This window comes from Paraburkholderia sp. BL17N1, from assembly GCF_003634175.1.
Lineage (GTDB): Bacteria > Pseudomonadota > Gammaproteobacteria > Burkholderiales > Burkholderiaceae > Paraburkholderia.
Map to the genome: position 1 here is coordinate 345,407 of NZ_RBIW01000002.1, position 461,373 is coordinate 806,779.

General features: G+C 62.8%; 406 protein-coding genes and 9 pseudogenes (2 of these 415 only partly in view). 193 read left to right on the top strand and 222 right to left on the bottom strand.

The annotated features are described in order from the left end of the window. Window positions 1–189 carry the start of a phosphoenolpyruvate--protein phosphotransferase gene (gene ptsP, locus B0G82_RS21415; RefSeq protein WP_121308955.1) on the bottom strand. It extends 2,364 nt beyond the left edge of the window, so the window shows 189 of its 2,553 coding nt (coding positions 1–189); its start codon is at window positions 187–189; its stop codon lies beyond the left edge, outside the window. A gap of 91 nt (window positions 190–280) precedes the next feature. Then, a complete protein-coding gene (locus tag B0G82_RS21420; protein ID WP_121308956.1) occupies window positions 281–2,677 on the bottom strand; it encodes a phosphoketolase family protein in 2,397 nt (798 codons plus the stop codon). Between the two features lie 34 nt (window positions 2,678–2,711). On the opposite strand from B0G82_RS21420, the gene B0G82_RS39480 reads away from it, so the two are divergent. Next, window positions 2,712–3,095, top strand: a complete 384-nt coding sequence (locus B0G82_RS39480) for a hypothetical protein (RefSeq protein WP_147439551.1) — start codon at window positions 2,712–2,714, stop codon at window positions 3,093–3,095. A gap of 84 nt (window positions 3,096–3,179) precedes the next feature. On the opposite strand, the gene B0G82_RS21425 is transcribed toward B0G82_RS39480, so the two are convergent. Continuing rightward, window positions 3,180–3,578, bottom strand: a complete 399-nt coding sequence (locus tag B0G82_RS21425; RefSeq protein WP_121308957.1) for a hypothetical protein — start codon at window positions 3,576–3,578, stop codon at window positions 3,180–3,182. Window positions 3,579–5,101: 1,523 nt separating this feature from the next. Here B0G82_RS21425 and B0G82_RS21435 point away from each other — a divergent pair. The 3 genes and pseudogenes from B0G82_RS21435 to B0G82_RS40540 form a co-directional block, all read left to right on the top strand. Beyond that, window positions 5,102–5,419 carry a potassium channel family protein gene (locus B0G82_RS21435; protein WP_181916827.1) on the top strand — a complete coding sequence of 106 codons (318 nt, stop codon included), beginning with the start codon at window positions 5,102–5,104 and terminating at the stop codon, window positions 5,417–5,419. Between the two features lie 51 nt (window positions 5,420–5,470). Continuing rightward, a complete protein-coding gene (gene cax, locus B0G82_RS21440) occupies window positions 5,471–6,574 on the top strand; it encodes a calcium/proton exchanger (RefSeq protein WP_121308959.1) in 1,104 nt (367 codons plus the stop codon). Between the two features lie 105 nt (window positions 6,575–6,679). After that, window positions 6,680–6,811: pseudogene (locus B0G82_RS40540) on the top strand (IS630 family transposase); the annotation flags it as partial. A gap of 39 nt (window positions 6,812–6,850) precedes the next feature. Here the strand turns inward: B0G82_RS40540 and B0G82_RS41225 are convergent. After that, window positions 6,851–6,967, bottom strand: a pseudogene (locus tag B0G82_RS41225) (AraC family transcriptional regulator); the annotation flags it as partial. Between the two features lie 279 nt (window positions 6,968–7,246). Between B0G82_RS41225 and B0G82_RS21450 the strand changes: the two are divergent. Next, on the top strand, window positions 7,247–7,759 hold the full coding sequence (locus B0G82_RS21450) for a universal stress protein (protein ID WP_116145401.1): 513 nt from the start codon (window positions 7,247–7,249) through the stop codon (window positions 7,757–7,759). A 98-nt stretch (window positions 7,760–7,857) separates the two neighbouring features. On the opposite strand, the gene B0G82_RS21455 is transcribed toward B0G82_RS21450, so the two are convergent. Continuing rightward, entirely contained in the window at window positions 7,858–9,543 is a 1,686-nt protein-coding gene (locus B0G82_RS21455) for a hypothetical protein (protein WP_147439553.1), read from the bottom strand. Window positions 9,544–10,267: 724 nt separating this feature from the next. On the opposite strand from B0G82_RS21455, the gene B0G82_RS21460 reads away from it, so the two are divergent. From B0G82_RS21460 to B0G82_RS39805, 5 genes are all read left to right on the top strand, one after another. Further along, window positions 10,268–10,891, top strand: a complete 624-nt coding sequence (locus tag B0G82_RS21460) for a glycoside hydrolase family 25 protein (RefSeq protein WP_116145405.1) — start codon at window positions 10,268–10,270, stop codon at window positions 10,889–10,891. A 7-nt stretch (window positions 10,892–10,898) separates the two neighbouring features. Further along, window positions 10,899–11,351, top strand: coding sequence for a hypothetical protein (locus tag B0G82_RS21465; RefSeq protein WP_147439555.1), 453 nt, complete (start codon window positions 10,899–10,901; stop codon window positions 11,349–11,351). 218 nt (window positions 11,352–11,569) lie between these two features. Then, window positions 11,570–13,393 carry a hypothetical protein gene (locus tag B0G82_RS21470; RefSeq protein ID WP_121308963.1) on the top strand — a complete coding sequence of 608 codons (1,824 nt, stop codon included), beginning with the start codon at window positions 11,570–11,572 and terminating at the stop codon, window positions 13,391–13,393. Continuing rightward, the gene (locus tag B0G82_RS21475) at window positions 13,390–14,091 is read left to right on the top strand and encodes a hypothetical protein (RefSeq protein WP_121308964.1); all 702 of its coding nucleotides are present in this window, start codon (window positions 13,390–13,392) and stop codon (window positions 14,089–14,091) included. The genes B0G82_RS21470 and B0G82_RS21475 overlap by 4 nt, the downstream gene beginning before the upstream one ends. Beyond that, window positions 14,091–15,035, top strand: a complete 945-nt coding sequence (locus B0G82_RS39805; protein ID WP_199730155.1) for a peptidoglycan-binding protein — start codon at window positions 14,091–14,093, stop codon at window positions 15,033–15,035. The genes B0G82_RS21475 and B0G82_RS39805 overlap by 1 nt, the downstream gene beginning before the upstream one ends. A 29-nt stretch (window positions 15,036–15,064) precedes the next feature. On the opposite strand, the gene B0G82_RS21485 is transcribed toward B0G82_RS39805, so the two are convergent. Continuing rightward, the gene (locus tag B0G82_RS21485; protein ID WP_121308965.1) at window positions 15,065–18,130 is read right to left on the bottom strand and encodes an acetoacetate--CoA ligase; all 3,066 of its coding nucleotides are present in this window, start codon (window positions 18,128–18,130) and stop codon (window positions 15,065–15,067) included. 416 nt (window positions 18,131–18,546) lie between these two features. Here B0G82_RS21485 and B0G82_RS21490 point away from each other — a divergent pair, with 416 nt between their 5' ends. After that, complete coding sequence (locus B0G82_RS21490; protein ID WP_121308966.1) at window positions 18,547–19,770, top strand: GDSL-type esterase/lipase family protein; 1,224 nt, start codon at window positions 18,547–18,549, stop codon at window positions 19,768–19,770. Window positions 19,771–19,810: 40 nt separating this feature from the next. Here B0G82_RS21490 and B0G82_RS39810 read toward each other — a convergent pair whose 3' ends face one another. The 6 genes from B0G82_RS39810 to B0G82_RS21520 form a co-directional block, all read right to left on the bottom strand. After that, a complete protein-coding gene (locus B0G82_RS39810) occupies window positions 19,811–19,978 on the bottom strand; it encodes a hypothetical protein (protein ID WP_158608185.1) in 168 nt (55 codons plus the stop codon). An 841-nt stretch (window positions 19,979–20,819) separates the two neighbouring features. Then, a complete protein-coding gene (locus B0G82_RS21500) occupies window positions 20,820–22,469 on the bottom strand; it encodes a hypothetical protein (protein WP_121308968.1) in 1,650 nt (549 codons plus the stop codon). Window positions 22,470–22,512: 43 nt separating this feature from the next. Continuing rightward, window positions 22,513–24,330 (bottom strand): glutamine--fructose-6-phosphate transaminase (isomerizing), encoded by a 1,818-nt coding sequence (gene glmS, locus B0G82_RS21505; RefSeq protein WP_121308969.1) that lies wholly within the window; start codon window positions 24,328–24,330, stop codon window positions 22,513–22,515. 177 nt (window positions 24,331–24,507) lie between these two features. Next, window positions 24,508–25,206: an FCD domain-containing protein gene (locus B0G82_RS21510; protein WP_121308970.1), complete on the bottom strand. Its 699-nt coding sequence runs from the start codon at window positions 25,204–25,206 to the stop codon at window positions 24,508–24,510. A 181-nt stretch (window positions 25,207–25,387) separates the two neighbouring features. Further along, complete coding sequence (locus tag B0G82_RS21515) at window positions 25,388–26,524, bottom strand: glycosyltransferase (protein ID WP_116145423.1); 1,137 nt, start codon at window positions 26,522–26,524, stop codon at window positions 25,388–25,390. A gap of 312 nt (window positions 26,525–26,836) precedes the next feature. Beyond that, window positions 26,837–27,898, bottom strand: coding sequence for an EpsG family protein (locus B0G82_RS21520; protein WP_158608186.1), 1,062 nt, complete (start codon window positions 27,896–27,898; stop codon window positions 26,837–26,839). Between the two features lie 467 nt (window positions 27,899–28,365). On the opposite strand from B0G82_RS21520, the gene B0G82_RS21525 reads away from it, so the two are divergent. After that, window positions 28,366–29,541 (top strand): glycosyltransferase, encoded by a 1,176-nt coding sequence (locus B0G82_RS21525; RefSeq protein WP_121310763.1) that lies wholly within the window; start codon window positions 28,366–28,368, stop codon window positions 29,539–29,541. 22 nt (window positions 29,542–29,563) lie between these two features. Here B0G82_RS21525 and B0G82_RS21530 read toward each other — a convergent pair whose 3' ends face one another. The 9 genes from B0G82_RS21530 to B0G82_RS21570 all read right to left on the bottom strand — a co-directional run bounded on the left by B0G82_RS21530 (window position 29,564) and on the right by B0G82_RS21570 (window position 41,152). After that, on the bottom strand, window positions 29,564–30,496 hold the full coding sequence (locus B0G82_RS21530) for a hypothetical protein (protein WP_241974777.1): 933 nt from the start codon (window positions 30,494–30,496) through the stop codon (window positions 29,564–29,566). 109 nt (window positions 30,497–30,605) lie between these two features. Beyond that, window positions 30,606–31,343 (bottom strand): DUF2334 domain-containing protein, encoded by a 738-nt coding sequence (locus tag B0G82_RS21535; protein ID WP_121308973.1) that lies wholly within the window; start codon window positions 31,341–31,343, stop codon window positions 30,606–30,608. Window positions 31,344–31,381: 38 nt separating this feature from the next. After that, complete coding sequence (locus B0G82_RS21540) at window positions 31,382–32,572, bottom strand: glycosyltransferase family 4 protein (RefSeq protein ID WP_116145431.1); 1,191 nt, start codon at window positions 32,570–32,572, stop codon at window positions 31,382–31,384. A gap of 70 nt (window positions 32,573–32,642) precedes the next feature. Then, the gene (locus B0G82_RS21545) at window positions 32,643–33,767 is read right to left on the bottom strand and encodes a glycosyltransferase family 4 protein (RefSeq protein WP_121308974.1); all 1,125 of its coding nucleotides are present in this window, start codon (window positions 33,765–33,767) and stop codon (window positions 32,643–32,645) included. Between the two features lie 52 nt (window positions 33,768–33,819). Continuing rightward, window positions 33,820–34,980, bottom strand: coding sequence for a glycosyltransferase family 4 protein (locus tag B0G82_RS21550; RefSeq protein ID WP_121308975.1), 1,161 nt, complete (start codon window positions 34,978–34,980; stop codon window positions 33,820–33,822). Then, the gene (locus B0G82_RS21555; RefSeq protein WP_116123623.1) at window positions 34,977–36,344 is read right to left on the bottom strand and encodes a lipid II flippase MurJ; all 1,368 of its coding nucleotides are present in this window, start codon (window positions 36,342–36,344) and stop codon (window positions 34,977–34,979) included. Before B0G82_RS21555 ends, B0G82_RS21550 begins: the two co-directional genes overlap by 4 nt. A gap of 85 nt (window positions 36,345–36,429) precedes the next feature. Next, window positions 36,430–37,461, bottom strand: coding sequence for an SDR family oxidoreductase (locus tag B0G82_RS21560; RefSeq protein WP_116145437.1), 1,032 nt, complete (start codon window positions 37,459–37,461; stop codon window positions 36,430–36,432). 77 nt (window positions 37,462–37,538) lie between these two features. After that, complete coding sequence (gene tviB / locus B0G82_RS21565) at window positions 37,539–38,816, bottom strand: Vi polysaccharide biosynthesis UDP-N-acetylglucosamine C-6 dehydrogenase TviB (protein ID WP_121308976.1); 1,278 nt, start codon at window positions 38,814–38,816, stop codon at window positions 37,539–37,541. Window positions 38,817–38,908: 92 nt separating this feature from the next. Further along, the gene (locus B0G82_RS21570; RefSeq protein WP_121308977.1) at window positions 38,909–41,152 is read right to left on the bottom strand and encodes a polysaccharide biosynthesis tyrosine autokinase; all 2,244 of its coding nucleotides are present in this window, start codon (window positions 41,150–41,152) and stop codon (window positions 38,909–38,911) included. A gap of 427 nt (window positions 41,153–41,579) precedes the next feature. Between B0G82_RS21570 and B0G82_RS21575 the strand changes: the two genes are divergently transcribed. Further along, a complete protein-coding gene (locus tag B0G82_RS21575; RefSeq protein WP_121308978.1) occupies window positions 41,580–42,035 on the top strand; it encodes a ribonuclease in 456 nt (151 codons plus the stop codon). Window positions 42,036–42,219: 184 nt separating this feature from the next. On the opposite strand, the gene B0G82_RS21580 is transcribed toward B0G82_RS21575, so the two are convergent. Then, on the bottom strand, window positions 42,220–42,621 hold the full coding sequence (locus B0G82_RS21580; RefSeq protein WP_121308979.1) for a hypothetical protein: 402 nt from the start codon (window positions 42,619–42,621) through the stop codon (window positions 42,220–42,222). Between the two features lie 266 nt (window positions 42,622–42,887). Then, window positions 42,888–43,865 (bottom strand): SDR family NAD(P)-dependent oxidoreductase, encoded by a 978-nt coding sequence (locus B0G82_RS21585; RefSeq protein WP_121308980.1) that lies wholly within the window; start codon window positions 43,863–43,865, stop codon window positions 42,888–42,890. 120 nt (window positions 43,866–43,985) lie between these two features. Between B0G82_RS21585 and B0G82_RS21590 the strand changes: the two genes are divergently transcribed. Next, window positions 43,986–44,564, top strand: a complete 579-nt coding sequence (locus B0G82_RS21590; protein WP_116145447.1) for a TetR/AcrR family transcriptional regulator — start codon at window positions 43,986–43,988, stop codon at window positions 44,562–44,564. Between the two features lie 38 nt (window positions 44,565–44,602). Here B0G82_RS21590 and B0G82_RS21595 read toward each other — a convergent pair whose 3' ends face one another. Continuing rightward, complete coding sequence (locus tag B0G82_RS21595) at window positions 44,603–45,406, bottom strand: hypothetical protein (protein WP_116145449.1); 804 nt, start codon at window positions 45,404–45,406, stop codon at window positions 44,603–44,605. A gap of 145 nt (window positions 45,407–45,551) precedes the next feature. Between B0G82_RS21595 and B0G82_RS21600 the strand changes: the two genes are divergently transcribed. The 4 genes from B0G82_RS21600 (at window position 45,552) to B0G82_RS21615 (ending at window position 48,070) form a co-directional block, all read left to right on the top strand. Beyond that, on the top strand, window positions 45,552–46,094 hold the full coding sequence (locus B0G82_RS21600) for a DUF488 domain-containing protein (RefSeq protein ID WP_121310765.1): 543 nt from the start codon (window positions 45,552–45,554) through the stop codon (window positions 46,092–46,094). 45 nt (window positions 46,095–46,139) lie between these two features. Next, window positions 46,140–46,751 carry a uracil-DNA glycosylase family protein gene (locus tag B0G82_RS21605; protein ID WP_116145451.1) on the top strand — a complete coding sequence of 204 codons (612 nt, stop codon included), beginning with the start codon at window positions 46,140–46,142 and terminating at the stop codon, window positions 46,749–46,751. A 221-nt stretch (window positions 46,752–46,972) separates the two neighbouring features. Continuing rightward, window positions 46,973–47,251, top strand: coding sequence for a DUF1488 family protein (locus B0G82_RS21610; protein ID WP_012426572.1), 279 nt, complete (start codon window positions 46,973–46,975; stop codon window positions 47,249–47,251). A gap of 27 nt (window positions 47,252–47,278) precedes the next feature. Further along, window positions 47,279–48,070, top strand: coding sequence for a PhnD/SsuA/transferrin family substrate-binding protein (locus B0G82_RS21615; RefSeq protein WP_116145454.1), 792 nt, complete (start codon window positions 47,279–47,281; stop codon window positions 48,068–48,070). Window positions 48,071–48,113: 43 nt separating this feature from the next. Here B0G82_RS21615 and B0G82_RS21620 read toward each other — a convergent pair whose 3' ends face one another. The 4 genes from B0G82_RS21620 to B0G82_RS21635 form a co-directional block, all read right to left on the bottom strand. Continuing rightward, on the bottom strand, window positions 48,114–50,168 hold the full coding sequence (locus B0G82_RS21620; protein WP_116145456.1) for an acetyl/propionyl/methylcrotonyl-CoA carboxylase subunit alpha: 2,055 nt from the start codon (window positions 50,166–50,168) through the stop codon (window positions 48,114–48,116). 81 nt (window positions 50,169–50,249) lie between these two features. Further along, on the bottom strand, window positions 50,250–51,035 hold the full coding sequence (locus tag B0G82_RS21625; protein WP_121310767.1) for an enoyl-CoA hydratase/isomerase family protein: 786 nt from the start codon (window positions 51,033–51,035) through the stop codon (window positions 50,250–50,252). A 41-nt stretch (window positions 51,036–51,076) separates the two neighbouring features. Further along, entirely contained in the window at window positions 51,077–52,684 is a 1,608-nt protein-coding gene (locus B0G82_RS21630; RefSeq protein ID WP_121308981.1) for a carboxyl transferase domain-containing protein, read from the bottom strand. Window positions 52,685–52,733: 49 nt separating this feature from the next. After that, entirely contained in the window at window positions 52,734–53,915 is a 1,182-nt protein-coding gene (locus B0G82_RS21635) for an isovaleryl-CoA dehydrogenase (RefSeq protein ID WP_012426567.1), read from the bottom strand. Between the two features lie 306 nt (window positions 53,916–54,221). On the opposite strand from B0G82_RS21635, the gene B0G82_RS21640 reads away from it, so the two are divergent. The 3 genes from B0G82_RS21640 to B0G82_RS21650 all read left to right on the top strand — a co-directional run bounded on the left by B0G82_RS21640 (window position 54,222) and on the right by B0G82_RS21650 (window position 57,149). Continuing rightward, entirely contained in the window at window positions 54,222–54,971 is a 750-nt protein-coding gene (locus tag B0G82_RS21640) for a TetR/AcrR family transcriptional regulator (RefSeq protein ID WP_116145462.1), read from the top strand. A 92-nt stretch (window positions 54,972–55,063) separates the two neighbouring features. Next, entirely contained in the window at window positions 55,064–55,903 is an 840-nt protein-coding gene (locus B0G82_RS21645; protein ID WP_121308982.1) for a DUF72 domain-containing protein, read from the top strand. Between the two features lie 127 nt (window positions 55,904–56,030). Then, window positions 56,031–57,149 carry a 3-deoxy-7-phosphoheptulonate synthase gene (locus B0G82_RS21650; protein WP_121308983.1) on the top strand — a complete coding sequence of 373 codons (1,119 nt, stop codon included), beginning with the start codon at window positions 56,031–56,033 and terminating at the stop codon, window positions 57,147–57,149. 203 nt (window positions 57,150–57,352) lie between these two features. Here the strand turns inward: B0G82_RS21650 and B0G82_RS21655 are convergent, their stop codons facing one another. Next, on the bottom strand, window positions 57,353–57,631 hold the full coding sequence (locus B0G82_RS21655; protein ID WP_006049832.1) for an HU family DNA-binding protein: 279 nt from the start codon (window positions 57,629–57,631) through the stop codon (window positions 57,353–57,355). Window positions 57,632–57,981: 350 nt separating this feature from the next. On the opposite strand from B0G82_RS21655, the gene B0G82_RS21660 reads away from it, so the two are divergent. After that, window positions 57,982–58,365: a hypothetical protein gene (locus B0G82_RS21660; RefSeq protein ID WP_121308984.1), complete on the top strand. Its 384-nt coding sequence runs from the start codon at window positions 57,982–57,984 to the stop codon at window positions 58,363–58,365. 187 nt (window positions 58,366–58,552) lie between these two features. Beyond that, window positions 58,553–60,526 (top strand): EAL domain-containing protein, encoded by a 1,974-nt coding sequence (locus tag B0G82_RS21665; protein WP_121308985.1) that lies wholly within the window; start codon window positions 58,553–58,555, stop codon window positions 60,524–60,526. A gap of 118 nt (window positions 60,527–60,644) precedes the next feature. On the opposite strand, the gene B0G82_RS21670 is transcribed toward B0G82_RS21665, so the two are convergent. Then, a complete protein-coding gene (locus B0G82_RS21670) occupies window positions 60,645–61,376 on the bottom strand; it encodes a DUF899 family protein (RefSeq protein ID WP_121310768.1) in 732 nt (243 codons plus the stop codon). A 235-nt stretch (window positions 61,377–61,611) separates the two neighbouring features. Between B0G82_RS21670 and B0G82_RS21675 the strand changes: the two genes are divergently transcribed. Further along, window positions 61,612–62,550, top strand: a complete 939-nt coding sequence (locus tag B0G82_RS21675) for a LysR substrate-binding domain-containing protein (protein WP_121308986.1) — start codon at window positions 61,612–61,614, stop codon at window positions 62,548–62,550. A 107-nt stretch (window positions 62,551–62,657) separates the two neighbouring features. Beyond that, window positions 62,658–63,908 (top strand): MFS transporter, encoded by a 1,251-nt coding sequence (locus B0G82_RS21680; protein ID WP_121308987.1) that lies wholly within the window; start codon window positions 62,658–62,660, stop codon window positions 63,906–63,908. A 96-nt stretch (window positions 63,909–64,004) separates the two neighbouring features. On the opposite strand, the gene B0G82_RS21685 is transcribed toward B0G82_RS21680, so the two are convergent. Then, window positions 64,005–64,610 (bottom strand): peroxidase-related enzyme, encoded by a 606-nt coding sequence (locus tag B0G82_RS21685; RefSeq protein WP_121308988.1) that lies wholly within the window; start codon window positions 64,608–64,610, stop codon window positions 64,005–64,007. A gap of 176 nt (window positions 64,611–64,786) precedes the next feature. On the opposite strand from B0G82_RS21685, the gene B0G82_RS21690 reads away from it, so the two are divergent. From B0G82_RS21690 to B0G82_RS21705, 4 genes are all read left to right on the top strand, one after another. Next, window positions 64,787–65,203: a cupin domain-containing protein gene (locus tag B0G82_RS21690; protein WP_121308989.1), complete on the top strand. Its 417-nt coding sequence runs from the start codon at window positions 64,787–64,789 to the stop codon at window positions 65,201–65,203. A gap of 335 nt (window positions 65,204–65,538) precedes the next feature. After that, complete coding sequence (locus tag B0G82_RS21695; protein WP_116145478.1) at window positions 65,539–66,558, top strand: VTT domain-containing protein; 1,020 nt, start codon at window positions 65,539–65,541, stop codon at window positions 66,556–66,558. Window positions 66,559–66,671: 113 nt separating this feature from the next. Beyond that, on the top strand, window positions 66,672–67,205 hold the full coding sequence (locus B0G82_RS21700) for a MarR family winged helix-turn-helix transcriptional regulator (protein WP_121308990.1): 534 nt from the start codon (window positions 66,672–66,674) through the stop codon (window positions 67,203–67,205). Continuing rightward, entirely contained in the window at window positions 67,202–68,398 is a 1,197-nt protein-coding gene (locus B0G82_RS21705; protein ID WP_121308991.1) for an MFS transporter, read from the top strand. The genes B0G82_RS21700 and B0G82_RS21705 overlap by 4 nt, the downstream gene beginning before the upstream one ends. Window positions 68,399–68,423: 25 nt before the next feature. On the opposite strand, the gene speB is transcribed toward B0G82_RS21705, so the two are convergent. The 3 genes from speB to B0G82_RS21720 all read right to left on the bottom strand — a co-directional run bounded on the left by speB (window position 68,424) and on the right by B0G82_RS21720 (window position 71,656). Then, window positions 68,424–69,392, bottom strand: coding sequence for an agmatinase (gene speB, locus B0G82_RS21710; RefSeq protein WP_116145484.1), 969 nt, complete (start codon window positions 69,390–69,392; stop codon window positions 68,424–68,426). Between the two features lie 116 nt (window positions 69,393–69,508). Then, window positions 69,509–71,002: an aldehyde dehydrogenase gene (locus tag B0G82_RS21715; protein ID WP_121308992.1), complete on the bottom strand. Its 1,494-nt coding sequence runs from the start codon at window positions 71,000–71,002 to the stop codon at window positions 69,509–69,511. Between the two features lie 102 nt (window positions 71,003–71,104). Continuing rightward, a complete protein-coding gene (locus B0G82_RS21720) occupies window positions 71,105–71,656 on the bottom strand; it encodes a cupin domain-containing protein (RefSeq protein WP_106277429.1) in 552 nt (183 codons plus the stop codon). Between the two features lie 478 nt (window positions 71,657–72,134). On the opposite strand from B0G82_RS21720, the gene B0G82_RS40550 reads away from it, so the two are divergent. From B0G82_RS40550 to B0G82_RS21780, 12 genes are all read left to right on the top strand, one after another. Further along, window positions 72,135–72,335, top strand: coding sequence for a hypothetical protein (locus B0G82_RS40550; protein ID WP_193372832.1), 201 nt, complete (start codon window positions 72,135–72,137; stop codon window positions 72,333–72,335). A 302-nt stretch (window positions 72,336–72,637) separates the two neighbouring features. Next, complete coding sequence (locus tag B0G82_RS21730) at window positions 72,638–73,432, top strand: gamma-glutamyl-gamma-aminobutyrate hydrolase family protein (protein WP_121308993.1); 795 nt, start codon at window positions 72,638–72,640, stop codon at window positions 73,430–73,432. A gap of 32 nt (window positions 73,433–73,464) precedes the next feature. Beyond that, entirely contained in the window at window positions 73,465–74,799 is a 1,335-nt protein-coding gene (locus tag B0G82_RS21735; RefSeq protein WP_106277425.1) for a glutamine synthetase family protein, read from the top strand. A gap of 27 nt (window positions 74,800–74,826) precedes the next feature. Further along, the gene (locus B0G82_RS21740) at window positions 74,827–76,272 is read left to right on the top strand and encodes an aspartate aminotransferase family protein (protein WP_121308994.1); all 1,446 of its coding nucleotides are present in this window, start codon (window positions 74,827–74,829) and stop codon (window positions 76,270–76,272) included. A 73-nt stretch (window positions 76,273–76,345) separates the two neighbouring features. After that, window positions 76,346–77,467: a polyamine ABC transporter substrate-binding protein gene (locus B0G82_RS21745; protein ID WP_106277421.1), complete on the top strand. Its 1,122-nt coding sequence runs from the start codon at window positions 76,346–76,348 to the stop codon at window positions 77,465–77,467. Window positions 77,468–77,679: 212 nt separating this feature from the next. Then, on the top strand, window positions 77,680–78,843 hold the full coding sequence (potA, locus tag B0G82_RS21750; RefSeq protein WP_121308995.1) for a polyamine ABC transporter ATP-binding protein: 1,164 nt from the start codon (window positions 77,680–77,682) through the stop codon (window positions 78,841–78,843). Beyond that, window positions 78,840–79,814: an ABC transporter permease subunit gene (locus B0G82_RS21755; protein WP_121308996.1), complete on the top strand. Its 975-nt coding sequence runs from the start codon at window positions 78,840–78,842 to the stop codon at window positions 79,812–79,814. The genes potA and B0G82_RS21755 overlap by 4 nt, the downstream gene beginning before the upstream one ends. Beyond that, window positions 79,811–80,722 carry an ABC transporter permease subunit gene (locus B0G82_RS21760; RefSeq protein ID WP_106277415.1) on the top strand — a complete coding sequence of 304 codons (912 nt, stop codon included), beginning with the start codon at window positions 79,811–79,813 and terminating at the stop codon, window positions 80,720–80,722. The genes B0G82_RS21755 and B0G82_RS21760 overlap by 4 nt, the downstream gene beginning before the upstream one ends. A gap of 38 nt (window positions 80,723–80,760) precedes the next feature. After that, window positions 80,761–82,338 carry a DUF3138 family protein gene (locus B0G82_RS21765; RefSeq protein WP_121308997.1) on the top strand — a complete coding sequence of 526 codons (1,578 nt, stop codon included), beginning with the start codon at window positions 80,761–80,763 and terminating at the stop codon, window positions 82,336–82,338. Window positions 82,339–82,409: 71 nt separating this feature from the next. After that, complete coding sequence (locus B0G82_RS21770) at window positions 82,410–83,702, top strand: FAD-binding oxidoreductase (protein ID WP_121308998.1); 1,293 nt, start codon at window positions 82,410–82,412, stop codon at window positions 83,700–83,702. Beyond that, complete coding sequence (locus tag B0G82_RS21775) at window positions 83,702–85,042, top strand: FAD-binding oxidoreductase (protein ID WP_121308999.1); 1,341 nt, start codon at window positions 83,702–83,704, stop codon at window positions 85,040–85,042. The genes B0G82_RS21770 and B0G82_RS21775 overlap by 1 nt, the downstream gene beginning before the upstream one ends. A 112-nt stretch (window positions 85,043–85,154) precedes the next feature. Continuing rightward, complete coding sequence (locus B0G82_RS21780; protein ID WP_121309000.1) at window positions 85,155–86,165, top strand: DUF2891 domain-containing protein; 1,011 nt, start codon at window positions 85,155–85,157, stop codon at window positions 86,163–86,165. 197 nt (window positions 86,166–86,362) lie between these two features. On the opposite strand, the gene B0G82_RS21785 is transcribed toward B0G82_RS21780, so the two are convergent. Beyond that, window positions 86,363–86,788 carry a PRC-barrel domain-containing protein gene (locus B0G82_RS21785; protein ID WP_116145506.1) on the bottom strand — a complete coding sequence of 142 codons (426 nt, stop codon included), beginning with the start codon at window positions 86,786–86,788 and terminating at the stop codon, window positions 86,363–86,365. A gap of 230 nt (window positions 86,789–87,018) precedes the next feature. On the opposite strand from B0G82_RS21785, the gene B0G82_RS21790 reads away from it, so the two are divergent. Next, window positions 87,019–89,394, top strand: a complete 2,376-nt coding sequence (locus tag B0G82_RS21790) for a DNA polymerase II (RefSeq protein ID WP_121310770.1) — start codon at window positions 87,019–87,021, stop codon at window positions 89,392–89,394. 48 nt (window positions 89,395–89,442) lie between these two features. Continuing rightward, a complete protein-coding gene (locus B0G82_RS21795) occupies window positions 89,443–90,423 on the top strand; it encodes an LLM class oxidoreductase (RefSeq protein ID WP_121309001.1) in 981 nt (326 codons plus the stop codon). A gap of 25 nt (window positions 90,424–90,448) precedes the next feature. On the opposite strand, the pseudogene B0G82_RS41230 reads toward B0G82_RS21795, so the two are convergent. Next, window positions 90,449–91,517 (bottom strand): annotated as a pseudogene (locus B0G82_RS41230) (MFS transporter); the annotation flags it as partial. Between the two features lie 8 nt (window positions 91,518–91,525). Between B0G82_RS41230 and B0G82_RS21805 the strand changes: the two are divergent. After that, a pseudogene (locus tag B0G82_RS21805) lies at window positions 91,526–91,616 on the top strand (FadR family transcriptional regulator); the annotation flags it as partial. 294 nt (window positions 91,617–91,910) lie between these two features. Beyond that, on the top strand, window positions 91,911–93,842 hold the full coding sequence (locus tag B0G82_RS21810; protein WP_121309002.1) for an SMP-30/gluconolactonase/LRE family protein: 1,932 nt from the start codon (window positions 91,911–91,913) through the stop codon (window positions 93,840–93,842). Between the two features lie 40 nt (window positions 93,843–93,882). On the opposite strand, the gene B0G82_RS21815 is transcribed toward B0G82_RS21810, so the two are convergent. The 5 genes and pseudogenes from B0G82_RS21815 to B0G82_RS21835 form a co-directional block, all read right to left on the bottom strand. Further along, window positions 93,883–95,349 (bottom strand): MFS transporter, encoded by a 1,467-nt coding sequence (locus B0G82_RS21815; RefSeq protein ID WP_121309003.1) that lies wholly within the window; start codon window positions 95,347–95,349, stop codon window positions 93,883–93,885. Window positions 95,350–95,470: 121 nt separating this feature from the next. Beyond that, window positions 95,471–97,426 carry an aconitase family protein gene (locus B0G82_RS21820; RefSeq protein WP_121309004.1) on the bottom strand — a complete coding sequence of 652 codons (1,956 nt, stop codon included), beginning with the start codon at window positions 97,424–97,426 and terminating at the stop codon, window positions 95,471–95,473. Between the two features lie 180 nt (window positions 97,427–97,606). After that, window positions 97,607–98,509, bottom strand: coding sequence for a LysR family transcriptional regulator (locus B0G82_RS21825; RefSeq protein WP_121309005.1), 903 nt, complete (start codon window positions 98,507–98,509; stop codon window positions 97,607–97,609). 279 nt (window positions 98,510–98,788) lie between these two features. Next, window positions 98,789–99,109 (bottom strand): DUF1330 domain-containing protein, encoded by a 321-nt coding sequence (locus B0G82_RS21830; RefSeq protein WP_121309006.1) that lies wholly within the window; start codon window positions 99,107–99,109, stop codon window positions 98,789–98,791. A gap of 127 nt (window positions 99,110–99,236) precedes the next feature. Next, window positions 99,237–99,404 (bottom strand): annotated as a pseudogene (locus tag B0G82_RS21835) (GntR family transcriptional regulator); the annotation flags it as partial. Window positions 99,405–99,678: 274 nt separating this feature from the next. On the opposite strand from B0G82_RS21835, the gene B0G82_RS21840 reads away from it, so the two are divergent. The 4 genes from B0G82_RS21840 (at window position 99,679) to B0G82_RS21855 (ending at window position 104,924) form a co-directional block, all read left to right on the top strand. Beyond that, window positions 99,679–100,413: a gluconate 2-dehydrogenase subunit 3 family protein gene (locus B0G82_RS21840; RefSeq protein WP_121309007.1), complete on the top strand. Its 735-nt coding sequence runs from the start codon at window positions 99,679–99,681 to the stop codon at window positions 100,411–100,413. Then, entirely contained in the window at window positions 100,413–102,191 is a 1,779-nt protein-coding gene (locus B0G82_RS21845; RefSeq protein ID WP_121309008.1) for a GMC family oxidoreductase, read from the top strand. Before B0G82_RS21840 ends, B0G82_RS21845 begins: the two co-directional genes overlap by 1 nt. Then, window positions 102,188–103,543 carry a cytochrome c gene (locus B0G82_RS21850; RefSeq protein WP_121309009.1) on the top strand — a complete coding sequence of 452 codons (1,356 nt, stop codon included), beginning with the start codon at window positions 102,188–102,190 and terminating at the stop codon, window positions 103,541–103,543. The genes B0G82_RS21845 and B0G82_RS21850 overlap by 4 nt, the downstream gene beginning before the upstream one ends. 187 nt (window positions 103,544–103,730) lie before the next feature. Next, window positions 103,731–104,924: a porin gene (locus B0G82_RS21855; RefSeq protein ID WP_121309010.1), complete on the top strand. Its 1,194-nt coding sequence runs from the start codon at window positions 103,731–103,733 to the stop codon at window positions 104,922–104,924. 60 nt (window positions 104,925–104,984) lie between these two features. Here the strand turns inward: B0G82_RS21855 and B0G82_RS21860 are convergent, their stop codons facing one another. Next, entirely contained in the window at window positions 104,985–105,848 is an 864-nt protein-coding gene (locus B0G82_RS21860) for a helix-turn-helix transcriptional regulator (RefSeq protein WP_121309011.1), read from the bottom strand. A gap of 111 nt (window positions 105,849–105,959) precedes the next feature. Next, entirely contained in the window at window positions 105,960–106,508 is a 549-nt protein-coding gene (locus B0G82_RS21865; RefSeq protein WP_121309012.1) for a carboxymuconolactone decarboxylase family protein, read from the bottom strand. 270 nt (window positions 106,509–106,778) lie between these two features. Here B0G82_RS21865 and B0G82_RS21870 point away from each other — a divergent pair, with 270 nt between their 5' ends. From B0G82_RS21870 to B0G82_RS21890, 5 genes are all read left to right on the top strand, one after another. Continuing rightward, a complete protein-coding gene (locus tag B0G82_RS21870) occupies window positions 106,779–107,561 on the top strand; it encodes a serine O-acetyltransferase (protein ID WP_121309013.1) in 783 nt (260 codons plus the stop codon). A gap of 78 nt (window positions 107,562–107,639) precedes the next feature. Next, window positions 107,640–108,389: an alanyl-tRNA editing protein gene (locus B0G82_RS21875; protein ID WP_241974784.1), complete on the top strand. Its 750-nt coding sequence runs from the start codon at window positions 107,640–107,642 to the stop codon at window positions 108,387–108,389. A 4-nt stretch (window positions 108,390–108,393) separates the two neighbouring features. Continuing rightward, window positions 108,394–109,623: an MFS transporter gene (locus tag B0G82_RS21880; RefSeq protein ID WP_121309015.1), complete on the top strand. Its 1,230-nt coding sequence runs from the start codon at window positions 108,394–108,396 to the stop codon at window positions 109,621–109,623. After that, window positions 109,620–110,555, top strand: coding sequence for a pyridoxal-phosphate dependent enzyme (locus B0G82_RS21885; RefSeq protein ID WP_121309016.1), 936 nt, complete (start codon window positions 109,620–109,622; stop codon window positions 110,553–110,555). Before B0G82_RS21880 ends, B0G82_RS21885 begins: the two co-directional genes overlap by 4 nt. Before the next feature lie 340 nt (window positions 110,556–110,895). After that, window positions 110,896–111,492 (top strand): molybdopterin-dependent oxidoreductase, encoded by a 597-nt coding sequence (locus B0G82_RS21890; protein WP_116145536.1) that lies wholly within the window; start codon window positions 110,896–110,898, stop codon window positions 111,490–111,492. Window positions 111,493–111,561: 69 nt separating this feature from the next. Here B0G82_RS21890 and B0G82_RS21895 read toward each other — a convergent pair whose 3' ends face one another. Genes B0G82_RS21895 through B0G82_RS21905 form a run of 3 tightly spaced genes read right to left on the bottom strand, consistent with a single transcriptional unit; the run spans window position 111,562 to window position 115,204 of the window. After that, a complete protein-coding gene (locus B0G82_RS21895; protein ID WP_121309017.1) occupies window positions 111,562–112,668 on the bottom strand; it encodes a porin in 1,107 nt (368 codons plus the stop codon). Window positions 112,669–112,721: 53 nt separating this feature from the next. After that, the gene (locus B0G82_RS21900) at window positions 112,722–114,050 is read right to left on the bottom strand and encodes a uracil-xanthine permease family protein (RefSeq protein ID WP_199730156.1); all 1,329 of its coding nucleotides are present in this window, start codon (window positions 114,048–114,050) and stop codon (window positions 112,722–112,724) included. 38 nt (window positions 114,051–114,088) lie between these two features. Further along, complete coding sequence (locus tag B0G82_RS21905) at window positions 114,089–115,204, bottom strand: aryl-sulfate sulfotransferase (protein ID WP_116145540.1); 1,116 nt, start codon at window positions 115,202–115,204, stop codon at window positions 114,089–114,091. A 103-nt stretch (window positions 115,205–115,307) separates the two neighbouring features. Between B0G82_RS21905 and B0G82_RS21910 the strand changes: the two genes are divergently transcribed. Continuing rightward, window positions 115,308–116,264: a LysR family transcriptional regulator gene (locus B0G82_RS21910; protein ID WP_121309018.1), complete on the top strand. Its 957-nt coding sequence runs from the start codon at window positions 115,308–115,310 to the stop codon at window positions 116,262–116,264. Here the strand turns inward: B0G82_RS21910 and B0G82_RS21915 are convergent. Further along, complete coding sequence (locus B0G82_RS21915) at window positions 116,257–118,401, bottom strand: tetratricopeptide repeat protein (RefSeq protein ID WP_121309019.1); 2,145 nt, start codon at window positions 118,399–118,401, stop codon at window positions 116,257–116,259. The genes B0G82_RS21910 and B0G82_RS21915 overlap by 8 nt on opposite strands. Window positions 118,402–118,665: 264 nt before the next feature. Here B0G82_RS21915 and B0G82_RS21920 point away from each other — a divergent pair, with 264 nt between their 5' ends. The 3 genes from B0G82_RS21920 to B0G82_RS21930 all read left to right on the top strand — a co-directional run bounded on the left by B0G82_RS21920 (window position 118,666) and on the right by B0G82_RS21930 (window position 123,141). After that, on the top strand, window positions 118,666–119,076 hold the full coding sequence (locus B0G82_RS21920; RefSeq protein ID WP_116145546.1) for a DUF2946 domain-containing protein: 411 nt from the start codon (window positions 118,666–118,668) through the stop codon (window positions 119,074–119,076). An 82-nt stretch (window positions 119,077–119,158) separates the two neighbouring features. Beyond that, window positions 119,159–121,537, top strand: a complete 2,379-nt coding sequence (locus B0G82_RS21925; RefSeq protein WP_121309020.1) for a TonB-dependent receptor — start codon at window positions 119,159–119,161, stop codon at window positions 121,535–121,537. A gap of 74 nt (window positions 121,538–121,611) precedes the next feature. Further along, complete coding sequence (locus B0G82_RS21930; protein ID WP_121309021.1) at window positions 121,612–123,141, top strand: PepSY domain-containing protein; 1,530 nt, start codon at window positions 121,612–121,614, stop codon at window positions 123,139–123,141. 303 nt (window positions 123,142–123,444) lie between these two features. On the opposite strand, the gene B0G82_RS21935 is transcribed toward B0G82_RS21930, so the two are convergent. From B0G82_RS21935 to B0G82_RS22000, 14 genes are all read right to left on the bottom strand, one after another. Then, window positions 123,445–124,086 (bottom strand): isoprenylcysteine carboxylmethyltransferase family protein, encoded by a 642-nt coding sequence (locus B0G82_RS21935; protein WP_241974991.1) that lies wholly within the window; start codon window positions 124,084–124,086, stop codon window positions 123,445–123,447. Window positions 124,087–124,165: 79 nt separating this feature from the next. Beyond that, window positions 124,166–125,521 (bottom strand): vWA domain-containing protein, encoded by a 1,356-nt coding sequence (locus B0G82_RS21940; RefSeq protein ID WP_121309023.1) that lies wholly within the window; start codon window positions 125,519–125,521, stop codon window positions 124,166–124,168. Window positions 125,522–125,575: 54 nt separating this feature from the next. Further along, on the bottom strand, window positions 125,576–126,205 hold the full coding sequence (locus B0G82_RS21945; protein ID WP_121309024.1) for a TadE family protein: 630 nt from the start codon (window positions 126,203–126,205) through the stop codon (window positions 125,576–125,578). A gap of 1 nt (window position 126,206) precedes the next feature. Then, window positions 126,207–126,737 carry a TadE/TadG family type IV pilus assembly protein gene (locus tag B0G82_RS21950; RefSeq protein ID WP_121309025.1) on the bottom strand — a complete coding sequence of 177 codons (531 nt, stop codon included), beginning with the start codon at window positions 126,735–126,737 and terminating at the stop codon, window positions 126,207–126,209. Further along, window positions 126,734–127,600, bottom strand: a complete 867-nt coding sequence (locus tag B0G82_RS21955) for a sterol desaturase family protein (protein ID WP_121309026.1) — start codon at window positions 127,598–127,600, stop codon at window positions 126,734–126,736. Before B0G82_RS21955 ends, B0G82_RS21950 begins: the two co-directional genes overlap by 4 nt. 26 nt (window positions 127,601–127,626) lie before the next feature. After that, complete coding sequence (locus tag B0G82_RS21960; protein WP_121309027.1) at window positions 127,627–128,583, bottom strand: type II secretion system F family protein; 957 nt, start codon at window positions 128,581–128,583, stop codon at window positions 127,627–127,629. Between the two features lie 43 nt (window positions 128,584–128,626). After that, window positions 128,627–129,604 carry a type II secretion system F family protein gene (locus B0G82_RS21965; RefSeq protein WP_121309028.1) on the bottom strand — a complete coding sequence of 326 codons (978 nt, stop codon included), beginning with the start codon at window positions 129,602–129,604 and terminating at the stop codon, window positions 128,627–128,629. A 27-nt stretch (window positions 129,605–129,631) separates the two neighbouring features. Continuing rightward, window positions 129,632–131,014 (bottom strand): CpaF family protein, encoded by a 1,383-nt coding sequence (locus B0G82_RS21970; RefSeq protein ID WP_121309029.1) that lies wholly within the window; start codon window positions 131,012–131,014, stop codon window positions 129,632–129,634. 54 nt (window positions 131,015–131,068) lie between these two features. Continuing rightward, window positions 131,069–132,271: an AAA family ATPase gene (locus B0G82_RS21975; protein ID WP_121309030.1), complete on the bottom strand. Its 1,203-nt coding sequence runs from the start codon at window positions 132,269–132,271 to the stop codon at window positions 131,069–131,071. Window positions 132,272–132,317: 46 nt separating this feature from the next. Continuing rightward, window positions 132,318–132,611: a hypothetical protein gene (locus B0G82_RS21980; protein ID WP_116148915.1), complete on the bottom strand. Its 294-nt coding sequence runs from the start codon at window positions 132,609–132,611 to the stop codon at window positions 132,318–132,320. A gap of 23 nt (window positions 132,612–132,634) precedes the next feature. Further along, the gene (locus B0G82_RS21985) at window positions 132,635–134,440 is read right to left on the bottom strand and encodes a type II and III secretion system protein family protein (protein ID WP_121309031.1); all 1,806 of its coding nucleotides are present in this window, start codon (window positions 134,438–134,440) and stop codon (window positions 132,635–132,637) included. Between the two features lie 87 nt (window positions 134,441–134,527). Next, complete coding sequence (gene cpaB, locus B0G82_RS21990; RefSeq protein WP_121309032.1) at window positions 134,528–135,361, bottom strand: Flp pilus assembly protein CpaB; 834 nt, start codon at window positions 135,359–135,361, stop codon at window positions 134,528–134,530. A 37-nt stretch (window positions 135,362–135,398) separates the two neighbouring features. Continuing rightward, window positions 135,399–135,935, bottom strand: coding sequence for a prepilin peptidase (locus B0G82_RS21995; protein WP_116145575.1), 537 nt, complete (start codon window positions 135,933–135,935; stop codon window positions 135,399–135,401). Window positions 135,936–136,073: 138 nt separating this feature from the next. Next, window positions 136,074–136,250, bottom strand: coding sequence for a Flp family type IVb pilin (locus tag B0G82_RS22000; RefSeq protein WP_121309033.1), 177 nt, complete (start codon window positions 136,248–136,250; stop codon window positions 136,074–136,076). 1,070 nt (window positions 136,251–137,320) lie between these two features. Between B0G82_RS22000 and B0G82_RS22005 the strand changes: the two genes are divergently transcribed. Further along, complete coding sequence (locus tag B0G82_RS22005) at window positions 137,321–138,430, top strand: metallophosphoesterase (protein WP_147439559.1); 1,110 nt, start codon at window positions 137,321–137,323, stop codon at window positions 138,428–138,430. Between the two features lie 140 nt (window positions 138,431–138,570). Here B0G82_RS22005 and B0G82_RS22010 read toward each other — a convergent pair whose 3' ends face one another. From B0G82_RS22010 to B0G82_RS22025, 4 genes are all read right to left on the bottom strand, one after another. After that, window positions 138,571–139,458 (bottom strand): amidohydrolase, encoded by an 888-nt coding sequence (locus tag B0G82_RS22010; protein ID WP_199730207.1) that lies wholly within the window; start codon window positions 139,456–139,458, stop codon window positions 138,571–138,573. A gap of 98 nt (window positions 139,459–139,556) precedes the next feature. Next, window positions 139,557–140,579, bottom strand: coding sequence for a substrate-binding domain-containing protein (locus B0G82_RS22015; RefSeq protein ID WP_241974786.1), 1,023 nt, complete (start codon window positions 140,577–140,579; stop codon window positions 139,557–139,559). 38 nt (window positions 140,580–140,617) lie between these two features. Further along, on the bottom strand, window positions 140,618–141,613 hold the full coding sequence (locus tag B0G82_RS22020) for an ABC transporter permease (protein ID WP_116145583.1): 996 nt from the start codon (window positions 141,611–141,613) through the stop codon (window positions 140,618–140,620). Between the two features lie 50 nt (window positions 141,614–141,663). Then, a complete protein-coding gene (locus tag B0G82_RS22025; protein WP_121309035.1) occupies window positions 141,664–143,208 on the bottom strand; it encodes a sugar ABC transporter ATP-binding protein in 1,545 nt (514 codons plus the stop codon). Between the two features lie 383 nt (window positions 143,209–143,591). Here B0G82_RS22025 and B0G82_RS22030 point away from each other — a divergent pair, with 383 nt between their 5' ends. The 5 genes from B0G82_RS22030 to B0G82_RS22050 all read left to right on the top strand — a co-directional run bounded on the left by B0G82_RS22030 (window position 143,592) and on the right by B0G82_RS22050 (window position 148,740). Further along, on the top strand, window positions 143,592–144,488 hold the full coding sequence (locus B0G82_RS22030; protein WP_116145586.1) for a LysR substrate-binding domain-containing protein: 897 nt from the start codon (window positions 143,592–143,594) through the stop codon (window positions 144,486–144,488). 200 nt (window positions 144,489–144,688) lie between these two features. After that, window positions 144,689–145,438, top strand: a complete 750-nt coding sequence (locus B0G82_RS22035; RefSeq protein WP_121309036.1) for an SDR family NAD(P)-dependent oxidoreductase — start codon at window positions 144,689–144,691, stop codon at window positions 145,436–145,438. Window positions 145,439–145,521: 83 nt separating this feature from the next. Beyond that, window positions 145,522–146,850, top strand: coding sequence for an MFS transporter (locus B0G82_RS22040; RefSeq protein WP_121309037.1), 1,329 nt, complete (start codon window positions 145,522–145,524; stop codon window positions 146,848–146,850). Window positions 146,851–146,896: 46 nt separating this feature from the next. Then, the gene (locus tag B0G82_RS22045; protein WP_121309038.1) at window positions 146,897–147,742 is read left to right on the top strand and encodes a transketolase; all 846 of its coding nucleotides are present in this window, start codon (window positions 146,897–146,899) and stop codon (window positions 147,740–147,742) included. Beyond that, window positions 147,739–148,740, top strand: coding sequence for a transketolase family protein (locus tag B0G82_RS22050; protein ID WP_106277333.1), 1,002 nt, complete (start codon window positions 147,739–147,741; stop codon window positions 148,738–148,740). The genes B0G82_RS22045 and B0G82_RS22050 overlap by 4 nt, the downstream gene beginning before the upstream one ends. Before the next feature lie 116 nt (window positions 148,741–148,856). Here the strand turns inward: B0G82_RS22050 and B0G82_RS22055 are convergent, their stop codons facing one another. Both B0G82_RS22055 and B0G82_RS22060 read right to left on the bottom strand, forming a co-directional pair. Beyond that, complete coding sequence (locus tag B0G82_RS22055; RefSeq protein ID WP_121309039.1) at window positions 148,857–149,189, bottom strand: DUF2322 family protein; 333 nt, start codon at window positions 149,187–149,189, stop codon at window positions 148,857–148,859. An 86-nt stretch (window positions 149,190–149,275) separates the two neighbouring features. Beyond that, window positions 149,276–151,192, bottom strand: coding sequence for an SMP-30/gluconolactonase/LRE family protein (locus tag B0G82_RS22060; RefSeq protein WP_121309040.1), 1,917 nt, complete (start codon window positions 151,190–151,192; stop codon window positions 149,276–149,278). Window positions 151,193–151,508: 316 nt separating this feature from the next. On the opposite strand from B0G82_RS22060, the gene B0G82_RS22065 reads away from it, so the two are divergent. Next, window positions 151,509–153,182: a cyclic nucleotide-binding domain-containing thioredoxin-disulfide reductase gene (locus B0G82_RS22065; protein WP_121309041.1), complete on the top strand. Its 1,674-nt coding sequence runs from the start codon at window positions 151,509–151,511 to the stop codon at window positions 153,180–153,182. Window positions 153,183–153,212: 30 nt separating this feature from the next. Here the strand turns inward: B0G82_RS22065 and B0G82_RS22070 are convergent, their stop codons facing one another. From B0G82_RS22070 to B0G82_RS22080, 4 genes are read right to left on the bottom strand one after another with little or no spacing between them, the layout of a single operon-like run. Beyond that, window positions 153,213–154,538 (bottom strand): HAMP domain-containing sensor histidine kinase, encoded by a 1,326-nt coding sequence (locus B0G82_RS22070; protein ID WP_116145600.1) that lies wholly within the window; start codon window positions 154,536–154,538, stop codon window positions 153,213–153,215. Beyond that, on the bottom strand, window positions 154,535–155,275 hold the full coding sequence (locus B0G82_RS22075; protein WP_012426490.1) for a response regulator: 741 nt from the start codon (window positions 155,273–155,275) through the stop codon (window positions 154,535–154,537). The genes B0G82_RS22070 and B0G82_RS22075 overlap by 4 nt, the downstream gene beginning before the upstream one ends. 7 nt (window positions 155,276–155,282) lie before the next feature. Continuing rightward, window positions 155,283–155,405, bottom strand: coding sequence for a hypothetical protein (locus B0G82_RS41100; protein ID WP_258875669.1), 123 nt, complete (start codon window positions 155,403–155,405; stop codon window positions 155,283–155,285). Beyond that, the gene (locus B0G82_RS22080; protein ID WP_106277324.1) at window positions 155,402–155,773 is read right to left on the bottom strand and encodes a GFA family protein; all 372 of its coding nucleotides are present in this window, start codon (window positions 155,771–155,773) and stop codon (window positions 155,402–155,404) included. The genes B0G82_RS41100 and B0G82_RS22080 overlap by 4 nt, the downstream gene beginning before the upstream one ends. Window positions 155,774–155,983: 210 nt before the next feature. Between B0G82_RS22080 and B0G82_RS22085 the strand changes: the two genes are divergently transcribed. Beyond that, entirely contained in the window at window positions 155,984–156,544 is a 561-nt protein-coding gene (locus B0G82_RS22085; protein ID WP_106277322.1) for a thioredoxin family protein, read from the top strand. 89 nt (window positions 156,545–156,633) lie between these two features. On the opposite strand, the gene B0G82_RS22090 is transcribed toward B0G82_RS22085, so the two are convergent. The 4 genes from B0G82_RS22090 to B0G82_RS22105 form a co-directional block, all read right to left on the bottom strand. Next, entirely contained in the window at window positions 156,634–157,488 is an 855-nt protein-coding gene (locus B0G82_RS22090; protein WP_121309042.1) for a helix-turn-helix transcriptional regulator, read from the bottom strand. Window positions 157,489–157,625: 137 nt separating this feature from the next. Beyond that, window positions 157,626–158,294, bottom strand: a complete 669-nt coding sequence (locus B0G82_RS22095; RefSeq protein ID WP_121309043.1) for an OmpA family protein — start codon at window positions 158,292–158,294, stop codon at window positions 157,626–157,628. Window positions 158,295–158,343: 49 nt separating this feature from the next. Beyond that, on the bottom strand, window positions 158,344–159,108 hold the full coding sequence (locus tag B0G82_RS22100; RefSeq protein WP_121309044.1) for a flagellar motor protein: 765 nt from the start codon (window positions 159,106–159,108) through the stop codon (window positions 158,344–158,346). A 72-nt stretch (window positions 159,109–159,180) separates the two neighbouring features. Beyond that, window positions 159,181–160,425: a Crp/Fnr family transcriptional regulator gene (locus tag B0G82_RS22105; protein ID WP_121309045.1), complete on the bottom strand. Its 1,245-nt coding sequence runs from the start codon at window positions 160,423–160,425 to the stop codon at window positions 159,181–159,183. Window positions 160,426–161,101: 676 nt separating this feature from the next. Between B0G82_RS22105 and B0G82_RS22110 the strand changes: the two genes are divergently transcribed. Then, window positions 161,102–161,452, top strand: a complete 351-nt coding sequence (locus B0G82_RS22110) for a DUF4148 domain-containing protein (protein WP_121309046.1) — start codon at window positions 161,102–161,104, stop codon at window positions 161,450–161,452. Window positions 161,453–161,567: 115 nt separating this feature from the next. Next, the gene (locus B0G82_RS22115; RefSeq protein ID WP_121309047.1) at window positions 161,568–162,362 is read left to right on the top strand and encodes an alpha/beta hydrolase; all 795 of its coding nucleotides are present in this window, start codon (window positions 161,568–161,570) and stop codon (window positions 162,360–162,362) included. A 240-nt stretch (window positions 162,363–162,602) separates the two neighbouring features. Here the strand turns inward: B0G82_RS22115 and B0G82_RS22120 are convergent, their stop codons facing one another. The 5 genes from B0G82_RS22120 to ugpC form a co-directional block, all read right to left on the bottom strand. Next, complete coding sequence (locus B0G82_RS22120; protein WP_106277313.1) at window positions 162,603–163,454, bottom strand: carbohydrate ABC transporter permease; 852 nt, start codon at window positions 163,452–163,454, stop codon at window positions 162,603–162,605. Window positions 163,455–163,464: 10 nt separating this feature from the next. Beyond that, window positions 163,465–164,442, bottom strand: a complete 978-nt coding sequence (locus B0G82_RS22125) for a sugar ABC transporter permease (protein WP_106277311.1) — start codon at window positions 164,440–164,442, stop codon at window positions 163,465–163,467. A 297-nt stretch (window positions 164,443–164,739) separates the two neighbouring features. Continuing rightward, a complete protein-coding gene (locus B0G82_RS22130) occupies window positions 164,740–165,993 on the bottom strand; it encodes an ABC transporter substrate-binding protein (protein WP_116123536.1) in 1,254 nt (417 codons plus the stop codon). Window positions 165,994–166,079: 86 nt separating this feature from the next. Then, the gene (locus B0G82_RS22135) at window positions 166,080–168,065 is read right to left on the bottom strand and encodes a beta-galactosidase (RefSeq protein ID WP_121309048.1); all 1,986 of its coding nucleotides are present in this window, start codon (window positions 168,063–168,065) and stop codon (window positions 166,080–166,082) included. An 11-nt stretch (window positions 168,066–168,076) separates the two neighbouring features. Continuing rightward, window positions 168,077–169,231 carry a sn-glycerol-3-phosphate ABC transporter ATP-binding protein UgpC gene (ugpC, locus tag B0G82_RS22140; RefSeq protein ID WP_121309049.1) on the bottom strand — a complete coding sequence of 385 codons (1,155 nt, stop codon included), beginning with the start codon at window positions 169,229–169,231 and terminating at the stop codon, window positions 168,077–168,079. A gap of 194 nt (window positions 169,232–169,425) precedes the next feature. On the opposite strand from ugpC, the gene B0G82_RS22145 reads away from it, so the two are divergent. From B0G82_RS22145 to B0G82_RS22170, 6 genes are all read left to right on the top strand, one after another. Beyond that, the gene (locus B0G82_RS22145) at window positions 169,426–170,457 is read left to right on the top strand and encodes a LacI family DNA-binding transcriptional regulator (protein ID WP_121309050.1); all 1,032 of its coding nucleotides are present in this window, start codon (window positions 169,426–169,428) and stop codon (window positions 170,455–170,457) included. A gap of 251 nt (window positions 170,458–170,708) precedes the next feature. Further along, the gene (locus B0G82_RS22150) at window positions 170,709–171,473 is read left to right on the top strand and encodes a flagellar brake protein (RefSeq protein ID WP_121309051.1); all 765 of its coding nucleotides are present in this window, start codon (window positions 170,709–170,711) and stop codon (window positions 171,471–171,473) included. Window positions 171,474–171,920: 447 nt separating this feature from the next. Then, complete coding sequence (locus B0G82_RS22155; protein WP_121309052.1) at window positions 171,921–172,925, top strand: sugar ABC transporter substrate-binding protein; 1,005 nt, start codon at window positions 171,921–171,923, stop codon at window positions 172,923–172,925. A 90-nt stretch (window positions 172,926–173,015) separates the two neighbouring features. Then, window positions 173,016–174,002, top strand: coding sequence for an ABC transporter permease (locus tag B0G82_RS22160; protein ID WP_116145623.1), 987 nt, complete (start codon window positions 173,016–173,018; stop codon window positions 174,000–174,002). A gap of 19 nt (window positions 174,003–174,021) precedes the next feature. Then, window positions 174,022–174,819, top strand: a complete 798-nt coding sequence (locus B0G82_RS22165) for an ATP-binding cassette domain-containing protein (protein ID WP_116123531.1) — start codon at window positions 174,022–174,024, stop codon at window positions 174,817–174,819. A 30-nt stretch (window positions 174,820–174,849) separates the two neighbouring features. Then, complete coding sequence (locus tag B0G82_RS22170; RefSeq protein WP_121309053.1) at window positions 174,850–176,076, top strand: ROK family transcriptional regulator; 1,227 nt, start codon at window positions 174,850–174,852, stop codon at window positions 176,074–176,076. Window positions 176,077–176,128: 52 nt separating this feature from the next. Here the strand turns inward: B0G82_RS22170 and B0G82_RS22175 are convergent, their stop codons facing one another. Continuing rightward, the gene (locus B0G82_RS22175; protein ID WP_121309054.1) at window positions 176,129–179,209 is read right to left on the bottom strand and encodes a transglycosylase domain-containing protein; all 3,081 of its coding nucleotides are present in this window, start codon (window positions 179,207–179,209) and stop codon (window positions 176,129–176,131) included. A 196-nt stretch (window positions 179,210–179,405) separates the two neighbouring features. After that, the gene (locus B0G82_RS22180; protein ID WP_121309055.1) at window positions 179,406–180,389 is read right to left on the bottom strand and encodes a LysR family transcriptional regulator; all 984 of its coding nucleotides are present in this window, start codon (window positions 180,387–180,389) and stop codon (window positions 179,406–179,408) included. Window positions 180,390–180,521: 132 nt separating this feature from the next. Here B0G82_RS22180 and B0G82_RS22185 point away from each other — a divergent pair, with 132 nt between their 5' ends. The 5 genes from B0G82_RS22185 (at window position 180,522) to B0G82_RS22205 (ending at window position 185,239) form a co-directional block, all read left to right on the top strand. Then, window positions 180,522–181,454: a dihydrodipicolinate synthase family protein gene (locus tag B0G82_RS22185; protein WP_121309056.1), complete on the top strand. Its 933-nt coding sequence runs from the start codon at window positions 180,522–180,524 to the stop codon at window positions 181,452–181,454. Between the two features lie 229 nt (window positions 181,455–181,683). Continuing rightward, on the top strand, window positions 181,684–182,253 hold the full coding sequence (locus B0G82_RS22190; RefSeq protein WP_121309057.1) for a sigma-70 family RNA polymerase sigma factor: 570 nt from the start codon (window positions 181,684–181,686) through the stop codon (window positions 182,251–182,253). Then, the gene (locus tag B0G82_RS22195) at window positions 182,253–183,035 is read left to right on the top strand and encodes an anti-sigma factor (RefSeq protein WP_121309058.1); all 783 of its coding nucleotides are present in this window, start codon (window positions 182,253–182,255) and stop codon (window positions 183,033–183,035) included. The genes B0G82_RS22190 and B0G82_RS22195 overlap by 1 nt, the downstream gene beginning before the upstream one ends. A 133-nt stretch (window positions 183,036–183,168) precedes the next feature. Further along, window positions 183,169–184,449 carry an FAD-binding oxidoreductase gene (locus tag B0G82_RS22200; protein ID WP_116145637.1) on the top strand — a complete coding sequence of 427 codons (1,281 nt, stop codon included), beginning with the start codon at window positions 183,169–183,171 and terminating at the stop codon, window positions 184,447–184,449. 94 nt (window positions 184,450–184,543) lie between these two features. After that, window positions 184,544–185,239, top strand: a complete 696-nt coding sequence (locus B0G82_RS22205; protein ID WP_106277280.1) for a TetR family transcriptional regulator — start codon at window positions 184,544–184,546, stop codon at window positions 185,237–185,239. A 75-nt stretch (window positions 185,240–185,314) separates the two neighbouring features. Here B0G82_RS22205 and B0G82_RS22210 read toward each other — a convergent pair whose 3' ends face one another. Genes B0G82_RS22210 through aroQ form a run of 3 tightly spaced genes read right to left on the bottom strand, consistent with a single transcriptional unit; the run spans window position 185,315 to window position 188,104 of the window. Next, entirely contained in the window at window positions 185,315–186,700 is a 1,386-nt protein-coding gene (locus B0G82_RS22210; RefSeq protein WP_121309059.1) for an MFS transporter, read from the bottom strand. A 49-nt stretch (window positions 186,701–186,749) separates the two neighbouring features. Then, the gene (locus B0G82_RS22215; RefSeq protein ID WP_121309060.1) at window positions 186,750–187,652 is read right to left on the bottom strand and encodes a shikimate dehydrogenase; all 903 of its coding nucleotides are present in this window, start codon (window positions 187,650–187,652) and stop codon (window positions 186,750–186,752) included. Then, window positions 187,649–188,104, bottom strand: coding sequence for a type II 3-dehydroquinate dehydratase (gene aroQ, locus B0G82_RS22220; protein ID WP_116145643.1), 456 nt, complete (start codon window positions 188,102–188,104; stop codon window positions 187,649–187,651). The genes B0G82_RS22215 and aroQ overlap by 4 nt, the downstream gene beginning before the upstream one ends. A gap of 314 nt (window positions 188,105–188,418) precedes the next feature. Between aroQ and B0G82_RS22225 the strand changes: the two genes are divergently transcribed. The 3 genes from B0G82_RS22225 (at window position 188,419) to B0G82_RS22235 (ending at window position 191,232) form a co-directional block, all read left to right on the top strand. Further along, window positions 188,419–190,302 carry a sugar phosphate isomerase/epimerase and 4-hydroxyphenylpyruvate domain-containing protein gene (locus B0G82_RS22225; RefSeq protein ID WP_121309061.1) on the top strand — a complete coding sequence of 628 codons (1,884 nt, stop codon included), beginning with the start codon at window positions 188,419–188,421 and terminating at the stop codon, window positions 190,300–190,302. Between the two features lie 192 nt (window positions 190,303–190,494). Next, window positions 190,495–190,827 carry a hypothetical protein gene (locus B0G82_RS22230; RefSeq protein WP_106277271.1) on the top strand — a complete coding sequence of 111 codons (333 nt, stop codon included), beginning with the start codon at window positions 190,495–190,497 and terminating at the stop codon, window positions 190,825–190,827. Between the two features lie 144 nt (window positions 190,828–190,971). Continuing rightward, on the top strand, window positions 190,972–191,232 hold the full coding sequence (locus B0G82_RS22235; protein WP_121309062.1) for a hypothetical protein: 261 nt from the start codon (window positions 190,972–190,974) through the stop codon (window positions 191,230–191,232). 116 nt (window positions 191,233–191,348) lie between these two features. Here B0G82_RS22235 and B0G82_RS22240 read toward each other — a convergent pair whose 3' ends face one another. The 6 genes from B0G82_RS22240 to B0G82_RS22265 form a co-directional block, all read right to left on the bottom strand. Further along, window positions 191,349–191,678, bottom strand: a complete 330-nt coding sequence (locus B0G82_RS22240) for a hypothetical protein (RefSeq protein WP_121309063.1) — start codon at window positions 191,676–191,678, stop codon at window positions 191,349–191,351. 10 nt (window positions 191,679–191,688) lie between these two features. Continuing rightward, entirely contained in the window at window positions 191,689–192,456 is a 768-nt protein-coding gene (locus tag B0G82_RS22245) for an AraC family transcriptional regulator (protein WP_116145647.1), read from the bottom strand. Between the two features lie 121 nt (window positions 192,457–192,577). Next, the gene (locus tag B0G82_RS22250) at window positions 192,578–193,864 is read right to left on the bottom strand and encodes an FAD-dependent oxidoreductase (RefSeq protein ID WP_121309064.1); all 1,287 of its coding nucleotides are present in this window, start codon (window positions 193,862–193,864) and stop codon (window positions 192,578–192,580) included. Continuing rightward, window positions 193,861–194,139 (bottom strand): 2Fe-2S iron-sulfur cluster-binding protein, encoded by a 279-nt coding sequence (locus tag B0G82_RS22255; protein ID WP_121309065.1) that lies wholly within the window; start codon window positions 194,137–194,139, stop codon window positions 193,861–193,863. Before B0G82_RS22255 ends, B0G82_RS22250 begins: the two co-directional genes overlap by 4 nt. Next, the gene (locus B0G82_RS22260) at window positions 194,132–195,259 is read right to left on the bottom strand and encodes an FAD-binding oxidoreductase (RefSeq protein WP_121309066.1); all 1,128 of its coding nucleotides are present in this window, start codon (window positions 195,257–195,259) and stop codon (window positions 194,132–194,134) included. The genes B0G82_RS22255 and B0G82_RS22260 overlap by 8 nt, the downstream gene beginning before the upstream one ends. Beyond that, window positions 195,256–196,212 carry a 4-hydroxyproline epimerase gene (locus B0G82_RS22265; protein WP_121309067.1) on the bottom strand — a complete coding sequence of 319 codons (957 nt, stop codon included), beginning with the start codon at window positions 196,210–196,212 and terminating at the stop codon, window positions 195,256–195,258. The genes B0G82_RS22260 and B0G82_RS22265 overlap by 4 nt, the downstream gene beginning before the upstream one ends. Window positions 196,213–196,561: 349 nt before the next feature. Here B0G82_RS22265 and B0G82_RS22270 point away from each other — a divergent pair, with 349 nt between their 5' ends. Then, window positions 196,562–197,467: a dihydrodipicolinate synthase family protein gene (locus B0G82_RS22270; protein ID WP_116145657.1), complete on the top strand. Its 906-nt coding sequence runs from the start codon at window positions 196,562–196,564 to the stop codon at window positions 197,465–197,467. Window positions 197,468–197,487: 20 nt separating this feature from the next. Here B0G82_RS22270 and B0G82_RS22275 read toward each other — a convergent pair whose 3' ends face one another. Next, the gene (locus B0G82_RS22275) at window positions 197,488–198,228 is read right to left on the bottom strand and encodes a response regulator transcription factor (RefSeq protein WP_121309068.1); all 741 of its coding nucleotides are present in this window, start codon (window positions 198,226–198,228) and stop codon (window positions 197,488–197,490) included. Between the two features lie 398 nt (window positions 198,229–198,626). Here B0G82_RS22275 and B0G82_RS22280 point away from each other — a divergent pair, with 398 nt between their 5' ends. Together B0G82_RS22280 and B0G82_RS22285 are read left to right on the top strand one after the other, a co-directional pair. Beyond that, window positions 198,627–199,928 (top strand): MFS transporter, encoded by a 1,302-nt coding sequence (locus B0G82_RS22280; protein ID WP_121309069.1) that lies wholly within the window; start codon window positions 198,627–198,629, stop codon window positions 199,926–199,928. A gap of 144 nt (window positions 199,929–200,072) precedes the next feature. After that, a complete protein-coding gene (locus B0G82_RS22285) occupies window positions 200,073–201,560 on the top strand; it encodes an MFS transporter (protein WP_121309070.1) in 1,488 nt (495 codons plus the stop codon). Between the two features lie 116 nt (window positions 201,561–201,676). On the opposite strand, the gene B0G82_RS22290 is transcribed toward B0G82_RS22285, so the two are convergent. From B0G82_RS22290 to B0G82_RS22315, 6 genes are all read right to left on the bottom strand, one after another. Beyond that, window positions 201,677–201,949 (bottom strand): hypothetical protein, encoded by a 273-nt coding sequence (locus B0G82_RS22290; RefSeq protein ID WP_106277247.1) that lies wholly within the window; start codon window positions 201,947–201,949, stop codon window positions 201,677–201,679. A 64-nt stretch (window positions 201,950–202,013) separates the two neighbouring features. Next, window positions 202,014–202,445 carry a DoxX family protein gene (locus B0G82_RS22295; RefSeq protein WP_106277245.1) on the bottom strand — a complete coding sequence of 144 codons (432 nt, stop codon included), beginning with the start codon at window positions 202,443–202,445 and terminating at the stop codon, window positions 202,014–202,016. A gap of 212 nt (window positions 202,446–202,657) precedes the next feature. Then, window positions 202,658–203,065 carry a VOC family protein gene (locus B0G82_RS22300; protein WP_116145663.1) on the bottom strand — a complete coding sequence of 136 codons (408 nt, stop codon included), beginning with the start codon at window positions 203,063–203,065 and terminating at the stop codon, window positions 202,658–202,660. A gap of 167 nt (window positions 203,066–203,232) precedes the next feature. Beyond that, entirely contained in the window at window positions 203,233–203,697 is a 465-nt protein-coding gene (locus B0G82_RS22305; RefSeq protein ID WP_116123360.1) for an RbsD/FucU family protein, read from the bottom strand. Between the two features lie 96 nt (window positions 203,698–203,793). Next, entirely contained in the window at window positions 203,794–204,219 is a 426-nt protein-coding gene (locus B0G82_RS22310) for a hypothetical protein (RefSeq protein WP_121309071.1), read from the bottom strand. Between the two features lie 25 nt (window positions 204,220–204,244). Further along, on the bottom strand, window positions 204,245–204,613 hold the full coding sequence (locus B0G82_RS22315; protein ID WP_121309072.1) for a nuclear transport factor 2 family protein: 369 nt from the start codon (window positions 204,611–204,613) through the stop codon (window positions 204,245–204,247). A gap of 236 nt (window positions 204,614–204,849) precedes the next feature. On the opposite strand from B0G82_RS22315, the gene B0G82_RS22320 reads away from it, so the two are divergent. The 8 genes and pseudogenes from B0G82_RS22320 (at window position 204,850) to flhC (ending at window position 210,525) form a co-directional block, all read left to right on the top strand. After that, the gene (locus B0G82_RS22320; RefSeq protein WP_347237557.1) at window positions 204,850–205,260 is read left to right on the top strand and encodes a type II toxin-antitoxin system RelE/ParE family toxin; all 411 of its coding nucleotides are present in this window, start codon (window positions 204,850–204,852) and stop codon (window positions 205,258–205,260) included. After that, window positions 205,257–205,559 (top strand): addiction module antidote protein, encoded by a 303-nt coding sequence (locus B0G82_RS22325; RefSeq protein WP_106277238.1) that lies wholly within the window; start codon window positions 205,257–205,259, stop codon window positions 205,557–205,559. Before B0G82_RS22320 ends, B0G82_RS22325 begins: the two co-directional genes overlap by 4 nt. A gap of 168 nt (window positions 205,560–205,727) precedes the next feature. Continuing rightward, window positions 205,728–206,594, top strand: a complete 867-nt coding sequence (locus B0G82_RS22330) for a helix-turn-helix transcriptional regulator (protein ID WP_241974788.1) — start codon at window positions 205,728–205,730, stop codon at window positions 206,592–206,594. A 72-nt stretch (window positions 206,595–206,666) separates the two neighbouring features. Beyond that, complete coding sequence (locus B0G82_RS22335) at window positions 206,667–207,203, top strand: GNAT family protein (RefSeq protein WP_121309074.1); 537 nt, start codon at window positions 206,667–206,669, stop codon at window positions 207,201–207,203. Window positions 207,204–207,280: 77 nt separating this feature from the next. Then, on the top strand, window positions 207,281–208,258 hold the full coding sequence (locus B0G82_RS22340) for an IS5 family transposase (RefSeq protein ID WP_116140668.1): 978 nt from the start codon (window positions 207,281–207,283) through the stop codon (window positions 208,256–208,258). Between the two features lie 314 nt (window positions 208,259–208,572). Further along, a pseudogene (locus B0G82_RS22345) lies at window positions 208,573–208,959 on the top strand (YeeE/YedE thiosulfate transporter family protein); the annotation flags it as partial. A 661-nt stretch (window positions 208,960–209,620) separates the two neighbouring features. Next, window positions 209,621–209,941 carry a flagellar transcriptional regulator FlhD gene (gene flhD / locus B0G82_RS22350; RefSeq protein WP_007177882.1) on the top strand — a complete coding sequence of 107 codons (321 nt, stop codon included), beginning with the start codon at window positions 209,621–209,623 and terminating at the stop codon, window positions 209,939–209,941. A 14-nt stretch (window positions 209,942–209,955) separates the two neighbouring features. After that, on the top strand, window positions 209,956–210,525 hold the full coding sequence (gene flhC, locus B0G82_RS22355; protein ID WP_106277232.1) for a flagellar transcriptional regulator FlhC: 570 nt from the start codon (window positions 209,956–209,958) through the stop codon (window positions 210,523–210,525). A gap of 145 nt (window positions 210,526–210,670) precedes the next feature. Here the strand turns inward: flhC and B0G82_RS22360 are convergent, their stop codons facing one another. From B0G82_RS22360 to B0G82_RS22415, 12 genes are all read right to left on the bottom strand, one after another. Next, on the bottom strand, window positions 210,671–211,999 hold the full coding sequence (locus tag B0G82_RS22360) for an Nramp family divalent metal transporter (RefSeq protein WP_116145672.1): 1,329 nt from the start codon (window positions 211,997–211,999) through the stop codon (window positions 210,671–210,673). Window positions 212,000–212,059: 60 nt separating this feature from the next. Beyond that, complete coding sequence (locus B0G82_RS22365) at window positions 212,060–213,262, bottom strand: acyl-CoA dehydrogenase family protein (RefSeq protein WP_121309075.1); 1,203 nt, start codon at window positions 213,260–213,262, stop codon at window positions 212,060–212,062. Between the two features lie 158 nt (window positions 213,263–213,420). Continuing rightward, window positions 213,421–214,077 carry a methionine ABC transporter permease gene (locus B0G82_RS22370; RefSeq protein ID WP_121309076.1) on the bottom strand — a complete coding sequence of 219 codons (657 nt, stop codon included), beginning with the start codon at window positions 214,075–214,077 and terminating at the stop codon, window positions 213,421–213,423. Then, window positions 214,070–215,230, bottom strand: a complete 1,161-nt coding sequence (locus B0G82_RS22375; RefSeq protein WP_121309077.1) for an ATP-binding cassette domain-containing protein — start codon at window positions 215,228–215,230, stop codon at window positions 214,070–214,072. Before B0G82_RS22375 ends, B0G82_RS22370 begins: the two co-directional genes overlap by 8 nt. Before the next feature lie 15 nt (window positions 215,231–215,245). Next, window positions 215,246–216,640, bottom strand: coding sequence for an LLM class flavin-dependent oxidoreductase (locus B0G82_RS22380; protein WP_121309078.1), 1,395 nt, complete (start codon window positions 216,638–216,640; stop codon window positions 215,246–215,248). Window positions 216,641–216,683: 43 nt separating this feature from the next. After that, window positions 216,684–217,523: a MetQ/NlpA family ABC transporter substrate-binding protein gene (locus tag B0G82_RS22385; RefSeq protein ID WP_106277221.1), complete on the bottom strand. Its 840-nt coding sequence runs from the start codon at window positions 217,521–217,523 to the stop codon at window positions 216,684–216,686. A gap of 342 nt (window positions 217,524–217,865) precedes the next feature. After that, on the bottom strand, window positions 217,866–218,468 hold the full coding sequence (locus tag B0G82_RS22390; RefSeq protein ID WP_121309079.1) for a PIN domain-containing protein: 603 nt from the start codon (window positions 218,466–218,468) through the stop codon (window positions 217,866–217,868). Then, a complete protein-coding gene (locus B0G82_RS22395) occupies window positions 218,468–218,935 on the bottom strand; it encodes a helix-turn-helix domain-containing protein (protein WP_121309080.1) in 468 nt (155 codons plus the stop codon). Before B0G82_RS22395 ends, B0G82_RS22390 begins: the two co-directional genes overlap by 1 nt. Before the next feature lie 182 nt (window positions 218,936–219,117). After that, window positions 219,118–220,710, bottom strand: a complete 1,593-nt coding sequence (locus B0G82_RS22400; RefSeq protein ID WP_121309081.1) for an efflux transporter outer membrane subunit — start codon at window positions 220,708–220,710, stop codon at window positions 219,118–219,120. 13 nt (window positions 220,711–220,723) lie between these two features. Continuing rightward, window positions 220,724–223,909, bottom strand: a complete 3,186-nt coding sequence (locus B0G82_RS22405) for an efflux RND transporter permease subunit (RefSeq protein WP_121309082.1) — start codon at window positions 223,907–223,909, stop codon at window positions 220,724–220,726. Window positions 223,910–223,965: 56 nt separating this feature from the next. Further along, entirely contained in the window at window positions 223,966–225,222 is a 1,257-nt protein-coding gene (locus B0G82_RS22410; protein WP_106277213.1) for an efflux RND transporter periplasmic adaptor subunit, read from the bottom strand. Between the two features lie 45 nt (window positions 225,223–225,267). Beyond that, complete coding sequence (locus tag B0G82_RS22415) at window positions 225,268–226,122, bottom strand: alpha/beta hydrolase (RefSeq protein ID WP_121310779.1); 855 nt, start codon at window positions 226,120–226,122, stop codon at window positions 225,268–225,270. Between the two features lie 183 nt (window positions 226,123–226,305). Here B0G82_RS22415 and B0G82_RS22420 point away from each other — a divergent pair, with 183 nt between their 5' ends. Both B0G82_RS22420 and B0G82_RS22425 read left to right on the top strand, forming a co-directional pair. Continuing rightward, complete coding sequence (locus B0G82_RS22420) at window positions 226,306–227,310, top strand: LysR family transcriptional regulator (protein WP_116145689.1); 1,005 nt, start codon at window positions 226,306–226,308, stop codon at window positions 227,308–227,310. Between the two features lie 234 nt (window positions 227,311–227,544). Then, window positions 227,545–227,850, top strand: coding sequence for a DUF4148 domain-containing protein (locus B0G82_RS22425; RefSeq protein ID WP_116145690.1), 306 nt, complete (start codon window positions 227,545–227,547; stop codon window positions 227,848–227,850). Window positions 227,851–228,072: 222 nt separating this feature from the next. Here the strand turns inward: B0G82_RS22425 and B0G82_RS22430 are convergent, their stop codons facing one another. Then, window positions 228,073–229,146 carry a purine nucleoside permease gene (locus B0G82_RS22430; RefSeq protein ID WP_116145692.1) on the bottom strand — a complete coding sequence of 358 codons (1,074 nt, stop codon included), beginning with the start codon at window positions 229,144–229,146 and terminating at the stop codon, window positions 228,073–228,075. A 234-nt stretch (window positions 229,147–229,380) separates the two neighbouring features. Between B0G82_RS22430 and B0G82_RS22435 the strand changes: the two genes are divergently transcribed. Then, a complete protein-coding gene (locus B0G82_RS22435; RefSeq protein ID WP_121309083.1) occupies window positions 229,381–230,361 on the top strand; it encodes an aldo/keto reductase in 981 nt (326 codons plus the stop codon). A 16-nt stretch (window positions 230,362–230,377) separates the two neighbouring features. Here the strand turns inward: B0G82_RS22435 and B0G82_RS22440 are convergent, their stop codons facing one another. The 4 genes from B0G82_RS22440 to B0G82_RS22455 form a co-directional block, all read right to left on the bottom strand. Next, window positions 230,378–231,283 (bottom strand): cation diffusion facilitator family transporter, encoded by a 906-nt coding sequence (locus tag B0G82_RS22440; protein WP_121309084.1) that lies wholly within the window; start codon window positions 231,281–231,283, stop codon window positions 230,378–230,380. Window positions 231,284–231,438: 155 nt separating this feature from the next. Next, entirely contained in the window at window positions 231,439–236,280 is a 4,842-nt protein-coding gene (locus tag B0G82_RS22445) for an NAD-glutamate dehydrogenase (RefSeq protein ID WP_121309085.1), read from the bottom strand. 169 nt (window positions 236,281–236,449) lie between these two features. Further along, the gene (locus tag B0G82_RS22450) at window positions 236,450–237,250 is read right to left on the bottom strand and encodes an alpha/beta hydrolase (protein WP_116145700.1); all 801 of its coding nucleotides are present in this window, start codon (window positions 237,248–237,250) and stop codon (window positions 236,450–236,452) included. Then, window positions 237,247–238,281, bottom strand: coding sequence for a M14 family zinc carboxypeptidase (locus B0G82_RS22455; RefSeq protein WP_106277200.1), 1,035 nt, complete (start codon window positions 238,279–238,281; stop codon window positions 237,247–237,249). The genes B0G82_RS22450 and B0G82_RS22455 overlap by 4 nt, the downstream gene beginning before the upstream one ends. Window positions 238,282–238,572: 291 nt before the next feature. On the opposite strand from B0G82_RS22455, the gene phnC reads away from it, so the two are divergent. The 5 genes from phnC to B0G82_RS22480 all read left to right on the top strand — a co-directional run bounded on the left by phnC (window position 238,573) and on the right by B0G82_RS22480 (window position 242,485). After that, on the top strand, window positions 238,573–239,478 hold the full coding sequence (gene phnC, locus B0G82_RS22460) for a phosphonate ABC transporter ATP-binding protein (RefSeq protein WP_116145701.1): 906 nt from the start codon (window positions 238,573–238,575) through the stop codon (window positions 239,476–239,478). Between the two features lie 41 nt (window positions 239,479–239,519). Further along, a complete protein-coding gene (gene phnD, locus B0G82_RS22465; protein WP_121309086.1) occupies window positions 239,520–240,497 on the top strand; it encodes a phosphonate ABC transporter substrate-binding protein in 978 nt (325 codons plus the stop codon). Then, window positions 240,494–241,336 carry a phosphonate ABC transporter, permease protein PhnE gene (phnE, locus tag B0G82_RS22470; RefSeq protein WP_121309087.1) on the top strand — a complete coding sequence of 281 codons (843 nt, stop codon included), beginning with the start codon at window positions 240,494–240,496 and terminating at the stop codon, window positions 241,334–241,336. Before phnD ends, phnE begins: the two co-directional genes overlap by 4 nt. Window positions 241,337–241,450: 114 nt before the next feature. Continuing rightward, entirely contained in the window at window positions 241,451–241,909 is a 459-nt protein-coding gene (locus tag B0G82_RS22475) for a helix-turn-helix domain-containing protein (RefSeq protein ID WP_106277691.1), read from the top strand. A gap of 3 nt (window positions 241,910–241,912) precedes the next feature. Further along, window positions 241,913–242,485, top strand: coding sequence for a PIN domain-containing protein (locus tag B0G82_RS22480; protein WP_121309088.1), 573 nt, complete (start codon window positions 241,913–241,915; stop codon window positions 242,483–242,485). A gap of 17 nt (window positions 242,486–242,502) precedes the next feature. Here B0G82_RS22480 and B0G82_RS22485 read toward each other — a convergent pair whose 3' ends face one another. After that, on the bottom strand, window positions 242,503–244,008 hold the full coding sequence (locus B0G82_RS22485) for a PLP-dependent aminotransferase family protein (protein ID WP_121309089.1): 1,506 nt from the start codon (window positions 244,006–244,008) through the stop codon (window positions 242,503–242,505). A 123-nt stretch (window positions 244,009–244,131) separates the two neighbouring features. On the opposite strand from B0G82_RS22485, the gene B0G82_RS22490 reads away from it, so the two are divergent. The 3 genes from B0G82_RS22490 (at window position 244,132) to B0G82_RS22500 (ending at window position 248,524) form a co-directional block, all read left to right on the top strand. Continuing rightward, a complete protein-coding gene (locus B0G82_RS22490) occupies window positions 244,132–245,415 on the top strand; it encodes a 4-aminobutyrate--2-oxoglutarate transaminase (protein ID WP_121309090.1) in 1,284 nt (427 codons plus the stop codon). Window positions 245,416–245,425: 10 nt separating this feature from the next. Then, entirely contained in the window at window positions 245,426–246,886 is a 1,461-nt protein-coding gene (gene gabD / locus B0G82_RS22495; RefSeq protein WP_121309091.1) for an NADP-dependent succinate-semialdehyde dehydrogenase, read from the top strand. A gap of 222 nt (window positions 246,887–247,108) precedes the next feature. Then, a complete protein-coding gene (locus B0G82_RS22500) occupies window positions 247,109–248,524 on the top strand; it encodes a PLP-dependent aminotransferase family protein (RefSeq protein WP_121309092.1) in 1,416 nt (471 codons plus the stop codon). A 32-nt stretch (window positions 248,525–248,556) separates the two neighbouring features. Here the strand turns inward: B0G82_RS22500 and B0G82_RS22505 are convergent, their stop codons facing one another. Then, a complete protein-coding gene (locus tag B0G82_RS22505) occupies window positions 248,557–248,745 on the bottom strand; it encodes a DUF2970 domain-containing protein (RefSeq protein ID WP_012426405.1) in 189 nt (62 codons plus the stop codon). Between the two features lie 328 nt (window positions 248,746–249,073). On the opposite strand from B0G82_RS22505, the gene B0G82_RS22510 reads away from it, so the two are divergent. The 3 genes from B0G82_RS22510 to B0G82_RS22520 all read left to right on the top strand — a co-directional run bounded on the left by B0G82_RS22510 (window position 249,074) and on the right by B0G82_RS22520 (window position 251,758). After that, the gene (locus B0G82_RS22510; protein WP_121309093.1) at window positions 249,074–250,864 is read left to right on the top strand and encodes a nitrite/sulfite reductase; all 1,791 of its coding nucleotides are present in this window, start codon (window positions 249,074–249,076) and stop codon (window positions 250,862–250,864) included. Then, entirely contained in the window at window positions 250,861–251,286 is a 426-nt protein-coding gene (locus B0G82_RS22515; protein WP_121309094.1) for a DUF934 domain-containing protein, read from the top strand. Before B0G82_RS22510 ends, B0G82_RS22515 begins: the two co-directional genes overlap by 4 nt. Before the next feature lie 70 nt (window positions 251,287–251,356). After that, window positions 251,357–251,758: a helix-turn-helix domain-containing protein gene (locus tag B0G82_RS22520; protein WP_121310781.1), complete on the top strand. Its 402-nt coding sequence runs from the start codon at window positions 251,357–251,359 to the stop codon at window positions 251,756–251,758. A gap of 57 nt (window positions 251,759–251,815) precedes the next feature. Here B0G82_RS22520 and B0G82_RS22525 read toward each other — a convergent pair whose 3' ends face one another. After that, complete coding sequence (locus B0G82_RS22525; protein ID WP_106277185.1) at window positions 251,816–252,142, bottom strand: DUF4148 domain-containing protein; 327 nt, start codon at window positions 252,140–252,142, stop codon at window positions 251,816–251,818. 109 nt (window positions 252,143–252,251) lie between these two features. Next, window positions 252,252–253,277, bottom strand: coding sequence for a GlxA family transcriptional regulator (locus B0G82_RS22530; protein WP_121309095.1), 1,026 nt, complete (start codon window positions 253,275–253,277; stop codon window positions 252,252–252,254). A 349-nt stretch (window positions 253,278–253,626) separates the two neighbouring features. On the opposite strand from B0G82_RS22530, the gene B0G82_RS22535 reads away from it, so the two are divergent. The 5 genes from B0G82_RS22535 (at window position 253,627) to B0G82_RS22555 (ending at window position 258,204) form a co-directional block, all read left to right on the top strand. Continuing rightward, window positions 253,627–254,586: a choline ABC transporter substrate-binding protein gene (locus B0G82_RS22535; protein ID WP_199730208.1), complete on the top strand. Its 960-nt coding sequence runs from the start codon at window positions 253,627–253,629 to the stop codon at window positions 254,584–254,586. 41 nt (window positions 254,587–254,627) lie between these two features. Continuing rightward, window positions 254,628–255,557, top strand: coding sequence for a 3-keto-5-aminohexanoate cleavage protein (locus B0G82_RS22540; protein ID WP_121309097.1), 930 nt, complete (start codon window positions 254,628–254,630; stop codon window positions 255,555–255,557). 78 nt (window positions 255,558–255,635) lie between these two features. Then, the gene (locus tag B0G82_RS22545; RefSeq protein WP_121309098.1) at window positions 255,636–256,601 is read left to right on the top strand and encodes an L-carnitine dehydrogenase; all 966 of its coding nucleotides are present in this window, start codon (window positions 255,636–255,638) and stop codon (window positions 256,599–256,601) included. Window positions 256,602–256,718: 117 nt separating this feature from the next. Then, window positions 256,719–257,249 carry a thioesterase family protein gene (locus B0G82_RS22550; RefSeq protein WP_121309099.1) on the top strand — a complete coding sequence of 177 codons (531 nt, stop codon included), beginning with the start codon at window positions 256,719–256,721 and terminating at the stop codon, window positions 257,247–257,249. Continuing rightward, window positions 257,242–258,204 (top strand): alpha/beta hydrolase, encoded by a 963-nt coding sequence (locus B0G82_RS22555; RefSeq protein ID WP_121309100.1) that lies wholly within the window; start codon window positions 257,242–257,244, stop codon window positions 258,202–258,204. The genes B0G82_RS22550 and B0G82_RS22555 overlap by 8 nt, the downstream gene beginning before the upstream one ends. 69 nt (window positions 258,205–258,273) lie before the next feature. Here B0G82_RS22555 and B0G82_RS22560 read toward each other — a convergent pair whose 3' ends face one another. From B0G82_RS22560 to B0G82_RS22570, 3 genes are all read right to left on the bottom strand, one after another. Continuing rightward, window positions 258,274–259,710: a sensor histidine kinase gene (locus B0G82_RS22560; protein WP_121309101.1), complete on the bottom strand. Its 1,437-nt coding sequence runs from the start codon at window positions 259,708–259,710 to the stop codon at window positions 258,274–258,276. A gap of 23 nt (window positions 259,711–259,733) precedes the next feature. Next, the gene (locus tag B0G82_RS22565) at window positions 259,734–260,696 is read right to left on the bottom strand and encodes a response regulator (protein ID WP_106277170.1); all 963 of its coding nucleotides are present in this window, start codon (window positions 260,694–260,696) and stop codon (window positions 259,734–259,736) included. A gap of 367 nt (window positions 260,697–261,063) precedes the next feature. Next, entirely contained in the window at window positions 261,064–261,738 is a 675-nt protein-coding gene (locus B0G82_RS22570) for an HAD family hydrolase (RefSeq protein WP_106277169.1), read from the bottom strand. Window positions 261,739–261,876: 138 nt separating this feature from the next. On the opposite strand from B0G82_RS22570, the pseudogene B0G82_RS22575 reads away from it, so the two are divergent. Continuing rightward, window positions 261,877–262,101 (top strand): annotated as a pseudogene (locus B0G82_RS22575) (MerR family transcriptional regulator); the annotation flags it as partial. Window positions 262,102–262,262: 161 nt separating this feature from the next. Here the strand turns inward: B0G82_RS22575 and B0G82_RS22580 are convergent. Then, a complete protein-coding gene (locus tag B0G82_RS22580; protein WP_241974792.1) occupies window positions 262,263–264,032 on the bottom strand; it encodes a hypothetical protein in 1,770 nt (589 codons plus the stop codon). Between the two features lie 286 nt (window positions 264,033–264,318). Here B0G82_RS22580 and B0G82_RS40565 point away from each other — a divergent pair, with 286 nt between their 5' ends. After that, a complete protein-coding gene (locus B0G82_RS40565; RefSeq protein WP_241974793.1) occupies window positions 264,319–264,570 on the top strand; it encodes a hypothetical protein in 252 nt (83 codons plus the stop codon). Window positions 264,571–266,008: 1,438 nt separating this feature from the next. Here the strand turns inward: B0G82_RS40565 and msrA are convergent. Beyond that, window positions 266,009–266,749 carry a peptide-methionine (S)-S-oxide reductase MsrA gene (gene msrA / locus B0G82_RS22585; protein WP_121309104.1) on the bottom strand — a complete coding sequence of 247 codons (741 nt, stop codon included), beginning with the start codon at window positions 266,747–266,749 and terminating at the stop codon, window positions 266,009–266,011. A gap of 55 nt (window positions 266,750–266,804) precedes the next feature. Further along, window positions 266,805–268,679: a cytochrome c biogenesis protein DipZ gene (locus B0G82_RS22590; protein WP_121309105.1), complete on the bottom strand. Its 1,875-nt coding sequence runs from the start codon at window positions 268,677–268,679 to the stop codon at window positions 266,805–266,807. A 266-nt stretch (window positions 268,680–268,945) separates the two neighbouring features. On the opposite strand from B0G82_RS22590, the gene B0G82_RS22595 reads away from it, so the two are divergent. Both B0G82_RS22595 and B0G82_RS22600 read left to right on the top strand, forming a co-directional pair. Next, a complete protein-coding gene (locus B0G82_RS22595; RefSeq protein WP_121309106.1) occupies window positions 268,946–269,683 on the top strand; it encodes a response regulator transcription factor in 738 nt (245 codons plus the stop codon). Continuing rightward, window positions 269,680–271,176 carry a HAMP domain-containing sensor histidine kinase gene (locus B0G82_RS22600; protein WP_121309107.1) on the top strand — a complete coding sequence of 499 codons (1,497 nt, stop codon included), beginning with the start codon at window positions 269,680–269,682 and terminating at the stop codon, window positions 271,174–271,176. Before B0G82_RS22595 ends, B0G82_RS22600 begins: the two co-directional genes overlap by 4 nt. Before the next feature lie 165 nt (window positions 271,177–271,341). On the opposite strand, the gene B0G82_RS22605 is transcribed toward B0G82_RS22600, so the two are convergent. Both B0G82_RS22605 and B0G82_RS22610 read right to left on the bottom strand, forming a co-directional pair. Further along, window positions 271,342–272,121 carry a hypothetical protein gene (locus B0G82_RS22605; RefSeq protein WP_116148925.1) on the bottom strand — a complete coding sequence of 260 codons (780 nt, stop codon included), beginning with the start codon at window positions 272,119–272,121 and terminating at the stop codon, window positions 271,342–271,344. A 98-nt stretch (window positions 272,122–272,219) separates the two neighbouring features. Then, window positions 272,220–272,417, bottom strand: a complete 198-nt coding sequence (locus B0G82_RS22610; protein WP_121309108.1) for a hypothetical protein — start codon at window positions 272,415–272,417, stop codon at window positions 272,220–272,222. A gap of 186 nt (window positions 272,418–272,603) precedes the next feature. Here B0G82_RS22610 and B0G82_RS22615 point away from each other — a divergent pair, with 186 nt between their 5' ends. The 3 genes from B0G82_RS22615 (at window position 272,604) to B0G82_RS22625 (ending at window position 274,294) form a co-directional block, all read left to right on the top strand. Then, complete coding sequence (locus B0G82_RS22615) at window positions 272,604–272,924, top strand: DUF4148 domain-containing protein (protein ID WP_121309109.1); 321 nt, start codon at window positions 272,604–272,606, stop codon at window positions 272,922–272,924. 415 nt (window positions 272,925–273,339) lie between these two features. Continuing rightward, entirely contained in the window at window positions 273,340–273,534 is a 195-nt protein-coding gene (locus tag B0G82_RS22620) for a hypothetical protein (RefSeq protein ID WP_106277155.1), read from the top strand. A 298-nt stretch (window positions 273,535–273,832) separates the two neighbouring features. Then, window positions 273,833–274,294, top strand: coding sequence for a TerB family tellurite resistance protein (locus B0G82_RS22625; protein WP_121309110.1), 462 nt, complete (start codon window positions 273,833–273,835; stop codon window positions 274,292–274,294). Here the strand turns inward: B0G82_RS22625 and B0G82_RS22630 are convergent. Next, window positions 274,270–275,148, bottom strand: coding sequence for a LysR family transcriptional regulator (locus B0G82_RS22630; RefSeq protein ID WP_121309111.1), 879 nt, complete (start codon window positions 275,146–275,148; stop codon window positions 274,270–274,272). The genes B0G82_RS22625 and B0G82_RS22630 overlap by 25 nt on opposite strands. Window positions 275,149–275,269: 121 nt before the next feature. On the opposite strand from B0G82_RS22630, the gene B0G82_RS22635 reads away from it, so the two are divergent. Together B0G82_RS22635 and B0G82_RS22640 are read left to right on the top strand one after the other, a co-directional pair. Further along, window positions 275,270–276,022, top strand: coding sequence for a TerC family protein (locus tag B0G82_RS22635; RefSeq protein ID WP_121309112.1), 753 nt, complete (start codon window positions 275,270–275,272; stop codon window positions 276,020–276,022). 90 nt (window positions 276,023–276,112) lie between these two features. Beyond that, window positions 276,113–276,406: a zf-TFIIB domain-containing protein gene (locus B0G82_RS22640; RefSeq protein WP_116145749.1), complete on the top strand. Its 294-nt coding sequence runs from the start codon at window positions 276,113–276,115 to the stop codon at window positions 276,404–276,406. A gap of 53 nt (window positions 276,407–276,459) precedes the next feature. Here B0G82_RS22640 and B0G82_RS22645 read toward each other — a convergent pair whose 3' ends face one another. The 4 genes from B0G82_RS22645 to B0G82_RS22660 are packed head-to-tail and all read right to left on the bottom strand — an operon-like array spanning window position 276,460 to window position 281,158. Continuing rightward, the gene (locus tag B0G82_RS22645) at window positions 276,460–277,113 is read right to left on the bottom strand and encodes a DUF2894 domain-containing protein (RefSeq protein ID WP_116145751.1); all 654 of its coding nucleotides are present in this window, start codon (window positions 277,111–277,113) and stop codon (window positions 276,460–276,462) included. Continuing rightward, on the bottom strand, window positions 277,106–277,753 hold the full coding sequence (locus B0G82_RS22650; protein ID WP_116145752.1) for an OmpA family protein: 648 nt from the start codon (window positions 277,751–277,753) through the stop codon (window positions 277,106–277,108). The genes B0G82_RS22645 and B0G82_RS22650 overlap by 8 nt, the downstream gene beginning before the upstream one ends. Then, complete coding sequence (locus B0G82_RS22655) at window positions 277,750–280,368, bottom strand: DUF802 domain-containing protein (protein WP_121309113.1); 2,619 nt, start codon at window positions 280,366–280,368, stop codon at window positions 277,750–277,752. The genes B0G82_RS22650 and B0G82_RS22655 overlap by 4 nt, the downstream gene beginning before the upstream one ends. Window positions 280,369–280,378: 10 nt before the next feature. Beyond that, window positions 280,379–281,158, bottom strand: coding sequence for a DUF3348 domain-containing protein (locus tag B0G82_RS22660; RefSeq protein WP_121309114.1), 780 nt, complete (start codon window positions 281,156–281,158; stop codon window positions 280,379–280,381). 275 nt (window positions 281,159–281,433) lie between these two features. Between B0G82_RS22660 and B0G82_RS22665 the strand changes: the two genes are divergently transcribed. After that, window positions 281,434–282,678, top strand: a complete 1,245-nt coding sequence (locus tag B0G82_RS22665; RefSeq protein ID WP_121309115.1) for an FAD-binding oxidoreductase — start codon at window positions 281,434–281,436, stop codon at window positions 282,676–282,678. Between the two features lie 74 nt (window positions 282,679–282,752). On the opposite strand, the gene B0G82_RS22670 is transcribed toward B0G82_RS22665, so the two are convergent. Together B0G82_RS22670 and B0G82_RS22675 are read right to left on the bottom strand one after the other, a co-directional pair. Beyond that, complete coding sequence (locus tag B0G82_RS22670) at window positions 282,753–284,234, bottom strand: sodium:solute symporter (protein WP_121309116.1); 1,482 nt, start codon at window positions 284,232–284,234, stop codon at window positions 282,753–282,755. Next, window positions 284,231–284,428: a DUF3311 domain-containing protein gene (locus B0G82_RS22675; protein WP_012426370.1), complete on the bottom strand. Its 198-nt coding sequence runs from the start codon at window positions 284,426–284,428 to the stop codon at window positions 284,231–284,233. Before B0G82_RS22675 ends, B0G82_RS22670 begins: the two co-directional genes overlap by 4 nt. Before the next feature lie 256 nt (window positions 284,429–284,684). On the opposite strand from B0G82_RS22675, the gene B0G82_RS22680 reads away from it, so the two are divergent. The 6 genes from B0G82_RS22680 to B0G82_RS22705 all read left to right on the top strand — a co-directional run bounded on the left by B0G82_RS22680 (window position 284,685) and on the right by B0G82_RS22705 (window position 291,395). Beyond that, window positions 284,685–286,094, top strand: a complete 1,410-nt coding sequence (locus B0G82_RS22680) for a cache domain-containing protein (protein ID WP_121309117.1) — start codon at window positions 284,685–284,687, stop codon at window positions 286,092–286,094. A 2-nt stretch (window positions 286,095–286,096) separates the two neighbouring features. After that, entirely contained in the window at window positions 286,097–286,744 is a 648-nt protein-coding gene (locus B0G82_RS22685) for a response regulator transcription factor (protein ID WP_121309118.1), read from the top strand. Window positions 286,745–286,856: 112 nt separating this feature from the next. After that, entirely contained in the window at window positions 286,857–287,405 is a 549-nt protein-coding gene (locus B0G82_RS22690; RefSeq protein WP_121309119.1) for a hypothetical protein, read from the top strand. 159 nt (window positions 287,406–287,564) lie between these two features. Beyond that, a complete protein-coding gene (locus B0G82_RS22695; RefSeq protein WP_121309120.1) occupies window positions 287,565–289,511 on the top strand; it encodes an arylsulfatase in 1,947 nt (648 codons plus the stop codon). A 7-nt stretch (window positions 289,512–289,518) separates the two neighbouring features. Next, entirely contained in the window at window positions 289,519–290,604 is a 1,086-nt protein-coding gene (locus tag B0G82_RS22700) for a formylglycine-generating enzyme family protein (protein WP_121309121.1), read from the top strand. Beyond that, window positions 290,601–291,395: a MetQ/NlpA family lipoprotein gene (locus B0G82_RS22705; RefSeq protein WP_121309122.1), complete on the top strand. Its 795-nt coding sequence runs from the start codon at window positions 290,601–290,603 to the stop codon at window positions 291,393–291,395. Before B0G82_RS22700 ends, B0G82_RS22705 begins: the two co-directional genes overlap by 4 nt. A gap of 673 nt (window positions 291,396–292,068) precedes the next feature. On the opposite strand, the gene cls is transcribed toward B0G82_RS22705, so the two are convergent. From cls to B0G82_RS22725, 3 genes are all read right to left on the bottom strand, one after another. Continuing rightward, window positions 292,069–293,331 (bottom strand): cardiolipin synthase, encoded by a 1,263-nt coding sequence (gene cls / locus B0G82_RS22715; protein ID WP_116145768.1) that lies wholly within the window; start codon window positions 293,329–293,331, stop codon window positions 292,069–292,071. A gap of 145 nt (window positions 293,332–293,476) precedes the next feature. Then, window positions 293,477–293,962, bottom strand: a complete 486-nt coding sequence (locus B0G82_RS22720; RefSeq protein ID WP_116145770.1) for a hypothetical protein — start codon at window positions 293,960–293,962, stop codon at window positions 293,477–293,479. 22 nt (window positions 293,963–293,984) lie between these two features. Then, window positions 293,985–294,824 (bottom strand): H-NS family nucleoid-associated regulatory protein, encoded by an 840-nt coding sequence (locus tag B0G82_RS22725; RefSeq protein ID WP_121309124.1) that lies wholly within the window; start codon window positions 294,822–294,824, stop codon window positions 293,985–293,987. 603 nt (window positions 294,825–295,427) lie between these two features. Between B0G82_RS22725 and B0G82_RS22730 the strand changes: the two genes are divergently transcribed. Together B0G82_RS22730 and B0G82_RS22735 are read left to right on the top strand one after the other, a co-directional pair. Further along, complete coding sequence (locus B0G82_RS22730) at window positions 295,428–295,727, top strand: hypothetical protein (protein WP_116145771.1); 300 nt, start codon at window positions 295,428–295,430, stop codon at window positions 295,725–295,727. A gap of 57 nt (window positions 295,728–295,784) precedes the next feature. Then, window positions 295,785–296,021, top strand: a complete 237-nt coding sequence (locus B0G82_RS22735; RefSeq protein ID WP_106277119.1) for a hypothetical protein — start codon at window positions 295,785–295,787, stop codon at window positions 296,019–296,021. A gap of 27 nt (window positions 296,022–296,048) precedes the next feature. Here B0G82_RS22735 and B0G82_RS22740 read toward each other — a convergent pair whose 3' ends face one another. Continuing rightward, window positions 296,049–297,122, bottom strand: coding sequence for a DUF6765 family protein (locus B0G82_RS22740; RefSeq protein ID WP_116145773.1), 1,074 nt, complete (start codon window positions 297,120–297,122; stop codon window positions 296,049–296,051). 341 nt (window positions 297,123–297,463) lie between these two features. On the opposite strand from B0G82_RS22740, the gene B0G82_RS22745 reads away from it, so the two are divergent. Beyond that, window positions 297,464–297,694, top strand: coding sequence for a DUF2964 family protein (locus B0G82_RS22745; protein WP_106277115.1), 231 nt, complete (start codon window positions 297,464–297,466; stop codon window positions 297,692–297,694). 48 nt (window positions 297,695–297,742) lie between these two features. On the opposite strand, the gene B0G82_RS22750 is transcribed toward B0G82_RS22745, so the two are convergent. From B0G82_RS22750 to B0G82_RS22760, 3 genes are all read right to left on the bottom strand, one after another. Beyond that, window positions 297,743–298,204 carry a DUF488 domain-containing protein gene (locus B0G82_RS22750; protein WP_121309125.1) on the bottom strand — a complete coding sequence of 154 codons (462 nt, stop codon included), beginning with the start codon at window positions 298,202–298,204 and terminating at the stop codon, window positions 297,743–297,745. Between the two features lie 100 nt (window positions 298,205–298,304). Then, window positions 298,305–298,655 carry an FKBP-type peptidyl-prolyl cis-trans isomerase gene (locus B0G82_RS22755; protein WP_012426354.1) on the bottom strand — a complete coding sequence of 117 codons (351 nt, stop codon included), beginning with the start codon at window positions 298,653–298,655 and terminating at the stop codon, window positions 298,305–298,307. Window positions 298,656–298,702: 47 nt separating this feature from the next. Beyond that, window positions 298,703–299,578: a carbon-nitrogen hydrolase family protein gene (locus B0G82_RS22760; RefSeq protein WP_121309126.1), complete on the bottom strand. Its 876-nt coding sequence runs from the start codon at window positions 299,576–299,578 to the stop codon at window positions 298,703–298,705. 218 nt (window positions 299,579–299,796) lie between these two features. Between B0G82_RS22760 and B0G82_RS22765 the strand changes: the two genes are divergently transcribed. From B0G82_RS22765 to B0G82_RS22795, 7 genes are all read left to right on the top strand, one after another. Continuing rightward, on the top strand, window positions 299,797–302,442 hold the full coding sequence (locus B0G82_RS22765; protein WP_121309127.1) for a ligase-associated DNA damage response DEXH box helicase: 2,646 nt from the start codon (window positions 299,797–299,799) through the stop codon (window positions 302,440–302,442). Continuing rightward, window positions 302,439–303,098 carry a ligase-associated DNA damage response endonuclease PdeM gene (pdeM, locus tag B0G82_RS22770; protein ID WP_121309128.1) on the top strand — a complete coding sequence of 220 codons (660 nt, stop codon included), beginning with the start codon at window positions 302,439–302,441 and terminating at the stop codon, window positions 303,096–303,098. The genes B0G82_RS22765 and pdeM overlap by 4 nt, the downstream gene beginning before the upstream one ends. Before the next feature lie 255 nt (window positions 303,099–303,353). Beyond that, a complete protein-coding gene (locus B0G82_RS41105; protein WP_158608187.1) occupies window positions 303,354–305,336 on the top strand; it encodes a hypothetical protein in 1,983 nt (660 codons plus the stop codon). A gap of 786 nt (window positions 305,337–306,122) precedes the next feature. Next, entirely contained in the window at window positions 306,123–306,884 is a 762-nt protein-coding gene (locus B0G82_RS22780) for a 3-oxoacyl-ACP reductase (protein WP_121309129.1), read from the top strand. A 350-nt stretch (window positions 306,885–307,234) separates the two neighbouring features. Further along, window positions 307,235–308,623: an FAD-binding oxidoreductase gene (locus B0G82_RS22785; protein ID WP_121309130.1), complete on the top strand. Its 1,389-nt coding sequence runs from the start codon at window positions 307,235–307,237 to the stop codon at window positions 308,621–308,623. Window positions 308,624–308,836: 213 nt separating this feature from the next. After that, complete coding sequence (locus tag B0G82_RS22790) at window positions 308,837–309,427, top strand: YSC84-related protein (protein WP_106277098.1); 591 nt, start codon at window positions 308,837–308,839, stop codon at window positions 309,425–309,427. Between the two features lie 249 nt (window positions 309,428–309,676). Next, window positions 309,677–311,164: a SulP family inorganic anion transporter gene (locus tag B0G82_RS22795; protein WP_121309131.1), complete on the top strand. Its 1,488-nt coding sequence runs from the start codon at window positions 309,677–309,679 to the stop codon at window positions 311,162–311,164. A gap of 233 nt (window positions 311,165–311,397) precedes the next feature. Here B0G82_RS22795 and B0G82_RS22800 read toward each other — a convergent pair whose 3' ends face one another. Next, the gene (locus tag B0G82_RS22800; protein ID WP_106277095.1) at window positions 311,398–311,937 is read right to left on the bottom strand and encodes a YbaK/EbsC family protein; all 540 of its coding nucleotides are present in this window, start codon (window positions 311,935–311,937) and stop codon (window positions 311,398–311,400) included. 254 nt (window positions 311,938–312,191) lie between these two features. Here B0G82_RS22800 and B0G82_RS22805 point away from each other — a divergent pair, with 254 nt between their 5' ends. After that, window positions 312,192–313,523, top strand: a complete 1,332-nt coding sequence (locus B0G82_RS22805) for a YihY/virulence factor BrkB family protein (RefSeq protein ID WP_121310783.1) — start codon at window positions 312,192–312,194, stop codon at window positions 313,521–313,523. Between the two features lie 415 nt (window positions 313,524–313,938). Further along, on the top strand, window positions 313,939–315,126 hold the full coding sequence (locus B0G82_RS22810) for a porin (RefSeq protein WP_116123291.1): 1,188 nt from the start codon (window positions 313,939–313,941) through the stop codon (window positions 315,124–315,126). Window positions 315,127–315,352: 226 nt separating this feature from the next. On the opposite strand, the gene B0G82_RS22815 is transcribed toward B0G82_RS22810, so the two are convergent. From B0G82_RS22815 to B0G82_RS22860, 9 genes and pseudogenes are all read right to left on the bottom strand, one after another. Further along, window positions 315,353–316,225, bottom strand: a complete 873-nt coding sequence (locus B0G82_RS22815; protein WP_106277090.1) for a proteasome-type protease — start codon at window positions 316,223–316,225, stop codon at window positions 315,353–315,355. A 178-nt stretch (window positions 316,226–316,403) separates the two neighbouring features. Continuing rightward, window positions 316,404–317,204: a transglutaminase family protein gene (locus B0G82_RS22820; protein WP_106277088.1), complete on the bottom strand. Its 801-nt coding sequence runs from the start codon at window positions 317,202–317,204 to the stop codon at window positions 316,404–316,406. Window positions 317,205–317,216: 12 nt separating this feature from the next. Then, window positions 317,217–318,167, bottom strand: coding sequence for an alpha-E domain-containing protein (locus B0G82_RS22825; RefSeq protein WP_106277087.1), 951 nt, complete (start codon window positions 318,165–318,167; stop codon window positions 317,217–317,219). 164 nt (window positions 318,168–318,331) lie between these two features. Then, on the bottom strand, window positions 318,332–319,741 hold the full coding sequence (locus tag B0G82_RS22830) for a circularly permuted type 2 ATP-grasp protein (protein WP_012426335.1): 1,410 nt from the start codon (window positions 319,739–319,741) through the stop codon (window positions 318,332–318,334). Between the two features lie 402 nt (window positions 319,742–320,143). Continuing rightward, entirely contained in the window at window positions 320,144–320,596 is a 453-nt protein-coding gene (locus B0G82_RS22835; RefSeq protein ID WP_035559188.1) for an HU family DNA-binding protein, read from the bottom strand. Window positions 320,597–321,027: 431 nt separating this feature from the next. Next, window positions 321,028–321,423, bottom strand: coding sequence for an SEL1-like repeat protein (locus B0G82_RS22845; RefSeq protein ID WP_147439562.1), 396 nt, complete (start codon window positions 321,421–321,423; stop codon window positions 321,028–321,030). A 118-nt stretch (window positions 321,424–321,541) separates the two neighbouring features. After that, a pseudogene (locus B0G82_RS22850) lies at window positions 321,542–322,015 on the bottom strand (bifunctional metallophosphatase/5'-nucleotidase); the annotation flags it as partial. A 25-nt stretch (window positions 322,016–322,040) separates the two neighbouring features. Then, window positions 322,041–323,513, bottom strand: a complete 1,473-nt coding sequence (locus B0G82_RS22855) for a PLP-dependent aminotransferase family protein (protein ID WP_121309133.1) — start codon at window positions 323,511–323,513, stop codon at window positions 322,041–322,043. A gap of 220 nt (window positions 323,514–323,733) precedes the next feature. Further along, window positions 323,734–325,275 carry an oligopeptide:H+ symporter gene (locus B0G82_RS22860; RefSeq protein ID WP_121309134.1) on the bottom strand — a complete coding sequence of 514 codons (1,542 nt, stop codon included), beginning with the start codon at window positions 325,273–325,275 and terminating at the stop codon, window positions 323,734–323,736. 930 nt (window positions 325,276–326,205) lie between these two features. Between B0G82_RS22860 and B0G82_RS22865 the strand changes: the two genes are divergently transcribed. The 7 genes from B0G82_RS22865 to B0G82_RS22895 all read left to right on the top strand — a co-directional run bounded on the left by B0G82_RS22865 (window position 326,206) and on the right by B0G82_RS22895 (window position 334,229). Next, window positions 326,206–326,778: a cupin domain-containing protein gene (locus B0G82_RS22865; RefSeq protein ID WP_012426331.1), complete on the top strand. Its 573-nt coding sequence runs from the start codon at window positions 326,206–326,208 to the stop codon at window positions 326,776–326,778. A gap of 181 nt (window positions 326,779–326,959) precedes the next feature. Next, complete coding sequence (locus tag B0G82_RS22870) at window positions 326,960–328,576, top strand: peptide ABC transporter substrate-binding protein (protein WP_121309135.1); 1,617 nt, start codon at window positions 326,960–326,962, stop codon at window positions 328,574–328,576. 16 nt (window positions 328,577–328,592) lie between these two features. Further along, window positions 328,593–329,531 (top strand): ABC transporter permease subunit, encoded by a 939-nt coding sequence (locus tag B0G82_RS22875; protein WP_012426329.1) that lies wholly within the window; start codon window positions 328,593–328,595, stop codon window positions 329,529–329,531. A gap of 3 nt (window positions 329,532–329,534) precedes the next feature. Beyond that, on the top strand, window positions 329,535–330,449 hold the full coding sequence (locus B0G82_RS22880) for an ABC transporter permease subunit (protein WP_241974794.1): 915 nt from the start codon (window positions 329,535–329,537) through the stop codon (window positions 330,447–330,449). 1 nt (window position 330,450) lies between these two features. Next, window positions 330,451–331,449, top strand: a complete 999-nt coding sequence (locus tag B0G82_RS22885) for an oligopeptide/dipeptide ABC transporter ATP-binding protein (RefSeq protein WP_106277077.1) — start codon at window positions 330,451–330,453, stop codon at window positions 331,447–331,449. Continuing rightward, complete coding sequence (locus B0G82_RS22890) at window positions 331,446–332,471, top strand: oligopeptide/dipeptide ABC transporter ATP-binding protein (protein WP_121309136.1); 1,026 nt, start codon at window positions 331,446–331,448, stop codon at window positions 332,469–332,471. Before B0G82_RS22885 ends, B0G82_RS22890 begins: the two co-directional genes overlap by 4 nt. Window positions 332,472–332,648: 177 nt before the next feature. Continuing rightward, window positions 332,649–334,229: an OprD family outer membrane porin gene (locus B0G82_RS22895; RefSeq protein WP_121309137.1), complete on the top strand. Its 1,581-nt coding sequence runs from the start codon at window positions 332,649–332,651 to the stop codon at window positions 334,227–334,229. A 63-nt stretch (window positions 334,230–334,292) separates the two neighbouring features. Here the strand turns inward: B0G82_RS22895 and B0G82_RS22900 are convergent, their stop codons facing one another. Continuing rightward, window positions 334,293–335,171: an IclR family transcriptional regulator gene (locus tag B0G82_RS22900; protein ID WP_121309138.1), complete on the bottom strand. Its 879-nt coding sequence runs from the start codon at window positions 335,169–335,171 to the stop codon at window positions 334,293–334,295. Window positions 335,172–335,474: 303 nt separating this feature from the next. On the opposite strand from B0G82_RS22900, the gene B0G82_RS22905 reads away from it, so the two are divergent. Genes B0G82_RS22905 through B0G82_RS22935 form a run of 7 tightly spaced genes read left to right on the top strand, consistent with a single transcriptional unit; the run spans window position 335,475 to window position 342,358 of the window. After that, the gene (locus B0G82_RS22905; protein WP_121309139.1) at window positions 335,475–336,566 is read left to right on the top strand and encodes an ABC transporter ATP-binding protein; all 1,092 of its coding nucleotides are present in this window, start codon (window positions 335,475–335,477) and stop codon (window positions 336,564–336,566) included. Then, window positions 336,559–337,473, top strand: coding sequence for an ABC transporter permease (locus tag B0G82_RS22910; protein WP_121309140.1), 915 nt, complete (start codon window positions 336,559–336,561; stop codon window positions 337,471–337,473). The genes B0G82_RS22905 and B0G82_RS22910 overlap by 8 nt, the downstream gene beginning before the upstream one ends. A 39-nt stretch (window positions 337,474–337,512) precedes the next feature. Beyond that, the gene (locus B0G82_RS22915; protein WP_106277067.1) at window positions 337,513–338,307 is read left to right on the top strand and encodes an ABC transporter permease; all 795 of its coding nucleotides are present in this window, start codon (window positions 337,513–337,515) and stop codon (window positions 338,305–338,307) included. Next, complete coding sequence (locus tag B0G82_RS22920; protein ID WP_121309141.1) at window positions 338,307–338,729, top strand: (2Fe-2S)-binding protein; 423 nt, start codon at window positions 338,307–338,309, stop codon at window positions 338,727–338,729. Before B0G82_RS22915 ends, B0G82_RS22920 begins: the two co-directional genes overlap by 1 nt. Beyond that, window positions 338,726–340,159 carry an NAD(P)/FAD-dependent oxidoreductase gene (locus tag B0G82_RS22925; RefSeq protein ID WP_121309142.1) on the top strand — a complete coding sequence of 478 codons (1,434 nt, stop codon included), beginning with the start codon at window positions 338,726–338,728 and terminating at the stop codon, window positions 340,157–340,159. The genes B0G82_RS22920 and B0G82_RS22925 overlap by 4 nt, the downstream gene beginning before the upstream one ends. Further along, the gene (locus B0G82_RS22930; protein ID WP_121309143.1) at window positions 340,152–341,279 is read left to right on the top strand and encodes an FAD-binding oxidoreductase; all 1,128 of its coding nucleotides are present in this window, start codon (window positions 340,152–340,154) and stop codon (window positions 341,277–341,279) included. The genes B0G82_RS22925 and B0G82_RS22930 overlap by 8 nt, the downstream gene beginning before the upstream one ends. A gap of 32 nt (window positions 341,280–341,311) precedes the next feature. Beyond that, window positions 341,312–342,358, top strand: coding sequence for an ABC transporter substrate-binding protein (locus tag B0G82_RS22935; RefSeq protein WP_106277060.1), 1,047 nt, complete (start codon window positions 341,312–341,314; stop codon window positions 342,356–342,358). Window positions 342,359–342,444: 86 nt separating this feature from the next. On the opposite strand, the gene B0G82_RS22940 is transcribed toward B0G82_RS22935, so the two are convergent. The 19 genes from B0G82_RS22940 to B0G82_RS23030 all read right to left on the bottom strand — a co-directional run bounded on the left by B0G82_RS22940 (window position 342,445) and on the right by B0G82_RS23030 (window position 364,582). After that, window positions 342,445–342,744, bottom strand: coding sequence for a hypothetical protein (locus B0G82_RS22940; protein ID WP_121309144.1), 300 nt, complete (start codon window positions 342,742–342,744; stop codon window positions 342,445–342,447). A 67-nt stretch (window positions 342,745–342,811) separates the two neighbouring features. Beyond that, a complete protein-coding gene (gene panE / locus B0G82_RS22945; protein ID WP_121309145.1) occupies window positions 342,812–343,747 on the bottom strand; it encodes a 2-dehydropantoate 2-reductase in 936 nt (311 codons plus the stop codon). Between the two features lie 213 nt (window positions 343,748–343,960). Then, complete coding sequence (locus B0G82_RS22950) at window positions 343,961–344,926, bottom strand: nucleoside hydrolase (RefSeq protein WP_121309146.1); 966 nt, start codon at window positions 344,924–344,926, stop codon at window positions 343,961–343,963. After that, complete coding sequence (locus B0G82_RS22955) at window positions 344,923–345,312, bottom strand: cytidine deaminase (RefSeq protein WP_106277053.1); 390 nt, start codon at window positions 345,310–345,312, stop codon at window positions 344,923–344,925. The genes B0G82_RS22950 and B0G82_RS22955 overlap by 4 nt, the downstream gene beginning before the upstream one ends. Window positions 345,313–345,327: 15 nt before the next feature. After that, window positions 345,328–346,605, bottom strand: a complete 1,278-nt coding sequence (locus B0G82_RS22960) for a NupC/NupG family nucleoside CNT transporter (protein WP_116123271.1) — start codon at window positions 346,603–346,605, stop codon at window positions 345,328–345,330. Between the two features lie 195 nt (window positions 346,606–346,800). After that, window positions 346,801–347,988 carry a thiolase family protein gene (locus B0G82_RS22965; protein ID WP_121309147.1) on the bottom strand — a complete coding sequence of 396 codons (1,188 nt, stop codon included), beginning with the start codon at window positions 347,986–347,988 and terminating at the stop codon, window positions 346,801–346,803. Window positions 347,989–348,058: 70 nt separating this feature from the next. Then, complete coding sequence (locus tag B0G82_RS22970) at window positions 348,059–349,492, bottom strand: efflux transporter outer membrane subunit (protein ID WP_121309148.1); 1,434 nt, start codon at window positions 349,490–349,492, stop codon at window positions 348,059–348,061. Window positions 349,493–349,502: 10 nt separating this feature from the next. Further along, window positions 349,503–351,074 (bottom strand): DHA2 family efflux MFS transporter permease subunit, encoded by a 1,572-nt coding sequence (locus B0G82_RS22975; RefSeq protein ID WP_121310785.1) that lies wholly within the window; start codon window positions 351,072–351,074, stop codon window positions 349,503–349,505. 7 nt (window positions 351,075–351,081) lie between these two features. Beyond that, window positions 351,082–352,182 (bottom strand): HlyD family secretion protein, encoded by a 1,101-nt coding sequence (locus B0G82_RS22980; RefSeq protein ID WP_199730157.1) that lies wholly within the window; start codon window positions 352,180–352,182, stop codon window positions 351,082–351,084. A gap of 85 nt (window positions 352,183–352,267) precedes the next feature. After that, entirely contained in the window at window positions 352,268–352,690 is a 423-nt protein-coding gene (locus tag B0G82_RS22985) for a MarR family winged helix-turn-helix transcriptional regulator (RefSeq protein WP_116145820.1), read from the bottom strand. A gap of 81 nt (window positions 352,691–352,771) precedes the next feature. Further along, on the bottom strand, window positions 352,772–353,194 hold the full coding sequence (locus B0G82_RS22990; protein WP_116145822.1) for a MarR family transcriptional regulator: 423 nt from the start codon (window positions 353,192–353,194) through the stop codon (window positions 352,772–352,774). Between the two features lie 172 nt (window positions 353,195–353,366). Then, the gene (hutG, locus tag B0G82_RS22995) at window positions 353,367–354,329 is read right to left on the bottom strand and encodes a formimidoylglutamase (protein ID WP_121309150.1); all 963 of its coding nucleotides are present in this window, start codon (window positions 354,327–354,329) and stop codon (window positions 353,367–353,369) included. Beyond that, the gene (locus tag B0G82_RS23000) at window positions 354,326–355,102 is read right to left on the bottom strand and encodes an amino acid ABC transporter ATP-binding protein (protein ID WP_121309151.1); all 777 of its coding nucleotides are present in this window, start codon (window positions 355,100–355,102) and stop codon (window positions 354,326–354,328) included. The genes hutG and B0G82_RS23000 overlap by 4 nt, the downstream gene beginning before the upstream one ends. Further along, window positions 355,099–355,767: an amino acid ABC transporter permease gene (locus tag B0G82_RS23005; protein WP_121309152.1), complete on the bottom strand. Its 669-nt coding sequence runs from the start codon at window positions 355,765–355,767 to the stop codon at window positions 355,099–355,101. Before B0G82_RS23005 ends, B0G82_RS23000 begins: the two co-directional genes overlap by 4 nt. A gap of 16 nt (window positions 355,768–355,783) precedes the next feature. Continuing rightward, entirely contained in the window at window positions 355,784–356,539 is a 756-nt protein-coding gene (locus B0G82_RS23010; RefSeq protein WP_121309153.1) for a transporter substrate-binding domain-containing protein, read from the bottom strand. Window positions 356,540–356,613: 74 nt separating this feature from the next. Beyond that, window positions 356,614–357,363 carry an IclR family transcriptional regulator gene (locus tag B0G82_RS23015; RefSeq protein ID WP_121310786.1) on the bottom strand — a complete coding sequence of 250 codons (750 nt, stop codon included), beginning with the start codon at window positions 357,361–357,363 and terminating at the stop codon, window positions 356,614–356,616. A 192-nt stretch (window positions 357,364–357,555) separates the two neighbouring features. Continuing rightward, window positions 357,556–358,446 (bottom strand): transglutaminase family protein, encoded by an 891-nt coding sequence (locus B0G82_RS23020; protein WP_116145831.1) that lies wholly within the window; start codon window positions 358,444–358,446, stop codon window positions 357,556–357,558. Next, a complete protein-coding gene (locus B0G82_RS23025) occupies window positions 358,443–361,079 on the bottom strand; it encodes a circularly permuted type 2 ATP-grasp protein (protein WP_121309154.1) in 2,637 nt (878 codons plus the stop codon). Before B0G82_RS23025 ends, B0G82_RS23020 begins: the two co-directional genes overlap by 4 nt. A gap of 29 nt (window positions 361,080–361,108) precedes the next feature. Then, entirely contained in the window at window positions 361,109–364,582 is a 3,474-nt protein-coding gene (locus B0G82_RS23030) for a transglutaminase family protein (RefSeq protein ID WP_121309155.1), read from the bottom strand. 335 nt (window positions 364,583–364,917) lie between these two features. Between B0G82_RS23030 and B0G82_RS23035 the strand changes: the two genes are divergently transcribed. Both B0G82_RS23035 and B0G82_RS23040 read left to right on the top strand, forming a co-directional pair. Next, the gene (locus B0G82_RS23035; RefSeq protein ID WP_116145836.1) at window positions 364,918–366,201 is read left to right on the top strand and encodes a putative zinc-binding metallopeptidase; all 1,284 of its coding nucleotides are present in this window, start codon (window positions 364,918–364,920) and stop codon (window positions 366,199–366,201) included. Window positions 366,202–366,540: 339 nt separating this feature from the next. Next, a complete protein-coding gene (locus B0G82_RS23040) occupies window positions 366,541–368,382 on the top strand; it encodes an adhesin (RefSeq protein WP_121309156.1) in 1,842 nt (613 codons plus the stop codon). Between the two features lie 84 nt (window positions 368,383–368,466). Here the strand turns inward: B0G82_RS23040 and B0G82_RS23045 are convergent, their stop codons facing one another. From B0G82_RS23045 to B0G82_RS23055, 3 genes are all read right to left on the bottom strand, one after another. Continuing rightward, window positions 368,467–369,744: a DUF3443 domain-containing protein gene (locus B0G82_RS23045; protein WP_121309157.1), complete on the bottom strand. Its 1,278-nt coding sequence runs from the start codon at window positions 369,742–369,744 to the stop codon at window positions 368,467–368,469. Window positions 369,745–369,755: 11 nt separating this feature from the next. Beyond that, window positions 369,756–370,205 (bottom strand): DUF2844 domain-containing protein, encoded by a 450-nt coding sequence (locus B0G82_RS23050; RefSeq protein WP_121309158.1) that lies wholly within the window; start codon window positions 370,203–370,205, stop codon window positions 369,756–369,758. 580 nt (window positions 370,206–370,785) lie between these two features. After that, window positions 370,786–371,211, bottom strand: coding sequence for a phasin family protein (locus tag B0G82_RS23055; protein ID WP_106277025.1), 426 nt, complete (start codon window positions 371,209–371,211; stop codon window positions 370,786–370,788). Window positions 371,212–371,562: 351 nt separating this feature from the next. On the opposite strand from B0G82_RS23055, the gene B0G82_RS23060 reads away from it, so the two are divergent. Together B0G82_RS23060 and B0G82_RS23065 are read left to right on the top strand one after the other, a co-directional pair. Continuing rightward, on the top strand, window positions 371,563–372,012 hold the full coding sequence (locus B0G82_RS23060; protein WP_121309159.1) for a hypothetical protein: 450 nt from the start codon (window positions 371,563–371,565) through the stop codon (window positions 372,010–372,012). Between the two features lie 759 nt (window positions 372,013–372,771). Continuing rightward, window positions 372,772–373,539 (top strand): DUF4410 domain-containing protein, encoded by a 768-nt coding sequence (locus B0G82_RS23065; RefSeq protein ID WP_121310788.1) that lies wholly within the window; start codon window positions 372,772–372,774, stop codon window positions 373,537–373,539. A gap of 94 nt (window positions 373,540–373,633) precedes the next feature. On the opposite strand, the gene B0G82_RS23070 is transcribed toward B0G82_RS23065, so the two are convergent. The 4 genes from B0G82_RS23070 to B0G82_RS23090 form a co-directional block, all read right to left on the bottom strand. After that, on the bottom strand, window positions 373,634–374,311 hold the full coding sequence (locus B0G82_RS23070) for a dihydrofolate reductase family protein (RefSeq protein ID WP_121309160.1): 678 nt from the start codon (window positions 374,309–374,311) through the stop codon (window positions 373,634–373,636). A 234-nt stretch (window positions 374,312–374,545) separates the two neighbouring features. Then, entirely contained in the window at window positions 374,546–375,169 is a 624-nt protein-coding gene (locus tag B0G82_RS23080) for a sigma-70 family RNA polymerase sigma factor (RefSeq protein ID WP_116145847.1), read from the bottom strand. Between the two features lie 29 nt (window positions 375,170–375,198). Next, window positions 375,199–376,230, bottom strand: a complete 1,032-nt coding sequence (locus B0G82_RS23085) for a MerR family transcriptional regulator (protein ID WP_116145849.1) — start codon at window positions 376,228–376,230, stop codon at window positions 375,199–375,201. Window positions 376,231–376,466: 236 nt separating this feature from the next. Then, the gene (locus B0G82_RS23090; protein WP_121309162.1) at window positions 376,467–377,564 is read right to left on the bottom strand and encodes an NADH:flavin oxidoreductase/NADH oxidase; all 1,098 of its coding nucleotides are present in this window, start codon (window positions 377,562–377,564) and stop codon (window positions 376,467–376,469) included. A gap of 87 nt (window positions 377,565–377,651) precedes the next feature. Here B0G82_RS23090 and B0G82_RS23095 point away from each other — a divergent pair, with 87 nt between their 5' ends. After that, window positions 377,652–377,981 carry a helix-turn-helix domain-containing protein gene (locus B0G82_RS23095; protein WP_121309163.1) on the top strand — a complete coding sequence of 110 codons (330 nt, stop codon included), beginning with the start codon at window positions 377,652–377,654 and terminating at the stop codon, window positions 377,979–377,981. A gap of 40 nt (window positions 377,982–378,021) precedes the next feature. Here the strand turns inward: B0G82_RS23095 and B0G82_RS23100 are convergent, their stop codons facing one another. Continuing rightward, window positions 378,022–378,453, bottom strand: a complete 432-nt coding sequence (locus B0G82_RS23100) for a response regulator (RefSeq protein WP_199730158.1) — start codon at window positions 378,451–378,453, stop codon at window positions 378,022–378,024. A 69-nt stretch (window positions 378,454–378,522) separates the two neighbouring features. After that, the gene (locus B0G82_RS23105) at window positions 378,523–379,803 is read right to left on the bottom strand and encodes an MFS transporter (RefSeq protein WP_121309164.1); all 1,281 of its coding nucleotides are present in this window, start codon (window positions 379,801–379,803) and stop codon (window positions 378,523–378,525) included. 338 nt (window positions 379,804–380,141) lie between these two features. Between B0G82_RS23105 and B0G82_RS23115 the strand changes: the two genes are divergently transcribed. From B0G82_RS23115 to B0G82_RS23130, 4 genes are all read left to right on the top strand, one after another. After that, window positions 380,142–381,650 carry a HAMP domain-containing sensor histidine kinase gene (locus tag B0G82_RS23115; RefSeq protein WP_121309166.1) on the top strand — a complete coding sequence of 503 codons (1,509 nt, stop codon included), beginning with the start codon at window positions 380,142–380,144 and terminating at the stop codon, window positions 381,648–381,650. Further along, window positions 381,635–382,999, top strand: coding sequence for a sigma-54 dependent transcriptional regulator (locus B0G82_RS23120; protein WP_121309167.1), 1,365 nt, complete (start codon window positions 381,635–381,637; stop codon window positions 382,997–382,999). The genes B0G82_RS23115 and B0G82_RS23120 overlap by 16 nt, the downstream gene beginning before the upstream one ends. A gap of 158 nt (window positions 383,000–383,157) precedes the next feature. Further along, on the top strand, window positions 383,158–383,889 hold the full coding sequence (locus B0G82_RS23125) for a hypothetical protein (RefSeq protein ID WP_121309168.1): 732 nt from the start codon (window positions 383,158–383,160) through the stop codon (window positions 383,887–383,889). A gap of 34 nt (window positions 383,890–383,923) precedes the next feature. Next, on the top strand, window positions 383,924–384,505 hold the full coding sequence (locus tag B0G82_RS23130; RefSeq protein ID WP_121309169.1) for a hypothetical protein: 582 nt from the start codon (window positions 383,924–383,926) through the stop codon (window positions 384,503–384,505). Window positions 384,506–384,565: 60 nt separating this feature from the next. Here the strand turns inward: B0G82_RS23130 and B0G82_RS23135 are convergent, their stop codons facing one another. Then, window positions 384,566–384,874: a DUF4148 domain-containing protein gene (locus B0G82_RS23135; protein ID WP_121309170.1), complete on the bottom strand. Its 309-nt coding sequence runs from the start codon at window positions 384,872–384,874 to the stop codon at window positions 384,566–384,568. Between the two features lie 136 nt (window positions 384,875–385,010). Between B0G82_RS23135 and B0G82_RS40305 the strand changes: the two genes are divergently transcribed. Beyond that, the gene (locus tag B0G82_RS40305) at window positions 385,011–385,274 is read left to right on the top strand and encodes a hypothetical protein (protein WP_206751622.1); all 264 of its coding nucleotides are present in this window, start codon (window positions 385,011–385,013) and stop codon (window positions 385,272–385,274) included. A gap of 242 nt (window positions 385,275–385,516) precedes the next feature. Next, entirely contained in the window at window positions 385,517–385,789 is a 273-nt protein-coding gene (locus tag B0G82_RS23145) for a DUF4148 domain-containing protein (RefSeq protein ID WP_121309172.1), read from the top strand. 122 nt (window positions 385,790–385,911) lie between these two features. Here B0G82_RS23145 and B0G82_RS23150 read toward each other — a convergent pair whose 3' ends face one another. The 11 genes from B0G82_RS23150 to B0G82_RS23200 form a co-directional block, all read right to left on the bottom strand. Next, on the bottom strand, window positions 385,912–387,303 hold the full coding sequence (locus B0G82_RS23150; RefSeq protein WP_116145865.1) for a heavy metal sensor histidine kinase: 1,392 nt from the start codon (window positions 387,301–387,303) through the stop codon (window positions 385,912–385,914). Continuing rightward, window positions 387,300–387,980 (bottom strand): heavy metal response regulator transcription factor IrlR, encoded by a 681-nt coding sequence (gene irlR, locus B0G82_RS23155; RefSeq protein ID WP_121309173.1) that lies wholly within the window; start codon window positions 387,978–387,980, stop codon window positions 387,300–387,302. The genes B0G82_RS23150 and irlR overlap by 4 nt, the downstream gene beginning before the upstream one ends. 5 nt (window positions 387,981–387,985) lie before the next feature. Continuing rightward, entirely contained in the window at window positions 387,986–391,207 is a 3,222-nt protein-coding gene (locus B0G82_RS23160; RefSeq protein WP_121309174.1) for a CusA/CzcA family heavy metal efflux RND transporter, read from the bottom strand. A gap of 80 nt (window positions 391,208–391,287) precedes the next feature. Further along, entirely contained in the window at window positions 391,288–392,763 is a 1,476-nt protein-coding gene (locus B0G82_RS23165) for an efflux RND transporter periplasmic adaptor subunit (RefSeq protein ID WP_121310791.1), read from the bottom strand. A gap of 13 nt (window positions 392,764–392,776) precedes the next feature. Further along, entirely contained in the window at window positions 392,777–394,084 is a 1,308-nt protein-coding gene (locus B0G82_RS23170) for a TolC family protein (RefSeq protein WP_121309175.1), read from the bottom strand. Window positions 394,085–394,336: 252 nt separating this feature from the next. Further along, window positions 394,337–395,890: a SulP family inorganic anion transporter gene (locus tag B0G82_RS23175; protein ID WP_241974993.1), complete on the bottom strand. Its 1,554-nt coding sequence runs from the start codon at window positions 395,888–395,890 to the stop codon at window positions 394,337–394,339. Between the two features lie 468 nt (window positions 395,891–396,358). Then, on the bottom strand, window positions 396,359–396,715 hold the full coding sequence (locus B0G82_RS23180) for a DUF4148 domain-containing protein (RefSeq protein WP_106276991.1): 357 nt from the start codon (window positions 396,713–396,715) through the stop codon (window positions 396,359–396,361). Between the two features lie 89 nt (window positions 396,716–396,804). Continuing rightward, window positions 396,805–397,107, bottom strand: coding sequence for a DUF4148 domain-containing protein (locus B0G82_RS23185; protein ID WP_116145872.1), 303 nt, complete (start codon window positions 397,105–397,107; stop codon window positions 396,805–396,807). A gap of 260 nt (window positions 397,108–397,367) precedes the next feature. Then, window positions 397,368–398,750 carry an MFS transporter gene (locus B0G82_RS23190; RefSeq protein ID WP_116145874.1) on the bottom strand — a complete coding sequence of 461 codons (1,383 nt, stop codon included), beginning with the start codon at window positions 398,748–398,750 and terminating at the stop codon, window positions 397,368–397,370. Between the two features lie 63 nt (window positions 398,751–398,813). After that, on the bottom strand, window positions 398,814–400,469 hold the full coding sequence (locus tag B0G82_RS23195) for an AMP-binding protein (RefSeq protein ID WP_121309177.1): 1,656 nt from the start codon (window positions 400,467–400,469) through the stop codon (window positions 398,814–398,816). Next, a complete protein-coding gene (locus tag B0G82_RS23200) occupies window positions 400,466–401,911 on the bottom strand; it encodes an aldehyde dehydrogenase family protein (RefSeq protein WP_121309178.1) in 1,446 nt (481 codons plus the stop codon). The genes B0G82_RS23195 and B0G82_RS23200 overlap by 4 nt, the downstream gene beginning before the upstream one ends. A 204-nt stretch (window positions 401,912–402,115) precedes the next feature. On the opposite strand from B0G82_RS23200, the gene B0G82_RS23205 reads away from it, so the two are divergent. Further along, window positions 402,116–402,880, top strand: coding sequence for an IclR family transcriptional regulator (locus B0G82_RS23205; RefSeq protein WP_106300702.1), 765 nt, complete (start codon window positions 402,116–402,118; stop codon window positions 402,878–402,880). 103 nt (window positions 402,881–402,983) lie between these two features. Here the strand turns inward: B0G82_RS23205 and B0G82_RS23210 are convergent, their stop codons facing one another. Both B0G82_RS23210 and B0G82_RS23215 read right to left on the bottom strand, forming a co-directional pair. Continuing rightward, window positions 402,984–404,294 (bottom strand): MFS transporter, encoded by a 1,311-nt coding sequence (locus B0G82_RS23210; RefSeq protein ID WP_116145879.1) that lies wholly within the window; start codon window positions 404,292–404,294, stop codon window positions 402,984–402,986. A gap of 190 nt (window positions 404,295–404,484) precedes the next feature. Beyond that, complete coding sequence (locus B0G82_RS23215) at window positions 404,485–406,140, bottom strand: choline dehydrogenase (RefSeq protein WP_121309179.1); 1,656 nt, start codon at window positions 406,138–406,140, stop codon at window positions 404,485–404,487. 205 nt (window positions 406,141–406,345) lie between these two features. Here B0G82_RS23215 and B0G82_RS23220 point away from each other — a divergent pair, with 205 nt between their 5' ends. Next, window positions 406,346–407,182 (top strand): IclR family transcriptional regulator, encoded by an 837-nt coding sequence (locus B0G82_RS23220; RefSeq protein ID WP_121309180.1) that lies wholly within the window; start codon window positions 406,346–406,348, stop codon window positions 407,180–407,182. Between the two features lie 118 nt (window positions 407,183–407,300). Continuing rightward, entirely contained in the window at window positions 407,301–408,053 is a 753-nt protein-coding gene (locus tag B0G82_RS23225; RefSeq protein ID WP_106277671.1) for an IclR family transcriptional regulator, read from the top strand. A 52-nt stretch (window positions 408,054–408,105) separates the two neighbouring features. On the opposite strand, the gene B0G82_RS23230 is transcribed toward B0G82_RS23225, so the two are convergent. Further along, window positions 408,106–409,632, bottom strand: coding sequence for a PLP-dependent aminotransferase family protein (locus B0G82_RS23230; protein WP_121309181.1), 1,527 nt, complete (start codon window positions 409,630–409,632; stop codon window positions 408,106–408,108). A 301-nt stretch (window positions 409,633–409,933) separates the two neighbouring features. Between B0G82_RS23230 and tauA the strand changes: the two genes are divergently transcribed. From tauA to B0G82_RS23265, 7 genes are all read left to right on the top strand, one after another. Then, the gene (gene tauA, locus B0G82_RS23235) at window positions 409,934–410,992 is read left to right on the top strand and encodes a taurine ABC transporter substrate-binding protein (protein ID WP_241974798.1); all 1,059 of its coding nucleotides are present in this window, start codon (window positions 409,934–409,936) and stop codon (window positions 410,990–410,992) included. 32 nt (window positions 410,993–411,024) lie between these two features. Continuing rightward, window positions 411,025–411,840, top strand: a complete 816-nt coding sequence (locus B0G82_RS23240) for a taurine ABC transporter ATP-binding protein (RefSeq protein WP_116123225.1) — start codon at window positions 411,025–411,027, stop codon at window positions 411,838–411,840. Window positions 411,841–411,937: 97 nt separating this feature from the next. Continuing rightward, window positions 411,938–412,753, top strand: a complete 816-nt coding sequence (locus B0G82_RS23245) for an ABC transporter permease subunit (protein ID WP_241974999.1) — start codon at window positions 411,938–411,940, stop codon at window positions 412,751–412,753. A 222-nt stretch (window positions 412,754–412,975) separates the two neighbouring features. Next, complete coding sequence (gene phnY, locus B0G82_RS23250) at window positions 412,976–414,409, top strand: phosphonoacetaldehyde dehydrogenase (RefSeq protein WP_121309183.1); 1,434 nt, start codon at window positions 412,976–412,978, stop codon at window positions 414,407–414,409. 186 nt (window positions 414,410–414,595) lie between these two features. Then, window positions 414,596–416,428, top strand: coding sequence for a sulfoacetaldehyde acetyltransferase (xsc, locus tag B0G82_RS23255; protein WP_199730159.1), 1,833 nt, complete (start codon window positions 414,596–414,598; stop codon window positions 416,426–416,428). A 147-nt stretch (window positions 416,429–416,575) separates the two neighbouring features. Beyond that, entirely contained in the window at window positions 416,576–417,613 is a 1,038-nt protein-coding gene (gene pta, locus B0G82_RS23260) for a phosphate acetyltransferase (RefSeq protein ID WP_121310797.1), read from the top strand. Further along, window positions 417,610–418,371: a sulfite exporter TauE/SafE family protein gene (locus B0G82_RS23265; RefSeq protein ID WP_116123224.1), complete on the top strand. Its 762-nt coding sequence runs from the start codon at window positions 417,610–417,612 to the stop codon at window positions 418,369–418,371. Before pta ends, B0G82_RS23265 begins: the two co-directional genes overlap by 4 nt. 21 nt (window positions 418,372–418,392) lie before the next feature. Here B0G82_RS23265 and B0G82_RS23270 read toward each other — a convergent pair whose 3' ends face one another. From B0G82_RS23270 to B0G82_RS23290, 5 genes are all read right to left on the bottom strand, one after another. Next, on the bottom strand, window positions 418,393–420,129 hold the full coding sequence (locus B0G82_RS23270; RefSeq protein WP_121309184.1) for a cobalt chelatase: 1,737 nt from the start codon (window positions 420,127–420,129) through the stop codon (window positions 418,393–418,395). Further along, a complete protein-coding gene (locus tag B0G82_RS23275) occupies window positions 420,126–421,115 on the bottom strand; it encodes an AAA family ATPase (protein ID WP_121309185.1) in 990 nt (329 codons plus the stop codon). Before B0G82_RS23275 ends, B0G82_RS23270 begins: the two co-directional genes overlap by 4 nt. Before the next feature lie 138 nt (window positions 421,116–421,253). After that, window positions 421,254–422,684, bottom strand: a complete 1,431-nt coding sequence (locus B0G82_RS23280; protein WP_121309186.1) for an amino acid permease — start codon at window positions 422,682–422,684, stop codon at window positions 421,254–421,256. A 257-nt stretch (window positions 422,685–422,941) separates the two neighbouring features. After that, complete coding sequence (locus B0G82_RS23285) at window positions 422,942–424,357, bottom strand: FAD-binding oxidoreductase (RefSeq protein WP_121309187.1); 1,416 nt, start codon at window positions 424,355–424,357, stop codon at window positions 422,942–422,944. A 13-nt stretch (window positions 424,358–424,370) separates the two neighbouring features. Beyond that, window positions 424,371–424,781, bottom strand: coding sequence for a nuclear transport factor 2 family protein (locus B0G82_RS23290; RefSeq protein ID WP_116145895.1), 411 nt, complete (start codon window positions 424,779–424,781; stop codon window positions 424,371–424,373). Between the two features lie 282 nt (window positions 424,782–425,063). On the opposite strand from B0G82_RS23290, the gene B0G82_RS23295 reads away from it, so the two are divergent. Genes B0G82_RS23295 through B0G82_RS23310 form a run of 4 tightly spaced genes read left to right on the top strand, consistent with a single transcriptional unit; the run spans window position 425,064 to window position 429,281 of the window. Beyond that, complete coding sequence (locus B0G82_RS23295; protein WP_012426254.1) at window positions 425,064–425,273, top strand: DUF3311 domain-containing protein; 210 nt, start codon at window positions 425,064–425,066, stop codon at window positions 425,271–425,273. Between the two features lie 12 nt (window positions 425,274–425,285). Further along, the gene (locus B0G82_RS23300; protein ID WP_121309188.1) at window positions 425,286–426,671 is read left to right on the top strand and encodes a sodium:solute symporter family protein; all 1,386 of its coding nucleotides are present in this window, start codon (window positions 425,286–425,288) and stop codon (window positions 426,669–426,671) included. A 22-nt stretch (window positions 426,672–426,693) separates the two neighbouring features. Beyond that, window positions 426,694–428,352, top strand: a complete 1,659-nt coding sequence (locus B0G82_RS23305; RefSeq protein ID WP_121309189.1) for an amidohydrolase — start codon at window positions 426,694–426,696, stop codon at window positions 428,350–428,352. Beyond that, on the top strand, window positions 428,349–429,281 hold the full coding sequence (locus B0G82_RS23310; protein WP_121309190.1) for a GTP-binding protein: 933 nt from the start codon (window positions 428,349–428,351) through the stop codon (window positions 429,279–429,281). The genes B0G82_RS23305 and B0G82_RS23310 overlap by 4 nt, the downstream gene beginning before the upstream one ends. Window positions 429,282–429,312: 31 nt before the next feature. Here B0G82_RS23310 and B0G82_RS23315 read toward each other — a convergent pair whose 3' ends face one another. Continuing rightward, window positions 429,313–430,134, bottom strand: coding sequence for a LysR substrate-binding domain-containing protein (locus B0G82_RS23315; RefSeq protein ID WP_199730210.1), 822 nt, complete (start codon window positions 430,132–430,134; stop codon window positions 429,313–429,315). 126 nt (window positions 430,135–430,260) lie between these two features. Between B0G82_RS23315 and B0G82_RS23320 the strand changes: the two genes are divergently transcribed. Beyond that, window positions 430,261–431,112: an alpha/beta hydrolase gene (locus tag B0G82_RS23320; protein ID WP_121309192.1), complete on the top strand. Its 852-nt coding sequence runs from the start codon at window positions 430,261–430,263 to the stop codon at window positions 431,110–431,112. A gap of 51 nt (window positions 431,113–431,163) precedes the next feature. On the opposite strand, the gene B0G82_RS41235 is transcribed toward B0G82_RS23320, so the two are convergent. The 5 genes from B0G82_RS41235 to B0G82_RS23345 form a co-directional block, all read right to left on the bottom strand. Next, window positions 431,164–431,415 carry a VOC family protein gene (locus B0G82_RS41235; protein WP_309546270.1) on the bottom strand — a complete coding sequence of 84 codons (252 nt, stop codon included), beginning with the start codon at window positions 431,413–431,415 and terminating at the stop codon, window positions 431,164–431,166. Then, entirely contained in the window at window positions 431,405–431,569 is a 165-nt protein-coding gene (locus B0G82_RS41240; RefSeq protein WP_309546271.1) for a VOC family protein, read from the bottom strand. The genes B0G82_RS41235 and B0G82_RS41240 overlap by 11 nt, the downstream gene beginning before the upstream one ends. A gap of 774 nt (window positions 431,570–432,343) precedes the next feature. Beyond that, window positions 432,344–432,823, bottom strand: a complete 480-nt coding sequence (locus tag B0G82_RS23335) for a type VI secretion system tube protein Hcp (protein WP_116145904.1) — start codon at window positions 432,821–432,823, stop codon at window positions 432,344–432,346. Between the two features lie 21 nt (window positions 432,824–432,844). Next, window positions 432,845–433,390, bottom strand: coding sequence for a hypothetical protein (locus B0G82_RS23340; RefSeq protein ID WP_121309193.1), 546 nt, complete (start codon window positions 433,388–433,390; stop codon window positions 432,845–432,847). Further along, a complete protein-coding gene (locus B0G82_RS23345) occupies window positions 433,387–433,821 on the bottom strand; it encodes a DUF3592 domain-containing protein (protein ID WP_121309194.1) in 435 nt (144 codons plus the stop codon). Before B0G82_RS23345 ends, B0G82_RS23340 begins: the two co-directional genes overlap by 4 nt. A 725-nt stretch (window positions 433,822–434,546) precedes the next feature. On the opposite strand from B0G82_RS23345, the gene B0G82_RS23355 reads away from it, so the two are divergent. Both B0G82_RS23355 and B0G82_RS23360 read left to right on the top strand, forming a co-directional pair. Further along, a complete protein-coding gene (locus B0G82_RS23355) occupies window positions 434,547–435,299 on the top strand; it encodes an SDR family oxidoreductase (RefSeq protein WP_121309196.1) in 753 nt (250 codons plus the stop codon). Between the two features lie 104 nt (window positions 435,300–435,403). Continuing rightward, a pseudogene (locus B0G82_RS23360) lies at window positions 435,404–435,745 on the top strand (SDR family NAD(P)-dependent oxidoreductase); the annotation flags it as partial. 4 nt (window positions 435,746–435,749) lie between these two features. Here B0G82_RS23360 and B0G82_RS40585 read toward each other — a convergent pair. From B0G82_RS40585 to B0G82_RS23375, 3 genes are all read right to left on the bottom strand, one after another. After that, complete coding sequence (locus B0G82_RS40585; protein ID WP_106276939.1) at window positions 435,750–435,950, bottom strand: hypothetical protein; 201 nt, start codon at window positions 435,948–435,950, stop codon at window positions 435,750–435,752. A 340-nt stretch (window positions 435,951–436,290) separates the two neighbouring features. Further along, entirely contained in the window at window positions 436,291–436,980 is a 690-nt protein-coding gene (locus B0G82_RS23370; protein WP_121309197.1) for an oxidoreductase, read from the bottom strand. A 347-nt stretch (window positions 436,981–437,327) separates the two neighbouring features. Further along, window positions 437,328–437,891 carry a VOC family protein gene (locus B0G82_RS23375; protein ID WP_241974799.1) on the bottom strand — a complete coding sequence of 188 codons (564 nt, stop codon included), beginning with the start codon at window positions 437,889–437,891 and terminating at the stop codon, window positions 437,328–437,330. Window positions 437,892–438,465: 574 nt separating this feature from the next. Here B0G82_RS23375 and B0G82_RS23380 point away from each other — a divergent pair. Further along, window positions 438,466–439,143 (top strand): type 1 glutamine amidotransferase domain-containing protein, encoded by a 678-nt coding sequence (locus B0G82_RS23380; RefSeq protein WP_121309198.1) that lies wholly within the window; start codon window positions 438,466–438,468, stop codon window positions 439,141–439,143. A 138-nt stretch (window positions 439,144–439,281) separates the two neighbouring features. Here B0G82_RS23380 and B0G82_RS39485 read toward each other — a convergent pair whose 3' ends face one another. The 3 genes from B0G82_RS39485 to B0G82_RS23400 all read right to left on the bottom strand — a co-directional run bounded on the left by B0G82_RS39485 (window position 439,282) and on the right by B0G82_RS23400 (window position 442,116). Continuing rightward, the gene (locus B0G82_RS39485) at window positions 439,282–439,497 is read right to left on the bottom strand and encodes a hypothetical protein (protein WP_147308714.1); all 216 of its coding nucleotides are present in this window, start codon (window positions 439,495–439,497) and stop codon (window positions 439,282–439,284) included. Between the two features lie 150 nt (window positions 439,498–439,647). Beyond that, the gene (locus tag B0G82_RS23390) at window positions 439,648–440,799 is read right to left on the bottom strand and encodes a porin (RefSeq protein ID WP_199730161.1); all 1,152 of its coding nucleotides are present in this window, start codon (window positions 440,797–440,799) and stop codon (window positions 439,648–439,650) included. 303 nt (window positions 440,800–441,102) lie between these two features. Next, the gene (locus B0G82_RS23400) at window positions 441,103–442,116 is read right to left on the bottom strand and encodes an ABC transporter substrate-binding protein (protein WP_121309202.1); all 1,014 of its coding nucleotides are present in this window, start codon (window positions 442,114–442,116) and stop codon (window positions 441,103–441,105) included. 722 nt (window positions 442,117–442,838) lie between these two features. Between B0G82_RS23400 and B0G82_RS23405 the strand changes: the two genes are divergently transcribed. Then, on the top strand, window positions 442,839–443,960 hold the full coding sequence (locus tag B0G82_RS23405; RefSeq protein WP_121309203.1) for a hypothetical protein: 1,122 nt from the start codon (window positions 442,839–442,841) through the stop codon (window positions 443,958–443,960). A 32-nt stretch (window positions 443,961–443,992) separates the two neighbouring features. Here the strand turns inward: B0G82_RS23405 and B0G82_RS23410 are convergent, their stop codons facing one another. Continuing rightward, complete coding sequence (locus B0G82_RS23410) at window positions 443,993–444,799, bottom strand: alpha/beta hydrolase (protein ID WP_121309204.1); 807 nt, start codon at window positions 444,797–444,799, stop codon at window positions 443,993–443,995. A 214-nt stretch (window positions 444,800–445,013) separates the two neighbouring features. Between B0G82_RS23410 and B0G82_RS23415 the strand changes: the two genes are divergently transcribed. From B0G82_RS23415 to B0G82_RS23445, 7 genes are all read left to right on the top strand, one after another. After that, window positions 445,014–445,811, top strand: coding sequence for a DUF4118 domain-containing protein (locus tag B0G82_RS23415; protein ID WP_121309205.1), 798 nt, complete (start codon window positions 445,014–445,016; stop codon window positions 445,809–445,811). A 2-nt stretch (window positions 445,812–445,813) separates the two neighbouring features. Further along, window positions 445,814–446,695, top strand: coding sequence for an alpha/beta fold hydrolase (locus tag B0G82_RS23420; RefSeq protein WP_121309206.1), 882 nt, complete (start codon window positions 445,814–445,816; stop codon window positions 446,693–446,695). Between the two features lie 65 nt (window positions 446,696–446,760). Next, window positions 446,761–447,483, top strand: a complete 723-nt coding sequence (locus B0G82_RS23425) for a MipA/OmpV family protein (RefSeq protein WP_241974800.1) — start codon at window positions 446,761–446,763, stop codon at window positions 447,481–447,483. Window positions 447,484–447,726: 243 nt separating this feature from the next. Beyond that, window positions 447,727–447,936: a LysR family transcriptional regulator gene (locus B0G82_RS23430; protein ID WP_241974802.1), complete on the top strand. Its 210-nt coding sequence runs from the start codon at window positions 447,727–447,729 to the stop codon at window positions 447,934–447,936. Window positions 447,937–448,003: 67 nt separating this feature from the next. Beyond that, window positions 448,004–448,333, top strand: coding sequence for a hypothetical protein (locus tag B0G82_RS23435; RefSeq protein ID WP_241974804.1), 330 nt, complete (start codon window positions 448,004–448,006; stop codon window positions 448,331–448,333). A 49-nt stretch (window positions 448,334–448,382) separates the two neighbouring features. Further along, window positions 448,383–449,114 carry an ABC transporter substrate-binding protein gene (locus B0G82_RS23440; protein ID WP_121309208.1) on the top strand — a complete coding sequence of 244 codons (732 nt, stop codon included), beginning with the start codon at window positions 448,383–448,385 and terminating at the stop codon, window positions 449,112–449,114. A 182-nt stretch (window positions 449,115–449,296) separates the two neighbouring features. After that, window positions 449,297–449,920 carry a LysE family translocator gene (locus B0G82_RS23445; protein ID WP_116123194.1) on the top strand — a complete coding sequence of 208 codons (624 nt, stop codon included), beginning with the start codon at window positions 449,297–449,299 and terminating at the stop codon, window positions 449,918–449,920. A 9-nt stretch (window positions 449,921–449,929) separates the two neighbouring features. Here B0G82_RS23445 and B0G82_RS23450 read toward each other — a convergent pair whose 3' ends face one another. Further along, window positions 449,930–451,345 carry a PLP-dependent aminotransferase family protein gene (locus B0G82_RS23450; protein WP_121309209.1) on the bottom strand — a complete coding sequence of 472 codons (1,416 nt, stop codon included), beginning with the start codon at window positions 451,343–451,345 and terminating at the stop codon, window positions 449,930–449,932. 241 nt (window positions 451,346–451,586) lie between these two features. On the opposite strand from B0G82_RS23450, the gene B0G82_RS23455 reads away from it, so the two are divergent. Then, window positions 451,587–452,915 (top strand): aspartate aminotransferase family protein, encoded by a 1,329-nt coding sequence (locus B0G82_RS23455; RefSeq protein WP_116145919.1) that lies wholly within the window; start codon window positions 451,587–451,589, stop codon window positions 452,913–452,915. A 190-nt stretch (window positions 452,916–453,105) separates the two neighbouring features. Here B0G82_RS23455 and B0G82_RS23460 read toward each other — a convergent pair whose 3' ends face one another. The 5 genes from B0G82_RS23460 to B0G82_RS23480 all read right to left on the bottom strand — a co-directional run bounded on the left by B0G82_RS23460 (window position 453,106) and on the right by B0G82_RS23480 (window position 455,870). Beyond that, on the bottom strand, window positions 453,106–453,624 hold the full coding sequence (locus B0G82_RS23460; protein ID WP_121309210.1) for a DUF6496 domain-containing protein: 519 nt from the start codon (window positions 453,622–453,624) through the stop codon (window positions 453,106–453,108). Between the two features lie 225 nt (window positions 453,625–453,849). Continuing rightward, a complete protein-coding gene (locus tag B0G82_RS23465; protein WP_121309211.1) occupies window positions 453,850–454,566 on the bottom strand; it encodes a class I SAM-dependent methyltransferase in 717 nt (238 codons plus the stop codon). Between the two features lie 102 nt (window positions 454,567–454,668). Further along, window positions 454,669–454,965: a 4Fe-4S dicluster domain-containing protein gene (locus tag B0G82_RS23470; RefSeq protein ID WP_116145924.1), complete on the bottom strand. Its 297-nt coding sequence runs from the start codon at window positions 454,963–454,965 to the stop codon at window positions 454,669–454,671. Between the two features lie 2 nt (window positions 454,966–454,967). After that, complete coding sequence (locus B0G82_RS23475; protein ID WP_116145926.1) at window positions 454,968–455,276, bottom strand: hypothetical protein; 309 nt, start codon at window positions 455,274–455,276, stop codon at window positions 454,968–454,970. Between the two features lie 12 nt (window positions 455,277–455,288). Then, the gene (locus tag B0G82_RS23480) at window positions 455,289–455,870 is read right to left on the bottom strand and encodes a sigma-70 family RNA polymerase sigma factor (protein WP_199730162.1); all 582 of its coding nucleotides are present in this window, start codon (window positions 455,868–455,870) and stop codon (window positions 455,289–455,291) included. Between the two features lie 151 nt (window positions 455,871–456,021). On the opposite strand from B0G82_RS23480, the gene B0G82_RS23485 reads away from it, so the two are divergent. Next, complete coding sequence (locus B0G82_RS23485; RefSeq protein WP_007178046.1) at window positions 456,022–456,273, top strand: hypothetical protein; 252 nt, start codon at window positions 456,022–456,024, stop codon at window positions 456,271–456,273. 111 nt (window positions 456,274–456,384) lie between these two features. On the opposite strand, the gene B0G82_RS23490 is transcribed toward B0G82_RS23485, so the two are convergent. The 3 genes from B0G82_RS23490 to B0G82_RS23500 form a co-directional block, all read right to left on the bottom strand. Beyond that, window positions 456,385–457,593: an ABC transporter substrate-binding protein gene (locus tag B0G82_RS23490; protein ID WP_116145927.1), complete on the bottom strand. Its 1,209-nt coding sequence runs from the start codon at window positions 457,591–457,593 to the stop codon at window positions 456,385–456,387. An 82-nt stretch (window positions 457,594–457,675) separates the two neighbouring features. Continuing rightward, window positions 457,676–461,275: a molybdopterin cofactor-binding domain-containing protein gene (locus B0G82_RS23495; protein ID WP_121309212.1), complete on the bottom strand. Its 3,600-nt coding sequence runs from the start codon at window positions 461,273–461,275 to the stop codon at window positions 457,676–457,678. After that, window positions 461,272–461,373 carry the final stretch of a (2Fe-2S)-binding protein gene (locus B0G82_RS23500; protein WP_116145930.1) on the bottom strand. 417 nt of this gene lie beyond the right edge of the window, so the window shows 102 of its 519 coding nt (coding positions 418–519); the start codon falls outside the window, past its right edge; its stop codon occupies window positions 461,272–461,274. The genes B0G82_RS23495 and B0G82_RS23500 overlap by 4 nt, the downstream gene beginning before the upstream one ends.

Here is a 461,373-nt window from a genome sequence, read left to right on the forward strand (position 1 = left end):
CGCGCTATGCAATTGTGTGACTTTGCCGGAAAGCGGCGCCAGCAACTCATCCGACGTCGGATCGATCGACACGCCGTCGCCGACCATCTTCTGCGCGAAGACCGGATCGGGCACGCTATCCAACGGCACCAGCACGCCCGAAAGTGGCGCGCTCAACGCGATGCGCAGGGGACCCTCAGGAGCTTTCATTGCGACAACTCCTAATGCTTTTGACGCTCGCCAGAAAGAGTTTGATTCGAGCCATGCGAGCGCGAGATGCACGGCGCAGACGACGAACCGGTCAATACGGCCACACCCATTCGGAAATCTCCGGGCTATCGGTGCCGTGCTCGTGCGCGTAATTCATGTTGAGGATAATTGCATTCCTCATGTCGTCTCGCAGATGCGCGGTTCTGCCCTGCAAGCGCGGCACGCGGTCGAGCACGTCGAGCACCAGGTTGAAACGGTCCACCTTGTTGAGAATCGCGAGTTCGAGCGGCGTATTGATGTTGCCTTTCTCCGTGTAGCCGCGAACGTGCAGATTCTCGTGATTGCGAAAACGATATGCGAGCTTGTGAATCAGCCACGGGTAGCCGTGAAAATTGAAAATCACGGGCTTATCGACCGTAAACAGGCTGTCGAACTCGCGCTCGGTAGAGCCGTGCGGATGCTCTGTCACCGGCTGCATCCTGAACAGATCGACCACGTTCACGAAGCGCAGTCGCAGTTCGGGCAGACGCTCGCGCAAAATAGCCGTCGCCGCGAGTGCTTCCTGCGTGGCGACGTCTCCGCATGAAGCCATCACCGCATCGGGCTCCACATCTTCGTCATTGCTCGCGCGCCGCCACACGCCCATGCCCTTCGCGCAATGGACGACCGCTTCGTCGATGGTCGTAAATTGCAGATGCTTCTGCTTGTCCGCGACGATTACATTGATGCAATCGGTCGAGCGCAGGCATTGATCCGCCACGACGAGCAGCGTATTGGCGTCAGGCGGTAAATAGACGCGCGTGACCGACGGGCTCTTGTTGGTCACGAGATCGATGAACCCGGGGTCCTGATGCGAGAAGCCGTTATGATCCTGACGCCATACCGTCGAAGAAAGCAGAATGTTCTCCGAGGCCACGGAAGCGCGCCACGGCACATGATTCTTGCACACGTCGAGCCACTTCGCGTGCTGGTTGAACATCGAGTCCACCACGTGCGCGAACGCTTCGTAAGTGTGAAAGAAGCCATGACGGCCGGACAGCAGATAGCCTTCGAGCCAGCCCATCAACGTGTGTTCCGAGAGCATCTCCATCACGCGGCCGTCGCGCGCGAGTTCGCCGCCGTCGTCGTCCTCGGGCAGCATGTCGGCCATCCACACTTTCTTGCTGACCTCGTAAATGGACTGCAAACGGTTGGATGCGGTCTCGTCAGGGCCAAAGACGCGAAACGTGTCCATGTTGCAGCGCATCGTGTCGCGCAGGAACTGGCCGAGCGGCTGGGTGTTCTCGCGCAACACCTTGCCGGCGTGCGTGACCTCAACCGCGTAGTCGCGGAAATCCGGCAGCTTCAACTCGCGGCGCAGTACGCCGCCGTTCGCATGCGGATTGGCGCTCATGCGGCGTGACCCTTGCGGCGCAAGCTCGCGCAGTTCGGCGAGCAACTGGCCGTTGTCGTCGAACAACTCTTCGCCCTTGTAGCTGCGCAGCCAGCTTTCCAGCAGTTCGAGATTCGCGGGGTTGCCGCGCACATCGGAAAACGGCACCTGATGCGAGCGCCACGAGCCCTCGACCTTGTGGCCGTTGATTTCCTTCGGTCCCGTCCAGCCCTTCGGCGAGCGCAGGATGATCATCGGCCAGCGCGGGCGCTCGGTGTTGCTGTTTGCGCGCGCTCTTTCGTGAATCGCGCGGATTTCGCCGATGACCGTATCGAGCGTGCTGGCCATCTTCTGATGCATCTCTGACGGGTCCGATCCCTCGACGAAGTACGGCGTATAACCGTATCCCTCGAATAGTGCCGCCAGTTCTTCATGGCTGATGCGCGAGAGGATCGTCGGATTGGCGATCTTATAGCCGTTCAGGTTCAGGATCGGCAGTACGGTGCCATCGCGCGCGGGATTGATGAACTTGTTCGAATGCCACGCGGTAGCAAGCGGACCTGTCTCGGCCTCGCCATCGCCGACTACGCAGGCCACGATCAGATCGGGGTTGTCGAGTGAGGCGCCATAAGCATGCGAGAGGCTGTAACCGAGTTCACCACCTTCGTGAATCGAGCCGGGTGTTTCGGGCGTCACATGCGAGCCAATATGCCCCGGAAACGAGAACTGCTTGAAGAATTTCCGCATGCCTTCGGCGTCTTCGCTTTTGTCCGGATACACCTCCGAGTAGGTGCCTTCCAGATAGGCGGGGCCCAGTACGCCCGGCGCACCGTGTCCGGGGCCGGCCATGAAGATCACGTCGAGATCGTCGCGCTTGATCACGCGATTCAAATGGGCCCAGACAAACGACAGCGCGGGGCTTGCGCCCCAGTGTCCGAGCAGACGGTGCTTTACATGGTCGACTGTCAGGGGTTCACGCAAAAGCGCGTTGTCCCTGAGATAAATCATCCCGACCGAAAGATAATTGCAGGCCCGCCACCAGGCGTCGATGCGCCCAAGTTCGTCGCTGGAAAGCGTGGAGGGATACGAAGCGTCCGATGCGCCATCGTTGCTCATGCTGACGTCTCCTGTCCATGCGCCTCGATCTGAGATGAACGAAAAAGCGTTGGGCGCTGCGGCGGCGCTGTCGCTTTGTCGGGCCGTTTCGCGCCTGACGGCCCGTTGCATGGAGTTCGGGAAAGAAGCCCGAAAGAACTCTGAAAAAAAGCATATGTTACTGAACGTAGATTGCAAGCTACGGCGCATTTCTGGCGCGCGACGGCGGTCTTTACTGTTTGGCCTGTTACGCTTTTCAAGTTTCTGTTTTATCCGCTTAGCGAAGCCCGCCACAGCATTTCCCGAACAAGTACAAACTTCCGCGCTCTCTTGGCGCACGTCGAAATCAGAGCGAAGGCATGAGGTAGTGGCCGTCGAACACGAGCTTTACGGCCGCGTCCGCCTGAGTTTCCTCGATGGGCGGCCGATAGCGGCGTAGTAGACGCGTCTTGTCACCACCCGCGTCTGCTGAGCCCGCTCTCGGTTTCCCGCTGAGGATGCCCGCGGTCGCAAGGCTCGCGCCTCAGTGGTGAACGGGCCGCATCGATGATCCCATTGGCCGAATTACCGCGGCCGCTCGCGCCTGGATTCTCGCCGCAGACGAAGTCGTTTTATGTGGACTGGTTGCGCAGTCGTACCCGTTCATTTGCTCATCGATGACAAAGTCTGCGACTCTCATCGCGTCCATCGAGTTACCTTCGACGTCGTACCACTGACGAGTCGCGCGATTAACTTTGGTTAATGCGTCGACAGCAAGTAGTACGGCGTCAGTCTCGGTGATCTTGCCTTCAAGATCATCCGCCAGGTAATCCGCAACACGTAGAGCCGCATTGATTAGATTGCTGTCGTCAATCAGGTCCGTCAATACCGCATAAACCACCGCGAGGCAGGCATTTTTGCGTGCAAGTGCGATATCTGTCATGAGGTTCTCCAGAGCCGAGGTGACTGGTTAGCGAACTTTGGCGGCCGCGTCGTAAAACAAGGCGAGCGCTACGCAGCCGTCACTACGACGACTACGGCAACGGCGATATCAGGTGCAAACACAATTTACTCCGAGTTTTCCCATGTGCATATCGAATGCGCCCCCGGCGAGGCCGCCACAGCATTTGTGGCGCTATAGGGCACTTTATAGTGCAAACGGAGCGACTCCCATCATGAATTTTTCTCTGGTTGCCGCTTCGCCCATTTTCGTTGCAGTGCTTTCAAGCCCGTCCGTCCGGGCTCCAAACAATTCCGCGGCCTGTGCACCGGCGGCTGCAGAGCATCCCAACGAAATCTTGAGGATGCGCCAACAGGTGGCCGCAGCCAATCGTGGGTACAGCGAGCAGGCAGCCGCCGCTAAAAAATTTTCGATGAAAAAAGGCGGCGGCCAAAAAAGAGCGCACTGCTGCCTCAGCGGCTTTCCGCAGCGCCCCCCAAAGCGCTACCGTGCGCTACGCCCTAGTATGCAAGTGCGGTCAGCCGTGCTGCCATCGAGGCCGCCCACGGCATCCAATCACAAAACGGCTCATCCGGGTGCTGCGCGCCCGAAAGCGCCAGTTCCACAGCGTCGCAAAACGAGGTCGCCCGGCTAGCAAGAGCGAGGAGACGCTGACGTTGACCAGCAGGATGCACCTCGTTCGAGATGCCTTGCTCGACCCGCAACGTTGACTATCCTTGGCTTAAGTTCGATGAACCTCAGCGGGAACAGATCCTCGACAAAGTATGCGACGTCGGAACTCGGCTTGTGGTGATGTATCGCTGCGGCGATCGGCAAGGAATTGTCGACGATTCCGGAATGATTCTTCGGTCGACAAATGCTCGCGCAATCGGTCGAAGCCTTTGGTGAACGGCTAACTCTGCGACTGCCAGTAGCATGCCGTTCCGGCGCTCCTGCTGACCCCCGTGCGAACAAAGCTGTCTGTCTAGTGCCCGCGGTTCGACCGCCACTGGGCAAGCATAGGACGAAGGCCCTATGCCGTCATCCACCTGGTGACACCTATAATCCGACAAGGCTACTACGCCGATTCTCGCAAGTTAAAACTCATTGGATAACCAGTGAGCTGGGTGTCAGCGTGCCGCGTCCTGAAGACGAGGTCGTGAGTTGCGTGCCAGCGTAGGTAGCTGATACAGCCGGTGGCCCTCGCAGATCCTGACTGTATCGAAAGCGTGAACGACAAAATATTCTCTACCTCGCGGTGGTGCACTCGTATTCTCACCTCCCTTGGGAAAGGAAACATGTTGCGAAGACCCGGTGATCGGGTGGGTTTTAACCAGCGTGTTGCGGGTGCGTATGCGGTGAACTGGCAGGCCATTTATTCGATGGTCTGCCGGAACTAGATCGTTCAGATCGATCGACTTTCCAGGAGGAGCATCCGCTCATTCATGTGCGGCTGCGCATGATGCTCATGCAAGCCCGATAACCCGTTCATTGATCCGCTTTTTGCCCTCCAGTCGGGAGAAGACATGGATCGCCGCACCACGCGACGGAGATTCCTTCAAGGCATGCTCTTTGGCCTGCGGTTGGTGTGGCCCGTCATGTCAGCCGTGCTCGTGCTGTTCGTCGGGCTCGGCATCATTGTCGGCCTGCGCGAAGGCTGGTCTGTCCAGGAATCGATTTACTTCTCGTTTGTCACCGGCCTGACAATCGGCTACGGAGACCTCGCACCCAAGACCCTTCTCGGGCGCGTGCTCGCCATCCTCATCGGCATGTGCGGCATCATCCTGACGGCGCTGGTCGCTGCCGTCGCCGTCAAGGCAATTACGGCCGCAACCGATGAGTGACACCAGGGGCACCGCGATCAATCGCTGGTGCACCGAAACCGGAGTGAAGCAATGACGCTGCTATGGCGCGAAATCCGCAGGAGTCCGCTGCTCTGGCTGCTGGTGTTCGTGCCCACAGTGCTCGCTGCGGAGCACCTGTTCCATGCGCATGGGCAGGTGCTGTTCATCCTGGCCGTGCTGGCTATCGTTCCACTCGCGGGCCTGCTAAGCCATGCCACCGAGTCGGTCGCCGCCAAGACCGGCGACGCCGTCGGCGGCCTGCTCAACGCGACACTGGGCAACCTCACCGAACTGGTGATCGCGCTGACCGCCCTGGGCGCGGGGCAGTATATGCTGGTGAAGGCATCGATTGCCGGCGCCATCGTCACCAACACCTTGTTCATGCTCGGCGCTTCCCTGCTTCTGGGCGGCATGCGCTATCACACGCAGGATTTCAACGCGGCTAGCGCCAGGCTCCAGGCGGGCCAGCTGTTCCTGGCCACGATCGCGCTGCTCGTGCCCTCGCTGGCTTCTGGCACGGGCGAAGCGCCGGGGCAGGCGTTCCTGCAGCAGCTCAGTGTGTGCCTCGCAATCGTGCTCATCGTAACCTATGCCCTGGGCCTGGTTTTCTCGCTGAAGACCCATAGGGAGTTCTTCGGTTCGGTCAGGCATGGCGACGTAAAGGGCGAGGAGGACGGCGAGCCTTGGCCGCTGAGGCTGGCGATCTGCATCCTGGGCGCCGTCACGGTGCTCGTGGGGCTGGTCAGCGAGATCTTCGTGGCGTCGGTGCAGGAAGCTGCGGTGGCTATGGGCATGACCGACACCTTCGTCGGTTTCGTCGTCGTGGCACTGGTAGGGGCCGCCGCCGAGATGACCGCGGCCTTCTCCGGCGCCCGCAAGAACCGCCTGGACTTGAGTGTCGGCATCGCGCTAGGCAGCGCTACCCAGATCGCACTGTTCGTGGCACCCGTGCTCGTACTCGCCAGCTACTTTCTCGGCCCGGCGCCCATGACCCTGCAGTTCTGGCCGGGCGCCGTCGCGATGATGTTTCTTGCCACGCTCACCGTCTCGCTCGTGTGCAATGGCGGGCGCAGCGCATGGTTCCTGGGGGTGCTGGTCACTGCGGTCTATCTCACGTTTGCGACGACGCTGTACCTTCTGCCGCCGATACTCTAACGAACGCTATCGGAATACTTTACGGCTGCGCCGTAACCGGCTACGCAGCCACGTTTCGCTCGCCGCGGCGGCGCAGCTGTCCGACTCTGGCAGTCACGGGAGCAGCGCCATACGCATGTCGAGTCGCTGAAGTTCCTGCGCAAGATCGACCGCAAGACGCCCAGGGACAAGACGCTGCATCTGATCGCCGACAACTGCGCCACGCACAAGCACCCCGCGGTGCAGCAGTGGCTGGCGTGCTTCCTGCATGCGCACATGCTTCTGATACTGCAACGGACTCATCGCCGTGACTGCGCGGAAATGGCGATTGAACGAGGGAACGCTCATGTGCACAGTCGCTGCGAGCGTCTCTGACGAGCACGGTTCGTCGAAGTGGCTGCGCATCCGGCGCATGGCAAGCTGCCCGATTTCGATGTCGACGCCTTCAGCGTCGCATCGGAACGGGGAAGTCTCCTCTCATTCTGAATTGTCCCGATCTCCCACGCGTGCCCGCCTCCGCGACGCAAGACCGGCCCATGTCGATCAAGGGTAATGGCCCCAGCGTCTGCGCGAATCCATGCGCGGCCTCCGGGCCGAAACGGGTTGCTGTTTTTTTCGAATCTACCTCTGCTCATTCAGCGCTCATTCTGCATGGTCAAGATAGCTCATCTGACCAGTTAAGAGGCACCCAGAATGTTCACGAAGATACTCGTCGCAATCAGTGCAAGTCCCGCGGATACCATCCTCGCGTCCGCCATTGAAGCCGCTCGAAAGTACGACGCCCAAATCGTCGCGCTCCACGTAGTCGACCTGACGCCCTGTTTGATTGGCGCCGCCGACTGTTACGTCGACCTGATCGTCGAGTCAATGGAGGAACATGGCCGCCAGGTGATCACACGTGCCAGGGACGTGCTGGACGGTCAGGCGCGTTCAGCCGAAGTCCGCATGATGACGTTGCCGCTTACCAGAATGACGATCGGGCGCGCGATCGCTTCCGTTGCCGAAGAGACGGCGGCTGACCTGATTCTTCTCGGTGAACGGAATACGTCCTGGTGGAACTGGTTGAACGAAGACGTGGCGGCGGAGGTCGCACGCTGTTCCGGCAGGCCAGTCCAGATCGCGGCACGACCGCGCGCCGAACGCTATACCGCCTCGCTCGACAAGTCGCAAAGGTCGATACCGTTCCTGGCTTCCGTCAACAAGTGATCCGGCGTCGGGCCCTCGCGAGTGAAATCGACGCGAGCCCGATCGATATCCACATACGGCCGCATACGAGCTGTCCGCGTTTGCTCATTCGGAATCGATTACGTGAACTTCGGCTTCTCGACCTGTTCCGCAAACGCAGCGCCGCTCACCGGCAGGCCTGAATAAGTCACGGTCGCCGTGGCGCTGCGCTCCTCGGTTGCAACGGGACCGCTGCCCGCCTGTCGCGAAGGAAAAATCACATCGACCAACCGGTCCACGAAATAGAAGAACTTATCCGATGCATATCCGGCCACGAACGCAACTCCCAGCGGCGAAATGTTCTTGCCGCCCTGAACAAGATCGCTGAATAGCCCGATCGCTATCCCGACAATGATGGCGCACGTGACATGCGAGCGGTTCCCCACCTTCGAGTACTCAGGATGAAACCGGCTCGTCTCACACTCGATCTTTATCTTCCTCAGGATCGCCGCGCATGCGCCCAGCCACGCATAAACCACGGGAAGGACAAAGCCGGTCAGCGCGCCGACAAAGGAAAGGATGATCTCGCGCCCATACAGCGCCATTGCCCGGATATCCTGATAGGCAGCGATCTTGATGAATCCGTCTTTTATCACACCCTCCGGATGGAGTGAAAAGTCATTGTCCTTGTCTTTGTCCTTGCCCTCGTTGACGACCGGTTGCAGCATCGGCACCTTGATTTCCAGACTGTCGCGAATCCGTTTCTGGTCACAGATCCAATCCGACGCTGCCGGAGGCGAAGCCGCGTTGACCGGAACGAGCACCGCTTTCGGCGCGGTTTCGGCACAATCCGGATCACGATCCGTATACCGGTTGGTCACGGATAGATTCAGCACCCGTCCGATCAGCCGGATGCGATGGACGTCGTTGAATAGCTGCCTGTTGTTGGTCGCGAATTGTTGCAGATTCTCTTTGATCTGCAACGCGGGCTGCGAGTTGCTCAACGCATACAATTCGTTGCTCGCCTTCTCTCTCGCGTCGATCACCTCGGGCGTAGCGTTGCCCGATTCGAAAGTCTCCTGATAGGCGGATCCCAGCAGCGCGCGAAGTTCACGGTCGGTCTTCTGCTTCGACACCACAATGTTCTCGCCGTAGCTCACCAGTTGATTGTGCAGCGCCATCGAGCCCGCGTCATTGAGCTGAACGGTATGCAGCACGTCGTCAGACACCTGATTGACCGTGAAAAGCAGGCACGAAAGCGAAACGACAGCGAAGGTCAGCACCACGGCGGACCACGTGTAGATTCGGATCGCCCGACGCGCGCCGCGTCTCGCTTCGCCGCCCGCCGTTTCCGCGACCACCGGTAGTGTGCTGCTCGCCAGGCGATCCACGGCCGGGTAGAAAGCCGACTCGACATCCGCGTCCCAAGTCCCCTGCTTCTGTGCGGCTCGCGCTCGCGAGAAAACCGCGATGTCGGCGGGCGTGAGGTTATGCCCGGAAAAAGCGGCGTACGACGCAAGTTCATCAGCGCGGCGCAAGTCTTCGGCAACTTGCGCATTGGGATATCGCACCTGCTTCACGAGCCGCATCAGCGTTCGGTCGAGCGCGATTTCAAGAGCTTCCGAACCGGTGAAATGCCATACGGCGTGACGCGCGCGTCTGACGACTGCCATGTCCGCGGGGTCGATCTCGATACCGCCTTCGAATGCCTGCGCGATCAACCGCTCGGCCTCGGAAATCTTCGCTTTGAGCGCGCGCCGCAGTAACCAGCATTGACGCGTCGCATCGCCACGCGCCTGTCCGACCTTCTCATCGTCGCTCATCATGTCCTCCGCCGCGGCCGGCAGGCCAGCTGTGCCCCGAGGTTATGCGGTCCCTGCACTCTCCAGATCGACGCTTCGGTCTTGCGGAGGCGAAACTGTGGCGGGATAGTACTGGAGAAGATCGGACACGCAAGCATGGCGAAACCCTTCCCACCGCGAGCAGGTCAAGCGCATTGATTGGACGAACGATGTATCGGGCATTTGAACAGGAATGGAAAATGGTCCCGTATTTATGCATATACAGATAAACGAATCGACTGCATCTGCTTTCGACAATATGGACTCCTAGTATTAGCGACCACGCTAGCCCGCGTACAAAACTTCCCAAACCGACCGTCCATATGATCGCCGCTCGCGGCCAATTTGACCTGGCGGAAAAAGAATGTGAGGTAGCACACACAGCGTTGAAGTTTTGTGTTTCAGACCTTTACGCAGCGCTTATTGTTTTCTTGCAGGTACCAGACTCAACGCAACGTGCGGCAATCGGAACGCTTCCTGAAACTCGAGCGCCCCGCCTCTGGTCGCAACGTTGAATCCAACACTCCGCGTGTGATCGGCGCATTGACGTGATGCGCGAGACCCTCAATCGCTTGCAGGAAACGGCTCGTCTATCGAGCCGCGATGCCTGTGAGCGCTCCCGAACCGGGACTCGATATCGTTGCCGATCGATGTCAGGTCTATCGACGCGCGTCGCATTTCGAAACCAGTCAATCGAGCGAGGCAACTTATGCCAACCGGTTCGAACGTTGTCGTCGATATATCCCACCACAACGCCAACGTCGACTTCTCCGCGCTAAAAGCGGCAGGAATAGTCGGCGTCATTCACAAAGCGACACAGGGCGTAACGGGTGTGGATCCGACGTATGCCAGTCATCGCGCAAGCGCACAGCAGCAAGGGCTGCTCTGGGGCGCCTATCATTTCGGCACGGACAGCGACGGGGTGCAGCAAGCCGTTAGCTTCCTCAACGCTGTCGGCGATGTATCCAACACCCTGATCGCGCTCGATTTCGAATCGAACCCGACGGGACCGAGCATGAGCCTCGAGGAAGCACGCGCGTTTGTCACGCACGTCGCGTCAGCGACTGGCCGATACCCGGGATTCTATTCGGGCCACGATATCAAGCAGCTACTCGGAACAGGCACCGACACGGTGCTATCCAACTGCTGGTTCTGGCTGGCGCAGTACGGACCGACCGCCGTGGTGCCGGCGAACTGGACCCGCTGGACGCTGTGGCAATACACCGACGGCGCACTTGGGCCGCCGCCTACGGAAATACCAGGCGTTGGCCGGTTCGACCGCGACATCTTCAACGGCAACGAGGACGAACTGCGCTCCTTCTGGGGCACATGAGCATCCTATGCACGGGTGCGCTCAGCCGCCGATTGTTCGCGTGTTGCTGTGGACACTGCTCACTTGCCTGACCGGTTCCTGCGCGGACCACACGCCGGCCGGTAACGGTTGTCCGTCGACTTGCGGGCCAGCGGTTCGATCTGTTCCGCTCGAAATCACGGTGCCCGTCGGCGCGAGCGCCGACGCTATCGTGGTCAGCGGCCAGCTCCGTCACAACGCGGATAGCGTCGGCTATGCCTTCTCCGCTCGCTCAGGCATGCGTCTGGAATGGTCGTTCTCAGGGCCGCCCGCGCATATGGTGCTGACCTATCCGGATGGCGACTCGGACGGCCCCTTTCTGCCACCCGTCATTACGCTACCTGGTTCCGGACGATATGTACTGGCTCTGTCCGCCGACACGATGGCTGAAGGTGCAGACGGTCCGTTTCGCCTGACGTTGCGGCTATTACCGCCGGACTGATTCAGCGAGTGCTCAGATAGAACCGCTACGTTCCAATGTGCAATCCGAACCTCGACCTTCTGAACAACGCGCGTTATCAGACGCAACGGCCAGATCAGGAACCTCAGCCGTTTGTTCTTCCGCCCTTGATCGGGCTGCCGCAGAGTCGCGGTCGGACTTACCGTCCCCGGAATGCATCAGCCCGGATGGCGGTTCGTCCCGTCCTTGGGAGTCATGCCATGTCGATCTTCTGGCGGGCACTTTGCCTGCTGCTCACCGTCCTTGCGCTGGGGACGGCTGAACCCTGCGCCGCACAGAGTGCGACCGGCGCCAGCGCCGTGGAAGCCGCGCCGCCACCGCTCGTGTTCGATCGCAAGCTGTTGCTGGGCATGCTCGGCGCGTCGAATGTGCCTGGTCACGACGATCAGGTTCAGCTCACTCGCGAGCAGGCCATGCGTCTTCTAGGCGGCACTTCCGACGCCCAGCGCAACCGCGTGATGTTCACGCTCATCATCGCCAGCTTTTCGTTCGTCGCGCTGAGCCTCATCATCATGTTGCTGGTGGTCGGACTCGTGCGATGGTCGTTCTGGAGACGGGCATCGCTGGAAGGGCCGCATAAATGGCGCACCTATCTGCTGCAGTTGCCGCTCGGCGCTCCGGAAGGCAGTGTGCGGGCGCTTCTTTCACTCTTCGTCGTGGTGTTCGGCTTTCTCGTGATTGCGATGCAAGGCTATCTCAGCCTCGGCAATACGGAAGCGATCGCGGGTTTTGTCGGCGCGGTGATCACGTTTTACTTCACCTCGCGCAACAGCGAACAAGCGCGCAAAGCGATTCTCCAGGCGCACGCGGCCGCCGACGCCACCGCCACCAACGTCGCCAACGTCATTCAGACGGCAGCCGACGCCGCCACGACCGCGCAGCGGGAAAACTCCGACCGCATGACCGCCGTCACGAAGTCGGCGTTCGATAAATCGGCGGAGACCGCGACGATCGCCCTGCGCACCATCGCGGATACCGCGGCGGGCGCGACTGGCGCCGGCGCCGCGGACGCCGCACCGAGCGCGCAGTCGCAGCTGTCTTCACTGCGTGACCGTCTGACGGCGATACAACAGGTCGCGCGCGGTGTCAGCGATCTCGGACTCGGCGGCGAGACGCTACCGGCCGCGGCGGCAACCGTCGCCACCGTGAGTGATCTGCTCGGCAAGATTCAACCGCTTCTGAGCGGCAAAGCGGATGCGGCGAGCGTCACCGGCGTGTTGCAGGAAGCCGGCGCCAGCTTGCCCGCGCTCGAAGCGGCCGGACTGCCGGGGGCGCTGGCGGAGTCGATCGAAGTACTGCGCACGGCGGCCTCGCCGATCCTTGCCGGCTTGCCGGGCGGACCGGTCGGAATCGTCGGCGGCGTGCTCATTGCCGGCATACGGCTCGCTGGGCGTCAACGCGACCTGAACACGTTCAAGGCCGCCTTGCTGAGCAAACCCTTCGATCCTGTCCTCCTGCCGGACGCGCCGGACGAAGCCCAGGCTGCCGCGGCCTTTGCCATTTCGCCGCTGATGCAGGCGCACTTCCCGAACGCCGACCCGCCCACTCGCCTCGCCCTGATGGCGCTCGCCACACGCAAGAATGAGGACGGCACACGCCGCAACGCCGCGGACATCGCGCAACCCTGCGCGGACGACATCGCGAACCGGACCGCCAACGTGCTGCCGGCGCGCGGGCCCGACACGGAGTTCACGTCGGTTGCGGAGCTCACCCACGCTTTCGACGAATACCTCGGCTCGCTCGTGCATCTCAACGCAAAGCAGGCGCTTCCCGCCGACGCCACCCTTACGGCCGGCACAGCCGACGCCGCACCGCAACCGGGCCTGCAGACGCTTGCCGATGCGGCGCGTCAACTTCTGCCTGATCCGAAGGCCGCCGCGCAACTGGAGCGTCTCGTCTATCTCGGCGAAGCACTCGGCAAACTGCCGATCGACAAGCAACAGGCAGTCACCCTCGTCACGGATGCGTTGAGCGTGGCCGCACAGTCCGCACTGGTCCTGACCAGGACCGAGGAATCGCCATGATCACGAAAGCGCTGGCGCGCGGCGCGGCGTTGGTCGCGATCGCGGGTTGCACGACGGGGACGGTGCCGTTCGTCACCGATCCGTCCGTCACTCAGTTGCAACGCATGAAGCAGGCATCGGATAACGCCAAAACAACAGGCAGTCGCGCGCCGTTGCGAGCAATGGCCGCGGAACAGATCAACTGCGAGCGCCGCAGCGATACGCTTTGCGAAGAGCTGTACGGCTATCGGGCCAGCGCCTGTGCGCAATTGACGAACACCGGCGACGCGGCGCAGGATGCGGCGTCGCGTCAGTGTGCGGTATCCGACTACGAACGGGCGATCACCCTGCTCCCCGATCCGCCCGCCGACCGGGACCGCACGAAACTGCTGGCCGGTCTTGCCGATGCGCTGAAGACGATGCGCTCGCAACCCGCGCCCGGAAGCGATGCCGCGGCGCTCACGCAGCGTTTCGACGACACCGTGGCAAAGCTGCAAGCGCAGCCCGACGGCAAGACCTACGCACGCTACTTTCGGGCGGACGAGCAGGCGGTGCAAGCCATGAATGGCCGCGTGCCGCCCGCCGAAATGTGCCCTGCATTGCGCAATGCGCGCAGCCAACTGACACCCGACCCCGGCGCGAACACCGACCTGTCGAAACGGATGGAAACGCTGGCGAACTCCATCGATAACTTCTCTGCCGCAAAAGGATGCCCGTGATGCCAACTTTCATGCGAAACCTCTGGCTGACCTCGCCGATGATGCGCGGCGCCGACGTAGCCCAGGCGCAGGCGCAACTCGTCAAGCTGGGCAGCAAGCTCGTCAGCGACGGCTTGTTCGGCCGCGCAACCAGCGACGCCGTGGTCGATTTTCAGACGCACAACCGCGCGCTCGTCGCCGATGGCGTGCTCGGCCGCCAGACCTGGGCGATGCTGTTCGGCGAGACCGCACCGGTGCTGCCCGACCGCACCGCAAGCGATATTCTGAGCGCCGACCAGTTGACGCGGCTCACGCAGCCGCACCGCTATTTCTCGTCGAGCGAGCTGTGGCGGCTCAGCCGTGACGGTGTCACCATGCAGAACGAGGCCAATGCAAGTTGCACGGATGCGGACCACGCGCAGGCACTGAAGGTCTTCACCGAGCAGAAGGAGGCGCTCGCCACGATCCTCAGCAAAGTCGCCGTGCCGATCGAACTGGTGATCGCGTGCATCTGCGCGGAGAGCGGCGGCCGCGTGAAAGCGGAGCGGCGCGAACCCGGCTGCAGCAAGGTGGACCCGGCGCTCACACCCGGGCGCGTGTCCGTGGGTCTGATGCAGACGCTGCTCGGCACGGCGCGCGATGCGCTGCGCCGCCCGGCACTGGCTCTCGACGACCTGTGCGATCCGCTTATCTCGATCGAAGCCGGCGCGACTTATATCTGGCGGCAGGCGCGTCTGACCGGTTTCGATCCACCGCTCGTCGCGGCGGCTTACAACGCAGGCGGACTGCGCTTTAACGACAGCCCGACGAATCGCTGGAAGCTCGTTCAATACCCGATCGGGACGTCCGCGCATGTGGACCGTTTCGTCGGCGCGTTCAATGCCGCCATGCGTCTGGACGATATCGCCACGCTCAACGCGTCGCTTGGCAACCGGCTGCCGAGTTTGCGCAACCTGCTGCCGTGAGCGACGCCGCCGTCAGGCCCTTCGACTCGCTACGCGCCGGCCAGCCTGCGCGCGAGCGTATCGGCCACGGTGGCCAGGTGCGGTTCGACAACGAGATCGGTGTGGGCGCCGTCGATGGTCTTCACCAGCAGCCCACTGCTTGCCACGCGCTGCCAGGCCGGCAGCGGATCGCCCTGCCCGCCCTCCCTGGCGGAAGCGCGCACGTAGACGATCGGGCTGCCGAGATAGCGGCGCGGGCGGTACGTCGCCATCGCGACGCGCATCGACTCGCGTACCTGCCGCAGTGCCGGCGGCAGTCCCTGCGTATCGGCGGCCGGCCTCGCGGCCATCTTGCCGAGCCGCATGCGAATCCGGTCGGCGGCTCCGAACACCCGCTCCTTCATATAGGCGACGCGACTTCGTGTGGAAAGCGTGCGGAACGCTCGCACGCGCTCAGCCATGACTTCGCACTGGAAGGACAACCACTCGTGCCACGGCAAATAGCGTTCGTCCACGTAGGTATCCAGCAGACACAGCAACTCGATCTTTTCGCCCGCCGCGACAAGTTGCTGCGCTATCTCGAACGCGACCAGGCCGCCAAACGAATAACCGACCAGCGCATACGGGCCGCTCGGCTGCACCGCGCGCATCTGCTGGACATACACCCTCGCCATCTCCTCGACGCTTCGCTGCGGCTCCTCGTCGCCATCGAGCCCGCGCGCCTGCAGACCGTACACGGGCCGCTCGTTTTCCAATGCACCGGCCAGCGTCAGGCACTCCATCACTGAACCCGTGATGCTATGAAGCATGAACACAGGCCTTCCGCGGCCCGCACGCATCGGCACAATGTTGGGATGCGTGTCCTGCGCTCGCTCGCCTGTGATAACGGCCGCGAGCCGCGCAATGGTCGGCGCGATGATAAGCGTTGCAAGCGGCAGCGTTCGGCCCGTTGCCAGCCGTATTTCGGCGAGCATCTGCGCGGCGAGCAGCGAATGGCCGCCGAGTTCAAAGAAGTTGTCGTCCAGACTGACCGGCGCGAAACTGAAAAGCTGCTCCCAGAGCGCGCATAGATAGACTTCGACCTGCTCGGCCGATTCACCGGGCTCCGGCAACTCGCGACGTGTGCGGGCGAGCGCGGGATGCGCGCTGATCTTCTCGACGCATCCGGGGTTCGCCAGCGACGACAGGTTGCGCACCGGCAAACCATTTACGGCATCGCGCGCGGCCGCCTCCGATGGCTTGCCATTGTGCGTGACGGGCAGCGCTTCGACTTCGGCGATCACGTCCGGCACGAGCGCCGCCGAACCCTGCAGCATCAGTTCACGCCGCACGCGCGAAGCGAGTGCGGCGCTCATCTTCGCGCCCCGGCGCAACACGAGCAGCAGCACGACGCGCTGGCCCGATCCGCTCGCGTCATGGGCAGTCTGCGCGACCACCATCGACTGATTGATCTCGCCAATACTGCTGACAATGCGGTAGATCTCGCCGGGGCTGACATTGATGCCGCGCACATTCAGCACGCCGTCGCTACGTCCGTGCAGGCGCGCCGACCCCTGCGCCGAAAATTCGATGATGTCGCCGTGCGTCCACACGCCAGGATTCGCCTTGAAATAGGCGGCGTGAAAGCGCGAGCCGTCCGCGTCGCCGAAGAAGCCGAGCGGGCGTGACGGAAACGGATTGACGCAAACCAGCTCACCGGTCATGGAGGTGGGCTTGCCTTCGTTCCACGCCTGAACATCGAGGCCGAGACTCTTGCACTGCGCTTCGCCCGCGTAGACCGGCAGATTCGGATTGCCGAGCACGAAGCAACCGATGATATCCGTGCCGCCGGAAATCGACTGGAGCTGCAGCGGCTTAACATAGGCGCGCACCCATTCGAACTGCGAGTCGTAGAGCACGGCACCAGTCGACATCATCGCGCGCAGCGCGTCCAGCCCGAACTGCTCGCCGGGTTTCAGGCCCGCGTCCTCACACATCTTCAGATAGGCGGGACTCGTGCCGAACACGGTCACGCGCTCATCGGCGACCAGCCGCCAAAGCGTGTCCACTTCCGCAACCGGTCCGTCGTACGTGACGATCTCGACGCCCGACGCCAACACCGACAACTGCCAGTTCCACATCATCCACGAGCAACTCGTGTGGAAGTAGAGCTTGTCGCCGGGACCCAGGTCGCTGTGCAACTGATGCTCTTTCAGATGTTCGAGCAAGGTGCCGCCGGCGCCGTGCACGATGCACTTGGGCTTTCCTGTCGTGCCCGACGAGAACATGATGAAAAGCGGATGATTGAACGGAAAGCGCCGCCATTCGAACCGCGCGGCGTCACCCTGAACGATGAGATCGCGCAGCGAATGCTGAGGCTGGCTCACCGTGCTCGGCAGCGGCGTTTCGTCCAGGCAGACAACGTTCGTGAGCGTCGGCAATGCCGCGGCCACTGCCGCGACGTGCGAAGCGAGCGAGCCGGCCGTATCGAATGAGCGCTGCGTCGTGTGCGCGAACAGCATGCGCGGTTCGAGCGGCTCGAAGCGGTCGAGGATCGCCTGCACGCCGGTCTCAGGCGCGGCGGTGGAGAGCGTCGCGCCCAGCGCCGTCACCGCGAGCGCGGTGACGATTGCGTGCGCGTCGTTGCGCATCATCGCGACCACGCGGTCGCCCGGACGCAGACCGAGCTCGTTGAGCGAACAGGCAAGGCGCGCCACACGTTCGCGCAACTCGCCGCGCGTCATCGTTTCGCGGCGGCCATCGGCATAACGCGCGGTGAGCGCCGGCGACTCGTCCGGCGCGATCTTTCGCCCGAGAACGCTTTGGGCGTAATTCAGCTCGACGTTCGGAAAGAAACGCGCGGTCTCGCATTCGCCGCCGACGCAGACCGGCTCGGCCGCGCCGCTCCATGCCATTCCGTCGGTCCATTGCAGAAAGCACTGCCAGAACCGGCGGAACTCGCGCGTCGAATAAGCGTGCAGTTCCGGATAGTCCGCGAAACGCTCGCCTGTGAAAGTTTCCAGCGCCGCGGTAAAGCGTGATATTCGTGATTCGGCGACGCGTTCCGGCAAGTTCTGAAATACGGGTTCGCGCGCATACATGCGCATGCTGGCCCCGACGAAATTCTCGTGATTCATCCCGCCACCAGTAGTGGAATAAAGCGTTATATGTAGTTATCTGCCTGTTGCCGGCGGGCGCCGGTAAGCAGTCGCATTCCGACAGTGCCTCTTGTCTGGCCTTGAGCACTCTGCCCTCGCAAACAGATTACTGCGCGAGACAACGACGCTATGTGCGACCTCACACAAAATTACACGCCTCGCCGCGCAACGTCTCGCGGCACGAACTTTTGACCGCCCGCTCGTTGCGCGCAGGCAATTGAATTTGCTGGCCGCCCGGCGCTGTGTTATCTACCGCACCGAACGCATGCACAAAAGAACGATTAAATCGGCAGACAGCGATCAAACCGCAAAAAGAGGATCGGGCTCGCGCTGTGCGATGCGTCTGCCACAGACGTTGCACTCGCGGAAGCTCGGTCTTCCACAAGGAAAAGGACGTGAACCGATGGATTCCGGCGCTTCTTAAAGCGACCCTTGTACTTTGTATCGTGCTGCCCGATATAGCCAGCAAGGGGGTGCAAGGCGTCGAGACGTCCGCGCCCTGGATAGGCACGTGGTCCGCTTCGCCCTCCATCACCGACGATGCCGGCTTCAATAACCAGACGTTGCGGCAGATAGTCCACACCAGCATCGGTGGAGGATCGGCGCGAATCCAATTGTCGAACCTGTTCGGTTCAGAGCCGCTGATGATTGGCGAAGCGCGAATCGCGCGGGGCGCTGGAGGTCAGAAAACGGTGGTCGGCAGTGACCGCGCGGTCACGTTCGACGGTCAGCCGAACGTGACGATTCCCGTGGGCGCTTCGGTCTTGAGCGACCCGGTCGCGTTCGAGGTTCCGCCGCTCGCCGATGTCGCCATCAGCCTCTATCTACCCGTGCAGACGGCGCCGCGTTCGACCGGCCACGTCGACGGCCTGCAAGACGTCTATATCGCCGCCGGAGATGTCGCCGCCGACCCGGTCTTTACCGGCGGAAGCACGTTCTCCCCCGGCGGCCAGTCCTACTATTTCCTGACGGGTCTCGACGTGTTGAACCCCGCCGCGACCGGGGCGGTGGTCACATTCGGCGCTTCCATAACCGACGGTCTCAGGTCGAGTGTCAATGCCAACCGGCGCTGGCCCAATCGCCTCGCGATCCGGTTGCAGCAGGCCGGCATGACCGTGGGCGTGCTCAACCAGGGCATCAGCGGCAATGACTTCTTCACCAATAACGCCGGACAGGCTGGTCTCAAGCGCTTTGATCGCGACGTGCTCCAGCAACCGGGCGTGGAATGGGTCGTCATCTCGGACGACGCAATCAACGACCTGAACACCGACACACCGCCCACGGCTCGCCGGTTGATCGGTGCATTGCGACAACTCATCGAGCGCGCGCATCGCGCCAACATCAAGGCCATATGTTCCACGCTCACGCCGTTTGCCGCAACGGGATCCGTCGAAGCGGCGCGGCAGGACATTAACGCCTTCATCCTGAGTCCGACGAGCGGTTGCGATGCGGTACTCGACCAGGCGAAGGCCGTCAGCGACCCCGCCAATCCCGCTGTTTTGCTACCGGCCTATAACAGCGGCGACAACCTCCATCCGAACGAGGCGGGCTTGCAAGCCATTGCCGACGCGATGGATCTGGGTGCGCTTACGGCCGGGGTGCCCGTCCAGGCGCCCTGATGGCGCGTCGGACAATCGACTGCTGCGCAGGCGAAGCGACTCATTTACGCAAACATCTTCGATGTCCGCCCAGTTTTCGCGCTCCGGCGCCGCTCTTCATCATTTTCTTTCTACCGGGCGTAAAGAACAGGACATCCATCACCGCCAATAGCGAGAGCACGACAATCGCGACGAAAACAGCCGTCCCGATGATGCTCAAAAGTGCCATATGTCCTCCGTGAGTTGAGGGAAAGCCGATCGACGCGCACTTTATCATTCCGACAGGCATGGCCGCGATTTGCAACGCTGCGCGCTCCGCCACAACCGATCAGCCGGCTCGACCCTGCACTCTCCTATAACGCTCCATTAAGTTGTTAGCAAGACACGCGGGTCCGGCCTGGCGTTTCTGCGCCGTCTATCGGATACCGGCATCCGCCTGGCCGTCGCGTGAATTCCATTCATCAGAGTATACCCATAGCGGCATTCAAAACCCCCGGATCGACGTCCATTAGCCGGGCTGTCTATCGTCCGCACATTCCTGGGTAGTTTGATTTCTGTGTGCGCCGCGCCGCAGAAAGGGCTCGTCTTTCGCTTCAACATCGGCAGCAAATACATCAAAACTCGGGGGACAAGGTGGCAATCAGTAAATTTGAGGCACCAGGTTGAGTCGCCTGGATTGAACGCTTTTACCGCCGTTCACGCCCATAAATCAATTCCAATAAGCAGGCTCGCCATGTTCACATCAACCACAATTATCCTTATCGTTTGCGTGTGGGTTACCGTCGTAGTCCTGCTTTGGCTGCTGGTTCGCCACGGTGCTCTACGAGAGCGCGCAGAATACGAAAGTCCGCCCGCAAATGGGCAGAAGGTGCGAGCCGCGTCCGAACGGCGCTATGGAGACGCCGCTAACGGCCACGCAGACTCACCCGAGTTTCATGGGCCGTCCGGAAGAAAAAGAACACCGTGATCTGGATGGACGCCAATTGAAACAGCCCCGGCGTAATGCGGGGCTGTGCGCCATACATTCAACGGAAGATCCGGCGCCGCGCGCCGGATACCGCGGTGAGTCACTATTTAGCGCGCTTCTTCATCCCGTCGATGAGCGTCAATCGCCCCGCCCGGTTGAACGTGTGCACGCGATCTATGCTTGCGTCCCAGTTAGCTTCGATCCGGCTTGCCGACGTTTCCTTATAGGTGGTTTCGTCGATAGCGTCGATACGTTGAAACGACAACGCGCGCCCGTATTTGCCACTGCAGTCCTGCGCGGGCCGATACCACTGGCCGTGATGTTCGAAAATGCTCCCCGCGGGGCGAGCAGTTCTGATATCCGACACGATCGGGTTGCAGGGATGAGGATGCCAGTCCTTGCTCAACAGCGTATCCGACCAGAACAGAAACAACTCGTCGGACAGCGGTGCGTGCTCGTTTTCCCGCATGCAGGCGAAGAGCCAGTATTTGCCGTCGTGACGCCAGATTGTCGTGTCCACGGCCATGACGTCATCCATCAGGTTCATGACGTGTTCCCACTGATCCGGGAACCTCGTGCACCGATAAAGCTCGATGGCCTTGCTCTCGTTGGTCTCCGGGATCATGTAGAGATCGCCGCCCTCCTCCAGCATGAACGGATAGGACAGGTGATAAGGCCGCTCCAGAATCTTCACGGGAGGCAGGATCGGCTGGTCGTTCGCATCGAAACGGATAACCGAGAGATGCCCCCTGTTCTTCGAGTATTCGAGTTCTTCGATAAAGACCGCATACTCGCCATTTCTTTCCACCACGAACGGGTCTGCCCAGAAGCGGTCCTTGGGCGGCAGCAGTTGCTTGAACTCGAAAAGACGCTCAGGGATTTGAGCATTCTCGCCGAAGTGATACAGCAACATCCACTGTTCGAACTTGCGCAGCCCGCTTGCCTTCCTGGCGACGGTTCTCGCCATCAACTGACCAATAAACTTGCCGTAAGCGCCGCTGGTCGGCTCGGCGATCTTCTCGCCGGAATAAAACGCGGGTGGCGCATCAGCCTGCGTGTATTTCCGCCTGAAGTTGTCTTCGCCGATGTCCCTGAGCTCGCGCAACTTTCGCGGCGCGAACGAGAGCGTCTTCCAGTAGCAGTGGCTGCGATTCCTGTGAATCGACACCGGATAGGTCATCGACCATGATTTTTGCAACGTGTGCGGGCGTTCGCCCGCCCGGGTCTGAAACTGCAAGGCGGACGCCGTCGTTGTCCGGTCCAGAAGAATGTCCCACACGCCGACGGGTCCGTCACGTTCGACTATTTCATCGCCATGCCGGTATGACCATATCCCGCACGAAGCTGTATCGAAGATTTCGCCGCAAGGCCGCAACGGGCCGAGCCGCAGAAATACGGTGATGCCATGCGTGGCGATTTTCGCGAGGTCGCGAGGATCGAAATGATCCCCGCATTCCTTGCTCTCCACCTCGACATTCAAGGTGGGCACTTCCGCCAGCGCCGAGGCCAGCGACTCGGTCCTGAACGCGTCGTGTCCGACCTTGACGAGGCGTTTGTCGAGCGCCATCCACAGCGACAAGGGCCACCGACCGGCCTGCGAAGCAGTTTTCCTCCCCGGGCGCCGTTGGTACGCATATTTGACGACAAGGGCGATCTCCATTCCCTGCTCGGCGGCAATCAGCCCTAGCATGTGATTCACCCAGGCCGGCAACGCAACGTCGTCGACGAGAACCCCAACCTTGATCGTGTTCATCGCTGATTGTCTTGGTGGATCGATATGCAACGTGCCCCGCGCCTCATTCCACCGTCACCGATTTCGCGAGGTTGCGCGGCTTGTCGACGTCGGTTCCTCGCGTGCACGCCGTGTGATACGCGAGCAGTTGCAAAGGCAGCACGTGCAGGATCGGCGACAGCGGCCCGTAGTACTCGGGCATCTGAATGACGCGCAAACCTTCCTCGTTCGACAGATTCGCATCGGCATCGGCGAACACGTACACCTGGCCCCTGCGGGCGCGAACCTCCTGGATGTTCGACTTCAGCTTCTCCAGCAAGCCGTCATTTGGCGCGGTCACGACGACCGGCATCGCATCGGTCACAAGCGCTAGCGGTCCGTGCTTCAGTTCACCGGCGGGATAGCCTTCGGCGTGAATGTACGAAATCTCCTTGAGCTTCAACGCGCCTTCCAGTGCGATCGGAAAGTGCGCACCACGGCCGAGAAAGATCGCGCTGTCCGTGCGCGCGATCTCGTGCGCCCACGCGATGATCTGCGGTTCGCGCGCCAGCACGCCCTGTAGCGCCGTGGAGAGGCCCGAGAGCTGCGAGCGGTAGTTCGCTTCCTGCTGTGCATCGACGTACCCGCGTGAGCGGCCGAGCGTCACCGCGAGAACGAACAGCGCCACGAGTTGCGTGGTAAACGCCTTGGTCGATGCGACACCGATCTCGGGACCGGCTTGCGTGATGAACGACCAGCGCGACTGCCGCACGATCGCGCTGGTCGCCACGTTGCAGATTGCAAGCGTGTGGTCCTGACCGAGCGCTTGCGCATGCATCAGGGCGCCGAGCGTGTCGGCGGTCTCGCCCGATTGCGAAATCGGCACCACCAGCGTGTTCTTGCCCGGGATCGTTTCGCGGTAGCGGTATTCGCTGGATATCTCGACCTGCGTCGGGATCTTCGCGATCGACTCGAACCACGTCTTGGCGGTCAACGCGGAATAGTGGCTCGTGCCGCAGCCAAGCAGCAGGATGCGGTCGATCTGCGCGGACGCCTGCGGGTCGGTGGCCCCGAAAAGCGTGGCGTCGAACGCGCTGTTGCGGGGGAATGTTTTGGACACAGCCAGCGGCTGTTCGAAAATTTCCTTCTGCATGAAATGACGATACGGTCCGAGCGCCGCCTCGGTGGGCGGATGGAGCAGCGTGCGCGCCTCGCGCTCGACCGGCTGGCCGTCGCGGTTCATGATCCGGGTGCCGTTGTGGGACAGATCGGCGATGTCGCCGTCCTGCAGGAAGATAAACCGGTCGGTTACGTCGGAAAGCGCCAGCGGATCCGACGCAAGAAACGATTCCTTGCCGTTTATCCCGATCACGAGCGGCGAGCCATACCGCGCCCCCACCACGCGCTCCGGCTCGGCCTTGCAGAAGACTGCGATCGCATAGGCGCCGCGCAGTTCGCTCACGGCGCGACGCACCGCTTCCGCCAGATCGCCCTGGTAGTGACTGTGAATCAGATGGGCGATCACTTCCGTGTCCGTCTGGCTCGCGAATTCATAGCCCGCGCCGCTCAGCGTGAGTTTCAGCGCCTCGAAGTTTTCGATGATGCCGTTGTGAACGATCGCGATCTCGTTCTGCGAGAAGATGGGATGCGCGTTCTGGGTCGCCGGCGCGCCGTGCGTCGCCCAGCGGGTGTGAGCAATGCCCGTCCAGCCTTCGAGCCCCATCTCGCGGACCTCGCGATCCAGAGAGCGAACGCGCGTCAGACTGCGCACGCGGTGTGGCGCGCCGTTTCGCAACACCGCCACGCCGCAGGAGTCGTAGCCGCGGTATTCCAGCCGCCGCAAGCCTTCGAGCAATACCGGAACGACGTTGCGTTCCGCGATCCCAGCCACGATTCCACACATATTCCCCTCCGATGGTTTAGTCCGTTGCGCGACTCAACCGTGTTGGAATATCGCGTGGACTTCATAAAGCGTCTTCTGTTGCGCTACAGCGGCCCGTTGCTTCGCGCATCCTTATTCTAAATAGGCATCCGAATTAAATCGGCCACCTTCGGACCCCGGCGGCGGCCGGTATTCAGCTCAAACCGTTTCCGCGAGCAGCTGGTCCGCGCTATGGCTGATGAGTTGCATCATCGCCGCCTTCGCGCTGTCCGCATCGCCGAGTTCGATCGCGCGCACGACTTTGCCGTAATCGGCTATCCGCGCCTCGTACGCCAGCGCTTGCATGCGGGAGACCGGTTGCACGGACTTCAGCCCCATCCGGACGATGTTGCCCATCTGGCTGAGCAAGCTGTCGCCGCTGGCGTCGATGATCGCCAGTTGCAACGCGTCTTCGGCGGCCTTGCGCGCGACGGGATCCCCGCTCGCCTGCTGGAGATTCTGATACATGGCGGCGATAGCAATGCGCTGATGCCGGCTCGCCCGCGTGGCCGCGAACGCAGCCGCACGCGGATCGACGAGTTTGCGGAATTCGATCAGCCCGTGCAGATACTCCGGATCGGGCGTGGCGCGAAGCCGCCACTCGGCGACTTCATGATCGATGATGAGCCAGTCTTTCGTCGGCTTTACGCGTGTACCCGTTTTCGGCCGGACGTCGAGAATCTGGCGTGAAATCAGGATGCTGATCGCTTCGCGCATGATCGAGCGGCTCACGCCGAGCTTCTTCGACAGGATGACCTGCGGAGGCAGCATGTCGCCGTCGTAATCCCCGTTGATGATACCGGTCACCACCTGGTTGACCACTCGCTTGACTAGCGATGTTTCGTATCCGTGGTTCATTTTGTCTTCTCGTGGTCCTATGGGCGTTACCTGCAAGGTCCGTCTTTTCCCGGACCCTGGCCGCGGTTTTCAAGGCTTGTCCCCGTGCCTTTGTATGTTCATATGGTGCATCGGGTTTCGCTCCCGCAACGTACGTCCTCACACACTGCCTGTGTAAATGAATGGAAATCGCAGCGCCGGGTCAGTGGCGCGGCTCCTCGGCTCCGCGCGGCGCGACGACCGGCGCGTGTCCCGTGATCACCAGCCAGCGCGGCGTCCTGATGCGTACGATCGACACATAGACGTGAACGTAGATCGTGACGAAGGCGATGGTCGCCCCGGCGAGCGCGATAGGCGTGTCCCAGAAGAACGTGGCCGGCACGATGCTGACGAGGCTCAGCACCCACAGATAAACGGATGTGCAGGAATTGCGCATCGCACGCCGGCGCAGATTGCCGCCGTCGATACCCTTTCGCACCACACGCCGATACACGAGCGTATGCAGATGAAGTCCGTCCGGAGCGCCCGCCGGCCTGCCGCGCACGATCCTGCGGCGATAGATGGAAAAGAGCGTCTCGAAGGTCGGATAGATGGCGACGGCCATCGCGTACCACGCCGACACGCCCGGGTTGCGCACGATCAGCAGGACCAGCAGCTCCGCCATGACGAAACCGATGAAATAGGCCCCTCCATCACCGAGGAAAACGGAAGGCACCGGAAAGTTCCAGAGCACGAAGCCGCCGATCGCGCCAATCATGGTCAGCGCCATGCTCATGACAAGCCAGTCGTTGACGCTATGGGCCACATAACCGATCGAGGCGAAGATCAGCATGGTGACGACCGAGGCGAGTCCGTTGAAGCCGTCGATGATATTGACGGCGTTCGTCAGACCGGCGACGCCGAGCATGGTGAAGCCGATCCCGATCGGCAGAATGCGCAACCACTGATCGATAAGCGGCAAGTCCACCCGCGTGAGTGTGGCGTGCATCAGCAGGCAGGCCGCGAGCGCCGAAGCGAGCGCGCACAGCAGCCGCACGCGCGGGCTCACGCGCTTGGTCATGTCTTCGATCACGCCGCCTGCGAAGGCGGGCACGGCGCACAACAGGAGCAGCAGTTGACCGGTCCCCGGGGCGGTCGCCCACAACGGCTGGATGAGCGCAACGACCGTGGCGGCGCAGGCAATGCCGACTCCGCCGATTCGCGGCACCGCATAGGCGTGGTTCTTCTGAATGCCCCGCAAGTCGTGGTCCATCGTAAGCGACCCGTGCAAGCCCGAACTTCGTACGATAAAAAAGATAACCAGGAATGAGACAACAAAGCCAAACGCAAGATTTAACATCTCGGTCTCCAACATAAACGTACGAATTTTTATTTTCTTGTCGCTTTAAAGCACATTTAGGACAAGGTTAGTGATGCACACCGTCTCTCACTTTGAGTCTTTCCTCTGTGGCATTCCCAACACAACCCGGACACGATCATTTTATGAGCCGACAAATAAGCGTAAATACGACGTGCCACGGCATACGCCGAATCAACTGATCGACGCAGCGGAATATGTCTATGAAATGATCATTGCCCGCTCTTGCACGCGCTCCGGAAGAAGGCGTGCTTCGTACCGGCAAGCATTACCTTTCGGCCAGCGGACAAGCGCTCAGCGAAAGTACTTATAAGTGTCCAGCAGATAATTCTTGTGAATGTCGTAAGTCAAAATAGCCAGGATAAAAGCGACGATCCATAGGACCAGCGAATTCTTGATACGGATCTCCGGCAGCATGAAGGCCAACAGCAGCGGTCCATAGTAGACAATGCGCTGGGTCCCGAATGGATAGACGAAGAAGGAGATGATCAGGAACATGATCAGCCCGATATGCATGATCGCGATCTCATGAACGACCATTTCGCGCGCGACATGCTCGATATGCTTTCGACGCAGCACGATCACGAGCATTGGTACGATCAGATACAGAGCGAGCGAGATCAGGAAGTTCACGGTGAATTCTTCCTGCTGCGTGTATTCCTCGATCCGGCGGCCGCCGAACCTGGCGAACAGCCACGCCGACGCCAGCGACATCGCGAGCGCCGCGCCGACCACGCCCACGATCGCCAGCGCCTTGCTTCGCTTCATGAGGACGTGCGCGAGAATCAGGAACAAGGCCGGATACGCAAAGGTGGTGTGAACGATACTCGCGAGCAGCGCGCCTCGAACGGGTTGCTGCCGGCACATCGCGAAGTACATGGCGATCGACAGGGCGAAACCCTGACGGATCTGGAATAGACCGACCGTCGCGAGGCCGGTGGGGATCAGCGCCCACAAAAGCAGGCCGAGAAGCGGCCGGCGCGTCCGGCTAAGAGCAAGCGCCATCAGCACATTCAGCACGACGACCGTCACGCGGACCGCGGTGTCCGGTGAGAGGCCCAGTGAATCGAGGCCTAACACCCACAGCCGCCAGCCGAGTTCATCCGTGATCGTCTTCACGATGAAAAACACCACCGACTGGCTGCTGGACCACAGATGAACGATCCAGAGCGGATCGGCGTCCCTGAAGTACGCAACGTAATTGTCCTGATCGAGCAGCGTGCTCCGATCACCGAGGGCGATCTTCAGGAGAATGAACGCCGACAATGCCAGGAATCCAAGCATGGAAGGCCGCAGCCACCGGTAGCCGATTGGATGGATCTGGAACTTGGAGTTGAGTTGTTCTGCCACTTTCATCCCTCTCTTGCCCGTCAGCTTGCCAATGCCGCGCAAACCGGAGGAGGTGCGTTGATTTTTATGCCGCTCACTCATGCTTTCGGCAAGCGCCGTTCAGCGGAGCGCGTTCAGTGACCGGTATCGCTATCTGGCCATTGAATGCTCTTGAAACTAACTTTGCCTTATGCCCCTGCACGCTATCAGCTTTCGATTGGACCTTACGAGCGGAACGGCACATAAGATTCGCATCGATTCCGGAGGACGGGTCCATAGACTCGTATGCACAATAAATCGCATTCGGGAATAGCGAGCGACAATTGTCTCGGGCTGTGTTGGATGGCGAACGGTATGGCGGCGGCTCGATCACTTAGCCTTCCATTATCCTTTCGTAATGACGGATAGCGATCCGTGAAAGACACACGACACAGTCGGACCGGATTGAAATAGCAGCGGTTCTACGTCACCGAATGCCGTACCGTGCAAACAAAATGAAAATTGTCCATATTATTTCGGGACTCGGGGTAGGTGGTGCCGAAACGTTGCTTCTGAATCTGGTTTCGGAGTCCCGCATCGCCGGAGAGACGCACGTCGTCATCTCCCTGTCCGCCATCGACAAGATGGCCGACCGTCTGCGTGCGGCGGGTGCTGAAGTCAGGTTTCTGGGAATGCGGTCTGGTGTTCCGAATCCGCTGCTCCTGATTCGACTGGCAAGGTGGATCGTCGAAGCGCGCCCCGATGTCGTCCAGACCTGGATGTATCACGCGGATACTTTCGGCGGCGTGGCGGTGTTGCTGGCGCGGCTCATGTTCCGCCTCAGCAGGCAGCGCCATCGCTTCGTGCTCGTGTGGGGTATTCACCGTACCGAAGTGCCCACGCGCAAAGTCGGGCGCGTTCTGAATACGCTTGCACGAATGGGCGCGGCGACCTCGAACCGTTTGCCGGATTCGGTCATTTGCTGCGCCAACGCGTCGTTCAGAACTCACGTCGAATACGGCTACGAACGCACGAAGATGCGGGTGATTCATAATGGCTTCGATGTCCGCAAGTTCGTGCCGGACGCCACCGCAAGGACTGCGCTGCTCAATGAGCTCAGCCTGCCGCCGGTTTCCATACTGATCGGAATCGTAGGACGCTCCAATCCCGCCAAGGATTACGATAACTTTCTGCGCGCGGCCGCGATGCTTCATCAGCGCGTGCCGGAGTGCCATTTCGTCATGGTCGGCAAGGACGTCGACGCCAGCAACAAGGCGCTCGCACGCACGATGAACGAGCTTGGCCTGGGCGGCGTCTGTCACTTGCTGGGCGCCCGGAATGACCTGCATCGAATCATGCCGGCGTTCGACATGCTATGCCTCTCATCCCGAACGGAAGGCCTGCCCACGGTCGTGGGCGAAGCGATGGCCTGCAGCGTTCCATGCGTGGTCACGGACGTGGGCGATACCGGCCAACTGGTCGGCGACACCGGTCTGGTTGTTCCGCCGCGCGATCCCGTCAGTTTGTCGGACGCGCTCGAACAGATGGCGACGTTGAGCCTGGAGCAACGCAAGACACTGGGACGGCTGGCGCGCGAGCGGATCGTCGAGTCCTTTTCGATTACGGTGTGCTGGCAACAGTACCGGGACATGTACACGACATTGCTACGCGCCAAAGGTGTGACGCGTTGAGCGCCGCACCTTTGGCAAGCGGCTACCGGACGATGGTGGGATTCGTGATATCGATCTTCGGCCCGGCGCGGTCGTAGTCGGCGCTGACAAAGGCGTCTCGCCTCGGACGAATCCACGTCGGCGAATTGCTCGTGATATAGCCGGTAACCACGCTGCCTTTCATCTTCAATCCGGATACGCTGAAGGCCGCTTCCCTGCTGTCTTCGTCCTTGTGTCCGCTGATCACGACGCTGACGTTCTTTTCCCGGCTGCCCGGCAGTGCCTCCAGATAGACCAGAATGCCGAACTGGCAGTGCCGCGTGGTCGGATTCACAATCCGGATGTTTTCCACGATGTCCGTGTTTGCGTTCGGCTCGATATCCAGTCCGGCGGAAGGAAGCGTACCGGCTATGTTTTCCCACACAGGACTGTCGAACAGAATATTCTTGCCGCTGATAATCGACACGCCTTGCCGACGGCAACCGGACGCGTAGTGATTCATGACCCGGACGTCGCTCGAATAGGGCAACCCATTGCCGAAGCTGTTGGCGATATAGATGCCGTCTCCCCAGCAGTTGATCGTGCTGGGCGACAGTATCGTCACATCCGTGCTTCCGGCAATGGAAATGCCCATGCCCCACTCTCCGCCCTTCACGGTGTTCAATTCTTTACTGCCGTCGAGGCGAGGATTTTCCAGCACCACGTGCCGCACGTCCCAGACACGAATGACCTCGTAGTTTTGCGTGTCGTGAGGAAGCAGTTTGATCGAGGCGCCGGGCGCGAAACGCACGCGGCTGTTGGTGCGCATATGCAGTCCTTCCGCGTCGATTCTGCATGGGCCCGTGATGACGAGCGTCTTGCCGACCGAATTATCGACTGCCTTCTGAAGCGCGGCGCGGTCGTTTGTCGTGCCGTCCGCCTTGACGCCGAACGATCGGTCGATGACCTCGTCGGGCGCGACATGTTTGTTGGTCACGACGTCGGCCACCGCAGCGAGAGGTCGCGTGATCGCACCCACCATGCTGCTGAGGAGAAAAGCATTGACGGCTCTCCGGCTGTTGCGCACCGTGCACCCCATCAAGAGTTCAGCCCCGCAAGCGGCGCATGGCGCGCAACGGGGTAGAAGTTAAAAAGCGCATCGCCATCGCGACGCCCGGGACAGGTGTTCTGACGCTCGCGGCGTCTTCAAAGGAAATGAACCGCGAGCGGTTCTTCTTCACGAATCCGACAATCCTGTCGATCTCGGCCTCGCTGAGCGTGTTGACATGCAGGCAAATGGAATACACGCCGAAACCGAAATGCAGCGGCGTTGCGAACAACTGCGGCACCGCAGTCAGGGCGCCGAATTTGTACGGATAGACGCCGCTGCCGTCCGTCAAATATTTGAAGTCGAGATCGGCCAGCGCGCGGAGCGTCGCTTCATCGAACGAGTGGGAAGGCGCCATGAATACTGGCTGCCAGACGCCCTCTTGCTGGAGGATCGTCTTTCCCGCCTGCAGCTTGGCGAATTGCTCCTCGTAGGAGAGACCGGCCAGCTCCGATTTGCTGCCGAGACGCAACAGCCCAGGGTGCTCGGTGACGTACTGGTGGGTGTAGCCGTGCTGCGCGATGCTCCAGCCGCGATCGACCCAACCGCGAACCGTATCCCAGAACGCGTCTCGCGCCGGCTCGACGACGAGCGTCTGATCGAGACAGTTCGGCACGACGCCGACGAGCAGCGGCAGGTCCTGATCCATGGAAAGCTCATCGAAGGGATCGAAGCGCGACCACGCCATTTCCGGAGTGATGTCATCGAAGCGCAGTATGAATTTCGGAACGACCATGGCCACTCAAACTCCTTCTGGATATTTCGCTGAAAGCGTCAAATCTGCCGCTCGCGCTGACTCGCTACGACGACTTCGCGAGGCGCCGGATCCAGCAATTCGCTATACACCCGCAACGTCTTGCTGATCACAATCGACTCGTCGAATTCACTCAGCGCCTTGGCTTGAGCCGCAAGGCCGAGTTTCCGGCAAAGCTTGCGATCGTCGTCGAGCAGGCGAATTGCGTTGGCCAGCGCCGCGGCATCGCGCACCGGAATGAGCAAGCCGTCTTCTCCCGTCGCGCTGACGACTTCACGGCAGCCGGGGACATCGGTGGTGATCAACGGCAACGCGCACGCGGCCGCCTCGATCAGCGTCTTGGGCAAGCCCTCCCGATAACTCGGCAGCACCACGACGTCCACTTCGGACAGCAGCTTCGGCATATCGCTGACATGGCCCAACCACGTGAGAAGCCCGTCGTTAGCCCAGCCTTCGACGAGCTCGCGGGGAACAGAGGCGGGATTGCCATCGTCAGGGGAGCCGGCGAGAAGAAACCGCACCGAGCGGTTTTCATCTCTCAGTGCCCGGGCCGCCTCCACGTATTCGGCAATCCCTTTGTCCCACAACAGGCGAGCAGCGAGCACGACCCGCAACGGAGCCTGCGTGTCTTCATCAGTTTCCGGCCGGGCAGAGAAACGCGAACAGTTCACGCCGGAGCCCTTGATGAGCTGTATGGAGCGGTCGTCGACAATTCTCGCCCGTTTGAAAATCGCGACGTCGTCGGGATTCTGCAGAATCAGCGCATTGCGCCGGCCGTTAAGCGCGGAGCGCATCAGTTGGCGCACGATAGGCCGCAGCACGCGGGCTTTCAAATCCCGGCTTGTGAAGACGTAGCCCATGCCCGCCACGGCATTGATTCGCGCGGGCACGCCGGCCAGCTTGCTCGCGAGCGAGCCATACACCGCGCTCTTGATCGTAAATCCGTGGACGAGGTCGGGCTTTTCACGGCGGAGAAACCGGACAATCCATGCGAGCACACCGACTTCGCGCAACGGATTGAGACTGCGGCGATTCATCGGCACGGGGTGCCAGCTGAAACCGAGTGCCTGCAGCTTCGGTCCGAATTCTCCCGGCGGCGACAGCAGGACCACTTCATATCCGTCTTGCCGCAGTCTCTGCGCCAGCGAGAGCCGGAAGTTGTACAGATACCAGTCGGTGTTGGCAAAGAGAACTACTTTACGTCCGTTCATGTCCGCTCCTGAATCTCTGAGCTGTGTGTAAATACGGCAGATCACGAGCGCAACCATGCCGTTGGGTTATTCAGTGCGTCGACTCAGCAGCCTTGGCACGCGCCCCAACCCGTTCGAACAACTGGTCCCAGATTTGCAATACCGCCTTCAACGAATAGCGTTCCCGTACCGAGACGGCGGCCTTCCTGCCCAGTTCGGCGCGCAACGGGTCGTCCGAAATCAGCCGGCGTAACGCGGCAGCCATGGAGTTCGCGTCGCCTGGCGGAATGAGCAGGCCGTCCTCGCCGTTGCGCGTCAATTGCCGCGGTCCGCTAGGACAGTCGAACGACACGACGGGCAGTCCAAGCGCCATCCCTTCCATCAGCGCCATGGGCAAACCTTCATGGCTCGACGACATTGCAAAGACCTGTCCCTTGGCCAGTTCGCTCCACGGGGTCAGCGTGCGGCCCGGCAGGAAAATCCGCTCGCCCATGCACAGTTGCTCGATCTGAGCCTCCAGCGCCGCGCGCTCCGGTCCTTCGCCCCAGATCCACAAGTCCCAATCAGGCCACTCGTGGGCGAGCAGTGCAAAGGCGCGGATCAGCAAATCGAACTGCTTCGTCCTGTTGAGCCGTCCGAGCGAAATGACGCGTTTGCGTGGCGTGGCCGGTTGGCGTTGCTGGAGGAACAGTCCATCGGGCAGCGGATTGGGCATCACCGCGATGTCCTTCATGCCCGGCACGACTTTTCTGAACGGCGCGACTACGTCGTCGGTCAGCAGCGTCAGCAGATCGGCCTTCGGATAAACGAACCGGCACAGCAGTCGCCATAACAACGAACGGCTATCGGCAAGAGGATTCGTGTGCTCGCTCACGATGATGGGAATGCCGAGCCCGCGCGACGCGAGAATCGTCGCGACATTCACATTCGTCAGGAACGACACAATCACGTCCGCTCTGCTTTCGCGCATGAGGGCACGCAAGGCACTCATACGCTGGATAAAGTTGAGCGGTCCTCGGCCGCGCCGCTTCACGAGGTCAGCCAGGTAGACGAACTTCACGGCCGGTGAAACGGGGTAATTGCAGGCGCCGCGGCCGGAATACGTGGCGACGAGCGTGACCGAGTCGCCGCGCTCGACCCATGCGTTGACAAGCGTCGCGGCGACGCTCTCGGCACCGCCATCCTGCATCGCGCTAATGAACAAGACGATATTCATGAACGGTCCGGATTCGGCCCATGTGATTGATGGAGTGCAAAGCGCCCGGTACTCATTCCGTCACCCGTACGGAAGGACGCTCGACGAGTCCCGAAGGTTTCGCGCCGGTTTGCGTGAACACGTCGCGCCACATCGAGAACACCCTCGCTACAGAGAAGCGATCGACGACAGCACGCGCGCGCGACGCCATCAGCGCGCGGGTCTCGTCGTCTTTCATCAGGATCGACAAGGCATCGGCGAGCGCCTGCGGATCGCCGACCCGACGAACCAGCAGGCCGTCGTGGCCGTGCGTGATGATGTCACCAGGGCCGGCATCGCAGTCGAAGCTCACCACCGCGCAGCCGCTTGCCATCGCCTCGACGATCGTCATCGAGAAGCCTTCGAAGCGCGAGCTCAGTACGTACAGGTCCGCACGCTCGTACCAGTCAGGCATATTGCCGACCTGGCCCGGCAGCAGCACGCGATCGCCCAAGCCCGCCGCCGCGACTTGTGCAGTGAGTGCGCGCCGGTCATCGCCATCGCCGAGAATGACGAGATCCCACGCGGGAAAATCGCTCGCGATCCGGCCGAAGGAATCGATCAGGATATCGAAGCCCTTCTGTTCGGCCATCCGTCCCGCCGCGAGCAATACGCGACGCTGTGCGCCCACGACCGCCTGCGGCGATACGAGCGGTTCCACAACGGGAATCGGCAGTGAGATCGAATTTGGAATGACGGTGACCCTTTTGCAATGGCAGTGCTCCTGCAGCCATAGCCTGCTTTTCTCCGTCAACGCGACCACCTTGTCCGCGAACGGGTAAGTCCAGCGGCGTAGGCATTCCCAGAACCTGCCCTCGAACAGCATCGGCGGATGAATGTGCTCGGTTGCGATGACCTTGCACGGCAAGCCGAGGCCGGCCAGGATCGCCAGAATCGACGGCCTCGTCTCGATGCCGAGCACCACGTCCGGGCGCACTTCTTTGAGCACGCGCCGCAATGCCAGCATCCGCCGCGCATTCGCGAAGACCGCGCCGGCCGGGCCGTTAGTGGCGCCCGCGAGATCGAGCGTGATGCGCTGGACCGAGTCGTGCAGCGAATAAAAGTCGCTCGCGGTAGAGGTCAGCGTCACGACACAGACTTCCTGACCTTGCGTCGCCCATTCGCTCGAGAGGTTCATGGCCACGCGTTCCGCGCCGCCGTAATGCAGTGAATGGATGAACAGCAGAATCTTCATAGCGGACCTGCCTTTTTATTCTCTAATGATCCGTGTGACAGCGTCAGAGACAGATAGCAAACGAACGAACTGGCGCCCATGACACCGGTTGCCAGGACAACCCCCGTAATGCCGAGCCAACGAATCAGGAAAAAATTCGCGACTGCCTTTACTGCAAAGTTCACGACCGCGATCAAAGCCATTGCCTTAAAGCGACCTTGGCTCGCGAAAAGCTGCACCAGCACCAGTACCGAGAAATAGAAAGGAATCTGAATCAATCCCCAGCGAAACAGGCTGGACACCGCCAGCGTATCGGCCGCGCTAAAGGCGCCGCGCTGAAACAGCAGCTTCACGACGAACGGTGCGAGAAGCCACGCCACCACCACCACCACGCCGCTGATCGCCAGCATGAACAGCGACCACTTTAGCGCGATGCTTCGGGCACGAACGTTATCTCCTGCACTCAACAGCTCGGATAAAACCGGCAAGGTCGCCCGGCTGATCGCTACCGCGCCCATGCTGACCAGCAAGCCCAGCACGCGGCTCGCATAGCCGAGCGTCGCGATGTTGCCGTCGCCAAGACCAGCCACGAAATACTGATCCAGCGGTGTGGCCAGACTCATGACGAGCTGGCCGATCATGAACACACCGACCGCGCGGTACATGTGCGGCCATTGCGGCGAGCTGAGAGAAAAGCTGAGCCGCGCGCGGATCTGATCGGCGCGCCCGGAGAGCACGCCCAATAGCACTGCCTGGAGGATGAAGCCGAGCGTGCTGCCCCAGATCAACGGCGCCGGCGAGCTTGCATCGTGCCAGACGAGCACGAAGCCCAGCAGCACGAGCGCCGGCACGCACTCCAGCAGCGTGTTGACGTGCTTTTCACGCGCCTGCAGGCGGGCCGCATAGACGCAGATCGTCAGCATGACGATGCCGACCGGCGCCATGCCGAGCATCATCCTGCGCGACATCACGCGGGTTTCTTCCGACAGGTTGCGCGCCATCAGGTCCAGCGCATACGGCCAGGAGAAATAGAGAAGGACCGCGAACGCCACGCCGACGGCTATCGCCATCACGTCGAGTTCGCCGAGAAACTTCGCCTGCTCCTGCTTGGGCCGCGAACGCAGTTCGACCAGCGCCGGCACGAGCACGACGCTCAGCACGGCGACGAACGTGGCCGGCAGCCAGGTGATCAGCGTGAGCGTGAGCTGATAGGCATCGACGACATTGCTGATGCCATAGCGATACGCGATCGCCATTTCCTTGAGCGCGCCCGCCGATTTGCCGATGAGCGCGAACATGGAAACCCAGACCGCACTGCGTGCGATCCGGCTATGGTCAGGGTGAATCTGCGCAAGACGGTTTCGCCAACCTGCGATCTGAGACATTGACGTTACCGCCTTAAAAGAATCGGCGCGCCGCGCATGAGCCTGTCATGCCGAGTGCGCCGGTGAGCTTGGGCGACTGAAGGCATTACCGTTTCGATACGAATTCGATGTACCAGGGCATCGCTCTGGACAAGCCTTCGACGAAGGGGATTTTGTTTTCATAACCCAGAAGCCGTTCGGCCTTATCGACATTGGCCTGTGAATGCCTGACATCGCCGGCGCGAAACGGTCCGAACACCGGACGCTTGTCGCAGCGCACGCCGTTGTCGGAGAGCACCGCCCGCAAGCCGTCGTAGAGCTGGATCAAGGTCGTGCGATCGCCGACGGCGACGTTGTACACCTCGTTCCTGGCCGGCTCGTCCGACATCGCCGCGAGGATATTCGCCTGCACCACGTTGTCGACGAAGCAGAAGTCCCGGCTGGTTTCACCGTCGCCATTGATCAGGACGTCGTCGCCGGCAATCAGCGCCGCCGTCCATTTGGGAATGACCGCGGCATACGCGCCGTCCGGATCCTGGCGCTTTCCGAATGCATTGAAGTAGCGCAGGCCGATCGTCTTGAAGCCATACGCACGAGCAAACACCGACGCGTAGAGTTCATTGGCGTACTTGGTGACGGCGTACGGCGAAAGCGGCTGGCCGATCTGGTCTTCGACTTTCGGCAAGCCAGGATGGTCGCCATACGTCGAGCTCGAGGCGGCATACGTGAAGCTCGACACCTGCGCATCGCGCGCGGCCACCAGCATATTGAGGAAGCCGCTGATGTTCACCTCGTGGGTCGCGATCGGGTCGGCCACCGAACGCGGAACCGAACCCAGCGCCGCCTCGTGCAGCACGTGATCGACACCATGAACGGCACTCACGCAATCTTCCAGCCGGCGGATATCGCCTTCAATAAACCTGAAGCGCTTCCATTGCTCCGGCGAAACGACGGAGCGTACTTCGTCGAGATTGCGCTGGTACCCGGTGGAAAAGTTGTCGAGTCCGACCACGGTCTGATCGAGCTTGAGCAGCGCCTCCAGCAGATTCGAGCCGATGAAACCGGCCACGCCGGTAATCAGCCACTGCTGCGGGCGTCCGGCGAGTTGTTGCCGTATTGTTTCGTAGCGATCTGGCATCAGTGCCTCCGGATCAGATGAGGAAGCCATCACGTCGTGATGGCATTGCGTGCGATGTGCGCGGCATCTGGCATTGCTTAGAGACGCAGATCGCTAGCCTCGGGAGGCAGCAGGTATTTCAGGTCGTACAGCACATGCTCGGGCTTGCCGAAGACGCGAATGGCTTCCACGCCCAATTCCAGGAACCGGCTGTGCGCGACGGCCACGATCGTCGCGTCGTAGACACCTTTGGCGGGATGCTCGATCGGATCGAGGTTGTGTTCGCGACGGGCGTCTTCTTTCGAGACCCATGGATCGTAGACATCGACCTCGACGCCGTACTCGCGCAACTCGGCAACGATGTCGACGACCTTGGTGTTGCGCAGGTCCGGACAATTTTCCTTGAAGGTCAGCCCCATGATCAGCACGCGAGCCCCGGAGACGCCGATCTGCCGCTTGGTCAACGCCTTCACGAGCTGCGACGCGACATACCCGCCCATGCTGTCGTTCAGGCGCCGGCCGGCGAGGATGATCTCCGGGTGATAGCCGATCGCCTGCGCCTTGTGCGTCAGATAATACGGATCGACGCCGATGCAATGCCCGCCCACCAGACCCGGCCTGAATGGCAGAAAGTTCCATTTGGTTCCGGCTGCCAGCAAGACCGACTCCGTGTCGATTCCCATCTTGTTGAAGATGATCGACAGTTCGTTGATCAGCGCGATGTTGACGTCGCGCTGCGTGTTCTCGATGACCTTGGCCGCCTCGGCCACGCGAATGCTGCTCGCCTTGTGCGTGCCCGCGACGATGATCTCGCGATACAGCTGATCGACGAGGTCGGCGGTTTCCGGTGTCGATCCCGAAGTGACTTTACGGATATCCGTCACGCGGTGCGCCTTGTCGCCCGGATTGATGCGCTCCGGACTGTAGCCGACAAAGAAATCCACGTTGAATTTCAGCCCCGAGACCCGCTCGAGAACCGGCACGCACTCCTCTTCCGTCGCACCCGGATAGACGGTCGATTCGTAGATGACCACGTCGTTCTTTTTCAGCACGCCGCCGATGGTTTCGCTGGCGCCGATCAAGGGCCTGAGATCGGGCCGCTTGTAATCGTCGATCGGCGTCGGAACGGTTGCGATGAACACGTTGCAGGCTTTCAGTTCCTGCGCGTCGGACGTGAACGTCATGCCGGTGGCAGCGGCCAGTTCTTCATTGCAGACTTCGAGTGTGACGTCCCGTCCTTCACGCAACGCCGAGATACGGGCCCCGTTGATATCGAAACCCACTACCGGGCGATGCTTGCTGAACTCCACCGCAAGCGGCAAGCCGACATAGCCCAGGCCGATCACGGCGAGTTTCAGCTCGTTTAACGAATGCATGATTCTTGCTCCCCTTTATTATGGATTCGCGTCTTTGTCCGAACCCCGGGCACGGTTCAGCAGGACTGAATCTTTGCCCGGGGCTACGCGCGCTATTTCGCGACCGAATCGGAGTAGTAGGCGTCGTATGCGTAGCCGCCGTACCGGCGCGACTGAGAGTAATTGCCGCGGCTCACCTTGAATCCGTTCAGCAGAATGCCTTCGACTTTCGAACCCGTTTGCGCCAGACGCTTGACCGATTCCGAGATCTCTCCAGCACGCGTATCGGCGAAACGCGCGACCATGAAGATCGAATCGGCGACCGGCGCCATGGTCACCGTGTCGGACACTGCGAGAATGGCCGGCGCGTCGAGCAGCACAATGTCGTACTGTTCCGAAGCGGCGCGAATGGTTGCCCTGAAATTGGCGCTCAACAGCAGTTCGGCCGGGTCGTGCGGATACTCGCCGCACTGCAGGACGTCGAGGTTCGGCAGAACGTCCTTGTGCACCGTCTCTTCGAGCGAACGTTCGCCCGTGATCAGATCGGCCAGGCCCGCGCCGCGTTGCAAGCCGAAGTACTGGTTCAGATGGCCGCGACGCAAGTCGCCGTCCACCAGCAGCACACGCTTGCCGCCCGAGGCGAGCAAGGTGCCGAGATTGGCCGACAGGAACGACTTGCCGATACCCGGCAGCGGCCCCGCGAGCATCACCACGTTGTTGCGCTCGCCGTTCAAGGCGAATTGCAGTGCTGCCCGCATCGTGCGCAGTGCTTCGACAGCGGGGTCCATCGGGTAGCGGAAAGCCAGAGCCAGTTTCTCGGGGCCGCGGATCGCCATTTTCTGCGTCAGTTGCTCCTGCTGGGCGCTGACCGGAATCGTCGCGTACACGGTCAGGCCGGTGCGCGATTCCAGCTCTTCCGGATCGGCTTCACCCTTGAACAGATAGTCACGCAGGAAGGCCAGCCCGATAGCGACGAACAGACCCAGCACTGCCGAAATCAGCAGCACGAGCGTTTTTGCCGGCTTGACCGGGCGCTCGGGGACGTCCGCGGTATCCAGCAACTGCACCGAAGCGGACTGACCGGCCTTGACCAGCCGCAGCGTGTCGATGTTGCTGCGCAGCGCCGAGTACATGTCGGAGCTCATGCGCATGTCGCGCATCAGACGTATCGCACCTTGCTCCGCCGACGGCATGGACTTGACGCGTGCCGCGAGACTCTCGACGTACTTGTTGGTGCTGGCGATCTGCTGATCGATCGCCACCACGCTCGGGTGCTCGGCGGTCAGGTGAGCCATGAGGTCCTGACGCTGACGCTTGAGGTCGTAAAGACGCGAGTCCGCTTCCGTAGCCTGGCGCAGGATGAGCCGGCTTTCCTCGTCCGCATCCAGCAGGCCGTGACTGTTGCGATAGGTGTTGTAGGCTTCTTCCGCCTGCTCCATCTGGCGCTTCGCGCCCGGCAGCTGCTGCTCGAGGTAGTTCAGCGATTTCTCGGCGTTGGCACCCTTCTCGTTCACGTTCTGGCGCACATACACCGCGCCGATATCGTTGAGGATGTTGGTCACGAGAACCGGATCACGGCCTTCCAGCATGACGCCCAGCACATTCGACTTGTTGCCTTGTTCGTCGACCTGAAGGCCCTTTTGCAGCTGTTCGAGAGCCTGCTGACGCGAGTGGCGCGTGAGCTTGAACTCCGCCCCGCTCTCGCCGTCGATCTTGCTCACGAGCAGATTGACCGGCCCGTGGCTGGTTTCGAATTGCTCGTCGACGCCCACGCGTCCGGTGACCGGCTGTTCCAGTCCCGGCCCGCGCAACTGGTACTGGCCGCCGGTCAGTGCGGTGACGGTGTACGCGTTGCCTTCCTGCTTCCTCGGCACTTCGAAGGTCGACACGCTGATCGATTCGTCACCCCAGACGAAGCCGCCCCAGCCGAAGATGCCGGGCGTCATGCGCGAGTCGGTGTGGCGCGCGATCAGGCCGCCGAGCACCGGCAGGCGCTTCGGCTCGGCTTCGATGTAGAGCTTGAGGTAATCCACCGTCTGCATCGCGATGGCTTTCGACCTCAGGATCTGCATTTCGCTTTCGGCCGAGGACTTCTCCTGGAACAGCGACGACGCATTGCGCACCAGATCCTTCGAATCCGGCAGTGCGGTTGGCGAATTGTCCTCCACCCTGATCGAAATACTGGCTCGATAGATAGGCGTAGCACAAAACGCGTACAGCGCGCCCACCAGAATGAATGCCATTGTTATAGCGGCGATCATTTTTCGGTGATTAATCAACGTATCGATGATCGATCCAGGATCGAATTCGTCGTTACGTTCGGATAATCCCTCTGACGCTTGATATTTGAGTTTCATGGGCACGTCTCGTCACGTGGTTTTATTTGACCGCTCAGGCAAGCGGATTCGAACGAGGGAAATGTGCGATTAACGGTATTGGTCCTTTCCCTGACGCAACAGTACGCATAAGGCCGAACCAAGTATGCGCGGTAGTGCACACAAAAAATCCCGGACTTTATTCGCTATAAGCGACTTGCAGAGGGCGGCGGGAAGCGGGAAACGCATTTTTTAAAATAAGGGAAAACCACAAAATGTCCGACCAGACGGGTTCGTGTTTTCACGCAAGGCGAAGGAGGATCGCCACGCCGGATTGCGCGATCGACAGCGGGCGCGGATCGCCGGCCTCGTTGAGGATCATGATCCGCGTTGATTTGCTCCGCCATTAGCGATACCTTTACGTCTATTCCGGTCGTCGAATTGCGGTCAACGAGAGGAGACCCGTTTCGTGAAAAGAGCGTGGGCTTTCTCCTGCATCGTCGCCTTGAGCGCGATCCTCGGCGGATGCGGCAAGGGGGGATCGCAAAACGCCACCGAGGCGTCGGGCGCATCCGCGAGCGCGGCGCCGGCTCAGCCAGCGCAAGGCGCGAGTGGTACAACCGTCGCGTCAGGCGCACTCGGCACCGTCACCAAAACACAGGTGCCGGGCGAAGCAGCCGAAACATTGCGGCTGATCAAAGCGGGCGGCCCTTTCCCCTTTTCGGAGGACGGCGTCGTGTTCCGTAACAGCGCGGGATTGCTGCCGCAGCATCCACGCGGCTATTACCACACATACACCGTTCGCACGCCTGGGTCGACGGATCGCGGGCAGCGCCGGATCATATGCGGCGGACCGCGCAAGCAGACAGGCGACTGCTATTACACCGACGATTACTACGTCAGTTTCAAGCGCATTGCAGAGTAAAGGCGGATTGATCGGGATATGTGTCGCGCGAGCGGTAAAGGCCGACTTCGTAGTGCTCGACGCGCTGGACACTTTCACGTCGAGCATTCTGAGTACAACGTACGGTGTACCGCGACTATGACTCAAGCCGATTATCGGAGCCGAAATGTCGCTCTCTACAGACATCCATGAGATGTCGTTAGCGTCATCCGAAAACCTTGGCCCATGCCACCCGAAGCCGTCGCGCGCGGTCTTCGAACAGATATGAAGCAGCCAGCGTCAAGAGACCTGAAATAACACCCGTCACGATGTGCTCGACATAGGGGATGCGGTAGTGACTCGCATGCGCATAGGCGTCGCCTACGGCTGTCAGCAAGCCGACGATCAGCGCATTGCCGTATCGATTCCCGTACAGTTTCGCAACGGGCGTGAAGGTCAAAAGCACGGCAAGGAGTCCGGTGAGCAGACCGGTATGGAATGCGATCGTCCAATGGGCAAGACTCATGATGTTGCCCCAGCTCCCAGGCATGCAGGTCATGCATGCGCTGGTCGGCTGCCAGAAACGTTGGACAAACAGCTTGAAGCGGCGCTTCCACTCGATTGACATGATGTTTATCCCACCAATGCCACTGTTACGGCCAGCGCCGGCATAGGTGCCGTTGGACCGCTTTGCAGGCCTTTTGACCGGCTAGTCAAGATGCGCTGCATCAGTGCCGTCGAGGCCGCGCAATAGCGTGGACATGCTGGGATACTACACCGCGATTGGACCGCCGCCGTTTCGCGTTGGGTAACGGCTGCTAGCGATGGGAAGGTGCGTAACAGGATCGATACAGTGCGGCGGACGACCACCTCGATAGCATCCGCAGCGTCGCGTCAGAATGATTCGCCCACCATTTCTTCACTCTTGCGCCAGAGCGCGTCAGCGTTCGCAGCGTCGAGCGCATAGTGTCGGACGCCTTCGCTGACGGGTGTGATGACAACATCGTCGGCAACGGTTTGGCTGACATGGCAGTTCTCGCAGTATCTGCCGCCGACGGCGTCAGCTGCCGCCACCACCGCCGCCCACACGGAAGTCGCGGCCCCTTGCGGCACGGTCTTGAACTGAAACGGCGCCTTCCCGTCCGACTCGAGCTGCTTGTTGATACCTTCGAGCAACGCAGTCATCTGGCCTTCGTCCATGTGACGCGCGAGTTCCGTGTGGATTCCGCCTGGATGAACCGCGCTGGCGCGAACGCCGCGAGCTCGATGCCGCTGATCGAAGGCCACCGCGAAGAGAATATTCGCCGTCTTGGCGCGCCCGTAGGCAACGAACGGGTCGTAAGGCGTTCGCTCGAAGCCCGGGTCGTCGAGATTCACGTCAGCGAAACGGTGTCCCGACGACGCGAGCATCACGACTCGGCCACCCGATGGGATCAGCGGCGCCAGCCGGTTCACCAGCACGAAATGCCCCAGATGGTTCGTGCCGAACTGCGTCTCGAAGCCATCCGCGGTCTTGCCAAAGGGCGTCGCCATCACGCCCGCGTTCGCGATGATGACGTCGATCGGTTTGCCTTGCTCCCGCAACTTGTCGGCACAATCCCTGACGCTCGCGAGGCTCGCCAGATCGAGCGCGATCAGCTCGATGCTGCCGCCGGCCGCGTCGGCCTCCCGCCGCGCATCGGCAATCGCCCGCGTGGCTTTTTCCAGATCTCTGGCCACGCCGATCACGCTGGCCCCGTGCGCCGCCAGTGCCCGCGCAGTCTCTACGCCCAAACCCGCCGACACGCCGGTCACCAGAATTCGCTTGCCATGAAGATCGACGCCTGCGAGCACGTCGTCGGTCGTCGAAGTCGCCCCAAATTTCTCAGTCATTTCCGCCGCTCCAGCACAATGAAGATTGACGTCATTCCCCGCCCGGGATAAAAACGGAGCTTACCTCCGTTTTTTGATATTAAACGGAGACACCCTCCGTTTGCAAGCGCCCAACTGTAAATGACCGACTCGACGCCCAAAGAACGAAAACCCAGAGCGGACGCGCTGCGTAACCGCGAGCGCATCCTTGAAGAGGCAAAAACGGCGTTTACGCGCGCTGGCGGCGAAATCAGCCTCGAGGATGTCGCGCGGCAGGCAGGGGTCGGCGCAGGCACGCTGTACCGGCACTTCCCCACGCGCGATGCGCTGCTGGAGAGCGTCTACCGTGCCGAGGTGGCGAAGCTCGCCGAGGAGCAGCGCAGACTGTCCGACTCGCTGCCCCCTCCCGATGCGTTGCGATCGTGGATGCTGCTCTTCGTGGATTACATCGCAACGAAGAAGATCATCGCGCCGGCATTGAATTCGATCGTCGGAGGGCCGACCAAGCTATTCGAATCGTCCGGTGCGCAGATCAAGGACGCGATTCACTTGCTCGTTACGAACGCCGTCGCGAGTGGTGACATCCGCGCGGATATCGAGCCGCTGGATCTGCTTCGCGCGCTCGTCGGCGTTTCGAATGTCGCGTCGGCGCCAGACTGGCAGCAAAGTGCGAAGAGACTGGTCGATATACTTTTACTTGGGTCGAAGCCGACGGAGTAGGTTTGGCGACTGGACGCGGAGCGCCCATTCGAACGATATCAGCGCTTCCCATCCTCCGGCCTCGCCCCCATCGCCGCAACAATCCGGCTCTGTGCGGCAACGAGCTGATCATCCGTCGTCGCCACCAGCCACAGATGTGCCCGCTCCGCGATCCGGCGGTTGTGGTCTTTCAGAGGGCCCAGCGCGGCAGCGGCCTTCCAGACCACCGGGGCGACCCGGCTTTGCCTGCCCGACGGCGCGCCGACCAGCAGGCAATAAGGTCCGAGCGGAAGCGATACAAACGGGAGCGCCGGGCTCGCGCTCACGCGCCAGTCGATAAAAGGCGTCTCGCTGATCAGCAGCGGTGTGGGCAAGCCGTAAAGCACGCTGAAATCGTAAAGCGCCAGTTGTTCCGGCATGCCGGCGTAAATACGGCGGATGTCGTCGACCACAGCCGCGCGGATTTCATCGTCGAACATGGGTTCCTGCGCGTAGCGGGCAAATGCCTCACGAGCCTCCCGTTGATACGCGCTAAACAGGCCGAGTGCAACGCAGTCCTGCACCGCGCGCTGAACCTCCGCCAGGGAACCGGCTTCCTCTGGCTTGCCCAGCTGCGCGGCCCGTAAAAAACGCGCAAGTGCTGCTTCCTGGACCGCGGGCCCCTCCTCGGACACATTGTCTTGAGCGTCCTTGCCAAGGGGCACGTAGGTATATTTCTCGGCGGCGAAATGCGATTTCTTGCCTTCGTCGAATTTGATCGCGCCATCGGCGCAATCCAGATAGCGAGTGCCGACTCGACCATGCTCCCAAATCCAGTTTTTCAGGAGCGGACGTAGTGGATGCAGTCTGTCTTGTTCAGCCATCGAAACCTCCAGGGTGCCCCAGTATAGTTCCAAGTCGCGGATCGCTCCGTGGAGGACATGGCGATCGTCAGCGTCGGCACGTTGACCTTTCGCGACCCACGCTGTACACAACATGGGATGGACGCAAGCGTTTCAGGAAGGCACGATGAGCCGCCCCTTTTTCACGATTGGTCATTCCAACCGTGCGTTGCCCGGATTCACGAGTCTGCTGAAAGAAGCGGAGGTCGCGACGCTGATCGATGTGCGCAGTATTCCGCGCTCACGCACCAATCCGCAGTTCAATCGGGACACGCTGCCCGATGCGCTCGCGCCGGAACACATCGACTACGCGCATCTTGCCGAACTGGGTGGGCGCCGCAGCCGGCGCAAAGACGATGCACCGTCGCCGAATCAGTACTGGACTCATCCGGCGTTCCGCAATTACGCGGACTATGCGATGAGCGATGCTTTCCGCACCGGCCTCACGCAGCTTCTCGCGCTCGGCCACCGACGCCGCTGCGCGATCATGTGCGCGGAGGCGGTCTGGTGGCGCTGTCACAGGCGTATCATCACGGATTACCTGCTGCTGCACGGCGAAACCGTGCTGCACATCATGGACGCGCGTCACACAACCGTTGCAACGATGACACCCGGCGCGCAACCTCAACCCGACGGCACGCTGATCTATCCGGCTCAAACCACGGCCTGAACCGGCACGCGAAGCGACCGCCCGTCCGCCGTATTGCACGATCGCATGACCGTCACCACACAAGCCACGTCGCTCGATATCCTTCTTCGTGAGATTCGCGCCTGCACACTTTGCGCGCCGGTGCTGCCGCACGCGCCACGGCCGGTGCTGGCCGCGTCCGGAACGGCGCGCATTCTGATCATCGGCCAGGCGCCTGGCGCGCGAGTGCATGCGTCCGGCGTTCCATGGAGCGACGCGAGCGGTGCGCGGCTGCGCGCATGGCTCGACGTCGACGACGCCACGTTCTACGACACGTCGAAAATCGCCGTCGTGCCAATCGGCTTCTGTTTCCCGGGCCGCGGCCCGAGCGGAGATCTGCCGCCACGGCCCGAGTGCGCCGCCCGCTGGCACAAGGAATTGCTCGCGCACATGTCGTCGGTCCGGCTCACGCTGCTGGTCGGACAATATGCGCAGCGATTCGCGCTGGGCAAGGCATTCGGGCCGACCTTGACGGACACGCTCGTCCGGTGGCGCGAATTCGGCCCACAGGTCGTGCCGCTGCCGCATCCGTCGCCGCGCAACATTGCCTGGTTCAAACGCAATCCGTGGTTCGATGCGAGCGTTCTGCCGACCTTGCGCGAGCGCGTCGCGGCGGCATTGGCGACGCCCGACGCGTAAAAATCCGCGGTGATCGACGCGGTACGACGAGTTGCCTTACCTTCGCCTTCATCGCCCCGAGACCGTCGAATACAAAAGCTTGCGCAGACGTATTCAGTTTCTGCCGGGCGCAACCCATGAAGTCGTGGCCATTTCGCCGCAAATGCCGGTTTTCCCACATACCGACAGATTACGACTTGTCATCCTGATGGCTCAGGCGTGTGTTTTGGCGGGAGATGGCTATGTCGGTCTATGTCGATGAAGGGTTCAGGCCCTGTGTGACGGAATGCGCGACGGTCGCGTTCCGGGTGTGTTGTGACGATCGCGCGCAGATTTTCGAGGTCAGCGCCGACGCACTGGTGACTTTCTGCGGCGCGGCGAGCAAACGCAAGGAAGACCTGCTCGTGGCATTCGAGGATGCGCAGTTCGAGATTCTCTCGGTCGCGGCGCAGAAATGGGCATTCAGACCGACAGAGCCGGTGCGTCTCGGCCTCGACGAATTCCGAATGGTCAGACATTGAAACAACGGGTATGCCAGAATCCGCATCATGACCTGGATCGCCGCCCTGCCAATGTATAACGTCACGCCCGCGCTCGACCTCGCGTGGCGCGAGTGGCTTGCCGACGTGCTGCGCATGGTCAAGCCCGCGTGCCGCATCGTCGAACCGGATGAGGAATTGCACGGCTTCTGGCGGCGCCCCAATCTGCTGATCTCGCAGACCTGCGGTTATCCGTTCATGCACGGTCTGCAGGAACAGGTTCAGTTGGTCGCGACGCCGCGCTTCGACGCACCCGGCTGCGAAGGCGCGCATTATTCGAGCGTGCTGGTCACGCGCGCGGACGCCCACTTCGATACGCTCGCGGCCTGCCACGGCGCGCGCGCCGCCTACAACCAGGACGATTCGAACAGCGGCATGAATGTGTTTCGTCACGCCGTGGCGCCGTTCTCGCGCGCCGGCATGTTCTTCAGCTCGGTGTTGCGAACCGGCTCGCATCTCGGCTCGTTGCGCGCGGTGGCGGAGAATCGCGCGGACGTCGCCGCGATCGATTGCGTGACCTTCGCTTTCGTGTGCGACGAAATGCCGGAACTGGCCCGCCAGGTTCGCCGGATCGGTATGACGGCGCCGTCGCCGGGCCTGCCTTTGATCGCTTCCGACACGGTGCCCCCGGCGACAATCGAGGCGCTGCGCGAAGCGCTGAACGAAGCCCTTGTGATCCAGCCAGAACGCGCGAAACGCCTGCGTTTGCAGGGCTTTTCCGTGCTGCCGCCCTCGGACTACGAACGCATCGAGCAACTCGAGAACGAGGCGCGCGCCGTCGGCTATACGCGCCTCGCCTGAGGCCTGAGGCCTGAGGCCTGCAGCTGAGGCCTGAGCCGCAGATTTACTTCTGCTGCACGTCCAGCACCAGAAGCTGCGCGCCGTCGGCGACCTGATCGCCGACCGAGTACAGCACGTCCGACACCGTACCGGCCGCCGGCGCACCAATGGTGTGCTCCATCTTCATCGCTTCCATCACGATCAGCGGCGTGCCCTTCTCCACCACGGTGCCCGGCTCGACCAGCACCGCGATCACCTTGCCCGGCATCGGCGCGGTCAGGCGGCCTTCGCCGCCTTCGGCGTCCGCGGCGTGCGCGAGCAGGTTCTGCCACTCGAACGACAATGCTTCGCCGAGACAGAACACATGGAACGTATCGCCGTCGACGAACACGCGGCCCGTTGCGCGCGCATCGCCGATCGTCGCGCGGAATTCGTGCGGACCGCTGCCGTCCGACCAGCTGAAGTCCTCGCGCACGCCGTCGTGTTCGAGCGTTTGCGTGCCGCCGTCGCGCGCGAACGTGACGGTGAAGGTGCTTTCGTTGTCGTTACCCGCGTTGCCGTTCTCCAGATCACGCCAGCCGAGCGTCTGCGTGTAGCCGCCGTTCAGGCGCCAGTGCGACAACGCATCCCACGGCGACGCGCCATGAGCCGTGCCGCCTTCGCGCTTGAGCAACGCCGCGCAAGCCAACGCGAGCGCTTCCTTGAACGGCTTCTTGCGCGGCGCGAACAGGGCGTCGTGATGACGTTCGATCAAACCGGTGTCGAGATCGCCCGTTGCAAACGGCTCGCTCGTGACGATGCTTTGCAGGAACTCGACGTTGGTATGCGGGCCGACCACCTCGCACGCATGCAACGCGCGGCTCAGACGCGCCAGCGCCTCTTCACGTGTCGCGCCGTGCACGATCAGCTTGGCGATCATCGGGTCGTAGAACGGTGTAATGGTGTCGCCTTCACGCACGCCGCTGTCGATCCGCACCGGCGCCTTGCGCCCCGATTCGCCGAGACCGGCCGCGTCGATGCTGAACTCCACGCCCTCCGGCATGCGCAGATGCTTGAGCGTGCCCGTCGACGGCAGGAAGCCGCGCGCCGGATGTTCGGCATAGATACGCGCTTCGATCGCGTGACCATCGATCTTCAACTGTTCCTGCGTGAGCGGCAGCGGTTCGTCGGCGGCCACGCGCAGTTGCCATTCCACCAGATCCTGGCCGGTCACCATCTCCGTGACCGGGTGTTCGACCTGCAGGCGCGTGTTCATTTCCATGAAGTAGAAGTCGCCCGTGCCGGTCATGATGAACTCGACCGTGCCCGCGCCGACGTAATTCACCGCGCGCGCGGCCGCTACCGCCGCCTCGCCCATTTCGCGCTTGATTTCAGCGGACAATCCGGGCGCCGGCGCTTCTTCCAGCACTTTCTGATGACGCCGCTGCACGGAGCAATCGCGATCGAACAGATAGACCGCGCCGCCGTGACGATCCGCGAACACCTGCACTTCTACATGACGCGGACGCGTCAAATACTTTTCGATCAGCACGCGATCATTGCCGAAGCTGCTTGCCGCTTCCCGCTTGCACGACGCCAGCGCCGCCTCGAAATCCTCGCTGCGCTCGACCACCCGCATGCCCTTGCCCCCGCCACCGGCACTGGCTTTGAGCAGCACCGGATAGCCGATCGCATCCGCCTCACGATGTAGCAGTTGCGGGTCCTGATCGTCGCCGTGATAGCCCGGCACGAGCGGCACGGCGGCTGCATGCATCAGCGCCTTCGCGGCAGCCTTCGAACCCATCGCGGCAATGGCTTCGACCGGCGGTCCGATGAAGACGATACCGGCCGCCTCGCAGGCATGCGCGAAGTCCTCGTTTTCCGACAGGAAGCCGTAGCCCGGATGCACCGCCTGCGCGCCGGTCGCGCGCGCGGCTTCGATAATCCGTTCGACGCGCAGATAGCTTTCCGCCGCCGTCGAGCCGCCGATGTGCACGGCCTCATCGCACGCGGCCACGTGTTTCGCGTTGGCGTCCGCATCGGAATAGACGGCCACGCTCGCGATGCCGAGCCGCTTGCAGGTCGCGGCGACGCGGCACGCAATCTCGCCCCGGTTGGCAATCAGGATCTTGTTGAACATGAAGTGTCTCGATGAAGTGAGCCGTTTTTTTCGGGGCTGTTGTTCTGATCAAGGCGCGCCGGGCGCCCTGGAATGTGTGCTTCAGTTGCGCCAGGCCGGCGTGCGCTTTTCGAGGAACGACGCGACGCCTTCGCGGCCTTCCGCGCCGGCGCGCGTACGTGCGATGCGCGCCGCCGTGTCCTCGATCATTGCGTCGTTCAACTCGCGACCCGCAATGTCCTGCACGAGTTGCTTGCATGCGCGCACCGCTTGCGGACCGTTCGCACACAGTGTTTCAGCAATCTGCCGCACGGTGGCGTCGAGTTGTTCCATGCCGACGGCTTCACTGACGAGTCCGAGACGCAATGCCGTCGCGCAATCGAACTGCTCGGCGGTCGTGAAATAGCGGCGCGATGCCTGCTCGCCCAGCGCCCGAATCACGTACGGCGCGATGGTGGCCGGAATCAGTCCGAGGCGCGCTTCCGAAAGGCAGAAGCGTGCGCTGTCGACCGCCACCACGATGTCGCACGCCGAGATCAAACCCATGCCGCCCGCGTACGCGTCGCCGTTCACGCGCGCGATCACCGGCTTGCTGCACCGATAGATCGACGACAGCATGTTCGCCAGCAGCATGGCGTCCGCGCGGTTCTCGTCGTCCGAGTAGCCGGACATCTTCTTCATCCAGTTCAGATCCGCGCCCGCGCAGAACGCCTTGCCGTTCGCGGCGAGCACCACCGCGCGCACGTCGTCGCGGTCGTTGAGCGCCGTGAAGGCCGAGGTCACTTCGGCGATCATCGTTTCGTTGAACGCGTTGCGCACGTCCGGACGATTCAGCGTGACCGTCGCGATCGATCCGGCGAATTCGACATTCAGTGTTTCGTATTGCATCGTCGCTGCTCCCGCGCGTGGTTGCGTTGCCTGGCGCATCGTCACATTCTGAACACGCCGAATCGCGTGTCTTCGATCGGCGCATTCATCGTGGCCGACAAGCCGAGACCGAGCACGTCGCGCGTTTGCGCCGGGTCGATCACGCCGTCGTCCCACAGACGCGCGCTTGCGTAGTACGGGTGGCCCTGATGCTCGTACTGCTCGCGGATCGGCTGCTTGAACGCCTCTTCTTCCTCGGCGCTCCACGAACCGCCCTTGCCTTCGATGCCGTCGCGCTTGACCGTGGCCAGCACCGACGCCGCCTGCTCGCCGCCCATCACCGAGATGCGCGCGTTCGGCCACATCCACAGGAAGCGCGGTGAATACGCGCGGCCGCACATACCGTAATTGCCCGCGCCGAACGAACCGCCGATAATCACCGTGAACTTCGGCACCTTGGCCGTGGCCACCGCCGTCACCATCTTCGCGCCGTTGCGCGCGATGCCTTCGTTTTCGTACTTGCGGCCCACCATGAAGCCGGTGATGTTCTGCAGGAACACGAGCGGAATCTTGCGCTGGCAGCACAACTCGATGAAGTGCGCGCCCTTGAGCGCCGACTCCGAAAACAGAATGCCGTTGTTCGCGATGATGCCGACCGGATGACCCCAGATATGCGCGAAACCGGTGACGAGCGTGGTGCCGTAGCGCGCCTTGAATTCGTCGAAGGCCGAGTCGTCGACGATCCGCGCGATCACCTCACGGATATCGAACGGCTTGCGGGTATCCACGGGAATCACGCCGTACATGCTCTTCACATCGTAGCGCGGCGGCTTCGGCTCCTGCAACGCGACCGGCACCTGCTTCGTGCGATTCAGATTGCCGACGATGCTGCGCGCAATCCCCAGCGCATGCGCATCGTTCTGCGCAAGGTGATCGACCACGCCTGACAGACGCGTATGCACGTCGCCGCCGCCGAGGTCTTCCGCGCTCACCACTTCGCCCGTCGCGGCTTTCACCAACGGCGGGCCGCCGAGAAAAATCGTCCCCTGATTCTTGACGATGATCGACTCGTCGCTCATGGCCGGCACATACGCGCCGCCTGCCGTGCACGAACCCATCACGACGGCGATTTGCGGAATGCCTGCCGCCGACAGGTTTGCCTGGTTGAAGAAGATGCGGCCGAAGTGATCGCGGTCCGGAAACACATCGTCCTGATTCGGCAGATTCGCGCCGCCAGAGTCGACCAGATACACGCACGGCAAGTGATTCTCAGCGGCGATTTCCTGCGCCCGCACGTGCTTTTTCACCGTGACGGGATAGTAAGTGCCGCCCTTGACCGTTGCATCGTTGCAGACGATCACGCACTCCTGCCCGGCGATCCGGCCAATGCCGGTGATGACACCCGCGCCCGGCGCGTCGTCGTTGTACATGCCGTAGGCCGCGAGTTGCGAGAACTCGAGAAATGGCGTGCCCGGATCGAGCAGCTTCTCGATTCGATCGCGCGGCAGCAGTTTGCCGCGGCCCGTGTGTTTGTCGCGCGCCGCCTGACCGCCGCCCAGTGCGAGCTTCTCGACTTTCGCGCGAAGGTCAGCGACCAGCGCTTCGAGCGCCGCCGCGTTGGTGCGGAAGTCGTCCGAGCGCGGATTCAGCTTTGATTCGATGATCGGCATTGCGTGGCTCTCCTGTTCGCCGCTTCTTATTCGCTTCGGGCCGTTGCGCTCATGCCGTTTCGGCGAACAACTCGCGGCCGATCAGCATGCGGCGGATTTCGCTCGTACCGGCGCCGATTTCATAGAGCTTCGCATCGCGCCACAAACGGCCGACCGGATACTCGTTGATGTAGCCATTGCCGCCGAGAATCTGGATCGCCTCGCCCGCCATCCACGTGGCTTTTTCGGCCGTGTAGAGAATCACGCCCGCGCAGTCTTTACGCACCTGGCGCACATGTTCCTTGCCGAGCGTATCGAGTTGACGGCCCACCGCGTAGAGGTACGCGCGGCACGCCTGCAACGTGGTGTAGAGGTCGGCCACCTTGCCCTGAATGAGCTGGAATTCGCCGATCGACTGACCGAACTGCTTGCGGTCGTGGATATACGGCACAACCGCGTCCATGACCGCCACCATGATGCCGGTCGGGCCGCCCGCGAGCACGGCGCGTTCGTAGTCAAGACCGCTCATCAGCACCTTCGCGCCGCCGTTCAACTGGCCGAGAATGTTTTCTTCCGGCACTTCCACGTCCTGGAACACCAGTTCGCCGGTATGCGAGCCGCGCATGCCGAGTTTGTCGAGCTTCTGCGCAACGGAGAAACCCTTCATGCCCTTCTCGACGATAAACGCGGTAATGCCACGCGAATTCGCTTCGGGATCGGTCTTGGCGTAGACGACCAGCGTGTCGCAATCCGGCCCGTTGGTGATCCACATCTTGGTGCCGTTGAGCACGTAGTGGTCGCCCTTCTTCTCGGCGCGCAGCTTCATGCTGACCACATCCGAGCCCGCGTTCGGCTCGCTCATGGCGAGTGCGCCGACGTGTTCCCCCGAGACGAGCTTGGGCAGATACTTCTGTTTTTGCGCTTCCGTGCCGTTACGATGAATCTGGTTGACGCACAGATTCGAGTGCGCGCCGTACGAAAGGCCGACCGAGGCCGACGCGCGCGAGATTTCTTCCATGGCGATCATATGCGCCGTGTAGCCCATATTCGCGCCGCCGTATTCTTCCGAGACCGTCATGCCGAGCACGCCCAGATCGCCGAACTTGCGCCACAGGTCCATGGGGAACTGATCCGTGCGATCAATCTCCGCGGCACGCGGGGCGATTTCTTTGGCAGCGAATCCCGCAATGCTGTCGCGCAGCATTTCGATTTCTTCGCCGAGCGGGAATTGCAAACCGGGCAGGTTGCTCATTGCAGTGTCTCCAGAGTTCGTTGGCGGCCGGCCTTGGGTGGGCGCCGGCTGGTCCGGTTGCGGCTCGGCGGACGGCGGCGGCCCGGCGGCTTTGTGAGCCGCCCCTGCCGTCACGCACGAGGCGCGAAACGTTCAAGGCGCATTTCACGCTACATTTACGTAAGCGTCAATAGGTATTTTTGAGTGTTACTCAGAAACTGAAGCGGTCGCCTACAACATCACTATGGCGTGCTAGCATCGCACTTATCCGGCTTGTTCCGCACCTTTTCGGGCGCAACGAGCCTCACAAATCTGAACTGGACTCATATGACGGTTGCCACGAAGGCCGAGTTGCCCGCCTCGCGCCGCCAGCCGGCCGGGCGCAAGTCGCAGCAACGCGTGAAGGAGATTCTTCAGGCGGGGCGCGACGTGTTCTCCGAAAAAGGCTACGAACGCGCGACCACCGCCGAAATCGCGCAGCGCCTCGGCATTTCCGAGGCGACCGTGTTCAGCTATTTCCGCGGCAAGCGCGAGTTGTGCGCGCGGGTGATCGGCGACTGGTACGACGAGATCATCGAAGCCATCGAGTCCGGCTTGCCGCGCGACGGCAATGTGCGTCAGCAGTTTGCATTCATCGTGCGCACGCATTTGCGGTTGATGCTGGTGAACGGCACGGATCTGTGCGCGCTGGTGTTGTCCGAAGGCCGGGCGCGGCATCATGAACTGAGCGAGGCGCTCACGGAGTTGCAGCGCCGCTATACCGCGCCGTTGATGCGCGTGCTGGCGCAGGGGCAGGAAAGCGGGCAGATTCGTGGCGACATGCCGTTGCGCCTGTTGCGCTCGATGGTGTTCGGGCCGATGGAGCATGTGCTGTGGGATGCCACGCTCGCAAACCGGCACATCGATATCGATGCGACGGCGGATCAGTTGATCGACGTATTGTGGGCCGCGCTGACGCCGCCGGATCTTGCGGTGAGCGCGTTGCAGCAGTTCAGGGTGGAAGTGGCGGAGGCGAACCGGCGGTTTGAAGAAGCGGCGCGGGGCGCAACGGATACGTCCACACGGGACAGCGAATAGCGGCCGCGATTGAGTCGCCGCGTGGCTCTGTTCCTTGGCAAAAAAACGGCTAATCTACTGCTTCCCCGCGCGAAGTCGGATGGAGAAGCCAAGTGCCGAAAGAACCCGCCGCAAAAACAACAAAGACCTCGAAGACCTCAAAAACATCGAACATCCGCGTCGGCATAGGCGGCTGGACCTACGCGCCATGGCGCGGCACCTTCTACCCGTCCGACCTCACGCAGAGCCGCGAACTCGAATACGCGAGCCAGAACCTCACATCGATTGAAATCAACGGCACCTTTTACGGTTTGCAAAAACCGGCGAGCTACGAAAAGTGGTATCAGGAAACCCCGGACGATTTCGTGTTTTCGCTGAAGGCGCCGCGTTACGCGACCAACAGAAAAGTGCTCGCCGAAGCGGGCGAAACCATCGAACGTTTCTTCGACAGTGGCGTGCTGCTGCTCAAACAGAAGCTCGGCGCGGTCAACTGGCAATTCGCTCCCACCAGGAAATTCGACAAGGAAGATTTCGAAGCCTTTCTGAAGTTGCTGCCGGCCAGCATAGAAGGCCAGAAGCTACGGCATGCGATCGAAGTCCGCAACGACACCTTCAAGACGCCGGACTTCATCGCGCTCGCCCGCAAATACAAAGTTGCCGTCGTGCTCGCCGGCGACAGCGAATACCCGCAGATCGCCGACCTCACGGCGCCCTTCGTGTATGCCCGCATCATGGGCACCACGGACGAACAGGCCAAAGGCTACTCGACCAAAGCGCTCGACGCATGGGCCGGACGCGCGCGGCAACTGGCGGCAGGCATCACACCGGACGACCTGGAAACCGCCGCGGATGCGCCGGCGAAAACGGTCGCACGCGACGTCTACCTCTACGTGATCAGCGGCTTCAAGGAACGCAATCCGGCGGCCGCCATGGCGCTGATCAAACGGCTCTGACACGCGGCTCCCGGCCGCATCGCGCGAGTGTCATAATCCCGGCAGCGAAGACAAGCACGATCGACGCACCCACACACACGCAGTCAGGCCGCGAGGCCGCTTCATCACCAAGGTCCGGGAGAATATTTTGAGCGCCATCGACAATCCTTTGCACGATCAGGAAGTCGGCTCGGCCGACGCCACCCAGGACACCACGCGCATCGACGACGTTCGGATCGGCGCAGTACGTCCACTGATTTCGCCTGCCCTGCTGCAGGACGAATTGCCGGTGCCGCCCTCTGTGCAAACACTGGTCGAGAAAACCCGCGCGGAAATCGCCGACATTCTGCATGGCCGCGACGACCGGCTCGTGATGATCGTCGGACCGTGTTCGATTCACGACCACGATCAGGCAATCGAATATGCGCACAAACTGAAAATCGCCGCGGACGCCTACAAAGACGACCTGCTGATCGTGATGCGCGTCTACTTCGAGAAGCCGCGCACCACGGTCGGCTGGAAAGGCTATATCAACGACCCGCGTCTGGACGGCAGTTTCCGCATCAACGAAGGTCTGCGTCTTGCGCGGCAACTGCTGCTCGACATCAACGGTCTTGGCTTGTCCACGGCCACCGAGTTCCTCGACCTGTTGAGCCCGCAGTACATTGCCGATCTGATCGCGTGGGGCGCCATCGGCGCGCGCACGACGGAGAGTCAGAGCCATCGTCAGCTGGCGTCAGGTCTGAGTTGCCCGATCGGCTTCAAGAACGGCACGGACGGCGGCGTGCAGATCGCCGCGGACGCGATCGTCGCCGCGCGCGCGAGCCACGCGTTCATGGGCATGACGAAAATGGGCATGGCCGCGATCTTCGAAACGCGCGGCAACGACGACGCGCACGTGATCCTGCGCGGCGGCAAGAAAGGGCCGAACTACGACAGCGCGTCGGTGGAAGCCACCTGCGTGGCGCTCAAATCAGCGGGATTGCGCGAGCAGGTCATGGTCGACTGTTCGCATGCGAACTCGGGCAAGTCGCATTTGCGTCAGCTGGAGGTGGTGCAGGATCTGGCGCAGCAACTGTCGCAGCGCGAGCGCCGCATCATCGGCGTCATGCTGGAGAGTCATCTGGAGGAAGGCCGTCAGGATCTGAAGCCAGGTGTGCCGTTGCGTCACGGCGTGTCGATCACGGATGCCTGCGTGAGTTGGACGCAGACCGAGCCGGCGCTCGAAACCCTGGCCGAGGCCACCCGCAAACGTCGCGCGGGCTGAGCGCGCGCCGGGCCGCCAACGCCGTGCCAAGCACGGCCCCCGGGAACGCCCTTGGGGGAGAGCACAAAAACACACGCGCCGCACCACCCGCCGATCGATCAAACCGACCGGGGTTGGGCAGCGCGTGATTCCTCACGCCCGACACATCGCTCACCGCGCGCCAGTTCAGCGCGCATGGATGTTCCGGCGCGAAGCGCGTTGCATTACGACGCGTTGACAGCTTCCTTGAACGCCTTGCCCGCGGTGAACTTCACCGTCTTGGCAGCCGCGATCTGGATCTCGGCACCCGTCGACGGATTGCGGCCCACGCGTGCTGCGCGCGCGCCAGTCGAGAAAGAACCGAAACCGACCAGTTGCACCGTATCGCCACCCACCACGGCTTTGGTCACCGCTTCGACGATCGCGTCGATGGTTTGGCCGGTGGCCGCTTTGCTTTCGCCCGTCGCTGCGGCGACTGCATCAATCAGTTCCTGTTTGTTCATAGCACTTCCCGTATGGTAATCATGGAACCGGCGCCACATCTGTTGCGCCGGGACCGACACACTAACGCATACGCGCGGGTTCGCGCAAACCTTGGGTGTAAGGCTTGTATCACCCGCCCACAGGGAATTTGACGATTTTTTCCGGCAAAGTGCCATAAGAATCGCGCGCTTAGACGATTCGTCGGCTGGATACGGGTTTTCGCGTTATCACAATCCGTTGCAATTTCAGTGCTTTAGCGCGCCGCGAGCCGCCACCGGCGGGCTTTTTTACTATCTTATGGTGGTTCGCCAAGACTCCGCATTTGTCAGGCTCGGCGGCGCTAAATAAAGAATCCGGGAGGAATAAAAAATTGAAATTTCGCCATATTGCAACATGTGCGCTGCTCGCCGCGACGTCCTGCGCCGCCCTCGCAGCCGACGACAAAAGCTGCGCCACCCTCGTCGGCACGGCAAATTCACCCGCCCCGCAGAGCTTTCAGATACGTGACGGCGAGCCGGTCGACCTCGTCAGCGGCGCCGCAACGGTGCACGGCAAGTTGCTGGTTTTCGGCGACGGCGGCGTGTTCCGCGCCTATTGGCAGCCTGAGAACAGCCAGGAAAAATACGCGCTCGCGAATGCCGGTGTGAATAGCGTGCGGCTCGTTTCGACGCCGCCGCAAGGCACGCGGATGCAAAACGGCCAACCCGGCACGACACTCGCACCGCAACGCGTGCTCTCCTGTCCGGCGCTTTAACACGGCGAACGCCCCATTCCGCCCGTCTCGACGCGGCACAAATGACACATAGAGGCAATGCTTTCCGGTCGCACTTACCGTTTATTCGCACAGCGATCGATTTCTGTCTGACCCGCCCTCAAGGTCCCACCCGACCTGCCGATATACAAAGCTGCGTGTGCTGCGCAAACGTTTAAAAAGGACGGGGATGATTCTGCTAGCCAAATTGAGGGATGCGCTGTCGGTCGCGGGACGCGACCCCGAGCTCATACGTTCGCAGCTCGAAGCATTCAGCCACCAGGTCCCCCTTCTGTATTTCATCCTGCTCGTCAATACGGCGGCCGTCGCCGTCACGCACCTGAGCTGCGCGCCGGCCTGGCTGTCGATCTACTTTCCCGCGGCGCTGTGCACGCTGTGCATTATCCGGTGCATACGATGGTGGCATCTTCGGCACCGCGTCCTGACTCTCGACAAAGCGGAGCCCGAACTGCGCAAGCTGACCTGGCTTGCCGGCCTCTTCGCCGTCGCATTCAGCGCCTGGTCGCTGTTCCTTTTCCCTTACGGCACCGCGTACGAACAGACGCAGGTCGCGTTCTACATGGCGACCACGCTGGTCGGCTGCGTGTTCTGCCTGATGCACCTGCGCGCGGCTGCGATGCTGCTGCTGTCGATCGTCATCCTAAGCTTTTCGACCTTTCTGGTCTTCACCGGCTATCCGGTCTTCATCGCGATGGCTGTCGACATGACCCTTGTCGGCGTCGCACTCGCCTTCATCATTCAACTATATTGCCGGACCTTCGCCGACGTGGTGCACGCACAGCGCGAATTGCAGGCGAGCCAACAAAAGACGCAGCGCCTGAGCGACGACAACTTCCGGCTCGCGAGCATCGATAGCCTGACGGACCTGCCCAACCGGCGCAGTTTTTTCGCCTCGCTGCGCGCGCTGTCCGAACAGGCGATCGTCACCGGTGGTGGCTTTAATGTCGGACTGATCGATCTCGACGGTTTCAAACAGGTCAACGATATCTACGGGCACGCCAGCGGCGACCTCGTGCTTCAGGAAGTCGGCTCGCGTTTGCTCGCGCTTGCCGAACCCGGCATTTTCTTCGCACGCCTCGGCGGCGACGAATTCGGCGTGCTGGCGCAGCACAAACTGACGGACCAGACGCTCGTCGATCTGGGCGAGCGCATCTGCGAGGCGCTCGGTCAGCCGTATCGGGTCGCCGGCAATGTCGCCGAGTTGTCGGGCACGATTGGCTGGGCCGCGTTTCCCGAGGCCGGCACGACGGTGGCGCAGGTGTTCGAACGCGCCGACGCGGCGCTGTACGTCGGCAAGGAAAGCCGGCGCGGCACGCCGGTCATCTTCTCGACTGAACATGAAACGCGCATCCGGCGTTCGAGTCTCGTGACCCAGGAGCTCCGTCATGCGGACCTCGAGTCAGAACTGTTTCTGGAATTTCAGCCGATCTGCGACGTGGTCACGCAACGCACCCTCGGCATGGAAGCGCTTGGGCGCTGGCATAACGCGCGGCTCGGCGCGGTCAGGCCGGAAGAATTCATTCGGATTGCCGAGCGTACCGAACTGATTCTGCGCATCACGGAGGTCCTGCTGCACAAAGCACTCGACGAAGCCGCGCGCTGGCCGTGCGAGCTTTATCTGTCGTTCAATCTGTCGGCAATCGATATCTGCACTTCCGCGCGTGCCCGCCGGTTGATCGATATCGTGCTGGCTAGCGGTGTGCCGCCGCATCGCGTGTCGTTCGAAATCACCGAGACCGCCGTCACGCGCGATTTCGAACAGGCCCGCAGTTCGCTCACCATGATCAAGAAAGCCGGCTGCCGCGTATCGCTCGACGACTTCGGCACCGGTTATTCGAGCCTCAGCTACGTGCACCGCCTGCCCTTCGATACGATAAAGATCGACCGCAGTTTCATGACGGACGTGGATACCAACAGCGCGTCGAAGAAGATCGTCAAGTCGGTACTCGACCTGTGCCGCAACCTTGGACTCGAATGCGTGGTGGAAGGACTCGAAACGGCATCGCAAGTCGAGGTCGTCAAGATGCTTGGCGCACGCGCGGCGCAGGGTTATCTGTTCAGCCGGCCGATGCGGGCGAGCGCAATCGCCGCGTATCTGCAGACGGCGCCCGGGCACGACTACGCTGTGCAAGTGCTGCCGTAGTCGACTGCCCGCGTCCTGTCGCCCTGCTCTCTATCGCTCCGCGCTGTCCGCGCCGCCGAAATTTTTTCTTCTGCGGTGAACGGGCGAGGCGACGCCTGGCCGCCTTCACGTCGGCCCCCTAAGGCGCCGCGTTTCCGTATTCGAGCTTCGGATACCAATCCGTGCCGCGCCCGCCCGGCGTCATGTCGAGCACGGTCCAGATGGGCATCACGTCGGGCGCGCCGCGTGGATCCTGCCCGGGGTCGGCAGTCGCCGGCCCCATCTCCTCTGCCCAGAAATGCCGCACCGTGCCGCCCGAGCGCGTGAACACGTTGAACGCGGGATTGTCGTCGCCCGCCGGATCTTCCGCCGCGTAATCGCGATTGAAGGTGTTGCCGCCCGACGAATACAGCCGCAGATGCCGCCAGCCGCGCTCCCGCTTGAACGCCACCAGCTTCTCGATCGGCGAGCGCGCGATCACCGCGAACGCGACACGCTGCAGGATGTCGGGCATCTCGCCGTCGTATGCGCTCAGCAGCGACGTGCACATGGGACACGGCCGGGCGCGCTGCGGGCCGAACATCCAGTTGTAGGTGACGAGCGTGTCATGGTCGCCGAACATTTCCGATAGCTTCACCGGGCCTGCTTCGCCCATGAACAGGTAATCTTCAGGCACCACACCGCCGGGCGGCAGCGCGCGGCGCTGTTCGGCGACCCGTTCGATATGGCGGCGCAACTCGATTTCCTCAGCGAGCAATTCGTTGCGCGCGCGGCGATAGTCGGCGCTTTCACCGGGAAAGCGGCTCGGTGTGCCAGCCGCCAGTTGCCGGGCCGGCTTGAGCGTTGGTGCGGATGCGTGTGCGTCAGTCATCAGCCATCTCCTGTCACGGAACACGGATAAAGGGCGCAAGCCGCGCGCCGCGAGCGCGGGCGCGTTCTCGTCCTCCATATAGCCACGACGAACCGTGCAGCGGCAAATCGACAGCATCGGCGACATTTTTTGCCGCAATGCCGGCAGGCACTACAACGGCAACCGGAAGCGCCCGGCAAGGTATGCTTGAGCGCAACAGCACGCGCGCCGGGCGCGCCGTCCATGGGGATGCAACATGCCGCTTCGTCTGCCACCGCTGCCGGCGCTTCGTTTCTTCGAAGCGGCCGGCAGGCATCAGAGTTTCAAACTTGCCGCCGCGGAACTGAACGTCACGCCGAGCGCGATCAGCCACGGCATTGTGGGCCTGGAACAGGCGCTCGGCGTCGAATTGTTCGTGCGCGAACCGCGCGGCATCTCGCTCACGGCAAGCGGCGCGGACTATCTGTCGTACGTCTCCGAAGCGTTTTCGCTGATCGCCATCGGCACGCAGCGTCTGCCGAATCATCGCGCGGATCGCCCGATCGCGCTGAGTTGCGCGCCGACCTTCGCGTCGCGCTGGCTGCTGCCGCGCCTTGCCGGTTTTCGCGCGCGCTGGCCGAACGTGAACGTGAGCGTCGACACCTCGCATCGGCAAGTCGGGTTTCCCGTCGACGGGTTCGACTTCGCGGTCCGCATGAGCCGTGCGCCGGTTGCCGGCACCGCGTGGACGCGGCTGTTCGGCGAGCGCTTCGTGCCCGTATGCAGCGCCGCGTATCTGGCGAATTTGCGCGACGAGCGCGGCAACGCGGACCTGCGTCGCGCGACGCTCATTCATGTGAACGCCGCCAGCGAGGACTGGCAGGCATGGCTCGATGCGACCGGCACCGAAGGCATCGACACCACGGCGGGCCTGCGCGTCGACACGATCCAGCTTGCCTTCGAAGCCGCCGCGATGGGGCTTGGCGTCGCGCTCGGCAGACGGCCGCTGGTGGATCGGGATATCGACAGCGGCGTGCTGGTGCAGGCTCACCCGGCGACGATCGAATCCACCACGGCCTACTGGCTGGTGAGCGCGGAAAACGCGGATCGCCGGCCGGAGCTTGTCGATTTCAAGCGCTGGCTGGTGGGCGAGGCCGAGCACTTCGACGCTCACACCAACGCTGCCGACCAGGCACTGCAAAGCACCGCCAACTAAACCGCATGTCCGTTCGCACAGGTGAGCCACGCTCACCTGTCGTCGAAAACTTATCTTTTGCCGCTTCTGCCGCTCGCTGCGACCATGTGTCAAAGGAGATCAGAACCATGGCCACCGCCAACAGCAGACGCTTCGCCCCCGCCTTCAATCAGACGACGCTCGTGATCCTCGCCGGCGCACTCATTCTGAGCGCCGCCATGGGGATCCGGCAGACCTTTGGCCTCTTCATCGGACCGTTCTCGTTCGACCGCGGCTTGCCGGTCACGCTGATCGCCTTCGCGATCGCCCTGCACAATCTCGTGTGGGGTTTCGCCCAGCCGTTCGCCGGCGCCGCCGCGGATCGCTACGGCTCGGCGCCGGTGGTGGCGTTCGGGGCGACGACGTTCGCGGCGGGGCTCGGCCTCGCGGCCGTGGCGCCCAGCGGCGCCATGCTGATCATCGGCATGGGACTGCTGGTCGGCATCGGCGTGAGTTGCACGACCTTCGGCGTGGTGCTGCCGGCGGTCGGCCGCATCGCTTCGCCGGAAAAACGCAGCATGGCGATGGGCCTCGTCAGCGCGGGCGGCTCCGCGGGCCAGGTGCTGATGGTCCCGCTCGTACAAGGCATCCGGCTCAGTTCGGGCATCGCGACGTCGCTCTTCGTACTCGCTTTCCTGATGTTGCTGATCGCCCCGCTCGGCATGGTGCTCGACCGCCGCGCGCGGGTCGGCACGCCCGTTCAGGAAGCGCCGGCCGCGCCGCTTCGCAAGGTGCTGGGTCAAGCGGCCGGTCATCGCGGCTACCGGCTGCTGTCGCTCGGTTTCTTCACCTGCGGTTTCCAGCTTGCCTTCATCGCCACGCATCTGCCCGAATATCTGTCGCTGTGCCATATGCCGGTCGGACTCGGCGCCACCGCGCTCGCGCTGATCGGCCTGTTCAACATGGCGGGCAGTTGGGCGTGCGGCTGGCTGGGCAGCCGCTTCCGGCAGCACTATGTGCTCGGCTGGCTTTACGTGATTCGCAGCGTGACGATCGGCGCTTTCTTTCTACTGCCGAAAAGCCCGGCGTCGGTAGTGATCTTCGCGGCCGTGATGGGCCTGACCTGGCTCGGCACCGTGCCGCTCACGAGCGGACTCGTGGCGAAAGTGTTCGGCACGCGCCACCTCGGCAGCCTGTTCGGGGTCTGCTTTCTGAGCCATCAGATCGGCTCGTTTCTCGGCGCGTGGCTCGGCGGTCTGGTATTCGATCTGACCGGCTCGTATTCGCTGTTGTGGGAAGCGACGGCGGTCGCCGGCCTCGTGGCCGCGCTGCTGCATTTCCCGATCGACGACACCACCGTGAGCACGCCCGCGCTTCGAGTTGAACCGGCGGCTGCGTGAGCGTGCGTGAGCGTGCGTGAGCCTGTATGCCGGTGGCCGCTGCGGACGAGGCCACCTGCACTCAGTCAAAAACAGCGGGAAACGCCCTGTGCGCGGCTACTTTTTCGGCGTGTCCGCCGTGGCTTTCGGCACGCGTCCCATCAGATAGAACTCGTCGTTCGGACGCATGGAAATGACGTTGGCCATGCGGTTCGACAAACCGAAAAACGCGGTGATCGCCGCGATATCCCAGATGTCTTCGTCGGAAAAGCCGTGCTCGCGCAGCGTTTGAAAATCGGCGTCGCCGACCGTGCCGGACGCGCTGCAAACCTTGACCGCGAAGTCGAGCATCGCCTTCTGACGCGGCGTGATATCCGCCTTGCGATGATTGACGGCGACCTGATCGGCCACCAACGGCGCCTTTTCGTAGATGCGCAGAATCGCGCCATGCGCGACCACGCAATACAGGCACTGGTTGATCGCGCTGGTGGCGACCACGATCATCTCGCGTTCGCCCTTGCTGAGGCCGCCCTCTTTCAGCATCAACGCGTCGTGATAGGCGAAGAACGCGCGGAACTCGTCCGGGCGGTGCGCCAGCGTCAGAAACACGTTCGGCACGAAGCCGGCTTTTTCCTGCACTTCGAGAATCCGCGCGCGAATGTCGTCCGGCCATGCATCCGGCTTGGGCACGGGGTAGCGGCTGATCGGTTGAGGCTTGGCCATGCTCTGTCTCCGTCGTATCTGTTTGGGTATGACGACGATTCTAGCAAGCCGCACGGCCGCAGCATGCGCTCGACAAGGTCCGATATCGGCGCTCATATCGTCTAGACTTTGCACTCAAGGGAGCATGAGCCGCGCCGCGACGACCGGCGCCGGCCGGATTTCAGCAGGAGCAGACCATGTCAGACGTTTCGCACGACGCGCGAGCGCCCGTCGTCAAGGTTCGACCCGACCGGGAAATGGCGACGACCCAGCGGCTGCCTTACTTTATCGGCATCTCCACCGGCACCGCGGGCAGCACGGGTTTGTCGATGTACATGGTCGTGGTGCCGCCGGGCGGCCATGCCGAGCCGCATTTCCACGCCGACTACGAAACCGCGATCTACCAGCTCGAGGGCAAGATCGAGACCCGCTATGGGCCCGGCTTGCGCGAGTCCGTCATCACCGAACCGGGCGATTTCCTGTTCATTCCGCCTGGCGTGCCGCATCAGCCGTTCAACCTGGACGCCAATCACGCGGCGCGCGCCATCGTGGCGCGCAATCATGCGAATGAGGACGAACGTGTCGTGCCATACGATCCCGCCACTGAAGCGTGAATCGGCTTCGGGCACGAAATCCAGTAAGTGAGGGGCGGCGCAACCGGCTAGTTAATGACGGCGGACTGCATCAGGCTCGCCGCCGGTCATTGCCGCGCGCATTCTCCTCCTCGCCATCCTGCTTCAATCAAGCCCGCGTTCAGCCTTCTCCGCAGCGCCGTTTTGCCACCTGTGCTTAAATCCGCCTTTAATCTCTTTTTTTACAGGGCGGCCGCCTGCCGACGCGGCGTGGCGCTCGCCGTCGTGCGGCAACGGAACATGCGCAGCCTGTTCGCCATGCGCCGCCCTGCCGCGCACGTTGCAAATCCTTTCAGTGCATTCTCAGGAGCGCGGTTGTGTGGCATTTTCCGGTTGCTATTCCACCCTCGCTGGGCGTATGGGCCGTGTTCATGAGCGTGCTCATCACGCAACTCGGCGTGCCGATTCCGGCCGCGCCGATGCTGATTCTCGGTGGAACCATGGCCGCCATGGGGCAAACCTCGTATGCGAGCGTCGTGTGCGCCGCGGTCGCCGCCACGCTGATCGCCGACTCGCTATGGTTTTTCACCGGACGCGCCTATGGCCGCCGTCTGCTGAACTATCTCGTACGCTTCTCTCTCTCGCTCGACACCACGACGCGGATCGCGCGCAACGCGTACGAACGGTACGGCGCGCCGATTCTCACCGTCGCGAAGTTCCTGCCCGGCCTCGGCCTGATCTCCGCGCCGCTGCTCGGCACGACAGCCATCAATTTCGGCGTGTTTCTGCTGTGGGATTTTTTCGGCACGACGCTGTGGGCAAGCGTATGGGTGATCGGCGGCGCCGCGCTGCACGGCCAGATCGTGCAACTGATGCTGCTCGTGCGCCACAACGGCGGCACGATTTTCGACGCGTTCGCGGCGATCTTCGTGGCCGTGCTGCTGTATCGCTGCGTGCGCCGCTGGCAGTTTCGCCGCTGGCTCGCACACACGCGTATTTCACCTGATCAGCTCGACGAGATGATGAAGTCGAACGAGCCGCCGCTGATCTTCGACGCGCGGCCACGCAGCGTGCGCGCAAAGGAATCGCACCGGATTGCCGGCGCACGGCCGCTGGATCTCGATTCGCCCGAGCCGATCGACCCCGATCTGCTGAAGCGGCCGATTGTCGTCTACTGCGTGTGTCCGAACGAAGCGACGGCGAAGCGGATCGTCGAGCAGTTGCATCGCAAGAATATCCACCATATCCGCGCGCTCAAGGGCGGCCTCGATGCGTGGCAGAAACGCGGTTATCCGGTCGAACCGTTGCCGGCCGACTTCCACACCGCCAAGGCCCACATGATCGAGGACGAGGGCGAAGAAGGCGAATACACGGTACGGGCGCGGCTGGCGAAATAACGCTCCACGCGTGCCTCGCATATCGCCCGCATTGCCGTCCAAATTCCGCTTGCGCTTCACCCTCAATGTGTGCAACATGCATATATGCACGTTGCACACATTGAGGTATCGCCATGACGCAGCGCACAGAAAATCTGCTCGGCGTGCTCGCCCTGCTGGTCACGGACGAAATGAACGCGCAACCCACCGTGGACGCGCTCGCCGGCCCCACCGCCCGCGCCATGCTCAACGCGGTCGGCCAATACCCCGATTCATCGATTGAAGTGCTGCGCGAGGCGGTCGATCTGTCGCATCCGGCCGCCGTGCGCGCCGTGGCGGGATTGGTCGAGGCGGGTCTCGTCGAGAAAAAATCGGGCGCCGATAAACGGGCCGTCGCGCTCGCCTTGAGCACAGCCGGGAAACGTGAGGCCAGGCGTCTGCAAATGGCGCGCGACAGGATGCTGCAACGCATAGTCGGCCGGCTCGAAGACAGCGAGCGCAAGGTGCTGGAGAGCCTGCTGATCAAGATCTTGTGGAACGAGACTCGCGACCCCGCGCACGCCATGCAACTGTGCCGCCTGTGTGACGACGGTCCCTGCCTGAAAGCCGGCTGTCCGGTCGAATGCCGCGAGCAGGGGCTGCCCATGCCCGCGCGGAGCAGCGCATGAAATCCGCCACGCCGGGGCGCTGGCCGGCAATCGCTGCGCTGACCGCGGTGTCGGCGCTCTCGCAGGTCGGCCAGTTCGGCATCGGTTTTATGGTGCTGCCGGTGTGGCTCGCCCATCGCGGCCTGGATGCGCCACGCGCCGGCCTCTTTTCCGCCGCGCAATGGACCGGCATGCTGGCCGGCTTGTTGATCGCGCCGTGGCTGATGGCCCGCATCGGTGCGAAACGCACGGTGTCGCTGGGTCTGCTGGCCACGCTGGTGGCCTTCGCCATCATGGGGGCATTATCGTGGCCGCTGTGGCTCGTACCCGGTCTGCTGACGGGGTTCGGCATCGGCTTGCGCTGGATCGCCAATGAAACCTGGCTCTACAGTCTGGTCCCCGCCGAGTCGAGCGGACGCGTGGTGGGCGTACACGAAGCGCTGATCGCCACGGCCGGTGTCATCGGGCCTGCGCTCGCGGTGTGGTGCGATGTCGATGGACGCATTACGTTCGTGGCCGGCGCGGCCTTCACGTTGGCAGCGGCGCTGCCGCTTTGGCTGACAGCATCCGATAAGAACGCGCCAGTTTTGCAAGCCGCGCCGCCTGCGCGAAGAAAGAGCGCTCAACGACGCCTGGTCCTCGGCCCGCTGGTGAACCTCGGTATGGTGGTCATCGCGGCAGGTGGTATCGGCGACGGTGCGCTTTACGGCCTCTTCCCGCTATTCGCCGACGCGCACGGCCTCAACGCTACGCAAACCGCCACGCTGCTGACGTTGTTCGGCGTCGGCGGCATGGCGCTTCAATTTCCGGTTGGCTGGCTGGCCGATCGCGCGGGGCTTGCGGCCACGGTGATCGTGTGCGCCGCGCTCAGCACGCTGGCCATCTGCGGCTTCGCGCTGGCCGCGCCCGCCTCGTGGCTCGCGGCGGCGAGCGCGCTGCTGCTCGGCGGCATGAACAGTTCGTTCATTACACTCGGCATGTACGCGGCGGCTTGCAGCGACAAGGCCGCGCTCGCGCGCAACATGCGGCTGTTGTCGCTCACTTTCACCGCGAGTTCGATCGTGGGGCCGCTTGTCGCGGGCTTCGCAATGAACGCGCGTGGCAGCGATATGCTGATGTGGCAACTCGCGCTGATGAGCGGCGCGCTGGTGATCTACACGCTGGGTCTACGTGAAGGCCGGCGCCAGCCCGAACAATCGTCGTCGATGGGCTGAGCCGGTTCACCTCGATCGAGCGCGCCTAAGCCTCGCGTCCCGCAACCTTGCGCTGTCGCCACAGACACAGCAGGTCACACGCGATATGCGCCGCGGCGATCGCCGTGATCTCGCTCTGGTCGTAAGCCGGTGCGACTTCCACGACGTCCGCGCCCACCAGATTCAACGCACCGAGCGAGCGTACGATCGCCAGCCCCTGCGCCGACGACAAACCGCCCGCCACCGGCGTCCCGGTACCCGGCGCGAAAGCCGGATCGAGACAGTCGATATCGAACGTCAAATACGCGGGACATGCACCCACAATCGACGTAATCCGCTCCACCGCCGCTCGCGTGCCATGCTCGTGCACCCAGGCGGCGTCGAGAATATTGATGCCCATGAAATCGTCATTCCATGTGCGAATGCCAATCTGCACCGAGGTCTTCGGATCGATCAAACCATCCTTCACCGCCTTGTAGAACATCGAGCCGTGGTTCAGGCTGTCGGGACTGTCGTCGGCCCAGGTATCGCAGTGGGCGTCGAAATGAATCAGCGAGAGCGGTTCGCCGTACTTCTCCGCGTGCGCGATCAACAGCGGATAGGTGATGTAGTGATCGCCGCCGAGCGTCAGCATCTTCGCGTCCGAACGGAGGATCGTGCGCGCATGCTCGACGATGGACTCCTTGATCGTGAGCGGATTGTGCGCGTCGAACCAGCAATCGCCATAGTCGGTCACGGCGAGGTCGTCGAACGGATTGAAACCCCACGGATACGGATGCAACTCCGACAACTGCACGCTGGCCGCGCGCACCGCGGCGGGCCCAAGACGCGCGCCCGGGCGGAAGGTGGTGGCCAGATCGAGCGGCACGCCGGAGACCACGACATCGACGCCGTCGAGTTCGCGTGTGTACTTGCGGCGCATGAACGAAAGCACACCCGCATAGGTGTTTTCGATCGACGAGCCATAAAGCGACGGGCGACGCATCGCGCCGTCGCCATAGACGAGTTCAGTCATGGATGAGCTGATACCTTTAGGCAGTCCGGCGCGGCACACGCAACGCCGGCCTCGGATTCATTGGGAAACGCTACAGCGCGCATCACACGCGCCGCAGCGCCGGCTTCGCGAATCCTTTAGCGCAGCCGCACGAGCGTGGACTTCAGCTCGGTGTATTTTTCCAAAGCATGCAGCGACTTGTCGCGGCCATTGCCCGATTGCTTGTAGCCGCCGAACGGGAAGTTCATGTCACCGCCTTCGTCATAGCAATTGACCCACACCGTGCCGGCCCGAAGTTGACGCGACACCTCGTGCGCGGTGGTCAGGTTCGAGGTCCAGACCGCGGCGGCGAGACCATATTCGCTATCGTTAGCGATCCTGATTGCCTCCTCCACCGTGTCGAATGTGATCACCGACAGCACGGGTCCGAAGATTTCCTCACGCGCCACCTTCGCGCCGGAAGCCGGAATCTCGAAGATGGTCGGCTCGATATAAAAGCCGCCGGTTTCCTCTTTGACGCGCGCGCCGCCGAGCAGCAGCTTCGCCTCAGCGCGGCCTGCCTCGATATAGCCAAGCACGCGTTCGAGCTGAACCTTGTCGACGATCGCACCCATCGACGTGTTCGGATCGAGCGGATTGCCCGGCGTATAGCTGCGCGCCGCGGCGATCAACTTGTCGAGGAATACGTCCTTGATGTCGCGATGCACGAGCAGGCGCGAACCTGCGGTACACATTTCCCCCATGTTGTAGAAGATCGCACCCGCTGCCGCGTTGGCCGCGCGGTCCATATCCGGGCAATCCGTCATCACGATGTTCGGCGACTTGCCGCCGAGTTCGAGCCACACGCGTTTCAGATTCGATTGCCCGGCGTACTGCATGATCAGCTTGCCGACGTTGGTCGAGCCGGTGAAGGCGAGGCAGTCCACGTCGTGATGCAGCGCCAGCAGCTTGCCCGGCTCGCCCGCGCCCGGCACGACGTTGAACACGCCGGCGGGAATGCCGGCGTCGAGTGCGAGTTGCGCGAGGCGGATCGCGGTGAGCGGCGACTTCTCCGACGGCTTGAGCACCACGCTATTGCCCGCCGCCAACGCCGGGCCGAATTTCCACGACGCCATCAGGATCGGGAAATTCCACGGCACGACCGCGGCCACCACGCCGATCGGCTCACGCGTAACGAGTCCGACCAGATGATGATCGGCCGGCGCGACTTCGCCGCCGATTTTGTCGATGGCTTCAGCGAACCATTCGACGCAATACGCCGCGCCCGGCACGTCGACGCTGGTGGTGTCGGCGATCGGCTTGCCGGCGTCGAGCGTTTCGAGCAGCGCGAGTTCGTCCATGTGCTCGCGAATCGACGCGGCCCAGCGCAGCAGCACCGCCTTGCGTCGACGCGGGTTGAGGCCCGACCATACGCCGGAGTCGAAGGCGCGGCGCGCGGCGGCAACGGCGGCGTCGACGTCGGCCGCGCCGCTGTCGGTCACTTTGGCGAGCAGCTTGCCGTCGATCGGACTCAGGCAGTCGAACGTGCGACCGCTTTCGGCATCACGGTATTCGCCGTCGATAAACGCGCGGCCTTCGATCGATAGCGTAGCGGTCTTGTCTTGCCAGAAAGCGAGAGATTTCTTATCCATCAGGATGCCTCAATGTTATGCGCTCGACGCAAACCTGCACCGACCTCATGCGGCACCGAACTGCGGCAGTGAGTTGAGTCGAGGCGCGTTGGCGCGGAGTCTTTAGAAAGTGGGCGGCGAATTGGCCGACACGATCTCGCAGAGATGCTCCGCGCTGGGATTGCGAAAACGGTGCGGAAGACGGCTTTCGAAGTAGTAGCTGTCACCGGGGTCGAGCAGCCACGTGGTGCCGTCCACCGTCAGTTCGATCTGACCGCTGACCACCACCCCGCCCTCGTGCCCTTCGTGCTCCAGCATTTCCGGCCCCGTGTCCGACAACGGCTGATAGACCTCGCGCAGAATGCCCATGTTGCGATCTTTCACGCTCGAACCCGCGAGATAGAACTCGATCGACTCATTGCCGAGGTTTGGCATGTCGGCACGGCGCGACACCACCGAACGTTCTACTTCCACTTCGAAGGTGAAGAATTCGGCGAGGCTCATGGGTATGCATTCGAGCAGTTTCTTCAGCGAGCCGACCGAGGGGCTCACGCGATTCTGTTCGATCAGCGAGATCGTGCCGTTCGTCACTCCCGCCCGTTTCGCCAGTTCACGCTGGGACAAGCCGTTCTTCTTGCGGATGTATTGCAGACGGGTCGCTACTTCTATGGACATCGTTAGGTTCTCTGACATTGAAGACGATCGGGGCGCCAAGTGATCAGATGAATGAAACACAAGACTCGGGCAACGCGCTGCTCGCGAGTGTTGAATATTCTAATCACTTTGATCGTTGCGCCTTTGGGGAAAACCCTGAAAGGATTCCGAAATATGAATAGCGCAAATGAACGGCGCAATGAACGTTCCCATCGGCCGCGATTCTAGCCGCACCCTCGGGAAAGCCCTGATAAATGTTTTCTCAAAAAGGGTTTGACGGCTTTATTGGCTCGTATATGCTGGTTCCCAGGCGATCGTCATACCGACGTCATGAGACACCGAACGGTGTTTCGCGGCGCAGCGAATTCGGCTCGCATCGGTGCAAGGCGATCATCCCAGCGTCCTGTTTCTTTAAACGCCCCGTTTGGGTTTCGAGCAGGCCGTTCAATACTTTCAACGTCGCCAGTCGAGTGTAATCGTGAGAGTCCGAGGCCCTTTGGTGAGATGGAATCGTAGTCAGGCGAGTTGTCCTCGCGCTGACGGCGCCATCGCCGACGGCAGCAGCGGCAGCCTTGCGTTCCGCCGCTTTCTGTCCGTCTTCACGATCCTGTCCCGCCGTTCAGTTCGACGTCACAACTCTATCTCCGCGCGCGCCTTCATTGCCGTGCGTACGGACGAAGTCGCCTCGCTGCTGCCGTAGCGCCTCCCCCTTTTCGCCGTTCGATTCATCCGTTTGCGTGAGCGCGCTCTTTCGAGCCGTGCGTTTGTGCATGTGCGGTGCTGTCTGCCGCCTGTGCACTTCACATCTGCCGGATCAGTTGCGCACCGCAGCGGATCGAATCGAACGGCCCATCTGACTGTCACGCGCGGCGCGTTTTCCTGACGACGACCGCCCGCACTACCCGGTGGCCTTGCGCCTTGCGCACGGCTGCGCAATCGTGCCGCGCTGTGTTTAACGTTGTTCATGCCGCGTCCCGCGGGGAACACACACGTCTATTCGTTATGCGAAAGAAACCCCTGGTCGGCATCAGCGCCGACAGAACGATGATGGGAGTCCACCCGTCGCACGTGGTCGGCGAGAAATACATCGCCGCGATCGTGGACGGTTCACAGGCGCTGGCCATGCTGCTGCCCGCGCTCGGCGAGCGTCAGTCCGTTGAAGACGTGCTGGCGACAGTCGACGGCCTGTTGTTTACAGGCAGCTATTCGAACGTCGAGCCGCACCGCTACGGCGGCCATCCGAGCACGCCGGGCACGCTGCACGACGCCGCACGCGATGCGACGACGCTGCCGTTAATGCGCGCGGCTATCGCCGCCGGCGTGCCGGTGCTGGCGGTCTGCCGGGGCTTCCAGGAAATGAACGTGGTTTTCGGTGGGACGTTGCATCAAAGCGTTCACGCGGTGGACGGTCTGAACGACCATCGCGAGAACAAGGAAGACGACCTCGACGTGCAATACGCACCGTCGCATTCGATCACGCTGACGCAGGGCGGCTTGTTGCAGCGCCTTGCGGGCGGCACGAATGAAGCGCGTGTGAATTCATTGCACGGTCAGGGCGTCGAGCGGCTGGGCGTGGGCCTCACGGCCGAAGCCACCGCGCCGGATGGCCTGATCGAAGCGGTGAGCGTGACCGATGCGCGCGCCTTCGCGCTGGGTGTGCAGTGGCACCCGGAGTGGAGGCACGCCAACGACGCACTGTCCACCGCGATCTTTCGGGCATTCGGCGACGCCTGCCGCGATCGAATGCGCACCAAGGCCGGCTATGGCGCGGCATCCGCCGCTGCCACGCATGCCTGAGCCGGTCGCGCACCAAAACAGAGAGAATAGACATGCATGACATCGACGATTTTCTGAAGAAGAACCGTGTCACCGAAATCGAAGCGATCATTCCGGATATGGCCGGGATCGCGCGCGGCAAGATCATTCCGCGCAGCAAATTCGAATCCGGCGAGTCCATGCGCTTGCCGCAGGCGGTGATGATCCAGACCGTCACAGGAGACTATCCGGAAGACGGCACGCTCACCGGCGTGACCGACCCGGACATGGTGTGCGTGCCCGACGCCAGCACCATCCGCATGATCCCGTGGGCCGTCGATCCGACCGCTCAGGTGATCCACGATTGCGTTCACTTCGACGGCACGCCCGTCGCGATCTCGCCGCGCCGTGTGCTGCGCCGCGTGCTCGAACTCTATAAGGCCAAAGGCTGGAAGCCGGTTATCGCGCCCGAACTCGAGTTCTATCTGGTCGATATGAACAAGGATCCGGACCTTCCGCTGCAACCGCCCATCGGCCGCACGGGCCGTCCGGAAACCGGCCGTCAGGCTTACTCGATCGAAGCGGTCAACGAATTCGATCCGCTCTTCGAAGATATCTACGAGTACTGCGAGGTGCAGGAACTCGAAGTCGACACGCTGATTCACGAAGTCGGCGCCGCGCAGATGGAAATCAACTTCATGCACGGCGATCCGCTCAAGCTCGCCGACAGCGTGTTTCTCTTCAAGCGCACGGTGCGCGAAGCCGCGCTGCGCCACAAGATGTACGCGACCTTCATGGCCAAGCCGATGGAAGGCGAACCGGGCTCGGCCATGCACATGCATCAAAGCCTCGTGGATGAAGAAACCGGTCACAACCTGTTCACCGGCCCGGACGGCAAACCCACTTCTTTGTTTACGGGTTATATCGCCGGTTTGCAGAAGTACACGCCCGCATTAATGCCGATCTTCGCGCCGTACATCAACTCGTATCGTCGCCTGTCGCGTTTCATGGCCGCGCCGATCAATGTGGCGTGGGGTTACGACAATCGCACGGTGGGCTTCCGGATTCCGCATTCGGGGCCGGCTGCACGCCGCATCGAAAACCGTATTCCGGGCGTGGACTGCAATCCGTATCTCGCGATTGCCGCGACACTCGCCGCCGGCTATCTAGGCATGACGCAGAAGCTCGAAGCCACCGAGCCGCTGCTGAGCGACGGTTACGAATTGCCGTACCAGTTGCCGCGCAATCTCGAAGAGGGTTTGACGCTGATGGGCGCATGCGAGCCGATCGCCGAGGTGCTCGGCGAGAAATTCGTCAAAGCCTACCTCGCCTTAAAAGAAACCGAATACGAAGCGTTCTTCCGCGTGATCAGTTCGTGGGAACGCCGGCATTTGCTGCTGCACGTGTAAGGCAAACGCAAAAAATTGGAGGCAGTAATGAGCTACAGAACAGAAGAAGCCGCTTACGTGCAACCGGCCCAGCCGGCCGCAAGCGCACAGGCAGCACAAGCTACGCAACAACGCAGCACCGCTGAATATCGCGCGCTCGACGCCGCACATCACATTCATCCGTTTTCGGATATGGGCTCGCTCAACCGCAGCGGCAGCCGCGTGATCGTGAAGGCGCAAGGCGTGTATCTGTGGGATTCGGAAGGCAACAAGGTAATCGACGGCATGGCGGGCCTGTGGTGCGTGAACGTCGGTTATGGCCGCAAGGAACTGGCCGATGCCGCGTACAGGCAGATGCAGGAACTGCCCTACTACAACACCTTCTTCAAAACGACGCACCCGCCGGTGATCGAACTGTCGGCTCTGCTCGCGGAGTTGGCGCCGGAACCGTTCAATCACTTCTTCTATTGCAACAGCGGTTCGGAAGGCAATGACACGGTGCTGCGTATCGTCCATCAATATTGGGCGACGCAGGGCAAGCATGCGAAGAAGTTCGTGATCTCGCGCAAAAACGGCTATCACGGTTCGACGATCGCGGGCGGGACGCTCGGCGGCATGGGCTATATGCATGAACAGATGCCCTCGAAAGTCGAGAACATCGTGCATATCGACCAGCCTTATTTCTTCGGCGAAGCGGAAGGCAACCTGACGCCGGAAGAATTCGCGCTGGCCCGTGCGCAGCAACTGGAAGCGAAGATTCTCGAAATCGGCGCGGACAACGTTGCCGCGTTCATCGGTGAGCCTTTCCAGGGAGCAGGCGGCGTGATCTTCCCGGCTTCGACGTATTGGCCGGAAATCCAACGCATTTGCCGCAAGTACGACATTCTGCTCGTTGCCGATGAAGTGATCGGCGGTTTCGGCCGCACCGGCGAATGGTTCGCGCATCAGCACTTCGGTTTCGAGCCGGATCTGATCACGCTGGCCAAGGGTCTGACGAGCGGCTACGTGCCGATGGGCGCGGTCGGTCTGCATGACCGCGTGGCGAAGGCGATCATCGAAAACGGCGACTTCAATCACGGTCTCACGTATTCGGGCCACCCGGTTGCCGCCGCCGTTGCCGTCGCCAACCTCAAGTTGCTGCGCGACGAGAAGATCGTCGATCGCGTGAAGAACGACACCGGTCCGTATTTCCAGAAACAGTTGCGCGAGACCTTCGCCAATCACCCGATCGTCGGCGAAATCTCCGGTGCGGGTCTGGTGGCCGGCCTGCAACTCGCGCAAGACCCGAAGGCGCGCAAGCGTTTCGCCAATGGTGGCGACGTGGGCACGATCTGCCGCGACTTCTGCTTCAACGGCAACCTCATCATGCGCGCCACCGGCGACCGCATGCTGCTGTCGCCGCCGCTCGTGATCAATAAGCTGGAAATCGACGAAGTCGTTTCGAAGGCCAAAAAAGCCATCGATGCGACAGCACAACAACTCGGCATTTCGTAACGGCAGTCCGTTCCGGCATGAGCACACCCACAACTTACGCTCATGCCGGTTCTTCACATCAAGGGAAAAAACCATGAGCGTTAGTCATCTTCGTCATGCGGTCGCGGGGGCCGCGCTTCTCGCCTTCACCGGTTTTGCGGCGCTATCGGTGACGCCGGCCCTTGCGGCCGACACGGAACTGAATGTGTATAACTGGTCGGACTACATCGCGAAGGACACGATTCCGAACTTCGAGAAGCAGGACGGCATCAAGGTCAAATACGACAACTACGATAGCGACGACACCTTGCAGGCCAAGCTGCTCGCCGGCAGTTCGGGTTACGACATCGTGGTGCCCACTTCGAACTACATGGCCAAGCAGATTCAGGCCGGCGTATACCAGAAGCTCGACAAATCGAAGCTGCCGAACCTCGCGAATCTCGACCCCGTATTGATGAAGATGATTGCCGACGCCGACCCGGGCAACCAGTACGGTGTGCCTTGGGCATACGGTACGGACGGCATCGGTTATAACGTGCAGGCCGTACAGAAAGCGCTCGGCGCCAATGCACCGGTGGACAGCTGGGCACTGATTTTCGATCCGGCCAATCTCTCCAAGCTGAAAAGCTGCGGCGTGTCCATCCTCGATCAGGCCGTCGACGTCTTCGCCGCCACGCTGCAATACATGCACAAGGATCCGAACAGCACGAACCCCGCCGACTATCAGGCCGCATTCGAAGTGCTGAAAAAGATCCGCCCGTATATCACCCAATTCAATTCGTCCGGCTATATCAACGACCTCGCCAATAACGACGTGTGCGTGGTCCTGGGCTGGTCGGGCGACGTCGGCATTGCCAGCCGCCGCACCGAAGAAGCCAAGCGCTCGTATCAGATCAAGTTCTCGAACGTGAAGGAAGGCGGCCTCTTGTGGTTCGACGTGATGGTGATCCCGAAAGACGCGCCGCATCCGGAAGCCGCGTTGAAATGGATCAACTACATCTCGGACCCGAAGGTCAACGCCGCGATCACCAACGAAGTGTTCTACCCGACCGCGAACAAGGCCGCGCGTCAGTTCGTGACGCCGGCGGTAGCACAGGACAAGACCGTTTATCCGGGCGATGAAGTATTGAGCAAGATGACGCTGATGAAGCCGATGCCGACCGACATTCTCCGCCTTGAAAACCGCCTTTGGGCGCAGCTTAAAACCGGTCATTAACCTGGCCACATTAACTAATCGATCCCGCGCTCAGGGATCGCTCGAACCCTGAGCGCATGAATAGCCGTAACGGTAGTCAGCCTGCGCGTTTGCTTTAACAGTCCCACCCGCGCGCAGTCCCATGTTTTCCGATCGCAGCGCACGTTGCGAGACGCTTCCCGCGCCTCGTATGGAGACACTTGCGCCCGCGATCCGCAAGGAATGGTTACATCATGAACTCGACGACCTCAAAAAGCGCAGCCGGCGCCACCCAGATGGCCCGCCCCGCGGTGACGACAAAATCGAAATCGGACGGATTCGTTCGGATTGAAAATGTCGTGAAGAAATTCGGCGACAGCACGGCTGTCGACAACGTCAACCTGAGCATCGCCAAGAACGAGTTGTTCGCGCTGCTCGGCAGTTCCGGCTGCGGCAAGTCCACGCTCCTGCGCATGCTCGCGGGGCTCGAGACGGTGACCTCCGGGCGCATTTTCGTCGACGGCGAAGATCTCGCCGCGATGCCGCCGTACAAGCGGCCGGTCAACATGATGTTCCAGTCGTATGCGTTGTTTCCGCACATGAGCGTGGAGGCGAACATCGCTTTCGGCCTGAAGCAGGAAGGCACGCCGAAGAACGAGATCAAGGAACGCGTCGCCGATGCGCTCAATCTCGTGCAGATGAGCAAATACGCGCAGCGCAAGCCGCATCAACTGTCAGGCGGCCAGCAGCAGCGTGTGGCGCTCGCGCGTTCGCTCGTGAAGCGCCCCAAGCTGCTGCTGCTCGACGAGCCGATGTCGGCGCTCGATAAAAAGATCCGCCAGAAGACCCAGCTCGAACTCGTGAACATCATTGAGAAGGTCGACGTGACCTGCGTGATGGTCACGCACGATCAGGAAGAAGCGATGACGATGGCCGGCCGCCTCGCCGTGATGAGCGAAGGCCGCATCGTGCAGATCGGTTCGCCGAGCCAGGTGTATGAGTTTCCGAATAGCCGCTTCTCCGCCGAGTTCATCGGCTCGACCAATCTGTTCGAAGGTACGGTGGTCGCGGATGAACCGGACCATATTTTCGTAGAAAGCGAAGACCTCGAATCACGCATCTATGTGAGCCATGGGATTACCGGGCCGCTCGGCATGCCGGTGGGCATCTCGGTGCGTCCTGAGCGCATCAAGGTATCACTCGACAAACCGAGCACACCGCACAACTGGGCGCGCGGCGTGGTCTCCGATGTGGCCTACATGGGCAGCTATTCGCTCTATCACGTGCGTCTGCCGAGCGGCAAGACCGTCGTGTCGAACCTCTCCAGCTCGCATCTGATGGCCGAAGGTGCGCCTTCCTATAACGACGACGTGTTCGTCTACTGGTCGCCGGCTAGCGGCGTGGTGCTGACGCAATGAGCAATCCCACTACCTCCTCCCCCGCGGCGCTCGGCGCGCCGTCCGGCAGCCGCCTGTTCGGCTCGCTGAAAAAACGCCTGTCGATGTTCGTGCCGTCGGGCCGCTCGACCGTGATCGGCGTGCCGTTCCTCTGGCTCACGGTGTTCTTCGCGTTGCCGTTCGTGCTGGTGTTGAAGATCAGTTTCGCCGATCTGCGTCTGGGCATTCCGCCGTACACGGATCTCGTCACGGTCAAGGACGGCATGGTGCATTTCGCCATGCAGCTCAGCCACTATGCGTTCCTGCTCCAGGACGATCTGTACGTCGCCACGTATATCAGCTCGCTGAAGATGGCCGCGGTCTCAACTTTCTTCTGCCTGCTGATCGGCTATCCGATCGCGTACTACATCGCCCGTTCGGAACCGACGAAACGCAACCTGCTGATGATGGGCGTGATGCTGCCGTTCTGGACGTCTTTCCTGATCCGCGTCTACGCATGGATCGGCATTCTGAAAGACGACGGTCTGCTCAATCACGCGCTGATGGCGATCGGCATGATTCATTCGCCGTTGCGCCTCTACCACACGGATATTGGCGTCTATATCGGCATGGTCTATTCGTACCTGCCCTTCATGGTGATGCCGCTGTATGCGCACCTCGTGAAGATGGATCTGACGCTGCTCGAAGCGGCATACGACCTCGGTTGCAAACCGTGGACCGCTTTCACGCGCATTACGTTGCCGCTGTCTAAGAACGGCATTATCGCCGGCAGTCTGCTCGTGTTCATTCCGGCGGTCGGCGAATACGTGATTCCGGAACTGCTCGGCGGCGCCGACACGCTAATGATCGGCCGCGTGATGTGGGATGAATTCTTCAACGATATGGACTGGCCGATGGCATCCGCCGTCACCGTCGCGATGGTGCTACTGCTGCTCGTGCCGATGGCCGTGTTCCAGTACTACCAGGTCAAGGAACTGGAGGGCGCGAAATGATCAAGCCTAATAAGACGCTTTCCAATAGCGTGCTGACGTTCGGATTTCTGTTTCTCTACATTCCGATCATCAGCCTGATCGTGTACTCGTTCAACGAGTCGAAGCTCGTCACGGTGTGGTCCGGATTCTCGCTCAAATGGTATGGCGCGCTGTTGCAAGACGGCGAGTTGCTGAACGCGGCGTGGCTTTCGCTGAAGATCGGTCTGTTGACCGCGTGCGCCTCGGTCGTGATCGGCACGTGGGCCGGTTTCGTGCTCGCGCGCTTTGGGCGCTTTCGCGGCTTCACGCTGTTCGCCGGCATGATCAACGCGCCGCTCGTGATTCCCGAAGTGATTCAGGGCATCTCGCTGCTGCTGCTGTTCGTCGCGCTTGAACAGATGCTCGGCTGGCCGAAGGGCCGCGGTCTCTTCACGATCTGGATCGGCCACGTGATGCTGTGCGTGTCGTACGTGGCGATCATCGTGCAATCGCGTGTGAAAGAGCTCAACAAATCGCTCGAAGAAGCCGCGCTCGATCTTGGCGCCACGCCGTTCAAGGTGTTTTTCCTGATCACCCTGCCGCTGATCTCGCAGGCGCTGATGTCGGGCTGGCTGCTGTCGTTCACGCTGTCTTTCGACGACCTCGTGCTCTCCGCATTCCTGTCCGGCCCCGGTTCGACCACGCTGCCACTCGTGGTGTTCTCGCGGGTACGTCTCGGCCTGAATCCGGAAATGAACGCGCTCGCCACGATCTTCATCACCACGGTGACGATCGGCGTGATTGCCGTAAACCGCTGGATGCAATTGCGCGAACGCAAGCGCAATCGCGACATGCAGATGGCTTTCGCCCTCGCTGAAGCCGCCGACCCCTTGCCCGCCGCACCACAACAAGCCGCCGTACGAAAGTCGCTCGATACAGCACGCGCATAAGAAGTCCATTTGCAATACGACCAATAAGGAGAATTTGAATGAGAAAGAAGCTCATCTGTCTGTTGGTGGCGGGGAGTCTGCCTGGCATGGCCATGGCGGATGCCACCAGCGACCAGATCAAGGCGCTCCAGGCCCAACTCAATGCACTGCAAAAGGAGGTCAAGCAGTTGCGGGCTGAAGTCGCCACCAAGCCGAAGGCAGCCACCGCGGCGACGGCCGCGACAGCGGCCCCTGCCCCGGCAGTAGCGGCCGCGCCGGTGGATATCTCGTCGCCTGCTTACGGCAGGGCTCAGGCGACGCTGACCAACGACGACGTGACGGCGATGAAGCAGCAGATCGCCAATCAGCAGTTGAAGGTCGATTCGCTCGAAGACGCGGCGCAGACCGGGCCGATCGCCGGTTTGTCGGTGACGGGCTATATCGACCCGACCTATATCTATAACCGTGCACAGAGCAGCTCGTCGTTCCTGTTCGCAAACCACGAAAGCAGCTACAACTACTTCAACAGCACGTTCGGCGATCTGTACCTCGACATCAAGAAGACCTTCGGTGTCGGCCCGATGGCGCCGTCGGCTGAAATCACGTTGATGCCGAACCGCGGCAACGGCATTACGCTGCTGCAAAACTCGCACGGCGATATCGGGAACAACATCCTGAACACGGCCGTGGTGAATGTGCCGTTGACGGCGACCACGACACTCGTGGCCGGTTTGATTCCGAGCTTCGGCGGCTATGAAGTGCAGCAGTCTAATCAGATGCTCACGCTCACGCACAACCTGCTGTACGACTTCTCCGATCCGGGCAGCTATGTCGGGATCGGCGCGAACTACACGGCCGGCAACTGGGCGTGGAAGTTCTTCCTCGGCAACGAGCAGTACCGCACGTTCGGCGCAGTCACGCAGACGGGCACGAACGCGCTGGGCGATCCGATCACGACCAGCAACAAGATTCCGACGTTCACGGCCCGCACCGATTACACGTGGTCGAGCGCGCTGGATCTCGGCGCGTCGATCAACATCGGCCGTCAGACCTTGCCTAGCTCGATCGACGCAAACGGCACGGTCAGCTACGGCGTAGGCGGCCAGGCGCCGAGCTCGGGCGGCACGTTCTTCTTCACCGAAGCGGACCTGACCTACACGCTCGCCGACGTGCAGTACAACGCCGAGCTCGACTACGGCCAGCAGCAAAACGCCGCGTACAACGGCGGCCAGGCTCAATGGTACGGCCTGTCGCTGCTCGCGCACCGCAAGTTCAATCTGCCGGTGGTGGGCCGCATGGGCGCGACGGTACGTTATGACCTGCTGGTCGACAGCAAGAACGGCGGCGGCGGCGGTGGCATCGCGTTGAACGGCAACGGCATGGACACGGCGAACGGCTTCGGTATCGGCGCGGACTGTCTCGCCAATTCGCAGGCGAACGGTGGCCTTGGCTTCGAATGCAAGGGCGCGACCCGCCAGGATGTTTCGCTCGATCTGCTGTTCTATCCGACCCAGCAGATCACGGTCAAGGTGGAATACCGCCACGACTGGGCCAACAAGCAGGTGTTCCTGAAGAACGACGGTTCGTATGGCAAGTCCAACGACCTGCTCGCAACCCAGTTCATCTACTCGTTCTAATCTGTTCTGCCGGTGCGTGGCCTTGTTGTCGAAAAGGCCACGCGCACAGGCTCTTTCCGCATGCTCTGCCTATGCTCCGATTCTCGAACCAGCCTCACGTCGCCTCGTACTACGCCGCCACTGCCAACGACAGCACCCGCCACCCCGCGCTCGACGAAACCATCAACGTCGACGTGTGCGTGATCGGCGCGGGACTGACCGGCATTTCCACGGCGCTCAATCTTGCCGAACGCGGCCACTCGGTCGCGGTGCTCGAAGCATCGAAAGTCGGCTGGGCGGCGAGCGGTCGCAACGGCGGCCAGTTGATCGGCGGCTTCGCGTGCGATATCGATACGTTCGCGAAGTATCTGCCCGCGGACGACGTGAAGCGTGTTTGGGACATGGGGATCGAAACCCTCGATATCGTCAAGGAACGCGTTGCGAAGCATCGGATCGATTGCGATCTGACCATGGGCTACCTGACCGCGGCGAATAAGCCGCGCGATACCGACGCGCTGCAGAAATGGCGTGACGAAGCGCAGCGGCGCTTCGGCTACGACCGCTTCAGTTATGTCGATGCCGACGGCGTCGGCAATTATGTTCAATCGCAACGCTATCTGGGCGGCCTGTTCGACGCGGACAGCGGCCATCTGCATCCGTTGAATTACACGTTGGGGCTGGCGCGCGCGGCGCGCGAAGCCGGCGTGCAAATTTTCGAGGACAGCTGCGTCACGGCCCTGCGTGAAGAAAACGGCCGACATGTGGCTGAAACGGCACGCGGCCGGGTGCAGGCACGCTTCGTCGTGCTCGCCTGCAATACTTATCTGGGTCAGCTCGCCCCGGACGTGGCGAACAAGATCATGCCGGTCGGCACCTACGTGATCGCCACCGAATCGCTCGACCCCGATCGCGCCGAAGCGCTGATGCCCGCGAAAGCCGCTGTGTGCGACAGCCGCTTTGTACTGGATTACTTCCGTCCGGCACCAGATCACCGCCTGCTCTGGGGCGGCAAAGTAAGTTACTCGAAGCTGGCGCCGCGCAACCTCGGCGAAGCGATGCGCCGCGATATGCTGAAGACTTTCCCGCAACTCGACGATGTCAAAATCGACTATGCATGGGGCGGTTTCGTCGACATCACCATGAACCGCGCGCCGCATTTCGGCCGGCTCTCGCCGACCGTGTATTTTGCGCAAGGCTTCTCGGGGCACGGTGTGAATACCACCGGTCTCGCGGGCAAACTGATCGCCGAAGCAATCGACGGCCAGGCGTCGCGCTTCGATCTGTTCGGCAAGATTCGTCACCGCGACTTTCCCGGCGGCGCTACACTGCGCACCCCTGCCCTCGTACTCGCGATGGCCTGGTATCGAATGAAGGACCTGCTTTGATGAATGCTGCGACTCCCGGCTTCAACACACCTCACACGCTTAATACGCTCGACCGCCGCGCCGATGCGCTGATCGCCAACTCCTACTATGAAGCGAGCGCCACCCGCCCGCTCACCGACGATCCCGCGCTCGACGGCTCGCTCGAAGCCGACGTATGCGTGATCGGCGCGGGCTTCTCCGGTTTGTCGGTGGCGCTGGAGTGCCGGGCGCGCGGCTTGTCGGTGGTCGTGCTCGATGCGCATCGGCCCGGCTGGGGCGCGTCGGGCCGCAACGGCGGGCAGACGCTGGTGGGTTTCGCGAAGGACGAGGTCATGGAACGCCAGCTCGGTCTCGACGGCGCGCGGGCCGCATGGGCGATGTCGGTGGAAGGTGTCTCGTTAGTGCGCGAGCGTATCGAACGTTACGGCATCGACTGCGATTTCACGTCCGGCTATCTGACCGTCGCCACCAAACCGAAACGCGTGCCCGATTTGCGTTCGTGGATGGAAGCGGCTTCGCAACGCTGGGGCTATTCGAAACTCTCGTGGCTCGATACCGACGCGGTCCGTTCGCGCGTCGCTTCGAAGCGCTATCTGGCCGGCGTCTACGATCCGGTTTCCGGCCATCTGCATCCGCTCAAGTACTGTCTCGGTCTCGCCGATGCGGCACGCCGTGAGGGCGCGCAGCTATTCGCGCATTCGCCGGTGATCGAGGTCGTGCGGGGTGCACGGCCTGTCGTGCGTACCGCTCGTGGCGAAGTGCGCTGCCGTTTCGTCGCGGCATGCGGCAATGCCACGATCGGCGACGTGCTGCCCGCGCCGGTGGCCGCGCGTATAGCGCCGATCGCGTCGTATATCGTCGCCACGGAGCCGCTCGGCAAAGAGCGCGCGGATGCGCTGATCAAAGGACGCGAGGCGATTTGCGACAACAACTTCTTCCTCGACTATTTCCGGTTGTCGGCGGACCATCGCGTGCTGTTCGGCGGGCGGGCTAGCTCGACCGGTGCTTCACCGGCGCAGCTCGGCGAAGAGATTCGCCAGCGCATGATCGGCGTGTTCCCGCAACTCGGCGACGTGAAAATCGACTATGCGTGGGGCGGTTTTGTCGACGTGACGCGCAATCGCGCACCCGATTTTGGATCGATCGATCCGAATTACTTTTACGTGCAGGGGTTTTCGGGGCACGGTGTGGCGCTGACCGGTATTGCCGGGCGCGTGGTGGCCCAGGCAATGGCCGGTGAGACGAAAGCTTTCGATCTGTTCGCGCAATTGCGGCATGCGCGCTTTCCGGGCGGCCCTGCGTTGCGCGGCCCGGCGCTGGAACTGGGGATGATGTATCACCGGATTCTGGAGTTGTTCTAGGCATGGCCGGCACGCGGCGCAATCCGGTCGCCCTTGCCGGCCACTTTACTATTGGTGACCCTCCACAGCATACTGTCATACTTATTCGTATGCCGCTTTTGAGGAGGCGCCGATGACCACTCAACTCACTCGCGAATTCGCGTCAAAATTCGCCAACCTGGCGCTTGCCCATCTCACGCGCGAATACCCGAACAAGCTGACGCATTCGCTCGCCGGGCCGCAAGACGTGCAAGGCCCGCGTGCGCTGCACCCAATTTTTTACGGCAGCTACGACTGGCATTCGTGCGTGCACGGCTACTGGTTGATCCTGCATCTACTCGATCGTTTTCCCGATCTGCCTGAAGCGGCGCGCATCGTCGCAGTGGCCGACGAGCATTTCACCGCGGCTAACGTGGCCGGTGAAGTGGCGTATCTCGAACTGCCGCACAACCGTGGTTTCGAGCGTCCGTATGGCTGGGCCTGGCTGCTCGCGCTCAGCGCACAACTCAGTTCGCTGAAGCTCACGGAAGCCGTGCGCTGGTCGAAAACCTTTGCGCCGCTTACCGAACTGTTTGTCGAGCGCTTCGAGGACTTTCTGCCGAAGGCCACCTACCCGCTGCGCGTGGGCACGCACTTCAACATGGCCTTCGCGTTGGCGCTGACGCTGGATTTTGCGCGGCAAACATCGCGTGATCCGCTGGAAGCACTGGTCGTGAATACGGCGGAACGCTGGTTTGTGAACGACGTTGCGTGTCAGGCATGGGAGCCTGCCGGCGACGAATTCCTCTCGCCTTCGCTCATGGAAGCCGAGCTCATGCGCCGCATACTGCCGCCCGCGCAATTCGTCGACTGGTTCGGCCGCTTTCTGCCGGATCTCGGCTCGAAAAAGCCCGCTACGCTGTTCGAGCCTGTCACCGTCACGGATCGTACCGACGGCAAGATCGCGCATCTGGACGGCCTGAATCTCAGCCGCGCATGGTGCCAGCGTTCACTCGCGCGCGCCCTGCCCGCAGGCGATATTCGCCGAACCGTCCTGTTCGACGCAGCCGAGCGGCATCTGCAAACCGCACTGCCGCACGTGGCCGGCGACTATATGGGCGAGCACTGGCTCGGCACATTCGCCACGCTCGCATTGGAAGCTTGAATAAAGGCCTGATTCGAGCCTTCGAATCGAACTCGACCGGCGGCATGGTCAACTGAAAATACAAAAGCGGCGCCGCACGCGCGAAACGGTTTCTCATACCAACCGTTTCACGCTGCGAGCGCCGCTTTTCCACTATTGCGTCAACGCAGAGCCGCTTCTTGCGGCTCGACCGGCGACGCTGCGCCGGCCTCCCGCAATTACTGCCCCGTCAGCTTTTTAGGCTTCGGCGGCGCCTGAACCTTGTTGTACTGGAACTCGGGCGTTGCCTTCAAAGCATCTTTGGTGGCGCCCGCCAGATAGAAATTCCCCTCGCGAATATCCAGCGCTGCGATAGGCACCGCTACGTCGTGCGATGCCACGCCCAGGAAACCGCCTGCGGAGACGATGGCTGCGGACAGCGAGCCGTCCGGCGCGATCACCAGATCGCGGACCGTGCCGATTTTCGCGTTCTGGTCGTTGTAGACCGACTTGCCGAGAATGCTCTTCTTCACACTCCAGCCGCTCAGCAGCGCATTCGACTGCTCGACTGTGACGCTCAGCGGTTGCGTGCCGGCGACTTGCGCCTGTGCACCAAGGCTGGTTGCAGCTACCGCGACGACAACAACAAGTTTGCCCACCGTCATATCGCTTACTCCCTTTTTAGTAGACTTGACCGGCGCATGGCCCGCGCCGTATGGAATCGCTGCACCCCGATCATACAGACTGCGCGGCGCGGTTGCATCCAGCGTGCCGCAAGGTCGCACGCGCACACCTCGCCGCGCCGACGCCGCAGCGTTCGGGGATGACGTCACGGCCCGAAGCGCATGGCGGTAAAATCGCGCAAGGCGATCACGCCGGTTTTCGAGGTGGCAGTTTGACTGAGCTTGAACAGGGTTTCATCTTGACCCGGCATTGGCGGGACACGCCCGCCGGCACCGAAGTCGATTTCTGGCTGGCCACGGACAGTGGGCCCCGGCACGTGCGCTTACGCCCTCAGCCTTCGGTGGCGTTCATTCCCGCCGAACATCGCGAGCGCACGGAAACGATCCTGCGCCGCGAAGCGCCGCTCGATCTGCGAGTGCTCGATCTGTGCGACTTTCAGCAACGGCCGGTCATGGGGCTTTACTGCCCGCAGTACCGGCAATTGACGGGCTTCGAGAAACGCCTGAAGCAAGGCGGCGTCGACGTCTACGAAGCCGATATCTTTCCGCCCGAGCGCTACATGATGGAGCGCTTCATCACGGCGCCCGTGTGGTTCAGCGGCGACGCGCAGAGCGCCGGAAAGAGCGGTCCGCTCGTGAACAGCGAACTCAAGCCGGCCGCCGGCTATCGCCCGCCCTTGAAGCTCGTGTCGCTCGATATCGAAACGAGCGCTCACGCCGAGTTGTATTCGATCGCGCTGGAAGGATGCGGCCAGCGTCAGGTGTATATGCTGGGGCCGCCGAACGGCGACGCGGGCACGCTCGACTTCGAGCTCGAATACTGCGAAACCTGCGCGCAGTTGCTGGAGAAACTGAACGCGTGGCTCGAACGGTACGATCCCGATGCGATCATCGGCTGGAATCTGGTGCAGTTCGATCTGCGCGTGCTGCAACAGCATGCCGAACAATATCGCGTACCGCTGCGGCTCGGCCGTGGCGGTGCGGTGATGGAATGGCGCGAGCACGGGCTCAAGCAGAACCACTTCTTCGCCGGCGCCGCGGGACGGTTGATTATCGACGGCATCGAGGCGCTGCGCTCGGCGACCTGGAGTTTCCCTTCGTTCAGTCTCGAACATGTCTCGCGCACCGTGCTGGGCGAAGGCAAGGCGATCGACAATCCGTATCAACGCATGGACGAAATCCAGCGCCGCTTCGACGAGGACAAGCCCGCGCTCGCGCGCTACAACCTCAAAGACTGCGAGCTGGTCACGCGCATCTTCGCTAAAACAGAGTTACTGCCGTTCCTGCTGGAACGCGCGAGCGTAACCGGTTTGCCGGCGGATCGCAGCGGCGGATCGGTGGCGGCGTTCACGCATCTGTATATGCCGCGCATGCATCGGCAAGGCTATGTCGCGCCCAATCTCGGCGACGTGGCCGGCGCCGCGAGCCCCGGCGGTTTCGTGATGGATTCGCGCCCCGGTCTCTACGACTCCGTGCTAGTGCTCGATTACAAGAGTCTGTATCCGTCGATTATCCGCACGTTTCTGATCGACCCTGTCGGTCTTGTCGAAGGCATGCTGAATCCCGCCGACGATCAATCGGTTCCGGGCTTTCTCGGCGCGCGCTTTTCACGCACGCGCCATTGTTTGCCGTCGATCGTCGGGCAAGTGTGGCAAGGCCGCGAAACGGCCAAACGCGAGAACAACAAGCCGCTTTCGCAGGCATTGAAGATCATCATGAATGCCTTTTACGGCGTATTGGGATCGACCGGTTGCCGCTTCTTCGATCCGCGTCTCGCCTCGTCGATCACCATGCGCGGCCACGAAATCATGCATGCCACGCGCGAACTGATTCAAGCCGAAGGCTACGAAGTCATTTACGGCGATACGGATTCGACCTTCGTGTGGCTAAAACACGCGCACAGCGAGGCGGACGCGAGCCGCATCGGCCGCGCGCTGGTCGAGCATATCAACGCGTGGTGGCGGCAGAATCTGCAGGAGAGATTCGGGCTCGACAGCGCGCTCGAACTGCAATTCGAGCGGCACTATCGGCGCTTCTTCATGCCGACGATTCGCGGCGCCGAAGAAGGCAGCAAGAAACGCTACGCCGGCCTCACAGTGCTGCCGGACGGCAGCGAAGACATCGTCTATAAGGGACTCGAAACGGTACGCACCGACTGGACGCCGCTCGCGCAGCAGTTTCAGCAGGAACTGTATCGGCGCATCTTCACGCAGCAACCGTATCAGGATTACGTGCGCGACTATGTGCGCGACACGCTCGACGGCAAGCTCGATGATCAGCTCGTGTATCGCAAACGGCTGCGCCGGCCGCTCGAAGAATACGAGCGCAACGTGCCGCCGCATGTGCGCGCCGCGCGTGTGGCGGACGAGTTCAACCGGCGGCAAGGGCGCCCGCTGCAATATCAGAACGGCGGCTGGATCAGCTATGTGATGACGGTTGCCGGCCCCGAGCCGCTGGAAACGCTGCGCTCGGCAATCGACTACGAACATTATCTGACGCGTCAATTGCAGCCCGTCGCCGACGCTATCCTGCCGCTCCTGCGCGACGATTTCACGACCTTGATGTCAGGGCAGAAGCAGTTGTTCTGACGCAGTGTTAGCATCGGGCGTATCGACGACGCACTGCAAAGGCCACGCATGAACGAGTCGCATCCGATCGCGGCAGACGCGCTGAAATCCGAACCGCAAACCGCCGCGAACCGTGTGTTTTCAGACGGTGCGCTCAGTCTCGGACTCACCCTGCCGCTGCTGCGCGCCGGCACGATCGTCGCCGATTTCGACGAGCAGCTGGCGCTCGCGCGTCTGGCCGACGAACGCGGCTTTCGCGCGCTCTGGATCCGCGACGTCCCGCTGAACAGCGCGGACTACCCGGACCCTGTCGGCCATCTCGACCCGTGGGTATTCCTTGGTGCGCTCGCTGCGAACACGCGGCGTATCGCGCTTGTGAGCGGCGCCATCGTGCTCACGCTGCGTCACCCGCTGCATATTGCCAAGGCGGCGCTGTCCGTCGATACGCTCAGCCACGGACGCTTTATTCTGGGTCTGGGTTCAGGCGACCGTCCGCCGGAATATGCCGCATTCGGGCGCGACGCGGACGAGCGGCGCGAGTTGTATCGCAGTCACTGGGAGACGGTTGCCGCCGCGCTCGGCGCACCGTCGCGCGTGATTCCCGATCGCACGCCCGAAGGTGCGCCTACCTTTCAGCTGCTGCCCGCGCATTCGCGCGCGGTTCCGCTGCTTGCGGTGGGTTCGGGCGGTCAGAGCGTCGACTGGATCGCGCGCCATTCGCTGGGGTGGATGACGTACCATCGCGAGCCGGACGCGCAACGCGCCCGCTACAGCATGTGGCGCGCCGCCGTCGAACGCGCGGCGCCCGAAGCGTTTCGCGCGTTCGGCGTCGCGATGCGGCTCGAACTCAGCAGCGATCCGCATGAGCCGGCTCAGGCCGTGACGCTCGGCTACCGGACCGGCCGGCTCGCGTTGATCGACATACTCAAAGCGTTGCGCGCGGACGGGACGCACCATGTGACGTTCAATCTGTCGTCGGAGCGTCCCGTCGCTGAGATCGTCAACGAACTCGCCGATGAGGTATTGCCGCTGTTTCATCAGGAGACGTAGAAGCGCGCTGCGCACCCGCTTCGACTCACGGCGTGGATGGCCGGTCCGTGTCGTACAAGCGGTCCGGGATAAACAGCGCGCTCACGCCGCTCAGGAAGAACACCGCGCCGACCACGAGGAAACCCATACCGATGGAAAACTGCGTGGCCAGAAAACCGATGACGATAGGCGCCGCGCCCGAGCAGAAGCGCCCCAGGTTATAGGAGCCGCCCACCGCAGTGCCGCGGATGGAAGTGGCGAAACTCTCGGACATGAACGTGCCGATCGTGCCCATTGGTACGCCGTAGAGGAACCCGAAGAAAAGCTTGAGAACGGCAATGTTCTCCCGCGTATGCCAGAAGATGATCACCGGCAGAAAGAGCGCGGCGCCCACGCCGCCGAGTACATACACACCACGCCGGCTCCAGCGGTCGCCCAAAGCCGGCGAAGATTTTGCCGATGAACGCGACGACGTAAGTCCCGATCATGTACCCGGCCAGTGAGCTGAACTTGATATGCAGTTCTTTTTCGAGGTACGTCGGCAGCCAGTTATTCAAGCCGTAGAACCCGGAAAGAATGAAAACCGAGGCCAGCGTCCACAGGATAAACGGGGTTCGCGTCTGTCGATTGCTGAAAATCACGTGGTAGCGGCTGTCGCGCCAGCGGCGCTGGCTCGTGCGCTCGATGGCCCGGCTCGCCCTCCAGCTAGCCGGCTCGGGCACCGCGAACTTGATCGCCAACGCAAACACCACGGGTATGGCCGACACGTAGTACAGCGTGCGCCACCCGTAGTGCGGCAAAATCCAGATGCTCAGCGCAATGATCACGATATAACCGGCCGAAATGCCGGCCTGCAAAGCTCCCAGAATCAGCGAGCGCCGTTCCGTGGGCACGTATTCGGCAACGAGCGTCGTGACCAACACCGTGGAGCCGATGCCCAACGAACCGATAAAGCGGACGACCGCGAACTCCACGAAGCTGTACGTGAGTCCAAGCAGCCCCGCGCCGACCGAAAAGAGCGCCAACGCCCAGACCACCACCCTCACCCGCCCGATGCGACCGCTCGCCCAGCCGCCGAGAATCCCGCCGACTGCCATGCCCAGCAACATCAGGCTGTCGTCAATGCGATAAAAGCGCGTGATGGCGAGACAGCGGCCCGTTGCATGCGCGAGCATCTGCTGAGCGTTCAAGAGCGCGCATCGGGCAAGGAATGACTCGCGGCGCAGGCGATGTATGCGAGCAAAGTAGTTGACCGTAACGAACACATCGAGCCGCACGAAACGCTTGAGTCCATCCGCAATTTGACCTAGAAATGAGGATGCGCAAATTGCCCGTTATTCGTATTGAGTTAAACGAGTCATTCTCCTGCCACTTGCCGACGGTACGCTGGATGCAATACAGCGCGCACGAGACCGGCTCGAAATAGCTTTTACCCATCACGCATTTCAGGAAACAAAGTCAGCCGACGATTCATATCAATCATCGCTACGCTCAGGAGAGCATCAGTCATGGTCGCAAGAAAACGAATTCATGCTGCGCTCCTCGCCGCGACGATCGCCGCGATTGCGCCGGCCAGTCAGGCGCAAAACACCACCGACTGGCTGGCGAACACGTATGGCACTCTCGCCGCCCACGTCGGTAACGCCGCGCGCTCCATGTGGGTCGCGCCCGAAGGCGTCCTCTATACGGCCTCCATGTGGGACGAGTACGAGGGCGGCGTCGCGATCTATCAGAACCACCGCAGCGCTGGCTCCATCGGCGCTCATGGCGAATTTCAGGGGAGCGCCATCACCGGTAATGCCAAGTCGATTTTCGTGGCGCTCCAGTACAGCGCGTCGTACGGAAGCGGCGCGGTGGGACGATACAACCGCGCTACTGGCGCTCGCGATCTTTTCATCCAGGTTACTGCATCGAAGAATCAGCCGCGGGTCGACGTCATCACCGGACTTGCCACGGCGGGCTCGCTCCTCTATACGAGCGACATCGACGGCAATCGCGTGCGTATCTACACCACCGACGGTGTCTGGCAGCGCGACATCAACGTCCCGGGCCCCGGCGCGCTCGCCGTGGATGGCGCGGGCAACGTCTGGATCGCGCAGAAAAGTGCGGGCACGATCGTCGAGTTCAGTTCAGCCGGGGCACTGCTGAATACCATCCAGATGCCCGCCGGATCGCAGCCGTCGGCGCTCTATTTCGATGCGTCGTCGGGACAGCTCATGGTGGGCGACGAGGGGCCCGACATGAACATCAAGCGCTACACGCTCTCGGGTACGCCGACGCTGGCCGGCACGTTCGGCGTTCAGGGCGGGTATCTCGATACCACGACGGGCATCAAAGGCCAGGTCGGCGCGAAGCGCTTCACTCGCATCGCCGGCATCGGCAAGGACACCGCGGGCAGCCTCTATGTGCTCAACAACCCGTGGGGCGGCAGCTGGGACCTCGGCCGCAATGGCGGCACCGACATTCATGCGTATAGCAGCGCCGGCAATCTGCAGTGGACGCTGCGGTCCCTCAACCTCGAAGGCGACGCCGTACCCGACCCGCTCACGGACGGCACCATGTTCTATGGCGGCACCAACATCTACAGCGGCAGCGCCGGCGGCGCCTTCGTCGCGAACACCGTCGATCCGTTCGCCTATCCGTCGGACCCGCGCATCGACATCAACGATACTTCACGCGACGAGCACTTCGCTCACCTTGCCACGGTCGGCGCCAACCGGATCCTCGTGGCGTCCGGCCAGAATCCCGATGTCTACTACTTCTTCCACTTCAATGCCGCGAATGGCTATATCGCCATACCGGACGCCACCCTTCCCGGTGCGGCGTTCAAAACCACCGCACTGGTCAGGGACGGTTTCTGCATCGACAGCAAGGGCGGCGTGTGGGCCGGTCTGGACAAGACGGGCTACATCTATCACTACCCGCTGACCGGCTTCGACGCCAGCGGCAAACCATCGTGGGGACCCGGCATCCCCATCCGCATTCCCGCGAGCATCCAGCCGCTGACACGCATTCTCTACCTCGCGGACAGCGACACGATGATCCTCGGACAGGGCGTTGTCGGGAGTACGGACTGGACGGGGATCGGCACGCGGATCGAGGTGTATCACGGCTGGAGCGCGGGCAATACCACCACACCCAATCCGGTGATCAATCTCACCCACGCCGGCGCCAAGTCGATCGACGCGGCCGGCCGCTATCTTTTCGTCGGCTACTGGTTCGGCAGCGGGCCCGCTTTGCCGGACATCGACGCCTTCAATCTCGCTACAGGCAACCTCGACGCAACGCTCGTGAACACCAGCCCCCGTACCGTGGACGCCAGCAGCGCGATCGATGCGATGTACAGCGTCAAGGCCTACCTTCGATCGACCGGCGAGTACGTGGTCACGAAGAACAACGTCAAGGGCTCCAGCATCGCCGTTTATCGCTGGACGCCGTGATCGGATGCGAAGACGTCGATTTTCACGGCTGTGAACTTGTCTACCGCGATATTTTTTCGAGCTCGATACCCTTCGTGCGCGGTCCCATCAATCCGATCGCCAGCATGACGATCAGCATCGCTCCAGCGATAAAGACGAAAACCCCGGTGGTACCGAACTGCTTCAACACAGCGGCAATCAGAAATGCCGTGAAGATCGCCGAAAAACGGCTCCACGAATAAACGAATCCCACCGCGCGCGCCCGAATGCTGGTTGGAAAAAGCTCAGTCTGATACGCATGGTAGCTGTATGAAATGATGTTGCCCGCAAGCGTCAGACACACACCGAGACTGACCAGCAACACGGCGCCCGCAGCCTGGCTGAACCACAGGCCGCAGACGATGTTCACCCCCGCCATCACCACGATCACGGTCTTGCGCTCGAAGCGGTCGCCGATGAAAAGTCCGATGAGCGGACCTACGGGCGCAGCCAAAGCGATCACGCTCGAATACATCAGGCTCGTGGTGATCGTAATGCCCTGTTTGATCAGCAGCGTGGGCACCCAGTTCGCAAAGCCGTAGAAGCCCACGGTCTGGAAGATATTGAAGATCGTCATCATCAGCGTGCGGCTGCGATACGGCGGCACCCACATATCGCGGAAGCTGCCGCGTGGCGCGACCGGCACCGGCGGCGCGGGCGGCGGCAACTCGCGGCCGTATTCGCGGCGCACTTTCGCTTCGAGGGCCGTCATCACGCGGTCGGCTTCGGCAAGGCGTCCTTGCTGTGCGAGCCAGCGCGGGCTTTCCGGCAACGCGCGACGAATCCACCACACGAACAGCGCGCCATGCGCGCCGATCAGCACGACCCAGCGCCAGCCGTCGAGACCAAGCAATGTGCGCGGCACCAGCAGATACGACAGGAACGCCACAACCGGCACAGCCGTAAAACCGACCGCCTGCTCGCACGCGAACGCGCGGCCGCGAATCTGCTTGGGCACGAGTTCGGAGATGTACGTGCCGATCGTCACCAGTTCGACGCCGATGCCGACCCCTGCCACGAAGCGCCAAAAGTTCAAGCCGGTCGCCGTTTCCTGAAACGCCATCACCACATTGGCCGCCGTGTACCACAGCAGCGAATACGTGAACACGGCGCGGCGTCCGAAGCGATCCGCCAGAAAACCGCACGCGATCGTGCCGATAAAGAGGCCGCTAAACAGCGCCGCGATGAAACTCGCGACACCGGTCGAGCCGAACAGGCCGTGGGTGGTCGCGCTCAGCAGACCGCTTTTGACGAGGCCTGGCGCGACATACCCGGAGTACAGCAGATCGTAGAGTTCGAAGAAGAAGCCGAGGCTCAGCAACACCACCAGCTTCCAGACGGAGCGCGTGGCGGGCAGCCGGTCGAGGCGCGCAGAAATGCTGCCGGCATCGAGCGGCGCGGCCGCGGCGGCGCGCTTGGCCGTGTTATCGGAATGCGCCGCGTCGCCGCTTTTCTTCGCGACAGAGCCGGCGTGATCGGGGGATGCCATGTTGTATGTCTCCTGGTGATACTCGCGAAACGATAGGGTTCGCCGGACCGGTCTCGCCGGCCTCTTGTACTTGCGCGCGTCACGCGCACCACGATGCCGGACCCAAGGTCCGGCCAGCATTCTAGCCGCGTGCGCGCTTCAATTGTTCGAAGGTGGTGATTTTTCCGGCCAGCGCGCTCGCCGCCACCGTGTACGGACTCGCGAGCCACACATTGCCCGGCCCCGAACGGCCCGGGAAATTGCGGTTGATCGCGCTGATCGTCACTTCGTTCGCCTCGGCCGATTGGCCCGGCCCGCAATTCGCGCACGACCCGCAGCCCGGCATGACGAGCGTCACGCCCGCGCGCTCGAAGACCGGCAAATAACCGCGCTCCTCGCAATACGCGCGCACCGCCATGGTGCCGAACTGCAAGTAGAGACGCGTTCCCTCGGGCACGCCTAGACCGTGCTCGACGCCCCAATGCAGCACCTCGTGATAGAAATCGAAGTCTTCGCGCTTGCCCGCCGTGCACGAGCCACCGTAAGCGATATCGATGGCGACGTCCTGTTCCAGTTGCGGCGCCGGCACGCCGTTGCCGGGGTCGCCGGGACGCGCGAGCATCGGTTCGATCGCGCCTGCGTCGATACGGATGGTGTCGCGATAGGTGGCGCCCGCATCGCTTTTCATCCAGTTTTCAAGGGTGAAATCGACGCCGCGCCGCTCCTTGAGAAACGCCACTGTACGTTCGTCCGGTTCGACGATGCCGGTGAAGCCGCCCAGTTCCGCGACCATGTTGGTCAAGGTCGCACGCTCGTCGATCGACATCGCGCGCACGGCCGCGCCGCCGTATTCGAACACGAGGCCGATCGCGTCACCCGAGCGGATCGCATCCATTTGCAGCAGATGCAGCACCACGTCCTTCGCGGTCACTCCATCGCGCAAGTGGCCGCTGATTTCAATGCGCAAAGTCTCCGGCACTTTGCAGCGCACATAGCCCGTCACCCAGCTATTGGCGATTTCCGTTGCGCCCGCACCGAACGCGAGGCAGCCGAGCGCACCCGAATGCGGCGTGTGTGAATCGGTGCCGCACGCCACTTGCCCCGGCAATGCGTATTGCTCGGCCATCAAGGCATGACAGATCCCTTCGGAGCCCGGCATGCTGTCGAGCGCGCCATGCGAGCGCACCGGATAGTCACGCGAGAAAGACGTATGCCCTTCCATCAGATTGGCGACGCCCGGCAGCAGACCGTCGCGCACGTGCGGAATGCTCTGCGATGCGAGCACCAGATGATCCTGGAACGCGATGATGTGATCCGGCGCATGCAGCGGCGCCGGCTTGCCGAACGCGCGATGCATCAGATGCGCGCACATGCCGGTGAAGTAGTCGTGGCTGAAGCGCCAGTCCGCGGCGATGAACACGCCATCGCCGCGTCGCGCACCCACGCTGGCCGGGTGCAGATGGCGCTCGATGATCTTCTCGACCAGCGTCTTCGGCTTCTCAGCCTGCGGCGCGTCAGCGTCAGCGCTATCGCCCGGGCGCGGCGCGGGCCAGTCGGCGAACTTGCTGTATGCGAGCAGGCCGCCGCTGCGAATGATCTGCTGCGTGAGCGCGTCGCGTCCCTTGAGGAATTCGTCGATCGGCACCGCTTCCCCCGCGCTCAACCGATCGAGCACGGAAAAGTCCGTGGTGGTGAGAATGCCGATGTTGTCGCAGTTCTGCTGATAGATCCGCTCGAAGCTTTCCGCGACGATCAACCGGATGCCGGCCGAGAGTTCCGCCAACGGACTCGATTCGCGCGACGATCCCTTGCCGTAGCGCTTGCCCGCCACCGTCACCTGGAAGCCGCCATTCTTCACCGCATCGCGGCCGATCGGCATGCGCTCGCCGGCCTTGAAGCCGACGTACGGATATTGGCCGAGGCGCTCGTCGTAGGTGAGCATGACGGTGACCGGCGTGATCTCGTCGGTGGAGACGTTGTCGCGCAGCGGACCGGCCGTGGCGCGCGTGAAGTTCTCGCCGGCGAGTTGCGCCTCGATCACCGCGGGGTCCTGGGACAGGTACAGCACGCGGCCGTCCAGACGAATCGTGTCGCTCATGGGCATTCTCCTTGCGCCCACTATACGGCGCGCATGAGCAATGCCGAAGTGCCGGTGCGGCAACGCAGACCTCTCGTTTGGCGATGATGGGCGCGATCGTACTCGACACGGTTGTCCGGGCATCGGCGCGTCGCCGGCGGCGCAGACACGCCTGTACCGATTCGCCCGCCGTGGCTCGCGTCAACCGCCCTTGCCGAGAAACCCGACCAGCGCCGCCGCGCTCGCGCTCAACTGATCGCGTGACTTGAAGATCATGATGAGGTGGCGCACCGCCCAGGCATCGCTCAAAGACAGTAGGCTCACGTCGAGTGCATTCAGATAGAGCAGCCCGACCTGTTCAGGCACGACCGCGATGCCGAGCCCGGCATGCACCATCCGGCAGAGCGCGTCGAGACTGCTGACGCGAATCTTCACATCGAGTTGCCGCCCCGCGCCGGCTGCCTGCTGCGTGAGCAGTTGCGTCAGCGCGCTCTCGCTGCGCAGTCCGACGAAGCTGTCATCGAGCAGGTCGTCGAAGCTCACCCGCAACGCGCCGGCGAGCCGATGGCCGCCCGGCACCAGCACCGCCAGCCGATCCTGCCGGTACGGCACCTGCTCGAACGCCTCACTGCCCGCCACCGAATTGCAGATGCCGAAGTCCGCCGCGTGCTCACCGACAATCCGCAGCACGTCGGCGCTATTTTCCTCCTCCAGTTCGATCGACACCTCCGGGAACGCGCGCCCGAACGCGGCCACATCTTCCGGCAAAAACTGCACGATGGAGGACAGATTCGCCACCACCCGCACGCGCCCTTTCGCGCCCGACGAGAAACGCGACAGCTCCGCGCTCATCTGCTCGATATTGCCGATGATCGCCAGCGCGTAACGCAGCACGGTCTCGCCGACCGGCGTCACGGTGATGCCTCGCGACTGCCGCTGGATCACCGGCAAGCCGATCACCGCCTCGATCTCGGCGATGCGCCGGCTCACCGCGGACGATGCGATGAACTCGCGCTCCGCCGCGCGCGCGATATTGCGCTCCTGGCAGACGGCGACGAACAGGCGCAGCGAGGTGAGGTCGAGTTTCTTGAGAAGGTTTTCCATTGTTGATGCTTCATGCACGGTGACGCTGAAGAACCCAACAGCAAACCCGGCATCGGCATGAAGGGACCGGTAAAAAAGATGGGCCAGTGTAACGCCCTTCTCCAGACCAGAATGCCTGCCATTCGCGCAAGCGGCTTTCGATTCGCTTCATTGCTGCCTACGCTACGAAAACGCCGCGCCGGAGACGATCTCCAACGTGTCGCTCCTCAGCAATCAGGTGACGCTCGCGTGCTAAAACGCGGAAGGTCCTGGCACGTTCACGCGCTGATGCCGCCGCGTTCATCGCAGGATGTCGGTCGCCTTGTGCCGCTCGTCCACGCCGTCGATCAGGATCACCGGCCCGCGCGCATGCCGCGTGCGCAGCGGCAGGATGCGCCGATACGCGTCCGACGCGTACCAGGCGCGCGCGGCGGCGAGATCGGGGAACGCGATCGCGATCAGATCGCCGCGCCATTCGCCTTCGAGTATCTCAGGGCGTGCGCCATGCACGATGAAATGGCCGCCGAACGGCGCAAGCGTGGCGTCGATGCACTTGAGGTATTCGACGATCTCCTTGCCCAGTTCGACGTCGTGCAGATGGGCAATCGCGTAGGCGGTCATGGCGTGGCTCCTGGTCATGAGTGGATGCGGATCGAAAACTTGCATGCCGCTCATGGTCGACTCGGGCATGACGCGCGTCGATTACCTGTGAGGTAAAAGAACTCGCCGTGTTGCGCGTGCGGCGAGCACGCCGCGCGGCGAGGCGGCTGCACATCGCCTCCAGTTCGGCCATCACCTCGAACATCTCGATCAGTCTGTGCAGGCTGATCTTCGCGACCGCGGCGCCATGCCGCGGCCGCATCTCCACCATGCCGGCCGCGGCCAGTTGGAGCAGCGCTTCGCGCACGGGCCCGCGCTGATCGCCCGCCGCTCGGGTCACGCCCGCGACGCCGTCGCTTTTTCACATCAGCCCGGGTGCTTCCGGCGTCCTCGTTGCCGCGTCGTCTTGCGCCTAGAATACCTTTGATCCAACAAGGTTTTTTGCAAAATCGCGGCATTTCATCGCTCCGCGAAACAAGCTATTGTAAAAAAGTTAAAAGACTTTGGAACCGGTTCCATTTATCATTCCGCCGGCAATCCGATGAATGCCGGAACGCAATCGCGCGCTCCAATCTGGTGACTAGAACACTATGCCCTCATCCCCTATCAGTTCTCGCCGTGGCTTTTTACGTACGGCTATCGCTCTGGTCCCGGCCGGCACGCTCGCCGGCTGCGAGGTCAAGCAAGCCACGACGGCCTCCGTGCCGGGTTCGGGCCAAAGCGCGAACCCGGGCCGCGCGTCCGGCGCGGACTACAAGCCGCATTTCTTCGACGCGAAGGAATGGGCGTTCATCCACGCCGCGGTCGACCGTCTGATTCCACCGGACAGCGAAGGCCCCGGCGCCGTGGAAGCCGGCGTGCCCGAATTCATCGACCGGCAGATGGATACGCCGTACGCGCACGGCGCGCTCTGGTACATGCATGGTCCGTTCACGCAGGGCGCGCCCGAACTCGGCTACCAGTTGAAGCTTGTGCCACGCGATCTGTACCGCCTCGGCATCGCGGCGGTCAACGCCTACTGCACGAGAACCTACGCGCATCCGTTCGACGCCCTCGACGCCGCCACGCGCGACACCGTGCTCGGCGCGCTCGAGAAGGGCAAGGTCGATCTGGAGAACGTGCCGGCCGGCGTGTTCTTCGGACAACTGCTGCAAAACACGCGCGAAGGCTACTTCTGCGATCCGATCCACGGCGGCAACCGCGACATGGGCGGCTGGAAGATGATCGGCTTCCCCGGCGCGCGCGCCGATTTCATGGACTTCGTCAATCAGAACGGCGCGGCTTATCCGTATGGCCCCGTGTCGATCGAAGGAAAGCGCACCTGATGTCTACTCAAACCAAACCGCACGTCGACGCGGTGATCGTCGGCTTCGGCTGGACCGGTGCGATTCTCGCGAAGGAACTGACCGAAGCCGGCCTGAAAGTCGTCGCGCTGGAACGCGGCGAATATCGCGACACCTATCCGGACGGCGCGTATCCCAACACCATCGATGAACTGACCTACAACGTCCGCAAGAAGCTCTTTCTCGATCTTTCGAAGACCACGGTCTCGATCCGTCATGCGCCGAGCGATACCGCTCTGCCGTATCGCCAGTTGGCTGCGTTCCTGCCGGGCGAAGGCGTCGGCGGCGCGGGCCTGCACTGGTCGGGCGTGCATTTCCGCATCACGCCGGAAGAACTGCGCCTGAGAAGCCACTACGAGGAACGCTACGGCAAGCGCTTCATTCCCGAAGGCATGACGATCCAGGATTACGGCGTCAGCTACGACGAACTCGAACCGCATTTCGACTTCGCGGAGAAAGTGTTCGGCACCTCGGGCCAGGCGTACAAGGTCAACGGCAAGGTAGTCGGCGACGGCAACATTTACGAAGCGCCGCGTAGCGACAACTTTCCGCTCGCCGCGCAACTGAACACCTATTCGGCGGAGCGCTTCGGCAAGGCCGCGCGCGAACTCGGGCTAAATCCGTACCGTTTGCCGTCGGCGAATACATCGGGGCCGTACACCAACCCGTACGGCGTGCAGATGGGTCCGTGCAATTTCTGCGGATTCTGCAGCGGATACGCGTGCTACATGTATTCGAAGGCCTCACCGAATCTCAACATTCTGCCCGCCCTGAAGCCGTTGCCGAACTTCGAATTGCGCTCGCGTTGCCACGTGCTGCGCGTCGAACTCGACGACACGAAAAGGCGCGCCAAGGGCGTGACGTATGTCGATCCGGCGGGCAATGAAGTGTTCCAGCCGGCGGATCTCGTGATTGTTGCGGCGTTCCAGTATCACAACGTTCATCTGCTTCTGCTGTCGGGCATCGGCAAGCCCTATGACCCGATCTCGGGCGAAGGCGTGGTCGGCCGCAATTTTGCGTACCAGAACCTTTCGACCATCACCGCGTTCTTCGATAAAGACACCTTCACCAATCCGTTCATCGGCGCGGGCGGCAACGGCGTCGCGGTCGACGACTTCAATGCCGACAACTTCGATCACGGCCCGCTCGGTTTCGTCGGCGGCTCGCCGTTGTGGGTCAACCAGGCCGGCACCAAGCCGGTCAGCGGCATCGCCACGCCGGCCGGCACCCCGAACTGGGGCGCCGACTGGAAGAAGTCGGTGAAAGACCACTATGCCCACACCATTTCGATGGATGCGCACGGCAGCAACATGTCGTACCGCGACGTGTTCCTCGACCTCGATCCGACCTATCGCGATTCGTACGGCCAGCCGCTGTTGCGCATGACCTTCGACTGGAAGGACAACGACATCAAGATGGCGCGCTACGTGACCGGCCAGATGCACAAGATCGCGCAGCAGATGGGCCCGAAATCGATCAACGTCTACACACGCGAATTCGGCGCGCACTTCGACTCGCGCCGCTATCAGACCACTCACCTGGTGGGCGGCGCGGTGATGGGCACCGATCCGAAGACAAGCGTGCTGAACCGCTACCTGCAAAGCTGGGACGTGCACAACGTGTTCGTGATGGGCGCCTCGGCGTTTCCGCAGGGCATCGGCTACAACCCGACCGGACTCGTCGCGGCGCTGGCTTACTGGTCGGCGCGGGCGATCCGCACGCAGTATCTGAAGAACCCCGGGCCGCTGGTGAGCGTATGACGAAGAAGATCCATAACAAACGCCTCGCGCGAGCGCTCAAACGCGTGGGCGCGGCGGCTGTGCTGGGCATAAGCACGCTTGCCGCACACGCGGCAGCGCCACAAAGCCAGAACGACGCAACGCTGATCGCGCACGGCGAATATCTCGCGCGGGCCGGCGATTGCATCGCGTGTCATTCGGCGCCCTCAGGCAAGCCTTTCGCCGGCGGGCTGAAGTTCGACACGCCGATCGGCGCGATCTACTCGACCAATATCACGCCGGAGCGCAACACCGGCATCGGCGCGTGGACCTTCGCGCAGTTCGATCGCGCGGTGCGCGCCGGCGTGAAGCCGAACGGCGACACGCTGTATCCGGCCATGCCGTTCCCGTCGTATGCGCGCCTGAGCCAGGACGACATGCACGCGCTGTATGCGTACTTCACGCAAGGCGTCGCGCCGGTGAACCAGAAGAACAAACCGGTCGACATCGTCTGGCCGCTGTCGATGCGCTGGCCGCTCGGCATCTGGCGTCACCTGTTCGCGCCCGAGCCGGTTTCGTTCGACGCGAAGCGTTACGCCGATCCGGTGATCGCGCGTGGCGCGTACCTGGTCCAAGGCCTCGGCCATTGCGGCGCGTGCCACACACCGCGCGCGGCGACGATGCAGGAGCGCGCGCTGAGCGACCTCGACGGCCCGGCGTTTCTCGCGGGTGGCGCGGCGATCGACGGTTGGATTCCGTCGAGCCTGCGTGGCAATCCGCGCACCGGCATCGGCGCGTGGAGCGAAGCCGATCTCGTGCAATTCCTGAAGACCGGACGCACGCAGCACAGCGCGGCCTTCGGCGGCATGACGGACGTCGTGCAGCACAGCATGCAGCATATGAGCGACGCCGATCTCACCGCGATCGCGCGTTATCTGAAGACGCTGCCGTCGACCGATCCGCAGGAAACGCCGTACGCATACGACGACACTGCCGCGCGCGCGCTGCGCATGGGCGACGCAACCGCGCCGGGCGCGGCCGTCTATCGCGACAACTGCACGGCCTGCCACCGCAGCGACGGTCGCGGCTACAACCGCGTGTTTCCGGCGCTGGGCGGCAATCCGGTCGTGCAGGGCAAGGACGCCACCTCGCTGATTCACGTGCTGCTCACCGGCAGCACGCTGGAAGGCACGAAGACCGCGCCCTCCTCATTTACGATGCCGGCCTTCGGCTGGCGTCTGAACGATCAGGAGGTCGCGGATGTGACCAACTTCGTGCGCAACAGTTGGGGCAACCGCGGTTCAACGGTCAGCGCGACGGATGTCGCCCACGTCCGCAAGACCGTCACGGTGCGCGCGCCCGACATGCCGCCAGGCGCCGCCCTGGCTCACTGATCGCATGCGGCCTTGCGTGACGCGTCCCGCGCGAGGGACGCGTCACAGATATGGCAAGCGCCGCTGCGCATACCCGCTTCATGCAGTCCGCTCCGTCATCCGTGAGCGGGCTTTCGCGTGCGCGAAAAAAAGAAAGATCGCCATTCAGGCGACTTGAGATAGAAGTTCCAACCAGGCTATGACTACGATGAAGAACCAATGGATTGCCGCACCCCTCTTGATGACGTTCGCCGGTATTGCGTCCGCGCAGAGTTCCGTCGTGCTGTACGGCATCGTCGATGCGGGCATTTCGTATCGCAGCAACGAGCGCACCGGCACGGCCGGCAACTATAGCGGCCACTCGAACGTCGCCGTGACGAGCGGCAATCTCTCCGGCAGCCGCTGGGGCATCAAGGGTCAGGAGGACCTGGGCGGCGGCTGGAACGCGTTGTTCCAGCTCGAGGACGGCTTCGACATCACGAACGGCAAGACCGGCCAGAACGGCGGCCTGTTCGGGCGTCAGGCGTACGTGGGCATCGGCAGCAGGCAGTTCGGCACGATTACGCTGGGGCGCCAGTACACCTCGCTGAACGACTTCGTTTCGCCGGTGGCCCCGGTGGCGATGGTCGGCGGCTACGGCGCGCATCCGGGCGATATCGACGATCTGGATCAGACCGCGCGCGTCAACAACTCGATCAAGTACACAAGCGCGAATTATGCAGGCTTCACGTTCGGCGCGCTGTACGGTTTCGGCGGCCAGCCCGGCGGCCTGAAGCAGCAGAACACCTGGAGCGTGGGCGCCGCCTACGGCAACGGTCCGCTGCACGTGGGCGTCGGCTACGAACGCTCCGACAACAGCAAGACCGGCACGCAGGACACGACCTACGGCAAATGGAGCGGCACGGACGACGGCCTGTTCAATTCATCGATCAACGAAGGCTACGCCAGCGCGCAATCGCAACAGATCGTCGCGACGGGCGCGACGTACGACTTCGGGCCGGCGATCGTCGGTGTGAATTACAGCAACGTGCAGTATCGCTCCGGGGCGGACTCGCTGTTCAAGGGTCACGCGACGTTCAACATCGCCGGCGTCTTCGGACAATGGACGGTCCGTCCCGCCGTGCAACTGTTCGCGGGCTACAGCTACACGCGTGGCGGCGAAGTGGAGGGCGTGGATGAGCGCGCGCAATATCACAACGTGACGCTTGGCGCGCAGTATGCGCTGTCCAAGCGTTCGACTGTGTATCTGATGGGTGGTTATCAGCACGCGTCGGGCGGCACGCTGGATGCGCTCGGGCATCCGGTCGCGGCGACTGCATCGGTTAGCGACAAGGGCAACGGGCACTCGTCGGCGACGCAATCGCAGGCGATTGTCAGCATCGGCGTGCGGCATAAGTTTTAAAGCTTCAACGCGGCGCCACGGTTCAACGGCGGCTGCTGTGGCGACGGCCTGCCAATTGATCTAGCGCTGCGGCTGCGCCGCCGCGTCGAGCATCTCCAGATGACGCGCCTCGGTCTCGTCGTCGGCGGGGAACATGCATTCGAGGCGCAACTCCTGCGCCGCGATCGTCTGCGGCGTGCCCACGGTCGCGACCATCGAGAAATACTTCATGACGTGGCCGTTTTTGACGAAACCGATCGGGATCACCGGCATGGCCGCCGCCGACGCGGTTTCGGCGGCCAACTCGGGATGGCCCGGCTCCCTGTTCTTTTCCCCATCCGGGTAGGCACGCAACGCATCGAGCAACTCGCGCGTCCGATCATCGATCACGCGCCCCACCGACTCGCGGTAGACGCGCTGAATCAAACTATCCGCCACGGTCTGCCAGTCGGCCACGAAAGGGCGCATACCTTCCGGATCGAACACCAGATGCAGCATGTTGCGCGGCCCCTTGCGCGCCGCCATGTCGATAAAGCAATTGAAAAAACGTGGCGCCGCCTCATTGGTCATCAGAACGTTCCAGTAGCGGTCCATGGCGAGCGCTGGAAACGGTTCATGCTGACGCAGCATGCGTCCGAGCGCATTCGTGACGCTATGCATTTCTTGCGCATTCCATGCGGCGTCGGCATACATTGGCGCGTAGCCTGCTGCCAGCAGCAGGGTGTTACGTTCGCGCAGCGGGATGTCGAGCGCCTGCGCGATATCCATCAGCATCTGACGGCTGGGCACGCTGCGTCCGCTTTCGATGAAGCTGATATGACGCTGCGAGATGCCGGCATTGAACGACAGGTCCAACTGGCTGATGCCGCGCACGTCTCGCCAGTGACGCAACAAGACGCCGAGATCGTTCGGTGGCGCTTTTTTGGATGGGTTCGCAGGATTCATCGTGTGTTCCTGTCCGCAAGATGTTACCGGTAAGAGGTTCGGCGAGCGCCGCTCGGCGAACCTCGTCGGTCAGGATACTCGCTAGCGGTGAGTGCACCTTCCTTGCGGGAATCAAGCCGTCCAGGCGTGGACCTGAAACTGCGCTTCCAACGGCGGTTGCGTGATGCTGCCCACGTAGTTCGTGATGGTCGAGGCTGCCGCCACCGCGAGCACTTCGAGTACCTGATCGCGACGGAAACCGGCTTCGAGAAATGCGCTCACGTCGCGCTCGTCAAGATGGCCGCGTTTCTGGATCGCATTTTTCGTCAACGTGGCAATCGCGGCATGCTTGGGATCAGCAGGCGTGCGGCCTGCGCGAAGCGCTTCGACATCGGCGGGCGTGAGTCCCTCGTTCAGCGCTAGTGCCGTGTGAAACGCGACTGCCCAAGCGCACGCGTTGGTGACGGCGTTCGTCAGCAACAGCGTCTGGATCTGCGCTTCGGTGAACGTGCCCGAATGGACTTTCTGAAACAGATTGATGAACGCACCGATCAGCACGGGCGACTCGGCCATGGCTCCCGCGATGTTGGGGATGAAGCCAAAGGTCTGCTGGAGTTGTTGCAATACCGGTTTGGATTGCTCCGGCGCGGAGTCGATGGTGTGAACCTGAAACGTCGACATGATGTGTCCTTGATAGTGAACGCGGTTCGGGGTGAACCGCGCGACCACCGAAGATTAGGCTTGGGGGTGAGGGTCGGCAATTACCTTGGATGTAATAGAAACGGCGAATGGGGCAACCGTGTCTACCCGCGAGTGGGTCACTCGACGCCCACGTTGGGGCGTGAAAATTTGGTTATCCGCCAATGAAATTTGGGAAATTTCACACAGCATGATTTCGCCAGATTGGTGCAAACTTGATTATGTGCATCCCTATATACACGAACAATAAACATGAGAGACGTCTTAACCGAACCCGGTGAATTTGAGGTGCCGTCCCCTATTCGTTGCAATTCAACCGAGGGCAATGCAGCACCCGTCGCCACGTCCGCTTCCGCAGACTCCTATCAGTCCGTTTTCAACCTTCTACGCGCCGCTTTGATGGAATGCGCGCCGCCTGCGGTCACAAAGGCGATCGTGGTCCATCGCCGCTTTACGCAAGCATGCTTTGCCGCACATGAGGATCTGGATGCGTTTCTGTCCAAAGATCCGGCTCAACGCGGTTCAGCGGTGATCACGCTGACTGGCTCCACGTCATACAAAGCGATCCTGCATTACCGGCTTGCCCACGCGTTGATTGCCATAGGCAATGCCGGTGGGTTTGCATTTAACGAACTCGAAGCCTATGCCACCCTCGTTTCAAGTCGCGGCAAACTGCTGTCCGGCGCGGAGATACATCCTCGATGCGAAATCGGCAGGCGTTTTGTTCTGGATCATGGCTGGGGATCGGTCATCGGCGAGACGAGCGTGATTGGTCACGATTGCTACATGCTCGGAGGTGTGACCTTAGGTGCCGCGGGTATTGCAAACAACCCGTCCGCCAGGCGTCACCCCAGTTTGGGGGATCGCGTACAGATCGGCGCGTTCGCCCGTATCTTCGGCAACATTCAAATCGGCAACAATGTATTCATCGGCACGCATTGCTGTATCACACAAGATATCCCTTCAGATTCCATTGTTACGCTTCGGTCGGAGACGCAAGTTGTACGTGGCGGTAACGCCGCCAAATGCGCTTAACCGGATTGCATAGTCGAGGTCACCCAATTAATGCTCTCATTCCCCAGACATACGGTCAGACTCTATTATTCGGATAACTTGCTATATAAAACGCGGTCCGTTGTTTCGAAGATCGGTAGCGACTATGTCGAACTGAACGCAACTGTTGCTTATCCCGAGGGAGGTGGCCAGGAATCCGACACAGGCACGCTAGCACTGCCGTGCGGCAATGCGATCCGATTCATTCACGTGCGTAAAATGTACGGCCGACGCGCCAACATTCCTGGCTTTCCGGACATTCAGCTAGGCGGGATTATCGAACATGTGATTCACCCGGAAGACATTCAATATCTCGCCGCGCTGCAAGTAGATGACGAAGTGCAGATCAGTATCGACACGATGCGTAGGGCTCAATTGTCCTTGAGCCACACTGCGTCGCATCTGCTATATCTGGGTGTCGGCAAGATCAGACCTGACGCCATTGCATGGACACTGGGATGCCACATCCGGACAGATGGCGCTCGCTTCGATTTCGGCGTCGGTAGCCGCTTTACGCCTGACGAAGTCCTGGCCATCGAGCAGATCGCGAACGACTTCGTGGCTCGCGGCAGCGCGGTTACAACGCGCGCCCATCCGGACCATATCGAAGCCCGCTATTGGCAATGCGAGGACAATCTCATACCTTGCGGGGGCACCCACATCGGCAACACCGCACCCATCGGGCGGATAAGCGTCCGCCGCAAGAGCATGGGGTCGGGTAAGGAACGTCTGTCGTGTCAATTCGACAACGCGCGCTTCGATACGGCTTCTTTCCACGCTGCTGACGGCGTAGCGCTTCGCGGGGAGTAGTGTCATGAATGGAATTCGCGTCACCTCACATGCGAACCGTGGCGGGCTAAAAAAGCTGCCGCCCACGACTTATCTTCTCACGCCATGCCAGGCCATCAATCTGACTGCAGCCGTGGTCTCTGTCACCATCGCGGCACTCGTCGGTAGTAAGCTCGCGCCCAGTCACGCGTGGGCGACGGTGCCATACGGTTGCCAGTTTGCAGTGGTTGCTATCGCCACGTACCCGGCCGCAAGTTTCATGCGCCGTCATGGCCGCAAAAAAGGGTTTCAGCTCGGCGCCATGTTTCTGATTGCCGCAGGCTGCATTGGCTATAACGCAACGACACAGAGTAGCTTTGCGCAACTGATCGTGGCGCATGGAATGCTCGGCTTGTATGTCGCTTTTGCGAACTTCTACCGCTTTGCCGCGGTTGATGGACTCGCCGCGGAGGTGCGTCCGAAGGGTTTGTCGCTAGTCGTGGCAGGCGGTATCGTTGCGGCAATTAGCGGCCCCCTTCTGTCGATGGGCCTGAAAGATGTGGATGGCTTTGCGACATTCTCGCTGTGTTATGCGTCATTTGTGCTGCTCGGGCTCGCCACCATCGCGCTGATCGCAATCTGGCGTCCGATTGAATCTCCGGCAACGGTTCAGCGCTCAGTCGAAGCCCGCAACATCGCCGCGACCGCGCCAATTACGGTTGCAATAGTCGCGTCCGCGCTAAGCTACCTCATCATGAATATGCTGATGGTTCAGGCGTCGCTTGTCATGGAATCGATGTGCGTGTCGTTCCATGCGAGTTCACTTGCAATTCAAGGGCATGTCATAGCCATGTTTGCTCCATCCCTCGTGACCGGGGCCATTCTCATCCGCGCAGGCCACCGCAACTCGCTTCTCGCCGGTTATGCATTACTAGCCTGCGCAGCTGCTTTGGGAGTCTGGGGCTCAAATCTTTGGGCATTGATCGCAGGTTTGATCATGCTCGGCGTGGGTTGGAATTTCGGCTACGTGGGCGGCGGCGCTTTGTTGGCTTGCGTGTTGACCGACAGCAATCGTCATCGGATGCAGGGCATCAACGACTCCGTCATCGCGATCTGTGCAACCGTTGGCGCTTTTTTTCCTGCCGTATTACAGGCCTTCATTGGCTGGAAAAATACGAACCTGCTGTGCCTCACTCTTTGCGCGATTGCGGCCTGCCTCACATGGATGTGCATGCGCAAAGCCGGCGCGCCGACTGCAGAGGCGCTTCCGTCATGACGCTCAATCTCATTGACAGGCGCCCTTTCGCTAGCGTCGCTACCGGACGAGGCGATGTCACAGCCACGCCGCTTCGCGAGGTTAGGCCCGGACTTCTTCTCAAGTTTGAATGCGATAATCCCGGCGGCAGCCACAAAGTGCGGGCTGCACGCTTCATCGTTCGGAGCGCGATCGCGAGCGGCGAAATCGTTCCTGGCCGAACCACCATAATCGAAAAGACCGGTGGCAACTTTGGCTTTGGACTTACCCTCGCCTGCCAGGCACACGCCATACCCGTCGAGCTTGCCGTTGGATTGGGATTCAGCGCCGTCAAACGACGCTGCCTCGAATTGTTCGGCGCCCGGCTTATCGGCTTGGACATGCTCGAACGTGGTGCGACTCCGCGCGAGGTCGTGCAATGGCACTTGGAGCATGCGGCGGAACATGGCCGCAGTTACTTCTACACCGATCAATTTCGCAACGCCGCGAGCGTCGCCGCTCACGAATTGGAAACCGGGCCGGAAATCGCCGCGCAACTCAAGGCGTGGCCGGAGGTCAGAGAAGTGACCTTTGTTTCGTGTGCTGGCACGGGCGCCAGCCTCGTCGGCATTGCAAAGGCGTTGAAACTGGCGGGTTATAGCGTCACCGTTGTCCTCGTCGAACCGCAGGGATGCGACTCGCGAAATGGCGTTTTCTTGGATCACAAGCTCGAGGGCATGTCGGTGGGCGTCGTACCGCCTTTTATCGAGTGGAACCTGACCAGTGAAATCAGAACAGTGACGTACGATGAAGTCTTGAACACGCGCAGAACCTTTGCACGCGATTCTGGGTTCCTGGTGGGCAACACTGCTGCCGCGTGCCTCACCGTGGCGAACAGTCTGGCCGCCGGCGCAACCGCTGAGCACAAGATCCTGTCAATCCTGTACGACCACGGCCTGTGGTACCTCCGGTAGACATTCGATGCGACTAGCGGCCACTAAGCTCGCTCGACACACGCAAAAAAACCGGGCCATCACGACCGGCTTTTTCCCCGCCAAGAAACACAACCCAATCAGGAGCGTTGAATAATCCGCATCTCCACCGCCGTTGAATCGACACCTGCACGCCTTTCGCGGCCAGCGCCGAACCGAGTCCTCGCCGTGACGGCAGAAGTATGGCCTACGCCACGCAGCATAGGGCTCAACGCGTTATATAAAGCCTAGCCGTGACACAGTCAGCGGCAATTACCCGACAATAGAAGCTGAGACAACCTTGCCGAACCCGTCGCTCTTCTCATCGTCCGGAGACCACGCCATGAACAAACGCCAGTTCCTGACCAGCGCCGCGCTGCTGGGCGTGACAGCTGCGCCTGCACTGGGCAGCCAGCGCGTCCGGAAAGAAGCCTGCCCGGCTTCGCCCGTCGTTCTGACGATCACCGGCGCGATCAAGCGCCACAATCGCGGCGCGCTCGATCCCGCTTTCGACCAGTTGCTCGCCAAGCATCAGGTGAAGTTCTCCGAAGCGTACGCCGTCGATTTCGCTTCGCTCGCCGGCATGCCAGCGGTGACGATCAAGCCCACCACCGAATACGATGCCCATCAGCACGCCTTGAGCGGCCCGCTGCTCACGCATGTGCTCGAGCACGTGGGCGCGCCCAGCGCGGGCAGCACGCAAATCGTCATGCACGCGGTGGACGGCTATGCAGTCGCGACGACACTCGATAAAATGCGCGCCTATCAATTCATCGTGGCGACACAAATGGACGGCAAGCCACTGCCGCTTGGCGGAGTCGGTCCGCTGTGGGCCACCTACGACGCGGATAATATCCCTGAGTTGTCGAGCAAGCCGCTCAAGGACCGTTTCGAACTGTCGCCTTGGGGCTTGTATCATCTGCAGGTAACCGAGGCTTAAAGGCTAAGGCGTGCCACCGACCTTGGCTTAACGCTCCCCAGCGATGGCAAACCCGGCACACGCGCAGCCTCAAAACAAATGATGAATCCCCCCAAGAACAACAGTCTGCCGCCCACCTGACGCAGCCCCAATACCAAGCGTATTCGCCACCGCGCCGCCGCCTGCGGTCTCGAACATCAGATCGGCGTAAAGCTGCGTCGCCTTCGACAACGAATACACATTCGCCACCGTGAACTGCGTCCAGCGACGCCCATCGAGCGTCGCGGTCCATGCGCCCGCCGCGACTTCCTCGGCGGGCGTCAAACGCAGATTGGCGCCGCCGTCGAAGCTGCGAAAGTGCTCGCTGCCGCCGTTCCAGGCGATCCGCACATCGGTGGCAAGCGCATGCAGCGTCACCCGCTCGAACCGGTACGATCCGCCGATGCCCATATCGCGCACCTGTTTTGCGTTGAAGGTCGCGCCGGGTGCGAGCGTCTGCCCTTCGAACGAAGTCAACCCGAGTCCGTTCGACAGCGGCAGCAAACGGTCGCGATACTCGGAATACGCCGCCACCAGTTTGAGCGGACCATTCGTATAGTTGGCGCCGAAGCTGATGGCCCGCCCGTTGGTGTTGCTGGCTGCCGCGCCGGGAAATCCATAGAGCGCGCCGAGCGTCAGGCCGCCATAGCTGGCGCTTTTCCATTTCACCGTGCTCGACAACTGCACGGGCAAGGTGCTGCCGAGACCATCCAGATTGCCGGGGTGAAACGCGGAAAAGTCGCCGAGTAGTTGTCCGGTCGAGACCGACCCGAGCCAGTCGAAATTCCAGTCGGTCTGACGGCCGAGCGTCACCGTACCGAAGCGCGGATCCGATAGTCCCACGTACGCCTGGCGATTAAAGAATGTCGTGCTGCTCGCGGAAGCGCCGGTCGTCGTGACGAAACCGCTCTCGAGTCTGAACACGACCGAACGGCCCGCGCCGATATCCTCCACACCCTGAAAGCCGAAGCGATCGGCCTGCATGGTGCCCTGCTCCGCGATATAAGCCGATGAGCCGTGCAGATTGCTCACATAACCGAGACCTGCGTCGAGACTGCCATACAGCGTGACACTGCTCTGCGCGAAAGCCGTCGAGGAAACAACGAGCGCAGCCGAGCCCGCGACGAGCGTCGCGAGGCAAGCGATTTTGATTTTCATGGCGTGTGGTGAAACGTTGGAAGGAAAACTGCGTAGGGCGTGGAAAGCCGAAATCAGATGGTCTGCACTTTCTCCGCCGGTGCGAGACGCCATGCGCCGAACACCAGATTGACGACGATCGCCGTGAGCGTGCCCGCAGCCATGCCGTTGCCCAGCACGATCTGTAACGAGGCGGGAAACGCCGCGTAGACATTGGGGACCAGCACCGGTATCAGTCCCATGACGAGCGCCGCGGCAAGCGTGTACTGATTGCCCCGCACGTGGAGGTCGACTTTGCCGAGCAGATTGATGCCCATCACGCCGATCATCGCGAACACGATCAGCGCCGTGCCGCCGACCACCGGCGCGGGAATCGCGTACGCAAAGCGTCCGAGCGGCACGAACAGCGCAATGAGCATCAGCATGGCACCGGCCGTCGCGGTGACGTAGCGCGAACGCACGCCCGTGGTTTGCACGACGCCGATATTTTCCGCGCTGGTGATGATGAGCGAAGTGCCGAGCAGCGCGCCGATCAATGACGCCAGCGCATCGCCGCGAATCGTGCGCGGCACGTCGCGGCGCATGTCGATCTTCCTGCCCGTGATCTCGCCGACGGCCACCGTCTGCCCCGTCGCTTCAGCCATCGAGATCACACTGAAGATCAGCATGGGCAGAGCGGCCAGCACATCGAAGCGCGGCATGCCGAACGGCAGCAGCGTCGGCAGCGTGAGGAGCGGCCCGCTCCACAGCCCATTGGCCGGCATCAAGCCCATCGCCCAGGCGGCAAAGGTGCCGGCGGCAAGACCTAGCAGCACGGCCAGCCGGCCCACCGTGCCCTTGAAGAGTCGCGCCACGACGAGTGTGGCCACGATCGTGAGCAGCGCAAGTCCCAGCGACTGGGGCCGCGCGAAGCCCGGCGTACCGGGCTGTCCGACCACGATGCCCGCATATATTTTGATCAGGCTCACCGACACGAGCACCAGCATCGTGCCTACCACCACGCGGGGAAAGAACCGCAGGCAGCGCGCGAATACCGGCAGCACGATCCAGTAGAACAGACTGGTGAGAATCGCGGCGCCGGCCGCCGTGCGCAAATCCGTTTGAGTCGCGATGACCGCGAATAGCATCGCGGGCGCGCCGCCCGGCACCATCACGAACGGCAGCCGCGCGCCGATCGATCCCGCACCGAGCGATTGCAGCAGCGTGCCCGCGCCGCACACGAAGAAGGTCGCGCCGATCAGATGCACGGTTATGTCCGATGGCAGCGACAACATGCGCGACACCAGAAACACCGCAGTGACCGGCGAGGCGGCCATCGACAGCACATGTTGCAGGCCGAACAGCACGAGTTGCCACGCGGGCAGGCGCGCGTCGACGCTATGAATGGCGGGTTCTGGATTCACGTGGCCCTCGCGGTTTGAAGTGCAATGAAACGCGGCAGTCAAGCGCGCAACCACGGCAATTGCTCGCGGCTGTAGCGGAAGGTCTGGAACACGCTGTTCAACTGGCCGGGACCGGTTTTACGCGCCGCTTCATCCGGGTATTCACCGAACCACGGAATCACGTATTCCCACACCACTTCCCCTGCCGGAGTCACTTCGAATAAGCGCCCCGTGGCCGACTCGGTAATGTGCGTATTGCCGTTCGCGAGGCGCTGCGCGTTGCCCATGAACGCGCTGTAGAACATGTTCACCATGTCGTCCGCGTATGACCACACCACTTCGCGGCTAACGGGATCGATCTCCAGCACTCGCGAGAACACCACGTGCGCGCCAGCGCGGAAATTGCCGTTGTCGAAGGTGAGAATGTTGCCGTTGGCGAGCGCCACCGGCGCATGCTGATGCGAAACCACGCTCGGTGGAATGTGCGTCTGCACAGCGCCCGTCTCACGATCGACCGCGATGATGCCCGACGTGGTGCGCAAACTCATCAGCACCTCGCCCTGTGCGTTCACGCCGAGCCCGTTCACGAGCGGCCAGTGATAGCGGCCGAAGCCGGGCGCGATGGGAAAGTCTTGCGGATTCAGATGCTCCCAGGCCTTCCATTCCCACACGAGTTCGCCCGCTCGATTCACTTCGCGAATCACGTCGCCGTACATCACCTCTTCGGGACCATGCGCGGTGCCACCCGGCACGCGATCGGCGAAACCCGCCGGCACCGGCGCGCACGCGGCATACAGCAAATTGCCGTTCGGCAGCCACTGCGCGTCGTGGTGATGCGCCGGATCTTCGTAACGCCAGACCACTTCGCCTCCCGGTGTGACTTCGTAGAAATCACCGCCATGCCACATCGACCACGGTGCGTAGCGGTCTTCCGAGTCCGCATGGTTGCCGTTGTAGCCGAGATTGCCGTTCGGGAGAATCACCGCGTGACGGCCGGGACGCACCGGCATCTGCCATTCGTGCACAACCTCGCCGCCGATATCCACGAGATACACGCGTCCGCCCGCTGTCTGCGGCGCGATCAGCGTATAGCCGCCGGCGGATAGTTTCGGGTCGTGAGCAATGAGGCCGACGCCGCGGCGGCGCTGGGTAATCTGATCGACTGTGGTGGTCACGATTCGCTCCGTTAAGATGTTGGAACAAATCTAGGCCATTCGCTGCGTCAGGAAAATCTGATTGTTCTATACGGGCCGTTCGAGAAAACTATACAGGCTAGTCATGCGTCCAATATCACAGACATTCCGCTGTTTCGACGAGGTGGTCAGGCGCGGTTCGATCCGTAAAGCGGCGGAAGCGCTGCATCTGACCGCTGCCGCGGTGCACCAGCAAATTCTCAATTTCGAGGAACAGGTCGGCTCGCCGCTGTTCGACCGCTTGCCGCGCGGCATGCAACTCACCACCGCCGGCGAGATCATCATTGCGGCGGTGCGGCGCGGCCAGCGCGATTTCGACAACGCCATGACGCAGGTGGAAGATCTGCGTTCGCTGCGGCGCGGGCATGTCAATCTGGCGGTGTCGCCGTCGTCGGCCGAGCAATTGGTGCCCGACGCGATTCAGGCCGCAATGGAACGCTATCCCGGCGTGACCTACAGCGTGCGTTCGGGCAACGGCGAAAGCATCCTGAAATGGGTGGAGACCGGCGAGGCCGACATCGGCTACGGCCTGCGCCGCAAGCCGCCGCCAGGCGTCGTGGAAGTGCGCGCGTTCGCGCAGTATCTCGGCTTGGTCACGCCGCCGGGGCATCCGCTCACGAAGCTGCAGAAACGCCCACGCCTGCGCGAATGTCTCGACTACCCGCTCATCCTGATGACGCCGGATACCGAATTACGCGCGATGGTGGACCAGATCGATCATCGCGAAAGACGCAAGGCCCGTCCTCTGGTGGAAACCAGTTCGGTCTCGATGGTGCGCCGGCTCGTGGCGGACGGGGTCGGCATCGGATTTCTGATCGCGGAGAACGTCGCGGAAGACGTGGCCGAGCGTAAGCTGGCATGGACCCCGCTCGCCGATGCCGGGGCCCAATCGTTCAGTTGTCTATATCAACGCTCGGATCTGACGAGCACCGTCGCGATGAGCATGTTCCTGCAGTTCCTCGGCCAGGCGATCGAAACGATCGAGGACCGCTTTCACACGTCGACGCAATCGGCCCGCAAGCGCGGCACGCGAATCAGGTAAGCGCGCGGTCCGTCGCGCCGAATCGCTCGACGCACGCCTGACGCACCCGCTCGACCGGCATCGACCAATCCTCGCCCGGCGCGCGGCGAAACAGCCGCAGCGTGTGCGGATACCACGGCGAATCGCTGCGATCGTGCAGCCAGCGCCAGTCGATATCTTTTTCCGGCAGCATCACCCAGCACGGCGTGCCGAGCGACGCGGCCAGATGCGCGGTGGACGTGTCCACGCAAATCACCAGGTCGAGTTGCGCGACGATCGCGGCGCTGTCCGCGAAATCCGTCACACGCGAGCCGAGGTCGAGCAGCAGTTGACCGGCGGGTGGATGGCGCGCCTCGTCTTCGCCCCATCCTTTTTGCAGGCTCACGAAGCTCACGCCCGGCACGCTCCAGAGCGGCGCCAGCATAGCGAGCGAGGGTATGGAGCGGTTCATATCGTTATGATGGTTCGCGTTGCCTCTCCATACCAGGCCGATCTTGCGGCTGGAAGGCAGCGCGTCCAGCATAGGGCGCCAATGCTCGACCAGCGCCGGCTCGGCCGCGAGACGCACGGCGCGCGGAATCGTGTCCACGCTCGTGCGCAGATGCAGCGGCGCGCTCAGCGGGCTCGTCCAGCAGTCGTAAGTGGACGCCTGTGCGCGCGCGGTATCGTGATCGAGCACGGCATCCACGCCGTCGACGCTTGCCATCAGCCGGTGCAACGACGGTGCGCACGCAAAGGCGATATGCGAGGCGCCCTGTGCCTTCAGCAAGGCGAAATAGCGGCTGAACTGGACCATGTCGCCGAGGCCGTCTTCCTGCCATACCAGCAGCGACTTGCCGGCGAGCGTGTCGCCTTGCCACTGCGGGCAGCTCAGCATCGACCTAGTCTTGTGATGGACGAAACCGGCCTGCTCGTAGCGACATTCGTAAAGACGCCAACCCTCTTCGAAGCGGCCCATGCCGAGCAGCAACACGGCCAGGCCGAATTTCGCATCGCCGTAATCGGCGCGTAAAGCAAGCGCGCGGCGATACGCGCTCTCGGCCTCGGGCCATTGCATGAGTTGCGCCCGCGCTGCGCCGAGGTTGTAATGCGCTTCCGCCAGATCGGGACGCAGGCCGAGCGCCTGCTCGAAAGCCTCGACAGCCTCCGGCAGTCGGTCGAGCCGGCGAAGCAGGCAGCCCAGGTTGTTGTGCGCATGAACGAGATCGGGCCGCAGGCGAATCGCCTCGCGGTAAGCCAGTTCGGCTTGCCAAAGACGCTCCATTTTGCACAGTGCCACGCCGAGGTTGTAGTGCGCTTCAGCGTAGCCGGGACGTTGTGCGATGGCGTCGCGATACGCCGCCTCGGCTTCGGGCAGACGTTGGAGATCGGCGAGCACGGTGCCGAGATTCAGGAGGGCTTCGGCGTAATCCGGACGAATGGCAAGGGCAAGGCGAAAAGCCAGCTCGGCTTCGGCGAGACGGAAAGCGGCCTTCAGCACGCCGCCCAGGTTGTTGAGCGCCTCCGGATACTGTGGCCGGATAGTCAGCGCCTCGCGATAGGCAAGGTCCGCTTCGGCGAGGCGGCCCAACTCCATCAGCACGTTGCCCAGATTGTTATGGGCTTCGGCGTGAACCGGCAGTCCCCGCAGCGCCTCGCGGAATGCCGCTTCCGCTTCCGGCAGGCGGCGCAGTTCGTGCAATACGATGCCGCGGTTGTAGTGGGCTTCGGGGTAGTTGGGGCGAAGCGCCAGCGCCTCGCGATACGACGCCTCCGCTTGCTCCTTGTAGCCGAGCCCGTAGAGCACGGCGCCGAGATGATTGCGGGCGTCCGCGTCGCCGGGCCGCAGCGCGACCAGTTGCCGGTACATCGCCTTGGCTGCGGACAGACGCCCGAGTGACTTGAGCAGCATGCCGAGACTGCCGTACACCTCGGCATAGCCCGGTTTGCGTTGCAGACAGCGGCGCCAATAGCTTTCCGCCTCCGCGGGACGCTGCAAGGCGAACGAACAGGCCCCGGCGATATTCAACGCGTCGGCAAGCGCGTCGTCCGGCAGCGCATCGCCGTCGATGAACGGCGTCAGCATCGACAAAGCCTCGGCGAATTGTCCGGCCGAGAACAACGAGACGGCCTGCTGGTTGATATCGTCGATCGAGGTTGCGAGCTGCGTGTGGTTCATGAGTCGTGGTCACTGGAGCCGGCGATGAGCCGGCCGGGTCGATCGCATGTGCCGCGTCCTGACCCGGCTGCCGGATTGGCGTGCCGAAGTCTCGGTGCGGCCGCGAAAGCGGAACATGTACCACGCACCTTACGTGAATCGGCGCGCCTGTAACGCGGCGAAATGAGCGGTTTTCGGCCTTCTAATCCCACGCTATAACGAGGATTACGAGCGAAAAGTCCGCGCGGCGATGTTAGAATCGCCCGCGTCTTTACGCCCAACATCATGAATCCACGCTCTCGCATTCACATGACCGCATGGCTTGGCCTGTTCGCCATGTGGCTCGTCGTGTTCGCGCCGGTCGTGAGTCAGATGTTGATGTCGAACCGTGCGCACGAGCCCATCGCCGCGCTCTGTTCGGCGTTGCAGCCGCGCGATTTCAGCGTGGTCGGCGCGGCGAGCGTGACGACCCAGGCCGCCCCGGCGCCGGTCCGTTTGAGCCATGACGACGCGTTCGGCGCGTGCGGCTACTGTCATCTGCTTCAGCACCACGTCGCCATGCCGACGGTCGCCGCGGCCGAGCCGCCGGCCGCCCTCACACTTGCCGGCACCGCGCCGCCCACGCTTTCCACTCGCTTCACGCCGCTCGGCGCCTTTCCGTCCGGCCGTCCTCGAGCCCCACCCGTCGTTTCCTGATTGCTATCGGTCCTGATCGCGCAGTCGTCGCACCCGTCGAGGGGGCGCGCGATCGTTTGTTCCATGCATCGAGGAAACACTCATGTTCAACTTCGCCCTGCGAAGACTACCCTTTTGCGCCCGCCGTGGCGCACGCCGCGTCTCGCTTCAACCGCTGCCCCGGCCGTTTTTGTCCGCCTGTCTGCCTGCCATCGTGCCGGCGTTCGTGCCGGCGTTCATCGCCTCGTCCGCTCATGCGCAGAGCGCGAGCGCCGACGCCGCGCTGCCTGCCATCAGCGTCAGCGCGAATGCCGCCGCCGCGCCGCGTGCCGTCGATCCCAACCTGCCGGCCTCGGTCGAAACCGTCACCCGCGAGCAGTTCGAGAACTGGAACGTCGTCAACACGGAAGACGTCCTGAAGTACATGCCGAACCTCGCCGTGCGCAAGCGCTTTATCGGCGATCTGAATTCGATCATCGCCGTGCGCGGCACCAGCAACACGCAAAGCGCGCGCGGTCTAGTCTATGCGGACGGTCTGCTGCTCAGCAATCTGCTCGGCAACAGCTACTCGTTTCCGCCGCGCTGGTCGATGGTATTTCCCGACGAGATCCAGCAGGTCGATGTGATCTACGGGCCGTTTTCCGCGCTCTATCCGGGCAACTCGCTCGGCGCGACCGTGCTCATCAGCACGCGCATGCCGAAACAGTTCGAAGCGAGCGCCGACGTCAAAGCCTTCACGCAGCACTTCAGCCTGTTCGGCGTGAACCAGAATTTCAACGGCAGCGAAGCCAGCGCGACGCTCGGCAACCGCATCGGCAAGTTCTCGTTTCTACTCGGTGTGAATCACCTGGAAAACACCAGCCAGCCGCTGCAATTCGCCACACTCGCCAAGTCCGGCACACCCGCCAAAGCCGGCGACACGCCGGTCACCGGCGCGTACTTCTACAACAACCAGACCAACACGCCGACGGCAGTGCTCGGCGTGAACGGTGAAGGGATCGAACACACGGTGCAGGACCAGTTCAAGCTGAAGATGCAGTACGACTTCACGCCGACACTGCAGGCCGGCTTCACGCTCGGCTATTGGCATCAGACCTACAACAGCCAGACCTCGAGCTTTCTGCGCGATGCGAACGGCAACGCGGTGTACAGCGGCAAGGTCGCGATCGACGGCTACGAATACACGATTCCCACCGCCGCATTCGCGCCGAGTCTCGGCCATAGCGAGAACTGGCTCTATGGCGTGTCGCTGAAAACGCGCAATGCGACCGGCTGGAATGGCGAAGCGATCGCTTCGTACTACGACGTCGGCAACAGCGTGGCGCGCACCGCGAATTCCGGCGCGCCGGGCAACGGTCCGGGCACCGTGATCTTCGGCGACGGCGCCGGCTGGAAAACGCTCGATCTGCGCAGCACCTACACGCCCGCGACGAATCAGGCCGGACTCGCGAATCACGCGCTGAGCTTCGGCTATCACTACGACAACTACTTCGTCGACAACGAAAGCTACAACACGCTGAACTGGCGCGACGGCGCAGCCACCTCGTTCGCCAATGCGTTCGCCGGCAAGACGCAGACTCAGGCGCTCTACGCGCAGGACGCCTGGCGCTTTCTGCCGCGCTGGAAGCTCGTCTACGGCGTGCGCTACGAAGACTGGCAGGCCTATGGCGGTTCGCAGTCGCTGGGCGGCACGACGCTGCCGTATAGCGACGCAAGCCAGCAGCATTTCTCGCCGAAAGCCTCCTTGTCGTTCGACGTCACCGACGATCTGACCTTGCGCGCGTCCATCGGCCGCGCCTATCGGTTTCCGACAGTGAGCGAGCTGTTTCAAGGGCAGATCAACGGCTCCGCGATCGTCAACAACAATCCGAACCTGAAGCCCGAAGACGATCTCTCGAAGGAACTGACCGCCGAATGGGCGCACTGGAACGGCTTGTTCCGCTTCTCGCTGTTTCAGGACGACGTGAAGAACACAATCTTCAGCCAGACCGATACGACCGTGATTCCGAACGTGACGAACTTTCAGAACATCGGCAAGGTCCGCTCGCGCGGCGTCGAAACGAGCTATTCGGGAGAGAACGTGCTGGTGCGCGGCCTGGACCTGCTGGCAAGCGTGGCCTACACGCAGTCGAAGATCATCGCCAACGCGCAGAACCCGGCCACGGTCGGCAAGTACTTCTACCGGATCCCGCTGTGGCGCGCGGATCTCGCCGCGACGTATCACTTCGACGAACGCGCGGCGCTCACGCTCGCTGCGCGCTATTCGGGCCGTCAGTACAACACGCTCACCAACACCGACACGAATCCGGACGTGTTCGGCGGCACCAGTTCGTACACGGTGGCCGACGCGAAATTCACCTACAAGCCGACCAGGCTGAGTGAAATCGGCATCGGCGTCGACAACCTGTTCGATGCCCGCTACTTCGTCTATCACCCGTATCCCGGCCGCACGTTCTATCTGGAAGCGAAGCTGCGCATGTGAGCGCGCTGAACCAAACGCATACGCATGCACGTTGCTCGAACTGATTGATTCATCTCTGCTTCAGGAGGATTTTCATGTCCACCACCACTGGCATCGACGCCCAGCGCGCCACGCCGGCGACTACCGCCATCCACCCAGGCTATCGCACGCTCTGGCGCTGGCATTTCTATGCGGGCCTCTTCGTGATGCCGTTTCTGGTCGTACTGGCGATCACCGGCACGCTGTACTGCTTCCAGCCGCAAATCGAGCCGCTGCTGTATCCGGGGCGCCTGACCATCGCGCCGCAAGCGCTCCCGAGATTGCCCGAAGACGTACTGCTGGCAAGAGCGCGTTCGGCACTGCCGGCGAACGCGGTCGCGCTGACCGCGGTCGTCGCGAGCGCACCGGAGCGCAGCGCCGAATTTGTCTTCCGTCTCGCGGACGGCGATAAGCAGAGCGTCTATGTGAACCCCTATACCGGCGAGGTGCTGGGCACGCTGAGCGTCGAACGCCGCTTCATGCAAGTGGACCGGATGCTTCATCGCAAGCTGCTGCTCGGCAAACCCGGCGAGTTGCTGATGGAACTGGCCGCATGCTGGACGCTCGTGATGATCGGCACCGGCGTCGCGTTGTGGTGGCCGCGCGAGAAAACCACGGCACGTGCTGCGCTGTTGCCGCGCTTCGCACTGAAGGGACGCGCGCTGTGGAAGAGCGTCCATGCCGCGATGGGCATCTGGCTCGCGCTCGGTGCGCTCGCGTTCGTGTTGACGGGGCTGCCGTGGACGGGTTCGTGGGGCAAGCAGTTCAAGGCGCTCGCGACCGCCGCGAATCTCGGTGCGCCGCCGGGATCGTGGGGCGGCTTGCCGCTGCGCTCTGCGCTGCCAGCAAAGAGCGGCGCGCAGCCTGCCGCAACGGAGACGCACGCGAAAAACAAAGCTCACGATGAGCACAACGGCCACGGTGCCCACGCCGCCAACATGGACTCGATGCCCGGCATGGTGATGGACGACCTGCCTCTGCCGCTCACGCCCTGGGCCGTCGGCAACACACGCGTGCCTGACTCCCACTCTCTCTCCTCGGCCGACGAGGCAAACGCCGTGCGTCCGCTGCCGCTCGGACGCGTCGTCGCACTGGCTGCCTCGCTCGGCGTGACGGACGGCTACAACATCGTGCTGCCGGCTTCCGCGACCGGCGTCTACACCATCTCGTACTTTCCGGACGATCCGAAAGACGAACGCACGCTGTACATCGACCAATACAGCGGAGCGATTCTGAAGGACATCCGCTATGGCGATTACGGCGCGGTGTCGAAGGCCGTGTCGTACGGCACGTCGCTGCATATGGGCCGTTATTTCGGCGTTGCCAACCAGATTCTCTGCGCCGCGATTTCTTTAGGATTGGCGGCGATGGCCGTCACCGGCTGCGTGATGTGGTGGAAGCGGCGGCCGCAACGCTCGCTCGGCGCACCGTCGCGCGAACGTGCCGCGCCGCCCATGCGCGGCTGGAAAATCGGCCTCGTCCTGCTCGGCATCGTGTTCCCGTTGATGGGCGTCACGCTGCTGGCGGTGTGGCTCGCGGATCGGGCGATCTTCGGCCGTGCCGCGCGGCGCGCGGCGACGCCATGACGGCGGGTGCCTGGCCGTGGTGCTACGCCCGGAGTTAGATGCGGCGGGGCGTGTCCGCGCTCGGCGCCGCGTGTCGCGCGAAACCGGCGCGGAGCACGGTTCGAGGGAACCGATTGTCGCTATGCCTCAGATCAGGCCGGTCAAGGAACGCGCCGTGACCTTGGGCGTGCTTGTCATGGCGACGCTGGTCGTTTGTGTGGTTGGGGGGAAGGCGGTGCGCGGGGCGCGGCTTGCTTAGGTCAAGCTCACGTGGATAACGGACTTGCGCCGGCCATGGGATGGCCGAGCGCAAGGACCGCAGCCCTAGAAAATGCCCGGAATCACGCGATAACGCACGCGGCCCTTGTAGGTCCGATAGCCTTCGTCCGCCGAGAGAAGCCGCTCCTCGCGCACGATGCGCCCCACTTGCAACGCGAACTGGCACCCGTACACCAGCAGGTTTTGCAGACCGAAGTTCACCAGCAGAAAACCGATGTCGGTGATGAAGTAACCCAGATACATCGGATGCCGAATGAAGCGATAGGCACCGCGCGATACGACGCCGCGATTGGCGGGCAAGATGCCGAACGAGCGGCGCAGCGATACCTTGGCGAACAGTTGCCAGCATATCCCCAGCAGCTGCAGCGCGGCACCGACCGCCTCAGGCACGAGTTGCACGCCGGGCGCGAGACGCACGGCGAGGAAATAGTACGTGCCGCCCATCGCGCACATGAAAGCGAACGGCCGCCAATCGCGCTTCATCGGCACCCGCGTCACGAGCGACAAGCCGACCGTGAAACATGCGGAAACCACCAGAAATAACAGCGTGATCCGCGAGGGCGCCGCGCGCCATTGCGTGATCGCGGCATAGGCGAACAGGCTCAGCATGGTCGCCGCGCCCGCGCGCGCGGCGACTTCCACGAGCGCCTCGCGCAAGCCGCCGGCATTGCCCGGCTCCGCGGACATGGCACTGGTTAGGGTGGCGCCTTCGGTACTCACGGCGAGTGGCAGGTCTTGGAGAGGTGTCGTCGGTGTCATAACGCGCTCACTTGGAAATACGCAGAATTTGCGAAGCCAGTTGCGAAAAGCACGGCTTCAGATCGGCCGGTGTCGCGGCGTAGCAGTACACGCCGACCGGTTGTTTCGGGTTGTAGCAGCGCGATAGCGAATCGGCTGTGTTGGCCATGCACTTGAGCACGTCCTGGCCAATTTCATTGTCCGGACCGGCGGGCTTGGTCAACTCGTTGCCGTAGCCGAGTGTGAACACGTAGGTGCCTTCGGCACGCGCCGCCGCGGCCATCGCTTCGAGCAGATTGCGCGATACGCGGTTGACGTTCACATACGTCGCATTGCCGTTCGACACCACGCGCGGCGAGGTCACGGGCCAGATCGGGAAGGTCTGCTCGCTGACGTTGTGAGCGTTGTACCACTTCGGCATGGCGGTCACGAAGCCCGACGTATCGCTCTGATAACACGGCGACGCCAGCTTTTGATTCAGGGCATTGATACTGAATAGTCCGGAGGAGAAGCCGGTTTGACCATCGCCGCTCGCGAGCGTAGTGGAGATGTTGTTGCACTTGCTCTGGTTGGTCGTGAAAAACGATGAGAAGCTATTCGGTGCGCCGTCCGAGAAGAACACGATGACGCGCAGGCTCGAAGGTTGTGTAATGACCGTGTTCAACTGGTTGCGCGCGTTCCACAGTGCCTCGGGGGAGTTGGTGCTGCCGCTGAACGTGTAATTGTTAATATCCGTGGTCATCGTTGCGCGATCGAAACCACGCGTGTTGCCCTTGAACGGTACATCCACCACCGTGCCGTACGCGAAGTGCATCAGCGTGACCCGGTCATTCGTCACGTCGAAATTATTGAGGAAGGCCACCGCATTCGAGCGCACCGCTGCCGGCACACCGGAAGAATTCAGCGAGCCCGTGGTATCGATCACGAACGCCATATCCAGCGTCCTGCGAATCGCCTGCGAAGACGAACTCACATTCAGCACATTGAATCCGAGTACTTTTGAGAACGTAACCGGCACGCTTGCCTGCGCGGTCATGCCGATCGTCACCGTGCCGGCGTTGAACACGATCGACGGCGTGCCCGCGGTCGCGCTGGAACCGAGAAAACCCGCCGGATAGTTCGCCGCGAAAAAAGCCGTTGCCGCCTGCTGCGCGTTATTGGTCTGCTCCGTCTGATTGTTGCCGCGCGTGACTGCTTCGCCAGCCGCAATAACTGCGCCGTCGGTGGCCGCGTCCAGACGTGCCTTGATCATATAGCCGAAACCGGAATCCACCGCGAGGCCGAGGATACCCAGCAAGGCAATCAGCGACACCGCCACGAAAATGCTGACCGATCCTCTCTGCCGCCTTCTGAATGCCGCCGCTGTTTTCGCTTTTGTTTTCATTTGCTACCCCCGGTCCTGCGTTTTTCTTATCTAATCGGGCATTTCTTCGCCGCGTCAGAACACCGTCATTGCATAGAGATTCGGCGAAAGCGCGGGCGTCGTGAGGCCACGGCCCAGATTCAGCGAACCGATCAGCGGCGTCTGCAAATAGAACGCCTCGACCGCGTACGCGATCTGGCCGTCCGAAAGCTTGCCTTGCAGCAGATTGACCACCGGCGACGTCTTCCCTGCCGCGGGAATGCCGCTGCAACTGCCGCTGCCGTCCGTCGCCCAGTTCGTGCCGCTGCTACCGCAGCTCCACAACTTGCTCGCCGGAGCGTAGTTGCCGCCGTTCCAGCGATATTGCGCGACCACCACGCCTGTGCAATTGTTACCGTTGCTGTCGCAGTTGTTATTGCCCATGATCTCGGTGATGTAGATCATGCCGTGCGCGCTCATGTTGAGCGGCGGCGTGGTTGCGCTGAGCGAGGACATGATGGTCTGCATCGGAAACGTAAGCGATGCGCGCGAGGACAGGTTCGCGCCTTCGCGGCTCACGTTGATCAGAATCATCTGTGCCTGGATGTTGCGCGCAATGTCGTACACCGGCAGCGCCAGCGCCACCATGATTGGCAGCAACAGCGCCATCTCCACCGTGACGATGCCTTTGGAAGCGCGGCGGCTTCGCGAGGAACGTGTGCGCATGTCAGAAGCCCTCGTTGCGCATCGTCGCCGCGACGCTGAAGCTGAACTTGCCGTTGGCGAAGAACGGCTTGACCAGCGGCGTGAGCAGCGGCCAGATGCAGTTGATCTGCAGCACGACGATGTCGCCGGGATTGCCGAACATGCCCGTGCTGTAACTTGTCTGCGTGTTGTAGCTTTGGGTCGCCCCGTTGATGGTGATCACATAGCTCGGCGAGACGAGCGAATAGAGGCCCATGGAACTGTTTTTGATCTCCTGCACGACAGCCAGATAGCGCTGCTGATTGGTCGCGTTCGGATCGAGGTTGGTCTGCCCCGTTACCGAATAGCGCGCGCCTTCCCGCACCGCGTATTGCATGGTCAGGTTGACCCACAGCGCAACGCCGAGATCCATGGCAAAGCACAGCAACAGCAGCAGCAGCGGCGCGATCAACGCAAACTCGATCGTGGCCACGCCGCGTTGCTTGCGCGTGTGCCCGCGCTTGCCTGCGCGCGCCTCCCCGCTAAAGATGGACTTGTGGCGAGCGGATTTCATTTCGTCTCCTTGTCCAGCACCGGCACCGGCTTGCCGGCGAGCCCCGCGCCGCGTCCGGCGTGCAGACGCAGCGGCCAGCACAATGCTTCCAGCAACGAGCGCGGCTGCGCACCGTCGTCGAGACCGGTGGCCGGCCACTCTTCTTTGGCGGGCACCCACTGCGTGTCGAACAGGTGATCCCACAGCGGCAGCAGTTGCGTGAAGTTATGGTTGAAATGCTCGGCGCGGTTCGAATGATGCAGCCGGTGATACTGCGGATTGTTGACCCACGTGATGTAGCGGCCGAGGTCCACGCGCAGGTTCAGATGCGCGAAATAATTGCCGAGCATGAAAATGACCGAGGTCGACCCAACGATCCACGGTTCGACCTTGAACAGCACGCCGATCAACGGATAGAGCAGGCAACCCTTGATGAGCGATTCGACCCAGTGGTGCCGCCACGTGACCGTGACATTGAATTCGACCGCGCTATGGTGCAGCGAATGCAGCTTCCACAGCACCGGCCACGTATGCTGCAGCCGGTGAAACGCGTATTCGAGCACGTCGATAGTGAGCAGCACGATCACGAACGAAGCCACCGCGCCCACCCCGTGCGAGTTCAGAACGACCAGGCCGCCACCGAGCGCATTGACGATCGCGACGCTCGCCGCCGCGGTGAACGGCTTCATCGCTTCCGCGAGCGCCAGATACACGCCCGCATAGGCCACGTTGAAACGCTGGCCGGCGCGCGATTGCAGCATCGCGGCGGGCCAGCGCCGTTCCAGCGCCGCGCCCGCGGCCATCATCGCCAGCCCGAGCGCGTACATGCGCAGCCACAGGCCTGCGTGTTGCAGGAGGTCAGGAAACGGGCTGGATGCGAGCATGGGATTCCCCGATGAATGCCTGGCGTTCAACCGCCCGCAATACCTTGGACGGCCGGTGACAGCTGACGCACGATCTGGATCGCCGACGGGCCGACCAGCACGGCCAGCAGAGTCGGAAAAATAAAAAACATCAGCGGAAACAGCAGCTTCAAGGCGATCTTCGCAGCCTGCTCTTCCGCGCGCAAGCGTCGTTTGGTGCGCAGGTTGTCGGTATAAACACGGAGCGAGTCACCCACGCTGGTGCCGAAGCGGTCCGCCTGAATCAGCATCGCGGCAAGCGTGTCGATGTCCTCTACGCCGGTGCGCAGCGACAAGTTGCGCAACGCCTTGTCGCGGCCCAAGCCGGCACGCAATTCCAGCAGCACCATGTCGAATTCGTCTTTGAGCGCGCGGCTTTTCACGCCGATTTCCTGAGTGACGCGCATCATCGCTGCGTCGAGGCCGAGGCCCGCTTCCACGCAGACGGTCATCAGATCGAGCGCGTCGGGCAGATCTTCGAACAGCTTGCGCTGACGGCTTTCAACTAGGCGCCTCATCACGAGGTTCGGCAGATAGAAGCCGAGCGCCGAGGCAGCCAGCACGGTCAGCAGCAGATAAATGCGCTCGCCGGCCTGGAAGGCGTTGCCGAAAGCAATTAGCGCAATGGCCGGCAGCGCAAGCGCCAGCACAGTCTTGGCAGCGAAGTAGATGGCCGCTGCGGACGGCGTGCGAATACCCGCGTTCGCGAAGCGCAGACGCAGCACCGACTTGTCCCAGTCCTCTTTCGGCAGCGACAGTTTGGCGACCCGCTCGGACATCTTCGTGACGGTTTCGACCCAATTCATTTGCGCGCCGGCGTCAGCCTCGGCGGCGACACCTGGCTGCGCGATCTCTTCAATGCGCCGTTGCACAGGGTCGGGGCGCAGCAGCGTCATCGCCTTCAGCGCCGCGCCGAACACGATCAGAAACATTAGCCCAAGCAGCACGATCTGTTCAATTTTCATGGTCTGCGGGCCGAACCCGCGCTCCTCGTGTCGAAACCGTGGTCTAGACGCGGATGCGCACGACTTTGCGCATCCACAAGATGCCGAACATCATCATCGTGATAGCCACGCCGGCGATCTGCGGGCCCGCCGGATCCTTCCAGAACACGCTGATGTAGCCCGGATTGAGCACCGACAGCAGCCCGAGAATGGCGAATGGCAACACGCCGAGCACCCAGGCCGACAGGCGTCCTTCCGCCGACAGCACGCGCACCTTGCCGAGCAGCTTGAGCCGCTCGCGAATGATGCCGGCGATGGAACCGAGAATCTCCGCCAGATTGCCGCCCGCCTCGCGCTGGATCAGCACGGCGATCACGAAGTAGCGCAGATCCTCGACCGGTACGCGACTCACCATGTTCAGGAGCGCGTCGTTCATCGATACGCCGTAGTTGATCTCGTCGAACACCAGCGCGAATTCGCCGCCGAGCGGCTCGGGCAGTTCTTCGCCGACCATGCCGAGCGCGGCCGGAAAGGAGTGGCCGGCACGCAGCGCGCGGGCGATCAGATCAGCCGCATCGGGCAACTGGCGTTCGAGTTGCAGCACGCGTTTGGTGCGCTTGCGGCGAAGAATCAGGGTAGGCAGCAGGCTCGCCACCGCGGCGAACACGCCCATAACCGGCGCGGGAAATTGCAGCACGAACCCGCCCAAGGCGCCCAGCACCGCGCACAGCAGCGTGTAGGTAACGAAGCGCGCCACCGACCATTTCAGCCCGGACTGTTGCAACTGCCGGTCGAGCGTGTGCACGCGCGGTATGCGCAGCAGTATCTGCGTGACGAACGGCGACTCGCTCAGCATGCGCTGCTTGAGGATCGAGAGCTGTTGGCTGCTCACGTTGCCGCCGGCGGACAGCGCGCGAATGCGCTCGTCCATGCGCTTGACGTCCTTGCCGCGATGGCTGCTCCAGAGCAGATAAACAGCCTCGATGGCCAGCACCACCGCGAGAAACGCGAGCACCGCAAAGCCGATAAACGACGTGTTCATGTCCCTCTCCTCAAATCCGTTGCGCGCTCATACTTCGAAACGCCGCGCCGGATCGAACATCTGGTCCGGCAGCACGATGCCGAAGCCCGCCAGCCGCTCGCAAAATTTCGGGCGCACGCCGCTCGCGCAGAAATAGCCTTTGATCATGCCGTTCTCGTCGACACCGGTGCGCTTGAACGCGAAGATCTCCTGCATGTTGATGATGTCGCCTTCCATGCCGGTGACTTCGGAGATGCTCATCAGCTTGCGGCGTCCGTCGGTGAGGCGCGAAGCCTGCACCACTACCGTGATGGCCGACGCGATCTGCTGGCGGATCGCCTTGATCGGCATCGTCAGACCCGCCATGCCGACCATGTTTTCGAGCCGCGTGAGCGCGTCGCGCGGCGTGTTCGCGTGCAGCGTCGCCATCGAACCTTCGTGGCCGGTGTTCATGGCGTGCAGCATGTCGAGCGCTTCGGCGCCGCGCACTTCACCCAGCACGATTCGGTCGGGGCGCATCCGCAGCGCGTTGCGCACCAGCGAGCGCTGCGAGATTTCGCCCTTGCCTTCGATATTCGGCGGCCGCGTTTCGAGGCGCAGCACGTGTTGCTGGCGCATCTGCAATTCGGCCGCGTCTTCGATCGTCACGACCCGTTCGTCCTCGGGAATGAAGCCGGAAAGCAGATTGAGCAGCGTGGTTTTACCGCTGCCGGTTCCGCCCGAAATCAGTACGTTCAGCTTCGACTTGATCAGCGCTTCGAGCAGTTGCGCCATCGCTGGCGTGAAGCTCTGGTTGTTCACCATGTCGGTCACCGTAAGCGGATTTACCGCGAAACGGCGAATCGACACGAGCGGTCCGTCGATCGCCGACGGCGGAATGATCGCGTTGACGCGCGAGCCGTCCGGCAGGCGCGCATCGACCATCGGCGTGGATTCGTCGATCCGGCGGCCCACGCGCGAGACGATGCGCTCGATGATCTTCATCAGATGCGCGTCGTCGTAGAAGGTCACGTCGGTGTGTTCGAGGCGCCCGCGCCGTTCCACGTACACGTGCTGCGACGTGTTGACCAGAATGTCGGAAATGGTCGGGTCGTTGAGCAGCGGTTCGAGCGGGCCGAGGCCGACCATTTCGTCGTGCACGTCCTGAGCGAGACGGCGGCGCTCGAGTTCGTTCATCGGGATCTTGTCTTCGTCGACGATCCGTTCCACCAGTTGCGCCAACTCGCGCTTGATCTGCTCGGGCGACAGGCGTTGCAGCTTGTCGAGTTCCACCCGGTCGATGATCGCCTGATGAATGTTCATCTTGAGTTGCTGATACGCGCGCCGCGCGGCCAGGCTTTCCGTGGCCGCGCCGGCCGCGGCCGCTGCGGGACTGGCGCCGTCGAACGGCATCGTGCCGCTCTGGATCATCAACTGTTCGCGCAATGACATGGTGCTCTCCGCATTCTTTTCGATGGCAAGCTACCCTGAACGAATTCAGGCGGCTCAGTGTCCGGGCTTGAGCTGCGGTGGCGAATTCGGCCGGTTTTGGAACAGACGCCCGAGCACGCTCTTGCGCTCGGCGACCGGCAATGGCCACAGCAACGCCGCCAGTTGCGAGATGCCCTGGGCGAGCGCGCCGCCCTTCGCGCCGGTCACGAGCGGCACGCCGTGGTTCAGCGCCTCGGTGGCCTGCTTTTCGTCGCGCGGCAAGTGATGCGCGACCTTTGCGCCGAACGTTGCTTCGAGCGTAGACAGGTTGATGCGCGCGTTCTTGTCGTACTGATTGACGATCACTTTCACCTTGCTCGCCGGATAGCCGAGCTCCTTGAAAATGTCGAGCATCCGGCGGCCCGCGTGCAGGTACAGAATGTTCTGCCGCACCACCATGCAGATCGAGTCGCTGTGATCGAGCGCGTGGATCGCGAGCGGATTGATGTTCTGACCGACGTCGATCAGCACCGCGTCGTATTGCTCGCGCACCAGCGTGAGAATCCGTTCCAGATGCGCGGCGCGCAGTTCGCCCGACTTGATGGGATCGCCCGCGCCGGCCAGCACGTCGAGATTCGCGTGCACATGCATCACGCAAGATTCGAAGAACGCGGCGTCGAGCCGGTCGATCTGCGAGCACAGATCCGCGAGCGTGGCGGGCGGCGCTTTGTCGGCGACTAGCAGACTCGCGTCGGCGAATTGCTGGTTCAGGTCGATCAGCAGCACGCGTTTGTCGCGCAAGGAGGCCAGCGCGTAAGCGAGATTCACGGCGATCAGTGTCGTGCCGCTGCCGCCCTTGCAGGAGGTGAACGACACCACACGGCCGTCGCGGCGCACACCGGCGTGCTTCTTTGCCGAGACGTGAGCGAGCGCGTCGGCGATCTCGGCGTCGTTCAGCGGCCAGGAGAGCACATGCCGCACGCCGACACGCATCGCCGCCATCAGCAGTGTGGTCGACGGCGCAGGCGTGATCAGCATGCAATGCAAATTCGGGAGGAGCGACAGCACTTCTTCGACACCGTTCAGATCGCGCGGTGTCAGATCGGCGTCGTCGACGATCAGCAGATCGGCGCTCCTGATCGCCGTGGCGTGCACGCGCAACTGCTTCGCCGTGCCGTGCAGCGTACGCAGACGAAACGCGATGCCGCTTGCCTCGAGACGCGCCGCGATGTGCGGCGCGCGCTCGGCGCTGGACGAAATCAGAAGGGTGTCGATCATGGTAAGTCTCCGCTGGCTCTACAGCGAGCCTCCTGGTTGTGCCGCTTCAGTACGAAATCGATGAGCCGACGCCGATCGTCAAGGAATTGGTGGGCGGGGGCGGCGCCGTGAAGGATTTGGCGTAGCTCTTCTGCGCCGCGGCTGCAGCCGTGCCGTCGATTCCCGCAACCGGATCGGTGTTCGCCGAGGCGTTCGGGTTGAGCGTCTGCATTTCCTTGATCTGGTTGATCGAGTCGCCGAACGTCGCGTCCCAGTGCGGCGTCGAACTCAGGCAGCCGGCGAGCGCGGCGCTCAAGCCGGCGCACAGTGCCGTGCGGATCAGTGTCTTGGTGCTTGTCATGTCGATCTCCGGTAGGCCGCGCATTACTGCGAGGCGTGTGAGCCGCTGGTTTCCGGCGTGGCCGGTATCACAGCGACAGCGGCAGCCGCGCTGGGAGCGGGTGCAGGAACCGGTATGGGTGCAGGCGCGGTTGCCGGTGCCCCGACTGGCGCCGAAGCTCCCGCGGCCGGCGCGGCGCGCTTCGTGCCTTCCATGTGGCCGGTCAGGTACACGTTCGCTTCGCTGGCGTCGCCGAAACCGTCGGTCGGCAACGGATAGTGCTGCGGCAGCGGTTTGGCGAGCCGCGGCGTCACGACGAACACCAGTTCGGTCTTGTCCTGTTCGTAGCTCGTGCTGCGGAACAGCGCGCCGAGCACCGGCAATTCCGCGGCGCCTGGCAAACCCTTGATCGAACCGGTGATGTTGCTCTTCAGCAAGCCGCCGATCGCGAAACTCTGACCGTCGAACACCTGCAGCGTGGTGGAGGCGCGCCGCGTGGTGATCAGCGGCAGGATCGTCTGGTTGTTCGAGTTGCCGGCGCTGACGACCACGCCAGTAGACGACAGCTCGGACACCTCCGGCGACACCTTCAGGTTGATGCGACCGCCTTCGAGCACGGTCGGCGTGAAGGTCAGGCCGACACCGTACTGTTCTTCCTGTAGCACGATGGTCGTGCCGTTCGCACCGTTGCTTTGCGGCACCGGAATATAGACCTTGCCGCCCGCGAGGAAGCTCGCTTCCTGGCCGCTGATCGCCATCAGGTTCGGCTCGGCCAGAATCTTCACGAGCTGATCGGTTTTTTGCGCATCGATCGCGGCCCTGAGCGGCGCATTGTTCGCTTTCGATGCCGTCAATGCGCTCAGCCCGCCCGACAGGTAATCGGCCAGCAAGCCGAAGCTCCAGCTGCCGATCCCGCCGTTGATATTCGCCGCCACGCCGAGCTGGTCGATCAGCGTCTTCGAGACTTCGGCGACCTTCACTTCGAGCATGACCTGCTGCGGCGCGGCCACGTGCATCATGTTGATGATGCGTTCGCCGCCCGCGCCGCCGAGCGTCGGTGCCGGCATACCCATCGCGCGCGGCGCGGCGCCGACCGGCAACGGGCCGCTGCCCATCGGCGCGGCGGCTTGCAAGGCGGTGGTCGGACGGGCTACGAAGGCGCGCGCCAGTTCGAGCACGCGTTCGGCCTTGACCGCGTCGGAGACCGTGCCGGTCAGCACCAGCGTGTCGGCGGCGGCCTTCACCTGAATACCGGTTTCCTCGGGCATCAGCGCGGCGAGGGTTTGCTGCAGACCGCCTGGATCCGCGCCGACGCTCACGTCGATGATCGTGCAGGAGCCGCTGCGGCCTTGCACGATCATGTTGGTGGTGCCCACATCGGAGCCGAGCAGATACAGTGTTTGCGGGGACACGAGCATGGCCTGCACGATCGCCGGATTGCCGACGCTACGGCTCTTCACCGGTTCGCGCACATCGACCATCGTGGATTTGCCGACCGGGATCGTCACCGAGCTATGTTCCGCGACCGGGCCGCTGCAGTTCGGGCCACGGGCGCCCTGTTGCGCGCCGCCGGACGAAGCACCCGGGCTCATGCCGCTCGCGGCGATGGTCAGATGCACCGAACCGTTCGATGCCATCGTGAGCGGCACGTCCGGCAACCCGGGCACACCCGCTGCGGCGTTCTGGCCGGCCGCTTGCGCCACCGGCAGCATCGTCAGATACATGCCCAACAGCACACATGTGCAGGCTTCGGCGATCCGGGTGCGGCCCCGCGGCAGGCGCGAATTCGCTTCGCGCGGGCCGAGCGGCTGCCGCGGCGCGCTAGCGCGCTGAGTGGTTCTGGCGTTCATGTCCTACCCCCGTTATGTGCCGCATTTTTTTGCGCGCCGCTCTGAACGTCGGTCACGCATCGGTCACGGCCTGCAGGCTCGAGCCTGTCAAAAGCATTCTTGTCTTATGTCGGCGCCGTCGAGTACCCGCACACAGTTGGCCGGCGCGCGCGCCGCCACTTTGCGCACGATATGGACCGGCTTCGGTTCGGGTGCGGGCACCACGGCGACCGGCGTTTGCAGCAGGCTGGCCTTGGTGGCGCCGGCGGTGTCGATCGCTTTGGGATCGATCTGGTTACGCAACACCAGCGACAGCGTGCCGATGCTGCGTGCAAGGTCGATCTTCTCGGCCTGTTCCGGCGACACTTCGAGCGTCACCGCGTCGACCACCTTCGGCTTGGTTTCGTCGCGGCCCACTTCCTGCGCGACGGCCAGCACGAGAATCTTTTCGAGCACGATCTTGGAAATGTTCTGATCACGCTGGGTGCCTGGATCGCGGGCATCCTTTTGCGTGTTGACGATGATGTCGACGTAATTGCCCGGCAGCGCGAAGCCCGCCACGCCGATCACGTCGTTCACGCGCACCGTGATGGCGCGCTTGCCTTCGCCGATCACCGCCGAGAGGCCGCCGAGCGTGCCGACCGGCGTGAGCTTCGCATCGAGAATCGGTTCGCCGCGCAGCAGGCTTTCCTTCAGCACGCGGCCGTCGAGTTTCTGGATGTCGGTGTACGAGCCGGGCGGCACGCTATTGGACGGCCAGTCGGTGAGCTTGAGGTAGTCCGGGCCGATGCGTTGACCGAGATTGATATCGGCTGCCGCCACCACGACCCTTGTCGTGGCATTCGACGATTGCGAGACCATCCAGCGCGAGGCGAACACCACCGCGGTGAGGCCCGCCAGCGTCGCGATCAGCAGCATCGTTACAGCGCGCGCGTTTTTCATTTTCAACCCCTGATTTTTTGCCCTGCCCCGGCATGCGTCACACGCTGGCGAACAACACGCATGCGCTGCCTATTGCTATCGCAATGCCGTAAGGCATGGTCCCCGTCGCACTGCTTTCAGCCACACTGCCCGACCTGCGCAGCGTGCCGTTGCCCGGCGTCGCGCAGTTGATCAGCAATGCTGCCGCCCCGTGCAGTCCGGCGCGCATCTGGCGACGCCGGAACCATATTGCGAGCGACCCGATCGCACCGATCACACAAGCCGCCAAACCAATTTCGAGCGCGCCGTAAGCGCCGCAGAAGGCGCCGATTGCCGCCATCAGCTTCACGTCGCCCGCGCCCATCAGCCGCATCGCGTAGCCCGGCAGGAAAAACGCGCCGCCGGCCAGCATGCCGCCCATCCACATCGTCATGCCATCGACGACACCGTGCGTAAACCACTGCACCGGAATCGCCACGATCAATCCTGTCGCCACCAGCCAGTTAGGAATCCGGCGCGTTTGCATGTCCCACAGGGCGGCGACGAGTACTAGCGTCATCACGCATGGACCAATTGGAAAAGGAACCCCGTTCATTGCCTGCTCCGTTTCGAGGATCGAATTGCCCTTCTTACTGGATGCGCTTCGTTTTGCGCAAGGCCGTCGCTACCCTGTCCCGAAGGACCGTCGAGACAGGGCGAGCGATCGGATTTGCATCGGGTGCTGCGCGATGTGTCAGGCCGCGGCGCTCGTCAAGGCAGTACCAATCGCAGTGAACATGGCTTTCAGATTGGTGGTCATGTTCTGCACCGTCACAATGATCGCCACCGCGATCAGCCCGGCCAGCAGGGCATATTCAATCGCCGCCACACCGTCTTCTTCGCGCAAAAACTTCTTGATCGTGTTCTTCATGCTAATCCCCGTAGAGTGAAAGTTGACTTCGGTTTATGCCGTCTGCAGCCGCCTGAAAACAGGTGCGCCGATGCGGCGTTCATGCCCGTCACGAGGACGGAAAAAGTGGCGAGGCCAGCGCCTTACTTCGTCACGATCACGAGAGGCTGATACCCCGTATCCATCGCCGTGTCGTTGTTTATCGACTTCCGTTTTCGCTGGCCCCGCCGCACCTCGTAAAACGCGTGGACCTCCCCGAACGCGATTCACGAAGACTTTTGTTGCTGCCGGAGTTCAGTTGCTGCTTTCCGTCTGCAACATGTTTTTTCGTCTTGTGACTCTCTATTTGCAACGGCTATGCCAACAGGCCTCAAAGCCTTGCTGGGCAATGATTGACGCTTCGGCGGAAGGTGCGGCAGGGAGTTCGCAGCGCGCGATGGTTCGGATTTGAGACACTGGAAAGCGAAGGAGCGGAGCCCGCTTGCCGTGCTTCACGCATTATTTCCGCAGAGTAGAAAACCGTCGAACCATTGGCAGGCAATGGTTCGACAAATACTTCGGTCAAATATGCTGACATTGAACGGACAAAAGTAGGTTTTACTGAGCCCGTCCGGGATGTTGCAAGCGTGAGACGGGTGGCCGAAGAACGACCCGGCGGCACGGCCGCGAAAAGCGATGTCCGCCCACCTCACTATGTGGGGTAGCGCGCATTGCGCGATTGACGGCGGATCGCCGTGTCGTTCTCGCGTCGGGCCAAACCCGTCGGGGTCGACGCAGGCGGCAATCGTTTTGGAGCGTCCCAAGACGGGCTTCGATTGCTTCCGGGCGACCCGCGGCGCCTTGTCAGTCGGGCCTGTCAGAGCGATTTAGGCCCGACTCGGCATCGCAGTTTCGCGAGCGCACCGAAAAAACCTCGCTCATCTCACGCGCCAATACGGCCCGGATTGCGACGAAGGCCGATGTGTCCGGTTTCGTTCAGCAATGCGAGCCGGGCCACATAAGTCGGTGCGCCGGCGACGACCGTCGAAAAAACTTGCCGATGCGTTGAGGCCGTTGATACGCCACTTGTAACCGAGCGTAAAAGACACTGCGTGCGCCGCGCGACCAATGCGACGATGTCGCCGCTCCGTCTGCACCCCCCGCTCGGTTGGGGCGACGGGGACGGCATTCCGGTTCAAACACCTCGTTACAAATCGACACTGAAAGCACTCAATTGGCGGTCAACACTGTGTGACGGCGACGCCACTGCGCGCGCCATGCCCAACCGACGAAGACACTTCGAGGTCGAAGCCGTCTGGGCTTCACGCAGCAACCATACAGAAGTCATCCGTCATTTCACGTCAACTGATTGCGGTGAAAACATGCAGCAGACTTTCATACCCGTGCGACGCTTCAAAAAGAACACGGCCGGTCGCGACTTGGTCGTAGGCGATCTGCACGGCTGTTTCAGCCGGCTTGCGAAAGAGCTGGAGTTGCGCCGTTACGACCCGTCGCGCGACAGACTGTTTGCCGTCGGTGATCTGGTGGATCGGGGCATCGAATCGCCGGCCGTGCTCGAATTCGTGGACCGGTATCGCATTCAATCGGTGCGCGGCAATCATGAGGACACGATCGTGCGATGGCACCGCTACGGCGGCAAGAACGCGTCGATTCGATCCACCGGCGGCGAGTGGCTGTTCGATATGGTCTATGACAAAGCGGCGCTGGACGACATCGTGACGTATATGGCGGCCCTTCCCTACGCGATCGAAATCGAAACCGACGACGGCCTGGTCGGCATCGTGCACGCCAACGTCCCCATGCAATCGTGGCCGAAGATGGTGCAGGCGCTGGAACAGGAGGACCGCAACGGACCCGTGCGGCGCAAGGTGATCTGGGATCGCTCCCGCTGGATCGCTGGCAAGAGAGCAGGTTTTGTTTCCATGCGCCGGGCCTTCGCGCAACTGTGCCAACGGTTTGCACCAGGATGGCCAGACCCGGGCAGCCGCATCGACGGCGTGGCTGCGGTGATCGTCGGGCACACCCCGGTGCGGGAGCCCATGGTTCGTGGCAACGTCATCAATGTCGATACGGGGCTCGTGTACGGCGGAGCGCTCACGCTGCTGGGTCTGGACGAGATCCCCATGCTGCTCAACCGCGCGACTCGCGAACAACCGGCATTCGGCGGGTCGAAAGGATATCCGGCAGGTTCGGGCGCGTGATCGCGCGGGCAAAAGCGCGTTCGACGGCAGCGCGTCGATACTCCCCACACGTTTGCTGTACCGCCACGCACTCGATCTCCGTCAGCGAGCCGCTTCCGCATTGTCGAAGTGCTGCTCGCCATCCGCGCGCCGGATAGCCCTCACAGCCTGTACACCCGCTCCGCGTTGTCATGAAACAGCGCCGCCCGCTCGTCCGCCGCGAACTCCCGTGTAATCTCCTTGAAGGCGTTGAACACATCGTCATAGCTGCTGAACAGCTTGTCGACCGGAAAGTTGCTCGCGAACATGCAGCGCTTCACGCCGAATGCATCGATTGCGTGCTGGACGAACGGACGAATGCTGTCCACCGTCCACTTCCAGTCGCCCATACCCAGACCAGATATCTTGCAGAAAACGTTGTCCGCCGAAGCGAGCGAGGTCATGCTTCTTTTCCATGCCTCGATCTCTTCGGGCTTACGGTCGACCGGCATGCCGGTGTGGTTGAGCACCATCGGCGTGTCGGGGAAATCGCGCGCTAGGGCGAGCGCCTCTTCCATTTGCGTGTAATAGAGTTGCAGATCGAACGACAAGTCGTGCTCCTTGAGCAGCGCATAGCCGCGCCGCCATTGCGGATCGCTCATCAGATGCGGACTGTCGATAAACGTCTTCACCGGATCGCGGTGGAAATTCAGGCATTGGCGAATGCCTCGCACATTCTTGTACTGGCAGTGCTCTTCGATCACCGCCTGCGCGTTCGGCGAAGACAGATCGGCAAAACCGACAATGCCGTGCGGATAGCCGTGCTTGTCCGCGACGCTCTGAAGCCATCGCGTTTCGGCCACCGGATCGTTGTGATCGTATTCGACCTGCAGATGAACCGTCTTCACCACATTCTGATTCCTGATATCGGCAAGAAAGTCATCGATCAGATAGTCCTTGCGAATGGCCGAATAATCGCCGAACACGCGGTCGAGCATCGGCCCTTGCAGCCAAGGGTAGTTGCCGGTCTTCAGATCGTACAGATGATGATGCGGGTCGATGATAGGCAGATTGTCCACAGCGCCTCCTTTGAAGTTATACGACGCGCGGCGCTCGCGTCGAAACACCACTAAACGAATGGCCGCGCAATCAGGTCAACACCGTTTCCTCAGTACTTCCCCGCGGACGGCGGATAGACACGCTTCACCGTGGCCTGCGCATCCGGCTGATCGATCGTTTCCTTCGTCACGAGCGGTTCCTTCAGCGCGAGTTCCTGCGTTGTCGGCTTATGATTCAGCGCGTTGAACACCTGCGTGGTCGCGTCGATCCCTTGCCCGACCGCCTCCTGCAAAAAGATGCCCTGGATCGCGCCGTCGCGCAGCAGCTTGATTGTCGTCGGGCTGCCGTCGGCCGTGACGACCGCCACCTTGCCGACCGCACCGCGCGTTTGCAGCGCCTTGGCGGCGCCCGTCGCGGCTTCGTCGTACATGCCGTAGATGGCTTTGACATCGGGGTGAGCGGTCAGCACGTCGTTGGCCTGCTGCACCGCTTCGTTGACCGTCAGCCCGTGCGTCTCGAGCACCTGCACGAGATCGCAGCCATCGGCCTTGAACGACTCCTGCGCGCCCTTCATGTACTTCTGCGCATTCTCGCGATCCTGCGGCAGCGACAGCATCGCCACCTTGTTGCTGCCGCGATCCTTCGCGAGTTTGCAAACGTATGCGCCCTGAGCCTTGCCCGTATCGTAGTTATTCGCCGTGACGGCTGACGTATAGTCCGTCTGCCCCGCCTGCGGCCCGATACCCGTGAAGGCGACCGGCACTGACTTCGACTTCAGAAGACGCAGCACGGGCGGCGTGCTGGTCGAACTGACCGGCCCGATCACGATCGCGTTGACGCCGCGCGTCATGGCCGTGCGCACGTTGTCCATCTGCTTGGCCGGCGAATTCTCCGAGGTGAACTCGACATAGTCCATGCCGAGTTCTTGCGCCCGTTGCTTGACGCCGTACGCGACCCACTGCCAGTACGAAATATCCAGCGACGGCGCGATATACGCAACTGTCTGCTTGTCCGCCGCGACCGCCATCTGCGACGAGAATGCCGCGGCGAGTGCGACGATCGACGCCATTGCGATCCGTGCAACCGGCTGCCTCGTGCGTGCGCCGGCCGACCTGAATGTGCGCTTGTTCATGATGTGTCTCCTTCCAGATAGTTTTTGCGAACCCGTGCTCAACGCCGGGCTTTGGTAACGCGATCCACGAGAACCGCGATGAGAATGACGACACCGGTCACGGTGCCTTGCCAGAAACTGTTCACGCCGATCAGATTCGCGCCGTTCTGAATGATCGTGATCATCAGCGCGCCGAGCAGCGCGCCGATGGCCGAACCGGTCCCGCCGAACAGGCTCGCGCCGCCGATCACCACGGCCGCGATGGCCTGCAGCATCAGGCTCGATCCCGCGGTGGCCTCGGCATTGCTGATGTACGACACACTGACGATGCTCGCGAACGAAGCCAGCAAACCCGAGAGCAGATACGCGCCGAGCCGCACGCGGTTGACCGGAATCCCAATCACGCGCGCCGACGAACTGCTGCTGCCGATCGCATACAGCCAGCGGCCCGCCACCACCTTGCGCAAACAGAATTCGATCGCGACGAGCAGCAGCACGCACCACAGCGCGTAGTTCGGCAGGCCGGGAATCAGCGTTCCTGAATCGAGCAGCCAGTAGTCGGGGTTGGAGATCGGCAGCGAGTGGCCGTCGGTTACGATGAACGAGAGGCTGCCGGCAATCGCATACGTGCTGAGCGTCACGACGAACGGCGCGAGTCCGACGAAGGTCACGAGCGCACCGTTGAGCGCGCCGATGCCGACGCCGACCGCGAGTCCGGCGACACTGCTCGCCACCGCGCCATAGCCATGCGCCATGGCGAGGCCGGTCACCATGCCCGTCAAAGAAAACACCGAACCGACGGACAGATCGATGCCGCCGGTAATGATCACGAGCAACACGCCGAATGCCATGATGACGAGCGGCGCGGCCGCCTGCGTCACGTTGGAAATATTGCCGCCCGACAGCGCAGCCGGCACGATCGTGCCCACCGCGAGTTCGATCACGATGATCGCAATGGCAATCGCGATTTCCGTGCGGTATGCCGACAGCAAACGGCGTCCCGCGCTGCTGCGTTTTGGCTGCGCCTCCGCGATGGGATGAGTGGCTGATTTCATGGCTGTCTCCAGATTAATGATGTTTTGGCGCGCGGCGGCGCTAACCGACGTTAGGCGGCCATACCCGTTGCGGCCGCGAGTTGTGTTTCGTTGACGTCGGCGTGACGCAGGACTTCGGTGGGCTTGCCGTCCAGATCGAACGCGAGCACGGTGTCGCACAGTTCGACCAGTTCGATATATTCGGTCGACCACCAGACGATCGTCGTACCCTGCTGCGCCATCTTGCGAATCAGCGCGTAGATTTCGCGCTTCGTGCGGATATCCACGCCGCGGGTCGGCTCTTCGAGCACCAGCAGCCTCGGCCGCAGCAATAGCCAACGGGCGATCAGCAGTTTCTGCTGCGTGCCGCCGCTGAGTGTGGCCGGCAAGTCCCACAGCGAGCCGGCGCGAATCTTCAGGGCGTCGAGCAGCCGCGCGCTCTGTTCGATTTCCTCGCGCTTCACGACACGGCGCCGGTTGACGACGCGTGCTGCCGCGACGAGGTTGTCGACGATCGGCAACGTGGCGAGCACGCCCTTGTTCGAGCGGTCGCCCGAGACGAAGCCGACGCCGTCGCGCGCGCCGGCCGACGGATGCGAATAGCTGACACGAGCGCCGTCGCGTGTAATAGCCCATGAGCCGGCGGGCGCGATACCGGTCAGCGCATCGATCAACGAAGACGGACCCACCGGCGCTCCGGCAAGGCCGACAATCGCGCCGGCCGGCACTTCGATCGCCACACCGTCGCGTTCGATCCGCAATGCGCCCGCGTGAATGCGACCGCCGCCGTCACCGATGTCCTGTTCCCCCGCCGGGTGGGCCTGCCCCAACTCCGCCGACTCCGCGACGCGCGCGGCCGCGTCATCGACGACAACGCTCTGACCCATGCATTCGATGATCTCGCGATCGGTGATCGCATCGAGCGCGACGCGATCGACTGCCGTTTTGCCGTCGCGAATGATCGTGCAGACATCGGCGATCTGGCGAATCTCGCGCATGCGGTGCGAAACGAACAGCACCGCGAGTCCCGTATCGGCAATGAGACGCCGTAGTACCGCGAAGAGCCGGATCGTTTCCGCAGCGGTCAGATTGGCGGTCGGTTCGTCAAGTAGCAACAGCTTCGCGCCCGAACCGAGGGCGCGCGCGATCTCCACCAGTTGGCGCTCGTGCAAGGTCAGATCGCCGACCAGCCGGCCCGACGATTCACGCGCGAACTGCGGATCGATCAGCGACAGCGCTTCGACCGCGATGTCCATTGACGCGCGTTCGCTATATTTCGCGGCGCCGCGCCGCAGCTGCGGCATCGCGATGTTCTCGGCCACCGACAGATGCGGCAGCAACGCAAGTTCCTGATTGACGACCGCGATGGTGCCGGCGGCAATATGCCCGCCGACGGATGCACCGATTGCTTGCCCGTCGAATTCGAGCGTGCCGCCGTCGCGCTCGAACTGACCGGAGATGATCTTGATCAGCGTCGACTTGCCCGCGCCGTTGCCACCCAGGAAAGCATGCACTTCACCTGGGGCGATCGAAATGTCGAAGCCCTTCAATACGCTGGTCGGTCCAAAGCTCTTGACGATCGCGCGCGCCGTCAACAAGTAACGCTGCTCAGCCATGTCCTTTCTCCTTTCGCGTTTTCCGCGCATCGCGCATGTTTTGCGAATGCGTAGTACGACAGTCGCCAGTACGCCGCATGGGCGCTAACCGGCGAAATGTCTTTACTCGATATGGAAGCGAACAGGACGAGAGCGCTGCGGGTGAGCGTGTGCTGATCGCGCGCTCACCGGGAAAGTCGGATAATCCATTACCGTCTCCTGCACAGTTGTTGCACTGCGCAACCTATGTTTATGATTTAGCCGCCTGGCGGCAGTGAAACTGCCGGGTTAGTACCGAGAGGACCCCATGCATCCCTGGCTGCGCGGCTTGTCGACAGAATGGCAGTGCGAATGGCGTGCGAACAAGGCGGTTTCATTCAACTGCATCTGAAAAAAATTCCACTATGCGCATTCCACCGGTCAAGGCCATCGTCGCGTTCGAGAGCGTGGCCAGAACAAAAAGCGTCAACCGGGCCTCGGAAGAGCTCGGGCTGACCGCATCGGCGGTCAGTCATCAGATCAGCAACCTGGAGTCGGTAATCGGCCAGCCACTCTTCTATCGCTCGGGTCGTGGGCTCGTCCTCACGCCGACCGGCGAGCGTTATCTGTCCGACGTGACGGGGTCGCTGGCGGATCTGAGTCGCGCCACTGAGCGCGCATCGAGCCGCACCGACGTCGATATCCTGCGAGTGCATTCGAGTCCCAGCTTCGGGCTCATGTGGCTGCTGCCGCGGCTTGCGTCGTTTCAGGAGGCCAATGGCGATATCCAGTTGAATCTCGCCTGCTCATATGAGGACGTCTCGTTTACCAGCGGTTATTACGACATCGATCTGCGCCACGGCTATGCGAACTGGCGCGACCTTGAAGTCAGAACGCTGCGCGGCGAGTTCATCGCGCCGCTCGCGTCGCCGCAATATCTGGCGAACAATCCGGTGAAGACGCCCGAAGATCTGCTGCAACATCGGCTGATCTACTCGGAGACGCCGCTCGTGCAGTGGAAGCAGTGGTTCGGACGCACCGGCGTGTCGGCCGCCCATAAGACCTTCGACTTCTCTTTCGATCGCTCGTACATGTCACTGGAAACGGCGGCGCTCGGCCTCGGCATCGCGCTCGAAAGCGTGATGCTCGCCTCGGTCCGGATCAAGGAAGGCGCGCTCGTGCCGGTCTTCGACGACACGCACGCCGTGGAGGTCGGCGCGCATCATCTGGTCTATCCGCCGCAAAACGCCGAACTGCCGCGCGTCACGCGCTTTATCGCGTGGATCGAGCGCGAGGTCGGGCGCATGGAGCGCAAAGCCTGAGAGCGGCTTCGATCCTTGCCAGGGTTTTCCTGCGCCGCGCTCGCACGGCATTCCAGATGCGGCGTCGCACCATGCGGCACCTGCGTTTAAAGCAGCACGTCACCTGAAAATATCTCAAACATAGTTGAGCAGTACGTCGTTGATGCGACCGGCCGCGCAGTAGACACTTCGGCCATCACATCAACACTCAGGAGACAATCATGCTGCTGGAGAACAAAGTCGTCATCGTGACCGGCGCCGCCTCACCGCGCGGAATCGGCAAGGCAACCGCTCAGGCACTCGCCGCTCAGGGCGCCCGCATCGTCATACTCGATTTGCGCGAAGAAGACGCGAAGCGCGCCGCCGCCGATCTCGGCGACGCGCATCTCGGCCTCGCCTGCGACGTCACCGACAAAGACGCGTGCGTCTCGGCCGCCAAAGCGACGCTCGAGCGCTACGGCCGCATCGACGGCCTCATCAACAACGCCGGTGTCACGCAGCCGGTGCGCACACTGGACATCACCGCCGAAGGCTTCAACGCCGTCGTCGACGTCAATCTGCGCGGCACGCTCTACATGTCGCAAGCTGTGCTGCCGGCCATGAAAGAGCAGAAAGGCGGCAGCATCGTGTGCATGTCGTCGGTCTCCGCGCAACGCGGCGGCGGCATCTTCGGCGGCCCGCACTACAGCGCGGCGAAAGCCGGCGTGCTCGGTCTCTCTCGCGCGATGGCTCGCGAATTCGGCGGCGACAGCATTCGCGTGAACTCGATCACACCCGGCCTGATTCAAACCGATATCACCGGCGACAAGCTCACCTCGGAGATGCGCGTCGACATCATCAAGGGCATTCCGCTCGGCCGGCTCGGCAACGCGAGCGACGTGGCGAACGCGTGCCTGTTCCTCGTCAGCGATCTGTCGACCTATCTCACGGGCATCACCCTCGACGTGAACGGCGGCATGCTGATTCATTGATTGATAGCGACGCGTTGCTGCTCGCGAGGAGCGGCAACATGACCGGCATCCGGGCCAACCCGGAGCCATGGAAGGAGACGCACATGAAACCGAAATACCCCGCGGCATCCCTTGCCGCCGACGTGCTGCCGCAAACGGACTCGGCGAGCTTCGAGTCGAAGACCTACGCGAAAGTCAGCCGTCGCCTGATCCCATTCCTGATGCTGTGTTATCTCGGCGCTTATCTCGACCGCGTCAACGTCGGCTTCGCGAAGCTGCAGATGCTCAACGATCTGCGCTTCAGCGAAACCGTGTATGGCATGGGCGCGGGGATTTTCTTTCTCGGCTATTTTCTCTTCGAGGTGCCGAGCAACCTGGTGCTGCATCGTGTCGGCGCGCGCAAGTGGCTCGCGCGAATCATGCTGACGTGGGCGGTGATCTCCGCTTCGTTCATCTTCGTGAAGTCGCCTACAACCTTCTATGTGCTGCGCTTTCTGCTCGGCGTCGCGGAAGCGGGCTTCGCACCCGGTGTGATTCTCTACCTGACTTACTGGTTTCCCGCTGCGCGCCGCGCCAAAGCGCTGTCGCTGTTCTTCATGGCGATTCCGCTGGCCGGCATTATCGGCGGCCCGCTGTCGGGCTGGATCATGCACTCGCTGCAAGGCGCGATGAACATGGCCGGCTGGAAGTGGCTGTTCCTGCTGGAAGCCGTGCCTTCGCTCGTGCTCGGCGTCGCCATCCTGCTCTATCTCGACGACGGCATCACGAAAGCGAAGTGGCTGACGGACTCCGAAAAGACGCTGCTCGCCCGCAACGTGGCCGGCGACAACGCGCATAAGATCGCTCACGTGTCGGTCAAATCGTTCATCGGCGACCGCCGCTTGTGGCTGATGGCGGCCATCTACTTCTGCGTGGTGCTCGGTCAGTATGGCCTGACGTTCTGGCTGCCGACCATCATCCGCAAATCGGGTGTGGCCGATCCGCTGTGGATCGGCGTGTTCACCGCGATTCCTTATCTGTGCGCCATCATCGCGCTGCCGCTGGTCGGCATGAGTGCGGACCGTCATCGTGAGCGCCGTCTGCATCTGGCGATTCCGATGCTGATCGCCGCAGCGGGCTTCATTCTGCTGCCGGCCATCGGCAGTGTGCCGGCCTCTATCGTTTGTCTGAGCATCGCCGCGGCCGGCATTCTCGCGTCGTCATCACAGTTCTGGTCGTTGCCGACCGCGTTGCTCGGCGGCATGTCGGCCGCGGCCGGGATCGCGGCGGTGAACTGTGTCGCCAATCTTGCGGGCTTCTTTTCACCGGCGATTGTCGGCTGGCTCAACGACCTGACAGGCAAATCGACTGCCGGGCTGATCTTTATCTCGGTAGCCGTCACGTTCGGCGCCTGCCTCGTGTTTCTGGTGCCCGCGAAGTCCGTGAACCGCTGAACCGCTGAACCCTTCTTACTCTTTACGACTGATCACAGGAGACAACATGAACAGTCCAGAACGCGTGCCGACGGCAACCCTTGCCGAACACGCATACCGTATCCGTAGAAACGCATTGTTGATGGGTGAGGTCCAGGGCCAGGGTTATATCGGTCAGGCGCTCGACATTGCCGATGTTCTCGCAGTCGCTTACTTCGGCGCGATGCGCTACCGGCCGGAAGATCCCGATTGGGAAGAGCGCGACCGCTTCCTGCTGTCGAACGGGCATTACGCGATCGCGCTGTATGCGGCGCTCTTCGAAGCCGGCATTCTGCCCGCCGAGGAACTCGAAACCTACGGCAGCGACGACAGCCGCCTGCCCATGTCGGGCATGGCGAGCTACACGCCCGGCATGGAGATGTCCGGCGGCTCGCTCGGCCAGGGCTTGACGATCGCGGTGGGCCGCTGCCTCGGATTGAAGCGCAAAGGGTCGAAGTCGTTCGTGTACACGCTGTTCTCCGACGGCGAACTTGACGAAGGCGCGATCTGGGAAGGCTTGATGTCCGCGAGTCACTGGAAGCTCGACAACCTGATCGCCGTGGTCGACGTGAACAACCAGCAGGCCGATGGCCCGTCGACGCAGATCATGGCGTTCGAGCCGCTCGTCGAAAAACTCGAGTCGTTCGGCTGGTTCACGCAACGCGTGGACGGCAACGATATCGCCGCGGTGGCGGCCGCGTTCGATGCGGCGCGCGCGCATCCTGAGGCGCAGCCACGCATCATCATCGCCGACACGCGCATGGGCTGCGGCGTGCCGTTCCTCGAACAACGCGAGAAGAACCACTTTATCCGCGTCGATGCCGATGAATGGCAATTGGCGCTGGAAGCACTCGAAAAAGGGAGACAAGCATGAGCAACGCAACCGCGAGCAAACCGCGCCTGAAGACCTCCGCGATGATCGCCTCGATCGCGGGCGAAGGACAGGTCACGCGGTCCGCACCCTTCGGCCACGCGCTGGTCGAACTGGCGCGGCAAAAGCAGAACGTGATCGGCATGACGGCCGACCTCGGCAAATACACCGACCTGCACATCTTCGCCAAGGAGTTTCCGGAGCGTTTCTACCAGATGGGCATGGCCGAGCAATTGCTGATGGGCGCGGCATCGGGATTCGCGCATGAAGGCGCACAGCCTTTCGTCACCACGTATGCGGTATTCGCCACGCGCCGCGCGTACGACTTCATGCATCAGACGATCGCCGAAGACAATCTCGACGTGAAGATCGTCTGCGCGCTGCCGGGCCTGACGACCGGCTACGGTCCGAGCCACCAGGCCGCGGAAGATCTCGCCTTAATGCGCGCCATGCCGAACATGACCGTGATCGACCCGTGCGACGCGCTCGACATCGAGCAGATGGTGCCCGCGATCGCCGCACATAAGGGCCCCGTCTATGCCCGCCTGCTGCGCGGCAATGTGCCGGCCGTACTCGACGAATACGACTACACCTTCGAACTCGGCAAAGCCAAGCTGCTGCGCGACGGTGCCGAAGTACTGGTCATCTCGTCGGGCATCATGACCATGCGCGCACTCGAAGTGGCGAAGGCACTGGAAAGCGACCGGATCGGCGTCGCCGTGCTGCATGTGCCGACGATCAAGCCGCTCGACACGGAAACGATCGTGCGCGAAGCGAAGCGCTCCGGACGGCTCGTGGTGGTCGCCGAAAACCATACGGTGATCGGCGGTCTGGGCGAAGCGGTCGCGGCCGAACTGATGCGCGCGGGCGTGGCGTGTCATTTCCGGCAAGTGGGACTGCCCGATGCGTTCCTCGACGCCGGCGCGTTGCCGACACTGCACGACCGCTACGGCATTTCGACCGCCACGATGTCGGAGGCGATCAAGGGCTGGTTGAACTGAGCGTGTCTTGATGGACGACGCCGGCATGCAGCCGGCGTCGCCTGATCGGCACGGCACGGCACGGCCGCGCGCACCGGCTCGTCCAGCAGCGCCGCACCGATTATCACCAACCCACTTCAGCCCGCGGCGATCACATCGATCCGCAAAGCTTCTCCGCCCGCGGCAATCGCGAGCAGGATATCGACGTTCGGATGCGCGCCCGGACGGTGACGCGCATCGGCCGTGTGCTCGGCGAACACGACGAGACCATGCTCGGCCGCTTTGGCGTCGAGCGTGCCGAAGGTCTGCTGCAGATAGTGGTACACCGCCAGCGAACCCTGCTTGCCCGGTTTGTTCTCGATGCTGGCCACCACGGCGCCTTTGCCGTCCACCAGATCGATACGCGCGATTGCGTCGATGCCCGGCATCTGCGCGAGGTTGTCCTTGAATACGTTGCCCGGTTGAATCATTGAAACCACTCCCTGTGTTCGAAAAATTGCGGCGCGGCCCGTATCTTATCCGATAGGCTGGCATGCCATGCCCATGCGCACGGCCGTCACGGCGTCCAGCGATACAGCACGATGCTCGATCCGTTGTAGTTGTCTTTCGTGATCACATACTCGCCCGCCGCCCTCAGATACGCGCGCAGGCCGTACATCGAATCGACGTCGTTGCCGACATCCACGGTCGCGGGACTCGAATTAATCAGCGTGGTGACGAGCTGGCCGGTCGTGAGATTGAAAGCGTCGATATTGGGCACCGTGTGCACGTAGCCGACGAACAGATAATTGCCCGCCGCCGTGATCGACTTGGGATTGGCGCTAGTGAGCGTGATCACCGGATCGGGCCGTGTGGTGTTGCCCGCGCTCCAGCCGTGATAGACCTCGATGCGCGACTGCATGGCGGTCCAGTCCCAGCTGCCGGCAATGCCCTGCGCGAGGATCATGGTGTCGCTCTCCGCGAGGTAGAGGATGCGCGTGAGCGGCCGGATGCTCTGCGGAATGGAAATCGTAACCGCCGGTCCCCATGACGGCTTGCCATTGCCGTCGAAGCCGGCGAGCGGATAGTGATAGATGTGATTGGTCCGGTCCAGCCCGGCCCACACATCGCCCCGGCTGTCGATGCAAAAGCCGCCCGTGACCTGCAGGTTCGTATTGAACGCCGTCCCCGGAATCGACGCGTCCGGAATCGCTATGTAGCCGCTCGCCGGGCTGAAATGAAAAAAGTTGAAGATGCCCGGGTTCTGTCCGGACGCCACCAGAATCCGGTTGCCGCCGACCGTGACGAGTTGGCCGAAGTGTTGGCCGCGTTGCGTGTCGTTCATGTTCAGGCGCGGATCGGACGGATACGTGAACGGATCGACCGTGTTCGCGACGAAGGTGCCGCCCGCCGTGCCGGTGTAAATGTGTGTGCCGCTGTAGAAGTAGGCCGCGTCCGTCGATGGGTCCGGCGCGGCGATCGCTTCGAAATTGAGCGCCTGTAATTTCCATTCGAGGTTGCCGGCGCTGTCGTACGCGTGAAGGTCCGTAGCGCCGTTGCGGCCGAGGTCCCAACCGCCGCCCCACGGATTGTTCAGCACGTAGAGGTTGCCGGCGGCGTCCTTACCGATGCCCGTCACACGCGTGAAGCGCTTGTCGCCCACCTGCCCTTTGATGCCGCTGGTAGTGTCGAGATAGCCGCCCTGAACGCCGAATGTGCCGGCAAGTGTCGGCGTGCCCGCGATCGTATAGCGCTTGATGTTCATGTCCGGCCCCTGGTCGCCGACCATGAGTTGCCCGGACGCGGCATCGAAATACAACGCGGACGGCCGCGACGCCGCCGGCATCTGAATCGTATTCAGCAGCGCGCCGGCCGGACTGAACTCGACGATCGTGCCCGCGCTCTGCTGCGCGACCCACAGATTGCCGACGCTATCCAGCGCCAACGCGCCGGGAGCCGATACCTTGACGTCCTGCTGCCAGACGCCGTCGGTCGTAAAGACGCGCACGCGATTGCCGAAGAAGTCGCTGGCATACAGCAATGAGCCCGCGGTCGCGAGTCCGGTGATGACATCGGCATGCGGTATCGACGTCCACACGCTGACGGGAATGATCAGATCGCGCGTCTGCGTGGCCCGGTTGTAGCGTCCCACCGAGCCGCTGCCGAACGACCTGTTGTATTGCAACGCTGCGAAGATCGACGTGGCATTGCCGGTAATGGCGCTGCCCTGGAAGTCGGCGTGCGTGCCGATCGAGCCGAGGCTCCGGCCGTTCTGATAGATCGCGACGCCGCCCTCGTTCTCGTCCCACAACGAAGCCGTGTAGATCACGCCTTCGGGCGCGACCCACAGCGAACGCGCGGTGTTGCCCACATGCGTGGCGAGTGTGCCGAACGTATTGCCCAGCCAGTCGGTGGTGTATTGCGCGTAACTGAGCGGCGCGAACATGAAGGTTGCCGCGCATAGAAGCGCGGCTAGGACGCGATGCTTGATCATGAGTGTTGCTCCCCGAACAATCGTTCCTCGACAATGTACCTCGCCAGATATGAAAGCCTGGTGTTTGGTATGAAGAAACGTTCCGCGCCCAGTGGTTAAACCATGCAGCGTGCATGTAAATGGAGAGCAACTGCCCGCTGGCAAGCGGCACACCCCTATTTTTCGCACTTTACCGACCACTAAACTCAGGCGCACAATCTCTGCGGACAAGACGGTCCGCCGTCCTCTCCGATCATTCGGACCGTTCGCGCCAATGCGGCATCCGGCCGCGAGTTCACCCCGGCGCGCAACACGCGCCCTCCATTCGGAACGCTCCATGGGCAATAAATCTTCAAGCAGACCCGAAGACCTGGTGGCGGGCGGCAGCCGTCATCATCAGATTTTTCCAAGGCTCAATGAAAAGCAGTTTGCGGTGCTCGAACGATATGGCGAACGCCGGCGGCTGAAAGCGGGTGACGTTCTGTTCACTGAAGGCGAACGGCACATTCCCATGTTCACCATCGTCTCCGGCACGATCGAAGCGTCGCGAGGCGCCGGAGACAAGCATCACGTTCTCGGCACGCACGGCCCCGGCAGCTTCACCGGCGAAGTGGGAACGCTCGCCGGCCGCGGCGCGGTCGCGACGGCACGCGCCACCAGCGATTGCGAAGTGATCGTGATCGACGAGGAATCGCTGCGGGCGCTCGTCGTCGCCGAAGCGGAGTTGAGCGAAACAATCATGCGCGCCTATATCCTGCGGCGCGTCGCGTTCATTCAGGATCAGCACGGCGGCACGCTGGTGATCGGCAGTTCGGCTTCGTGGAGTACGCTCGTGCTGCGGCATTTTCTGAGCCGCAACGCGCAGCCTTTCGCCTACTTCGATATCGTCGAGCACGAGGAAGCCAAAGGGCTGCTCGAGCGTTACGACGCAACCGAAGCCGACATACCGGTTATCGTCACCGGGCAAGGCAACGTGCTGAAGCAGCCGACCAACCGCGCGGTGGCCGATGCGATCGGCCTGAGCCCCGACCGGCTGAACGGCGAGCGGTTCGACGTGGTCGTGGTCGGCGCGGGACCGGGAGGCCTCGCGGCCGCCGTGTACGCGGCGTCCGAAGGGCTACGAGTTGCGGTGGTCGACACCAAGGCGCCAGGCGGCCAGGCCGGCACCAGTTCGAAAATCGAAAATTACTTCGGATTCCCTACCGGCATTTCAGGGCAGGCGCTCGCCGGCCGTGGCTTGTCTCAATGCCGCAAGTTCGGCGCGGAAGTCGGAGTACCCATCGAAGTACTCGGCATCGAATGTGAAAACGCGCCGCCCTTTCACCTGCGCCTCAATTACGGCGAGCACGTCTATGCCAGCGCGGTTGTTATAGCGACCGGTGCGCGCTATCGGAAACCGCTGCTGCCGCGCCTCGAAGAATTCGAGGGAAGCGGCATCTATTACAGCGCGACCTATATGGAAGCCGCGTTCTGCAACAACCAGGAATTGATCATCGTCGGCGGGGGAAATTCGGCTGGGCAGGCCGCTGTGTTTCTGTCGGGATTCGCGCGTCACGTGCATATCGTGATTCGCGGCGACGGACTCAGCGCGAGCATGTCGAATTATCTGATCCGACGCATCGAAGCCGCGGCGAACATCAGCGTTCATGTGCGCACGCAGATCGTCGAACTGAACGGCGAGACGCAACTCGAATCGATCAAGTGGGACAGTCAAGGCCGCATCGAGGAGAAACCGATCCGCCATGTGTTCCTGTTTCTCGGCGCGCAGCCGAGCACCGGGTGGCTAGGTGATTGCGTCGCGCTCGACAAACACGGCTTCGTGCTCACCGGTCCCGATGCAATGCCGCAGTGGTCGTCGGACCGCCCGCCGCATTATCTGGAGACCAGCCGGCCCGGCATCTTCGCCGTGGGCGACGTGCGTAGCGGGTCGGTCAAGCGGGTCGCCGCCGCAGTCGGCGAAGGAGCGGCCGCGATTCAGTCGCTGCATCAATATCTGGCGCTGAACCGCTGAGGTCGGGCGCCAGATGATTCGCGACGGCCGCTACGCGTTGCGCAGGTTCCTCAACGTCAAGCGTGCTTCCAGACCGCCGCCGGAACGGTTGTGCAGCGTGAGGGTCGCGTCCATTGCCATGGCTAGTTGCCGCGCGATGGCGAGGCCGAGCCCCGTGCCGCCCGTATCGCGATTGCGTGACGCTTCGAGCCGGTAGAACGGCTCGAACACCGCTTCCAGCGACTCCGCCGGTATGCCGGGGCCGCGGTCGAGCACGGCGATCGCTGTCTCTCCGCTCGGCAAACTGGCCGCCGTGATCTCCGCCGCGCCGCTGAATTTCAGCGCGTTGTCCACCAGGTTGCCGAGTATACGGCGCAAGGCTTGCGGACGCGTCACCAGCGAATCGCCGAGCCGCCCTTCCAGGCTGACCGCCTGGCCGGCGTCGACATAGTCGCAGACGAGGCTGTCGAGCAACGCGTCGGGATCGACACGGCAGGGGACTTCCGTCGCGCCGTGCAGCGTGCGCGCGTACGTCACGCCCTCCTTCACCAGGCTTTCCATTTCCTGCAGATCCTGACGCAGCTTCGCGCCCTGCGCGTCGTCGTCCATCACGTCGACGCGCAGGCGCATGCGTGTGATCGGCGTTTGCAGGTCGTGCGAAATCGCCGCCAGAATCTGCATGCGTTCGGTCATATAGGTGGCGATGCGATCCTGCATTGCGTTGAAGGCGCGCGCGGCGCGCGACACTTCCGACGGACCGTCCTCCGGCAGGCGCGCCGCCTTCAAGTCCGGGCCGAGCGTATCAGCCGCGAGCGCCAGCTGATGCAATGGACGCGTGGCGAGCCGCACCGCCAGCCAGCAACACGCGACGAGCACCGCCAGTTGCAACGCCAGCACGAGCGGCAGCCAGCGCGACAGCGGCGCGCCCGACATGGGGCGCATATCGATGGTCAGCGGCGTGCCGTCGCTCAATTGCAGATGAACCTGCAAGCGTTCCTTGTCGCCGGGAACGGCATTCACCGTGAGCGGATAGCGCGTGCCAATGCCGTCCGCGATGGACTGCGCCACACGCTCGGACAGATGCGCATCGATCGGGCTGCCGGCAATGCCCGGACCCAGGATGAACTCGTAGCTGCGCCGCGCGAGCCGTGGCAACCACTGCGCGCGTTCGTTCGGCGGCAGATGATCGAGCAGCGCCACCGAGCTGCTCACTTCGCGCTCGATGTAACCCATCATCACGTTGGTCATGGTCTGGTCGCGCTCGGTCAGCGTGAGCCAGAACGACAAGGTCTGCGCCAGCGCGAGGCCGACGAACAGAATCAGCGCGAGCCGCGCGAACAGCGTGCGCGGCCAGTGCAGCCAGGACCAGCGGTTCATTGCGGATCCCCGATGGCCGTCACCGCCGCGGAAAACACGTAACCCTCGCTGCGCAGCGTCTTGATGTAACGCGGCTCGCGCGCGACATCGCGCAAGCGTTGACGCAGACGGCTCACCATCAGATCGATCGAACGGTCGAACTGATCGGCCTGCCGGCCCTGCGTGAGATTGAGCAGTTGATCGCGCGTGAGCACCCGCTGCGGATGATCGAGAAACACGCGCAGCAAGCGGTACTCGGCGCCGCTCAGCGCGACCATGGTGCCTTCGGCGTCCAGCAGATGACGCGCGGTGGTGTCGAGGCGCCAGTCGCCGAAGGCCAGCATCGGCGCCGATTCCGTCACCTGCATGCCGGGCGGCAGCATGCGCGCGCGCCGCAGCACGGCGCGAATGCGCGCGAGCAACTCGCGCACGGCGAAGGGCTTGGGCAGGTAGTCGTCCGCGCCCATTTCCAGTCCGACGATACGGTCCGCCTCTTCGTTGCGCGCCGTCAGCATCAGCACCGGCACAGCACGGAATTTGCCGGCGCGCAGTTCGCGGCACAGCACCAGACCGTCCTCGCCGGGCATCATCAGATCCAGCACGATCAGATCGGGCGCGCCCTGCTCCAGTGCCGCGCGCATCTGGCGCCCGTTCGCCGCGAGCGACACGCGCATGCCGTTCTTCTCGAGATAACCGGCCAGCAATTCGCGGATGCCGCGGTCGTCGTCGACAATCAGTACGTGATCGATGGTTTCCATCAATGCATCATCTCTTGTGGCGTTTCAATTGCACCCGGCTCGCAACCATCAATGAACATTGCACCGGATGCGCCAGTTCGGCGGCAAGGCCGCCGGTCAGGAAAACGGCGATAGCCAGCAGGCGTTTCATGCGTCCTCCAGCACGGAGAGGCTCGCGCCGTCCGCGACTCCCGCTTCCAGACTATACGGATCGACGCCTTCCAGGCAACCGATGTTGACTCGCCACAACTGCGGGTCTTTACGCGTCTGATGAAACGGATAGATGCCGCAATGCTTGCAGAAATAGTGCCGGGCCACCCGCGTGTTGAACTGGTAGAGCGTCAATGAATCTTCGCCGCTCAGGATCTTCAACTCGCTTGCCGGGAACGGCGGCGTCATCAATGCGCCCTTGCGGCGGCACAGGCTGCAGTTACAGCGGCCGGCCGGGGTGACCGGGCTACGCACTTCGAATTTGACGGCCCCGCAATGGCAGGATCCTTGTAGCAAGTCGGCGCTCATGGTGCTCTCCGTGTTTTGGCAATGCCTGCTTTATAGCCTGGCTCGCACGCGGATTTGTGTCGCAGTGTATCTGGACCTCGTACAGATACACAACATTGCACCCGCGCGGTTTGGGCGACACATGCCAGATACCTGTGGACGCTTCAATACGGTCATTCGCTGCCGATACGCGAACTGCCGTTTTTAGCCTCTTCCTGAAAGGACACTGACATGCTCTCCGCCTCCAAGATCAAAACGCTCGCCGTCGCAAGCGCGCTCGCTGCCGCGGCCGCGAGCGGCATTGCCGCCTTCGCGGGGTCGCCCGAACCGGTCGCGCCCGGCCTCGCAGCCAACGCGGCGGCGCCCGAGTTCACCGGCATTTCGCAGTGGCTCAACAGCGATCCGCTCACGTTGCAGCAATTGCGCGGCAAGGTGGTGCTGGTCGATTTCTGGACTTACACCTGCGGCAATTGCGTCAACACGCTGCCTTACGTGAAAAGCTGGAATCAGAAATACAAGGACCAAGGGCTGACGGTGATCGGTGTGCATACGCCCGAGTATCCGTTCGAGCGCGATACCGACAACGTGAAAACCGCCATCAAACGCTTCGGCATCACTTATCCGGTCGCACAGGACAATCGCTATGCGACCTGGAACGCGTACAACAATCAGTACTGGCCGGCGTTCTATCTGCTCGACAAGCAGGGCCGCATTGTCTACACGCATTTTGGCGAAGGCGACTATGCGAAAACGGAAGCGAAGATTCAAGCCCTGCTCGCGCAACAAGGATAAACGCGGGTTCGTATCGGCATGTATCCGCAGATTCCGGCGATACGCAACATTGCGATTCGCCGCTTTCGCGACACATGCCCGATGGTTGGTCACGCAGCTTGACTGGTTCGCGCGATGAGCGCTTGCACGGCGCGAAGGTCCGCGGCCGTGGCCGGCGCAAAGACGACCATGCTCAGACCTTCGCCGCCATCCACGGCGAAAGCCGAATACTCCAGCGTGATCGGGCCGGCCTGCGAGTGGCGCAGACGCTTCATGCCGATCCAGTGACTGCGCACGTCGTTCTCCGCCCATAAGCGGCGGAAGTCCGCGCTGCTCGCCTGCAGTTCGACGACGAGCGCCGCGGCTTCCGCGGACCCACCGATGCGCGCGATATCGATGCGAAAGACGGCGAGCGCGGCACGCGCGCTTTCCTCCCAATCCGGCTGGCTTTCACGCACGGCCGGCCCGCCGAACAGACGTCTGAGCACGTTGCGCTCGCGCGCCGGCACCGCGGCGTAGTCGCCGAGCACCGCGACCGCGGCCGCGTTCCAGGCCACGACGTCCCACGTCGGCGTCTTCACGATGGCGGGACTGCTTGGCATGCCATCGAGTACTCTCTGCAAAGCCGGCGTGACCTGCTGCGGCGCGAACGGGCCAAGCGGCGGCGGCCGCTGTTGCGCGAGCAGGAACAGCATCTCGCGGCCCGCCGCGTCGAGTTCCAACGCACGGACGAGCCGTTCAAGCACCTCGTTCGAGGGCAGGCCGCCACGCCCCTGCTCCAGCCACGTGTACCACGCGACGCTGACGTTAGCCCGCGCCGCCACTTCTTCGCGCCGCAAACCCGGCGTGCGACGCCGGCTCGGCGCATCCGGTGCCGGTTGCAAACGTGAGCGGCGATCGCGCAGAAAGCTGCCCAATGAAGTGCATGCAGCGCCGAGTGGATCAGACGGAGTGTTGACAGGCATAAGGGATCTCGACAATTTTCTCGTGCGTCGGATCCGTGTCATTGCGCCGACGCTACTGTCGATACTCTAGCGCGAATGGAAAATGGCAGCCTGAATGCTGCCGGGCGTGCGCCAGCTTGCTCTGCGCAGGCAGCAACCTAGTACTCGACGAGTATCGTCACGCGACGATTCGCTGCGCGCGCCGCTGCGTCATCGCCGATGATCAGCGGGAAATTGTCGGCGCGGCCGATCGCTGCCATTCGGTGCGCTTCGATGCCTTTGTCCGCGAAAAAACGAACCACCGCGCCGGCCCTCGCGGAAGACAGTTCCCAATTGGATTCGTATTTCGCCGTGGAAATGGGCACATTGTCTGTATGCCCTTCCACGAGAATGTTGTTTTTCGATCGCTCGCGCAGCACGCCGGCAATCTGATTCAACACGTCGAATGAGTCCGGCAATAAACGCGCGTCGCCAGAATTGAATAGAATTTTTGCGTTGATGGCGATCTCCACGCCCTGGGCCGCGTTCGAAATCGTAATCTGGCGGTTGTCCCGCAGCGGCTCCAGCAGAGCAAGGATCTGCTTCTTCGAAACATCCGGCGTAGCGGACGCAGCTTCGGTCACCGCGTGGCGCTCCAGGGCGTTGATTTCGAGTTCTCTCGTTTTGGCCAACTGCAGCACATAGAGTGCGAGGAACAACACCATCAAAGTGGTGATGAGGTCGGAGTAAGAGATCAGCCAGCGCCCGGATTGCGCCTCGCCTTCATCGGCGGCGTCGTAGCCGGTTTTGTCCGCCATGAGGCGCTTGTTACCCGAGGAGGTGTTCATATCCGAAAAGTTTGCACCCGAGATTATGTGTGATTGCCGTCGAAGCACACTAGCCCAGCAACTCGGCCGATCTTTCCCGCACATCACCTGCGAGCCGCGTCTCGATGGTGTGAGGCGACTCTTTACGCGAGATCGCGAGCAAGCCGTCGAGATATAAGCGCCTGAAACGCAATTCGCTGTCCACTTGCGCCCGGATCTTTCCATACAACGGCAGAAAGACCAGATTCGCCAACGCAAGGCCGTATAGCGTCGCGACGAAAGCCACCGCGATACCTTGCCCGAGTTGCGCGGGCTCGAGCATATGGCCGGTCACCTGAATCAGACCGAGCACCGCGCCGAGAATACCGAACGTCGGTGCGTAACCGCCTGCCTGTTGCCAGATCCGCGCGGCCAACATGTGATTGCGCTCATACGCATCCAGTTCCCGTTGCAAGGAGTCTTCCAGCACGGCCGTCGAAACACCGTTTGCCAGCAACTCCAGACCTCGCTTGGCAAACGGATTGATGCCGCCCGCCTCGATCGACTCGAACACCAGCATGCCGTTCAACTTCGCCTGATCGCCCCACTCGAGCAGAACTGACAAACTCTCGCGATCGACCTGCCGCGCTTTCACGAAAGCAAGGCGCAGTTGCTTGATGCCGTCGAAAAACCTCGCCCAGGTGTTCTGAATCATCACTGCACCGAAGGTGCCGCCCAGAACGATGACGAATGCCTCCAACTGAAACAGCGAAGTAAAGTGGCCGCCCTCGAGCGAGAAACCCGCGACGATCGCCGTCACGCCGAACACCGCGCCAAATACAGTCAACAGATCCATACGTCCTCTCGAATGGCCGCCCGCGACTTCGAGCCTCGAAGCCGATGCGGCCTGCCGTTTGCGTGTTGCGCGTCAGGCGTCCAGATTGGAAAGCGGTGCAGCCGTGGCCGCCGGAGCTTTGATTGTTCGCACGATCTCCAGAAACCGTTCTTCGATCTCGGCGACATCGAGCGGATCGATCTTGATCTCGCGACGCATGACCCACGAGACTTCTTTCTTTCTCGCTTCGGTCATTACCGAAAGCAGCCGCTCGCCGACCGGTTGACCCGTCATGGCGGAAAGCAGTTTTGCGAGGTCGTATGTGTCGAACGCGCTCACCGCTTCGAACAAGGTTCGTTGGTCGACATACTCCAGATCGTCGAGCGACTTCAGGTCGCTCAGACCGCGGGTATTGCGGCGCGAGAAATAGCTAATGCCTTTCTCCTCGACGTAATTCAGCACCTTGGTCTTGCGGAACGCAAAAAGGTCTTCCGCGATTTCCGCGTGGGACAACTTGTTGAGAATCACCTTCTTCTCGACGCCGATCAAGGCTTCCAGGTCGTCCAGTTCGATCAGTTCCAGTTCGCTGCTAATGGAGAGATCGAGATCGTGGTCCGCCACCTGTTGGGCACGCTCGGTGATTCGCACGGGATCGAACGTGACCAGTTGCCGGCTCGTTGCGCCATCCTGCGCGGAATAGCGTGCCGAGGCGGTGCTCGGGCGATCGGACCGGCCGGGTTCGAGCGACACGAGGTTGAGTTTCTCCATTCGCTTGAGCATGGCCATTACATGCGGACGCGAATGGCCGGCAATGGCATGGCACTTTCTGATTACGTCGGGCAGCGGCACGGAGAATTCCTCGCCTTGCGCACGACGCATGCGGCCGTCCAGCCTGTCGGCGTTCTCGCCGCCGGCCATCAGCGAAAGGACGTGTGCATAGGAGACGACACCCGGCAGAAAGTCAGCGTGCGTATTGGTGGCAAGGACATCGTCCTTCTTTTTTATCCGCCGGATCAGAGTGCGTACGATATGGCGAAGCAAAGGCGAGACACGCTCGAGTTCCGCCTCCACCACGTTCGCCGCAATGACGGTCAACTGGCAGAAGCTCAGTGCTTTCGCGGTGTGGGCTCGTGGTTCGGGCGGCAACAAAGCCGCCTCGCCAAAAAACTCACCTTTACCCAGCGTCGCGAGAATCACCTTCTTCTCGTCGCACTGGGTGGAGATTTCGACTTTGCCATCCGCAATGACGTAGACGACGGCGTCGCCCGCGAAGCCTTCGGAATAGATGACTTCACCCGGAGCCGCTGTGCGCGACCATGGCGATCGTTGGTGATTCAAGATGATTCCCCCGAAGAGCGATTTCCTCGTCAGCGCTTGCCGTGCAGAAGCCCGCGCATGTCCGATGGTCCTGATTATTTGACTGGATAACGACATGCAAAACGCAAAGCTTTAATAAATGTAATCGTCAGACTTAACCGCGCAACGTTTGGGAGCCCGACTAGATAAGGCTTTGCGCGATGCCGGCTGTTTCATTTCATGGCACAAGCACCAGCCGCCGGTGCGCTAAACGTTCAGGAAAATGTAAGACTAAAATTTTTCTTCACAATCGCGAAAAAATTTGGAATAAGCGGAAACCCGATGTGTTCGCCCCTACATGACAGCGACAAACGCTGCACGGTAGTGACGAAACAGGCATGTACACGCGGCTCTCATTGCAAGCGGGTCATGTAGGTGGACAAGCAAAGACGTAGCTTCGCTCAATTCGCAAGGCATCTTTAATCTCTAACTAGTTAGGTATCCAGATGAAAAGCAAACTTTCCGTCATTCTCTCGCTGATCGTTCTTGCTTCGGTAGGTTTCGCTACCCAAGTCTCAGCGAAAGAACATATGCACACGAACACGCAGCAGTGTGTCGGCCCCGCAGGTTTCTGCACCCCATACTTCGGCAGCTAAATCAGCATACGTTCCAGGCAATCGTTACCTCTCAACTCTTCGCATTTAAAGGAATTTTTATCATGAAAAAAGCTCTCGTTTGTTTCGCTCTCGCCGTCGGCACGTTGGCCGCTCCTGTTCTGAGCTTCGCACAATCGAACGGCCCCGTCACACGCGCTGAAGTGCGCGCCGATCTGGTGCGCCTCGAACAGGCTGGCTACAACCCTTCGCTTGGGGATGACGCCGATTACCCAGCGGCCATTCAGGCTGCCGAAGCTAAGGTCGCCGCGCAGACCGCTCCGCAATCGACGCAGTCGTCCTATGGCGGCATGGCGCAGAACGGCGGGTCTTCGTCCGGCATGCGCAAGCACGCGCCGACCGATTCCAGCTGTGTCGGCCCCGTCAGTTTCTGCAATGTCTTCTTCGGCAGTTGAATGACACGTTTCGGGAATCCTGTTTCTCGCTTCATATCAACAGGATTCCTACTTTTATCAAGCTATTCGAAATACTTTTTCAAGAAAAATTTCTTACTTAGAACCGGAGTGTGTCATGAAAGTTTTGCCCTTCGTCGCTACGGCGCTGTCGTTGTCTGCCGCCCTTTTCGCCTCGACTGCCGCGATGGCACAAGACGCCAAGCCGCAAACCGCGCCGGTCCACAATATTGTTCTCGTACACGGCGCATGGGTGGACGGTTCCGGCTGGAAGCCGGTCTATGACAGACTGACCAAGGATGGTTATCACGTCACCATCGTGCAGGAACCGCTGACCTCGCTCGACGACGACGTCGCCGCAACGAAACGCGTGCTCGATCAGGAGAACGGCCCGACCATTCTCGTCGCTCACAGCTACGGCGGCTCGGTCATCACCGAAGCCGGCGTGCACCCGAAGGTCGTGGGTCTGGTGTATGTAGCCGCGCACGCGCCGGCCGTCGGCGAAGATGAAAGCGATCTGGGCAAGGGTATGCCGAGCTATACATCAAAGCAACCGGGCGCGATCATGAAGACCGGCGACGGATACACTTACCTGAATCCCGCGGATTTCCCGAAGGACTTCGCTGCCGATCTGCCGCTCAAGCAAGCGCAGTTCGAATCGCACTCGCAGATTTTGACGGCCGCGAAAGTCTTTTCTGCTCCGATGACAGTCGCCGCGTGGACGACCAAGCCGAGTTGGGGCATCGTGGCGGCCGACGACAAGATCATCAACCCTGATCTCGAACGCTGGTACTACGCACGCGCGCATAGCCACACGACCGTGATCCCCGGCGCGAGCCACTCGGTCTATGAATCGCGGCCGAACGAAGTGGCAGCGGTCATCGAAGACGCGGCGAAGCACGCGCAGTCTTGAACTGGCGTGTAGACACTCCCGAGCGATTCGAAGAGCTTTTTTATCAGGCAATCGCTTGCTGCCCGCCACGCTGCTCTAGCGTGGCGATGCTCGTGGGCGCTCGATCCTCAAACGAAGATCGATTTTGCACATCGCGCGGAGCATGCCACTGCACAGATATCCCAAGCGACATTGAACTGACCACCGCGAAAAAAAGCCCGCTTTCGCGGGCAACCCTTCTCAACACGACACACAACCACGTCAACCCTTCGTCGCCCCGAACGTCAACCCGGCGACAAAATGCTTCTGCATTGCAAAGAACATCGCCACCGAAGGCAATGCCGCGAGAATCGATCCTGCCGAGACGAGATTCCACGCCGTGGTCCACTGCCCTTTCAACGCGGCCACGCCCACGGTAATCGGCGCGGCATCGTCACCTTGAGTCAGACACAGCGCCCAGAAGTAGTCGTTCCAGACGAACGTGAACACGAGAATCGCCAATGCCGCGAGCGCCGGCCGGATCAACGGCAGCACGATCCTGAAGAACACCGTCCATTCATTCGCGCCCTCGATGCGCGCGGCCTCGACCAGTTCGAACGGCAACTGCTTGATGAAGTTACGCAGAAATAGTGCACAAAACCCGGTCTGAAACGACACATGAAACAGAATCAGCGCACTGACGGTATTGAACAGACCAAGTTGCAACGACAGATCCCGCACTGGAATCATCAACACCTGCACCGGCACGAAGTTCCCTGCCACGAATGTCGCGAACAAAGTCGAATTGCCACGGAACCGGTAGATCGCCAGAGCGAAACCGGCCATCGCCGCCAACGCAATCGAGCCCACCACGGCAGGCACCGTGATCAACACGCTGTTCCAGAAGTAATGCAGCATCGGCGACGTGGTCAGCGCCTCGCGATAATTATCGAACATCGCGAAGTGCTTTGGCCATCCCCAATAGTTGCCCTCGCTCAGTTCTTCTGTCGAACGCACGGACGTGACGAGCACGGCGATCATCGGCAGCAGCCAGATCAGCAGCGCGACCGGCAGCGTCAATTTGTAGATGCGGCGAGTGGCCGGCTTCCACTTGTCGATGGGAATCGGAAACATGGTCGGCTCCTTATTGCTCGGCGCGCAGCATCCGCCGCAAGTGATAAACGATGTACACCAGCATAATGGCGAACAGCACGACCGCCACCGCCGCCGAATAGCCGATGCGGTAGTACTTGATCGCCTGGTCGTACATGTAATACGCGAGCACGGTCGAGCTTTCGAACGGACCGCCGCTCGTCATCACCGAGATCAGATCGAAACTGCGCAGCGCGCCGATAATCGTCACGACGATCGCCATGAACGTGGTGGGCCGCAGTTGCGGCAGGATCACATGCCACAACATCGACCAGCCGCGCGCGCCTTCCATGCGCGCGGCCTCGATCTGCTCAGCGTTCAGCGAGGTCAGCCCGGTCAGATAGAGAATCATGCAGTAAGCGGTTTGCGGCCACAGTGCCGCGAATACGATCCCGAACGTCGCATAGCGTGGGTCGCCGAGGACCGGCACACCGTGGCCGAGAATCATCGCGAGCAGACCGAAGGTGGGGTCGTAAAACCACGAGAAGATCAAGCCGACCACTACGCCCGACAACACGAACGGCGCGAAGAATAGCGATTTGACGATACGGATGCCGGCCACCGCCTGATTCAGATACAGCGCGACGGCGAGTCCCATCGGCGGAGCGAGCAGGAACAGCAGTAGCCAGATGACGTTGTTCTTGAGCGCCGTATAGAACGTCTGCGCATGAAACAACTCGACGTAGTTCGCGAGTCCGACGAAAGACGGCTCACTCATCCCATCCCAGTTGAAAAAGCTCAGGCGAATGGTGGAGAGGATCGGCCACACCACGTAGATGGCCACCATCACGCAGGCCGGCGCGAGGAACAGAAAAGCGGCGCGCCGCTGCCGGCGCGCGGTGGGCGACGGACCGCGCCGCCGCGAACTGGCCGGCTTGCCGCCGCGCACGGCGCCGCCCGGCGCAGGCAACCCCGGGCCGCCGGGTTCAGCATGACCGCCGACAGTGTGGCGGGTGACGGAATGCGACACAATCGTTCTCCTGTCGACCAGAGTTGGCGCTTTAGCGCCCTACTCTGGTCCCATGCAAAGCGGTCGACCAGAGTTGGCGCTTTAGCGCCCTACTCTGGTCCCATGCAAAGCGGTCGACCAGAGATGGCGCTTTAGCGCCCTACTCTGGTCCCATGCAAAGCGGTCGACCAGAGATGGCGCTTTAGCTGTCGACTGGAGTTCGCGCTTTAGCGCGTTACTCCAGTCCCATGCAAAGCACTTACTCCGATCCGATATGCAACTCAACGCAACGGAAGGCGGCCTCGCGGCCGCCGCCGCTCACTTCTTGTAGATCCGCTTGCGCGTCTGCTCAAGTTGCGCGAGCACGTCGTCTAGCTTCGTGGGGTCGGAGATGAACTGCTGCATCCCCTTCATACCTTCGTCGGCCATTTCCTTCGTCATGTCGCGATCATAGAACTGCGCGATGCCGCCCTTGGTGTTCGCAAGAATCTGGAAGCCGATCTTGGAGATCGGATCTTCCGGTTCCGGCGACTTGCTGTTCGCCGACAGCGAGCCGAGTCCGGTCGCCAGCTTCGCTCCGATTTCCGGCGTCTCGACGAACGCAAGGAACGTATGCGCATCCGCCTTGTTCTTCGCCTTCGACGGAATATGCAGCGATTCCACCGGGCCGTCTTCAGCAGTCGGCACCTTTGCGTCGATGATCGGGAACTGGAAGTAGCCCATTTCCGGCTTCACGTTCGGTGGGAAACCCGCGGTGATGAATGTGCCCATCAGCATCATCGCGGCCTTGCCCTGGAACAGGAACGGCTGCACCGAATCGAGATCGTAGGAGAGCGAGTTGTCGATGAAATAGCCTGCATCAATCAATTGCTTCCACGTCGTGTAAACCTTCTTCACGCGCGGATCGGTGTACGGAATCTCGCCCGCCATCAGCTTCTGATGGAACGCGTTGCCGTTCAAACGCAGGTCCAGATAATCGAACCAACCTGCGAGCGTCCACGAGTCACGGCCCGCCACGGCGATCGGCGCGATGCCGGCGGCCTTCAGCTTCTTGCAGTCCTCGAGAAACTGATCCCATGTTTTCGGCTCGCCGTTGATGCCGACCTTCTGGAACAGATCCTTGCGATAGAACATGCCCCACGAGTAGTACACGGTCGGCGCGGCGTACTGCTTGCCCTTATACGACGAAGCCTCTTTGGTCGACGCATACATGTCGTTCCAGCCGTTCTTCGCCCAGTCGCCGCTCAGGTCTTCGAACAGGCCGCGCTGCGCGTAATAGGCCATGCGTTCGCCGTCATGCCAGTTGACGATATCGGGCGCGACCGTGGTCAGCCAGCCGGGCAATTGCACCTTGTACGCTTCTTCGTCGACGAACGACACTTTCACGTCGATGCCGGGATGCGCCTTCTTGAAGTCGTCGATGACCGACTGCCAGACGGCGCGCTGGCTCGCGCCCTTGAACGCGATATTGGCCGTAAGCGTGCCCGCCTGTGCCGTGCTGACGGCAGACGTCCCCACCGCCGCGGCGGCCAGCGCGAGTGCCAACAGAATCTTGCGTGGTTTCATTTTCATGTTGCCTGTCTCCTTGATTCCTTGATTTTGCGTCGTTGTGTTACTGCATGGAATTTCGTTGGACACTGCGTCGGTGCATCAGGTCGTCATTGAGTTCGATAGACGGCCACGCCCTGCGGTTCGATCGCGTGCGAACCGAACACGAAGGCGTCGTCGGCTACGCCGGCGAGCGTGTGCGTTTCGTCGCCGTAGTTGAACACGTAGGTCAGCGCGCCGCGGCGGCTCACTCGCACGCCTTCGCCGAGCGGCGTCGTTTCGAGTCCCGCTTCCTGTGCGATGCGCGTGAACAGACGCACCGTGAACGCGTCGTCGAACAGACTCGCCAGGTAATGGAACGCGCCGCCCTGTACATACGCGGGATGACCGTCCGCGAATCGGGCCCGCACGTCGAGCGCTTGCGCCCCGTCGGTGTCGATGAAATCACGCCAGTGACGGGCGACACCGTCTTCTCCGCCAGCACCTTCGCCGTCAGCGAGCCGCACTGCCTCGGTCACGTTCGGCCGCATCGATTCGACGCGCCACACGCGCAACGGCAACACCGAAACCAGCGCGCCGGGCGGCAGATTCACGGGAATCTGCAAATCTTCAGTCTTCGAACCGGTGCGCGGTCCGAGCACGACCTGCGCACCCGAACACGCCAGACGCTCCGCAAGCGCTACAGGCACGACCGGCAACGGCGGCACGACGATCAGGCTGTAGCCGTCGAGCGGCGCATCCACCGGCACGATATCCACGTCGAGCCCGAGCGCGCGCAGCGCCGAGTAATACTCGAAGGCGAAGCGTGGATAGTGAAAGTCCGCGCCCTGCGGATGAATCTCGAACAGCCACTTCGCCTCGTAATCGTAGACGAGCGCGACTTTCGAACGGACCGCGGCGTTTGCGTCGGCATTCGCGGCGAGCACCGTGCGAATCTCGCCAGCGACTTGCGACGCTTCGTTGCCGCCCACGTCCAGGCGGTTGTCCGGCGTATTCAGTCCCGCATGCATCTGTTCCTGCGCGAACGGCGCCTGACGCCAGCGGAAATACGACACGCAGCCCGCGCCATGCGCGAACGCCTCCCAGCTCCACAGCCGCACCATGCCCCGCAACGGCGCGGGATTCCACAGCGCCCAGTTCACCGGACCCGGCTGCTGCTCCATCACCCAGAACGGCAGCTTCGACATGCCACGATAAACATCGTGATTGAACGACGCGAAGTCCGGATGCCCGCTACGCAGCCAACGCGCTTTCACCTCCGGCGCGAACCATTGCTCTTCGAGCGCGCCGAGCGGATAACTGTCCCACGTCGCCACGTCGAGATCGGCCGCGACCTTGTAGTGATCGAACTCGGTGAAGAGTTGCATGAAGTTGTGCGCAACCGGCCGACCCGGCGAATGCGCGCGGATGATCTCGACCTGCATGCGGTTATAGCGCGCCACTTCGTCGGAGGCGAAACGCCGGTAGTCGAGGCGATGCGAAGGATGCGCTTCCGTCACGGTCGCAACCGGCGCGTCGATCTCGTCGAAGCTGCGGTACTCCATGCTCCAGAACACCGTGCCCCATGCGCGGTTCAACGCGTCGATGGTGTGATAGCGCGCTTTGAGCCACTCGCGAAAGCGACCCACCGCCGCCGGCGAATAACTGACCACCGTGTGGTGGCAGCCGAACTCATTGTCGGTTTGCCAGTAGGCGACAGCCGGATGCTTGCCGTAACGCTCGGCCACGGCCGTGCAAATTTTCTGCGACGCGGCGAAATACGACGGCGACGAGAAGTCGTAATGACGTCGCGAGCCGAACGCACGCGGGCGGCCATCGGCGCCGACCGGCAGAATGTCCGGATGGCGGTCGATCAACCACTTCGGCGGCGTCGCGGTCGGCGTGCACATGACCACTTGCAGGCCGGCCGCGCCGAGCACGTCGATCGAACGGTCGAGCCAGCCCCAATCGTATTCGCCCGGCGTCGGTTCGATCCGGCTCCAGGCAAATTCGGCGATCCGCACCTGTTCGATGCCGAGGGCTTTCATCCGGCGAGCGTCGTCTTCCCACATCGACTCCGGCCAGTGTTCCGGGTAATAACAGACTCCAAGGCGCATCCGAATGTCCTCTATGCGTAGTGTTCGACGGATTCCAGCGAAGCGGCGGCAAAGCCGTCTTCGGTAAATAAGTGGCAGGCGGAACGGGGCACGCGCAAGCTCGCGCGCTCGCCGGGCGCGAGGCGCGTATTGCCCGGCGCTTTGGCGATCAGCGCGGCGCCGCCGGGCTGATCGAGGTGGACATAGCTGTGTTCGCCGAGTTGTTCGACGAGCGATACGGTGCGTGTCAGCACCGCGTCGTCCGGCGCGACGGAAGCCGGGTCGACAAATTCCAGGTGTTCAGGGCGCACGCCGAGCGTAACCGCTTGCGAGGTTTGCAGCCCCGTGCCGCTCACCGGCACCCGCATGGTTTCATGCGTGTGATCGAGCGTGACGGTGACGCCTTGCGCATCGACCGAAGCCACTCTTCCCGGCAGAAAATTCATCCGCGGCGAGCCGATGAAACCCGCGACGAAGCGGCTCTTCGGACGGTGGTACAACTCGAGCGGCGCGCCGATTTGCGCGATGCTGCCGTAGCGCTCGGTGTCCTTGCCGGCATGCAGCAGCACGATCTTGTCGGCGAGCGTCATCGCCTCGATCTGGTCGTGCGTCACGTAGACCACGCTGGCTTTGGCAAACTGCTTGTGCAGCCGCGCGATTTCGATGCGAGTCTGGCCACGCAGCGTGGCGTCGAGATTGGACAGCGGCTCGTCGAACAGAAACACGCCAGGCTCGCGCACGATCGCGCGGCCAATCGCCACCCGCTGCCGCTGGCCGCCCGACAATGCCTTGGGCTTGCGTTCGAGCAGCGCTTCCAGTTGCAGGATGCGCGCGGCTTCGCGCACCTTGCGGTCGATTTCATCCTTGGGGGTTTTAGCGAGCTTCAGCCCGAACGCCATGTTTTCGAACACGCTCATGTGCGGAAACAGCGCGTAGCTCTGGAACACCATCGCCACGCCGCGTTGCGCGGCCGGCACGTCATTCATGAGTTTGCCGCCGATCGAGAGGTCGCCGTCCGTGAGGTCTTCGAGTCCGGCGATCATGCGCAGCAAGGTGGACTTGCCGCAGCCGGACGGACCGAGAAACACGCAGAACTCGTTCTCGCCGATCTCGAGATCCACGTCGCGGATCACCGGCGCGCCATCGCCATACGCCTTCTGCACGCCTCTTAACGAAATGCTCGCCATTGCATCGACTCCGTGATTTAATCGGCTCGAAGTCGGAGATTAAGCGCTTAATCAGCAAGGCCGAAAAAAATCGATCGCTTGGGATCGTTTGCGCCTTGCCTGTCTCCGAGATCGTTTTGTCTGTGCGACAGATGGTGCCGCGCCTTGGCGCGCGATGCAAATGTCGGGCAGTCGTCCCAAATAATGAAAACATCATGCCCACACTCAGCGAAGTCGCGCGTCATGCCGGCGTCACCCCGGCGACGGTATCCAACGTGCTGCGTAATCGCGGGCGGGTCGGCGCGACCACCCGGCAGCGCGTGCTCGAAGCCGTCGAAGCGCTCGGCTACCGCCCGCATCTCGCCGCTCGCGCCCTCGCCGAAGGTCGCGCACCGACGCTCGCATTGATGGTGTCGAGCATCGCCAACCCGTTCTATCCGGAGTTCGCGCTCGCCGTGGAACGCGCGGCGCGCACGAGCGGCCACTTCGTGATTATCTGCAATACGAACGAAGATCCGCACACCGGCCGCGCGTATCTCGACCAGATCGCCGGCACGCTCTCCGAAGGCGTGCTCGTGACGAACGCGAACCTCGATTTCGCCGATCTTCATACGACCGAAGCGCGCGGCACGCCAGTCGTGCTATGCATGTGGGAGCGGCCTAACGAGCCGCCGGGCTTGCCGTGCGTCGCGGTCGATTTCCGGCGTGCCGGCGAACTGGCGGGCGCGCATTTGCTGGAGCTCGGCCACCGGCGGATCGGCGCGATTGTCGGCAGCAAGGCCTCGGGCATTCATGCGGCCCGCTACGAAGGTTTTGTCGATGCGCTGCGCGCCGGCGGCGCACCGAAAGGTCGTGTCAAACATGCGGCCGATACGATCCAGGGCGGCTACGAAGCGGCACGCGCGCTGCTCGAAAGCGATCCGAAGCTCACCGCGATCTTTGTGACCAACGACCTGCCCGCGCTCGGCGCGATGCACGCCGCCGCCGACCTCGGCCTGAACGTGCCGGCGGACCTGTCCGTGATCGGCATCACCGACATTCAACTCGCGCGCGAGTCGCGTCCCGCGTTGACGACGGTCGCGGTGCCGACGGTCGAAGTCGCCGGGCTCGCGGTATCGCTGTTGCGTGAGTTGATCGAGTCGTCGTATGGACAGGCGGGTCGCCCAACGGCCGGCGTACCGATGCGCATCGCCTCGCCGCCCGAACTGGTTGTGCGCGCATCCACGGGCGTGCCGCGTTCGCGCTGATGTGGCCGTAACAGCATCGCGGACGTTACGTAGCGAATCCTCGCTACGCACCCGCCGCGCTCCTCACGCGCTATCCGCAAACGCCCGCCGCAAGCGGCACCGCCGCAAGCGCAGCGCATTCATCCAGCGATCCATGCAGTTGGCACGGTCCCTGCAATTAAACAGGGAAAGGCCGAGCACCGCGACGACCCAGAGGCCGTCCGCGCTCGCCAACCGGCCGGGCCAAGGCCATAACACGCATGGATATTCGAATGATTGCCGATCTCTCGCTGGACGCTGACGTCGCCGAACACACCCTCGACGCCGACTCGAACTTCGCGCAGCGCCACCCTTTGCAAATCGCCGTGTGTCTGCGCCAACTGATGGCCGGACAGGACTTCGTCACGATCGAGTTCAATGGCCGGCAAATCGTCACGCAGATACTCGATGTCGACTCGCGCAATGCGCGCTTTGTCTTCGACGCCGGTAGCGCGGCCGATGACAACGAGGCCTTGCCCGCGGCCCGGCAGCTGACGTTCCGCAGCCTGCCCGGCGGCATTCGCACCGAGTTCACAGCGTTTGATGCCACGCCGACTCAGTTCGACGGTTTGCCGGCTTTCGAAGCGCCCTTCCCTGCGTTGATCTACTACATTCAACGCCGCGAATTCTTCCGAGTGCAAACGCCCGTGCTCGACCCGTACGTCGCAAGCGGTCAATATGCGGATGGCGGCTCGTTCCGGCTGGAGTTGCAGGATCTCTCGCTGGGCGGCATCGCGGTAAAGACCGCCGACGAACGCTTCGCTTCGCTCGAACGCGGCACGGTGCTGCGCGGCGTCGCACTGCAACTTGGCAGCTTCGGCATGCTGCGACTCGATCTGGAAATCGTCGCGCCACGACAGATAACCACAGCGAAGGGCGACCGGCGCTTTGTGATCGGCTGCAAGTTCGTCGCGACGCCAGGCCCTGCCGAGCGGACCTTGCAACGCGTCGTCACGCAACTCGAAACGAGGCGGCAAGCACTCGCACCGCGCCGTTAGGCCGATTCGTCATGGACATCGTGATAACCACGATATCCGCGCACTTCAGGGTTCGCTGAATACCCTCGCGACGCCAACGATTTGGCGTCGGGAAGACCGCATTCAGCTTTCAATTCACCTTCATTCGAGCCAGGACTTTCCCCAAGCCCGGACGCTCGATCTCGCATCGCACCATTCCGCCGAAGCCCCACCACATAAGGCGTTCAGCCAGCTTGCTGAGTGGCGCGCGCAATCGTTCCATGCCAATGATTTCCTTGACGCAAGTCGATGCGCCTGCTGTACTAAATCAACTTGAGTGATTTAGGCAGCGCGAATCGACCCAGGTCGAAGTCGATTCGGACCGCCGTCATCGCGCAGCAGATCGCAAACCAGGTTGTCAGCGCGCAGCGTTCGCGCAGGCAACCGCCAGTACCACAACGTCGTTGCCAAAAACCGGAGGAGCGTCCCATGAATCTGAATTCCCGCAGGCTTCCTGTCGCCAGGAAAATCGTGTCGATGTGCGTCGCGGCATCGGCGGTATGGTGTGCGAGTGCGAGCCACGCGGCTGACCAGCCGGTCGTCGGCCTGATCACCAAGACCGACACCAACCCGTTCTTCGTCAAGATGAAACAGGGCGCCGAAGCGGCCGCCTCGAAAGACGGCGCGAAGCTCATCACCGCGGCCGGCAAGTTCGACGGCGACAACGCGAGTCAGGTCACCGCCATTGAAAACATGATGACGGCCGGCGCGAAAGCGATTCTGATCACGCCGAGCGACACCAAGGCGATCGTGCCGAGCATCAAGAAAGCGCGCGCCGCCGGTGTGATGGTGGTCGCGCTCGACACACCGACCGATCCGCAAGACGCCACCGACGCCCTCTTCGCCACCGACAACTTCAAGGCCGGCGTGCTGATCGGCAAGTACGCGAAAGCCGCGCTCAACGGCAAGCCCGCGAAGATCGCCACGCTCGATCTCGCGCCCGGCGTCTCGGTCGGCGTGCTGCGTCATAACGGCTTCCTGGAAGGCTTCGGCGTGAAGGAAGGCGATCCTTCCGTGGTGTGCAGCCAGGACACGCGCGGCGACCAGGCCAAGGGCCAGACGGCGATGGAAAACTGCCTGCAGAAGTCGCCCGACATCAACGTGGTCTACACCATCAACGAGCCGGCGGCAGCGGGCGCTTATCGCGCGCTCAAGGCGGCGGGCAAGGACAAGAGCGTGATGATCGTCTCGATCGACGGCGGCTGTGAAGGCGTGCGCAACGTCAAGGCCGGCGCGATCGCCGCGACCTCGCAGCAGTATCCGCTGAAGATGGCCTCGCTCGGCGTGACGGCCGGCGTCGAATACGCGAAGACCGGCAAGAAGGTCTCCGGCTATCAGGACACCGGCGTGACGCTGATCACCGACAAACCGATGTCCGGCATCGACAGCAAGGACACGAAGTTCGGCCTCGACAACTGTTGGGGCAACAAGTAACACGCACTGAACGGCGGCCCGCTTCGCCGGGCCGCCATCGCATTTGCCGCGTGGCCAAAGCGCCACGCTTCTGTATCGAGGTCATCCATCATGTCGACTCCTTCCGCGCCCGCCGGCCACTCGCGTTCGTTCGCCGAGCGCATGCCATCGCTTGCCGAAGTCGGGCCACTCATCGCACTGGTACTGGCGTGCGGCTTTTTCATTTCGCAAAGCGACCGCTTCCTGTCGTTCCAGAACCTCTCGCTGATTCTGCAGCAAACCATGGTGGTCGCGGTCATCGCCATCGGCCAGACGCTCATCGTGCTGACTGGCGGCATCGACCTCTCGTGCGGCATGGTGATGGCGTTCGGCTCGATCATCATGACCAAATTCGCCGTCACGCTCGGCGTACCGCCGGTCGTCGCGATTCTGTGCGGCGTTGGCGCGAGCACGTTGTTCGGCGCGCTCAACGGTGTGTTGATCACGCGCATCAAATTGCCTGCCTTCATCGTCACCTTAGGTACGTTGAATATCGCTTTCGCGCTCACGCAGATCTATTCGAACGCGGAGAGCGTGTCGAACCTGCCGGACGCGATCATGTTCTTCGGCAACACATTCAAGCTCGGCCCCGCGGATGTCACGTACGGCACCGTGCTCACCTTGCTGATGTATCTGGCCACGTGGTTCGTGTTGCGCGACACCGTGCCGGGCCGGCATCTGTACGCGCTCGGCAATAACCCCGAGGCCGCGCGCCTGATGGGCCTCTCGTCGCAAAAAATCTTGCTGACCGTGTACTCGCTGGCGGGCGCGATCTACGGCATCGCCGCGCTGTTGTCCGTGTCGCGTACCGGCGTGGGCGACCCGCAGGCGGGACAAACCGAGAATCTCGACAGTATTACCGCGGTCGTGCTCGGCGGCACGAGCCTGTTCGGCGGACGCGGCTCGATTGTCGGCACGCTGCTCGGCGCGTTGATCGTCGGCGTGTTTCGCAATGGCTTGACCCTGATCGGCGTTTCTTCGGTTTACCAGGTGTTGATCACCGGCATGCTGGTGATTCTCGCGGTGGCCGCCGACAAACTTTCCCATCGTCGCGGTTGAACAGCCAGAGGAATCCGTCATGTCTACCCCCACTTCTGCTTCTTCCACGATGCCCGTTCTGCAGGCGCGCGGACTCATCAAACGCTACGGCAATGTGACCGCACTCGACGGTTGCGATTTCGAAGTGCTGCCCGGCGAGATCATGGCCGTGATCGGCGATAACGGCGCGGGAAAATCGTCGTTGATCAAGGCCCTTTCCGGCGCCACGGTGCCGGATGAAGGCGAGATTCTGCTCGACGGCAAGCCGGTCAAATTCCGCAGCCCGCTGGATGCCCGCGCGCAAGGCATCGAGACGGTGTATCAGGAACTCGCCGTGGCGCCGGCCATGAGCATCGCCGAAAACCTGTTCCTTGCGCGCGAATTGCTGAAGCCCGGCTGGCGCGGCTCGATCTTCAAGATGATCGACAAGCGCCGCATGCTGGACGAAGCGACCGCGCATATGAAAGACCTGCAGATCGGTATCCGTTCGATGCGCCAGGCCGTGGAAACGCTCTCGGGCGGCCAGCGCCAGGGCGTGGCCGTGGCACGCAGCGCGGCGTTCGCGCGGCACGTGGTGATTCTCGACGAACCGACCGCCGCGCTCGGCGTGAAGGAAGGCAACATGGTGCTGGAACTGATCCGGCGCGTGCGCGATCGCGGCCTGCCGGTGATCCTCATCAGCCACAACATGCCGCACGTGTTCGAGATCGCGGACCGCATTCATATTCAGCGACTCGGCCGGCGCGCGGCGCTCGTGAACCGGGCGGACATCCACATGTCGGAGGCGGTGGCAATCATGACCGGCGCAAAGGAAGCAGACGTCAAGGCGATTGCATGATGCGCGCATCCTGCTGAGCGGGCGCCCACCATGGAAACCACCGGCACCCGTTCGCCCCTCAAACGCACGGTCGGCTCGAATCAGGTCGGCATGCGGCAGTTCAACGAGCGCATCGTGTTGCAGGCGATCCGCTTGCATGGGCCGCTGCCGAAAGCCGACGTCGGACGCCTCACGCGTCTTTCGATGCAGACGGTGTCGATGATCGTCGAGCGTCTCATCGACGACGGGCTGCTTGAAAAGCAGGCGCGCGTGCGCGGCAGGATCGGCCAGCCGTCGGTGCCGATCGCGTTGCGCGCGCAAGGCGCGTACACCATCGGCGTCAAGGTGGGACGGCGCAGTCTCGACGTGCTGGCGATGGATTTTGCAGGCCACGTGGTGCACCGCGATGTCTTCGATTACGCGTATCCCGATCCACGCACGCTGTTTCCCGCGCTCGAAAATAAACTGGCGCGCGTGCACCAGACGCTCGGCGCGAGGGCCAGCCAGGTGGTCGGCGTGGGCGTCGCAGCGCCTTTGTGGCTCGGCGGCTGGCGTGACTTTCTCGGCGCGCCGCCCGACGCGCTGGAAGCATGGAACGAGATCGATCTGCGCTCGCGCATCGCCACCATGACGGGCTTGCCCGTCGAGTTCGCCAAAGACACCACGGCCGCGTGCGCCGCCGAACTCGTGATGGGCCAGGGGCGCGGCATTCACAATTTCCTGTATCTGTTCGTCGGCACGTTTATCGGTGGCGGCCTTGTGATCGACGGCCGTCTGCATGGCGGCCCGCACGACAACGCGGGCGCGGTCGGCTCGATTCCGCTGCGTGAAGGCGGCGCGCGCAAACCCGCGCGCCAGCTGCTGCACGCGGCGTCGGGCTTCGTGCTCGAAAAGCTGTTGACCGATGCGGGCGCGCCGGCTGCGGCGGCGCACGACCATCGCGCGTTGTCGCCGGAACTGTGGCGGCACACCGAGCAATGGCTCGATAGCGCATGCCCCGCAATTGCCACTGCACTGACCAATGCGGCCGCCCTGCTCGATCTCGATGCGATCGTGATCGACGGCGAACTCGACCGGCAACTGTTGCGCGAAATCATTCGCCGCACCGAGCGCGTGCTCGACCGCTTCGAATGGGAAGGCATGGTGCGTCCGCAATTGCTGGAAGGCGCGATCGGCGCCGATGCGCGCGCGATGGGCGGCGCGATTCTGCCGCTCTATGCGCATTTCGCGCCGGTGCATGAGTTGTTCCTGAAGCCGGCGGCGGAGACGATCTACTAAACGCTGACGTTGTGATGCGTTAGCGTCAGCGCCGGCATCCTTGACTCCATGCTCATTGCGCGGCGACCTTGGTGGTCGAAGCCGTCTTCACAGGCGCATCGTTCAGCAACGGCTGCAACACCGGCGCCAACGACTTCAGCAATTGCACGGACAACGCACTGGTGAACTCGTAATGCGCGGCATACGGTTCATGCACCCACGCGGTCAACGTGCCGTAGAACCGGTCGCCCATCGCGAACACGAAAGTCGCGCTGCGGTTCACCTTGCGCGACTCGATCAGCCGCGCGCCTTTGGCGAACACATTGAAGCGCTGATCGCCGGTGCCGGTCTTGCCGTACACCTCCAACGTCTGTCCATCGGGGAACGTCATGCCTTGCGCGAGACGCTTCGCCGTGCCGCCCGTCACCACATCGCGCAGCAACACTTTCACCGTGCTCGCGATTTCCGGCGACAACTGCTGCTCCGGCGCAACCGCCGCGCGCTTGAAGTGCGTTTCGTAAGGCGTGTCTTTCGCGAAGTCGAGTTGCGTGAGACTTTCCGTCGGCACCTTGTTGCCGTTGTTGGCGATCACGCCGATCAGTTGTGCAAGCGCGGCCGGCCGGTCGCCCGACGCGCCGATTGCCGCGGCATACGAAGGCGTGAGCGTCGCGAACGGATAGCCGAGCGCCTGCCATGATTTGCCGATCGCATCGTAAGCGCGCAGTTCGACCATCCGTTTGATGCGGCGGTCCTGCGTCGCGTGATAGCGCGTCTTGAAGAGCCACGAATAAGTCGACAGACGCACGTCACGGCTCGCGCTCTGGATCTGTTCGAGCGTGGCGTCGGGATGTTCGCGCAGATAGTTGAGCGTCCACAGTTCCAGCGGATGCACGCTCGAGATATAGCCACGATCGTTCAGATTGAAGCGGTCGATTGCGTATTTGGCATACAGGTTCGCGAGGTCTTCGTCGTCGAGCACGGAGGCGGCCGGCGTGTTCTTCAGCGCCGCGCGCATTTGCGCGTTGAACCACGCATTCGACTCGTCCGGCGCGACGCTGCGCAATACCGTCGCCACCTTGGGCGGCGATTTGCGCACGCCGAGCAGCAGCAGTGCGAGCGCCTGATCGCGCGTCTTACCGTGATACTTCGTGTAGAAACGATTCATGTACACGCGGCTTTCCTGATCAGCGAAGCGCGTCAGATACATCTTGCGCATCTCGGGATCGGCCAGCCATTGTGCCGACGGGCCGGTGGTCTGCACCATTTCGTAATGGACGATGTCGCGCATCAGCCGCACGAACACCAGATTCACCGAATGCTGGAACGCGCGGTGTACGGTCAGAATGCGGCTGTTGTCGTCGGATTCGAAATTGTTGAAGGTCTGCGCGCCGCCGCCCGTGTAGAACGTTTCACCGGGACTAGCCGAGTATTTGCGCTCCACGGCCGCGTCGAGCATGGCTTGCAGCGAACGGTCCGAGGTGTGCGCGAGATAGTCGAGCGACCAGCGCGTGAGTTGATCGTTCGGATCGTACTTCACGGCTTTCAGTTCCGCCGTGCTCAACGGTGCATAGCGCTTGTGCAGGTCGGAAACGATCTGCAAATACGTCACCACGGTACGCAGTTTCGCCGTCGAACCGAGATTCAGGCGCGCGCCGGAGTTGATGTCGAACGGCTGGTTGACGCTGTCGGTTTGCACGCGCACGAGGTTGGCGCCGTCGCGCCGCTCGAACAGCGTGAAGCTGTAGGCGATTCTCGACGGATCGTCCGACGCGCGCAGCATTTCGAAGCCGACCAGGCCCGCCGCTTTCGCGCCGTCGCGCGTGGCGGCAGCGGCGAGCCGGTCGCTCACGGCTTGCTGAACGGCGTTGTTGAGTGTGCCGTTCGCCTGCAGATCCAGGCGGTCGAGTTCGTAAAAACTCGGCATACCGAGCGCGGCGAGCAGATGCGAACGCATGGACGTCACCGCCTTGCGCGACACGAAGGAATCCGCACTGGCCGTTTTGACGGGCGCGCGGTGCAAATCGACCACCGCGGAGAGCGCGGCGTCGCGCAACGGGATCGACACGATGCCGCCGTTCGCCAGCAGCCGCAAATAACTGTCGGTCAGCCGTTCGAGTTCCTTGTAGCCGTGATGCAGGAAATACGACGGCGCACGTTGCGCGATCATCAACGAAAGCACCTGCCGGAATGCGATGCCCTGCTCCGGCAGATTCTCTTCGGTCGAAGGCGCTGCGAGGACGCGGTTGACGTCGTTGAAATCGCGGCCATACCAGGCGGCGAGACCGTCGCCGATACCGTTGATTTCGCCAATGCCCGGCTGCGCGGCCAGCGGCACCGAGTTGAGATAGTGGACCACGATCTGCCGGCGCGCCGGCATGGTCTGCGGGCCGTTCAGATAGGCGCGCACCGAAGCCGACGCAATCTGCCGCAGTTTCTCCGGCGGCGTCGCCGTGCGGCCGCCCGCCGAGTGGCGGAATTTTTCGATCTGCGTGGCGAGCGTGCTGCCGCCGGGCTGCGACTGATGGTGATTGAACACGCGCACGCCCTGATCGGCCAATGCGCGGCTAAAGCGGCCCCAGTCGATAGCCGGATTGCGGTTTGGCTGGTTCGGATCGAGCAGATAGCGGTCTTCGATAAACAGCAGCGAATTCACGACCAGCGGCGGAATCGCGTCGAAGCTGTCGTACACGCGGCCGGGAAACTGTGCGGCGAAGAGCGGCGCGCCGGTGCCGTCGAAGAGTCGCAGGCCCGCCTGATCTTTTTCTTCGTACGGCAAAAAGAGGCCGTTGTCCGCCAGAGACAGCATCCGCTCGGAGTCGCGCGCCTGAGTGGTGATTTCAAAGCCGCGTTGCAACAGACGCTGCTCGATGGACGGCAGCAATGCGTAGCCCAGGCGGCTGTCGTAAGGGCCTTTGTCGGCTTGGGGAAAACGGATGGAGTGACTGGGACCGTCCGCGACGGAAAAACCGACGTCGCGAGTCAATTCGGAGAGATAGTGCGCCTGCAATCGCGAGGTTTCGATCTCGATCTGGCAAAAGCGTGCCGCCAATGCCAGCGCAAGCAAAAATGCCGCCAGCAGCGCCCATTTGATCCACTTGCGCACAGGCGTCGTGCCCGTTGCGCGAAACGGTAAACGAATCAGCGGCCGATTCATGGTGCTCTCCCCGAGCGGGCACCGGTTTCTTCAGGGCCGGCACACCTTCGAAGCAGTGTAGCGCGGAACGCGAACCCGCGATCCGTTCGGATTTACCCGAGAGTGTCGCGGCTACAACACCCGTTTGCGAAGCATGGCGCGGCGTGAATTGCCATGCGATATTGAGCGTCTTTCCTGTGATGAAAAAACCGCCGCTTCAGGCGGTTTTTTGCTTTCTCGCCGGCCGGTCCGGCAGCCGTCCCTGCGCCTGTTCGACCGGCTGCGCGCACAGCAGATCAATGAACTGTTCCGCCGGCGGCGACAGCACACCGCCCTTGCGCGTCACGATGCCAAAAGTCTGCGAAGGCGACTTGAGCTTCACCGGCACGAGGCGCAGCATTTTTTGCCGAACGAACAAGCCGGCGATTGCCGTGGGCAACAGTGAAACCAGATCGTGACTGCTTTGCAGAAGCGCCACCGTCACGAACGTCGAGGCTGTAGAAACCGGGTTATCCGGCATCCGCAGACCGGCCAGATCCATCTCACGTTCGAGCAGCGCGTGCAGCGGCATATGCGACGGATACATCACCCAACGGTGGCCGGCCAGATCGCGCAGTTTCACCTCTTTCTTCGGCAACGGCGGATGACCGTAGCCGACCACCACCGAGAGCGGCTCGTCGCCTAGCGGACGATAGTGATATTTCGACGGATCGGCCGCCACCGCCGCGCGGCCGATCACCAGATCGAGCCGGCCGTCGTCGAGTTGCTGCAGCATGCGCGCGCTCGTGTCTTCCACCACTTCGACGGAAAGATCCGGCTGGGCCGCATGCAGTTGATTCAGCGCCGGCACGACGCACTCCGGAATCGCGCCCATGATCGCGCCGATCGCAAGCCGCCCGCCGCGCCCGGAACGTATCTCGGCGACGTCCTGGCAGAGCGCGGTGAGATCGGTCGTCATGAGCCGCGCGTAGCGGATCACGCAGTGACCGAGCTGATTCGGGATCATGCCGCTCTTCGAGCGCTCGAAGAGCGGCGCGTCGAGCATCGCCTCCAGTTCCTGCAAGGCCTTGCTGGCGGCCGATTGCGTCATGGACATCGCGCCGGCGGCCTTGTGCAGGGACTTCAGGTCGTCGAGTGCGATCAGCAACTGGAGTTGCTTCATGCGCAGCTTTGACAGCAGGACGTTGAGGGTATTTTTCATGGCGGATCGCATTGAAGCATGGGTGAGTCGCAAAAGCGATCACAAGATGGAAACAATTCAATATACCCGCGGTGCCCCACCGCCGTATAGTCGCCAGTGGAGACATTCCCACACCCACCAAAACACACAACCATGAACCAGTCATCCCATCCTGCTGCATTGCGCGGCGTGTTCCCCGTCGCGCCGACCATCTTCGACGACGCCGGCCGGCTCGACCTCGAAGGCCAGAAACGCTGCATCGATTTCATGATCGACGCGGGTTCGAACGGGCTGTGCATTCTGGCGAACTTCTCCGAACAGTTCGCGCTCTCCGACGATGAGCGCAACACGCTCATGCACGTCGTGCTCGAACACGTCGCGGGCCGCGTGCCGGTGATCGTCACGACCACGCACTTCAGTTCATATCAGTGCGCCGAACGCAGCCGCAGCGCGCAGGCCGCGGGCGCCGCGATGGTGATGGTCATGCCGCCGTATCACGGCGCGACCATCCGCATCGGCGAACGTGGCATCTACGAGTTCTACCGCACGGTGTCCGACGCGATTGATATCCCGATCATGATTCAGGACGCGCCGGTCAGCGGCACACCGTTGTCCGCGCCGTTTCTCGCCCGCATGGCGCGCGAGATCGACAACGTGTCGTACTTCAAGATCGAAGTGCCGCAGGCCGCGAACAAGCTGCGCGAGCTGATCGAACTGGGCGGCGATGCAATCGTGGGTCCGTGGGACGGCGAGGAGGCCATCACGTTGATGGCCGATCTGGATGCGGGCGCAACCGGTTCGATGACGGGCGGCGGCTACGCCGACGGCATCCGTCTGATCATCGACGCCTATGCGGCCGGCGACACCGAGGCGGCCGCCGCGCACTATCAGCAATGGCTGCCGCTGATCAATTACGAGAACCGCCAGGGCGGCCTCGCCTCGTGCAAGGCGCTGATGAAGGAAGGCGGCGTGATCCGCTCGGATGCGGTGCGCCATCCGCTGCCGCAGATGCATCCGGCCACGCGCGAAGGACTGTTGAAGGTCGCGCGGCGGCTCGATCCACTGGTGCTGCACTGGGGTCGTTAAAGCGCGCCGCAACGGCGCTGCTCCCACTCACACGCACCCCGCGCCCCGACTGCCTGAAAGCGCGGCGCGGCGCGCACTATCGTCATGGCGCGAGCACACGCAACGCCGCGCTCCGCAGCCATGTACGCAAACCCCGCCCTAACGGATGCAGGGCGCCGAAAAAAAACCACGTACAAGCTAGCGGAGAAGTTGAGTAACATAGGCGCGCAAGCTCACCCTGACTCCCTCCATGACCGCCAATCCTCGAGAACTGACGCCGGAAACGCTCGCCGAGCTGCTCGAACGTGTCGCCAAACAAGATGGCGCGGCGTTGCGCGAGCTGTATGATCTCGCCGCCCCGAAACTGTTCGGCCTCGCGCTCCGTATATTGAGCAAGCACGAGTGGGCCGAAGAAGTTTTGCAGGACAGCTTCGTCAATATCTGGCGCTTTGCCGGCGACTATCGCCGCGCATTGTCCGCCCCGATGACGTGGATGTCGGCGATCGTCCGCAACCGTGCTCTCGATCATCTGCGGCGGGTCAATACGCAGGAAACGGAATGGAGCGATGCGTTGGACGATCTCGTGGCGACCGGCGACCCGGATCCCGAAGCGCTGAGCGCGGTCAGCCTGCAGGCGCGTTTGCTGGCCGGCTGCATGCAGCAGCTGGAACCCGCGCAGCGCCAGGCTGTCGCCCTCGCGTATCTGCGCGATCAAAGCCATAGCGAGATCGCCGAAGTGCTGAGCGTGCCGCTCGGCACCATCAAGTCATGGATCCGGCGCGGCCTCGCCAAGCTGAAGACCTGCCTGGGAGGCGAGTGATGAATCTGCATCGCTATCCTCAGCTCGTCGATCTGCTGGCCGCCGAATATGTGCTCGGCACGCTGCGCGGCAACGCGCGGCGCCGCTTCGAACACTACGCGGACCACGACGCGACGATCCGCAAAGCCGTCGACGAATGGCAGCGGCGCATCTCGCCGATGGCGGAACTCGCCGAGCCGCGCATGCCGCCGGCCGCCGTCTGGGACGCCATCGAACGGCGCCTTGGCCTCGCGGCCACGCGCGAGGCGGCACGTCCGCGCACCGTGGTGGAAACACTCGCGCGGCCGTCGCGCAGCATCTTCGAGAATCTGGCATTCTGGCGCGGCTGGGCGCTCGGCGTCACGGGCCTCGCCGCGGTGGCCGTGGTGGTCGCGGTGCGCTCGCTGCTGCCGTCCGCCACGCCGCCTGTCACGGCGCCGACCGTTGCTCAGCAACCCGAAACGGCTGTGTCGCATGTCGCCGTGCTGAACAACAAGGACGCGCATCCGGTCATGCTGGTCGCGTGGGACGAGGCGCATTCGACCATGACGGTGCATCCGCTCGGCAAGGTCGACCTGCCCGCCGGCCGGGCGATGGAACTATGGGGCATACCGGCGAGCGGCCATCCGGTCTCGCTCGGCATGCTGCCGGACAGCGCGAACGGCAAGGTCACGGCCGGCCAGCAGAAGCCGGAGAATTACGCGGCGCTGGCCGTGTCGATCGAAGCGCCGGGCGGCTCGCCCGATCACAACGCGCCGAGCGGTCCAGTCGTGTTCACCGGCAAGTTGCTGCCGGTGTCCTAGACGTTCCGTCCGCAACAGGACAGGGCCGCTATTCGCTCGATGCGGATGTCGGCCCTTGTTTTCATACGCGGTTCCACTCAACGGCAGCGCGCCGGCTGGACGCAAGGGCGCGATTGCCGCTACCCTAGCCGCTATGCAAAGCTTTTACGAAGCCACTGTCGTCCGTACGTCCGCTTATGCGCCGCTGGCCGGCCGGCGTAGCGCCAATGTCTGCATCATCGGCGGCGGCCTGGCGGGATTGTCCACGGCGTTAGGACTCGCTGAACGAGGCGTTGCCGACGTTACCGTGCTCGAAGCGCGGCAAGTGGGTTTCGGCGCGTCCGGTCGCAACGGCGGGTTCGTGTTCGGCGGCTATAGCCTCGATTGCGCCGATCTGCTCAAAACCCTCGGCGCCGCACGCGCCCGCGAACTCTATACGCTGACCACCGACGCCGTCGATCTAATGCGCAAACGGATCGCGCGCTATCACATTGACTGCGACGCGACCGACGCCGGCGTAATCCTCGCCAACTGGTTCGACGAACCGGCTCGACTGGAATCGCAGCGGCGCCTGATGCGCGATTCGTTCGGCGTCGAGTGGGAACCGGTAGCGGCGCAGCAGCTCGCTTCGCAACTGAAAACGCGCCGTTACCATGGCGGTCTGTTCGAGCGCAACGCATTCCACTTTCATCCGCTGAAGTACGTCCTTGGCGTGGCTAACGCCGCGGCGCATGCCGGCGTGCGGATCCACGAGAATTCGGCGGTCGTGCGTCTCGAGCGCGACGGCGCGGGCTTCGTGGTGCACACGCAGCACGGCGCGCTCGACGCGCAACACGTGGTGATGGCGGGCGGCGGCTACGCGCGCCGCGTCTATCCGTTGGTCGAACGCGCGGTGCTGCCGATCGCCACCTACGTGATGGCGACCGAACCGCTCGGCGCGCGTCTGCAAGACGCGATCGATACGCGCGCCGCCATCTACGACACGCGCTTCGCCTTCGACTATTACCGGCCTCTGCCCGACACCCGGATTCTGTGGGGCGGCCGCATCTCGGTGCGCGACCGCGCGCCCGAAGTGATCGCGCGGCTGTTGCAACGCGATCTGCTCAAGGTCTATCCGCAGTTGCGCGACGTGCGCATCGAGTACGCGTGGGGCGGCCTGATGAGCTACGCGCGGCACAAGATGCCGCAGATCGGCCGCAGCCCGGACGGCGTCTGGTACGCGGTCGGCTTCGGCGGACACGGCATGGCGCCGACCACCGTATCCGGCGAGTTGCTGGCGGCGGCGATTGCCGGTGAGCGTCCGGTGCCCGAGGCGTTTGCGTCTTTTGGCCTGACGCCCGCTTACGGCGCGCTCGGCCTCGCGGCCGCGCAACTGACCTACACCGCCATGCAGACACGCGACGCGCTCGCCGCGCGCCGCCGCCCCGCGGTTTGATGTCCGCCGATACGCGGCCGCATATGCCCGAGACCCGCTCCGGAGGCCGATTTGACCGTGCTAGAATGCGCCGTCATCGCCGCTCGAATACACAATGAAAAAGGGAAGCAAGGCTGCCGAGCCTGATACCAACGGCATCCCGTCCGACACTCCGCGTACCGACGCCCGGCGCAAGTACGATCCCGAACAGACGAAGCGCAACATTCTCGACGTCGCGACCCAGGAGTTCTCCGCGATGGGACTGACGGGCGCACGCGTCGACGCGATCGCGGAGCGCACGAACACCACCAAGCGCATGCTGTATTACTACTTCGGCAGCAAGGAAGGGTTGTACCAGGCGGTGCTGGAAAAAGTGTACGGGGACATTCGCGCGCTCGAACAGGATCTGCACGTCAGCGAACTCGATCCGGTCGAAGGCATGCGCGCGCTCGTCGAATTTACGTTCGACTATCACGACCGCCAGCGCGATTTCGTGCGGCTCGTCACGATCGAAAATATTCACGGCGCCAAATACGTCGAGCAGGTCAAGACGTTCAAAGGCCGCAACGTCACCGTGATTCATACGATCGAAGATCTGCTCTCGCGCGGTATTGCGGCCGGGCAGTTCCGCAGCGATATCGATCCGATCGATCTGCATCTGCTGATCAGTTCGCTGTGCTTTCATCGTGTCGGCAATCGCCATACGTTCGGCACGGCGTTCGGCCGCGATCCGTCGCACCCGCGTTTGCGTGCGCGGCATCGCGCGATGATTGTGGATGCCGTGCTGCGGTTCGTGCGCAAGGACGATTGAGGCAATCGGGCCTCAAGTAAAAAACGGGACGCGGCTTTCGCCACGTCCCGTTTTTTTTGTCCAGCGCTCAAGCGCTCAATCCACCAACACGATCCGCTTGATATCGCCGACGATGAAGATGTACGACAGCGCCCCGACCAGCGCGATCGCGCCGATGAACACCAGCGCACCGACGAACGAGCCGGTTGCCGCCACGATGAAACCCACCACCAGCGGCGTTACGATGCCGGCCAGGTTTGCCGCGAAGTTGAAGATGCCGCCGGTCACGCCGAGCAGGCCATCCGGCGCGATGTCCGACACCAGCGTCCAGCCCAGCGCGGCCATGCCTTGCGCGAAAAACGCCACCGACAGGATCGCGATCACCGCCACGTTGCTGTCCACATAGTTGGCGAGAATGATGGTCGAAGCGAGCAGCAGCCCGGCGATGATCGGCAGCTTGCGCGCCACGTTCGGCGACTTGCCGCGGCGCAACAGCCAGTCGGAGAATAAACCGCCGAACATCACGCCGATCGACGCGGCAATAAACGGCATGATCGCGAAGAAGCCGATCTTGAGCCACGCCATATGACGTTCGGTGGCGAGATACGTCGGGAACCAGGTGAGGAAGAACACCAGCGTCGAGTTGCCGGCGAACTGGCCGAGGCAGATACCGGTCAGTTGACGATGCTTGAGCAGGCGTCCGATAGTGCGCCATTCAAAGCCGCTTTGTGCCGATGCCGCCGTTGCCGCCGCGCCCGTGGCGGCCGCTGCATCGGCGTTCGTCTTCCGATGCGTCAGACCGCCGCCCGCTTCGATATAGTCGAGTTCCGCCTGATTTGCCGACGGATGATCGCGCGGCTCGCGGTAGAACATCCACCAGATCACGCCGAACACAAGACCCACGCCGCCCACCACATAGAACAGCGAGCGCCAGCCGAACGTGCCCATCAGCATGAACAGGAACGGGCTGAAGAAAGCGAGGCCGATATATTCGCCGACGGTGTACGTGCCGGTCGCCATCGCGCGTTCGCTCTGCGGAAACCACGTGGCAACGACACGGCTATTGGTCGGAAAGCACGGCGCTTCCGAGACGCCGAGGCCGAGGCGGAATACGAACAGCGCGCCGATGCCGTGCACCAGCCCTTGCGCGAGCGTGCACAGCGACCAGAAGGTCATCGACAGGAAATACGTCACCTTGCTGCCGAAGCGGTCGAGGAACAGGCCGCCCGGAATCTGCGCGGCCACATAGCTCCACGAGAACACTGAGAACAGCAGCCCCATCAGCGCGGCGTTGATGCCGAGTTCTTTGGTCAACTGCGGCGCCGCGATGCCGAGCACCGTGCGGTCGAGATAATTGATCATGGTCCCGACCGCGAGCAGCGCCAGAATCTGATAGCGGGCTTTCGAGCGGCGCGCGGTGCTGACGGTGGCGCCTTGCGGCGCGGCGGTGTCGGCGGGACTGGATTGAATCGGTTGCTGCATGGGGTGGTCGTCTCCTCGATCTGCTTGTTACCGGTCGACACGCTGCCGGTTAGCGTTGCAACAACGACTGAAAATGGGTGTACACCCGTTCAGCATCCGGTTCGAGACCGGTGAAAATTCGCATGGCGTCGACCGCCTGATACACCGCCATGCCGCCGCCGCTCAGCGTGCGGCAGCCAAGGGCTTCGGCGGCTTGCAACAGCGCGGTGCGAATCGGGAAATAGACGATGTCCGCGACCCACAGATCGCGGTGCAGCAATTCAACCGGCAATGGCAAGCCGGGCAATTTCGCCATGCCCGTCGGCGTGGCGTGAATCAGGCCGTTGGCGGCCGCGAGCGATTCGGCGAGCGAACTGCCGGCGCTGACGGTGGCGGCCGGAAAACGCTTCTGCAATTCGTCGGCGAGCGACGCGGCGCGCGCGGCGTCCACGTCGAATAGCGTGAGCGACTTCGCGCCCATGTTCAGCGCGGCGTGCGCGACTGCCGCGCCGGCGCCGCCCGCGCCGAGTTGCACCACGCGCTCCAGCGAGACGTCCGGCAAGCCGCGCTGGAACGCACGCGCGAAACCGGACCAGTCCGTGTTGTGGCCGGTGCGTTTGCCGTCCTTGAACAGCACCGTGTTGACCGCGCCGAGGGCGCGCGCGTCGTCGGAGAGTTCGTCGAGCAGCGGAATGACGGCCTGCTTGCACGGGTACGTGATGTTCAGACCGTTGAAGCCCATGCGTTCGGCCGCCGTCAGCAAATCGGGCAGCGCGGCGACGTCGAGTTTCAGCGCTTCAAGGTCGATACGGCGGTACACATAGTGCAGACCGAGTTTGCTGCCCTCTTCCTCGTGCATGGCCGGCGACAGCGATCCGCCGATGCCCGCGCCGATCAGGCCGACCAGATAGGAATGCGGTGTTGCCTGTGAGCTGGTTTCTGCGTTGGCTTGTGCGTTCGCTTGTACGTTCATTTCGCCGCCCTATTCTTAAGAATGGTCGCCATCCGCTCCAAAGCCAGTACATAGCCTTGCGTGCCGCAACCGATGATGATCGCGTCCGCCACGGCCGACACGTACGAGTGATGCCGGAACGCCTCGCGGCGATGCACGTTTGAAATATGCACTTCGATGACCGGCTTTTCGATGGCCGTCAGCGCGTCGGCGATGGCCACCGACGTATGCGTGTAAGCCGCCGGATTGATCACGATGCCGTCGACCTTGGTTCGCGCCGCGTGCAGCCAGTCGATCAGTTGATGTTCGGCGTTCGACTGACAGAAGTCGATCGACAGATTCAGGCGCTCTGCCGCATCGCGGCAAAGTTTCGCGACGTCGTCGAGCGTTTCCGAGCCATAGATAGCCGGCTCGCGCGTGCCGAGCAGATTGAGATTCGGTCCATTGAGGACCAGTACTGACGCAAAACTCATGACAACCACTCCCGCCAGGTAAGGCAAACAAGCCAGCCACGGCAATCGCCGCGGTTTTTCAACGTGAGCGAAGTGTGCGCGCATTGGGCGGCGCCGTCATTTGGGGTTTCTACGAATTTGTACCATCTAGTTAGTTTGTATAAACTGCCGATGACTTCGATTAGTGTGGGAGTTTGTGGCTTGCGTTTTGCTGAGCCATGTAACGAACTGGTCCATTTTCCGCATTGCAGCATGCCCGTCACCGGACGTGCGAACGTCGCGCCCGGTTGCGCGCCAATTCAACAGCCGTTCGATTGTTTTAGCAGGAGCCGTTCATGCAACGTTCGATTGCCACCGTGTCGATCAGCGGAACCCTTGTCGAGAAGCTGACCGCGATCCAGGCGGCGGGCTTCGAAGGCGTCGAGATCTTCGAGAACGATTTGCTGTATTTCGACGGCTCGCCTGCCGACGTGCGGCGCATCGCCGAAGATCTCGGGCTGACAATCATGCTGTTTCAGCCCTTCCGCGATTTCGACGGTGTCAGCCCCGAGCGCCTCGAGCGCAATCTCGACCGCGCGAAGCGCAAGTTCGACGTCATGCATGAACTGGGCACGGACCGCATTCTGGTGTGCAGCAACGTTTCGCCCGACACCATCGGCGACGACGCGCTAATGATCGATCAGCTCGGCGCGCTGGCCCGCGCGGCGGAGGCGGCCGGCGTGATCGCGGGCTATGAAGCGCTTGCGTGGGGCAAGCACGTCAAGACTTACCGGCACGCGTGGAAGCTGGTGAGCGCCGTCAATCATCCCAATCTCGGGCTGGTGCTCGACAGCTTCCACACGCTGTCGTTGAACGACACGCCGGACGCGATCGCCGACATTCCGGGCGAGCGCATCGCCTTCGTGCAGATCGCCGACGCGCCGAAGCTCGCCATGGACGTGCTCGAATGGAGCCGCCACTACCGCTGCTTCCCTGGCCAGGGCGATTTCGATCTGGCCAATTTCACGGCGCAGGTCGTGAAAACCGGCTACAGCGGGCCGCTTTCGCTGGAAATATTCAACGACGGCTTTCGTGCCGCTCCGACCACCATCACGGCCGCCGACGGTCATCGCTCGCTACTCTTTCTGGAGGAACAGACGCGCGCGCTGCTCGAAAGCACGCAACAACCGGTCGGCGACCTGTACCGCTCGCCCGCGGCGCCCGCGCACGTCGGCTATCAGTTCCTGGAGTTCGCGGTCGACCACGGCACGCGCGCGCAGCTCGTCGACTGGCTCGGCAAGCTGCGCTTTCGCGAAGCGGGCCGACATCGTTCGAAGGAAGTCACGCTGTATCAGCACGGCGCGGCCTCGATCGTGCTGAACGCCGAGCCGGATTCGTTCGCCAACGCATTCTTCCAGCAGCACGGCTTGTCGCTGTGCGCGTCGGCATTTCGCGTGGACGACGCCAATCAGGCGTTCGAACGCGCCGCCGGCTTCGGCTACGCGCCGTTCTCCGGGCAAATCGGCCCGCACGAGCGCGTGCTGCCCGCCGTGCAGGCGCCGGACAGCAGCCTGAACTATTTCGTCGACGAAACCCCGGACCAGCCCACCCTATTCGAGGCCGATTTCGTCCTCACCGATATCAACGGCCCGAGCGAAGTGGGGCCGCTGAGCCGCATCGACCATGTGTGCCTGTCGGTGCCGGCAAATTCGCTGGATACGTGGGTGCTGTTTCTACGCACTGCCTTGGGCTTCCAGGCCGAGCCCGGTGTGCTGGTGCCCGATCCGTACGGCCTCGTGCGCAGCCGCGCGCTGCGCAGCCACGACGGTTCGGTGCGTATCGTGCTGAATGCCTCCGTGGACCATCACACGGCGGTGGCCGAGGCATTGCACACCTATCACGGCTCGGGGCTGAACCACGTCGCCTTCAGTACCAGTGACATTTTCAGCGCGATTCCCGAGTTCGTCGCGGACGGCTTGCCGGTGCTGCGCATCCCGCGCAATTACTACGAAGATCTGGCCGCCCGCTACGCGCTGCCGGACGAGACGCTGGACGCACTGCGGGCCAATAACATCCTGTACGACCGCGACGAGCGCGGCGGCGAGTTTTTTCATGCTTACACGGAGCAGCTCGACCAGCGCTTCTTCATGGAGATCGTCGAGCGGCGCGGCGGTTACGACGGCTACGGCGCGGCCAACGCCGCCGTGCGGCTCGCCGCGCAGGCGCAGCGGCGCAAATAGGCTTTGAGCGCATCAGGCAAGCGAATTCAGGCCCGGCGGTTGCGGCCAGGCGGGCACGGCGCGTGCGTCATCGGCGGGGGAGCCGCGCCGCACCGATATAATGGCGCCTGATTTCGCGGCCGATGCCGCGCGGTTGCGCCGGAAGCGCCGCCGCGTGCGCCTGTGTCGGCCGAATGTAACGTCAGGAGAGATATGAAGAAGTTTGCCGTAGTCCTGTCAGTTCCCCTGCTCCTTAGCGCTTGCGCGTACTTCCAGAAGAATCCGGATGCCGGCGAGCCGGTCACGGACACCACCACGCAGCGCTCAGTCAACGACGTGGTCGCGTGCCTGACGCAGTTGGCCACCAGCCACGACGCCGCGTTCAAGTCCACCGCGATCCCGCAAGGCCAGATGCTCGACTTCGGCGATTCGAATATCGTCAAGGTGCGCAGCGACAACGGCGCCACGACTTACCGTTTCTATGCGGGCAAGCGCCATGTGAGCAACCTGTGGATCGAATCGGCGGGCAAAACCTGCGCCCCGTAGGGGTTGCCGGCGTAAGTGTCACAATCGGTAACATGGGCCGGTGCAATCATCATGTCACGGTGTTACAGGACAATGGTCTCTTAAGAATCGTTTAAGACTTCGTCCGCATCATCCACCCGACACTTACCCGCACAGGTGCTACCCATGAACCAGCCTGATCACGACACGAACGACGCACCACCGCCGGCCAAGCGGCCCACCATCCTGCGCCGCCTGTTGAGCCACCACGAGTTGGCGACGCTGCTGCTGTTGCTGCACGCGCCGATCGACGCATCTGCGAAACCCGAGATTCCGCAGCTTCACGAAGCCGGTCTGATCGAAACGATTTCCGGCGACGCCGGCGCCTCGCGTATCCGCTTGACGCCCGAAGGCAACGCCGTGCTGCGTGGCCTCGGCGTGAAGTAACGCGCGCTTTCATATTCGAGTTCGAAGACACGCGCGTATAGCGAAGGGCCACGCCCTTTCGTCCAGCCAAACGCCGCTCAGAGCTAGCGACGAACACCACAGCCGCGTCACCCGGCTTATGCCTGCCACACGCCGTACCCCGCTTCACGCAGTCCAATCGCCAATTCCACTTCCATGTCCTGGGCGCCGCGGTAAGGCATGGGATTGAACACCTCATAGAGTTCGGGCACGAGCCGCAAGCCGTAATCGCGCACATAGCGATTGGCCTGAATGCCGGCCTTATGCCGGTCGAAGCGCAGATCCGGGTCCAGTCCCGTCATTCCCACATATACGCAAGGCTTGTCGAACCGGTAGTCCGGGTTCGCACGGCGAAAACGCGCCTCGTTCCAGACCTTGTCGTCCAACGCGATCACGTAGACGTAGTAATGGTGCCTGCGACGAGCCATGTGCCGCGCTTTAGCTACGCGAAGTACCGTGCAGCAGCATGCGGTATTCGGTCGGCGTGATGCCGACGGTCGCCTTGAACTGCCGCGTGAACGCGCTGTGGTCGGTGTAGCCGCATAGCGCGGCGACGTCGGTGACCTTGTCATGCGACACCAGCAGCGCCGTGGCCGCGTCCAGCCGGGTTTTCAGCAGCACCTGACGCGGCGTCAGATGAAACACCTTGTGAAAATAGCGCTCCAGTTGCGCGACCGACATGTCCGCCATCGCCGCGAGCTGCTTCAGATTTAAAGGCTGGACGTAATTTTCCTGGATGGACTGCACGACCGCGGCAAGGCGGCTGTAGGCCGGATGGCTGCTCTCGTCCGCCTTCAGATCGCGGGAAATGCCGGCGAGGCCGACCACCTTGCCGGCGGGATCGCGCAGCGGCTGTTTGCAGGTCAGACACCAGCCCGGCTGGCGGCCGGGATACAGATGCAGTTCCAGTTGATCGATCATCTGGTTGCCGACGTTGATGATCGCCTTGTCCTGCGCCGTGTAAATGCGTCCGAAGCGGCGCGGGAACACGTCCTCGGCGGTCCGGCCGAGCAGCGCGGACTTTTCCTTGAAGCCGCAGCGCGACGCGAGCGTGCGGTTGACCAGCGCGTAGCGCGCCTCGGCGTCCTTGACGAAAAACACGACGTCCGGCATCGCGTCGAACACCGGCTCGAGCAGCCTGAAGTGCGACAGCATGCCGGACAGCGTTGCGTCGTCCGGTTCGAGCGGATCAGCCAGCGTGTTCATCGTGCGGGTTCCGTTGGTCCGTGTGTTGAGGGGGCAGTCGGGCGACGTGCGGTCGATTATAGAGCCGCGCCGCCGCCGACAATATCCGCCGGCGTGCCGGCAAATGGGTCAGTCAAGCGGGTCAGTCAAGCCGGGGCGGCTCCGCGGCGGCCGCCATCAACGTGCCGATTTGCGCCGGACTGAAGGGCGGACGCGGCGCGCCGGACTGCCAGCCGAAGTACAGGTTCGCCGCCGTGCCGCAGATTCGTCCCTGGCAAGTGCCCATGCCGCAGCGGGTGTGCAGCTTGGCCTCGCGCCAACTGGCGAAGGTGCGCACCTCACCGATACTCACGTCCTCGCAGCGGCAAAGCAGCGTGGCGTCGGCGGGCGGTGTGCGCGCGGCGTCCCACAGGGCGAAGGCGGTTTCGACGCGGCGGCCGAACCGGCGCCAGCGCTCGCGTTGCGCGTCGAGCGCGGCGCGGCCTTCGGCAGCGCCACTTGCGGCGAGGCCGGCAATCTCGCCCTCCACGCCGGCCAGTTCCGCGCCGCCGACGCCGGTGCACTCGCCCGCCGCCAGCACGCCTTCGACAGACGTGCGCTGATCGTCGTCGACGACGATCTCGCCCGCTGCACTGATCGCGCAACCGAGCGCCTGAGCCAGCGTGATGTTCGGTACGAGTCCATAGCCGCTGGCGACGCGGTCGCAGTCGAGCACGACGCGCCTCGCTTCGCGGCCGCGCCGGATGGTGACCTGCTCGACGCGGCCATCGCCCCGCGCCTCTTCCACGATGCTGCCGGTCCAGTAATGCAGGCCCGCGAACCCGCGCGTCATGCCGACGGCTTGCCGCAACTTGCCGGGCGTGGCCAGCAGCGAGATGCCGAAACGCGCGACGTCGAACGCCGAAGCCTGTTCCACCACCGCCACCACCCGAGCCCCGGCCGCACGCGCGGTGGCGAGCGCCGCGATCAGCAAAGGTCCGCTGCCGGCGATCACGATCCGTTCGCCACGCACCGGCACGCCGCCTTTGATGAGCGCCTGCAGTGCGCCAGCGCCGGTCACGCCGGGCAAGGTCCAGCCGGCGAACGGCAGAAGCCGTTCACGTGCGCCGGTCGCGAGAATCAGGCGCTCATAGCTGACACACGCACCGCCGCGTTCCGCCGATTCGAGCAGCAAGCCGCGTGGACCCAGCGGCGCGATCACGCGAGTCGACGGCCAGTGCGTGATGGCGTTTTGCCCGCTGATCGCAGTCAGGAGGTCGCGCAGCGGCGCCTGCGGCGCGTGGCCCGGACCTTGACGCCAGATCTGGCCGCCCGCGCGTGGATTGTCATCGAGGAGCGCAACCGTAGCGCCCGCGCGCGCTGCGGCGGACGCGGCGTTCAAACCGGCGGGGCCGGCGCCGACGATGACAATGTCGTAGTGGTATCTCATCGCGCGCCCGCCGCGTTCCGGGTGAGAACGATCTGGCCTTCGCGGCACAGTGTCTGACACGCCAGCGCATGCGGCCAGCCGTCGATCGTCACGCGACACTCCTGGCATACGCCCATGCCGCACAGCGCGGCGCGAGGCTGGCCGGTCACCGAGGTCCGCGTGCCGCGCACGCCCGCCAGCGCGAGCGCCGCGGCCACAGTCGTGCCGGCCGCGACGTCGATACGGTTGCCGTCGATCGTCAAGCTCACACGTTCTTCCGCGCTCGCACTACGCATGAATGACCTTCTCGGCAAAACGAACGGGCAGATAAGGCTCCGCAGGAATCGGCGCAACGGTCCCTACGATCTGCGCGGCAAGCAGCTTCGCGGTGGCAAGCGAGGTCGTCACGCCCAACCCCTCGTGGCCGGTGGCAAGCCAGACGCCGGGAGCGAATTCGCCGGCCGGACCGATCAGCGGCAGGCCGTCCGGCGAGGCCGCGCGAAACCCGGTCCATGCGCGAATGCCGTTGAGCGTCGGCAGTGCCGGGAGATAGCAGGCGGCGCGCTGCAGCATCTGCGCGAGCACGGGCATCTCGACGGCGGTATCGGCGGTGTCGAACTGGCGCGACGAGCCGATCAGCAATTGACCCGTGGGCCGCGGCTGCGCGTTGAACGCCACCGAGGTGCCAAGCGCATGATGCGCGCTCTTGATGTACCCGAGTTCGAGCAGTTGATGCCGGATCAGTCCGGGATAGCGGTCGGTGATCAGCAGGTGGCCCTTCTTCGGCTGCAACGGCAGCGACGCCACCAATTGCCGCGCCCCCAAACCATTGGCCACGATGACGTGGGCCGCGCCAACGTGCTCGCCATCCGCAAGCGCGACGCCGCTCGCGCTGACCGACGCCACTGCGGCGCCCAAACGCACATGGATATTCGCCGCGCCCGGCGACCGCGTCAGCAGCCATTCAGCGACGGTCGGCGCATACACGATGCTGTCGTGCTCGATTCGCAAACCGCCCGCCATCGACGCCGCCAGCGCCGGCTCGCAAATCCGCAACGCGGGCGCGTCGAGCAGTTGCGCGGCAATGCCTTGAGCCTCGAACGCCGCATGCATCGCGCGGGCGGCCTGCCACTCTTCTTCGTCGGCGGCGACCCAGAGCGTGCCGCAGCGCGCGAACGCGTCGCGCGGACGCAGTTGCGGCGCGAGTTCCAGCCACAAGTCTCGGGAATAGCGGCTCAACGCGAATTCGGCCGGCGAGTCGTTCATCACGACGATGTGACCCATACCCGCCGCCGTCGCGCCGCCGCCGACACCCTTCGCATCGAGCACCTCGACCCGCATGCCGAGCGCCGCAAGTTCGGCCGCGCACGCCGCGCCGACAATGCCCGCCCCGACGATCAGCGCGTCCGCCGTCATGCCGTGCGGATGCCCCAGGTGAACGGATCGCGCTCGTCGAAGCACAGGCGCGCCTCTGCCGTGACGTACGCGTGACCGGTGATGGTCGGGATCACGTGAACGCCGTCGCCGGCATGGCGATAGCTCGCCTCGAACACGCTGCCGATGATGCTCTCCTGTCGCCACACCGCGTCTTCGGCCAGTTTGCCGTCGGCCGCGAGGCAGGCCACTTTCGCGCTCGTGCCGGTGCCGCACGGCGAGCGGTCGTATGCACTACCGGGACAAAGCACGAAGCTGCGGCTGTCGATGCCATCGCGCGAACCGGGTCCGAAGAGTTCGATGTGGTCGATCAACGCGCCATCCGCGCCGGTGATGTGCTGCGCGATCAACGCGTCGCGAATCGCGCCGCTGAACGCGGTCAATTCACCGATCCGCGACGCCTCCAACGCGCGCCCGTGGTCGGCGACGAGAAAGAACCAGTTGCCGCCCCAGCCGATATCGCCGGTCAACAGGCCGTGACCCGGCACGTCCACCTGCACGGACGCGCGATAGCGATACGCCGGCACATTGCGCACGGCGACGCTGCCGTCCTCGTTGAGCGTCGCTTCGACGACGCCGACCGGCGTCTCGATCCGATGGCGCCCCGGCCCGATCCGCCCCAGGTGCGCCAGCGAGACGACGAGACCGATCGTGCCGTGCCCGCACATGCCGAGATAGCCGACGTTGTTGAAAAAGATCACGCCGGCCGCGCACGCCGGGTCGTCCGGCTCGCAGAGCAGCGCGCCCACTACGACGTCCGAGCCGCGCGGTTCGGTCACGATGCCCGCGCGCCAGTCGTCGAACTGCGTACGGAACACGTCGAGTCGTTGCGCCAGTGTGCCGCCGCCGAGATTTGGGCCGCCCGACACCACGAGGCGGGTCGGTTCACCGCCGGTGTGCGAGTCGATGATGTCCAAGGTTTTCATGATGCTCATGTTAGAAACCGCGGCCGGGCGAGTCTTGGTGTGCTTACGCGTGGATTGTGACGATTTCGGCATAACTACGCGATACCGTGGCGACTTTGCTCGATCTCGCTATCGGCGCTTGAGCACGTGTGCGGGACGTACAACGGGCGCGGCTCGGCGCACCCAGCATCACGCCGGCTACACGCTTTCAACGCGCCTCGCCTTTGCATCCCGAATTGAGCCACGCGCCTTGATCCGGCGACTCTCCATGGAGGTCGACTATGCTGAAATCGTCATTCGTCACGCGCGATTCACGCAAGACGGCAGGATTTTCCCTGCTTACACTGCGCTGAACACATCAACAGTCAGGAGAGCAGTCGTGGCGCATATCTGGGAAGGTGTATTGCCCGCAGTCACTACCAAATTCAACGCGGATTTCAGCATAGATCGCGTATGGACCGGCAAGAATATCGAGGCGCAGATCGACGCCGGTGTGGACGGCATCATCGTGTGCGGATCGCTGGGCGAAGCGTCCACGCTCTCGCTGGATGAAAAGCTGCAAGTGCTCGACATCGCCGTCGAGGCTTCGCGCGGCCGCGTGCCGGTCCTGCTGACAATCGCCGAAAACAGCACGCTCGACGCCTGCCGTCAGGCCGAAGCGGGCAGCCGTCATGGCGCGGCCGGTTACATGGTGCTGCCGGGGCTGCGTTACCTGTCGGACCGCCGCGAGACGCTGCATCATTTCCGCAGCGTCGCCGACGCGAGCGCCCTGCCGCTGATGATCTACAACAATCCGCTTGCCTACGGCGTCGACATGACGCCCGACATGTTCGCGGAAATCGCCGACGAGAAGAAGATCGTCGCGATCAAGGAATCATGTGGCGACGTGCGGCGCGTGACCGACCTGATCAACGCCGTCGGCGACCGTTTTGCGATTCTTTGCGGCGTCGACAATCTCGCTATGGAAGCGATCCTGATGGGCGCGCACGGTTGGGTGGCCGGTCTCGTGTGCGCGTTTCCGCGTGAGACGGTGGTGATCTACAAGTTGCTGAAGGCGGGACGCCTGGAGGAAGCGCGGGCGATCTACCGCTGGTTTGCACCGCTGCTCGCGCTCGACGTGTCGGCGAAGCTGGTGCAGAACATCAAGCTTGCCGAAGCGATCGTCGGGCTCGGCACGGAGCCGGTGCGCCCGCCCCGTCTGCCGCTCGCCGGCGACGAACGCAAGGCGGTCGAAGCGTTGATTCGCAAGTCAATCGAAACGCGGCCCGCGCTGCCGCAGATTTGATCCGGCGCGGCTCGCTGGCGTCAGGCCGCCTGTTTCTCGGCGTCGATATCCGCATCGACCACGGCTGCCGCACCCTGGCGCAGATGCAGCAGCCGGTAGCCGCTTTTATAAACCGGTTGCAGCCGGAATTCGTTCTGCGGCTCGATCTCGAGCAGGAGGCGCAGCCGCGAAACGTGACTGTCGATGGTGCGGGTGAATTCGCGGAACTCGCGACCCCACACCATTGCGAAGATGTGATCGCGCGACAGCACACGGCCGATGTTGGAGAAGAACAGCGACGCCAGCCGGTACTGCGTGCCGGACAATTGGACCGGCTGGCCGCGCAGCATGACGAGTTGACGATGCGTGTCGAAGTGGTATGGACCGGCATCGAAACTGGCGGAACTGAACCGGTCCGGATACGCCCGCCGCAGCAGTGCCGTGACCCGCTCGCGAAACTCGGCGGCGCGCAGCGGCAACGCGACATAGTCGTCCGCGCCGGCGACGAACGCGCGCACGATGTTTTCCTCCGCCGTGTCCGCCGATGCGAATATGACCGGCAGACGGTCGCCGCCCACCGCGCGCGCCGCACGCAAAACCTCGGCGCCGGACAGGCGCAGGCCCTGCCAGTCGAGCACCAGCAGATCGACCGTGGAACGCGCGAGCGTTCTCGACATGCTCAGGCCGTCGTCGAAGGTCGTGCAGGAATGACCGGTGCTCGTCAGGACCTTTTCGATCGACTGACGCATGACCAGGTCACGCTGGAGAATGGCAATACGCATGGGATGACTCGTAAGATGGCTCGGACGCGATTCTCAGAGGCGGGCCCATTCCATCCCATAGGAGCAATCCTAATTTACATATGAATCAATCCGGCCGGACAGCGCGCGCCCCGTATTCCTACATTCTCTAGTGACAAGTCCTCAGCGCAGCGCCATCGCAATTGCGACCAGAAGGCACGTTCCAGGGAACTTTTCCCAATCTAATTAAGCACTTCCCGAAGCGATCGGCTTTCATCCTGTAAAATCCCACCTGGCCCCAGTCGTCAACGCGCTTGCCCTACCCGGGCCGGCGCGCCGGTGTTCCGTGCTCTACCCAGCGCTTGCCACACTTCTCGCTCGACGACCGCCGTATTTCCACGCGCTACGTGTGGCTTCCAATTCAAAACATGACACAAGCAATGCAAGCGACAAATCTGGGTGGAGCGCAGGCTGTCACCCCACGCCCTCTTGGGCGCAGCGATTACAAGACGCTCGGCCTCGCCGCCCTTGGCGGGGCGCTGGAGTTCTACGACTTCATCATCTTCGTATTTTTCGCGCCGGCGATCGGCCAGCTATTCTTCCCGGCGGCAATGCCGGACTGGCTACGTCAGGTGCAAACCTTCGGCATCTTCGCCGCGGGCTATCTGGCGCGGCCGCTGGGCGGCATCATCATGGCGCATTTCGGCGACCTGTTCGGCCGCAAGCGCATGTTCACGCTGAGCGTGCTGCTCATGTCGGTGCCGACGCTGATGATGGGCCTGCTGCCCACCTACACCAGCATCGGCGTGCTGGCGCCGGTCCTGCTGCTCCTGTTCCGCGTGATGCAAGGCGCGGCGGTCGGCGGCGAAGTGCCGGGCGCCTGGGTGTTCGTCTCGGAGCATGTGCCCCAGCGGCACATCGGCTACGCGTGCGGCACGCTCACGGCCGGCCTGACCGCGGGCATTCTGCTGGGCTCGCTGATCGCCTCGGCAGTGAACCGCAACTTCGCGCCGGCGGAAATCTCCGCGTACGCGTGGCGCATCCCGTTCCTGGTCGGTGGCGTGTTCGGCATGTTCTCGGTGTATCTGCGCCGCTGGCTGCATGAAACGCCGGTGTTCGCCGAACTCAAGCAGCGCAAGGCGATCGCCGCCGAAGTGCCGCTTAAGGCCGTGCTGCGCGACCACGGCCGCGCCGTGATCGTCTCGATGCTGCTTACGTGGATGCTTTCGGCCGCCATCGTCGTCGTGATCCTGATGACGCCGACGCTCCTCCAAAAGCAGTTCCACATCGCGCCGGCCACGGCGTTGCTGGCGAACTGCGTGGCCACGCTGTGCCTGACGATCGGTTGCGTCATGGCGGGCTCGATTGCCGGCCGCATCGGCGCGGGGCGCACGATTTTCATCGGCGGCCTGGCGCTGGCGGTGACGTACTACGTGATGTTCCAGCAACTCGCCGTCGACACCTCCACGCTGGTGCCGCTGTACGCGGTCGCGGGCCTGTTCGTCGGCGTGATCGGCGCGATTCCTTTCGTGATGGTCAAGGCGTTTCCGCCGGTGGTGCGTTTCTCCGGCATTTCGTTCTCGTACAACGTGGCGTACGCCATATTCGGCGGGCTCACGCCGGTCGCCGTGTCGCTGATGATGAAGTCGAACCCGATGGCCGCTCCGATGTACGTCGGCGCGATCTGCATTCTCGGGGCACTGACCACGCTGTTCATCAAGGACGCGCCGCAGAAACACTGATCGGGTGCTTATGCTTTGCAGCGACGGCGTGCCGCAAACGGCGCGCCGTTTTTGTTTGCATCATCGGGTTCGACGCCCTGCGCTGGCGCGTGACATCCACACTTCACGCCGCGCCGAAACACGGTGCGCTGCATCGGACCTACGATGTGTCGCATGAACTCACCGAATTCCCCCCACTCGTCCGCACTCGGCCGTGTCCTCGCGACGATCAGCGTCGGCTTCGTCGTCACGCAACTCGACGTGACCATCGTCAACATCGCGCTGCCGCGAGTCGGCGCGGATCTGCATGCGAATGTCGCGGACCTGCAATGGGTCGTCGACGCCTACACGCTCGCGTTCGCCGTGCTGATGCTGTCCGCCGGCGCGCTCGGCGACCGTTTCGGGGCGCACCGTCTGTACGCGGCCGGCATCGTGCTGTTCGCGCTCGCGTCGCTCGCCTGCGGCTTTGCGCTCGACGCGACCATGCTGATTGCGGCGCGGGCGGTGCAAGGCGTCGGCGCCGCCGCCATGCTGCCGAACTCGCTGGCGCTGCTCAATCGAGCGTACGGACACGATCCCAAACTGCGGGCTCGCGCGGTCGGTCTGTGGACGGCGGCGGGCGCGATTGCGATCGCGGCGGGGCCGGTGGCCGGCGGCCTGCTGATCGCGGCGTTCGACTGGCGCAGCATCTTTCTTGTCAATCTGCCGATTTGCGCCGCCGGCTTCCTGGCGACCTTGCTGTGGGTGCCACGGCCCGAAGCCGCGACGCGTCGCGGCCCGCAGCAATCGACGGCGGCGCCTGCCTCCGACACGAAGCCGCGCGGCATCGACCTGGGCGGCCAGTGTCTTGCCATCGTCGCGTTGACCGCGTTCGTCGCCGCCGTGATCGAATGGCGGCCGCTAGGTTTCGGCCACCCGCTCGTGGCCGGCGGCTTCGTGCTCGCGCTGATCGCGGCGAGCGCCTTTGTCGTGGTGGAATCGCGCGTCGCGGCGCCGATGCTGCCGCTCTCGCTGTTCAGCAAGCGCTCCTTCAGTGTGGCGGTGGTGTTCGGCATCTGCGTGAATCTCACTTACTACGGCATGGTGTTCGTGCTGAGCCTGTATTTGCAGCGCGTGCGCGGCTATACGCCGTTGCAGGCGGGCCTCGCGTTCCTGCCGTTGACGGGCGGTTTTTTGCTGTCGAATGTGGCGAGCGGCTGGGTGGTCGGCCGCTTCGGCGTGCGGGTGCCGATGATCGCGGGCGCGATCACCGCCGGGCTCGGCTATGGCCTGCTGCATTTCGTCGATGCCGGCACGCCGCTCATCGGCCTGCTGCTGCCGTTCCTGCTGATTCCGTCGGGCATGGGCCTGGCGGTTCCTGCGATGACCACCGCCGTGCTCGCCTCCACGGACGCGCCACGCGCCGGCACCGCGTCCGCCGTATTGAACACGGCACGGCAGGCAGGGGGCGCGGTCGGCGTGGCGGCTTTCGGCGCGTTGGCGAGCGGCGCGGCCGCCTCGCAGATCGTCTCGGGCATGCGGGCGGCGACCGCCGTGTCGGTGAGCTTGCTGGTGATCGGCGGCGTGCTGAGTTGCTTTGTGCACCCGCAGCCGCACTCGTCGGACGCCGCGCATCGCCATGCAGGACGCGAACGGGTCGGCGAATCGCGCTGACGGTGTCGCCCGTCAGGATCGTCTGCAAAAAACGACCCCCGCGATGCTCGCGCATGGCGGGGGTCTTTACCGGCGGTTCGACGCCTGCTAGCTAGTTCGCGACGCCGCGTTCCGGCCTACAGCGAGGCTTCCTGAATCGTGCCGGTGTCGATGGCGCGCTCGATCAGCCCTTCGTTCTGCGCTTTGGCGATAGCGTCGGCGATCAGTTTCTCCGGCTCCTCGATCTCGGCCTTGATCGTGCTAATGAACCCGGACGCGTCCAGAACCACCAGCGTCTTCGCCGAATCAGCCAGGCTGATAATCACCCGATGCGGCGTAGGCCCTTCACCAAGACTCGCGCACAATTGCGTGACCTTGCCGCCGATGGTTTGCTCAAAACTCTGAATCATTATTTGCTCCCTTGGTTACAGCCGAAATCGAAAGCGGTCAGCACAGGCTACCTCAACTGCCGCGTCAAAGGCCGAGTCCGCCGCGCGGCGCTCGCGCACCGTCGATGCTAAGACGTCCCGCGCCCGTCACGAACAGCAGCAGGAAGCCGCCGGCAATGCCGATGTTCTTCCAGAAATGAATGACCATGTCGCGTTGCAAGGCGGCGTCGGTGACGTTCCAGAAATCGTGGCCCAGTACCGCCGTCGCCACGGTGTACACCGCCATGATCAGCGCGAGCGGACGCACCTTGAAGCCGAGGATCAGCAACAGACCGCCGAGCGCCTCGACCGCCGTTGCGATCGGCGCTGCGATCTGCACGAACGGCACGCCCTTCGAATGCAGGTAGCCGACAAAGCCCGCATAGCCCAGCAGTTTCATCACACCGCCCCACAGGAACAACACAGCAAGCGCAATACGAGCGATGAGGATAACGCCGGAATCGACGGGACGCGACATGAGGGACTCCAGTAATGAATAAGCAGCAGACCCGGCCAGCAGCCCGCAGTTCCCCACTTTGCACCGGACAATAGGGAGTTTGCCCGCCTTTTCCTAGCACGGACAAGGACGAGCAGCACGCAGCCCGCGGCATGCCGCGAATGGAAAAAGCGTCCGTGCGGGCCGCCCGGTAGCGGCCACGGCAAGTGCCGACGGCGGAATCACCGCCGTATTTATGCTTGAGGATAGGTTGCGACTTCGATCAGATTGCCGTCCGGATCGCGGCAATACACCGAGGTCATCTTGCCGCGCGCGCCGTCGCGCTCCACCGGACCCGCTTCGATTTCGACGCCTTGCGCAAGCCAATGCGCCTTGACCTCGGCCGGGCTCGTGGTCGTGATGAAGCACAGATCGGCGCTGCCGGGCACCGGCTCGCGGCTAGTGAACCACGCGACGGTGTCGGCGGTCACGGGACGCAAATTGATCTTCTGATTGCCGTAGAACATCGCCACCCGCGTGCCGGTGCGCGACGCGAACTCGGTGCGTCGCATGCCGAGCATACGTGCGTACCACGCCGCGCTGACTTCCACATCGGCAACGTTCAGAACGAGATGATCGAGAGTGTCTATCGAGAAGCTCATGGTTTCCGTCACCGTGATGTAGGGCGATGCGCCGTGACGGATCAGTTCGACCCGCCGCCAGCGGCCAGACGAAAAATTAGCACGTGCGCGAGGTTCGCGTGCGGCGGCCGGGGCGTCGCGCTCATGGCTTTGCGCCGCAATGGCGTTGGCGTTGGCGTTGGCGAAGGTTACGACTGAGGCGCGTCGGGCGCGAGCAGAACGCCCTTCGTGAAGACGAAGCAACCATAGCCGCGCTCTTCACCGGTCGCGATCACGCAATACGCTTTACGCGCGCGTTCATAAAATGCAAACCGTTCGATCGACGCGAACGGCACGTCGCGCCCTTCCGCGGCGTTGATCTCGGCCTGCGCCTCGCGCTGCACGGCCGGAATCGTGTGCGGCTCGCCCACCACCTCCATGCGCGACGCGGGATGCTCGATGAACGTGTCCAGCGGCATCACCGACAGCACCGCGCGAATCGCGCGCGGCGCGCTCACGCCGTCGAGGCGCAGCACCTTGCCCAGCACGCTTTCGCGCGCCACCGAGTCGCCGGGGAAATTGGCGTCGCAGATGACGAGTTCGTCGCCATGGCCCATCGCGCGCAGCGCATGCAGGATGTCGGCGTTCAGCAGCGGGTCCAGATTCTTCAGCACGGTGTCTCCTTGTAGTCCGGTTGGCGGCTGACCGCCGAGGTTTGGACGTGGGTTATCGGGTCGCGCGGAGCGAGCCGGTCGCGCGAAACGGGCGGCTCACAGCCGCGTTCGAGTCGGGCCGAAGCAGCCGGCGCCCCGCTCGGCGAAAGTGTGTCCGCGCGACGCATCGCATTCCAGCGGACGATTGTAGCAAGCAACGTCGCGGGCATTGTTCGAAGGTGGCGCGTGGCGGCGGCACCTCGCCTTGCCGGAGCGGACGGTAGGCCTAACGCGCTGTGTGGCCGGCAGAGTCGCGGCGCCACCGCACTGCCAGCGCAGCCAGCCGACCACCGCCAGCAGCACAAGACCCGCGCCGCCCAACACCGGCTCGCGCCAGCTCAGCAGCGCGATGAACATGAACACGCGCGCGCCGGCGAGCAGCGCGAAACCGGCGACCGCGCCGGACAGCGAGTCGAGGGCGCCCGACAGGCGCGCTAACGTGATGGCCGATTGGGGAGCCGTGGCGGCAGCGGGCTCGTGCATGATGGTCTCCGTAAAAAAGCGGCGGTCAGACGCCGTCGGGCACCTGGTCGAGAAAGCCGGTGATGGCCTGCAAGCGTCCGTGCGGATCGATCACGCCGAAGTCGGATCCCTTCACGATCGCGTCGCCCGCGGGCGCGGCCAGTTCCCATGAGAAACGCAGCCGGTCGGCAAAGCCGTCGATCTGGCCCGTGCGGCGAAACGTGTGATGCGGAAAGCGCTCCTGCACCGCGCGGATCATCGCGTCGATGCCGTCGTGGCCGGTGCCCGACAGCAGCGGGTCGCGATAGTCGGCATCGGTGCTCCATGTCGCGGCGATCAACTCGCGACGGCGCGTGCCATCGGTTTCGTTCCATGCGTCGAAATAACGGTCGATCAGATCGGTATGCGCGTTCATCTCCGGACTCCTTGATTGGCAGGACTGAGCACTACGCTCGGCAGACACGTTGTAGGCGGCGGGCTCGGAGTGAAGATTGACGGCTCGGGCGCGCTGCGTCGATTACGTGGGAGGTAAGCATTTGCGCGCGCTTCGTCGTCCATCGGATTGGCCATCCGGCCGAGTCGTCAGCCCGGGCGGCAGCCGCTAACCTCGTGTAGCGAATGGGGCCGCGCGGAACAGACGCGCGGCATGTGATGTATTCGACGAACACGAACACGGGGGCCTTTTTCAATATGGTTTTCACACTTGCAAGACCGTATCCACAAGGATACAATGCTCAGCAGATCGGTTCACCACCTGTGTACGAGGTCAACCGCACCGAGGAATTCGACGCATGGCTTGCACAGCTGGCGGATTTACGAGCGAGGGCAAAGATACTCGTGCGGATCCGGCGTGCGGAACGCGGGCATTTCGGCGACGTGAAATTGCTCGAAGACGGTGTATCCGAGATGCGCATCGACTGCGGGCCGGGCTATCGGGTCTATTTCGCGCGTGAAGGGCGCATGGTGTATCTGCTTCTCTGTGGCGGCACCAAGTCCACCCAGCCGGCCGATATCAAGCATGCCAAAACAATGTGGGCAGCAATCAGAAAGGAACTGTCATGAGCAAAATCAAAACCGCACGATTCGACGCGTCGGACTACCTCGATAGCGAAGAAGCGATTGCCGAGTATCTCAACGCGGCGCTTGAAGACGGCGACGCCGACGTACTGCTTGCCGCCATCGCCGACATCGCCAAAGCGCGTGGCATCGCCAAGGTTGCGGCAGACGCCGGACTCGGGCGCGAAAGCCTCTACAAAACACTCGCGCCCGGATCCAAACCGCGTATCGACACGGTGCTCAAACTGCTGCGCGCGCTCGGCGTCAAACTCAACGTGGTGCCGGAAGGCGTGGCGGCGGCCTGAGTCGCGCTTAGCGTTCAACCGTTTTCGCTGGGTCGGTCAGTGCGTTGGACTGGCTGCGCTGGCAGGCGCGTTTCCGGAGGTTCGTAGGGCCTCGGCGGGTGGTTTCCGGGGTATTCCATTACCTCTCAGGTAATGGATGGCGAGCGCGGTTTGGCTATCATCGGTGGCATGAACACACTCTCTCTTGCGCAAACCGTCCCGTCGCATGCATCGGCGGCCAGCCGCACGGTCGGCGATCTGCTGCGTGAATGGCGCCAGCGGCGAAGAATGAGCCAGTTGCTGCTCGCAGCTGAAGCCGATATTTCGACCCGGCACTTGAGCTTCGTCGAATCGGGTCGCGCGGTGCCGAGCCGGGAAATGGTCATGCATCTTGCCGAACGGCTCGACGTACCGCTGCGCGCGCGCAATGCACTGCTGGTCGCTGCCGGTTATGCGCCGCTGTTTCGCGAGCGTCCGCTATCGGATCCGCAGTTGGCCGCCGCGCGCGAGGCCGTCGAGTTGGTGCTGAAGGGACACGAGCCCTACCCGGCGCTCGCCATCGACCGGCACTGGACCATCATTGCCGCGAACAACGCGCTCGCGCCTCTACTGACCGGCGCCAGCCCGGAACTGCTGAAGCCGCCGGTCAATGCGCTGCGCCTGAGCTTGCATCCGGAGGGCATCGCGGCGTCGATCGTCAATTGGCACGCCTGGCGCGAGCACATTCTGGCGCGACTGCAGCGGCAAATCGAGGTAAGCGGCGACAGAACGCTGAGCGCGCTGCGCGACGAACTGGCCGCCTATCCGGCGCCGCCGGACGCGCAAGCGCCCGGGCACGACAACGCCGCCGTCAACCAGATTGCGGTCCCGCTGCGGCTGCGCACGCCGATCGGCGTGCTGTCGTTTTTCAGCACGACCACGGTGTTCGGCACACCGGTCGACGTCACGCTCTCGGAACTCGCCATCGAAGCGTTCTTTCCAGCCGATCAGGAAACGGCGGCCGCGCTGCGCGAATTCGGCGAGAGCCAGCGTGCCGAGGCGACCCATCAACCATAGCCTGATAGTAGAAGCCGAGGCACACTGCAGCGTTAAGCCCTATCCATTCACTTGCGAGATCGACGCGGAGAGATGCACTTGAACGACAACGCCGTACTCGTACGCCAACTCGGTTCCGACGACCGCGACGACTATTTCCAGCTTCGCCTGCGTGGACTGAGGGCGCATCCGGATTCGTTCGGCCAGAGTTACGAGGAAGCGCTCGCCAAAGGTCCGTCACAACACGACGCGATGCTAAAGGGCTCGCATGCGGCCGAAGGTAATTTTTTACTCGGCGCTTACGCATCGGCCGGAACACCGTTGATCGGCGTGGTCGGCCTGATCCGCCATCCCGGCGACAAGCAGCGGCACAAAGCCGCCCTGATCGGCATGTATGTCGCGCCGGAAGCGACGGGCCGCGGCGTTGCGCGCGCGCTGCTCAACGAATTGCTGACGCGAGCCTCGCGCGTGGAGGGTTTGCGGCAAGTTCAGTTGCACGTCGGCAGCCGTAACGAGGCAGCACGAAAACTGTATGAGTCGCTCGGCTTTCGCAAATTTGGCTGCGAGGTGGGCGCGCTGAATGTCGGCGGCGTGCTTCATGACGCGGATCTAATGGCGCTATTTATCTAAGGCAACGCTGATTAAGTCCACCGATCCGGTACGTCAAGCGTTATAGAGATCGGATTGAATGAGGAAGGCGAACCAGGATGAAGCAGCAGACGCTGGCGATGGCAGCCGATCAAGGTGCGGGTTTTGAGACGCACCGCAAACGCACGCGGCGCGACGAGTTTCTCGACACGATGAATGCGATCGTGCCATGGGCGCAGTTGTGCGCGGTGATCGAGCCGCACTATCCGAAACGCGGCAATGGCCGCCCGCCAATTGGTCTGGAGCGCATGTTGCGGATTCACTTCATCCAGCACTGGTTCAATCTGGCCGACTTCGCCTGCGAAGAGGCACTGTACGACAGTGCTAGCCTGCGTCGCTTTGTGGGTATTGATCTGGGCTGCGAAGCCGTGCCGGACGCGACGACGCTGCTCAAATTCCGGCGCCTGCTGGAGACCCACCAACTGGGTGAGCAGCTCTTCGCCGAAGTGGGCCGGGTACTTCAGGCCAGCGGCATGAAGCTCAGGAGCGGCACCATCGTGGACGCCACGATCATCGGTGCGCCGAGCTCGACAAAGAATGAACAGAAGGCGCGCGACCCCGAGATGCATCAGACCCGCAAGGGTAAGCAGTGGTACTTCGGCATGAAGCTGCACATTGGTGTCGATAGCCAAAGCGGGCTGGCGCACAGCGCAGTGCTCACTCCGGCCAACGTGCATGACAAGCACCCGCTGCCGCAATTGCTGCACGGCCAGGAGCAGCGCGTCTACGGCGACAGCGCCTATGCGAGCCAGAAAGACCTGATTCACGGCAAGGCGCCGAAGGCACGCGACTTCACCAATCAGCGGACGCGTCGTGCGGGCGGAGAAGTCGACGAGGTGCAGCGCGGCAGGAATCGCAACAAGTCGAAGATCCGGGCCCGGGTCGAGCATGTCTTTGCGGTCGTGAAGCGACTATGGGGATTTACGAAGGTGCGCTATCGCGGGTTGGCAAAGAACGCCAACCGGGCGTTCGTCGCGCTCGCGCTGGCCAACGTCTACCTGTCGCGCAGGCAACTGACGGCATCGGTACGCCCATAGTGGGCCAAAGGCGGGCAAAGTGCCCGCCCACAAGGCCCGCGAGGGCCGCAAAGCAACGGCGCAAGCTCGGCCTCATGACTTGACGACGTTCAAATTGCTAACGCGTCGCCAATTTCGCGGCTTGTTCAGTGTAGCCCTAATAGATACCGCCGCGTCAGACGTCGCACCCCGTTACCCGTTACATTCAACCGCCCTGCCTCAACGCGCGATCCGCGCTACTTTTTTTGACTGCCTCGTCGCCGCATCCGCCCCGAAAACGGTGCTCCAACCGTCCCGCGGCTACCCTCGCCCCGACGCTTGTCAGTAACTCGCACATGTCCGACCTCTCCACTTCGCTTCCGCGAGTACCGCGCCGTTTCGACACCAATCCGAAACCGCTCGGCACCGCGCTCGTTCTGATCGCGATCGGCGCCGCGTATCTGGGACAGACCGTCAGCGGCCGCCAGGCGGCGCTCTATCTTGTCGGCGTGCTGCTCGGCATGTCGCTGTATCACGCGGCGTTTGGCTTCACGTCGGCGTGGCGGGTTTTTATCGCCAACGGCCGCAGCGCCGGCCTGCGCGCCCAGATGCTGATGCTTGCGGTCGGCGTGTTGCTGTTCTTCCCTGCGCTGCAAGCCGGCACGCTGTTCGGCCATCCGGTCGTCGGACTCGTCGCGCCGGCGGGCACGTCGGTACTGGTCGGCGCCTTCATATGCGGCATCGATATCGTGTCAGGCAGCTTGCACGACTGGCTGTGGCAGGTAGCCGCTTTCGCCGGGAACGTACTGGGCACGCGTCTGCGGCCGGCCTTCGACCTCGAAGTCGAACGCGTTCGATGCACCGGCTGCTAGATGTTACGTAGGACGTTACAAATGCTGCCTCGTTTGTAACCGGGGCGGCACCAACCTGTTACATCTCTGTTGCGTCCCCACTGCAGCGCTCAGTACAGGTATTTATTACTTTCCATTGCGCTCGCTTTCTATTTCCTTTCCGCGTCGAGCGGGAATTACCGATTCACTGCCAATGCGTTCCTTTTCCTCAGACGAACACGCCAAACGCCCGCGATACAAGGGTTTCCATGGATCAGACAAAGCTCTTTCGTAGCCGAAAATCCACGGGGCATCGTCTATTACAGGACGGTGAAAGAGTTACCGAAATTTGATGTATCTTTTTGAGATATTTTTTTGAGAAGGGATTGATTTCTTGTTTTACCCTTCATACAATTCGTCCCAAGCTGTTACGAAATGTAACGCGATGTATCAAAAGGTCGCTGTCTGTATCAGGTAGTGACCCGTAGCCGGAGGACAACGTTTCCGGCGAGGCACAAAAGACATAACGGCAAAAAAAGCCGACATAGTAATTCGGGGCTTCGGAAAAACAGAAATGGACCGTAGCAGCGAGACGCTGGATTCTATCCGCGAGATTAACTTGTCTTACATCATGCTTGCGCAACGTATGTTGCGTGAGGACAAACCGGTCGGCATGTTCCGGCTGGGACTGTCGTCGGAACTGGCTGATTTGCTTGCCGGGCTGTCGCTCGCGCAGATCGTCAAGCTGGCCGCTTCCGATCAGCTTTTGTGCTTCTTCCGCTTCAACGACCACTCGATGTTGTCGGCGTTGACGCAAACCACGAAGCACACCGCAGTGGCACCGACTCACGCGGCGATCCTGCTTGCAGGCCAGCCGGCTGAACAGTTCGCTTAATCGAGGTGACTGCGATGCTCAAGCGTAGCCTGACGGAAGACGCACAGGAAGTATTCCGCGCCATTGCACTGATCGAACTGGGCGCACGCATGCAAGTGCTCGAGAGTGAATTGACGCTCTCACGCGACCGCATGATCCGCTTGTATCGCGAGGTCAAGGGCGTGTCGCCACCCAAGGGCATGCTGCCGTTTTCGGCGGACTGGTACATGACGTGGCTCGCGAACATCCACGCGTCGCTGTTCTACAACACCTACCTGTTTCTGAAGAACGAAGCGCGCTGCTCGCATCTGGACGCGCTGACCAAAGGGTATCGGCTGTATCTGGAACATTGCCAGCACAGCGAAACCGAACCCGTGCTGGACTTGACGCGTGCGTGGACGCTGGTGCGTTTCTTCGACGCCGAAATCTTGCAATTGACCAAATGCTGCCGTTGCACCGGCAAGTTTGTAGCGCACAAACACGATCTGCAGCACAACGTGGTGTGTGGCGCGTGCCAGCCGCCGTCGCGTGCCGGCAAAACGAAGAAAGCCGCCGCTGCCCGCCAGGAAGCGCTCGAAGCAGCACAGATCGCGCAAGCAGCCTGAGCGAAAGCGGAGCGCCGCTGACTCGATGAGGGCAGGTCCAGCCCGATTCGAACCGAAGCCTTGATTAGAAAGTCCGCCTGTGAGCGGACTTTTTTTTCGTCCCATGCGCGCCGTCGCCTGCACAACGCGCACGGCGAAAAACCGATCAGCCGGCCAATCCCACCGTCTGCACCACCAGCCACAGGTTCGCCGCGCTGATCACCACGAACAGCTTCCACGCAACGAACCGAGTCAGTAGCGTGTTAGCGAACTCACCCATCAACGAACGGTCGCTGGTCATGCGGATCAGCGGATAAAGCGCGAACGGCAATTGCAGGCTCAGCACCACCTGGCTTGCGACCAGCAGCTTGCCGACCGCACCGTTGCCCATCATCTGCACGCCGATCAGCGCGGGGATCAGTGCGAGTGCTCGCGTAATGAAGCGCCGCTGCCAGCACGGAATCTTCAGCTTCAGGAAGCCTTCCATGATGACCTGCCCCGCCACGGTGCCAGTGAAGGTCGAGCTTTGTCCCGAGGCGAGCAGGGTCACGGCGAACAACACTGCCGCGAAACCGGTGCCGACGATCGGCGCGAGCAATTTGTACGCGTCTTCGATTTCGGTGACCTGGTTGTGGCCGGTGGCATGGAACGCCGCGGCGGCAAGAATCAGGATCGCCATATTGATCAGCAGCGCCAACACCAGCGAGACGATCGTGTCGATGCGCGACATGCCGATCGCCGAGCGGATGCTGGCGGGATCACGCTTCACCGCGCGCGTCTGCACGATCGACGAATGCAGATAGAGGTTATGCGGCATGACCGTCGCGCCGAGAATGCCGATCGCCAGATACATGGGCTCGCGCGAGCTCAAAGCCTGCCACGACGGAATCAGCCCCTGCGCGACCGACGGCCAATGCGGCCGCACCAGCGCGAGCTCGATGATGTATCCCACGCCAATGGTCGCGATCAGGCCGAGCATGATCGCTTCAAGATCGCGGAAGTTCTTGCCCTTCAGGCCGAGCACGATCAACGTATCGAACGCGGTGAGCAGGACGCCGGTGGTCAGCGAGCATTTGAATAGCAGATGGAAGGCGAGCGCGCCGCCCAGCACTTCGGCCAGGTCGCACGCCACGATCGACAATTCCGCGAGCAGCCACTGAAAGCGCGCCACAGCCGGCGAATAACGATCTCTCGACAACGCCGCGAGATCGCGCCCGGTCGCGATGCCCAGGCGCATGCTCAGGCATTGCAGCGCCATCGCCGCGAGACTCGACAGCATGACGACGAACAGCAGGCTGTAGCCATAGCGCGATCCGGCTTCGATGTCGGTGGCCCAGTTGCCTGGGTCCATATAGCCGATCGAGATCAGCAGGCCAGGGCCTGCGAATTGCAGGATCTTCTTCCAGAACGGCGCGCCCGGCGAGACGGCCACGGAGCCTTGCACTTCGGATGGGCAAAACGGCGCCGTTGCGGTGGTCGGTAGTTTGAACTGCAATCCGGGAGTCTCTTGAAGGGGATAAAACGCGGCGCCTCGTGCCGGCCGCCGCGAACCGCCTCAAGTGTACAAAGAAACTTCCGGCAACGCGCCGGTGAGTGCGTATCGGCCGACGTCGCGTACGCGATAGTCGAGCGGATCATGCAGCGTATGCACGCGGGCGTTACGCCAGAAACGGTCGAGCGCGAGCGGTGCGTGCGTCGCGCGGGCGCCACACGCGTCGAACAGTTTTTCGCTGACGTCGAGCGCGGCGCGGTGCGCGACAATCTTCGCCTCCGACGTGGCGAGCGCAACCAGCGCGCGTGTTTCCCCGGAAAGCGCCGGACCTTGTTGCCACGCATCTTCCAGCAACCAGGCCGCACGCGTCGCCAGCGCTTCGGCGCTTACCGCCTGCAGGCGCATTTCGCCGAAGCGCTGGATCAGATAGGGATCGTCGGTGGCCTTGTCGACGCCGGAATAGATCCACGGCTTGCCGTTCTGCGTGACGTAAGCGCGCGCTTCGTCGAGCGCGCCTTGGGCAATGCCGACGAACAGATTGGTCAGCACCTGTTGCGAAATCAGCGTGCGCAAACTCGCATGCGGCGTGTCGGGCCGCACCATCACTTCATCGGGCTCGACCTTGACCCGCGTGAAGGACACGCTGCCGCTGTCGGTCTGACGCTGACCAATCGGGTTCCAGTCCTCATGAACGGTGATGCCTTCGCGCGTCGTCGGCACTACGCCGAACACCGGTTTGCCGGTGAGCGGATCGTGCGCGGAGACCGTCATCATCTGCGAGCCGCGGGTGCCGGAGCAAAAGCCCTTCTGGCCGTCGAGCAGGTAGCCGCCGTCATCGGTTGCGCTCGCAACGAGTCGCGTATCGAGCGGATTGACGGCGTTGCCCCACCACCATCGCCCTTCCACCGTGCCGCTCAGATAGCGGGCGCGTTGTTCCGGATTGCCCCATACATTGACGCTGACCACCTGCAGGCAGGTGAAGCCCAGCAAATGCCCGAGCGCGCTGTCCACTTGCGCGATCCTGCGGATCGTCTCGTAGATGTCGGGCCAGCGCGCGCCGAGGCCGCCGAATTCGCGCGGCACCGCGAGCGTGAGCAGCCCCGCGTCCGCGATCCATTGTTTTTCCTGCGCGGCGTGGCCGCCGTCGATATCGCGCTGGGCGGCCGTCGCACGCAAAGCGTCGAGCAAACCCGTGAGATCGTGCACCTCGGGCGCAGCGAATGCCTGAGGCGTTTGCAACGCATCGGCATGACGAGGATCGTTCATGCAATTTCCGTTTGAAGATCTGTTCGGCGAGCAGCGGTGGACGGAGCGTCTATGACTGAGTTCGAAGCCGTAGCCAGTATGATAGGCCGCGACGCGAGCGACGCAAATGTGAGCGGCTATTCTTCATGCAAATAGCCGCCGCGCGTGGTAAAAAACGATTACACCCGCTGCGCCAGCCGCCGCACGAACCGGTCGCCGACGAACTGCACCGCCGTGACGATCGCAATCAGCAGCACGATCACCATCACCATCACAGTCGTATCGAAGCGCTGATAGCCGTAGCGGATCGCCAGATCGCCGAGGCCGCCGGCGCCGACCGCGCCCGCCATCGCCGATGAACCGATCATCGCCACCACGGTAATCGTGAAGCCGCCGAGAATGCCCGGCAGCGCCTCGGGCAGAAGCACATGCCAGATGATGTGGCGGCGTTGCGCGCCCATGGCCTGCGCGGCTTCGATCAAACCGCGGTCCACTTCACGCAGACTCACTTCAGCCACGCGCGCAAAAAATGGAATCGCCGCGATACTGAGCGGCACGATCGCGGCCCATACGCCGATCGTCGTGCCGATCAGCAAACGCGTGAGCGGCAGCAACGCAACCAGCAGAATGATGAAAGGCGTGGAGCGAAACGCGTTGACGAGCGCGCCGAGCGTGCTGTTCACCGCGCGTTTCTCGAAGATGCCGCCGCGTGTCGTCGTGACCAGCACCAGTGCCAGAGGAATGCCGACTAGTGCCGCGACGAATGCGGACACGCCGACCATGACGATGGTGTCGCGAATCGCATCGGCGAGTTCGGAAAGCCACAACTCAGACATAGCCCAATACCTCGACATGATTGGCGTAGCGGCGTGCGCTGTCGAGCAGCGCCGCGATCTGCTTCTGCACCGTGGTGCGTTCGTCCGCGCGCACTTGCGCCGACACCACGAGGCGCCCTTGCGCATGCCCCTGAATCCTGTCGATGCCGCCATGCACGAAACTCACGCGCCCGCCATCGACGCTCAACGCCGACGCAAGGCCACCGAGATCGGGCTCCCGCGCATCGACGCCGGTGAAACGCACGTCCAGCAGAACCTGCGCGTCCGCTTGCGCGATGTCGCGCAGCGGCTTGATCCGTTGCGCAAGATCGATCGGCAAGTCATGCACCAGCGTGCGCAACGACGCGCGCGTCGCATCATGTTGCGGATCGCCGAACACGCGCCACACCGGACCGGTCTCCACCACCTCGCCGTGCTCGATCACCGCAACCGTGTCGCAGACCTCGCGAATCACCTGCATTTCGTGCGTGATCAATACGATGGTCAGATTCAGGCGCTGATTGATATCACGCAGCAGCGCGAGGATGGCTTGCGTCGTTTCGGGATCCAGTGCGGAGGTGGCCTCGTCGCAGAGCAGAATGTCCGGGTCGGTGACCAACGCGCGCGCAATGCCGACGCGCTGTTTCTGGCCGCCGGACAAGCTCGCCGGATACGCGTCGCGTTTGGCGGACAGACCCACCAATTCCAGCAGCGCATCGACTTTTTTGTCGATCGCCGCTTTCGGCGTGCCGGCGATTTTCAGTGGCAATGCAATGTTCTCTCGCACCGTCTTCGCCGAAAGCAGATTGAAGTGCTGAAACACCATGCCGATGCGCCGGCGCAGCGCCACGAGTCCGCGTTCGTCGAGTTCGCCGACGCTCACGCCATTCACGCGCACGGCGCCTGAACTCGGTTTTTCCAGGCCGTTGACGAGCCGCAACAGCGTCGACTTGCCGGCTCCGCTGCGGCCGATAATGCCGAACACTTCGCCCCGCGCCACATTCAACGTGACGCTGGCGAGCGCCGCGGTGGACACGCCGCGAGCGTCGGCGAATACCTTACCGACGTTGTCGAATATCACGGCGGGTTGCGCCGCTGTTGCATGCGAATCAGGATTGACGGTGAGAGACGGCGCGTCTTCGATGAATTGCGGCACGTCGAAAAGATTGGCCATGGTTTCGCTCCTTTTCTACGCTTCCGCGGTGGCTCGCACGCGCCGACGATGCTGCGCGCCCGCATGCACGTCCGGCAGCCGGGCACGCCCTGCGCCGAACAGTTTCTCGCGCAGCGTCGGCGCGGGATCGTAGTCTTCCTTATAGACACCGCGATTCTGCAATTCCGGCACCACCAGATTTACAAAGTCTTCGAACGATTCCGGCATCACCGTGCGTGTCAGATTGAAGCCATCGATGCCTGCTTCCTCGATCCACGACGCCAGTTCGTCCGCGATCTGCTGCGGCGAGCCGACCACCGGCTTCGCGCGGCCGCCAAGCGTCATCTGTTCGAGCACTTTGCGTTTGGTCCACACACCGCTCACGCTCTTCTTCGAAATCGCCTCGACGGCCGATTGCATCGACTCGGTCTTCACGTAGGAGATCGGTTCGTCCAATTCGTATCGCGAGAAGTCGATGCCGGTCGAACTGGAGAAATGCGCGATGCCGCCTTCGGCGCTCGCATAACGGCGGTATTCGTCGAATTTCTCCTGCGCGGCCCGTTCGGTTTCGCCGACTACAACGGTGATGCCCGCGAAGATCTTGATGTCGTCCGGCGCGCGGCCGAAGCTCACCGCACGCGCACGGATGTCGTCGACAATCGAGCGCGTCAATTGCTTGTTCTGGCCGCCGACGAACACGCATTCAGCGTGACGTGCCGCGAAATCGACGCCACGGCTCGACGATCCCGCCTGATACAACACCGGCGTGCGTTGCGGCGACGGCTCGCTGAGATGAATCGCATCAATTGAATAGTACGGACCGTCGTGCTTCACGCGGTGCACCTTGTCCGGATGCGAGAAGATGCGCGCCGTGCGGTCGCGCACCACGGCGTCGTCTTCCCAACTCTGTTCCCACAGCTTGTAGACCACGTCCATGTAATCGTCGGCGCGGTCGTAGCGGTCGTCGTGGCTGATCTGCTGCGCGAGTCCCATGCCGCGCGCCGCGCTGTCCAGATAGCCCGTTACGATGTTCCAGCCCACGCGGCCCTTGGTCAGATGGTCGAGCGTCGACATGCGGCGCGCGAACAGATACGGCGGCTCGTAAGTCAGATTCGACGTGACGCCAAAGCCGATGTGTTTGGTAACGTGCGCCATCGCGGGCACGATCAGCGACGGATCGTTGATCGGAATCTGCACCGATTCGCGCAACGGCGTTTCCGGACCGCCCTGATACACGTCGTACACGCCGACGATATCCGCGAGAAAAATCCCGTCGAATTTGCCGCGCTCCAGCGTTTGCGCAAGACTCGTCCAATAGTCGAGGTCGGTGTAATGCGCCGACCGGTCGCGCGGATGCGTCCACAACCCGTGATTGATGTGGCCGACCGCATTCATGTTGAACGCGTTCAGCAGGATCTTTTTCTTCGCCATCGTGCGGCTCCTTGGGCTTTGCAGTTTCGGCTGACCGCGCGGCTTACCACGCGACGGCGTAGAGATTGCCGAAGGCTTTATCGAGCGCGGCGCGCACGGCCGGCGAATGCTGATAGATCGAGATGAACTTGCGGATACGCGGATCGTTCGCGCTTTCCGGACGCACGACCCACTGAATCGCGTAGTTTTTGTTTTCCAGGCCGTCGAACAGCAGCGCGCTATTCGGATCGGTGGTGCCGGCCAGCTTGATGAAACTCGGGTAACCCTGCGCAAGATCGACGTCGTCGAGCGAACGCGCCAGTTGCGACGCTTCCAGCTGCACGATCTTCAGATGCTTCGGGTTGTCGGTAATGTCGAGCGTCGTCGCGCGATAGTCGATGCCCGGCTTCAGCTTGATGAGACCGGCACGCTGCAGCAACAGCAGGCCGCGTCCGCCGTTGACCGGGTCGTTGGCGATCGCGACCGTGGCGCCGTCTTTCAATTCGTCGAAGCGCTTGATCTTCTTCGAGTACAGGCCGATCTTCATGATCGTGCCCGGCGCGATCGCGACGAAGTCATAGCCGCCCTGCTTCTTCGCATTCTCGAGAAACGGAATGTGCTGGAAATAGTTGACGTCGATGTCCTTGTTGGCGAGCGCCGCGTTCGGCGTGTTCCAGTCCGTGAACTCGATGATTTTCACGTCGAGGCCCTGCTCTTTCGCTTCGCGCGCGGCGATTTTGAGCGCTTCGATTTGCGGACTGGTTGCGGTGCCGATTTTCAGCGTGGGCGAATCGGCCGCTGAAGCGGGCGTCGCCTGCAAAGCGAGTGCGAGACCGAACGCGCTGATGAGCGAGACGGCGGGCGTGTGAAAAAAGCGCTGCACGTTTGACAGAAAAATGCGCATGGTGAACTCGTGATTTCGGGCGTGGTTTGATTCGAGGCGAACCGATCCAGCGGCATGCTGTGAGGCGTCTACGAAGGATGAACTTCGAGACGCCATCCAGGCTTGCCGGATAGGTCGGGCAACGGAAAGTCCACTGCGTGCGGCTTAAACCGCGCGTGGCAGCGACAAGACGGGCAAACGGGTTAGCGCGGACAGCGGAAGGTCGGACAGGTCATCGCCTCTCTCCAGATGAGGTGCGACTCATCATAGTGGGCGGTAAAGCGGCGGTCTACGAAGGGATTTTTGTATGGAAAGCGGTAAAAATGATTTGGGCACAACCACGCGTTGTGGCCAGATCCGAAGTTACAGCAGCGGCAGCACGTCCGCGTTCGACAACCACGCGCTGGTTTGAACCAGACCCGCGCGTATGAGCCGGTCCAGCAATTCGTCCACGGTCCACGGTGGTCGGCGCTTAGGTGCTCGCAAGTCCCTGAACGCAGCCAATGCGCGCTTCTCATTCAGATCGATCAGATCGAGGATAAAAACATCAGGATGCTTTACCTCGATACGCAGGCTGGACTCCAGTTGTTCTGCTGCAAAATCCTTCAGGTTGAAGGTGACGATCGCATCCGCGCGAGCCGCCACCGCCGTCATGACGACATGCCGGTCTTTCTCGTCGACGTCGAAGATTTCAACGGAATCCGGAAGTACCTGCGTGACCAGCGCGTCGGGAAACGTGCGGTCCATCGCATTGCGAATCGCAGCGATCTTTGGCGCGGCGTCGTTAGCCGCGCTTTTGTCCGCGAAACGGGCAGCGAGATTGCGGGTCCATTCTTTGTGAATGCGCGCCGACCACTTCGGCGCATAGAACTCGTGATCGGCGAAAGTCAGCAATACGTCGCGCACCACCATGGGAAACAGCGAACACGCATCCAGCACGACGGTAAAGCGATCGACCGACAGCATTACAGATCGTATCCGCCTATCGATTCGCTGTCGGCCACGATCTCGTCCAAGCCGCTCTTGCGTGTTGCACGCATGGTTTCCTTGTAGCGCATCACGTCGTCCATCAGCATGCGGCGATGCCGCCCGACCTTGCGGAAAGGCAGTTCGCCGGCTTCAAGGCGAGCGATCAGAAACGGCCGCGACACCCCGAGCAAATCCGCCGCTTGCTTGGTGGTCAATTCGGTGTCGGCGGGATAGAGAACGAACACCTGCTCACTGGCCATCATGGCCAGCACACGCGAAAGCACCCGCAGCGTGGCGGGCGGAACCTCGATACGGGCGAGATCTCCGTCGGCGCCCTCCTCCACCAATGCGACGCTGTGCGCGCGCGAATGATCGAGCGCCGCGCCCATGAGGCGGCTTGCGGCGGACAGCACGGTTGCGTCGTCGTCCGACAGGATGATGCGATCGGGTGTGGCGGTTGTCATGTTCGACTCCAATTACCTTCGAGTATAAGTCAATCCCTATCACAAACGCAATAAACGCAACATGTGAAATATTTGCAACGCGGTCACATCGCACCGTTTTCTATGTGGATTCGGTTAACGAAAAACGCCGGGCCGCGCTTTCGCGCGACCCGGCGTCTGCCACTCTTCAGTAATTCAACGATTTATTGCTTCGCCACCTGTTGCACGGCAGCGGCGGCCGTCACCGGAGCGGATGCCGGCGCAACCGCACCCACCGCCGTGTCCGCCGCCTTCACATCACCCCAGCCGCCGCCCAACGCGCGAATCAGATTGACGGTCGCCACCGCCTGCGTGCCCGACAGATGGCTCGCCTGCAGTTGCGAAGTCAGCACCTGCCGCTCGCCGTCGATCACGTCCAGGTAGCTGACCGCCCCCTCCGTGTACTGCGTGCGCGACAGATGCGCCGCCCGTTGCGAGGCCTGAACCGCGTCGTTCTGCTCGCGCAACTGATCGTCGAGCAAACGCAAGTCGGACAGGTTGTCCTCCACTTCGCGGAACGCCACCAGCACCTGCTGACGATACTGCGCCACGTCCTCGTCATACTTCGAACGGGCTTGCGCGAGGTTCGCCTTGCGGCGGCCGCCGTCGAACAGAGGCAGCGTCAACGCCGTGCCGGCAATCGGTCCGAGAATGAACGCGCGGCTCGACCACTTGAACAGATCGCCGAGCGTTGCCGATTCGAAACCGGCTGCGCCCGTGATGTCGAGTTTCGGGAAGAACGCCGACTTCGCGAGACCGACACGCGCATTCGCCGCCTGCATCGCGCGCTCCGCCGCCGAAATATCCGGCCGGCGTTCCAGCAAATCCGAAGGCAAGCCCGGCGGCACACGCACCGTCACCGGAGCCAGCGGCGCTTCCGCGAACGAGAAATCCGCCGGCGGCTTGCCGAGCAGAATCGCGAGGCTATGTTCCGATGCCGCGCGCTGACGCGCCACGCCCACGGCATCCGCACGCGCGCTCGCCAGTTCGTTGCGGGCTCGCGATACATCCAGCTCGCCGATATCGCCTTCCTTGAAGCGCCGTTCGACCAGCTTCAGCGTGTCCTCACGCAACGCCACGGTACGACGGTACAGGTCCTGATCCGTATCGAGCTCGCGCAACTGGAAGTAGTTCTGCGCGACGTCTGCCTGCAAGGACAGTTGCACCGAACGGAACAGCGCTTCGCTTTGCTGCTCGTCCGAACGCGACGCGTTCACGTTCGAGCCGACCCGCCCGAACAGATCCGCTTCGTACGACGCGGTGGTTTGCGCGCGCCAGATCGTGGCGTTGGTACCGCCCACGCTGTCCGGCTGAAATTGCGACGCCGCCGACGCACGCTGGCGTGTCGGGCCGAAGCCCGCATCGAGCTTCGGGAACCAGTCCGACTTCGCCGCTTGCGTGACCGCACGCGCCTGCTGCACGCGCGCCGCGGCCGCCTTCAGGTCCTGATTCGCGGCGGACGCCTGCTCTTCGAGTGCATTGAGTTGCGGGTCGCCGAATATCGTCCACCATTCGCCGCGATGCGCGTCGTCGGCGGGCTGGGCCTGTTTCCAGGTGCCGTTGTCCTGCGCCGATACGCCCGACGCCCCCGAGGGCGCGGCAGCAGCCGACGCCGCGGGCGCTTCCTTGAACGCAGCCGGCGCATCCACTTCGGGCCGCTTATAAGTCGGCTCCAGGGAGCAGGCGGCGAGCAACGCGACCAGCAAACCGCTGGCAGCCGCCCGGCCCCACCCGCTCAAAGATTCATAGCGTTTCATTATTGTTTTCTCCTCAAGCGTCCGTCACCGGCGCGCCATAGTGCGGCGAATCTTTCTGCGCGACGTGAATCGTTCCGCCCGCCAGCGTACGCAGCACCACATAAAACACAGGGGTCAGCATCAGACCGAACAGCGTGACACCAAGCATGCCGAAGAACACCGCGATACCCATCGCATGACGCATCTCCGAACCGGCTCCGCTCGACAGCACCAGCGGCACCACGCCCATGATGAATGCGATCGACGTCATCAGAATCGGCCGCAGACGCAGGCGGCTCGCCTCGATTGCCGCCGACAGCGGCGTATGCCCGTCATGCTCCAGTTCGCGAGCGAACTCGACGATCAGAATCGCGTTCTTCGCGGACAAGCCCACCAGCACCATCAAACCGATCTGCGTGAAGATGTTGTTGTCGCCGCCCGTGAGCCACACGCCGGTCAGCGCGGACAGCACGCTCATCGGCACGATCAGGATCACCGCGAGCGGCAGCGTCAGGCTTTCATACAGTGCGGCGAGCACGAGGAACACGAGCAGCACGCTGATCGGGAACACCCACAAGCCCGCATTGCCGGCCAGAATCTGCTGATACGTCAGGTCGGTCCACTCGAGCTTCACGCCATGCGGCAAGACTTCCGCCGCCACGCGCTCGGCCGCGGCTTGTGCCTGGCCCGACGAGAAGCCCGGCGCCGGTCCACCGTTGATGTCGGCAGCCGTATAGCCGTTGTAACGCACCACCATTTCCGGACCGAAGGTCGGCGTCACCGTCACCAGCGACGACAACGGCACCATGTCGCCAGCGGCATTGCGCGTCTTCAGTTGCAGGATGTCGTCGGCACGCTGACGGAACGGTGCGTCCGCCTGCACCCGCACCTGATACACGCGGCCAAAGCGGTTGAAGTCGTTCACATACAGCGACCCGAGATAGATCTGCATCGTGTTGAACACGTCCGTAACCGGCACGCCGAGCTGCTTGGCCTTCACACGGTCGAGATCCACATTCAGTTGCGGCACGTTGATCTGATAGCTCGAGAAGGTCGGGCCGAGTTCAGGTGTCTGCGCGGCCTTCTTCACGAATGCTTCCGCGGCCTTGTTCAACTCCGCGTAACCGAGCGCGCCGTGATCCTCCAACTGCATCTTGAAGCCGCCGAGCGTGCCGAGACCGAGCACGGGTGGCGGCGGGAACACCGCGACGAACGAATCCTTGATCGCACCGTATTGCTGATTCAGCGCACCGGCAATCGCGCCGGCCGAGAGCTTCTTGTTGCCACGATCCTTGAAAGGCTTGAGCGTGACGAACACGATGCCCGCGCTGGAGCTATTCGTGAAGCCATTCACCGACAGACCCGGGAACGCCACCGCGCTCTCCACGCCCGGCTGCTTCAGCGCGATCGAACTCATGTCGCGAATCACTTTTTCCGTGCGATCCAGCGACGCGCCGTTCGGCAATTGCGCGAAGGCAATCAGGTACTCCTTGTCCTGCGCCGGCACGAAGCCACCCGGCACCACGCGCGAGATCAGCACGGTCGCGCCCAGCAGGATCGCGTAGACCGCAAGCATCGCGCCCTTACGACGCAGCACGCCGGTCACGCCGCGGCCATACGCCGTCGAACCGCGATGAAAGACCTTGTTGAAGCGCTTGAAGAAACCGCCCAGCAGGCGATTCATCACGCGCGTCAGGAAGTCTTCCTTCGCGCCGTGGCTGCGCAACAGCATCGCGGACAGTGCCGGCGACAAGGTCAGCGAGTTGAACGCCGAGATCACCGTCGAGATCGCGATGGTCATCGCAAACTGCTTGTAGAACTGACCCGTCAAGCCGGTCATGAACGCGAGCGGCACGAACACGGCGACGAGCGTCAGCGCAATCGCGATAATCGGCCCGCTCACTTCCTGCATCGCCTTATACGTGGCATCACGCGCACTGAGCCCGTTTTCGATGTTCCGCTCGACGTTCTCCACCACCACGATCGCATCGTCCACCACGATCCCGATGGCGAGCACCATCCCGAACAATGACAACGCGTTGATCGAGAAGCCGAACGCGAGCAGCAACGAGAACGTCCCGACAATCGACACCGGCACCGCGATCAACGGAATGATCGAAGCGCGCCACGTCTGCAGGAACACGATCACCACGATCACCACCAGCGCGATCGCTTCGAGCAGCGTATGCACAACCGCCTCGATACTCGAGCGCACGAACTGCGTCGGGTCGTAGACGATCTTGTATTCGACGCCCGCGGGCATGTCTTCCGCGAGTTCCTTCATCGCGGTACGCACCTGATCGGAAATCGCGAGCGAGTTCGCGCCCGGTGCCTGGTTGATGGCGAGCGCCACCGCCGGCTTGTTATCGAGCAGCGAACGAAGGCCGTATTCCGAAGCCGCGAGTTCGATCCGCGCAATATCTTTCAGGTAGGTCACGCCACCGTCCGGCGTGGTCTTGACGATGATGTCGCCGAATTCGCCCTCAGTCTTGAGACGGCCACGCGCGTTCACCGACAACTGCAATTGCGTGCCCGGCACCGAAGGCGATGCGCCGATCACACCGGCCGCCACCTGAATATTCTGCTCACGGATCGCATTGACCACCTCGGTCGCCGTCAAGCCGCGTTGCGACACTTTCTGCGGATCGAGCCAGACGCGCATCGCGTAGTCACCCGAACCCCACAACTGCACTTCGCCGACGCCCTGGATCCGCGCGAGCCGGTCCTTGACGTTCAACAGCGCGTAGTTGCGCAGATACGTCATGTCGTAGCGATTGTTCGGCGAGATCAAATGCACCACCATGGTCAGCGTGGGCGAGCTTTTGATCGTCGTGATGCCGAGGCGCTGCACATCTTCCGGCAAGCGCGGCAGCGCCTGATTCACGCGGTTCTGCACGAGTTGCGTCGCGAGGTCAGGATTGGTGCCGAGCTTGAAGGTCACCGTAAGCGTGAGATTGCCGTCGCTATTTGCTTGCGACTGCATGTACAGCATGTTCTCGACGCCGTTGATCTGCTCTTCGAGCGGCGCCGCGACCGCTTCGGCGATCACCTTCGGGTTCGCGCCCGGATATTGCGCGTGGACTACCACCGACGGCGGCACCACTTCCGGGTACTCCGAAATCGGCAGCTTGAAGAGCGCAATGATGCCGCCCAGCAGGATCAATACCGACAACACGCCAGCAAAGATCGGCCGATCGATGAAGAATTTGGATATGTTCATGGGAAGCTCTTAACGTTGGAGCGTGCGCCGCGCAGTCAGGCCACGGCGCGCGAGGCTCACGAATTCTTGTCCGCTTTGGTGCGCGTTTGCGTTTGGGCCTGCGACTGCGATTGCGCTTGTGCGGGCGTCTGCTTTTCTGCAAGCGGCGCGCTGTTCGGATCGCCATCCGTTGTCATCGGCACCATGTGCGCGCGCACTGCATCACCGGGACGCACACGCTGGATGCCGTTCACGACAATGCGGTCAGTCGCCTTCAGACCGCCCTTCACCACGCGCAGATTGCCCTGCATGCCGCCCACGTCGATCGTGCGATACACGACGTGATTGCCTTGATCGACCACCAGCACGAATTTCTTGTCCTGGTCGGTGCCGACCGCGGCGTCGTCGATCAACAGCGCCGGATGCGGCTCGCTGCCGCCGACCTTCACTCGCGCATACAAACCGGGAATCAACGCACCATCCTGGTTATCGAAACGCGCGCGCACGCGAATCGTGCCCGACGACGTGTCGAGGCGGTTGTCCACCGATTCGATCACGCCGCTGCGCGAGTAACCGCTTTCGTCCGCGAGACCGAGTTCCACCGGCACCTTGCTGCCGTCTTTCGCCCGGCTCAGGTATTGCAGATAGGTTTGTTCGTCCGCGTCGAACGATGCGTAGATCGGCGACACCGACACCAGCGTGGTCAGCGGCGCAGCACTCGCACCGGCCGAGATCACGTTGCCCACAGTGATTTCCGCACGCGACACACGGCCCGACACCGGCGCGACAATCCTGGTGTAGCCGAGATTGATGCGGGCGGTTTCGACGGCGGCTTGCGCGGCCTTCAGGTTGGCGCTCGCCTCACGCGCGGCGTTCTGCTTCTCGTCGTAGTCACGCTTGGCGATCGCGTTGTCGGTGATCAGACGTTGCGCGCGCTCCCAATCGCTTTGCGTGTAGCCCGTGCGCGCCTGCGCCGCGGCCAGTTGCGCTTCCGCGCGATCCAGTTCGGCCGCATACGGACGCGGGTCGATCACGAACAGCGTGTCGCCCTTCTTCACGAGCGCGCCGTCCTTGAAGTTGACGGACACGATGGTGCCCGGCACTTGCGAACGCACGTCCACTTTCTCGACGGCTTCGAGACGGCCCGAGTAGCTCTGCCAATCGGTGATCGTTTTTTGCACCACCGTGGCCACATCGACTTCCGGCACGATGGTTGGCGCGGCGGGCGAGCTCGCGTCCACGCGGATCGCGCCGAACGTGCCCAGCCCGGCCACGACGATGACAGCAAGTGCGGCAATCGCCACGCGGCGACGGGAAAGAGGAAGGATAGTCATGTGAAGCTCCCGAGATCGTTGATTAAAGTTCTGCTTATTTCTGTTTCAGCGATGGGCGCGCGCATCGAAGCGCCACTGAAAAAATCGCACCGCTTCCTGCAAGGCGGGCGGATGATCGGCCAGCGCGGCATGCGACACACTCGGATAGCGGACCACCTGGGTCAGCACACCGGCGTCGATCAGACTGCTGGCGTATTTCTCCGCCTCGACATGCAGCACGTCGTTTTGCGCCGTCGCGATCAGCGTGGCCGGCAGGCCCGCGAGACGCGACGATTCGAGCGGCGCGGCGTACGGATGCATACGCTGCGACGCTTGCGGCAGATACGCGCGATAACACGCCGCGCACTCTTTTGCCGTGATGTCCGAGCCGAGGCGCTTTTCGTCGCCCAGGCGCGTGAGGCTCGGATCGAGCATGGGCCCGAACAGCGCCTGGGCGGAAATGCGCACGTCACCGCGATCCCGCGCGATGAAAGCGAGGCAATTGGCCAACTGGCCGCCAGCGTCGTGGCCGGCCACGCCAACCTTCTTGCTATTCCCGCCAAACGCGCGCGCCCGGGTCTGCACCCACAGCGCCGCGCGATGCGCGTCTTCAGGCGCAGCCGGAAACGGAAACTGCGGCGCCAGCGAGTACCCGACCGATACGACCAGAGCCGGTAAGTGTTCTGCGAAATAACGCGAGGCGTAGTCGGCCTGCTCGATCGAGCCCTTCGTAAATCCACCACCGTGGAAATAAAGCAGTACCGGCAGTGCGGTTTTCTTTTCCTGTCTATACAGACGCAACGTAATGTCCTGCGCGTGCCCTTCGATCTGCACGTCAGTGACTTCGAGTGCCGTGCTGTCGGCCTCTGCCGGGCTGCTGCCGGCGGGCACAAAGGAGTACGGCGGTTTAAATGCTTCCATGTCGAGCCGCGCAATGCGCATAGAACTTCAATGGTGCGAATTGTGGGTTCGGCAGACTCGTAAATAAATGCCTATAATCCGGCAACACAATTCGGCGCCCCTGAACAATCGAAAGCGATTGTCCGCGGATTCGTGGTGGAGTCCTTTTCTGCTCAGCGCGCCAGCCCCTATTGGAGGTCTGCAATGGACCGGCTTCAGGCCATGCAAGTGTTCACTCGTGTTGTCGACACCAACAGCTTTACCCGTGCAGCGGAAACGCTCGACTTGCCGCGCGCATCGGTTACCACGATTATTCAGAACCTCGAAGCGTTCCTCGGCACGCGTCTGATGCATCGGACCACGCGCCGTTTGTCGCTCACGCCGGACGGCGCGGCGTACTACGAACGCTGCGTGCGCATCCTCGCGGACGTCGAAGAGACCGAGGCCAGTTTTCAAAGCGGCAATAAAAAGCCGCACGGCAAGCTGCGCATCGATATGCCGGGGTCGATCGGCCGCTTGCTGGTGATTCCTTCGCTGTGTGAATTCCACACGCGCTATCCGGACATCGACCTGCAACTCGGCCTGACGGACCGACCGGTTGACCTGTTGCAGGAAGGCGTGGATTGCGTGGTGCGGGTCGGCGCGCTACAGGATTCCTCGCTGGTGGCGCGTCGAATCGGTCTGTTTGAGGGCGTGACCTGCGCGGCCCCCGACTACATCGAGCGCGCGGGCATGCCGAAATCGCTCGAAGACCTGGAGAATCACAAAGCAGTCAATTACTTTTCGAGCCGCACGGGTCGCACGCTCGATTGGGCCTTCATGGTTGATGGCAAAGAAGTTGAAGTGAAAATGAAGAGCATCGTCTCGGTGAACGACGCGGACGCCTACGTGACCTGCGGGTTGGAAGGCTTCGGCCTGATTCAGCCTGCGCTCTTCATGGTGCTGCCGCATCTGCGGTCGGGTCAACTGGTCGAAGTGCTGCCGGAACTGAAGCCCTTGCCGATGCCAATTTCGGCAGTCTATCCGCACAGCCGGCATCTGTCGCCTAAAGTCCGCGTTTTCGTAGACTGGATTGCGGAGCTGTTCGACCGTTGTCCGTTATTGAGCGGGCGTGGCAGTCTGGACGCAACGTGCACTAAGCGCACTTTTGAAGAACGCGAGTCTGCTCCAATGCTCGATACGCCCGTGATAACTGAATGGGTCGCATAAGACGTGTGAATTGAAGTACAGAATCTGGAACAGTGAATTCCAACCGCGGCTCTAATGCCGCGGTTTTCTTTTGCGGCAACGCCGGCAAGGCGTTTCACTCAGCATTGAAACGATTGTTCTGGAATCGCGACAATTCATTTCGCGAAAGTGCGGTTTATCCGCACTGCCTCGAAGTCTACATTTCACCCTGTCGCAGCGCCGCTCGTGCTGCAAACGAATCGACAGGAGTGAATCATGAAACGCAATCTCTTAGCAGGTCTGGCTCTTTCGCTGATCGTGAGCGCTCCGGCGTTTGCACAAGGCGGTGGCGGAATTGGCCGTGCAGGTACATACGAAACGCAACCCACGCCGAGCACTACTGCGAAATCGCGCGAAGAAGTAAAGGCCGAACTCGTCGCGGCCTATCGCGACGGCTCGCTGCCCTCGCTCAATCGCACAACGTACCCGAATAAAGGCCTGATCGGTCAAACCCAGGCGGCCCGTATCGCGCTGCAGGAAGGCACGGGCGGCGACGTTACGCGTGTGGCTAACGGACAGTAAAACCAGCTTGCCGCAATGATTCGGTTTCCAAAAGAAATAGTCATTGCGACGCCATTTATGCACTCTTCAAAAAGGAGCTCATCATGACACCCTCGGAACTCGACAATTGGGACACCGACACCCCTGTGTGGACGCCGTATCGCGCGCCGCAACACTAAATGCCGAAAGTAGCAGCGAGTGCCCGCGGACCTGGTCCGCGGGCACAGTCACATTTGCAGAGACCTAGCGCCTCGGCACGCCGTCACGCCACTCGCCCCAATGCGTGGAGATATCCTGCACGAGCGGATTGCCCGAGAGGAACAGGTTCTGGATAGCGATCGTAAAGCCGCCTTGCGCGGCATAGTTCAGCAGGTTGTCCGCACTCGTCTGCCCGTCGTAGGGCCGGTCGAAATCGGAGCCCGCGCGCAGCACGGCAACACGATTCAAATCCACCTTGTGTACCGAAGCCGCGCGCTTAAGCGCTTCGTAGGTAGCGTTGTCCTCTTGCTGCGTCGTGCAGTAGACGCCTTTTTCATCGGTCAGGATTTTGGTCCAGTCGCGGGCTCGCTGCCCAAGCAGTGTGCCTGACCACCACGTATCGCCCGCGAGCGTATCGCATTGAATAACAGTCGGCGGAAGATTCGCCGGCGCATACGAATACTTGGCCCGCGCGGCCTGAGCCTGCGCGTTATCGGACAGCGTCACGTGGCGAGACAATGCGAACGCCGTATTCGCGAGCCGCGTGTTCAACTGGAACACTTCAGTGCGGTAGTCGAGCGGCGGCTTATCCGACGGACTCTTCGTGTTGATGCCGAGGTAGCCGGTATTCCAGTTGGGCGGAATCTCGCGCCCGTCGATCTCCCATTGAATCCCGAAGTCGACCAGATATTTCGCCCATGCGGCGGAACCCACCGTGCCCTGCTGCGGATCGATCCCGGCAATGCCGGCCACCATGAAGTACGTACGCCGCAAATCGAAACGCGGCGAGAACGTCAGCGCCATGATCGACGCAGCGGCGTTGGTGTGTCCCATGCCGGTGGTCATCACGCACACGTCCTGCCGGTTGCAATGGACGGTCGGGTAATCGGGCGACAAGCCGTCCACCGTAATCTCGCGCCACGGGCCGAGGTTGTCGAGCCACACCTGCCCCTCCGGCCCGAACATCGAAATGATCATCACCTTGACGGGCTGTCCGTGCGAGCCGCCGTCGCCGCGCGAGAAGCCGTCGTTGTCGTCCGCGCTGGCCGGCCCGGACGATAGGGCCGCGCATGCCGCGAGGGTAATGGCGCAGACGGCGCCGAGTGAGCGAGTCAGCATCGTGATCTTCCTTTTGCTTGTGATGCAGGTTGGGAAAGAGTGCTGCTTTCAGGCCGAAAGAAGTATAGATGCGAAGAAATTATTTTCCACTACGGGATGCACCATCGGTCCGCGCTTCCAGCGCACTGTACGGAGAGGCGTACGAGCCGGTGCAGTACGCGTTCTTCGGCGTTTTCTTATAATCGATAGTCCGCAGCGCACCGGCTTTGTGCACTTCATAACAGGAGCACCTCGATGGACTATGTGAAACTGGGCCGCACTGGCCTCGATGTATCGCGTCTTTGTCTCGGCTGCATGAGCTACGGCGTGCCGTCTCGCGGCACGCATCCGTGGTCGCTGGACGACGAAGCCGCGCGCCCCTTCATCAAGCAGGCGCTCGACTACGGCATCAATTTTTTCGACACTGCGAACGTGTATTCCGACGGCACGAGCGAGGAAATCGTCGGCCGCGCGCTCAAGGACTTTGCGAAGCGCGACGAGATCGTGCTGGCCACCAAAGTGAATAGCCGCATGCATCCGGGCCCGAACGGCGCCGGCCTGTCGCGCAAGGCGATCATGTCGGAGATCGACCACAGCCTGCGGCGCCTCGGCACGGACTATGTGGACCTGTATCAGATCCACCGCTGGGACTACGGCACGCCGATCGAGGAAACCATGGAAGCGTTGCACGACGTCGTGAAGGCCGGCAAGGCGCGCTACATCGGCGCATCGTCCATGTATGCGTGGCAGTTCGCCAAGGCGTTGCATGTGGCTGAGAAGAACGGCTGGACGCGCTTCGTGACAATGCAGAACTACGTCAATCTTCTGTACCGCGAGGAAGAGCGCGAAATGCTGCCGCTGTGCGAAAGCGAAGGTATCGCCGTGATCCCGTGGAGCCCGCTCGCGCGCGGCCGCCTGACGCGCGACTGGAGCACCGAAAGCGCGCGCTCCGAGACCGACGAATTCGGCCGCACGCTGTACGCGCAGACGGAAGACGCCGATCGTCGGATTGTCGAACGGGTCAGCCAGATCGCCAGCGAGCGCGGCGTGCCGCGTGCGCAGGTCGCGCTCGCGTGGGTGTTGCAGAAGAAGCCGATCACCGCGCCGATCGTCGGCGCGACCAAGCTGCATCATCTCGACGATGCGGTGGCCGCGCTTTCGCTCAACTTGAGCGTGGAGGAAATCCGCCGGCTCGAAGAGTTGTATGTGCCGCATGCGGTGACGGGCTTCGAGTAAGCCGTAGACGTGCCGCTCAAACGCGCGGCACTTCCGGTTCGAAGAACACCCAGCGGACTTGCGGGAACGTGGCCTGCAAGTCCGCTTCGATCACGTTGATCGCATCGACCATGGCGCGGCCGCTCGCGTAGTCGATCATTTCCGCCTGCACGGCCACTACCACATGACGCCCCCACTGCAGCGTAATCATATTGATGATGCTGCGAATCTCGGTGCGCCCGCGCAGATGCGCCTCGATCGCGCGCCGCACTTCGGGGCTCGCCGATTCGCCGACGATCATCGACTTCACTTCACGCGCCACCAGCCACGCGATCACCATGAGCAATACGCCGACGCCGATGGACCCCAGCGCGTCGTAGACAGGATTGCCGGTCATCATGGTGAGCAGCACGGCCGCGAAGGCTATCGCCAGGCCCGCCAGCGCGGCGATATCCTCGCCCGCTACCACCAGCAGCTCGGACTCGCGGGTCTCCCGAAACCAGCGCCACATGCTTTTGTCGGGATGCGTCTTGCGGATTTCCTTGACGGCGCCCCACAAGGACAGCGCCTCCAACACCACGGACACGCCGAGCACCGCCAGCGCCACATACGCATACTGCAACGGCTCGCGCACGAACAGACGATGCACGCCCTCATACACCGAGAACGCGCCGCCGACAAAGAACAGCAGAAGCGCGACCAGCAGCGAGTAGAAGTTGATCTCGCGCCCGCTGCCCATGGGATGCAGCGGGCTCGCCGGCTTGCGCGCTTCGCGCAGACCGAACAGTAGCAGCAATTGATTGCCGCAGTCGGCGGTGGAGTGGATGGCCTCGGCGAACATCGAACCAGAACCGGTGAACGCGGCGGCGGCGAACTTGCAGATGGCAATGCCGAGGTTGGCGGCGAGCGCGTAGAAAATGGCTTTCGGCGATTCTTCTTTCATCGTCGTGGAAGGCGTCCGTGAGTTTGCAAAGAGCTTTCGATGGGCAACAGCCCGTATTATGGGCATGCCGGGCGGCATGCGTCCAACCCGGGTGTTGTTTGCAACGTGCTCCGCTTGCGCTCTACCTCGTTCGCCTTCCTTCGCCTCAAGCCTCGTTACGCTCTTTCGAGCGCCGCCATTTCTCGCACGATCACCAGCAGCATCGACAGGCTCGCACCGCCGGTGGCCCGAAGGTCAGCCAGCAGGCGCTCGTAGCGTTCCAGTTGCGCGGTGCGCTTCTCACGCCATGCCTCGACCAGCGCCTCGGGCGTGGAGGCTTCATCGGCGCCGGCCAATGCGCTCGTCGTCAACGCGCGTTTGAGACGCGCGATGTCGGCCACCGCCGTGGCGCGCGCCAGCATGTCCCAATGCGTGGGCGCCGGCAACGCGGCCGCGCGCTCGCTGATCCAGCTGGAACTGAGCAGCGTGCCGAGCGCGAAATAGACGCCGGCCACCAGTTCGAGACTGCGTCCGCAGGTGGACGACACTTCGGCGATATCGAGCAACGCAGCCGAGATCTCGCCGCTCGCGATTCGCACCGCCAGCTCGCTATCCACGCCGGCGTCCGCGAATACGCGCTGCCGCTCGGAGAGCGCTTCGAGATCGGCGTTCGGCAACAGCGCGGGCCATTGCGGCGCGAGGCGTTGCGCCGCGTCGCGGCAACGCGCGAGCAGGCCGGCCACGTCGCGGTCGCTGACCGCGCCCGATTGCAATTGCCGCAGGAACCACAGCGCCGAGCGCTCGACCAGCCGCGCGACTTCGACGAACATGCGCGCCTGGATGTCGTCGGCGACGCGGTTGTCGAGCGCGTCGATACTGCGCCACACATCGTCGAGATTGAACACGTCGCGCGCCATGATGATGGCCCGCACAATGTCGCCTGGCTGTGCGTCGGTTTCTTCCATCAGCCTGTGCACGAACTCGCAACCCACGCGATTCACTAACGCGTTAGTCAGATGCGTCGCAAGAATCTCGCGGCGCAGCGGGTGGCGTTGCATCGGCTCGCTGAAGCGCTGCCGCAACGGTTTCGGAAAATACTCCACCAGCATGTCGCTGACGAGCGGATCTTCCGGCATGGACGATTCGAGCAGCGCGTCGTACAGCCACATCTTGCTGTAGGCGAGCAGCACGGCGCGCTCCGGCGTGGTGAGCCCTTGCCGCGCGGCCTGCCGTTCGGCGACTTCCTCGTCGGTCGGCAGAAACTCGATCACGCGATTGAGCCGCCCCGCGCGTTCGAGGTAGCGCATCAGGCGCGCTTCCGCATCGAGCAATTCGACGCCGTAGCGGCCCGCAATCGACAGCGCCTGCGTCTGGTAGTAATTGTCCTGCAGCACGAGCAAACCGACTTCGTCGGTCATGTCGGCGAGCAGCGCGTTGCGTTGCTTCTCCGTCATCTCGCCGTCGGAGACGACCAGGCCCAGCAGAATCTTGATGTTGACCTCATGGTCCGAGCAGTCCACGCCAGCGGAGTTGTCGATCGCATCGGTATTGATGCGGCCGCCGCGCTGTGCGAACTCGATGCGGCCGAGCTGCGTGAGCCCGAGATTGCCGCCTTCGGCCACGACCTTGCATCGCAGGTCGGAACCGTTGACACGGATCGCGTCGTTGGCACGGTCGCCGACTTGCAGATGCGTTTCGCGGCTCGCCTTCACGTACGTGCCGATGCCGCCGTTGTACAGCAGATCGACCGGCGCCTGCAGGATCGCGCGCATCAGTTCAGCGGGCGCGAGCGCCGCCGCGCTGATGCCGAGCACCGACTGCACCGCCGGCGAGAGCGGAATGGTCTTGGCGCTGCGTGGAAACACGCCGCCGCCGGCCGAGATCAGCGAAGGATCGTAGTCGGCCCAACTCGAACGGTCGAGAACGAATAGACGCCCGCGCTCGGCAAGACTGACCGCCGGATCGGGATTCGGGTCGAGAAAAATATGCCGATGATCGAACGCGGCCACGAGCTTGATATGCGGTGACAGCAGCATGCCGTTGCCGAACACATCGCCCGACATATCGCCCACGCCGACCACCGTGAAGTCCATGGTCTGCGTATCCACGCCCATTTCGCGGAAGTGCCGCTTCACCGACTCCCACGCGCCGCGCGCGGTGATGGCCATTTTCTTGTGGTCGTAACCGACCGAGCCGCCCGAGGCAAACGCATCGTCGAGCCAGAAGCCATATTCCTGTGAGATCGCGTTCGCGTAGTCGGAAAACGTGGCCGTGCCTTTGTCGGCCGCGACCACCAGATAGGGATCGTCGGGATCGTGGCGCACCACGTCGGGCGGCGGCACGATAGTCGTGCCGGCGAGATTGTCGGTCACGTCTAGCAGGCCGCGCAGGAAGGTCTGATAACACGCAATGCCTTCGCGCATCCACGCGTCGCGTTCGGTTTGCGGCGGCGGATTCTTCACGACGAAGCCGCCTTTCGAACCGACCGGCACGATCACCACGTTCTTCACCATCTGCGCCTTCATCAGGCCCAACACTTCCGTGCGGAAGTCCTCACGCCGGTCCGACCAGCGCAAACCGCCGCGCGCCACGCGGCCGCCACGCAAATGCACGCCTTCCACGCGCGGCGAGTACACCCAGATTTCGAACATCGGTTTCGGTTCGGGCAAGCCGGGCACTTGTGCGGGGTCGAACTTGAAGGAGAGATACGGCTTCGGTTTGCCGTCGGCGTCGAAGCGATAGAAGTTGGTCCGCTTGGTGGCTTTGATGACGCCGAGAAATTGCCGCAGTATGCGGTCTTCGTCGAGATTCGGCACCTGGTCGAGCGCGCTGTCGATCGTATGGAGCCAGCCGTCGACGCGCGCCTCGCGCGTCTCACCCAATACCGGGTTGAAGCGGGCCACGAACAGTTCGACCAGCATGCGCGCGATCGCCGGATTGCCGGTCACCGCGCGCTCGATATACGCGTCGCTGAAGGTCGAGCCGACCTGCCGCAGATACTTGGCGTACGCGCGCAGGATCGTCACCTCACGCGCATTCAATTGCGCGCGCAACACGAGGCGATTGAAGTCATCGCTTTCGATCGCGCCGGTCCAGACCTTTTCGAAGGCCTCTTCGAAGAGATCTTTGACGCGTTCAATGTCGAACTCGGCGTCGTCAGCGAGTTCGAGCCCGAAGTCGTGAATCCACGCGGGCGTCGCGCCAAGCGCCTCGATCAGATAGGGCCGCTCTTCATCGACACGCACGCCGAGATGTTCGAGCATCGGCAAGCTGCGCGACAAGGCGATCGGCAAACCCGCGCGATACACCTTGAAGCGAAACGCGCGCGGGCCCGATTCGATAGGGCGATACAGGTTCATCGCGAGCCGTTCGCTGCCTTGCACGCGTTCGATCAGTTCGATATCGCGCACCGCCGTGCGGGCAGGATAGTCGTCGCGATAGCCGGCGGGAAACGAATCGCTGTAGTGTTGCAGCAGACGGTTGCCCTGCTCTTCCCCGAAGGCGTCGAGCAATGCGTCGGCGAGATCGTCCTGCCAGCGGCGTGCCACCTGCACGAGCCGCGCTTCCAGTTCGCGCGTATCGACGTTGGGCATGCCGCCCGGCTTCGCGTGCACCACGAAGTGAATGCGCGCCAGCGTCGATTCCGACAATAACGGCGTGAACTCGACACTCTCGCCGTTGAATGCGTCGACCAGCAGATTGGCAATGCGTTGACGCAGATCGGTGTTGTACTTGTCGCGCGGCACGAACACAAGGCACGACACGAACCGGTCGAAACGGTCGCGCCGTATGAACAGCCGGGTGCGCTGATGCTCCTGCAAACGCAGCACGCCTAGCGCGATATCGTAGAGCTGATTCTCTTCGGCCTGAAAGAGTTCGTCGCGTGGATAGGTTTCGAGCACCGTGACCAGCGATTTCGCCAGATGACCTTTCGGCAGGAAACCGGCTCGTCTCACGATATTCGCGCATTTGCGCCGCACGATCGGAATCTCCGCGGCCGACACGAAATATGCCGTCGACGTATATAGGCCGATGAAGCGCCGCTCACCGGTCACCTTGCCGTCCGCGCCGGTCAGCTTGATGCCGACATAGTCGAGATAGCCCGGCCGGTGCACGGTGGCCCGTGAATTGGCCTTGGTCAGAAAGATCGGCGACGAACCTGAAATGATCTCAGCGGCGGCCGGCGGCAAGGGCGTGATCTCGGCGGCGCCGGCGGGCCGCAATGCATCGCGCAGAATGCCCAGACCCGAACCCGGCACCGCGCGCAGACCGTAGCCGATGTCGTGCTGCACCAGTTCGTAATCGCGCTGGCCGAGAAAGGTGAAATGATCGGCCACCATCCATTCGAGAAACGCGCGGGCTTCCAGACCTTCCGGTCCGCCCTCGCCGGCTTTCATGCCTTTGATCGTGACGCGCGCGAGTTCGACGATCTTCGGCCAGTCTTCGACGGCCGCCCGCACGTCGCGCAATACCTTGGCGATTTCGTCACGCAGCGCGTCGAGTTTTGCGGCGTCGCCGCAACGGTCCACTTCGAAGTGGATGAACGACGTCAACTGCGAACGCGTATCGGTCGCTTCTTCGGCGCCCTGGATCAAGCGCGCGATACTGCCGTCGGGCGCGCGCCAGATGCGAAACACCGGATGCACAACGGAATGCAGCGCAAGGCCCTGGCGGTTGACCGCCATCGAGACGGAATCGACCAGAAACGGCATGTCGTCATTGACGATCTCAATCACCGTGTGATCGGAGTGCCAGCCGTGCTGTTCGAGAATCGGGTTATAGACGCGCAGCCGTTCGGCGCCCGGCACAAAGCGTTGCGCCGTTTGCCAGTGCGCGAGTGCCGCGCCGTAGAGATCGGCAATCGAGCGGCTTTGCAGGTCGTCCGCATCGACGAAATCGTAGTAGTGCCGCAGAAAGGTCTCGACGACCTTGAAGGTTGGCTCGGGCAATCGCCCTCGTGCAAATTCGACGACATCGTTCAGCAAGTGCGTAACGGCTTCTTCGTTCTTTGCTTGCATGATCAACTCCCCCGGCTGGGCGGCATTGGCGGGTATGGCCTGATACTCGCTTGATTCGCATGCATCGTCTGAAGGGGAATTATGCACCTGACGACCGGCATGCGACGGACGACGGCACTTAGGTTATACCCGCTGCCGGTGAATGCATCGTTACGGCATGCCCGGCTATTTAAAGCACGGCCCGGGGAACCGCGTGCTCCTGCGCGAGCCATGCGCGAACCTGTTCGCTAGTCCACGCCGGATCGTCGTGCGGCAGGTCGTGGCCGGCCCACGGATGCTCGCAATGCAGGGCCCCCCACGCCGCCGCCAGCTTTGCCGAGCAGACAGGGTCGACCAGCTTGTCGACCCGCGAAGAGAGGATCAGCAACGGGCATTCCGGCCGCGCCGTGCCTGCGGTAAAACGCGCCGCGGCCCAAAGTTGCCGTAACGCATTGCCACGGCTCACGGGCGCGCTGCGGCGAATGCGGCTCCAGGTGTCGAGATCGTCACCCAGCGTCTGCACGTTATTGCACGTCAGCCGATGAATGCCGTGTTCCGCACGCGGCGCGTCGCGCCAGTGCGCGGCCACGCCCAGCAGGCCAGACCATGCGGAAGGACGCAAGCGCTCCTGCATCTGGCTGAACGGCCGCATGCTCGTATTGATCAGCACCAGCCGTTCGATCTCGTAGGGATGCCGTTGCGCCCAGTCCGTCGCCACCATGCCGCCGAGCGACATGGCCAGCACGCAATAGGGACCCGGCATGCCGCTTTGCAGAGCAGCATTGCGCACGAAGCCGACCATGTCGGCGACCGTCGACGGTGCGCGCAAATGCGTGAATTCGCCGTTGCCCGGCAGATCGAGCAGCAGCAGACGGCGAGGCGCGCCCGCCTGAGGGGCCGCTTCATTGAGCGCGCCATGCAGCAAGCCGGGCAAGCGACCCCAGTGGCGGATTTCACGCGTGAGGCCGCGCAGCAGGATCCACGTGCTCATACGCTTTCCGGGTTATACCAATGGTCGATCGCGCTTTGCAGCAATTGCTCGCGACGATTGCCTTGCGGCAGCCAGCGTTGCGACGAAAAGGCCGCGCGCGCCAGAAAGTCGAGCAGGTTCGCGTGACGCCGCAGCACGCGCGCCGTGCGATGCGCCTTCACCGGATTGAACATGCCCTGACGCGAAAACAACTGGCGCGGATTTTTCTTGATCCACAGCCAGGAGCCGAGTTCGAGGGTCATGGGCAGAAAGACGTTGGGCGCGGGCGCGCGGTCGTAAGCGAAGTCCCACAGATCGCCGTGCAACAGATATTGATGGCTCTGCGGCTCGAACGCGTAGCCATGATGGGGATGCGCGCGTTCGAACATGGTTTTCAGCACGTACATTTCCGGCAGATGCGGCATCACTTTGCGGGTGCGTGCGTACGGAAACCAGATGCTGTCGCTCCAGCCGTAGCCGGAGTGGCAATCGAGCGCGATGCTCAACGGCCGCGTGGCCAGCTCGGTTTCGACCACCCGCAGCAACGCCGAGGCCTCGGGCTCCATTGGCTCGCCCTCACGGCCGCGATACCACGGCAGCCAGGCGCCCACGCGCTGGCCGCCCGCCAGCAGCGGCACGCGTTCGTCGGCGTTCTGCGGCGCGTTGCGCATCAGGTCGACGCCGTTCGGGTTGGCGCGCGTGGCCGCCCACATGCCGCCCGGATTGACGATCGGCATAAAGATCAGACGAATCGACTGCAATTGGCGCACCAGCAGTTCGTCCCATTCGAGCCGCGCAAGCAGCGCGCGCATGTAGTCGAGCACGAGTTGCGAGCCGATCCGCTCAAGCCCGTGAATGCCGCCGAAAAAGCCGATTGCCGGCGCTTGCGGGTCGGTGGAGCCGATGCTCGCGGTCTGCACGGCGAAGTGCCGGCCGCGCACCGTCGTCTCGCAGACGGTGCGGATTGCGAAGCTCGCACTGCCCTGCTCGAGGATCGTCCTGAGATCTTCGTACTCCGCAAAACTGTCGGGAAGGAAGCTCAGAGGCTGCATGACGATGTCGCAAGCAATTGCAAGGTTAATGGGGACGGCACACCGATTGACGCAATATAGCCTGGCCGGCGACGCTCATGCTGAAGCGGCGCCGGTCCACGCAAATCCTGTCACATGCATGTCATTTTCCATTCGAACGATTGACTCCAATCTGCCTTGCCGGCGACGCAAAAAAGACACGGATAGATATAGTCGTCTAGACGTTGCGATGCCTTCACTCAACCGTCACAGACGCTTCCTAGAATGAGCCCCACACATGCCGGCAGAGGCCGGATGCATCAAGGGGTAGTCATGGAAGCAATTCGGGAAGCAATTCGCATCGAACGGTTGAGCAAGACGTTCAGCAATGGCCGCAAGGCGCTGGACGAAATCGATCTGCGCGTCGAACCGGGCGAAATGGTTGCGTTGATCGGCGCCTCGGGGTCCGGCAAGTCGACGTTGCTGCGTCATATCGCGGGCTTCACCGCTTCGGATGCGCAGCCGTCGCAGATCTCGATTCTGGGTCGGCCCATTCAGCAGAACGGCCGCATTGTGCGGGAGGTGCGCAGCATTCGCCGCGATATCGGCTTCGTGTTTCAGCAATTCAATCTGGTGAACCGTCTCTCCGTCGAGAGCAACGTGTTGATCGGCGCGCTCGCGCGCTTGCCGTTGTGGCGTCGACTCTGCGGCCGTTTTCCGCGCGCCGAGCGGGCGTTGTCGATGGCTGCGTTGAACGAAGTCGGCATCGGCGAACATGCGCGCGAACGCGCCGCCAATCTCTCCGGCGGCCAGCAGCAGCGCGCCGCGCTTGCCCGTGCGCTGGTGCAACGCGCGCGTATCGTGCTCGCCGATGAACCGATCGCCTCGCTCGACCCCGAGTCGGCACGCCGCGTGATGGAGATGCTGCGCACGCTGAACGTCGAGCATCAACTCACGGTGCTGGTTTCGCTGCATCAGGTCGACATCGCGATGCAGTACTGCCCGCGCACGATTGCGCTGCGCCGCGGCAAGGTGGTCTACGACGGACCTTCCGCCGCACTCACGCCTGCGTTGCTCAAGAAACTCTACGGCGACGACGCCCGCGAGTTGCTCGACGAAGCCGCTATAAGCGCGGACGATCTCGACACGAAAACCGCTAACGGCGGCACACCACTTCAGGACACCGCGCCCGCCTCCATGCGCTATGCGTTCGCACTCAATCCGGCGCACTCGAACTGAGCGCGCCCATTCGTTCTGTCAACTCAACCGGATCTCAAACAATGAAATTCCTGCGTTCATTGATCACACTGGCCGTCGGCGCGGCGACCCTTGCCGCTGTCGCCACCGCGCAAGCGGAAGACCTGAACCTCGGCATCATTTCGACCGATTCGTCGTCCGTGCTGAAACAGCGCTGGGAACCGCTGATTCAGGACATGAACAGGCAAACCGGCCTTAACGTCAAGGCGTTCTTCGCGACGGACTACGCCGGCATTATCGAAGGCATGCGTTTCAACAAGGTCCAGGTTGCGTATCTCGGCAATGCGTCGGCGATCGAAGCGGTGGATCGTTCGCAAGGCGAGGTGTTTGCCAAAACCGTGTACGCGAATGGCGACGCCGGATATAAATCCGTGTTGATCACCAACGTGAACAGCCGCTTCAAAACGCTCGACGATGTGTTCAAGAATACGAAGGATGTCACGCTCGGCTTCGGCGATCCCAACTCGACGTCCGGCACGCTGATTCCCGGCTACTACCTGTTCGCCCAGCACAACACGCCGGTCAATACGTCGTTCAAGACCGTACTGCCTTCCAGCCATGAGGCGAATCTGCTTGCCGTCGTGAACAACAAGATCGATATCGCGACCAACAATACGGAAATGCTCGATTCCTTGAAGAAGCAGCATCCGGACAAGTTCGCGCAAGTGCGCGTGCTGTGGACCTCGCCGCTGATTCCGTCGGACCCGATCGTGTGGCGCAAGGATCTGCCGCAAGCCACCAAGGACAAGCTGCGCAACTTCTTCGTCAACTATGCGAAGACCGATGCACACGAAAAGGCGGTAATGGCCGGCATTTTCGGCTATGGCGGTTTCGCGGCATCGTCGGATGCGCAGTTGCTGCCGATCCGCCAGGTCGCGTTGTTCCAGCAGAAGCAGAAGATCGCGAGCGACACGCATCTCTCCGATGACGATCGCAGGACCCAGTTGGCCGCACTCGACGCGAAGCTGAGCGCGCTGAATATCGCGCAATCGAAGCAATGAACACGGTCGATCTGGTCACGTCGCCGGGGCGCGCGAGCGAAGCGCTCGACGCCCAGGCGGCACGTCATCCCGCGCCGGCGGCCGGCAAGCGTAGCTGGCTCTCGCTCGTCGGCTGGATCGCGGTGTTGGCGGTGTTGGGCGGCGCATGGCACGGCGCCGACATGCGTCCGCTGGATCTGCTCAGCGACTCCGGCAACATGGGCCAGTTCGCCAAGGATTTCTTTCCGCCCGACTTCACCGAATGGCGCAGCTATCTGCACGAGATGTATGTGACGCTCTCGGTGGCGGTGTGGGGCACCGCGCTTTCGCTCGTATGCGCGGTGCCGTGCGGACTGATGTCCGCCCACAACATGGCGCCGATGTGGATCGTGCAGCCCATGCGCCGCATCATGGACGCGTGCCGCGCGATCAATGAGATGGTCTTCGCGATGCTGTTTATCGTCGCGGTCGGGCTCGGTCCTTTTGCGGGTGTGCTGGCGCTGTGGGTGCACACCACCGGCGTGCTCGCCAAGCTGTTCGCCGAAGCGGTCGAGGCCATCGATCCGCGCCCGGCTGAAGGGGTGCGCGCCACCGGCGCGACCAGTCTCGACGAGATCATTTACGGCGTGCTGCCGCAAGTGCTGCCGTTGTGGATCTCGTACGCGTTGTATCGCTTCGAATCGAACGTGCGCTCGGCGATGGTGGTGGGCATGGTCGGCGCGGGCGGCATCGGCGTGGTGTTGTACGAAGCGATTCGCTCGTTCAACTATGCGCAAACGGCCGCCGTGATGATCATGGTGATCGTGGTCGTGACGGTGATCGACCTCGTTTCGGCGTGGCTGCGCGAGCGCGTGACCTGAAAGTTGGCGGCCTGACGACCAACGGCCCCTCACCCGCCCTTCGTTCCGTTTCGTTTATTGCGATTTCGAATATTTCGATTTAGAATGACGAAATCGAAGGAGCCGAGTCGCGCCATGAACACCACCATCCATCCCACCCCGCTTCCGTCCCAACAGGAGGCCGAGCTTGCCCGCACCTCCAGCCGGAATCTGTCTGTGGTGCTGTCCAGCCGCGCCGAGACACAGCAGTTCGACTTCAAGGACGACAGGGGCCAAACGCGCACCGTCGAGTTGCCTACGTCGGTCGTGCGGCTGATGGTCGATGTTCTGACTGAGATCGGCCAGGGGAACGCCGTCTCTATCATTCCGATTCATGCCGAACTGACCACGCAGGAAGCTGCCGATCTCCTGAACGTGTCGCGGCCGTACTTCGTGCAGTTGCTGGAGAAGAAAGAGATCCCGTTCCGCAAGGTGAACACTCACCGGCGCGTACGGTACGAAGACGTGATGGCCTACAAGAATCGCATTGATACACAGCGGCGCAACGCGCTGGACGAAATGGCGGCATTGTCACAGGACATGGGTCTGGAATAGCCGATGTCGTCACATTTCACTGCTGTCTACGACGCTTGCGTTCTGTACTCCCAACCATTGCGTGACCTGTTGATGCGTCTGGCGCTGACTGATCTCTTCCGCGCGCGTTGGACTCGCGCTATCCATGACGAATGGGTACGCAACCTGATCGCAAACCGTCCGGACCTGGATCGCGCCAAAATCTATCGCGTTCGCGAACTCATGGACGCCCATGTTCGCGATGCACTGGTCGAAAACTTCGAGCATCTGATAGCGGCTATCGAGTTGCCGGACCCCACTGATGCACACGTCGTCGCCGCCGCGGTCCATTGCGGGGCCGAGCTTATTGTCACGTTCAATCTGAGAGACTTTCCTGCTGCCGCCTTGAGTACGTTCAACGTAACCGCGCAACATCCGGACGACTTCATCGCCGATCTGTTCGACCTCAACCAGGCGAAGGTGCTCGAAGCAATGGCCGAGCACAGAAAATCGTTAAAAAACCCACCAAAATCCGTCGACGAGTATCTCGACACTTTGGCCAGCCTCGGTCTCACGCAAACTGTCTCGGCTGTTCGGCCCTATAGCATCGCTATCTGAACAAAACGCGCTCCCCCTCACACAAACTCCGGCAGCGTCGCATCGATCGCATCGGCCAGCGTGTTGAACGCCGGCGCGATCTCCTCATCCGGCACGCACGCGTAACCGATCAGCAAACCCGACGGCGCCAGCAACGGCTGCGCGTAATACCCGGACAACGCCCGCACGACGATATTGCGCTCCAGCGCGGCGGCTGCGACCCGCCGGTCATCGCTGCCATCGGGCAACTGCATCACGAGATGCAGACCGGCGTCGCCGCCCACCGCCGGCAACGCGTCGCCGTAACGCTGAGCGGCAGCGTCCAGCAGCGTCTGCCGGCGCTGCCCGTACAACGTACGCATCTTGCGGATATGCGACGTGAAATGCCCTTCGGCGATGAACTCCGCGAGCATCGCCTGCTGCAGCAACTGCCCCTCGCGATACAACTCGGCGCTCGCCGTGGCAAAGCTCTCCGCCAGCGCTTCCGGCACCACGAGGTAGCCGATGCGCAAGCCAGGAAACAGCGTCTTGCCGAAGCTGCCCACGTAAATCACCTGCCCCGACGTATCCAGACCCTGCAACGAAGCCAACGGCCGGCTGCCATAGCGGTATTCGCTGTCGTAGTCGTCCTCGATGATCCAGCACTGGTTCTGCCGCGCGTATTCGAGCAGCATGCGGCGTCGCGCGAGACTCATCACCATGCCGAGCGGATATTGATGCGACGGCGTGACGAGCATCAGCTTCGGCGGCTGCGCGAGGTCGTCGGCGGAAGGATTGATGCCTTCCTCGTCGACGGCGATTGGCCGCGATTCCAGGCCGGACACGTGCAGCACGCTGCGCACGCCCCAATAACAGGGGTCTTCGGTCCAGATCACGTCGCCCGGATCGGACAGCAGGCGCACGGCCAGATCGACTGACTGGTGAATTCCGGTCGTGATGATGATCTGCTCCGGCGTGCAGCGCACCGAGCGCGAGGTGCGCAGATAGTCGGCCAGTGCGTGCCGCAGCGAAGCCAGGCCGCCGCCCGGCGCATACGTCAGCAGGTCCGGACGTAGCCGCCGCCAATATTTATTGTGCAGGCGGCTCCACACGCGCGCCGGAAACTTCGTGACGTCGGGCACGCCAGGCATGAAGGCGCCCCACTGCCGCTTGGACACTCCCGCTCCGGCGATCAACCGCGCGCCGCGCGTGGAAAGCGCGCGCCGCGCCTGCTGCGGCGCCGGCTCGGAACGCGCGGCGGGCGCCTCGGCATCGGGCACGCCGACGATCTCGTCCGGCGCACTGTCGGCGACAAACGTGCCGCGTCCGGTCGCTGAACTGACATAACCTTCGAGTACGAGCTGCTCATACACCTGCGTGACGGTGTTGCGCCCAATGCCCAACTCCTGCGCCAGCAACCGCGACGATGGCACCTTGCTGCCCGGCGGCAATTCGCGCGACAGGATCGCCTGCTGCAACAGCCGGTGCAACTGGCGATAGATCGGCTGACCGTTGCCGCGATCGAGGCGCTGCGCCAGCCAGTCGGACAAAACGCTCGCGCGCATGATTGGCTCCTACATTTTTATTGAAATGGCTCTGAAGTTAAGAGCCAAATCTCATTATAGTCGCTGCATGTGCTGCGCTGAGCGCGCGGCGTCCGCAAAAACCGAGGAGCGAAGGAGATGACCATGAAGAACGCAGAACTGAAAAGCCGTAAAGACGCCGCCACGCCGCGCGGCGTCGGGGTGATGTGCGATTTCTACGCCGAGCGCGCTGAAAACGCGGAACTGTGGGACGTCGAGGGCCGCCGTTTCATCGACTTCGCCGCCGGCATCGCCGTGTGCAACACCGGCCATCGTCATCCGAAGATCCTCGCCGCGATTCGCGACCAGCTCGATCACTTCACCCACACGGCGTATCAGATCGTGCCGTACGCGTCGTACGTCGAACTGGCTGAAAAGCTCAACGAGCGCGCGCCGGGCGATCACCCGAAGAAAACCGCGTTCTTCACGACCGGCGCGGAAGCCGTCGAAAACGCCATCAAGATCGCCCGCGCCGCAACCGGCCGTCCGGGCGTGATCGCCTTCACCGGCGGGTTCCATGGCCGCACGCTGATGGGCATGGCGCTGACCGGCAAGGTCGCGCCGTACAAGATCGGCTTTGGCCCGTTCCCGTCGGACGTGTTCCATGCGCCGTTCCCGAATCCGCTGCACGGCGTGACCACGGCCGACTCGCTGAAGGCCATCGAATTCCTCTTCAAGGCCGACATCGATCCGAAGCGCGTCGCCGCGATCATCTTCGAACCGGTTCAGGGCGAAGGCGGCTTCTATCCGGCGCCCGCCGAATTCGTGCGCGCCTTGCGCAAGCTGTGCAACGAACACGGCATCCTGCTGATCGCCGACGAAGTGCAAACGGGCTTCGCGCGAACCGGCAAGCTGTTTGCCATGCACCACTACGACGTAGTGCCCGATCTGATGACGGTCGCCAAGAGTCTCGCCGGCGGCATGCCGCTGTCGGGCGTGATCGGCCGCGCGGACGTGATGGACGCCGCGGCGCCTGGCGGCCTCGGCGGCACGTATGCGGGCAATCCTCTGGCGGTGGCCGCCGCGCATGCGGTGCTCGATATCATCGATGAAGAAAAGCTCTGCGAGCGCGCCACGCTGCTGGGCGACCGCGTCAAAGCCAAGCTGATCGCGCTGCAAAGCGACGTGCCGCAAATCGCCGATGTGCGCGGCCCCGGCGGCATGGTCGCCGTCGAGTTCTGCAAGGCGGGCGGCACGGAGCCGGATGCGGAGTTCACCAAACGCGTGCAGACGCGCGCGCTCGAACGCGGCTTGCTGCTGCTGGTGTGCGGCGTCTATTCGAACGTGGTGCGCTTCCTGTTCCCGCTGACGATTCAAGACGCGGTCTTCGAAGAAGCCATGGCGATTCTCGAAGACGTGATCAAGGACAGCGTCACCGTCGCGGCTTAAGGAAACCCACATGATCACGTTGAGTTTGAAGGACCCGTCGCTGCTGAAAAGCCACGCGTATATCGCGGGCGAATGGCAAGGCGCGGACGACGGCACGACCTTCGAAGTGAAAAATCCCGCCACGGGCGAAACAATCGCGACAGTGCCGCGCATGGGCACGGCGGAGACACGCCGCGCCATCGACACGGCGAACGCCGCGTGGCCCGCATGGCGCGCCACGACCGCCAAGCAACGCGCGGTGATCCTGCGCAAATGGCACGACCTGATGATGGAGAACGCCGACGACCTGGCGAAGATCCTCACCACGGAACAGGGCAAGCCGCTCGCCGAAGCCAGGGGCGAAATCCAGTACGCCGCGTCGTTCCTCGAATGGTTCGCCGAAGAAGGCAAGCGCGTGAACGGCGACACGATCCCGACGCCGGCCAACGACAAACGCATCGTCGTGACGAAAGAGCCGATCGGCGTTTGCGCGGCCATCACGCCGTGGAATTTCCCGGCCGCGATGATCACCCGCAAGGTCGGTCCGGCGCTCGCGGCTGGCTGCCCGATCATCGTCAAACCGGCTGAGGCCACGCCGCTCTCCGCGCTCGCCCTCGCGGTGCTCGCCGAACGCGCCGGCGTGCCGCGCGGCGTGTTCAACGTCGTGACCGGCGAGCCGAAAGCGATCGGCGCGGAAATGACCGGCAATCCGATCGTGCGCAAGCTGTCGTTCACCGGCTCGACGCCGGTCGGCCGTTTGCTCATGGCGCAGTGCGCGCCGACGGTCAAGAAGGTGTCGCTCGAACTCGGCGGCAATGCGCCGTTCATCGTATTCGACGACGCGGATCTGGACGCCGCGGTGGCCGGCGCGATTGCATCGAAGTATCGCAACAGCGGCCAGACTTGCATATGCACGAACCGTTTCTACGTGCATGACAAGGTCTACGACGCATTCGCCGAGAAACTGCGCGTCGCCGTCGAACAGCTCAAGGTTGGCCAGGGCACCGAAGACAGTGTCACGCAAGGTCCGCTGATCAACGAAGCGGCCGTGCTCAAGGTGGAGTCGCATATCGAAGACGCGCTTGCCAAAGGCGCGCGCATCGTCACCGGCGGCAAGCGTCATGCGCTCGGTCATGGCTTCTTCGAGCCGACCGTGCTCGCCGATGTCACGCCCGCCATGAAGGTCGCACGCGATGAAACCTTCGGACCGCTCGCGCCGCTGTTCCGCTTCTCGTCGGACGAAGAAGTGATCGGCCTCGCGAACGACACCGAGTTCGGCCTGGCGTCGTACTTCTATAGCCGCGATATCGGCCGCGTCTGGCGTGTCGCGGAAGCGCTCGAATACGGCATGGTCGGCATCAACACGGGCCTCATCTCGAACGAAGTCGCGCCGTTCGGCGGCGTCAAGCAATCGGGCCTGGGACGCGAAGGCTCGCACTACGGCATCGACGATTATGTGGTGATCAAGTACATGTGCGTCGGCGGGATCTGAACGCACAGCTTTAGATGAGAAAGTGCGAAGCGGCCACGTCGGCATATCCGGCGTGGCCGTTTTTTTTGTCGGCTCTACGGCGACTGACCCGCTGTGTCGTGGCAACGTCCGCTGTGACGCCGGGAACACAAACGGATCCCCATTCCGCCAAGCCTGTCGTTAAACTGCTGGCACAATTGCGGCACTTGACCGCAGTGTACGCAGCCGAATAACGACCGTTAAATGAAACGCTTCGAAATGCTGGCCAACACCATGGCCGATGAAATTCGCTCGGGCAGCCGGCCAGTCGGCTCGCGTATGCCGTCGCTGCGGCATCTCACCACACAGCACGGCGTGAGCCAGTCCACCGTGTTTCGCGCCTATTACCTGCTCGAAGAGTGGGGCTTGATTCGAGCACGTGAACGCTCGGGCTACTACGTCGCGCCGGGCGCCGCGCTCGAACACAAACCGGCGCCCCGACCGCAAGCCGCTCTGGAGTCCGCCAGGGTCGAGATCAGCGATCTCGTCTTCTCGGTGCTCGAAGCCGCGAAGCATCCCAATGTGGTGCCGTTCGGTTCGGCCTTTCCGTCTCCGCAACTTTTTCCGCTTCAGCGTCTGGCCAGATCGCTCGGGCATTCGAGCCGTTTGATCAGTCCGTGGAGCACCGTCGTCGATCTTCCGCCGGGCAATGAGCCGTTGCGCCGCCAGATATCGTTGCGTTACATGGGGATGGGCATTGCTCAGCCGATGGAGCAGCTTGTCGTCACCAACGGCGCGCTGGAAGCATTGAACCTGTGTTTGATGGCCGTCACGCGCCCGGGCGACGTGGTCGCGATCGAGTCGCCCGGATTCTATGCGGCCCTGCAGGCCATCGAGCGCCTCGATCTGCGGGCGGTCGAGATTCCGGTCGATCCTGTTTCGGGCATCGATTTGCAAGCGCTCTCGGATGCCCTTGATAAGCATCCTATCCGCGCATGCTGGTTCATGACCAACTATCAGAATCCGACCGGCGCGGCGATGTCGCAGGAGAAGAAGAAAGCGCTGGTCGAATTTCTGGCCCAGCGTGACGTGCCGCTTATCGAGGATGACGTGTACGGCGAACTGCATCATGCGGCGACCTACCCGCTGCCCGCCATCGCCTTCGAGACGAGGGGGCTCGTGATGCACTGCAGTTCATTTTCGAAGACGCTCGCACCGGGATACCGCATTGGATGGGTCGCCGCGGGACGCTTCGCCGAGAAGGTGCAGCGCCTGAAGCTGATGACCACGTTGTCGGCCAGCATTCCCGCGCAGGCAGCGATAGCGGACTATTTGCAGCACGGCGGGTACGACAAGCATCTGCGGAAGCTGCGCGGTGCGTTCCGCAATCAGCTCGCCTCGATGGACACCGCGCTTCGCCGCTACATGCCGAAGGATTCGCATTGGACGCTGCCGTCCGGCGGCTATTTTCTGTGGCTGCGGCTGCCGTCGCATGTCGACGCGATGCAATTGCACCGCCTTGCGCTAGAGAACGGCATCAGCATCGCGCCGGGTCCGATCTTCTCCGCGCGACACGAATTCCGGAATCATATCCGCTTGAACTTCGGTCATCCGTGGAGCGACAGCACGGAGAGCGCTGTCCAAACACTGGGCTCGCTGCTCGAGCAGGCGAGCCGATGAACCACGCGCTCCCTGTGAGCACACCGCAAGCGTCAATGCGCTACGTTGACCGCAAGCCGCGCGAGTGCGAACAGCGTCGCGCCGAATCCGGCGGCGAGAACTACCGCGACTAGCGGCAGCAGGGGCAGCTTGACGCCCGCCATGTCGGCTTGATGCGAGGCGCCGCGGCGAATGCCGAAAAAACTCCACAGTACGATTCGCGTCATCTTCAAGAGGTCCATCGCGTCACCTTCAAGGCAGGTTTGTTGTATCTCACGCGATAGTCTGAACCCGTCTGCTCACCCAAAACAGTAGCAGTTGCGATCAATTCCAGCCCAGCAGTCTTGCGCTTCTGTCCGGCCCGCGGGCCGCCGGTTCGCTCACCATCTGCTAGCGTGTTTTCAGCGGCATCTGCTGCTTTTCAGCGGCCGCCATTGCCTCTATCGTTCGCCAGAAGCCCTCGAATCGGCGCGGCACGTCATGTGTCGATGCCGACGCAACCGCGGCTCCTTCCAACGAAACCGACGCTCAGCCAGACTGCGCCATGTAGGGCGGTCGTCGCACCGGACCATGTACCAATACACCGAGTTTGACCAATCATTCGTGCGCAGCCGCGCTGCGCAGTTTCGCGACCAGCTCGAACGCTGGCAGTCCGGCAAGCTGAGCGAGGACGACTTTCGTCCGTTGCGTCTTCAGAACGGATGGTACGTGCAACGGCATGCGCCGATGCTGCGCGTGGCGATCCCCTACGGCGAGTTGTCGAGCAGGCAGTTGCGCATGCTCGCCAGGATTGCGCGCGAATACGACGAGCCGGAGGCCGAGGTCTACCGTCTTGCCAGCGAGGCGCAGCGCAAGCTCGGCACCGTCCGCCTGCCCACGAACTATGCGCATTTCACGACGCGCACCAACGTGCAGTTCAACTGGATTCCGCTCTCGAAAGCCGCGGACGTGATGGACTTGCTCGCCAGCGTGGACATGCACGGCATTCAGACAAGCGGTAACTGCATCCGCAACATTTCCTGCGACGAACGCGCGGGCGTTGCGCCCGACGAAATCGCCGACCCGCGTCCGTTCGCTGAAATCATGCGGCAATGGACGACCCTCCATCCCGAGTTCGCGTTCCTGCCGCGCAAGTTCAAGATCGCGATCACCGGCGCGAGCGAAGACCGCGCCGCGACGGACTGGCATGACGTCGGCCTTCGTCTGCTGCGTAACGAAGCGGGCGAACTGGGATTTCGCGTCACGGTGGGCGGCGGCATGGGCCGCACTCCCGTGATCGGCACTGTGCTGCGCGAGTTTTTGCCATGGCAGCACATCATGAATTACATCGAAGCGGTGGTGCGCGTCTACAACCAGTACGGACGCCGCGACAATAAGTACAAGGCGCGGATCAAGATTCTGGTGAAGGCGGAAGGCCAACGTTACATCGACGGCGTCGAAGAAGAGTTCCGCCAGATCGTCGAACACGACGGCGGTCCGCACACGATTCCGCTGGCGGAACTCGAACGCGTCAGCGCATGCTTCGCTCTGCCCTCCAAGCCTTCCGTGGATGCGCCGATCGACATCGAAGCGATCGCAACGTCGAACGCCGTAGCGATCGAGACGCCGCAATTCGAACGCTGGCTCCAGCGCAATGTCTCGCCGCACAGGAACCAGCGCTTGCGGATCGTCACGCTCTCGTTCAAACGTCTTCTGCAAGCGCCCGGCGATGCATCGGCGGAACAGCTCGATCGCGTGGCCGACCTGGCCGAGCGGTTCTCGGCGGGCGAAGCGCGCGTCACCCACACGCAGAATGTCGTGTTGCCGTGGGTGCATGTCAACGACCTCCTGCCGCTCTGGCAAGCTGCGCGCGAGGCGGGACTCGCGAGCGCCAACGTGGATCTGCTGACCGACATGATCGCCTGCCCGGGTGGCGATTTCTGTGCGCTCGCCAATGCCCGTTCCATTCCGGTTGCCGAGGCGATTACCGAGCGCTATCAGGATCTGGACGAACTCAATGACATCGGGGATATCGATCTGCATATCAGCGGCTGCATCAATTCGTGCGGCCATCATCATAGCGGGCACATCGGCATCCTCGGGGTCGACAAGGATGGCAAGGAATGGTACCAGGTGACGCTGGGCGGCTCGGACGGCTCGCGCGCCAGTGGTCGCGCGCAAGCGGGCAAGGTCATCGGCCCGTCGTTTTCCGCCGCTGAAGTGCCCGAGGTCATCGACGCGCTGCTGTCTGCCTATCTCGACATTCGGGCGACCGTTGGCGGGCTGCGCGAGTCGTTCGTCGAAACGGTTCGACGGGCAGGCATCGAACCGTTCAGGACAGCCGCGGATCGCGTACGCACACTGATGGAGAAAACGGCATGAGCGGCTCGACACGTATCAGGCTGATCACGCTGGCCGAGCACGCATCGGACGCATCAACCGCATCCCGGCAGGTTGTTTCTCTGGCAAACGACGCAGACCCGGCCGAGCAAAAGGAGCTGATCGCGACTGCCGCACGCGTGGAGTTGCACTTCCCCAACTTCACCGATGGACGGGCCTACAGTCAGGCGTATCTCCTGCGCCGCAGGCTCGGCTTCAAAGGCGATTTGCGGGCGACCGGCGACGTGCTCGTCGATCAGTTGATTCAGATGGAGCGAACCGGGTTTTCGAGTGCGGTATTGAAAGACGGTATAAATCCAGAGGACGCGCAGCGCCAACTCGACCGCTTCCCTGCGTTCTATCAGGGCGACGTTATTCACGACGCGCCCTTTGCGCGTTCGGACATCGGGAATAAGGATGAGTGACGGCGCGAGAGACATGCGTGTGGTGTCCGCAACTCCGCCAATATCCGCGGACAACTGCGCAAAGCAGGTTATGCCGCGACATGGCGTATCGTCGCCAGATGCATTTTCGGGAGCTTGTCCGTCGCGACTCGCTCTCGCACGTCTCGGTCAGAAGTGGACCGTCTTGGTAATGATCGCGCTGCGAGAAAAGCATTTGCGCTTTGCCGAGATCAGGCGTCGTTTGGACGGCGTCTCAGACAAAATGCTTTCTCAGACATTGAGAGCGATGGAAAGGGACGGGCTTGTCGAGCGATGCGTCGACGACCGGCACCCGGCGCGTGTCGAGTATGGCTTAACCGCACTCGCTCGCACCGCGCTGCCAATCGTCACCGAATTGAAGCAATGGGCCGAACGTTCTATCGACTCCATCGAGGCCAGTAATCACGCGTATGACCAAAAGATCGGGCGGTCCACGCGTCAGGCCGTTTCATAGGCGCTGGAATATCACGATCCAGCGCCCCGCTACAGCTACTACACACTACGCGATCGATTAACGACCGTAGTTCACAACCGGCGCCGAGTACGAGCTGTTCGTCGTGTCCGAACGGCTGCCTGCCTGCGACGAACCATTGGTGGCCGAACCGTAACCGCTCGTCTGGGCAGCGCTCTTTTGTGCGGCGACGCGCGCTTCCGCGGCCTGAATGTTGGACGGATATTCTTCGTCGTTCGCGGTGGCCGGATTGTAGCCGGCCTTTTCGAGTTGGATCAGTTCAGCGCGCACTTGAGCACGAGTAACCGGCTGATTCGATTGAGCAAAAGCGGCGAGCGGAGCGGAAATGAGAGCGGCGATAACAACAGCTTCGATCAGGGATTTCATGACACCTACCTCCAGAGATTGTTTTTTGCCATGCTGCGAACCTGTGTCTGCAGCGTATGGAGGCAGTCTAGGAGTCAATGAATATAGGGTAAACCCCCAATCGTCGAATTCACTGTTGCGATAAATGGGATAACTGGGGCGCGGACATAAGGTTTTGCCCCGGCGACGGCGCCAGCTCACCGGCATTTCGGCCGCCCGTCCCTTGCCGGTCGCTTCTCGGGCTCGCGCCGAAACGCGCGCGGTAGGTCCGCGAAAAATGCGAAGGCGATTCGAATCCGCATGCCACGCAAATCGAAGTAATCGACATGTCGGTCTGTTGCAGCAATTCGCGCGCACGCGTGAGGCGCAACTGCTGATAGAAATGCGTTGGCGTGTCCTTCAGGGACGCGCAGAACAGCCGCTCCAGTTGCCGCCGCGTAACGCCGATTTCCCGCGCGAGCTGGTCCGGCGTGAGCGGCTCCTCCATATGCTGTTCCATCACGCCGATCACCTGAATCAGCTTGCGGTTGTGCACGCCGTAGCGCGCCGCGACCTCCATGCGCTGATGGTCCGAGCGCTGCCGGATACGGCTCACCACGAATTGCTCCGAGACGGCCGAGGCCAGTGCGGCGCCATGCTCGCGGCCGATCAGGTCGAGCATCATGTCGATCGACGCCGTGCCGCCCGCGCATGTAATGCGCCGCGCTCCGATTTCGAACAGCTCCTGGCTCGCATCGAGCGACGGATAGCGCTCGCGGAATGCCGACAGCGCTTCCCAGTGCACAGTCACGCTATCCGCGCCGCCGAGGAGCCCGGCTTCCGCGAGCACGAAGCTGCCGGTGTCGATACCGCCGAGCGTCGCGCCCGCGCGCGCGAGGCGCTTCAGACAATCGCCCAGCACGCGCGTGTAGCAGGCGAGCGGCTCGAAGCCCGCGACGACGAAGAGCGTGCGCGCCGCATCGACGTCGCCGACGGCCGCATCCGCGTTGATTGAAATGCCGTTGCTGGCGGCCACCGGCGCGCCGTCGAGACTCAGAATGCGCCAGCGGTACAGATCGCCGCGAAAGCGGTTCGCCACGCGCAAAGGCTCCACTGCCGACATGAAACCGATCGCCGAAAAGCCCGGCAACAACAGGAACGACATATCTTCGGGCATCGTACTCGGACTCGATCAGGAAAAACGCAGGCGGACGCGGGTTCCCGGCGAGCGTAGCAAGCAGCAGCCAAGCCGGCAAGGCACGCCAAAATTCGCGCTAAGCCGATGTTGCATCGCAACGTGCACGGCACAGGTTTTCCCTCATGGTCGCGTGGGGGCAAGAACCGGTCGCTGACGGTCGCTTTGGCTGGAATATGGGGCATTAACGTTACGTCATTCGTGCAGTTCAGGCATCACACAAGCGGTATCGCATGTCCGGGGGCCGCTTCGCTTCATGTCGTTCGCTCAGGCGAAGCGGCCCGGTTCGAAACACGTTGTCACCCGAGTCAGAAGAGGGAACGTCATGAAGTTGCGCATCAAAACCCTGCTTGCCCATCTTGCGTGTCTCGCGGCGGCCGTCGGCGCCGCTGTTACTACGCTACCCGCGTTCGCCCAGGATCCCGCCGCCTGCCGCGCGGTGCACTTCGCCGATATCGGCTGGACCGACATCACCTCGACCACCGCGCTCGCCTCGACCGTGTTCGAAGGGCTCGGCTATCAGCCGGTGACAACCGTTGCCTCCGTGCCCATCTCGTTCGCGGGCCTGAAGAGCAAACAGCTCGACGTGTCGCTCGGCTATTGGTGGCCGGTGCAGGAAAAGGCGATCGCGCCTTTCGTCGATTCGAAATCGATCCAGGTGCTGCAGCCGCCCAACCTGACCGGCGCCAAGGCCACCTTCGCCGTGCCGAGCTATGAATACGACGCGGGCTTGAAGACCTTCGCCGACATCGCCAAACACCGCGATCAGCTCGACGGCAAGATCTACGGCATCGAGCCCGGCAGCAGCGCGAACGCGGCGATCCTGAAGATGATCGCCAACAATCAGTTCGGCCTCGGCGGCTTCAAGCTGATCGAATCGAGTGAAGCAGGCATGCTGGTCTCGGTCGATCGCGCGATCCGCGAGAAGAAATGGGTGGTCTTTCTCGGCTGGGAACCGCATCCGATGAACATTCAGATCGACATGAAATACCTCACCGGCAGCGACGGCGTATTCGGCCCGAACGACGGCGAGGCACGCGTTTATACGCTGACGTCCCCCGACTTTCTGACGCGTTGCCCGAACGCGGGCAAGCTCGTGAGCAATCTGCGCTTTTCGACGCAGCTCGAAAACGTGGTGATGCAATCGGTGATGAACAAGGAAAAGCCCGCCGACGCCGCCAAGGCATATCTGAAGAAAAACCCGCAGGTACTCGATGCCTGGCTTGCCGGCGTGAAGACCTACGACGGCAAGGATGGCTTGCCCGCGGTCAAGGCCTATCTGGGTCTTTGACTCCGAATGTCGCGCATATCAATCCACAGGAACCAGCTCGCATGAATCATGAAGTCATCGTGACCTGCGCGGTCACCGGCGCAGGCGATACCGTCGGCAAGCACCCGGCTATTCCCGTCACGCCGAAGCAAATCGCCGAGGCCGCCATCGAAGCCGCGAAGGCCGGCGCGACCGTTGCGCACTGCCATGTGCGCGATCCGAAAACCGGACGAGGCAGCCGCGATCCGCAGCTGTATCGCGAGGTGGTCGACCGCATCCGCTCGTCGGGCACGGACGTGATCATCAACCTGACAGCCGGCATGGGCGGCGATCTGGAGATCGGTCCGGGCGAAGACCCGATGCGCTTCGGCGCGAACACGGATCTGGTCGGCGGCCTCACGCGCCTCGCGCATGTCGAGGAACTGCTGCCGGAAATCTGCACGCTCGATTGCGGCACGCTCAATTTCGGCGACGGCGACTACATCTATGTGTCGACGCCCGCACAGTTACGGGCCGGCGCGCGGCGCATCCAGGAACTTGGCGTGAAGCCTGAACTGGAGATCTTCGATACCGGGCATTTGTGGTTCGCGAAGCAATTGCTCAAGGAAGGACTGCTCGACGCGCCGCCGCTATTTCAGATCTGCCTCGGCATTCCCTGGGGCGCGCCCGCCGACACGACCACAATGAAAGCGATGGCCGACAACCTGCCGCCCGGCGCGCAATGGGCCGGCTTCGGCATCGGCCGCATGCAGATGCCGATGGTCGCGCAGGCGATGCTGCTCGGCGGCCACGTACGCGTCGGCCTCGAAGACAACATCTGGCTCGACAAAGGTGTGCCTGCAACCAACGGCACGCTGGTGCAGCGCGCGGTCGAAATTATCGAACGGCTCGGCGCGCGCGCGCTGACACCCGCCGATGGACGCCGCAAGCTCGGTCTGCCCGCACGTGGCGAACGTCAGTTGGAGCGGCGTGCAGCGGGACAGTACGCCTGATTCACCCGGTTTGATTCACCCGGCTCGATGCAACTCGCTTCGAAATCAGACAACACATAGGCAAAGGAAACATCAGCAATGGCAGTGATCGTCGATATCAAAACATTCGCGGCAATCGGCGTGGGCGTGATCGGCAGCGGCTGGGTGTCGCGCGCGCTCGCGCACGGGCTCGACGTCATCGCGTGGGACCCGGCGCCGGACGCGGAAAAGCAGCTGCGCGAGAACGTCGCGAACGCGTGGCCGGCGCTGCAGCGCGTGGGGCTCGCCACGGGCGCGTCGCCGGAGCGATTGCGTTTCGTCGATACGATCGAAGCCTGCGTCGGGCAGGCGGATTTCATTCAGGAGAGCGCGCCTGAACGGGAGGCATTGAAGCTCTCGCTACACGAACAGATCAGCCGCGCGGCAAAGCCGGATGCGATCATCGCTTCATCGACGTCGGGCCTGTTGCCGAGTGATTTTTATGCACGGGCGGTGAATCCGCAGCGTTGCATCGTCGGGCATCCGTTCAATCCAGTGTATCTGCTGCCGCTCGTCGAAGTACTGGGCGGCGCAAACACCGCGCCGGAAACCATCGACGCCGCGCTGCAGGTGTATCGTGCGCTGTCGATGCGACCGCTGCGGGTTCGCAAGGAAGTGCCGGGCTTCATCGCCGACCGTCTGCTGGAAGCGCTGTGGCGCGAGGCCTTGCATCTGGTCAACGAGGGCGTGGCGACTACCGGCGAAATCGACGACGCGATCCGCTTCGGCGCGGGCATCCGCTGGTCGTTCATGGGCACGTTCCTGACGTACACGCTGGCCGGCGGCGACGCGGGCATGCGCCATTTCATGCAGCAATTCGCACCCGCGCTGGAGCTGCCCTGGACTAAACTGGTGGCGCCGAAGCTGACGGATGAACTGATCGACCGGGTCGTGGACGGCACCGCCGAGCAGGTCGGGCCGCGCTCGATCAAACAGCTCGAACGTTACCGCGACGATTGCATTACGAGCGTGCTGACGGCGATTGCGGAGGCGAAGGCGCGGCATGGGTTGCTGCCGGCTGACTGAGGGCGAGCGCGCGGAGGTGCGGCAGGACCTGCCACCGCGAAACGGAGGAAAGCGCGCACAGATCGCCGGGCACAGAGGCGGCGGAAAGCCCGCGCGCAGCCGCCACCTTTGATACGAATGAGGGAGACGATTTTGCCGACGCCGCAACCCATTGCCCTACCAGACTATCGTGACACGGTGCGCGCCGATTGGGTCGATTACAACGGCCATCTGCGCGACGCGTTCTACATGCTGATCTTCAGCTTCGCGACTGACGCCCTGATCGACCTGATCGGTTTGCCGGACGCCGTGCGCAAGGAACGCCGGCGCTCGATCTACACGCTCGAAGCGCATATCAACTATCTGCACGAGATCAAGGAAGGCGCGCAGGTGCGCGTCGACATGCGCGTGCTCGGGCACGATGCGAAGCGGCTGCATCTGTACCTCGAGATGTTCTCCGGCGACGGCGGCGAACCGGTGGCGGCAGGCGAGCAGATGTTGCTGCACGTGGATACCGGCGGCCCGCGCGCCGCCGCGTTCGATCCGGATGTCGCGGCGCGTGTGCAGGCGTTGGCCGACGCGCATGCCGCACTGCCGCCCGCCGCCTTTGTCGGCCGCGTGATCGGCTTGCCGGCGAAAACGAAGCCGAGTGGGAGTGAGCATGGTTGAAGCGGAAATGGCCGCGTTCATCGAAAGAGCCGCCGCGATTTATCCGGGGCATTCGACTTCATTGACGCCGGCTGAACAGCGCAGGATCTACGACGAGTACGCGGCGGCGGTCACACCCGCGCTTCCCGATGAAGTCGTGACTCAAGACGCCGAATTCCGAACCGGCGCGGGCCATTCGATCGCGCTGCGGCTATACCGGAACCGCGCAACGTATCATGAGGCGGCGCGTGGCGCCGTGCTGTACTTTCACGGCGGCGGCTTCGTGCTCGGCTCGCTGGATAGTCATCAGCTCGTAACCGCACGCCTTTCCGCGGACACCGGTCTCGACGTGATCGCGGTCGACTACCGGCTGGCTCCCGAACACCCCGCGCCGGCCGCGCATGACGATTGCATGGAGGTGACGCTCGCCGCTTTGGCAGGGCGCTTGCCGTTCGATCTGCGTGCCGGCGCTCCGCTGCAACTGGCGGGCGACAGTGCCGGCGCCACGCTCGCGGCCAGCGTGGCGATGCGGCTGCGCGACGAAGCGGTGCAAGGCATAAGCGGTCTTGTGCTGGTTTATCCGATGCTCGGCACCGAGCCGCAGTCGCCCGCGCGCGAAAGCGAAGCACACGCGCCGATGCTCACGCTAACCGACGTTCATGCGTTCCGCGATCTGTATTGGGGCACCCACCCGCCCTACCCCGCGTGGACGATCCCGCTCGATGCAACACGCTACGACGGCCTTCCGCCGACGCTGGCGATCGGCGTTGAACATGATCCGTTGAGGGACGACGCGCGCGTGTTTGCCGAGCGTATTAGCGCGGCTGGCGGCGAGGCGACGCTTCTGATCGGCGCTGGGCTCGTGCATGGGTGCTGGCGCGCCATCGAATCGAGCCCTGGCGTACAGAAGCTGCACGAGGAAGTGTGCCGTTTTCTGTCCACCCATGCGACGCAAGCGTCGGCGGCCGGTCGTTAGCGCCTCTCCGGTTCAGGCCGCCGGATAATCAGCCGCTACGGCCACCGCTTTCAACCTGTGAGCTGCCTGTCAACTCTGACTTCGGCGAGGCGAACGCGCCGGTGTCTTGCGCAATGCGCGATCGGCGGGCGTGTCCGGCGCCGGCAACCGCACGGTGAAGGTCGTGTGGACGCCGCGTATCGAACTGCACTCGATGCTCCCGCCCAGCAGTTCCGTTGCGCGACGGCAGAACGCGAGTCCCATGCCCGCGCCGCTACCGTGCCGCTTGGTCGTGAAGAAGGCGTCGAAGATATAGGGCAGGACGTCGGGCGCAATACCCGGCCCGGTGTCGCGGAATTGCAGCACGCAGAAGTCCCGATCCTGAACGGCACTGATCGTGATCTCGCCGTCGCCGCCCACGCGAATGGCATACAACGCGTTTTTCAGCAGATTGAACAGCACGAAAACCACGACCGTATCCGAGCCCGAAAACGACATGGCCGGATCGATAGGCTTTACCGTAACAAATTCACGCTCGCGGCCGCTGAACGGATACCGCTCCAGCGCCGACATCACGCACTGATACACGGAATGCCGGCTGAAGTCGCCGCGGTCCAGACGATCGAGCGTGAAAGACGCGAGCGCCATTTCGACCATCGCGCTGGTGCCGGAGACTTCGCGCCGGATTGCCGTTGCCAGCTGGCCAATGCGTTCGGACTGTCCGGACTCGTCGTGATCGTCATACAGCCCGTGCGTCACAGCTGTTCGATACCCTTTGAACACGTGCCCCCAAACGCTGGCGATTTCGTCGGCGTGCATTCCGATGGTGGCGAGCGGCGTCGAAATTTCATGCGCGATGGTCGCCGCCACCGCATACGGGTGAATCAGGTGATAGCGCACGATGGTGATTGCCAGCAGCCCGAGGCTCAGGCCGATGAACAGGACGCCAGGCGGATAAAACCCGAAGCCGTAATTGACGGCGTAATCCATCGCGGCGAACGAGTACAGGCAAAGGCTCGCCAGACACAGATCGAGGCGCCGCCGCGCGTCGCCCTCCGCCTTCTGGCGCGCGGCGAGCAGAAGCTGGGCGCTGCGGCCGGCCAGCAACACGGTCTGCACCACGTGCACGGGATGCAGCGGGCCGGCGACCGGATAGTAGCCGAAGAAGAAATGCCGGTAGCCCGCCACCACTTCGTTGCCGGGCAGCAGGATCGCGAGAACGAAACACAGCCCGTACGACGCGAGCAATATCGGCCGTTCCCGGCGCTGCGCCGCCACTTCCGTCACGAAGTGGTAGAACGTTGTGGGTAAAAAAAGAATGAAGAGATACCCGCCCCTGACCAGCAGGTCCGCGGTGTGCGGGTTGTCTGTCTGAAACAGCAGCGTCCATGCGCCTTGCCACGCGAAGGTCGAGACGCACATCAGGATGAACGGCGTGAACAAACGCGTCGCGCCTTGCGTAATCAGGACGTATAGGCCGAATACGACGAACATCGCGGACACGCAGGCAGTCGGAATGGCGTACATGTGGCTTGACGTCCCGGCAGACTTTAGCGAGTCCGTTCCTTCCGCCATTGCGCGAACGTCATCAGGTCCATGCCCACGTCGGCCCTGTCGATCGGGGTCCAGCAATAGAAAACGTCGTCCCAGCCCGGAATGGTTTGCGGCGTCAGCGTCTTGACGGTCATGCCGGAGCGGTAGGCCAGGTTCGGCCAGAAGATCGGCATCACCTCGCGCACCGCCATTTGCTTGAGAAGGTCGGCCGGGCCGTCCTCGTCCGCGACGATTTCGCCCTGCGAGATCCAGTCGTGCTCGGCCCACGCGACGAAAACGCTCGGGTTGCCGGCGCGATCGAACATCAGAATGGCGTCCTGCTCCGGGCGCCAGTAATACTCGACGATACCGTTCGCGGCGACCACCTCGTCGATGACCTTACGCGTTCGCGGGTCGCAATACGTCAGGCCGTTCTCGCCCAACGCGAGCCAGCCGCCTTCCGAACAGTGCCTGGCCTTGGCGTCCGTCAGGAAATGGGCCAGCCGGTTGGCGGAGTCGGTATCCGTTTTTCTGAGGTATAAATCAACGATGCCCGCATTGAAAGCTTTGACCGCGACGGTTTCGTCCGCGACCCCGGTCAGCAGCACTTTCGCGCAACGCAGATTGGAGATGGACGACAGAAATTCCACGCCGTTCATGCCCGGCATGTCGAAATCCACCACTACCGCCGCGACTTCCGCGAAACGGGAGCCGCGGGCCAGGATATCGCGTTCCGCAGCGGTCTCCATGTAGCGCTCAAAACCCGTCTCGCTCACGCATGCCGACGCCGGCGCGAACTCCAGCGAATTCTTGCGAGCGTGCTGACGAATGAACGCAAGCGCGGTTTGAGGCCGCGTAAAAAACAGATTGGTGGCGCTATCCGGAAAGAAGCGCCGCAGCGCGTCGAGATAGCTGTCGTTGTCATCCACGAAAACAACCGTCGACGGATGGAGAACAGGTGGTCGAATAAAATTGTTCATGGTTTCACGTGGTTCGTCACGCCCCTCTGGAGGACAACCGCGGCAGACCGCCGGCCGTGGGTCACAACAACCCGCGCGGCACTTTGCGGCGCGGCGGATCCCCGAGTACATGGGGCCCCGCTGCCTCGGCCATCGGCCCCATGGGAGCGTCATATATTTTGCCGCTTCCGGATCCCGCATGGTCGCATATGGACCATTCCGGCGCGCTTCGCACCTGCCTATGGGCAGGATTCTCTCACGCCGGTCGCCGAGGCGGTTTTCCGCTGAACAATATAGTACAGGCCCCTGGCATCGATCGCGCGAAGTCGTCGCGGCGATCAACGGCAGCGCCTATGCGTTCTGGGCAATCTGCAACTAGAGGCCACCTTTACGGCCGCGACGCCACCTCGTCCAGATGTTCCAGCAGATCGGCCGGATCGTCGTAGACCCGCAACGCGCCGGCGCGCTCGAGTTCCTCCGTGCCGTACCCGCCCGACAGCAAGCCCACACCCAGCGCCCGGCAGCGCCGCGCCGCGAGCATGTCCCAGATGCTGTCGCCCACCACCACGGTGTTTTCGACCGGTACGCCGAGCCGCCCGGCCGCTGCGATGAACAGGTCCGGATCCGGCTTTGCATATTTGACGTCGTCGCGCGTGACGACCACGGCCTTCGCGGGATCGACACCGAGCGCCTCCAGATTGAGCGCCGCCGTCTCCATGCGGCCGCTGGTCGCCACGGCCCAAGGTGTTCCCGCCTGCGTCAGCGCGTCGAGCAGCGCCCGCGCGCCCGGCAGCGGACACACCTGCGCGCGCAATCGCTGATAGGCGGCGGCGTGAGCTTCACGAAGACGCTCGACCCGGTCGGCGCTGATTTCGCCGTGCGTTTCCCGCAGAAGCTGATGGGTGAAAAGGCCGCCGCTCATGCCGATCTTGCGGTGAATTCGCCAGACCGACAAGGGAATGCCTTCGCTGTCGAGCGCTTCTTTCCAGGCCAGCACGTGCTGGTAGACGCTGTCGACGAGCGTCCCGTCGAGATCGAAGAGGAAAGAGGTCTGGATTCGCATGGTGTGCTCCTGTTGATGACTGGCTTCGCCAATATGCCATGTCCGGGGTTCGCCGGTCGCGCGAATCCCGCCTCGATTCGCCTTGACCCTCACGTAGCGTGAGGTCCTAACCTCCAATGTGCAGACTGACTGGAGGCGATTGCTCTTGAAAGTGAAAGAGTTTGCGAGCGCAGCGGACTGAACGGCCGCACGTTTCACCATTACGACGCAATCAGATTGCTCACGCCTTCGGCGCGTGCCAGGAATGGCTACCGGCTTTACGACCGCGACGACATCACCCGGCTTCGTCAGATCCGGGCGCTGCGCCGTTTCGGACTCGCACTCGCCGAGATTCAGACTTGCCTGACGGAGCCGGAGACGCCGTGAGTGCCGATCGTCGCCGGGCTCGCGTTCTTCATGCCGTCGCCGACGTGGCAGAAATGCGTAATCGACGCGCCACCTTTAATATCGGCGGCGCGTCGATCTTTTTTCAGCGCTTATTAGTCTGCTTGTTGACGCGCTTATCTAGCTGCTCATTGAGCCAGTCACTGCCCCGTGTAACCGAGCGGAACAGTCGCATTGGCCTTGGCAACCGTGGCGTTGTTCGACACGATGTACTGCGGCACTTCGGTGAGCGTCAGCGCGACCTGACCGTTGGTGTAGGCCACCGTGCTGACATTGCCGTAACCGTCGATCTTCGTCACATTGCCCGACGTGCCGGCGTTGTCGACCTGGAGCGAATAGCTCGTCGAATAGCTCTGGCTATACGTGCCGTTGCTTGCCGGCCACTGCGCATTGTTGTGCGTCCACGCGGCGGTCACGACCTTGCCGTTGCCCAGTTGCTGAAACCCATAGGCGAAGACGCCGGCAGGCGCACCCTTGATGCGGCCCAGCGTATTCGTGCCGTCGAGAACGCGCGTCATCGTTGCGAAGGCCATCGCTTCGGGCTTCGGCGAAAGGTTGGTCGCACCGAACGCGCCTTGTGCGTTGTTCAGGTCGAAGAACGAGCCGTATCCCACTTCGCCCGGATAGTCCGGACCGTAGAACAGCGTCGTTACCTGCGCACCGCCGCCGAGCACGATGATGTGTGCTCGCACGCCGACTGCGGCATGCGCGAACAACTGGTTCTGCGACGGCACATTCGGACCGTAGTTGAGGCCCGGGTCGTAGCTCACGCCGGCTTCCGTGAAGAAGAGCTTCATGTTCGGCTTGCCGGCCTGCATGACTGAACGCAGCTGCGCCATCTGGTTGTCGAGCGCGTTGGCCTGGTTCGCCGTGCTCGGATCGGAATCCTGCAGTTCGGGCGGATGAGCCGGGTACGTGCCCGCATTCCAGTAGCCGTGCGTTGCGACCGCATCGATGTAGTTCCACAGACCGAGCGCGCCGAATTTCTGCAGATAGCCCGTCGTACAGGTATCGCAATTGGAAGCGAACGGATTGCCGGTGCCCATCACGACCGCATTCGGATCGGTCGAGTGAATGCCCTCGTAGGCAGCCTTGTACATGGCGACGAAGTTCGCGTCGCTATCCGCCCAGCCGAGGCTCGGCTCCCACGTCACCTGATAGTAGTTCTTTTGCTGATTCGGGTAGTTGGCAGCGCGGATCAGACTCGTATCGGTGCCGACCTTGCTCATGAAGGTCTTGAATTCAGGCATGTTCGACGGCGCGTAATAGCTGTCGTTGAACTGGCCGGTCTTCGAGTCCCACGCCGGCAGTCCATCCAGACGCACGATACGCATCTGGTCAGGATTGGTCTTGTAGAACGGGTCGAGGTCATTCACGTTGGGCGTGTACGTGTTGGGGCCGTTGGGTTCCATGGCTGAAACCTGACGATCGTCGATCGTCCACGAGATACCCAGCGCGTGCAGCGCGGCGATGTTGCCGTTGAAGCCCTGCATACCGAAGCGGTGCTGATCCTGGTGCGCGTATGTCACGGTGCCCAATACCGAACTGAGGTTCGGCAACACGCCGAAGGTGGCGATGCCGACCGGACGCGTGCCGCTTCTCGGCAACGTGCCGCCGTTCGAACGCAGAGTGGCGGTGAGTGCGCCATAGCCTGACCACGTCGACGTACACGGAATGGTGCTGGTTTGTACGCCGGCCTTGACCGCAAAACTGCCTTGCGTCTTGATCGCGCCATTGGAATCCGCGACGGACCAAACGACGGTATCCGCGCTCGGCGCGTTCGTGGTGATCGTCAGCTTGAAGGAAGCGTTGTTCTGGAACACGCGCAGGCCGTCGGTGGTCGGCGTGTCGGCGCTGATCACGCCGTTCGCGGTTCCACCGGCCGTTTGCGTCGGCGTGCTGCACGACATGGCCGAGTTGCCCGGCGTGGGGGACGGCGTTGGGCTCGGAGTTGGAGTCGGCGTGGGTGTCGGAGTTGGCGTGGGTGTCGGAGTTGGCGTGGGAGTCGGGGTCGGCGTCGGCGTCGGAGTCGGGGTCGGCGTGGGAGTCGGCGTCGGCGTCGGCGTCGGCGCGGGCGTCGGGGTAGGAGCCGGAGCCGGAGTCGGCGTTGCCGCAACCGCTTTAACCCAGCATGACTTGCCATAGCCGTACGCGGGGTCCGACTGCGAAACGGCGCCCACGTAACAGCCGACGCCGTTGCTGAACGTACGCGGCGCGCTCAACATCACCGACGGCGACGTGGGCGGGACCGCCCCGAATACCACCGAGCCCGTGCCAAGGAACGAGCACTTGCCGTTCTCCTGCGCGCACAACTTGTATTGCTGCCCGGAGACCGTGATGGTGCTTGCCTGGGCCTGCGCGCTTTCCGCGGCAAACGATGCCAACACTGTTGCTGATGCAACACCCAATAGTTTCAAGTATCTCGTCATTGTCCGTATGTTTCGCTAAAAGCAGGTTGCCCCCGAGAAGCCAGCAAGATCGATCAGTCGTCCCGCCTTGACGTTATTGAGTCCAGAGAGAGGTGAATCTGAGAACGCGCTGACCGCGTTCGTTGCTGATGAAGCTTTGATGTGCCGCTATCCGCTGACGGACGCGCTGCCTTCCGCTCGCATTCCGACTTCACCGAACAGCGGCCGAGTCGAAATGTTTTCCCAGCGTCGGGCGAACATTCTATTTATTACGCCATCCTTACTATTACATTGCACGACGATCATTCGACAATCGCAACAATGACTACATCGATATCTTCAACAGCGGCTTTCGAGCGCAACGCGCACCGATTGCGTGAAAGATGCAGTCGACACCGGCATGGAGAATCCCGCCGATCGCATGACCGGGCAAACGTGACGAGGATCAATGCATGCCGCTGACGCGACGCGAACATCTGGCGAGGCTCACACTGACGGATCAGCGCACCTCAGTTTGATCAACAAATTTCGCACCAATATGCGCGGCTTAAAAAATTCAGGATGACGAAAAATTAATATCATTTTTTTCGTTCACCGTTGACCGCAAGTTATTGGCGTGAACTACCGGTTCGACAGTGCTCTAGGTGCGCCCTCGCGTCGCGAATCAGGTGTGCCACCGAAAAACCCGTGATCCGCCAGGCCGCTTGGCCCACAACAGCACTTGCCGCAGCGCAGCAACCCCGCCTGTAACTGTTACAGACGCGCTGACGCCCGACCCATCTTCCCGGTATTAGTTACAGAACCTTTGGGCAGACGAATTATAAACGTTTCATCCGCGTAACGTGTCCGGTTCCAAGGGTGATAAGTGACAATTGCAAAGGAATGCATTCGGAATCGTCTGAAGCTTTTCCAATAGAAGAGTAATGGAAAAGCTCTGCCTCGCCGCAGCGGATAAAACGCAATTGTTTGATTTGTCAGGAGGTTAGCGGCGCTTTCTGGAGGCGGGTTTGGGATTGTGCAATTTTATAATCGTAATACAAATATTCGTGCACTTGCGGGGACGGTTAGCTGACCATAACCCGATAATTTGAATGTCATGCAGAAATGGTGTCGCATCCTCTTATCGGAAAATCGGCCCGCGAGGAACAACCGGAACGCAAAGATCGAGGCGTCTGCGGCTAGTGGTTACTTCGCATCACGAACTAGCTTGACGTGCCGTAAAGAGTCGATTCGCCGCTGCCAGCGAAGATCAACGCAGCGTCTGCTCGACTAGCACCTTCACCCATGCAACGCCGCCGGCAAGTGATGCGCAAGCAAGCAAGCATTACCCAACTCACAAAGCTTGAGCGTATCGCGCAGCAGACCGCTACATCAGGATGGAAGCATCCGGCCGTGCGCGTGTCGGCTCAACCACTACTTCCCATCAATGCGCCGCATGCCGCCACGGCTACGGCCGTGGCGGCGCATCAGCCCACACCCTACCGCGACGCCGTCGCGAACAACACCGGATCGTTGCGATACAGATCCGGGAACATCCGCTTCAGATCGGTTACTTTCGGCAGATCGTTGATCGCAATGTACGGATAGTCGGGATGCAATGCGAGGAAGTTCTGGTGATAACTTTCCGCCGGATAAAAGCCCTTGAAGTCTTCGACGCGCGTCACGACTTTGGCCGGAAACACATGGGCGTTATCGAGTTGCGCGATATACGACTGCGCGATGCCGCGCTGCGCCGCATTCACCGGAAAAATCGCCGAACGATATTGCGTGCCGTGGTCGGGGCCCTGATAGTCCAACTCGGTAGGATTGTGCGCGACCGAGAAGAATATCTGCAGCAAGCGGCCATACGTAATCTGCGTCGGATCGTAGGTGATCTGCACCGATTCCGCGTGTCCTGTATCGCCTTCGCTGACAGTTTCGTATTCCGCCGTGGATGCCGCCCCGCCGGTGTAACCCGAGGCAACCTGCTTCACGCCGCGCACGTGTTCGAACACGCCTTGCACGCCCCAGAAGCAGCCGCCGGCGAACACCGCCGTTTCGCTATGCGTCGCGGCGGCTTTCTCGTCCTGTACGGGCGCGGGAATCTTCGTGGCGGCTTCAGCGGAATGCGCGACGTGTTGCGCGGCCACGGCGCCCAGAGTCACGACGACGAGGCCCATGATTCGCGTGACGGAGAAACGCTTCCGCAGTGACGCTGTGCTGTTGGATATCGTACGCATGGTCAGTCCTTGAGGTCAGTAAGAGTTGAGTCGAGCCATTTGCATCGGCTTCGGCTTAGCCGAACGTGAAAGCAAATGCCTGCACGCCCGGGTCCAGAAACTCGATCGAGAACGTGTGGTCCCCGACTTCGCCCGTTTGCCGCACCAGTTGATAGAGACGCTGTCCGGTCACGGTGCCGCTGCCATCGGCGGCGACGTCGGTGCCGTGCGACGCGCCGGGCGCGGCGCCATCGACGCTCACGCGAAACCGCACCGGTTTGCCGTCCGTGCCCGGACCGAGCACCAAGTGCAGGTCGCGTGCATGAAAGCGATACACGATGCGTCCCGCGGGCGCCAGGAGCGTGGCGTGCTCGGCACCCACGTTCCATGAACCGGCAAGGCCCCAGTCGTCGACGCCGGGTTGCGACGGCGCTGCATACACGTGCGTCTTGTCCGCCACCTCCCCGCCCGGCGACGCGAAGTTCTCCGCGCGCTCATAACCGACGTAGGTTTCCGGCGATTGCATATCGGCGTTGTCCGCCGCGGCCTGCACGCCCTGCGCGCCGCCGTTGGCGATACCAATGGCCACTTTCGACGCATTCGCGTGGCCCGCTTCGGTCAGCAGTTGCTGGATCACCTTTTCGGATTCCGCGTAATCGCCTTCGCCGAAGTGGTGATAGCGGATCTGCCCTTTCGCATCGACGAAATAGTGGGCGGGCCAGTACTGATTATTCAGCGCGCGCCAGATTGCGTAGTTGTTGTCGATCGCAACGGGGTAGTCAACGCCGAGGTCGTGCGTGGCTTTCTTCACATTGTCGATATTGCGTTCGAAGGCGAACTCCGGCGCATGCACGCCGATCACGACAAGCCCCTGATCCTTGTACTTCTGCGCCCACGCTTTGACATACGGCAGCGAACGCAAGCAATTGATGCACGAGTATGTCCAGAAGTCGACGAGCACGACTTTGCCGCGCAAATCCTGCGTGGTGAGCGGCGGCGAATTCAGCCATTGGACCGCGCCGTCCAGCGGGGGCAGCACGCCTTCGACCGGCAGCGGCGCCGCCTCGGCGGCGGTGCGCATCATCGCACCGTCCTGCGCCGCATTGGTCGCGGTGGAATCCGCACCGGCATTAGCGGCCGATTGCGGCGCGAGCTTGGCGCTCGCCATTGCACCGCCGGACGCATCGGCCGGATTGCCGGCGACCGGCGCTTTGCCCAGCGCCGCGTTCGGCGACAGCTTATCGACGAGTTTCTGTTCGAGGCCGCCAGTCGCAACCGTGGAGACGCGAGCAAGCACGCCGGTGTCGAAACCGAGCGCAATCGCCGCCACGCCGCACAACATCAATGCGCCGATGCCGCGGCGGATCCATTCGCCCGCGCCCAGCGAACGCTTCATCGCCGTGAACACCTTGCCGCCGATCAGCAGGGCCACCGCCAGCGAAGTCGCCGCGCCGGCCGCGTAGGCCACCAGCAGGAACGTCGTGCCGACGCTTGCACCGCGCAATGCCGCGCCCGTCAGCACGAGACCGAGAATCGGACCGGCGCACGGCGCCCACAACAGGCCGGTGGCAATGCCGAGCAGAAACGATGAACCCGCGCGAACCTGCTGACCGTCGGCCTGCGCGAAGTTCGACAGGCGATTGCCGGCGCTGACGAGCGGCCGCATCAGATGATCGGCGAAGCGCGGGAACAGCAGCGTCAGCCCGAAGATCGCCAGCAGCGCGATAGCCACCCAGCGGCCGTACTGGTTAGCCTGCGTGACCCAGCCGCCGCCCACCGCGGCAAGCGTCGCGACGAGGGCGAAGGTCAGCGCCATGCCCGCCAGCAAGGGCAAGCCGCTGCGCACGAAAGGCTGGTCGGCGCGCGCGAAAACAAACGGCAGCACCGGCAGGATGCACGGGCTGAGAATCGTGAGGGCGCCGCCGAGATAGGCGAGAACGATGAGTAACATGTCAGTTCCGAACGTTCGTGTAGGTCGGTTAAAGTGGGCACGCCGGCTCGCGCGGCAGCCGGCGTACAGTTCATTCAAAATCTGATACTGCAGAAAGTGCCCACATCCTAGAGCGCCGCTGGTGTCGAAGTCCTCACGAAAAGTTAAATTAAATGTGATAACTCGCGGCCCGGAAATTTTGCACAATGGCGCCATGGCCGCTTTTCCCGGCGGCCGCGCCCGGCCTTCCTCCTCAACCATTCCCTGAACCGCGGCACAAGCCCACCATGGACAATCCGAAGCGCATCCTGATCGTGGAAGACGACGTCGACATCGCCAACGTGCTGAGCCTGCATCTGCGCGACGAGCGCTATGAAGTCGTGCACAGCGCCGACGGCAATGAAGGGCTGCGCCTGCTGGAACAAGGCGGCTGGGACGCGCTGATTCTCGATCTGATGCTGCCCGGCGTCGACGGGCTGGAAATCTGCCGGCGTGCCCGCGCGATGACGCGCTATACGCCGATCATCATCACCAGCGCGCGGTCGAGCGAAGTGCACCGGATTCTCGGCCTCGAACTCGGCGCGGACGACTATCTCGCCAAACCGTTCTCGGTGCTCGAACTGGTGGCGCGCGTGAAAGCGCTGCTGCGCCGCGTCGACGCGCTGGCGAAAGACTCGAAACTCGAAGCCGGCACCCTGCGCATCGCGGGGTTGTCGATCGATCCGTTGACACGCGAGGCCGCCGTCGACGGCAGGCCGATCGAACTCACGCCGCGCGAATTCGACCTGCTCTATTACTTCGCGCAGCATCCCGGCAAAGTGTTCTCGCGCATGGACCTGCTCAATGCGGTGTGGGGCTATCAGCACGAAGGCTACGAGCACACCGTCAACACTCATATCAACCGGCTGCGCGCGAAGATCGAGGCCGATCCGGCTCAACCCGAGCGCATCCTGACCGTCTGGGGACGCGGCTACAAGCTCGCTGTCCCCGGCGAGCCGGCCGGCGCACCGAAGGACCCATCGTGAATCTGACGCTGACCCAGCGGCTCTCGCTCGTTTTCTCGGTGCTGCTGCTGGCATGCTGCGGCGCGTCGGCGTTCCTGCAGATCCGTTCCAGCGATCTGCACGAGAAAGAAGTCATCCAGAGCCTGTCGCGCAATCTCGCCGACCATATCGCTCATGGCAACTCGTTGATGGACGCCAATGGCTTGCGCCCCGACGCGGTCCGGCAGCTATTCGGCCAGTTGATGAGGGTGAATCCGAGTGTCGAGGTGTACCTGCTCGACAATCAAGGGCACATCAAAGGCGACGACGCGCCCGCGGGACACGTCAAGCGCGAACAGGTGAATCTTGCGCCGATCCGGCAATTCATCGCGGGAGACGCGCTGCCGATTCTCGGCGACGATCCGCGCAGCATCGACGGTAAAAAGGTGTTCAGCGCAGCGCCACTGCAATTGGGCGGACAGGCGCCGTCCGGCTATATCTACGTGGTCCTGCTCGGCGAGGAACACGACGCGCTCGCCGCGCGCGTGGCGGCCAGTTCCGTGCTGCGCACTACCTTGTGGTCGATGGCGCTGGTCGCGCTGCTGGGATTGCTGGCCGGCTTGACCGCATTCGGCCTGATCACGCGCCCGCTGCGGCGCCTCACCGACGCCATGCGCCGCTTCGACGCCGAGGGCGAGCCCGACACCCAGCCGAGTGTGCCGCGCTCGTCGCCGGCCGGTCGGCGCGACGAAATCGCCGTGCTTGAAGCGACGTTCGCGCAGATGGCGAACCGCATCGGAGAACAATGGCGAGCGCTGACGCGACAGGACCAGCAGCGTCGCGAACTGATCGCCAATATTTCGCACGATCTGCGCACACCGTTGACCTCGCTGCACGGCTATCTCGAGACGCTGTCGCTGAAGTCCGACACGCTCGGCGAAACGGAGCGCAAACGCTATCTGGCCATCGCGCTCGCGCAAAGCGTCAAGGTGGGCCGGCTGGCGCAAGCTCTGTTTGAACTGGCCAGACTCGAACACGGCAACGTGCAGCCGGTGCTCGAACAGTTCTCGCTGGTCGATCTGGTGCAGGACGTGTTTCAGAAATTCGAATTGCCGGCCGAGGCGCGGCACATTCAGTTGCGCGCGAATATTCCGTCACGCCTGCCGAATGTCAGTGCCGATCTCGGCATGATCGAGCGCGTGCTGACGAACCTGCTCGACAATGCCATTCGCCACACGCCCACTGAAGGATCGATCGAAGTGGATCTCGCGCATAAGGACGGCAAGGTGTCGGTGACGATCGCCGACACGGGTCCGGGCATTCCGCCCGAACAGCGTGAAGGTCTGTTCGAACGCCCGTTCAGCTCAGGCGGCGCGCATCGGGGCGGCGGACTGGGGCTGCTGATCGTCCAGCGCATGCTGCAACTGAACCGGAGCCAGATACGTTTGCTCGACACGTCGGGAACGGGCACGACCTTCTGCTTCGAGTTGCCGACGGCCGTCAACCGGTCGAGTTCCGCCGGTGTCCTGATGTGACGGACGGCGCCTGGCTCCGCTGGGAGGTGCTGCGATCGTCGGCATCGCCCAGCTTGCCCGCCTCCTACATTGCGCGCGAAAAAGTCCACGAGTTCAGCGCCACAGCGGAACATTTTGCAGAGTGCGTGGCGTCGTCGAAGGGACCAGGGTATCAGAACGGTGGCATCAGATGGTCATCGCCGCCTTCCGAAGCTGCCGGCGTTCCCGCCAGTTGCGTAGCTGACCCGCCACGAAGGCGCCGATCAACAACGACAGATACAGCATCAGAATGTTGTGGCGCCATGCATCGAGTGAAAGTTGATGCGCGACCAGCTTGGGATCGGTCCGCAATGGCCCGATGCAAAGTGCGAGGACTGCCTGCTTCATTCGAACAAAACCCGCGGCGGACAGCATGGGCAATCCAACGAGCAGCCCCATCAGATAAGGTTTCGCGCGCCGCGCCCCGGCACGATGACGCATACGCAGCCACAGTCCCAGACAACCATGCACCCAGCCGGGCGCAAGCAGTGCAAGCTGCAAACCTTGCGTGCCGCTGGTGATGAGCGATATCACAATGCGCTCGTAGTTCGGCTCGAATCCGTACAGCGACGAGGCAAGCCGGGTAGAAACCACATGACGGATCAACAGCAGCGGCAGACTCAGTCCCGCCCAAAGCCGGACCCATTCAGCGAGCGGCATTTTCCAGTGACGGCGTCCGTAGATCGTTCGCAGCGCCAGCGAAAAATGCAATAGCGACGCGCCATAGAGAAGCACCGTTCCCGGCACACTGCGCCACACCCGCAAAGCCAGCGCAAGACCGCGACCCGCAAGGTCCAGTGACCAGATACCGAGCGCGTGATTGATCAGATGCAGGGAGAGATAGACCAGCAGCACCACGCCGGACACGAGCTGACAGCGGCGCAGCAGAGTATGAACAGCCGGTTCCCTCGCCACGCGAACAACCATACCCAGCGGCCGCCGAAAAGGCGCAATCGGCGCGCGCCCGGTGGCCCGCAGCATGTCGGCCGAATACAGCGGCTTCCAGCTCGCAATACGCGTTCGATTCATTTCAGGCCTCGCGTGAGAGGCCGTTTCCGCCGCTCGCTATCCGCTTTGTGATTCACCGGCGTCTGGCGGATAGCGTCGGCGAATTTCTCCAGTGCCGACAGCGAACCGCATACGCTGTGGTACTCCTCCCGGCCAATCCGGGCGTCGAGAATGACGGCCATTCCCGATTCGCGGGCCATATCGATGATGTTCATTTTGCTCACCCCAATTCGTGTCTTCACGCACTGCAAGACGCCGAATCCGACGTGATTATTCCCTCGTATTTTTCAACGCACTGCCGGGAATAAGACATCCACGCCCCTGGTTTAACCGTTCAGAGCGTGTTGACGCCGACTCACGTCGAGTTCGAAGATTGCGCTCGCATATCGAGGAGTATTGACATGAAACTGATCTCTCTGAACCGTCTCATGGCCCGCGCCGCAGCAGGCGCACTCGTTGCATGCGCCGCCCTTCTGGCAACGGCAAGCGGCGCCTACGCGCAAACGTCGGCCACGCCCGGCGCGCACCAGCTCACGCGCGCCGAGGTGCGCCACGAACTCGAGGAGCTGGAAGCTGCCGGATACGATCCGTCTCGCGGCGACGAAAGCGACTATCCCGCCGACATTCAGGAAGCGGAAAAAAAAGTAGCCGCCATGCACGCAGCCCAGCAGAGCGCACTAAACAACAACCAGCCAGCCATGCAGGACATGCCCATGCATTGATGCCGGTCCGGTGTGTGTGAACCTGTGGACAGCGGGCTCTACTTTCGAGCGTCGGTCCTCTTCGGATCGACGCTGCTTTTTTGCCGGCATGCAACTCACCAGGGGACGGTACTCGCGTCTAGCGGCTGGATGCGAAAGCTTCGGTGCCCTTCGCCAAAATCCGTGGAGCCATGATCGTTTGAAACAGAACCTCGCCAGTGTAGAGCTGTTGTGGTTCAACAGACAGCAGGCTGGCCGACTGTTGGTTTTACCGCACCACCCACAGCTTCGCCGCAAGCTCATCAAACCTGCAACCCCTTTGTTATCAGCACGCTGAGGATCTTCAAGCATGCATGGCACATCATGTGCAGTGTAAGTGTGCGAGCACACACAAGAGTGCTCGCACACCCAGGTAATTTTCTCAAAGGAGAACGTCATGAAAGACCTGAAGATCCGCGAACTGCATCGCAATGAAGAAATGAGCTCTGCCGACATGGCACGCGTCGTCGGCGGCAAAGATAAAGAACCTGTCGGCAAGCCGACCCACATCGACGCCATGAATGGCGTGCTCACGTTCGGCGACGGCTCGAAGTGGTCGATGGACCTCAATGGCAAACTTCATCCGCTTTAAATCGACGAAGTTCGCCTGGTTCTCCGATGAGGCGCCTGGAAGTCGGGCGCTTCACCGGTGACCGGCCAGTCCACTCGATCCGTCACATCCGGGCCGAGATCAAAGTACTCACCTGAATGCAGTAGGAACACGGCACGCGCGGCGACCAAGACGCAGCGGACAAACGCTCGAACGGCTCCCCCCAATCTTCGTCTTTTCCGAACCTTCGCTTCGCATTTAGCAGGTTTATCCGATCCCTAACCTACCGCACACTGGACCTCATCTTCACTACGGACGTCGTCCAGGCAAGGAAAGAATCATGCGCACCTACCCGCGTAACAGCCCGCAAGCCGCAGCACGCATCGTCGCGCTGGCCCTCACTGCGGACGGCCACGTGTGCAGTTCGGAAGAGCGTGTGCTGCAGAGATTGAATATCGCCGGCGAACTCGGTCTCGCGCCCGCGCAATTCGAGCAGATCGTGCAGACGCTGTGCGAAGACCACTCGGTCGCGCATCTGTCGTTCGCGCCGCCGGTGGGCCGTCTCGACCCGACCATGCTCACGACCTTGATCGACGAGATCGACGATCCCACGTTGCGCCGCAAGGTCATTCGCCTGTGTGTCGCCGTGGCGGTCGCGGACGACTATCTGGCGGACGGCGAAATCGCCCTGCTCGCCGCCATGTTGAACGCGTGGGGACCCGACCTGACGCCGGCCGTCAACCGTCACGGACTGCCGTCGCGCGTCATGCGCGGTTATCAGCGCGCGCCGGCCACCACCTGAGAAGCGAGCCCGTGATGTTGCCCGCGACGCGATCGGATGGCGTGAATCTCTTCGATCACGCCATCGGCGCGGCCGAGCCAGCGCAGGCCCCGCAGCAGCGTCAGATCTTCCGCGCCGAGTTCCGCGAGTGGAAACACGCCGAGTCCGCGCGCGGCGAACACCGCCATGAGCGCGCTGTCCTCGAATTCGCCGACGATGCGCGGCCGGATGCCCTGCGCGTCGAACCAACGGTCGAGCCGCGCGCGCAAGGCGGCGTGCCGGGTCGGCAGAAGCACGGGCACCTCCGCGAGACACTGCGGAAAGCCCGCGCGCGCGGATTTGCGGACGATCTCAGTCGGGCCGTACCAATCGACCGGCGAACCAGCCAGGCGCTGGCTCAGTACGCGCAGGTCGGCATTGTGCGGCGCCGGCTGGCAAGCGAGCACCAGATCGAGCCGATGCAGCGCGAGTTCGGACATCAGCTCCGCGTGCTCGCCCTCGTGACATAGAAGCCTGAGCGACGGCGTGCCGAGCACCGGCGCCAGCAGCGCGTGCGCCGCGAGCTTCGAAATGCCATCGGAAAGACCGACGGCGAGCCGTGCCACACCTTCTCCACCGGCCTCGCGCATCTCGTCGAGGAGCGCCTCGCCAAGCTGAAAAATCTGCTCCGCGCAATTGAACGCGGTCTCGCCGGCTTCGGTCATCGTGACGCCCCGTCCCGCCGGTTTCAGCAGTTGGCGCCCGATCGACTTCTCCAGTTCCCGCACCTGCGCACTGATGGTCTGCACGGCCATATCGAGACGTTCGGCCGCACGCGCGAAGCCGCCCTCTTTCACTACTATCCAGAAGTAATACAGATGCCGGTAATTGAGCATGGCGTAACACTTCGAAAAAAACGATACGTCGCTCAGAGTATCACTTGTTTATCCGAAGCCAGAAGATAGCGATCATGATCGCTAATCCAACGTCACCCGCATTCATCCGCTTACGGACACCATGGACACTCTGCTCACACTCGCTGCCGACCCCGCCGCATGGGCCGCGCTCCTCACGCTGATCGTGATGGAAATCGTGCTCGGCATCGACAACCTGATCTTCATCTCGATCCTCAGCAACAAGCTGCCGGAAGCGCAACGCGCGCGCACGCAGCGCATCGGCATCATGCTCGCGCTCGTCATGCGGCTCGGCCTGCTCGGCACGGTCGCGTGGATCGCGCAATTGACCGCGCCGGCCATCACGCTATTCAGTCACGCGTTTTCGTGGCGCGACCTGATCCTGCTCGGCGGCGGCCTGTTCCTCGTCTGGAAGGCGACGCGCGAGATTCATCACCACGTGACGCATGCCGAGGAGCAACGCGACAAAGCGGGCAGCACCGTCCAGTTGACCGTGGCGGCCGCGATCGGCCAGATCCTGGTGCTCGATATGGTGTTCTCGGTCGACAGCATCATCACAGCTGTGGGCATGACCGAACACATGCCGATCATGTTCATCGCGGTGATCAGCGCGGTCCTGGCCATGCTGTTCGCAGCACGCCCGCTGTCACGCTTTATCGATCGCAATCCGACCATCGTCACGCTCGCGCTCAGCTTTCTGCTCGTGATCGGTATGACGCTGATTGCGGAAGGTTTCGGTTCGCATGTGCCGAAGGCTTACATCTACGTGGCAATGGCGTTCTCCGCGTTCGTCGAGGCGATGAACATGCTGGTGCGCCGCGCGAAATCGAAGCGCGTGCTCAGTAGCGGGCAATAAGCGAAAAGCGCGTGACGGTTTTCCCGGATCGGGAGTGTGCATTCGCCCGGTCCAGCATGCGATGTCTTTCTACTCTTGAGGAGCAACGCTATGAAATGCCCTGTTTGCAAGACCACCGACCTGCTGATGACCGAGCGCCGCTCGATCGAAGTCGACTACTGTCCCGACTGCCGGGGCGTGTGGCTCGATCGAGGCGAACTCGACAAGCTGATCGCGCAGGACGCGGCCCAACCCGACCCGCCGCCCGCCCCGCGCGCAAGCCACGACGGCCACCGGGAGCGGGATCGTTCGTACGACAGCCACCGCGGTTACGACGATCATCGATCGGGTTATCGGACGCAGAAGAAAAAGCGCTCCCTTTTCGACGTCTTCGATTTCGACTGAGCGCCGTCAGCCGCGAGGGAAAACGCGCCGGGCACGTTCCGGCACATATCGCACTAACGTGCTTTGCCGCGAGCGCTCTTGCCGGCGTTGCCGGCGCGGGGCGCGTCTTTACCGGCGGGCGCGGCGCCGCCGTTTATCTGTTCCATCCACGACAAGGCATCGACGTAGGACAGAAACTGCTTGAGGTAGCCCGGCGACACTTCGCTCATCAGCGAGAGCGCCCGATGCACGAGGCTGCTCGAGTTGAGCGGGCCGGCGTTGCCCGGCACCTTTTCCAGCGACTGCCGCAACTGCTTTTCCGTGCGAACTTTCGACCAGACGTCCCTGAAGTAATCGAGCGCGGGCATCTCGGGATATGAAGCGGCGCACGGCAAACCGCTCGCCGCGGGCACATGATCCTGACTCGCGATGTAGTCGACGAGGCTCTTCAGCGCTGCGTACGCGGGCTCGTTGGCGGCTTGCACAGCAGTGTCATCAGCCGAAGATGCGGCGGCGCGTTCGATGTGCCCGGCGTACGCGTCCAGTAGCCCGGACAGCCTTTCGTCCAGAATCCGCCGCGCTTCGCCGCTGTGACCGGCCGCGCGCCGTTCGAGCGCGTCGATGAAATGGAAGCGGACAGGATCGAGCCGATCGGCGCCGCGTTCGCGCCACGCGTCCAGCGTCGCACGGGCTCCGCGTGCCGGATCGTTATCGCCCGCGTTACTCACGAGGCTTTACCGTCGAGGTCGACGGCCGCGGCACCGGCGCAATTTCCACGCGACGGTTTTTGGCGCGGCCCTGCTCGTCCGTATTCGAGCTCACCGGTTGTCCGGAACCGAAGGCCGCCGCAAACAGCGACGACGCGGGCACGCCGTCGTCGATCAGCGCGCGCGTCACCGTCAGCGCGCGCTGCGCCGACAATTCCCAGTTGTCCGCGAAACGGCGGTTGCCTTCGCGCAAGCGCTGATCGTCGGTAAAGCCGCTCACCATCAGGATTTCGTCGTTGGCGCCGAGATACGCGGACAGCGGCCCGGCCAGACTCTTCAGCAAATCCCGGCCTTGCGGCTGCAACTGATCGGAGTTCAGCGCGAACAGCACATTGCCGCTGATCCCGATGCGCCCGTTCACCAGCGTCACGCGCCCAGCCGCGAGCGGACCCGCGAGCGCCTGCTCGAGCGTCTTGCGGCGCTGCGTTTCCAGTTGACGCTGCTTGACTTCCTGCTCCAGCTTGCTCGACAGCTCCAGTTGCACGCCGATCACGCCCACGAGGATCAGCACGAAGGCGCCCAGCAGCACCGACATCAGGTCGCCGAAAACCGGCCAGATCGGCGCGACCTGCTCCACGCCGCCGTCGATGTCCTCGCTCATGCCGCTTCAGCTCCCGCTGACGCACGCCGGGCGGCAAGTTGCTGCAGGTCTTCGACGATCTGCTTCTGCGACATCACGCTCAGATCGATGACTTCCCGCGCCTGCGCCACGTAGTACGCGAGTTGTTCGTCGCTGCGCGCGAGGGATTTGTCGAGCGCAGTTTCGATACGCTGCAGGTGCGTCACCAGCTTGTCGTTCGACTCGCCGAACACTTGCACAGCGGTGCCGAACGCGTCGCCGAGGCTCGCCACTTCGACGGCGCTGCCGGTGACTTGCGCGGCCACCAAACCCAGCTTGCCGGTTTCGAGTTCGATCTTGTCGGTGAAGCGCGTGCCCACGCGCTCCAGCAGATCCGCCGATGTCGCGACGAGCGCGTCGACGGCCGTGCGCTGCTCGGTGGATGCGTGATTGACGGCGTCGAGCAGGGTTTCCAGCGTTTCCAGCAAGCGGCTGCGCTCCTGCAGCATCGCGGTATCGCGGACCATGCTGTCGGAGAGCTTCTGACGCAATTCGGCGACGACTTCGGCCGCGGCCTTGGGCGCTTCCGAAGCCGCTTGCACGAGTTGGCCGATCTCGGCGATCGTCTCGCTGGCGTGGGCCTGCGTTTGGGCGGAGATGTCGCGCGCGGTTTGCGCCAGCGTCTCGCAAATTTCCTGCTGACGGCTCGCGGTGCGCTCGCCCGCCTGTTCCCATTCCGCGCTCAGGGTCCTGGCCATCGCGCCGAGCGCTTCGGTCCAGGCGGCCAGACGCTGCTGGTCTCGCGAGGCCAGTTCGGCTTGCAGATTTGCCGCGGCCTTCGGCGCTTCGGCCGCGGCCTGCACGAGCCGGTCGATTTCGGCGATCGTATTGCTGGCGTGCGCCTGCGTTTGGGCCGAAATATCGCGTGCGGTTTGCGCCAGCGCCTCGCAGATTTCCTGCTGACGGTTCGCGGTTTGCGCGCCGGACTGCGCCCATTCCTTGCTCAACGTGGCGGCTATCGCGCCGAGCGTCTCGGTCCAGGCGGCCAGACGCTGCTGGTCTCGCGAAGCCAGTTCAGCCTGCAGACTCGCCGCCGCTTTCGGCGCTTCGGCCGCGGCCTCGACGAGCCTGTCGATCTCCGCGATCGTGTTGCTGGCGTGCGCTTGCGTCTGTGCCGAGATATCACGCGCGGTTTGCGCCAGCGTCTCGCAGATTTCCTGCTGACGGCTCGCGGTTTGCGCGCCCGACTGCTCCCACGCCTTGCTCAACGTCGCCGCCATCGCACCGAGTGTTTCAGTCCAGGCGGCGAGCCGTTGTTCATCCTTCAAAGCCAGTTCGGTCTGCAAGTCCGCGTGCGACTGACCCACGCCACGCAGCAGAGACGCCGCGTGCTGCTCGAAAGTCGCGGCGGCCGCCGCCAAGGCCTGCTGGTTGTTCGCCGCGAGCTTTTCGCCGACGCGCTCCTGACGCGCCAACGCCTCGTTCCAGGCCTTCGAAACGTTGCCCGCCGTGTTTTCCAGCCGCGCGGAAACGCCGTCGAGCAGACCGGCCGAGCGTTGCTCGAAAGTGTCGGTGAAGCGATCCAGCGAGGCGCGCAGATGCTGCGCCAGTTCCTCGCTCGAACGCTGATGTCCCGCCAATGCTTTGTTCCAGATATCCGCGACGGTCGTGGTGGTCGTCTCGAAGCCGCTCGACAGCCCGTCCAGTTGCCGCTGCACGGCGTGCGTAACGGTGTCGTGCAACGCGCTCGTCTCGCGCGCGAGGCCGGCCATCGTGGCTTGCATGACCGGCTGCAGCGCCGCGCCGGCGGCGCGCGTGCTGTCCGCCACGCTCTCCTTCAACGACTGCTCGACCGAACTCGCGAGGCGCGTATAAGCGGCCTCGGCCCTGCCGTGGAAGGCCTCCTGGCTGGCGATCTGCCGCTCGTTCAAGGCGAGGCTTTGCTGCTCGATGGCCGACACCATCGTCTGCAGACGGTCGACCAGCGTGGGCATCACCTCGGACTGGCGCTGCAGAAGCCTGAAGGCCTCCTCGCGCTGGTGACTCTGCGAGTAGATGCGCAGGGTCGTCGCGATCTTCACGTCGAGCATCTGCGCGGCCTGTAGGCGCTCACGCCGGCACAGCGCGGACAGCAGCCCGAGCATCGCGGAAGTCGCCACGCCCGCAATCGAGGTGCCGAACGCGAAGCCCAAACCCTTGACCGGCGCGGCGAGCGAAGCGCGGATCGCCTGCAGGTCGGTCGCGCTTTCCAGCGCCATGCCGGTGCCGCGCAAGGTCACCACCATGCCGAGCAACGTGCCCAGCATGCCCAGCAGCACCAGCAAGCCGACCAGGTAAGGCGTGAGTGCCGGACCCGGCAAGGCCACCCGCTCGCCCTCAACGCGCAGGCGCGCAGCGTGCCGCAGGCTCGGATGCAAGGGCTCGAGCCATGCACCGAGACTCGGCGGTGGCCCGGATAGCCCGGCGACCGCCTGCGTGAGCGTAGCGGTCGCCTGGTTGTAGCGGTGCAATTCGAGCGAACCCGCCAGATAGCACACGCCGATCAATAAGGTGACGGCCAGTGCCAGCGGGTTCGAACCGGCGTAGCCGGCGGCGATCCAGCACACAGCGGCCAGACCAGCCAAAAACACAACGAGATCAAAACGATATCTGGACATAGTGTCCCAGTTAGCTGGCGCGAAGGGCGGCGAGCAACCCTTCGACCGGTTGTAAACGAATATCCAGTTCGGCAAGCAATACGCTTTGCATGTCCTTGCGGAACACATTCAGCCATGCGCCGGCGGTGAGCGCCGCGGCGTTGCTGGCTGCGTCGCCCGCGGCTTCGTCCGACACCTGGGCGGCGGCCAGCGTCACCTGCTCGGCCGCGCGCAAGCGCTCGAAGTGCCCGGCCAGCAGCGCCGGTATGGCGGCCAGCAGATTGCGCTCGCGCTCGCTCAGTGCGCGCTCCATTACGGCGTCCACCACGGCGAGCCGCGCCATGGCGGGTGTTCTGGTGGCCAGCATGCCCCGCAGGCGGCCGCGCAGATTGCCGATCGCCATTTCCATCGACTGCTGGATGGAGAGATAGCGTTGACGGAACACCGCGTAATCGGCCACCGGCTCGGCGGGCGCACTCTGCGACGACGCATGCGCGGACGCGCGTACGGGCCCGCGCCGCCTGTCGGCCGCGAACACGCTATCGCCCGTGATGGTCTTCGCCAGCGAACTGCGCGCGCGGACGTACTCCGACTCCTCCGCGCCGCCGAAGCCGCGCGCGCCGGCGGCAACGGCGGGCGGGTTGCCGTTCAGTACCGAGGACAGCGCAATGGCGTCGGTCCAGCCGAGCCATTGGCTGAGCCGGTCCGAGAGCGATTGCCTGGATTCGGGAACATCGACATCCGCGAGGCGTGCCAGTAAGCGAATGAGCGCCGGGCCGCTGAGGGCTGTGCGCTGGGGGGGTTGCGACATACCACCGGAGGCAAAAAAGTCGCCAGTTTACACGCTGTCGACGCCTGAGCGGCTGCAAGTCGATTCGCAGGCCGTGCGCGAGGCGCATTTTACTTGAGCGGCGGAGCGGTCGAGCGTCGAACCCGCCGGCTCAGGTCGGATAAAGCGAACGACTCCATGTAAGATGAACGCCCGCCTCAACGCGCCTGTGGACGGCGCCGCGCGACCCGAACGTTTGTCGACTGGATCGCGGCACTCTTCGAACAAAGCGACTTCAAGCGAGGCCTATAAGCAGAATGAAATTCGATACCGTTGTGCTCGGAGCGGGCATTGTCGGCGTGTGCATTGCCGCGCATTTGCAGAAACGCGGCCGCCAGGTCGCGCTGGTCGATCGTAAGCTGCCCGGCAACGAGACCTCGTTCGGCAACGCCGGGTTGATCCAGCGCGAAGGCGTTTATCCCTACGCGTTTCCTCGCGGACTCGGCACGTTGCTGCGCTATGCGCGCAACCAGTCGCCCGACGTTCGTTACCATGCCGACGCGATCCTCAAGACCGCGCCATTTCTCTGGCAGTACTGGCGCAACTCTCATCCAACGCGGCACGCCGCCATTGCGAAGTCGTACGCGACGCTGATCGAACATTGCGTGAGCGAGCACCGCGCGCTCGCCGCCGAGGCCGGCGCGAGCGCGCTTTTACGCCCGATCGGCTGGATGAAAGTGTTCCGCACCGCAGCGGCTCATGACGCGGAAACCCGGCTCGCCGAGCGGTGGCATCGCGAATATGAAGTCGAGTTCGAAGCGCTCGACGCCGCCCGCCTGCAACAGCTCGAACCCGATCTCGACAAGACCTTGCTGGGCGGTCTGCGCTATCCGGATTCCGATTCCGTGAGCGACCCGAACGCGCTCGTCACCGCCTACGCCAGATATTTCGAAGCGCTCGGCGGACGGTTTTTTATCGGCGATGCGGATACGCTGCGCGATGGCTGGCACGTCGACACGGAAGCGGGAACGATCTCCGCTTCATCCGCGGTCGTGGCGTTGGGGCCGTGGTCGGAGCGCGCGAGTACGCGCCTGGGTTACCGCTTGCCCCTCGCCGTCAAACGCGGCTATCACATGCACTACGCGCCGCAGGGCACGGCACGCCTGAATCATCCGGTGCTCGACGCGGAAGGCGGCTACCTGCTGGCGCCCATGGCACGCGGCATCCGCCTGACGACGGGCGCGGAAATCGCGGATCTTGAAGCGCCCAAAACGCCGACGCAACTCGCCGCGGTCGAGCCGGTCGCCCGCACGCTGTTCCCCTTGGGCAAGCGTCTCGACGACGAACCCTGGATGGGCCGCCGTCCTTGTACAGCGGACATGCTGCCGATCATCGGGCCCGCGAAAAAACATCCGGGCTTGTGGTTCGCGTTCGGCCACGCGCATCACGGGCTGACGCTGGGTCCGATAACCGGCCGTCTGCTCGCTGAAATGATGACGGGCGAAGCAACGCTCGTGGACCCCCGGCCGTTTAGTGTGGAACGATTCGCACGGCACGGTTAGCGCTGCGGGCCGCAATAAAAAAACGCCGCGGACAAACAAGTTCCGCGGCGTTGCTTTACCTCGACAACGATCGTTCAGGCTGCGGCCACCACCCTGCGCGGCGACAGAACCGACACGACGAAGCTCACGATGATATTGACCGTCAGTGCGATCAGGCCGATATACACCGGATAGACCGCATCGCCGAAATGCAGGGCGTACACCGGCTTGAGGCCTTGCGAAATCGCCAGCCCGGTTCCGAGCACGATCCCGGCCAGCCAGCCGAGGAACAGGCCCGGCGTGTTCAAACGACGCGTGTACAACGAGAACACGATTGCCGGGAAGATCTGCAGAATCCACACGCCGCCCAGCAGTTGCAGGTCGATCGCGTACTGCGTCGGCAGGAACACGATGAACAGCAGCGCGCCGAACTTAACGACCAGCGAGACGATCTTCGCCGTGGAGGCCTCGCCTTCCGGCGAGATATTCGGCGAAACGAGCGGACGCCACAAATTGCGCGTGAACAGATTGGCCGCGCCGATCGACATGATCGCCGCGGGCACCAGTGCGCTGATCGCAATCGCCGCCGCCGCGAAGCCGACGAACCACGACGGGAACAGCGTGTTGAACAGCGCCGGCACCATGTCCGAGGCCGACTTCACATGCACGCCGGCTGCAATTGCCATATAGCCGAGCAACGCGATCAGACCCAGCAGCAGCGTGTACGCCGGCAGGAAGATCGCATTCTTGCGCACCGTATTCGCCGAAGAGGACGACAGCACCGCCGTCATCGTATGCGGATACATGAACGCCGCCAGCGCCGAGCCCAAAGCCAGCGATGCATACGCGGTGAACTGCGTCGGCTTCAGAATGATGCCGGTCGCGCCTCCCTTGGCCTTGAAATACGTATCGGCCGCGTCGAACACATGCGCGTAGCCGCCGAGCTTGGCCGGAATCAGCCACACCGCCGCGATCACGACGATGTAGATCATGATGTCCTTGACGAACGCGATCATGGCCGGCGCGCGCAGGCCGCTGGCATACGTATACAACGCGAGGATCACGAAGGCGACGATCAGCGGCATTTCGCCGGTCACGCCGAGTCCCTTGATCACGACCTGCATGCCCACCAGTTGCAGCGCAATGTATGGCATGGTCGCGACAATGCCGGTGATCGCGACAGCCGCCGGGAACCACTTGCCGCCGTATTCGCCCTGCACGTAGTCCGCGGCCGTGATGTGGTTTTTCGCGTGCGCGATCTTCCACAGTTTCGGCATCACGGCGAACACGAACGGATAAACGATGATCGTGTACGGCAACGCAAAGAAGCCATACGCACCGACCGAATAGACCAGCGCGGGCACTGCGATCACCGTATAGGCGGTATAGAAGTCGCCGCCCACGAGGAACCATGAAATGACCGTGCCGAACTGGCGGCCGCCCAGGCCCCACTCGTGCAATTGCGTCAGGTCGCCCCGTTTCCAGCGCGCAGCAAAGAAGCCGATCACGGTGACGAGAACGAAGAACGCGATAAAGACGGTCATCGCAACCGGATTCACGGGATTAACGTCGCTCATTTGACACCTCGGTACACGGCGTAAATCAGTAGCGAGGTCAACGGCACCCACAAGAACTGATACCAGTAAAAGAAAGGAAAGCCCGCGAACGACGGACGCGTGTCGTTATAAAACGGCAGCCACAGCAATGCGATATATGGGAGCAACAGGATCAGCCATAGCCATGAACGGCCGGCAGGTTGGGATGTCTCCACAATCATCTCCTAAGTCTATTATTGACACCACGCGCCACGACTCGTGGTCCGGCACGCGGAAACCGGTTGGCGGGTATGACCCGACAAACCGGGTGCTTATTACGCCACGCGACGCGCGCGACGATGGGCGTAGCCGCCTGCAAGGCGCACTATGCCGTGGGGATGTAGTATTCGCCTTCGTGAGCGTCCTCACAAGCGCGCAACTACGTAAGCCGGCTACGTAGTACTACGTAGCCGGTCAGCGGTCTTTTCAACCATGAAACTCAAAGCCAAGATTGTCCTGCTGGCGATCGTGCCCTTCCTGGCCGCCATCGCAAGCATCGAAGTCGGTGTGCAACGGCAGGCCACGGCGCTCGCCGAGACGCAACACGCGAGCACGCAGGCCGCGTACATGGCCAGCAAGGAGATCGAGCTGAAGCATTACGTCGAGCTCGCCACCACTGCGATCGCGCCGCTCTATGACGCCGGCCAGGACAATGCGCGCGACGACGCGACGCTGCGCGCACGCGCGCTCGACGTGCTGCAGAAAATGGACTTCGGCACGGACGGCTACTTCTTCGTCTACGACATGCATGGCCGTTCGTTGATGCATCCGCGCGAGCCGGACCTGGTCGGGCGCGACCTGTGGGAACTGCGCGATCCGCAAGGCACGCTGACCATTCAGCAACTGCTCGCCGCGGCCTCGCGCGGCGGCGGGTATGTGCGCTATCTGTGGCATCGTCCGTCGACGGGCAAGGTGGCGTCGAAACTCGGCTACGTAGTGCCGCTGCAGCGCTGGGGCTGGATGATCGGCACCGGCATCTATCTCGACGACGTGGATAACACGCTCGCGCGTATCGACGAACGCGCGGCCGCCAATATCGATCGTACGATGAAATGGATCGACGCGATCGCCGTTGCCGGACTCGCCGTGATCGCGCTGTGCGCGCTCGTGCTCAACGTCACCGAATACCGCAGCGCGGATGCCAAGCTGAAACGGCTCGCGCAGCAGGTGGTGGAGTCGCAGGAAAACGAACGGGCGCGCCTGTCGCGCGAACTGCACGACGGCATCAGCCAGATGATGGTCTCCGTGAAGCTGCTGCTCGAATCCGCGCTGGCGCGCTTCGAGCGCAGCGAAGTGCGCGTGCCCGCGGCAGAGGCCGCACTTACCACCAGCCTGACACGGCTTGGCGACACCTTGCGCGAAGTGCGGCGCATTTCTCACGCGCTGCGTCCGTCGATGCTGGACGATCTCGGCGTGGCGGCCGCGCTGGAACAACTCTCGCGCGAACTCAGCGAGCAGTCGGGCATCGAGATCGGCTTCACACAGATCGCGCACACGCACGCGGCGGCTTTGCCCGACGCCGTCAACACCGTGCTGTTCCGGATCGCCCAGGAAGCGTTGACGAATATCGTGCACCACGCGCACGCGTCGAGCGCGGCGCTCGCACTGGAAATATCGAACGACGCGGTCGCGCTGAATATCGCGGACAACGGGCGCGGTTTCGACGTGACGCATGTGTTCGTCGGCCGGCGCTCGGGTGTGGGTCTGCGCAACATGCGCGAGCGGCTCGAAGCGCTGGGCGGCACACTGTCGCTCAGCTCACAAGCCGGCCACACGCTCGTCACCGCGCGCGTGCCACTGGGATCGACCGAGCCGACATTGCCGGCCTTGCAGGAAACCTGACCATGAACGACGCCTCATCCGCTATCGCCCGTCTGATTCTCGTCGACGATCATCCGCTCGTGCGCGACGGTTTGCGCGCGCGGCTCGAAGCGGTGCGCAACCTCGAAGTGGTCGGCGAAGCGGGCAATGCGCAGGAAGCGCTCGCCCTGGCCGCGAGCGCGGAGCCCCAACTCGTGCTGATGGATGTAGGCATGCACGGAATGAGCGGCATCGCGCTGGCCGGCATGTTTCACGAGCGCTTCCCGGCAATTCGCGTGCTCATGCTGTCGATGCACGACAATCTCGAGTACGTGACGCAGGCCGTGCGCGCGGGCGCGAGCGGCTACGTGCTGAAGGACTCGCCCTCCACCGAAATCATCCAGGCCATTGGCGCGGTGCTCGAAGGCAAACAGTTTTTCAGCGCGGGACTCGGCGCACGTCTGATTCAGGCTTCGGCTATGCAGTCACCCGTCGAACGGCTGACGCCGCGCGAGCGCGACATTCTGGATGCGCTTGCCGAAGGGTTGTCGAGTAAGCAGATCGCCCAGCGCAACGATCTCTCCGTGCGTACGGTGGAAACGCATCGGCTGAATCTGAAACGCAAGCTCGATATTGAAGGCCAGGCCGAGTTGATCAAGTTCGCGGTCGAAAACCGGCGCACGAACCGGTGAAGACCTGACTGACGCGGATCGGCGATCGTCGCATAATCGGCGCTGCATACATTCAACCACTGCTATCGTTCCGTCTACTCTAATCAACGCCCAACATTTGGAGCTGATGAGGATGAAACGCACGATCCCATTGCGGCTAGCGAGTCTGCTGATCTGTTTCGCCGCAACTGCTATTCACGCCCATGCCGAACCGGCGCGCGTCAATCGCGGCCACGATCCGTTCTTTCAGATCTCCAAAGCAATCGGCGATTGTCCGGTGCCATTGGGGCCACTCGAAACCGAGAAAGAATGGCTCGACGACAGCCATTACCGGATCGAACGCGGCAATAGTTGCTGGGTGGAAGGCCGCTGCCGCTTATCGAACGCCTATCTGTACGACGTGGAAATCGCCGAGGCCGTGCAGCGTCGCCTCACCAACATCAATTTCGCCACGCACTGGCGCGAACAGTCGACGCTCTGGCTGACGCTGCAACGCCGCTTCATCTACGTGGAAGGCTGCGTTGCGCCGGGCTTCGACAAGCAGAGCTTCCTCACCGAGCTCGCGAAAACCGCAGACGTCGAGCGGGTGATCGACGACACCGTCACCAATCCGCGCGCCGCACAACTCCCCTACAAAACGCTTGCGAATCCAGACAAGCCGGTGCTCGATCCGGGCAACTAGCCATCTGCGTTTGAAGGCTGAAAGCGGCGCGCGGCTGATACGCGGTATCACGCTGCAACGCTATATCGGCAATCGAACAAAGCAACGCAGAAATCGAACTTTGGGCGTTCTGGCGTCATTGCTACCATCGGCGACCCGACATATCCGGTCCGCACAACAATGACAACGCAACGATCGCTGCGCCCTTCTTTTCGCCTTGGCATGATCGGCGCCGCCGTCGCCAGTCTCATCGCTCTCGCCTCCTGCGGCGACGACAATCTGCCAGGCCCGACGCCCACGCCCGTAGTCGCCCAGAAGCGCCCGAACATTCTGTACATCATGGCCGACGACCTCGGCTATTCCGACATCCACGCGTTCGGCGGCGAAATCAACACGCCCAATCTGGACGCGCTGGTGCAATCGGGCCGCATCCTGACGAATCACCATACGGGCACCGTCTGCGCGATCACGCGTTCCATGCTGATCTCCGGCACCGATCACCATCTGGTCGGCGAAGGCACCATGGGCGTGCCGACCGACGAGCGCAAAGGACTGCCGGGCTATGAAGGCTATCTGAACGATCGTGCGCTCTCCGTTGCGCAACTGCTGAAGGACGGCGGTTATCACACGTACATGGCCGGCAAATGGCATATCGGCTCGGGCATTGTCGGCAGCACGACGGGCGGCGGACAAACGCCCGACCAATGGGGCTTCGAACATAGCTATGCATTGCTTGGTGGCGCCGCGACCAATCACTTCGCGCACGAACCCGCGAACTCCAGGAACTACACCGAAGACGGCAAATACGTGCAGCCCGGCCAGCCGGGACAACCGGGCGGTGCGGGTGGCAGCCCCGCAGTGTTCTATTCGACCGACTTTTATACCCAGCGTCTGATCTCGTACATCGATTCGAACAAGGGCGACGGCAAGCCGTTCTTCGCCTACGCGGCCTACACGTCGCCGCACTGGCCGCTGCAAGTACCCGAGCCTTATCTGCACAACTACGCCGGCAAATACGACGCCGGTTACGACGCGATCCGCAACGCGCGCATCGCGCGGCAGAAAGCGCTCGGCATCATTCCGAACGACTTCGTGCCGTACGGCGGCGCATCGGAAACGCTCGTCGCTACCGCGGCCACGGCGAACAACGGCACGGTGAACGCGAAGTACGTGAGCGCCGTGCATAGCGCCGCGCAAGGCTATACCGACTACGGCCCGGGCACGGTGAACAAGACGTGGGCGAGCCTCTCCCCCGCCGAGAAGAAAGCCCAGGCGCGTTATATGGAGATCTACGCGGGCATGGTCGAGAATCTCGATCACAACATTGGCCTGCTGATCCAGCACCTGAAGGATATCGGCGAGTACGACAACACCTTCATCATGTTCCAGTCGGACAACGGCGCGGAAGGCTGGCCGATCGACTCCGGCGCCGACCCGACCGCGACCGACACCGCCAACGCCGCCGATCCGGTTTACTCCGCACTCGGCACCGACAACGGCAAGCAGAACGCACAACGTCTGCAATACGGTTTGCGCTGGGCCGAAGTCAGCGCCACACCGTTCCGTCTGACCAAGGGTTATTCGGGCGAAGGCGGCGTGTCCACGCCATTGATCGTCCATCTGCCGGGTCAGACCACGCAGAAACCGACACTGCGCGACTTCACGCACGTCACCGACAATACCGCGACGTTCCTCGCCGTCGCACAGATCTCGCCGCCCACGCAGGCCGCACCGCCGCTCATCAATACGCTGACCGGCGTCGATCAGAACAAGGGCAAGGTGGTCTACAACAACCGCTATGTGTATCCGGTCACCGGGCAGTCGCTGCTGCCGCTGTTGAACGATCAGGCGACGAGCGCGGTGCACACCGCGTCGTTCGGCGACGAAGCCTACGGCCGCGGCTATCTGCGCAGCGCCGACGGCCGCTGGAAAGCGTTGTGGACGGAACCGCCGCTCGGCCCCGTGGATGGTCACTGGCAACTGTTCGACATGAGCGCCGACCGTGGCGAAACGCAGGACGTATCGACGCAGAACCCTTCGGTGATCGACGGTCTCGTGCAGCAGTGGAACAACTATATGAGCAGCGTCGGCGGCGTGGAACCGTTGCGTCCGCACGGTTACTACTGAGCACGCAATGACCGTCAGATTCAGGTTGAAGAGCAACGCGGCGCTGTACAGCATCTGCGCCGCGATCGCCACGGTCGCATTCGCCGCCGCTTTTACCGCCGCGACGGCCGCTTCGGCGGTCTTTAGCGGCGTTGGCAAGCAAGGCGCGTTCGATGAACTCAACACGTCGCGCCCGTTGGCCGCACTCGGCTCCGAGCAGCAATGCGAGCGCTACGCCGGCTTACCCTCGCGTTGGCGCGACGATCCGAAAGCCGGCATGGTGCATCTGCGTGGCGGCGACTTCGTATTCGGCAGCAAGCTCGGTTACGAAGACGAGCGTCCCGCCGGCGACGGCAAGACGCGCGTCGCCGGTTTCTGGATCGATCAAACCGATGTGACGAATGCGCAGTTCGCGGCGTTCGTGAAGGCGACGGGCTACGTCAGCGATTCGGAGCGCCAGGGTGGAGCCGTGGTGTTTCACACGCCGACACGCGATGAGATGAACGCGCGCGATCTCGCATGGTGGACATGGGTGAAAGGCGCCGCATGGAATCATCCGACCGGACCCGGCAGCACGCTCGAAGGCCGTCTGAATCAGCCCGTGACGATGGTCACGCAAGCCGACGCGCTCGCCTACGCGCACTGGCTGGGCCGCGATCTGCCCACCGAGGCCGAGTGGGAATACGCGGGCAAAGCAGGCCGCGAAGGCGCGGAGCTCGACACCGCGCCGCGCGACGAACACGGCAAGCCGAGCGCGAATTACTGGCAAGGTGTGTTCCCCGTGCTCAATACGAATGAGGACGGTCACGTCGGTCTCGCGCCCGTCGGCTGCTATGCCGCCAACGACTTCAAACTCTACGACATGATCGGCAATGCATGGGAGTGGACCAGGGACGTCTACACGGGTCCGCACCAGTCGCACACCAACGGCGACACCGCAGCGGTCGCGCCGCTCAGCCGCAAACACGACACGCCGATGGTCATCAAAGGCGGCTCGTTCCTGTGCTCGCGCGACTATTGCGTGCGCTATCGGGCGGCGTCGCGCGAACAGCAGGAAGCGGATTTGCCCGCGTCGCATATCGGTTTTCGCACGGTGTTGAGGGACGCGTCATGAAGGCTCGGCGATTCGTGACGGCGGCGCTGCTGGTCGCTGCTTCGATGGTTCAGCACGTGCAAGCCGCCGCGCCGCAACTCATCAAAGTGGGTGTGAGTCCGGGCGCGCATGCCGAGATCATGGACGAAGTGCGCCGCGTCGCGGCCAGTCGCGGCCTCACGCTGGACGTGGTCGTATTCGATCAGCCCGAACGTATCGACGCCGCGCTCGCTGCGAAGCAGATCGACGCGGCGAGTTTCGAGGACGAGCCACGCTTCGAAACACAGCGCAAACAACACGGCTTTGCGCTGACGAGCGTCGCCACCACCGTGACGTTTCCTATCGCCTTGTACTCGCGCAAACTGACGAATCTCGGCCAGTTGCAACGCGGCGCGACGATCGCGATTCCTGACGACCGGGAAGGCACTGCGCGCGCCCTGATCCTGCTGCAGAACTTCACGCTGCTAACCTTCAGGGACACGGCTGGCCTTCACGCGACTCTTGCCGACATCATGAGCAACCGGCTGAATCTGCAGATCCGCCAGGTGCCGCGCGCACGTCTGTTTGGCACATTGAACAGCGTAGCCTTCGCCGTGATCGATAGCGACGACGCGGCGCGCACGGGTCTTTACCCGGCGCGCGATAGCCTCGGTCTCGAAGATGCGCGCTCGCCCTATGCCAATGTGTTGACGGTGCGAGACACCGACCGCACTCAGCCGTGGGTTGCGCAACTGGTGGCCGCTTATCATTCGCTCGACGTCGCGCATTTCATTCTGATGCGCTATCAGGACTCGGTGCGCCGGCCGTGGTGAACGCTTTCTCGTTCGCGTGCACGGCGTGCGGCAAATGCTGCAATAGTCCGCCGGCTATGGCACTACCCGAGTTGTTCCGGCATCGCGACCGGTTCATCGGCTGCCTCGCAATCGGCCGCGCGCCGCGCAGGCGCGTGGGTGAGCGGTTGCGCGTCGGCCAGCGTGAAGCCGTGCTCGACGAGGCCGATATCGCCGCCTTCGATTCGATTGCGGACAGGCTGCTCTATCGAACCGGCGACATCTTCAGCATCATGACGCAGGGCTACGATTACCCTTCGCTGGCACGCTGCCCCGCACTCGCTGACGACGGACGCTGCACCCTGCATCTGAACGACAAGCCGGTCACGTGCGAAGTGGTGCCACTTGATCCGCTCGTACCGGATACGTTGCAACATCTCTTGCTAGCTGGACGCAATCAGAGCGCCGCGTACCTCGGCACCGATTGCATTCAGGAAGGTGAGCGCGCGGACGCCGTATTAATGACCGCGGAAAGCGAGATAAAAGACGCGAATGCGACGGACGCTTTGGCGCGCCGCCGCCGCGCGCTCAACGTGCAAAATCGCTTCTTGGCACACCGCTGCCCGCTATGGAAGAAGTGGAAAGCGGCGCGCGCCCTTCTCTATCACCTATCGAAGCCTATCTCTCAGGCGCAAATCGGTAATCAGAAGATTCGTCAGAGCTGCGAATCCAGCAGCGGGACAAACTTCTCGATCAGCTTTTCCGTAAACGGCCGATGCATCCATGCTTCGAGCGTGATCTGTTGCGACTTCTTTATATCGTCGGCGAAAACAGCGGTTTGCTGCCTGGCGAAGTCGCGGTCGTAGATGTTCAGATTGGCTTCGTCGTTGAGTTTGAACGAACGGCTATCGAAATTGGTCGAGCCGACTGAGACCAGGTATTCGTCCACCACCAGCAATTTGCAGTGAAACATGGTCGGCTGATACTCGTACATTTCCACGCCGGCTCTGAGTAGATCGCCCCAGCACGCACGCGACGCCTCCCGCACAGTATGCGTGTCGATCCGTTTTCCGGGCATGATGATCTGCACTTTCACGCCGCGTTTCGCCGCCTCGACAATCGCGTTAATGGTCAGCTTGTCGGGAACGAAATAGGCACTCGCCAGATGAATGGAGTGCGTCGCCGCCGTGATCGCCATTAGATACATTAACTGCATGTCGTCGCTGCCGCCCGAGGGCGAGCTGCTGAACATATGCGCGAGGCCGTCACCCATTGGCTCGACATCGGGAAAATAGGCTGGGCCGTGCAGCACATTGCCGGTTGCCTTGACCCAGTTGTCCATGAATACGGCCTGCATGTGGCCAACCACCGGACCCTCCACGCGGAAATGCGTATCGCGCCAATGCTTTTCATCCTGGGCGTGGCCGGTCCACTCCGGCGCAATACCCACACCGCCCGTAAAGCCGATATGGCCGTCGACCACCAGCAGCTTGCGGTGCGTGCGATCGTTCATGCGGCCCAGGCCGGTCCAATGGGGCTTGTGATACTGAATCACTTCCGCGCCGGCATCGCGAAGCATATCCAAATAGCGCTTATCCATTTTCGACGAGCCGACCCAGTCGAGCAGCACATGCACGGCGACGCCCTCGCGCGCTTTATCCGCGAGCGCCTGCGCAATCTGCTCGCCAATCTCGCCGGACCAATAGATAAAAGTTTCAAATGTAATCGTTCGACGTGCGGACCGGATGCCTTCCAGCATCGAAGGAAAAATGCGGTCGCCGTTCAGCAGCATCTCGAAGCGATTACCCGAAATGACCGGCGGCCCAAGCAGCAAACCCATTGAGCGAAGGAATTGCGGATCGTCGCTGGCGTAAAGGCGATCGATCTTATGCTCGATCTTCTTCTCGCCGCTCGATAAATTGGCAATCACCAGGATGATGACGAGCGTGACGAAAGCAGTAATCGGAATCGCCAGCATGCGTAGCCTCGATGCTAATAGGCGGGACGCGTCGCGTGCACGTCCTGCGGTTTGACGAACACCGGACCTCGGCCCGGCCTTTACGACGAACGCAGGACGCATTGCGCGTGCCCAATGCAGGCCCGCACCTTGCTACTCCATCTCATTATCTGACTAGTGAGAAGGCTTCCCGAGAGGCTATTTCGCCCGCGCCGTAGACACCGACCACCGTATAGTCCGACGCCACGCATTCGAATGTGGAGGCCTGAAAGGTGATGACGAAATGGCGCAGCGCGGGGCCTGTCGATGCCACCGCCGCAAGCTCGGTGGCCAGCGACGAATTCATGACTTCATGAACCGAATAGCCGGTGAGACCTTGCGAGGCGAGCGGGTGAATCTCGAGATCGGCGTCGCCCGGCGGACCCAGACGATGAAATACGGCGTCCGGAAATAACACCGCGCAAAATGGATCGTCGTCGGGATCGAATGGTCCGAACCGCTCGAAGTCGGACTCCGCAATCGGATAAGAGAGAATGACCCGGCGGTCACTCGCGACGATAAAGGGTTCGGCGGCATCTTCTGCCGGATAAGGAACGGAGTCCAGCAGGACGACCTGGTCTTCCTGCTGGGTTGATTCAAGCGTACGGGTCATCTACTTTACGACTCGGTTGCGCTCATGCGCCAGCTGACGCCGGCGCTGCTGCGGGCGTAGCCGCGGCACTCGTCGCGACGGTTCTTTTGGCGGCGGCCTTGCGAACCGGTGATTTCCTGGCTGCCTTGGCCACGACGCTCTTCTTCGCCGCGCCCTTCTTTACTGCTACTTTTTTAGTTGCCGCAGTGGCTTTCTTTGCAACCGTCTTTTTGGCCGCGCCTGCTTTCTTTGCCACGACTTTTCGGGCTGCGGCTTTCTTGCTCACTACGCCGCTAGCTGCCGCCGATTTCACTTTGCCGGCCTTCTTCGCGGCTTTGTGGCCCGCATCCGCCACAGTTGCCGAGGCGCTATCGATCAGGAATCTGGTGCGGTCCTTGACGGTGGCAAGCCATGCCGGTGCCGGGCCGCGGCCGCTCCAGGTCGCTCCTGTTTTCGGATTGATGTACTTGGGCGGTTGCGCACCTTTCGGCTGACCTTTGCTGCCTTTCGCCTGGGTGACAGCACTCTTCGCCGCCGACTTCAGTTCGCTCGCGCCTTCGATCAGGAACTGCGCGCGATCTTTCACGCCGGCAATCCAACCCGGCGCGCGGCCATGGCCCGTCCAGGTCGCACCGGTTTTATGGTCGCGGTACTTTGCCAATGACTTACCGGAGCTCACGGCTTTCGCCTTGCCACCGCCGTTCAAGCCTCTCGCGGCGCGCCGGGCTTTTGCCTTGGCTTCGATATCCGCGGTAGTCAGGCCATGCTTGAGCATCAGATCACGAATCTGGTCTACCGCGACTTGCGCTTTCCTGGCCAGAAGGACGTCAGCTTGCGCCTGAAGCTTTTTAAGCTTTGCCTGGATTTGCTCTAATGTGGGCATTTGATTGCTCCTTATGTGGTAATCGATCGAACTATGCCACGAATGACGCGAGAAAGGCAGATCGGCGTGGCTATAAAAACACGACTCTGAGTCGATCATGCATTCGGTGGAGTACGAACTTTTCGGGTTCTTTACTTCGTCGCCACACTTTTCCGTCTTTTTTCTTTGCCACTCTCCCTTCCCTTTTACTGTCTTTCCAATTCCTGAGCCGCCTTTCCAATTCCCGGCAGGCGATCGACGACGGCATTGTGTCGCACTGAAAGGCGGCCCCGTGCATCGCGGCAAGAGCCGCTTCTACTATAGGCAAGCATTAGGAGATTCAAAGGGCAGTAGTACATTTTTTATTGCCTGAGTACGTTCGCGCGTCCGCCCGCTCTTATAAAAACACTTTTTTCAGCCATGAAATGCGGGCTTCCCGAGAGGCAATGCGCTATCCGGCAGCGTCGTAACCCCGCGTTACCAATCTCGCAGCGCTGTTTCACCTGTGTCCGGACCGCCCTTCTACACTCCAAACCGTAACTCGACGCAAAGCTCTGGAAAACCCGCAAGGGTGAACCTGAGGCAATCGGAAGCACCGCACTTCGATATGCAAGGAGAAGGCAAATGAACAAGAAGATCATCGGCGCGGTATTCGGTCTGGCAGTGCTGGCGGCATCGTCGGCAGCCTCGGCACACGTGGATGTGGCGGTCGGAGTCGGTATTCCAGTCGGCGTGGTTGCACCGCCGCCGCCCGTTTATGTCGCGCGGGGCCCGGCCCCGGTGCCGGTTGTTTACGGCGGCTACGGCTACGGTGACTGGCATGCACGCGAATGGCGCGAACGTCGTGAATGGCGCGAACGCGAATGGCGCCGCGAGCACTGGCGCGAACATGAATGGCGTGAACGGCACTGGAATGGCTATTGAAATGACGCCGTATAGCACCATGTTAGAACCCCTCTTTAATTGCACGGTACTTTTCAGATGAAAGCTGGTTACATCAGAACCGCCCTCGCGGCGGTGGCGCTCACTTCGGCCGCGGTCGGCACGGCAAACGCGGCCGGCTGCATGAAGGGGGCAGTTGTAGGCGGAGTGGCGGGACACTACGCCGGACATCACGCGGTGGTCGGCGCGGTCGGCGGCTGTCTGGTCGGCCGGCATATGGCCAAAAAGCATGCGGAAGAACAGGCTGCGCAACGTCAGCAGGCCAGATTGCAATAACCCGGGTTCGGGGCGCTCGCGCCCCGTTCAGGCGATCCGCAATCCGTGCGTGGGCAGAATCTCCTGCGTGGTCACGAAGCGGTGCTGTTTGACCGCGTCGTGAAATAGACGGTAATCGCTTTTCTCAAAAGCGTTCGTCCACTCGGGCTTCTCGCCGGTATCGTCGCCGAACATCAACCCGGTGGCCATGTACTTCCAGGAGCCGGGACCTTTTGGCACATAGTCCGGAATCGACTCTTTCAAACCCGGAATGCCGCCCGCCTTCACGACGCGGCAAATGTGCCGCAAGCGATCGTTGTCGTCCTCGAGTCGGTTCGTATTGAGCAGATTCGTGAGCACGTCTGTCACATCGTCCGGCATGCCGGGCAGGTTCTCGAAGTCTTGCCGACCCCCCAGATAGGCACGCACCGCGCGGCACGCCATTTGGGCTGCCTGCACGAAATCCGGCAGATTGTGTCGCTGGACGAACTCGTTTCTACCGTCGATGTAATGCCATTTCGCCCACGGCTGGTCAGGATAGTGCAAGGCAGCACCGTGACCGACCGGCAGCGCAACGGTCAGCACATCCTCCTCCATGTGTTCGAGCAGGTGCTCGGTAGCGAGTCTGAGTTTGGCGAACCAGCCTTTGCGGGTGCAGTCCTGAGCTTCCAGCAGATGAACCCGATTCCACGGACTTTCGATCCCGGCAAACCCCTGATGCGCCCATGTATCGACATACGTGTGAAGCGTCACGCCCAGCCGATGCAGTCCCGTTTCGGTGTCCCGGCGCAGGATGGCGCGCCGCACCACCTCGCGCGCGACCGCGCTATCCGGCCGGCACACGGCCTTCTCGTGCAACGTCGAGCCTTCGGCCGCCGGCAGGAAATGAAAGGGCGTCCACACCAGGCGGTTCTTGTCGTCCTCCGTGGTGGCGTAATCGAACAACTTGTGGGCGGTGGCGAAGCGTTCGAACGTCTCGCCGCCCTTGAAGCGTAATATGCCCGCGGTCGTCGCATCGTCCACATATTGGCAGGCGTGCGCCACGGTGATCGCGTGGTCGGCCGGCATCCCCGCCACGCGGGCGGCAATATAGATGACACCGTAGTGAAAGTCGATATTCATGGCTGGCGCTCCTGAAGCGCGACGAATGACGACGGGGGGATTCTGGACTGCGCAGCGAGGGGGATGCCGTGTCGGCGCGTGAGTAGATAGTAGACGACCGAACGCACCAGGACTTTAAAAAAACGTTCGCCGCCCTGTTTCGGGCCGAGTCCGCTACGCGCGCGCGCCGCCAAATAGACTTGCAACAATCTTTCCGCTTTTATTATTTGCACTGTCCGGCAGCTCGGCTATGCTGTGTGCCATTGGAAACCATTCGTAATGCGAAAGGGCATAACCGGACCGCACCACTCTCCCGTCCAAACCTTCGGGCTCAGTACACGCTAACGCAAAGGACAATCCCCGTGAAACTCGACAAGTGGAAAGAAGGCGCCAGTCCGGAACGGCGCAAGCTGATACGCAGCAAGCTTCACGTCTTGCTGGCCACGATCGGCACCCTGGCGTCCGTGGTGGGCATCTGCGTGGCCATTAACGGCGGACTCGAATTCAATCGCACCAAAGTTTTCATCGGAGTCGGCATTACGGTCGTCTCCACGATCGTTTATATCTCGATGCTTTTCGCGCCGTCCGAGTGAAATCCGGCGTTCTCCAGTTGCGCAAAGACGCCGCTATCGAACGGGCAGTTACGACAGGTGGGTAATGTTCAGGCGGCTATTCCAATGCGAGTTCAGATACTCGAGCGCCAGCCGCCGGTGGCAATGGTGAGGTAAATGTTCACTGCAAAGCAGGCATGCCGAGCGGAACAGATCGACGTCCAGATTGCTTTCCACCCGGCGCCTGGCGATCAGCTCGACGTAGGCCGCGGAGAACTCGCCCCACGTCAGTTCGTCGGCCTTGTAGCGTTTGAACAAGTCCGGCTCCGGAGCCAGCTCAGGCATTTCCTGGTAAGCGGCGCCGCACAACTTGTCGAGAAAGAAAGGCAGATCCTGTTTCTTTGCGAAGCCAGCCAATTGCGACGTGTTGCTCAGGCGAATGTCGAGCACCGTCCGCACCTCGGCGTTTTTCAGCAGATCGAAAAATTGCTGGGCCGTCTTGCCGGTAAATCCGATGCTGGCCACCTGTACGGGATTGTTTTCGCGCTTCATTGCGGGAGTACTTGGCAGTGGGCAGACGCAGTGCCCGGAAAAAGAAAAGCCCCGCTGCGAAATTCGGAGCGGGGCTCAGTCTCAGTTCACGTCGTGCTGCTTATTTGACGATGCCGACCAGTTCGACCTCGAAGGTCAGATCGCTATTCGGCGGAATCACGCCGACGCCGCGATCACCGTAAGCGGTCGCTGCCGGGCAGGTCAGTTTGGCCTTGCCGCCCACTTTCATCTTCTGCACGCCTTGCGTCCAGCACGGAATCACGCGATTCAGCGGGAACGTGGCCGGGCCACCGTGTTTCGCCGAGCTATCGAACTCAGTACCGTTCGCGAGCGTGCCGCGGTAGTTGACCTTCACGACATCTTCGGCAGCCGGTTGGGCTCCTGTGCCTTGCGTGAGGTGTTCGACCACGACGCCGGAAGGCAGTTTTTCGGTGGTGGGCGCGGCGGCCATTGCCGTCGAAGACAGAAGAGCAGCTGCGACCAATGCAACGATAGATTTCAAAGCGAGTCTCCAGATGGGTGGTGCGCCTCATTGTAACGGATCGCATGGGGTGCCTCGCTGCGTGCGCGAAAGTCCGCGAGCACTGTCTCGCGTTCGCGGACGTCGGCCAGCACGGCCGGATCGAGTAGCGCGGTAATCACTTCTTCACGCTCGCGGCTCGCTTCCACGATGACGTCGCCAGATGGGCTCCAGATCGCGCTCGCACCGCACGTGGCCCAGCCGCCGGTGGTGCCGACATGATTCGACAGCAACGCGTAGACGGTATTGTCGAAGGCTCGTGCGGGAAACCAGATGCGCGACTGATGGTAGCCGGTCTGCACGCTGAAAAGTGCGCTCACCAGATACGCGTGCGCGCCATTGACCGCCGCATGCCGCGCATGCTCCGCAAAACCCGAGTCGTAGCACACGCCGAGTGCGAGGCGCCAGCCGTCGAGTTCGAGCATGCGGCCTTGCGTGCCCGGGCGATAGATCTTTGTCTCGCTGCTGTACAGGTATTGCTTGTGATAAGAATCGAGTTGCGCGCCGGCACGGCTGAATACGAGCGAAGAGATATGCAGGCCGCCCTCGCCGCGTGTCGCCGCACCGACAATGACCGCGATTTCACGCTGCCGGCAGATGGCCCGGATCGGTTCGAGCCGCGCGTCGTGTGCATCGAATGCGTATTTCGCGGGATCGCCGGCGATCAGGTCGGGTTCGTAGCCGGTCAGGAATTTCTCGGGAAAAACCACCAGTTTTGCGCCGGCATCGGCAGCCAGAGCGGTCAATTCGACCGTTCTGGCGATGTTGGTCGCGACGTCGCCGCACACCGGTTGCGCTTGCGCAGCCGCGATTCGCAATGAGGTTTGCGGCAGCAATGCCTGTGTGTGATTCAACGTGCGCTCCGTGATGAAAGGACTGTTGCGTTATGACCGCGCGCGTTCGACCTTGGATCGCGGCAGGCAATGCCCCGGCATTTAAACATGAGCGGCGCGCCACATGTAAGTGCGAAGATTCGAGGTGAACCACCTGAGCGGTTTAGCGGTCCACATAGGAAATCCCCTCCTTCGAGTTGTTCGCCGACACGCGAATCCGATGCTAAAGAGCGCTTTCGATGACCGAGCCGGCTGACTCCGACGAAACCACAGTCCCCGCGCCTTCCGCTGCGCCGGAGCGACGCCGTGCACCCCGGCCGCGCCGGATTCCGCGCAGCCGCGAGCAGCAGGCGCGGCTCGACGCACGCGAACCAGCCTTCGAGCCGCTGCCTTTTTCCATCGACGAAGCCGCTGCGCAGCGCCCGTTTTCCGAAAAACTCGCCGAATGGTTCGAGGCGCGCCGTTGGCAACCATTTGAATTTCAACGCGAGGTCTGGCAGGAAATCGGCCGCGGCGCGAGCGGTTTGCTGCATGCCACGACCGGCGCCGGCAAAACATGGGCCGTCTGGTTCGGCGCACTGGCCGCCTTCGCAGCCACGTCAAGCGCGCGAAAACGCGGCACGCCCCGCACGCAACCGGAGCCGCTTACAGTGCTGTGGATCACACCGATGCGCGCGCTCGCCGCGGACACCGCGCGCGCGTTGCAAAGTTCGGCGGCGGAACTGGCCGTGCCGTGGAGCGTCGGCTTGCGCACCGGCGACACGTCGTCGACCGAGCGCGCGCGGCAGAACCGGCGCATGCCATCGGCACTGGTCACGACGCCGGAGAGTCTCTCGCTCATCCTCACTCGCCCCGATGCGCGCGATGTGCTTGCACACGTGCGGCTGGTGATCGTCGACGAATGGCATGATCTGCTCGGCAACAAGCGCGGCACGCAGACGCAACTCGCGCTCGCGCGTCTCGCGCATTGGCGTCCTGAAGTCCAGGTGTGGGGTTTGTCGGCGACGCTCGGCAATCTGTCTTTCGCCGCCGATGTTCTGCTCGCGTCCGTGAAGACGCCACGCGTAAGCGTGCATGGCGCGCTGCCGAAAGCACTGATCGTCGATACGGTGATTCCGGAGACCATTGAGCGGTTTCCGTGGGGCGGTCATGTGGGCATGCGCCAGGTCGGCGCCGTGGCCGAGGCGATCGGCGAAGCTCAGACCTCGCTCGTGTTTACCAATACGCGCTCGCAATGCGAAGTCTGGTATCAGGCACTGCTCGAAGCGCGGCCCGAATGGGCCGGCCTGATCGCGCTGCATCACGGCTCGCTCGATCAGGAAGTGCGCGAATGGGTCGAGCGTGGCCTCAAGAGCGGCTTGTTGAAAGTGGTGGTGTGCACATCGAGCCTCGATCTGGGCGTCGACTTTCTGCCGGTGGAGCGCGTGTTTCAGATCGGCTCGCCCAAGGGCGTCGCGCGTTTGATGCAGCGCGCGGGCCGTTCGGGTCACGCGCCGGGGCGGCCGTCGCGTGTCACGATCGTGCCGACGCATGCGCTCGAACTGGTCGAGGCCGCCGCCGCGCGCGAAGCCGTCGAGAAGCGTCAGATAGAAGGCCGCGAAACGCCTGAGAAACCGTTCGACGTGCTGGTGCAGCATCTCGTCACCGTGGCGATCGGAGGCGGTTTCGGGGCGCGCGACCTGTACGGCGAAATTCGCAGCACCTATGCCTACCGTCAACTGACGCAGGCGGAGTTCGACTGGGCGCTCGGCTTCGTCGAAGGCGGCGGCACGGCGTTGCGCGCGTATCCCGACTATCATCGCGTGGTGCGCGAAAGCGACGGCTTGTACCGCGTGCCGCGCGAGGATCTGGTGCGAAGGCATCGCAACAATATCGGCACCATCGTCGCGAACGGCACGTTGAATGTCGCTTATCTTGCCGGCGGCCGGATCGGCGCGATCGAGGAATCGTTCATTTCACGGCTGAAGCCGGGCGATATTTTTACTTTCGGCGGACGTGCACTCGAATTGATCCGCGTACAGGATATGACCGCGTGGGTGCGGCGCGCGACCTCGTCGCGCGGAGCCATGCCGCAATGGGCGGGCAGCCGTATGCCGCTTTCCTCCGAACTTGCGGACGCCGCGCTGACGATGCTCGCGCGCGCCGCCGCCGGCATCTATGACGAACCCGAAATGCGCGCCGTGCGGCCGCTGCTCGAATTGCAGCAGAAGTGGTCGGCCTTGCCCGAGCCGGGCGTGCTGGTGGTCGAGTTGGTGAAATCGCGCGAAGGGCACCACTTCTTTTGCTATCCATTTGCCGGGCGCACGGCGCATATCGGTTTGGGCGCGCTGCTGGCATGGCGCGTCGCGCGCGAAAAACCCGGTACGTTTTCTATTTCGATGAACGACTATGGTTTCGAGCTGTTGTCCGCGCAACCATTCGATTGGGCTGCGCAACTCGAAAGCGGATTGCTCTCGCCAAACGAACTGGATCACGACATTCTCGCCAGCCTCAATTCGTCGGAACTCTCGATGCGGCGTTTTCGCGAGATTGCGCGCGTGTCGGGGCTGGTGTTTCAGGGGCATCCAGGGCAGCAGAAAAGCGCGCGGCAATTGCAGGCGTCGAGTGGTCTCTTCTACGAGATCTTTCGCAATCACGATCGCGGCAATCTGTTGCTTAATCAGGCCGACGATGAAGTGCTTCTGCAGGAACTCGACGCCCACCGCATTCGCATTGCGCTCGAACGCATGAACGCGAGCCGCGTGGTCGTCACGCGGCCGAAAAAGCCGACACCGTTCGCGTTTCCGCTGATTGTCGGACGCCTGCGGGAAAAGGTCAGCACGGAGAAGCTCGCGGATCGCGTCGAGCGGATGTTGGCCGAACTCGAGAAGGCGGCCCGCACATGAGGCCTGCTTCGTTGCCGGTGGAGATTGCCGGGCATCCTCTCGTGCTGTCGAGCTTGCGCGCGGCGTTCGATCCGGCGCTGCGTTGTCTGTTCGTCGCCGATGCGCATTTCGGCAAGGACGCCGTGTTTCGCGCACGCGGCATTCCGGTGCCGATCGGTTCGACCGCCGACAACCTGATGCGCCTGGATATTCTGATCGCGGAGTTCGAACCGGCCATGCTGGTGTTTCTCGGCGACCTGCTGCATGCGCGCGAGGCGCACGCCGCCGAGACACTCGACGCATTGCACGTCTGGCGCGCGCGGCATGCGCGGTTGCGGGTCGTGCTGGTCGAAGGCAATCACGACCGCCATGCGGGCGCGCTGCCGGCGACGCTCGACGTCGAGTATGTTCAGGAGCCCTGGCGTGTCGGGCCGTGGGCGCTGTGTCATTACCCGCAGAATGCCGAAGGTGCGTATGCGCTCGCGGGGCATGTGCATCCGGTGTATCGGATTGCGACGCGCAACGATTCGGTACGGGTTCCGTGTTTCCGGTTCGGGCCGGCGGGCGGCGTGTTGCCTGCGTTCGGGAGCTTTACTGGAGGGACGCGAGAGGACGGTCGTGTCGCTGAGGAGAAGGTTTTTCTGGTGGTGCAGGAGAGGGTGATTGAAGTGGTGTGACGCGGGATTTCGTACTGGTTTTTTGAGCGATTAGTTTGCGGAGGTTGAAGATGGGAGCGAGCGGACGATGGTCGTTCGCTCGCTCCGTTTGGCATCGATAGGGAGGCCGGTCTCCCGGCCTCCGTGCGATGAAGGAACGTCGCTCCGTTAGTGGTTGCCGCCGCCGTGGCCTCCGCCGCCACCGCCGTAGCCACCGCCATGGCCGCCGAAGCCGCCACCGTGGCCTGAGCCAAAGCCGCCGCCGAAGCCGCCTCCATGGCCTTGGCCTCCGTTGCCCGCGCCTGGGCCATTTCCGCCCTTGCCGCCGTCGCCGCCGTGACCGTGGCCACCTGCGCCGGGGCCACCGTCGCCGCCGTGACCGTGGCCACCTGCGCCGGGGCCGCCGTCGCCGCCGTGACCGTGGCCACCTGCGCCGGGGCCGCCGTTGCCGCCGTTGCCTGGGCCGCCTGCGCCGGGGCCGCCGTTGCCCGGGCCGCCTGCGCCAGGACCACCGTTGCCCGAGCCACCCGCGCCAGGACCACCGCCGCCTTTGCCGCCATTGCCGGAGCCACCGTTGCCGCCGTTGCCCGGGCCGCCTGCGCCAGGACCGCCGTTGCCCGAGCCACCCGCGCCAGGACCACCGCCGCCTTTGCCGCCATTGCCGGAGCCACCGTTGCCACCGTTACCCGGGCCGCCTGCACCAGGACCGCCGTTGCCCGAGCCACCCGCGCCGGGACCGCCGCCGCCTTTGCCGCCATTGCCGGAGCCACCGTTACCGCCGCTGCCCGGGCCGCCTGCGCCAGGACCGCCGTTGCCCGAGCCACCCGCGCCAGGACCACCGCCGCCTTTGCCGCCATTGCCGGAGCCACCGTTGCCACCGTTGCCCGGGCCGCCTGCGCCAGGACCGCCGTTGCCCGAGCCACCCGCGCCAGGACCACCGCCGCCTTTGCCGCCATTGCCGGAGCCACCGTTGCCGCCGTTACCCGGGCCGCCTGCACCAGGACCGCCGTTGCCCGAGCCACCCGCGCCGGGACCGCCGCCGCCTTTGCCGCCATTGCCGGAGCCACCGTTACCGCCGTTGCCCGACCCACCTACGCCGGCACCGCTTCCGCCCTTGCCGCCGTCGCCGTGACCACCATTGCCGGGACCGCCCGCGCCGGGACCGTTTCCGCTATTGCCGCCGTCACCGTGACCGCCTTCTCCATGGCCACCGTTGCCATGACCGCCGTCACCAGGACCGTTCCCGCCCTTGCCGCCATCGCCGTGACCGCCGTCTCCATGGCCGCCATCGCCGTGACCGCCGTCGCCATGGCCACCGTCACCGTTACCGCCTTCACCATGACCGCCGTTGCCATGGCCACCGTCGCCATGACCGCCATCTCCGTGGCCGCCTTCACCATGGCCACCGTCACCATGGCCGCCTTCTCCGTGGCCACCGTCGCCGTGACCGCCTTCACCATGGCCACCGTCGCCGTGACCGCCTTCACCATGGCCACCGTCACCATGGCCACCATTACCATGGCCGCCGTCTCCATGACCGCCGTCGCCGTGACCGCCGTCTCCATGACCGCCGTCACCATGGCCGCCGTCACCGTGACCATGACCGCCATCGCCGTGACCACCATCTCCATGGCCGCCGTCTCCATCACCGTCGCCGCCATGGCCGTGGCCATGACCGCCGTCACCATGATGACCGCCATCGCCGTGGTGGCCATGATGACCGTGGTGCCCATGATGGCCATGACCATGGCCGCCGTCGCCGCCGTCGCCACCGTCACCTCCACTGCCGCCGTCACCGCCATCCCCGCCGGTGCCGCCATCACCTCCGGTGCCGGTTCCGCCGCTACCACTGCCGCTGCCCGTGCTCCCGGAACCCAGTCCCGACGAGCCCGAACCACTCCCGCCGCTATTGCCCGCAGTAGCCGTCCCGGTCGACGAAGTCCCGCCGCCGCTTTGCGTGCCCCCGGCCGCTACCGCCCCCACCCCACCCGCGGCGAAGCCACTTCCACCAGGCATCACGAGGCTTCTGCTTTGCCGGATGCAGCCGGGCGTGCCCGCACAATCATCCGGCAATGCCTGCGCCAACATCATCACGTTCGAACTGACCGACGGCGCGGCCGACGCGGCCGGATCAGTTTGCGCACCCGCCATCGCCGCATACAGACTCACAGCAACTGCGAATACCGCCCGGCGCGTCCCCAGCACCAGTGCGTCCCCGTTTTGCTTTTTCATTTCATTCTCCTAACTATATGCTTTTAGCGACCGGCCCTGGTAACAAGCGAATCTCTGTTCACTGTTAAAAATGAAACCTCAACGCCCGGTCGTCATCGCCTCGCCTCACGCTAAAACCACATGACTTTCGGCATCTCTCGCACGGAAAACCCCGGTCCGATTCAACGTGATTCGAGAGAGGACAACTGGCTGTGCGCGAACCCCGGTTTTGAAAACGCACAGCTGGGCCTGATGGACGTTGAAGTTATGCGCAGTGCCATTCAGCGACCGTGCGTTACCCCACGCAGTGCGATATCGCCACGGTTTTTACGGTGAATTGCGCAGCTGAACTGTCAGAGATCGTCAATTACCAGCTTTATAAATAGGAGAAAGTTTTCGTCCATAGATACGCAGTACCAACTATTATTTTTTTTACATTTTCTTTAATCCGCGTGATCAGACTAACCATGCGACCATGGTTCAAATGCTTCACATACGTGGGCATCCGAACACAAAACAGAAGTTGCCCATGCAGGAGTGAGTGCAATCACACAGACGGCGCAACTCGGACTATTTGCCCAGCGCCATGATCACCCCCGCGCTTCGGCAACGCATAAGACCGTCGAGTGAATAAAAAGCAGTCCGCCATCGGACCAGTCGCCCTACTCGCCGCAAAAAACTTTCGGTCCGCCGCGCATTCCGACTGCCGCGCAAACTCAGGGCCACTCCCTTTATGAATTCGTTAGCGATATATGCGCCATCGCACGGACCGGATGCGAATTCCGATTCGGGCGACAATACGAGCATCGCAACTCGATCGATAACAGGACAAAGATGCTTCTATCCGAACAATGGGTGCTGGTCACGGGGGGCGCTCGCGGACTTGGCGCGGCGATCACGCGCGCACTGCTACGCGAAGGTGCGAGTGTGGTCGTCAACTATCGCAACAGCGAAACATCCGCGCTCGCACTGAAAGAGGAATTCGGCAATCGGGTGCTGCCACTTCGAGCGGACGTCACGGACGCGGCCGCCGTCGCGCGCCTGTTTGACAAAGCGCAGTTGCAAACCGGCCAACCCATCGTGTCGGTGGTCAACAACGCGCTGGCCGACTTCCGGTTCGATGGCGATGCTCGCCCGAAAATCGATTCCATCGCCTGGGCGCATTTCCAGCAGCAACTCGACGGCTCGCTCAAAGGCGCGCTCAACACGATTCAGGCGGCCGTTACCGGCATGCGTTCGCGTGGGTTCGGCCGCATCGTCAACGTGGGCACCAATCTGTTTCAGAACCCCGTCGTTCCCTATCACGACTACACGGCGGCCAAGGCGGCGCTGCTGTCGCTCACGCGCACCGCTGCCCACGACCTCGGTCCGGACGGCATCACGGTGAACATGGTGTCGGGCGGACTGCTGCGCACCACCGACGCGAGCGCGGCCACGCCGGATTTCGTCTTCGATCTGATCGCGAGCTCCACGCCAGTGCGCCGCGTCACGACACCGGAAGAATTCGCGGATGCGGTTTTGTTCTTCCTGTCGCCGTGGTCACGCGCGGTGACCGGCCAGAATCTGATCGTCGACGGCGGCCTCGTGAAGAGCTAAGCGGTCTGCTCGACACTCGCGCGCTCCCACGCGCCGGCGAGCCGGACCGGGAAGTGTCGCTGCACACCCACCACGCAGCGGCGCACCCAACACATTCCCGCAGTATCTTTGTCCGAAGCATTTCCACCATCCGTGGCACCGGGCAGGTCTTCGCCACCGTCAAGGCTCCCGCAAGCTTGCCGCGCCAGCCCGCGCGCTCAACCGGTAAAAAACGCGGGTTTACCTTCGTTTGACTTCAGAAGGCAGGCTCGTTTACTGAACGCAAACAAGCCTTCAGGACACTTCCAATTTGCTTTGGTCAGCTGAATAGTGTTCTGCGAATCTCTCCCACTATCTCAGGAGATTGAGCCATGGTTAACGTGTCCAGCAGCGCCGTCGACGAACTGAAAACCGCCATGCGCGGTCAGGTTCTGTTACCCGGCGACGCGACCTTCGACGAAGCACGCAGCATCTGGAACGCGATGATCGACCGGCATCCGGCGATCATCCTGCGTTGCGCGGGCGTTGCCGACGTGCGCCAGGGCGTGGCCTTCGCGCGCGAGAACGGCCTGCCGCTCGCGATTCGCGGCGGCGGCCACAACATCGGCGGCAGCGCGTTGTGCAACGACGGAGTCGTGCTCGACCTGTCGCAGATGAAATCGGTGCAGATCGATCCCGCGGCGCGTCGCGCGTATGTCGAACCGGGCGCGACGCTGCACGATTTCGACCATGAGGCGCAGGCTTTCGGGCTCGCCACGCCGCTCGGCATCAACTCGACCACCGGCGTCGCGGGCCTGACGCTCGGCGGCGGCTTCGGCTGGCTGAGCCGCAGATATGGCATGACCGTGGATAATCTGGTGTCGGCCGACGTCGTCACCGCCGAAGGCGAACTGGTCCACGCAAGCGCCGATTCGCACGAAGACCTGTTCTGGGCGATTCGCGGCGGCGGCGGTAATTTCGGCGTCGTCACGCGCTTCGAGTTCGTCCTGCATCCAGTCGGGCCGCTGGTCTACGCCGGCCTCGTGGTCCTGCCGATCGAGCAGGCAAGGGACGCCCTGCTCAAATACCGCGCGGCGCAATCCGCGATGCCGAAGGAACTGAGCGTGTGGGCCGTGCTGCGGCTCGCGCCGCCGTTGCCGTTTCTGCCGCCCGAAGTCCACGGCAAGCCGGTGATCGTCTTCGCAATGTGCTATACCGGCGCCGTCGAAAGCGGTCCGTCCACGGTGGAATTCGTCCGCGCTTTCGGAACGCCGCTCGGCGAACATCTCGGCCCGATGCCGTATGCCATGTGGCAACAGGCGTTCGACCCGTTGCTCACGCCGGGCGCGCGCAACTACTGGAAATCGCACAATCTGGTCGACATTCCGGACGGCCTCATCGACGCGCTGCTCAACGCGATTAATAACCTGCCGACGCCGCAATGCGAGATTTTCTTCGGGCAGATCGGCGAGCAGACCCAGAGCGTGCCAGTCGAAGCCACCGCCTATTCGAGCCGCGACACGGTGTACGCGATGAACGTACACGGCCGCTGGGACGATGCGAGCGATGACGAGCGCTGCGTGGGCTGGGCCCGCGCATTTTTCGACGCCGCCGCGCCGTTCGCGCTGGGCAGCGTCTACGTCAACTTCATGACGGAAGAGGAAGGCGGACGCGTCGCCGATGCGTACGGGCCGAACTACGAACGCCTCGTCGCTGTAAAAAACCGCTACGATCCACGCAACCTGTTCCGTCACAACCAGAACATCCGGCCGTCGGTGTAGTAATGAGCAGGCGGGGCAACGGCCGCCGGCAATTCGCGCGTGGCCCCGCCCACGCGCGCCGCACCAGCACTGAACACGCGCACCGCGGGGTCGGGCACGCTATGTGCTGGTTAGCAATCGGCGTACGGGCTTGTCGGCGTCACGCCCTTACCGCTTGAACGAAAATGAGCAACGCCACTTTCATAACACCAATAACGCAAAAGGAAAACAATCATGCGTAGACGACAATTCATCATGACGACCAGCGCCGCGCTCGCCACCGCCGGACTCGGCCTTGCCGGCTGCACGACCACGTCGCCGTCCTCGAGCGCATCGCCTTCGGCCAACGCGGGCAAACGGGACAGCATCAATGCCGGGGTTGATTCCACGCTGTCGCGTCTCTACGAGAACGTCACAGGCTCACGTGAACTGGTGGCCAAGGCGCGCGGCGTTCTGGTGTTCCCGAACGTCATTTCGGCGGGCTTCTGGGTCGGCGGCCAATACGGCGAAGGCGCATTGCGCGTGGGTGGCCGCACGGCGGGTTACTACAGCACCGTCGCGGGCTCGTTCGGTTTGCAGATCGGAGCACAGTCCAAGGCCCTGATCTTCCTGTTCATGACGCAAGAAGCACTCGACAAATTCACGAGCAGCCAGGGCTGGGCAGCCGGTGCGGACGCCACCGTAGCTTTACTGAAGATCGGCGCGAACGGCGCGGTGGATACTTCTACTGCCACCAGCCCGGTCGAAGCCTTTGTGCTGACGAACGGCGGACTGATGGCCGGCGTATCGCTCGAAGGCACCAAGGTTTCGCGTCTGATGATCTGAACGTGAGCGTCCACGCGCACTGCCAGACAGCCGCCTCGCCGGCTGTGTGGCATTTCTAACTGGCGCGCAGCGGAAGCTGCCGCCACTTAATTCCCCTCCCGGTCATCCAGACCGCACTGCTGTAAAATCCACGCTTTTTGCAATCTTGCCCGGCCACCGCTGCGCCCCAGGCCGGGACACTCATCTGTCTGCGGACGCGCGTCTCGCTTGCATGCACGCCGTCAACCCGGACCTCCCACCTCGCTGAAGATGAACACCGCTCGTCCCACTCATGGCTGGCTCGCCACGCTGCCCGGCATCAAAAGCAATATCCTCGCAGGACTGACCTCGTCGTTCGCGCTGGTGCCGGAATGCATCGCCTTCGCGCTGGTCGCCCATCTCAACCCGTTGATGGGCCTGTACGGCGCCTTCTTCATCTGCGCCATCACGGCGTTATTCGGCGGACGACCTGGCATGATTTCCGGAGCCGCCGGTTCGATGGCGGTGGTCATCGTGGCGCTCGTCGTGCAACACGGCGCGCAATATCTTCTTGCCACCGTGATCCTGAGCGGCATCTTGATGGTGCTGTTCGGCGCGCTGCGGCTCGGCAAACTGATCCGCATGGTCCCGCATCCGGTGATGCTCGGCTTCGTCAACGGACTGGCGATCATCATCGCGATGGCGCAGCTCGCGCACTTCAGGCAGAGCACGCCGCAAGGCGAGCAATGGCTGCACGGCAGCGCGCTGCTCGTGATGTGCGGACTCGTCGCGCTGACCATGGCGATCGTCTATCTGCTGCCGCGGCTCACGCGCGCGGCGCCGCCCGCGCTGGTGGCGATCGTCGGCGTGGGTCTCTTCACGCAGTGGCTGCCTGTGCCGACCCGCACGCTCGGCGACATGGCGCACATTGCGGGCGGCCTGCCGAGTCTGCATATGCCGGACGTCCCGCTGAATCTGGACACGCTTCATATTGTGCTGCCCTACGCGGTGCTGATGGCGATCGTCGGTCTGCTGGAAACGCTGCTGACCTTCAACCTGACCGACGAGATCACCGAAACGCGCGGCCAGCCGAATCGTGAATGCCTCGCGCTCGGCGCCGCGAATATCGCCTCGGGTCTGTTCGGCGGCATGGGCGGTTGCGCCATGATCGGCCAGACCATGATCAATCTGAATTCGGGCGGCCGGTCGCGACTGTCCGGCGTCGTCAGCGGCGTGATGATCCTCATGTACATCCTGTTCCTGTCGCCGCTGATCGAACGCATTCCGCTGGCGGCGCTGGTCGGTGTGATGTTCGTGGTGGCGCAACAGACTTTCGCGTGGGGTTCGCTGCGCGTGCTCGGCAAGGTGCCGCGTAACGACGCGCTGGTGATCGTGGCGGTCAGCGTCATCACCGTATTTTCCGATCTGGCGATCGCGGTGTTGTGCGGCATCGTGATCGCCGCGCTCAATTTTGCGTGGCAGCACGCTCGTGAAATCCACGCGCATGTCGAAGACCGCGCCGGTGACAAGATTTACGCGCCACGCGGCACGCTGTTTTTCGCATCGACCACCCGCTTTCACGAGCTTTTCGACCCGGCGGAAGATCCCGAGCGCGTTACCGTCGACTGCCGCGATCTGCTGCTGGCAGATCATTCGGCCCTGGCGGCATTGCAAGCGCTGGTCGAACGTTATCGAAAAGCCGGCAAGGAATTGAGCATGAAGAACTTGTCCGAACGCAACCAGCGCCTGCTGAGCCGCGCCGGTATCGCGCTAGCCTGACGTACGCTCAGGCGCAGGCCAGCGTCGTTCCGGCAGCGTGCACACCTCTGCGGACGCCGCGGTGATTCATGCCACTCTTCGGATTAACGGCGGAACGGGACGGAAAACTTCAGGCTTTGCCGACCGGCTTCGGGCGCAGGGCCAAGACGAGGGTCTGGCAGGCGCGGCTCACGACGCAATGGACGCGGCGGCGCCTTCATACCTGATTATGTGCACGCGAGGTGGGCGACGATTTATTCCACCGGCAGCGTCAGCGAGGCAACTTCGCAGCGCGGCCACTGACGCAGGACGTCAGGCGCCAGCAACAACTTGGCGGCTCGCACGCCCGCGCCCATGACGATCTGGGTCCGCTCCATGACGGCGGCATCGACGAGAATGCGCCAGTCGTCCGGCAGACCGAAGGCCGTGATACCGCCGAACTCCATGCCGCTATGCTCGACCGCCGCTTCCCGTTTGGCGAACGAAAGCCGCTGCGCGCCCAGCGCCGCCTTCACCGCACCGTTGATGTCGAGCCGCAGCGAACCCAGCGAGACCACCGCCGCGTAATGCTCGCCGCCCTCTTTCTTGTAACGGATCACGATCGTGTTCGCGCAGTCTTCCAGACCGAAGCCGTAGCGCGCGCTGAATGCGGCGGTGTCCGACGCGTCGTCGGTGACGGAGAAAACCGTGACGCCTTGCGCCGGCAACTGCTCGACCACATGCGCAGGCAAATGCGCGTCCAATTGTTCCGCTGCAATGACGTCCAGCCGCTGTACGAGTTCGTGCGAGTGCATAGTGAGCAAAGTGTGTGAGGATCCCTGCGCATTCTAACGGCACACCTGGCTCAAGGTGCGCCGACGGTGCCGGCACGTGACCTGCACGCACGCGGCGCGCGCCGGTCACGCTTGTTATAGTGACAGGCACAAGGTTTGCGAAAGGCTTGAACGCGAAGACTGCGGCGAAGCAGCCCGATCTGTCCGCACACCCGGTCCGCACCCGCCACCTCGAATTGCCCGCGCGGCGCCAGCACCCATTGGGAAACACGACCATGGACATCGACACGCTTTCCGCCGAGAACCTCCAGCAAGTGGCCCGCAAACAGGCCAACTGGGCCATCGGCGCCTTCAAACAGTTTGCCGAAGACCGCTGCGCGGCCATGGCCGCCAGCATCGCCTTCTATGCGGCGTTCTCGCTTGCGCCCACGCTGGTGATGGTGATCGCCGTGGCCGGCTGGTTCTTCGGCGCCGAAGCCGCGCGTGGCGAGTTGTTCACCCATATCCACGGACTGCTCGGCGACCAGGCCGCCGCGGGCGTCCAGACGATCGTCGAGAACGCGCATCACAGCGGCAGCGCGGGTGGCATCGCGGCCGTGATCTCGCTCGTGACGCTGGTGATCGGCGCCTCCGCGACCTTTTCTTCGCTCAATAGCGCACTCAATATAGTCTGGCCGAATACCGGGCCGCGTTCGTCGAGCGTGATGGCACTCGTGCGCGTGCGGCTGATTTCGTTCGGGCTGGTGCTCGGCGTCGCGTTTTTGCTGATCGTGTCGCTGGTGCTCGATACCGTCATCACCTTCGTCGGCAAGTGGCTGTGGGGCGACTCGCCGTACGTCGTGATCGGCAATCTTCTGCAACTCGGCGTCGGCTTGCTCGTGCTGGCGTTCGCTTTCGCGGGCCTGCTCAAGTTTTTGCCGGATGCGCGCGTGCGCTGGCGCGATGCGTTCGTCGGCGGGATAGTCGCGGCCGTGCTGTTTTCGGCGGGCAAAAAGTTGTTCGCGCTGTATCTCGCGCACGCCGGCATGGCCACCTCGTTCGGCGCGGCCGGTTCGCTCGCCGTGCTGCTGATGTGGTTGTACTTCTCCGCCGCCGTGCTGCTGCTCGGTGCGGAATTCTCGGCGGCGCGCGGGCGCATGCATGATCCTCGCGGAGGCTGGGGTATGCAGAACGAGACGCCGCCGGGCAGCCGTGCCAAGCTCGCCTCGGTGCTGGCGGCATCGACTGTCGCCGCGGACGCGGTGCCGCACGCCGACGCGCACGCGGACGAACGCGCCGCGCCGGGCGACGCCGCTCTCACTCCCGCCATGCGCGCCGCGAGGGCCGGCGCGCTGAACAGCGCGGCGCCAGCGGCGACTTTCCGGATGCAAGCGAGAAACCGGCCGTCGGCGCGGGCAACGGCGCTCAAGGTCGGCCGCACGGTCGTGCTCGCCGAAGCGCAAGCGACGCGCATCGCCGCGGTCACACTGATCGAAGCGAGCCGCAAAGCCGTTGCGGCCGACCGCTACGTGAGGCGGCATCCGTGGACTTCGGTGCTCGTGGCGGCCACCGCCGGGCTGGCTGCAGCAATGGTCGCGCGCCGCAATACCGATCACAGCGAACGCTAAGCCCTCCAGTCCCGGCCCAGCTTCCCGGCCGCACCTGCAAGCGGCTGCACGGGTGCGCCTGCTCACAACGACGAAAACCTGTCTAGCCGCTCCGTCAAGCCAGATCCGCTTCAATTCTTATGGAAACGCTACAGAACGAGCCGGAAAATTAGACGACATAATTACATTTAGCCTACAAATCAATGTCGAAAGTACGCGTATTGGAGTCGTCACTGTCATCAAAACAACAATAATGCTGAGTCAACGAATAAATGTTGCTGAAACAGAAATAATCGTTAACGCGCTTTAAATACAAGGCTTTGCGTGATTTGTCAGTTTTTGGAGACACTCTTTTTTTTCCAGTTCTTGCCGATTGACCCCGTGAGCTATTCTCCTTTCCGCAACAAAGAAACTAATCATCTGCGTGGAGAAATGGATGAAACGAATCGCACTGTCTACCCTCTCGCTGGCGCTCCTCGGCGTCACTGGCGTGGCACATGCTCAAAGCAGCGTGACCCTGTACGGTTTGATCGACGAATCGATCCAGTACGCTCACAACACGGTTGACGCGAACGGCAAGAACTCGAATCAGGTCGGCCTGGTCGGCGGCAACCTGCAAGGTCCGCGTTTCGGCTTGAAGGGCACGGAAGACCTCGGCGGTGGCCTGAAGGCAATCTTCCAGTTGGAAAACGGCTTTGACGTGAACAACGGCAAGCTGAGTCAAGGCGGCCGTATGTTCGGTCGTCAAGCGTATGTCGGCCTGACGGGTGATCAGTGGGGTACGTTCACGCTGGGTCGTCAATACGACCCGCTGGTCGACCTGGTTCAGCCGCTGACGGCTGACAACTACTTCGGTTCGACCTTCACCACGCCGGGCGACGTCGACAACAACGACAACTCCTCGCGCACGAACAGCGCCATCAAGTACACCTCGCCGGTGTGGGGCGGCTTCCAGTTCGAAGGCATGTACGCTCTGGGCGGCGTGGCTGGCGCAACGGGTTCGGGTCAATCGTGGTCGGGCGCTGCAACGTATGCAACGGGCCCGTTCAGCGTGGCTGCCGGTTACTTCCGCATGGACAACGGCAACACGCTGGCTAGCCGCACCGCCGGCACGCCGCCGACAGCTGGCTGGAACGGCAGCACGTCGGACGGCACGTTCGACAACCAGGTCAACGGCGCATACGCCGCAGCCAAGTCGATCGGCATCGCTTCGGTCGCTGTGCAATATGTCGCAGGCCCGTTCACGGCCAACCTGCGTTACAGCAATGCACAGTACAAGCCGGACGCGAACTCGGGCTTCGGTTCGACCCAGAAGTACAACGTCGGTGGCGCATACCTGGGTTACCAGGCAACGCCGGCAATGCTGGTTGGCGTGGGCTACATCTACACCAAGGCTAGCGGCGATTCGAGCGCAACGTATCACCAGGTTTCCCTGGGCGGCGACTACAACCTGTCGAAGCGCACGGACGTCTACCTGGTCGGCGCATATCAGCACGCAAGCGGTCAGCAACGCACGTCGGCCGGTACGCTGGTTGATGCAGGCGCGGCAATCGGTTCGTACGGCTACAACTCGGCTTCCAGCTCGCAAGAACTGGTCAGCCTGGGCATCCGCCACAAGTTCTAATCGAACTTGACGGACTGCTGAAGCAACACGCAGTTGAAGACCAGCCACGGGCGAAAGCCTGTGGCTGGTTTTTTTTCGTCCTGAGTTCCTTGATGCTTCTCGATGACCCAATGAAAAAGGCCGCCAGCAAGCCCGCTTCAGGCTCCTGACGACCTCTGCTGTACTGCTTCCCGCCGAGCCCGCGCTTCACGCCGGCCCGACGCATGCGACCGCGCCTGTCTTCGGCCTACTTTCGCTGCGCCTTGCCCCTCTCCGCCTGCGCCAACGTCTGCGCGGGCTTCGCGTCGAGTTCATGTTCGATGCCGTCAGCGCCCACCGGCGCGCGATGCAGCACCAGCGCCCGCTCCCGCTGCAATAGCGGCACATTCGGCGATTCCTGCCAGTCCGGATCGGGGATCTCGCCGAACACCTGGCGCAGCCGCTCACCCCACGTCCGGTGAATCATTTCGAAGTACGCGTTGTCGTGATCGATCGAAACGAAGCGCGTAACGCGCAGCGTGTCCTTCTGGTAGACCAGCAGATCGAGCGGCAGCCCGACCGACAGATTCGAGCGCAGCGTCGAGTCCATGGAGATCAGCGCGCATTTGGCGGCTTCGTCGAGCGGCGTGGACGGCGTCAACACGCGGTCGATGATCGGCTTGCCGTACTTGGCCTCGCCGATCTGGAAATACGGATTGACCGCCGACGCCTCGATGAAATTGCCCGCCGCGTAGATCATGAACAGGCGCGGCCGGTTACCCGCGATCTGCCCACCGAGAATGAAGCTGCAATTGAAGTCGACGCCGAATTCCTGCAACGCCTCGGCCTCGCGCTGATGCACGCAACGCACCGCACGGCCGATCACGCGGGCGGCGTCGGCCATGGTCGGCGCGCTCCAGAGCGTGGGCTGGGAAGGATCGGTGGGCTCGGACAACTCGTGCAGCACCGCTTGAGTCAGCGACAGATTGCCGGCGCCCAGCAGCGTGAGCATGCGTTCGCCCGGCAACTCGAACACCGACATCTTGCGCGCGGTGCTGATGTGATCGACGCCCGCATTGGTGCGCGTGTCCGAGAGGAACACGAGACCGTCGTCGACGGACATCGCGACACAGTAAGTCATAAGAAAAGGTACCCGCAAAAAAACAACTGAACGGCGCTATTGTAATGCGGCGCGCATGCGCCTCTATCCCGTTATATCCCGTTTATCGGCCGTCGCGGGCCTATTCTGAATGGCGATATGAGGGCTGGCGCTCACTGGCGCCTCCGGAGCCCTTTTGCGAGCCGGCCTCGTTGCGCGTCTACTGCGACTGTTGCCCGCTGACCGTAACGGACACTTTAAGCTGTTCTTCCAGCCCGCCGATACGCCGGCCACGCACCGGCGCGGCCGCTTCATAGTCGCGCGCAACGGCGAGGCGACAGTAGAGTTCGCTGGCAAACGCGGCATGGGTGACGTCGATGGAAATCCAGCCTTTGCCTTCGACCCACACGTCGACCCACGCATGGCTCGCGCCGTGCGTCACCTCGCCGGGTTCGATATAGCCGCTCACGTAGCGCGCCGGAATGCCGCGCGCGCGGCAGCACGCGAGCATCAGATGCGCGTGGTCCTGACATACGCCGTTGCCGAGTTCGAGCGCCTGGGCGGCCGTGCTGGTGACCTCGGTAATGCCCGGGTTGTACTTCACGCGCTGCACGATCTGCTCGGAGAGCGCGATCAGATTCGCCGAACTGGTCAAGCTCGGCACCGATTCGGCCAGCTCACGGACCGCGGCATCGGCCTCGGTCAAGCGCGTCGAGCAGGTGAAATGCTCGAGCGGAATCGGGCCGACGGCGTCGGGCAAATGGCCGTCGATCAGCGCAATCGTGTCCACTTCGCCGGCCACGTGCAGACGAATCTCGCTATGCGGCTTGTTGATGACCAGCGTGTGCAGCACGTTGCCGTAAGCGTCGAAGGTCGCGTCGAGCTTGCCCGGTGCGTCGATGCTCCAGCGCCGTACGACCTGCGAGGCGCCGCTCGCCGGCGTCAGACGCAGTTGCTGGATCGAATAATGGACAGTCGCTTCGTAGCGATAGGACGTGTCGTGGCGGATCGTCAGGTACATAAAGAAACTCCGTCAGGCGACTGGCAACATCAGATAGGTACGCGCAACCAGATTGCCCAGCTCGAACACGCGAGCGAGGAACTGTGTCAGATAGGCGTGCAGGCCGGCTTCGAAAATCTGCCGGATGTCGGAGTACACGAGTTCGGCGCGCAGCTTGCCGGCGAACCGTTCGCACTGGTTCGAGCCGGAGGTGCGCAGCATCGCCAGATTCACGCAGACGCCTTCGAGCGACGCCAGCAGCGAACGCGGCATCTGCTGATTCAGGATCATCAGTTCGACCACGCGCGCCGGCGTGACGACGTCGCGATACACCTTGCGATAGATCTCCAGCGCCGACACCGAACTCAGGATCGAGGTCCAGTAATAGAAATCTTCGAGCTGGCGCGCGGCATCGCGTGAATTCGGTTCCACGTCGGCAAAGCGCACGTCGAGAATCCGCGCGGTGTTGTCGGCGCGTTCGAGGAAGGTGCCGAGCTGCGTGAAGAAGAACGCGTCGTCCTGCAGCGCGGTGCCGATCGTCACACCGCGCGACAGGTGCGAGCGGAACTTGACCCATTCGAACAGCGCGCCCGGATTGCTCGCGGCCTGCCCCGCCGAGGCGCGCTCGTTGAATTCGAGCCACGTGTCGTTGATGGTTTCCCACCACTCGGTCGTCAGCGTGCCGCGCACGGCGCGGGCGTTTTCGCGCGCGGCCTGCAGACACGAATGAATACTCGACGGATTGGTCGCATCGGCCACCATGAAATCGAGCACGTGTTCGCGGGTCGGTTCGTCGTAACGCTGCGCGAAGGCGGTTTCGAGTTCGGAGATGCGCAGCACCGAGCGTTGCGCGCGCGCCTCCTGGTCGGGCGTCTGCGGCAACAGCAGCGCCTTCAGGTTGATATCGAGCATGCGGGCGGTGTTCTCCGCGCGCTCCATGTAGCGGGCCATCCAGAAAAGGTGATCGGCGGTTCGGCTTAGCATGACGGCGTTCCGTATCTGATGACGCGAGGCCTCGTCGAGGTAAAAGGCTCGCGCTGGTTATCCGTGTGCACCGGCGGCGCGCGTGTTGCGTATCACGTGCTGCCCGGCGCGTTGGGTTGTAGGCGCGGTTGCGTGAAGCTTGTGCGACCGCATCGGCAACCGCGTCAGTCGACCATCCACGTATCTTTGGTCCCGCCTCCCTGCGACGAATTGACGACGAGCGAGCCCTCCTGCAGTGCCACGCGCGTCAGTCCGCCGGCGACCATCGTGACGGTCTTGCCGGACAGCACGAACGGCCGCAGGTCGATATGGCGCGGCGCGATGCCGGCTTCGACGAAGGTCGGACAGGCGGAGAGCGCGAGCGTGGGCTGCGCGATGTAGCCCGCGGGACGCGCGATCAACCGCTCACGGAAGGATTCGATTTCGGCTTTCGTCGAAGCCGGTCCGACGAGCATGCCGTAGCCGCCTGCGCCGTGCACTTCCTTGACCACCAGTTCCGGCAGATGCGCGAGCGTGTACGCCAGGTCATCCGGCTTGCGGCACTGGAACGTGGGCACGTTGTTGAGAATCGGCTTCTCGCCGAGGTAAAACTCGATCATTTCCGGCACGTACGGGTAGATCGATTTGTCGTCGGCGATGCCGGTGCCCATCGCGTTCGCGAGAGCGACGCGGCCCGCGCGATACGCGGTCAGCAAACCGGGCACGCCGAGCGCCGAGTCGTTGCGGAAGGCGAGCGGATCGAGAAAATCGTCGTCGACGCGGCGGTAGATCACGTCGACGCGCTTCGGCCCTTGCGTCGTGCGCATGAACACATAGTTGTCGTCGACGAACAGGTCCTTGCCTTCCACCAGTTCGACGCCCATCTGCTGCGCGAGGAAGGTGTGCTCGAAATACGCGGAGTTGTACATGCCCGGCGTGAGCACCACCACGACCGGATCGTCGACGCCTTCTGGCGCGACCGAGCGCAGGGTATCGAGTAGCAGATCAGGATAATGCGCGACCGGCGCAATGCGGTTCTGCACGAACAGCTCGGGGAAAAGCCGCATCATCATCTTGCGGTTTTCGAGCATATAGGAGACGCCCGACGGCACCCGCAGGTTGTCTTCGAGCACGTAGAACTCGCCCTCGTCGCCCGCTCGCACCACGTCGACGCCGGCGATATGCGCGTAAACACCGAGCGGCACATTCACGCCCTGCATTTCAGGCCGGTATTGCGCGTTGGTATAGACCTGCTCGGCCGGCACGATGCCGGCGCGCACGATATTGCGGTCGTGATAGACGTCGTGGATGAACAGATTGAGCGCCTGCACGCGCTGACGCAAACCGGCCTCCAGCGTCTGCCATTCACCGCGCGGAATGATGCGCGGAATCAGGTCGAATGGGATCAGCCGCTCAGTGCCGGACAGGTCGCCATTCACCGCGAAGGTGATGCCGACCCGGCGAAACAGCAGGTCGGCTTCCGCACGCTTGCGTGCGATCGCCTCGTTACCCTGCTTCACCAGCCACCTCTCAAAGCGCGCATAGTGTGGCCGCACGGCATCGTCATGATGACGCATTTCGTCATAGCATCGCATGTCACGCCCCGCTCTTGTTGTCGGATAGAAGGCGAATGCGCTGCGCATTCGGTGTTCGACAATCGATCAAGCAAGCGCTATGCCATTGAGCTTTCTGCGTACTAAACCGCCTGCATGCACGCGAATAGCGCATCCCGGCCGGCATGGCTTCGCTGTCATCGTACTGCGGCGGCCCATGATGCGCTAGTACAGTGCATGTGCGGCGCGGCGGTGCACGGACAGAGCAGGTCATGTGAGGCATCCGGCGAACTCGCAATACGCCGCGCACGCATAAAAAATCCCCGTGGATTCTCACCCACGGGGATTCGGACAACGTGTACCGCGGATCGAACCGAGGGCATGTGCCTCGGTTCGCCTCAAGCGTCAACCATTGTTAAAACAGCGGCAACGCGTGAAGCTCGATCAGCCCGCAGCAGCGTCTTTCAGCTTCTTCAGCGGACGTGCCTTGATGCGCACGCTAGCCGGCTTGGCCGGGAACCAACGCTCTTCACCCGAGAACGGGTCTTTGCCGAAGCGCTTCTTCTTCGCCGGGACAGCTTGCACGACGATCTTCAGAAGACCCGACAGCGTGAATTCGCCAGCACCCTTCTTGTGCACGGCGCCGAGGATCGTGTCTTCGAGCGCGGCCAGAACAGCCTTGGCGGTTTTCGGTTCCACAGCAGCGCGTTCAGCGACGTGTGCAGCCAGCGAGGCCTTCGTGAAGGTGTCCTTGATCGGCGACGGAGCGCTGGACGCCTTCACGGCGACCTTCTTAGCTGCGACGGCCTTCTTCGCAGGAACTTTCTTTGCAGCAACCTTCTTGGCGGGTACCGGGGCAGCAGCCTTCTTGGCCACCTTTTTTGCGGAAGTCGGCATGTTTCTCCTACCTGTTGTGGTCAGTGAATTGCACGAAGCGCACACCGTATGTGCACGCTTCAACGCCGGATTCTACAAGCGCTAATACGATTTGCGCGACTCTTTTATGTATAACAGCGAAGGTTTGTTGCGCGGCGCAGACTGCACAACACATTTTGATGCTTGTTTTAGCGGGTAAACATGCGTCGGCGAGCCTGGCAACACCAACACGTAACGTACGTTACAAGTCATTTCGATGCATGAATAACGGCACTTTCTGCGCCTGAGCATCGCCGGCGGATCGCTCGATGATCGAGAAAAACACTTCATGGCTCGCTCGCCGTGCACTTTCACGCGGCAGAAAAAACACGCCCCCTGCAGCGAAAAACGCTGCAGGGGGCGGCCAATCTCGCCCTGCGACAGAAAATCGCGGGGGGGGTGTCAAAACACTTTTACTGCCGGTTGACGTGTTTGAGATCGTGTTCGCTTTCCTTCACGTGAGCCCAATACTCGTTCTCGTCTCGCGCCATGCCGAGCTCGCCATTGCGATAGGCCATCGCCAGCGCGAGATTGGCCTCGGGTAACTCCGCATTGGCCGCGCGCGTGAGCCATTGAAGCGCCAACGCGTCGTCGTGCGGCCGCGTCGCGCCGAAGCGATACTCGTTGGCGAGCTGGAATTGCGCGAGCGGCAAGCCCGCTTGCGCCGCCTGTTCGAGCCAGCGAATCGCCGTGCCGGCGTCGCGCGCCACGCCGTAGCCGTTGCGATAGAGCGTCGCGAGATCGTAGGCCGCCTGGGCATCGCGCGAATCATGCGACGCCGCCAGCGTCAGCCAACGGCGGCTTTCCACGTAGTCCGGCGCGACGCCGGGCAACCCGCGCAACAACAGATGCCCGAGCGTGGCACGCGCACGCGGCGCGCCCTCGTGCGCAAGCCGGCGATAGCGTTCGACGCCTTCGCGTTGCTCGTCGATCCGCGGCGTTCTGGATCGAGCTTGCTTCCGCGGTGCTCGAGGTGCGGTCCACCGTCCACGTGCCGTTGTTGTAGTTCAACGCGAGCTTGATCACGCCGAGATGCTTGCCCCAGAAATTCGCCATCACGGTCGGCACGCCGTTGACGGTGCCCTTCACCTTGTCGACGCCCGGCAGATTGAATTGCGTGACGGTGCTGTTTTTATCGGGGAAAACCTGGTGCGAGTGGCCGATCAGCATCGCGTCGATGCCGGCTACTTTCGACAAATAGTAGCTGCCGTTTTCCATCGACGGTGAATAGGTCGAGTTATCGAGCCCGCCATGCGACATCGCCACGATGATCTGCGCGCCCTTCGCCTTCATTTCCGGCACGTACTTCGACGCGCTTTCCACGAGGCCTTGCGTATAGACATTGCCGTCGAGCCAGCGCTTGTCCCACGCCATGATCGCGGGCGGCGTGAAGCCGATAAGTAATCTGCACGCCCGGAACGCGGGCCTATTGCACGAGCCGCGGCAGGATGCCGGCGAGCTTCGTGAGCGCGGCATCGATATGCTCGACCGCGATGTTGCCGTAGCCGAACATCAGGCCCGGCTGCGCCTTCGCGCGTACATGAAACGGTGCGAGTCCATACAAGCCGATCGATGCTAAACGCGCCGCGCTCACCACCGCTTCTTCCGTCAGCGGCGCCTTCAGACGCGCCGCCATGTGGATGCCGGCCGTCGGCACGATCGGATCGAACCAGGGCGCGAGACCGCCGTGCAGGTGATCGAGCAGCATCGCGCGGCGCGCCGCGTAGGTCTTGTGCATGCGCCGCAGATGCTTGGCGAATTCACCGTTGAGCATGAACGACGCGAGCGCCGTCTGCGTGAGCGTGCAGCCGTGCCAGTCGCCGATCTGGCGCGCCTTGATGAGCGCACCGTAGAGCGAGGCCGGCGGCACCACATAGCCGACGCGCAGCTCGGGAAAGATCGTCTTCGAAAACGTGCCGACATAGGCGACGAGTCCGGCGCGGTCGAGACTTTTCAGCGGCTCCATCGGCCGTCCTTCGAAACGGTACTCGCAGTCGTAGTCGTCCTCGATAATCACGGCGCCGCGTTTCTGCGCCCATTCGAGCAGTTCCACGCGCCGCTCGAGGCTCATCGGCATGCCGAGCGGAAACTGATGCGAGGGCGTCACGTAGACGAGCCGCGCCTTGTCCGGCAGCTTGCTGACGATCAGGCCTTCAGCGTCCACCGGCACGGGCACCACGCGCGCGCCGGTGGCCTTCAGGCACGCTTGCGCCGGCGTATAGCCAGGATCCTCGATCGCCGCGACTTCGCCCGCGCGCAAGGTGATGCGCGCCAGCAGATCGAGCGCGTGCTGCGCGCCTTGCGTGACGATCACGTCTTCCCAGTTGCTTGCGACCGCGCGGTTGAAGGCCAGGTAGCGCGAGATCGCGAGGCGCAGCTCCTGCTCGCCGGCCGTGTCGCGATAGATGCCGGGGCCGCGCGCCTGAGCACGCAACGCGTGGTTCACGCAGCGGCGCCAGACGTCGAAGGGAAACAGCGTCTTGTCGGTCGCGCCGCCGACGAAGTCTTGCGGCGACGCCACCGAAGGCCTCGGCAGGGGCAGGCTCTCGGGCATCTCGTCCCACAGCGGCTGGGCGCGCGCGGCAGCCTTCGCCTTGGCCCGCTCGCGCGACGACTCCGCGGCCCGCGCATGGGCGGAGCGCTCCACCGGCAGACGCTCCAGACCGTCGGCGACGAAGGTGCCCGAGCCGCCGCGCGCGCTCAGATAGCCTTCGGAGAGCAGCCGCTCGAACACGTCGAGCGTGGTCTTGCGCGACACGCCCAGTTGCGTGGCGAGGTCGCGCGTGGACGGCAGACGCGTGCCGCCCGCAAGGCGTCCTTCGAGAATACCCGCGCGCAACTGGCGATAGATCTGGCCGGACAGATCGTGATGACCTTCGACCGCGATATGGATTTCCATCCGGGTGGCTACCTTGGGTGGCTGGGAAACGGTTGCGTGGGAAGACCAATTGCAACCGTTAGCTTACCTCCGGCTGTGCTATCGGATGGACACTTTGGGGCACTTCAGCGCGCGCGGCACTTCCCCATGCAAAAATGGCGCGCCTTGCGTTGCGAGGCGCGCCATTCTGTTTTACCGGCGCACGTCATGGCGTGCGCCTCGTTCGTCAACGCAAGCGTGATTACTCCACCACCACCCCATTCAACGCCGCCGTTTGCCGCGCATTCTCACGCGCCTCGTCGCTGCAACGCTGATGTTCGCGCGAGAGCTTGCGCATCAACGGCAGCAGCAGAACCGCCACCAGCGCGCCCACCGCCGCGAGCCAGCCGAGGCCGGTAAACAGCTTGGTATAAAGCGGCAACGATTCCAGCGGATCCATATCGCCCGCCGGCATCTGTGCGAAATTCGCCACCACGCTGCCCAGATATTGCGACACGCCGGTCGCCACGAAGTACGCGCCCATCATGAAACCGCTCATGCGCGCCGGCACGTAGCGCGCGATCATTGCGAGCCCCAGGCCGCTCACCAGCAATTCGCCGAGCGAATACAGGCCGTAGCCGCCCACCATGAACCACGACGACACGCGCCCGTTCACCGCGTAGTTGCCGCTTGCCGCATAGACGAAGAAACCGGCCGCGACCACGGCGAAACCGAACGCATACTTCACCGCCACCGGCACGTCCTTGCCGCTCTTCGCGAGCTTCGTATACAGCAGCGCGAGCAGCGGGCTCAGCAACATGATCCAGATTGGATTGAGCGCCTGGAACTGCGCGGCGCTCCACGTGAACCACGTCTGGCCGAACAGGATGAAACGCGGATCGACGTTGCGCAGCGCGAACAGCGTGAGCGACGTCGACATCTGCACGTAGAACACGAAGAACAGGATCACCTGCGCCGTCAGGATCAACGCGGCGACCAGCCCGGAGCGCTCCGAGCGCTCGCACTTCATCAGCATGTAGCCGAAGATCGCCAGAATCGCGACACCCGCCGTGTACACGCACGCCACCGCGATCGCCTTGTGTTGCAGCACGAACGTGGTCGTAGCACCCAGCGCGAGACCGCCCAGCGCGACCGCGCCGACACGCTTCCAGCGCACCGGTTCGGCGTCCGGCGCGGAGCCGATATGCGCGAGCGTGCGAAACATGATGAAGTAGTTCAGCACCGACAACAGCATCCCCGCGCAGCAAACGGCAAAGGCCGTATGCCAGCCCCAATGGTCCTTGATCCACGGCGTGGCGAGCATCGACACCGTCGAGCCGATGTTGACCGCCATGTAGTAGATCGTGAACGCGCTGTCGATGCGCGCGTCGTCGCCTTCATAGATACGGCGCACCAGATTCGCCGCGTTGGCCTTGAAGAGGCCGTTGCCCACCACGATCACGCCGAGCGACGCGTACATATAGGCGAGTTGGTCATTGGGCAGCGCCAGCATGAAATAACCGGCCGACAGCACGCCGGCGCCGAAGATCATCGTGCGCCGCGCGCCGAGAATCTTGTCGCCGATCCAGCCGCCGATCGACGGCGACGCGTACACCAGCGCCGTGAACGCGCCCCACGTGAGCGTGGCGTGGCTGTCGGTGAACTGCAGCTTGTCGATCATGAACAGCACGAGCAGCGCGGCCATGCCGTAATAGCCGAAGCGCTCCCACATCTCGATCAGAAAGACTGTCGAAAACGAACGGGTCTGCGAGACGTGTGCGCCCGCCGGATTGGATGAGTTCATCGTGTACCTCTTGTTCAAACGGTTGCGGCGTCGCGCGAACTGGCCGCGCGGCGCGTGAAACGGAAGCTGGAAAGACAGTCGGCGAAGCGTGGGCCCTCATGTGGATCCACTGGCGCACAGGCGCACTGATGCAGCGCTTTAGCCCGCTCTTGCGCGCGCTAAAGCGCCAAACCAGCAGATCAACCAGGGGATAGGATCGACGCCCGCCTCGCGAAACGCCCCGCGGCAAGTCCTCCTGGAGGACGCTGCGGCACACCGGGCTCGGACTCCGGCATGCGGAGCGGGCCCAATGATAAAGCATCGCGAACAAGGGGGATTCCGAGGACCGCAGAGAGAAGCGTTGCCACGCGGCGGCGGGCGTAAAGCCCGCGGTGGAAAGAATCGGCGGTGATAGTCATGTCCTTGCGCCGGCCGCCGTTCGGTTGGAACGTGCCGGACAGTGATCCGCCACGCAGGATCGCTGCGGGCGAAATGATAAACAGCGGCCGGATGTGCACGTGTGATGTCCAAATGCGCGCCCGTCCGCAAGCGGGCCTGATTCTGCAAACAGATACATCCCAAGTCACTCAGGGAATCCACTGAGTCCACGTCGATTACTTGCTCTTACAGCCATGTCTTTTCGCCAAATCGACGCGTGCCGTCGGAAATAACCTTTGGTGTCATACGCTTAATCGTCCTGATACTCGTATTGCATAACCGCGCTTACCAGCATGCCTACTGCAGTCGATACGCCGATTGTTCGCCGTTTCCAGAAATAAACGGTCGTTTTGGCCGGGGTTAGTTTCGATTCTGGCAACATAGAGTCCTGTCTCGAAATGTGGTCACTCGCAACCACCCAGGGCTGAAAAGACCTGCAGTCCCGCCCAAGACCGCAATCAAACCATATTTACTTATATCAAACAAATTTTGACGGGCTAATTTCCTCCTGCTATGGTCACGACAATTCAAAAAAGCAATCCGGCATTAGAAATCGGCAGCAAGATCCGCGCGCTGCGCCAACGGCTCAAGCGCACGCTGGATGACACGGCAACCGCAGCGGGTATTTCCAAGCCGTTTTTGTCGCAAGTCGAGCGCGGGCTGGCGTCACCGTCCATCACTTCGTTGGCCGGTATCGCCCACGCACTCGGGGTCACGGTGCAGTATTTCGTCGACACACCCAGCGAGGAACGCTGCGTGAGCCGGGGCGATCAGTTGAAGTTTTTCGGTTTTGCGGACTCGGCCAATCTGTTTGCGCGGCTGACCAACTTGACGGGCGGCCGTCAGCTCGAAGCGATCCTGGTGAGGATGCCGCCCGGGCAGAAGCGTTCGGAAGTCACCACGCATGCCGGGGAAGAGTTTGTTTATGTGATCGACGGCGAAGTGTCGTTGACGCTGGAAGGCAAGACGTTCGTGTTGCACGCGGGAGACAGCGCGCATTACGAATCGACGGTGCCGCACAGCTGGGTGAACACCGCGCGCATCGAGTCGGTGGTCGTCTGGGTGGGCACACCAAGACTGTTCTAAAGGGCAGGCACCTTATCCGGTTGAGCCGGCGAGGGATTGCCTGCATTACGCAATGTAAGGAATCCTGCATGTCGCGCTACCACCACGAGCAACAAGGGCCGCCCTGGCCCGAGCAACGCAGCTAAACGGGCGCCCTGGCGCCAGCGCGTTTCTCTCTCGACCTTTCCTGCGATCTCAACCGATGAAAACCCCGTTCGTCTACACGGCGGCGCTGACCGCGCTCGTCCTCACGTTTGCCCCTTCCGCTTTCGCCGTTACGGTGCCCGCCGGCGTCACGCTCGCCGCCAGCCAGGAGATGACTCGCCAGGTGCCGGGCGAAACCGAATCGCTCGACCCCGCGCATATCGAGTCATGGACCGGCAATACGATCGGGCTCGACCTGTTCGAAGGCCTGACGCGCATGGACGCGAGCGGCGCGATCGTGCCCGGTGTCGCGGAGTCGTGGTCGCGTAGCGGACCGAATACATGGGTTTTCAAGTTGCGTCACGATGCGCGCTGGAGCAACGGGCAGCCGGTCACGGCGGCCGATTTCGTCTACTCCTGGCAACGCGTGCTCGATCCGAAGACGGGTTCGAAATACACGGTGCTGGTCGAATTCGTGAAAAACGCCAAGGCGATTCTCGCGGGCAAGGCGCCGCTGACAAGCCTCGGCGTGCGCGCCGTCGATCCCTACACACTCGAAGTCACCACCGAAGTGCCCGCCGCGTTTTTCCCGCAGCTGACCGCCATGGCGACGATGACGCCGGTCAACCGCGCGGTCGTGACGAAGTTCGGCGGCGACTGGACCCGTCCGGGCAACTTCGTCGGCAACGGCCCGTACGCGCTGACCGACTGGCAGCCGAGCAACCGTCTCGTGGCGACCAAAAGCCCGACGTACTGGAATAGCAGCAAGGTCGTGATCACGAAAGTGACCTACCTGCCGATCGAAAACGACGAAACGGCGATGCGCATGTACCAGGCCGGCCAGTTCGACTACACGTATTCGATTCCGTCCGGTGTGTACGCGCAGGTCAGCAAGCAGTTCGGCCCCGAACTGAAAACCGGCCTGCAGATCGCCACGTACTACTACAGCCTGAATAACGAAGACCCCGCCTTCAAAGACAAGCGCGTGCGCCAGGCGCTGGCAATGGTGCTCGACCGCGACCTGCTGACCAAACGTTTGACCGCCGACGGTGAAGTGCCGATGTACGGCCTGATCGCCAAGGGCACCGAAGGCTCGGGCGTCTTCACGCCGGAGTGGGCGAGCTGGCCGATGCCCAAGCGCATCGACTACGCGCGCAACCTGCTGAAGACCGCGGGCTATTCGGACGCGAAGCCGCTGACGTTCACGCTCACCTACAACACCAACGACCTGCACAAGAAGGTGGCGCTGTTCGCCACGTCGGAATGGCGCACCAAGCTCGGCGTCACGGCAAAGCTCGAAAACGTCGAATACAAGGTGCTGCTCAAGCAACGCCACGAAGGCAAGGTGCAGGCCTCGCGCGACGGCTGGTTCGTCGACTACAACGACGCCAACTCGTTCTTCGATCTGATCCGCTGCAACAGCGTGCAGAACGACCAGCGCTACTGCAACCCGCAAGTCGACAAGCTGATCGACGAAGGCAACCAGCAGCTCGACGACGCGAAGCGCACCGCGCTGTTCACGCAGGCACACGATCTGGCCATGAACGATTACCCTGTGGTCTCGCTCTTCCAGTATTCGGCCGACCGGCTGGTCAAGTCGTACGTAGGCGGCTATAAGCCGACCAACTACCTCGACATGCGCGCCACGCAAGATATGTATCTGACCAAGCACTAAACGCGGGAGCACCGTCATGCTGGCCTATACGCTGCGCCGCACGCTCTGGGCGATCCCGACGATTCTCGCCGTAATCACCGCGTGCTATCTGCTGCTGCATCTCACCCCGGGCGGCCCGTTCGACACCGAGAAGCAACTCTCGGCAGCCGTGCTGGCGAACCTCAACGCCAAGTATCACCTCGACGAACCGCTGTGGCTGCAGTACCTTCACTACCTCGGCTCGCTGCTGCACGGCGACCTCGGGCCGTCGTTCCGCTACGCCGACTGGTCGGTCAACGACCTGGTGTGGAAGGCGCTGCCGGTGAGTCTCGGCGTGGGCGGCGTGTCGGTGCCGATCGCGCTCGTGATCGGCGTCGCGCTCGGCACGGTGGCCGCGGTGCGGCGCGACCGCTTCGTCGATCACTTCGTGATGGTGCTCGGCAATCTCGGCAACGTGGTGCCGCCTTTCGTGCTGGGGCCGGTGCTGGTGTGGATCTTCGCGATCCTGCTGAAAACGTCCGAGGGACACGGCTGGCTGCCGGCCGGCGGCTGGGGCGAAGGCGAGTGGCGCTACCGCGTGCTGCCGATCGTGCTGCTCACCATCATCAACGTCGCCGCGATTGCCCGCGTGATGCGCGGCAGCATGATCGAAGTGCTGTCGGGCAACTTCATCCGCACGGCGCGCGCCAAGGGTTTGCCGGGCCGCACGATCGTCCTGCGTCACGCGATGAAACCGGCGCTGATGCCGGTCGTCTCGCTGCTCGGCTCGATCTGCATCTCGTCGATCACCGCGGCAGTGGTCACCGAATCGGTGTTCGCGCTGCCGGGCCTCGGCCAACTGGTCGTCAACGGCGCGATCAATCGCGACTACACCCTCGTGCTCGGCCTCGTCGTGCTGACGACCGCCGTTGCGGTGCTGTTCAATCTGCTGGTCGACCTCGCGTATGCGTGGCTCGATCCGCGCATCCGGTACTGATCCATGCCCCGCTCTCTTCAATCGACTGCCGCGGCGCTCGATCCGCTCGCGGCCATCGCCAGGGCGCCGCGTTCGCGCGGCCCGCTCGCCACCGCCGCGTGGCGCTTCGTGCGCAACCGCGCCGCCTTCGCCGGCTTCGTCGTGCTGATGCTGATCGTGATCGCCTGCGTGGCCGGTCCGTGGCTTTTGCCGAACAACCCGATCGATAGCGACTGGAGCGCAATCAGCCTGCCGCCCACTTTGCAGAACATGCACTGGTTCGGCACCGACGAACTCGGCCGCGATCTGCTCGCGCGCACGCTGCAAGGCGGGCGCGTGTCGCTCGAAGTCGGGCTGCTCGGCACGCTGGTGTCGGGGTTGATCGGCGTCGCGTATGGCGCGACCGCGGGCTATCTGGGTGGGCGCGTCGATGCGGTGATGATGCGTATCGTCGACATGATGTACGCGATTCCCTACATGCTGATCGCCATTCTGATGATGACGATGTTCGGCCGCGCTTTCTATCTGGTGGTGCTCACCATCAGCGCGTTTTCATGGCTCGATATGGCGCGCGTGGTGCGCGGCCAGACGCTGTCGCTGCGCTCGCGCGAATTCATCGACGCCGCGAAGGCGATTGGCGTGAGTTCGCGTTCGATCATCGCGCGTCATATCGTGCCGAATCTGTTCGGCGTGGTCGTGGTGTACGCCAGCGTGACGGTGCCGAATATCGTGTTGACGGAATCGGTGCTGTCGTTCCTCGGCCTCGGCGTGCAGGAACCGATGACGAGCTGGGGCGTGCTGATTCAGGACGGCGCGCAGAAGCTCGAATCGATGCCGTGGCTGCTGCTGTGCCCGGCCGTGATGCTATGCGTGACGCTGTATTGCGTGAATTTCGTCGGCGATGGTCTGCGCGACGCATTCGATCCGAAGGACCGTTGACATGCCGCTACTCGAAGTCAAAGACCTCAGCGTGCGCTTTACGCGCCGCGAAGGCGCACCCGTCGATGCGGTGCAAGGCGTGTCGTTTTCACTCGAGGCGGGCCGCACGCTCGGCATTGTCGGCGAATCAGGCTCGGGTAAGAGCCAGACTGTGATGGCGCTGCTTGGCCTGCTTGCCGGCAACGGCAAGGTGTCCGGCAGCGCGACTTATCGCGGCGAGAATCTGCTGACCATGAACGAAGCGGCGCTGAACAAGATTCGCGGCGACCGCATCGGCATGATCTTTCAGGACCCGATGACCTCGCTCAATCCGTTCCTGACAATCGAACGGCAGATGACCGAGACGCTGCAACTGCATCGCAAGATGTCGCGCCGCGAAGCGCGCCGCCGTGCGATCGAAACGCTCGAATCGGTGCGTATTCCCGACGCCGCGCGCCGCATCGGCATGTATCCGCACGAGTTTTCCGGCGGCATGCGCCAGCGCGTGATGATCGCGATGGCGCTGCTCTCCGAGCCCGAAATCCTGATCGCCGACGAACCCACCACCGCGCTCGACGTCACCGTGCAGGCACAGATCATCGAACTGTTGCGCGAACTGAATCGCGAACGCGGCACGGCGATCATTCTGATCACGCACGACATGGGCGTGGTGGCCGGCCTGTGCGACGACGTGATGGTGATGTACGCCGGCCAGACCGTCGAGCAGGCGAGCGCCGCCGCGCTGTTCGCCGCGCCGACGCATCCGTACACGCTCGGTCTGCTGAACGCGCTGCCGCGTCTGACCGACGATGACGACGACCGTCCGCTGCAAACCATTCCGGGCAATCCGCCGCTGCCCGGCGAAGTCGGCGCAGGTTGCGCGTTCGCGCCGCGCTGTGGGTATTGCACCGAACGTTGCCGCGAATCGCGGCCATCCCTTGTTGCCGCAGAAGGCTATCCCGACGCCCTGCGCGCATGCTTTAAGCCGGTAGGCGAAATCCTGGAGGCACAACACGTATGAACGCCACGCCTATCGCAAACCAGGACGCGGCCACGCTCCTGCGCGTCGACAATCTGAAGGTGCAATTCGGCGTACCGCGCGGCGGCTTTCCGTGGTCCGGCAAAGCGACGCTGCGCGCGGTGGACGGCGTGTCGTTCAACGTGCGGCGCGGCGAAACCGTGGGGCTCGTCGGCGAATCGGGTTGCGGCAAGTCGACGCTGGCGCGCGCGATCATCGGACTCGCGCCGGTGGCGAGCGGCAGTGTGCGCTGGCTCGGCGACGAAACCGTGCTGCCCGGCGCGCGCCGCGATACCTCGCGTTTGCGCCGCGACGTGCAGATGATTTTCCAGGATCCGCTCGCTTCGCTCGATCCGCGCATGACGATCGAACAGATCGTTTCCGAACCGTTGATGACGCACGGCCAGGATATCGCCCGTGCCGATGTACAGCGGCGCGTGCTCACCATGCTCGAACGCGTCGGACTCAACGCGCAGCATCTGCGCCGTTATCCGCACGAGTTTTCCGGCGGCCAATGTCAGCGCGTCGGCATTGCGCGCGCGCTGATCGGCGAACCGCAACTGGTGATCTGCGACGAGCCAGTGTCCGCGCTCGACGTGTCGATCCAGGCGCAGATCGTCAACCTGCTGCGCGATCTGCAACGCGAACTGTCGCTCTCGTTGCTGTTCGTCGCGCACGATCTGGCCGTGGTCAAAGCGATCAGCCACCGCGTGCTGGTGATGTATCTGGGCCGGGTGATGGAATTCGGCGACAAGCGCGAGGTATATGGCACACCGCGCCATCCGTACACGCGCGCGTTGCTCTCCGCCGTGCCGGTGCCCGATCCGGTGGTGGAGCGCGCGCGCCGTCATCTGCTGTTGCGCGGCGAGATTGCCTCGCCGCTGAATCCGCCTTCCGGTTGCGCATTTCGCACGCGCTGCCCGGATGCAATCGACGCCTGCGCCAGGGAGATTCCGCAGCCCGTCACGCACGGGGCCAGGGCAACACGGGTCGCATGTATTCGCGTTGACGACGCCGTGAGGTAAGTGCCGCCGGCGCACCGCCAGCACACCGAAGAACCCGAGAAATCAAAACCGTATTCCCGGCGCGGCAGGCCGCCGCGCCGTCGGATTCGTTCGTCCTGCCAACCGCGGAACGAGCGATAAGCATGGACTGGCTAAGCGCCGGCCAAAGATTCACCACAATAATCAGAGACGTACTCAATGAAAGATACCCGATCAAAAAACCGGTCAAAAAAAACCGGAGCAGCAACGTTCTTTTACTGCGCATTCACGCTTCCCGCACTGACACTAGCCGCCAACGCGTATGCCGACGACGGCGTCACGGAGCCCACCTCCGAGGCGTCTAAAACTCAAACGGTCGCGCAAACGTTGTCGTCCCCCGCGCAACTCGCGCAAACCACGCCGACGCAGCAAATCGATGCTTCCGGCAAGCGCCGGGCGGAGCAAGGTGGCCACGTGCGTAACGACCAACCCGACACCACCAACGCCGTCGTCAACGCCGAGGCCAGTCAGACCGTCACGCCGCCGGCGCCGCTGTCGAGCCAAATGGCAAGCAAGGGTTTCATCGCGGACAGCCATCTGAATCTGCAGTTTCGCAACTACGCCGACTACTTCCAGGCGCCCAACACGATCTACCGTCACGCGTGGGTTCAAGGCGCGCAGGCCAACTTTGAATCCGGCTACACGCAAGGGCTGATCGGTTTCGGCGTCGATGCGTCGCTGTTCGGCGCACTCAAGCTCGACGGCGGCAATGGCGCGGGCAACATGGTGCACGTGGGCAAGGACGGCGGCGGTTCGCAGCAGCTCGCGTGGGCGTATCCCGGCATGTACGACATCAAGGGACGCATTTCGGAGACGGTCGTGAAGTACGGTTTGCAGGATGTGACAAACCCGTTCCTCGAACCGCACGACAATCGCGCATTGCCGCCGACTTTTCTCGGCGTCTCGATGGTCAGCAACGATCTCGCGCACACTGAATTGCAGGCCGGCAGCTTCACCAAAGTCGACGCCCGCGGCCACACCAATCTGACCAATCTCACCACCTCGTACGGCGGCACGCGGATCGATCGCCTGACGTATGTGGGCGGCACCTGGCACTACGCGAAGAACGGCGAGATGGCGCTATATGTCGATCAGGCCGACGACGTCTGGCGTCAGTACTACGGCTCGGTCGCCCAGTCGTTCGGCGATCCGACCACCATCAAGTGGAGCGGCCTTGCGAACATTTACTCGACGCACGACACCGGCGCGTCGCGTCAGGGGCACATCAACAGCAATGCGTACAGCGTGTCGGTCTCCGCGCAGCACGGCCCGCATGCGCTGTTGCTCGGCTACCAGCAAGTGCTCGGCGACCAGTTCTTCGACTACGTCAACGAGACCAACGGTATCTATCTGACCAACTCGATGGACGTGGACTACAACGCGCCGCACGAGCAGTCGCTGCAATTGCGCTATACATTCGACGGCAAATACGCCGGCGTGCCCGGACTCAAAGCGATGTTCTGGGGGCAATACGGCTGGGGCGCGGATGCGTCGGCGGGCGCGGCGGAGAATGCCTCGCCTTCCGCACCGCTGCATGACCTGTACTGGAAGAACGGCGAGCCGGTGCATGGCCACCATCACGAATTCGGCTTCATTCCGAGCTACACGCTGCAAAGCGGACGCTTCAAGGACACGAAGGTCACGTTCATCGCGATGTGGCACAACAGCCAGTATCACTATTCGGACGGCAACAACATGGAATACCGGCTGGTGGTGAATATGCCGGTTAAGGTGTTCTAAGCGCTCTCAGGCGATTCGACAGGCGGCACGGCTTGCGCGCTGCTTCGTTGATCGCGCGTGCGCTTATCCGGTGATCCGTTCGGTGGTCATCGCGCGCGACAGGCCATGCATCGGCCGGCGCAACGCGACATCGAACGGATTGGTTTGCGGGCCGATCGCGTCGGCCTGCCGCCGCAGCAATTCGACCACCATCGGCAGACGATCGTCGCCGAGACGCGCGGCCAGCGTGCCGACGCTCAACGCCCCGATCGCCACGCCAGTGCGGTCCAGAATCGGCACCGCCACGCCCGCCATGCCGTCGAGCACGCCGCTATTGCGCCCCGCGTAGCCCAACTGGCGCACACGTTCAATCTCGGTGCGCAAATACACTTCGTCGAGCACGCCGTAGCCGCGAATGCGCGGCACGTTGAAACGGATGATCTCCTCGCGCTCCGCCTCGGGTAGAAACGCCAGAATCGCCAGGCTGCCCTGCCCGACACCCAACGCGACACGCCCGCCAATATCGCCGGTGAAAGAGCGGATCGGAAACGGCCCTTCGCAGATGTCGAGGCACACCGCGTCGAAGCTGCTTTTAACGAGCAGAAAGATCGTGTCGCCGAGACTCGCGCACAGACGCAACAACGCGGGACGGCACAGCGTGCGCATGCCGCTCGGGTTGCCGGCCTGCGCCGCGAGCGCGAAAAAATCCACACTCAGCCGGTACAGCTTGGAGCTTTCGTCCTGTTCGACGATGCCCTCCGCGATCAGCGCATGCAGGATGCGATGCACCGTGCCTTGAGTGAGCCCGACCGCCTTCGCGAGACGCGTGACACGTCCGCCGTCGGGCTGCGCTTCGGACAATGCGCGGATTACCGCGAACGCGCGTTCCAGCATGCCGGGACCGGGGGCACTGCCCGTGTCCGCGGTGTCGGTGTCGGCATCTCGTTTGGCGGCAGGATTCATTTTACTGGCTCTGAATTATTTCACTGATTGGAACACTATAAAGTGTTTTATCCGTCAGCGGAATTCTGCCAGCTTTCCCATGCGGCAACGTTGTATCAATGATTCATAGGGATTTTCCGGAGACCACACAGCGGAATACCTGTCGCCGGTTTCGTGGAATAGATTCCGTTTGTCGGAATTTTTTCCAATCTTGTACCGGTAAACGGAATTTGAAATTGACTGACGGTAATTTGGCTAGCTAGAGTCGGCGTCATCGAGGCAGTAGTCGATTGAACCGGTGTCGAACCATCCAAAGGTCAGATCATGTCGTTCCTCACACTCACGGACGTAACGAAATCGTTCGGCGATCTGCAGGCGGTCACCGACGTGAACCTGTCGGTGGAGAAAGGCGAGTTCGTTTCGCTGCTCGGTCCGTCCGGCTGCGGCAAGACCACCACCTTGCAGATGATCGCGGGTTTCGTCGAGACGACGCGCGGCCGCATCACGCTCGACGGACGCGACATCACGCACATGAAACCGAACAGGCGCGGCCTCGGCATCGTGTTCCAAAGCTACGCGCTGTTTCCACACATGAGCGTCGCCGACAACGTCGGCTTCGGGCTGGAGATGCGCAACATCGACAAGGCCGAGCGCAAGGAGCGCATCCGCGAAGCGCTGTCGCTGGTGCGCCTCGACGCACTAGCGCATCGCTTTCCGCGCGAACTCTCCGGCGGCCAACGGCAGCGTGTGGCGATTGCCCGCGCCATTGTGATCGCGCCGCCGGTGCTGCTGCTCGACGAACCAATGTCGAATCTCGACGCCAAGCTGCGCGAAGACATGCAGTTCGAACTGCGCGGCATTCAACGCAAGATCGGCACGACCACCATCATGGTGACGCACGATCAATCCGAAGCGCTGTCGATCAGCGATCGCGTGGTGGTGATGGAAGCCGGCCGAATCACACAGATCGACACGCCGTACGAAGCGTACGAGCGCCCGGAAAATCGCTTCGTCTCGCAGTTCATCGGCAAGGCCAACATGCTGCCGGGCACCGTGGTGGCACGCGACGGCGACGCGATCCGCATCGACCTCGGCCACGATCTCGCGGAGACGGGACATACGGCGCAGTTGCCGGCGCGCGAGCGCGTGGTCGGCGTCGGCGACGCGGTGACCTTGTGCATCCGTCCGGAAAAACTGCGCCTGTGCGCACCGAACGCGGGACGTGTGCCGGCCACCGTGACGAGCCGTTTCTTCCTCGGCAGCCAATGGCTGTATCGATTGGACAGCCGCCTCGGCGAAGTGCTGGTGTGCTGCCAGAACGAAGGCACGGAGCCGCTGCCCGAAGGCGCGGCGGTCGGCGTCGACTGGAACAGCGAGGCGATCCGCTTCATTCAACGGGACGCGCATCATGGCTAGTACGCTGCCCGCCGCCGACAACCGCGACATGAAGTCCGCCAACGCCCGCCGTGCGCCCTGGCAAGCATTTTTGCCGCTCTGGCTGATGTGCGCGCCGGCTTTTTTGCTGTTCGTGGCGCTAGTGCTGGTGCCGCTTCTGATGACGCTGGTGCTGACCTTCTATCGCTTCGATCCGGCCAGCGGGCCGATCGCCGCGTTCCAGTTCGGCAATTACATGGAAGTGCTGAGTTCATCGTATTACCACACCATCTTTTTGCGCACCTTCGGCATTGCGTTTCTCGTCACGCTGTTGTGCGTTGCGATCGGCACGCCGGAAGCGTACGTACTATCCCGCATGCGCGATCCGTATCGCTCGATGTTCCTGCTGGTGATTCTCGCGCCGCTGCTCGTTTCGGTAGTGGTGCGGGCGTTCGGCTGGAGCATGCTGCTCAACACCGGCGGCCTCGTGAACCAGGCATTCGGTCTGGTGGGACTCGGGCCGTACAAGCTGGAGTACACCACCTTCGCGATCGTCATCGCGCTCGTGCACGTGATGCTGCCGTTCATGGTGATTCCGGTGTGGACCGCGCTGCAGAAGCTCGACCCGCAAACGGAAAACGCCGCGCTTTCGCTGATGGCGTCGCCCGCCACCACGCTGCGCCGCATTGTTCTGCCGCAACTGACGCCGGGCATTCTGTCGGGCAGCCTGATGGTGTTCGGGTTGTCGGCGAGCGCCTTCGCGATTCCCGGCCTGCTCGGCGGACGACGCCTGAAAGTTGCCGCCACCGCCGTCTACGACGAATTCCTCGGCTCGCTGAACTGGCCGCTCGGCGCGACCATCGCGCTCCTGCTGCTGGTCGCGAATCTGATCGTGATGCTCACGTATTACCGGGTTCTGGAGCGCAGGTACACCAGAAGCCTCGGTTAATTCATCGGCACTTTCATCGGCATATTCAGTGAAATCATCATGAGAAGAAACGGCCCCATCGCGCTGATTTTCCATACGCTAGTGATTGCGTTCGTGCTCGCGCCGCTCGTGATCGTCGTGCTGGTCGCCTTCACGCCCGACGAAACGCTCACGTTGCCGACGCACGGCGTCTCATTGCGCTGGTTCCGCGCGATCCTCAATTACCCGGATTTCATCGGCGCGTTCTTCAACAGCCTGAAACTGGCGTTCGCTTCGGCGACGCTGTCGCTGATCGTGGCGTTGCCCGCCGCGCTTGCCATCGGCCGCGCGCGTTTTCCGGGGCGCAGCTTTCTCAACGGCCTGTTGCTGTCGCCACTCGTGATTCCCGGCCTCGTACTCGGCATCGCGCTGCTGCGCTTCTTCGCGCTGATTGGCGCGACCGGCTCGTTCGCGTGGCTCGTGCTCGCGCACATGATCATCATCACGCCGTTCGTGATGCGGCTCGTGCTGGCGTCGGTGAGCGGCCTCGATCGCAGTATCGAGCATGCCGCGCACTCGCTCGGCGCCGACCCGTGGACCACCTTTCGCCGCATCACCTTCCCGATGATTCTGCCTGGCATTACCGGCGGCTGGCTGCTGGCCTTCATCAACAGCTTCGACGAATTGACCATGTCGATCTTCGTCACCTCGCCGCAAACCGTCACGCTGCCGGTGCGCATGTATATGTACGCCACCGAATCGATCGATCCGATGATGGCCTCCGTCTCCGCGCTGGTGATCTTCATTACCGGCGGCGCGATGCTGCTGCTCGACCGCGTGTACGGCCTGAACCGCATTCTGATCGGCCAGCACTGATGTCCTCTTCCGACCACGCTCTCATGCCGTCCACGCTGCCGTCCCATTCACCGTCTACCCACGCGGACGCCGCGCGCCGCGAGCCGCAGTTCGTTCGCGTGGCGGAAACGCGGCGCGCAACGCTGCACTTCTATCTCGACGGCGAACAGGTCGCCGCGCTGCAAGGCGATACGCTGCTGACCGCTGTGTTGATGCAGCAGCGCCACGTGCGCGAAAGCGAATTCAGCGGCGCGCCGCGCGCGGGCTTCTGCCTGATCGGCGCATGCCAGGACTGCTGGATGCGCACCGAAGACGGCAAACGCGTGCGCGCGTGCTCGACGCTCGTAAGCGAAGGCATGCGCGTGCTGACGCGCTTCGCCACGACCGCAATCGGCGCCGACGCCGGTCTCGGCGCGCTAAATGAAACCGGAGACGCCCGATGAGCGACGAACGCCGCATCGTGATCGTCGGCGCCGGGCCGGCGGGCGTACGCGCTGCCGAGACGCTGGTCGCGGCTGGCGTGAAGCCGATCGTGATCGATGAAAACGCGCGCTGGGGCGGCCAGATTTATCGGCAACCGCCGGAGAACGGCGGCTTCGAGCGCTCGAAAAAAACGCTCTACGGTTTCGAAGCGCACAAGGCCGAAGCCTTGCATTCGACCATGGCCGCGATGCTGCCTCACCTCGACTATCGCCCCGACACGCTCGCGTGGGCCTGCGAAGCAGGCCGGCTCGATACGTTGCATGCGGGACGCGAGCAGCGCGTGCCGTTCTCGCATCTGATCATCGCCAGCGGCGCGACCGACCGCGTGCTGCCGGTGCCGGGCTGGACCTTGCCTGGCGTCTACACGCTCGGCGCGGCCCAGGTCGCGCTGAAGGCGCAAGGCTGCGCAATCGGCCGACGCGTCGTGCTGGCCGGCACCGGACCGCTGTTATATCTCGTGGCGTATCAATACGTGAAAGCCGGCGCGCAAGTCATGGCCGTGCTCGACACGAGTCCGTTCTCGCAGCAGATCGCCGCGGCGCCGAAACTCGCGCGTCTGCCGTCCACTTTCGCGAAGGGCCTGTATTACGTCGGCTGGCTGAAAACGCATGGTGTGCGGATCGAGCGTGATGTGACGCTGGTCGGCATTCGTGGCGCGGATGGTGTGCAAGCGCTCGAATGGCGCGCGTCGCGCGAAGGCTCGCCGACTGAAACCATTGCATGCGACGCGGTCGGCGTGAGCTTCGGCCTCAAACCCGAGACGCAACTCGCCGATCTCGCGGGCTGCCGCTTCCGCTTCGACGCAACCAACCGTTGCTGGCTGCCTGAAGTCGACCAAGCGGGCCGCAGTTCCGTGCCCGGCCTCTATCTCGCCGGCGACGGCGCGGGCATCGCCGGCGCGGACGCCGCCGAACTGGCGGGGCGCCGCGCCGCGCTCGCCTTGCTCGACGATCTCGGCATCGCGCATCCGCGTGGTGTGCGCATGCCCGACGCGGCATCGATCGAGCGTAGTCTGAAACGTATCGCGGTGTTTCGCGAGGGCATCGAAACAGCCTTCGCTCCGCCGGCCAACTGCGCGTCGCAATGGCCGGACGACATGACCGTGTGCCGCTGCGAAGAGATCGACGCGGGCACGTTACGGCGCTGCATCCGCGGTGGCGAAGCGAATGAGATCAACCGGCTGAAGGCGCTCACGCGCGTCGGCATGGGCCGCTGCCAGGGACGCATGTGCGGCGAAGCCGCGCTGACCCTGCTCGCCGGGGAAACCGGCAAGCCGCTCGACGCAGTGGGCCGTTTGCGCAGCCAGCCGCCCGTCAAACCGATTCCGCTCGCGCCGGAAATGTATGCCGATGACGTCGCCGACATCCCCGCGGAGGCGCGCGATGAGTAACACGCTGCATTACGACGTCGCGATTGCGGGTGGCGGCCTGGTCGGTTCATCGGCGGCACTGGCATTGGCGAAACGCGGCTTGCGCGTGGGCCTGTTCGAGCGGCGCTATTGCGGCGCACAGGCAAGCGGCGTGAACTACGGCGGCGTGCGCTGCCAGGGCCGGCCGGTGGAACAGATGCCGCTCGCAATCCGCGCACGACGTATCTGGGACCGCTTGCCGGAGTTGATCGGCATCGACGGCGAGTTCACGATGTCGGGACATTTGCGCCTTGCTCGCAGCGAAAGCGATCTCGCCGCGCTGCAGACGTGGGCCGACATGGCGCGCGACTATGGACTGCACACGCAACTGATCAGCGGCGCGGCGTTCCGCCAGCGCTACCCGTGGCTCGGGCCGGCGGCCGTGGGCGGCTCGCTGTGCGCCACCGACGGTCATGCGAACCCGCGGCTGGTGTCGCCCGCCTTCGCGCGCGCCGCGCGGGCTGCGGGTGCGGATGTGCGCGAACAAACCGAACTCACCGACATTCATCACGACGGCACGCGCTTTCAACTGCGCGCCGGCGATCTGCGCATCAGCGCCGACTGGCTCATCAATTCGGCAGGGGCGTGGGCGAATACGGTGGCGGGCTATTTCGGCGAGACCGCGCCGATGAAACCGATCTACCCGAACATGTGGGTCACGGAACCGTTGCCGCTCTTCATCGCCCACAACCTGGGCGTGTATGGCGGCGGCATCTACGCGCGGCAAGTGGCGCGCGGCAATTGCGTGATCGGCGGCGGACGCGGACATGGCGACGGCGAATACGGCCAGCCGTCGACGGATACCACGCGCGCCGTGATGCGCGACGCGTGCGCGCTGCTGCCCGCCTTGCGCGAGGCGCTGCTGATCCGCACATGGAGCGGCGTGGAAGGCGAAACGCCCGACAGCAATCCGATCATCGGTGCGAGCCGTGGCGTGCCGCGTCTGTTGCATGCATTCGGTTTTTCAGGCGGCGGCTTCCTGCTCGCGCCGGGCGTCGGCGAAGTGCTCGCCGATCTCGTCGTCGACGGTGCCACCGCGACGCCACTCGACGCTTTTTCGATTGGCCGCTTTGCTGCTGTCGCAACCTCACCGGTCGCTTAAGTCCTCGTTTAGTGAACCTCAGGAGCCCCTTAATGAAACTGTTCAAGACGCTCGCGGCGCTGGCCGCATTGTGCGCATTCGGCGCGGCCGCGCCGGCGTGGTCGCAAACCAAGACGATCTACATCGGCATGAACGGCGGCCCGATGGAGAAGGCCTATACGAGCCAGGTGCTGCCCGACTTCGAGAAGGCCAACAATGTGAAGGTGGTCGTGGTGCCGGGCACGTCGTCGGACATTCTCGCCAAGCTGCTCGCCAACAAAGCCAGCCCGCAGATCCACGTGGTGTTTCTCGACGACGGCGTGATGGCGCGCGCGGTCAGCATGGGCGTGTGCAAGAAGCTCGACGACGCGCCCGTGCTCAAGGAGCTCTATCCGTTCGCGCGCATGAAGGACGACATGGGCGCGGGCGTGCAACTCGGCATGACCGGCATTGCGTACAACAAGAAGCTGTTCGCTGAAAAAGGCTGGGCGCCGCCGACCTCGTGGATGGATTTCGCCGATCCGAAATACAAGGGCAAGGTGGTGTTCCAGTCGGCGTCGAGCAGCACCTTCGGGCTGCACGGCTTTCTCGCCATCAACCGCCTGATGGGCGGCAGCGAGCAGAACGTGGAGCCGGGCTTCACGAAATGGGCGAGCACGGTGGGACCGAACGTGGTCGAGTACGTGCCGAACTCCGCGAAGATTTCCGAAATGGTCCAGACCGGCGAAGCAGGCCTGTTCCCGTTGACGCCGACCGCCGTGGGCGACCTGGCGGACAAGGGCATTCCGGTCGGCTATGTGAATCCGAAGGAAGGTCCGGTGCTGTTGCTGGTCGACTTGTGCGTGGTCAACAACAACCCCGATCCGCAACTGGCGCAGAAGCTCGCGCAATTCCTGTTGTCCGCGCCGGCGCAGACCAAGGCCGCCGAAGCCGGCCGTCAGATTCCCACCAACCGTCTCGCGAAGATGACGCCGCCGATGCAGCAAAGTCTCGGCAACGTCGACGACCTGGTGCACAAGGTGACGGTGGTCGATTGGGACACGATCAACGCGCACCGCGCGCAGTGGGATACGCGCTGGAACCGGCAAATCGAGCGCTAAGCGCTGACTGGTTGCGCATCAACAAAAACGCGCGCCTTGCAACTGTGCAAGGCGCGCGTTTTTTATGCGTGAGCGTGGGTGTCGTTCTAGAAAATGACCGACACCGCCACCGCCAGCCAGATCCCCACCACGCCGACAAGAAACAGATGCCGCGCAATGCGAATGCGGCTGTCGCTGCCTTCGGGTTCGACAGGACTCGTGGCGACCCACGGCACGAGCCCGAGGCAGCCGAAACCGATCAGCGCGGACACGAATACGAAGACGTCGGCGACTCGCCACTGGGTCGGTTCATACAAACCCCAGTAGCCGAGAAAGACGATACCGATCGAGAAGATCGTGGCCGAAGCGGCACTGAGTGCGGGCACTGATCCGATGGGGCTCGGCATGCTTCACCTCTGATCGTTAGGCTGTTGGCCATGCCCGTGAAGTCCCGATTCGTGCCCGTGGCATCGCTCAGGACGTGCGGGCCTGCCTCGCTTCATACGTCTTCAGATGACTATAGGCGATGCGCAACAACGACAAGCCGTGCTCGCCCTTTTGCGCGTCGCCGCCGCGCGAAATCAGATCGCCGAGAATGTGATCCGCCTCGGTATGCGAATGGTTTTCCACATCCCGCAACATGGACGCGGTGAGCGGCGAAGGCGTGAAGAGCGTTTGCGTGGCGCGTGCGTCGAAGTCCGGGCCCATGGTGAAGCCGTTGTGCTCGGCCACCGCGCGGCACTCGCCGAGCAGATTCTCGATCACGCGCTTGCCGTCCGGCGCAGCCAGAATATCGCCGACCGAACCGCGCATCAAGCACGTGCTGGCCGCCAGCGTGGCCAGGAACACCCACTTCTCCCACATGCGCAGCAAAATGTTGTCGCTGACCAGCGTGTCGAAATTCGCGCCGGCCATGGCCTCGGCGATCGCCTGAACACGCTCCGACGTGCCGCCGGCCTGTTCGCCGAACGTGATCGCATGCATGTCGTTCAGATGCACGATGTGCTGCTCGGCATTGAGCGTGGCGGCGATCACGCATTGGCCGCCCAGCACGCGCGCCGCGCCGAACTTTTCGTTGAGCACGTCGATATGGCGCATGCCGTTGAGCATCGGCAGAATCAGCGTCGCCTCGCCGACGAGCGGCGCGAAGGAGTCGATGGCGTCGTCGAGACTATAGGCTTTGCAGCTCAGCAGCACCAGATCGAACGGCTCGGCGCCGACGCCGGCGAGAATGGTTTGCGGATCGGGCAGATTGAGATCGCCGCGCACGCTGCTGATGACGAGTCCGTCGCGCTTGAGTTTTTCCGCCCGGCCTGGACGCACGAGGAAGGTCACGTCCTGGCCCGCCGCCGCGAGACGGCCGCCGAAATAGCCGCCTACTGCGCCCGCCCCTACTACAAGAATTCGCATCTTTGGCCTCTTGATAGATTTCGATCACGCGCTTGCCTCCACGAGCGAGAGTTTCGGGGGGGCGCGAATGCGGCGCGTGTGCAGAATGTAGCAAAGATTGAAGATCGGCACCGGCCAGGATTGACGCGAGCCGCCGTGTTGCATTGCACAGCGGCTTACCTCAGATCAATCGGGCAATGCCGCCGGCGCGTCAGGCCAGTGCCTCTTTCACGTTCACAGCGTGCCGCAAATGGTGTGCTCGTAAAGCTCGAGCATACCCGGCACGTCCACCCCGATACACGCCTTGCAGTCGGGCCGGCTATCCCAGGCCGGCGCGGGCACCGGCATGCTCGCCGGCTTCTGGATGGTCTGACCCACCGCGATGCCGTCCGTCAGCACGCGCACGGGGCCGCTGCGCGTCGTATAGAGATGCGGCGCCAGCATATAGGCCACCGCCGACGAATCGTGCACGTAGATACCCGCCAGCTGCGCGCTTTGCTCGTGAAACGCCTCGTAGTGCCGCGACACTTCCCATACGAACTGGCCGGCCGCGCCGCCGCGTTCGCGTAGCGACGCCAGATACTCGTGGCTCATGATGGTTGGCTGCGTGACGTCCAGCCCGACGATCGCGACCGGCCAGGCCGCGCCAAGCACGATGTCGGCGGCATCCGGGTCGGCCAGGATATTGGCTTCCGCCGCGGGCGTGACGTTGCCGAGCACGCCGTCCGTGCCGAATGCGCCGCCCATGATCACCACCTGTTTGACGAGGGCGGCGATCTGCGGATCGTCGGCGAGCGCGAGCGCAAGGTTCGTGAGCGGCCCCACGGCGAGCAGCGTCACTTCGCCGGGATGCGCGCGCACCGTGTCGATGATGAAGCGGTGCGCGGGACGCGCGTCGAGCGGAGCCTCGTCCGTTGTATCCAGCGCGATATTGCCGAGCCCGTTGTCGCCGTGAATCCATGCGAGCGGCTCGGGTGCGCGGCGCTTGAGCGGCGCCGCCGCGCCCTGCGCGACCGGCACGCCGGCAGCGAACCGTCCGGCGAGAAAGCGCGCATTGCGGGTAGTCGTTTCGATAGTGGCGTTGCCGAATACGCTCGTCAGACCCAGCAGTTCGATATCCGGATGCAGCGCCTGAAACACGAGCGCCATGGCATCGTCCACGCCTGGGTCGGTGTCGTAGATGACCTTGTGCTTGCTCATAGATAGAACGCGTCCGGCAATTGTTCGCGCGCGGTGGTGTCGCGCGTGGCGCCATGCAGGTTGCCAAGGCGAATCGGCAGTTCGGGGCCGCCCAGTTCGATGATGACCTGGCGGCACGCGCCGCACGGCGCGATCGGGCCGTCCGTATCGCCAATTACGGCGAGCGCGGCGAACTGGTCACGCTGATAACCCGCCGCAATGGCGCTGAAAAACGCGGTACGTTCCGCGCAATTGCACAAACCATACGACGCGTTCTCGACGTTGCAGCCGTCGAACACCTGGCCGTCCCTGGTCAGCAGCGCCGCGCCGACCTTGAACTTCGAATAAGGCGCATAGGCCTTTTCTCGCGCGAGGCCCGCGCGTTCCAACAGTTCTTCCATATTCATCCAGCGATCCTCGATTCAATTCAGCGTAATGAACATGCCCGCAATGGTGGCGCTCATCAGATTCGAGAGCGTCGCGGCGAGCACGACACGCAGGCCGTAGCGCGCGACTTCGGCACGGCGTCCCGGCGCGACGGCACTAAAGCCGCCCGTCAGCACCGCGATCGACGAAAAGTTCGCGAAGCCGCACAACGCAAACGACAGGATAGCAATGGTACGCGGATCGAGCGCCGTCAGACCGGCCGCCGTCACGCTCGCGGCGTCCTTCAGATACGGCGATAGCGACGCATACGCGACGAACTCGTTGAGAATGACTTTCTGCCCGAGGAAGTTGCCGGCAATCGTGGCCTCGTTCCACGGCACGCCGATCAGATACGCGAGTGGCGCGAAGACCACGCCGAGCACCGATTGCATCGACAGTTGCGGATGGCCGAACCAGCCGCCCACGCCGCCCACGATTCCGTTGACCAACGCGATCAGACCGACAAACGCGATCAGCATCGCGCCGACCATCACCGCGATTTTCAGGCCGACGGTCGCGCCGGAACTCGCGGCTTCGATGATATTGGCGGGACGTTTCTCGTCGAAGTTGAGGTTGTCGAGACGAACGCGGCTCGGCTCGGTGGACGGATGAATGATCTTGGCGAACAGCAAGCCGCCCGGCACCGCCATGAACGATGCCGCCAGCAGATACTCGATGCGCACGCCGAGGCCCGCATAGCCCGCCAGCACCGAACCGGCAACGGCCGCCATGCCGCTCGACATCACCGCGAACAGTTCGGCGCCCGTCATGTCAGGCGTGAACGGTTTGACTACGGCGGGCATTTCGCTCTGGCCGAGGAAAATCGTGGTGACCGCGGAAAACGATTCGATCTTCGACACGCCGAGCAGTTTCTGAAACACCGTGCCGAGCACGATAACGATCCAGCGCATCACGCCGAGGTAATACAGCACGGAGATCAACGCAGTGACGAAGATGATGGCCGGCAGCACACGCACGGCGAACACGAAACCGCCGTCGCCGAAGACCTGGAACATTTTCGCCTGCACGAGGCCGCCGAACAGGAACTCGATACCGGCGTTGCCATAGCCGAGCACATGATTGACGGCGGACGCCGCGCCCGAAAGGATCGACTTGCCGAGCGGCACGAACAGAATGAACGCGCCGATTCCGACCTGCGCCAGCAGCGCGCTGATTACAGTCCGTAAGCGGATGGCGCCCCGGTTGGTGGAAAAGATGAACGCGATGAGTAGCAGTACTGCAATGCCCAAGATGTTTCTAACGATCAGTGCCATGTCTCGTGATGTTCTCGTGAAAGTGGCAGTGATGCTAAACGAAACCGGTACCGGAATAAAAACTTTAAATATGGGCCGTCACTCTAGTGCCGCGGAATACCCCGCGGTTGATGCGCCGCGCATCTCAGGAATCGCAGCGAGGTGCATCGACATGTCTATCGCGCATCGACGCACCCTGCTGCTATCGGTTCAAACTCACAGCATTTCCAATGCCAACGCGATACCTTGACCGCCGCCAATGCACAGCGTCACGATGCCGCGTTTGATGCCATCGCGCTGCATCGAATGAAGCAGGCGCGTGGTCAGCACGGCGCCCGTCGCGCCGATCGGATGACCGTGCGCAATCGCGCCGCCTTGCACGTTGATCAACTCGTCCGCGATGCCGAGCTTGCGGGCGACCGCGATCGGCACGGCGGCAAATGCTTCGTTGATTTCGAAACGCTCGACATCGTGCAGTTGCCAACCGGCTCGTGCCAACGCCATCTGCACCGCCGGAACGGGACCGAGGCCGAACATGCCGGGTTCGACAGCGGCGACGCCATAAGACACGAGACGCGCGAGCGGCGCGATGCCGCGTGCTTCCGCGAAACCGCGCTCGGCCACCAGCATCGCGGCTGCGCCGCTGTTCAATCCGGGCGCGTTGCCCGCAGTGATCGTGCCATCGGGGCGAAATGCCGGCCGCAGTTTCGCGAGCGTGTCCACCGTGGTGTCGGGACGCGGTTGTTCATCGCGCGTGAAATGTTGCGGGCCTTTGCGCCCGGCTATTTCCACGGCAACCAGTTCAACGTCGAAATCGCCGCGCGCTTGGGCTTCACTGAATCGCTGCTGCGAGCGCGCCGCCCAACGGTCCTGCGTTTCTCGCGTGATATCGAACTGCGCGACGAGGTCTTCCGTGTGCCAGCCGGAATGCTCGCCGGAAAACGCGTCGTTCAGGCCGTCGCGCAACAGGCTGTCGTGGATTTGCGCGTTGCCCATGCGGTAGCCCCAGCGGCCGCCGTCGAGCAGATACGGCGCGCGGTCCATGTTTTCCATGCCGCCCGCCACGGCCGCATCGCCGAGACCCAGCAGGATTTCCTGGGCCGCCGACGCGATCGCCTGCGCGCCCGAGCCGCATACGCGATTGACCGTCAATGCCGGCACGGCCACCGGCACGCCGCCGCCGATCGACGCCTGGCGCGCGGGATTCATCTTGTTGCCAGCCTGAATCACATTGCCCATCACGACCGATGCCAGCTCAGCCGCGTCGAGCCCGCTGCGGCGCAGCGTCTCGCGCACGGCGAGCGCGCCTAGCTCCGTTGCGGGCACGTCCTTCAGCGCCCCGCCGAATGCGCCGATCGGCGTTCTCACCGGATTGCAGATCACTACTTCTCGCTGATTCGCCATCATTTCTCTCCAGTTGGTTCAACACCTCATTGGCCACGCCCGTGCATCGGTCGATCGCTTGTTCAAGTGTTCAGTTGTTCGACGATACCGCCGTGACCGCGTCAGGCACATCCCAGCCGCCACCGAGCGACCGGTACAACGCCACCGCCGAGAGCGCATGCTCGCGCCTGGCCTGGTTCAAGGACTCCGCGTCGCGCAGATACGCCTCCTGCGCGGTGAGCACATCGAGAAAATCCGCCGCGCCGCCCTTGTACAGTTCGCTCGACAAACGCAGCGCCTGATTCGACGCATCGAGCGCGCCGCCAAGACGTTGCACCTGCACCGCGCCGCTCACCAGATCGCTGCGGTTGTCCTCGATTTCCTTGAGCGCTTGCAGCATGGTCTGCTGCAGACCGAGTTGCGATTCGCGCATGCGGCTCTCGCTCGCGTCGATATTCGCGGTGATGCGGCCCGCGTTGAAGATCGGGCTCGTCGCGCTTAATGCGGCGCTGAAAAGGTTGTCGGTCAGCGTCGGCAAGCCGAGATAAGACGAGGCCAGCAGGCCGTCGGCGAGATTGAGGCGGAACTGCGGATAGCGCTGCGCCTTCGACACGCCCACTTCCGCCGCGCGCTGCTCGACCGTCGCGTAGGCGGTGCGCACGTCGGGACGCTGCAGGAGTGCTTCCGAAGGCAGCATCTGCGGCACGCTCTGCGCGGGCACCGGGATATCGCGTGCCTTGGCGAGCAGCAAGCTGTCGACGCTTTCCGGCGTGCGCCCCGAATACACCGCGATCAGACTCAATTGATGCTGCACCGCCGACTGCACGCGGGGAATCTGCGCCTGCAAATCCTGGAGCTGGTTCTGCGCGCGCGCAACGTCGAGTTGCGTCGACAGCCCATAGTGCAGACGCTGCTGCGTGAGCTTCAGCGCGCGTGCGCGGATCTGCTCGTTGTCGCTCAGAATCTGCAACTGCGATTGCGCCCAGCGAAGATCGATATACGCTGCCGCCGTATTCGCCGCGAGCGCGAGGCGCACCTCGTTCAACGCGGACTGGCGTCCCGACACTTGCGCCTGCGCCGCCAGCACGGCAAGACGTTCGCCGCCGAACACGTCGGGCGTCCAGCTCGCCGTCAAGCCGACGCCGGCCTGGCGCACATAGCCGAGCGGCGGCGGCGTGTTCTGACGCGAGTCGGACGCGGTCGCGCTCGCATTCAATTCCGGCAGCAGGGCCGCGCGATTCTGCTTCGCCAGATCCTGCGCCTGCCTGACGCGCTCCACTGCCGCCTGCACATCGAGATTGCCGGTCAACACGGATTCGACCAGTTGATGCATGACCGGGTCGCCGAATTGCTCCCACCACGCGTTGGCGCTGACGCTGTCTTGCGGTGCGTCGACATTCCACGCGGCAGGCGCGACGGTCTTCACGGTTTGCGGCAAATCCGCGTGCGTTTCCGGTTGCACCGCGCACGCCGCGAGCGTCAGCAAGGCGGCGCTCGCCAGTACTTTGAAAAGGATCGGTTTCATGTTGGATTCCTCAATGAGCGTCGGGCGGCGGTGCGGTGTTGCCGAACGGGCGCGAGAACAGCACGCTCAGCAGGCCGACGACGAAACACAGCGACAGGGCGTAAAACGTGTCGGAGAACGTCAATACGAGTGCTTCACGCATCAGCAGCGCGTGCAGTTCACCGAGTCCGGCGTTGGCCGCGTTCAGCACGTTGCCGCCCACTGCCGCGAAATGCGCGCTTTGCTGCTGCAAGATCGATTCGACCACCGGACGGCCCACGTTCAGATGTTCATCGAGCCGCTCGTAGTGAAGGTTCAGCCGGTCATTGAGCATCGTGCTGCTCACGGCAATGCCGATCGCGCCGCCGAGGTTACGCATCAGGTTGAACAGGCCGCTGGCGGAACGAAGCCTCGACATCGGCAACGAACCCAGCGCCATCGTCACGATGGGTGGAATGCAGAACTGCTGGCCGATGCCGCGCAACGCTTGCGGAATCAGCAATTCCTGCCAGCCCCATTGATTCGTCAGCGGCACATACAGATAACAGCCGACGCCGAACAGCACCAGGCCGAACACCAGCAGGATCCGCATATCGATAAAGCGCGCGACTATCGAATACACCACCATCGCCACCAGTTGAAAACAGCCGACCGACAGCAGCGCCACACCAATCTGCAACGAATCGAAACCACGCACACGGGACAGGAACACCGGCGTCAGGAACACCGCGCAGAAAATCCCGATCCCGGTGATGAACGACAGCAGACTGCCAATGCCGAAGTTGCGGATCGCCAGCGCGCGCAAGTCGACGATCGGTTCTTTTGCGGTGAACGCATGCACGAGGAACAGAAACCCGCAGATCGCGGTGATCCATGCGCACGTCAGGATCACGTGATCGCCGAACCAGTTCTTGCGCGGCCCTTCTTCCAGCACGTATTCGAGGCAACCGAGAAAACCGGACATCAACAGGATGCCGAGGTAATCGCCCTTCTTCAGCAGCGACAGGTCGACGTTGTCGAAGTGCACGTACTTCGGCACCAACAGCGTGACGGCGAGGCCCGGCACGAGGTTCAGATAGAACAGCCAGTGCCACGACCATTGCGACGTGATCCAGCCGCCGATCACCGGACCAATGGTCGGCGCGAGTGTGGCGAGCGCGCTGATGGTGGTGGAGGCGATCAGGCGCTGCTTGCCGGGGAACAGCACGAACGCGGTGGTGAACACCGTCGGGATCATCGCGGCGCCGAGCGCGCCTTGCAGCCCGCGGAACAGGATCATCGAGTTGATGTCCCATGCGAGTCCGCACAGCATGCTGGTGAGCGTGAAGCCGAGCGCGGAAAACGCGAACACCCAGCGCGTGGAGAACACGCGGGTGAGCCAGCCGGACATCGGGATCACCAGAATTTCAGCGATCAGATACGACGTCTGCACCCACGAGAGTTCGTCCTGGCTCGCGGACAAGCCGCCGCCGATGTCCTTGAGCGACGACGCCACGATCTGGATATCGAGCGTCGCCATGAAAAAACCGATGCACATCAACGTGAACGCCAGGACTTTGATTCGCGTCGGCAGGTCGGCGGGGTTGGCGAGAACTTGAGTCATGATCGGCTTATCCGCGCGCCGGCGTGCTGCCGCTATCGACATGCACTTTCACCGTGGCCGACAGGCCCGGACGCAGCACGCCTTGCATGGTCTTCGGCACATCCAGCCGCACACGCACCGGCACACGCTGCACGATCTTCGTGAAGTTGCCAGTGGCGTTCTCGGCGGGCAGCACGCTGAAGGTCGCGCCGGTGGCCGGCGCCAGACTTTCAACCACGCCGTGAATCGGCGTGCTCGAGGCGTCGAGATCGACATCGACGCTGTCGCCGACGCGCATCTTCTTCAACTGGTCTTCCTTGAAGTTGGCGTCGATCCACAAACCGCTTGATGGCACCACGGTCAGCAGCGACACGCCGGTGTTCGCCAGCAGGCCGACACGCGCCGTGCGATTGCCGACATAGCCGTCGATCGGCGAGCGAATCGTCGTGTATTCCACGTTCAGCGCCGCGACACGCTGGGCGGCCTGCGCCGTCGCGATGCGCGCCTCGGCGTCGCCGATCTGCGCGTCGAGCACGGCGATCTGCCGTTGCGCCGCGATCAGCGCGGCACCGCTGCGATCCACAGCCGCGCGCGCCTTGGTCAAATCAGCATTCGCACGTTCGACGACCTGATTCGATACCGCGTCGTCCTTCACCAGTTCGCGGTAGCGCGTCTGGTCCGCGGCGCTACGCGTCAGTTCGGCGCCGGACGCGCGGACTTCGGCGGCCTGCTCGTTGATGGTGGCGAGCTGCAAGGACTTCTTCGCCTGCAGTTCGGTCACCGAGGCCTGCGCGCTCTGCACTTCCGCCGTGGCCTGCGCGAGCCGCGCGTCGTAATCGCGCGCATCCAGCCGGATCAGCACCTCGTTCGCGTGGACGAACTGGTTGTCGTGCACGAGCACGTCCTTGACGAAGCCGTTCACCTTCGGCGCCATCACCGTGACATCGCCGCCCACGTAGGCATCGTCAGTCGTTTCGACGAAGCGGCCGACGAAGAACCAGTACGACGCCGCAAGCGCCAGCACGGCAAGAACCGTGATGATCGCGAGCAACATCCACGGAATGCGGCGTGCCGGTTTGGCGGTCTGCGCCGCGCTCGGCGGAGCGATAGTCGATGGAGTAGTGGACATGATGTCGATATGTGCGTATGCACTCGTTACGTTAAAAAAAAAGCGCGTGGACCGCGCCGGCCGTGCGTCGCCGTAGCCGCGACTTTCAGACTGGATCTCGTGTGATAGCGAACAGTTCGCCTCGCAATGCCGCCGCGCGCCGTTCGCCGAAACGATGCTCGAATTCGGCTTGCGCGGCATGCCAATGCTCGCGGCCCGCCTTGAGACGCTCTTCACCTGCCGCCGTGAGCGCAATCGTCAGCGCCCGCGCGTCGGCGCCGAGCGCCTCGCTCGACACCAAACCGTTGCGGCGCAGCGGCTGGATCGTGCGGACCAGGGAGGTGCGTTCCATGCGCATGGCTTCAGCCATTTGCTTCATCGTCATCGGGCCGGTGCGTTTGAGCCGTCCCAGCAGCGAAAACTGCGTGATGGTCAGCCCCACATTCGCCAGGTGCCGGTCGTATATCTGCGAGACATAACGCGCGGCCTGGCGGATGGCAAAGCAGTCGTCGTCGAAAAGCCCTTCCATTGTTGCGCTTCCTCGTTAGTGAGTGCGTATGCACACAAACAGGCGGACCGACGCTCGCCGGAACGAGCGGGTGCGTCTCAACTAGCCGGTGATGCTGAAAAGTTCGGCGCGCAGCGTTTTGGCGCGCGCATGGCCAAACTTCTTTTCGAACTCGTCCTGCGCGGCGCGCCACGCAATGGCGGCCTGGTCGAACGTGGCTTCGCCCTTCTCCGTCAGACTGAACAGGAATGTGCGGCCGTCATGCTCCGCCGCTTCCGCGACCACCAGGCCGTCGCGCTGCAGGGGTTTCATTGCGCGGACCAGCGTGGTGCGTTCCATCACCATCGCGTCCGCCAGATCCACCATGGGCAGATTCGGCATGCGCGCGAGCCTGGCGAGAATCGTGAACTGCGCAGCCGTCAAGCCTACTTCGCCGAGGTGGCGCTCGTAGATTTGCGTGACGTGCCGGGCCGCCTGGCGCAGCGCGAAGCAGTTGCATTCGTCGTAGGAGATGGGACGGTTCATGAGGTGCAGTCTATATGTGCATACGCACAGCGTCAAGTTTGGCTGGTTTGAACACAGTGTTGCTGAATATGGCCTTACCACCGACGCGCCGAGGCAAGACGGACGGTCTGGCACCCGTTTCCCTGCCGTAGTGCCGGCGCAACGGGCGGTCGCCGCCATGGCACTGGCGCACTCAGAGCAAGCGGTAAGCCAATCGCGCGGCCGCCCTCGCGGTGCGCTTGTCCTGATCGAGCGACGGGTTGTACTCCGCGATATCGGCCACGCGCAGCTTGCCGGAGCCACGCACACGCCGCACCATCGCCTCGACCACGGACAGAGGCACGCCGAGCGACCCGGGCGCGGACACGCCCGGCGCGGTGGCGGCAGGCAGCACGTCAAGATCGATGGTCAGGTAGACGTCGTCCACTTCGTCCAGCATCCGGTCGAGTTCTTGCAAACGTAGCGCCAGTTGTGTGTCCTGCATGTCGACGTCGAGCGCGTAGCGCACGCCGAGCCGTTGCGCGTGCGCGAACAGCGAAGCCGTGTTGGCCAGATCGCTGATACCGAAGCAGACATAGTTGAACGGCACGCCGCGCTCTGCGCAGTCGATCGCTATCTGATCGAACGGCGTGCCCGAATTCGCGGGACGTTTCTGGCGCAGATCGAAGTGCGCGTCGAAGTTGATGATGATCAGTTTGCGAGGCGCTGCGGCTTCAGCACCTTCACGCCGCTGCTGATGCAAGCGCAAGCCGCTATACGTTCCCCACGCCACCTCATGGCCACCGCCGAACACCAGTGGCCGGCCGCCGATCGCCAGCACTTCGCCGACCACGCTTGCCAATTCGGCTTGCGCGCTTTCAAGGTCGCCGTCGTCGCACACCACGTCGCCCGCGTCGGCAAGCGACGACATCGAACTTTTAGCCGGCAATCCGGCCAGCGCGCGCCGCAATTCCTTCGGTGCGTGCGCCGCGCCAATGCGGCCTTGATTGCGGCGCACTCCTTCATCGGAGCCGAAGCCGACGATCACCGGCGTATCGCCACGGCCGTGACGCTCACTTTCAAACGGCACGACCTGATTGAAAACACGCCGCGTGTCGCCAGGCTCGCCGTCGTCAGAACGGCCCGCCCACACCTTGTCATCGAATGGAACTCTCATGCGCGCGACAACACCGCCTGCAAGAAAGCGCGCGTACGCGGCTGCGAAGGCGCCGAAAAAATCTCAGCGGGCGGACCTGCTTCGACGATCACGCCGCCGTCCATCACCACCACCACGTCGGCGACTTCTTTCGCAAAACCCATTTCGTGCGTGACAACCACCATTGTCATGCCTTCGCTTGCGAGCAGTTTCATCACCTGCAGCACTTCGCCGACCAGTTCGGGATCGAGCGCCGAAGTCGGTTCGTCGAACAGCATCACGCGCGGCTGCATCGCCAACGCGCGGGCAATCGCCACGCGCTGCTTCTGACCGCCCGACAGACTCGCCGGCATCACGTGCGCCTTGTGGGCAAGTCCGACTTTTTCCAGCAACGCGAGCGCGGCCGCTTCAGCCTGCGCTTTGCTGGCGCCGCGCAGCATGCGCGGGCCGACCGTAATGTTATGCAACACCGACAGATGCGGAAACAGATTGAACGACTGGAACACCATGCCGACTTCGGTGCGCAACTCATTCAACGACCGCTCCTTGAGCATCTCGCCGTGATCGATCAGCCGATGTCCGCAGATATCGATCGTGCCGCCCTCCGCCTGCTCGAGCCCGTTGCAGCAGCGCAGGAACGTACTCTTGCCAGAGCCGCTCGGTCCGATCACCACCACGACCTGCTGCGGTTGAATGTCGAAATCGATGCCGTTGAGCACCGTATGCGAGCCGAACGACTTGGTCAGTCCACGAATGCTGACAATAGGTTCATTGACATTGGCCACGGTATTCATTGCACCATCCCTCCTGCGCGCAAACGGCGCTCTACACGATGCAGCGCGTAATTGGTCGCCTGCGTCAACACCAGATACACGAGCGCGATGGCCAGATACACTTCGAGCGAGCGGTACGATACGCTGATGATCTTCTGCCCTTCATGCATCAGATCGTCGATGGTCAGCAGCGACACCAGCGCCGAGTTTTTGATCAATGCGATGAACTCGTTGCCGAGCGGCGGGATCATCCGCACGATGGCTTGCGGCAAGATGATCGCGCGCATGGCCTGTCCCGACGACATGCCGATGGAACGCGCCGCTTCCATCTGCCCGCGATCCACCGACTGAATCGCGCCACGCACGATTTCCGACACGTAAGCCGCCGAATACAAGCCGAGGCCGAGCATGCCGCACACAAAAGCCGGCAACAGAATGCCGAACTGCGGCAAGCCGAAGAACAACAGAAAGAGTTGCACCAGCAGCGGCGTACCGCGGAAAAACGTCAGGTACGCCGTGCAAAAGCCGTACACGATGCGCCGCTTCGGCGTGAGCCGGCCGATGCCGATCAGAAGGCCGAGCACGCAACTCAGCGCAAGCGAGGCGGCGGTCACTTCGACCGTCACCACGGCGCCGTGCATGATGTCCGGCAAGCCGGCAATGACCGGCGAAAAATCGAGTTCCATTTCGTTTGCTTAGCTGTTATTGCGTGGTGGCGCCGAACCACTTCTTGACGATCTCCGCATACGTGCCGTCGGCCTTGATCTTCGCGAGCGCGGTGTTGAAGGCGGCCTTCAACTGCGGCTCGTCCTTGCGCACGGCAATGCCGTAGGCTTCGGTCGTCAGCGGTTTGTCGAGCACACGAAAACCGCCGCGCGTCTTCACCAGTTGATAGGCGGCCGGCTTGCCGGTCACGGCGGCGTCGGCGCGGCCAATGCCCACGAGATCGAACATTTCCTGATTCTTTTCGACTTCCACACGATTGATCTGCGGGAAGTTATCGCGCAGGAAGTTGACCGATTTGGTGCCCACCTGGACCGAGACCTTCTTGCCGTTCAGCTCGGCCGGCGACTTGATCGGCGAATTGCTCTTCACCAGCACGACGAGGCCGCCCGCGTAATACGAGTCGGTAAAGTCGACGACCTTCGCGCGCTCGTCGGTGATGTAGATGCCGGAAATCGCCGCGTCGAAGCGATGGGCGATCAGCCCCGGAATCAGGCCTTTGAAGTCGATGTCGGTCCACTGCACCTTCTTGCCCATCGCCTTGGCGAGCGCATTCATCAGGTCGACATCGAAACCGGTGCGCGCGCCGTTCTCGGTGTATTCCATCGGCGGGAAGGTGGCGTCAGTGGCCACGTTCAACACGTCTGGCGTTTGGGCCGACGCGGCGCCAGAGAAGCCGGCAAAAGTCACGGCAGCCGTGACGCAGGCGAGAGACAACAGTCGTTGCAGCTTCATGGGGTAGGCTCCTTGTGGTTTGTTAATTTCGTTCGGAATCCGTATTAAATACCGGTCGCGAGCGCTTCGTCCGGTCAGTCGGTTTGCATATGCTCGGAAATGGCGCGGGCCGTACGCAGCGTCCCGTCGATGAATTGGTTTTCGCGGCCGATGGCGCGCGTGGACGGCGCCATCAGCGTGATCGACGCGCTGCTGCCGGCGCCGCGTCCGCTGCAATGAAATATCGGGGCGCTCACGCCCCACACCCCCGGATCCACTTCGCTGTCGCTAACCGCGTAGCCCTGGGCGCGAATCTGCTTCAGTTCTGCTTCGATCGCCGCGCGGCCGGCTGGGTCGTTATCAAACAGGTTGTCGAGTACTTCGGTGCGCGCCTTGTCGGCCATGAACGCGAGCAGCGATTTCGCAGACGCGCCCGCCTTGAGCGGTACGGCGCGTCCTTTCTCGAACGAACAGCGCAGCGAGTGCCGGCTGTCGACCATCTCGAGACACATCACCTGATGCTTGACGGCGACCACGAGTCCAATGCTCTCCTTCGAGGCACGCGCGAGTTGCTGCATCTCGCTGCGGCTCGCTTCGACCAGCAGCGAATTCACGTCGAAGCCGAGCGCCAGTTGCAGGCTGATCGGGCCCGGCGCGTAATGCCCCGCGTTTTCCGCGACGAAACCCCAGCGCTTGAGCAAGGCGATCTGCCGGTACAACGTGCTTTGCGCGAGTCCGGTGACGGCAAGCAGATCCTTCACCGACATGGCCTTGCCGTGACTGGCGAGCGCCGCCAGCACGAGCAGCACCCGTTCAACTCCTGTCACACCCTGTTCCGCATTCACGATCACACTGCCCGTAATCCATCACGGACTCAGAATGCCAGAACGTTCTCAGATTTCAAAAATCGGATTCCCGCTGAATGGGAATGAATGGCGAGGGTTTTCCCGGGGCGGGGCGAAATGAGTGTGTCGCGACGAATGCGCGACATGTCGGCCGCATTCGTCTGGTCGGAAAAGGCATGCCGGCCGCAAGCCTTAAAGCGCAAGCACCGTCACCCCCACTTCCACGCGATGCGCACCGCCGCCGAGAATCATCCCGCGCAGCAAGGACACGTCACTGTAATCGCGGCCGATGGCAAGCGTCACGTGATCCATATCGGCGAGCACGTCGTTGGTCGGATCGAGATCGATCCAGCCGCTGCCGGGGCAATACACCGACACCCACGCGTGCGACGCGTCCGCGCCGATCAGCCGCGGCTGTCCCGGCGGCGGATCGTTGCGCAGATAACCGCTCACGTAGCGCGCCGGCAAACCCAGCGAGCGCAAGCAGCCGATCATCACCTGTGCGAAGTCCTGGCACACGCCGCTCTTCAGTTCGAAGGCGCGTTCGGCGGGCGTATCGAACATCGTCGCGGAAGGCTTGTAGGCGAAGTCTTCGTGAATGCGGTGCATCAGATCGATCGCGCCCGCGGCGATGGGCATGCCGGGTGGAAAACTCGGCAATGCATAGTCGCGCAGCGACGGCCGCGGCACGATATTCGGCGACGCGAAACAGAATTCCGCTTCGGGCCGGAACTGGCCGCCGACGCGAAAGCGCAGCGCATCGGCCACGTCGTCCCATTCGGGCGTCGCCTCGGGATCGAGATCGGTCCAGCGCGGCATGAGCGCCACCGTGGTTTCGCTCACGAGTTGCAAGCGCTCGTGCGGCGCATCCAGCGCGAAATACAGCACGTCATTGCCGAATGCGTCGATCCGGCTATTCAGATACGACGGTTCGGGTTCGATCTTTTCGCTGTGCGAGACCACGCGTTGCCACGAACAGGCAATCGGCCGGATCGTCGCGAGATGCTGCGCGGTCTCCACATACGTGGAGTAGCGGTAAGTGGTGCGATGCGAGACGGACAGCACGGTCGGCGTGTGCTTCATGACCACACCTGCGAGGCGACCGTGCTGGCGTGACTGAAATAGCGCGCGCTGATCTCATGCCCGGCCGCGCCGACGAATCCGGCGATCTGATCGCATACCGCAATCAGATTGACGTACGCGCCGTGTTCGTCCACCTCGCACAGCGATTCCAGCGTCGGCAACACATCGGTGGGCGCCATCAATTCGGCGAACGGACGATGCCGCGTGCTGCCCGCCGCCACGGCGATCTCGTCGAGCTTTTTACGCAGCCGCTCATAGACGCCGTAGATGCCGCGCGGATTGGTCGGCTCGATGACCAGCAGGTCAAGCAGGGCCGGCACTTCGAAGCGGCCCGGATAGAGCGAGCGGTACGTCAACGTACTGTCGAACAACTGCAGCAGCAGATCGAAACCGGCTGGCGTGGAGAGCTGGCCTTTGTCGGCGACCACGCGCAGGAACGCGGTCATCGCCGACACGCGTTCAATATGGCGGCCCACGAACAGCAAACGCCATGCTTCGTCGCGCGTCATGCGGTCGCCCTGTGCACCGCTGATTGCCGACAACTGCACCGACAGGTGTTCGAGCGCGTTCATCAGCGTGACGCGGTCGTAACGCTCGTAACGTTCGCCGCGGCCGTTACCGTTAGCTTGTGAGGAAGCTGAACCGCCACCATTGCCCGGCGCCGGCATCAACATCTGCAACGCGTCGCGGAAGTCGTTGCGCGCCGCGAGAATCGTGCGCCAGTGATCGTTCGACAGACGCCCGCGCACTTCGCCATTGGATCGCGCCTGCGAAGTCAGGTTCTGGCCGATGCTCGCGGCGCCGGTGCTCTCGATCAGGTTGGCGACCAGCGCACGCTCGAAAGCTTGTGGCGAATGCGGCGCGAACATGTCGCCGGATTGCACGAGCCCGCAATGCAAGGCGAGTTCGACCAGCGTCGGAAACATCGCGTCGGCGTCGTTGCCTTCCAGCGAACCGAGGATCAGGCGCAACAGCCGCACGTTGTTCTCGGCGCGCTCGCCGTAACGTCCGGCCCAGAACAGGTTTTCCGCCGCGCGGCTCGACACGGTGCGATGCTTGCGCGCGAGGTCGGCGGGCTGCATCGGTGAAGGCAGCAAGGTGAACGTCGAAGTCGGCTGGCTCGACAGCACCCAGGTATCGACGCTGCTGCCGCCGTACTGCATGGACACGGTGGTCTGGCGTTCGGCCGCCATGCGGGTGAAGCCGCCCGGCATCACATGCCAGCCGCCGTTGACGTCCGCAATCGCATAGACGCGCAGCACCGACGGCCGGCGCCCCACGGTGCCATCCTCATAACGCGGTGTGCAGGAAAAGCGCTGCGCCTGCTGGATCGTGTACGTGTCGGGCATGGCTTCGATGCGTTCGCGCCACGTCGACAAGCGCTGGCGTCCCTGCTCCACACCAGGCGGCGCATCGCGGCCGGTAACGGGCCAGGTCGGCACGATGAACGCCTCGTCGAGCCGCCGGAATGCGTGCTCGCGTGCTGCCTCCTCGCCGCACCACCACGTCGCCACGCTCGGCAATATGAGGTCTTCGTCGAGCAGCACTTCGGCGATGCCGGGCAGAAAACCGTGCAACGCCGGCGATTCGACAAAGCCCGAACCCGGCACGTTCGAGACGATCACATTGCCCGCGCGCATGACCTGCAACAAGCCGGGCACGCCGATGCTCGAATCGGCGCGCAACTCGACCGGATCGCAGAACGCGTCGTCCAGACGCCGCAGCACCACGTGCACGCGTTCGAGACCGGCGAGCGTCTTCAGATAAAGCTTGTCGTCGCGCACGGTCAGATCTTTGCCTTCGACCAGCGTCACGCCGAGGTAGCGCGCCAGAAACACGTGCTCGAAATAGGTTTCGCTGAACGGCCCCGGCGTGAGCAGCGCAATATGCGGCGAGTGGTCGGCGCCGTCGCTCTCGTGACGCATCGTGGCCTGCGCCGCCTGCACGAGCGTCGCGATCAGCTGCGAATAGGTCGGCGCAAGCCGGCTCACGCGCAGGGCGCGGAACGGATCGGCGAATAGCGTCGAGACGATCAGGCGGTTTTCCAGCGCGTAGCCGAGACCCGAGGGCGCCTCGGTGCGATGCGCCACCACGGTCCAGTCGCCGTCGGGCGTGCGCGCCAGGTCGACCGCGACCACTTGCAGGTACTGGCCGCCCGGCGGCGCGTAGCCCTTCACCGAGCGCAGATAGCCGGGGTGGCCGAAAACCAGCGCGGGCGGCAATTGCCCGCGCTCCAGCAAGGTTTGCGGCCCATAAATATCGGCGACGATGGCGTTGAGCAGATGCGCGCGCTGCGTCACGCCGCACTCGATATGCGCCCACTCGTCCTCGCTGATCAGGAACGGCAGCAGGTCGAGCGCCCATGGCCGCGGCTCGCCGTTATCCGCGTAGACGTTGTAGCTGATGTCGTTGTCGCGGATTTGCTGCGCGACCGAGGCGAGATGATCGTCGAGCCGCGCAATGCCGTCTTCGCCGAGCCGCTCGAAGAATTGCCGCCACGGTTCACGCAGCGCGCCCGAGGCGTCGCGTAACTCGTCCCAATGTCCCTCGTAGGCCGGCAGCAGGCGCAACAGGGACGAAGCGTCCGCGCGCGCCGCGGACGTCTCGAAGGGAAAAGTCGATTGAAAGGCCAAGGTCGTGTCGTTTTAAGAGTGTGCTGGTTTCACCAGTAGCGCAGATCGAGTGTGAACGGAAACTCCAGACTGCGGTGCGGCGCATCGACCGTGAGCGGCCCCGGCGTATGACCCGACGCGAAGAAGCGCGCGCGCCGCCGGCTTTCCGCCTCATAGGCGTTCACCGGGAAGGTCTGGTAATTGCGCCCGCCCGGATGAGCGACATGATACTGGCATCCGCCCACCGAGCGGCCGGCCCACGTGTCGACCAGATCGAAAGTGAGCGGCGCGTCCACGCCGATGGTCGGATGCAGCGCCGACGGCTGCGACCACGCGCGAAAGCGCACGCCGGCCACATATTCGCTGACGCGGCCGGTCGGCTGCAAGGGCACCGGCACGCCGTTGACGGTCAGCACGTGGCGATTGTCGTTCAACCCGAGCGCACGCACTTCGAGCCGCTCCACCGACGAATCCACGTAGCGCACCGTGCCGCCCGGCGAGCCTTCTTCGCCCATCACGTGCCACGGTTCGAGCGCGTTGCGGATGGTCAGCGAGACGCCGTTCACCGTGGTCTCGCCGACCAGCGGGAAGCGGAATTCGAAGTGCGGCGCGAACCAGCTGCTGTCGAACGCGTAGCCGGCGCGGTTCAGCTCGCCGAGCACATCGTCGAAATCCATCTTCACGAAGGTGCCGAGCAGGAAGCGGTCGTGCAGCTCCGTGCCCCAGCGCGTGAGCCGCTGCGTGTACGGCGTGTGCCAGAAACGCGCCACCAGCGCGCGCAGCAGCAGTTGCTGCACCAGACTCATGCGCGCGTGCGGCGGCATTTCGAAGCCGCGCAATTCGAGCAGGCCGAGCCGGCCGGTCGGGCCATCGGGCGAATAGAGTTTGTCGATGCAGAACTCGGCGCGGTGCGTGTTGCCCGTCACGTCGATCAGGATGTTGCGCAGCGACCGGTCGATCATCCACGCCGGCAGGTTCGCGCTGTCGCGGCCGCCGAGCATGTCGATCTGCCGCTGCAACTCGCGGAACTCCACTTCGAGCTCGTAGACCTGATCGTTGCGCGCTTCGTCGATACGCGGCGCCTGGCTGGTCGGCCCGATGAACAGCCCGGAAAACAGATACGACAGCGACGGATGGTTATGCCAGTACGCGATCAGGCTTGCCAGCAGATCGGGCCGGCGCAGGAACGGACTGTCGGTGGGCGTCGCGCCGCCGAGCACGAAGTGATTGCCGCCGCCGGTTCCAGTGTGCCGGCCGTCGGTCATGAACTTCTCGCTGCTCAGATAGCTTTCAGCCGCCGACTGATACAGATACTCCGTGTGATCGACCAGTTGGTCCCAGTTCGCCGCGGGATGAATGTTCACCTCGATCACGCCGGGGTCCGGCGTGACCTGCAGTATTTTCAGGCGCGCGTCGCGCGGCGGCGGATAACCTTCGAGCACCACCTGCATGCGCAACTCGGCTGCGGTCGCCTCGACGGCGGCGAGCAGATCGAGATAGTCGTCGAGTTCGGTGAGCGGCGGCATGAACACATGCAGCAGTGTGCGGCCGCTGCCGAACGCTTCGGTTTCGGCCTTCGGACCGGCCGCGCGTTTCGGGTCGCGCGCTTCGACGCAAATCGCGGTGCGGATCGTTTCCTTCGACGACTGCCCGCGTTCGGGCGGCGCTTCGTCACCAGGCTGACGCGCGTAGGCCAGCACGCCGCCACCCGGCATGCCGCTCAACAACTCCGCCGCCGAGGACGACAACGCCGCCGCGCGCCGCGCATCGGCGGGGCTCATGTTGCGCTGCTCGCCGTCGTACTGCATGCGCAACTGCGCGGCCGACCTCAACGGCACGGGCGGCGCGAACGGGTCGTGCGCATGCTGATACGGATAGTCGGTCTTCGAGACCCATGGCAGCGAATCGAGCGGCAGGCGGTAACCCATCGGCGAATCGCCGGGAATCAGGAACATGCGCTCGTCGCGGAAGAACCAGCGGCCGCTGACCCATTGCGGCGGCTCGCCGGGCAGATCGCGTTCACGCGCGAGCGGCAGCACGAAGCCGGTCGCGCCACCCAGGCCCGCGTCGAATACGCGGCGCAGGCGCACGCGCTCCAGTTCGTCGTCCAGCCGCGCGTCGAGGGGATCGACGTTGACCGGCAGACGGCGCTCGCGCCACAGGTAGTACCAGACGTCCTCGAAACCGGGCTGGATGCAGTCGGTGTCGAGCGAGAGCTTGGTCGCGAGATGCGCGAGGAAGCGTTGCGCGTCGGCCGCCGTGTAGGTGCCGGGCTCGCGTTCGTCCGCGAACAGCGACGGATCGTGCCAGCAGGGCTCGCCGTCGGCGCGCCAGTACAGCGACATCGCCCAGCGCGGCAATTGCTCGCCGGGATACCACTTGCCCTGGCCGATATGCAGGAAGCCGTTCGCACCGTAGCGCGAGCGCAGCTTGTCCATCAACGCGACCGCGTAGCCGCGTTTGGTCGGGCCGAGCGCGTCGGTGTTCCATTCCGCGGCGTCGCGGTCGCGCACCGAGACGAAAGTCGGCTCGCCGCCCATGGTCAGGCGCACGTCCATGTCTTGCAATTGCTGGTCGACCTGCGCGCCCATGTTCAGCACGTCGGCCCAGACCGCTTCGCTGAACGGCCTGGTGACGCGCGGCGTCTCCAGAACACGCTCGATCGACATCGTGTGTTCGAACTCGACCTCGGATTCGTCGACGGCGCCGGAGATCGGCGCCGCGCTGCCCGGCTCGGGCGTGCAGGCGACGGGGATATGCCCTTCGCCCGCCAGCAGCCCGGAGGTCGGATCGAGACCGATCCAGCCCGCGCCGGGCAGGTAGACCTCGCACCACGCGTGCAGATCGGTGAAGTCGACTTCGGTGCCGCTGGGGCCATCGATCGATTTCACGTCAGGCGCCAGTTGCAGCAGATAGCCGGACACGAAGCGCGCCGCCAGCCCTAACTGCCGCAAGGTCTCGACCAGCAGCCAGCCGGAGTCGCGGCACGAACCCGACGCGCTCACCAGCGTTTCCTCGGGCGTCTGCACGCCCGGCTCCATCCGGATGAGGTAGCGGATCTCGCGCTGCAGCCGCTGATTCAGGCCGACGAGAAAATCGGCGGTGGCGGCCGGTGTGCGGTCGATACTCGCGACGAACTCGGCGAAGCGCGGCGTCATGGGCCGCTTGACGCGGTAGGGCGCGAGTTCCAGCGCGAGGCCGGGCGAATACTCGAAGGGAAACTGCTCGGCCGAGGGTTCGAGGAAGAAGTCGAACGGGTTGTAGACGGCCATTTCGGCGACCAGATCGACGGTCACCTTGAATTCGCGCGTCTTCTCGGGGAACACGAGCCGGGCCTGGTAGTTGGCGAAGGCGTCCTGCTGCCAGTTGATGAAGTGTTCGGCCGGCTCGACCCGCATCGAATACGACAGGATCGGGGTCCGGCAATGCGGCGCAGGCCTGAGACGCACGACCTGGGGCGACAGTGAAACCAGCCTGTCGTAACGGTAATGTGTGACATGATGCAACGCGACGCGTATGGACACACCGGACTCCTGGACGAAGGATGGCAGCCCGCCAAAAAGCAAGCTTCATGCCGTTTATGGAACGCCTGTCAAACAAGTGCGAAAAACCGCCTGAACTGCCTGGACTCCCCGGATCATCGCCTGCTGTGAAGTTTGCCGCACATCGCCAACCGTCCGGTCGATCGGATCAAGCGCCGTTCCACTGCCGTTTTCAGGGCTACGCACCAAAGCGGCGCAGCGCCGATGCACGATCATGCACGTAATGTGCGTTAAACCAGTGACGTCTGGCAAATGCGGCATAAAGATTGCGACACAGCGTCTTCTACGACTGCCCTCCCACCTCCCAGGCTCCACCGATGAAAACCTTCCACTGCAACCATTGCTCGCACCTTGTCTTCTATGAAAACGTTCGCTGCGAACGTTGCGAGTCGTTGCTCGGCTATGTGCCCGAACTGGCGGAAATCAGCGCGTTCGAAGATGCCGGCGAAGGCCGCTGGCGCAGCCTGCACCCGGGCGCCGAAGGCGCGCTGTTCCGCCAGTGCCACAACTACGCTGTCGAAAACGTCTGCAACTGGATGATCCCCGCCGACTCGCCGGACCAGTTGTGCCGCGCCTGCCAGTTGACCCTCACCATTCCGAATCTGAGCGCGCCCGACAACCGCCTCTACTGGTATCGGCTCGAAATGGCCAAACGCCGTCTGCTCTACACGCTGGCCGAACTCGGCCTCGACGTGAAGTCGCGCCAGGCCGATCCCGAGCACGGCCTCGCGTTTGAGTTCCTCGAGGACGGCGGCGACGGTTCCCGCGTCATGACGGGCCATGATAACGGGCTCATCACGCTCAACATCGCCGAAGCCGACGACGCCCACCGTGAGAAAGTGCGTACCGCGATGGGCGAGCCCTACCGGACTTTGCTCGGCCATTTCCGGCACGAGACCGGGCACTACTACTTCAGCCAACTGGTGGAGAACAATCCGCGCTGGCTCGAGCCGTTCCGCAAACTGTTCGGCGACGAAAGCGTCGACTACGGCGAGGCGCTGAACGCCTACTATCGCGACGGCGCCCCGGCCGAGTGGCAGGCGTCGTTTATCAGCGCGTATGCCACGATGCATCCCTGGGAAGATTGGGCCGAGACATGGGCGCATTACATGCTGATCGTCGACGTGCTGGATACGTCGACGTCATATGGCGTGGCGCTCTTGCCCGACGACCCGAGCGAGCCGACTCTGACCGATCGCACGCCCGTTGAAGACGCGAGCTTCGAGAATCTGATGAAGCGCTGGTTTCCGCTCACTTATGCGCTGAACAGCCTGAATCGCAGCCTCGGCATGCCGGACGGGTATCCGTTCACGCTGGCCGCGCCGGTGGTGGAGAAGCTGCGCTTCGTGCATCGGGTGATTGAAGCGGCCGGCGATAAATCGCAGCCGCGGGAAGCGGCGACGCCGCCGGGTCAGGCGGCGGTGGTGGCAGTGCAGGAGCCGGAGGCGCAGGCTGGGGTGGCGCGTGCACTGAAGACGGCGGCGGGCGCGGCGCCGGGCGACGCGATTGACGCGCCGGCCGCGCAGGCAGAGCCGCCGTCGCAGCCCGCGCCTGTCGCCGCTCGGACAGCCCCGGTCAAACGGGCTACGAGACGACGGTAACCCGTATTTCGGAAGCAAACCGCTCTGATTGGGGATCGGCTCTAAAAGCCGCATCCCTGACACATTCAGCGCCGGCAAGTACCGGTCATCGCACGATCCCCCTCAAAAACCCTCTCTCAAAATAAGACTCTTCCTACATGCAGCCCGGTCGAATTCTTTGACAATCAGGTTCAGTTGGCGACAGACGCAGTAAACGCAGATCGCCTCAGTCGGCGCGCCGTGCTTCGAATCACGCGTCGCAACCCGCCTTCGGTTGCAAACGCCCTGCCGCCCGCCTCCCTGTCATTGAACATAACGCGCATGCGGAACGCCGCAAGCCGTTCACCATCGACCCAAGCCATGAGCACCGAATTTTCCCTCGAACGTTTCGAATCCCAGATCCAGTCCCGTGACTACGACGCCGCGCACGAGGAGTTCTGCACGCTACTCAAGACGCTGTCCGGCAAGCGCGGCAGACTCGGCGCCGAACCCTTCGCCCGCACCACGCCAAACTCACCTGATGACGAAAAATCGCTGGATACCTTGCAGCGCATCGCCGACGGTTTCACAACGCTGTTTTCCGCCCCCGAGTATCCGCTCGAGGCGGAGAAGATAAACGTCATGTTCTGGGGCCGGCCGTGGATCAACATGATCTTCGCCGTGTCATCGTATGGATCGACGGATCACATCGTGCGCAAGCTCCTCGAAACCGTCCAGAACGACGATGAAGCGCGCGCCACATTAACCCGCAAGCAACTCGTGCTCTATACCTCGGGCTCGCAATACGATATCGATTTTGCCGACCTCCACCAGCGCGACCCCGTGCTCGCGACGAGCCTTGGCGTTTCGATGGTCGCCGGGGCGGTGCACATCTCCCCCGCCGCGCACGAAAAGCGCGAACGTCTGCTCGAATGGTTGCCCGGCGCGCTCGACACGATCGAAGACCTCGACGACTTGCCGACGGGCGCCGTCTGCGGCGCCTACATGCACTGCAGTTATTCGACCTCGCCTGACCGGCATGAGATCAAGCGCAGCATCAACAGGCTGGTGCGCAAGAAGCTGGACACGCTCGGCCTGCTCGGCCACGAGGCCAGCGTCTCCCGCACCAGACTCAAAGGACGCAAGCCGGTCATGCTCGTCGTGCTCGAATGGTTCTCGGGCGGTCACTCGATCTATCGAACCCATTCGCGCACCCTGCTCGCCGCGCGCCAGCATTTCGAAGTCGTCGCGTTCGGCGAGGCGCAGCACGTGGACGAAGCGGGGCGCGCGATTTTCGACCGCTTCGTCGAATTCGAGCATCCGGAATATATCGGCGACTGCATCCGTCAAATCCAGGAATTCGCCACGCGCGAGAAGCCGGACGTGCTCTATATGCCGAGCGTCGGCATGTTCTCGCACACGATCTTTCTGTCGAACCTGCGCGTCGCGCCGCTGCAGATCGCGGGACTCGGCCATCCCGCGACGATGCACGCGGCGCATATGGACTACGTGAGCGTCGAGGACGATTTCGTCGGCGATCCGGCCTGCTTCAGCGAAAAAATGCTGCGTTTGCCGAAAGATGGCCAACCGTACGTGCCGTCGAAACTGCTCACCAACGTCGTGCCGTCCGTGCCGGAGCGCGGCGAAGTGGTCAACATCGGCGTGACGGCCAGCGCGATGAAAATCAATCCGCACTTTCTCGAAACATGCAAGGCGATCGTTCACACCGCACGCGTGCCGGTCAAATTCCATTTCATGACATGCTGGAGCGAAAGCATCGATCTCGCGTACGTCAGAAAATCGATCTACGCGACGCTGCCGGAATCGAGCGTGGATGTCTACGGCTCGCTCAGTTATCCCGAATATCTGAAGATCCTCAACACGATGGACATGTTCGTGAGCCCGTTCCCGTTCGGCAATACCAACGGCATTGTCGATTCCTTCACGATGGGCCTGCCCGGCGTCAACCTGTGCGGGCGCGAAGTGTTCGAGCATATCGACAGCGGCCTCTTCGAGCGCGCTGGTCTGCCGTCGTGGCTCACGACTCACTCGACCGACGAATACGTGCGCGCCGCCGCCCGGCTCGCCGAACAGCACGACGAGCGCGAAGCGCTGCGCAAACGCCTGATCGACGGAAAAGCGGTGGAGCGGATCTTCGAGGGACGCCCCGAGGCGTTCGGTGAGGGCGTGTTGAAGTTGCTGAACGGTCTCGGCAAACGGTAAGTCATTCGACGGCGTCAAACGCACGGGCCGCGACGGAAGATCTCCGTCGCGGCCCGTTTTCACATCCGTCGGCTGTCGCCTTGCTCAATACGCGACGTAAGGGCCCATGCCGCCGGGAGTCGGCTGCTGCTCGATGGCGGCGTACACATTGCGGCCGTAAAAGAACGGCAAGCCCCAGTCGAAGATCGAAGACGTGACGAACGCCGGTCCCGCCAGAAGCGGCAGCGCCGAATCGCCGCTATACGTCTGGGCGATCGTGGTGGCATTGCCGACGCTGAAATTCACCGCGCTCGTGGTGCCGTTCACGCCCTGGATCATCGCGCTCAATTGCTCGGTCGATACCGGGCAGTAGTACGAATTGTTCGGGCTCGCGCAGACCGGCAATGCGCTGGTCTGAAAGAACAGGCCGGTCGAGCCACTGTCCAGAATACTGCGCGAATACGTGATGCCGTTCTGCACGGTCGTGAAGGTACCATTCGACGGACTCACGCCGATTACCTGCGCGCCGCCCAGCGTATTGTTGGTCTGCGTGCCGATACCGAATATCAGTTGCCCGCTGACCGACTGCGCGCCGCCCGATACCGCCGGCAGGCTCAGCAGCGAACCGTTGTTGTCGGTGGCGAAGTACGGAACCGGATTGGCCACTTGCAACGCTTCGGCGAGCGGAATCGACGTGCATGTCGCGCCGTTGCAGCCGTAGTACGTGCCGGCCAGCGCCTGCTGGACGCAGTTCGCGCCGCAATCGTGCTTGAACACGCCAATGCCGAGAATGCCGTTGGCCTGCAACGCGGCCGGCGTGTTGCGCGGCGCGCCGAAGTTCGCGCAATCGGCGGGCAGCGTTGCGTAGTTCGCGTCGATCACCTGGATCGGCAGCGACGCGGCTTTTTCGCCGGCCATCTGCAAGTCGGCGAGTTTGACCGGGCCCCACGTGTAGCCGTCGAAAAACTGCATACATTCGGCGACCAGATGACCCGACGCGTCTTGCTGTTGCGGCAGCCTCATCGAAGCAGGCAACTGGGACGCGAACAGGCGCACGCCCCACGACCCGGTATCGACCAGCACGTGATCGATGGTTTGACATTGCGTCGTGCCCGGCGCGCAGATGGTGAGGCTCACGAACGGCATGTTCGGCACATCGCTCACGCCGGAATCGACCGTCACGCGCACTGCGTTTGCAGCCAGCGTTTGCGACAGCGGCGAGGTGTTGGCCACTGACGGACCGGACGAGGTGCTGGTCGAACCGTTAGTGCCGGCCGCGCTGCCTGAACCGCTGGAGCCACCGCCCCCGCCGCCGCAGGCACTGACGAGCAACGCGAGCAATGCCGCGCACAGCAAAGTTTTGAACGAAGACGTAAGGCGCATGGTCCGCTCCGTTATTGAATGACGCCGACATCGACGCCCGCCGGCACCGCTTGCGGCAGGTATGCATGGCCGGAGAACGCGCGCAGATGCCCACCGGAGTACACGACCAGGTCGCTGTTGGAAACCGCGAGCGGCGTACCCTTGCGCGTCGTGGCGGCGACGACGTACGCGTCGAAGAAAGTCCCGAGCATGGATTTCAGATCCGGCAGCGTCGGCCCTTCCCACGCGACGCCGAACACGACGCCGTTGCGCGCGACGTACTCGCGCACCAGCGTGCCGGACGGCAGCGTCATCAGGTGTACCGAGTACGCGCTTTGCGTAGTGGCTGTGTGCGCCACCGCGCGCAAGCGGGATTGATCGCCGTCGACGGTGCTGACGTTCTGGCCCAGCGTCGCATGCGCGCCAAACGACAGCACCCAGCCTGCCCCGAGCATTGCGCGAACAATGCGGGAATAGAGCATCGGTTTCAAGTGAGTTCCTTCGAGGTGAAACGCTCGTGACCTGGCATCGAGCCGATCATGAACGCGAAACTAGGGGCGCACGCTTCGCCGGTGGTGCCATGCTGCATTCACACTGGTTGGGCTGCGTGAATGCGTCTACGGAGTAGCGGCGCGAAACTTTAGGCGTGGCAGCGACGCGCGCCAATCGTTTGCGCAGAGATTTAAAGCTTTGCTCCGCGCGGCGCCGTTTGGGCCGGTTTGATATTTCAGGACCAGATCACGAAGGGGCGGCGCTTCAGCGCGCATTTCTGCGTCGCGGCTCGTTTAAAGCGAACAATGAAACGTGCGGCCGAAGGTCGAAGCAGAAAAAAATTGATGCGCGCAGCGTTGCGCGATGAATGTAAGAGGACGCTGAAAAGATCGAAGAAAATGCGGCTTTTTGTCCGACAATACAAGGCCTTAAAAGGTTTTTTGTATGACCAGATAATCGATGCTTTGGCCGTGACTTCCAGAACAAAAAAATGCCGCGGATAACTCGAAGGTCATCTGCGGCATCGGTGATTCGAACGTGACGCGTCAGCGTTCAACGCATCAGCGTTCGTTACTTTTTCTGCTGCTGCAAAAGCGATTTAAGCTCCTGCACGTTTTCTTCTACGCGTTTTGCGATCACCGCATACGACTCGGCTTGCGTCTGATACGCGGCTTGCGCCAGTTGCTGCATATCGGCAAGCGACTTGTGCAGACTTTGCTGGATCAACTCCGCAGCTTTGCCCGAAGGCGCGGCGCCGCCGGCTGACAACTGCCCCGTCAGCGACTGCAATTCGCCCAAGGTCGAGCGCAACATGTCGGCCTGTTTCTGCGCAAGCGACTGCATCCCCTGGAAAGCAGTCTGATTCGCCTGAACCAGTGCTTCCACGTCCTTGCGTCGCGCTTCCATGATGGCGGGTACGTCAAAGCCGGGGAGCTTGAACTGCTCCAGCATTTTGGTGAAATCGCCAAACGGATTGGCGGCGTCAGGTCGGTCCATGCGAAATCCTCCTTAACGGTTGAATACTCGCCGGCGGTGCATCGCCGCGTTATGTCTGCGTGACGCATGCACTGGCGGCGTGGCGTGTGCCGTGCGTCCGTGGGAACGGGCGGGTTCTGGGGTCGGACGGCACATCGTTCAATCATGCGCCATCCGGAAACAATGCGCCAGCGGGCACACCCTGGCTCACGCGGCGCCGTCGACGGACCTAGCCGGCCACCGGCCGCGCAACATGGAAGGCGCGGTAAGTTACGCGGCGGCTTCAGTAACCCTACGAATTGGCATGTCGCTTATCGTTGCTCATGTGCCGGCGCACCGTAGCGCCGGCCTTGTCTCGATGGGAGCGAGTTCATGAAAAAATCAATCTTGAGCGCGGCGCTGAGCGCCGTTCTGACTCTGGCCGCGACGGCCGCGTTTGCCCAGGAAGCGCCACCGCCCGCGGCCGCTCGGTCGCACGGCGAGCCGCAGCACGGCGACGGGCCGCCGCCGCTTGGCCGGATGGGTCCGATGGGCCCCGGCTTCGCCGTGATCAACGATCTGGAGCAGTTGCGCCGCCTTTACGCCATGAGCGGACATGAAGGTGAAATCATCGCCGTGTATCACGACGTGTTGAACAAAACGCAAGATCCGATGCTGCGTCATTACGTGTACGACTCGCTGGCTCGCGAGCAGTTGAAGCCCGCTAATCCCGACCAGGCGATCGCGACGCTGCGCACCAGTCTGTCGGAGGACCTCGCCGCTGCGAACAAGGCGCCGCACGGCGCGCCAGGCGGGATGCCGCCGCCGGCTCAGGCGCAGTAATGCGCGCGACGGCGTCGTGGTGCAAGTCTCGCTGTGACGCCGCGCATGAACGATGTGATCGGTTTAAGGCGCGCTTCGCCGCTGCGTCTCTCTCTAGCTGAGTGATCGCTCGACAGGCAAGCCAGTGCGTGTCAGGCGCGGCCGTTTTTTCGCCTGACGATTGGAAGCGCTCCCGCCTGGACCCGGTCTAACCATTCAGCATCCTGCGTTAGCTTTCCCACATTGCCGCTTCACTGACCACTTCTCATCGTCCGTCAGGTGATTAGGATATGAGCACCGCAACACTCGTGCTCTGGTGAAGAATGCGCTACCCGCTGAACATGGCCGTTGCCGCCGTTCTACTGGTTTTTGTCCTTGGCTGCATCATCAAGCTTGCCTTGAGTTGATGGCCGAATAAGCACGGCGTAGCACTCGCCGTTGGGCGACCCCACGCCACTTGCTGGCGCGGCCGATCCTCATCCGCACATCCTCCCTTTTCCCGTCACGTCCGCTGACTTCGCTGACTTTCACGACACGCGAAAGCCTCACGCGACACCGCTCCGCGCCATGACATAGGACGAAATAATTGTTGAATGGAGTTCGGGAAGTCACGCGCCCATACTTCGTTTCGCTGCCGGTGCGTAAGAAACAAAACGCATGAGATCAAGGGTGCTTCACGTGCGAGACGTTCGCCGATGATCAACGATCCTACGGTTGCCCGATCATCGAGAGAACGTTCGAACATTCCGGCACCGCGTGCCGACGACAGGATCAACAATGTTGCCTACTTCAATGAAATTCCTCAGAAAAAATGCCGCCCGTCTGGCCTGCGTGGCGATGGTCTGCTGCAGCGTACTGCTGACCGGTTGCGCCGGCGGCAGCATCAAGGATGCAAGCGCGGCGAGCGCGCCGGTCCAGGTGCGCCCGGACAACATCTATGTGTACACCTTCGACGCCAATCCGGACCAGGTCAAACTGGACGGCGGCATGATGCAGAAACTGAAGACGCAGCTCGAAGGTTCGTCCGCCGCGCAAAAGCAGGCCACTGATGCCGCCGAAGTCCGCGAGCAGGTTGCCGACGAAATCGTGCATCAATTGCAGTCGATGGGTCTGCGCGCGATCCGCTCGGACGTCCCCGCGCCCGCCGACCAGAATGTGCTGCTCGTGCAAGGCAGCTTCGATACGATCGACTCGGGCAACCGCCGGCGCCGCCTGTTGATCGGCCTCGGTGCGGGCAAGAGCCAGGTGAGCAGTTCCGTGCAGATTCTGTATAAGCCCGCCGGCGGCGCGCCGCGTCTGGTGCAGACCTTCACCGCCAACGCCGACAGCGGCAAGGCGCCGGGCATGGTCGAGACTGCGGGCGTGGGCGCGGCGGCCGGCAGTATCGCGACCTCGGCGGCAGTCGGTGGCGGTCTACATGCCGTATCTGAAAAGAAACGCGCCGGCGTGTCAGCCGACGCGAAGCACCTCGCCGATGCGGTGGCCAAGCAGATTGGCGAGATCGGCGTAAGCGGCGGCTGGCTCTCGACGGAGCACGTCAAAGGCTGATAACCCGTCGCCAGTTGGTTGAATCGCAGCGGTCGTGAACAGCGTGAACAGCGCGCGGCAGAGTCGGAATTCGATCCGACTCTGCCGTTTGCTTTCAGGTCTTCGTATAACGCAGCCACACCGCACCGTGGTCCTTCTGCTCAACGGACGTGAGCTTCAGATACGCGGGCGCTTGCCACTTCTCCATTGCCACTTCGAACGAGGAAGGATGTTCGCTGCGGCCATCCACCAGCGGCAAAATCAGCACGCTCACTTCGTCGACGAGGCCCGCGTTCACGAACGCGCCGCTCACGTGCGAACCGCCCTCCACGATCAGCTTTTTTACACCGAGTTCACGCGCCAGCGTTTGCACGACCTTGCCGAGATCGAGTTCGGTCTTGCCGCCGAATATGTACGACACGCCGATCGATTGCAGGTGAGCGAGGTAGTCGTCGGCAGCCTGTTCGGTCAGCACTTCGACCACGTGCGACTTGAGCGCGGTGTTGCTCTTCCACGCCACGCGGCCCTGCGGATCGATTGAGATCGCGTACTGATCCGCTTTGCGTTCGACGAAGTGATCGGTGCGCGGCACGGCGCCCTTGGCGAGCCCTTTCGGATAATCCGTGCCATGCGCAATTTCTTGCATGGTGACGCGTCCGCAGATCCAGCCGTCGGCTTCGAAATTGGCTGCGGTGCTTTCGTACAGGTCCGAGGCGTAGTCGAGATGCCAGCCGTCCGTCAGGCTGCGGCCGTCGAGCGAGGACATCATGTGAGCGACGATATAAGGGTTCATGCGTCAAGCCTCCGTGTCAGGTCAATGAAGAAACCTTGCAGCAAGGGCTGTTCCGCAACCGCGTTGATTCCGTTTGGGCAGGGTGCGTGACCTCGGTCGCGCGGCAAGCGGGCGATCCATCGGTGACCCTGCAAGGCAAGCCGCAGCCAATGCGCAACGCGATGGGACGCCGTGTGGCTAACGGCAAGCGGCAAGCGGCAAGCGGCAAGCGGCAAGCGGCAAGCGGCAAGCGGCTCAATATAGGCCGCCGTGATGCGGCGCCGGTCTTGCATCGGCCATGGCACGCAGCGACTCCAGTCCGCGTTTGATCCAGCTTTTCACCGTGCCGACCGGGGCATCGAGCGTATGCGCGATCTCCGATTGCGACTGACCCCGGAAATAGGCAAGCGCGATCGCCTGGCGCTGAACCGGCGCCAACTGGCCTAGATAGGAGGACAGACGCTCGGCATCCAGCGCGAACTCCTGCCAGACGTTCACGTCGGCGTCGCTTGCGGCAATGCGTTCGTCCAGCTCGTCAACATATACGCCGGAGTACGGATTGCGCCGCAAATAATCGAGCGCCTGATTCTTCACGATGGTCGACATCCACGTGGACGGCGAAGCCTTGCCCGGGTCGTACGATCCGGCGAAGCGCCAGATCTTGACGAAGCCTTCCTGCACGACTTCTTCGGCCGATTCGCTGGTGCGGGTGACACGCACCGCAAGGCCGAACAGCGACGGCGCCGACGCCCGGTACAGCGCCTCGAACGCGCCGGCCTCGTGCCTCGAAACACGTTCGAGGAGCGCCGCGAGATACGCGCTCTTCTGATCCAGTGCGGACGCGCTGATGGTCGCGTCGGTCGAAGCATCATGTGACATTGCACATCCTCCGGGACGGTGCGCGCGCGTTATTCCTGACCGGCCTGCGGCGACTGCGATCCGGCAAACCAGCCTTCTTCCCGCGCGACACGCTCAAGCGCCGCCTCGACCATCGCGCAAGCCCGATTGCTGACGTCGCCCAGATAGCGGTGCAGCGCGGCGTCCTGCGCAGAGCGCGACGTGCACGCGTCGCTGTAGCGCTCGAACGCCGACAGCTTCATGACCAGTTCCGCGAGGTGACGCGGACATTCGCACGCGATCGTCGAAGAACGGCTCGCAATCACTTCCAGCTCGCGGTCGTCGTAGCGACGGCGCACGCGCGACCACACGGCGTCGTCGCCGATGCGTTCCTGAATGCGGACGCGTTCGCACAGGTCGCCGAGCATCTGACGGAATTCGGTGCGGCTGTCGGGCTCGCGATAAAGACGCACGCCCGCCACGCGCAGAATCTCCGCCGCCGGGTCCGTGCCGAAGCTGTAGACGACCGCGATCGCTTTTGCGCGAACCGCGTCGCCGAGCGCGACGACCTGCGACGCGACGTCCTCTTGCAGGGAGTCGACGCTGACCAGCAAGGCGTCGATCGGCGCGCCGCGCTCGGCGCTCGTGCCGCCACTGGCCACGGCGATGGAGAGATCGGCAAACGTGAGGAGTTCGTTCACGCCATAGGGCCGCAAATCGACGCCCGACGCCCGAAAACGCTGCGCAAGGCTGCCGCCCACGAGGGCGAGCCTGAGATCGACGGACTCGACCAGCGGCAGGTCGGTTGCGCCGCCGCTCTCGCGTCCGCCGCGCGCCGCCAGAAACTGCAATTGCTCGCGATCGAGCCGCGCGATCGCGCCGATCGCGTGGCCGCGGCTCACGAGCAGTTTGATCAGACTGAGTCGCCGGACGTCGTCTTCCGTGTACAGACGCTGGCCTGACGCGGTTTTGGCGGGCCCGACCACGCCGTAACGGCGCTCCCATATCCGCAAGGTCGTAACCGGCATCTTGGCCAGACGCGCTGCTTCGCCGCTTCTGTAGCCCTGCTGAGCCGGTTGCTGCTCGTCAGATGAAGTCATCATGAAACCCTAAATGAGCCGATGTTCGTTTCAAGCATAGTTCATTTCACGCGACATGAAACGATTTAGCGACTCATTTTCCAACGCTGAAACGATATTTTTGATGCACCATGATTTTTAACGGCTACACCACGCGCTAACCTGCAGGCGGAATGAAATGTGCCGCCTGACCCGCCGCATAAAGCGGCGGCGCAGGCGGCACAATTTGCGCAACAGACACGATGCGCCAACTCGGTCGCTTAAGCGACCTTATAGCGCTCCAGCCAATGCGCATAAGGCGCCGGCAACGTCCACGACGGACGCTCGATGCCGAGCTTTTTCGCCGCATGATACGGCCAGTGCGGATCGGCCAGATGCGCGCGGCCGACCATCACCAGATCCAGTTGCCCGTCTTTCACCGAACGGTCCGCCAGCTCGGGCGTATCGATACCCCACGCCGACGAAACCGGAATCCCGGCCTCGCGGCGCACGCGCTCGGCGATCGGCGCGAGAAACGCCGGCGCCCACGGAATCGCCGCCGTCGGCGTGGAGAAGCCGACGCTGACGCTCAGCATATCCAGTCCCTCACGCTTGAAATTCCTCGCCAGTTCGATCGATTCGACGAGCGTTTCCTCGTCGCGGCCGTCGTACTCGATCACGCCGAAACGCGCCGTCAACGGCAGATGCTCCGGCCACACCTTGCGCACCGCCGCCAGCGTTTCGAGCAGGAAGCGGCTGCGGTTCTCCAGGCTGCCGCCGTAGGCGTCGTCGCGCTGGTTGGAATGCGTCGAGAAGAAGCTCTGGCCGAGATAGCCGTGCGCAAAATGCAGTTCGAGCCATTCGAAGCCTGCGTCACGCGCACGCTTCGCGGCCGCAACGAAATCCTCGCGAACGCGCGCGATGTCGTCGAGCGTCATGGCTTTCGGCACCTTCGGCAGACCGCCGCCGAATGCGATTGCCGACGGCGCGATGGTCGGCCAGCCGCGGCTGTCGTCGGCGGCGATGTGATCGTCGCCTTCCCACGGACGGTTGGCGCTCGCCTTGCGGCCCGCGTGGCCGATCTGGATGCCGGGCACCGAGCCCGCAGCCTTGATCGAGGCCACCACCGGCGCGAAAGCCTGTGCCTGCTCGTCCGTCCAGATACCGGCGCAGCCCGGCGTGATACGGCCTTCCGGCGACACGGCCGTCGCCTCGACGATCACCAGACCCGCGCCGCCGCGCGCCAGACCGGCCAGGTGGATGCGGTGCCAGTCGTTGATCAGGCCGTCTTCGGCGGTGTACTGGCACATCGGCGGAATGGCGATCCGGTTGCGCAGGGAAACGTCTTTGAGCTTGTAGGGCTGGAACAATGCGGACATCAGGCTAAACTCCTCTGGACTTGCTTGTACGGTAGTTCGATAAACATCGAATAACGAAGTATCGCAGAAACCTTTATCATTTGCAGCATGCGCACTTATAACCACCCCGCCGCCGAGGATTTCGCGCTCGGGCGGCTCTTTCATGCACTCAGCGACCCGGTCCGCCTCGAGATCGTGCGGCGCCTCGCGTCGGTCGACGAGGCCACCTGCGGCGAACTCGACGGCGGCCGCCCGAAGTCGAGCGTGTCCCATCACTTCCGGATCCTGCGTGAAGCGGGTCTCGTGCGCACGCGCGTGGCCGGCACCGTGCATCAGAATTCGCTGCGGCGCGCGGAACTGGACAGCCGATTTCCCAGCTTGATGGAGGCGATTCTCAAGCAGATCGTCGCGGAACCGGTGGAGAGCGAACCGGCTTGACGTCACGGCGCGGCGTCGCGCGCGCGACGATCCGCCGCTTCTACTCCCGCCAAAGCTTGCGCATCAGCGCGAGCAACGCCGTCGGGGCCGTGCCTTTTTGACAATAGCCGTCGAAATTGTGACGTGCCTTGCCGGTTTCCTTCACGTGATCCTCATCGAGCGACGTGAACGCGACAATGCCCAGACTCTGCGTCGGCAGATAGGTGCGTAGCGCGCTCGCGGTTTCGTAGCCGTCGCGCTCCGGCATCATGATGTCGAGCACCACCACGTCGGGCACCCAGTCCCGCACGCAGCGCAGCGCCTGCTCGCAGCCGTCGGCGGCGCGAGCTTCGACGCCTTCATAGGAGAGATAGGTGGCGAGCGCTTCGGCGGCGCCGACGTTGTCGTCGACGACCAGTACGCGCGGCAATTCGTGCAATACCCGGATCTCACGGGCGCTCCACCTCTGGCAAGTAGCGGGGGTTCGGGACATAGGCGTGACCGCTTGCTATAGAAACATCGGCTGACAGCAAACGGCATACCAACGGCCCGGGAATCGGCGTCACGAAATCGGGGACGTTGCCTCGGCCGTCTCCCGCGCCGCTTCCTCACGCGCCGCGCACGCATGCCTGAGCGACGCCCCGAAGCCCAGCCACAACGCCAACGAACCGGTCGACACCGCGCCAAGCGCGATGAACGCGGCGGGATAGCCGAAACGGTGCGCGAGAATTCCGCCCAACGCCGGGCTCAAGGCCGCGCCGGCGCCCTGCACCGTCATCACGACGCCCTGGCCGACGTTCACGCGCCCGCTGCCTTCCAGCAGACGCACCACTAGCGCCGGCACCGCGACGCTCTGCAGACCCGCGCCGATGCCGTCCAGCGCTTGCACCGGCCACACGCCCCACGCGTGAATCACCGACGCGGCGATCAGCCCGCGCAGCGGCAGCGCGAGGAAAGTCAGCAGGATCACCCACCAGTAGCCGCGCCAGCGAATCAGCCGGTTCGCCAGCATGGCGGCCGCGACCATCACGAGTTGCGCGATGACGATGGTCTGCGCGGTGAACGCGCTCGGCTCGCCTTGATGCGCGGCGACGATCGCGAGCCCGTAGAGCGGCAGCATCGCCGCGTTGCCGAGGTGGAACAAGCCCAGCGCGGCGGCGAGCAGGAGCAACGGGCGGGATTGCAACAACACTCGCAAGCCGCTCGCCGGCCGCGCGCCAGCGGCGGCCGATGCGCCGGCGTCAGCGTCAGCGCCGGCGTCAGCGTCGGCACCGGCGCCCCGCGCGGCCTCGTGATCGATCGCGTCGCCCGGAATCGACGCAACGGCGACGATCGACAGCAAGCCGAACAACGCGCTCAGGACGAACACCGCGCCGAATCCGTAGCGCCAGCCCAGCCAGCCGGACAGCGCCGCCGCCACGACATTGCCGCCATGATTGGCGACCTGATTGCGGCCGAACTGCCGGTCGAAACCTTGCTGCCTGACCATGCCGAGCGTCATGCCCGCCAAGGCGGGGCCGATCGCCGCGCCGGTGATCGCGGTCGCCACCTGCGACGCCGCCACCATCCAGTAACCGTGCGAGATCCACAGCAGGCCGGACGCCAGCATCGTCATCAGGCCGGCGATCACGACCAGAGTGCGTTTATGCCGCGTCGCGTCGACCAGCGCCCCGGCCGGCGACGTCGTCAGCATGCCCGCGATGCCGCCGATCGTCATGACCGTGCCGATCTGATCGGCGCCCCAGCCGCGCGCCTGCAGGAACACGCCGAGAAACGGTCCGATGCCCGCTTGCACATCGGCCACGAAGAAGTTCAGCGCCTCGAGCGCGCGCCGGGGGCTCACGATGCACTCTGCGCGGTTGACCGCCGGCGCGCGTCGCGCGGCGAATGGTTCGGGCGTATCGGCTTCAACATGCGGGCGACCTCACTGGCAAGGCGTGCCGGGATGGCGGCCAGCCCGATGCAACTCGTATGCCATCGGCGCGCAAACGCCGCGCGTGCGTGCCGGCGCTCCACGACGCCGCACAGCGCTGTCCGGTTCATGGACAGCGACTGTCCAACGGCGCAACCGCGAGCGCGCGTCCGGCCGGCCTGCAATCCGGCCGGACGCCCGCCGTCGGCGCGAGCACCACGGGCCGGAATTTTGCTACTGTCTAGCTCCTGTCCTTCTCCGCGCACTTCATGGCCGCTGCTCCCCGACGTTTATCGTTCGCCAGTCAGTTGATCGTTTTCTGGCTGCTGGTTGCAGTGATGTGTGCCGCCCTGATCGGGATCGTGTGGTTCATGGCGCAAGCGAATCTCGGACGGCAGATCGGCGTCGCCCGTCAACAGGGGCTGGCCGGCTGCGAGACGATCGGATCGCGCTACGACCTGTCCGTCGACCGGGCAGCGGAGTCTGCCGCCACGCAGCCGGCGCCGCCCAACGTGCCGAACACCGACCTGATGCACGCGATCCTCGACATCGTGCTCGCGCAGATGGACGGCGTGGAAGGCGGCTTCTGGCGCCCGCAAGGCGCGCCGCGCGGCAGCTTCGACGCGTACGCGTTTCCGACCTATCAAGGCAGCGGCATCAAACGCGACATCCCCGATGCCGAGACGCCCTTGATCCTGCGCACCTTGCGCGCGGCATCCACCACGCATACGGCGGCATCCGAATTCGTCGAAGGTCAGCAGGACGCCGTGATCGTCACCGCCTGTCCGGTGCCGCATCGGGATGGTTTGTTCGCATGGACCCTTTCGCGCGTGCATCCACCGCTCGGGCCGTCGGGCAAAGCACTCGTGACCACGCTCGCGGTGCTGCTCGCGGTGATCGTGGGTATCGCGATCGCGCTCGGCGTTCTGCTGCGACGCTGGCGCGCCAATCTGGCGCGTATCGAGGCCGGCCTGAGCCGGCCCGCCGACCTGTTCACACCGATCGCACCAACCGGCGAGCCCGACCTCGACAAGATCGTCCACGCGTTCAACGCCTACGGCGCGCGCGCCACCTCCTTGCAGCAGCAGGCCGGCGAACTGCATGCGCAACTCGCGGCCGCGGAACGGTTCGCGGCGATCGGCCGGTTCTCCGCGCAAATGGCGCACGAAATCCGCAACCCCATCGGCGCGATGCGGCTCAAGGCGGAAAATGCCCTGAACGGCGACGCCGAGCGCAAGCAGCGCGCGCTCGGCGCGATCCTCGAGCAGATTCAGCGGGTGGAGCGGCAGCTTTCGGGTCTGCTGGCGCTGACACAACCTGTGCGCGTCGACGCCCACGCCGTCGACTTGCGCGGTTGGCTGGCCGAGCGCGTGGAATGGCACCACGACGCAGCCGCACGGGCCGGTGTCGCGCTCGCGTTGGAGTGCGCCGAAGCGCTTCCCGCCCAGGCATGTTTCGACGCGGAGCAACTGGCGCGCGCCATCGATAATCTGCTCCTCAACGCTTTACGTCATACGCCATCCGGCGGCAACGTCACGTTGCACGCGGCGCGGCACGCCGAAACGCTGCGAATCGAAGTGACCGACGACGGACCCGGCGTGCCGCACGCCGAGCGCGAGCGCATTTTCGAACCGTTCGTGACCGGCCACGCTGCCGGTTCGGGGCTTGGCCTCGCCGTAGTACGGGAAATCGCCGCCGCGCATGGCGGGCGAGCCTTTTATGAAGCGCGCGAGCGCGGTGCCTGTTTTGTGATCGAGATCCCATGGTGCACATCCTGATCGTCGACGACGACGACGCCTTTCGCGAAAGCCTCGCCGAAACGCTCGGCGACCTTGGCCATGTGATCGAACAGGCCGGCACAGGCGAGCAAGCGCTTGCACAGCTCGCCGGCGACGCCCGCATCGATTGCATGTTTCTCGACATCAGGATGCCGGACCTGAGCGGCATCGATGTGCTTGAGCGTCTGCGCGCGATGCCGGCGCGCGCGGCGCTGCCCGTGGTCGTGCTGACCGCCTTCGCCACCAGCGACAACACCATTCACGCCATGCGGCTCGGCGCTTTCGAGCACCTGACCAAGCCGGTCGGGCGCGATGCGATTGCGTCCCTGCTGCGCAAGATCGAAGCGTCCAATCGCGGCACGGCGAATCCGGCGCGGCCGGCGTCGAACGAAGACGTCGGCGACGGCACGCCGCGCCTGCTCGGCAACAGCGAGGCGCTGCGCGACGCGCAAAAGCAGATCGGCCGCGCCGCCGCCACGGATTCGACTGTTCTGATCACGGGCGAAACCGGCACTGGCAAGGAGGTCGCGGCGCGCGTCCTGCACGACGCGTCACGGCGCCGCCATGCGCCGTTCGTCGCGATCAATTGCGCGGCGATTCCCGCTGAACTTCTGGAGAGCGAACTATTCGGCCACGCGCGCGGCGCCTTCACCGGCGCGGTGACGCAACGCGCCGGGCGCATCGCCGAGGCGAACGGCGGCACGCTGTTTCTCGACGAGATCGGCGACCTGCCGTTGCCCATGCAAGCCAAGCTGCTACGCGTGATTCAGGAACGGACGCTGACCCCAGTCGGCAGCAACACGAGTGTGCCAATCGACGGGAGGATCGTGGCTGCAACGCACCGCGACCTCGCGGAGGAAGTGGTAGCGCGGACGTTCCGCGAGGATCTGTTCTACCGGCTCAACGTGATTCCGATTCATCTGCCGCCGTTGCGCGATCGTCCCGATGACATTCTCCCGCTGGCCGCGCACTTTCTCACCGCCGCCGCCAACCTGGCCGGTCCCGTGCGGACCCTGAGCGCCGATGCCGAACGACGCCTGCTCGCGCACGCATGGCCGGGCAACGTACGCGAGTTGAAGAACGCGATGGAGCGTGTCGCGGCACTCGCCCGCGGCCCGCTCGTGACCGCCGACGATCTGGCTTTTCTCACCGCGCCGCGTGCCGCCGCGAACGGGATTCCGGCCGCGCTGCTCGATCTGCCGCTACAGCAGTCGATCGAATGGCTGGAGCGCGCCGCGATTGAACGCGCGCTTCAGCAGACCGGCGGCAATCGCGCGGAAGCCGCACGCCGCCTCGGCATCAGTCGTCAGTCGCTCTATACGAAGATCGCCGCGTACAAGCTCGGGTGATGCGCCTGCCGGTGTCCATCCGGCTGACACCCCGCGTCCAGCCAGCCGACAGCCTGAATCGGACGCCGTGGCGCAAAGCCTTACGCCACAACGCATAGCGGCATGGCATGGTGGTTGCAAAGACTCCTGCACGACATTGCTGTCGAAGGAGTCTGACCATGAACCGTTTCAACCCGATCGCCCGCGCGGCGTCCGTGCTCGGCGTGATCGCCGCGACAGCGGCTTGCGCGGCACAACCCGTGCCGCCGCCGCAGCCAGGCGCGCCGCTGCCACCGCCGGCGCCGAGCGCCAACGCTCCGCTGCCGCCACCCTTCGCTGAAGCTCCGCGCGACGGCGCTCCCGCGACCGTGAGCGGCGTGCTTCAGCGTTTTGTGATCAACCCGGAAGGCGACGTCGACGGCATGCTGCTCGCCGACAACACGCTTGTCCGCTTCCCTCCGCATATCGGCACTCAAGTGGCCGCCGCCTTCGCGCCGGGCGCGACGGTCAACGTGAACGGCTTCGCGCAGCCCGGCGGAACGCTGCGCGCCCGTCAGATCGCCGACGCGAACAACGGCCGCAGCGTTGTCGATCAACCGCCGCCGGCCGACACCCAACGTCCGCCGAAGCTGCTCGCCGGCGTAGGACTCGTCAAGCTCGATGCAACCGGGCGCGTGCTGCGCGTCACCAGCGCGCCGCGCGGCGAACCCGACGGCGTGCTGCTCACCGACGGCACGGTGATCAAGCTGACGCCGCCCGCGGCTGCGCGCTTCGCCAACCTGCTGCAACCGGGCGCGACGATCGCGGCGCAAGGCTACGGCACGCGCAATCGCTATGGCGAATCGCTGCAGGCCACCGCTTTCGGCACGCCTGGCAATCTCACGGTGATTTACGACGTCCCGCCCAGGTAATCCCGACTCATCACTCGAATAAAGGAGTTTCACCATGCATTGGATCGACCCCGCCTGCCTGCCCGAAACGCGCGGCAAAGTCGTGCTGTTCCTGCTCAATCCGCACGGCGACGCGGACGGTTTCATTCTTCAGCACGCCGACGGCACGCAGCAGCAGGTGCATTTCCCGCCTCATCTGGGCAAACAGATCGCGCGTCACATCGCGCCCGGCGACACCGTACGCGTGCGCGGCGTGAAACCGCGCGACGCCGAACTGATCGCCGCCGTCTCGCTGACGAGCCGGCAAGGCATCGAGATCGTCGACGACGGTCCACACGCGCACGAACATGGTCCGAAACATGAACACGGCCCCGAACGCCACGGCGAGCCGATGGACGTGCAAGGCGAAGTGGTCATGCCGCTCTACGGACCGAAAGGAGAACTGCGCGGCGCGCTACTGGAAGACGGCACGTCGCTGCGTATGCCGCCGCATGCCGCCGCCGAACTCGTCGCCTATCTGACGCCGGGCGTTCACGTGCAGGCATGGGGCCGTGGTGTGAAAAACCGGCTGGGTTGCACGGTCGATGTACACGACATCGCCGAACTGGTCGACGAGGAAATCGCGTCGGACGCCTGAGCGCATGTCAAGTGGCGACCAACGACGCCGGTCGCCACGCACGGTCACACCGCTCACGCGTCACGGATGGTTGTACATCGCATTCCAATCCGCGCTGGGAACGGGCGCGCGCCCCGCCTCCGACAAACCACCCGCGGCACCACCAAAACCGGTCGCCGCATGGCGTGCCGCCACTCGTGCTTCGGCAGCCTGAATATCGGCCGGATAGTTCGGATCCTCCCCGCGGCCCGGGTTATAGCCGGCCTGTTCGAGTTCCAGCAACTCGGCACGCACCTGCGCACGGGTCACAGGCGAGTTCGATTGAGCAAACACCGCAACCGGCGCTGCAAGGACAGCGGCAACCACAACGGCTTGAATAAGGGACTTCATGACGACGACCTCCACACTTTGCTTTGCTCTGCTACGAACAGCCCTGTTCGCAATTCAGTGATGACAGTCTAGAAAGGTCGGTGCTCGAGAATAAGGGCCGTGCGTGGAGAGGATTGTTCCCGAATGTGGATAAAGCGTGGCTGGGCCGCCCCATCTCGAAGCGAAGGTCGGCACGCAGGCGCTATCGGCGCGGAAAAAGACACAGATGCGTCTTCACATGGAGATTCGGATTTCCGCAGCGGTGGCCGGCGTAGTCGATCTGCTCGCCTGGTGCCAGGTCCGTCGGCGCGTTGTGCGCGGACGCTCGCGGCTGGACGGCAACCGCCGGCTCGCCACCGCTGCTCGCACATCCCGCGAGGCTTGTGGCAAGAATCATCGTCAAGGCGGATTTTTGCAGTAACGCGCGCATGTCGCCGCCTCGTCATTCTCGGAGAAAGATGCGTCATCCTGCTCCGCGAAGCTCGCTGCCAGCATCACGCCAATATGACAAAAATCTCATGCGCGCGGCCGCGCGACCGCCGTTTCGTCGCTGCCGTGGGTCCTGACATTTTTCTCATGTTTCGGTCACGATTGCACACCACCGGCGCTTCACACTGAGCTCACGAATCGCCAAACGGCGGTCGTCACTCAGGAGATTTCACCATGAACACTGCAAAACTCTTCACTCTGTCAGTCGCCGCCCTGATGATATTCGGCACGGCCTCGCAGCTTGCGCAGGCGCAAGGCAAGACTCGCGCGGAGGTGAAACAGGAACTGGTTCACGCGCAACACACCGGCGTGATTCCGTCCAGCAAGACGCAATACCCGCCCGACGCCAATACGATTGCCCGCAACAAGCAGACACACGCCATTACGTTGCATGGCGGTGAAAAGTCGCCCTCTCTGGACCAGCATGACAAGCTCGCCGCGAAGTAACGGCACGTGCCGCCGGGAGAAGATGCCCGGCGGCATGCGTACGCCGGTTGCCGACGAACGGCGCGCCCTCACGCTTCGCGCACGGCGTTGCGTGCCGGGCGCGCCGCCACGCCGCAAGGTGATCAACCGTGGTTGGGAAAGCGCAGCCAGAAACGGGTGCGAACATGCGGGCGACTTTCGAAGCCGCACTGTCCTCCGTGGCTCTTCATGATCGACTTCACGATGGCAAGACCCAGCCCTGTGCCCGATGCCGAACCGTGCCGCGAAGGGTCCACACGATAGAACCGCTCGAATATGCGTTCGAGATGGCGAGCTTCGATTCCCGCTCCCGAGTCCGACACGCTCAGCGTGGTCGCGTCCGGCTCCTCCTTGCAGTCGATGGTAATGGTGGTCCCTTGCGGCGCCTGCACGAGCGCGTTCGACAGCAGGTTGCTGAGCGCGCGTTGAAAGAGCAGCAGATCGGCACGCACCGTGCCCTCGCCCGTCACCTTGATCTTGACGTGCACGTCTTCGGCCACGGTCTCGTAGTAGCCGGCGACACGTTCGGCCTCCGCGACCGCGTCGAGTGAACGCAAGGACAGCAGCGCGTCGGCCTGATCGGCACGCGCGAGGAAAAGCATGTCTTCGATCATGCGCGACAGCCGCTGATACTCGTCCACGCTGGATTCGATCACGTCCCGGTAATCTTCCGCGCTGCGACGCTGTGACAATGCCACCTGAGCCGCGGCGAGCAGATTGGTGAGCGGCGTGCGCATATCGTGCGCCAGATTGGCGGAGAACTGGCTCAGCCGGGTGAACGATTCGTCGAGCCGCGCCAGCATGCCGTTAAAGGCCTGCTCCAGTTCCTTCAACTCGCCCGACACATGCAACTCCGGCAGCGGCTGCGCCAGGCCGCTCGTCGACATCGCCTCTGCCCTGGCCACCAGCCTGCGCAGCGGGAGCAGACCCAGCATGGCGATGCCGTAGGCGAACGCGGCGGCCAGAAGCACACCCAACACTTCAATGACCAGCGCGGTGTACGCGTATGCGTTCAACAGAGCCTGATCACTGGTTCGATCGTATTGAACGACGACGCGCATTTGCGGTCCGATGCCGTCGTTGAGCGCCGCGCTCTCCAGCAGATATCGAAGATTCGAACCGGCGCGCGCGAGCGCCACGCGCGCACGCTTCAGCCCGCTTGCGGAAAGCGGCGCATACGGCTTGAACCCCGCCGTGCTCAGCAGGCGTTGGCCGGCTGCATCGTAAATGGCAAGCGCCATGTGCGGATGCCCATGCAGGTGGTCGGTCAACGTCTGCGCATCGGCGGCGATGCCCTTCACAGTCGGAAGCCCCGCCAGATGCGTGCGTAACGCCGCCATCGTGCCGGACATCTGTTCGATCGAGTTCGATTCGAGACGGCCGCGCAGCGCCTGATATAGCGCAAGCCCGCTCAGCGCGAGGATCGCGGACGTGGACAGGATGATGAGAACCGTGAGCCTTGCACGCAGCGTACGCGGCACCACGCGCCTGATCAATTGCCGCTGCCCCGGTTTTCCAGCACATAGCCCATGCCTCTCACGGTGTGAATGAGCTTGGGTTCGTAGGCGTCGTCGATCTTGGAGCGCAGCCGCCTGATTGCCGAATCGACCACGTTCGTATCGCTATTGAAGTTCATGTCCCACACTTGCGACGCGATCGTTGCGCGTGGCAGGATTTCCCCTTCCTTGCGCATGAGCAGCCACAGCAGCGTGAATTCCTTGGCGGTGAGCAGAATCACGTCGCTTTGCCGGGTCGCCTTGCGCCGCGTCAGATCCAGTTCGAGATCCGCGACCTTCAGTAACGCGGATTCGCGTGGCTTGCCGCGCCGCAGGATAGACCTCACGCGCGCGACCAGTTCGACGAAGTCGAATGGCTTCGCAAGGTAGTCGTCGGCGCCGAGTTCCAGTCCCTTGACGCGGTCTCCCACGTCGTCGCGCGCAGTGAGAAACAGCACCGCCGTGCACCGTGTGCGGCGCAGGTTTTGCAGCAGCGTCCAACCGTCCTGTCCGGGCAACATCACGTCGAGGATCAGCAGGTCGTAGTCTTCCGTCTCCGCCTGATGCTGTCCCGTCACACCGTCTTGCGCCCAATCGACAACGTAGCCCGCCTCCGACAAGCCCTTTCGCAAATAGGCGCCGGTCTTCGGCTCGTCTTCCACCAGCAGAATCCGCATTCCCGCTACCTCGAAAAAATGCCCAGCCGCCGCAGCAGCTGAGCGGGCGACGTTTTCGCCAGCCAGCCCGATGCAGCGGCGCGCCATGACGACGAATGAGCCGACCGGTACAGCACGGGCAAGACCAGCAATGTCAAGGCCGTGGACGACAGGATGCCGCCGATGACCACCGTTGCCAACGGACGCTGCACCTCCGAGCCCGTGCCGGTTGCGAACGCCATCGGCAAAAAGCCGAGCGACGCGACGAGTGCTGTCATGAGCACGGGCCGCAGCCGTGTCAAGGCGCCCTCCTGGACGGCCGCGTTCAGCGCCGTGCCTTCATCGCGCAGGTTCCGGATGAAGGAAATCATGACGAGCCCGTTAAGGACTGCGACACCCGACAGCGCGATGAACCCCACCGCAGCGGTGATGGACAGTGGAATGCCCCGCAACCAGAGCGACAGCACGCCGCCGCTCAGTGCGAATGGAATACCCGTGAAGACTAGCAAGCCATCCTTAGCATTATTGAACATAATGAACAGCAGAACAAACACCATGAAGAGCGAAAGCGGCACCACCAGCTTCAGGCGCTCGCTCGCGCTTTGCAACTGCTCGAACTGGCCGCCCCACGACAGCCAGTAACCGGAAGGCACCTGCACATCCTGACGGATCTGCTCGCGCGCGTCCGCCACGAACGAGCCGACATCGCGCCCACGGACATTCGCGCTCACCACCACACGCCGCTTGCCATCTTCGCGGCTGATCTGGTTGGGACCAGGCGCGACATCGACCGTGGCCAGTTCGGCGAGCGGCACATACGGCGCCTGCGCGAGCGGCACGCTGCCGCCCGCCGCCACGCCAAACGGCAACGCGATCGGCAAGCGCTTGATCGCTTCGATGTCCGAGCGAAGTTCGTCCGGCAAGCGCACGACGATATCGAAACGCCGGTCGCCCTGAAACAGCGTGCCGGTTTTCTGGCCGCCCACCGCGGCAGCGACCGTGTCCTGAATGTCGCCTACCGTGACGCCATAGCGCGCCAGCTTGTCTCGGTCCACGTTAATGGTGAGAACCGGCAAGCCGCTGGTTTGTTCGATCTTGACCTCCGCGGCGCCCGGCACTTTCTGCAAGGCCGCCGCGATCTTCTCGCCCCCGTCGCTGAGCACCACCATGTCGTCACCGAAGAGTTTTACCGCGACATCGCTGCGCACGCCAGAGATCAATTCGTTGAAACGGAGTTGAATCGGCTGGGAAAATTCATAACTGTTCCCCGGCAATTCGGCAAGAACGGCTTCGATCTCCGCAACGAGTGTGTCGCGCGACTTGTTCGGGTCCGGCCATTTGTCAGTCGGCTTGAGCATGATGTAGCCGTCGGACAGGTTGGGCGGCATCGGATCCGCCGCGATTTCCGCTGTCCCTGTACGGGCAAAGACGCGCTCGATTTCCGGAAACCGTTGCTTCAACGTTTTCTCAATAGATTTTTGCATGTCGACCGATTGGGACAGACTCGTACCCGGAATGCGCAATGCAGCGACGGCCAGGTCGCCCTCGTTCAGACTCGGGATGAACTCGCTGCCCAGGCGCGCCGCGAGGCCGATACTCAGCGTGACGATCAGGAACGCGCCCGCCAGCACGCGTTTCGGGCGCGCCAGGCAAGCGCTGAGCAGCGGCTCATAACCGCGCCTAGCCCAACCCATCAAACCGTTTTCCTTTTCTTCTACGCGCTTGCCGATAAACAACGCCACCGCGGCGGGGATGAAGGTGACCGTCAACAGCATCGCGGCGGCCAACGCCATCACGACCGTCACCGCCATCGGGTGAAACATCTTCGCCTCGACGCCGGTGAGCGCGAAAATCGGCAAATAGACCACCATGATGATCAGTTGACCGAATATCAGCGCGCGCCGCGCTTCCTGCGACGCGCCGAAGACTTCGGCGAAACGCTCCTCGCGGCTCAGCGGCCGGCCGGCGAGCGCCTGCGCGTGAGCCAGCCGCCTCACGCAGTTTTCAACAATCACAACCGCGCCGTCGACAATGATCCCGAAGTCGAGTGCGCCCAGACTCATGAGGTTCGCGCTCACCTTCGCATTGACCATGCCGGTGAAGGTCATCAGCATCGACAGCGGAATGACGAGCGCCGTGATCAGCGCCGCGCGCAAATTGCCGAGAAAGAGGAACAGCACGACGATCACGAGCACCGCGCCTTCGAGCAGGTTCTTCTTCACTGTCTGCACGGCTTTTTCAACCAGCACGGTGCGGTCGTACACGGGAATCGCGCGCACGCCTCGCGGCAAGCTGCGGTTGACGTCCTCCATCTTGACGGAGACCGCCTTGGCGACGGTGCGGCTGTTCTCCCCGATCAGCATGAATACGGTACCGAGCACGACCTCTTCGCCGTTCGAGGTAGCGGCACCCGTGCGCAATTCACGGCCGATATCCACCTGTCCGACGTCCTTGATGCGAACCGGCACGCCGCCGACGTTGGTGATCACGACGTTGGCGATGTCTTCGACCGAGCGAGCCTGACCGGGCACGCGCACGAGATACTGCTCGCCGCGTTTTTCGATATAGCCCGCGCCGACGTTGGCGTTGTTGCGGTCGATCGCGCGCACCACGTCCGCAAGCGTCAGGCCGTGAGACATGAGCTTGGCGGGACTCGGCGCGACCCGGAACTCCTTCACGTAGCCGCCGATGGAATTCACCTCGGTGACACCTGGAACATTGCGCAGTTGCGGCTTGACGACCCAGTCCTGAAGCTCGCGCAGATCCACCGGCGTATAGCGGGTGCCGTCGGGCTTGACGGCCGACGCGTCGGCTTCCACCGTCCAAAGGTAAATTTCGCCGAGACCCGTGGAGGTCGGTCCCATCGCCGGCGTCGCGCCGGGCGGCAGCTTGTCTCTGGCTTCCTGAATCCGTTCGTTGACGAGCTGACGCGCGAAATAGATGTCGGTACCGTCCTTGAAGATCACCGTAACCTGAGACAGGCCGTAGCGGGAGATGGAGCGCGTCTGCGCCAGATTCGGAAGGCCGGCCATCGCGGTCTCCACCGGATACGTGATGCGTTGCTCGGCTTCGAGCGGCGAATAGCCCGGCGCCGCGGTGTTGATCTGCACCTGAACGTTGGTGATGTCGGGCACCGCGTCGATGGGCAGCTTCTGATAGCTGTACACGCCCCATCCCGCGACGGCGGCCATGGCCAGCATGACCAGCCAGCGGTGCGCGATGGCAAAGCGAATCAGTCTTTCGAACATGCGAAGGGTCCTTGGAAAGCCGGAACTCGGAAAAGCGGTCTGCCAAAGGCAGATCACGGCAGCTTTATGGCGGCGAAGCGTCAGTCTTCCCCGGCACTGCCTTTTCCGAGTTCGGCCTTGAGGACGAAGCTGTTCGCAGCGGCGTACGTTTGCCCCGGCCGAAGTCCTTTCAGCACTTCGATGACCTTGTCGTCGCGCCGTCCCGTCTCGACCGCTTGCGCAACAAAACCGCCCGGCGATTGCACGAAGATCGCGGGCGCGCCGTCGATCTCCTGCAGCGCGTCGCTCGCGACCGCGAGCGGCACGCTTTGCTTGCCGGCATCCACCGATACACTGACGAACATGCCCGGCCGCCACGCGCCGTCCGGATTCGGCAGCACGACGCGCGCCGGCGCGGTGCGGGTCTGCTCGCCGAGCAATGCGCCGACGTAGGCGATCGGGCCGTTCGACTTCGAGTCGAACGCGGTGGCGCTCACCGTCGCTTCGCGGCCGACACGCACATCGTTCAGACGCTGCGCGGGCACCGCCATTTCGGCCCACACGGATGAGAGATCGGAGAGAACGAACACCTTGGCATCCGCCGCGATTGCCTCGCCGGGTGTCACGTGTTTTTCGACCAGTGTTCCGGCAAACGGCGCGCGCAATTCGTATCGGTTCAACGCGCCGCCCGATGGCGGCGCATTCAGCGCGGCCAGCTTCGCGCGGGCGTTTTGCGTGGCGATCTCCGCTTCGCGCAACACCACCTGCGCCTGGAGATAGTCCTGCTCGGCCGAGATACGCTCCTGCCACAGCGTCTTTTCGCGTTGGTACGAAATCCGCGCGGCGGCGAGGCGGCGCTCCGCGCTCAACAGTTCGCTTCGACGATCCGCAAGATCGGTGCTGGCGATGACCGCCAGCACTTGCCCCTGCACGACTTTCTCGCCGATCGAGACATTCACCCGCTCGACGATGCCCGCCACGCGAGGCACGACGTGGGCTGTCCGATCCTCATTGAATCTGATCTCACCGGGAAACTGGAAGGCCGCGAGAATCTGCGCGGGACCGGCGCGGTCGAGACGAATCCGCGCCGCCTCGATTTGCGCGGCGCTGAGCGCGATCGCCCCATCGGCACGCGAAAACACGAACGAGGCGGACTGCCCGCGCCACTGGAGGTCGATGGATGCGTCGAAGACGTGAGGCTTCGCGATCGGTTCCGCGGACGTCAGCTTCTGCCCCGCCCACGCGAATCGCAATGGCTGGATCGAACCGTCGTAACGCTTGATGGAACCCGACACGCCCACGTCCTTGTCCGCGGGTTTGCCTTCGACAAACGGATAGACGACGAGCCGCGCGTCGCCCGGCTTCTCGGACAGGACGACTTCGACGGCTAGCGCGCCATTTCGGAACACGCTGCCGCCATGCTGGCCGGGCGTAGCCGCTGCGCTTGCCGACGTGCCGGCAGGGCCCGAAGCACTCGCGGTTTCCGACGGCACCCGCGTCATCGCGAACACGGCGAGCGCGACGCTCACGCCGCTAAGCGTCGCCGCAGCGGCGACCATGAGTTTTTTTGTACTCAGCATGAGAAGTCCTTCAAGGTAGACGGGGCGCGCGACCGGGCAGCGGGACGCCGACCAGACGGTCGATTTCGGCGTAGGCGAGGTGCGCGTCGGTCAATGCCTGCACGTATTGCGACTGGCCCTGAAACAGCGTGCGCTGCGCATCCAGGACGTCGAGGAAGCTGAACTTGCCGAGCTCATAGCCGCGCGACATTGCGTCGAGCGCCTCACGCGCGGCCGGCAGGACATCCGTTTTCAGACGCCGCGCTTCCAGGCTCGACCGCTCGTAGTTGGCGTACGCCTGAGTCAGATCGAGTTGCAGGCGCGCCTTTTCACTGTCGAAATCGGCGCTCGCCTTCTCGGCTTTGTGCACCGATTCGAGCAGCGCACCCCGGTTGGTGTCGAACAGCGGAAGCGGAATCGAAACGCCCACCACGGCCTGGTTGCCCGGCACCCCGCCGGTCACGACCCGCTTCATGCCCGCGCTGAATGTGATATCGGGGATACGTTTCGCGCGCTCGACGGCAATCGCGGCGTTGCTGCGCAGCGTCTCAGCCTGGGCGGCGCGCGCGAGCGGCGCCTCCGACAGTTGGGGCAACAGTCCGGCGAGCGGTTCGAGCGCCGGCACGTTTTCGATGTCGCCCGCCACAGGACGTCCACGCGCGAGCGGACTGCCGGTCACGTTCGAGAGCCTTTCCGCCGCGATGGTCAGCCGCGAGGCCGCGTTGGCCTGTTCGATTTGAACGCCGGTTGCGGCGACCCGCGCTTTGGTCGCCTCGACCGGCGACACCTTGCCGGCCCGCGCGCGTTTGTCCGCCAGCTCCGCCGACCTCGTCGCAATGTCCGCGGACTCGCGCGCCACCTGCAACTGGCGCTGCGCCGCGAGCAAGCCGTAAAAAGCGGCGATGACGTCCGAGCGCAAGGCCGCGCCGCGCGCATCGAGCGACGCGAGCGCCACTTCACGCCCATAAGAGGCGACGTCGAGGCGCGCCTGACGCTTACCGCCGAGTTCGACGGTCTGATTGACGAGCGCCGTCGACGTGCGCTCCATGCCGCCGAATCCTTCCTGCAGCAGCGAGATTTGTGGATTGGGGCGGGCGCCTGCCTGCATGAACGTGCCGCGCGACGCGTCGGCGTCGGCGCGCGCGCCGCGCAGCAGCGGGTTGTTCTCGGCGGCGATACCGAGCGCCTCGTCGAGCGACAGGGCGGCACCGTCGGGTGACGCAGCTTGTGCGATTGGTGATGAAGGTCGATTGTCTTGCGCCAGCGGCGCAGCGGATTGCGCGACGGCCGGATTCACCGCAGCGATCGCGAGTGCGGCAGCCAGGTTGCGGGTGAGCATGGTGATGTGACATGTTGACGAGGTGCGACCGATGCTACGGTCCCGCCGCCATGCCAACATGGTGGAAAAATGAGATTTCTGTCATCTTTCGCGGCCAACGCGACTGGGTTAGCCGCGGCGGCGGCGATGCCCGCCGCACGGTTGGCTTGGGAAGACTCGCCCACGGCAATGCTGGCGATGCCGTTCGAGTTCGCGTACCGTCGCCCACCCACGACCTGATGCGCCCGTCGATCACGAACCTGCCGCGAATGCTCATTGCCGGCGAAGAAACATCCGGAAGCCCGCAAACTTCACGCTGTCCCTGTTAACAGGATCCAACTGCCGGCACTCCACATGTATCCCCCGCGCCGGCGCGTTCTCCAGAAATTCATCGATCATGTCTCGCACGTCGGGATCGATGAAGTCCGCGCGGCTGCCGTCGAGTATCACCGTGGCGCGATCAGGAATCGCCTTCAGATGTTCCTTGAGACTGACCTTCGCGAGAAACGACACGTCCTTGCGCAAGGAAAGCAGGATGTGGTCGTCATGCCGAGCCATCGTGATCGGCCGCTGCATATGCACATGAATGGCGAACGCGACGCTGCACACGATCCCCAGCACGATGCCCATCAGCAGATCGGTGAGCAGCACGGCGCCGATCGTCACGACGAACGGTACGAAACGCGTAAGACCTTGCCTGGCGGCATCCGCAAACATCGACGGTTTGGCGAGCTTCAAACCCGTGAAGATCAGAATGGCGGCGAGACTCGCGAGCGGAATCAGATTGATCACCGCCGTCAGCGCGAAAACGCTTACGAGCAGCAATATGCCGTGCACGACAGCCGACCAACGGCTCTGCGCACCCGCATTGACGTTGGCGGAACTGCGGACGATCACGGACGTGATCGGCAATCCGCCAATCGCACCGGCCACCATGTTGCCGATACCCTGTGCCCTGAGTTCGCGGTCCGGTTGCGCGGGGCGCTTCTTCGGATCGATCTGCTCAACGGCTTCGAGACTGAGCAGCGTCTCCAGACTCGCAACGATCGCGATGGTCATTGCCAGGCGCCAAACGTCGGGGTTCAGCAAGTGTGTCAATTGAGGCCAGTTGAACACCTGGTCCAATGCGGCAAGCGAGGCCAGCGACGGCAACGATACACGATGTTCGAGCGGCGGTGCGAAGCCGGGAGCAACGAAGTCCAGCAACAGCGTGAGTGCAATGCCGAACAACACGACCGCGAGCGGCGCGGGCACATAGCGCACGAGCGCAAAGCGTCGCGCGGCACGGGTTTCCCAACTGGTGAGGATCGCGAGCGACACGATCGCAATCGCGCATGCGGCTACGGACATCGCGCCGAACGGCGTGGTGATTGTGCCGGCCGTGCCGCCTGCGTCGCCGTTGCCCAACCCTGCCGCCAGCGGCGTCTGTTTGATGATGAGCAGCAGCCCGATCGCCGCCAGCATGCCCTTGATAACCGAAGTCGGCACATAAGCGGCGAAGCGGCCTGCTTTAAGCAGGCCGAATCCGAACTGCATGGCGCCAGCGAGCAGAACCGCCATCAGAAACGAAGGAAAGCTGCCGAGCCTCGTAATCCCGTCGACGACGATCACCACAAGTCCGGCCGCGGGACCGCTGACGCTCAGATGCGATCCGCTCAGCAAGCCAACGACAAGGCCGCCGATAATCCCGGAAAGCAGACCGGCGAATGGATCGACGCCGCTTGCATTGGCAATGCCGAGACACAGCGGAAGTGCGACGAGAAAGACGACAGTGCCGGCAAACATGTCGCGGGGAAACGATGCAAACTGTTCGCGTAGATTCATGATGGTTGTGTAATCCAGACGTTTTGTACAAGGTAGGAAGATCGACCGGGTTTTCGGGGACGCACACTCGCAAACACCGCGGAGCGGCCGGCCATCGTCTCTACGTCGTGCCGCAGCCCGCGCAGCCGGTCAATGGATTGACCCCGCGCGTCGGGCGCGCAAAGCCGATCCATTCATCCATGACGCGACGTGCACTGATGTTTCGGCCACCTGATTAATAGCTGCAAGCTGCGTGTACATGACCAACAAACGAGAACTCAGTCAGGTACGCGCGCTGGCTAGCGATCTTGCTGAAAGGGGTTTCGGTGCAACGCGCGACGCTGGCCGCCACTCGCGTTTTTGTTGACGCTCAGAAGCAGGCTTGCGCGTGCGGCTGACGCAACGCGGTGACAAACTCCGTTGCCTTGCCCCGGATGGGCATGGCAGGTTCGTCTGCCATGCCAGCGGCGGCGCGGGGCTCAAGCGCGAGCATCATGAACCTGAATAGATGTCGCAGAAACTGACTGGCCCAACACAGTGCGGATTGCCGCCAGGCATCGGGTTGCCGTGCGGCGCGCGGCCAGATTCCTGCGATCCCGCCGGCACGCCGCCTTCGTCACCTTCCGCACCCTCGCCGCTTTGCGCCGGTTGTGCCACGACCTTTACCTTCACCATGTGAGAGAAACTCGGATGAACAAACGGATAAGATGACTCCGTCACGTACTGCAATCCGTTGGCCTGTGCCTCGGTGAGTTGCTGCTTCACCTCGGCACGCGTCAATCCCTGAGCCTGGACAGCGGAGCTAATAAGTAAGGCCGAGGTCAGCCAGAGTGTGACGATCAATTTCATATGCGACTCCGTGACTGTCGAATAGTGTCGCGCCTACTCGCGGGGACAGTGCGAGAGACAACAATGAGAGGAAAATCCGCGCTTGCCGATTACCTGAAATGGCGTTCGGATTCGGCAAACAGCGCCTTGTTGCGCTCGATAGTCGATTTGCTCGGCGGATAGTCGGCTTCGGTAGTCGGTATGAGCCCGTCCCTATAGGCCTGAATGAGCTCCTTGCGGACTTCGGCGCGTGTTTTTCCCTGATGCGCTGATTTGACCGGCGGTGCGGCGCCGTAAGTTTCCGCTTGCGCGATGGGGATCTGTCTGGGAGAAGCCTGCTCCACGTCCGCGAATGCCAACGGGGATAAAGAAGCGCTAAGCAAACCAAGCGCAAGTAATTTTTGAAACTTCATCTGAACCTCCTTTCAACCTGGTGTCGGTATTAACTTGACTCCAGTCTGACTCGCGGAGGGGTCGACAGCATGATTACAAGATGATGTTTTTGTCAGGATGCCGTATGGCCATGCTAGCGTTTCGTGCTTATGCGCACTCAGGCCAGTCGCCAAATGAAAAGCGGCGGCGCCACCCGTGCGCCGCCCTGCGTGAATGGCGGGAAGCGTGCATGACGTGAGCCGCGCGACTCGCGCCGCTCACGTCACCAACGCCACGCGTATCACTTGCGCCACCGCAACGGCCGGCGCAAGTGATGGCGCTCGAGCCTCACACTCGCGCCCGCATGCGAGAAAGACGGCATGCCGCCCAACTCGACGCCCGCGGCACGCTCACGCTCCTCATCCGCTTCAACGGTCTTGCTGGTGTCGATGAAAAGCGCCGCCAGGATGCCGACCGCAAGCAGGCCCGCGGAGATATTGAACGGCACGTTATAGCTGCCGGTCTTCTCGATCAGATAGCCGAACACCACCGGCGACACCATGCCCGCTACGCCGAAGCCCGTGTTCATCATGCCGCCGGCCGTGCCCGCATACTTGCCGGCAATGTCGAGCGGCAACGTCCACAATACCGGGTTGGTGATTTCGAGGAAGAAGAATGAAGCCGACAGGAACCACACGGCCGTCAGCGGATTGGTAGCGGACACCATCGGCAGCAGAAACACCAGCGAACCGCCCATGCCCACCACCAGCACCGTGCAACGCGCAAAGCGCAAGCGGCCCGTGATCTTGTAAAGCTTGTCCGACACGACGCCGCCGAGCGTGTCGCCGACCACGCCCGCCAGCAGCGGCAGCGCGGTAAAGAGCGCCAATTGCTTGAGATCGAATCCACGCGACTCGCGCAGATAGGACGGCAGCCACGTCAGATAGACCCACAACAGCCAGCCATAGCAGAAGTCGACGAACGTGACGAGCCACATGCGGCGCACCAGCTTGCGCCACGGCGTGGCCGCACGTTTGGCGCGGTCGCAATCGCCGGCGCGGTAGCCGATTTCCGCGGTTTCCTCGGGCGTGATGCGGCGGTTCTGTTCCGGCGAATTGGTGAACACGAAGAGATAGAGCACGGTCCACGCGAGGCTCGCGATGCCGAGCAGGATGAACGCGTCGCGCCAGCCGCCGGTGGCCACCACGGCCAGCACCAGCGGCGGCGTGATCGCGCCGCCCAGACGCGCGAAACTATGCGTGATGCCTTGCGCGAAACCGCGCTCGGCGACCGGCATCCAGTAGGTGAAGGCGCGCGTCGCGGTAGGAAACGCGCCGCCTTCGCCGATGCCGAGCGCGAAGCGCATCACGACCAGCATGGTGACGCTGCCCGCGAAACCGGTGGCGAGCGTGGCCACGCCCCAGATCAGCGACAGCACGGTGAGCACCAGTTTCGGCCCGTACTTGTCGGCGAGCCAGCCGCCGATGATCTGCATCGCCGCATACGGATAAGCGAAGGCCGAGAACACCAGCCCGAGTTGAACGGTCGTGAGGCCCATTTCGTGACGAATCAACGGACCGGCCACCGCAATGTTCACTCGATCGATGTACGAGATGAAGTACATCAGGCACATGACCGCCAGGATGATATGGCGTGTCTTGACACGCCGGATACGCGTTTCCATGCTGTCTCCTTTCTATTGTATGTATCGATCTCTACTGCGCGTCGACGACGGCCGCGAGCCGCGTCAGGTGGGCACCAGCTTGAGCCGCTGCACCTTGCCGGAAGGTCCGCGCGGCAGTTCATCGACGAACCGAAACTCCTTCGGTGTCTTGTAGCGTCCGAGTTCGCGCAAGCAGTGCTCGCGCAGATCCGCCGGATCGGGTGCGCCGCGTCCGTCGCTCGTACGCGGCACCACGAAGGCGACGATCTCCTGGCCGTAGGCCGGGTCGGGCACGCCGACCGCCGCGGCATCCAGCACATCGGGATGACGCAACAATGCTTCGTCGATTTCGCGCGGCGCAATGTTCTCGCCGCCTTTGATGATCAATTCTTTCGCGCGGCCGTTGATGTAGAAGTAGCCGTCCGCGTCGCGATAACCGAGGTCGCCGGTACGCAGCCAGCCGTCCGGCGTAAAGGCAGCGGCTGTCTCTTCGGGCTGCTTGTAATAGCCGCCCATCACCTGCTCGCCGCGCAACACCAGCTCGCCGCATTCGTTGGCGGCGCACTCGCGCCCTTCGCGGTCGATCACTCTCGCCTCGCTGCCCGAAGGCAGACCGATGCTGCCGACGCGCCGCCGCTCAATTTCATATGGATTGCTGAAGACCGGCGCTGCGGTTTCCGTCATGCCCATGGTTTCGATCACGCCGATCCCGAAGCGCGCCTCAAACGCGCGATGATGATCGGCGGGCAATGCGGCCGACGCGCTGCGGCAAAACTTCAGCGCGGACAGATCGTAGGTGCATGCTTCGTCGGCGTTGAGCAGATACGCGACGATCGTCGGCACCACGTTGATCCACGTGCAGGCGTGCAGCGCGACGTCGCGCCAGAACGTGCGGGCGGAGAAGCGCGACGTCAGGACCGCCGAGCCGCCATGAAACAGCGGCGCGAGCAGCGTCACGACCAGACCGTTGATGTGATAGAGCGGCAATGACGCGAGCACGCGATCGTCGGACGTCAGCCGGTGCTCGGCGCTGATGTTGCGCGCGTTCGCCAGCAGGTTGCGATGCGTCAGCAGCACGCCTTTGGGTGTGCCCGTGGTGCCCGAGGTGTACATCAGCAATGCGACGTCGTCGGCTGTGGGTTCGTGGGCCGTTGCGCGGTCCGCCATTTGCCCCGGCGCGGCGCCGCGCTTCGCGAGTGCCGGCGCTGCGGCAGCGCCCGCGCCATGTGCCGTGGCTTCGACTAATACAGGTTCGTGCCTCGCCAGCGAAGGCGGTTCGGCATCCTCCGGTTCGGTCTGGATCAACGCGATCTCGCGCGTCAGCCCGGCAGCGTGCAATTCGGCGACTGCCGTGCCGATCGCAGCTTGCGTGTCGCGTGCGGCAAAGATCATGCGTGTATCCGAGTGATCGACGATATAGCGCACCTGCGAGGGCTGGCACAGCAGATTGAGCGGATTGGCGACCAGCCCGCTGTACATGGCAGCGAGCAGTACACGGGCCGTCTGAATGCCGTTGCCCATGAACACGGAAATGACGTCGCCCGGCTGCAGGCCGGCTTCTTTGAAGCGTGCCTCCAGCACGCGGCAGTCGTCGCGCAATTGGCGAAACGTCAGGACGGTCGCGCGCGGATTGGGGACCGGCAATTCGTCGTCATCGCGTGCGGCGAGCAGGAAGGGCTTGTCCGGATGCTGCGCGGCACGCTCGTCGATCAGCGCGCGAAGGGTGGCGGGCGTGTTCATCGGCCGTACCTCGCGAAGAAGTCGCCGAGCAATTCGTCCGTTTCCGGCACGCGCTCTTCGATCGGATAGGCGACCCGCGTGGTGTTCAGATAGTGGCGAAAGCCCAGATTGCCCGAGAAGTTATTGCGGCCCCAAGTGCCGCAGCCCATCGACAGCGAGAACGGCAAACCGTTATCGAAGTTGCCGCCGGTGGCCAGGCAATGCGCCTGATTCACGATCACGCGCGCGACGGGCAACGTCACGCCGAGCTGGACCGCTTGCGCGGCATCGCTCGAATGCAGTCCGACCGAATGACCCGCGCCCATGTATGCATAGATGCTGCGCACGACTTCGGCCGCGGCATCGAAATCGGCGGCGCGATACACGGCAAGGACCGGCGCGAGTTTCTCGCCGGAGAACGGATAGTCGCTGCCCGCGCCGCTCTCCTCCACCATCAGGAAAGCGGGATGACGCGCGGCGACTTCCTCCAGACCGGCCACGCGCGCGATCACCTCGGCGGATTTAGCGGTGCACTGTTCGGAGAGCTTGCCGTTGACCCACATCGCAGCCTGCAAGCGGGCCTTCTGCGCGGCGTCAAGGAGTACGCCGCCGCACGCGGTCAGCTCGGCCAGCATCGGCTGATAGATCGCGTCTTCGATCACGATGCTGTTTTCGGACGAGCAACTCGTCGCGTTGTCGAAAGTCTTCGAGCGCAGGATCTTGCGCGCCGCATCATGCAAATCCGCGGATGCCGTGACGATCGAGGCCACGTTGCCCGCGCCCACGCCGAACGCGGGCGTGCCGCTCGCGTACGCCATGCGCACGTTCGCCTGAGAACCGGTGGCGACGACCAGATCGCACTGCCGCATCAACGCAGCGGTCGCCGCCTTGCTGATCGGTGCGGGCAGCATCTGCACGAGGTCCGGATCGATACCGGCCTTCGCGAACTGCGTGTGAATGAACTCGATCAGCAACGCGCAAGACGAGTAACCTTTGGGAGACGGCGCGACGATTACTGCATTGCCGCATTTGAGCGCGTTGATGATCTTGTTGGCGGGCGTCGCCGCCGGATTGGTCGACGGCGTGATCGCCGCCACCACGCCGACCGCGCGCGCAATCTCGACGAGGCCGCTTGCTTTGTCTTCGGCGATCACGCCGGTGGTCTTTTGCCCGTGCAAATCGCGCAGCAGGCCGAGCGTCTTGCGATAGTTCTTGCGGAACTTGTCGTCGGCGTTGCCGAGGCCCGTGTCATGCACGGCGCGTTCCGCCAGTTGCCGGTTGCGCTCGGGCTCCATGATGGCCCACGCGGCGGCGTCGGCGGCGGTGTCGAGCGCCCGTTGTCCTGCATGCTCGAAAGCGCGCTGCGCCGCGCGCGCCTTCGCAACCAGCGTGGCGACGATGCGCTCGGCTTCGCCGTCCGCATGGTGGCCCGCGATTTCGGCTCCTGTGGCCCTGACGTTCATATGGGTTCGCTCCGCGTGAATAGATTGATTGCAGTGCTATCAATCTAGCCAGCCGCGCTGATGGCGAAGTCCCGTTTTTCGAGCTATCCATCGCAGTGGGTTCGCCAGCATCGGAAAACGCAAAATTCGGTACTTTCCATAGTCCCGAAAAGCAATGAAGTCGATGCAAAATCATTGCTGTGAATACGCTGGCGAGGGAGCGGGATGTCGACATCGAACCAGTCGAATGCAGCTGCAGTGCGCGCGTTTCGTGTACTCGAAACGCTGGCCGAAGCGGGCAGCCCGCTCTCTATGACCGAGCTTGTCAATGCGCTCGGCCTGCCCAAGCAGACCGTTCACCGCATCCTCGTGCAATTGATGGATGCGTGGCTCGTCACGCGCGGCGCGGGTGATCGTCTTTACGAATGTTCGCCACGCGTGCGCATGCTCGCGGTCAATGTGCTGATGCATGCGGGACCGGCCGCCGCGCGTCACGTGCTGCTCGAACAACTGGTGGCGAAAATCGGCGAGACCTGCAATCTGACCATGCTGTCAGGCAACGATGTCGTCTACGTGGATCGAGTCGAAACCGAATGGCCGCTGCGCATGCATTTGCAGCCGGGTTCGCATGTGCCGCTGCATTGCTCGGCGAGCGGCAAGCTGCTGCTGAGCTTTCTGCCGAAAGACCGGCGCGAACGCGTGATCGAGACGCTGCCGCTGCGCGGCTATTCGGAACGGACGATCACCGATCGCGACGCATTGCGCAAGGAATTGACCACCACGCGGCGGCGGTTGCTCGCGATCAACAACCAGGAACATCTGCAAGGGCTGATCGCGATTGCCGTGCCGGTAATGCTGGATCGCAATCGCGCCTGCGCGGCGATTGCCGTGCAGGCGCCGGTGGGCAGGGTCACGCTCGACGATCTGCTCGCGTTTGTGCCTGATTTGCGCCATGCGGCGGAAGAGACGGCGAAGACGTTTCGGGAATGACGCCGCTCGCAGCCGCCGTGGTTTAGCAGCGTGCGCGGCAGCGCGGTCTTCGCCGCGGCGCTGTGCGTCACGCGCCGCTTCTGCGATTCAAGCGGGTACAGAATCACGACCGCGCATGCACCACCGCATCGAACCCACCCGCCCGCTTCCTCTCTATAGCCCGCACCGACAGCGCCGATATCAAAGCTGCGAACAGCACATACGCGCACACGGTCCATGGCTTACCGCCGTTCAGCCGCATCAGGATCGTCGCGATGATCGGCGTGAGTCCGCTCGCGAAGATACCCGAGAACTGATACACGAACGAGATACCCGTGTAGCGCACTTCGGCGTCGAACAGTTCGGCAAACAATGCCGCCTCCGGGCCGTACACCATCGCGTAGAAAATGCCGAACGGCACCACGATGGCCGCCCAGATCAACAGCGTGTTGGCCGGCTGCATTTCAATGAGCCAGAAGGCCGGAAACACCGACACGCCGCAAATCAGCGAGCCCCAGAAATACACGCGCGCGCGGCCGAGCTTATCGGACATGCTGCCGAACAGCGGGATGAAAAAGCACATCACGCCGGCCGCGATCATCACGCCGAGCAACGCATCGGTGCGGCTCATCGACACATGTTGCGTGAGGTAGCCGATCGAAAACACGGCGAAAATATTGAAGAACACGCCGTCGATATAACGCGCGCCCATGCCGAGCACCACGGCGCCGCGATAGCGCGTGATCATGTCGACGAACGGAATCTTCGCTTCGCGCCGATTGCGTTTGAGCGCGATGAATTCGGGCGTCTCCATCACCTTGGCGCGAATGTACAGGCCAATCAAAACCAGACCGAGCGACGCGCCGAACGCGATCCGCCAACCCCACGAGAGGAACGCCGTTTCGGGCAGCAAGCGTGAGAGCGCAGCGACCATCCCCGATGCGAGACAGAGTCCGATCGACAAACCGATCTGCGGCAGGCTCGCGTACAGGCCGCGCTTTTCAGGTGGCGCGTATTCATACGCCATCAGCACCGCGCCGCCCCATTCGCCGCCGAGCCCGATGCCCTGCAGCACGCGCAGCGACAACAACAGAATTGGCGCCCAGATGCCGATCTGCGCATAAGTAGGAACGAACGCGACGCCCGCCGTCGAAATCCCCATGATGATGAGCGTCAGAATCAACGCCGATTTACGCCCGATCCGGTCGCCGAAGTGGCCGAATATCACGCCGCCCAAAGGCCGCGTCACGAAGCCCACTGCAAAGGTCGAATAGGCGAGCAGCGTCGATACGAGCGGATCGCTGGCGGGAAAATAGAGCTTGTTGAATACGATGCCGGCGACCACGCCGTAAAGAAAAAAGTCATACCATTCGACGGTTGCGCCGATCACACTGGCGAACGCAACGCGCCGGATAGCGCGGGGATCGATTGCCATAGCAGCAGCTCCTCAATGGACGGCCATGCCGCGCGTATCGACACGCGTACCCGGCCGATAACCCCAGTTGTCTCCTCCGGGGCGGTTTATGTGCAGGCCGCAGGCCATCCATTCACCGGACGTTGCGCGGCTGCGTATTACGGCGGACATCGCCCGCCGTCGTTTTGCACCTGCGACTTCATTTGCTGGATCAAGCGGCCACTTTCGGCGCGGGCGTCGTCGCCACACCTCGATCGACGCCGCTTGCGTCGTGCAGAATCATGTCCGACGCTTTCTCAGCCACCATCACGATCGGCACGTTCGTATTGCCCGACACGAGCGTCGGCATGATCGAGCAATCGACCACGCGGAGCCCTTGCGTGCCGTACACGCGCAAACGTTCATCGACCACCGCGAGCGGATCGCCCGCCGTTCCCATCTTCGCTGTACCAGATGGGTGGAAAATTGTCTGCCCGTACTCCCGGCAGAAATCGAGCAGTTCGTCGTCCGTCTGTGCGTCCGCGCCCGGCCGCACCTCGCGTTTCATCAGCCCGGCCATCGGTTGCGCCGCCGCGACGCGGCGCGCGAAACGCACGCCGGCAACGGTCGTGCGCCGGTCGAGATCGGTGTCCAGATAGTTGGGCTGAATGGACGGCGCCTCACGCGGATCGGCACTGCGAATACGCACCACGCCGCGCGATTCGGGGCGCAACTGGCAGATCGAGTAAGTGCAGCCGGGAAAATCGTGGACGTTGCCACCAGCGGAGTCCGCCGACAACGTGGAGAAGTGGAACTGGATATCCGGAGTCGCCGATTCCTCGGGCAGGGCGCGACAGAACATGCCGCCCTGGTTGATGCCGACCGCGAGCGGGCCGCTGCGCATCAGCGCCCATTGCAGGCCCATCTTCGCGCGCCCCGTCCATGAACGCAGTTGATCGTTGGTCGTGATCGGCTTCGTCACTTCATAGATCAGACGGATTTGCAGATGGTCCTGCAGGTTCTCTCCGACGCCCGCGCGATTGGCCACCACGGGAATGCCGAACTCGCGCAGCAGCGCGGCCGGCCCCACGCCGGACAGTTGCAGCAATTGCGGCGACTGCAATGCGCCGGCCGTCAGAATCACTTCGCGATTGGCTCGCACTTCGCGCAACTCGCCATGTTGCCGATACTGCACGCCACAGGCGCGGGTGCCTTCGAAGAGAACCTTCGAAGCCATCGCATCGGTTTCCACGTGCAGGTTCTGCCGCTGCCGCGCGGGTTTGAGATAAGCAACGGCCGTCGAGCAGCGAAACCCGCGGCGGGTGGTGAGCTGATAGTAGCCGACGCCTTCCTGATCGCCCGTATTGAAGTCGTCGGTGCTTGCCACGCCTAACGAATTCGAGGCCGCGACAAACGCGTCGACCAGTTCGTGGCGCTGCTTGATCGTCGAGGCCCACAGCGGTCCGCCGACACCGCGCGTCGGACCTTCACCCAGTTCGTTATGTTCCAATCGCCTGAAATACGGCAGGCAATCTTGCCAGCTCCAGCCGCGATTGCCGAGCCGTGCCCAGTTGTCGTAATCGTCTCGCTGTCCACGCACATAGATCAGACCGTTGATCGAACTGCTGCCGCCCAGCGTGCGGCCGCGCGGCCAATAGAGCCGGCGATTGTGCATGTTCGGATCGGGATCGGTATAGAAGCCCCAGTTGTAGACCGGGTGAAACATCGTCTTGCCATAGCCGATGGGGATATGAATCCACATGAAGCGGTCGGCGGGGCCGGCTTCGAGTAGACACACCGAGTAGCGGCCGCCTTCGGAAAGCCGGTTCGCCAGCACGCAACCCGCGGATCCCGCGCCGACGACGACGAAATCGAATCGGTCTGCCATGTGACCTGTCTCCTGCATGTTTTATAAAAAGCGGTATGTTTCGTTGAAATTTATGTTCAGCCCGTTTCCTGATCAAGAAATTCCCGCTACTATCGGCTCATCTGAAACAGAAACAGCGCTTTTTGTTTCACTTTCGGAAATGACCGGCCGGCCCGCGCAACGTACGCGGACGCTGGACAGCCACTGATCGATCGCAAGGAAGCGTATGCAAGCACCCTGCTCGTCCCCACGCGGTGAACCTCTCGCCGAGGATTCACGGGCGCTGCGCGCCTTGGCCGTGCTCGAGCAGCTCGCGGCCGCGGGACAGCCGTCTTCGCTTTCGCAACTCTCGCTGCGCCTGCACATTCCCAAGGCCACGCTGATGCGGCTGATCGAATCGCTCGAAGTGCAGGGCTACGTAACGCATCTGCCCGATTCGCGCGGCACGGATCGCGGCATCACGCTGGGCCCGAAGGCGGCGCAGCTCGCGCTCACCACGCTGTCGAATAACACGTTCGGGCGAGCCTGCCGTTCGGTGCTGCGCTCACTGGTGGATGCGCTCGGCGAGACTTGCAACCTCACCGCGCTCGACCGCGACACTGTCCTCTATCTGGAGCGCGTGGAGACCGCCGAGCCGCTGCGCCTGCATCTGCAGCCCGGCACGCGCGTGCCGCTGCATTGCACCGCGAGCGGCAAGCTGTTTCTCTCGCAGATGCCGCCGGCCGAGCGCCGTCCCGTTCTCGCGCGGCTGACGCTGGAGCGCAGAACGCAGAGCACGCTGACGGAACTGAATCTGCTTGAAGCGGAACTCGACCGGCTCGCGGTGCGCGGGGTCGGCATCGACAACGAGGAGCTGGTGCGCGGCATGGTGGCGGTCGCGGTGCCGGTGCGCGATGCCGGCAATGGGCACGTGCTCGCCGCGCTGGCGATTCACGCGCCGACCGCGCGCGCGAGTCTGAACGATTTGCTGAAGGCCGTGCCGAGACTCAAGGACGCGGCGCTGAAGCTCGCCCCGCTGTTATCCGCCGGCCCTTCCACGGAGCATCCGTACCATGAGCGCTGAGGCCTTTCCCATGAGCGATCCGTTAGACACGGCAGAGCCCCCGGGCCGCGACGCCAAGGCCGGACGACCCGAAGCCGAGTTGTACAATGACGCCGATCCATTTTCCGGAACGGCAGGCATGACCAAAGCGGACACTCCGACGCTGCGCGCGTTTGCGTTGCTCGAACACCTCGTCAACACGGACGGCCCGGTTTCGCTTGCCGACATCGCGCAAGATGTCGCATTGCCCAAGGCGTCGCTGCATCGCATGCTGGCTTCGCTGGAGGCGGGCGGTCTGGTGATCCGCGAGCCTGGCCAGAAGAACGCGTACGTGATCGGGCCGCGGCTCGCGCAGCTCGCATTGGGCGTGGTGATGCATTCCGGCGCGCGGCGCCTGCGTCATGCGATCCTCGCGCGTCTGGTGGCCGATCTCGGTGAGACGTGCAATCTCACCATGCTGCATGAAACCGAGGTGCTGTACCTCGACCGCATGGAAGCGCCGTGGCCGCTGCGCCTCGATCTCAAACCCGGTTCACATGTCCCCGCGTATTGCAGCGCGAGCGGCAAACTGCTGCTCTCCATGCTGCCGCGTGAACAGCGCTCGGCGCTCGTGCGCGCGCTGAAGCTCGAACGCTTCACGCAAAACACCATCACCGATCCGGAATTACTGGAAGCGGAACTCGACCGCACCGCGCACAAGCGCATCGCAATCGATAACGAAGAGTTTCTGGCCGGCATCGTGTGCGTGGCGGCGCCCGTAGTCGATGCGAACGGCACCTGTATCGCGGCGATCGCCGTGCATGCTCCGGTTTCGCGCGCGCCGCTCTCACGCGCGCTCGAATTCGTGCCGCGCCTTCAGGAAGCCGCCAGGGAACTCGCGGCAACCTTCTGATGCCTTCTGATGCATTGGCGCTCTTAACGCGCGTCTTTGACTTCGGACGCGGTTAAAGCGCCGGCTTCTGCTTGCGCACGAGTTCGGCCAGCAGACGCATGCCGGCGTCGATCTTGTCGAGCTTGATCGCCGAGAAGCCCATCCGGAAGCAGTTCTTCTGCTCCAGGCCGTCCATGAAGAACACGCCGCCCAGTTCGATCAGAATGCCGTGCTGTTCGGCGTCGTCGGCAAGACGCACGGCGTCGAGCCAGGGCGGACCTTCCACCCAGCACGACGCCCCACCCGTGATCGGGATGTGGCGCGCTTCGGGCAGGTACGTATCGAGCGCCGCCATCAGCGCCAGCGCGCGCTCGCGATAAGCGTGCGCCAATCGGCGCAGCAGCGCGTCGTGATGGCCGAGCGAGAGAAACGTCGCGAACGCACGCTGAATGTACGCCGCCGGATGCCGCACCATGAGACGGCGCAACGCGCGCAATTCCTGCACCAGTTCGCGCGGACCGACGATATAGCCGAGCCGCAAGCCGGGCGCAAACGTCTTCGAAAGACTGCCGATGTAGATCACGCGGTCAGCCTTGTCCAGACTCTTGAGCGCCGGATGCGGCAGGCCCGAGAAGTTGTTCTCGCTCTCGTAGTCGTCTTCGATCAGCACGAAGTCGTGCTTCTGCGCCAGTTCCAGCAACGCATGCCGGCGTTCGATCGGCATGGTGGCCGTGGTCGGGCATTGGTGGCTCGGCGTCACGTAGACATAGTCGCATTGGGCGAACAGGTGCGCGTCTTCAACGGGGCGCACGCCACCCTCGTCGACCGGCAGCGGTATCAGTTGCGCGTTGCGGTTCTCGAAGATGTTGCGCGCGTCCGGATAGCCCGGGTTTTCGAATCCCACCGCAGTGCGCTCACGCGCGAGCAGATCGGCGATCAGATATAAGGCCTGCTGACAGCCGATTGTGATGACGATCTCGTCCGGCATCGCAAACACGCCGCGCCGTGGCAGCACGCGCGTGCGGATCTGCTGGATCAGCGTGTCGTCGTCACGGCCGATCAGGTCAGGCGCCCAGTTGCGGATCTCCATCACCGACAGCGCCTTCATGCAGCATTCCCGCCAGTCGTTAGTCGGAAAGAGCGACTGGTCGAATTGCCCGTAGATAAAGGGATATTCGTAATCCTGCCAGTTGCCCGGCTTGACGATATTGCGCTGCGCGGACGGCCGACGTTGCACGCGCTGGCCCCAATCGGGGCGCGCGGGCGCGTGCTCCTGCTCGCTGCCGGGCAGCGTCTGCGCCGCCTTGAAGCCGTGCCGTCCCTCCAGCATCGCCGGATTGACGAAGTGCCCGCTGCGCTCGCGGGAAATCAGATAGCCCTCCTCCACGAGTTGCTGGTACGCCAGCACGACCGTATTTCTCGCGACGCTCAGTTGATCGGCCAGTTCCCGGCTGGACGGCAACGCGGTCTGCGGCGGCAGTTGGCCGTCCAGAATCGCAGCCACCAGCATCTGGCGAATCTGCCCTTGCAGGCTCATGTTCGAGTCGCTCGGACGCTGGAAACGCTGCGTCCAAAGGGCCGTCGCTGTACGGCTAGACATGCTTCCTCCTGAAAGTGAACGAGCCGCGCCAGTCACGCCAACGCTGCACGTGAGAGCCTTCGGCCGCGTGAGCGGCGACGGCGCGGGCCGGCCAGAACGGCTTGACGCGCCGATGTGGACTCAACGATCGGCGCCGTCTGGCACTAACTTGCTCTATTTTTTACTGACGATACTCGACTCACCCCGTCCAACGCGATTGGGACAAGCACCCGTCGTGGTCATACGAGTTCCATGCTCCACCGACAGCCGCTGTTGAAACCCGCTGATCAAACCGCTGATCAAACCTATTGTGAGACCTATTATGAAACGCCATAAAAACTCGACATTACGGCCGTGGTTCCATCGGACGGCACGTTGCATCCTGTCGCTGGTTTGCGCCGCCACGGCGTGTTTCGCAGTGACGCCCGCCCACGCCGAGGACAAGGAAATCACGATTGCCTACCAGCAGATCGTCGATCCGTGGGTGGTCGGCATCGCGAACGGGTCGATCGCAAAGGCCACCGGCTACAACATCAACTGGCGGCAGTTCGAGTCCGGCGCAAAAGTGGCGACCGCGTTGGCATCCGGCGACGTCAAGGTCGGCGTGATCGGTTCCAGCCCGCTCGCCGCCGCCGTGAGCCAGGGCCTCGATCTGCAACTCTTCTGGATTCTCGACAACATCAACCAGGCCGAAGCGATGGTAGTGCGCAATGGCTCCGGCATCACGAAGCCGGCGGACCTGAAGGGCAAGACCATCGGCGTGCCGTTCGTGTCGACGACCCACTATCACACCATGTTCGCGCTGCAGCACTGGGGCATCAATCCGTCTGACCTGAAGATTCTCAACATGCAGCCTAATCAGATCGTCGCGGCCTGGTCGCGCGGCGACATCGACGCCGCCTATGTGTGGGACCCCGCGCTCGCCGAGTTGAAGAAAAGCGGCAAGGTGCTGATTACCTCCGGCGACCTCTCGAAGCTCGGCAAGCCGACCTTCGACGGCATTGCGGTCGATCGCAAATGGGGCGAGGAACATAAGGACTTCATGGTGAAACTCGTCAAGGCGATCGCCGACGCCGACCAGCAGTACCGCAACGATCCGTCGCAATGGAATGCCAGCTCACCGCAAGCGGCCGCCATCGCGAAGATGATCGGCGGCTCGCCGGCGGAAGTGCCAGCGTCGCTGTCGCTGTACGCGTTCCCCACGGTCAGCGAACAGGCATCCGCGCAATGGCTGGGCGGCGGTACGACGAGCCGCGCCGCGCTCGCACTGAAGGACACGTCGGAGTTCCTGAAGAGCCAGAAACAGATCGGCACCGTGTTGCCGGACTACTCGAAATTCGTGACACCGGCTTATGCCGAAGCCGCCGCGCAACTCAAATGACGTAACCGTGATCCGCGAGATCAGGAGGCAACATGGAAAACATGACAGTCAGAAACGTGAGCGTGGTGTTTCCGGGGCGGCGCCCCGGCCAGACCGTGCAGGCGCTCGACGATATCAACCTGACGATCCGCTCGGGTGACTTCGTGGTCGCGCTGGGCGCATCCGGCTGCGGCAAGACCACGTTGTTATCGCTGATGGCCGGCTTCATCGCACCGAGCCGCGGCGAGTTGCTGCTCGGCGGCGAGCCCATTGCGGGGCCGGGGGCGGACCGCGGCGTGGTGTTCCAGAAGCATGCGCTCCTGCCGTGGTTGAACGTGATCGACAACGCGGAATTCGGCCTCAAGCTGCAAGGCGTGCCGCGCGCGCAGCGGCGCGAAATCGCCGTGCGCAATCTCGCGCTGGTCGGCTTGCAGGACTTCCACAAGCACATGATCTATCAGCTCTCCGGCGGCATGCAGCAGCGCGTCGGCATTGCCCGCGCGCTCACCTGCGATCCGGCGATGCTGCTGATGGACGAGCCAATGGCCGCGCTCGACGCGCTCACTCGCGAAACCATTCAGGAGCTTCTGCTCGACGTCTGGAAGAAGACCAACAAGATGTTTTTCTTCATCACGCACAGCGTGGAGGAGGCGCTGTTCCTCGCGAGCCGGCTGATCGTGATGTCGCCGCGTCCCGGGCGCATCACGCATACCTACGAACTGGACTTCAATCGCCGTTTTCTCGAAACGCGCGACGCACGGGCGATCAAATCGAGTCCCGATTTCATCGCGATGCGCGAGCAGGTTCTCAACATCATTTACGGCGACGAGAAGATGCACGGCGCCGAGGCGGGAGTCGCTCATGCTTAGTTCTAAATCCGCTCATGCCGTGTTGCACGGCGAGGCCGCGAAAATGGAGACGAACTCGCCGATCCAGCCGCCCCGCAGACCGGGCCGTGGACCTCGTATGCTCGCGAAGAAGCCCGCCCGGCCCGGCGACACGTTCGGCGTGCCGGGACAAGGCAGCAGCGTCGCCACCAGCCTGATCACCGTGGCCGCGTTCCTTGCGCTCTGGTTTGCGGCGACCAATCTGCACTGGATCAAGCCGCTGTTCCTGCCATCGCCACAGGCCGTCTACGCAAAGTTCATCTATGTAGCGACGGAAGGCTTCGCCAATTCGACGCTCGCCCAGCACACCGGCATCAGCTTGCTGCGGGTGTTCGGCGCGTTCGCACTCGCCTGTCTCACGGCGATACCCGTCGGCGTGATGATGGGCGTGTCGCGCTTCGCGCGCGGTGCGTTCGATCCGCCGATCGAATTCTACCGGCCGTTGCCGCCGCTCGCGTACTTGCCGCTCATCATCATCTGGTTCGGCATCGGCGAATTCTCGAAGGTGCTGCTGATCTACCTGGCGATCTTCGCGCCGCTCGCAATCGCGGCCCGCGCAGGCGTGCGGTCGGTGTCGATCGAGCAGATTCACGCCGCGTATTCGATGGGCGCCTCGCGCACGCAAGTGGTGCTGTACGTGATCCTCAAGTCGGCGATGCCGGAGATCTTTACCGGCATGCGGATCGGCATCGGCGTGGGCTGGACCACGCTGGTGGCCGCCGAAATGGTCGCCTCGACCAGCGGCCTCGGCTTCATGGTGCTCAACGCCGCGGAATTTCTCGCGAGCGATGTGGTGATCATGGGGATCATCGTGATCGGGTTCTTTGCGCTGTGCTTCGATTTGCTGATGCGTTATATCGAGCGCGTGCTGGTGCCTTGGAAAGGGAAGGTTTGACGAGGCTGCACCGCAGTTCAGTTCGTTGACAAGGGCCCTTCTTTCGGGCCCTTTCTTTTTTGCGTCATGTCGTGACACGGCGCTGGACTCAGCGACTCCCCCACGCTGGCTCTACCCCGCGGGCGTGCCCAACGGCACTATCGACCTCAACGGTACGACATTTACCTTCCACCATCGTCAATCCAGCCAGGGGGCCGCGTGAACGCCATCTTCAAACCACGGATGCCTACTGCAATTCGGCACGAAGCCATGCGCATCGGCGGCGAAAGGGTCACGCGCGCCGAGGTCATCGAAGTATTCAACCCTTTTACGCGCGAACTGGTCGGCACCGTTCCAAAAGCCACCGTGGACGACGTGCGTCATGCTTTCGAATACGCGCACGCGTATCGCGCCAAACTCACACGCTATGAGCGCGCACAGATCCTGCGACTCGCGGCGGATATCGTGCGCGAGCGGACCGGCGAAATCGCCGACCTGATTACCGCGGAATCAGGGCTCTGCAAAAAAGATTCGCTCTACGAAGCCGGCCGCGTCAGCGACGTATTGGTCTTCGGCGCCAATGAAGCGCTGAAAGACGACGGCCAGATTTTCTCCTGCGATCTGACACCGCACGGCAAACAGCGCCGCGTCTACACGCAGCGCGAACCGCTGCTCGGCGTGATCTGCGCGATCACGCCGTTCAATCATCCGATGAACCAGGTGGCGCACAAGATCGTGCCGTCCATCACGACCAATAATCGGATCGTCGTCAAGCCGTCGGAAAAGGTGCCGCTGTCCACCTGCCTGCTCGCCGATATTCTCTACAGCGCCGGCCTGCCGCAACAGATGCTCCAGGTGGTGACGGGCGACCCCAAAGACATCGCCGACGAACTCATCACGAACCGGCACATGGACCTGATCACGTTCACGGGCGGCGTCGCCATCGGCAAATACATCGCGAACACAATGGGGTATCGGCGCGCGGTTTTAGAGCTGGGCGGCAATGATCCGATCATCGTGATGGAAGACGCGGATCTCGACGAAGCGAGCACGCTGGCCGTTTCCGGCTCGTACAAGAACTCGGGACAGCGCTGCACCGCGATCAAGCGGATGCTCGTGCATGAAGCGGTGGCGGACCGCTTCGTCGAACTGCTGGTGGAGAAGACCCGCGCGATACGCTACGGCGACCCGGCCGATCCCGCCACCGACATGGGCACTGTGATCGACGAAGACGCCGCGAAATTCTTCGAAGCGCAAGTCAACGACGCCGTGAGCCGCGGCGCGAAGCTGCTGCTCGGCAACGTGCGCCGCGGCGCGCTCTATTCGCCGACCGTGGTCGATCACGTCACGCCGGATATGCCGCTCGTTCGTTATGAAACCTTCGGGCCGGTTTCGCCGGTCATCCGCTTCCGCGATATCGACGAAGCGATCCGACTCTCCAACTCCACCGATTACGGCCTGTCCTCGTCCGTCTGCACGAACCGGCTCGACTACATCACGCGCTTTGTCGCGGAGTTGGAGGTGGGCAGCGTGAACGTGCGCGAGGTGCCGGGATACCGGCTCGAACTGACGCCGTTCGGCGGCATCAAGGATTCGGGGCTCGGCTACAAGGAAGGTGTCCAGGAAGCGATCAAGAGCTTCACCAACGTCAAGACGTACTCGTTGCCGTGGCAGTAAGGCCGTAAGCGGCCACCGCTGCCACGGCGCAAGCTGCAACCCGCAAAACAGCACATTTTTTTGATACAAAACGTTCCATTTATTTGAATTTTGGTTGACTGACGGAAACCACTGGCCTACATTTCAGACACCAAGCATTTTTCGGTATTTTTTGTTCCATTTATCTCAAAGAGCTGGAGACACCCCATGAGCGAGCAGAATCCTTCCCCGCGTGACGCTACCGCCGACAACCGTGCCAGCGGCCCGCAGGCCATGACGCCGTCGGAAGCGTTTGTCGAAACCCTGGCGGCCAACGGCGTGACCGATATGTTCGGCATCATGGGCTCCGCCTTCATGGACGCCATGGACATCTTCGCGCCCGCCGGCATCCGTCTGATTCCGGTGGTGCACGAGCAAGGCGCCGGTCACATGGCCGACGGTTATTCGCGCGTCTCGGGACGTCACGGCGTGGTGATCGGCCAGAACGGCCCCGGCATCAGCAACTGCGTCACCGCCATTGCGGCGGCCTATTGGGCGCACAGCCCGGTCGTGATCGTCACGCCGGAGGCCGGCACCATGGGCATCGGTCTGGGCGGCTTCCAGGAAGCCAAGCAACTGCCCATGTTCCAGGAGTTCACCAAGTATCAAGGCCACGTCACCCATCCGGCGCGTATGGCCGAATTCACGGGCCGCTGCTTCGACCGCGCGATGGCGGAAATGGGACCGACCCAGCTCAACATTCCGCGCGATTACTTCTACGGGCAGGTCAAGGTGGAGATTCCGCAGCCGCAGCGTCTCGATCGCGGCGCGGGCGGCGAGCAAAGCCTGAACGAAGCGGCTGAACTGCTCGCGCAAGCCAAGTTCCCGGTGATCATTTCCGGCGGCGGCGTGGTGATGGCCGATGCGATCGAAGAATGCAAGGCGCTCGCCGAACGCCTGAACGCGCCGGTCGTCAACAGCTATCTGCACAACGATTCGTTCCCCGCCAACCATCCGCTTTGGTGCGGTCCGCTCGGCTATCAGGGCTCGAAGGCGGCGATGAAGCTGCTGTCGCGCGCCGACGTCGTGATCGCGCTCGGCTCGCGCCTCGGACCGTTCGGCACGTTGCCGCAGCACGGCATGGACTACTGGCCGACCAACGCGAAGATCATCCAGATCGATGCGGACCACAAGATGCTCGGCCTGGTGAAGAAAATTTCGGTGGGCATCTGCGGCGACGCGAAGGCCGCCGCCGTCGCGCTGACCGAGCGCCTTGCGGGACGCAAGCTCGCAAGCGAAGCCACGCGCGAGGAACGCGGCGCTCAGATCGCATCCGAGAAAGCCGCCTGGGAAAAAGAACTCGACGACTGGACGCACGAACGCGACGCCTACAGCCTCGACATGATCGAGGAGCAGAAGCACGAACGCACGCCCGGCGGCGGCGCTTATCTGCATCCGCGCCAGGTGCTGCGCGAACTGGAAAAGGCCATGCCTGAAGACGTGATGGTCTCGACCGATATCGGCAACATCAACTCGGTGGCCAACAGCTATCTGCGCTTCAACAAGCCGCGCAGTTTCTTCGCGGCGATGAGCTGGGGCAATTGCGGCTACGCGTTTCCGACCATTATCGGCGCCAAGGTTGCCGCGCCGCACCGTCCGGCTGTGTCGTATGCAGGCGATGGTGCATGGGGCATGAGCCTGATGGAAACCATGACCTGTGTGCGCCACAACATTCCGGTGACGGCAGTGGTGTTCCACAACCGTCAGTGGGGCGCGGAGAAGAAGAACCAGGTGGACTTCTACAATCGCCGCTTCGTGGCGGGCGAACTCGACAACCAGAGCTTTGCGGCGATTGCCCGCGCGATGGGCGCCGAAGGCATCGTGGTGGATCGTCTCGAAGATGTGGGCCCGGCGCTCAAGCGTGCGATCGACGCGCAGATGAACCACGGCAAGACCACCATCATCGAGATCATGTGTACGCGTGAACTGGGCGACCCGTTCCGCCGCGACGCGCTCTCCAAGCCGGTGCGCATGCTCGACAAGTACAAGGACTACGTCTGAGCGTGTCATGCGGCGCGGGCGGCCTCCGTGTTCAAGCGGACCGAGGCCGCCGCGCTCACCGGCCGGAAACAGCGCGCATTCTTTTCACGCGCGCTGTCTCCGGCTTCTTCGTTCCAGATCTCACTACCTCTGCAATCGGCCACGCTTATGAAAGCCATCAACCGCATCATTGAACACGCGCGCCGTTCGCCGATGCGTATCGTGCTAAGCGAGGCCGAGGACCCGCGCGTGTTGCAGGCGGCGCAGCGCGCGAGCCGCGAAGGCATTGCGCGCATTCTGCTGGTGGGCGACGCCGCGCGCATCCGCGATGCCGCCGCCCGCTTCGACGTCGATCTAAACGGTATGGAACTGGTGGACCCCGCCGCTTCGGCGCTCGCATCGTTATATGCCGACGAATTGTTCGCATTGCGCAGCAAGAAGGGCATGACGCTCGAACAGGCGCAGAAAGAAATCCTCAACCCTTTGTGCTTCGCGAACCTGATGGTGCGCCTCGGCCACGCCGACGGTTCCGTGTCCGGCGCGGTCAACACCACCGCCGACGTGGTGCGCACCGCGATCCAGATCATCGGCATTGCGCCTTCATTCAAACTCGTCTCGAGCTTCTTTCTGATGATGTTGTGCGAGCCGTTCCACACGCTCAAAGGTGGCCTGATCTTTTCCGATTGCGCACTCGTGGTGGAGCCCGATGCCGCCCAGCTCGCCGAGATCGCGATGGCCGCGGCGGACAGCGCAAAAAGCCTGCTGATGGACGAACCGCGCGTGGCCATGCTCTCGTTTTCGACGAGCGGCAGCGCGCATCATGCGGCAGTCGACAAAGTGGTCAACGCAACCCACATCGTGCAGGAACGCCGCCCGCATCTCGCAATCGACGGCGACGTTCAACTCGACGCGGCCATCGTCTCCGAAATCGCGCTGCGCAAGGTCAAGCATTCGCAAGTTGAAGGCCACGCCAACGTGCTGGTGTTTCCGAGTCTTGAGGCGGGCAATATCGGCTACAAGCTGGCCGAGCGGATCGGCGGCGCGAAGGCGATCGGCCCCTTGCTGCAAGGCCTGCGCAAGCCCGCCAACGACCTCTCGCGCGGTTGCAGCGCGGACGACATCTACTACGTCACCGCCGTCACCGCGGTGCAGGCGCAAGCCGCGCTCACGCATCCCGACGCCCTCCTCACGCCGTCTCGTTCATGATCGTTCAGAAGTTGCTGCCCCTGCTCGCGCTGATGGGCGTCGCGAGCTATTTTCAAACCATCACCGGCTTCGGTCTGAGCATGATCGTGATCGGCGCGGCCAGCGGCCTGGACCTGGCGCCGGTCACGAGTCTCGCCGCTTTGCTCAGTCTCGTGACGCTCGCCAACAGCGCAGCCGCCTTGCCCGGCAAACTGCATCACATCGACTGGCGCGCGGTGGGCGCCGCTACGTTGGGCATTCTGCCGTCGGTGGTGGCGGGCGTGCTGGTGCTGGATCTGTTGAGCAATTCGGCTTCCAGCGTATTGCAACTGCTGCTGGGCGCCGTGGTGCTGTATGGCGGCTTGAGCGCGGCGCTGCGGCCGGCGCCGCTCGCTTGCCGCTCGGGCGACCGGAGTTTCTTCGTGAGCGGCCTGTTCGGCGGTCTGCTGAGCGGGATGTTCGGCGTATCCGGGCCGCCGTTGATTTTCCAGTTCTATCGCCAGCCGCTCTCACTCATGCAGATCCGCTACGCGTTGATTCTGATCTTCACGGTGACTTCGATCACTCGTACGCTGTTCAGCGCGTATGAGGGCCAACTCGACGCCGATATCTGGATGCAGGCCGCGTTCGCGGTCCCGGTCGTCGCGCTAATGACGCTCGTCGCGCGGCAGTATCCGCCGCCGCTGTCGGGTGTGATGACACGCCGCATCGCATACGCGATTCTGGTGGTGATCGGCGGCTCGCTGATCCTGCATGCGTTGCAGCAGTTGCTCCGTTAAGACGCCGCGGACACACGCGCCCTAGCGCCGCGCGCCGATCCAGCCGACGAGTTCGGCAAACAGCGACATGTCAGGCGGCGTGGACAGATCGACCGCTAGGCAACGGCGGTAATACGGACTGAGATCGAGTCCGACGCCAAGGCCCAGCAACTCGACATCGCGCGCGGCTTCGTTGCGCGCCACCACTTGCTTCAGATGATTGTCGAGGTAGTAGTGGTCGTTGACCTGGGCGGTCGCACTGTCCATCGGACTGCCGTCTGAAATCACGACGAGAATCCGCCGCGCCTCGGCACGCGCGCGCAGCCGCGTGCAGGCCCAGTCGACCGCTTCGCCGTCCACGCCTTCGCGGAACAGATCGGCCTTGAATAATGCCGCGATGTCGGCGCGAGCTCGCCGCCAGCTAGTCGCCGCATCCTTGAAGACGAGGTGTGCGACCTCGTTGAGCCGCCCCGGATGCGACGGCCGGCCGCCGGCCAGCCAGTCTTGCCGCGCACGGCCGCCGTTCCAGGCGCCGGTCGAGAAGCCCAGCACCTCGCTCGCGACCCCCGCCTGATCGAGCGCGCGCGTGAGCACGTCAACCAGCATCGCCACCGGCTCGATATAGGTTCGCATGGACCCCGAACAATCGATGAGAAAACTCACCACGCAATCAGCAATCGGCTTGTGCCGTTCGAGTAAAAACAGGCGCCGCTCGGCCGGCGAGCTGACCAGTTGGGACAGACGCCGGCCGTCGATACGGCCGTGCTCTTCACCGAACGACCAGCCGTCGCGCTGCGGCACGGCAAGCGCGGCCTTGAGCGCATACGCGAGCCGCGGCACGTTGATGCGCTGCGCGGCAATACGCTTGTCGAGCTGGTCGCGGTATTGCGCCAGCAATTCGCCGCGGATGCGCGAGCCCGGCACGAACTCACGGTCATAGCGCGTGGTGTACGCCAGGTAGCGATGCTCGGCCTCTCTGAGCACGCGGCTTTCGCCGGTGGCGGCGAGACCCATGTCGACCTGCTCGCCGTCGTCGGTATCGAACCAGAGTGCGAACATGGCACGCACCGCTTCGTCGTCTTCCGGCGTCTGGGCTTCTGCATCTTCGACGGACTGCGCACGCGCGTCACGCATCATCTGACTAACGAGACGGGCCAATACGCGCGCATGAAGTGCAAACTCGCCCTGCTCCGTTCTATGCCGCCGCAGCGCCGCGAGCGGCACGCCCACGGTCGGCGTGATCGCGGCGCGCGTGGCCTCAATCAGACCTTCTGTTTCTTCCAGCACCGGCCAGCCCGACAGACGCGACCAGACTATCTGGGCCACCGTGTAAAGCAGAATGCCGAGGTGGCCATCGGTCAGTCCCGTGCGATAGAAAGCCCGTGACCATGTTTCGAAACGATGGCGCAGATTCTGCGCGAGTCCCGGCATGCCGGCCGGCGCAAGCGCTTCGCAACGTAGCTGCTCGAACAGTTCGAACAGGAGTCGCTCGACCGGCTCGGCCTGTTCAGTGGGACATAGACTCGCGTGGAGATTCGCGTCGGAATGCGTGAGGCGTAATGCTGCGCCGTCCGCGGCACCGCGCAAGGAACGCAGATCATCCAGTTGCGGGTCCGTGCGCAGATGCGGCGCATGCAGATGCACCGGACGCAGGCCACGGTACAAACGGCCGGCTCGGTAATGCAGCTCGGCGTCGCCGGTCAATGCGCGCACCGCCGCCGCGCACAGATTCTGACGCTGTTCAGCGCGGCGTGTCGCTTGCCGCTCGGCAGGCGTCATTGCGGCACCGTCGAGCGCATCTCGCGCTCCGCCGTGCTTTCCAGTTCCCTATCGAAGCAGCGCTGGAAATACTCGGCCACGATGGATCGCTCTGCTTCGTCGCATTTGTTGACGAAGGTCAGGCGAAACGCCATGGCCGGATCGCGGAAGATCTGGCAGTTTTCCGCCCAATCGATCACGGTGCGCGGCGACATCAGCGTGGATAGATCGCCGGTAGCGAAACCTTTGCGCGTCAGTTCCGCCACACTGATCATCGACTCGATCAGCGCGCGGCCGCTCTCGTCGGCGAGTTCGGGCACACGCGCCAGCACGATGCCGGCCTCCTCGGCACGCGGCAGATAGTTGAGCGTGGCGACCACATTCCAACGGTCCAGCTGCGCGTGATTCAACAACTGCGTGCCGTGGTACAACCCGTTCAGATTGCCGAGGCCGACCGTGTTGGTCGTAGCGAACAAGCGGAAATACGGATGTGGATGAATCACGCGGTTCTGATCGAGCAGCGTGAATTTGCCGTCGCGCTCGAGAATGCGCTGGATCACGAACATCACGTCGGGACGGCCCGCGTCGTATTCGTCGAAGATCAACGCCATGGGCCGTTGCAGCGCCCACGGCACGATACCTTCCTGAAACTCGGTGACCTGCACGTCGTCGCGCACGATGATGGCGTCTTTGCCCACCAGATCGAGACGGCTGATATGGCCGTCGAGATTCACCCGCACGCACGGCCAGTTCAGACGCGCCGCAACCTGTTCGATATGCGTGGATTTGCCCGTGCCATGCAAGCCCTGCACCATCACGCGGCGCTCGCGCATGAAGCCGGCGAGAATCGCCAGCGTCACTTCTGGATTGAAGCGATATACCTCGTCGATTTCCGGAACGTGGTCGTCGCGTTCGCTGAAGGCCGGCACCATCAAGCTTGAGTCGATGCCAAACAACGTGCGCACCGAGACCATCCGGTCCGGCTTGCCTGTCACGATATCGGTCACTACGGTCTCCTCGTGCTTCGTCACGACTGCGGCCCTCGGCCAACAGGTTGGCGGCGCGGCCTCGCCGGTCCATCATACGCACTTTCTTTTTTCGATACAAATCATCTCGTTTTTTAAAAGCACGATGCAACTCTGATGTCAGCGATGGTGATGCCGATATTCCAGCGTGTCCGGTTCGCTAAAGCCGGAGCCTGACTTGCGGACGCGCAGCAGATAAGCGAGAAGCAGCACGCCGAGGCTCGCTACGCCAAACCACAACGGCTGACGTTGCTCGGGAATGAACGCCATGGCCACCAGAATGCCGACCATGCCGACGATCGCGACCCACGTGAGGTACGGGTAGCACCACATCCTGACGCGCAGTTTCTCAGGCGCATCCCGCTCGATGCGAGCACGCAGTTTCAGTTGCGAAATAGCGATCAACACGTACACGAAAATCGCCACCGTGCCGTACGAATTCACGAGGAAAGCGAACACCGTATCCGGCGACACATACGACATCACCACCGACGCGTAGCCGAACACGGTGCCGATCAGAATCGCGCGAACCGGCACGCCGCGACGATTGACCTTGGCGAGCGCGGCGGGCGCGTCGCCGTGGCGCGTCAGCGCAAAGATCATCCGCGACGCGGCGTACAACCCTGAGTTGAGCGCCGACAGCACTGCGGTCAGCACGATGGCATTCATGACGCTGGCGGCCGCCGGAATACCCATGGCATCGAGCGCGCTCACATACGGCGTCGCCATCTTCGGGGAATTCCACGGCACCAGCGCGACAACGAGCAGAATCGAGCCAACATAAAAAACCAGCACGCGCGTAATCACCGAGTTGGTTGCTTTGGCGACCGCCTTGGCGGGCTCCTGCGCTTCGGCCGCCGCGATCGTGACGATCTCCGCGCCGAAGTAAAAGCCCGTGGCGGCGACCGCGCCGCTCAGTACGGGTCCGATTCCCTTCGGCATCAAGCCGCCGTGCGAGAGCAGCGTCGGCAGCACGGCGGTGACATGCTTCGCTGCGGGCCACAGTCCCAGCACATACATGCCGCCGAGAAACAGGAACACCATGATCGCCGCGACCTTGATCGACGCGAACCAGAACTCGAACTCGCCATAGCTGCCGACCGAGACCAGGTTGGTCGCCGTGAGCGTGACCAGCAGCACGAGACTGATCGCCCACGCGGGAACGTCGGGTAGCCAGAACTGCACGAGTTTCGCCCCTGCCACGGCCTCCACCGCGACGACGATGACCCAGAAATACCAGTACATCCAGCCAGTGAGAAAACCCGCGAGGTTGCCCGACGCCCGCTTGCCGCCGAACGCGAGCCGCGCGTATTCGTAGAACGAACCCACGGCCGGCATCGCACAGGCCATTTCTCCGAGCATTCGCATGACCAGCACGACCAGCGCGCCGGTGATCAGAAACGACAGCACCGCCGCGGGACCGGCCTGTTGCACGACCACGCCGCTGCCGACGAAAAGCCCCGCGCCAATCACGCCACCGAGCGCGATCATCGTCATGTGGCGCTGTTTGAGGCCCGCCTTCAATTCCGTTGTGTCTGTAGATCGCTGCATGTCACCTCCAATTCCGTTATCCGATCGCGGACCGGGGCCGGCCCGCTTTCGCGGCCGCCCCGGTCCTATCGTCGTCAATACTGGATGGGGCGAGGACGCCCATGCGTCTCGCCCTATGATTTTTGATGAAGCACCGCGCGACTCTCGCGCATGGTGCAAGTGTGCGCCGTTGGGTGCGCGGTTGCACAGCGCGCGCGGCGAGTTGCGGGTTGCAAGTTCAGCGCCGCCCGGCGCGCGGGCGATTTACGCCCGCTGCATCAGGGTTTTTCGTCGCGCCGGAAATACAGTTGATACAGCATCCGCTGGCCAATGCGCCGGAATGGCGCAAACGGGTGCCCCGGCAACGGCGACGTGAAGATCGGCAACGTCTGCTTCGCGCCCTTTCCCGCGATGCGTTCAGCGAGCCGCCGCCCGGCCTGCTGCGAGTACGACACGCCGTTGCCGCCGTAGCCGAGCGCGTAATACACCGTCTGCATCGGATCCGGCTGATACACGCGCGGCATCATGTCGTGGCTGACGTCCACCCAGCCCCACCACGAGTAATCGATCGGAACGCCGCGCAAGGCTGGAAATTTGCGCAGCATGCCGTTGACCAGCAGATCGTAGTGCCGAGTATTGGGTGCGTCGGCGCCTGTGATCGCGGAGCGGCTGCCGATCTGCAAGCGATTGTCCGGCAGAAAGCGATAGTAGAAACGCAGCGTGCGCGTATCGGTCAGCACCTGGGTCGTGCGAAAGTTGCACGCGTCGATTTCCTGCTTCGTGAGCGGACGCGTGACCATCGAATTCGACAGGATCGGCATGACGCGGCTGCGCAGCGAGTTGTGCAGCGTTTGCGACGTATAGGCGCCTGTTGCAATGCCGACCGCGCGCGCGCGCACGATGCCGCCCGGCGTGCGCAAATGATGCACGCCGTTGATCGTTTCCCAACCGAGCACCGGACTCGCCGGATGCACCTTGGCGCCCGCTTCGCGGGCCAGCCGCAGATAGCCGAAGGCGAGCTTCAACGCATGAATGCCGATGCCCTCTGGCTCGTGCAGCGCACCGGCCGCTTCGTGATCGTTGACGTAATCGCGCCGGAAGGTCTGCTTGTCGATCAGCTCGGACGGATAGCCGAACACGTCCTTCCAGACCTTGGCCTCGGCGGCGAGCTTCTGCATGATGCGCGGACGGTGCGCGATCAGAAAGTGGCCACCGGGTTGCGGATCGCAATCGATCTCCGCGACCAGCGATTTGAAGTTGTCGAAGCCTTCCTGAATCTCGTCGTGCATTTTCAATGCGACGTCTTTGCCCCAACGCTCGATCCATTGCGAACGCGACAGGCGGCCCGAGGCGTTCTGACCTTGCCCGCCGTTGCGGCTGCTGCAGCCCCAGCTCGTCTTGTTGGCTTCCAGCACGACGGCCTTGATGCCATGCTCCCGCGCGAGACAGAGCGCAGTGGCGAGCCCGGTATAGCCGCCGCCGATAATCGCCACATCCACGTCGACGTCCGCCGTAATCGGGCCGTCGTCTTCGGGCGGCGTGCCTGCGGTCGCGACCCAGTAGGTCGGCGCATATTGCTTGCCCCAGCCCGGTCCCGGCGACACCAGCGGGTCGTACGCCGGATCGTAGCGCGTGTCGCCTTCGCGGCCGGACGGCATGCCGTGCGCGACGCGTTCGATTTCACTGTGCTCCATGTGAAGCTCCCGATCAGCGTGCGAGGTTCTGCTTCGGACGTTCCTTGCGGAAAGCCCGCTTGACCGCGATGAGGCCATCGCGGAACTCGAACAGGTCGCAACCTTCCGCCTCGATGCGCCAGCCTTCCGCGTGCGTTCCCGTGAACACCCACTCGGACACGCCGCGTTCACCGATCACATAATGGCGGCCCTTGCCCCAATGCGCGTCGGGAAAGGTCTTGAAGACGGCTTCGAAGGCCGCGCGCGTCGCGTCGCGGCCCACGAAGCGTGCGCCGAAGACTTCCGGACCGCCTGCCGCATCGAACACGCAATCGTCGGTCATGAAGGTCATCAGCGCGTCTGCGTCATGACGATTGAACGCATCGGAAAACGCGGCCAGTGTCTCGGCCGTGACGTGCTGCAGCGGGGTCTGTGTTTGAGCCATTGCTTTCTCCTCCTGGATGACTTTCGCTTTCGCGTTCGTTTCGATAAGGCATGAGACGCCGCCGGTGGCTGGCGATCCGTGAGGAAATTGTAGGCAGGGGGTTTTTTAGCCGGTAGGTCCAGTGCGGTGCTTTCGCCTGGTGCAGCGCGCCGTGACACGGGTCTCGCAGAGTCTGCGGCATCTGCTGAATTGGACTCATCGACTCCCGTCAACTGGCTCTATGGTTCTGTTTTTTTGTTCGGCAACACTGAGGGCATTGGCCACATGCTGCGAGGAGTTGACGTGCTCAAACTGTTTATCGGACTCGGCATTCCCTATCTTGGCGTGGTCGGCCTGCTGCCGTGGGTGGCGTCCGTCGATCGCTTCGTGTTGGGCGTGCCGTTCATCTACGCCTGGATCTTCGCGTGGTTCATCCTCACCTCCGGGTGCCTGATGATCTGCTGGCGCGTGTTCGACTGCCGCCACGACGAGTCCCACCCGCAAAACAGCTAAAGGAGTGTCCGGATGGCCACCGCAGTCTTTCTCGGCTTCCTCGCTTTCTCGCTTTACCTCGCGATCCGTTCGAACAAGGGACGTGGTCCGCAAAGCGTGCACGACTTCTTCGTGGCGTCGCGGCAGTTCGGCGCCTACCTGGTCTTCTTTCTCGCGGCCGGCGAGATCTACAGCATCGGCACGATGGTCGGTTTTCCGGGCGGCATCTATGCCAAAGGTCCGACGTACGGCGTCTGGTTTCTCGGCTACATTCTGCTCGCCTATCCCGTCGGCTATTTCATCGGCCCGAAGATCTGGCAGGCCGGCAAGCGCTATAACGCGATCACCCTGCCCGATCTGTTCAAAGGACATTTCCAGAGCCGCTCGCTGGAACTGATCGTCGCGGGCTCCGCGATCATCTTTCTGCTGCCGTGGGGACAGTTGCAGTTCACCGGACTTGTTGCCGCGTTGAACGGGCTCGGCTGGAACTTCAAACCGCTGTATCTGATTCTGTTCGCGGCGTTGCTCGCCTTCACCTACATCGCGATTGCCGGCGTGCGGGCATCGGCTTATATCGCCGTGCTGAAAGATATCCTGATGGTCGTCGCGATCGTGATTACCGGCGTTGCCGTGTCGATCGAAGTCGGTGTGACCGAGGTCTTTCATGCCGCCAGCCAGCATGTGAGCAACCTGATGAATCCGCATCAGTTGACCTTTTCGATGAGCACCATGTTGTTCCAGTCGCTCGGCTTCTACGTCATGCCGTTCGCGGTGCAGAACTTCTTTACCGCGAAAAGCGCGAACACGATCCGCCGCACGCAGGTCGCGATGCCGCTGTACATGCTGATGTATCCGTTTCTCGTGGTCGCGTCGTACTATGCGATCAGTCAGAACCTGCATCTCGCGTCGCCTAACGAAGCGTTCTTCGCTGCCGCGATCCGTTTGTTGCCGGGTTGGCTGCTTGGACTCGTGGCGGCCGGCGCTTCGCTCTCCGGTCTGCTCGTACTGGCCGGCATTTGCCTCGCGATCGGCCCGATCGTGACACGCAATCTTCTGCCGCGCATGCCGGAAGCTCGCCAGAAGACCGGCGCAAAGGTAGTGATCGTGTTGTATCTGCTGGTGTCGATCGTGATGACGCTGCTCACGCCGAATCTGATGCTCACGCTGATCAACACTACGTATTACGGCGTCACGCAATTCTTCCCCGGCGTGATGGTGGTGCTGTTCGGATTGCGCGTGCGGCCGTCCGCCATCGCGTCCGGCATGTTGACCGGACAGGTGCTGGCGATCATCCTGTACGTGTTGCAGATCGACCTGGGCGGCTTCAATCTGGGACTCTTGTGCCTCGGCGTGAATCTGCTGGTGCTGACCGCCGTGAACCTCACCGCCAAACCGAGCCGCGCGCATGCGCTGAGCTGAAACGAACTTCAATCACTGCCCTATGACTCAACGAGAAGAGAAGCACGCGACACAAGTCTTCGTTGCGAAAAAGATCGTGACGATGAATCCCATGCAACCCTATGCGACGCATGTTGCAATTCGCGACGGCAAGATTCTCTCGGTGGGCGACGCTGACGACGTCAAGCAATGGGGTGATGCACGAATCGTCGATACGTTCAGCGATAAAGTGTTGATGCCCGGCTTCGTCGAAGGCCATTGCCACTTGATGGAAGGCGCGATGTGGGACGCCGTCTATGTCGGCTACTACGATCGGCGCGGCCCCGACGGCCGGCGCTGGCCAGGCCTGACATCGCTGGATGCCGTGATCGAGCGCCTGAAGGCGGCTCAAGCGGAGATGACGTCGGCCGACGCTCCATTGCTCGCGTGGGGATTCGATCCGATCTTCTTCGGCACCCAACGCCTGAGTGTGCGCGAACTGGACAAGGTGTCGGCCGAGCGGCCCATCGTGATCCTGCATGCGAGCGTGCACCTGATGAACGTCAATTCGCCGATGCTCGCGCGCGCCGGGATAGACGACGAAACGGATATCGACGGCATCGACAAGGACGAAAGCGGACAGCCCACCGGCGAGTTGCAGGAGTTCGCCGCAATGTTCCCGGTCTACCGCGTGATCGGCGCCGGCCTCTCGATCGCCGCGAGCGAAAGCACGAAGGCCATCTGGAATTTCGGCCGCGTCGCGCAACTCGCCGGTGTGACGACCGCCACCGATCTGGTCAACGACTTCTCCGAACAGGGCAATCGCAATCTGCGTGAAATCACGGGGAATGCCGATTTTCCCGTGCGCATCGTGCCCGCGTTCGCTCCGCAACGTAGTCCTGAAGGCGGCGCTCAACGCGTGCTCTCGGCGATGGAAACCGCGACGCCGAAGCTGCACTTCGGGCCCGTCAAATTTATCGTCGACGGGTCGATCCAGGGCTTCACGGCACGCCTGAAATGGCCTGGCTATCTGAACGGCAAGCCCAACGGTTTGTGGCTGATTCCGCCGAGCCAGTTTGTCGAGGTGTTCAGGCCGTTTCACGAAGCCGGCCTGCAACTGCACGTGCACACCAACGGCAACGAGGCGACTGAACTCGTGCTCGACGCGTTCGAACGGCTTCTCACGCTTTATCCGCGACTCGATCACCGCCATACGCTGCAGCACTGTCAGATGGCGGACGCGAGCCAGCTCGCGCGCGCGGCGAGCCTTGGCTTGTGCATCAATTTCTTTTCGAACCACATCTACTACTGGGGCGATGCGCACTATTCGCAGACCATGGGCGCGGATCGCGCGAATCGGATGAACGCCGCGGAATCGGCGCGCCGCCTGGGCATTCCGTTTGCGTTTCATTCCGATGCGCCCATTACGCCGCTCAATCCGCTTTTCACCGCATGGTGCGCGTCGCAGCGCGAGACCGCATCGGGTCGAGTGCTCGGTGCGAACGAACGCGTGCCGATTGCCGATGCATTGCGCGCAATCACGCTCGGCGCCGCTTACACACTCAAGATGGATCACCTGGTGGGCAGTATCGAAGTCGGCAAATTTGCGGACTTCGCGGTGCTCGCCGAAGACCCCGCCGAAGTCGCGCCGCAACGTCTGAAGGATCTGGAAGTGTGGGGCACGGTGCTGGGCGGCCGCATTTTCCAGGCGCCGGCGGGATGAGTGCGATTCCGCTCGTCGTGATTGGCGGCTATCTCGGCGCCGGAAAGACGACGCTGCTCAACCATATTCTGAGCAACGCGGGATCGCGGCACATCACCGTACTTGTCAATGACTTCGGCTCGATCAATATCGACGCTTCGCTGATTCGCCAGCGCACCGACGACGTGATCAATCTGGAAAACGGCTGCGTCTGCTGCTCGATCGGCGGCCGGCTGGTCGAGGCGCTGCTGGCCATAAGCTCGCGCACTGACGCACCCGATCTGCTGATCATCGAAGCGAGCGGCGTGTCCGACCCGGTGCGCATCGCGCAGATCGGTTTGCTCGATCGCGCGTTTCGTCTGGACGGCATTGTCGTACTTGTAGATGCGGAGCGCGTCGAAGAGACGCTGGCCGATCCTTATGTCGGCGATATCGCGCAGCGGCAGATCGCGGGCGCCACGGCCATCGTGCTGAACAAGATGGATCTGCTTGGCGAGCCTGCACGCGAGGCTGTCAAAGCGCGCATTGAAGCGCTTGCGAATAGCCGTGTCATCGTTCAGGCCACACACGCGGCCGTGCCGCTCGGTTTGATCTTCGCGGAGGGGCATGCACTACCCGCGCGTCCTATCGGCGCGATGTCGCTGTCCGCCTCTCCCACCCCGCGCGATCTGTGCAGCTTTTCATTTGTCACCGACGCGTACCTGAGCCGCAAGAAACTCAAGGACGCGTTGCGGAATTTCTCGGCAAAGCTGTTGCGTGCGAAAGGTTTTGTCCGACTGGAGAGCGACGGCGCGCTGCATGAATTGCATGTGGTCGGCAACCGCGTGGTAATTAGCGCGTCGCCGGCCTGTACATCCGCCCAATCGCAGATCGTGCTGATCGGCATGTTCGATCGCGACGACGAGTTGACTGCTCGAGCGGCGCTCAAAGCCGCGGAAATCGGACCATGATCCCGGCCAACCGGGGACGCGCGCCGAAAAACTAGCGCCTCAACTCGGAGACAATCTTCTCCGCCAGAAAATCGCACGGCGGACGATTCGAAGCCGTGCTGCGCGCCAGCACCATTTCCAGCGCGGTGATTTCGGGCAAGCCGTGCGCGCGCCCCAGCAGCGTGAAGTGTGCCGGCACCGCGCAGCGCGCGAGCGGCACGATCGCGAGACCTGCTTCGGCCATCGACAGCAGGCCCAGCAGACTCGGGCTTTCATAGGAGGTGCGGTACGGAATCTTCGCGCGCTCCAGGCTGCGAATCGCGTTCTCGCGCGCGACGCTGCCCGGCAGGAACACGGCGATCGGCAACGGCCGTTCGCGCCATATCTCATCGGCGCTCGGTGCGGCCGCCCACTCCATGGGCTCATGGCGAATGAACTCACCCGACAAGCCCTTGACTCGCGTCGCGCACACCAGATCGACCGAACCGTCTTTCACCATCGGCGCAAGCGCGACGCTCGGCAAACCGACAACCTGAATCTCCACCTTCGGATAGGTCGCGGAAAACTTCTTGAGGATCGGCGGCAGCAGCGACGACGCGTAATCGTCCGGCACGCCGATGCTCACGCGCCCCGTCACGTCCGGCCGAACCACCGCCGCCCATGCTTCGTCGCGTAAGGCGAGCATGCGGCGAGCGTAGGTCAGCAGGACTTCGCCGTCCTGAGTCGGCACCACATTTCTCGGCTTGCGCATGAACAGCGGCTTGCCCAGCGCGGTTTCGAGCGTCTTGATCTGCATGCTCACCGCCGATTGCGACCGATGCACGACCTCCGCCGCCCGGCTGATGTTGCCGGTGTCGGCGACGGCGACGATCATGGTCATCACGTCCAGGTCGAGGGCTTTCAAGGAGTCTGGTATCAGAAAAGTAGATAGATTCGATCAATATTACGCGATTTTATAAAATTGCGACATGGGGCATAGTGGCCGCAAAGGAGTCAGTCCATGAACGCCCGTACCGACCTCTCAGTGCTTGCCGTGCCCGAACTGTCGTTTGCGACCATCGCATCGGGCATCTGCGTGCCGTATGTCGAGTGCGGAGAAGGCGAGCCGCTCGTGTTCGTGCACGGCTCGCTGTGCGACTACCGCTACTGGAATGCGCAGACGGCAGCGCTCTCGCAGCATTTCCGCTGCATCTCGGTGAGCCTGAGCCACTACTGGCCGGCGAGCGAGGCGTGCATTCAGGGCGAGTTCGGCTGGCAGACGCACGTCGGCGAACTGGCCGAGTTTATCGAGGCGATCGATCTTGGGCCCGTGCATCTGGTCGGCCATTCGCGCGGCGGCTGTGTGGCGTTCCATGTTGCGCGCGACTACCCGCGGCTCGTGAAGACGCTCACGCTCGCGGACCCAGGCGGTCCGCTGCAGATCGACGGCATGCCGGACGCGGCGCTGCCGGCTACGACGAATGTGTTGCGCGCGCGCGTCGCGGAACTCATCGAGAGCGAGCAGATCGACGCGGGCCTGGAGCTTTTCGTCGATTCGGTCAGCATGCCGGGAGCATGGCGCAAGAGCCCGGTCGCGTTCCGCACCATGGCGATCGACAACGCGGGCACGCTGCCCAAGCAACTCCGCGATCCGTTGCCCGCCTATTCCCGTGAAACCGCGCGTGACGTGAAATGCAGGACGCTGCTGATCGACGGCCAGCGCAGTCCGCGCATGTTCCGCAACAACGTCGAAAAGCTCGCGGAGTGGATCGATTATGCGGAGCGGCAAACCATCGCCGGTGCATCGCACGGCATGAATGCGTCGAACGCCGGTGCTTTTAACAGGCTCGTGCAGGCGTTCGTCAGCTTCTGATTCCGGCGTGGGTCGGCTTGGGTCGGCTCGGCGGTGCGGCAGATGAAAACATCAGAGGTCGAAGATGCCGCGATATTTCTCGTCGGCATCCAAACGTGTATTGATTTCGACGAGAAGGCCACCGGGCGCCTCGCAGAAAAACCGCGAGCCGCGTTCATGCTTTAACACGCCGCTTTTCATCACGACGCCGGCGCCGGCCATCTGTTCGTATAGCGCGCGAACCTCGTCGAGGGACGCCAGCTCGAAACCGATGTGAAAGTTCTGCGCCCACTCGACCGGAAGGTCGGCGGCGTTATTGATCACGATGTCGAAACCCGAGCGTTTCCAGAAAGCAGCTCGTCCCTCGCGCGGCAACCGTCCAGCCTAGATGGTCCTTGAAGAAGGCGGCGGTGGCGCTCACATCGGATGAAGGGAAGCTGACGTGATTGAGCTTCATGGCTGTGGTGATATCGGTCATCTCGATCTCCGTTGAATCGGCTCGCTCGCTGCGTTCCGTACGGAAGATGTCGGAGTAAAAGCTCGCATTCCATACTTGCATCACCCGGCTCGGGCTATCGCCCACGCAGGCCCGTGCTACGGCCGTTTCCGGACGTGCGATGCCAACTCGCGCGGGGCTTGCTCACGTTTTCTCGCGCGCTTCAGGGCCGACGAGAAACGTCACCGTGCGATGTTCGTGCGCGCCTACCGTAACGAATGCCACGCGTGGCGCGATAGCAAGGTGATGGTGCCACCTGATGCGCCCGTCACGCTGTAGACCGGCGCGGACGTGTGGGAAACGTACCGGCGGCGCTTCGCGACGTGCCGCAGCAGGCAGGCTTTCCGCTCGCTATCGAGTGGCCTGAGCTACCGGCATGAAGCCGCTATTCGCGGGCATGTGGTTCGGCTCATGTGCCTGGTGTTGACGGTGCTTGCGGCGCTTGCGCCGGGTGCCTGCACCTTCGAGCACATCAAGGGCAACTCCGACCACATAGAAGACACAGGGGGCACGGCGGGGGTGGCGCTACCGCCCGCACGCCGCGAGCAACAGCGGCCCGCTGCAGCGCTTTTTTCAGCGTCCCAACCCGCGGTGAACGGGGCATCATGACATTCTTCGATTCGTATCCGGTGCCCGCCGTTCGCGCCGAAATTCGCAATATTCACTCTCATCACGATTGTTGGCGGGTGTACGTGCTGTGTGGCATTTTCTCCAACGCATCTTCCGAGATAACGGCACGCAGCATCGGCCACCACACTATTTGACAGTACTGTTTTCCTTGATATACATCATAGCTGTTACCACCCCACCGCTACCGCCAAGCGGATTTTGAAGTATGTATTCATGCTTCATGGTTGCAAAAGAAAGCGTCACATGCTCATGACATATCGAACCATTAGCAACCGGTGAGACGTTGGTAATTACCACGTCATACATGGTGATGCGAGCGAACTCATGAGGTACGGTGCCTGCCTTACGCATGGTTAATACAGCTTTTTCAATGTGCTTTCCAGTAAAGCAGTATTTAGCCAGGTTCGGACTAGCTCGATCATATGCGTGGAAAAATCCAAGGTCTGACACTGAAGCCTTGCCCGCGCCGCCGCCTGATCCGGAAAGCATGGACGAATTTTGTGCGACTTGCCAACTCCACGACTGAACATCAATTTCGTCGAGATGCTCGAAGTCTTGAGATTCTCCCGAAATGCCGTTGATATTAATAAAAATATCTTGTGCCATAATTAAAAGTTTCGATATTGCTTACTGGAGATGACCGATCATTGCGCTGAGTCCGCCACCGGCGATTAATCCTTCTGCCTCGCCCGCCAATAGAAGAACGGCAGGAGCGCAATCCAGGGCCTTCTTTGCCATATTTGCGAAAATGCCGGGATTTACCAGCCAGGGAGCAATTAATTCCGTATTAATGCCGAGCAACATAATTGATTCACCGTATCCCGCTAGCAATCCCGCGCCACCGTCGAAATATATTGTTGCACCCTTAATATCGGATGTCGATAGTTCTTGCCTGTGAAAATAACTGGTCATATAGAGTACGCCGTCGCTCGTAAAATCTTTCGTAGAGCCCGTGCCAGACATTTCCCTGTTCAATATTGGAATAGGCGGAAGTTTGATTTTCGGCAGTCCTCGTGAGTAGCCAATTCCAAATCCGAAATAAGAAAAATCGTGAGATTGTTTCTGCGGATCATCGAGAATAATTTTTCCGCCGGAGATGGATAGTAACTCAATGCCAAGCCCGCCCGTTGCACTCGTATTGAACGACCATCCGCTTTTACGCAACGATATCATTTGCCACTTCTCCTTTCGAACAGATTGCGTTTCCAGAACAAACAATCAACCAAGGTAGAGCACAAGAAGACCATTCCAAGTGCAAAACACACAAGCGGTAAATCCCAGATATCCATAAAACGATCAATCTCTGAAGTGTGAGTGGGGTCATCTGGCCTGTAGCGGATGGGTAGTGTGTCGCCGACATTTGCGGATATAAATGCCGATTGCGAAGAGGAAATATGCTCGCCTGTTTGCGTGTCAAATTCCACCTGAACATGGTGGCCGCCGTGATTAAGCCGGGTGACTTTGCCACTCACAACTACGGAGTTGCTTATAAAATCCGTAGTCTGTGAGTATAAAAAATTCGCTGCAACCAATAAAAATACGCCGCCAGCAAAAAATATAGCGTTTTTTGAAATTCGATTTAGCTTTTCTTCTTTAATCGGCATAGTGACGAAGAGTCTGTAGCATTTAGATGATGGCGTGCGAGCATGCAAAATAACAGATCAGCCGGAGAATGTGTTTTTGAGATTTGGTGGTCCTATGCACCGCGGTTTAAGTGGCGGCGACTTTCCCCCTGCCAATCTGCCAGAAGGGGTTCACGTTGATGCAGCGCTGTCGCTTTTTGGGCGGGAGATCAGCGCTATTCCATCGCGCGGATGAGCCAAAAGGTGAAAAATTGGTAAATCTTCGAAAATCATGCAAATTGATTCGTTTGGCGACTGCGCCGCGACGATCAGCGGGCCGCAGCGTGCGGCTCATCTACGTGTCATAAGCCATCACGCGATCCTCTTCGTGGGTGTCACTCATACATGCCTCTCCTCATCGAGGTCGAAAGTGACAACGATGGCTCATCGCTTACGAGCCTGTATGAGCACAGGCTATGCAGCGACATTGAAGCCGTCGCACCTGCGCAGATCTGCAGATAGATCGGCAACTGCTGCCGGTCGATTTCAATGGTCAAAGCGGAAGTCGGAACGGTCATGACGGTCTCGCGGACAAGGGAAGCGGCAGACGATCTGTACTAGTCGGATCGTCGATTCCTGGCACTTTCCGATTGGCCATGATTCTTCCACAATGGCCTCACGCGATGAGACGGCGGCGAACACTTTCGCGCGATACGACCCTCGCCCGGCTCCCGCGCGTTCATTTACTCTCATCTGGAGAATTTGCGATGAAAATCGTCGTAATCGGTGGGTCCGGCCTGATCGGATCGCGTCTTGTCACGCTGCTTCGCGAAGCGGGCCATGAAGCGCTCGCTGCATCGCCGTGTACCGGTGTCAACGCTGTCACGGGCGAGGGATTGGACAACGCGCTCGCAGGCGCGGACGTCGTGGTGGATGTGACAAACGCGCCGTCATGGGAGCCGCAGGCGGTACTCGATTTCTTCCGTACTTCGGCGCGCAATCTTGGCAAGGCCGAAGCGGCTGCGGGAGTACGGCATCACGTAGCGCTATCCATCGTCGGCTGCGACCGCTCGCCGGAGAACGCGTACTTCGCCGCCAAGGTCGCGCAGGAGGAACTGATCAAAGCGGCCGGCGTGCCGTATACGATCGTGCGCGCGACGCAGTTCATGGAGTTCATCGGCGGTATCGCGGATTTCAGCACGGTCGACGGCACGGTACGTGTCAGCGACGGACTGTTTCAGCCGATCGCCGTGGACGATGTCGTGGCAAACCTCGCGCAGATCGCGCCTGCTGCGCCGCAAAACGGCACGGTCGAGATTGCCGGCCCGGACCGCGCGCCTTTCGCGGAGATCGTCTCACGTTATCTGAAATCGGTAGGCGACGCGCGCCCGGTGGTAACGGACCGCGATGCGCTGTATTACGGCGGCCGCGTCGAGGAACAATCGCTCGTGCCGCTCGGCGACGCGCGGATCGGCCGCATTAGTCTCGACCAGTGGCTCGCGCGCTCGAGGAAGGCTTGATTGCAGGTTTAAGCGAAACCTGAATCAACGTGTTCGCACGTGTCCTGATAGGCGCCGTCGGCCCGATCGGCGTCGAAACCGAACAAGTCTTTTTCTAGGGAAAGATAAGCATGTCACAGAAGGTTGTCGTCGTGACCGGCGCGTCGCAAGGCATCGGTGCCGAAGTCGTTAGGGCGTTTCGCAAGCTCGACTGCTGCGTTGTCGCGAACTCACGGTCGGTCAAGCCGTCGGACGACGCAAACATCCTCACCGTCGCCAGCGATATCGGCGACCGGCCAAACGTTCATCGTGTCATTACCGAAGGCGTCGCACGATTTGGCCGCATTGACACGCTGGTGAACAACGCCGGCATCTACATCGGCAAGCCTTTCACCGAACACACTACGGAAGACTACGCCGCGGTGGTGAACATGCATATGACGGGCTTTTCTTACATCACGCAGCTCCTGTCTACGCTTCAACAATCGTCGCGTCATAGTCTTCATCGACGAAAGCGACGAGAAACTCTTCAGGCATCAGCCAGGAATCAACGCTGACCGTCTTCGTATCAATGTCCACGTTGACCTTCGCGTCGGCGTCGACAGTCCTCATCGCATGTTCGAGAGCCGGAATATCATCGGAGCGAATTTCATCCTTAACCGAGAATTTCACTTTTCATTTCTCCACTAGATAACGTTCATACAGACCGTCGCCACGACCTGTTTTCGCGCTCGACGAACTTCTTGGCTCGCGGGCGCCTTGCTACATCGCGTTGATATCCGCACCATTCGTCTTTATCCGCGTCATGGTCCGATAGAGCCGAATGTAGGCGCATTGACTCGAGTTTCGAATACCCGCACTGTACAAACAGTCTTGCGCAGCGGGAACAAATCGAAAATCGGGCCGAGTCTTGACGCGCTGAAGCTACGTCGAGGAGACTCGTTCTGGAGATTAGCCGGCACCCCGGCTTTGCCGAAGTTTTTCGAAGCGGACATTCACGGATGTCCGTCGACTACGTTTTGCCTCTGTCGCCCAGAAAAATTCTGTGGATATTGGCCGGATACACCCAGTCACGCGCCTGGCGCTCGATGAGATCCATAAATGCCGGCGGACCACTGCAGTAGATCTGAGTGTTCGCATGCGCTGGACTCATCGCGTGAGAAGTTGCCTGTTCCAATCGGTCTGCGTCCAAACCGAAATGGTGATAAACCCTGCTTTCGCGTTTGAGCGCATCGAGTTCTTCCCGAAAGACTGCACGTTCGGGCGATCGAGCGAAGTTGTGCAGCTCGAATTTTTGCCCTGCCAACGCTAGCCGTTTTGCGATTCCCGCAATCGACGCAGCGCCAACGCCGCCGGAAAAAAGTATCGATTGTGTACCACCGTCCAAAATAACTGAGGGACTCCGTGTCGTTACGATAAACGCCTCGTCGCCTTGGCTCAGCGTAATGTCTGCGGTTTTCGAATCTGCACGGCCATCATCCTGTCTCACAGCGATGACATAGGCACGCGGCCGGGACGTAGAACGGCACAGCGGATATATTTTCTCTTTGCAGGTGACGTCGTCGCGAACGAGCGTGACGCATGATCCATCGTCAAACGGCGGAAGCTCGGATCCGCATCTGGTTTGAAGCTCGACAGCATGGTAACTCTCGGCAAGTTGCCATTTCTGGGTAACGACGACTGAGAGGAGTTTGTCGTGCATGTCTTCTCCAATATGACCTTCGCCTTCCTTGATCGGAAGTTCGCCGGTGTATGGATTGCATGAGATGGCCGGTCCAGCAAACTGCTGGAGGATGGTTGAATGTGGGATTCAGGTTAGGGCGGAAGAGATCCACCAGCAAGTCGTTCAACGCGAATACCACCTATATAACCGCGCTGATAAAGGGTGGGTTACTGGCTCGGTGCAGCAGATGGTCTTGCTGGCCGAGCCGGCAAAATTCGTAGTTGGCAAGTGTCTCAGCGTCTTCCAACGCGCTGGCGTCTTCCAGTGCTACCGTCATCAGTGGCAGGTGCCCGATTTCACCGTAATCGACGGATGCGCCGCCACTATCAATCGGGTGTCGTCGAATGAATCGCCTTCAGAACCTCGCTCGTGAACCGTGGGTCTCCCACTTCGACGTCCGCGGACAATCGCACGGTGATTTCCTGCAACAGCCAACCGTTGCCGTCAGGGTCAGTGAACGAAGCGTAAGAGGCGTAGCTTTGTCGCGTGGGATTCAAGCCGCTAACCACGCTATTCCCGTCAGCATGATGGAACACGCCGCCCGTATCGTGGAATGGCTCACTGATCTCGATGCCACGACGGAGCAGGTCGTTACGGACGGCCACAATGTCGGACACGATGAGGTGCAGCCCCTGGACCGAGCCGGGCGCGGCCCTGATGATGTTCTTGCCGAACATCACCGAACATCCGGATCCGGGTGGTGTGTACTGGATCACGCGGTAGTCGTCGCCCTTGAAGTCGATATCAAGTCGCCAACCTAGATCGCCGTAAAAGCGCTTGGCGCGATCGACGTCCGAGACGGGGATGACGACGATCTCGAGCTTCGTGTCGTACATGCCGGCGCGCGAGGTCTCAACCGCGTGCCCGCTTTGCATTGGGTTGTTGCTCATGTCTGGCTCCTTGGAGGCGTTGCCTATGGGCTCCCCTCTACCGCTTCGGGTAGGTGAAAACACGATAGCTGAAAACGAAACGCAAAAACGCGGCAGGTGGCGACACAGTTTCTTGTATTGATTCCAGCAGGAACACGGCGACATAGCCGTCATTGCGCCAAAGTGCCTGGCACGTTTCGGTGTTCGAAGTAGCGTTCCGCTATAGACCACCCTTACGCCGAGGCGACGCGCCCCAACCACTTCGAAAGCGAGATCCGCGCCCGGAACGCACTCGTCTCGGCCTGCTGTGGCGGACGGCGAAGTCCCTCATACCATCGGATGCGCCAGCAATACCTTCGCCGGATGGCGCGCACCTGGAAGCCGGTCTTGAATAGAGGTGTTCGTTGAACGTGTCTCCAACACAATGCCCTACGACAGTGTCCGCTTGACGTGGGGGCAGCCTCCGTCTCAAGAGCTGAGACGGCCATTTTCGCGGCACGTGGGGACTCCGGACAACTGACCTGAACAACGACTTCGAGAGTTTGCCCCGGCGCTGCCGCGTTTAGGCATTTGCCCCAATGAACGGAGATTGGCAATGAAAATCCTGTTGGTTTTGACTTCGCACAATGTGCTTGGAGACACCGGCAAGCCGACCGGCTTCTGGCTGGAAGAGTTCACCGCTCCCTACTATGCGTTCACAGACGCCGGTGCGGAAGTCACCGTGACTTCGCCCAAGGGGGGTCATCCACCGATCGATCCCAGAAGTGACGATCCGGACAATCAGACCGACTCGATGCTACGGTTCAAGAAAGATTCTGCGACGCAGAAAGTGTTGGCCAACAGCGTCAAGCTCGCTGACGTCAAGGCGGCCGATTACGACACGATCTTCTATGCCGGCGGTCATGGCCCGATGTGGGACCTGACCAATGACAAACACTCGATCGCCTTGATCGAGGATTTCTACAACGCGGGCAAGCCGGTCGCCGCCGTCTGTCACGGCCCTTGTGTTCTGCTGAAAGCCACTTATGAGGGGCAACCTATCGTCAAGGGCAAGCGCGTCACCTGCTTTACCAACGACGAGGAAGAAGCCGTAGGACTGGTCAAAGTCATGCCCTTCCTCGTCGAGGATGAACTCAAACGCCTGGGCGGCCATTTTGAAAAGGTGGCGAATTGGGGCGTACTGACCATTGTCGATGGACGCCTGATCACCGGCCAGAACCCAGCGTCGTCCGGCCCGACTGCCGTGGAGCTGCTCAAGGTTCTGCAGGCCTAGTTTCAATCCGGCGGGGGCCCTGAAGTCTGGGAGTTTGTGGGGCCGCTTTCTCGAGGGACTTCCCGTCGTCTTCGACGGACACGTTATCGGTGCCGTGGGAACCAGCGCAGGAACCATCGAGCAGGACATGGCAGTCGCTCAGGCCGCGCTAGCTGCGCTCGATGCTTGGAAGAGGATCGTCCAACGCAATGCTGCCAGGTAGCGAATGTCCTGAACCAGGAGCAGAAAGCGCGGAGAGATCCTCGCGCGGAATTCACGGGCCTTGAAAGTCGTCATCTCGAACGAGGCCCGGTAGATGAAAAAAAGCCCGGACCAAGCGCTCTGGCGACGCTGTCGGCGGAACTGGAGCACCATGACTCATGCCATCAAATCAGACCGTATGACCGCTGCTGCTGGTTGAAGCGTGCGCGAATAGCGACCCTGGAAAGCGGCGAACGGATTTCCGTCGCCGCAAACAGCAGCACATTTCGTCGATGAATCAGCCGGGAGGCACGGCTTCTTGTATCAGAAGCGGGTGCGCACGCCTGTCGTCAGTTCAAGCTGGTTGGTCGCGCCAAACGTGCCGCCGACCGTATAGCCGCCATGAAGCCTCATGTAGTCGCCGGCCAGATACAGTTCGGTACGCTTGGACAGGTGATAGAAGACCGAACCGTACAGCGTTTCCTTGAAGCCGTTGTGAAGGCCCGATGCCGGATCGAAAGCGCCAATGTTAGCGTTCGGAATGTCGCCATCGCCGTTGTACGCAGCGTTCTTCACGCGCATCTGCTGATAGCCGAGCTGGTAGTCGAGCGGCCCCTTCGGCGACAGCTTGAGCGACACGGTCCACGCGTTATCCTGACGCTGACCGAGCGAGCCCTGATTACCGAGGTACCGGAAATAACCCGCATTGGCGCGCAGAATGCCGAAGTTAAAGTTGCCGCCCACCGACCATGTCTGGTTGGTAAAGCCAACGCGGTTTACGTGATTATAAAAACCCGACACGTCGAACACGCCACCGTTATAACCGAGCGCCGCCTGGTAATTGGAGTTGGAGCTGAAACTCGTTGAGTTGCCGAATGCGTAACCGGCGCTCGCGAAGATCCCATTGCTGAAGAGCTTCTTCCAGGCGACACCGTTGTTGTAACGCGTGCCCGTCGCGCTGGCCGTATAGAAAATCATCTGCTTGAAATTATTCGAGTTGGTCCAGCCGCCCTCTTCCGTGGTCAGCCGCGCGTTGCCATAGGGGTCACCATAGATCGCCGACGCGTCGCGCGCGATGGTGTTCTGGAAGCCCGCCGTGATCTTGCCGAACATGTCGTTCTCGATACCGACCCATGCATCGCGGTCGAAGATCTGGCCCGGATCTTCCATCTGGCCGTTGGCGACGACGAATTCGCTCTCGAGCCGGAAAATGATCTTCGAACCGCCACCGATGTCCTCGGCGCCCTTCAGGCCCCAGCGACTCCCGCTGAACCACGGTTCGCCGTCGTTGCCCATGCCGATGGTGTGATTGCCGTTGGCGTCCGCGTGCGTTCTGTAGGTCGGAAAGCTCAGGTCCATCAGTCCATAAAGCTGAACACTCGACTGCGCGTGCGCGGCTGTCGCTCCAAGTGCGCTGGCCGCGATAGCCAACGTAAGATACTTTTTCTTCAAGATTGTCTCCTCTGATTGCTGCATTGAAAATCTGATTGTTCTGTGCGCGACTGCTGCGGTCCGTCTGTCGGATATCCGATCCGGCATGCGACTGAACGCAATCCTAGTTACCTCAATCCTTCGCGCTCCTTTCCCGTATCGCTCGAACAACTCAGTGCATTCACTGATATACGGGCAGCGCTCCGGTCCATTATTTGGAATACCGCCGACGGAGCACGCAAGCGGCGCATATAGATGCCGATGGCCTCCGCATCCGGCTCGACATCCAGACTGAACACTCTTTCCATCACATCGTTTCCGGGATCGCCTTGCCCGTCGCAACATGACCTATTTCGCACTGACAAACTCGTTGGTGTAGGTTTTGTCCAGTTCAACATGCTTGCCTTTGACCGACGGATTGAACGCCGAGAGCACCTTGAGCACGGTCGCCGGGCCATCAGCCGGCATCTTGCCGTCGACGGTATACATCGGTAGCGACGCCTTCAGGGCGCTCACGTACAGCGGCTTGTCTTTCTGATAGTCGCTGGGCATCTTCGCCGCGATTTCCTCGGCGCTATGCGTGTGAATGAACTGCATCGTGCGAACAAATGCATGAGCGAGCTTCGTGGCGTCCGTCTTGTGCGAATCAACCCATGCTGCCTGCACGTAGAGACTCGACGCGGGATACGTGCCGCCCAGCGCCGCCTTCGTGCCCTCGACCGAGCGCATATCGACGAGCACCTTCGCCTCGCCCGATTTGAGCAATGCGGATATCGTGGGCTCCGTCGTCATGCCAGCGTCGATACGGTTCTGTTTGATTGCCGCGATGAAACTGGCGTCGGCACCCACCGGCAGCATCGTGTATTCGGTCGACTGGATCCCGTGCTGTCCGGCGAGATATTGCGTCAGGAAACTGGTCGACGAACCGAGGCCCGTCACGCCCAGCGTCTTGCCCTTGACGTCGGCCATGGACTTGATCGTGTCGGCCGCCTTGGTCGACACCATCTCGACCTCGCCCGGCACCTGGCCGAACACGACGATCGCCTTGACGTCCTTGCCCTTGGTCTGCAGATCGATTGTGTGATCGTAGAAACCTACGACAGCCTGGACGGCGCCGGCCAGCAGTTCGTTCTCTGCGTCGACACCAGCAGGCTGCGACAGCAGTTCAACGTCGAGCCCCTCGTCCCTGAAGTAGCCGAGCTGCTCGGTCAGTCGCGCCGGCAGATAGATCAGCTTGGTAATGCCGCCGACCATGATTGTGATCTTCCCGCTATCGGCGGCCGTCGCTGGTTGTGAGGCAAGACCAAACAGCAGGCAGCAGGCGCCAGCAATGTGGCGATACGCCGTAGTTTTCGGTTGCATCGATAGTCTCCGTTATTGTCGGCCGCGAAGTGCTGCCTGTCTGCATCGATGGCGCAAGTATGGAAGCACGAATCCTTCTCTCCGCTTTCACGGCACAGCCTGTCGACTCGGGGATTTCCATGAGATGGCCGTCGCCGGATGCGAAAGCCCGGCGCAGTTCCGCTCTGCGTCGATTGCCTCTTACCTCATCCTGGAGTGCCTGTTGTCATCGTGAAAAATCGGCCGAAAGCGCACACTGGTCGAGCCCAGCGGTTACATAACAGGTGAATAAAAATGCTGGGAAACAGACAACGGGTCTTTGCTGGTCCTAGCGCCCGTGTGACCCAACATGCGTGGCTCACCGAACTCCGGCCATGTCGCGCAGGACCGTCAAAATCTGCGGCGTAAAAATTGCGGCCGGCATGTCACCATCACCGCTATGGAAGCTTCAGTTTCATTACGGGTATAGCGTCCACGTAATGCAGACCATAAATAAGTTTTACTTTCCGATTCTTCGTCGCGCCGCCATTGTGTGAGCCAGACGCCGAGTCTATGGCCACAATTCTTGCGCTGCGCGGCGGCATCTGCTGGAGACGTGGCGGTCTCTTCAAACGATCATCTTCTTAAGCTTTCCTTAAGAATTGTTCAATGATCGTACTTGTTCAGAAGTGGATATAAGTTCAGTTCTCTAGCCCGATCCCCGGACCGGCGCTCGAGCCAATAAACGGAAAGGAGACGAATCGATGGGAATGCGCATAACAACCTTGGTTCTGCTAGCTGCGGCTGCACTGGCCGGCTGCGGAGGTGGCGATAACGTCAGCGCCCCGACGCCGCCAAAGCTATTGACGAACATCGCCGTACCCAACGCTTCGAGCCCACCATTCAGTTTCGATATTGGCTACGTGGAGGCCGGCAAGTACTTTCTTGCGGACCGCAATAACAAAGCGGTCGACGTCGTGGACACTAAATCGAACACGCTGATCGCACAGATTCCGGGGCCGTTCATCGGTGCCGGCGCCACAACAAATGAGTCCGGTCCCGACGGAATTGTAGGTATCACCGGCACGAACACGATCTATGTCGGCGACGTCGACTCGGTTAAGGTGATCGATACGGCGGCGCAAAAGACGGTCAACACGATCGCCATCAGTAATTCCGGATCGCGCGTCGATGAGGGCTGCTACGATCCCGACGATCATCTCGTGATGTATGCGAGCCCCGGAGACTCACCCCCGTTCGTCACGTTCATTTCCACGCTGACACAAAAGGCGGTGGTAAAACTGCCTTTCAACGGTTCGTCGGGGCTCGAAGCGTGCACATACGACCCTGTCTCGAAGAGCTTTTTGATCAACAACGACGGGACCGCTGCCAATCCCGAAGGCCAACTCGATGTCATCACCGGCAGTTCCGCAGCGGCGGGCAGTCCTTCTGTCAGCAAATCGTTTCCACTAGGGAAATGCGGACCGGCGGGGATCGTGCTTGGCCCGAATAACGACGTGCTCATAGGATGCGATCCGCCGGCCGGCGACCCGCTCATCACGCTGATCCTCGATCGTGCGAGTGGCGCAATCCAGGCCAGCCTGCCGTTTGGCGGGGTGGATCAGGTCAATTACGATCCGACTTCCAACCGCTATTTCCTGCCGGCCCGGCACTACGTCACGAGCGGTATCGCTGCGGCTTCCGGATTTAGCCCGCAGATGGGCGTAATCGATGGCGCTTCACGGCAATTGCTCTTCAAGATTCCGGTAGGCACCGGGGCGCATTCTGTCGCCATCGACAGCGCGCTTGGGCAAGTGTACGTGCCGTTCCAGCCTGGCGCGGCAGGATTTCCCAACGGGGGCATCTCAGTGTTCTCGACCCGCTAAACTTTCGGATGCACTTCAAATCAGGCGACGCGTCATGTGGCATTCAGCCATTGCAGAACGCGTCGCCAGTCCTGCGGCGTCATGGCGCCGAACCAGCTGTCGTGATCGGCGCTCGGTAACAGCATGAGCCGCGCGTGATCGTGTTCGCTCGCGAAACGCCGTGCATGTGCGACCGGAATCAAGTCGTCCCGCTGCGCGCCGACAATGACAAGTGGACCGTCGTAGCGCGATACGGCGGCGATCGAATCAAAACCATCGTGCAGCAGCCACCGCACCGGGAAGATCGGATACTTCTCGGCGGCCACATCGGCCAGCGAATCCCACGGCGTAATGAGCAGGACGCCCGCAATCGCCGATTCATTGCCCTTGACCACTTGCGATGCCATGCCCGCGCCCAGAGATTCGCCCACCAGATAGACCGGCCCGCGCCATTGTGAGAGTACGGCCGACAAGGCCTCGCGCGAAGCAACGGTCGCCGCTTTCATGGTCCGCTCACCTCCCCGCCTGCCGTGCCCCGGATACTCGACAATCACGACCCGATACCCGGCGCGCACGAATACTTCGGCGAGCGGCAGCTTGGTCTCCGCCGACTCTTCGTTGCCGTGAAAAAGGATGAACGTGCCGCGGAGTTCGTGATCGGTCGGCGTGACGACATAACCCGCGAACGAGCCTTGCGCGTTCCACGCTTCAATATGGCTAACCTTGCTCACGACCGTGCGCAGATCGGCTGCGTCGGGCGTGGAGGGAAGCAGCAGGCGGTCCTGCATTAGATACAGCGCCAGTGCCGCCGCCAGGTAGGCGGCCATAACGAAGCATAAGGCATAGGTGAGCAGGCGCATGCTTTGACTCGCACGGTAAGCTTATTAGTTTCGGCGCCAGTATAAAGACTATCAGCGCTTCGATGCGCCATTCGCCATGTTTGGTTTGCCGCCATTGCACTGAGGGAAATACCGTCCCGTGAAAAAATTTTGACCGATATAGCGGCTGAGGCCACAAAAGTGTCTGGCACAATTACCGGTTTATGCGTAAACGTCATCTCGCTGTATAAAACAAATGAAAGTAAAAAACTCCCGACGGTGGGCTTCCCGAGGCCGCAAACGGTGGATCATCGCGGCGGCGGCACTTTTTACCGCCGCTGCCATTCGCACGATGCTTCACCCACTGCTCGGGCCGATCATGCCGGGCACCGCCTTTCTTATCGCCGCCGTGCTCGTGGAATATTATTGCGGCCTCGCGCCCGCAGTGAGCGTGATGCTCGCGGGACTCTGCCTCGCGGATTACCTATTCGTCCCGCCGTACGGACGCATCGACATCATCGATGAATCGGACATCCGTCTGCTTGTTTCGTATTCGCTCATCACGGTATTAGTCATCACGCTGGTCGAGCGTCTGAAACGCGCGCAGTATCGCGCCGAACTGCTGGCGTCTGTCGCGCTCTCGCGCTATGAAATGCTGCTGCGCGGCGATAACGAACGCCTGATCGCGCGTCGTGCCACCGATGAGATGCATCGCATGCTGCATCACATCGCGCAGCACAACCGGTCGCTCATTCTCATCAAGGCGCTCGATCCGGCAACGAGCGCACCGCCTGGCAGTTTCGTCGCGGCAGCGGCCACCTCCACGGCCACCGGCATCATCCACGACGAAACGCTTCTTACGGGCACCGCTTACGGCGTCAGGCATTCGCAAGTACATCAGGACGATCTCGCGCGCGTGAACGACCGGCTGGTGCCGGGTCACCACCGCATGCGTTTTCTATCAACTGGACAGGGTTGGCGCGCAGTCGAATGTGTGTGCGAACGCTTCACTACGCCGTCAGGCGACTTTCTGATCCTTCGGACGGAAGACTGATCATGAGCACATCTCCATTTCCCGCTGCTCCGGGCAACGATCACGCTGTCCTGCTCTTGCACGGCCTGTCGAGTTCTCCGGCGGAATTGCGGTTCCTCGCGCGCGCGCTAGTCGAAGAAGGGTTCGTGACTCACACGCCAGAAATCCGCGGCTACAGCGCCGGCACGGGACATGTCCCCATGGAAGAGTGGATCAGCGCAGCCGTCGCGGAATTTGACGCGCTTGCATCGCGGCACCGACATGTTTCGGTATGCGGCCTCTCCATGGGCGCGACGCTGGCCGCCGCCGTCGCTCAGCAGCGCCCGGCCGCGCGCGCGTTGCTGTTGTTGTCGATCACACTCAGTTACGACGGCTGGGCGATTCCCTGGTATCGGTTTTTGCTCGACTACGTCTATTACACGCCACTGCGCTCGCGCTACCGTTATCGCGAGCACGAACCCTATGGGCTGCGCAACGAAGCGCTGCGCTCGAAAATTGCACGCGTGATGCAGAGAGGCGAAATCAGCGAAGTGGGGCCCGCGTCCATTGGGGTGCCCGCGCTTCATGAAGCGAGCCGGCTGACGAGCTCGGTGCGCAAAAAGCTAAAGAGCATCAGCACCGACTGCCTCATCATTCATGCGATCGACGACGAGACGTCTAGCCCGCACAACGCGCGCTACGTCATGGCGAACGTGGGAGCGTCGTTTCTTCGCACGATCTGGCTCGACGATTCGTACCACATGATCACATCGGACAACGAGCGTGAGGTCGTCGCGCGAGAATGCACGCTCTTCATGCGCGAAAGCGCTGCGGCGTCGGCGTGCTGCGACAATCCGACGCCTGTCGTATCACGGGCGCTCGCGCGGCGCCTGAGACAACTAGCCGCCGTGGCGAGGAAAGCATGAGGCAGGACATTACAAATTTTGCACGCCGTTATTTAGCGCTCGCAGCGGTCACAGCATGCTGCGCGATGGGCGTCGCGCACGCCGATGAGCCGCAGGCGGACAGCGATTGGAAAATTTCCGTCGGGCCCGGCATGTATGTGTTCCCGAAGTTCCCTGGCTCCTCAAAGCTTCAAGTGCTTCCCTTCCCTGTGCAGGACATTTCATGGAAGGAGCGGTTTTTCTCGCAGGGTCCCGATGTGCTCGGCGTCAACGTACTGCATGGAGAGAACTATCACCTCGGTATGTCGGTGAGTTTCGACTTCCAGTCGAGATCGTCGTCCGACGATGCGCGGCTCAAAGGCCTGCCCGATGTGCACTATGGACCGAAGCTGCGGCTCTTCGGCGATTACACGTGGTGGGCGTTCACCGGCGCCCTGGCGGCCTATCAGGACATCGCCGGAACCGGACAGGGTCTGACGGCGATGGCCGATCTGTTCGTATCGGCGCCGATCGGCAACTGGCTCTTTTCGATGGGTCCGGGCCTTACCTGGGCCAACGCGACCTATACGCAGACCTTGTTCGGCGTCACGCCGCAGGAAAGTGCGGCATCGGGATTGCCACACTACGATACCGGTTCCGGCTTGCGCGATATTCACTTCAACGTGAATGCGACTTACAAAATCAGTCCGCACTGGTCGGCGAACGTTGCCGTAGTCGCGGGACGGCTTGAGCGCTACGCCGCAGGCAGTCCGATCACCGAGCGCCGGCTCGACCTCAACGGGATGGCGTCGGTCCTTTACCGCTTCTAGCTACGAAAGTCTTTCGCGCGCGGGAATGGACCGGCGGTATCAGAGACGGCGTCGACTGCTATGCCGACAAAACCAGCCGTCGACGACATCGCCTGGTGATCATCTCCGCTTTCTGCAGGCGCTTGATTCTCTCACGGCGGATTAAGCGCAAAGTCGGTCGATTATTGTGTCGCGCGCACGAATTGACAACGCGCAACGGTCCATCGACACTGAGCGACTCTCTTCATCGTTGCGACCTCTGGAATGAACTTCGAGATATTCGACTTGCGCGCCTCTGTCGCGACAGCCGACCTCGGCAGTTTCCGCGCAGCTGCCGATACGTTGCACCTTTCAGCGTCGGCGCTCTCGCGTCGCATCGAGAAACTGGAGGCCGCACTCGGCGTCAGGCACATCGAATCCTCAACGAGATCGACAACTCGATGCTCGAGTTCGACGATTTCGCACGCAAGATGACCTGCGAACTCACCATTGCGTGCGTGCCCTCGGCCGTGCGCTATTTCCTTTCGCGCTTGCCGGCGCCGTGACCACAACCGTCAGCGCGCTGGTGCTAATGGCCATTGCCGTGTTTGCTTTATATTTGAGCGGCAGTACCTACTGGGCGCTGATTCAGGACACGATTCCCGGTCCGAAACTCGGCAGAGTGGGCGGGTGCGTGCACGCTATCGCGAACTGTGCCGGCATCGTCGGTCCGACTGCAACCGGATTTCTGGTCCCGCAGAGTCATACGTTCTCCAGCGCTTTCGTCCTGGCTGGCGGCATAGCGCTCGCCAGCGTGCTCGCCGTGACGATACTGCTGCGGCCGCGATCATCGACTCGCGTCGAAGCGAGCAGTGCGCGTGTCTGCGGCTGAACGTCCGTGTCGATATGCAAAACCCCAATTCCTGACTCTACTCGTCTCCATGAAAACCGACCCGTCCATCATTCGTGCATTCACACCTACCGGCAAGCTGCGAGCCTCGATCAATCTCGGCAATCCGATTCTCGCGGGCAAGGACGCAGCAGGTGAGCCGACCGGTGTTTCGGTGGATCTGGCGCGCGCGTTTGCGGCCTCGCTCGGTGTGGAACTGGAACTCGTCGTATTCGATGCAGCGGGCAAATCCGTGCAGGCGGTCAGCGATGAACGAGCGGACTTCGGCTTCTTCGCCGTAGATCCGCGACGAGGAGAAACCATCGCGTTCACCGAGCCCTACGTGTTGATCGAAGGCTGTTACCTCGTGCGCGACGCATCGCCGATTCGCCGTAACGAGGACGTCGATCAGCAGTCAGTGCGTGTCGCCGTTGGCGAGGGTAGCGCCTACGACCTGTTCCTGACTCGCGAGCTGAAACACGCGCAGATCGTGCGCGCACCCACGTCGCCGACGGTTGTCCGAACATTCCTCGAACAGAACCTCGAAGTCGCGGCAGGCGTGAGGCAGCAGCTCGAAGCCGACGCACGTCAAGCGCCCGGTCTGCGTCTGCTCGACGGGCGCTTCATGGTGATCCGCCAGGCGATGGGCGTGCCGAAAAGACGTGGCACTGCGGCGGCGCACGCATTGCATGCATTTGTCGAGGAAGCGAAAGCATCCGGGCTCGTCGCCCAATCTCTCGCACGGCACAAGATTGCCGGCGCGTCGGTTGCGCCGGCGGCATAAGCGGGATCAGGCGCGCGGCGCATGCGGGAAGGCGGTTGTCGTCTTATGGGGAACAACATCGCGTCCCCAGCTTTTCACGCTCCCGCCCGTACCGGACACCATCCCACAAAGCGTACCGGTACTGTACCGGCAACTCTCGCTAGAATGCTCCAACGTCCTTTCGACCGACACCGGAGCTTGCCATGTCTTATCTCAGTCTCAGCGCGCTGCCTGCCGGCATCCTGTTCGCGCTCGTCACCACCATCACCCCCGGTCCGAACAACACAATGCTGCTGGCTTCCGGGGTCAATTTCGGGTTCCGTCGCACGTTGCCGCATCTGTCCGGCATCAGCGCCGGCGTCGTGCTGTTGATGCTGTCGGTCGGGATCGGTCTGGGCGAAGCCTTCGTGCATTTCCCAGTGCTGTACACGGTGCTCGAGGTCGCGAGCGTTGCTTATCTGCTATACCTTGCGTGGAAAATCGGCACCTCGGGCGAGTTGAAGGTGAAGAAAGGCGAGCGCCGGCCCATGAAGTTCTACGAAGCGATTGCCTTCCAATGGGTGAATCCGAAGGCATGGATGATGGTGCTGACCGCCGCCACGACGATCCACCTCAGCGAGAGCTACAGCATGAACGCTATCGCGATGGCGGTGATCTTCTACGTGATCGGCTTTCCGTGTATCTGCTTATGGGCGGGTTTCGGCACCGCCATGCGGCAGGTGCTGTCGGACCCGAAGCGGCTGCGCATCTTCAATGTGGCGATGGCGCTGCTGCTGGTGCTGTCGCTGTATCCGATCGCGCTGAAGCTGATCGGCCAGGCGGCCTGAATGCGGTCGCTATAACGTGCCCTGTCCCACCCGCTCGATGAACCGCCACAACGCATCATCGGTCGAATACGGTGCATTGAAGCGGAACCAGGCGCTCGGGGCATCGTCGGGACGGAAGTAGGAGCCCGGCGCGAGCCAGATGCCGTGGGTAAGCGCGGCCGTCGCCACTTCGCCGGCCCGCTCCGCTTCGATCGGCAAGCGGGCCCACAAAAACAGCCCGGCGCGCGGCCGGTGAAACAGTTCCAGACCCAGCGAATCGAGCCGATCTTCAACGGTCGCGTGCGCGAGCTTGAGGCGCTCGTTGACGGCTTCCACGTGACGCGCGTAGCGCCCTTCCAGCAGCACCTTGTCGACAATCCGCTCGATCGCCTCCGACGACGTCAATCCCACCGCCATCTTCGTGCGCGCGAGTTCGCGCAGCACCGCGCGCTCGGCAACCACGTAGCCGCAGCGCAGCCCCGGCGTCACCGTCTTCGAAAAACCGCCAACGTACAGCACGCGCTGCAAGCCTTCCATCGCCGCGAACAAGGGTGCGCCGGACGGCGCGAGTTCGCGGCTCACGTCGTCCTCGATCACCCACATGCGCTGACGCTCGGCGATCTGCAGGAGGCGGAACGCCGCCGACATGCCGAAGGTCGCGCCGGTCGGATTCTGCAGCGTCGTGTTGACGAAGATCGCCTTCGGTTTGTGCTCGGCGACCAGCGCTTCGAGCACGTCCGTATCGACGCCCGCCGGCGTGCGCGGCACGCCGTGCACCACGAGGCCGGCCAGCTTGAGGATCTGCAGCAGATTGCAATAGCCGGGATCTTCGACGATCACGGCGTCGCCCGCTCGCAGCAAGGTGCGCACGATCAGATCCAGCCCTTGCGTCGCGCCTTGCGTGAGCAGGATGTTGGACACTTCCACCGGCAGGCCGCGCCGGTCGAGCTGCTCGGCGATCCGCTCGCGCAACGGCGCGAATCCGTACGGATGCCCGTAATCGCCCAGGCGCGCCGCCGGCACCCGGCTCATGGCGCGCAGTGCGTGCTGCAAACCGGTTTCGTTGATCCACTCGTTCGGCAGCCAGCCGCCGCCCGCCTTGATCGGCACCGAATGGTCGGCGAACACGTCGGACAGGAGCCAGGTCGCGGTGAGGCTCGGCGGCTGCCAGTCCGTGACGGCAACCCGTGCGGACTGCGAGCGCGGCGCCACGCGATAGCCAGAGCCGCGCCGCGCGACCACGAGGCCCATCGACACCAGCCGGTTGTAGGCCTCGGTGACGGTGAAGGTGCTCAGGTCGTGGCTCTGCGCCAGTTGCCGCACCGACGGCAGGAGCGCGCCCGCGCGCAGCGATTGCCCCTCGATGGCGCGCGCGAAGCCTTGCACCACCTGCTCGACGAGCGTGGGAGCGGCGCGCCGGTCGCGCTCGAGTTGTAGTTCGATCATGGTCTGGACGAAAAAGCGGGCCGCGCGGGGCGGCTGAACGTGTAAATCTGTGCGAAATGCGGCGCCGGCGAGCCTGCCGACCCGCCATGGCTCGCATCGACACAGTTGACGCAGATCCACCAACACAGTTAGCGCCACACCGCGTCAACTGTTTATGCCGCCATTAAACCGCGAACGCTACAGTTTCGCCATGCCCCGAAGGAAGTCCTTTTGGGGGACTACTTCGATTCGAGGAGATACCATGACTTCGCGCCCTGTCATCGACGATCTGTCGTCTTTCTGGATGCCCTTCACCGCCAACCGTCAGTTCAAGGCCGCGCCGCGCCTGCTGGAATCGGCCAAGGGCATGTACTACCGCAGCACGGACGGGCGTGAAGTGCTCGACGGTTGCGCGGGTCTGTGGTGCGTGAATGCCGGCCACGGCCGCGAGGAAATTGTCGCGGCGATCACCCAGCAACTCTCCACGCTCGACTTCGCACCGACCTTCCAGATGGGCCACCCGCTCGCCTTCGAAGCCGCCACGAAAGTCGCGGAACTGATGCCGGAAGGCCTCGACCGCATCTTCTTCACGAACTCGGGTTCAGAATCGGTCGATACCGCGTTGAAAATCGCGCTCGCGTATCACCGTTCGCGCGGCGAAGGGCAGCGTACGCGCCTGATCGGCCGGGAGCGCGGGTATCACGGCGTGGGCTTCGGCGGCATTTCGGTCGGCGGCATCGCACCGAACCGCAAGACCTTCTCGGGCGCGCTGCTGCCCGCGGTCGATCATCTGCCGCACACCCATAACCTCGAACACAACGCGTTCACGAAGGGTCAGCCGGCTTGGGGCGCGCATCTCGCCGAAGAACTCGAGCGCATCGTCACGCTGCACGACGCGTCGACCATTGCCGCCGTGATCGTCGAACCGGTGGCCGGCTCGACGGGCGTGCTGATTCCGCCGCAGGGTTATCTGCAAAAGCTGCGCGAGATTTGCACGAAGCACGGCATCCTGCTGATTTTCGACGAAGTGATCACCGCGTTCGGCCGCGTCGGCAAAGCCACGGCGAGCGAATACTTCGGCGTGACGCCTGACCTGATCACGATGGCGAAGGCCATCAACAATGCCGCGATCCCGATGGGCGCGGTGGCCGCGAGCCGCACGGTGCACGACAGCATCGTGAACAGCGGCGCGCAAGGCGCGATTGAGCTGTTCCACGGCTACACGTATTCGGCCCATCCGGCCGCGACGGCTGCCGCGGTCGCCACGCTGGACCTGTATAAGCGTGAAGGTCTGTTCGAACGCGCCGCGACGCTCGCGCCGACGTTCGAAGCCGCCGCCCATTCGCTGCGCGGCGCAAAACACGTGAAGGACGTGCGCAACCTCGGCATGATCGCCGGCGTGGAACTCGAATCGCGCGACGGCGCACCGGGCGCGCGCGCTTACGAGGCGTTCGTCAAATGCTTCGAAGCGGGCGTGCTGGTGCGCTTTACGGGCGATATCCTTGCGTTCTCGCCGCCGCTGATCATCAACGAAGAGCAGATCGCGCACATCTTCAAGACCGTGGGCAACGTGCTGGCTACGGTGCAGTAAGCGGTTCGCGATAGGTAGCAGGAAGAAGGCGGCGCGTTAATGCGCCGCTTTTTTGTGAGCGCGGCATATGTCTTACGATACGCCTAAACAACGCATGCCGACGGTGGCAACATCGCGCGGCAGAGCGGCGGCCGCCGGGCGCGGCGAGAGGCGGCTGACGCCGCCGCGCGCTGCGCGACTGCGGCACAACTCAATGATGCGTACGCGAAGCCCGCGTATGAGCCGCCTTCTTCGCAGCCGCCGACCGTCCTGCAGCCCCCTTCGTCGCGGCGGCCTTCTTTGCCGCGGCCGAACGGCTGGCCGCCGGGCGTTTGGCTGCCGCGGTCTTGGTCTGCTTCGACAGCGCTGTGCGAGATGCGCCGGCCGTACCTTCCCGCTTCAATGCATCGGTAGCGGCGCGCGAGCGCTTCGCAGTCGACTCCGTGCTCTTCTTCGTCGTGCTCTTGTGCTGGCCCGCGGCGTTATCGGTCGCGGCCTTCTTCCGCGTGGCCTCGCTAGCCGTGCCCTTCTTCGGCGATTTCACGGCGACGCCGGCGCGGCGCGCTTCCGAGAGGCCAATCGCAATCGCCTGCTTGGCGGAACTGACGCCGTGCTTGCCGGCCCGCACCTTGTCGACCTGTTCCTTGACGAATTCACCTGCTTGAGTGCTCGATGCTTTGCCGGCGCGTTTGTCGGACTTAGCACGCTCGATCGTTTTCTTTTCAGGCATGACGGTTCTCCAGTTGGCTATGGCCTGTGTCATGCAGCAACGCGTGTGCCGCGTGGCGTCTGGCAGGAGAATCGCGCTGAAAAAATGCCTTTTCGAACAGGCCGAGTTCAACAAAGGCCCGCGACATTTCATTAAGTTTTCCGCCTGCAATCCCGGTGCCTCACGTGACGAAAGCGCCTGTCCTGGCGGCTTTTCATTAGTACGGTGCTCCGGCTCTTCCCGAGCCTAAGAGACGACAACCGTAAACTCGACCCCTGATTCAAAGTCCAGCGTCGTGGTCGAGAAGCGCGGATTGCTGTCAAGGTAATGCTTGTACGGCCGAACGGCGTCTTCGGCTGTGTACATGTTGTCGGCAAAAACGATAGATCCGGGACGCAGCAGCCGTTCGATCTGCTTGAACAGTTTGAGGTAGGTGCTGGCCCAAACGTCGATAAACACCATGTCGAACGTGCCGTCCAGCTCAGAAATGGTCTGGAATACATCACCCTCCCGCAGTTCGACATACGCATCCACGCCCGCTGTTCTGACGTGATCTCGAAGATATGCGCATTTAACAGCGTCGAGTTCGGTCGCCACAACCGTGCCACTGCCTAGCGTGCGGAGCGCCTCGGCGAAATACAGCGTGGACACACCGCAGGAGCTGCCGAGTTCGAGGATTCGGGCCGGTTTGTGCGAAAGCACCATGTTGCGCAAAAACCTTCCCGTTTCCGCCGACACCGCGAGAGATAGCGGCGTGTCTTGCGAAGATTCGAAGTCTTCGCTGGAGAGCCCGAGCGTTTCGAGAAACCGTCCACGCAGCCGCGGCGCGAGCATGTCGTATTCTTCCGCAAGGTCCTGAAACTCCTGGCTCGATCCTTGGAACTGCGCCCGTGCGCGGGCTATGACTTCTGTCTGGCTCTGTTCATGAAGCCGTTGCAAAAGATCTGCGGTTGATGAAGGCATGTGCGCTCCTTGACGAGACCGAAAACGCTGACGACGCAACCAACGACAGACCGCCGCGCCAGGCAGACACCGTCTTTCCGTCATCAGCTAAAACATGTGGCGCTACGCCGTTCTGGCCAGCTTGATCGCGCGTTCGGGGCACGCCGTCACGCAAAGACCGCATGATCGGCAGGCTAGCGCGTTGGGCGTGTAGGCGACTTTCATTCCATGCACGCGCAGCTTGAGCCGATGCATCAAATCGAGGCTGCGATAGTCGGCCTCATCGATGCGCCGGATCTCGAACACATTCTCGGGACAGACCTCCATGCAATCGCCCTTTCCCTCGCAGCGCGTCAGGTCGACAACAGGCGCAATCACGCCCGACATCTGTTTGCACTCGTCCGCTGATTGCTCGCGCATGTTCAATCTCCCGTGCGCCCGGCGCGACCTGATCGCCATGCCGTCCGGAAATGCTCGCGCTCTTCGGGCGTCATCGCTTCCCATTTGCGCCAGCGACGCCGTTCGCGCCAGCCGCCGTGTCCGCGGAATCCGCCGAAGAGGATGCGGCTCAACACCAGCAAGCCCAACGCATGGGCGAAGTCGATCGCACGGGCGCCGACGAATAGCGCCGGAATCACCCAATTCCATAGCGTCATGACCACCCAGCCGAGCACGCCGACAGCGACCACCACAAGCAGTGCCTTACCCGCACATCTGATTCGAAAATTCATCCGTCAACTCCTTTAGATACCCAGTTCGTCATAGATGGCCTGCAGCCGGGCGCGCAGATGCAAGACCGCGTAGCGTTTGCGCGCGAGCAACGTATTGAGCGTGACGCCGCTTTCCGCCACCATGTCCTTGAAGGACCGGCCCTCCAGTTCGTGCGCGACAAATACCTCGCGTTGATTCGCCGGCAACTCATCGAGCGCATCCTGCAAGGCCTTGAGCAAGAGAGCGCGCGCATAGAGGGCTTCGGGGCCCGCGTCGTGCGCCGGCAGGTCGAGGTCGAGGCGATACTCACCGTCGGGGTCGTCCCCAGCCGCGGACAGATCTGCCAGCGGCTGCTCTTTCTTCTTGCGAAAACGATCGACAATGCGATTGCGCGCCGCCCGGAACAGCCACGCGCTCGCCTGTTCGATCGGAGCGGGAAGCCGGTACGCCTGCACGAATTCGTGGAACACATCCTGAAGGATGTCCTCGGCATCGTCCGGGTCGCGTATTCGACGCCGGATAAAATTGACGAGCCTCGTGCGCTCACGCACCACGGTCGCGGTGATGTCGGTGTCTCGTTCGGTCATCGTCTGCGAAGTGGGTGGCGGTTCCATGAGCCTGAAGACGTTTCAGGCGCGCGAATATTGTGGCGGGCGCGAAAAATCTTTCCTCGGGCAACCGTGCAACAGGACTCGCGCCGTTCATCCGGACGGCGTATGGTGCTGGTAAGGGTCGGCGTGTGGTCCGGCCCGACGGGAGACGTCCATGAAGATACCTACCGTACGCGCCGGCGCGCATATCGAGGGCGTGCACTGGATCGCCGAGTACGCCGAAGACGTTCATGAGATTCGCGTCTTTCGCGAAGGCCAGGAAGTGGATGTGCACAATGCGCCGTCCACCCTGTTCGGCGACGAGGAAAATGCGGGCTCCAAAAGCACCGCGGATCATCGCGCGGTCGAAGCCGCCGTGCTGGCTTATCTGAAACGATTCGTAATCGAGCACGACGCGGAGGAGTAGTTCTCCGCTCACCGCCGCGCGCTGCGGCGGGTCACCGTGGATCGCCGCGCGGCGACACGGTATTCATTGCCCTACATGCCTGCGACACCGTGCGCCGCAGGCATCGACACCTTACTCGGCAGGCCGCAGCTTCTTGACTTCGGCATCCGACGGCTGCACGCTCGCGCCATCGATATACCGGTACGAGGTCATCACGCCCTTGCCGTCCTTCAAACCCGTCACGCCCACATATGCGCCCATGGTCGACTGATTGTCCTGAGCGCGATAGGTGATCGGCCCGAACGGCGTGTCCACGCCTAAGCCCTTGAATGCGGCAGCCAGCTTGTCCGGATCGACCGACCCCGCCTTCTTGATGCCCGCGGCAATCGACATCAACGCCGAATAACCGACCACCGACCCAAGGCGCGGATAGTCGTGATACTTGGCCTGATACGCATCGACGAACTTCTTGTTGGCTGCCGTATCGATCGAATACCACGGGTAGCCCGTGACGATCCAGCCGGTCGGCGCTTCAGCGCCTAGCGGGTCGAGATAGTCTGGCTCGCCCGTCAGCAGCGAGACCACGCTGCGATCCTTGAAGAGCCCGCGCGTATTGCCCTCACGCACGAACTTGCCGAGGTCGGCGCCGAACAGCACGTTGAAAATCGCGTCCGGTTTGGCGTCGGCGATTGCCTGCGTCACCGCGCCCGCGTCGACATTGCCGAGCGGCGTGGCCTGCTCGGCGACGAACTGCACGTCGGGCTGCGCCGCCGTCAGCAGCTTCTTGAAGGTCGCCACCGCCGATTGCCCGTACTCGTAGTTCGGATACACGAGTGCCCAACGCTTCTTATGCAGCTTGGCCGCTTCCGGCACGAGCATCGCCACCTGCATATACGTGGAGGGCCGCAGACGGTACGTATATTTGTTGCCGTCGGCCCAGACGATCTTGTCGGTCAACGGTTCAGCGGCGAGGAAGAAAATCTTCTTCTGCTTCGCGAAATCGGTCAACGCAAGGCCGGTGTTAGACAGAAAGCCGCCGAACAGCAACTGCACCTGTTCACGCGCGATCAACTCCTGCGCGACGCGAATCGAGTCACCCGGATTCGCGTTGTCGTCGCGCGACACCACTTCGAGCTGTTTGCCGAGCACACCGCCCGCGGCGTTCACCTGGTCGAGCGCGAGATTCCAGCCGTTCTTGTAAGGCCCGAGAAAGGCGGGCTGCGCCTTGTAGCTGTTGATCTCGCCAATCTTGATGGTTTGCTGTGCGCTCGCGCTCAACGCGGCGAGCGACAGCACCGTGGGCACCATGAGGCGAGAGATCCATCCTGCGCGCGTGGTCATGCGTTTCTCCGTTATCAAAAGGATTGCGGGAATGCGGTCGTTGTTATCGGGTGTTTCGAAAGCAGTTCGCGCTTCAGTCGGCTCACGGCGGCGTCGCGCGAATCCGGGCGACGCTCGCCGTGACATCCTGCCATGCCGGCTTGCCACCGGCGAATTGCCGACGCAGGTAAGACACGAGTTCGGCGACCTGGGCGTCGTTGAAACTGTCGCGGTAAGCCGGCATCGTACCGAGTTCAGGCCGTGCAGGCGAGCCGATGCCGTCGAGAATCACGCGAATCAGATTATCCGGCGTCGCGCTGTGCAGATTCGTGTTAAGCGCCAGCGAAGGATGCGCGCCGAACAGTTGCGGCCCGCTGCCCGTGTGATGGCAGGCGGCGCACGCACCGTCGAAGAGTCGCGCGCCGAGTCCTGCCGGCGCACCGGCAATCGCGCTGGCCTGTTCGTACTGACGCGCCACTGCGGCCGGATCGGCATTGGGTTCCAACGGATTGAGCGACGCGAGATACGTGGCCATCGCGCGAATATCGCTGTCGGGCAGCGCCGCCAGATCGCCGACGACCGGCGCCATCGGCCCGGCCGCGACGCCGTGCAGCGGCGCGTGGCCATTGCGCAAATAGCTGAAGAGTTCGTCTTCGCTCCAGGGCACGGGTGCGTTGGAGAGCGCGGACAACGCGGGCGCTTCCCAGCCGTCCGCCATGCCGCCGCCCATGAACGCCGCGCCGGTTTTTTCGGCGCCGAACGCATTGCGCGGCGTGTGGCATGCGCTGCAATGGCCGAGCCCGTTCACCAGATACGCGCCGCGATTCCATTGCGCGCTTTGCGTCGCGCTGGCGGTGAACGTCGTGCGTCCGAGAAACAAAGCGTTCCAGACGGCCATCAGCGGACGCACGCTGAACGGATACGCCAGCTTCGTTTCCGGCGGACGCGAGCGCACCGGCGTTTGCGCCATCAGGTACGCGTATAGCGCTTTCAGATCGTCGTCGGACGTGTTCTGAAACGATGTGTACGGAAAGGCCGGATAGAGGCGATGGCCATCGCGGCTGATGCCTTGCCGCATCGCCCGCATGAAAGCTTCGAGCGACCAGTTGCCGATGCCGGTCTGACCGTCCGGCGTGATGTTGGTGCTGTAGACGGTGCCGAACGGTGTGTCGAGCGGTTTGCCGCCGGCGTTCGGCACGCCATTGTGCGCGGTATGGCAGACCGCGCAATTGCCGAGCGACGCGAGCAGCTTGCCGCGCGCCACGAGATCCGGCGCGAACGTGCTCGCGAGCGGCGGCGTGATCGGCGCGATAGCGTGCGGCGCGAGCGACAACGCGCCGAGCCAACCCACCGCGCCTGCTGCGAAAGTGCCTAGAAAACCCAGCCGCCAGCGCTTCTTTTTACGCGCTGCCTTGTCCTCGGCTTGCGCGTCGGCGAGTGCGGCGCGGATCGTCTCCGGCGTGAACGGCGGCCGCCGAAAACGCACGCCCGTCGCATCGAAAAGCGCATTGGCAATCGCCGCCGCGCCGGGCAGCGACGCGGATTCGCCGGCGCCCATTGGCGGCTCACCGTGGCGCGGCATCATCACCACGTCGATCACGGGTACTTCGCGGAAAGTCAGGATCGGATATGCGCCCCACTCCTGGCTCGTTACCGCATTCTCGCCGAACGTCACGCGCTCTTTCAGCGCACGGCTGGTCGCCTGTATCACGTTGCCGTGTATCTGATGACGCACGCCGTCGGGATTCACCATCGTGCCGGTATCCTGGCCGACCACCACGCGCGTCACCGCGAGTTCACCGCTCTTGCGATTGACTTCGACGTCGGCCACCCACGCGGACCACGCCGCGCCGAAGCCGGGAAATTTGCTGTGCACGTAGCGGGCATAAGCGATGCCGCGTCCGCGTGCGATGTCGCCTTCTTCTTTGCGCTCCGTATCACGCGGCTCCCAGCCGGCCTTTTCCGCCACGGCTTTGACCAGCTCAATCGCGCGCGGATCGGTCAGATGCTCCAGACGAAACTCGACTGGATCGACACCCGCTTCCGCCGCGAGTTCGTCGATAAAGGACTCATGCGCGAACGTGTTCGGCAACGCGGACACGCCGCGCAACCACGACGCCCGAACGATCGGCGGCGTGTCGTCGCAAACGATGCGCATGCTGCGGTAATCGTACGGCGGCACTGCCGTGCGGTCGCCCATTTCGAACACCTGTGGCTGCGCGGAGATCGTGCCGGTCAACAGCAATGCCAACGTCGGCGCATCGTTGGACGGATAGCGCGTCGCAAAGTCGTACGCCGCCAGTTCGCCCTCGGCATTCAACGCGCCGCGCACGTCCATCAATTGCGCGGCGCCTTTCGGTTCCCACGCGTGCTCGTCTTCACGCGAGAGTTGCACGCGCACCGGACTGCCGGTGGCACGCGCAAGCAATGCGGCGTCGGCGGCGACATCGTCCGCGCAATTGCGGCCGTAGCAGCCGGCAGCCTCCATTCGCACGATTTCGATGTGCGCTTCGTCCATACCCATCAGCAAAGCGAGATCGGCGCGCAGCGAATGCGGGTTCTGCGTACCCGACCAGACCTTCAGCGCGCCCTCGCGATAGTCGGCCACCGCGCATGACGGTCCGATCGACGCATGCATCTGAAACGGCCATACGTAGGTGCGTTCCAGCGTGCGAGCGGAGTCTTGTGCGAGCGCCGCATCCACATCGCCTTCGATCACCAGATCGCGCCTTGTGGCGGGATTCGCGCGCAACGCCGCTTCCACTTCCTCGCTGGTTTCGAGCGAAGGCAAACCTTCGACCGCTTTCCATTGCACGCGAAGCCGCTTCACGGCCTGTTGCGCGACTTCCTCGCGCTCGGCCACGATGCCGACGAAATCGCGAATCACCACCACCTTGACGATGCCGGGCAATTCGCTAATGGAGTCTTCATCCACCCGCAGCAGACTATTGCCCATGAAGTCGCCTTGCGCGACTCCGGCATACGGCGGCCGCACCACACGTCCATGCAACATGCCGGGCACGCGCACGTCATGCACGAAACTCAACTCGCCGGTCGCCTTCGCGGGAATGTCGACGCGCGGCGCGCTCTTGCCGACGATCTTGTACGTGTCCGGCGACTTCAACGGCGCATCGGTGGCGAGCTGCAATTCGACGCGTTTTCCGCTGATCAGGTCGCCGTAGCCCATGCCCTTCGCAGACGCGCTGCCGTCACGTCGATAAACGGTGCCATCACGCACATCGAGTTGCTCGACGCCCACATTAAAGCGCGCCGCCGCTTCCTTCAGCAAAAATTGCCGCGCTTGCGCCGCAGCGTGCCTCAATGGCACCGCCGATATCTGAATCGTCGCGCTGGCAATCGTCGGCCCCTGATTCGGCGCTTCGCGCGTATGGCCGAGCACGATCGACACGCGCGTCAACGGCACATCCAGCTCTTCCGCGACGATCTGCGCGAGCGCCGTGCCGATGCCCGTGCCCAAATCGACGTGACCGTTGAACGCGACCACGCTGCCGTCGTCACGCACCACGAGGAACATATCCGCCTCGGTCGGCACGAACGACGAACGCGAGCCCGGCTGACCGATCGCCGGCTTGACCGGCGCTTGCGGCGCACGCGTGACGATCAGCACGCTCTGCGCATCGTAGAGCTGTTGCCGGGACGGTGGCGCGGCGCGTCGATCCACGCTGAAATCCGGCCCGGTCATGCGCGCTCTCCTTCGTGCACCGCGGATTGCGCAGCCGGTTGCGCGGCAAGCAATTCAGCGGCGCGCTGCACCGCGCGCACGATCTCGACATGCGTGCC

Bases quoted from the DNA above. Each gene is read 5' to 3' on its own strand.
- B0G82_RS21420 (WP_121308956.1), bottom strand. From the start codon at position 2,677: ATGAGCAACGATGGCGCATCGGACGCTTCGTATCCCTCCACGCTTTCC.
- B0G82_RS39480 (WP_147439551.1), top strand. From the start codon at position 2,712: ATGAACGAAAAAGCGTTGGGCGCTGCGGCGGCGCTGTCGCTTTGTCGG.
- B0G82_RS21425 (WP_121308957.1), bottom strand. From the start codon at position 3,578: ATGACAGATATCGCACTTGCACGCAAAAATGCCTGCCTCGCGGTGGTT.
- B0G82_RS21435 (WP_181916827.1), top strand. From the start codon at position 5,102: ATGGATCGCCGCACCACGCGACGGAGATTCCTTCAAGGCATGCTCTTT.
- cax (WP_121308959.1), top strand. From the start codon at position 5,471: ATGACGCTGCTATGGCGCGAAATCCGCAGGAGTCCGCTGCTCTGGCTG.
- B0G82_RS21450 (WP_116145401.1), top strand. From the start codon at position 7,247: ATGTTCACGAAGATACTCGTCGCAATCAGTGCAAGTCCCGCGGATACC.
- B0G82_RS21455 (WP_147439553.1), bottom strand. From the start codon at position 9,543: ATGATGAGCGACGATGAGAAGGTCGGACAGGCGCGTGGCGATGCGACG.
- B0G82_RS21460 (WP_116145405.1), top strand. From the start codon at position 10,268: ATGCCAACCGGTTCGAACGTTGTCGTCGATATATCCCACCACAACGCC.
- B0G82_RS21465 (WP_147439555.1), top strand. From the start codon at position 10,899: ATGCACGGGTGCGCTCAGCCGCCGATTGTTCGCGTGTTGCTGTGGACA.
- B0G82_RS21470 (WP_121308963.1), top strand. From the start codon at position 11,570: ATGTCGATCTTCTGGCGGGCACTTTGCCTGCTGCTCACCGTCCTTGCG.
- B0G82_RS21475 (WP_121308964.1), top strand. From the start codon at position 13,390: ATGATCACGAAAGCGCTGGCGCGCGGCGCGGCGTTGGTCGCGATCGCG.
- B0G82_RS39805 (WP_199730155.1), top strand. From the start codon at position 14,091: ATGCCAACTTTCATGCGAAACCTCTGGCTGACCTCGCCGATGATGCGC.
- B0G82_RS21485 (WP_121308965.1), bottom strand. From the start codon at position 18,130: ATGAATCACGAGAATTTCGTCGGGGCCAGCATGCGCATGTATGCGCGC.
- B0G82_RS39810 (WP_158608185.1), bottom strand. From the start codon at position 19,978: ATGGCACTTTTGAGCATCATCGGGACGGCTGTTTTCGTCGCGATTGTC.
- B0G82_RS21500 (WP_121308968.1), bottom strand. From the start codon at position 22,469: ATGAACACGATCAAGGTTGGGGTTCTCGTCGACGACGTTGCGTTGCCG.
- glmS (WP_121308969.1), bottom strand. From the start codon at position 24,330: ATGTGTGGAATCGTGGCTGGGATCGCGGAACGCAACGTCGTTCCGGTA.
- B0G82_RS21510 (WP_121308970.1), bottom strand. From the start codon at position 25,206: ATGAACCACGGATACGAAACATCGCTAGTCAAGCGAGTGGTCAACCAG.
- B0G82_RS21515 (WP_116145423.1), bottom strand. From the start codon at position 26,524: ATGTTAAATCTTGCGTTTGGCTTTGTTGTCTCATTCCTGGTTATCTTT.
- B0G82_RS21520 (WP_158608186.1), bottom strand. From the start codon at position 27,898: ATGAAAGTGGCAGAACAACTCAACTCCAAGTTCCAGATCCATCCAATC.
- B0G82_RS21525 (WP_121310763.1), top strand. From the start codon at position 28,366: ATGAAAATTGTCCATATTATTTCGGGACTCGGGGTAGGTGGTGCCGAA.
- B0G82_RS21535 (WP_121308973.1), bottom strand. From the start codon at position 31,343: ATGGTCGTTCCGAAATTCATACTGCGCTTCGATGACATCACTCCGGAA.
- B0G82_RS21540 (WP_116145431.1), bottom strand. From the start codon at position 32,572: ATGAACGGACGTAAAGTAGTTCTCTTTGCCAACACCGACTGGTATCTG.
- B0G82_RS21545 (WP_121308974.1), bottom strand. From the start codon at position 33,767: ATGAATATCGTCTTGTTCATTAGCGCGATGCAGGATGGCGGTGCCGAG.
- B0G82_RS21550 (WP_121308975.1), bottom strand. From the start codon at position 34,980: ATGAAGATTCTGCTGTTCATCCATTCACTGCATTACGGCGGCGCGGAA.
- B0G82_RS21555 (WP_116123623.1), bottom strand. From the start codon at position 36,344: ATGTCTCAGATCGCAGGTTGGCGAAACCGTCTTGCGCAGATTCACCCT.
- B0G82_RS21560 (WP_116145437.1), bottom strand. From the start codon at position 37,461: ATGCCAGATCGCTACGAAACAATACGGCAACAACTCGCCGGACGCCCG.
- tviB (WP_121308976.1), bottom strand. From the start codon at position 38,816: ATGCATTCGTTAAACGAGCTGAAACTCGCCGTGATCGGCCTGGGCTAT.
- B0G82_RS21570 (WP_121308977.1), bottom strand. From the start codon at position 41,152: ATGAAACTCAAATATCAAGCGTCAGAGGGATTATCCGAACGTAACGAC.
- B0G82_RS21580 (WP_121308979.1), bottom strand. From the start codon at position 42,621: ATGTCAATCGAGTGGAAGCGCCGCTTCAAGCTGTTTGTCCAACGTTTC.
- B0G82_RS21585 (WP_121308980.1), bottom strand. From the start codon at position 43,865: ATGACTGAGAAATTTGGGGCGACTTCGACGACCGACGACGTGCTCGCA.
- B0G82_RS21590 (WP_116145447.1), top strand. From the start codon at position 43,986: ATGACCGACTCGACGCCCAAAGAACGAAAACCCAGAGCGGACGCGCTG.
- B0G82_RS21595 (WP_116145449.1), bottom strand. From the start codon at position 45,406: ATGGCTGAACAAGACAGACTGCATCCACTACGTCCGCTCCTGAAAAAC.
- B0G82_RS21600 (WP_121310765.1), top strand. From the start codon at position 45,552: ATGAGCCGCCCCTTTTTCACGATTGGTCATTCCAACCGTGCGTTGCCC.
- B0G82_RS21605 (WP_116145451.1), top strand. From the start codon at position 46,140: ATGACCGTCACCACACAAGCCACGTCGCTCGATATCCTTCTTCGTGAG.
- B0G82_RS21610 (WP_012426572.1), top strand. From the start codon at position 46,973: ATGTCGGTCTATGTCGATGAAGGGTTCAGGCCCTGTGTGACGGAATGC.
- B0G82_RS21615 (WP_116145454.1), top strand. From the start codon at position 47,279: ATGACCTGGATCGCCGCCCTGCCAATGTATAACGTCACGCCCGCGCTC.
- B0G82_RS21620 (WP_116145456.1), bottom strand. From the start codon at position 50,168: ATGTTCAACAAGATCCTGATTGCCAACCGGGGCGAGATTGCGTGCCGC.
- B0G82_RS21625 (WP_121310767.1), bottom strand. From the start codon at position 51,035: ATGCAATACGAAACACTGAATGTCGAATTCGCCGGATCGATCGCGACG.
- B0G82_RS21630 (WP_121308981.1), bottom strand. From the start codon at position 52,684: ATGCCGATCATCGAATCAAAGCTGAATCCGCGCTCGGACGACTTCCGC.
- B0G82_RS21635 (WP_012426567.1), bottom strand. From the start codon at position 53,915: ATGAGCAACCTGCCCGGTTTGCAATTCCCGCTCGGCGAAGAAATCGAA.
- B0G82_RS21640 (WP_116145462.1), top strand. From the start codon at position 54,222: ATGACGGTTGCCACGAAGGCCGAGTTGCCCGCCTCGCGCCGCCAGCCG.
- B0G82_RS21655 (WP_006049832.1), bottom strand. From the start codon at position 57,631: ATGAACAAACAGGAACTGATTGATGCAGTCGCCGCAGCGACGGGCGAA.
- B0G82_RS21665 (WP_121308985.1), top strand. From the start codon at position 58,553: ATGATTCTGCTAGCCAAATTGAGGGATGCGCTGTCGGTCGCGGGACGC.
- B0G82_RS21670 (WP_121310768.1), bottom strand. From the start codon at position 61,376: ATGACTGACGCACACGCATCCGCACCAACGCTCAAGCCGGCCCGGCAA.
- B0G82_RS21675 (WP_121308986.1), top strand. From the start codon at position 61,612: ATGCCGCTTCGTCTGCCACCGCTGCCGGCGCTTCGTTTCTTCGAAGCG.
- B0G82_RS21680 (WP_121308987.1), top strand. From the start codon at position 62,658: ATGGCCACCGCCAACAGCAGACGCTTCGCCCCCGCCTTCAATCAGACG.
- B0G82_RS21685 (WP_121308988.1), bottom strand. From the start codon at position 64,610: ATGGCCAAGCCTCAACCGATCAGCCGCTACCCCGTGCCCAAGCCGGAT.
- B0G82_RS21690 (WP_121308989.1), top strand. From the start codon at position 64,787: ATGTCAGACGTTTCGCACGACGCGCGAGCGCCCGTCGTCAAGGTTCGA.
- B0G82_RS21700 (WP_121308990.1), top strand. From the start codon at position 66,672: ATGACGCAGCGCACAGAAAATCTGCTCGGCGTGCTCGCCCTGCTGGTC.
- B0G82_RS21705 (WP_121308991.1), top strand. From the start codon at position 67,202: ATGAAATCCGCCACGCCGGGGCGCTGGCCGGCAATCGCTGCGCTGACC.
- speB (WP_116145484.1), bottom strand. From the start codon at position 69,392: ATGACTGAACTCGTCTATGGCGACGGCGCGATGCGTCGCCCGTCGCTT.
- B0G82_RS21715 (WP_121308992.1), bottom strand. From the start codon at position 71,002: ATGGATAAGAAATCTCTCGCTTTCTGGCAAGACAAGACCGCTACGCTA.
- B0G82_RS21720 (WP_106277429.1), bottom strand. From the start codon at position 71,656: ATGTCCATAGAAGTAGCGACCCGTCTGCAATACATCCGCAAGAAGAAC.
- B0G82_RS21730 (WP_121308993.1), top strand. From the start codon at position 72,638: ATGCGAAAGAAACCCCTGGTCGGCATCAGCGCCGACAGAACGATGATG.
- B0G82_RS21735 (WP_106277425.1), top strand. From the start codon at position 73,465: ATGCATGACATCGACGATTTTCTGAAGAAGAACCGTGTCACCGAAATC.
- B0G82_RS21740 (WP_121308994.1), top strand. From the start codon at position 74,827: ATGAGCTACAGAACAGAAGAAGCCGCTTACGTGCAACCGGCCCAGCCG.
- B0G82_RS21745 (WP_106277421.1), top strand. From the start codon at position 76,346: ATGAGCGTTAGTCATCTTCGTCATGCGGTCGCGGGGGCCGCGCTTCTC.
- potA (WP_121308995.1), top strand. From the start codon at position 77,680: ATGAACTCGACGACCTCAAAAAGCGCAGCCGGCGCCACCCAGATGGCC.
- B0G82_RS21755 (WP_121308996.1), top strand. From the start codon at position 78,840: ATGAGCAATCCCACTACCTCCTCCCCCGCGGCGCTCGGCGCGCCGTCC.
- B0G82_RS21760 (WP_106277415.1), top strand. From the start codon at position 79,811: ATGATCAAGCCTAATAAGACGCTTTCCAATAGCGTGCTGACGTTCGGA.
- B0G82_RS21765 (WP_121308997.1), top strand. From the start codon at position 80,761: ATGAGAAAGAAGCTCATCTGTCTGTTGGTGGCGGGGAGTCTGCCTGGC.
- B0G82_RS21770 (WP_121308998.1), top strand. From the start codon at position 82,410: ATGCTCCGATTCTCGAACCAGCCTCACGTCGCCTCGTACTACGCCGCC.
- B0G82_RS21775 (WP_121308999.1), top strand. From the start codon at position 83,702: ATGAATGCTGCGACTCCCGGCTTCAACACACCTCACACGCTTAATACG.
- B0G82_RS21780 (WP_121309000.1), top strand. From the start codon at position 85,155: ATGACCACTCAACTCACTCGCGAATTCGCGTCAAAATTCGCCAACCTG.
- B0G82_RS21785 (WP_116145506.1), bottom strand. From the start codon at position 86,788: ATGACGGTGGGCAAACTTGTTGTTGTCGTCGCGGTAGCTGCAACCAGC.
- B0G82_RS21795 (WP_121309001.1), top strand. From the start codon at position 89,443: ATGAACGAGTCGCATCCGATCGCGGCAGACGCGCTGAAATCCGAACCG.
- B0G82_RS21810 (WP_121309002.1), top strand. From the start codon at position 91,911: ATGGTCGCAAGAAAACGAATTCATGCTGCGCTCCTCGCCGCGACGATC.
- B0G82_RS21815 (WP_121309003.1), bottom strand. From the start codon at position 95,349: ATGGCATCCCCCGATCACGCCGGCTCTGTCGCGAAGAAAAGCGGCGAC.
- B0G82_RS21820 (WP_121309004.1), bottom strand. From the start codon at position 97,426: ATGAGCGACACGATTCGTCTGGACGGCCGCGTGCTGTACCTGTCCCAG.
- B0G82_RS21825 (WP_121309005.1), bottom strand. From the start codon at position 98,509: ATGGAAAACCTTCTCAAGAAACTCGACCTCACCTCGCTGCGCCTGTTC.
- B0G82_RS21830 (WP_121309006.1), bottom strand. From the start codon at position 99,109: ATGACCGCCTACGCGATTGCCCATCTGCACGACGTCGAACTGGGCAAG.
- B0G82_RS21840 (WP_121309007.1), top strand. From the start codon at position 99,679: ATGCCCTCATCCCCTATCAGTTCTCGCCGTGGCTTTTTACGTACGGCT.
- B0G82_RS21845 (WP_121309008.1), top strand. From the start codon at position 100,413: ATGTCTACTCAAACCAAACCGCACGTCGACGCGGTGATCGTCGGCTTC.
- B0G82_RS21850 (WP_121309009.1), top strand. From the start codon at position 102,188: ATGACGAAGAAGATCCATAACAAACGCCTCGCGCGAGCGCTCAAACGC.
- B0G82_RS21855 (WP_121309010.1), top strand. From the start codon at position 103,731: ATGAAGAACCAATGGATTGCCGCACCCCTCTTGATGACGTTCGCCGGT.
- B0G82_RS21860 (WP_121309011.1), bottom strand. From the start codon at position 105,848: ATGAATCCTGCGAACCCATCCAAAAAAGCGCCACCGAACGATCTCGGC.
- B0G82_RS21865 (WP_121309012.1), bottom strand. From the start codon at position 106,508: ATGTCGACGTTTCAGGTTCACACCATCGACTCCGCGCCGGAGCAATCC.
- B0G82_RS21870 (WP_121309013.1), top strand. From the start codon at position 106,779: ATGAGAGACGTCTTAACCGAACCCGGTGAATTTGAGGTGCCGTCCCCT.
- B0G82_RS21880 (WP_121309015.1), top strand. From the start codon at position 108,394: ATGAATGGAATTCGCGTCACCTCACATGCGAACCGTGGCGGGCTAAAA.
- B0G82_RS21885 (WP_121309016.1), top strand. From the start codon at position 109,620: ATGACGCTCAATCTCATTGACAGGCGCCCTTTCGCTAGCGTCGCTACC.
- B0G82_RS21890 (WP_116145536.1), top strand. From the start codon at position 110,896: ATGAACAAACGCCAGTTCCTGACCAGCGCCGCGCTGCTGGGCGTGACA.
- B0G82_RS21895 (WP_121309017.1), bottom strand. From the start codon at position 112,668: ATGAAAATCAAAATCGCTTGCCTCGCGACGCTCGTCGCGGGCTCGGCT.
- B0G82_RS21910 (WP_121309018.1), top strand. From the start codon at position 115,308: ATGCGTCCAATATCACAGACATTCCGCTGTTTCGACGAGGTGGTCAGG.
- B0G82_RS21915 (WP_121309019.1), bottom strand. From the start codon at position 118,401: ATGAACCACACGCAGCTCGCAACCTCGATCGACGATATCAACCAGCAG.
- B0G82_RS21920 (WP_116145546.1), top strand. From the start codon at position 118,666: ATGAATCCACGCTCTCGCATTCACATGACCGCATGGCTTGGCCTGTTC.
- B0G82_RS21925 (WP_121309020.1), top strand. From the start codon at position 119,159: ATGTTCAACTTCGCCCTGCGAAGACTACCCTTTTGCGCCCGCCGTGGC.
- B0G82_RS21930 (WP_121309021.1), top strand. From the start codon at position 121,612: ATGTCCACCACCACTGGCATCGACGCCCAGCGCGCCACGCCGGCGACT.
- B0G82_RS21935 (WP_241974991.1), bottom strand. From the start codon at position 124,086: ATGTCCGCGGAGCCGGGCAATGCCGGCGGCTTGCGCGAGGCGCTCGTG.
- B0G82_RS21940 (WP_121309023.1), bottom strand. From the start codon at position 125,521: ATGAAAACAAAAGCGAAAACAGCGGCGGCATTCAGAAGGCGGCAGAGA.
- B0G82_RS21945 (WP_121309024.1), bottom strand. From the start codon at position 126,205: ATGCGCACACGTTCCTCGCGAAGCCGCCGCGCTTCCAAAGGCATCGTC.
- B0G82_RS21950 (WP_121309025.1), bottom strand. From the start codon at position 126,737: ATGAAATCCGCTCGCCACAAGTCCATCTTTAGCGGGGAGGCGCGCGCA.
- B0G82_RS21955 (WP_121309026.1), bottom strand. From the start codon at position 127,600: ATGCTCGCATCCAGCCCGTTTCCTGACCTCCTGCAACACGCAGGCCTG.
- B0G82_RS21960 (WP_121309027.1), bottom strand. From the start codon at position 128,583: ATGAAAATTGAACAGATCGTGCTGCTTGGGCTAATGTTTCTGATCGTG.
- B0G82_RS21965 (WP_121309028.1), bottom strand. From the start codon at position 129,604: ATGAACACGTCGTTTATCGGCTTTGCGGTGCTCGCGTTTCTCGCGGTG.
- B0G82_RS21970 (WP_121309029.1), bottom strand. From the start codon at position 131,014: ATGTCATTGCGCGAACAGTTGATGATCCAGAGCGGCACGATGCCGTTC.
- B0G82_RS21975 (WP_121309030.1), bottom strand. From the start codon at position 132,271: ATGATCGACACCCTTCTGATTTCGTCCAGCGCCGAGCGCGCGCCGCAC.
- B0G82_RS21980 (WP_116148915.1), bottom strand. From the start codon at position 132,611: ATGACAAGCACCAAGACACTGATCCGCACGGCACTGTGCGCCGGCTTG.
- B0G82_RS21985 (WP_121309031.1), bottom strand. From the start codon at position 134,440: ATGAACGCCAGAACCACTCAGCGCGCTAGCGCGCCGCGGCAGCCGCTC.
- cpaB (WP_121309032.1), bottom strand. From the start codon at position 135,361: ATGAAAAACGCGCGCGCTGTAACGATGCTGCTGATCGCGACGCTGGCG.
- B0G82_RS21995 (WP_116145575.1), bottom strand. From the start codon at position 135,935: ATGAACGGGGTTCCTTTTCCAATTGGTCCATGCGTGATGACGCTAGTA.
- B0G82_RS22000 (WP_121309033.1), bottom strand. From the start codon at position 136,250: ATGAAGAACACGATCAAGAAGTTTTTGCGCGAAGAAGACGGTGTGGCG.
- B0G82_RS22015 (WP_241974786.1), bottom strand. From the start codon at position 140,579: ATGAACAAGCGCACATTCAGGTCGGCCGGCGCACGCACGAGGCAGCCG.
- B0G82_RS22020 (WP_116145583.1), bottom strand. From the start codon at position 141,613: ATGAAATCAGCCACTCATCCCATCGCGGAGGCGCAGCCAAAACGCAGC.
- B0G82_RS22025 (WP_121309035.1), bottom strand. From the start codon at position 143,208: ATGGCTGAGCAGCGTTACTTGTTGACGGCGCGCGCGATCGTCAAGAGC.
- B0G82_RS22030 (WP_116145586.1), top strand. From the start codon at position 143,592: ATGCGCATTCCACCGGTCAAGGCCATCGTCGCGTTCGAGAGCGTGGCC.
- B0G82_RS22035 (WP_121309036.1), top strand. From the start codon at position 144,689: ATGCTGCTGGAGAACAAAGTCGTCATCGTGACCGGCGCCGCCTCACCG.
- B0G82_RS22040 (WP_121309037.1), top strand. From the start codon at position 145,522: ATGAAACCGAAATACCCCGCGGCATCCCTTGCCGCCGACGTGCTGCCG.
- B0G82_RS22045 (WP_121309038.1), top strand. From the start codon at position 146,897: ATGAACAGTCCAGAACGCGTGCCGACGGCAACCCTTGCCGAACACGCA.
- B0G82_RS22050 (WP_106277333.1), top strand. From the start codon at position 147,739: ATGAGCAACGCAACCGCGAGCAAACCGCGCCTGAAGACCTCCGCGATG.
- B0G82_RS22055 (WP_121309039.1), bottom strand. From the start codon at position 149,189: ATGATTCAACCGGGCAACGTATTCAAGGACAACCTCGCGCAGATGCCG.
- B0G82_RS22060 (WP_121309040.1), bottom strand. From the start codon at position 151,192: ATGATCAAGCATCGCGTCCTAGCCGCGCTTCTATGCGCGGCAACCTTC.
- B0G82_RS22065 (WP_121309041.1), top strand. From the start codon at position 151,509: ATGGGCAATAAATCTTCAAGCAGACCCGAAGACCTGGTGGCGGGCGGC.
- B0G82_RS22070 (WP_116145600.1), bottom strand. From the start codon at position 154,538: ATGAACCGCTGGTCCTGGCTGCACTGGCCGCGCACGCTGTTCGCGCGG.
- B0G82_RS22075 (WP_012426490.1), bottom strand. From the start codon at position 155,275: ATGGAAACCATCGATCACGTACTGATTGTCGACGACGACCGCGGCATC.
- B0G82_RS41100 (WP_258875669.1), bottom strand. From the start codon at position 155,405: ATGAAACGCCTGCTGGCTATCGCCGTTTTCCTGACCGGCGGCCTTGCC.
- B0G82_RS22080 (WP_106277324.1), bottom strand. From the start codon at position 155,773: ATGAGCGCCGACTTGCTACAAGGATCCTGCCATTGCGGGGCCGTCAAA.
- B0G82_RS22085 (WP_106277322.1), top strand. From the start codon at position 155,984: ATGCTCTCCGCCTCCAAGATCAAAACGCTCGCCGTCGCAAGCGCGCTC.
- B0G82_RS22090 (WP_121309042.1), bottom strand. From the start codon at position 157,488: ATGCCTGTCAACACTCCGTCTGATCCACTCGGCGCTGCATGCACTTCA.
- B0G82_RS22095 (WP_121309043.1), bottom strand. From the start codon at position 158,294: ATGAACACCTCCTCGGGTAACAAGCGCCTCATGGCGGACAAAACCGGC.
- B0G82_RS22100 (WP_121309044.1), bottom strand. From the start codon at position 159,108: ATGGATCTGTTGACTGTATTTGGCGCGGTGTTCGGCGTGACGGCGATC.
- B0G82_RS22110 (WP_121309046.1), top strand. From the start codon at position 161,102: ATGAAAAAAGCTCTCGTTTGTTTCGCTCTCGCCGTCGGCACGTTGGCC.
- B0G82_RS22115 (WP_121309047.1), top strand. From the start codon at position 161,568: ATGAAAGTTTTGCCCTTCGTCGCTACGGCGCTGTCGTTGTCTGCCGCC.
- B0G82_RS22120 (WP_106277313.1), bottom strand. From the start codon at position 163,454: ATGTTTCCGATTCCCATCGACAAGTGGAAGCCGGCCACTCGCCGCATC.
- B0G82_RS22130 (WP_116123536.1), bottom strand. From the start codon at position 165,993: ATGAAAATGAAACCACGCAAGATTCTGTTGGCACTCGCGCTGGCCGCC.
- B0G82_RS22135 (WP_121309048.1), bottom strand. From the start codon at position 168,065: ATGCGCCTTGGAGTCTGTTATTACCCGGAACACTGGCCGGAGTCGATG.
- ugpC (WP_121309049.1), bottom strand. From the start codon at position 169,231: ATGGCGAGCATTTCGTTAAGAGGCGTGCAGAAGGCGTATGGCGATGGC.
- B0G82_RS22145 (WP_121309050.1), top strand. From the start codon at position 169,426: ATGCCCACACTCAGCGAAGTCGCGCGTCATGCCGGCGTCACCCCGGCG.
- B0G82_RS22150 (WP_121309051.1), top strand. From the start codon at position 170,709: ATGATTGCCGATCTCTCGCTGGACGCTGACGTCGCCGAACACACCCTC.
- B0G82_RS22155 (WP_121309052.1), top strand. From the start codon at position 171,921: ATGAATCTGAATTCCCGCAGGCTTCCTGTCGCCAGGAAAATCGTGTCG.
- B0G82_RS22160 (WP_116145623.1), top strand. From the start codon at position 173,016: ATGTCGACTCCTTCCGCGCCCGCCGGCCACTCGCGTTCGTTCGCCGAG.
- B0G82_RS22165 (WP_116123531.1), top strand. From the start codon at position 174,022: ATGTCTACCCCCACTTCTGCTTCTTCCACGATGCCCGTTCTGCAGGCG.
- B0G82_RS22170 (WP_121309053.1), top strand. From the start codon at position 174,850: ATGGAAACCACCGGCACCCGTTCGCCCCTCAAACGCACGGTCGGCTCG.
- B0G82_RS22175 (WP_121309054.1), bottom strand. From the start codon at position 179,209: ATGAATCGGCCGCTGATTCGTTTACCGTTTCGCGCAACGGGCACGACG.
- B0G82_RS22180 (WP_121309055.1), bottom strand. From the start codon at position 180,389: ATGAAAAATACCCTCAACGTCCTGCTGTCAAAGCTGCGCATGAAGCAA.
- B0G82_RS22185 (WP_121309056.1), top strand. From the start codon at position 180,522: ATGAACCAGTCATCCCATCCTGCTGCATTGCGCGGCGTGTTCCCCGTC.
- B0G82_RS22190 (WP_121309057.1), top strand. From the start codon at position 181,684: ATGACCGCCAATCCTCGAGAACTGACGCCGGAAACGCTCGCCGAGCTG.
- B0G82_RS22195 (WP_121309058.1), top strand. From the start codon at position 182,253: ATGAATCTGCATCGCTATCCTCAGCTCGTCGATCTGCTGGCCGCCGAA.
- B0G82_RS22200 (WP_116145637.1), top strand. From the start codon at position 183,169: ATGCAAAGCTTTTACGAAGCCACTGTCGTCCGTACGTCCGCTTATGCG.
- B0G82_RS22205 (WP_106277280.1), top strand. From the start codon at position 184,544: ATGAAAAAGGGAAGCAAGGCTGCCGAGCCTGATACCAACGGCATCCCG.
- B0G82_RS22210 (WP_121309059.1), bottom strand. From the start codon at position 186,700: ATGCAGCAACCGATTCAATCCAGTCCCGCCGACACCGCCGCGCCGCAA.
- B0G82_RS22215 (WP_121309060.1), bottom strand. From the start codon at position 187,652: ATGAACGTACAAGCGAACGCACAAGCCAACGCAGAAACCAGCTCACAG.
- aroQ (WP_116145643.1), bottom strand. From the start codon at position 188,104: ATGAGTTTTGCGTCAGTACTGGTCCTCAATGGACCGAATCTCAATCTG.
- B0G82_RS22225 (WP_121309061.1), top strand. From the start codon at position 188,419: ATGCAACGTTCGATTGCCACCGTGTCGATCAGCGGAACCCTTGTCGAG.
- B0G82_RS22230 (WP_106277271.1), top strand. From the start codon at position 190,495: ATGAAGAAGTTTGCCGTAGTCCTGTCAGTTCCCCTGCTCCTTAGCGCT.
- B0G82_RS22235 (WP_121309062.1), top strand. From the start codon at position 190,972: ATGAACCAGCCTGATCACGACACGAACGACGCACCACCGCCGGCCAAG.
- B0G82_RS22240 (WP_121309063.1), bottom strand. From the start codon at position 191,678: ATGGCTCGTCGCAGGCACCATTACTACGTCTACGTGATCGCGTTGGAC.
- B0G82_RS22245 (WP_116145647.1), bottom strand. From the start codon at position 192,456: ATGAACACGCTGGCTGATCCGCTCGAACCGGACGACGCAACGCTGTCC.
- B0G82_RS22250 (WP_121309064.1), bottom strand. From the start codon at position 193,864: ATGAGATACCACTACGACATTGTCATCGTCGGCGCCGGCCCCGCCGGT.
- B0G82_RS22255 (WP_121309065.1), bottom strand. From the start codon at position 194,139: ATGCGTAGTGCGAGCGCGGAAGAACGTGTGAGCTTGACGATCGACGGC.
- B0G82_RS22260 (WP_121309066.1), bottom strand. From the start codon at position 195,259: ATGACGGCGGACGCGCTGATCGTCGGGGCGGGCATTGTCGGCGCGGCG.
- B0G82_RS22265 (WP_121309067.1), bottom strand. From the start codon at position 196,212: ATGAGCATCATGAAAACCTTGGACATCATCGACTCGCACACCGGCGGT.
- B0G82_RS22275 (WP_121309068.1), bottom strand. From the start codon at position 198,228: ATGCGTATTGCCATTCTCCAGCGTGACCTGGTCATGCGTCAGTCGATC.
- B0G82_RS22280 (WP_121309069.1), top strand. From the start codon at position 198,627: ATGCAAGCGACAAATCTGGGTGGAGCGCAGGCTGTCACCCCACGCCCT.
- B0G82_RS22285 (WP_121309070.1), top strand. From the start codon at position 200,073: ATGTGTCGCATGAACTCACCGAATTCCCCCCACTCGTCCGCACTCGGC.
- B0G82_RS22290 (WP_106277247.1), bottom strand. From the start codon at position 201,949: ATGATTCAGAGTTTTGAGCAAACCATCGGCGGCAAGGTCACGCAATTG.
- B0G82_RS22295 (WP_106277245.1), bottom strand. From the start codon at position 202,445: ATGTCGCGTCCCGTCGATTCCGGCGTTATCCTCATCGCTCGTATTGCG.
- B0G82_RS22300 (WP_116145663.1), bottom strand. From the start codon at position 203,065: ATGAGCTTCTCGATAGACACTCTCGATCATCTCGTTCTGAACGTTGCC.
- B0G82_RS22310 (WP_121309071.1), bottom strand. From the start codon at position 204,219: ATGCACGAGCCCGCTGCCGCCACGGCTCCCCAATCGGCCATCACGTTA.
- B0G82_RS22315 (WP_121309072.1), bottom strand. From the start codon at position 204,613: ATGAACGCGCATACCGATCTGATCGACCGTTATTTCGACGCATGGAAC.
- B0G82_RS22320 (WP_347237557.1), top strand. From the start codon at position 204,850: ATGTATTCGACGAACACGAACACGGGGGCCTTTTTCAATATGGTTTTC.
- B0G82_RS22325 (WP_106277238.1), top strand. From the start codon at position 205,257: ATGAGCAAAATCAAAACCGCACGATTCGACGCGTCGGACTACCTCGAT.
- B0G82_RS22330 (WP_241974788.1), top strand. From the start codon at position 205,728: ATGAACACACTCTCTCTTGCGCAAACCGTCCCGTCGCATGCATCGGCG.
- B0G82_RS22335 (WP_121309074.1), top strand. From the start codon at position 206,667: ATGCACTTGAACGACAACGCCGTACTCGTACGCCAACTCGGTTCCGAC.
- B0G82_RS22340 (WP_116140668.1), top strand. From the start codon at position 207,281: ATGAAGCAGCAGACGCTGGCGATGGCAGCCGATCAAGGTGCGGGTTTT.
- flhD (WP_007177882.1), top strand. From the start codon at position 209,621: ATGGACCGTAGCAGCGAGACGCTGGATTCTATCCGCGAGATTAACTTG.
- flhC (WP_106277232.1), top strand. From the start codon at position 209,956: ATGCTCAAGCGTAGCCTGACGGAAGACGCACAGGAAGTATTCCGCGCC.
- B0G82_RS22365 (WP_121309075.1), bottom strand. From the start codon at position 213,262: ATGAACGATCCTCGTCATGCCGATGCGTTGCAAACGCCTCAGGCATTC.
- B0G82_RS22370 (WP_121309076.1), bottom strand. From the start codon at position 214,077: ATGTCTGAGTTGTGGCTTTCCGAACTCGCCGATGCGATTCGCGACACC.
- B0G82_RS22375 (WP_121309077.1), bottom strand. From the start codon at position 215,230: ATGGCCAATCTTTTCGACGTGCCGCAATTCATCGAAGACGCGCCGTCT.
- B0G82_RS22380 (WP_121309078.1), bottom strand. From the start codon at position 216,640: ATGGCGAAGAAAAAGATCCTGCTGAACGCGTTCAACATGAATGCGGTC.
- B0G82_RS22385 (WP_106277221.1), bottom strand. From the start codon at position 217,523: ATGCGCATTTTTCTGTCAAACGTGCAGCGCTTTTTTCACACGCCCGCC.
- B0G82_RS22390 (WP_121309079.1), bottom strand. From the start codon at position 218,468: ATGCTGTCGGTCGATCGCTTTACCGTCGTGCTGGATGCGTGTTCGCTG.
- B0G82_RS22395 (WP_121309080.1), bottom strand. From the start codon at position 218,935: ATGACAACCGCCACACCCGATCGCATCATCCTGTCGGACGACGACGCA.
- B0G82_RS22400 (WP_121309081.1), bottom strand. From the start codon at position 220,710: ATGAAACGCTATGAATCTTTGAGCGGGTGGGGCCGGGCGGCTGCCAGC.
- B0G82_RS22405 (WP_121309082.1), bottom strand. From the start codon at position 223,909: ATGAACATATCCAAATTCTTCATCGATCGGCCGATCTTTGCTGGCGTG.
- B0G82_RS22410 (WP_106277213.1), bottom strand. From the start codon at position 225,222: ATGACTATCCTTCCTCTTTCCCGTCGCCGCGTGGCGATTGCCGCACTT.
- B0G82_RS22415 (WP_121310779.1), bottom strand. From the start codon at position 226,122: ATGGAAGCATTTAAACCGCCGTACTCCTTTGTGCCCGCCGGCAGCAGC.
- B0G82_RS22420 (WP_116145689.1), top strand. From the start codon at position 226,306: ATGGACCGGCTTCAGGCCATGCAAGTGTTCACTCGTGTTGTCGACACC.
- B0G82_RS22425 (WP_116145690.1), top strand. From the start codon at position 227,545: ATGAAACGCAATCTCTTAGCAGGTCTGGCTCTTTCGCTGATCGTGAGC.
- B0G82_RS22430 (WP_116145692.1), bottom strand. From the start codon at position 229,146: ATGCTGACTCGCTCACTCGGCGCCGTCTGCGCCATTACCCTCGCGGCA.
- B0G82_RS22435 (WP_121309083.1), top strand. From the start codon at position 229,381: ATGGACTATGTGAAACTGGGCCGCACTGGCCTCGATGTATCGCGTCTT.
- B0G82_RS22440 (WP_121309084.1), bottom strand. From the start codon at position 231,283: ATGAAAGAAGAATCGCCGAAAGCCATTTTCTACGCGCTCGCCGCCAAC.
- B0G82_RS22445 (WP_121309085.1), bottom strand. From the start codon at position 236,280: ATGCAAGCAAAGAACGAAGAAGCCGTTACGCACTTGCTGAACGATGTC.
- B0G82_RS22450 (WP_116145700.1), bottom strand. From the start codon at position 237,250: ATGAGCACGTGGATCCTGCTGCGCGGCCTCACGCGTGAAATCCGCCAC.
- B0G82_RS22455 (WP_106277200.1), bottom strand. From the start codon at position 238,281: ATGCAGCCTCTGAGCTTCCTTCCCGACAGTTTTGCGGAGTACGAAGAT.
- phnC (WP_116145701.1), top strand. From the start codon at position 238,573: ATGGAAGCAATTCGGGAAGCAATTCGCATCGAACGGTTGAGCAAGACG.
- phnD (WP_121309086.1), top strand. From the start codon at position 239,520: ATGAAATTCCTGCGTTCATTGATCACACTGGCCGTCGGCGCGGCGACC.
- phnE (WP_121309087.1), top strand. From the start codon at position 240,494: ATGAACACGGTCGATCTGGTCACGTCGCCGGGGCGCGCGAGCGAAGCG.
- B0G82_RS22475 (WP_106277691.1), top strand. From the start codon at position 241,451: ATGAACACCACCATCCATCCCACCCCGCTTCCGTCCCAACAGGAGGCC.
- B0G82_RS22480 (WP_121309088.1), top strand. From the start codon at position 241,913: ATGTCGTCACATTTCACTGCTGTCTACGACGCTTGCGTTCTGTACTCC.
- B0G82_RS22485 (WP_121309089.1), bottom strand. From the start codon at position 244,008: ATGCGCGCGAGCGTTTTGTCCGACTGGCTGGCGCAGCGCCTCGATCGC.
- B0G82_RS22490 (WP_121309090.1), top strand. From the start codon at position 244,132: ATGAAGAACGCAGAACTGAAAAGCCGTAAAGACGCCGCCACGCCGCGC.
- gabD (WP_121309091.1), top strand. From the start codon at position 245,426: ATGATCACGTTGAGTTTGAAGGACCCGTCGCTGCTGAAAAGCCACGCG.
- B0G82_RS22500 (WP_121309092.1), top strand. From the start codon at position 247,109: ATGAAACGCTTCGAAATGCTGGCCAACACCATGGCCGATGAAATTCGC.
- B0G82_RS22505 (WP_012426405.1), bottom strand. From the start codon at position 248,745: ATGGACCTCTTGAAGATGACGCGAATCGTACTGTGGAGTTTTTTCGGC.
- B0G82_RS22510 (WP_121309093.1), top strand. From the start codon at position 249,074: ATGTACCAATACACCGAGTTTGACCAATCATTCGTGCGCAGCCGCGCT.
- B0G82_RS22515 (WP_121309094.1), top strand. From the start codon at position 250,861: ATGAGCGGCTCGACACGTATCAGGCTGATCACGCTGGCCGAGCACGCA.
- B0G82_RS22520 (WP_121310781.1), top strand. From the start codon at position 251,357: ATGCCGCGACATGGCGTATCGTCGCCAGATGCATTTTCGGGAGCTTGT.
- B0G82_RS22525 (WP_106277185.1), bottom strand. From the start codon at position 252,142: ATGAAATCCCTGATCGAAGCTGTTGTTATCGCCGCTCTCATTTCCGCT.
- B0G82_RS22530 (WP_121309095.1), bottom strand. From the start codon at position 253,277: ATGCCCGAAGATATGTCGTTCCTGTTGTTGCCGGGCTTTTCGGCGATC.
- B0G82_RS22540 (WP_121309097.1), top strand. From the start codon at position 254,628: ATGAATCATGAAGTCATCGTGACCTGCGCGGTCACCGGCGCAGGCGAT.
- B0G82_RS22545 (WP_121309098.1), top strand. From the start codon at position 255,636: ATGGCAGTGATCGTCGATATCAAAACATTCGCGGCAATCGGCGTGGGC.
- B0G82_RS22550 (WP_121309099.1), top strand. From the start codon at position 256,719: ATGAGGGAGACGATTTTGCCGACGCCGCAACCCATTGCCCTACCAGAC.
- B0G82_RS22555 (WP_121309100.1), top strand. From the start codon at position 257,242: ATGGTTGAAGCGGAAATGGCCGCGTTCATCGAAAGAGCCGCCGCGATT.
- B0G82_RS22560 (WP_121309101.1), bottom strand. From the start codon at position 259,710: ATGTACGCCATTCCGACTGCCTGCGTGTCCGCGATGTTCGTCGTATTC.
- B0G82_RS22565 (WP_106277170.1), bottom strand. From the start codon at position 260,696: ATGAACAATTTTATTCGACCACCTGTTCTCCATCCGTCGACGGTTGTT.
- B0G82_RS22570 (WP_106277169.1), bottom strand. From the start codon at position 261,738: ATGCGAATCCAGACCTCTTTCCTCTTCGATCTCGACGGGACGCTCGTC.
- B0G82_RS22580 (WP_241974792.1), bottom strand. From the start codon at position 264,032: ATGTCGTGCAGCACGCCGACGCAAACGGCCGGTGGAACCGCGAACGGC.
- msrA (WP_121309104.1), bottom strand. From the start codon at position 266,749: ATGCGTACGATATCCAACAGCACAGCGTCACTGCGGAAGCGTTTCTCC.
- B0G82_RS22590 (WP_121309105.1), bottom strand. From the start codon at position 268,679: ATGTTACTCATCGTTCTCGCCTATCTCGGCGGCGCCCTCACGATTCTC.
- B0G82_RS22595 (WP_121309106.1), top strand. From the start codon at position 268,946: ATGGACAATCCGAAGCGCATCCTGATCGTGGAAGACGACGTCGACATC.
- B0G82_RS22605 (WP_116148925.1), bottom strand. From the start codon at position 272,121: ATGGTTGTTCGCGTGGCGAGGGAACCGGCTGTTCATACTCTGCTGCGC.
- B0G82_RS22610 (WP_121309108.1), bottom strand. From the start codon at position 272,417: ATGAACATCATCGATATGGCCCGCGAATCGGGAATGGCCGTCATTCTC.
- B0G82_RS22615 (WP_121309109.1), top strand. From the start codon at position 272,604: ATGAAACTGATCTCTCTGAACCGTCTCATGGCCCGCGCCGCAGCAGGC.
- B0G82_RS22620 (WP_106277155.1), top strand. From the start codon at position 273,340: ATGAAAGACCTGAAGATCCGCGAACTGCATCGCAATGAAGAAATGAGC.
- B0G82_RS22625 (WP_121309110.1), top strand. From the start codon at position 273,833: ATGCGCACCTACCCGCGTAACAGCCCGCAAGCCGCAGCACGCATCGTC.
- B0G82_RS22630 (WP_121309111.1), bottom strand. From the start codon at position 275,148: ATGCTCAATTACCGGCATCTGTATTACTTCTGGATAGTAGTGAAAGAG.
- B0G82_RS22635 (WP_121309112.1), top strand. From the start codon at position 275,270: ATGGACACTCTGCTCACACTCGCTGCCGACCCCGCCGCATGGGCCGCG.
- B0G82_RS22640 (WP_116145749.1), top strand. From the start codon at position 276,113: ATGAAATGCCCTGTTTGCAAGACCACCGACCTGCTGATGACCGAGCGC.
- B0G82_RS22650 (WP_116145752.1), bottom strand. From the start codon at position 277,753: ATGAGCGAGGACATCGACGGCGGCGTGGAGCAGGTCGCGCCGATCTGG.
- B0G82_RS22655 (WP_121309113.1), bottom strand. From the start codon at position 280,368: ATGTCCAGATATCGTTTTGATCTCGTTGTGTTTTTGGCTGGTCTGGCC.
- B0G82_RS22660 (WP_121309114.1), bottom strand. From the start codon at position 281,158: ATGTCGCAACCCCCCCAGCGCACAGCCCTCAGCGGCCCGGCGCTCATT.
- B0G82_RS22665 (WP_121309115.1), top strand. From the start codon at position 281,434: ATGAAATTCGATACCGTTGTGCTCGGAGCGGGCATTGTCGGCGTGTGC.
- B0G82_RS22670 (WP_121309116.1), bottom strand. From the start codon at position 284,234: ATGAGCGACGTTAATCCCGTGAATCCGGTTGCGATGACCGTCTTTATC.
- B0G82_RS22680 (WP_121309117.1), top strand. From the start codon at position 284,685: ATGAAACTCAAAGCCAAGATTGTCCTGCTGGCGATCGTGCCCTTCCTG.
- B0G82_RS22685 (WP_121309118.1), top strand. From the start codon at position 286,097: ATGAACGACGCCTCATCCGCTATCGCCCGTCTGATTCTCGTCGACGAT.
- B0G82_RS22690 (WP_121309119.1), top strand. From the start codon at position 286,857: ATGAAACGCACGATCCCATTGCGGCTAGCGAGTCTGCTGATCTGTTTC.
- B0G82_RS22695 (WP_121309120.1), top strand. From the start codon at position 287,565: ATGACAACGCAACGATCGCTGCGCCCTTCTTTTCGCCTTGGCATGATC.
- B0G82_RS22700 (WP_121309121.1), top strand. From the start codon at position 289,519: ATGACCGTCAGATTCAGGTTGAAGAGCAACGCGGCGCTGTACAGCATC.
- B0G82_RS22705 (WP_121309122.1), top strand. From the start codon at position 290,601: ATGAAGGCTCGGCGATTCGTGACGGCGGCGCTGCTGGTCGCTGCTTCG.
- cls (WP_116145768.1), bottom strand. From the start codon at position 293,331: ATGCTGGCGATTCCGATTACTGCTTTCGTCACGCTCGTCATCATCCTG.
- B0G82_RS22720 (WP_116145770.1), bottom strand. From the start codon at position 293,962: ATGACCCGTACGCTTGAATCAACCCAGCAGGAAGACCAGGTCGTCCTG.
- B0G82_RS22725 (WP_121309124.1), bottom strand. From the start codon at position 294,824: ATGCCCACATTAGAGCAAATCCAGGCAAAGCTTAAAAAGCTTCAGGCG.
- B0G82_RS22730 (WP_116145771.1), top strand. From the start codon at position 295,428: ATGAACAAGAAGATCATCGGCGCGGTATTCGGTCTGGCAGTGCTGGCG.
- B0G82_RS22735 (WP_106277119.1), top strand. From the start codon at position 295,785: ATGAAAGCTGGTTACATCAGAACCGCCCTCGCGGCGGTGGCGCTCACT.
- B0G82_RS22740 (WP_116145773.1), bottom strand. From the start codon at position 297,122: ATGAATATCGACTTTCACTACGGTGTCATCTATATTGCCGCCCGCGTG.
- B0G82_RS22750 (WP_121309125.1), bottom strand. From the start codon at position 298,204: ATGAAGCGCGAAAACAATCCCGTACAGGTGGCCAGCATCGGATTTACC.
- B0G82_RS22755 (WP_012426354.1), bottom strand. From the start codon at position 298,655: ATGGCCGCCGCGCCCACCACCGAAAAACTGCCTTCCGGCGTCGTGGTC.
- B0G82_RS22765 (WP_121309127.1), top strand. From the start codon at position 299,797: ATGACCGAGCCGGCTGACTCCGACGAAACCACAGTCCCCGCGCCTTCC.
- pdeM (WP_121309128.1), top strand. From the start codon at position 302,439: ATGAGGCCTGCTTCGTTGCCGGTGGAGATTGCCGGGCATCCTCTCGTG.
- B0G82_RS41105 (WP_158608187.1), top strand. From the start codon at position 303,354: ATGGCCTTGGCCTCCGTTGCCCGCGCCTGGGCCATTTCCGCCCTTGCC.
- B0G82_RS22780 (WP_121309129.1), top strand. From the start codon at position 306,123: ATGCTTCTATCCGAACAATGGGTGCTGGTCACGGGGGGCGCTCGCGGA.
- B0G82_RS22785 (WP_121309130.1), top strand. From the start codon at position 307,235: ATGGTTAACGTGTCCAGCAGCGCCGTCGACGAACTGAAAACCGCCATG.
- B0G82_RS22790 (WP_106277098.1), top strand. From the start codon at position 308,837: ATGCGTAGACGACAATTCATCATGACGACCAGCGCCGCGCTCGCCACC.
- B0G82_RS22795 (WP_121309131.1), top strand. From the start codon at position 309,677: ATGAACACCGCTCGTCCCACTCATGGCTGGCTCGCCACGCTGCCCGGC.
- B0G82_RS22800 (WP_106277095.1), bottom strand. From the start codon at position 311,937: ATGCACTCGCACGAACTCGTACAGCGGCTGGACGTCATTGCAGCGGAA.
- B0G82_RS22805 (WP_121310783.1), top strand. From the start codon at position 312,192: ATGGACATCGACACGCTTTCCGCCGAGAACCTCCAGCAAGTGGCCCGC.
- B0G82_RS22810 (WP_116123291.1), top strand. From the start codon at position 313,939: ATGAAACGAATCGCACTGTCTACCCTCTCGCTGGCGCTCCTCGGCGTC.
- B0G82_RS22815 (WP_106277090.1), bottom strand. From the start codon at position 316,225: ATGACTTACTGTGTCGCGATGTCCGTCGACGACGGTCTCGTGTTCCTC.
- B0G82_RS22820 (WP_106277088.1), bottom strand. From the start codon at position 317,204: ATGTACCTGACGATCCGCCACGACACGTCCTATCGCTACGAAGCGACT.
- B0G82_RS22825 (WP_106277087.1), bottom strand. From the start codon at position 318,167: ATGCTAAGCCGAACCGCCGATCACCTTTTCTGGATGGCCCGCTACATG.
- B0G82_RS22830 (WP_012426335.1), bottom strand. From the start codon at position 319,741: ATGCGATGCTATGACGAAATGCGTCATCATGACGATGCCGTGCGGCCA.
- B0G82_RS22835 (WP_035559188.1), bottom strand. From the start codon at position 320,596: ATGCCGACTTCCGCAAAAAAGGTGGCCAAGAAGGCTGCTGCCCCGGTA.
- B0G82_RS22855 (WP_121309133.1), bottom strand. From the start codon at position 323,513: ATGGAAATCCATATCGCGGTCGAAGGTCATCACGATCTGTCCGGCCAG.
- B0G82_RS22860 (WP_121309134.1), bottom strand. From the start codon at position 325,275: ATGAACTCATCCAATCCGGCGGGCGCACACGTCTCGCAGACCCGTTCG.
- B0G82_RS22865 (WP_012426331.1), top strand. From the start codon at position 326,206: ATGGTCACGACAATTCAAAAAAGCAATCCGGCATTAGAAATCGGCAGC.
- B0G82_RS22870 (WP_121309135.1), top strand. From the start codon at position 326,960: ATGAAAACCCCGTTCGTCTACACGGCGGCGCTGACCGCGCTCGTCCTC.
- B0G82_RS22875 (WP_012426329.1), top strand. From the start codon at position 328,593: ATGCTGGCCTATACGCTGCGCCGCACGCTCTGGGCGATCCCGACGATT.
- B0G82_RS22880 (WP_241974794.1), top strand. From the start codon at position 329,535: ATGCCCCGCTCTCTTCAATCGACTGCCGCGGCGCTCGATCCGCTCGCG.
- B0G82_RS22885 (WP_106277077.1), top strand. From the start codon at position 330,451: ATGCCGCTACTCGAAGTCAAAGACCTCAGCGTGCGCTTTACGCGCCGC.
- B0G82_RS22890 (WP_121309136.1), top strand. From the start codon at position 331,446: ATGAACGCCACGCCTATCGCAAACCAGGACGCGGCCACGCTCCTGCGC.
- B0G82_RS22895 (WP_121309137.1), top strand. From the start codon at position 332,649: ATGAAAGATACCCGATCAAAAAACCGGTCAAAAAAAACCGGAGCAGCA.
- B0G82_RS22900 (WP_121309138.1), bottom strand. From the start codon at position 335,171: ATGAATCCTGCCGCCAAACGAGATGCCGACACCGACACCGCGGACACG.
- B0G82_RS22905 (WP_121309139.1), top strand. From the start codon at position 335,475: ATGTCGTTCCTCACACTCACGGACGTAACGAAATCGTTCGGCGATCTG.
- B0G82_RS22910 (WP_121309140.1), top strand. From the start codon at position 336,559: ATGGCTAGTACGCTGCCCGCCGCCGACAACCGCGACATGAAGTCCGCC.
- B0G82_RS22915 (WP_106277067.1), top strand. From the start codon at position 337,513: ATGAGAAGAAACGGCCCCATCGCGCTGATTTTCCATACGCTAGTGATT.
- B0G82_RS22920 (WP_121309141.1), top strand. From the start codon at position 338,307: ATGTCCTCTTCCGACCACGCTCTCATGCCGTCCACGCTGCCGTCCCAT.
- B0G82_RS22925 (WP_121309142.1), top strand. From the start codon at position 338,726: ATGAGCGACGAACGCCGCATCGTGATCGTCGGCGCCGGGCCGGCGGGC.
- B0G82_RS22930 (WP_121309143.1), top strand. From the start codon at position 340,152: ATGAGTAACACGCTGCATTACGACGTCGCGATTGCGGGTGGCGGCCTG.
- B0G82_RS22935 (WP_106277060.1), top strand. From the start codon at position 341,312: ATGAAACTGTTCAAGACGCTCGCGGCGCTGGCCGCATTGTGCGCATTC.
- B0G82_RS22940 (WP_121309144.1), bottom strand. From the start codon at position 342,744: ATGCCGAGCCCCATCGGATCAGTGCCCGCACTCAGTGCCGCTTCGGCC.
- panE (WP_121309145.1), bottom strand. From the start codon at position 343,747: ATGCGAATTCTTGTAGTAGGGGCGGGCGCAGTAGGCGGCTATTTCGGC.
- B0G82_RS22950 (WP_121309146.1), bottom strand. From the start codon at position 344,926: ATGAGCAAGCACAAGGTCATCTACGACACCGACCCAGGCGTGGACGAT.
- B0G82_RS22955 (WP_106277053.1), bottom strand. From the start codon at position 345,312: ATGAATATGGAAGAACTGTTGGAACGCGCGGGCCTCGCGCGAGAAAAG.
- B0G82_RS22960 (WP_116123271.1), bottom strand. From the start codon at position 346,605: ATGGCACTGATCGTTAGAAACATCTTGGGCATTGCAGTACTGCTACTC.
- B0G82_RS22965 (WP_121309147.1), bottom strand. From the start codon at position 347,988: ATGGCGAATCAGCGAGAAGTAGTGATCTGCAATCCGGTGAGAACGCCG.
- B0G82_RS22970 (WP_121309148.1), bottom strand. From the start codon at position 349,492: ATGAAACCGATCCTTTTCAAAGTACTGGCGAGCGCCGCCTTGCTGACG.
- B0G82_RS22975 (WP_121310785.1), bottom strand. From the start codon at position 351,074: ATGACTCAAGTTCTCGCCAACCCCGCCGACCTGCCGACGCGAATCAAA.
- B0G82_RS22980 (WP_199730157.1), bottom strand. From the start codon at position 352,182: ATGTCCACTACTCCATCGACTATCGCTCCGCCGAGCGCGGCGCAGACC.
- B0G82_RS22985 (WP_116145820.1), bottom strand. From the start codon at position 352,690: ATGGAAGGGCTTTTCGACGACGACTGCTTTGCCATCCGCCAGGCCGCG.
- B0G82_RS22990 (WP_116145822.1), bottom strand. From the start codon at position 353,194: ATGAACCGTCCCATCTCCTACGACGAATGCAACTGCTTCGCGCTGCGC.
- hutG (WP_121309150.1), bottom strand. From the start codon at position 354,329: ATGAGAGTTCCATTCGATGACAAGGTGTGGGCGGGCCGTTCTGACGAC.
- B0G82_RS23000 (WP_121309151.1), bottom strand. From the start codon at position 355,102: ATGAATACCGTGGCCAATGTCAATGAACCTATTGTCAGCATTCGTGGA.
- B0G82_RS23005 (WP_121309152.1), bottom strand. From the start codon at position 355,767: ATGGAACTCGATTTTTCGCCGGTCATTGCCGGCTTGCCGGACATCATG.
- B0G82_RS23010 (WP_121309153.1), bottom strand. From the start codon at position 356,539: ATGAAGCTGCAACGACTGTTGTCTCTCGCCTGCGTCACGGCTGCCGTG.
- B0G82_RS23020 (WP_116145831.1), bottom strand. From the start codon at position 358,446: ATGAAGCACACGCCGACCGTGCTGTCCGTCTCGCATCGCACCACTTAC.
- B0G82_RS23035 (WP_116145836.1), top strand. From the start codon at position 364,918: ATGAAAACCTTCCACTGCAACCATTGCTCGCACCTTGTCTTCTATGAA.
- B0G82_RS23040 (WP_121309156.1), top strand. From the start codon at position 366,541: ATGAGCACCGAATTTTCCCTCGAACGTTTCGAATCCCAGATCCAGTCC.
- B0G82_RS23045 (WP_121309157.1), bottom strand. From the start codon at position 369,744: ATGCGCCTTACGTCTTCGTTCAAAACTTTGCTGTGCGCGGCATTGCTC.
- B0G82_RS23050 (WP_121309158.1), bottom strand. From the start codon at position 370,205: ATGCTCTATTCCCGCATTGTTCGCGCAATGCTCGGGGCAGGCTGGGTG.
- B0G82_RS23055 (WP_106277025.1), bottom strand. From the start codon at position 371,211: ATGGACCGACCTGACGCCGCCAATCCGTTTGGCGATTTCACCAAAATG.
- B0G82_RS23060 (WP_121309159.1), top strand. From the start codon at position 371,563: ATGAAAAAATCAATCTTGAGCGCGGCGCTGAGCGCCGTTCTGACTCTG.
- B0G82_RS23070 (WP_121309160.1), bottom strand. From the start codon at position 374,311: ATGAACCCTTATATCGTCGCTCACATGATGTCCTCGCTCGACGGCCGC.
- B0G82_RS23080 (WP_116145847.1), bottom strand. From the start codon at position 375,169: ATGTCACATGATGCTTCGACCGACGCGACCATCAGCGCGTCCGCACTG.
- B0G82_RS23085 (WP_116145849.1), bottom strand. From the start codon at position 376,230: ATGATGACTTCATCTGACGAGCAGCAACCGGCTCAGCAGGGCTACAGA.
- B0G82_RS23090 (WP_121309162.1), bottom strand. From the start codon at position 377,564: ATGTCCGCATTGTTCCAGCCCTACAAGCTCAAAGACGTTTCCCTGCGC.
- B0G82_RS23095 (WP_121309163.1), top strand. From the start codon at position 377,652: ATGCGCACTTATAACCACCCCGCCGCCGAGGATTTCGCGCTCGGGCGG.
- B0G82_RS23100 (WP_199730158.1), bottom strand. From the start codon at position 378,453: ATGTCCCGAACCCCCGCTACTTGCCAGAGGTGGAGCGCCCGTGAGATC.
- B0G82_RS23115 (WP_121309166.1), top strand. From the start codon at position 380,142: ATGGCCGCTGCTCCCCGACGTTTATCGTTCGCCAGTCAGTTGATCGTT.
- B0G82_RS23120 (WP_121309167.1), top strand. From the start codon at position 381,635: ATGGTGCACATCCTGATCGTCGACGACGACGACGCCTTTCGCGAAAGC.
- B0G82_RS23125 (WP_121309168.1), top strand. From the start codon at position 383,158: ATGAACCGTTTCAACCCGATCGCCCGCGCGGCGTCCGTGCTCGGCGTG.
- B0G82_RS23130 (WP_121309169.1), top strand. From the start codon at position 383,924: ATGCATTGGATCGACCCCGCCTGCCTGCCCGAAACGCGCGGCAAAGTC.
- B0G82_RS23135 (WP_121309170.1), bottom strand. From the start codon at position 384,874: ATGAAGTCCCTTATTCAAGCCGTTGTGGTTGCCGCTGTCCTTGCAGCG.
- B0G82_RS23145 (WP_121309172.1), top strand. From the start codon at position 385,517: ATGAACACTGCAAAACTCTTCACTCTGTCAGTCGCCGCCCTGATGATA.
- irlR (WP_121309173.1), bottom strand. From the start codon at position 387,980: ATGCGGATTCTGCTGGTGGAAGACGAGCCGAAGACCGGCGCCTATTTG.
- B0G82_RS23160 (WP_121309174.1), bottom strand. From the start codon at position 391,207: ATGTTCGAAAGACTGATTCGCTTTGCCATCGCGCACCGCTGGCTGGTC.
- B0G82_RS23170 (WP_121309175.1), bottom strand. From the start codon at position 394,084: ATGCTCACCCGCAACCTGGCTGCCGCACTCGCGATCGCTGCGGTGAAT.
- B0G82_RS23180 (WP_106276991.1), bottom strand. From the start codon at position 396,715: ATGAAATTGATCGTCACACTCTGGCTGACCTCGGCCTTACTTATTAGC.
- B0G82_RS23185 (WP_116145872.1), bottom strand. From the start codon at position 397,107: ATGAAGTTTCAAAAATTACTTGCGCTTGGTTTGCTTAGCGCTTCTTTA.
- B0G82_RS23190 (WP_116145874.1), bottom strand. From the start codon at position 398,750: ATGGAAACGCGTATCCGGCGTGTCAAGACACGCCATATCATCCTGGCG.
- B0G82_RS23195 (WP_121309177.1), bottom strand. From the start codon at position 400,469: ATGAACACGCCCGCCACCCTTCGCGCGCTGATCGACGAGCGTGCCGCG.
- B0G82_RS23200 (WP_121309178.1), bottom strand. From the start codon at position 401,911: ATGAACGTCAGGGCCACAGGAGCCGAAATCGCGGGCCACCATGCGGAC.
- B0G82_RS23205 (WP_106300702.1), top strand. From the start codon at position 402,116: ATGTCGACATCGAACCAGTCGAATGCAGCTGCAGTGCGCGCGTTTCGT.
- B0G82_RS23210 (WP_116145879.1), bottom strand. From the start codon at position 404,294: ATGGCAATCGATCCCCGCGCTATCCGGCGCGTTGCGTTCGCCAGTGTG.
- B0G82_RS23215 (WP_121309179.1), bottom strand. From the start codon at position 406,140: ATGGCAGACCGATTCGATTTCGTCGTCGTCGGCGCGGGATCCGCGGGT.
- B0G82_RS23220 (WP_121309180.1), top strand. From the start codon at position 406,346: ATGCAAGCACCCTGCTCGTCCCCACGCGGTGAACCTCTCGCCGAGGAT.
- B0G82_RS23225 (WP_106277671.1), top strand. From the start codon at position 407,301: ATGACCAAAGCGGACACTCCGACGCTGCGCGCGTTTGCGTTGCTCGAA.
- B0G82_RS23230 (WP_121309181.1), bottom strand. From the start codon at position 409,632: ATGTCTAGCCGTACAGCGACGGCCCTTTGGACGCAGCGTTTCCAGCGT.
- tauA (WP_241974798.1), top strand. From the start codon at position 409,934: ATGAAACGCCATAAAAACTCGACATTACGGCCGTGGTTCCATCGGACG.
- B0G82_RS23240 (WP_116123225.1), top strand. From the start codon at position 411,025: ATGGAAAACATGACAGTCAGAAACGTGAGCGTGGTGTTTCCGGGGCGG.
- B0G82_RS23245 (WP_241974999.1), top strand. From the start codon at position 411,938: ATGCTCGCGAAGAAGCCCGCCCGGCCCGGCGACACGTTCGGCGTGCCG.
- phnY (WP_121309183.1), top strand. From the start codon at position 412,976: ATGCCTACTGCAATTCGGCACGAAGCCATGCGCATCGGCGGCGAAAGG.
- xsc (WP_199730159.1), top strand. From the start codon at position 414,596: ATGAGCGAGCAGAATCCTTCCCCGCGTGACGCTACCGCCGACAACCGT.
- pta (WP_121310797.1), top strand. From the start codon at position 416,576: ATGAAAGCCATCAACCGCATCATTGAACACGCGCGCCGTTCGCCGATG.
- B0G82_RS23265 (WP_116123224.1), top strand. From the start codon at position 417,610: ATGATCGTTCAGAAGTTGCTGCCCCTGCTCGCGCTGATGGGCGTCGCG.
- B0G82_RS23270 (WP_121309184.1), bottom strand. From the start codon at position 420,129: ATGACGCCTGCCGAGCGGCAAGCGACACGCCGCGCTGAACAGCGTCAG.
- B0G82_RS23280 (WP_121309186.1), bottom strand. From the start codon at position 422,684: ATGCAGCGATCTACAGACACAACGGAATTGAAGGCGGGCCTCAAACAG.
- B0G82_RS23285 (WP_121309187.1), bottom strand. From the start codon at position 424,357: ATGGAGCACAGTGAAATCGAACGCGTCGCGCACGGCATGCCGTCCGGC.
- B0G82_RS23290 (WP_116145895.1), bottom strand. From the start codon at position 424,781: ATGGCTCAAACACAGACCCCGCTGCAGCACGTCACGGCCGAGACACTG.
- B0G82_RS23300 (WP_121309188.1), top strand. From the start codon at position 425,286: ATGGCCACCGCAGTCTTTCTCGGCTTCCTCGCTTTCTCGCTTTACCTC.
- B0G82_RS23305 (WP_121309189.1), top strand. From the start codon at position 426,694: ATGACTCAACGAGAAGAGAAGCACGCGACACAAGTCTTCGTTGCGAAA.
- B0G82_RS23310 (WP_121309190.1), top strand. From the start codon at position 428,349: ATGAGTGCGATTCCGCTCGTCGTGATTGGCGGCTATCTCGGCGCCGGA.
- B0G82_RS23315 (WP_199730210.1), bottom strand. From the start codon at position 430,134: ATGATCGTCGCCGTCGCCGACACCGGCAACATCAGCCGGGCGGCGGAG.
- B0G82_RS23320 (WP_121309192.1), top strand. From the start codon at position 430,261: ATGAACGCCCGTACCGACCTCTCAGTGCTTGCCGTGCCCGAACTGTCG.
- B0G82_RS41240 (WP_309546271.1), bottom strand. From the start codon at position 431,569: ATGACCGATATCACCACAGCCATGAAGCTCAATCACGTCAGCTTCCCT.
- B0G82_RS23335 (WP_116145904.1), bottom strand. From the start codon at position 432,823: ATGGCACAAGATATTTTTATTAATATCAACGGCATTTCGGGAGAATCT.
- B0G82_RS23340 (WP_121309193.1), bottom strand. From the start codon at position 433,390: ATGATATCGTTGCGTAAAAGCGGATGGTCGTTCAATACGAGTGCAACG.
- B0G82_RS23345 (WP_121309194.1), bottom strand. From the start codon at position 433,821: ATGCCGATTAAAGAAGAAAAGCTAAATCGAATTTCAAAAAACGCTATA.
- B0G82_RS23355 (WP_121309196.1), top strand. From the start codon at position 434,547: ATGAAAATCGTCGTAATCGGTGGGTCCGGCCTGATCGGATCGCGTCTT.
- B0G82_RS23370 (WP_121309197.1), bottom strand. From the start codon at position 436,980: ATGCACGACAAACTCCTCTCAGTCGTCGTTACCCAGAAATGGCAACTT.
- B0G82_RS23375 (WP_241974799.1), bottom strand. From the start codon at position 437,891: ATGAGCAACAACCCAATGCAAAGCGGGCACGCGGTTGAGACCTCGCGC.
- B0G82_RS23380 (WP_121309198.1), top strand. From the start codon at position 438,466: ATGAAAATCCTGTTGGTTTTGACTTCGCACAATGTGCTTGGAGACACC.
- B0G82_RS39485 (WP_147308714.1), bottom strand. From the start codon at position 439,497: ATGGTGCTCCAGTTCCGCCGACAGCGTCGCCAGAGCGCTTGGTCCGGG.
- B0G82_RS23390 (WP_199730161.1), bottom strand. From the start codon at position 440,799: ATGCAGCAATCAGAGGAGACAATCTTGAAGAAAAAGTATCTTACGTTG.
- B0G82_RS23400 (WP_121309202.1), bottom strand. From the start codon at position 442,116: ATGCAACCGAAAACTACGGCGTATCGCCACATTGCTGGCGCCTGCTGC.
- B0G82_RS23405 (WP_121309203.1), top strand. From the start codon at position 442,839: ATGGGAATGCGCATAACAACCTTGGTTCTGCTAGCTGCGGCTGCACTG.
- B0G82_RS23410 (WP_121309204.1), bottom strand. From the start codon at position 444,799: ATGCGCCTGCTCACCTATGCCTTATGCTTCGTTATGGCCGCCTACCTG.
- B0G82_RS23415 (WP_121309205.1), top strand. From the start codon at position 445,014: ATGAAAGTAAAAAACTCCCGACGGTGGGCTTCCCGAGGCCGCAAACGG.
- B0G82_RS23420 (WP_121309206.1), top strand. From the start codon at position 445,814: ATGAGCACATCTCCATTTCCCGCTGCTCCGGGCAACGATCACGCTGTC.
- B0G82_RS23425 (WP_241974800.1), top strand. From the start codon at position 446,761: ATGGGCGTCGCGCACGCCGATGAGCCGCAGGCGGACAGCGATTGGAAA.
- B0G82_RS23430 (WP_241974802.1), top strand. From the start codon at position 447,727: ATGAACTTCGAGATATTCGACTTGCGCGCCTCTGTCGCGACAGCCGAC.
- B0G82_RS23440 (WP_121309208.1), top strand. From the start codon at position 448,383: ATGAAAACCGACCCGTCCATCATTCGTGCATTCACACCTACCGGCAAG.
- B0G82_RS23445 (WP_116123194.1), top strand. From the start codon at position 449,297: ATGTCTTATCTCAGTCTCAGCGCGCTGCCTGCCGGCATCCTGTTCGCG.
- B0G82_RS23450 (WP_121309209.1), bottom strand. From the start codon at position 451,345: ATGATCGAACTACAACTCGAGCGCGACCGGCGCGCCGCTCCCACGCTC.
- B0G82_RS23455 (WP_116145919.1), top strand. From the start codon at position 451,587: ATGACTTCGCGCCCTGTCATCGACGATCTGTCGTCTTTCTGGATGCCC.
- B0G82_RS23460 (WP_121309210.1), bottom strand. From the start codon at position 453,624: ATGCCTGAAAAGAAAACGATCGAGCGTGCTAAGTCCGACAAACGCGCC.
- B0G82_RS23465 (WP_121309211.1), bottom strand. From the start codon at position 454,566: ATGCCTTCATCAACCGCAGATCTTTTGCAACGGCTTCATGAACAGAGC.
- B0G82_RS23470 (WP_116145924.1), bottom strand. From the start codon at position 454,965: ATGCGCGAGCAATCAGCGGACGAGTGCAAACAGATGTCGGGCGTGATT.
- B0G82_RS23475 (WP_116145926.1), bottom strand. From the start codon at position 455,276: ATGAATTTTCGAATCAGATGTGCGGGTAAGGCACTGCTTGTGGTGGTC.
- B0G82_RS23480 (WP_199730162.1), bottom strand. From the start codon at position 455,870: ATGGAACCGCCACCCACTTCGCAGACGATGACCGAACGAGACACCGAC.
- B0G82_RS23485 (WP_007178046.1), top strand. From the start codon at position 456,022: ATGAAGATACCTACCGTACGCGCCGGCGCGCATATCGAGGGCGTGCAC.
- B0G82_RS23490 (WP_116145927.1), bottom strand. From the start codon at position 457,593: ATGACCACGCGCGCAGGATGGATCTCTCGCCTCATGGTGCCCACGGTG.
- B0G82_RS23495 (WP_121309212.1), bottom strand. From the start codon at position 461,275: ATGACCGGGCCGGATTTCAGCGTGGATCGACGCGCCGCGCCACCGTCC.